Source organism: Neobacillus sp. SRL179 (genome assembly GCF_984799095.1).
Genome location: NZ_OZ481792.1, coordinates 4,675,068 through 5,059,049, shown reverse-complemented (window position 1 = coordinate 5,059,049; position 383,982 = coordinate 4,675,068). Strand labels below are relative to the sequence as shown.

At 41.0% G+C, this 383,982-nt stretch carries 367 protein-coding genes, 4 tRNA genes, 4 pseudogenes and 1 riboswitch; of the genes and pseudogenes, 277 read left to right on the top strand and 98 right to left on the bottom strand.

The genetic code is table 11. The annotated features are described in order from the left end of the window. Positions 1-1,027 precede the first annotated feature (1,027 nt). The 11 genes from rpmH (at position 1,028) to AC4E8C_RS24785 (ending at position 11,474) form a co-directional block, all read left to right on the top strand. On the top strand, positions 1,028-1,162 hold the full coding sequence (gene rpmH / locus AC4E8C_RS24835; protein ID WP_063255153.1) for a 50S ribosomal protein L34: 135 nt from the start codon (positions 1,028-1,030) through the stop codon (positions 1,160-1,162). Positions 1,163-1,244: 82 nt separating this feature from the next. Next, on the top strand, positions 1,245-1,589 hold the full coding sequence (rnpA, locus tag AC4E8C_RS24830; RefSeq protein ID WP_490209310.1) for a ribonuclease P protein component: 345 nt from the start codon (positions 1,245-1,247) through the stop codon (positions 1,587-1,589). A 163-nt stretch (positions 1,590-1,752) separates the two neighbouring features. Continuing rightward, positions 1,753-2,526, top strand: a complete 774-nt coding sequence (gene spoIIIJ, locus AC4E8C_RS24825; protein WP_490209309.1) for a YidC family membrane integrase SpoIIIJ — start codon at positions 1,753-1,755, stop codon at positions 2,524-2,526. Next, the gene (gene jag / locus AC4E8C_RS24820) at positions 2,523-3,173 is read left to right on the top strand and encodes an RNA-binding cell elongation regulator Jag/EloR (protein ID WP_490209307.1); all 651 of its coding nucleotides are present in this window, start codon (positions 2,523-2,525) and stop codon (positions 3,171-3,173) included. Before spoIIIJ ends, jag begins: the two co-directional genes overlap by 4 nt. A 360-nt stretch (positions 3,174-3,533) precedes the next feature. Further along, positions 3,534-4,919, top strand: coding sequence for a tRNA uridine-5-carboxymethylaminomethyl(34) synthesis GTPase MnmE (gene mnmE / locus AC4E8C_RS24815; protein WP_490209305.1), 1,386 nt, complete (start codon positions 3,534-3,536; stop codon positions 4,917-4,919). A gap of 139 nt (positions 4,920-5,058) precedes the next feature. Then, on the top strand, positions 5,059-6,948 hold the full coding sequence (mnmG, locus tag AC4E8C_RS24810; RefSeq protein WP_490209304.1) for a tRNA uridine-5-carboxymethylaminomethyl(34) synthesis enzyme MnmG: 1,890 nt from the start codon (positions 5,059-5,061) through the stop codon (positions 6,946-6,948). A gap of 102 nt (positions 6,949-7,050) precedes the next feature. Beyond that, a complete protein-coding gene (gene rsmG / locus AC4E8C_RS24805; RefSeq protein ID WP_490209303.1) occupies positions 7,051-7,767 on the top strand; it encodes a 16S rRNA (guanine(527)-N(7))-methyltransferase RsmG in 717 nt (238 codons plus the stop codon). Positions 7,768-7,914: 147 nt separating this feature from the next. After that, positions 7,915-8,778, top strand: a complete 864-nt coding sequence (gene noc, locus AC4E8C_RS24800; RefSeq protein ID WP_490209301.1) for a nucleoid occlusion protein — start codon at positions 7,915-7,917, stop codon at positions 8,776-8,778. Positions 8,779-8,987: 209 nt separating this feature from the next. After that, complete coding sequence (locus tag AC4E8C_RS24795) at positions 8,988-9,749, top strand: ParA family protein (RefSeq protein ID WP_490209299.1); 762 nt, start codon at positions 8,988-8,990, stop codon at positions 9,747-9,749. Then, positions 9,742-10,590 (top strand): ParB/RepB/Spo0J family partition protein, encoded by an 849-nt coding sequence (locus AC4E8C_RS24790; RefSeq protein WP_490209297.1) that lies wholly within the window; start codon positions 9,742-9,744, stop codon positions 10,588-10,590. Before AC4E8C_RS24795 ends, AC4E8C_RS24790 begins: the two co-directional genes overlap by 8 nt. 167 nt (positions 10,591-10,757) lie before the next feature. Next, on the top strand, positions 10,758-11,474 hold the full coding sequence (locus tag AC4E8C_RS24785) for a DUF554 domain-containing protein (protein WP_490209295.1): 717 nt from the start codon (positions 10,758-10,760) through the stop codon (positions 11,472-11,474). A gap of 43 nt (positions 11,475-11,517) precedes the next feature. On the opposite strand, the gene yyaC is transcribed toward AC4E8C_RS24785, so the two are convergent. Further along, complete coding sequence (gene yyaC, locus AC4E8C_RS24780; RefSeq protein WP_490209293.1) at positions 11,518-12,135, bottom strand: spore protease YyaC; 618 nt, start codon at positions 12,133-12,135, stop codon at positions 11,518-11,520. Positions 12,136-12,338: 203 nt separating this feature from the next. Between yyaC and AC4E8C_RS24775 the strand changes: the two genes are divergently transcribed. From AC4E8C_RS24775 to rlmH, 25 genes are all read left to right on the top strand, one after another. Further along, a complete protein-coding gene (locus AC4E8C_RS24775; RefSeq protein WP_490209291.1) occupies positions 12,339-13,205 on the top strand; it encodes a mechanosensitive ion channel family protein in 867 nt (288 codons plus the stop codon). 22 nt (positions 13,206-13,227) lie between these two features. Next, complete coding sequence (locus AC4E8C_RS24770) at positions 13,228-13,425, top strand: DUF951 domain-containing protein (RefSeq protein WP_490209289.1); 198 nt, start codon at positions 13,228-13,230, stop codon at positions 13,423-13,425. An 80-nt stretch (positions 13,426-13,505) separates the two neighbouring features. After that, positions 13,506-15,512, top strand: a complete 2,007-nt coding sequence (locus AC4E8C_RS24765; protein ID WP_490209287.1) for a molybdopterin-dependent oxidoreductase — start codon at positions 13,506-13,508, stop codon at positions 15,510-15,512. A gap of 172 nt (positions 15,513-15,684) precedes the next feature. Next, the gene (gene ychF / locus AC4E8C_RS24760) at positions 15,685-16,785 is read left to right on the top strand and encodes a redox-regulated ATPase YchF (RefSeq protein ID WP_490209285.1); all 1,101 of its coding nucleotides are present in this window, start codon (positions 15,685-15,687) and stop codon (positions 16,783-16,785) included. Positions 16,786-16,991: 206 nt separating this feature from the next. Next, positions 16,992-17,279 carry a 30S ribosomal protein S6 gene (rpsF, locus tag AC4E8C_RS24755; RefSeq protein ID WP_490209284.1) on the top strand — a complete coding sequence of 96 codons (288 nt, stop codon included), beginning with the start codon at positions 16,992-16,994 and terminating at the stop codon, positions 17,277-17,279. 69 nt (positions 17,280-17,348) lie between these two features. Next, entirely contained in the window at positions 17,349-17,861 is a 513-nt protein-coding gene (ssb, locus tag AC4E8C_RS24750) for a single-stranded DNA-binding protein (RefSeq protein ID WP_490209282.1), read from the top strand. 47 nt (positions 17,862-17,908) lie between these two features. After that, positions 17,909-18,148, top strand: a complete 240-nt coding sequence (gene rpsR, locus AC4E8C_RS24745; protein WP_007088219.1) for a 30S ribosomal protein S18 — start codon at positions 17,909-17,911, stop codon at positions 18,146-18,148. 122 nt (positions 18,149-18,270) lie between these two features. Continuing rightward, entirely contained in the window at positions 18,271-19,215 is a 945-nt protein-coding gene (locus tag AC4E8C_RS24740) for a YybS family protein (RefSeq protein WP_490209280.1), read from the top strand. Positions 19,216-19,240: 25 nt separating this feature from the next. Beyond that, entirely contained in the window at positions 19,241-21,214 is a 1,974-nt protein-coding gene (locus AC4E8C_RS24735; RefSeq protein ID WP_490209278.1) for a DHH family phosphoesterase, read from the top strand. After that, on the top strand, positions 21,211-21,660 hold the full coding sequence (gene rplI, locus AC4E8C_RS24730) for a 50S ribosomal protein L9 (RefSeq protein ID WP_490209276.1): 450 nt from the start codon (positions 21,211-21,213) through the stop codon (positions 21,658-21,660). The genes AC4E8C_RS24735 and rplI overlap by 4 nt, the downstream gene beginning before the upstream one ends. A gap of 170 nt (positions 21,661-21,830) precedes the next feature. Next, the gene (gene dnaB / locus AC4E8C_RS24725; RefSeq protein WP_490209274.1) at positions 21,831-23,186 is read left to right on the top strand and encodes a replicative DNA helicase; all 1,356 of its coding nucleotides are present in this window, start codon (positions 21,831-21,833) and stop codon (positions 23,184-23,186) included. 187 nt (positions 23,187-23,373) lie between these two features. Continuing rightward, complete coding sequence (locus AC4E8C_RS24720) at positions 23,374-24,666, top strand: adenylosuccinate synthase (RefSeq protein ID WP_490209273.1); 1,293 nt, start codon at positions 23,374-23,376, stop codon at positions 24,664-24,666. A gap of 204 nt (positions 24,667-24,870) precedes the next feature. Continuing rightward, positions 24,871-24,946 (top strand) — tRNA-Lys (locus AC4E8C_RS24715). Between the two features lie 17 nt (positions 24,947-24,963). After that, positions 24,964-25,035 (top strand) — tRNA-Glu (locus tag AC4E8C_RS24710). A 66-nt stretch (positions 25,036-25,101) separates the two neighbouring features. Beyond that, a tRNA-Asp gene (locus AC4E8C_RS24705) sits at positions 25,102-25,178 on the top strand. A gap of 6 nt (positions 25,179-25,184) precedes the next feature. Further along, positions 25,185-25,257: transfer RNA gene (locus AC4E8C_RS24700), tRNA-Phe, on the top strand. A 396-nt stretch (positions 25,258-25,653) separates the two neighbouring features. Then, the gene (locus AC4E8C_RS24695) at positions 25,654-27,084 is read left to right on the top strand and encodes a peptidoglycan DD-metalloendopeptidase family protein (RefSeq protein WP_490209271.1); all 1,431 of its coding nucleotides are present in this window, start codon (positions 25,654-25,656) and stop codon (positions 27,082-27,084) included. Between the two features lie 200 nt (positions 27,085-27,284). After that, positions 27,285-27,995 carry a response regulator YycF gene (yycF, locus tag AC4E8C_RS24690; RefSeq protein WP_490209269.1) on the top strand — a complete coding sequence of 237 codons (711 nt, stop codon included), beginning with the start codon at positions 27,285-27,287 and terminating at the stop codon, positions 27,993-27,995. A 9-nt stretch (positions 27,996-28,004) separates the two neighbouring features. Beyond that, positions 28,005-29,828: a cell wall metabolism sensor histidine kinase WalK gene (walK, locus tag AC4E8C_RS24685; RefSeq protein WP_490212647.1), complete on the top strand. Its 1,824-nt coding sequence runs from the start codon at positions 28,005-28,007 to the stop codon at positions 29,826-29,828. Then, positions 29,825-31,147, top strand: coding sequence for a YycH family regulatory protein (locus tag AC4E8C_RS24680; protein WP_490209268.1), 1,323 nt, complete (start codon positions 29,825-29,827; stop codon positions 31,145-31,147). Before walK ends, AC4E8C_RS24680 begins: the two co-directional genes overlap by 4 nt. After that, a complete protein-coding gene (locus AC4E8C_RS24675) occupies positions 31,134-31,934 on the top strand; it encodes a two-component system regulatory protein YycI (protein WP_490209266.1) in 801 nt (266 codons plus the stop codon). Before AC4E8C_RS24680 ends, AC4E8C_RS24675 begins: the two co-directional genes overlap by 14 nt. 5 nt (positions 31,935-31,939) lie before the next feature. Then, a complete protein-coding gene (locus AC4E8C_RS24670; protein WP_490209265.1) occupies positions 31,940-32,734 on the top strand; it encodes an MBL fold metallo-hydrolase in 795 nt (264 codons plus the stop codon). A 197-nt stretch (positions 32,735-32,931) separates the two neighbouring features. After that, positions 32,932-34,167 carry a S1C family serine protease gene (locus AC4E8C_RS24665; protein ID WP_490209263.1) on the top strand — a complete coding sequence of 412 codons (1,236 nt, stop codon included), beginning with the start codon at positions 32,932-32,934 and terminating at the stop codon, positions 34,165-34,167. A gap of 141 nt (positions 34,168-34,308) precedes the next feature. Continuing rightward, positions 34,309-34,467 carry a CxxH/CxxC protein gene (locus tag AC4E8C_RS24660; protein ID WP_490209262.1) on the top strand — a complete coding sequence of 53 codons (159 nt, stop codon included), beginning with the start codon at positions 34,309-34,311 and terminating at the stop codon, positions 34,465-34,467. 101 nt (positions 34,468-34,568) lie between these two features. Further along, positions 34,569-35,048 carry a 23S rRNA (pseudouridine(1915)-N(3))-methyltransferase RlmH gene (gene rlmH / locus AC4E8C_RS24655; RefSeq protein WP_490209260.1) on the top strand — a complete coding sequence of 160 codons (480 nt, stop codon included), beginning with the start codon at positions 34,569-34,571 and terminating at the stop codon, positions 35,046-35,048. Positions 35,049-35,328: 280 nt separating this feature from the next. Here the strand turns inward: rlmH and AC4E8C_RS24650 are convergent, their stop codons facing one another. Next, complete coding sequence (locus tag AC4E8C_RS24650; RefSeq protein ID WP_490209258.1) at positions 35,329-35,847, bottom strand: hypothetical protein; 519 nt, start codon at positions 35,845-35,847, stop codon at positions 35,329-35,331. A gap of 193 nt (positions 35,848-36,040) precedes the next feature. Here AC4E8C_RS24650 and AC4E8C_RS24645 point away from each other — a divergent pair, with 193 nt between their 5' ends. Both AC4E8C_RS24645 and AC4E8C_RS24640 read left to right on the top strand, forming a co-directional pair. Continuing rightward, entirely contained in the window at positions 36,041-36,757 is a 717-nt protein-coding gene (locus AC4E8C_RS24645) for a response regulator transcription factor (RefSeq protein ID WP_490209256.1), read from the top strand. Beyond that, positions 36,738-38,177: a sensor histidine kinase gene (locus tag AC4E8C_RS24640; RefSeq protein ID WP_490209255.1), complete on the top strand. Its 1,440-nt coding sequence runs from the start codon at positions 36,738-36,740 to the stop codon at positions 38,175-38,177. Before AC4E8C_RS24645 ends, AC4E8C_RS24640 begins: the two co-directional genes overlap by 20 nt. Positions 38,178-38,515: 338 nt before the next feature. On the opposite strand, the gene AC4E8C_RS24635 is transcribed toward AC4E8C_RS24640, so the two are convergent. The 9 genes from AC4E8C_RS24635 to yedE form a co-directional block, all read right to left on the bottom strand. Continuing rightward, positions 38,516-39,361, bottom strand: coding sequence for a dimethylarginine dimethylaminohydrolase family protein (locus tag AC4E8C_RS24635; RefSeq protein WP_490209254.1), 846 nt, complete (start codon positions 39,359-39,361; stop codon positions 38,516-38,518). Between the two features lie 156 nt (positions 39,362-39,517). After that, positions 39,518-40,657, bottom strand: a complete 1,140-nt coding sequence (locus tag AC4E8C_RS24630) for a hypothetical protein (protein WP_490209253.1) — start codon at positions 40,655-40,657, stop codon at positions 39,518-39,520. A 12-nt stretch (positions 40,658-40,669) separates the two neighbouring features. Further along, complete coding sequence (locus AC4E8C_RS24625; protein WP_490209252.1) at positions 40,670-41,887, bottom strand: hypothetical protein; 1,218 nt, start codon at positions 41,885-41,887, stop codon at positions 40,670-40,672. Between the two features lie 29 nt (positions 41,888-41,916). Beyond that, positions 41,917-42,804 carry an ABC transporter ATP-binding protein gene (locus AC4E8C_RS24620; RefSeq protein WP_490209251.1) on the bottom strand — a complete coding sequence of 296 codons (888 nt, stop codon included), beginning with the start codon at positions 42,802-42,804 and terminating at the stop codon, positions 41,917-41,919. Next, positions 42,804-43,559: a hypothetical protein gene (locus AC4E8C_RS24615; protein ID WP_490209250.1), complete on the bottom strand. Its 756-nt coding sequence runs from the start codon at positions 43,557-43,559 to the stop codon at positions 42,804-42,806. Before AC4E8C_RS24615 ends, AC4E8C_RS24620 begins: the two co-directional genes overlap by 1 nt. A 1-nt stretch (position 43,560) precedes the next feature. Next, entirely contained in the window at positions 43,561-44,106 is a 546-nt protein-coding gene (locus tag AC4E8C_RS24610) for an RNA polymerase sigma factor (RefSeq protein ID WP_490209249.1), read from the bottom strand. Between the two features lie 640 nt (positions 44,107-44,746). Next, complete coding sequence (locus tag AC4E8C_RS24605) at positions 44,747-45,085, bottom strand: DsrE family protein (RefSeq protein WP_490209248.1); 339 nt, start codon at positions 45,083-45,085, stop codon at positions 44,747-44,749. Between the two features lie 178 nt (positions 45,086-45,263). Continuing rightward, positions 45,264-45,443 (bottom strand): sulfurtransferase TusA family protein, encoded by a 180-nt coding sequence (locus tag AC4E8C_RS24600; protein WP_308806343.1) that lies wholly within the window; start codon positions 45,441-45,443, stop codon positions 45,264-45,266. Positions 45,444-45,516: 73 nt separating this feature from the next. After that, positions 45,517-46,746, bottom strand: coding sequence for a selenium metabolism membrane protein YedE/FdhT (gene yedE, locus AC4E8C_RS24595; RefSeq protein ID WP_490209247.1), 1,230 nt, complete (start codon positions 46,744-46,746; stop codon positions 45,517-45,519). 960 nt (positions 46,747-47,706) lie between these two features. On the opposite strand from yedE, the gene AC4E8C_RS24590 reads away from it, so the two are divergent. Beyond that, positions 47,707-48,123 (top strand): DUF1259 domain-containing protein, encoded by a 417-nt coding sequence (locus tag AC4E8C_RS24590; protein ID WP_490209246.1) that lies wholly within the window; start codon positions 47,707-47,709, stop codon positions 48,121-48,123. Positions 48,124-48,183: 60 nt separating this feature from the next. On the opposite strand, the gene AC4E8C_RS24585 is transcribed toward AC4E8C_RS24590, so the two are convergent. Beyond that, complete coding sequence (locus AC4E8C_RS24585; protein ID WP_490209245.1) at positions 48,184-48,639, bottom strand: staygreen family protein; 456 nt, start codon at positions 48,637-48,639, stop codon at positions 48,184-48,186. Positions 48,640-48,844: 205 nt separating this feature from the next. Here AC4E8C_RS24585 and AC4E8C_RS24580 point away from each other — a divergent pair, with 205 nt between their 5' ends. The 5 genes from AC4E8C_RS24580 (at position 48,845) to AC4E8C_RS24560 (ending at position 53,326) form a co-directional block, all read left to right on the top strand. After that, positions 48,845-49,726: an FAD:protein FMN transferase gene (locus tag AC4E8C_RS24580; RefSeq protein WP_490209244.1), complete on the top strand. Its 882-nt coding sequence runs from the start codon at positions 48,845-48,847 to the stop codon at positions 49,724-49,726. Position 49,727: 1 nt separating this feature from the next. Further along, positions 49,728-50,249, top strand: a complete 522-nt coding sequence (locus AC4E8C_RS24575) for a ferric reductase-like transmembrane domain-containing protein (RefSeq protein ID WP_490209243.1) — start codon at positions 49,728-49,730, stop codon at positions 50,247-50,249. Between the two features lie 378 nt (positions 50,250-50,627). Continuing rightward, the gene (locus AC4E8C_RS24570; protein ID WP_490209242.1) at positions 50,628-51,317 is read left to right on the top strand and encodes a kinetochore Spc7 family protein; all 690 of its coding nucleotides are present in this window, start codon (positions 50,628-50,630) and stop codon (positions 51,315-51,317) included. Between the two features lie 86 nt (positions 51,318-51,403). After that, the gene (locus AC4E8C_RS24565; RefSeq protein WP_490209241.1) at positions 51,404-52,315 is read left to right on the top strand and encodes an HD domain-containing phosphohydrolase; all 912 of its coding nucleotides are present in this window, start codon (positions 51,404-51,406) and stop codon (positions 52,313-52,315) included. Between the two features lie 162 nt (positions 52,316-52,477). After that, positions 52,478-53,326, top strand: coding sequence for an MBL fold metallo-hydrolase (locus AC4E8C_RS24560; RefSeq protein ID WP_490209240.1), 849 nt, complete (start codon positions 52,478-52,480; stop codon positions 53,324-53,326). A 163-nt stretch (positions 53,327-53,489) separates the two neighbouring features. Here AC4E8C_RS24560 and AC4E8C_RS24555 read toward each other — a convergent pair whose 3' ends face one another. Then, complete coding sequence (locus tag AC4E8C_RS24555) at positions 53,490-54,671, bottom strand: NupC/NupG family nucleoside CNT transporter (protein WP_490209239.1); 1,182 nt, start codon at positions 54,669-54,671, stop codon at positions 53,490-53,492. Between the two features lie 343 nt (positions 54,672-55,014). On the opposite strand from AC4E8C_RS24555, the gene deoD reads away from it, so the two are divergent. Beyond that, a complete protein-coding gene (gene deoD / locus AC4E8C_RS24550) occupies positions 55,015-55,734 on the top strand; it encodes a purine-nucleoside phosphorylase (protein WP_490209238.1) in 720 nt (239 codons plus the stop codon). 47 nt (positions 55,735-55,781) lie between these two features. Here the strand turns inward: deoD and AC4E8C_RS24545 are convergent, their stop codons facing one another. The 4 genes from AC4E8C_RS24545 to AC4E8C_RS24530 all read right to left on the bottom strand — a co-directional run bounded on the left by AC4E8C_RS24545 (position 55,782) and on the right by AC4E8C_RS24530 (position 59,641). Next, entirely contained in the window at positions 55,782-56,498 is a 717-nt protein-coding gene (locus tag AC4E8C_RS24545) for a LutC/YkgG family protein (RefSeq protein WP_490209237.1), read from the bottom strand. A gap of 2 nt (positions 56,499-56,500) precedes the next feature. Then, positions 56,501-57,925 (bottom strand): LutB/LldF family L-lactate oxidation iron-sulfur protein, encoded by a 1,425-nt coding sequence (locus AC4E8C_RS24540; protein WP_490209236.1) that lies wholly within the window; start codon positions 57,923-57,925, stop codon positions 56,501-56,503. A 41-nt stretch (positions 57,926-57,966) separates the two neighbouring features. After that, complete coding sequence (locus AC4E8C_RS24535; RefSeq protein WP_490209235.1) at positions 57,967-58,683, bottom strand: (Fe-S)-binding protein; 717 nt, start codon at positions 58,681-58,683, stop codon at positions 57,967-57,969. Between the two features lie 232 nt (positions 58,684-58,915). Then, positions 58,916-59,641 carry a FadR/GntR family transcriptional regulator gene (locus AC4E8C_RS24530; RefSeq protein WP_490209234.1) on the bottom strand — a complete coding sequence of 242 codons (726 nt, stop codon included), beginning with the start codon at positions 59,639-59,641 and terminating at the stop codon, positions 58,916-58,918. Positions 59,642-59,863: 222 nt separating this feature from the next. Between AC4E8C_RS24530 and AC4E8C_RS24525 the strand changes: the two genes are divergently transcribed. The 4 genes from AC4E8C_RS24525 (at position 59,864) to AC4E8C_RS24510 (ending at position 65,834) form a co-directional block, all read left to right on the top strand. Then, positions 59,864-61,558 carry an L-lactate permease gene (locus tag AC4E8C_RS24525; protein ID WP_490209233.1) on the top strand — a complete coding sequence of 565 codons (1,695 nt, stop codon included), beginning with the start codon at positions 59,864-59,866 and terminating at the stop codon, positions 61,556-61,558. Positions 61,559-61,717: 159 nt separating this feature from the next. Continuing rightward, complete coding sequence (locus AC4E8C_RS24520; RefSeq protein WP_490209232.1) at positions 61,718-62,707, top strand: LacI family DNA-binding transcriptional regulator; 990 nt, start codon at positions 61,718-61,720, stop codon at positions 62,705-62,707. A 244-nt stretch (positions 62,708-62,951) separates the two neighbouring features. Beyond that, complete coding sequence (locus AC4E8C_RS24515) at positions 62,952-64,355, top strand: sucrose-specific PTS transporter subunit IIBC (RefSeq protein WP_490209231.1); 1,404 nt, start codon at positions 62,952-62,954, stop codon at positions 64,353-64,355. 63 nt (positions 64,356-64,418) lie between these two features. Beyond that, complete coding sequence (locus AC4E8C_RS24510; protein ID WP_490209230.1) at positions 64,419-65,834, top strand: sucrose-6-phosphate hydrolase; 1,416 nt, start codon at positions 64,419-64,421, stop codon at positions 65,832-65,834. Between the two features lie 72 nt (positions 65,835-65,906). Here AC4E8C_RS24510 and AC4E8C_RS24505 read toward each other — a convergent pair whose 3' ends face one another. From AC4E8C_RS24505 to AC4E8C_RS24480, 6 genes are all read right to left on the bottom strand, one after another. Further along, positions 65,907-66,194: a putative quinol monooxygenase gene (locus AC4E8C_RS24505; RefSeq protein WP_490209229.1), complete on the bottom strand. Its 288-nt coding sequence runs from the start codon at positions 66,192-66,194 to the stop codon at positions 65,907-65,909. Beyond that, a complete protein-coding gene (locus AC4E8C_RS24500; RefSeq protein ID WP_490209228.1) occupies positions 66,187-67,323 on the bottom strand; it encodes a Gfo/Idh/MocA family protein in 1,137 nt (378 codons plus the stop codon). The genes AC4E8C_RS24505 and AC4E8C_RS24500 overlap by 8 nt, the downstream gene beginning before the upstream one ends. A 193-nt stretch (positions 67,324-67,516) precedes the next feature. After that, positions 67,517-68,164, bottom strand: coding sequence for a DUF2306 domain-containing protein (locus tag AC4E8C_RS24495; protein ID WP_490209227.1), 648 nt, complete (start codon positions 68,162-68,164; stop codon positions 67,517-67,519). A gap of 16 nt (positions 68,165-68,180) precedes the next feature. Then, complete coding sequence (locus tag AC4E8C_RS24490; protein ID WP_490209226.1) at positions 68,181-68,684, bottom strand: GNAT family N-acetyltransferase; 504 nt, start codon at positions 68,682-68,684, stop codon at positions 68,181-68,183. Positions 68,685-68,768: 84 nt separating this feature from the next. Continuing rightward, complete coding sequence (locus tag AC4E8C_RS24485; RefSeq protein WP_490209225.1) at positions 68,769-69,365, bottom strand: TetR/AcrR family transcriptional regulator; 597 nt, start codon at positions 69,363-69,365, stop codon at positions 68,769-68,771. Positions 69,366-69,398: 33 nt separating this feature from the next. Then, positions 69,399-70,043, bottom strand: coding sequence for a VC0807 family protein (locus AC4E8C_RS24480; RefSeq protein ID WP_490209224.1), 645 nt, complete (start codon positions 70,041-70,043; stop codon positions 69,399-69,401). Positions 70,044-70,348: 305 nt separating this feature from the next. Here AC4E8C_RS24480 and AC4E8C_RS24475 point away from each other — a divergent pair, with 305 nt between their 5' ends. After that, complete coding sequence (locus AC4E8C_RS24475) at positions 70,349-71,722, top strand: serine hydrolase (RefSeq protein ID WP_490209223.1); 1,374 nt, start codon at positions 70,349-70,351, stop codon at positions 71,720-71,722. A 106-nt stretch (positions 71,723-71,828) separates the two neighbouring features. Here AC4E8C_RS24475 and AC4E8C_RS24470 read toward each other — a convergent pair whose 3' ends face one another. The 4 genes from AC4E8C_RS24470 to rluF all read right to left on the bottom strand — a co-directional run bounded on the left by AC4E8C_RS24470 (position 71,829) and on the right by rluF (position 76,499). Next, positions 71,829-73,277 (bottom strand): L,D-transpeptidase family protein, encoded by a 1,449-nt coding sequence (locus tag AC4E8C_RS24470; RefSeq protein ID WP_490209222.1) that lies wholly within the window; start codon positions 73,275-73,277, stop codon positions 71,829-71,831. Between the two features lie 230 nt (positions 73,278-73,507). Beyond that, a complete protein-coding gene (locus tag AC4E8C_RS24465) occupies positions 73,508-74,698 on the bottom strand; it encodes a SpoIIE family protein phosphatase (protein ID WP_490209221.1) in 1,191 nt (396 codons plus the stop codon). After that, a complete protein-coding gene (locus AC4E8C_RS24460; protein ID WP_490212646.1) occupies positions 74,698-75,543 on the bottom strand; it encodes an alpha/beta fold hydrolase in 846 nt (281 codons plus the stop codon). Before AC4E8C_RS24460 ends, AC4E8C_RS24465 begins: the two co-directional genes overlap by 1 nt. A 248-nt stretch (positions 75,544-75,791) precedes the next feature. Further along, entirely contained in the window at positions 75,792-76,499 is a 708-nt protein-coding gene (gene rluF / locus AC4E8C_RS24455) for a 23S rRNA pseudouridine(2604) synthase RluF (protein ID WP_490209220.1), read from the bottom strand. A 243-nt stretch (positions 76,500-76,742) separates the two neighbouring features. On the opposite strand from rluF, the gene AC4E8C_RS24450 reads away from it, so the two are divergent. The 4 genes from AC4E8C_RS24450 (at position 76,743) to AC4E8C_RS24435 (ending at position 80,979) form a co-directional block, all read left to right on the top strand. Then, on the top strand, positions 76,743-76,907 hold the full coding sequence (locus AC4E8C_RS24450; RefSeq protein WP_490212645.1) for a hypothetical protein: 165 nt from the start codon (positions 76,743-76,745) through the stop codon (positions 76,905-76,907). Between the two features lie 140 nt (positions 76,908-77,047). Then, the gene (locus tag AC4E8C_RS24445; RefSeq protein ID WP_490209219.1) at positions 77,048-78,775 is read left to right on the top strand and encodes a L,D-transpeptidase family protein; all 1,728 of its coding nucleotides are present in this window, start codon (positions 77,048-77,050) and stop codon (positions 78,773-78,775) included. Positions 78,776-79,225: 450 nt separating this feature from the next. Then, positions 79,226-80,383, top strand: a complete 1,158-nt coding sequence (locus tag AC4E8C_RS24440) for an Alp7A family actin-like protein (protein WP_490209218.1) — start codon at positions 79,226-79,228, stop codon at positions 80,381-80,383. 8 nt (positions 80,384-80,391) lie between these two features. Beyond that, complete coding sequence (locus AC4E8C_RS24435; protein ID WP_490209217.1) at positions 80,392-80,979, top strand: hypothetical protein; 588 nt, start codon at positions 80,392-80,394, stop codon at positions 80,977-80,979. 58 nt (positions 80,980-81,037) lie between these two features. Here the strand turns inward: AC4E8C_RS24435 and AC4E8C_RS24430 are convergent, their stop codons facing one another. From AC4E8C_RS24430 to AC4E8C_RS24420, 3 genes are all read right to left on the bottom strand, one after another. Then, a complete protein-coding gene (locus AC4E8C_RS24430; protein ID WP_490209216.1) occupies positions 81,038-81,163 on the bottom strand; it encodes a DUF4023 family protein in 126 nt (41 codons plus the stop codon). 111 nt (positions 81,164-81,274) lie between these two features. Beyond that, on the bottom strand, positions 81,275-82,507 hold the full coding sequence (pepT, locus tag AC4E8C_RS24425) for a peptidase T (protein WP_490209215.1): 1,233 nt from the start codon (positions 82,505-82,507) through the stop codon (positions 81,275-81,277). Between the two features lie 792 nt (positions 82,508-83,299). Then, on the bottom strand, positions 83,300-84,265 hold the full coding sequence (locus tag AC4E8C_RS24420; RefSeq protein WP_490209214.1) for a nuclease-related domain-containing protein: 966 nt from the start codon (positions 84,263-84,265) through the stop codon (positions 83,300-83,302). 203 nt (positions 84,266-84,468) lie between these two features. On the opposite strand from AC4E8C_RS24420, the gene AC4E8C_RS24415 reads away from it, so the two are divergent. From AC4E8C_RS24415 to AC4E8C_RS24400, 4 genes are read left to right on the top strand one after another with little or no spacing between them, the layout of a single operon-like run. Next, positions 84,469-85,092 (top strand): TetR/AcrR family transcriptional regulator, encoded by a 624-nt coding sequence (locus AC4E8C_RS24415; RefSeq protein WP_490209213.1) that lies wholly within the window; start codon positions 84,469-84,471, stop codon positions 85,090-85,092. A gap of 13 nt (positions 85,093-85,105) precedes the next feature. Then, positions 85,106-85,990, top strand: a complete 885-nt coding sequence (locus tag AC4E8C_RS24410; protein ID WP_490209212.1) for an ABC transporter ATP-binding protein — start codon at positions 85,106-85,108, stop codon at positions 85,988-85,990. Positions 85,991-85,996: 6 nt separating this feature from the next. Next, positions 85,997-86,794 carry a DUF2705 family protein gene (locus AC4E8C_RS24405; RefSeq protein ID WP_490209211.1) on the top strand — a complete coding sequence of 266 codons (798 nt, stop codon included), beginning with the start codon at positions 85,997-85,999 and terminating at the stop codon, positions 86,792-86,794. A gap of 14 nt (positions 86,795-86,808) precedes the next feature. After that, on the top strand, positions 86,809-87,606 hold the full coding sequence (locus tag AC4E8C_RS24400; RefSeq protein WP_490209210.1) for an ABC transporter permease subunit: 798 nt from the start codon (positions 86,809-86,811) through the stop codon (positions 87,604-87,606). Positions 87,607-87,658: 52 nt separating this feature from the next. On the opposite strand, the gene AC4E8C_RS24395 is transcribed toward AC4E8C_RS24400, so the two are convergent. Then, entirely contained in the window at positions 87,659-88,357 is a 699-nt protein-coding gene (locus tag AC4E8C_RS24395; protein WP_490209209.1) for a hypothetical protein, read from the bottom strand. Positions 88,358-88,486: 129 nt separating this feature from the next. Between AC4E8C_RS24395 and AC4E8C_RS24390 the strand changes: the two genes are divergently transcribed. From AC4E8C_RS24390 to AC4E8C_RS24330, 13 genes are all read left to right on the top strand, one after another. Continuing rightward, positions 88,487-89,233, top strand: coding sequence for a gluconate 2-dehydrogenase subunit 3 family protein (locus AC4E8C_RS24390; protein WP_490209208.1), 747 nt, complete (start codon positions 88,487-88,489; stop codon positions 89,231-89,233). A 66-nt stretch (positions 89,234-89,299) separates the two neighbouring features. Continuing rightward, positions 89,300-91,015, top strand: a complete 1,716-nt coding sequence (locus AC4E8C_RS24385) for a GMC family oxidoreductase (RefSeq protein ID WP_490209207.1) — start codon at positions 89,300-89,302, stop codon at positions 91,013-91,015. Between the two features lie 81 nt (positions 91,016-91,096). Beyond that, positions 91,097-91,447 (top strand): ASCH domain-containing protein, encoded by a 351-nt coding sequence (locus AC4E8C_RS24380; RefSeq protein ID WP_490209206.1) that lies wholly within the window; start codon positions 91,097-91,099, stop codon positions 91,445-91,447. 136 nt (positions 91,448-91,583) lie between these two features. After that, complete coding sequence (locus AC4E8C_RS24375) at positions 91,584-93,314, top strand: ABC transporter ATP-binding protein (protein ID WP_490209205.1); 1,731 nt, start codon at positions 91,584-91,586, stop codon at positions 93,312-93,314. A 1-nt stretch (position 93,315) separates the two neighbouring features. Further along, a complete protein-coding gene (locus tag AC4E8C_RS24370) occupies positions 93,316-95,157 on the top strand; it encodes an ABC transporter ATP-binding protein (RefSeq protein WP_490209204.1) in 1,842 nt (613 codons plus the stop codon). A 140-nt stretch (positions 95,158-95,297) separates the two neighbouring features. After that, complete coding sequence (locus AC4E8C_RS24365; protein WP_490209203.1) at positions 95,298-95,984, top strand: hypothetical protein; 687 nt, start codon at positions 95,298-95,300, stop codon at positions 95,982-95,984. Positions 95,985-96,107: 123 nt separating this feature from the next. Beyond that, complete coding sequence (locus tag AC4E8C_RS24360; protein WP_490209202.1) at positions 96,108-97,940, top strand: N-acetylmuramoyl-L-alanine amidase family protein; 1,833 nt, start codon at positions 96,108-96,110, stop codon at positions 97,938-97,940. Positions 97,941-98,125: 185 nt separating this feature from the next. Further along, entirely contained in the window at positions 98,126-99,331 is a 1,206-nt protein-coding gene (locus tag AC4E8C_RS24355; RefSeq protein ID WP_490209201.1) for an MFS transporter, read from the top strand. Positions 99,332-99,649: 318 nt separating this feature from the next. After that, positions 99,650-100,822: an ABC transporter substrate-binding protein gene (locus tag AC4E8C_RS24350; RefSeq protein ID WP_490209200.1), complete on the top strand. Its 1,173-nt coding sequence runs from the start codon at positions 99,650-99,652 to the stop codon at positions 100,820-100,822. Between the two features lie 157 nt (positions 100,823-100,979). Then, the gene (locus tag AC4E8C_RS24345) at positions 100,980-101,858 is read left to right on the top strand and encodes a branched-chain amino acid ABC transporter permease (protein WP_490209199.1); all 879 of its coding nucleotides are present in this window, start codon (positions 100,980-100,982) and stop codon (positions 101,856-101,858) included. Positions 101,859-101,873: 15 nt separating this feature from the next. Next, a complete protein-coding gene (locus AC4E8C_RS24340; protein WP_490209198.1) occupies positions 101,874-102,848 on the top strand; it encodes a branched-chain amino acid ABC transporter permease in 975 nt (324 codons plus the stop codon). After that, on the top strand, positions 102,823-103,602 hold the full coding sequence (locus tag AC4E8C_RS24335) for an ABC transporter ATP-binding protein (RefSeq protein ID WP_490209197.1): 780 nt from the start codon (positions 102,823-102,825) through the stop codon (positions 103,600-103,602). The genes AC4E8C_RS24340 and AC4E8C_RS24335 overlap by 26 nt, the downstream gene beginning before the upstream one ends. Beyond that, a complete protein-coding gene (locus AC4E8C_RS24330; protein WP_490209196.1) occupies positions 103,603-104,310 on the top strand; it encodes an ABC transporter ATP-binding protein in 708 nt (235 codons plus the stop codon). A gap of 35 nt (positions 104,311-104,345) precedes the next feature. Here the strand turns inward: AC4E8C_RS24330 and AC4E8C_RS24325 are convergent, their stop codons facing one another. Then, complete coding sequence (locus AC4E8C_RS24325) at positions 104,346-106,154, bottom strand: TIGR04190 family B12-binding domain/radical SAM domain protein (protein ID WP_490209195.1); 1,809 nt, start codon at positions 106,152-106,154, stop codon at positions 104,346-104,348. Between the two features lie 301 nt (positions 106,155-106,455). On the opposite strand from AC4E8C_RS24325, the gene ybaK reads away from it, so the two are divergent. Both ybaK and AC4E8C_RS24315 read left to right on the top strand, forming a co-directional pair. After that, positions 106,456-106,932, top strand: coding sequence for a Cys-tRNA(Pro) deacylase (gene ybaK / locus AC4E8C_RS24320; RefSeq protein WP_490209194.1), 477 nt, complete (start codon positions 106,456-106,458; stop codon positions 106,930-106,932). 207 nt (positions 106,933-107,139) lie between these two features. Then, positions 107,140-108,240 carry a PRK06851 family protein gene (locus tag AC4E8C_RS24315; RefSeq protein WP_490209193.1) on the top strand — a complete coding sequence of 367 codons (1,101 nt, stop codon included), beginning with the start codon at positions 107,140-107,142 and terminating at the stop codon, positions 108,238-108,240. Positions 108,241-108,279: 39 nt separating this feature from the next. Here AC4E8C_RS24315 and AC4E8C_RS24310 read toward each other — a convergent pair whose 3' ends face one another. Beyond that, positions 108,280-108,435: a hypothetical protein gene (locus AC4E8C_RS24310; RefSeq protein WP_490209192.1), complete on the bottom strand. Its 156-nt coding sequence runs from the start codon at positions 108,433-108,435 to the stop codon at positions 108,280-108,282. Between the two features lie 128 nt (positions 108,436-108,563). Between AC4E8C_RS24310 and AC4E8C_RS24305 the strand changes: the two genes are divergently transcribed. After that, positions 108,564-109,232, top strand: coding sequence for a DNA alkylation repair protein (locus tag AC4E8C_RS24305; protein WP_490209191.1), 669 nt, complete (start codon positions 108,564-108,566; stop codon positions 109,230-109,232). A gap of 75 nt (positions 109,233-109,307) precedes the next feature. Next, on the top strand, positions 109,308-110,162 hold the full coding sequence (locus AC4E8C_RS24300) for a Cof-type HAD-IIB family hydrolase (RefSeq protein WP_490209190.1): 855 nt from the start codon (positions 109,308-109,310) through the stop codon (positions 110,160-110,162). A gap of 213 nt (positions 110,163-110,375) precedes the next feature. Here the strand turns inward: AC4E8C_RS24300 and AC4E8C_RS24295 are convergent, their stop codons facing one another. The 10 genes from AC4E8C_RS24295 to pdxK all read right to left on the bottom strand — a co-directional run bounded on the left by AC4E8C_RS24295 (position 110,376) and on the right by pdxK (position 119,741). After that, positions 110,376-111,272 (bottom strand): FixH family protein, encoded by an 897-nt coding sequence (locus AC4E8C_RS24295; RefSeq protein ID WP_490209189.1) that lies wholly within the window; start codon positions 111,270-111,272, stop codon positions 110,376-110,378. Then, entirely contained in the window at positions 111,269-111,946 is a 678-nt protein-coding gene (locus tag AC4E8C_RS24290) for an ABC transporter ATP-binding protein (protein WP_490209188.1), read from the bottom strand. Before AC4E8C_RS24290 ends, AC4E8C_RS24295 begins: the two co-directional genes overlap by 4 nt. Continuing rightward, positions 111,943-112,740, bottom strand: a complete 798-nt coding sequence (locus AC4E8C_RS24285) for an ABC transporter permease (RefSeq protein ID WP_490209187.1) — start codon at positions 112,738-112,740, stop codon at positions 111,943-111,945. The genes AC4E8C_RS24290 and AC4E8C_RS24285 overlap by 4 nt, the downstream gene beginning before the upstream one ends. Continuing rightward, entirely contained in the window at positions 112,697-114,043 is a 1,347-nt protein-coding gene (gene nosD / locus AC4E8C_RS24280; protein ID WP_490209186.1) for a nitrous oxide reductase family maturation protein NosD, read from the bottom strand. Before nosD ends, AC4E8C_RS24285 begins: the two co-directional genes overlap by 44 nt. Next, a complete protein-coding gene (locus tag AC4E8C_RS24275; RefSeq protein WP_490209185.1) occupies positions 114,044-114,613 on the bottom strand; it encodes a hypothetical protein in 570 nt (189 codons plus the stop codon). It abuts the gene before it with no gap. Between the two features lie 112 nt (positions 114,614-114,725). Beyond that, positions 114,726-116,591 carry a Sec-dependent nitrous-oxide reductase gene (gene nosZ / locus AC4E8C_RS24270; protein WP_490209184.1) on the bottom strand — a complete coding sequence of 622 codons (1,866 nt, stop codon included), beginning with the start codon at positions 116,589-116,591 and terminating at the stop codon, positions 114,726-114,728. A gap of 21 nt (positions 116,592-116,612) precedes the next feature. Next, positions 116,613-117,068 carry a cytochrome C gene (locus tag AC4E8C_RS24265; protein ID WP_490209183.1) on the bottom strand — a complete coding sequence of 152 codons (456 nt, stop codon included), beginning with the start codon at positions 117,066-117,068 and terminating at the stop codon, positions 116,613-116,615. A 625-nt stretch (positions 117,069-117,693) separates the two neighbouring features. Then, positions 117,694-118,362, bottom strand: a complete 669-nt coding sequence (gene bshB2 / locus AC4E8C_RS24260) for a bacillithiol biosynthesis deacetylase BshB2 (protein ID WP_490209182.1) — start codon at positions 118,360-118,362, stop codon at positions 117,694-117,696. Between the two features lie 20 nt (positions 118,363-118,382). Continuing rightward, on the bottom strand, positions 118,383-118,730 hold the full coding sequence (locus tag AC4E8C_RS24255; protein WP_490209181.1) for a YojF family protein: 348 nt from the start codon (positions 118,728-118,730) through the stop codon (positions 118,383-118,385). 171 nt (positions 118,731-118,901) lie between these two features. Then, positions 118,902-119,741, bottom strand: a complete 840-nt coding sequence (gene pdxK, locus AC4E8C_RS24250) for a pyridoxine/pyridoxal/pyridoxamine kinase (RefSeq protein WP_490209180.1) — start codon at positions 119,739-119,741, stop codon at positions 118,902-118,904. Positions 119,742-120,225: 484 nt separating this feature from the next. Between pdxK and fdhD the strand changes: the two genes are divergently transcribed. From fdhD to AC4E8C_RS24180, 14 genes and pseudogenes are all read left to right on the top strand, one after another. Next, a complete protein-coding gene (fdhD, locus tag AC4E8C_RS24245) occupies positions 120,226-121,005 on the top strand; it encodes a formate dehydrogenase accessory sulfurtransferase FdhD (protein WP_490209179.1) in 780 nt (259 codons plus the stop codon). Positions 121,006-121,074: 69 nt separating this feature from the next. After that, positions 121,075-121,647, top strand: a complete 573-nt coding sequence (locus AC4E8C_RS24240; protein ID WP_490209178.1) for a twin-arginine translocation signal domain-containing protein — start codon at positions 121,075-121,077, stop codon at positions 121,645-121,647. A 12-nt stretch (positions 121,648-121,659) separates the two neighbouring features. Further along, a pseudogene (gene fdnG / locus AC4E8C_RS24235) lies at positions 121,660-124,059 on the top strand (formate dehydrogenase-N subunit alpha); the annotation flags it as partial. A 2-nt stretch (positions 124,060-124,061) separates the two neighbouring features. Further along, positions 124,062-124,886, top strand: a complete 825-nt coding sequence (locus AC4E8C_RS24230; RefSeq protein ID WP_490209177.1) for a 4Fe-4S dicluster domain-containing protein — start codon at positions 124,062-124,064, stop codon at positions 124,884-124,886. Continuing rightward, complete coding sequence (locus tag AC4E8C_RS24225) at positions 124,879-125,601, top strand: formate dehydrogenase subunit gamma (RefSeq protein WP_490209176.1); 723 nt, start codon at positions 124,879-124,881, stop codon at positions 125,599-125,601. The genes AC4E8C_RS24230 and AC4E8C_RS24225 overlap by 8 nt, the downstream gene beginning before the upstream one ends. 76 nt (positions 125,602-125,677) lie before the next feature. Continuing rightward, the gene (locus AC4E8C_RS24220) at positions 125,678-126,487 is read left to right on the top strand and encodes a formate dehydrogenase accessory protein FdhE (protein ID WP_490209175.1); all 810 of its coding nucleotides are present in this window, start codon (positions 125,678-125,680) and stop codon (positions 126,485-126,487) included. A 14-nt stretch (positions 126,488-126,501) separates the two neighbouring features. After that, positions 126,502-127,101, top strand: coding sequence for a molybdenum cofactor guanylyltransferase (gene mobA, locus AC4E8C_RS24215; protein ID WP_490209174.1), 600 nt, complete (start codon positions 126,502-126,504; stop codon positions 127,099-127,101). Positions 127,102-127,118: 17 nt separating this feature from the next. Continuing rightward, the gene (locus AC4E8C_RS24210) at positions 127,119-128,351 is read left to right on the top strand and encodes a molybdopterin molybdotransferase MoeA (protein ID WP_490209173.1); all 1,233 of its coding nucleotides are present in this window, start codon (positions 127,119-127,121) and stop codon (positions 128,349-128,351) included. Between the two features lie 12 nt (positions 128,352-128,363). Beyond that, positions 128,364-130,298: a molybdopterin biosynthesis protein gene (locus tag AC4E8C_RS24205; RefSeq protein WP_490209172.1), complete on the top strand. Its 1,935-nt coding sequence runs from the start codon at positions 128,364-128,366 to the stop codon at positions 130,296-130,298. Next, positions 130,298-130,765 (top strand): molybdenum cofactor biosynthesis protein MoaE, encoded by a 468-nt coding sequence (locus AC4E8C_RS24200; protein WP_490209171.1) that lies wholly within the window; start codon positions 130,298-130,300, stop codon positions 130,763-130,765. Before AC4E8C_RS24205 ends, AC4E8C_RS24200 begins: the two co-directional genes overlap by 1 nt. Next, a complete protein-coding gene (gene moaD / locus AC4E8C_RS24195; RefSeq protein WP_490209170.1) occupies positions 130,758-130,991 on the top strand; it encodes a molybdopterin converting factor subunit 1 in 234 nt (77 codons plus the stop codon). The genes AC4E8C_RS24200 and moaD overlap by 8 nt, the downstream gene beginning before the upstream one ends. A gap of 4 nt (positions 130,992-130,995) precedes the next feature. After that, a complete protein-coding gene (locus AC4E8C_RS24190; RefSeq protein WP_490209169.1) occupies positions 130,996-132,015 on the top strand; it encodes a thiazole biosynthesis adenylyltransferase ThiF in 1,020 nt (339 codons plus the stop codon). Positions 132,016-132,370: 355 nt separating this feature from the next. Next, on the top strand, positions 132,371-132,676 hold the full coding sequence (locus AC4E8C_RS24185) for a YwdI family protein (protein WP_490209168.1): 306 nt from the start codon (positions 132,371-132,373) through the stop codon (positions 132,674-132,676). 18 nt (positions 132,677-132,694) lie between these two features. Further along, a complete protein-coding gene (locus tag AC4E8C_RS24180; RefSeq protein WP_490209167.1) occupies positions 132,695-133,066 on the top strand; it encodes a DUF423 domain-containing protein in 372 nt (123 codons plus the stop codon). 298 nt (positions 133,067-133,364) lie between these two features. On the opposite strand, the gene gerQ is transcribed toward AC4E8C_RS24180, so the two are convergent. Continuing rightward, positions 133,365-133,859, bottom strand: a complete 495-nt coding sequence (gene gerQ, locus AC4E8C_RS24175) for a spore coat protein GerQ (RefSeq protein ID WP_490209166.1) — start codon at positions 133,857-133,859, stop codon at positions 133,365-133,367. 254 nt (positions 133,860-134,113) lie between these two features. Continuing rightward, complete coding sequence (gene hemQ, locus AC4E8C_RS24170; RefSeq protein WP_490209165.1) at positions 134,114-134,857, bottom strand: hydrogen peroxide-dependent heme synthase; 744 nt, start codon at positions 134,855-134,857, stop codon at positions 134,114-134,116. Positions 134,858-135,111: 254 nt separating this feature from the next. Between hemQ and pta the strand changes: the two genes are divergently transcribed. Both pta and lipL read left to right on the top strand, forming a co-directional pair. Next, a complete protein-coding gene (pta, locus tag AC4E8C_RS24165) occupies positions 135,112-136,083 on the top strand; it encodes a phosphate acetyltransferase (RefSeq protein WP_490209164.1) in 972 nt (323 codons plus the stop codon). An 86-nt stretch (positions 136,084-136,169) separates the two neighbouring features. Then, positions 136,170-137,006, top strand: coding sequence for an octanoyl-[GcvH]:protein N-octanoyltransferase (lipL, locus tag AC4E8C_RS24160; RefSeq protein ID WP_490209163.1), 837 nt, complete (start codon positions 136,170-136,172; stop codon positions 137,004-137,006). 126 nt (positions 137,007-137,132) lie between these two features. Here the strand turns inward: lipL and AC4E8C_RS24155 are convergent, their stop codons facing one another. Beyond that, the gene (locus AC4E8C_RS24155) at positions 137,133-137,897 is read right to left on the bottom strand and encodes an RsfA family transcriptional regulator (RefSeq protein ID WP_490209162.1); all 765 of its coding nucleotides are present in this window, start codon (positions 137,895-137,897) and stop codon (positions 137,133-137,135) included. Positions 137,898-138,221: 324 nt separating this feature from the next. Here AC4E8C_RS24155 and AC4E8C_RS24150 point away from each other — a divergent pair, with 324 nt between their 5' ends. From AC4E8C_RS24150 to AC4E8C_RS24135, 4 genes are all read left to right on the top strand, one after another. Next, on the top strand, positions 138,222-138,443 hold the full coding sequence (locus tag AC4E8C_RS24150; protein WP_490209161.1) for a YuzB family protein: 222 nt from the start codon (positions 138,222-138,224) through the stop codon (positions 138,441-138,443). A 188-nt stretch (positions 138,444-138,631) separates the two neighbouring features. Next, on the top strand, positions 138,632-139,927 hold the full coding sequence (locus AC4E8C_RS24145) for an HD domain-containing protein (RefSeq protein WP_490209160.1): 1,296 nt from the start codon (positions 138,632-138,634) through the stop codon (positions 139,925-139,927). A gap of 59 nt (positions 139,928-139,986) precedes the next feature. Further along, positions 139,987-140,490 carry a YwgA family protein gene (locus AC4E8C_RS24140; protein ID WP_490209159.1) on the top strand — a complete coding sequence of 168 codons (504 nt, stop codon included), beginning with the start codon at positions 139,987-139,989 and terminating at the stop codon, positions 140,488-140,490. 145 nt (positions 140,491-140,635) lie between these two features. Next, complete coding sequence (locus AC4E8C_RS24135; protein ID WP_490209158.1) at positions 140,636-140,860, top strand: hypothetical protein; 225 nt, start codon at positions 140,636-140,638, stop codon at positions 140,858-140,860. A gap of 43 nt (positions 140,861-140,903) precedes the next feature. On the opposite strand, the gene thmT is transcribed toward AC4E8C_RS24135, so the two are convergent. Next, entirely contained in the window at positions 140,904-141,089 is a 186-nt protein-coding gene (gene thmT / locus AC4E8C_RS24130; RefSeq protein WP_490209157.1) for a 2-hydroxymuconate tautomerase, read from the bottom strand. Between the two features lie 203 nt (positions 141,090-141,292). Here thmT and AC4E8C_RS24125 point away from each other — a divergent pair, with 203 nt between their 5' ends. After that, the gene (locus AC4E8C_RS24125) at positions 141,293-141,943 is read left to right on the top strand and encodes a site-2 protease family protein (RefSeq protein WP_490209156.1); all 651 of its coding nucleotides are present in this window, start codon (positions 141,293-141,295) and stop codon (positions 141,941-141,943) included. A gap of 17 nt (positions 141,944-141,960) precedes the next feature. Further along, positions 141,961-142,470: a YwhD family protein gene (locus AC4E8C_RS24120; RefSeq protein WP_490209155.1), complete on the top strand. Its 510-nt coding sequence runs from the start codon at positions 141,961-141,963 to the stop codon at positions 142,468-142,470. 156 nt (positions 142,471-142,626) lie between these two features. Here AC4E8C_RS24120 and AC4E8C_RS24115 read toward each other — a convergent pair whose 3' ends face one another. Then, positions 142,627-144,693, bottom strand: a complete 2,067-nt coding sequence (locus AC4E8C_RS24115) for a transglycosylase domain-containing protein (protein WP_490209154.1) — start codon at positions 144,691-144,693, stop codon at positions 142,627-142,629. A gap of 244 nt (positions 144,694-144,937) precedes the next feature. Between AC4E8C_RS24115 and speE the strand changes: the two genes are divergently transcribed. From speE to AC4E8C_RS24090, 5 genes are all read left to right on the top strand, one after another. Further along, the gene (speE, locus tag AC4E8C_RS24110; RefSeq protein ID WP_490209153.1) at positions 144,938-145,765 is read left to right on the top strand and encodes a spermidine synthase; all 828 of its coding nucleotides are present in this window, start codon (positions 144,938-144,940) and stop codon (positions 145,763-145,765) included. Positions 145,766-145,876: 111 nt separating this feature from the next. Then, positions 145,877-146,749 carry an agmatinase gene (speB, locus tag AC4E8C_RS24105; RefSeq protein WP_490209152.1) on the top strand — a complete coding sequence of 291 codons (873 nt, stop codon included), beginning with the start codon at positions 145,877-145,879 and terminating at the stop codon, positions 146,747-146,749. 222 nt (positions 146,750-146,971) lie between these two features. Continuing rightward, positions 146,972-147,379: a YwiB family protein gene (locus tag AC4E8C_RS24100; protein WP_490209151.1), complete on the top strand. Its 408-nt coding sequence runs from the start codon at positions 146,972-146,974 to the stop codon at positions 147,377-147,379. After that, entirely contained in the window at positions 147,376-149,049 is a 1,674-nt protein-coding gene (argS, locus tag AC4E8C_RS24095; RefSeq protein ID WP_490209150.1) for an arginine--tRNA ligase, read from the top strand. Before AC4E8C_RS24100 ends, argS begins: the two co-directional genes overlap by 4 nt. 280 nt (positions 149,050-149,329) lie before the next feature. Further along, positions 149,330-149,509, top strand: coding sequence for an H-type small acid-soluble spore protein (locus AC4E8C_RS24090; RefSeq protein WP_490209149.1), 180 nt, complete (start codon positions 149,330-149,332; stop codon positions 149,507-149,509). Between the two features lie 40 nt (positions 149,510-149,549). On the opposite strand, the gene uvsE is transcribed toward AC4E8C_RS24090, so the two are convergent. Together uvsE and cls (AC4E8C_RS24080) are read right to left on the bottom strand one after the other, a co-directional pair. After that, positions 149,550-150,506 carry a UV DNA damage repair endonuclease UvsE gene (gene uvsE / locus AC4E8C_RS24085; RefSeq protein WP_490209148.1) on the bottom strand — a complete coding sequence of 319 codons (957 nt, stop codon included), beginning with the start codon at positions 150,504-150,506 and terminating at the stop codon, positions 149,550-149,552. A gap of 17 nt (positions 150,507-150,523) precedes the next feature. Beyond that, entirely contained in the window at positions 150,524-151,726 is a 1,203-nt protein-coding gene (gene cls / locus AC4E8C_RS24080) for a cardiolipin synthase (protein ID WP_490209147.1), read from the bottom strand. Between the two features lie 184 nt (positions 151,727-151,910). Between cls (AC4E8C_RS24080) and AC4E8C_RS24075 the strand changes: the two genes are divergently transcribed. The 10 genes from AC4E8C_RS24075 to pyrG all read left to right on the top strand — a co-directional run bounded on the left by AC4E8C_RS24075 (position 151,911) and on the right by pyrG (position 166,328). Then, positions 151,911-154,022, top strand: coding sequence for a (Fe-S)-binding protein (locus AC4E8C_RS24075; RefSeq protein WP_490209146.1), 2,112 nt, complete (start codon positions 151,911-151,913; stop codon positions 154,020-154,022). Positions 154,023-154,304: 282 nt separating this feature from the next. Next, the gene (locus AC4E8C_RS24070; RefSeq protein WP_490209145.1) at positions 154,305-155,492 is read left to right on the top strand and encodes an acetyl-CoA C-acetyltransferase; all 1,188 of its coding nucleotides are present in this window, start codon (positions 154,305-154,307) and stop codon (positions 155,490-155,492) included. Positions 155,493-155,688: 196 nt separating this feature from the next. Beyond that, positions 155,689-156,540, top strand: a complete 852-nt coding sequence (locus AC4E8C_RS24065; protein WP_490209144.1) for a 3-hydroxybutyryl-CoA dehydrogenase — start codon at positions 155,689-155,691, stop codon at positions 156,538-156,540. 132 nt (positions 156,541-156,672) lie between these two features. Continuing rightward, the gene (locus AC4E8C_RS24060) at positions 156,673-157,803 is read left to right on the top strand and encodes an acyl-CoA dehydrogenase (protein WP_490209143.1); all 1,131 of its coding nucleotides are present in this window, start codon (positions 156,673-156,675) and stop codon (positions 157,801-157,803) included. 159 nt (positions 157,804-157,962) lie between these two features. Then, positions 157,963-159,102 (top strand): acyl-CoA dehydrogenase, encoded by a 1,140-nt coding sequence (locus AC4E8C_RS24055; RefSeq protein ID WP_490209142.1) that lies wholly within the window; start codon positions 157,963-157,965, stop codon positions 159,100-159,102. Positions 159,103-159,133: 31 nt separating this feature from the next. Continuing rightward, a complete protein-coding gene (locus AC4E8C_RS24050) occupies positions 159,134-159,829 on the top strand; it encodes a TetR/AcrR family transcriptional regulator (protein ID WP_490209141.1) in 696 nt (231 codons plus the stop codon). Positions 159,830-159,934: 105 nt separating this feature from the next. Then, complete coding sequence (gene icmF / locus AC4E8C_RS24045; RefSeq protein WP_490209140.1) at positions 159,935-163,183, top strand: fused isobutyryl-CoA mutase/GTPase IcmF; 3,249 nt, start codon at positions 159,935-159,937, stop codon at positions 163,181-163,183. 367 nt (positions 163,184-163,550) lie between these two features. After that, positions 163,551-163,748, top strand: a complete 198-nt coding sequence (locus AC4E8C_RS24040; protein WP_490209139.1) for a hypothetical protein — start codon at positions 163,551-163,553, stop codon at positions 163,746-163,748. Between the two features lie 120 nt (positions 163,749-163,868). Next, the gene (gene rpoE, locus AC4E8C_RS24035) at positions 163,869-164,450 is read left to right on the top strand and encodes a DNA-directed RNA polymerase subunit delta (protein WP_490209138.1); all 582 of its coding nucleotides are present in this window, start codon (positions 163,869-163,871) and stop codon (positions 164,448-164,450) included. Between the two features lie 282 nt (positions 164,451-164,732). Continuing rightward, on the top strand, positions 164,733-166,328 hold the full coding sequence (pyrG, locus tag AC4E8C_RS24030) for a CTP synthase (protein ID WP_490209137.1): 1,596 nt from the start codon (positions 164,733-164,735) through the stop codon (positions 166,326-166,328). A 202-nt stretch (positions 166,329-166,530) separates the two neighbouring features. Here the strand turns inward: pyrG and AC4E8C_RS24025 are convergent, their stop codons facing one another. Further along, positions 166,531-167,055 carry a DUF2529 domain-containing protein gene (locus tag AC4E8C_RS24025; RefSeq protein WP_490209136.1) on the bottom strand — a complete coding sequence of 175 codons (525 nt, stop codon included), beginning with the start codon at positions 167,053-167,055 and terminating at the stop codon, positions 166,531-166,533. A 177-nt stretch (positions 167,056-167,232) separates the two neighbouring features. On the opposite strand from AC4E8C_RS24025, the gene AC4E8C_RS24020 reads away from it, so the two are divergent. The 47 genes and pseudogenes from AC4E8C_RS24020 to nuoN all read left to right on the top strand — a co-directional run bounded on the left by AC4E8C_RS24020 (position 167,233) and on the right by nuoN (position 214,192). Continuing rightward, the gene (locus AC4E8C_RS24020; protein WP_490209135.1) at positions 167,233-167,604 is read left to right on the top strand and encodes a response regulator; all 372 of its coding nucleotides are present in this window, start codon (positions 167,233-167,235) and stop codon (positions 167,602-167,604) included. A 236-nt stretch (positions 167,605-167,840) separates the two neighbouring features. Continuing rightward, entirely contained in the window at positions 167,841-168,695 is an 855-nt protein-coding gene (locus AC4E8C_RS24015) for a class II fructose-bisphosphate aldolase (RefSeq protein WP_490209134.1), read from the top strand. A 140-nt stretch (positions 168,696-168,835) separates the two neighbouring features. Next, the gene (gene fsa / locus AC4E8C_RS24010) at positions 168,836-169,486 is read left to right on the top strand and encodes a fructose-6-phosphate aldolase (protein WP_490209133.1); all 651 of its coding nucleotides are present in this window, start codon (positions 168,836-168,838) and stop codon (positions 169,484-169,486) included. A gap of 256 nt (positions 169,487-169,742) precedes the next feature. Continuing rightward, complete coding sequence (murA, locus tag AC4E8C_RS24005; RefSeq protein WP_490209132.1) at positions 169,743-171,029, top strand: UDP-N-acetylglucosamine 1-carboxyvinyltransferase; 1,287 nt, start codon at positions 169,743-169,745, stop codon at positions 171,027-171,029. Between the two features lie 56 nt (positions 171,030-171,085). Continuing rightward, positions 171,086-171,978, top strand: a pseudogene (gene glpX / locus AC4E8C_RS24000) (class II fructose-bisphosphatase); the annotation flags it as partial. A 501-nt stretch (positions 171,979-172,479) separates the two neighbouring features. Then, positions 172,480-173,742, top strand: a complete 1,263-nt coding sequence (gene rho, locus AC4E8C_RS23995; protein WP_490209131.1) for a transcription termination factor Rho — start codon at positions 172,480-172,482, stop codon at positions 173,740-173,742. A 182-nt stretch (positions 173,743-173,924) separates the two neighbouring features. Next, the gene (rpmE, locus tag AC4E8C_RS23990; protein WP_464505364.1) at positions 173,925-174,137 is read left to right on the top strand and encodes a 50S ribosomal protein L31; all 213 of its coding nucleotides are present in this window, start codon (positions 173,925-173,927) and stop codon (positions 174,135-174,137) included. A 184-nt stretch (positions 174,138-174,321) separates the two neighbouring features. Further along, positions 174,322-174,924 (top strand): thymidine kinase, encoded by a 603-nt coding sequence (locus AC4E8C_RS23985; protein ID WP_490209130.1) that lies wholly within the window; start codon positions 174,322-174,324, stop codon positions 174,922-174,924. Positions 174,925-175,356: 432 nt separating this feature from the next. Then, positions 175,357-175,860 carry a hypothetical protein gene (locus AC4E8C_RS23980; RefSeq protein ID WP_490209129.1) on the top strand — a complete coding sequence of 168 codons (504 nt, stop codon included), beginning with the start codon at positions 175,357-175,359 and terminating at the stop codon, positions 175,858-175,860. A 179-nt stretch (positions 175,861-176,039) separates the two neighbouring features. Beyond that, a complete protein-coding gene (gene prfA, locus AC4E8C_RS23975; RefSeq protein ID WP_490209128.1) occupies positions 176,040-177,116 on the top strand; it encodes a peptide chain release factor 1 in 1,077 nt (358 codons plus the stop codon). Next, the gene (gene prmC, locus AC4E8C_RS23970) at positions 177,106-178,116 is read left to right on the top strand and encodes a peptide chain release factor N(5)-glutamine methyltransferase (RefSeq protein WP_490209127.1); all 1,011 of its coding nucleotides are present in this window, start codon (positions 177,106-177,108) and stop codon (positions 178,114-178,116) included. The genes prfA and prmC overlap by 11 nt, the downstream gene beginning before the upstream one ends. A gap of 20 nt (positions 178,117-178,136) precedes the next feature. After that, complete coding sequence (spoIIR, locus tag AC4E8C_RS23965; RefSeq protein ID WP_490209126.1) at positions 178,137-179,120, top strand: stage II sporulation protein R; 984 nt, start codon at positions 178,137-178,139, stop codon at positions 179,118-179,120. Between the two features lie 241 nt (positions 179,121-179,361). Further along, the gene (locus AC4E8C_RS23960) at positions 179,362-179,808 is read left to right on the top strand and encodes a GNAT family N-acetyltransferase (RefSeq protein WP_490209125.1); all 447 of its coding nucleotides are present in this window, start codon (positions 179,362-179,364) and stop codon (positions 179,806-179,808) included. 184 nt (positions 179,809-179,992) lie between these two features. Continuing rightward, positions 179,993-181,036: an L-threonylcarbamoyladenylate synthase gene (locus AC4E8C_RS23955; RefSeq protein WP_490209124.1), complete on the top strand. Its 1,044-nt coding sequence runs from the start codon at positions 179,993-179,995 to the stop codon at positions 181,034-181,036. 241 nt (positions 181,037-181,277) lie between these two features. Continuing rightward, positions 181,278-181,835, top strand: a complete 558-nt coding sequence (locus AC4E8C_RS23950) for a manganese efflux pump MntP (protein ID WP_490209123.1) — start codon at positions 181,278-181,280, stop codon at positions 181,833-181,835. Between the two features lie 96 nt (positions 181,836-181,931). After that, positions 181,932-183,401, top strand: a complete 1,470-nt coding sequence (locus tag AC4E8C_RS23945) for a C39 family peptidase (protein ID WP_490209122.1) — start codon at positions 181,932-181,934, stop codon at positions 183,399-183,401. Positions 183,402-183,493: 92 nt separating this feature from the next. Further along, positions 183,494-183,943, top strand: a complete 450-nt coding sequence (locus AC4E8C_RS23940; RefSeq protein ID WP_490209121.1) for a low molecular weight protein arginine phosphatase — start codon at positions 183,494-183,496, stop codon at positions 183,941-183,943. Positions 183,944-184,140: 197 nt separating this feature from the next. Beyond that, positions 184,141-184,587 carry a ribose 5-phosphate isomerase B gene (rpiB, locus tag AC4E8C_RS23935; RefSeq protein WP_490209120.1) on the top strand — a complete coding sequence of 149 codons (447 nt, stop codon included), beginning with the start codon at positions 184,141-184,143 and terminating at the stop codon, positions 184,585-184,587. A gap of 102 nt (positions 184,588-184,689) precedes the next feature. Then, positions 184,690-185,256: a TIGR01440 family protein gene (locus AC4E8C_RS23930; RefSeq protein ID WP_490209119.1), complete on the top strand. Its 567-nt coding sequence runs from the start codon at positions 184,690-184,692 to the stop codon at positions 185,254-185,256. Positions 185,257-185,441: 185 nt separating this feature from the next. Then, on the top strand, positions 185,442-186,683 hold the full coding sequence (gene glyA / locus AC4E8C_RS23925; RefSeq protein ID WP_490209118.1) for a serine hydroxymethyltransferase: 1,242 nt from the start codon (positions 185,442-185,444) through the stop codon (positions 186,681-186,683). 229 nt (positions 186,684-186,912) lie between these two features. Continuing rightward, a complete protein-coding gene (locus AC4E8C_RS23920) occupies positions 186,913-188,796 on the top strand; it encodes an NTP transferase domain-containing protein (protein WP_490209117.1) in 1,884 nt (627 codons plus the stop codon). Next, on the top strand, positions 188,783-189,748 hold the full coding sequence (locus tag AC4E8C_RS23915) for a DMT family transporter (RefSeq protein ID WP_490209116.1): 966 nt from the start codon (positions 188,783-188,785) through the stop codon (positions 189,746-189,748). Before AC4E8C_RS23920 ends, AC4E8C_RS23915 begins: the two co-directional genes overlap by 14 nt. A 3-nt stretch (positions 189,749-189,751) precedes the next feature. Continuing rightward, entirely contained in the window at positions 189,752-190,444 is a 693-nt protein-coding gene (locus tag AC4E8C_RS23910) for a sugar phosphate nucleotidyltransferase (protein WP_490209115.1), read from the top strand. A 117-nt stretch (positions 190,445-190,561) separates the two neighbouring features. Continuing rightward, on the top strand, positions 190,562-191,191 hold the full coding sequence (gene upp / locus AC4E8C_RS23905) for a uracil phosphoribosyltransferase (protein ID WP_490209114.1): 630 nt from the start codon (positions 190,562-190,564) through the stop codon (positions 191,189-191,191). 362 nt (positions 191,192-191,553) lie between these two features. Continuing rightward, positions 191,554-192,522 carry a nuclease-related domain-containing protein gene (locus AC4E8C_RS23900; protein WP_490209113.1) on the top strand — a complete coding sequence of 323 codons (969 nt, stop codon included), beginning with the start codon at positions 191,554-191,556 and terminating at the stop codon, positions 192,520-192,522. An 86-nt stretch (positions 192,523-192,608) separates the two neighbouring features. Then, positions 192,609-194,822: a S8 family serine peptidase gene (locus AC4E8C_RS23895; protein WP_490209112.1), complete on the top strand. Its 2,214-nt coding sequence runs from the start codon at positions 192,609-192,611 to the stop codon at positions 194,820-194,822. Between the two features lie 333 nt (positions 194,823-195,155). Next, positions 195,156-195,374 (top strand): AtpZ/AtpI family protein, encoded by a 219-nt coding sequence (locus AC4E8C_RS23890; RefSeq protein ID WP_490209111.1) that lies wholly within the window; start codon positions 195,156-195,158, stop codon positions 195,372-195,374. Positions 195,375-195,379: 5 nt separating this feature from the next. Next, positions 195,380-195,754: an ATP synthase subunit I gene (locus tag AC4E8C_RS23885; protein ID WP_490209110.1), complete on the top strand. Its 375-nt coding sequence runs from the start codon at positions 195,380-195,382 to the stop codon at positions 195,752-195,754. A gap of 22 nt (positions 195,755-195,776) precedes the next feature. After that, positions 195,777-196,487: a F0F1 ATP synthase subunit A gene (atpB, locus tag AC4E8C_RS23880; protein WP_490209109.1), complete on the top strand. Its 711-nt coding sequence runs from the start codon at positions 195,777-195,779 to the stop codon at positions 196,485-196,487. Positions 196,488-196,546: 59 nt separating this feature from the next. Next, positions 196,547-196,759, top strand: a complete 213-nt coding sequence (gene atpE, locus AC4E8C_RS23875) for a F0F1 ATP synthase subunit C (RefSeq protein ID WP_006838507.1) — start codon at positions 196,547-196,549, stop codon at positions 196,757-196,759. A 209-nt stretch (positions 196,760-196,968) separates the two neighbouring features. Beyond that, a complete protein-coding gene (atpF, locus tag AC4E8C_RS23870; protein WP_490209108.1) occupies positions 196,969-197,502 on the top strand; it encodes a F0F1 ATP synthase subunit B in 534 nt (177 codons plus the stop codon). After that, the gene (locus tag AC4E8C_RS23865) at positions 197,499-198,038 is read left to right on the top strand and encodes a F0F1 ATP synthase subunit delta (RefSeq protein WP_490209107.1); all 540 of its coding nucleotides are present in this window, start codon (positions 197,499-197,501) and stop codon (positions 198,036-198,038) included. The genes atpF and AC4E8C_RS23865 overlap by 4 nt, the downstream gene beginning before the upstream one ends. A gap of 102 nt (positions 198,039-198,140) precedes the next feature. Then, positions 198,141-199,649, top strand: a complete 1,509-nt coding sequence (atpA, locus tag AC4E8C_RS23860) for a F0F1 ATP synthase subunit alpha (RefSeq protein WP_490209106.1) — start codon at positions 198,141-198,143, stop codon at positions 199,647-199,649. A gap of 98 nt (positions 199,650-199,747) precedes the next feature. After that, positions 199,748-200,605 carry an ATP synthase F1 subunit gamma gene (gene atpG, locus AC4E8C_RS23855; protein WP_490209105.1) on the top strand — a complete coding sequence of 286 codons (858 nt, stop codon included), beginning with the start codon at positions 199,748-199,750 and terminating at the stop codon, positions 200,603-200,605. A 62-nt stretch (positions 200,606-200,667) separates the two neighbouring features. After that, entirely contained in the window at positions 200,668-202,089 is a 1,422-nt protein-coding gene (atpD, locus tag AC4E8C_RS23850) for a F0F1 ATP synthase subunit beta (RefSeq protein ID WP_490209104.1), read from the top strand. A gap of 21 nt (positions 202,090-202,110) precedes the next feature. Beyond that, on the top strand, positions 202,111-202,521 hold the full coding sequence (locus AC4E8C_RS23845) for a F0F1 ATP synthase subunit epsilon (protein WP_490209103.1): 411 nt from the start codon (positions 202,111-202,113) through the stop codon (positions 202,519-202,521). Positions 202,522-203,061: 540 nt separating this feature from the next. Continuing rightward, positions 203,062-203,436, top strand: coding sequence for an NADH-quinone oxidoreductase subunit A (locus AC4E8C_RS23840; RefSeq protein ID WP_490209102.1), 375 nt, complete (start codon positions 203,062-203,064; stop codon positions 203,434-203,436). Beyond that, positions 203,427-203,939 carry a NuoB/complex I 20 kDa subunit family protein gene (locus AC4E8C_RS23835; protein ID WP_490209101.1) on the top strand — a complete coding sequence of 171 codons (513 nt, stop codon included), beginning with the start codon at positions 203,427-203,429 and terminating at the stop codon, positions 203,937-203,939. The genes AC4E8C_RS23840 and AC4E8C_RS23835 overlap by 10 nt, the downstream gene beginning before the upstream one ends. Positions 203,940-204,329: 390 nt before the next feature. After that, positions 204,330-205,577, top strand: a complete 1,248-nt coding sequence (locus AC4E8C_RS23830) for an NADH-quinone oxidoreductase subunit C (RefSeq protein WP_490212644.1) — start codon at positions 204,330-204,332, stop codon at positions 205,575-205,577. 3 nt (positions 205,578-205,580) lie between these two features. Further along, positions 205,581-206,681: an NADH-quinone oxidoreductase subunit D gene (locus tag AC4E8C_RS23825; protein ID WP_490209100.1), complete on the top strand. Its 1,101-nt coding sequence runs from the start codon at positions 205,581-205,583 to the stop codon at positions 206,679-206,681. Next, positions 206,681-207,685, top strand: coding sequence for an NADH-quinone oxidoreductase subunit NuoH (gene nuoH, locus AC4E8C_RS23820; RefSeq protein WP_490209099.1), 1,005 nt, complete (start codon positions 206,681-206,683; stop codon positions 207,683-207,685). The genes AC4E8C_RS23825 and nuoH overlap by 1 nt, the downstream gene beginning before the upstream one ends. Before the next feature lie 158 nt (positions 207,686-207,843). Beyond that, positions 207,844-208,263 carry an NADH-quinone oxidoreductase subunit NuoI gene (gene nuoI, locus AC4E8C_RS23815; protein ID WP_490209098.1) on the top strand — a complete coding sequence of 140 codons (420 nt, stop codon included), beginning with the start codon at positions 207,844-207,846 and terminating at the stop codon, positions 208,261-208,263. After that, the gene (locus AC4E8C_RS23810) at positions 208,260-208,787 is read left to right on the top strand and encodes an NADH-quinone oxidoreductase subunit J (protein WP_490209097.1); all 528 of its coding nucleotides are present in this window, start codon (positions 208,260-208,262) and stop codon (positions 208,785-208,787) included. Before nuoI ends, AC4E8C_RS23810 begins: the two co-directional genes overlap by 4 nt. Continuing rightward, a complete protein-coding gene (gene nuoK, locus AC4E8C_RS23805; protein WP_490209096.1) occupies positions 208,784-209,098 on the top strand; it encodes an NADH-quinone oxidoreductase subunit NuoK in 315 nt (104 codons plus the stop codon). The genes AC4E8C_RS23810 and nuoK overlap by 4 nt, the downstream gene beginning before the upstream one ends. 232 nt (positions 209,099-209,330) lie before the next feature. Beyond that, a complete protein-coding gene (gene nuoL / locus AC4E8C_RS23800) occupies positions 209,331-211,196 on the top strand; it encodes an NADH-quinone oxidoreductase subunit L (protein WP_490209095.1) in 1,866 nt (621 codons plus the stop codon). Next, positions 211,193-212,698, top strand: a complete 1,506-nt coding sequence (locus tag AC4E8C_RS23795) for an NADH-quinone oxidoreductase subunit M (protein WP_490209094.1) — start codon at positions 211,193-211,195, stop codon at positions 212,696-212,698. The genes nuoL and AC4E8C_RS23795 overlap by 4 nt, the downstream gene beginning before the upstream one ends. A gap of 6 nt (positions 212,699-212,704) precedes the next feature. Beyond that, on the top strand, positions 212,705-214,192 hold the full coding sequence (gene nuoN / locus AC4E8C_RS23790) for an NADH-quinone oxidoreductase subunit NuoN (protein ID WP_490209093.1): 1,488 nt from the start codon (positions 212,705-212,707) through the stop codon (positions 214,190-214,192). Positions 214,193-214,474: 282 nt separating this feature from the next. Here nuoN and AC4E8C_RS23785 read toward each other — a convergent pair whose 3' ends face one another. Further along, a complete protein-coding gene (locus tag AC4E8C_RS23785; protein ID WP_490209092.1) occupies positions 214,475-214,648 on the bottom strand; it encodes a CsbD family protein in 174 nt (57 codons plus the stop codon). A gap of 75 nt (positions 214,649-214,723) precedes the next feature. After that, complete coding sequence (locus tag AC4E8C_RS23780; RefSeq protein WP_490209091.1) at positions 214,724-215,020, bottom strand: hypothetical protein; 297 nt, start codon at positions 215,018-215,020, stop codon at positions 214,724-214,726. 329 nt (positions 215,021-215,349) lie between these two features. Here AC4E8C_RS23780 and AC4E8C_RS23775 point away from each other — a divergent pair, with 329 nt between their 5' ends. Both AC4E8C_RS23775 and AC4E8C_RS23770 read left to right on the top strand, forming a co-directional pair. Beyond that, entirely contained in the window at positions 215,350-216,858 is a 1,509-nt protein-coding gene (locus AC4E8C_RS23775; RefSeq protein WP_490209090.1) for a mechanosensitive ion channel, read from the top strand. A 71-nt stretch (positions 216,859-216,929) separates the two neighbouring features. Next, positions 216,930-218,231, top strand: coding sequence for a hemolysin family protein (locus AC4E8C_RS23770; protein WP_490209089.1), 1,302 nt, complete (start codon positions 216,930-216,932; stop codon positions 218,229-218,231). A 342-nt stretch (positions 218,232-218,573) separates the two neighbouring features. Here the strand turns inward: AC4E8C_RS23770 and AC4E8C_RS23765 are convergent, their stop codons facing one another. Both AC4E8C_RS23765 and AC4E8C_RS23760 read right to left on the bottom strand, forming a co-directional pair. Then, positions 218,574-219,263, bottom strand: a complete 690-nt coding sequence (locus AC4E8C_RS23765; protein ID WP_490209088.1) for a TrkA C-terminal domain-containing protein — start codon at positions 219,261-219,263, stop codon at positions 218,574-218,576. A 62-nt stretch (positions 219,264-219,325) separates the two neighbouring features. Beyond that, complete coding sequence (locus tag AC4E8C_RS23760) at positions 219,326-219,595, bottom strand: hypothetical protein (protein ID WP_490209087.1); 270 nt, start codon at positions 219,593-219,595, stop codon at positions 219,326-219,328. A 126-nt stretch (positions 219,596-219,721) separates the two neighbouring features. Between AC4E8C_RS23760 and AC4E8C_RS23755 the strand changes: the two genes are divergently transcribed. Both AC4E8C_RS23755 and AC4E8C_RS23750 read left to right on the top strand, forming a co-directional pair. Continuing rightward, positions 219,722-220,621 carry a magnesium transporter CorA family protein gene (locus AC4E8C_RS23755; RefSeq protein ID WP_490209086.1) on the top strand — a complete coding sequence of 300 codons (900 nt, stop codon included), beginning with the start codon at positions 219,722-219,724 and terminating at the stop codon, positions 220,619-220,621. Between the two features lie 202 nt (positions 220,622-220,823). Then, positions 220,824-221,216, top strand: coding sequence for a hypothetical protein (locus AC4E8C_RS23750; protein WP_490209085.1), 393 nt, complete (start codon positions 220,824-220,826; stop codon positions 221,214-221,216). A 102-nt stretch (positions 221,217-221,318) separates the two neighbouring features. Here AC4E8C_RS23750 and AC4E8C_RS23745 read toward each other — a convergent pair whose 3' ends face one another. Next, entirely contained in the window at positions 221,319-223,139 is a 1,821-nt protein-coding gene (locus tag AC4E8C_RS23745) for an APC family permease (RefSeq protein WP_490209084.1), read from the bottom strand. Positions 223,140-223,284: 145 nt separating this feature from the next. After that, a riboswitch (cyclic di-AMP (ydaO/yuaA leader) is annotated at positions 223,285-223,430 on the bottom strand. Between the two features lie 128 nt (positions 223,431-223,558). Between AC4E8C_RS23745 and AC4E8C_RS23740 the strand changes: the two genes are divergently transcribed. Further along, a complete protein-coding gene (locus AC4E8C_RS23740; RefSeq protein WP_490209083.1) occupies positions 223,559-223,678 on the top strand; it encodes a bacitracin ABC transporter ATP-binding protein in 120 nt (39 codons plus the stop codon). Positions 223,679-223,718: 40 nt separating this feature from the next. Here AC4E8C_RS23740 and AC4E8C_RS23735 read toward each other — a convergent pair whose 3' ends face one another. Next, a complete protein-coding gene (locus tag AC4E8C_RS23735) occupies positions 223,719-223,889 on the bottom strand; it encodes a hypothetical protein (protein WP_490209082.1) in 171 nt (56 codons plus the stop codon). 223 nt (positions 223,890-224,112) lie between these two features. Between AC4E8C_RS23735 and AC4E8C_RS23730 the strand changes: the two genes are divergently transcribed. The 4 genes from AC4E8C_RS23730 to AC4E8C_RS23715 all read left to right on the top strand — a co-directional run bounded on the left by AC4E8C_RS23730 (position 224,113) and on the right by AC4E8C_RS23715 (position 226,876). Continuing rightward, positions 224,113-224,427, top strand: a complete 315-nt coding sequence (locus tag AC4E8C_RS23730; RefSeq protein WP_490209081.1) for an anti-sigma factor antagonist — start codon at positions 224,113-224,115, stop codon at positions 224,425-224,427. A gap of 13 nt (positions 224,428-224,440) precedes the next feature. Next, positions 224,441-224,923 carry an anti-sigma B factor RsbW gene (rsbW, locus tag AC4E8C_RS23725; protein ID WP_490209080.1) on the top strand — a complete coding sequence of 161 codons (483 nt, stop codon included), beginning with the start codon at positions 224,441-224,443 and terminating at the stop codon, positions 224,921-224,923. Beyond that, positions 224,889-225,668, top strand: a complete 780-nt coding sequence (gene sigB, locus AC4E8C_RS23720; protein WP_490209079.1) for an RNA polymerase sigma factor SigB — start codon at positions 224,889-224,891, stop codon at positions 225,666-225,668. The genes rsbW and sigB overlap by 35 nt, the downstream gene beginning before the upstream one ends. Positions 225,669-225,733: 65 nt before the next feature. Beyond that, a complete protein-coding gene (locus AC4E8C_RS23715; protein WP_490209078.1) occupies positions 225,734-226,876 on the top strand; it encodes a PP2C family protein-serine/threonine phosphatase in 1,143 nt (380 codons plus the stop codon). Between the two features lie 138 nt (positions 226,877-227,014). Here AC4E8C_RS23715 and AC4E8C_RS23710 read toward each other — a convergent pair whose 3' ends face one another. Then, positions 227,015-227,485, bottom strand: a complete 471-nt coding sequence (locus AC4E8C_RS23710; protein WP_490209077.1) for a Dps family protein — start codon at positions 227,483-227,485, stop codon at positions 227,015-227,017. Positions 227,486-227,655: 170 nt separating this feature from the next. Between AC4E8C_RS23710 and AC4E8C_RS23705 the strand changes: the two genes are divergently transcribed. From AC4E8C_RS23705 to cls (AC4E8C_RS23695), 3 genes are all read left to right on the top strand, one after another. Beyond that, positions 227,656-230,472 (top strand): CHASE3 domain-containing protein, encoded by a 2,817-nt coding sequence (locus tag AC4E8C_RS23705; RefSeq protein ID WP_490209076.1) that lies wholly within the window; start codon positions 227,656-227,658, stop codon positions 230,470-230,472. Further along, on the top strand, positions 230,469-231,320 hold the full coding sequence (locus AC4E8C_RS23700) for a CheR family methyltransferase (protein WP_490209075.1): 852 nt from the start codon (positions 230,469-230,471) through the stop codon (positions 231,318-231,320). Before AC4E8C_RS23705 ends, AC4E8C_RS23700 begins: the two co-directional genes overlap by 4 nt. A gap of 271 nt (positions 231,321-231,591) precedes the next feature. Further along, a complete protein-coding gene (gene cls, locus AC4E8C_RS23695) occupies positions 231,592-233,091 on the top strand; it encodes a cardiolipin synthase (protein ID WP_490209074.1) in 1,500 nt (499 codons plus the stop codon). An 822-nt stretch (positions 233,092-233,913) separates the two neighbouring features. Here the strand turns inward: cls (AC4E8C_RS23695) and AC4E8C_RS23690 are convergent. Together AC4E8C_RS23690 and AC4E8C_RS23685 are read right to left on the bottom strand one after the other, a co-directional pair. Continuing rightward, positions 233,914-234,168, bottom strand: coding sequence for a GlsB/YeaQ/YmgE family stress response membrane protein (locus AC4E8C_RS23690; protein ID WP_490209073.1), 255 nt, complete (start codon positions 234,166-234,168; stop codon positions 233,914-233,916). Positions 234,169-234,245: 77 nt separating this feature from the next. Then, positions 234,246-234,608, bottom strand: coding sequence for a hypothetical protein (locus AC4E8C_RS23685; protein ID WP_490209072.1), 363 nt, complete (start codon positions 234,606-234,608; stop codon positions 234,246-234,248). Between the two features lie 136 nt (positions 234,609-234,744). On the opposite strand from AC4E8C_RS23685, the gene AC4E8C_RS23680 reads away from it, so the two are divergent. The 7 genes from AC4E8C_RS23680 to AC4E8C_RS23650 all read left to right on the top strand — a co-directional run bounded on the left by AC4E8C_RS23680 (position 234,745) and on the right by AC4E8C_RS23650 (position 241,372). Next, positions 234,745-235,068, top strand: a complete 324-nt coding sequence (locus AC4E8C_RS23680) for a YflT domain-containing protein (RefSeq protein ID WP_490209071.1) — start codon at positions 234,745-234,747, stop codon at positions 235,066-235,068. Positions 235,069-235,119: 51 nt separating this feature from the next. Then, a complete protein-coding gene (locus AC4E8C_RS23675; RefSeq protein ID WP_490209070.1) occupies positions 235,120-235,302 on the top strand; it encodes a hypothetical protein in 183 nt (60 codons plus the stop codon). Positions 235,303-235,417: 115 nt separating this feature from the next. Further along, the gene (locus tag AC4E8C_RS23670) at positions 235,418-235,651 is read left to right on the top strand and encodes a DUF1146 family protein (RefSeq protein ID WP_490209069.1); all 234 of its coding nucleotides are present in this window, start codon (positions 235,418-235,420) and stop codon (positions 235,649-235,651) included. Between the two features lie 197 nt (positions 235,652-235,848). Continuing rightward, the gene (locus AC4E8C_RS23665) at positions 235,849-236,718 is read left to right on the top strand and encodes a YwmB family TATA-box binding protein (protein WP_490209068.1); all 870 of its coding nucleotides are present in this window, start codon (positions 235,849-235,851) and stop codon (positions 236,716-236,718) included. Between the two features lie 32 nt (positions 236,719-236,750). Next, positions 236,751-238,061: a UDP-N-acetylglucosamine 1-carboxyvinyltransferase gene (murA, locus tag AC4E8C_RS23660; protein ID WP_490209067.1), complete on the top strand. Its 1,311-nt coding sequence runs from the start codon at positions 236,751-236,753 to the stop codon at positions 238,059-238,061. A gap of 1,044 nt (positions 238,062-239,105) precedes the next feature. After that, entirely contained in the window at positions 239,106-240,140 is a 1,035-nt protein-coding gene (gene spoIID, locus AC4E8C_RS23655; RefSeq protein WP_490209066.1) for a stage II sporulation protein D, read from the top strand. 263 nt (positions 240,141-240,403) lie between these two features. Beyond that, positions 240,404-241,372: a nuclease-related domain-containing protein gene (locus tag AC4E8C_RS23650; protein ID WP_490209065.1), complete on the top strand. Its 969-nt coding sequence runs from the start codon at positions 240,404-240,406 to the stop codon at positions 241,370-241,372. A 40-nt stretch (positions 241,373-241,412) separates the two neighbouring features. Here AC4E8C_RS23650 and AC4E8C_RS23645 read toward each other — a convergent pair whose 3' ends face one another. Beyond that, complete coding sequence (locus tag AC4E8C_RS23645; protein WP_490209064.1) at positions 241,413-241,829, bottom strand: VanZ family protein; 417 nt, start codon at positions 241,827-241,829, stop codon at positions 241,413-241,415. A gap of 142 nt (positions 241,830-241,971) precedes the next feature. On the opposite strand from AC4E8C_RS23645, the gene spoIIQ reads away from it, so the two are divergent. From spoIIQ to AC4E8C_RS23620, 5 genes are all read left to right on the top strand, one after another. Continuing rightward, positions 241,972-242,799 carry a stage II sporulation protein SpoIIQ gene (spoIIQ, locus tag AC4E8C_RS23640; protein ID WP_490209063.1) on the top strand — a complete coding sequence of 276 codons (828 nt, stop codon included), beginning with the start codon at positions 241,972-241,974 and terminating at the stop codon, positions 242,797-242,799. Positions 242,800-243,077: 278 nt separating this feature from the next. After that, complete coding sequence (locus AC4E8C_RS23635; RefSeq protein ID WP_490209062.1) at positions 243,078-244,181, top strand: amidohydrolase; 1,104 nt, start codon at positions 243,078-243,080, stop codon at positions 244,179-244,181. Positions 244,182-244,298: 117 nt separating this feature from the next. Further along, a complete protein-coding gene (locus AC4E8C_RS23630; protein WP_490209061.1) occupies positions 244,299-245,087 on the top strand; it encodes a transporter substrate-binding domain-containing protein in 789 nt (262 codons plus the stop codon). Between the two features lie 10 nt (positions 245,088-245,097). Continuing rightward, positions 245,098-245,754 carry an amino acid ABC transporter permease gene (locus tag AC4E8C_RS23625; protein ID WP_490209060.1) on the top strand — a complete coding sequence of 219 codons (657 nt, stop codon included), beginning with the start codon at positions 245,098-245,100 and terminating at the stop codon, positions 245,752-245,754. 51 nt (positions 245,755-245,805) lie between these two features. Further along, positions 245,806-246,528, top strand: coding sequence for an amino acid ABC transporter ATP-binding protein (locus AC4E8C_RS23620; protein WP_490212643.1), 723 nt, complete (start codon positions 245,806-245,808; stop codon positions 246,526-246,528). A gap of 75 nt (positions 246,529-246,603) precedes the next feature. Here AC4E8C_RS23620 and AC4E8C_RS23615 read toward each other — a convergent pair whose 3' ends face one another. Continuing rightward, complete coding sequence (locus AC4E8C_RS23615; protein WP_490209059.1) at positions 246,604-247,842, bottom strand: transcriptional regulator; 1,239 nt, start codon at positions 247,840-247,842, stop codon at positions 246,604-246,606. Positions 247,843-247,925: 83 nt separating this feature from the next. Here AC4E8C_RS23615 and AC4E8C_RS23610 point away from each other — a divergent pair, with 83 nt between their 5' ends. From AC4E8C_RS23610 to AC4E8C_RS23600, 3 genes are all read left to right on the top strand, one after another. Continuing rightward, entirely contained in the window at positions 247,926-249,035 is a 1,110-nt protein-coding gene (locus AC4E8C_RS23610; protein WP_490209058.1) for a mandelate racemase/muconate lactonizing enzyme family protein, read from the top strand. A 19-nt stretch (positions 249,036-249,054) separates the two neighbouring features. Continuing rightward, positions 249,055-249,792, top strand: coding sequence for a GNAT family N-acetyltransferase (locus AC4E8C_RS23605; protein ID WP_490209057.1), 738 nt, complete (start codon positions 249,055-249,057; stop codon positions 249,790-249,792). A gap of 528 nt (positions 249,793-250,320) precedes the next feature. Continuing rightward, the gene (locus tag AC4E8C_RS23600; RefSeq protein WP_490209056.1) at positions 250,321-252,318 is read left to right on the top strand and encodes a penicillin-binding transpeptidase domain-containing protein; all 1,998 of its coding nucleotides are present in this window, start codon (positions 250,321-250,323) and stop codon (positions 252,316-252,318) included. A gap of 33 nt (positions 252,319-252,351) precedes the next feature. Here the strand turns inward: AC4E8C_RS23600 and AC4E8C_RS23595 are convergent, their stop codons facing one another. Next, entirely contained in the window at positions 252,352-252,699 is a 348-nt protein-coding gene (locus AC4E8C_RS23595) for an MGMT family protein (protein ID WP_490212642.1), read from the bottom strand. Between the two features lie 719 nt (positions 252,700-253,418). Between AC4E8C_RS23595 and spoIIID the strand changes: the two genes are divergently transcribed. The 5 genes from spoIIID to AC4E8C_RS23570 all read left to right on the top strand — a co-directional run bounded on the left by spoIIID (position 253,419) and on the right by AC4E8C_RS23570 (position 256,502). Beyond that, positions 253,419-253,691, top strand: coding sequence for a sporulation transcriptional regulator SpoIIID (gene spoIIID / locus AC4E8C_RS23590; RefSeq protein WP_199421232.1), 273 nt, complete (start codon positions 253,419-253,421; stop codon positions 253,689-253,691). Positions 253,692-253,975: 284 nt separating this feature from the next. Continuing rightward, complete coding sequence (locus tag AC4E8C_RS23585) at positions 253,976-254,977, top strand: rod shape-determining protein (protein WP_490209055.1); 1,002 nt, start codon at positions 253,976-253,978, stop codon at positions 254,975-254,977. 235 nt (positions 254,978-255,212) lie between these two features. Then, positions 255,213-255,560 (top strand): DNA-directed RNA polymerase subunit beta, encoded by a 348-nt coding sequence (locus tag AC4E8C_RS23580; RefSeq protein WP_490209054.1) that lies wholly within the window; start codon positions 255,213-255,215, stop codon positions 255,558-255,560. Positions 255,561-255,648: 88 nt separating this feature from the next. Further along, positions 255,649-256,083: a 3-hydroxyacyl-ACP dehydratase FabZ gene (gene fabZ, locus AC4E8C_RS23575; RefSeq protein WP_490209053.1), complete on the top strand. Its 435-nt coding sequence runs from the start codon at positions 255,649-255,651 to the stop codon at positions 256,081-256,083. An 86-nt stretch (positions 256,084-256,169) separates the two neighbouring features. Then, on the top strand, positions 256,170-256,502 hold the full coding sequence (locus AC4E8C_RS23570) for a hypothetical protein (RefSeq protein ID WP_490209052.1): 333 nt from the start codon (positions 256,170-256,172) through the stop codon (positions 256,500-256,502). Positions 256,503-256,534: 32 nt separating this feature from the next. Here AC4E8C_RS23570 and AC4E8C_RS23565 read toward each other — a convergent pair whose 3' ends face one another. Both AC4E8C_RS23565 and AC4E8C_RS23560 read right to left on the bottom strand, forming a co-directional pair. After that, positions 256,535-256,798 (bottom strand): hypothetical protein, encoded by a 264-nt coding sequence (locus AC4E8C_RS23565; RefSeq protein ID WP_490209051.1) that lies wholly within the window; start codon positions 256,796-256,798, stop codon positions 256,535-256,537. 162 nt (positions 256,799-256,960) lie between these two features. Then, positions 256,961-257,392 (bottom strand): YwpF-like family protein, encoded by a 432-nt coding sequence (locus AC4E8C_RS23560; protein ID WP_490209050.1) that lies wholly within the window; start codon positions 257,390-257,392, stop codon positions 256,961-256,963. A gap of 246 nt (positions 257,393-257,638) precedes the next feature. On the opposite strand from AC4E8C_RS23560, the gene ssb (AC4E8C_RS23555) reads away from it, so the two are divergent. The 3 genes from ssb (AC4E8C_RS23555) to AC4E8C_RS23545 all read left to right on the top strand — a co-directional run bounded on the left by ssb (AC4E8C_RS23555) (position 257,639) and on the right by AC4E8C_RS23545 (position 260,561). Then, positions 257,639-258,016: a single-stranded DNA-binding protein gene (gene ssb / locus AC4E8C_RS23555; RefSeq protein ID WP_490209049.1), complete on the top strand. Its 378-nt coding sequence runs from the start codon at positions 257,639-257,641 to the stop codon at positions 258,014-258,016. After that, positions 258,009-258,233, top strand: coding sequence for a hypothetical protein (locus AC4E8C_RS23550; protein WP_490209048.1), 225 nt, complete (start codon positions 258,009-258,011; stop codon positions 258,231-258,233). The genes ssb (AC4E8C_RS23555) and AC4E8C_RS23550 overlap by 8 nt, the downstream gene beginning before the upstream one ends. 1,188 nt (positions 258,234-259,421) lie before the next feature. Next, a complete protein-coding gene (locus AC4E8C_RS23545; RefSeq protein WP_490209047.1) occupies positions 259,422-260,561 on the top strand; it encodes a 3D domain-containing protein in 1,140 nt (379 codons plus the stop codon). A gap of 170 nt (positions 260,562-260,731) precedes the next feature. On the opposite strand, the gene AC4E8C_RS23540 is transcribed toward AC4E8C_RS23545, so the two are convergent. Beyond that, complete coding sequence (locus AC4E8C_RS23540) at positions 260,732-260,944, bottom strand: hypothetical protein (protein WP_490209046.1); 213 nt, start codon at positions 260,942-260,944, stop codon at positions 260,732-260,734. Positions 260,945-261,116: 172 nt separating this feature from the next. Here AC4E8C_RS23540 and AC4E8C_RS23535 point away from each other — a divergent pair, with 172 nt between their 5' ends. Further along, positions 261,117-261,689 carry a general stress protein gene (locus AC4E8C_RS23535; protein ID WP_490209045.1) on the top strand — a complete coding sequence of 191 codons (573 nt, stop codon included), beginning with the start codon at positions 261,117-261,119 and terminating at the stop codon, positions 261,687-261,689. A gap of 49 nt (positions 261,690-261,738) precedes the next feature. Here the strand turns inward: AC4E8C_RS23535 and AC4E8C_RS23530 are convergent, their stop codons facing one another. Next, complete coding sequence (locus AC4E8C_RS23530) at positions 261,739-261,906, bottom strand: hypothetical protein (protein ID WP_490209044.1); 168 nt, start codon at positions 261,904-261,906, stop codon at positions 261,739-261,741. Positions 261,907-262,014: 108 nt separating this feature from the next. Here AC4E8C_RS23530 and AC4E8C_RS23525 point away from each other — a divergent pair, with 108 nt between their 5' ends. The 3 genes from AC4E8C_RS23525 (at position 262,015) to AC4E8C_RS23515 (ending at position 263,375) form a co-directional block, all read left to right on the top strand. After that, complete coding sequence (locus AC4E8C_RS23525) at positions 262,015-262,176, top strand: hypothetical protein (RefSeq protein WP_490209043.1); 162 nt, start codon at positions 262,015-262,017, stop codon at positions 262,174-262,176. A 79-nt stretch (positions 262,177-262,255) separates the two neighbouring features. Beyond that, on the top strand, positions 262,256-262,732 hold the full coding sequence (locus AC4E8C_RS23520; protein WP_490209042.1) for a GNAT family N-acetyltransferase: 477 nt from the start codon (positions 262,256-262,258) through the stop codon (positions 262,730-262,732). Continuing rightward, on the top strand, positions 262,719-263,375 hold the full coding sequence (locus AC4E8C_RS23515) for a hypothetical protein (RefSeq protein ID WP_490209041.1): 657 nt from the start codon (positions 262,719-262,721) through the stop codon (positions 263,373-263,375). The genes AC4E8C_RS23520 and AC4E8C_RS23515 overlap by 14 nt, the downstream gene beginning before the upstream one ends. Before the next feature lie 503 nt (positions 263,376-263,878). Here the strand turns inward: AC4E8C_RS23515 and AC4E8C_RS23510 are convergent. Further along, positions 263,879-264,607 (bottom strand): ZIP family metal transporter, encoded by a 729-nt coding sequence (locus AC4E8C_RS23510; protein WP_490209040.1) that lies wholly within the window; start codon positions 264,605-264,607, stop codon positions 263,879-263,881. Between the two features lie 137 nt (positions 264,608-264,744). Between AC4E8C_RS23510 and AC4E8C_RS23505 the strand changes: the two genes are divergently transcribed. From AC4E8C_RS23505 to AC4E8C_RS23490, 4 genes and pseudogenes are all read left to right on the top strand, one after another. Continuing rightward, positions 264,745-265,311, top strand: a complete 567-nt coding sequence (locus AC4E8C_RS23505) for a DUF421 domain-containing protein (protein ID WP_490209039.1) — start codon at positions 264,745-264,747, stop codon at positions 265,309-265,311. 70 nt (positions 265,312-265,381) lie between these two features. After that, positions 265,382-265,762, top strand: a complete 381-nt coding sequence (locus AC4E8C_RS23500) for a DUF3888 domain-containing protein (protein WP_490209038.1) — start codon at positions 265,382-265,384, stop codon at positions 265,760-265,762. A 131-nt stretch (positions 265,763-265,893) separates the two neighbouring features. Then, positions 265,894-266,214, top strand: coding sequence for a hypothetical protein (locus tag AC4E8C_RS23495; protein WP_490209037.1), 321 nt, complete (start codon positions 265,894-265,896; stop codon positions 266,212-266,214). A 114-nt stretch (positions 266,215-266,328) separates the two neighbouring features. Next, a pseudogene (locus AC4E8C_RS23490) lies at positions 266,329-266,421 on the top strand (putative protein N(5)-glutamine methyltransferase); the annotation flags it as partial. 122 nt (positions 266,422-266,543) lie between these two features. Here the strand turns inward: AC4E8C_RS23490 and AC4E8C_RS23485 are convergent. Then, entirely contained in the window at positions 266,544-267,032 is a 489-nt protein-coding gene (locus AC4E8C_RS23485) for a pyridoxamine 5'-phosphate oxidase family protein (RefSeq protein WP_490209036.1), read from the bottom strand. 403 nt (positions 267,033-267,435) lie between these two features. On the opposite strand from AC4E8C_RS23485, the gene AC4E8C_RS23480 reads away from it, so the two are divergent. Further along, a complete protein-coding gene (locus AC4E8C_RS23480) occupies positions 267,436-268,500 on the top strand; it encodes a hypothetical protein (protein ID WP_490209035.1) in 1,065 nt (354 codons plus the stop codon). 35 nt (positions 268,501-268,535) lie between these two features. On the opposite strand, the gene AC4E8C_RS23475 is transcribed toward AC4E8C_RS23480, so the two are convergent. Continuing rightward, positions 268,536-270,014: a SulP family inorganic anion transporter gene (locus tag AC4E8C_RS23475; RefSeq protein WP_490209034.1), complete on the bottom strand. Its 1,479-nt coding sequence runs from the start codon at positions 270,012-270,014 to the stop codon at positions 268,536-268,538. Positions 270,015-270,375: 361 nt separating this feature from the next. Between AC4E8C_RS23475 and AC4E8C_RS23470 the strand changes: the two genes are divergently transcribed. After that, positions 270,376-271,527, top strand: coding sequence for a cation:proton antiporter (locus tag AC4E8C_RS23470; RefSeq protein ID WP_490209033.1), 1,152 nt, complete (start codon positions 270,376-270,378; stop codon positions 271,525-271,527). Positions 271,528-271,790: 263 nt separating this feature from the next. Continuing rightward, entirely contained in the window at positions 271,791-272,141 is a 351-nt protein-coding gene (locus AC4E8C_RS23465) for an avidin-fold protein (RefSeq protein WP_490209032.1), read from the top strand. A 103-nt stretch (positions 272,142-272,244) separates the two neighbouring features. Here AC4E8C_RS23465 and AC4E8C_RS23460 read toward each other — a convergent pair whose 3' ends face one another. Further along, the gene (locus AC4E8C_RS23460; protein WP_490209031.1) at positions 272,245-272,436 is read right to left on the bottom strand and encodes a hypothetical protein; all 192 of its coding nucleotides are present in this window, start codon (positions 272,434-272,436) and stop codon (positions 272,245-272,247) included. Positions 272,437-272,537: 101 nt separating this feature from the next. Between AC4E8C_RS23460 and AC4E8C_RS23455 the strand changes: the two genes are divergently transcribed. Then, the gene (locus AC4E8C_RS23455; RefSeq protein ID WP_490209030.1) at positions 272,538-273,056 is read left to right on the top strand and encodes a hypothetical protein; all 519 of its coding nucleotides are present in this window, start codon (positions 272,538-272,540) and stop codon (positions 273,054-273,056) included. Positions 273,057-273,272: 216 nt separating this feature from the next. Here AC4E8C_RS23455 and AC4E8C_RS23450 read toward each other — a convergent pair whose 3' ends face one another. Further along, entirely contained in the window at positions 273,273-273,542 is a 270-nt protein-coding gene (locus tag AC4E8C_RS23450) for a hypothetical protein (RefSeq protein WP_490209029.1), read from the bottom strand. A gap of 265 nt (positions 273,543-273,807) precedes the next feature. Here AC4E8C_RS23450 and AC4E8C_RS23445 point away from each other — a divergent pair, with 265 nt between their 5' ends. Further along, positions 273,808-274,239: a hypothetical protein gene (locus tag AC4E8C_RS23445; RefSeq protein WP_490209028.1), complete on the top strand. Its 432-nt coding sequence runs from the start codon at positions 273,808-273,810 to the stop codon at positions 274,237-274,239. A 120-nt stretch (positions 274,240-274,359) separates the two neighbouring features. Next, positions 274,360-274,842: a DinB family protein gene (locus tag AC4E8C_RS23440; RefSeq protein ID WP_490209027.1), complete on the top strand. Its 483-nt coding sequence runs from the start codon at positions 274,360-274,362 to the stop codon at positions 274,840-274,842. 650 nt (positions 274,843-275,492) lie between these two features. On the opposite strand, the gene AC4E8C_RS23435 is transcribed toward AC4E8C_RS23440, so the two are convergent. After that, positions 275,493-276,389, bottom strand: coding sequence for a TIGR03943 family putative permease subunit (locus AC4E8C_RS23435; protein ID WP_490209026.1), 897 nt, complete (start codon positions 276,387-276,389; stop codon positions 275,493-275,495). 10 nt (positions 276,390-276,399) lie between these two features. Next, the gene (locus tag AC4E8C_RS23430; RefSeq protein WP_490212641.1) at positions 276,400-277,287 is read right to left on the bottom strand and encodes a permease; all 888 of its coding nucleotides are present in this window, start codon (positions 277,285-277,287) and stop codon (positions 276,400-276,402) included. 441 nt (positions 277,288-277,728) lie between these two features. Here AC4E8C_RS23430 and AC4E8C_RS23425 point away from each other — a divergent pair, with 441 nt between their 5' ends. Next, positions 277,729-278,670 carry a metal ABC transporter substrate-binding protein gene (locus AC4E8C_RS23425; RefSeq protein WP_490209025.1) on the top strand — a complete coding sequence of 314 codons (942 nt, stop codon included), beginning with the start codon at positions 277,729-277,731 and terminating at the stop codon, positions 278,668-278,670. A gap of 417 nt (positions 278,671-279,087) precedes the next feature. On the opposite strand, the gene AC4E8C_RS23420 is transcribed toward AC4E8C_RS23425, so the two are convergent. Genes AC4E8C_RS23420 through AC4E8C_RS23410 form a run of 3 tightly spaced genes read right to left on the bottom strand, consistent with a single transcriptional unit; the run spans position 279,088 to position 281,712 of the window. Then, positions 279,088-279,681 (bottom strand): hypothetical protein, encoded by a 594-nt coding sequence (locus AC4E8C_RS23420; protein ID WP_490209024.1) that lies wholly within the window; start codon positions 279,679-279,681, stop codon positions 279,088-279,090. Between the two features lie 36 nt (positions 279,682-279,717). Next, positions 279,718-280,263 carry a hypothetical protein gene (locus AC4E8C_RS23415; protein ID WP_490209023.1) on the bottom strand — a complete coding sequence of 182 codons (546 nt, stop codon included), beginning with the start codon at positions 280,261-280,263 and terminating at the stop codon, positions 279,718-279,720. Between the two features lie 12 nt (positions 280,264-280,275). Beyond that, positions 280,276-281,712 carry a PQQ-dependent sugar dehydrogenase gene (locus tag AC4E8C_RS23410; protein WP_490209022.1) on the bottom strand — a complete coding sequence of 479 codons (1,437 nt, stop codon included), beginning with the start codon at positions 281,710-281,712 and terminating at the stop codon, positions 280,276-280,278. A gap of 157 nt (positions 281,713-281,869) precedes the next feature. Between AC4E8C_RS23410 and AC4E8C_RS23405 the strand changes: the two genes are divergently transcribed. The 7 genes from AC4E8C_RS23405 (at position 281,870) to AC4E8C_RS23375 (ending at position 287,957) form a co-directional block, all read left to right on the top strand. Beyond that, entirely contained in the window at positions 281,870-282,619 is a 750-nt protein-coding gene (locus tag AC4E8C_RS23405; RefSeq protein ID WP_490209021.1) for a YqcI/YcgG family protein, read from the top strand. A gap of 186 nt (positions 282,620-282,805) precedes the next feature. Beyond that, positions 282,806-283,339 (top strand): hypothetical protein, encoded by a 534-nt coding sequence (locus AC4E8C_RS23400; RefSeq protein ID WP_490209020.1) that lies wholly within the window; start codon positions 282,806-282,808, stop codon positions 283,337-283,339. A gap of 147 nt (positions 283,340-283,486) precedes the next feature. Further along, positions 283,487-283,834, top strand: coding sequence for a VOC family protein (locus AC4E8C_RS23395; protein WP_490209019.1), 348 nt, complete (start codon positions 283,487-283,489; stop codon positions 283,832-283,834). Between the two features lie 54 nt (positions 283,835-283,888). After that, positions 283,889-284,692 (top strand): GNAT family N-acetyltransferase, encoded by an 804-nt coding sequence (locus AC4E8C_RS23390; RefSeq protein WP_490209018.1) that lies wholly within the window; start codon positions 283,889-283,891, stop codon positions 284,690-284,692. A gap of 470 nt (positions 284,693-285,162) precedes the next feature. Then, positions 285,163-285,489, top strand: a complete 327-nt coding sequence (locus tag AC4E8C_RS23385) for a hypothetical protein (protein ID WP_490209017.1) — start codon at positions 285,163-285,165, stop codon at positions 285,487-285,489. Positions 285,490-286,367: 878 nt separating this feature from the next. Beyond that, on the top strand, positions 286,368-287,390 hold the full coding sequence (locus tag AC4E8C_RS23380) for a DUF3231 family protein (protein WP_490209016.1): 1,023 nt from the start codon (positions 286,368-286,370) through the stop codon (positions 287,388-287,390). Positions 287,391-287,492: 102 nt separating this feature from the next. Further along, on the top strand, positions 287,493-287,957 hold the full coding sequence (locus AC4E8C_RS23375) for a hypothetical protein (protein ID WP_490209015.1): 465 nt from the start codon (positions 287,493-287,495) through the stop codon (positions 287,955-287,957). Between the two features lie 108 nt (positions 287,958-288,065). Here the strand turns inward: AC4E8C_RS23375 and AC4E8C_RS23370 are convergent, their stop codons facing one another. Beyond that, on the bottom strand, positions 288,066-289,757 hold the full coding sequence (locus tag AC4E8C_RS23370; RefSeq protein ID WP_490209014.1) for a GMC family oxidoreductase: 1,692 nt from the start codon (positions 289,755-289,757) through the stop codon (positions 288,066-288,068). 391 nt (positions 289,758-290,148) lie between these two features. Between AC4E8C_RS23370 and AC4E8C_RS23365 the strand changes: the two genes are divergently transcribed. From AC4E8C_RS23365 to AC4E8C_RS23300, 14 genes are all read left to right on the top strand, one after another. Then, the gene (locus tag AC4E8C_RS23365; RefSeq protein WP_490209013.1) at positions 290,149-290,538 is read left to right on the top strand and encodes a YkvA family protein; all 390 of its coding nucleotides are present in this window, start codon (positions 290,149-290,151) and stop codon (positions 290,536-290,538) included. Between the two features lie 102 nt (positions 290,539-290,640). Further along, complete coding sequence (locus tag AC4E8C_RS23360) at positions 290,641-291,153, top strand: DinB family protein (protein ID WP_490209012.1); 513 nt, start codon at positions 290,641-290,643, stop codon at positions 291,151-291,153. 340 nt (positions 291,154-291,493) lie between these two features. Then, positions 291,494-292,345: a BglG family transcription antiterminator LicT gene (gene licT / locus AC4E8C_RS23355; protein WP_490209011.1), complete on the top strand. Its 852-nt coding sequence runs from the start codon at positions 291,494-291,496 to the stop codon at positions 292,343-292,345. A 196-nt stretch (positions 292,346-292,541) separates the two neighbouring features. Beyond that, positions 292,542-294,413: a beta-glucoside-specific PTS transporter subunit IIABC gene (locus tag AC4E8C_RS23350; RefSeq protein WP_490209010.1), complete on the top strand. Its 1,872-nt coding sequence runs from the start codon at positions 292,542-292,544 to the stop codon at positions 294,411-294,413. Between the two features lie 40 nt (positions 294,414-294,453). Continuing rightward, positions 294,454-295,878: a 6-phospho-beta-glucosidase gene (locus AC4E8C_RS23345; RefSeq protein WP_490212640.1), complete on the top strand. Its 1,425-nt coding sequence runs from the start codon at positions 294,454-294,456 to the stop codon at positions 295,876-295,878. A gap of 513 nt (positions 295,879-296,391) precedes the next feature. After that, the gene (locus AC4E8C_RS23340) at positions 296,392-296,889 is read left to right on the top strand and encodes a P-loop nucleotide/nucleoside kinase family protein (protein ID WP_490209009.1); all 498 of its coding nucleotides are present in this window, start codon (positions 296,392-296,394) and stop codon (positions 296,887-296,889) included. Positions 296,890-297,037: 148 nt separating this feature from the next. Beyond that, the gene (locus tag AC4E8C_RS23335) at positions 297,038-297,388 is read left to right on the top strand and encodes a hypothetical protein (protein WP_490209008.1); all 351 of its coding nucleotides are present in this window, start codon (positions 297,038-297,040) and stop codon (positions 297,386-297,388) included. Between the two features lie 265 nt (positions 297,389-297,653). Continuing rightward, positions 297,654-298,052, top strand: coding sequence for a DUF5412 family protein (locus tag AC4E8C_RS23330; protein ID WP_490209007.1), 399 nt, complete (start codon positions 297,654-297,656; stop codon positions 298,050-298,052). A gap of 63 nt (positions 298,053-298,115) precedes the next feature. Beyond that, positions 298,116-298,589, top strand: a complete 474-nt coding sequence (locus AC4E8C_RS23325) for an NUDIX hydrolase (protein ID WP_490209006.1) — start codon at positions 298,116-298,118, stop codon at positions 298,587-298,589. A 382-nt stretch (positions 298,590-298,971) separates the two neighbouring features. Further along, positions 298,972-299,547: a TetR/AcrR family transcriptional regulator gene (locus AC4E8C_RS23320; RefSeq protein ID WP_490209005.1), complete on the top strand. Its 576-nt coding sequence runs from the start codon at positions 298,972-298,974 to the stop codon at positions 299,545-299,547. A 156-nt stretch (positions 299,548-299,703) separates the two neighbouring features. After that, positions 299,704-300,453: an SDR family NAD(P)-dependent oxidoreductase gene (locus AC4E8C_RS23315; RefSeq protein WP_490209004.1), complete on the top strand. Its 750-nt coding sequence runs from the start codon at positions 299,704-299,706 to the stop codon at positions 300,451-300,453. A 265-nt stretch (positions 300,454-300,718) separates the two neighbouring features. Continuing rightward, positions 300,719-301,780 carry an alkene reductase gene (locus AC4E8C_RS23310; RefSeq protein WP_490209003.1) on the top strand — a complete coding sequence of 354 codons (1,062 nt, stop codon included), beginning with the start codon at positions 300,719-300,721 and terminating at the stop codon, positions 301,778-301,780. Positions 301,781-301,930: 150 nt separating this feature from the next. After that, complete coding sequence (locus AC4E8C_RS23305) at positions 301,931-302,932, top strand: NADP-dependent oxidoreductase (RefSeq protein WP_490209002.1); 1,002 nt, start codon at positions 301,931-301,933, stop codon at positions 302,930-302,932. 139 nt (positions 302,933-303,071) lie between these two features. Next, positions 303,072-303,332, top strand: a complete 261-nt coding sequence (locus tag AC4E8C_RS23300; protein ID WP_490209001.1) for an alpha/beta fold hydrolase — start codon at positions 303,072-303,074, stop codon at positions 303,330-303,332. A gap of 48 nt (positions 303,333-303,380) precedes the next feature. Here the strand turns inward: AC4E8C_RS23300 and AC4E8C_RS23295 are convergent, their stop codons facing one another. Next, positions 303,381-304,268 (bottom strand): LysR family transcriptional regulator, encoded by an 888-nt coding sequence (locus tag AC4E8C_RS23295; protein ID WP_490209000.1) that lies wholly within the window; start codon positions 304,266-304,268, stop codon positions 303,381-303,383. A gap of 196 nt (positions 304,269-304,464) precedes the next feature. Here AC4E8C_RS23295 and AC4E8C_RS23290 point away from each other — a divergent pair, with 196 nt between their 5' ends. Next, positions 304,465-305,394, top strand: a complete 930-nt coding sequence (locus AC4E8C_RS23290; RefSeq protein WP_490208999.1) for a 2-oxo acid dehydrogenase subunit E2 — start codon at positions 304,465-304,467, stop codon at positions 305,392-305,394. Positions 305,395-306,031: 637 nt separating this feature from the next. Here the strand turns inward: AC4E8C_RS23290 and AC4E8C_RS23285 are convergent. Next, entirely contained in the window at positions 306,032-306,652 is a 621-nt protein-coding gene (locus AC4E8C_RS23285) for a cysteine hydrolase family protein (RefSeq protein ID WP_490208998.1), read from the bottom strand. 757 nt (positions 306,653-307,409) lie between these two features. On the opposite strand from AC4E8C_RS23285, the gene AC4E8C_RS23280 reads away from it, so the two are divergent. After that, entirely contained in the window at positions 307,410-308,027 is a 618-nt protein-coding gene (locus AC4E8C_RS23280; RefSeq protein WP_490208997.1) for an NUDIX hydrolase, read from the top strand. 282 nt (positions 308,028-308,309) lie between these two features. Here the strand turns inward: AC4E8C_RS23280 and AC4E8C_RS23275 are convergent, their stop codons facing one another. Then, positions 308,310-308,825 carry a hypothetical protein gene (locus AC4E8C_RS23275; protein WP_490208996.1) on the bottom strand — a complete coding sequence of 172 codons (516 nt, stop codon included), beginning with the start codon at positions 308,823-308,825 and terminating at the stop codon, positions 308,310-308,312. A 284-nt stretch (positions 308,826-309,109) separates the two neighbouring features. On the opposite strand from AC4E8C_RS23275, the gene AC4E8C_RS23270 reads away from it, so the two are divergent. The 8 genes from AC4E8C_RS23270 (at position 309,110) to AC4E8C_RS23235 (ending at position 314,321) form a co-directional block, all read left to right on the top strand. Continuing rightward, positions 309,110-309,535 carry a MaoC family dehydratase gene (locus AC4E8C_RS23270; RefSeq protein ID WP_490208995.1) on the top strand — a complete coding sequence of 142 codons (426 nt, stop codon included), beginning with the start codon at positions 309,110-309,112 and terminating at the stop codon, positions 309,533-309,535. Positions 309,536-309,603: 68 nt separating this feature from the next. After that, positions 309,604-309,939 (top strand): MmcQ/YjbR family DNA-binding protein, encoded by a 336-nt coding sequence (locus tag AC4E8C_RS23265; RefSeq protein ID WP_490212639.1) that lies wholly within the window; start codon positions 309,604-309,606, stop codon positions 309,937-309,939. Positions 309,940-310,054: 115 nt separating this feature from the next. Continuing rightward, the gene (locus AC4E8C_RS23260; protein ID WP_490208994.1) at positions 310,055-310,861 is read left to right on the top strand and encodes an aldo/keto reductase; all 807 of its coding nucleotides are present in this window, start codon (positions 310,055-310,057) and stop codon (positions 310,859-310,861) included. Between the two features lie 202 nt (positions 310,862-311,063). Further along, complete coding sequence (locus tag AC4E8C_RS23255; protein WP_490208993.1) at positions 311,064-311,249, top strand: hypothetical protein; 186 nt, start codon at positions 311,064-311,066, stop codon at positions 311,247-311,249. A gap of 151 nt (positions 311,250-311,400) precedes the next feature. Next, positions 311,401-311,745 (top strand): hypothetical protein, encoded by a 345-nt coding sequence (locus AC4E8C_RS23250; RefSeq protein ID WP_490208992.1) that lies wholly within the window; start codon positions 311,401-311,403, stop codon positions 311,743-311,745. A 34-nt stretch (positions 311,746-311,779) separates the two neighbouring features. Beyond that, positions 311,780-312,121: a hypothetical protein gene (locus AC4E8C_RS23245; protein WP_490208991.1), complete on the top strand. Its 342-nt coding sequence runs from the start codon at positions 311,780-311,782 to the stop codon at positions 312,119-312,121. 116 nt (positions 312,122-312,237) lie between these two features. After that, positions 312,238-313,458: an aminopeptidase gene (locus AC4E8C_RS23240; RefSeq protein ID WP_490208990.1), complete on the top strand. Its 1,221-nt coding sequence runs from the start codon at positions 312,238-312,240 to the stop codon at positions 313,456-313,458. A gap of 383 nt (positions 313,459-313,841) precedes the next feature. Continuing rightward, positions 313,842-314,321, top strand: coding sequence for an HIT family protein (locus tag AC4E8C_RS23235; RefSeq protein ID WP_490208989.1), 480 nt, complete (start codon positions 313,842-313,844; stop codon positions 314,319-314,321). 51 nt (positions 314,322-314,372) lie between these two features. Here the strand turns inward: AC4E8C_RS23235 and AC4E8C_RS23230 are convergent, their stop codons facing one another. Together AC4E8C_RS23230 and AC4E8C_RS23225 are read right to left on the bottom strand one after the other, a co-directional pair. Beyond that, on the bottom strand, positions 314,373-317,372 hold the full coding sequence (locus tag AC4E8C_RS23230; RefSeq protein WP_490212638.1) for a DEAD/DEAH box helicase: 3,000 nt from the start codon (positions 317,370-317,372) through the stop codon (positions 314,373-314,375). 309 nt (positions 317,373-317,681) lie between these two features. Further along, the gene (locus AC4E8C_RS23225; protein WP_490208988.1) at positions 317,682-319,313 is read right to left on the bottom strand and encodes an SWIM zinc finger family protein; all 1,632 of its coding nucleotides are present in this window, start codon (positions 319,311-319,313) and stop codon (positions 317,682-317,684) included. Between the two features lie 291 nt (positions 319,314-319,604). Here AC4E8C_RS23225 and AC4E8C_RS23220 point away from each other — a divergent pair, with 291 nt between their 5' ends. Together AC4E8C_RS23220 and AC4E8C_RS23215 are read left to right on the top strand one after the other, a co-directional pair. After that, a complete protein-coding gene (locus AC4E8C_RS23220) occupies positions 319,605-320,063 on the top strand; it encodes a VOC family protein (RefSeq protein ID WP_490208987.1) in 459 nt (152 codons plus the stop codon). An 81-nt stretch (positions 320,064-320,144) separates the two neighbouring features. Then, on the top strand, positions 320,145-321,905 hold the full coding sequence (locus AC4E8C_RS23215; RefSeq protein WP_490208986.1) for an Ig-like domain-containing protein: 1,761 nt from the start codon (positions 320,145-320,147) through the stop codon (positions 321,903-321,905). Between the two features lie 328 nt (positions 321,906-322,233). On the opposite strand, the gene AC4E8C_RS23210 is transcribed toward AC4E8C_RS23215, so the two are convergent. From AC4E8C_RS23210 to AC4E8C_RS23200, 3 genes are all read right to left on the bottom strand, one after another. Beyond that, the gene (locus AC4E8C_RS23210; protein ID WP_490212637.1) at positions 322,234-323,268 is read right to left on the bottom strand and encodes a hypothetical protein; all 1,035 of its coding nucleotides are present in this window, start codon (positions 323,266-323,268) and stop codon (positions 322,234-322,236) included. A 318-nt stretch (positions 323,269-323,586) separates the two neighbouring features. Beyond that, positions 323,587-323,715: a hypothetical protein gene (locus AC4E8C_RS23205; RefSeq protein ID WP_490208985.1), complete on the bottom strand. Its 129-nt coding sequence runs from the start codon at positions 323,713-323,715 to the stop codon at positions 323,587-323,589. A gap of 113 nt (positions 323,716-323,828) precedes the next feature. Next, the gene (locus tag AC4E8C_RS23200; protein WP_490208984.1) at positions 323,829-324,830 is read right to left on the bottom strand and encodes a peptidoglycan endopeptidase; all 1,002 of its coding nucleotides are present in this window, start codon (positions 324,828-324,830) and stop codon (positions 323,829-323,831) included. A gap of 285 nt (positions 324,831-325,115) precedes the next feature. Here AC4E8C_RS23200 and AC4E8C_RS23195 point away from each other — a divergent pair, with 285 nt between their 5' ends. The 3 genes from AC4E8C_RS23195 (at position 325,116) to AC4E8C_RS23185 (ending at position 332,667) form a co-directional block, all read left to right on the top strand. Continuing rightward, the gene (locus AC4E8C_RS23195; RefSeq protein ID WP_490208983.1) at positions 325,116-331,631 is read left to right on the top strand and encodes a SpaA isopeptide-forming pilin-related protein; all 6,516 of its coding nucleotides are present in this window, start codon (positions 325,116-325,118) and stop codon (positions 331,629-331,631) included. A gap of 87 nt (positions 331,632-331,718) precedes the next feature. Further along, entirely contained in the window at positions 331,719-332,075 is a 357-nt protein-coding gene (locus AC4E8C_RS23190) for a hypothetical protein (RefSeq protein ID WP_490208982.1), read from the top strand. Positions 332,076-332,121: 46 nt separating this feature from the next. Then, a complete protein-coding gene (locus AC4E8C_RS23185) occupies positions 332,122-332,667 on the top strand; it encodes a serine O-acetyltransferase (RefSeq protein WP_490208981.1) in 546 nt (181 codons plus the stop codon). Positions 332,668-332,909: 242 nt separating this feature from the next. Here AC4E8C_RS23185 and AC4E8C_RS23180 read toward each other — a convergent pair whose 3' ends face one another. The 7 genes from AC4E8C_RS23180 to AC4E8C_RS23150 form a co-directional block, all read right to left on the bottom strand. Beyond that, the gene (locus AC4E8C_RS23180) at positions 332,910-334,121 is read right to left on the bottom strand and encodes an O-antigen ligase family protein (protein ID WP_490208980.1); all 1,212 of its coding nucleotides are present in this window, start codon (positions 334,119-334,121) and stop codon (positions 332,910-332,912) included. Position 334,122: 1 nt separating this feature from the next. Beyond that, positions 334,123-335,223, bottom strand: coding sequence for a glycosyltransferase family 1 protein (locus AC4E8C_RS23175; protein ID WP_490208979.1), 1,101 nt, complete (start codon positions 335,221-335,223; stop codon positions 334,123-334,125). Positions 335,224-335,236: 13 nt separating this feature from the next. After that, the gene (locus AC4E8C_RS23170; protein ID WP_490208978.1) at positions 335,237-336,499 is read right to left on the bottom strand and encodes an oligosaccharide flippase family protein; all 1,263 of its coding nucleotides are present in this window, start codon (positions 336,497-336,499) and stop codon (positions 335,237-335,239) included. A 36-nt stretch (positions 336,500-336,535) separates the two neighbouring features. Next, the gene (locus AC4E8C_RS23165) at positions 336,536-337,627 is read right to left on the bottom strand and encodes a glycosyltransferase family 4 protein (protein WP_490208977.1); all 1,092 of its coding nucleotides are present in this window, start codon (positions 337,625-337,627) and stop codon (positions 336,536-336,538) included. Positions 337,628-337,642: 15 nt separating this feature from the next. Then, the gene (locus tag AC4E8C_RS23160) at positions 337,643-338,773 is read right to left on the bottom strand and encodes a glycosyltransferase family 4 protein (protein WP_490208976.1); all 1,131 of its coding nucleotides are present in this window, start codon (positions 338,771-338,773) and stop codon (positions 337,643-337,645) included. A 6-nt stretch (positions 338,774-338,779) separates the two neighbouring features. Continuing rightward, positions 338,780-339,427: a sugar transferase gene (locus AC4E8C_RS23155; RefSeq protein WP_490208975.1), complete on the bottom strand. Its 648-nt coding sequence runs from the start codon at positions 339,425-339,427 to the stop codon at positions 338,780-338,782. A 509-nt stretch (positions 339,428-339,936) separates the two neighbouring features. After that, positions 339,937-341,166: a HupE/UreJ family protein gene (locus AC4E8C_RS23150; RefSeq protein WP_490208974.1), complete on the bottom strand. Its 1,230-nt coding sequence runs from the start codon at positions 341,164-341,166 to the stop codon at positions 339,937-339,939. 274 nt (positions 341,167-341,440) lie between these two features. Between AC4E8C_RS23150 and AC4E8C_RS23145 the strand changes: the two genes are divergently transcribed. The 23 genes from AC4E8C_RS23145 to AC4E8C_RS23035 all read left to right on the top strand — a co-directional run bounded on the left by AC4E8C_RS23145 (position 341,441) and on the right by AC4E8C_RS23035 (position 372,344). Beyond that, entirely contained in the window at positions 341,441-347,791 is a 6,351-nt protein-coding gene (locus tag AC4E8C_RS23145; protein WP_490208973.1) for a lamin tail domain-containing protein, read from the top strand. Positions 347,792-348,218: 427 nt separating this feature from the next. Beyond that, complete coding sequence (locus tag AC4E8C_RS23140) at positions 348,219-348,374, top strand: YwzD family small protein (protein ID WP_490208972.1); 156 nt, start codon at positions 348,219-348,221, stop codon at positions 348,372-348,374. Between the two features lie 218 nt (positions 348,375-348,592). Then, positions 348,593-349,342 carry a YveK family protein gene (locus AC4E8C_RS23135; protein WP_490208971.1) on the top strand — a complete coding sequence of 250 codons (750 nt, stop codon included), beginning with the start codon at positions 348,593-348,595 and terminating at the stop codon, positions 349,340-349,342. Further along, complete coding sequence (locus tag AC4E8C_RS23130) at positions 349,332-350,036, top strand: CpsD/CapB family tyrosine-protein kinase (RefSeq protein ID WP_490208970.1); 705 nt, start codon at positions 349,332-349,334, stop codon at positions 350,034-350,036. Before AC4E8C_RS23135 ends, AC4E8C_RS23130 begins: the two co-directional genes overlap by 11 nt. An 88-nt stretch (positions 350,037-350,124) precedes the next feature. Further along, complete coding sequence (locus AC4E8C_RS23125) at positions 350,125-350,889, top strand: tyrosine-protein phosphatase (RefSeq protein WP_490208969.1); 765 nt, start codon at positions 350,125-350,127, stop codon at positions 350,887-350,889. A gap of 263 nt (positions 350,890-351,152) precedes the next feature. After that, positions 351,153-352,976, top strand: a complete 1,824-nt coding sequence (locus AC4E8C_RS23120) for a polysaccharide biosynthesis protein (RefSeq protein WP_490208968.1) — start codon at positions 351,153-351,155, stop codon at positions 352,974-352,976. Between the two features lie 65 nt (positions 352,977-353,041). Further along, positions 353,042-353,926, top strand: coding sequence for a UTP--glucose-1-phosphate uridylyltransferase GalU (gene galU / locus AC4E8C_RS23115; protein WP_490208967.1), 885 nt, complete (start codon positions 353,042-353,044; stop codon positions 353,924-353,926). 81 nt (positions 353,927-354,007) lie between these two features. Continuing rightward, positions 354,008-354,691 (top strand): PIG-L deacetylase family protein, encoded by a 684-nt coding sequence (locus AC4E8C_RS23110; RefSeq protein ID WP_490208966.1) that lies wholly within the window; start codon positions 354,008-354,010, stop codon positions 354,689-354,691. A 15-nt stretch (positions 354,692-354,706) separates the two neighbouring features. Next, positions 354,707-355,525: a formyltransferase family protein gene (locus AC4E8C_RS23105; protein WP_490208965.1), complete on the top strand. Its 819-nt coding sequence runs from the start codon at positions 354,707-354,709 to the stop codon at positions 355,523-355,525. Next, on the top strand, positions 355,525-356,178 hold the full coding sequence (locus AC4E8C_RS23100) for a sugar transferase (protein ID WP_490208964.1): 654 nt from the start codon (positions 355,525-355,527) through the stop codon (positions 356,176-356,178). Before AC4E8C_RS23105 ends, AC4E8C_RS23100 begins: the two co-directional genes overlap by 1 nt. Beyond that, a complete protein-coding gene (locus AC4E8C_RS23095) occupies positions 356,175-357,053 on the top strand; it encodes an NAD-dependent epimerase/dehydratase family protein (RefSeq protein WP_490208963.1) in 879 nt (292 codons plus the stop codon). Before AC4E8C_RS23100 ends, AC4E8C_RS23095 begins: the two co-directional genes overlap by 4 nt. After that, positions 357,053-358,285: a glycosyltransferase family 4 protein gene (locus AC4E8C_RS23090; RefSeq protein ID WP_490212636.1), complete on the top strand. Its 1,233-nt coding sequence runs from the start codon at positions 357,053-357,055 to the stop codon at positions 358,283-358,285. Before AC4E8C_RS23095 ends, AC4E8C_RS23090 begins: the two co-directional genes overlap by 1 nt. Before the next feature lies 1 nt (position 358,286). After that, a complete protein-coding gene (locus tag AC4E8C_RS23085) occupies positions 358,287-359,324 on the top strand; it encodes a polysaccharide biosynthesis protein (RefSeq protein WP_490208962.1) in 1,038 nt (345 codons plus the stop codon). A gap of 15 nt (positions 359,325-359,339) precedes the next feature. Next, positions 359,340-360,449, top strand: coding sequence for a capsular polysaccharide biosynthesis protein CapF (locus tag AC4E8C_RS23080; protein WP_490208961.1), 1,110 nt, complete (start codon positions 359,340-359,342; stop codon positions 360,447-360,449). 3 nt (positions 360,450-360,452) lie between these two features. Then, a complete protein-coding gene (wecB, locus tag AC4E8C_RS23075; RefSeq protein ID WP_490208960.1) occupies positions 360,453-361,583 on the top strand; it encodes a non-hydrolyzing UDP-N-acetylglucosamine 2-epimerase in 1,131 nt (376 codons plus the stop codon). Next, positions 361,580-362,782 carry a glycosyltransferase family 4 protein gene (locus AC4E8C_RS23070; protein ID WP_490208959.1) on the top strand — a complete coding sequence of 401 codons (1,203 nt, stop codon included), beginning with the start codon at positions 361,580-361,582 and terminating at the stop codon, positions 362,780-362,782. The genes wecB and AC4E8C_RS23070 overlap by 4 nt, the downstream gene beginning before the upstream one ends. 156 nt (positions 362,783-362,938) lie before the next feature. Then, the gene (locus tag AC4E8C_RS23065) at positions 362,939-364,381 is read left to right on the top strand and encodes a hypothetical protein (RefSeq protein ID WP_490208958.1); all 1,443 of its coding nucleotides are present in this window, start codon (positions 362,939-362,941) and stop codon (positions 364,379-364,381) included. 267 nt (positions 364,382-364,648) lie between these two features. Beyond that, positions 364,649-365,629: a glycosyltransferase gene (locus tag AC4E8C_RS23060; protein ID WP_490208957.1), complete on the top strand. Its 981-nt coding sequence runs from the start codon at positions 364,649-364,651 to the stop codon at positions 365,627-365,629. 6 nt (positions 365,630-365,635) lie between these two features. Then, positions 365,636-366,688, top strand: coding sequence for a glycosyltransferase family 2 protein (locus tag AC4E8C_RS23055; RefSeq protein WP_490208956.1), 1,053 nt, complete (start codon positions 365,636-365,638; stop codon positions 366,686-366,688). Next, positions 366,685-367,947: a glycosyltransferase gene (locus AC4E8C_RS23050; protein WP_490208955.1), complete on the top strand. Its 1,263-nt coding sequence runs from the start codon at positions 366,685-366,687 to the stop codon at positions 367,945-367,947. Before AC4E8C_RS23055 ends, AC4E8C_RS23050 begins: the two co-directional genes overlap by 4 nt. A gap of 29 nt (positions 367,948-367,976) precedes the next feature. Beyond that, the gene (locus AC4E8C_RS23045) at positions 367,977-369,176 is read left to right on the top strand and encodes a glycosyltransferase family 4 protein (RefSeq protein WP_490208954.1); all 1,200 of its coding nucleotides are present in this window, start codon (positions 367,977-367,979) and stop codon (positions 369,174-369,176) included. An 18-nt stretch (positions 369,177-369,194) separates the two neighbouring features. Beyond that, positions 369,195-370,727: a lipopolysaccharide biosynthesis protein gene (locus AC4E8C_RS23040; RefSeq protein WP_490208953.1), complete on the top strand. Its 1,533-nt coding sequence runs from the start codon at positions 369,195-369,197 to the stop codon at positions 370,725-370,727. Positions 370,728-371,024: 297 nt separating this feature from the next. Next, the gene (locus AC4E8C_RS23035; protein WP_490208952.1) at positions 371,025-372,344 is read left to right on the top strand and encodes a nucleotide sugar dehydrogenase; all 1,320 of its coding nucleotides are present in this window, start codon (positions 371,025-371,027) and stop codon (positions 372,342-372,344) included. Between the two features lie 899 nt (positions 372,345-373,243). On the opposite strand, the gene AC4E8C_RS23030 is transcribed toward AC4E8C_RS23035, so the two are convergent. Further along, positions 373,244-374,290 carry an acyltransferase family protein gene (locus AC4E8C_RS23030; RefSeq protein WP_490208951.1) on the bottom strand — a complete coding sequence of 349 codons (1,047 nt, stop codon included), beginning with the start codon at positions 374,288-374,290 and terminating at the stop codon, positions 373,244-373,246. 307 nt (positions 374,291-374,597) lie between these two features. Between AC4E8C_RS23030 and AC4E8C_RS23025 the strand changes: the two genes are divergently transcribed. The 5 genes and pseudogenes from AC4E8C_RS23025 to AC4E8C_RS23005 all read left to right on the top strand — a co-directional run. Further along, a complete protein-coding gene (locus tag AC4E8C_RS23025) occupies positions 374,598-375,044 on the top strand; it encodes a hypothetical protein (protein ID WP_490208950.1) in 447 nt (148 codons plus the stop codon). A gap of 12 nt (positions 375,045-375,056) precedes the next feature. Then, positions 375,057-375,353: a hypothetical protein gene (locus tag AC4E8C_RS23020; protein WP_490208949.1), complete on the top strand. Its 297-nt coding sequence runs from the start codon at positions 375,057-375,059 to the stop codon at positions 375,351-375,353. Positions 375,354-375,355: 2 nt separating this feature from the next. Continuing rightward, positions 375,356-376,000: a Mu transposase domain-containing protein gene (locus tag AC4E8C_RS23015; RefSeq protein WP_490208948.1), complete on the top strand. Its 645-nt coding sequence runs from the start codon at positions 375,356-375,358 to the stop codon at positions 375,998-376,000. Positions 376,001-376,014: 14 nt separating this feature from the next. Beyond that, positions 376,015-376,788, top strand: coding sequence for an IS21-like element helper ATPase IstB (gene istB / locus AC4E8C_RS23010; protein ID WP_490208947.1), 774 nt, complete (start codon positions 376,015-376,017; stop codon positions 376,786-376,788). A 57-nt stretch (positions 376,789-376,845) separates the two neighbouring features. Then, positions 376,846-376,983: pseudogene (locus AC4E8C_RS23005) on the top strand (ATP-binding protein); the annotation flags it as partial. Positions 376,984-377,187: 204 nt separating this feature from the next. On the opposite strand, the gene AC4E8C_RS23000 reads toward AC4E8C_RS23005, so the two are convergent. Both AC4E8C_RS23000 and AC4E8C_RS22995 read right to left on the bottom strand, forming a co-directional pair. Next, positions 377,188-377,817: a class D sortase gene (locus tag AC4E8C_RS23000; RefSeq protein ID WP_490208946.1), complete on the bottom strand. Its 630-nt coding sequence runs from the start codon at positions 377,815-377,817 to the stop codon at positions 377,188-377,190. 4 nt (positions 377,818-377,821) lie between these two features. Then, positions 377,822-378,541: a cell wall anchor protein gene (locus AC4E8C_RS22995; RefSeq protein WP_490208945.1), complete on the bottom strand. Its 720-nt coding sequence runs from the start codon at positions 378,539-378,541 to the stop codon at positions 377,822-377,824. A 704-nt stretch (positions 378,542-379,245) separates the two neighbouring features. Between AC4E8C_RS22995 and AC4E8C_RS22990 the strand changes: the two genes are divergently transcribed. Beyond that, positions 379,246-379,662: a hypothetical protein gene (locus tag AC4E8C_RS22990; RefSeq protein WP_490208944.1), complete on the top strand. Its 417-nt coding sequence runs from the start codon at positions 379,246-379,248 to the stop codon at positions 379,660-379,662. A gap of 130 nt (positions 379,663-379,792) precedes the next feature. Continuing rightward, positions 379,793-380,155 (top strand): hypothetical protein, encoded by a 363-nt coding sequence (locus tag AC4E8C_RS22985; RefSeq protein WP_490208943.1) that lies wholly within the window; start codon positions 379,793-379,795, stop codon positions 380,153-380,155. A 1,136-nt stretch (positions 380,156-381,291) separates the two neighbouring features. Here AC4E8C_RS22985 and AC4E8C_RS22980 read toward each other — a convergent pair. Together AC4E8C_RS22980 and AC4E8C_RS22975 are read right to left on the bottom strand one after the other, a co-directional pair. Beyond that, positions 381,292-381,504, bottom strand: coding sequence for a helix-turn-helix domain-containing protein (locus tag AC4E8C_RS22980; protein WP_490208942.1), 213 nt, complete (start codon positions 381,502-381,504; stop codon positions 381,292-381,294). 229 nt (positions 381,505-381,733) lie between these two features. Next, a complete protein-coding gene (locus tag AC4E8C_RS22975; RefSeq protein WP_490208941.1) occupies positions 381,734-382,210 on the bottom strand; it encodes a GNAT family N-acetyltransferase in 477 nt (158 codons plus the stop codon). Positions 382,211-382,732: 522 nt separating this feature from the next. Between AC4E8C_RS22975 and yidA the strand changes: the two genes are divergently transcribed. Together yidA and AC4E8C_RS22965 are read left to right on the top strand one after the other, a co-directional pair. Next, positions 382,733-383,545 (top strand): sugar-phosphatase, encoded by an 813-nt coding sequence (gene yidA, locus AC4E8C_RS22970; RefSeq protein WP_490208940.1) that lies wholly within the window; start codon positions 382,733-382,735, stop codon positions 383,543-383,545. A 99-nt stretch (positions 383,546-383,644) separates the two neighbouring features. Continuing rightward, the gene (locus tag AC4E8C_RS22965; protein WP_490208939.1) at positions 383,645-383,836 is read left to right on the top strand and encodes a hypothetical protein; all 192 of its coding nucleotides are present in this window, start codon (positions 383,645-383,647) and stop codon (positions 383,834-383,836) included. Positions 383,837-383,982: the final 146 nt, after the last annotated feature.

The following is a 383,982-nucleotide window of genomic DNA, read 5'->3' as shown; positions in this document are numbered from 1 at the left end:
CTAGTATCCCTCCTTTTATCATTAAAAATTTATCTAAACTAAAGACTCTCATTATGACTGTCTAACTCCAATAAATATTTTTTCTAACGGAGTATTCTCTTGGCAACCGGGAAATTGTTTGACTAAAAGTTCCGTGAAAAAATAAGGTTTATACTAGCAGTTCAACCTATTAATTTATAAATATACGAAACAGTGGTTGTGGAAAACATATAATAAGGAAAAAATGTGGAGTTTCGACAATATCCACCGCCTGTGGACAAGTTTCTACATATCGTTAGAATAAACTATCCACACGTTATCCACAACTGTGGATAACGTATTGTCTATGATGGAGTTATTCAGAGTGAAAACACAAATATAATAACAAATAATTGCAGGACGTGCAATGCCTTTTCGTAGTTTATCCACAACTGTCACATTCTGTGTATAATAATTGTCCACAAGCGAATGATTTGTGCAAAACTTGTCAATATCGTGTGTGGATAAAGAAAAAATGTCGAAAAATTTATCCACAGGGTAGAAAGAAAAGCGGAAACGACCGTTTAGCAGCGTATGGCCTGGAGCACATCGACTGAGATAAGGTGAAACTTCAATCAGCGAATGTTCTTCTCGCTGATTGTTAGTTGAACCAATCGGGTTCTTACGGGCAGTTGAAAGTTACTGCCCGTTAAACGCGATAAAGGAAACACGGAGAGCGAAAGCGATCCGATGTTGACTTATCGTAGGGAGATGAGCGAAGGACACTAGCTGCTGGTCGTTGGAGCTAGACAAAAAGAAAAGTGGAAACGACCGTTTAGGAGCTAGACAAAAAGAAAAGCAGGAACGATAAAAGAAATTTTTTTAATCAGTTTGATCACGGAGAACATACCTATAGAATTTCTGGAAATGGACTAAAACATGTTCGAAAAAAATTGGAAATGGGAATAATATTAGGAGAGTGTTGACAACTTACTAGTGACATCTTTATAATAAGTTAGACTGTCAAAAGTGTTTAACTTGATAGCTATTCCTCAGGGAGGTGTCATATATGAAAAGAACATATCAACCAAATAAACGTAAACATAGTAAAGTTCACGGTTTCCGTAGTCGTATGAGCTCAGCAAACGGACGTAAGGTTCTAGCTCGTCGTCGTCAAAAGGGAAGAAAAGTATTATCAGCCTAGACCACTGAACAGTCAGTGGTCTTTTTTCTCATTAGAAGAAGAAAATAGATTATTCTCACCATAAAATAAAGGAGTTTTTTTTATGAAAAAAGAATTCCGAATTAAAAAGAATAAAGAATTTCAAGCGGCGTTCCAACAGGGCCGCTCGTTTGCTAATCGGCAATTCGTTGTTTACGGATTAGAAAAAGAGGGACAAGACTTTTTTCGAATCGGCTTGTCTGTAAGTAAGAAGATTGGCAATGCTGTAACAAGGAATAGAATTAAACGCTATGTAAGACAAGTTATTTTTGAATTACATGATTCTCTGACCTCAGGCTACGATTATGTGATCATTGCCAGAAAACCAACGGCGGAAATGGACTTTTTTGAGGTCAAGAAGAGTTTGACACATGTTCTCAAAGTTGGAAAAGTCTTAAAGAAAAATTAATTTTAGGGAATTAAGACAATCCCTTCAAAAAAATGATAAAATGATAAGCGAAAGCGCCTTGGGCGCGGAAGCTAGTCATCCCAAGGTTCAAAGAGATAAATTTAGTTGTTATTTGTTTAAGTACATAAATTTTTCAATATATGTAGCAGGGAGGAAAATTTGGTTGAAAAAACGAATATTACTTTCGTTCGGTATGCTTTCTGTGTTCTTATTTCTTACAGGTTGCAGCGAAATTAAGAAGCCGATTACATCGGAAAGTACAGGTTTTTGGAATGAATATATTGTCTATCCACTATCATGGGTCATTAAAGAAGGAGCACATTTGCTCTGGGGAAGCTATGGTTTATCCCTTATTGTTGTAACTATATTAATCCGTTTATGTATTTTACCGCTGATGATCAAGCAGACAAGAAGCTCTAAAGCAATGCAGGCGTTGCAGCCTGAAATGAAGGCGCTTCGCGAAAAGTATAGCTCAAAAGATCAAAAGACACAGCAAAAACTGCAGCAGGAAACGATGGCTCTTTTTCAAAAGCATGGAGTTAATCCAATGGCAGGCTGTTTTCCATTAATCGTGCAAATGCCAATTTTGATAGGGTTTTATCATGCGATTTCAAGGACAAGAGAAATTGCCCAAGATAGTTTCTTATGGTTTGACCTTGGGGAAAAGGATCCATATTATATCTTGCCGATTGTTGCTGGAATTACAACTTTTATCCAGCAAAAGATTATGATGGCTGGCCAGGAAGCCAACCCGCAAATGGCAATGATGACGTGGATGATGCCGATTATGATTGTATTCTTTGCGTTTAGTTTCCCCGCAGCTCTTTCCTTGTACTGGGTTGTCGGAAATATATTTATGATTGTTCAAACATATTTTATTAAAGGACCGGATTTAAGGGCAAATGCCACCGGTAATGTGGGAGGAGCAAAAAAGTGAAACAGGTAACTGCTACAGGACAAACTGTCGAAGAAGCAGTAGAATCAGCTTTAGCTCAATTACAAACCACCAAAGACCGCACAGATATAGATGTTATTGATGAGGGGAAAAAAGGGATTTTTGGTATTTTTGGATCACGTCCAGCCGTTGTTAAAGTAACAGTTATTATTGATCCCATTGAAGAAGCAAAGAAATTTCTCACCCAAGTGTGTGATCAAATGGGTGCACCATCACAAATAGAAATTAAACGAGATGGGAAACAGGTAACCTTTGCGATGACAGGCGAAAAAATTGCTCTTTTAATTGGAAAAAGAGGTCAAACGCTCAATTCGCTGCAATATTTGACCCAGCTTGTCATTAATCGCTTTTCCAAACAATACTTAACCGTGATTCTTGATGCGGAAGATTACCGAAATAGAAGAAATGAAACGCTAATCCAGTTGGCTCATCGCTTAGCAGGAAAGGCGATCAAAACAGGAAAAGATGTGGCATTAGAACCTATGCCTTCATATGAGCGTAAAGTGATTCATACCGCTCTATCGGAAAACAAACGGGTAAAAACATTTTCTGATGGAACTGAACCACACCGATTTATTGTGATTACACCCGTTAAAAGAGAAGTCTCTTATAACTATAAAAGATCATAAATCAGGCACCCTAAAGTTAGGGTGTTTTTTTTGCGTAAAAATTTTTGCAACTGTACCATCTGTGGATAACTTTTTAAATATTCTAAGAATGTTTATCTGAGTTGCCTTATATTGTTATTCACATGTTGATAAGTTAAAATAATAAATGGGCAAATTTGTAGTTGTGGATAAATAGCCGCTAGGCAGGAACACTTTTTTATCAGAATTTGATGTGGTATTCTAATATTTTATAGATTTGGTGCTCGTATCTTTGCTTTAATAGCTGGTGCAGCCATGGTGGACATCGTCCACTTAATGATAGCTAATAAAACAATCGTTTATAATAGAGTGTATTTTTTTCTAATTTGTGAGGTGAAAGAAATGGAATACGATACAATTGCGGCGATCTCGACACCAATGGGGGAGGGAGCCATAGCAATTGTCCGTTTGAGTGGTGATGAAGCAATCTCAATAGCAGACAAGCTATTTCGGGGGATTGGTGGAAAAAGGTTAACAGAAGCAGCAAGCCATACCATTCATTACGGACATTTACTCGATCCAAAAAGCGATGAAGTGATCGAGGAGGTAATGGTCTCGGTTATGAAAGGTCCGAAGACTTTTACGAAAGAGGATGTCGTCGAAATTAACTGTCACGGTGGGATCGTTTCCGTTAATCGAGTGCTGCAGCAAGTGTTAAAGTATGGAGCTAGATTAGCGGAGCCAGGTGAATTTACAAAACGTGCTTTTCTAAATGGCCGGATTGATTTATCACAGGCTGAGGCTGTGATGGATTTAATAAGAGCAAAAACAGATCGGGCCATGAATGTAGCACTTGGTCAAATGGAAGGGCGTTTATCCAACTTAATTCGTAAACTAAGGCAGGAGATTTTAGAAGTCCTTGCCCATGTTGAAGTTAATATAGATTATCCTGAATATGATGATGTCGAAGAAATGACTCATAAGATGCTGTTAGAAAAAGCCCGTTTTGTTCGTGATGAGATTCAAAAACTCTTACAAACATCGCAGCAAGGAAAAATTTTACGAGAAGGTTTGTCAACGGTGATTGTTGGACGGCCTAATGTCGGCAAGTCATCGCTGCTAAATAGTCTTGTTCATGAAAATAAGGCCATCGTGACCGATATTCCTGGGACGACTCGAGATGTCATTGAGGAATATGTAAATGTCCGCGGCGTACCACTTAGATTGTTGGATACAGCTGGAATTCGGGAAACAGAGGACATTGTAGAACGAATTGGAGTGGAGCGTTCCCGCCAGGTTTTAAAAGAAGCTGATTTGATCTTACTTGTGTTAAATTACGCGGATCAGTTAACTGCTGAGGATGAAAGTCTCTTTGAAGTAGTTAAAGGAATGGATACTATCGTAATTGTGAATAAAACAGACTTACCACAGCAAATGGATATGGAACGGGTTCATGAACTGGCAAAAGAACATAAACTTGTCACGACTTCATTACTTGAAGATCAGGGTGTCGATGCATTGGAGGAAGCCATTGCTTCACTATTTTTCTCTGGATCGATTGAAGCGGGCGATATGACATATGTGTCAAACAGCCGGCATATTGCCTTATTAAATCAAAGTCTGCAAACGATTGAGGATGCAATTGCTGGGGTTGAAATGGGTACCCCAATTGATATCGTTCAAATTGATATGACAAGAACGTGGGAATTACTTGGCGAAATTACGGGAGACAGTGTCCATGAAACTTTGATTGATCAGTTATTCTCGCAATTTTGTTTAGGAAAATAGACACGTTGAAAAACATTAGGTTCTCTGATGCCTTCATTGGATAGAATAAGTAGAAAAGTAACTACACTAGTTTAAAAGTTGAGCTGAAACTGGACTAAGAAGTAACGTTTCCGTTATGAAACGGAAAAGGAGGAAACACATGCAATACGAAGCAGGTAATTTTGACGTGATTGTCGTTGGTGCAGGGCATGCCGGCTGTGAAGCAGGACTGGCCGCAGCTAGACTTGGTGCCAAAACTTTAATGATTACAATAAATTTAGATATGGTGGCCTTTATGCCATGTAACCCTTCAATCGGCGGACCCGCTAAAGGAATCGTAGTGCGGGAAATTGATGCACTCGGCGGGGAAATGGGAAAAAATATTGATAAAACCTATGTCCAAATGAGGATGTTAAACACCGGTAAAGGTCCGGCAGTTCATGCCTTACGCGCACAAGCTGATAAATTTGATTATCAGCATGAGATGAAGAAAACACTTGAAGATGAACCTAATTTAACGCTCCTCCAAGGGATGGTTGAAAAATTGATCGTTGAGGACGGCGTCGTCAAAGGGGTTATTACAAAAACGGGTGCGATTTACTCTTCAAAAACAGTCGTTATTACGACAGGAACTTATCTTCGCGGGGAAATTATTCTTGGTGAATTGAAATATTCGAGCGGTCCTAATAATCAACAGCCATCCATTAAATTATCCGAGCATTTAGAAGAGCTTGGATTTGAATTAGTACGCTTTAAGACGGGGACTCCGCCAAGGGTGGATAGTAACACAATCGATTACAGCAAAACGGAAATTCAACCTGGTGATGAGGTTCCAAGGTCTTTCTCTTATGAAACAACGAAATATATAACCGACCAGCTTCCATGTTGGTTAACGTATACAAATGACCGCACACACCAAATTATTGATGCAAATCTGCACCGTTCCCCGATGTTCTCCGGCATGATTAAAGGAACGGGACCAAGATATTGCCCATCCATTGAAGATAAGGTGGTTCGCTTTAATGATAAGCCGCGTCACCAAATTTTCCTTGAACCTGAAGGAAGAAATACAAAAGAAGTCTATGTCCAAGGAATGTCAACCAGCTTACCTGAAGATGTCCAACAGCAAATGCTTCGAACCGTTCCCGGCTTAGAAAACGCGCAAATGATGAGAGCCGGTTATGCGATTGAATACGATGCGATTGTCCCAACACAGCTTTGGCCAACACTTGAAACCAAAGTAGTCCAAGGCTTGTATACGGCGGGGCAAATAAATGGTACATCCGGGTATGAAGAAGCGGCTGGTCAAGGAATCATGGCCGGTATTAATGCAGGATTAAATGCATTAGGACGGGAGCAACTAGTGTTAAGCCGCTCCGATGCCTATATCGGGGTATTAATTGATGATTTAATTACGAAGGGAACAAATGAACCTTATCGTTTATTAACTTCACGAGCAGAATATCGTCTTCTCCTGCGTCATGATAATGCGGACCTCAGATTAACAGAGATTGGTCATCAAATTGGCTTAATTCGTGATGAACGTTATCAAGCATTTTTAGTAAAAAAAGAAGCAGTTGAAACAGAAAAGCAGCGTCTTCAATCAACTATCCTAAAACCATCTGCGGAAGTCCAAGCATTGATTCGCAGCGTGGGCGGCAGTGAACTGAAAGACGGCATTCATGCAGCAGATTTGTTAAAAAGACCAGAAATGACCTATGAATTGATTGAACAACTGACAAAAAGTGAAATTGACTTGGATCAAGATATAAAAGAACAAGTTGAAATTCAAATTAAGTATGAGGGCTATATTGAAAAATCACTCCAACAAGTGGAACGCTTAAAGAAAATGGAAAATAAGAAGATCCCTGAGAATATTGATTATAATGCCATTAATGGCCTTGCTACAGAAGCCAAACAGAAGCTAAAGAAAATCAAACCATTATCACTTGCTCAAGCATCTCGGATCTCCGGAGTCAATCCTGCTGATATTTCTATTTTACTTGTGTACCTAGAGCACGGCAGAATTGCAAAAGTTTCTAATGAATAAAAGCTAAGACACAACATCATTCAATATAGAAAAGTATGGGAGCCTTGGTTTTGACCATAACCAAGGCATTCATACTGGACAGTTAGTGAGGAAGATTTGTTAATGAACATTGAACAATTTGCAGCCAACCTTCGAGATAAGGGGATTACCCTATCCGAGCATCAGCTTAACCAATTTGAAACCTACTTTACGACCCTGGTTGAGTGGAATGAAAAAATGAATTTAACGGCCATCACAGAAAAGGCTGATGTGTATTTAAAGCATTTTTATGATTCCATTACGGCTTCGTTTTATTTTGATTTTACAAAAACGTTCCATCTTTGTGATGTTGGAGCCGGTGCAGGTTTCCCAAGCATCCCGTTAAAAATTGTTTTCCCACAACTCGAAGTGACAATTGTTGATTCATTAAACAAGCGGATTTCATTTTTACATCATTTGGCCGATGTTTTAAAATTAGAAAATGTCCATTTTGTACATGATCGTGCGGAAACATTTGGCGTTAATCCCGCCTACAGGGAAAACTTTGATGTGGTAACAGCAAGAGCAGTAGCTAGAATGTCTGTTTTAAGTGAGTTTTGTTTACCACTTGTAAAGGTGGGCGGACATTTTATAGCGATGAAGGCCTTGCACGCTAAGGAAGAATTAGAAAACGGTCAAAAGGCTATTACTACTCTGGGCGGCAAGCTGGAGGATGTTTACACATTTACACTGCCAATGGAAGACAGTGAAAGAACCATTTTAGTGATAAAAAAAGAAAAGCAAACGCCAAAGAAATACCCTCGGAAGCCTGGGACACCGGCCAAAACACCAATTGAATAAAACAAGTTGGTCCGAAGGTAAACAATTATTCTCTTCTTATAAAAAACAAGCCATTCAACTATTTTTATAAAAATGGTATCCTAGGCAGGAAGAATTTATTTAAATAGAGAATAACTAATAGGGAGTTTCGTAAAGGTGGTGTTGGGGATGAAGAGTTCATTTACACGCTTTTTTGGCCTCGGCGAAAAGGGAGATCAAGAGGTTGAGCTAGAGCAAGAGATAGAAATGGAACGAAACGATGAGATAAAAAAAATACCGATTAACCAAATTATTCCAAACCGATTCCAGCCACGGACGGTATTTGATGAAGAAAAAATAGAAGAGTTATCACGAACGATTCATATACATGGTATTATTCAACCAATCGTAGTCCGTGAGTTTGCGATTGATAAATACGAAATTATTGCCGGAGAGCGGCGTTGGCGGGCAATGAAAAAGCTTGGCTGGGCGGAAGCACCTGCTATTGTTAAAAATCTTTCCGATACAGAAACAGCTTCTGTGGCCCTCATTGAAAATTTACAACGAGAAAATTTATCTCCGATTGAAGAGGCAATTGCATACGGGAAGCTGCTTGAACTGCACAACTTGACACAAGAAGCATTAGCACAGCGTCTTGGAAAGGGGCAGTCAACTGTAGCCAATAAACTTCGGCTCCTTAAATTGCCGCAGCCTATTCAGGATGCTTTATTAAACAAAATTATTACGGAGCGCCATGCCCGTGCCTTGATCCCTCTGAAGGATCCAGAAAAACAAGTAACTCTGCTTGCTGAAGTAATTGAGAGAAATCTAAATGTAAAGCAAACAGAAGAACGGGTCGTAAAGCTGCTTGAACAAAAAACGGATAAACCAAAGCCAAAACGAAAAGCTTTTAGTAAGGATATGAGAATTGCAGTTAATACTATTCGACAATCGTTATCAATGGTATCTGATAGCGGCATTAAATTGGACGCGGAAGAAGAAGAATTTGATGAATTTTACCAATTTACCATCCGCATTCCCAAGAAAAAATAATTAGTTCATTAGAATCAGACCATGTTGTATGGCTGATTTTTTTTGTGTTGGGAATATTTTTAGAAAAAAAACAACAATAAATAAAATCATGCTAAAATAGAGGAATGGAGTTTTACTTTCCCCTCTTGATAGGGGATAATTATTCATAGATTAGGTAGTTGCTAGAATACTAAAATACAATTTTTTGAGAAATATAGGTAGGTGACAACGTGGGGAAAATCCTTTCAATCGCAAATCAAAAAGGTGGAGTCGGTAAGACGACAACCTCTGTCAACCTAGGCGCCTGTTTAGCACATATAGGAAAACGGGTCTTATTAGTAGACATTGACCCGCAGGGAAATGCAACAAGCGGGGTTGGAATAGAAAAAGCAGAAGTCGAACAGTGTATATATGATGTTTTGGTTGATGATGTGGAAGCAAATGATGTAATAAAACAGACATCCATTGAAAATTTGTCTGTCATTCCTGCTACGATTCAATTAGCAGGAGCGGAGATTGAATTGGTTCCAACGATTTCAAGAGAGGTCCGTTTAAAACGTGCACTTGGAGAAGTTAAAGATCGATTCGATTATATCATTATTGATTGTCCGCCGTCCCTAGGGTTATTAACGCTTAATGCATTAACTGCCTCAGACGCTGTCTTAATTCCCGTCCAGTGTGAGTACTATGCATTAGAAGGGTTAAGTCAATTATTAAATACAGTAAGGCTGGTACAAAAGCATCTAAATCAGGACTTAAAGATCGAAGGCGTGTTATTAACCATGCTGGATGCTCGAACCAACCTTGGTATTCAAGTTATTGAAGAAGTGAAAAAGTATTTCCAAGATAAAGTCTATAAAACCATTATTCCAAGAAATGTACGTCTAAGTGAAGCCCCAAGTCATGGTGAACCCATTATTTCGTATGATTCAAAATCACGGGGAGCTGAAGTTTATTTAGATTTAGCAAAGGAAGTGGTCTCGAATGGCTAAAGCTTTAGGAAAGGGTCTAAATGCCTTTTTTTCGGATGCTAGTAAGGAAGAAAATGTCCAAGAATTAAAGATTAAGGATCTTCGCCCTAACCCTTACCAGCCACGGAAAACCTTCCAGCAAGATGCAATTGACGAATTAAGAGATTCTATTTTGGAACACGGTATCCTGCAGCCGCTTGTCGTCCGCAAAAGTATCAAGGGCTATGAAATTGTCGTGGGAGAACGCCGTTTCCGCGCTGCAAAGGCAGCAAAGCTTGAAACAGTTCCTGCGGTTGTCCGCGATCTCTCCGAGCAGCAAATGATGGAGTTAGCTGTATTAGAAAATTTACAACGGGAAGATTTAAACCCTATTGAAGAGGGACAAGCTTATCAAACCTTAATGGAAAAGTTAAAACTGACCCAGGAAGAGGTTTCCAAGCGATTAGGTAAAAGCCGACCTCATGTAGCCAACTATGTTCGGCTGCTTTCCCTCCCTCCTGTCATTCAAGAGTTGATCTCAACAGGGAAAATTTCAATGGGTCACGGACGTGCATTATTAGGACTGCGGCAAAAAGCTAAGCTGCAAGTATTAGTAGATAAAGTAATCAACGAAGGGCTAAATGTCCGTCAGTTAGAAAAATTAATACAGCAATTAAATGAAAATGTTTCACGTGAAACAAAAAAGCCTGAAAAGAAAAAGAATGTCTTTTTACAGGAGCGGGAACACACCCTGCGTGAACGGTTTGGGACTACCGTGAATATTAAACAAAATAAGAATAAGGGGAAAATTGAAATTGAATTTTTCTCACAAGAGGATTTAGAACGGATCCTGGAAATGCTTGATCATGAGGATTCAATATAAGAAAAGCGGAAGCGCCCTGGTCAGCGGCGTATGGCCTGGAGCTGGACATTTCTCAAAGCCAAAACTTATATATGTAATTAGACCATCATCGGGATGGTTTATTTTTTTAAAGGATGCTAGCTCAGTACTACTATATTTCGAGAGGCGAAACTAAAGGTGAATTTACAATGTTTTTAATTGGTACACTTGTTAACGGGCTTTTAATTATTATTGGTACACTGTTGGGGAAGTTTTTAAATCGAATCCCGGAAAGTATGAAAGTAACGGTTATGTTTGCCATTGGTTTGTCGGTTATGGTGCTAGGGCTGCAAATGGGGTTAAAAAGTGAAAACTTCCTCATTGTTATTATTAGCTTGGTTGTCGGCGCGGTGGCAGGTGAACTATTACGATTAGAAGATAAATTAAATGAATTGGGCGGCTGGCTAGAATTAAAGGTCGGTTCAAACGGTAAGGGAAGCATTTCTGAGGGATTTGTTACCGCTACGTTAATCTTTGTAATTGGTGCCATGGCCATTATTGGAGCTCTTGATAGCGGCATCCGCGGCGATCATTCTGTATTATATACAAAATCGCTCATTGACGGTTTTACTGCGTTAATACTAACCACAACCTTAGGGATTGGTGTTATCTTTTCAGCAATTCCGGTAGTTGTCTATGAAGGATTAATTGCCTTATTTGCCACTCAAATTGATCAGTTTGTTCCTAAAGAGTTAATGGATCAGTTTATCGTTGAGATGACAGCGACGGGTGGAGTCATGATTTTTGCGATTGGCTTAAACCTGACGGGTATGGTAAAAATAAAGGTAGCGAACCTGTTGCCGGCTATAGTTGTCACAGGAATAATTGTCACCATTATGTATAATTATCAGCATATTTTGCATTAAAATAGTAAAAAGAGTAAACACAAGTAACGTGTTTGCTCTTTTTTTAGTTCATCTTCTCTTCTTCCTGCCAATTTATCTCTGTCCATTTATGTTTTGCAGGATAAAGGAGACTTGCTTGATAGATTCCGCCTGCAATGGTTTTGGCCATTTTCATGACAAGGTTTAAACGGGTATTTTGTAAAACAAAAAACTCCATAAACCCACTGACATTAACTATTCCTGTGATATGTATATCTCCTACAGCAGGAAGTTCCTTGTTTACTCCAGCTCCAGGTTTGACAGGGCCGTTTCCAACTTGAATGGCACCCACATTCTTGGTTCGTCCTAGGCAGGCATCGATGCCGATAATATAAGGATTACCATATTTGCTGTGAATCTCATCCAGCCTTTCAGCAAGATTAACAGCGTGTATGGGTTGATCTAATGTTCCATAAACGTGAAAATTTTGGAGGTTCTTTTCCTCAAGCAGCGTCCCAACGAGTGGTCCTAATGAATCGCCTGTGGAGCGGTCTGTCCCAATACAAACAAATACAATCGGCTGGCCGGTCATACTGGGAATATTCAGAAGTAATTCCGCAGCTAGGTTTTCAGCAGCCTGATGATCATCATGGATGATTTGTAATTTGCTCCTCCTATCAAAAAAGCTAGTCTTCAGATTCATTAAGTCCACTCCCTAATTACGATTGTTGTCACAGTCTAGCTCCAGCGCCATAAACGGCCGCCTCCGCTTTTTAATCATTATACGGAAAATTTCGAAAATCTATACATGGCGGGGATAGAAAAACAAAAAATCATAATGATACAATATAGGAAGAAAAATTGTTAAAATAGATGAGGTAAATTGTTTTTAGGATGGTGTAATAAATGAATCTCTCAACAAAGGGAATTCAAGACGATTTTAGTAAAATTCAAAATGAAGATACCTGGCTGAACCTTGGTGAAGGGTTACTTAAAATTATTGCTATTTTAGTTATTGCAAATATCATTGTACGGATTGGAAAAGTGGCTATTCACAACTTTTTTAAGATTAGAAATTTGTCACCGCTTAATACATCTGCACGCCGTGAAGATACCCTTTCTAAGCTGCTTGATAGTGTTCTAACTTATGTGGTTTATTTTATTGCCCTTATGATGGTTCTTTCCGTCTTAGGAATTGATGTAAAGGCACTAATTGCCGGAGCAGGAGTCGTTGGATTGGCGGTAGGTTTTGGCGCACAAAGCTTAGTGAAAGACGTTATTTCTGGTTTCTTTATTATTTTTGAAGACCAATTTTCAGTCGGCGATCATGTTCGCATAGGAGAATTTGAGGGTAATGTCGAAACAATTGGTTTAAGAACAACGAAAATTAAAAGCTGGACAGGCGAAGTTCATATTTTACCGAATGGCAGTATCACGCAAGTAACCAATTTTTCAATTAATAACAGCCTTGCGATTATTGATATTGCAATTTCCTCTGGAGAAGACATTCAACGGGCAGAAGAAGTGATTGCGGACGCCCTCCCATCGATGTCAAGCAAATATGAAGAGTTAACTAAAGCTCCGGAGCTGTTAGGGATCCAATCAATTGGTGTAAACGAGGTTATTTTACGGATAATAGCAGAAACCCTGCCCATGAAGCATGCAGGAGTTACGAGGGCGATTCGGAAGGATATTAAATTGATATTAGACGAGAATGGTATTAAAGCTCCGAATTTAAACCTGTTGATGTACAAGGGCGGCACTGGACAATAATATAGAACCGGAGGGTTTTAGTATGGAAGAAAAAGAATATGCCCTAAATGATGTTGTTGAAATGAAGAAACAGCATCCTTGTGGAACCAATCGTTGGAAAATTATCCGTTTGGGGATGGATATAAGGATTAAATGTGAAGGCTGCGGACACAGCGTTCTCATTCCTAGAAAAGAGTTTTCACGGAAAATGAAAAAGATATTGGTAAAGCATGAAGGGTAATATTTCATGCTTCTTTTTTTATTTATTTGTATTATGCTTATTTCAATAGTAGAAATAGCCGCGTAACGGGGGTGGAGAGTTTGGCAGAGGTTCATAAAGCAGCATGTCCATTAAATTGTTGGGATAGCTGTGGTTTCAATGTAACCGTCGAACAGAACAAGGTGGTGAAAGTAGAGGGTGATCCAGATCATCCTATCACCAAGGGGAAGATTTGCGGCCGAGGCCGAATGCTGGCAGCAAGAACAAATTCAGGGGAACGCTTGCTGCATCCTTTAAAAAAGGTTGATGGTGCTTTTGTACAAATTACTTGGGAGCAGGCACTCGATGAAATCGCTGATAAGTTAATAGAAATAAAAGAGCATTATGGGACAACTGCTGTCCTGCATAGCCATGATTACGCGAACAATGGAATCTTGAAAAACCTTGATCAGCGCTTTTTTAATTGTTATGGAGGGGTGACGGAGCTTTATGGTTCACTGTGTTGGGGTGCAGGCATAGAGGCACAAAAATGGGATTTCGGTAATGCTGGCAGTCATGAACCAGACGACATTTTTAATAGTAAGAATATCATTATTTGGGGCCGGAATGTAGCCCGAACCAATATGCACCTATATGAAAAATTGCTGCAAGCTAAGAAACAGGGTGTCAAAATATATGTGATTGACCCACTGTTTAATGCAACAGCCAAAATAGCTGATGACTATTTTACTGTTAAGCCTGGCATGGATGGTCTTTTAGCAGCTGGAATTATGAAAGAAATGCTTCGGTTAGGATTAGGGGACTGTGGGTTTATAGAGCAATTTACCCATGGTTTTGAGGATTTAGTTGAGCTGCTTGACAGCATTTCCTTAGAAAACATATGTGAAATGACAGAAGTGCCGTGTCATGTCATCACTAAATTGGCCCAGGTTTATGGAGAAAGACCAACAGCAACCTTTATGGGCCTAGGGTTACAACGATATCGGAATGGTGGTAATACGATTCGCCTGATTGATGCACTTGTGGCAATAAGCGGAAACATTGGTATTGCCGGAGGCGGGGCCAATTATGCTAATCTTCAAGTGGGTCAGAGCTTTGCTTTTGATGAATTGACACTTCCTGGGCGCAAACAACAGCACCGCCAGTTTTCTATAATGAAACAGGCAGAAGACATTTTAAAAGCCACTAATCCATCCATAAAAATGATTGTAGTCACCTGTGGAAATCCGCTTACACAAGTGCCTGACACCCATATAGTTCAAAAAGCCTTCTCTTCTGTTGAAACCCTCATTGTAATAGATCAATTTTTGACGGATACAGCGATGCTCGCCGATTATGTATTACCGACAGCAACGGCGTTTGAAGAGGAAGATCTTTATTATTCATCCATGTATCATCATTATGTGAACTATGGTCCAAAACTTGTTCCATCTCCCGGTGAAGCCAAGCCGGATTTATGGATTTGGACACAATTAGCGAATAGGCTTGGCTTCGGAGCAGATTTTGATTTTTCAAGGGAAGAATACCTGCAAATGACACTAAAATCATTGGCGGAAAAAGGGATTACTCTTGAGAAAATAAAACAACAGAATCATGTGGAACTTCCGGTTGAAAAAGTACCTTGGCACGATCATTTGTTTGAAACAGCGACAGGTAAATTTGAATTCACTTCCCACTTAGGCCAGCAAAAGGGCGTTAATGGACGGTTAACATTAGCGGTTCCATCTGAATCAAAATGGGAGAACCCACTGCTTGCAGAGAAATATCCCTATAATCTGCTGACTATTCATCCATTACGCTCTAACCATTCCCAGCATTATCATCTCCTAGGCGAGAAGGTAAAGCTTAAAGTTGAAGTGGCTGCAAATATTGCTGAGGATATTGGCCTGAATAATGATGATTATGTGAGAGTTTGGAATAATCGTGGTGAAATAGCAGGTTATATCACGATATTACCAACGGCACATCCTAATACCATTAATATTGAGGAGGGCATTTGGAAGAGGTTTGGCGGTCCTGTCAATAACCTAACTTCCAGCGGTGAATCTGATAATGGTTTGGGCAGTACGTTATATGATTGTTTAGTTAATCTTGAAAAAATACAATGACTGGTGCTTTTTTGCACCAGTTTTTATAATGTTCTTCGTGGTATAAACGCTTTAGGATTTAGTGTGTACCTTGTCTTTTTAGGATTTGTTGCCTATAATTGTGAGAGGCTTTTTAATATTTAAAACCAATTTCTATATTTAAATAGATTTATTTTTTGAGGAGTGAAAGTGAATGGCATTAACAGCTGGTATTGTAGGTTTGCCTAACGTTGGTAAATCTACTTTATTTAACGCAATTACACAGGCAGGAGCGGAATCAGCCAATTATCCCTTCTGTACGATTGATCCAAACGTTGGAATCGTCGAAGTACCTGACCATCGTTTACAAAAATTAACCGAGCTTGTCCAACCGAAAAAAACCGTGCCAACTGCATTTGAATTTACCGATATTGCCGGGATTGTAAAAGGGGCTAGTAAAGGTGAAGGACTTGGAAACAAATTCCTATCGCATATCCGCCAAGTGGATGCCATCTGCCAAGTCGTCCGCTGTTTTGCTGATGAAAATATTACACATGTATCAGGAAAAGTTGACCCAATTGATGATATTGAAACCATTAATCTAGAGTTAATCCTTGCTGATATGGAATCAGTAGAGAAGCGGATTAATCGTGTGGAAAAACTGGCCAAGCAAAAAGATAAGGATGCGGCTGCAGAGTTTGAAGTACTGTCCATGCTTCGTGATGCCTTTGAAGCAGAAAAGCCGGCTCGTACAGTTGATTTTACTGAAGAACAACTTAAATTAGTGAAAGGCATGCATCTTTTAACCATAAAACCTGTTCTTTATGTGGCAAATGTTAGTGAAGATGATATTGCTGATCCTGCTGCAAATGAATACGTTCAAAAAGTTCGTGAATTCGCAGCGGCTGACAATGCCGAAGTAATTGTCATTTGTGCAAAAATTGAAGAAGAAATCGCAGAGCTCGAAGGCGATGAAAAAGCCATGTTCCTATCGGAACTTGGAATTGAAGAGTCCGGTTTGGACCAATTAATCCGTGCAGCCTATAGTCTGCTTGGTTTAGCTACCTACTTTACTGCAGGTGTACAAGAAGTACGGGCATGGACATTCAAAAAGGGTATGAAGGCTCCTCAATGTGCGGGGATTATCCATTCTGATTTCGAACGTGGTTTTATCCGTGCTGAAATTGTATCCTATGACGACCTGCTTGCAGCTGGCAGTCACAATGCTGCAAAAGAGGCCGGCAAGGTTCGTCTTGAAGGAAAAGAATACGAAGTAAAAGACGGCGATGTTATCCATTTCCGCTTTAACGTTTAATAAAGTTGTAGTACGCAAACACTAATTTTCTCCTTTGGCTCTGCATATAGTGCAGGGCCTTTTAATAATGAAAAAGAAGCAAAAAAAGTCATTATTGTGAAGGACATTGCATTTCTATTTTAACTATGGTATAATTTCAACTTGTGAGTAATGAATAATTGCTCCTTGCCCATTCGGGCCGTTTAGACCAAAAGGAGGTGACTGTGATGAAAAAGTACGAAATCATGTACATCATCCGCCCAAATATTGAAGATGAAGCGAAAAAGGCTCTTGTTGAGCGTTTTAATACAATTCTTCTTGAAAATGGTGCGGAAACTGCTGAAACTAAAGATTGGGGTAAACGCCGTCTTGCATACGAAATCAACGATTTCCGCGACGGATACTACCAAATCGCTAAAACAACATCTTCAGCTGCTGCAGTGCAAGAATTTTCTCGTCTTGCTAAGATCAGTGAAGATATCATTCGCCATATCGTAATTAAAGAAGAAGAATAAAATATATATTTCTGAAGCTGAATGTTTCACGTGAAACAATTCAGACAGAATGAAAAGGAGTTGATTCTGATGATAAATCGTGTCGTGCTTGTTGGCCGTTTAACAAAAGACCCTGAATTGAAGTTTACTCCAAATGGAGTGGCTGTTGCTACCTTTACCCTTGCAGTAAATCGTCAATTTTCAAATCAGCAAGGTGAACGGGAAGCGGATTTCCTAAACATCGTTGTTTGGCGTAAAGCTGCTGAAAATGTCGCTAACTATTTGAAAAAAGGTAATTTAGCTGGAGTTGATGGTCGTATCCAAGTTCGTACTTACGAGCAGGATGGCAGACGTCAGTACTTTACTGAGATTGTAGCAGATAATGTTCAATTTCTTGAACCAAAGAACTCTTCTGGCGGCGGTGGAAGAAGCAACAACAACGATTATTATGGTGCTCCTCCAATGGAACCACAAGGTACTCCATTTGGCAGCAGCAATCAGAATCAACGTCCAAATCAAAACAATGGTTTCCAACACGTGGACAAGAATCCATTTGAAGGAACAGGTCAGATTGACATTTCCGATGACGATCTGCCCTTCTAAACCGACATTATGAACGAAACAATAAATAATTAAAGGAGGGAATTTTCATGGCAGGAGGACGTAAAGGCGGTCGCGCAAAACGTCGTAAAGTGTGCTATTTCACAGCAAATGGCATTACACGCATCGATTATAAAGATGTAGATTTACTTAAAAAATTCATCTCTGAACGTGGAAAGATTTTACCACGTCGTGTAACTGGTACAAGCGCTAAATATCAACGTAAACTAACAGTTGCAATTAAACGTGCACGTCAAATGGCATTACTACCATTCGTAGCTGGTGAATAGAATGAATAAATTAGGCAGTGAGGGGTTCACCCTTGCTGCCTTTTATTTTTATCTTAAAGTTGAATCACTATGGCTATCTAGCTACAATAGAAGATAGGTTTAAGATATTTAGGGGTGTTGAAGTGAAAAATGTACGCAAACTAACAGAGGGTGCCATCCTTTTGGCAACATTTATGGTTTTGCTATTACTAACAATAAATGTACCAGTTCTAGGCTCCTTTCTAAACTTTGTTTTACCGCTTCCGTTTATATTATTTTCGGCAAAAAATAATGGAAAAAATATTATGGCATTCTTTGCTGCAGCTGTTTTTCTCTCCTTTATTGCAGGCTCCTTTATGGGACTTGCTTTAATGTTACTTTACGGTGCAGTCGGGGTAATTATTGGATATATGCTTCAAAAGGGTAAAAGTAGAACATCCATATTAATTGCGAGTACCCTTACGTTTATTGTTGGATTGATCATTTTTTATGCAGGTAGTGTCGTCTTATTTAAAGTGGACATTATTCATGAACTAGCACAAGCTTTAAAGGAATCCACTAAAATGCAAGAAGATATGTTGAAATCATTAGGCCGGCAAGATCAAATTGAACAACTCAATAAGAAAAATGCTGCTTTAATTAAAATGATTGAAACATTGGCACCAAGTATTTTAGTATTGGCTTCCCTTATCTCGGTTTTTGTGATTCAGTGGATCTGCTTTCCGATTGCGAAAAGATTTGGAACTCCTGTTCAACCGTGGGGGAAACTAAAAAATCTCACTCTTCCAAAAAGCCTTCTATGGTATTACTTAATTTCCTTAGCAGGATTGATGTTATTCCAGCCCCAAGAAGGGACCTATTTATATTTAGTTTTTATTAATGCGAGATATATTTTAGAATTATTTATTGTCCTCCAAGGACTGTCGTTTCTATTTTTTATTCTGGATCAGCGTTCCATTGCCAAAGGACTTGGTGTATTCATAGTAATTCTTACTTTCATCATTCCGATTGTTCATTATATAATAATGTTATTAGGTATTACTGATTTAGGCTTTGATTTTAGAAAGCGATTTGTAAAAAAAGAGTAAGACTTACGTCAAGGAGCTGAAGACTTTGCCTGGATTTTTAGAAAAGCGGTCGATTCGTTACCCTTTTTATGGGCTAATTGGCGTTACAGTAATTCTGCTTATTGTTCTGTCATTATATAATTGGATCTTAAGTGTTGCTGGCCTGTTATTAATGATCTTTCCGGTCTACTATATGTTTGCTATTGACCGTCGTGAGCGAAAAGAGATGGAGACATATATTTCCACGCTTTCTTACCGAGTAAAAAAGGTCGGTGAAGAAGCCCTTATGGAAATGCCAATTGGCATTATGCTCATTAATGACGAGCTTTTTGTTGAATGGGCCAATCCTTATTTATCTTCTTGCTTTGCTGAGGAAACATTGGTAGGTAAGTCACTATACAACCTGGCGGAAACGTTAATTCCTTTAGTTAAGCAGGAAATTGAAACGGAAATCATTACATTGAATGAACGGAAATTTCGTATTGTTCATAAACGGGAGGAGCGGCTCTTATACTTCTTTGATGTAACAGAGCAAACAGAAATTGAGAAAAGGTACCAGGATGACCGCACAGTAATCGCAACGATTTTCTTGGATAATTATGATGACCTTACTCAGGGTATGGATGATCAGATGCGTGGCAGCATTAATAACTTGGTTACTTCTATTTTAAATAAGTGGGCACAGGATAACGGCATTTACTTAAAAAGGGTATCATCTGAGCGGTTTATTGCTGTTTTTAGTGAACGAATTCTTCGTATTCTTGAAAAAGGAAGATTTTCTATTCTGGATGATGTAAGGGAAATGACTGCTAAACACAATGTCTCCTTTACTTTAAGTATTGGTGTTGGTACAGGTGTTACTTCCTTGCCAGAGTTAGGTACCTTAGCCCAATCCAGTCTTGATTTGGCCTTAGGACGAGGCGGAGACCAAGTTGCCATTAAATTACCAAGTGGTAAGGTTAAATTCTTTGGTGGCAAAACAAACCCTGTTGAGAAAAGAACTAGGGTAAGGGCTCGGGTTATTTCACATGCCTTACGAGATTTAATCATGGCCAGTGATAAGGTTATGATTATGGGTCATAAAAACCCTGATATGGATTCCATCGGGGCTAGTATCGGGATTTACAAGGTGGCTCAAATGAATCAAAAGGATGCCTATATTGTTGTAAATACCCAAGAGATGGATAACGGTGTGAAACGGTTAATGAATGAACTTCGTCAACAGCAGGAAATCTATTCACACTTAATCAATTCCGAACAGGCATTGGAGATCGTTACAGATAAAACATTGCTTGTGATTGTTGATACACATAAGCCTTCTATGGTAATGGATGAACGGTTATTAAACAAAATTGATCACGTTGTTGTTATTGATCATCATCGTCGTGGCGAGGAGTTTATAGCGAATCCATTGTTGGTTTATATGGAACCATATGCCTCTTCTACTTCTGAACTGGTAACTGAATTTTTGGAATACCAGCCTAAACGAGGTAAAATAGAAATGATTGAAGCAACTGCGCTTTTAGCAGGCATCATTGTTGATACAAAAAGTTTTACGTTAAGAACCGGTTCACGAACGTTTGATGCTGCCTCCTATTTACGGGCACATGGTGCTGATTCTGTCCTTGTCCAAAAGCTATTGAAGGAAGATGTCAATACATATATAAAAAGATCAAAGCTAATTGAGACTGTTCATTTTTACAGGGATGGGATTGTCGTTGCAAAGGGAGCGGAACATGAGATATATGATCAAGTGCTCATTGCCCAAGCAGCTGATACATTACTCACCATGGATGGGGTGCTTGCCTCCTTCGTTATAGCTAAACGAGGTGAGGGTGTCATTGGAATTAGTGCAAGATCACTTGGTAATATCAATGTGCAGATTATTATGGAAAGCTTGAAAGGCGGCGGGCATTTGACAAATGCAGCAACCCAGTTGACAGGTTTATCCATTGAAGAAACTGAGACACAATTAAAGCTTGCCATTACTGACTATTTTGAAGGAGTGAAGAAGGAATGAAAGTAATCTTTTTAAAGGATGTAAAAGGTAAAGGGAAAAAAGGCGAAGTAAAAAATGTAGCCGATGGCTATGCACATAACTTTTTAATCAAGCAAGGTTTAGCAAAGGAGGCAAATAGTGCGAATATCAGTACACTAGATGCCCAAAAAAAGAAAGAAGAAAAAGCAGCTGCTGAAGAACTTGCAGAAGCCAAAAAAATGAAAGAAGTATTGGACAACATTACGATTGAACTAACAGCTAAAGCTGGAGAAGGCGGCAGACTGTTCGGTTCGATTACAACGAAGCAAATAGCTGAGGAATTGCAAAAGAAACACGGTATTAAAATAGATAAACGCAAAATGGAATTAGCTGATGCAATTCGTACCCTTGGTCACACAAAAGTTCCGGTTAAACTTCATCATGAAGTCACCGCGACATTAACAGTTTCGGTAACAGAAGTAAAGTAGTGGTAACTGTAAAAAATTTGCCAGTACGAAAGTTTGAATAAACATGATAGAATAAAAAAGTAAGCAATTTACTGTGATCGGTTTTTTACTGGTCACTTTTTTCTTTATGGGATATGATATTTTTGAAATTACTAGATAATCATCCTTCTAAACTAGGAGGTTTTTGATAGATGAATGATGTATATGCAGATCGGATGCCCCCACAAAATATAGAGGCAGAACAAGCTGTGTTAGGGGCAATTTTTTTAGAGCCTTCTGCGCTCACTTTGGCTTCAGAAATTCTAATTCCTGAGGATTTTTATCGTGCTTCCCATCAAAAAATCTTTAATGTGATGCTGCATTTAAACGATCAAGGGAAGGCGGTTGACCTCGTTACGGTAACAGAGGAGCTGGCAGCTTCCAAATTAATTGAGGATATTGGCGGTGTCAGCTATTTAAGTGACTTATCAGGTTCTGTACCGACCGCAGCCAATATTGAGTATTATGCTAGAATTGTAGAAGAAAAGTCATTACTTAGAAGATTAATTCGCACGGCCACAAATATTGCCACCGATGGTTATACCCGCGAGGATGAAGTTGAATCACTGTTAAGTGAAGCGGAGAAAAGTATTATGGAGGTGGCACAGAGAAAGAACGCTGGTGCCTTCCACAATATTAAAGATGTCCTAGTTCGTACTTATGACAATATTGAAGAAATGCACAATCGTGTTGGTGATGTCACTGGTATTGCTACAGGGTTTGCTGAGCTTGATCGGATGACGGCAGGATTCCAGCGTAATGATTTAATCATCGTCGGTGCTCGTCCTTCCGTAGGTAAAACAGCCTTTGCCTTGAATATAGCAGCAAATGTTGCGACCAAAACAGGTGAAAATGTTGCGATCTTCAGTCTCGAAATGGGAGCTGAGCAGCTAGTCATGCGTATGTTGTGTTCAGAAGGCAATATTGATGCCCAGCGCCTTCGTACCGGGTCCCTCACAGATGAAGATTGGGGCAAGCTGACCATGGCAATGGGGAGTCTCTCAAATGCCGGAATCTTTATTGACGATACTCCAGGTGTCCGTGTAAATGATATTCGTGCAAAATGCCGCCGTCTTCAGCAGGAGCATGGGTTAGGAATGATTTTAATTGATTATCTGCAGTTAATCCTAGGCAGCGGCCGGTCAGGAGAGAACCGTCAGCAGGAAGTATCGGAAATTTCCCGTTCCCTTAAACAATTAGCCCGTGAGCTGAAAGTGCCTATCATTGCTCTTTCTCAGCTTTCTCGTGGAGTGGAGCAGCGTCAAGATAAGCGTCCTATGATGTCTGATATCCGTGAATCAGGGAGTATTGAGCAGGATGCCGATATTGTTGCCTTTTTATATCGTGATGATTACTATGATAAAGAATCTGAGAATAAGAATATTATTGAGATTATTATTGCAAAACAACGTAATGGTCCAACAGGAACGGTCTCGTTAGCTTTTGTAAAAGAATATAATAAGTTCGTCAATCTGGAGACACGCTACAATGATCCTCCAGGTGCATAATTGGGAGATAAAAGGTTAGCCGTAAAAATGGCTGGCCTTTTTTTACGTATTTTCTGAGATTGCTATATTTACGAACGTATTTATACATTTCTATAAAAAACGTTCGTGTTTTATTGACTTGTTGGCCTTGAAATTGGTAAACTAGGGTTATGATTAAATAAGAGCAGAAATTCTGGAGGTGCCATTCATGTCATCAGTAGTCGTTGTTGGAACGCAATGGGGGGACGAAGGAAAGGGTAAAATAACCGACTTTCTTTCGGAAAATGCCGAGGTTATTGCACGCTATCAAGGTGGTAACAATGCGGGCCACACCATCAAATTTAATGGTGAAACATATAAGTTACACTTAATTCCTTCTGGGATTTTTAATAAAGAAAAAATAAGTGTCATCGGCAATGGAATGGTTGTAGACCCTAAAGCACTTGTAGAAGAGCTTGCCTATTTACATGAAAAGGGAATTTCAACCGAGAGCCTTCGCATTAGTAACCGGGCCCACGTGATCCTTCCTTATCATTTGAAATTGGATGAAGTCGAAGAATTGCGAAAAGGTGCGAATAAAATTGGAACGACCAAAAAAGGAATCGGCCCAGCATATATGGATAAGGCAGCCCGGGTTGGAATAAGAATTGCTGATTTACTTGACCGGGAAATATTTGAAGAAAAACTCGAACAAAACCTTGAAGAGAAAAATCGTCTATTTGAACGGATTTATGAGACAACTGGTTTTAAGAAGGAAGATATCCTTGACGAGTATTTTGAGTATGGTCAGCAGATTAAACAATATGTTTGTGATACCTCGGTTGTGTTAAACGACGCTTTAGATGATGGCAAACGCGTATTATTTGAAGGTGCACAAGGCGTCATGCTTGATATTGACCAAGGTACCTACCCATTTGTTACCTCATCCAATCCTGTTGCAGGAGGAGTAACGATTGGCTCTGGTGTCGGTCCTTCGAAAATCACCCATGTAGTCGGCGTTTGTAAGGCTTATACCTCTCGTGTTGGGGATGGCCCATTTCCAACAGAATTAGATAATGAAATTGGCAATCGAATTCGTGAAGTAGGACGTGAATATGGAACAACTACAGGACGCCCGCGCCGTGTTGGCTGGTTTGATAGTGTCGTTGTCCGCCATGCCCGCCGTGTCAGTGGGTTAACTGACCTTTCACTTAATTCCATTGATGTACTAACCGGAATTGATACCTTAAAGATTTGCACAGCTTACCGTTATAAGGATGAAGTCATTACGGAGTATCCAGCAAATTTAAGAATACTATCACAATGTGAACCTATTTATGAGGAATTGCCAGGCTGGACGGAAGATATTACTGGAGTTAAATCCTTAGATGAACTACCGGCAAATGCCCGTCATTATGTTGAACGTGTCACACAGCTGACAGGCGTTCCGTTGACCACCTTCTCTGTCGGTCCAGATCGTACGCAAACAAATGTCGTCCGCAGCCCTTGGAGACAAATTTAAAAGCGAAGGATACTAGCCGCTAGGGCGCTGGAGCTAGATATTACCAATGTATGTTAAAACCAATAAATTTTTATATAATAAGAGGCCCTCTTTTTGGGGGCTTCAAACTTTATTAAAAGTTTTTTTAAAAAAGTATTGCGCTTTGTCTAACATCCATGATAATATAAAAAGCGTCGTCACGATACGACAAACAAATTTTGTTTCGAGCCATTAGCTCAGTTGGTAGAGCATCTGACTTTTAATCAGAGGGTCGAAGGTTCGAGTCCTTCATGGCTCACCATTTTTACCTTGATAGTTGGCCCCTTGGTCAAGCGGTTAAGACACCTCCCTTTCACGGAGGTAACACGGGTTCGAGTCCCGTAGGGGTCATTGGCTTTTGATTGTCAGTGAGTGACTGGCAAGGACGGTTTCCTTGCTGACAATCAATGAAATATTGGTCTGGTAGTTCAGTTGGTTAGAATGCCTGCCTGTCACGCAGGAGGTCGCGGGTTCGAGTCCCGTCCAGACCGCCACTAGTTGGCTCAGTAGCTCAGTCGGTAGAGCAAAGGACTGAAAATCCTTGTGTCGGCGGTTCGATTCCGTCCTGCGCCATCATATGAAAAAAAGAAGTCTGCTGCTGCAGGCTTTTTTTATTTTAAAATAATTTTTTTAAACACCGCATTGTCAGTAAGGTGCCTTCTTGCAACACGGTCCCCTTTATTCTAATTCCTCAAACTACTAACTAAAGAACTATTAAATAATAGTTTAATAGTAATTCCTAACTACTGCTTAAAAGAAAAAACGACTGAAAACTATGAAAATTTTACTAGAATATTACAAGAATTGTAGAAAAGTGTCAGCTATTATACATTTTTATTACATTACAAAGACTATTCATCTTTTAAAAAAAAGTTATGTTACAGTAATAGAGGTCTAAAATTCTGGAAAATTCTTTACTTATAAAAAATTTAAGTTGAGAAGGGTTTTACCGTGGTTTAGGAGGAAAAAATGCCATCTTCAAAGAAAAATAGGTTTTTATTATTAAAAACAACCGTTATTACTGCCATGGCAGCATCAGTGATTGCCTTTAGTAACGGTCCAATTGCACTTGCCACAGCATCAGATTTAACAACAATTTATCATGTTTACTATAACGGTACATACATAGGAAATGTAACAGATAAAAAAGTGATTGATCGTATTATTGAAGAAAAAGTTGATGGAGCAAAGGAGTCCTTTAAGGATATCGATTTAAAAACACAAATTCAATATGTCCCTGAAAAAGGTTCCCGTACTTCAACGAATAACCAGGAAACGGTTCAAACTTTCGCAGACACCTTCCAGCTTCAAGCTGAGGCATCAGCCATTGTCATTGATGGAGCTCCTGCTGTTTATGTAAATAATAAGGCAACTGCTGAAGAAGTGATAAAGAAGTTAAAATTACAATATGTGCCTGAAGAACAACTAAGTGAACTAGAGGCAAGAAAAACACAAGAAAACGTGTCCCTGCCAGCATTAAAGGAAAATGAATCTCGTTTATTAGACGTACACTTATCAAAAAATGTTTCCATCGAAGCGAGAAATGTGACACCAGAAAAAATTATGTCAGCAGACGATGCTGTTACCTTATTACAAAAGGGTACCCTGGAAGAAAAGAAATATGTCGTTCAAACGGGCGATGTAATGGGGACGATTGCTGAACAGCACGGTTTACAGATAGCAGATCTTTTATCATTAAATCCTGGTTTAACAGCAGATAGTCTTTTAAAAGTGGGCCAAGAAATTAATGTAACGGCATTAAAACCATACGTTGAAGTTTTTGTTGATAAAGAAGTAAATCAACAGGAAGCCATTCCTTTTGCAGATGAAGTGGTTGAGGATTCAACCTTGCCAAAAGGAGAAACAAAAGAGAAACAGGCTGGCCAGAATGGGTCAAGATCCGTAACCTATCAACTAGTAGAGCAAAATGGTGTAACGGTTAAAAAAACCCAATCCAATGAGCAAATCTTAACTCAGCCAGTTAATCACATCATCATTAAAGGAACAAAGGTCATTCCTTCTCGCGGCGAGGGCAGCTTTGCCTGGCCGACAGTGGGCGGATATATATCGAGTCAGCAAGGTCAGCGCTGGGGGAAAATGCATAAAGGTATTGATATTGCTAGACCTAGTAATAAGACAATAAAGGCTGCCGATAATGGCGTTGTCGTATCTGCTGGATGGAGTAACGGTTACGGGAATAGAATTATCATTGATCATCAAAATGGATTCCGAACTCTTTACGGTCATATGTCATCCCTTAATGTAAAAGCAGGCCAAACGGTTTCAAAAGGCACTGCTATCGGGGTCATGGGCGCAACAGGCCATGCAACAGGCGTGCATCTTCATTTTGAAGTATACAAAAATGGCAGCCTGGTCAACCCATTGTCCTATTTACATTAAACGTCAGAGTCTCTAGTTAGTTGCTAGAGACTTTTTGATTTGTGGAGATGATATCTATATTTGGTAGTAATTGTAATACCAATCCTGCCAATTGCTGCTTATAGGTGAATTTAAATCGATAAAATGGTAAAGTAGAGTAGTATTGGTATGACTTCTAATGACTTTTATAATAGATCAATTTAATGAAAAGGAGTAATGATATGGAGAAGAAAATTCTTGTTGTGGACGATGAAAAACCAATTGCAGATATTTTGCAGTTTAATTTAAAAAAAGAAGGATATGTAGTTTATTGCGCTTATGATGGAAACGAGGCACTCCAGCTTGTGGAGGAGGTTCAACCAGATTTAATCCTTTTAGACATCATGCTTCCATTAAGGGACGGGATGGAAGTTTGCCGTGAAGTTCGTAAAAAGTATGAAATGCCTATTATTATGCTGACAGCAAAAGACTCTGAAATTGACAAGGTTTTAGGATTAGAGCTGGGTGCTGATGATTATGTCACAAAGCCCTTTAGTACTCGGGAATTAATTGCCCGCGTCAAGGCTAATTTACGCCGCCATAATCAAATTTTAACACAGGCAGATGCTGAAGATGAAACGAATGAAATAGAAGTAGGCTCGCTTGTGATTCATCCGGATGCCTATGTTGTTTCTAAACGTGGTGAAACAATTGAACTAACGCATCGGGAATTTGAATTGCTCTACTACTTAGCCCAACACATTGGTCAAGTGATGACGAGAGAACATTTACTGCAAACAGTATGGGGTTATGATTATTATGGTGACGTGAGAACCGTTGATGTTACCGTAAGACGTTTGCGTGAAAAAATTGAGGATAGCCCTAGCCACCCAACTTGGATTGTTACGCGCCGCGGAGTTGGTTATTATTTGCGTAATTCTGAACAGGAGTAATGTCTTTTGATGAAAAAGGTCGGATTCTTTCGTTCTATACATGTTAAGTTTGTGATCATCTACGTTCTTCTGCTGTTAGTGGCAATGCAAATTATCGGTGTCTATTTTGTAAGGCAGCTAGAGGATACATTACGGACAAACTTTCAAACTTCATTAAAGCAGCGGGTTGATTTGCTTGCCTATAATATTGTCGAGGAAATGCAAAGGGAAAGAACGCCTGAAGACCCAACACTCGAAGAGGATATAAAGAAGATTCTTAAAGACTTCGATACAACTGATGATATCTCGGAAGTCCAGGTTATTGACAATAGGACTTTAAAAATACTCGGTACCTCCCATCCTAATCAGGGGGTTGTCGGCCAAAGGACAACATTGCTCCGGGTAAAACAATCAATGGTCCTGGAAGAGGACCAAAGTGCGATTTTAGTTGATAAAAACGGACATCGAATTTGGGAACTATCTACCCCGTTAAAGTCAGGAAAAAAGGTTATTGGTGCCATTTACTTAGAGGCCAATATTGAAAATGTCTTTGAACAAATGAAAACCATCAATGGGATATTTGCAACTGGTACGGCGATTGCCTTATCGATTACTGCCATTTTGGGGATTTTACTCGCCCAAACGATTACACGGCCGATTATTGATATGAAGAAACAGGCTTTAGCAATGGCAAAAGGAAACTTTTCCCGAAAGGTTAAAGTGTATGGCCAAGACGAAATTGGCACGCTGGCCGTTACGTTTAACCATTTAACAAAAAAATTGCAAGAAGCTCAAGCAATGACCGAAGGAGAACGCAGGAAACTATCATCTGTTTTGTCTTATATGACAGATGGAGTAATTGCTACCGACAGAAAAGGACGGGTTATATTAATCAATGAACCTGCTGCAGAGATGTTGAATGTTTCACGTGAAACAGTGCTCTCACAGCCGATAGTATCGTTGTTAGACTTGGATGATACAAATACATTTGAAGACCTTCTTGAAGAAAAGGACTCATTAATCCTTGATTATAGTACAAAATCAGAACGCTATATATTGCGGGCGAATTTCTCAGTTATTCAAAAAGAAACTGGTTTTGTGAATGGCTTGATTGCGGTTTTACATGATATTACTGATCAAGAAAAGATTGATGCAGAAAGAAGAGAATTTGTTGCCAATGTCTCTCATGAACTAAGGACGCCGTTAACAACAATGCGCAGCTATTTAGAGGCTCTTGCTGATGGTGCATGGCAGGATGAAGAAATTGCCCCCAACTTTTTAGAGGTAACACGTACTGAAACAGAAAGAATGATCCGCCTAGTCAATGACTTGCTCCAATTATCGAAAATGGATAGTACGGACTACAGATTGAATAGAGAGTGGGTAAACTTTGTTAATTTCTACGACCGTATCATTGATCGGTTAGAGATGGCCAAGGATCAAAATGTTACTTTTAAAAGAAAGCTTCCTAATCATGCAATTTTTGTTGAAATTGATGAAGATAAAATGACACAGGTTTTATATAATATCATTTCGAACGCCTTAAAGTATTCCCCGCAGGGCGGTCAGGTGACGTTCTCGATTAAGGAAAAAGAAGACAAAATCATTGTCAGTGTGTCCGATCAAGGAATGGGCATTCCTAAAGAGAATATTGGTAAGATATTTGACCGTTTTTACCGTGTGGATAAAGCAAGAACTCGAAAATTAGGCGGTACGGGACTTGGACTAGCGATTGCAAAGGAAATGGTGAATGCTCATGGCGGGACTATTTGGGCAACAAGTGAAGAAGGAAAGGGCACGAAGATTTCCTTTTCACTACCATACGAACGTTCTGAAGAGGATGAATGGTCATGAGATACGAAAATATTAAATCCTGGATATTAGTCGTCTTAGTCTTAGTTAGTGTATTGTTAACATGGAACCTTTGGACCTACCAGCCCAATTACGACACAATGAAAAAAGGCAATTATGTGGCGGAGGTCACCGTAAGTGAAAAACAAGAGGTTCAAAAGATTATCAGACCAGACCGAGTGTTATTTCATATTAAGAATGAACATTATGGAACCAATAATACAGAGGAACTGGATAAGATTATTAAGGTCATGAGCGGTTGGGCCATTTATGATGTCAAAAATTATACCAACAAAGTCGATAACATAGAAAATCTAATCCATGACAGTGGGAATGCTGAGATTATTTTTCCCGGCGAGGTTCCGATAGAACTATATCGCAGGGTCTTAAATATTGAGGGGAAAAAGGTTCCATCTTTTAACTTCAATCGAATCATTATTAATGTTGACGGAATTGAAAAGGAAAATGGGATCATTTATTTTGTTTCCTCTGAAACACAACAAGTTTATATTAGTCATGTATCTTCAACAAGTTTGAATGAGTTTAACCAACATTTTTATAAAAATGCGTCTAGTTATCCAAGTTATTTTGCCTATCACCCAACCGGGGAAGATACACTCTTTTTGCCGGAGGGTGAAACAAGGATGACAACTTATCGGTATTTACCTCGCACATTAAACTCAGATGATTTTAAAGAGGCGCTTTTTGACGACCCAAGTTTTGTTCAGAAAAGTGTTCTTTCACATGGAGAAGAGTACACGAATGATTCTAGTAAAATGACGGTGAATTTTGATACTAATATTCTTCAATATGTAAATCCAACCGTTGAGGATACTTATTTAGACAGCTCCTATGATTTAGTGAAAAGAAGTATTGATTTTGTAAATGGGCATGGCGGCTGGACTGACCAGTTCCGTTTTGTGTCTAAAAGCGAGTATAAGCGGTCTGTTACCTTCCGCTTGTACAGTACGGATGGCTATCCCATCTTTAACGAACGGGGACTTTCTGAAATTAACGAGATTTGGGGCAGAGATGAGATTAATAAATATGTCCGGCCCAACATCGCTTTAGACCTGCCGTTAATAACGGAAATGAAAAATATAACACCTCCCTCAGGACATGAGGTTCTAGAGTTTTTAAAAAATAAAAAGGACTTTAAACCTGAGCTTCTCGAAGAATTAGTCCTTGGTTATCGAATGGAAAGAGATACGGAGGAGAACAAGTTAATCCTCTTAGAGCCAGCCTGGTTCTATCGTTATAATCAAACGTGGGAGCAGGTAACGATGAAGGAGCTAGGGGGAGTTAAGCATGGATTGGAGTAAAATTAAAACCATTTTTATTATTACATTTTTAATCTTAGATGTTTATCTCCTCTTTCAATTTATGAAAATTCGTGATGCCAATAAATATGAAATGATTACAGAAACATCATTCGATGATAAGTTAAAGGCGGATGAAATTAAATTAGAAATTGAACTTCCCAAGGACCCTATAAAAAATCAATATCTTAGTGCAAAACCCAGGACCTTCACTAAGGGGGATCTTGCCAAGTTAAAGGGTCAATCGGCTTCTTTAAAGGAACCTGGTACCACCTTAATGGTGAACCTTGAGAAGCCGGTTCAGCTTGATGATAAATTTGAGCCCGCAAAACTGGCAACCTTTTTAAAGGAAAATATTTTGTTTGGTGATCATTATCAATTCTGGGAGAAGGACGATAAAAAACACACGATTACCTACTTTCAGCAATATGAGAAATCCCCTTTATACCAAAATATTAATGGGATGATTACCTTTACAGTCAATGCTGATAATCAAATTATTTCCTATCAACAAACCTATTTAGAGGGAATGGAAAAGCTAACGGCTCAGGAAGAAGTACTCCGGCCGTTAAAGGCAATTGAAACCTTACATCAAAAAGGAATATTACAGCCAAAAAGTAAAATTACCAAGATTGAGATGGGGTATTCGACACTGATTCAGTTGGCGGCATCCCAAGTATTAGCACCAACATGGCGTATTGTTGTTGATGATAAAGAGAGTCTTTTTGTGAACGCATTTGAGGGTCAAATTATAGAGTTTAACAGCGAAGAAAAATTAAGTTCGGAGTGAGTATTATGTCTTTACGTTACAGCATTCTTGCAAGCGGCAGTACTGGAAATGCCCTCTATGTAGAATCCGATCAACATTCCTTCTTAGTCGATGCTGGCTTTAGCGGGAAGCAAATGGAATCACTTTTCGGACAAATAGACCGTGACATTAGCAAGCTATCCGGAATTTTTGTGACACATGAACACAGTGACCACATTAAAGGGATTGGGGTGCTTGCCCGCAAATATCATTTACCCGTTTTTGCTAATGAAAAAACCTGGCAGGCTATGGAACATTCAGTCGGGGCTATTCCAACTGAACAAAAGTTTGTTTTTAATATGGAAACAGTAAAGAGTTTTGGTTCTACTGAGATTGAATCGTTTGGCGTTTCCCATGATGCAGCGGAACCAATGTTTTACGTGTTTCATCATGAGGGGAAAAAGCTGGTCCTCATCACGGATACTGGTTATGTTAGTGACCGGATGAAAGGGATTATTTCAAATGCTGATGTGTATATTTTTGAATCGAATCATGATGTGCAGATGCTGCGGATGGGAAGATATCCCTGGAACATTAAGCGTCGTATTTTGAGTGATATCGGTCATGTTTCCAATGAAGATGCAGCCCTTGCCATGAGCGATTGTATTGGCGATCAAACCAAGCGGGTTTACCTTGCCCATTTAAGTCTTGATAATAATATGAAGGACTTAGCTAAAATGGCAGTTGCCCAAACCCTTGAAGGCCGCGGCCTCATTGTAGGGGAGCAGTTTGATTTGTATGACACCGACCCAAAAACACCAACCATTTTAACAGCAGTTTAACCATAATGGAATGAAGGTATATACCTATAAGGGCCTTCATTCTTTTTTTTACCTACATATTAAAAAACTATGAACAAAACTGTAAGATTTTATTAACATAATGCGTTTTTTTAGTATTTTAAAGCGGAATGATTATAATTGTAAGTATAAGCCAAAATAGTAGTTAGCAACCTTTTCGTAAGAAAGGAATGGTGTAAATGGGATATTATGATGAGCAGCCACAGGGACGTTATCGTGAAAGAAAACGTGGCGGCTTTTTTCTAGCTAGTATCATTGGGGCCATCATCGGGGCACTTATTGTGGTATTTGCTATTCCTACCCTGTCCAACCGGGGAATTCTACCCTATCAAATTTCTCCAAATCAAAATGCTGCGACTGGAACGGAATCGGAAAATAAGTCAACGCCAAGCGGCATTCAACAGCAGATTTCCTATGATGTGAACACCAACATAACTAAAGCGGTTGATAAGACCGCTGAAGCAGTAGTCGGTATTAATAATATTCAAGAATCAAGCTTCTGGTCCGATGGCAGTGATAACTCAGGGGAAGCAGCTGGAACGGGATCGGGCGTTATTTATAAAAAGGCAGGCGACAAAGCCTATGTCGTAACCAACCACCATGTGGTCGAAGGTGCTACATCACTCGAAGTCACTATGGAGGATGGAACCAAAATCCCAGCCAAACTCCTCGGAAGCGATATCTGGACAGACTTAGCTGTTCTTGAAGTCGATGCAAGTAAAGTAAAGAAAATTGCCGAATTTGGTAATTCTGACAGCTTGAAAATGGGAGAGCCGGTAATCGCGATTGGAAATCCACTTGGTGCAACCTTCTCAGGGTCGGTAACACAAGGGATTATCTCGGGTCTTAAACGGACCATTCCTGTTGATATTAATCAGGATGGTGTAATTGACTGGCAGTCAGAGGTTTTGCAAACAGATGCTGCGATTAATCCAGGTAACAGTGGTGGTGCTCTTATTAATATGGCTGGTCAAGTGATAGGGATTAACTCGATGAAAATTTCTCAAGAGGCAGTCGAAGGAATTGGCCTCTCGATTCCTATCAACTCTGCCAAGCCGATTATTGATGATCTAGAGCAATTCGGGACAGTTAAGCGTCCATACATGGGTGTTGATTTGAAATCAGTCAATGAAATACCTGCTTATTATCAAGAGGAAGCCTTGAAACTTCCGCGTGACGTCAATTATGGGGTGGCCCTCCGACAAGTGGTCATAAATTCACCAGCAGCACGAGCTGGATTAAAAGAGTTGGATGTCATTGTGGAAATGGATGGCCAAAAAATTAATGACGTGATTGACCTAAGGAAGCATTTGTATCAGAAAAAGAAAATTGGTGAGAAGCTAACGGTTAAATATTATCGTGAGGGTAAGCTTAAGGAGACCAGTATGACACTATCAGCAGAAAAAATGGAATAATGAAGGGTAAAGCAGGAAGGTGAAATGTTCACTTTCCTGTTTTTTTTGGTATGATGTAGGATGTGCTTGAAGTTGTCGTATGACAAAGACTTATGAAGAGAACAATAAAAATAAAAGGATTTTTTGGGAAGGTGAAAATAAATGATTTTTAGCTGTGAGGAACACGTAGAAATTGCCTTAGACGACATTGTGGATCAATTTCAAACCTATCCGGTATTATCGCAAATTCCTGTGGATAAGTCATCAACAGGCTGTGAATATTGCGAAAAACAAGCTGTATATATGGTGGCGAACAAGTGATTCCATACAATATGTGGATAAAAATTGTGAATATGTGGATAACTTCTGTGGATAACTTGTTCGTAAGCTGTTTGTAATTAAGTTGAAAAGGGTTGTGGATTGTGAATATCTCGATCATAACGGTTGGAAAGTTAAAAGAGAAATATTTGCGGCAAGGCATCGAGGAGTATTTAAAAAGACTCACCGCCTATGCCAAGGTGGAAGTCATTGAAGTAGCGGATGAAAAAGCACCTGAAGAATTAAGCGAACTGGAAATGCTGCAAGTGAAGCAAAAAGAGGGCGAACGAATTCTTGCAAAGATCAGTCAGGATACATATGTGATTGCCTTGGCCATCCAGGGGAAGTTGCAATCATCGGAAGAACTTGCTGATACCTTAGATAAGCTAGCTACCTATGGAAAAAGTAAAATCGCCTTTGTGATTGGCGGGTCCTTGGGTTTAAGTGAGGAAGTAATCAAGCGATCGAATGAACAGCTGTCTTTTTCGCGGATGACCTTCCCCCATCAGTTGATGAGATTAATCTTGGTAGAGCAGATTTACCGGGCATTTCGGATTAATCGGGGGGAACCTTACCATAAATAGAAGCAGTTCTTTTGAGGAATTTGTATTTAATTTGATCTATTACTTTATTCTTAAATTAGTACTTAGGTAGTGTTTACCACAGAATATTTAATATAATTAGACAAATAGCCCTTTTTATAAGGGTGTCTTAATGTTCATTAAGGTCATATCGCAATTTGTCTCGGAAACTGGTCATTATGTCTTGGATCATAACCCTGCTCATATTAACTTTAACGGTGTTATCCACTGTCACCACCCATATTTTGTCAAAGTCATATTTGGGGAGTGACAGTGGACTTTTTTATTTGAGTTTTGCTGCTTTCCTTTCTTGAACTGCAGCTTTGATTTTAGCTTTTGCTTCATCCTTTGATAGACCGCTAATATCAATTCCGAGCCTTTTTGCTTTTGCTGCCCGCTTGGTTTCAAAAGCAGCTTTGATTTTAGCCTTTGCTTCATCCTTTGATAAACCGCTAATATCAATTCCGAGCTTTTTTGCCTTTGCTGCCCACTTAGTTTCAACAGCAGCTTTGATTTTAACTTTTGCTTCATTCTTTGATAAACCGCTAATATCAATTCCGAGCTTTTTTGCTTTTGCTGCCCGCTTTTCTTCAACTGCAGTTACAAGTTTTGCCTTTGCCTCTTTCGCTGATAATCCGCTAATATCGACATGCAGCTTATTAGCCTTCACAGTATATTGCTGTATTGTAGCCTGCTGGTTGACATTAGAATTATTTGTTCTAGTGGTTGCAGCAAAAGCCGGGATGGCACTTGTTATAATAGCCCCTGCCAAAATCATACTAACCAGCTTCTTTTTCTTCATTTAAACAACTCCCTCTCTTATTCATAGACTATGATGGGTTATGTTCATCGTAGCCTTTGAATTAAGTATAGTTAAATCACTAAAAAAAATCCTCGCAAAACTGTGGCAAATTTGCGGCAAGTAGCGCTCACCTAACAATTTCTACTATAATTGTGTTAACCTAATCTCAACTATTGGCAGGGATGGAATGATCTTGGATAAAAAATTGATATATATAGCAGATGATGATGAGAAAATTTGTAATATCATAAGATCTTTTTTACTAAGTGAGGGGATGGATGTGGCGATGTTTCATGATGGCCAAAGCCTTTTGGAGGCCTTCTATCAAAAGCCTTGCGATATGCTCATTATTGATATATTGATGCCCGAACTTGATGGATTCACTTTATGCTCCAAAATCAGGGAGACTAGCAGTGTTCCGATTATTATCATTTCGGCTAAAGACAGTGAACTCGATAAAATTACCGGTCTTACATTAGGCGGCGATGACTATTTGACCAAACCCTTTAGTCCGCTCGAACTTATTGCGAGAGTGAAAAGTACTTTTAGAAGAATTTCGCTGGATCAGAACATGAATGCCAATAACGGCATTGCAATCAGTGATATCATCCTTTTTCCGGCAACCAAACATGCGGAGTGTAAGGGAATTCCTTTTCATCTTACACAAATGGAATTTGAATTGCTGTTTTATTTAGTAAAAAATAGAAATAAGGCAGTAAGCCGTGAAGAGCTTCTTAATAAAATCTGGGGCTTTGAAACGGAGGCTGAAACTCGTGCTACTGATGATATGATTAAAAGAATCAGGAAAAAAATGGTGAATATCGGCTCTGTTCTTCAAATCGAAACTGTATGGGGATTCGGCTTTAAAATCATAGATAAGGTCTCAGACTATGAAAAAAGGAACGATTAAATCTAAAATATTCAAATTAAACATACTCACCACTATGGTCACGCTACTACTTGTAGCGGTTGTTTTCAACATATCAATTTACTATTACTTTCAAAAAATAGCCATGGATCAATTAACCGACATTACGGCCCAAATAAATAAAACAATTATAAAAGAAGTAGATAATCTTACATCACTGACAAAAAGTAAAAAGGCGCTTGTTAAGAGTTTTTATCGAATGGAAAAATCTTTGAGTAAAAGGCTCTCAGTAATCAGTGCGGAGGGTTTTTTTATTAGCAGTCAGGGTACTCTCATCTCACTTCGGGATGATGATAAGGAACAGACAGAAATTGAAAATGCCATTATGGAAGTGCTTCTGCATTCAAACGACCTTAATTCTGAACAAAAAGCCATTGTGGGTTACAAGAGTATCAAATATGCTACTGTACTCATAACCGTACCCCCAAACAAAATAAACATTCAGGCCTTTGTTCTTTATGCCAGCCTTCAAAAAATAGATGAATTAAAAAAAATCATTATAGGGATGCTGCTTATTATTCTGCTGATAGCTTCAGTCATTAGTGTTTCTATTTCCTCCTATATTTCAAAAAGAGTGTCAAACCCAATGACCGCAATAATTAGGCATTTAAGAGTTTTATCTGAAAGGAAATTTAACACCAATATTGAGATCTCTGTAGATAATGAAATTCAAGAACTAGTGGATAATATCAATTGGCTTGCCAGAAAACTTGATGTTTTTGACCAATCGCAAAAAAAATTTTTAGAAGATGTTTCTCACGAATTCAGAACTCCTCTTATGATCATCCAAAGTCATGCGGAAGGATTAAAATACGATGTAGTAGAAAATAAAGAGTTGGCGACCGATATAATTATTGATGAAACCAGACGTCTCACCTTGATAATTAATGATTTATTGTACTTATCGAGATTAGATACAGATGAAGATATTTATCATTTTAATGTCATTGAGTTTTCGGAAATAGTAAGAGATGTATCAAAGAGAATGAAGGCCCTTGCTGAAAAAGACAGTATTAATCTTTCACTAGAACTCCCCGAAACCGAAATTTTTCTAACAGGAGATGAGGAAAAACTGTCACGTGCGCTGACTAATCTGGTTAGTAATTGTATGAGATATGCAGAAAGCTTGATAACATTGAAGGTTACAATGCACCGGGAGTCACCTACACTGCAGGTAACGATTAGCGACGATGGCAGAGGATTTGAAGATAAGGATTTAGTACATCTATTTGAACGGTTTTATAAGGGGAAAAATGGAAATTTCGGCTTAGGCTTAACTATTGTTAAAACAATTATCGAGAGACATAACGGAACTATAGAAGCTAAAAATGGTCCAACTGGAGGTGCACAGTTTATCATAACACTTCCTTATAGTATAAAGGATATTCTTTACGAGCCTTGATTTATATCAATGGCTCGCCTAAAGTTATTGGGGAAAAGGGGTGTTTTGCGGCCGCCAGTAGGGTATGTGGAAGGATCATTAATCGGACAATAAAAATTTTCGGGTGAAATTGTTAGTTAAATACGCTAATAAGGAAGATCTGAGAATAAATTTGGAAAGGATTATTGAGGAAATTAAAGACGAAAAACTGCCGGTATTATAGGTGCGGTGAACCTTACCATAAATAGAAGCAATTTTTTTATAGCTAAATTATAATGTTTCTTGTGACTATATAAACAACCGCACTCTTTTGGGGCTTTGGGGTGGGGTTGTTTATATGGTCATTTTTATATTTTTATTTAAGATTCTCGTAGGATAGGCAGGGTACAACAACGGAAGGAGCCGCCGGATTTTATGATTTCTGTGATATCCACTTCAATAACTTCAAATCCACGGTTACGAAGTTGGTTGTTTACTTTCTCATTGACTGGCAGACTTAATATCCTTTTGTTGCCAATACTCAATACATTTGTGCCCAATTGAAATTGTTCTTCTTCCGAAACTTCAATTAATTCATAGCGTGAAGCAAAAAGATCGATACTTTCTTTCGTTAAGGCATTTGGGTAAAAAAGGGCCACTTCAGATGAAATGACATTAAATACACAGTCTAAATGTAGGTATTTTTCTTTAAATGGGATGGGAATAACATTGAATTGATTTAAAAGACGTTGTAATTGTTCAGCAGCCTTTTGATCCGTCCGATTACTCAGTCCCACATAAATAGTTTCTCGATCAATAACAACATCTCCGCCTTCAATCCGTTCCGCGGCTAAATTATAATAAGAGATTTCTTCGTCCTCAAGCCATTGCTTTAAAATGTCTTCCTCCCCTGAACGAACATCCGTTGCCATCTTAGCAACAAAGATTGTTTGCCCAAGAGTAAAACCAATATCCCTTGTAAAGACCTGTTCAGGATATTTTTTATGATAAGGCAATAAAATAACCTCAATGCCATTATTCTTAAGCGTTTTTACAAATTCACCATGCTGCTCTAATGCACGCTCAATATGAATACCTTCATTTTTAAAGTGCTCTTGCGTTTCATTAATTACTTCGCGAATTGTCATATATTGAGGCTGACAAAGAATGACTTGTTTTAATACATCGTATTCACTCATGCAATAAGTATTTAAGCTTTCTACCATGTTTTGACCTCCTGTTTTCTCTTTTTAACTAGGTTTTCCTAAATATGCGTTAATATTTGAGGAAAATGGCAATCAACAGAATAGTCTCTCTAAAAATATAAGAGGCGAGATCTATGAAAAGGATTGATGTTTAAACGTATTCTATTCTGCGTTTCTTTAAAAAACAATGTCTTTCTTCCTCTCGTGTTTCCAGGTGAAAGCTATAAATGACAAACTAACGGCAAACATAACACCGTAAACACTCGGCACTTCCCACTGTGAAATGTTAATGGAGATTATGTTTTGCAGTAAGTCCTCAAGTCCCCAAGTGATAAGTACAAACAAATAAGGAATTTGCACCCCAATTAAAGTAATATAGTTCGGTACGATACTAGATACTGACATGGCAACTAGTGCAGAAATCAATCCAATAATATAAGCAGCGGCTGCAGATAGCATCATATATTGCAGGTAGGTTAGATTATACCAATAAGGATATCCGTAAAATCTATTAACAGGGACGTCGAAAAACATTCCTGTATGGGTTAAGGAATACAAGCTAAGATAGATAATTAATAGTACAGTTGTCACGATAAAAGCTGAGACAATGCCGGCAGCGGCTTTCGATTTATACAAATTCCGCCCATGTTTGGTGGTATACTGCATTTCAAGAATGTTACCTATTCTGTCCTCCATAAACGCAGGTGATATGAGGATCATAATACTGATAATGATCGAAATCGCTGCGTAATTTATATATTGCTTAAAATTAAACATAACAGAATCTGGAAAAAGCTGTTGAGCAACTGAAGCTTTTAGCTCCTCAAGCTGCTCCTGTTGCTTGCTAGTTGGATTCGTTAACCAGCCATCAAAGGATGCCTTTCCCAGCTTATATTGTTGAATCATTTCCTCTTTTGCAGACAGCTCCCAAAGCGTAATGCCAATTTTAGTATCATACAATTTTGAAATCGTTTGCTCTAGTGGACTGTCAGCTTTCCCCTCGCTCTGTCTAAATTCTTTATAGGTAGTGACCTTGTTTTCAGCAAATTCTTCTTCTAATTGTATGTAGCGTTCGGCCTCCTCTACCTGCGCGTGATAGGCTTGTGTAAAATTGGCATATTCGTTCTTATCCATATAAATTCCGTACTTTTTTATAATCTCTTTGCCGACGTTAACAGTATACAATCCTGTACCATTTGGGAAATGGGCAATATAAAACTCCATAAAAATTAAGAAAAATATGCTATTCACAATGACAAGTACTGCGAACATTTTCCAGGTAAAGATCTTTTTTATTTCATTAATTAAAATTTGCATAAATCGGTCTCCTTAGTGCAATTCTTGTTTTTGGAAGGTTTTTAGCGAAAAAATACAAAATCCAATTGCCATGAATGCCCATGCCCCAATTGTATAGAGCTCATAATACTGAAAGCTCCGAATCCCGCTAGTTCCCATGAACATCATATGGGGATTCATCAATAGCATCGATAGGTTAAAATTTGCGACCAAACTAAGGGTAGAGGATATTGGAAATATCTTTGGAATTAAGTATGCTCCTGCAAAAAACGTCACGAACAACAAGAACGTAAAATAATTGTTCTTGATGAAAATAACAATGGAAAAGGTAATCACTGAGAATAGCAGCATACAAAAATAAACAATGAGAACCACGCCAAACAAATATTCAAAAAACGATAATTTCCACCAAGAGATATAAGGGAATTGGTATTCCCAGTTAAAGGCACTGCTGATGGAAATACCCCATAAAGATGAGTAATCAAACACCATAAAGTACGCGGCAAGTGATGTGGTTGTCAAAAACAATGTAATTGTTGTTGCCACTAGAAGCGATGCAAAAAGCTTATCCTTCATTAAATGCCTTCCTCTTGCAGTTGAATAGGTGACAAGATGGGTTTTATTTTCAAATTCGTAATTTGAAATAAGCGCAGTTGCTAATACAATTAAGATAATTGATTCAAAGATGATCATTTTAAAAAGAGTTCTAAAAAGGAAACTATGCATTTTATAGGCTCTTCCCGCAAAAAACCACTCCTTGTATTCCTTGTTTTGTTTTAATTCTTCCAAATGAGGTTCTAATTTTCTAATTTGATTTCTGAGTGTTTTTGCTGCATTGCCGGTAAGACCTCGACTTTTGATAACAGTGTCCGCAACTTGATTCATAGTAATGTTGCTATAGTCTTTATCAATGGTTTGGGCCATGTTTACATAGGATTGTTTCATGATAACCTGATTTAGCAATGTCCACTCATCATCGCTATATCGCTCTGAATCACTGGGCTTTAATTGTTTGATAAATTCATCGATACTGTCATAGTCTTGGCCGCTCAATTTTTCCAAATAGGGGAGTTGTGCATCCAAATCTTTCTGGGCCAAGAGCAGTGACTGATCGGTGATTTTTTTGCCGTACGTCTCTGATAATTGATTGACGTTTTTTAGTTCTTCCTTAGAATAAGAATTGCTAATGATAAAGAAAAGATTAAAGGCAGCAAACAGGACGAGTAATACCAGTAAAATCCGGGAGGTCAACCCCCTTTTACATTCATGGAAAGTGATTCTCATGATACATCTGCCTCAGTAAGTAATTCATCGCGGTACTCATATAGGAAAACATCTTCTAAGCTAGGGGTAGACTTTTTCCAACCAGCTGGTGCTTGGCCCTGATAAATAAACCGGACAATCATATTTTCCCGCTCTTGCTTTTCAGATAATAAAAGGTATTGATGTCTGAATTCTTCTAACTGAAGGTAAGGAATCGTAGTTTCATAGACTTGGCCTTCAAGAGAATGACAAATGGTCTCCACGCTGTCTTTATATAGAATCTGTTGGTTCTTGATCATGATTACTTCGTTGGCAATCGACTCGATGTCAGAAACGATATGGGTAGAAACAATGACCAATCTTTCCCGTGCAAGCTCTGTTAGCAGGTGCCTAAATCGTGCTCTCTCCTTTGAATCCAATCCGGCGGTGGGCTCGTCCAAAATCAAGATTCTCGGATCATTTAATAATGCTTGCGCGATACCAACCCGCTGGATCATCCCTCCTGAGAACTTTTTCATCTTTTTGTTGATTTCTGCTGTTAACGCCACCTTTTCCAGCAAATCTTCTATTCTGGTTCGAGCTTCTGTTTTCCCGATTCCCTTTAATGCCGCTAAGTAAAGAAGATATTGCTTAGGAGAGTAGTTTTTATAATAACCGAATTGTTGGGGCAAATACCCCAGCAGCGAACGATAGTCTTCATCCATATCTTGAATATTTAGCCCGTTATAAAGGATCTCCCCTTTACTAGGGACAATTAAGGTAGCCAGCATTTTCAATAACGTCGTTTTGCCGGCTCCGTTTGGTGCGAGCAGGCCATAAAGCCCGTTGGTTAATTCCAAATTTATTTGATTTAAAGCTGTAAACTCTCCGTATTGTTTGCTCACATTTTTTATGACCAGCATCATTATATAACTCCTTCTGTTTGTTTATAGTCGATTAATTTTTTCAAGTATTTCGTATATAAATAGATACTAACACTCAGAACAAGTCCATAGACCACTAGTGATAGGCTGGTGAGAATCCGAATGTAAAGCTGGTTGTTAAGATAAAGTAATAATAGATTTACAAATACCCAGCTAAGTAGGACCGCTGTCCCTGCAACAAATGAACGTCGAACCATCAATGTATATAGAAATAGGAGAGCGAATACAAATAGGGCAGTGGTTGAGACCATAAAGGCGCGAATAAAATCAATCTCTGTCAATCTTCCTATCACCGCAATTCCCCCTGCGTTAAAAAGGATCGCTGCAATACTAAACACAAGCATCCGAAAAGCTGCGATCTGATAGACGTTGTACTTACAAGACATCTCAACCTCAAATGTAGTATTCCAAAACTTGTTCCCGTACGAGTAGAGGGAAAAGGTAAGGAATAAAATCGGTGAGATCAAAAACAAATAGGCATAAATTTCATGAATTTCGAGATTGACAGGTTGAGTTAACAAAGCATAAACAACCACTGATGCCATGGTGGCGAATAGAATGGAGACCAATTGCCACCGGTCTTGAAATAAATACTTCAATCCCACTTCTTGAAGCATTTTTTTTAGATAAGCTGGAAATGAAACTGGTTGTTTCAAGCCGTCATAGACAATTTTGCTTATCTCTCTTTGGATGATATGGTCTTCTGGCATTGGAATTTGGAATTTTTCTTTAGTCATCTTATCCCACCTTCATTTCTTTTTTGATCCATTTCAAAGCGGTGTAATATCTTGTCTTGACTGTGGATAATGGAATCCTCTCCATGGAGGAGATTTCCTGTAGGGAATAGTCCCCAAACAGCTTTAAGCGCACGATTTGCTGGGAATGAATATCTAATTTGTTCACTAGCTTTGTTACATGTTCATAATCGATTTTGTATTCAAGTGAAACGGTCATATCGTAATCATCCTCCAACTCATAATCTTCTATTGATTGAGAGAGTTTCAGATATTTATAACTTTTAGACCGATAATAATCCACAAGCCGGTTTGAAGCCAGCTTGTATAACCATGTTCTAAACAATGCTTTACTGCTGTCATAACCCTTAATAGATTTTAAGGCATTAATAAATATTTCTTGTGTCAAGTCCAGTGAGAGCTCGGTATCTATTGTCTGTTTATAAACAAACGAAAAGATTTCTTTATAATACTTCGATACGAGTTCATTCGCCGATGTACTGCTGGCATTTTTCTGTACCTGTTTAATCCAAGTTTTTTCATTGTCCATATTTATTCATAATCCCCCACGTCGAATCTCATCCTATAAATATATTCGAAAATAGTTTGGAAAAAGTTTGAGTTAATTTAAAAAATATGTAATTTAACAATCATATAGTGAACTGATTGGTTTATAAAAAGAGCCAAAAGTTATTAGTAATTTTCTTTACATTGGATCTAGTGTGTCAGTTTTTATAATAATTATATATTTTGCTTTCCTTAGTGGAGGTATCAATTCAAGAAAAGAGAAGAAAAGGGCCTAGAAGGAAGTAACATTAAATGGTTCAAGGGACCTGAAAATAGTAGTAAATTATGATGATGGCCACGTTTAAAAAGGTTTAGGTGAAAGAAACAGGATAAAAGATTGATTTTGTTTGCTCCAACTACTAGCAAAGGGAGTTGGTACTTTTAAAAAACTGCCGGTATAAGAAGTGCGGTGAACCTTATCATAAATAGGGGCGGCTTTTTGGTTGAATGCTAATACCATAAGGGTTGGTATCGATTTATTTTTGAGGTTTTTGCCTGGGGAATTTTAAAAATGTAAATATAGCTGAAATTATATGAAAATCACAGTAATGAACTGCACCTCAATTCTGATTAGATCTAATAAGTGAGGTGCAGTTTTTTTGTGTGGCTAAATTTATCTAAAATCAAGACAATGTCATTACTTCATATTTAGAGGCTAGCTCAATAAAATGGGCCATTCCACTGATTTTCCCGACTACAAGCTTATCGTTCAGCTCATAAAAGTCAACACATGTTTTACAAGCAAGAATGTCAACTCCCTTTTCTTCCAGTTCTTTTAATTGGAGAGAAACAAGCGAGCTGTCCGTTAATGTAAACACACCGCGATTCATGCAAAAAACTGCCTCGGGCAGCTCTTCCTTTTGCTTAAGAATTGTAAAGAAGGTTTCTAATATTCCTTCACCTAGTTCTGGTTCGCCTTTGCCAAGCTGATCTGAAGCAAGTAAAATGACTTTGTTTTTCAATTTCTTCACCTCACTAAATTATAATGTTATGTTAGCATAGTTCATTAATAAATAACTATCTTGTCGAGGAACGGTTGTACGTTCTCCTATTCAGTCTTTATACAAAAAGTACCTCTAGGATGACTTTTTTCATGTCTGCACTATAGGAACTTTTTAAAAATTGAAAGCAAACAGCCTGCTATTTTACGACTTTAATATAAAAATAGATATCCTGTCCGACTTTTTCCGGTTCCTTCAGAAGCTGGTAACCGTGTTTGACGGCTTCCTCCGGAACACTTCGAAAGGATTGCGGACAATCTGCAATGACTTGCAAGACTTCCCCAATTTTCATGGTTTTTAGCGCATCCAGCGCAAAAATGACAGGGTATGGTCATGGCTCGCCGCGAATATCCAGAGTGTAGTTGACATCGATCACCTGGGACATGTATTAATTAGGCCTCCTTTGTAACGTGAGAAATTCGTTCCGTTTTTTGAAGATGAATGCCCTTTCCGTAACGGAACCGCTTTTGCCACCAATTTGATAGGAAAAACCAAGCAGCCAGCATGGCCAGCGTTCCGAACAGAGCTCCCATAGGCCCCCATTGTTCGATTAAGTTGACTTTTGGCCAATCTTCTACAAGGGCATGATAGATACCGAGATGATCCCAGCCATAGGCAAGAGCTGTGGCACCAACGATGTTACCTGCGCCTACCACCCAGAATAACAGTTGGCCTTCCATTGCCCGATACATCATGCCGGTCTCGCAGCCGCCGGCAAGTACAATGCCAAACCCGAAAAGCAGGCCGCCGATTGCCGTGCTGGGAGCGGCCATTTTAATAATGGCAACAGAACCGTTGTGAATATAGAAAAATGTTATGATTACACTAATCATCATCCCAACCGAAATGGCCTTGGACATGACAGCCCTCCCGCTGACCCATAAATCGCGGAAAGCAGAAGTGAAACAAATCTGTCCTCGTTCAATTAGAATTCCAAACAGGGCTCCTGCTATACAGGCAACTGCTAGGAGTGGTTTGTCTGTTGCGAAAAAGAAAAGAACAATTGCGAGATACAGACAGGCAAAAATAACGCCAAGTACCGGTTGAATATTCCTTTTTTCTACATGCTGGGTGACAACTGGTTTCATCGAGCCTTTCGTCAAGGTTGGTTTTCCCCGCCACCACTTTGTATTTACAACTTTCACGCCAAAGTAGGTACCAACCGCAGTGGTCAACATAAAGATCCAGGAGTGGAATGAGAATTGAGGCACACCTGTAAAAAAGGCAGCCAAATTGCATCCAAGGGCAAGGCGTGCGCCAAATCCAGCAATGATGCCGCCAATAAATCCTTGAAATAAACGCCTCTTTTGTTTTGGCACGCGAATCTTAAAACTGTTGCTTAGTAAAATTGTTATCAGTGCGCCAGCGAGCATCCCAATGACAATCCATCCATCGGTCCGGCTGATGGGAGTCCCTTTAATGCCCACCAGTTGAAAATACGCCCATTGCGACACATCGACACCGAACCATTGTAAGATATGCCCGCCTAATCTGGTGAATTCCCCCGTAACCGCCCAAACCGTGCCCGTAATCCCGAAGTATAACGCACTGACAAGACCTGCAATACTAATGGCCACGTATGGATTCCAATATTCTTTAAAGATTTTTTGATAAAAACTCATTAAACTTATCTCCTCCTTTATTGGAATTACCCAACAATACCGATTCATACAAAAATGCCCGGATATATCCAGGCATTCTGAAGGTTTCATTTATACACAAATATAAAGGGTATTTGGCTGCAACACAATTCATTTTATCGATAAGATAGATTGATAAACATTGAAAACTCAGATGCGTGGGACACAGGGCATTCCGACTTTCCAAAATGCAAATACAGGTTAATGACGACATATTTAAAAACTGCTGCTTTTATAGGTGCGGGAAACCTTACTATAAATGGGTGCGGCTTTTCTATTTTTGCTCAACTTTATAAAAGGCAGCACCAAAAAGATGAAGTGGTGTCCGAAGTAGAATGAACTTTGGACAAGTGGAAGGTAAAAAGGCAAGGTGGTGTCCGAAGTAGAGTAAACTTTGGACAAGGGAAAGGTAAAAAGGCAAGGTAATGTCCGAAGTAGAATGAACTTTGGACAAGTGGAAGGTAAAAAGGCAAGGTGGTGTCCGAAGTAGAGTAAACTTTGGACAAGGGAAAGGTAAAAAGGCAAGGTAATGTCCGAAGTAGAATGAACTTTGGACAAGTGGAAGGTAAAAAGGCAAGGTGGTGTCCGAAGTAGAGTAAACTTTGGACAAGGGAAAGGTAAAAAGGCAAGGTAATGTCCGAAGTAGAATGAACTTTGGACAAGTGGAAGGTAAAAAGGCAAGGTGGTGTCCGAAGTAGAGTAAACTTCGGACAAGGGGAAGGTAAAAAGGCAAGGTAATGTCCGAAGTAGAGTGAACTTTGGACAAGTGGAAGGTAAAAAGGCAAGGTGGTGTCCGAATTTACTATAAAAAAGGCACTATGGATGATGATTACCTTGACCCTTAGAGCCCTCCAAGTGATGAGTTTTCCTAATATATTTTTCACTGGTGAATATAATCAAAATAGGCTTATTTTCGGAGAATGCGAAAAGGGGGGCTAATCAATGACTAACTTGAAGCAGCTGGGAGACCAATTTGCACAAATATTAAATGGAAAAGCCAAAATGGTGGAAAATGGATGCTTGGTTAGCTTAAAACGCAGTTTTAATGCTCATGTACAAGGAAGGCCAACTCATTCTGTTTTACCGGTAGGGATTTCTTTTGAATCATTGGATGTAAATGCAAATGCACTAAATCTTGGGGAGATAACATTACTTGAACAGGAGATACCAAATTTCACAAGATCAGTTATGGGTCAGGGGTTAATTGTGAGTGCGTTGCATAATCACTGGATATTTGTTCAACCAAGTCTAATGTATATTCATATTCAATCGGTCGAACCGCCTCTCTCCTTCGCAAGAAAAGTGGCAAACGCATTTACAACATTAACAAGCCTCCCCATACAGGAAAAAAATGAATAAATTTAACTCTTACGTTATTGGTGGAGGAAGCGACTTTGTTAAGTAGTATCATATAATCGATTAACTGTATGAATAAGGATGGAATGTCCCCCAATTTTCTTGCCTAGCAAACTGTGGATGGGCTGACATGAAGTTAATGATTATGAAAGTTTTGTCTAATTTAGGATATGCACTGAATAAAAACCTATCACCGTAACGAATAGCTGTTAAGGCAAGTGGTAATTCACGTCTAAATATTTCATTGCGTTTTGCTGATACATTAACATTATATTCCCCTTGATCTATATATAAATAAATATAGAAATATAAGAAACTCCCACTCTGTTTCCATTCGCCTAAAACTTCATCCCTCATAGGATTGATCTTTTCCCAGGCATAATGATTTCCAATGTTTAAAAAAAGTTCACCAGTAATATCTGAGTGAGTGAGTGTGTAACATCTTGGAATAACAGGTTCCGTAGCTGTAACCCCACTGCTGTAAGTCACAAATAGTTTTTCTGGATTGAAATTGCTCAAGCGATCACTCCCATCGGCCAGTTTTTTTATTAATATGCGAATAGCTATTTATTCAGTCGTAAAAAGCCAACGTCCTCAATAACAGGAGTTGGCTTTTTTAGTTATAAACACATTCATTACCTTTTTTTAACTTCTGTTAAGACTTAATTAAGGTTGGCGTTTCATAATGCAGATATGGCACTTGATACTATGCAGGAGGAACCAAATGATGTTTAAGTATAACTTCAATTCAATGAGTACAATGGTACAAATATTGATAAGTAAGGAATTATTTGCAAATGATCTCATGCCGGTATATAAACTATTTGCCTCTGTCGAAGATACTTGCAGCCGGTTTAAGGAAAATAGTGAGTTATCACAGTTAAATCAACAGCTAGAAAAAGAAGTGAATGCATCAGATCTATTATTTACCATTTTAAAAGATGCACTACAATTTTACGAGGAAACAAATGGCGTCTTTAATCCAGGTATTTTATCAGCGATTGAAAATAGCGGCTACACAAAATCCATTGAGTTTATCAAAGGGCGGGAGCTGGGTGTCCCCTCCCCCACAGCTCTGGTTTTTACAAAACTGAAGCCTTATCAATTAGATGAAGAAAAACAAACAGTGGTGCTAAACACTCGGATTGATTTAGGCGGAATTGCGAAGGGCTGGGTGGTCGACCGTGCAGCTGATATCTTATCCAAATATGGATTTGGATTTGTGAATGTCGGCGGAGATATTCGGATTTTCGGAAGTTTTCCACGGGCTTTAAATATTGGCATAGAGGATCCTTTTGAGCCATCCAACATGCTCTCATCCATCCAAGTAACAGAAGGGGCTGTTGCTACTTCTACTTCGATGAAACGAAGATGGATGGTGAATGGCAGAAGCAAGCATCACCTTATTGATCCTACAACAGGTGAACCATCTGCGAGCACTATTATTTCTTCAACTGTCACCGCGCATACTGCGGTGGAAGCAGATGTTTTGGCAAAAGTGATTCTTTTGTTGGGAGAAGAGCGCGGGAAGGCCTTGCTTTCTGTCAAAAGGAATCCAGCGGTTTTGATAAATGAAGCAAAGGAAATTTGGAGAGGCGGCGAATAGAATGGAATCCTTTGAATGGTACGCAATCCGGGCAACCGGGGTGGTGGCTTATCTATTATTATATTTGGCGGCATTAACTGGAATATATTCTGCGGTCCAGAAGAAACGGAAAAAGAAAGTAAATAATCTCCTTCATTTTCATGAGGTATTGTCTGACTGGTCATTGATTATGACATTCGGTCACTTAGGGGTTTTATTGATTGATGCATATATGAAATTCAGTTGGTCCGATATCATAATTCCATTTAGTGGCAGCTATCAAACCATTTCGATGGGTATTGGATCGATTGCGACTTATTTCTTAATTTTAACGAATGTCACATCGAAATTCCGTAAGAAAATTGGTTATAAAAGATGGCAGAAGCTGCATGCTCTCAACCCTATTTTGTATATTCTAGTAACTGTACACGGGTTAATGAGTGGGACGGATTTTCAAGGGACCGTGTTGGCTGTTGTTAATATCGTACCCGTGGTCCTTATGCTCGGAATGTTTCCTTCAGAAAAGAAGGAGCTAACGGCATGACGAAACGGTTAATAGAGTTAAATAAAGAAGTATGAAAAAGCTTAATAGTAAACGAAGGAGACCACTCGTATTGGAGGGTCTCCTTCGTGTTTTAGCGCAATTTGTTTTAAGGTTGGTTTGTAAATGACAGGTATTATACATATAAAAATACAAAATATTACAAAAATAATAGAATTAGGTGTTTATACCCTGTATAATAATGGTAGATACTAAAATAGACCCAAAGGGCAGCCTATATGAAAGAATATGGGCGTATATATATAGGGGCTAAAGTAGGAAATTGCTGCGCCAGCCAGATGCGTATTGATAAAGGCCCTTGTAATGGATCAGGTCTTTTTTTGTCGTCTAAAATAGAAAAATGGGGTGTGAAGCAATAGTATGAAGAAAGTATTGTCGATTTTATTTTCAGCTGCAGTATTTTTAGGAATTGCTTCTCCAGCTTATGCTGCTGAGGGTGATTATCAAAAAGGAATTGAACTAATTAACAAGACAAACAAGGAAATTGATAGAAAGATTGAAGTAGCGGTAGAAAAAGCAGATAAATTGCAAGCCGGCTACATTCTAGACATTCGCAAAATTGAAGAAGGAGACCAGATTGTAAAGCTAAAAAATGAAAGAGGAAAGGCATTATCCGATTTAAATGCTGCAAATAACGATGTAAAAAAAATAGAAGAATTGAATAAGAAATTAGCAGAAATAAATGCCAGGTTAGAAGAAGAACAAGCAAAGATTAATAGGAAAGTAACAGAAATCAATGAGGAAATTAATAAGATAACAGGACAGCTATTGTCTGATGATGATAAAGACGCTCAAAAGTTAGAAGAAAAAATAAATAAGCTTAATCAGAAGCTAAATGAAAAATCAGCTAAATATGATGAAAAAACAGAACGTTTTACAAAAGATTTAGATAAGGTCATTACTGATGTATATGATGAAACATTAAAAATGTCGAATGAAACGATTAAAAAGGCTGCTGAAAAGGGTGTTCAAGCGGAATGCAGTTGGAAGCTAGTCCGTTTTGGTGATAAGTGGGTATGGATTGATCCTATTAGAATAGTTGGATGCTAAATTTTTATACACTTCTGAAAATTATATAGTAAAATGAAAGCGGGTTCCTTTTGAGCTCGTTTTTATTCGTATTAAGGCGGGATACCATGGAAGGCTTTATGATTGGAAAAAAGGGAACTTTTGTTGAAAAAGTAGATTTTGTGAATAATGGGATATTTAGTCTGCTAACTCGAGGAGATGGAGTTGAAGTGATCCATCAAGAGATAGAAGAAGGAAGAATGTTCTATATTTATCCCAGCGAGAATACTAACGCCCTGGAGTTTTATTACTTATTATCTGGACAAGTCATTTGTGAACTTGACAATCAAAAGTTTACATTAAGTCCTGAAGATTATTTCACTGCAAGAGGTCTTAAAAATCCAATCCACTTTACTGCCCTTTCAAAAGTAACCTTATTATGCGTGTTTACGGAACAAACCTTTGTTCATATAAGCAGGGATATTTCCGCTCTTATGGAAATTACGAAAAAGGTAGAATTAAAAGATAGGTATACCCATAAGCATAGCGATCGAGTGGCAAAGTATTCTGTGAAAATAGCAAAAAAATTAAAACTTAGTAAAGAACAATTAGAAAACTTAACGGTGGCTGCTGTACTTCATGACATTGGTAAAATTCATGTGCCAATTGAGATATTAAATAAGCCTGGAAGATTAACGGATGAGGAATTAGACATTATAAAAAAACACCCCTTAGATGGAGCAACAATGGTAAAGAACTCCTATTATCATGATCTTGCTCCTATTATTGAGCAACATCATGAAAGGTTAAATGGAAGCGGCTACCCCTATGGGTTAAGTGGAGATGATATTCTTTTGGAAGCAAGAATTATTGCTGTAAGTGATACATTTGATGCCATGACAGAAGATCGAACTTATAGAAAAGCGTTTAAAGAACAGCTTGCTATAGATGAACTGAAAGGATTGGCTGGGTCTCATTATGATAAAGAAGTGGTGTGTGCATTCGAACAAATATTAAAAGAAGAAGGAAGAATTACCTAATCTGTCAGATGGATATCAAGTTTTAGAAAACTCGATTTTAGCTGAAATTATATGAAGTCAGCAGTAAAGAACTGCATCTCAATTTTTGATTGTTAACTAATAATTGCAGGTGCATTTTTTATATGGCTTAATTTATTCAAAATGAAAGGCGGCTGGCCCGTTATGCATTCAATTAACAAAATAGGAAAGAGTTTTTGGTATATCACTCCAATATCGGAGACCGACCGGCCCATTCTAGGAATGGTGGTTGGTAAGAACAAGACATTAATGATTGATGCAGGCAACTCGGAAGAACATGCCAATTATTTTTTGGAAGAACTATTAAAAAGAGAAGTTCCCAATCCAGATATGGTTGTTCTTACTCATTGGCATTGGGATCATATCTTTGGTCTTTCAGCATTACCTAATGCAGTTTCAATTGCTTCCCAAGAAACAAAAAAGGAAATGGAGAAGCTCATCCCGCTTTCATGGTCCGACGAAGCAATAGATGCACGTGTGAACGAAGGAACGGAAATTGAATTTTGTGCAAGGGCCATTAAGAAGGAATTCACAAATCATCGGGATATCACGATTGTTCTGCCGGATTTAACGTTTGAAAAACGATTAGAAATTGACCTTGGCGGGATCACTTGTATCGTACAGCACGTTGGAGGGAATCACGCTGCTGATTCGGTAATTGTGTATATCAAAGAAGAAAAGATTCTCTTCCTAGCTGATTGTATTTATCCTAATATGTATTCCGAAAAAGAAAACTATACCATCAAGGAAACACTTCGGCTATTAGATGAATTAGATGCATTTGATGCAGATACATATATCCCTTCGCATCAAAAGCCGATTTCAAAAGAGGAATTTAATCAGGAAGCTGATAAGCTTAGAACCATTGCAAACTATACAGATATTTGCGGAGGTGATAAACAGAAAATAATGGAGGAATACGAAAGGTACGTAAAAAGGGAACTTACAGAAGACGAAAGGGAAACCATCGTTGACTTTATAAATGGTTATTAAATTATCCCTGTGTTCTATATCCCCATGGGGCATTCATGAGTGAGGATAGTATGTTTAGGATGGGTTTTCTATGATGATCAAATACAAAAGGCAGTGGTTCGCCCACTGCCTTTTAGAATGATGCTATTAAGGAACCCAATGCGCACCGTGTACCTAGTGTGTTTTATAAAACGATACTAACGATGATACCTGAAAGTATGCTGACAAGTGTGGCGCCATATAACAGTTTTAACCCAAAACGTGCGACAACATTCCCCTGCTTTTCATTCAGACTTTTGACCGCTCCGGTAATGATGCCAATGGATGAGAAGTTGGCGAAGGAAACCAGGAATACAGAAAGAATCCCGAGGGTGCGGGCGCTAAAGTGATGCTTGCCTCCGGACAAATCCAGCATCGCAACAAATTCATTGGTCACCAGTTTAGTCGCCATTATTCCTCCGGCACTAACGGCCTCCGATAAAGGAATCCCCATAATGAAAGCAATTGGAGAGAAGAGATAACCTAATAGCTGCTGAAAGGAAATGCCCAACAATAAATCAAACACGTTATTGATCCCTGACATTAAAGCAATAAACCCGATCAGCATGGCCCCGACGATTATGGCCACTTTAAAACCATCAAGGATATACTCACCGAGCATTTCAAAAAAGGATTGCTTTTCTAGCTGCTCTATTTCTAATATATCCTCACTTGGATTTACCTCGTACGGATTAATAATCGATGCTATGATAAAACCGCCAAAGAGATTTAAAACTAAAGCTGTGACAACATATTTTGGATCCAGCATCGTCATATAAGCACCAACAATGGACATCGATACAGTCGACATCGCCGAAGCGCATAGAGTATACAAACGTTGTTTTGAAAACAGGCCCAGTTGTTTTTTTAACGTGATGAAAACCTCTGATTGGCCGACCATCAACGAAGCAACGGCATTATATGATTCAAGCTTACCCATCCCATTCACTTTACTTAATAACAATCCAATTCCCTTCATGATGAACGGCAGAATTTTAAGATGTTGAAGAATCCCAATTAATACAGAAATAAATACAATTGGCAGCAATACAGTTAAAAAGAATGGAGCCTCTCCCTTGTTCGCCATGCCGCCAAACACAAAGGAAACCCCTTCATTTGCATATTCGAGCAGTACGTTAAAAATAGCAGCTATTCCCTTAATGATGATGAAGCCATATTCTGTATTTAACAGTAATACGGATAAAATAATTTGAATGACAAGCATCGTAATAATTGGTTTGTATTTTACCTCTTTTCGATTGGTGCTTGCCAGCCAAGCTAAAATTAATACAACAAGAATACCTAGAATTGAAATACCATATCGCATATGTAACCTCCTGATGAATATAAACACTATGTACAAAGAATCCAGTATAGTTACTACTGTAAAGTACCGCTAGTATAGTAGCCTTTATCAATTGTAATTGCAATGGGTATTTTGTCCAAGATGACTACTTCTCACTAATCTGGGAGTGAAAGTTGATTAATAAGCGGTAAGTAGTTTATAGTTTCTTTGCAGGTGTGTAAAATGATGAAATTATACAACTATACAATAGCTTGTGGTTGTAGCAGATTTCTATACAATGAAATGAAAGCGTAGTAAAAATGGAATTCTACGCGGTTTCATGGAAAGAATACATAGGAGACATGATAAGAGGGAGCGAATACAGATGAGTACATTTGAACAAAAGGAAACCGCACATATTAAGCCAAATGGAGTGGAGATTGCTGAAACGATTCTTTTGCCAGGGGATCCATTAAGAGCAAAATTTATTGCTGAAACCTACTTAGAGGATGCCGTTCAATTTAATTCAGTCCGAAATATGTTAGGATACACAGGAACTTATAATGGAAAAAAAATATCGGTGATGGGGACAGGTATGGGGATGCCAAGCATGAGCCTTTATTCTTGGGAGCTTATTCATGTATTTGGGGTGAAAAACTTGATTCGCGTCGGTACCTGTGGTGCGATGCAGGATAATATGAACTTATATGACATTGTGTTTGCGATGGGAGCGTCAACGAATTCCCGGTACGTACACCAATACGATCTCCCTGGAGAGTTTTCCAATATTGCTTCCTTTTCGTTATTGGAAAAAGCCAAAAAGGTAGCTGATCAAAAAGGGTTTCCAGTTCATGTTGGAAATGTTTTGTCGAGCGACGTTTTTTACAATGCCGATGAAACCGCATTAGAAAAATGGCGCAAAATGGGGATTTTGTGCGAGGAAATGGAGACGGCCGGTCTTTATATGAATGCCGCTTTTGCAGGAGTTAACGCACTTACGATTTTAACGGTTAGTGATCATATGATTCGACATGAACAAACGACCTCGGAAGAACGGCAAGTTGCCTTCACGAAAATGATGGAAATCGCTTTGGAGCTTGCTTAAACGATTTCTAAGTGAAAAAATCCTGCCGACGCTCGGCAGGATTTTTTCTATAAATCATCAATTAATATATAGGAGGCTTTAATGGGTCCATGGACACCAACCACTAGATTTAGTTCGATGTCGGCAGAGTTACTTGGCCCTGTAATAAAGTTAATACAGGAAGGTACCTTTCCGCCTTTAAGTTCAATTTCCCTCATTTTCTTTGCAGCCTGAGTCATACGAGGAACCAGGGTACTCTTTGGAATGAGGGCAATATAGGTTGCGGGCAGGAAGTTAAGGGATCTGCCTCTATTTTCATTGCTATAAAGAACAACTGTGCCAGATTCAGCAAGGGTAATTTCACTGATGGTAATACCCACATTTGCCTTTTCGGCAAGTTGAATATTTTCTTCACCTTTTTTGTAGTCCCACTCATTAACCTCTATTTTCTGACTAGGCCACTCGTTTTGGAATAAATCACGAAGTCCCCACTCTGCAAAGCGCTTATCTTTCCATGTCAGGATGGGGCCGCCGCCATAATTGGTGACAACTTGATTTAAAATGTTTGGTAACCCTTGTTTGTCAGTTTTAAAGAAATTAGTATGAATCTCAGTACACATATCCTCTAGAATATCGACTAATTCGTCTTGTGTTGCATCTTTAAAGACTTCATGTTGAGGTTGATATTTCCACTTAGGAAGTTCAACGGATGTAACGCGATCTCGTCCTAACCTTTTAGAAATTGTATTTAAGAACTGATCACGATTGTGAATGGTTCCTTCCATTTCTATTTCCCTCCTTTTTCACGGTTTTTAAACCAATCCCTAAATCTTTCTTTGTTCGGAGCCGGGAACTCGCGAATATCCGTCCAAGCCTTCATGGGTCCCGGCCCATTAGAGATTTTATCTCCAGAAGTGAAGGGGCTCATAGCCGTTGGTGCCACTTTGGATGCAATTTTATAGAACGCTGGAGAAGAAGCACCTAAACCAAATGCTTTCATAAGTAACTTTTCGGAAAATGGTGCCTTTCCTTCTTCTTCCACGATCACTTGGCGATGTTTAAGAAGAAGTTCATGCAATGGGATTTTTACCGGACAAACATCTGTACATGCACCACAAAGAGAGGACATATACGGAAGTTCCTTGAATTCATCATACCCTCCAAGCAGAGGAGTCAGAACAGCTCCGATCGGTCCCGGATAAATCGAATTGTAGGAATGGCCGCCAACATGGCGATAAACCGGGCAAACATTTATACAAGCTCCACAGCGAATACACTGCAATATAGATTGGAAGTCGCCGCCTAAAATATCAGACCTTCCATTGTCAACGATGACAAGATGAAACTCTTCAGGCCCATCGACATCAAGTTCCTCTCTTGGTCCGGTCAATACGGTAATATAGCTAGTCAGTTTTTGTCCAACCGCACTTCTTGTCAACATGCTGACAAGAACTTCCATCTCTTCGAATGTAGGAACAATCCTTTCCATTCCCATGACGGTAATCTGGGTTTTAGGCAGAGCAGTAACAAGATCTGCATTGCCTTCATTTGTAACAAGGCTGAAGGAACCCGTTTCAGCAACAGCGAAATTACAGCCAGTGATCCCCACATCGGCTGATAAATATTCTTGCCGTAACACTTCACGTGCACATGCTGCCAATTCTTCTGGTTGGGATGTTCCCGTATAGCCTAATTTATGGGCAAAGACATCACGAATTTGTTCCTTGTTTTTATGTAGTGCGGGAACGACAATGTGTGATGGCGGATTATGGTCATCAATTTGCAGAATGTACTCTCCAAGGTCTGTCTCGACAACATCACAGCCTGCTTGCTCCAAAGCCGTATTTAAGCCTATTTCTTCTGTGACCATGGATTTTGCCTTTACAACTTTTTTAGCATTTTTCTTTTTAACCACACCTGCGATATAGTCTCTTGCTTCTTCTGCTGTTTTGGCAAAAAATACATGCCCGCCGCGCTTTGCGACATTTTCACTTAGTTGCTCCAAGTAGTAATCCAAGTTCTCCAACACATGCTGACGGATTTCTTCTCCGTGGTTCCGCCACTCTTCCCAATTTCCAAGTGCATCAACTTGTCTTCTTCTTTTGACACCCATTCCATCTTGTGCCCCTGCAACCGCTCCACGCATAAAGTCGTTTTGAAGCTCATGATCGAGCCGCTCTTTCAAGTTCTCAGAGCTAATTTTCATTGCCATTTGTTGTCCCTCCGTTCAAAGCTGATATCTCTTTGTTTTCATCAATGACTGTTTAAGACTTCTGCTATATGTAATACTTTAACTTGCTTTCCGAGTCTATCGAGGCGGCCGCCAATGTTCATTAAACAAGCGGCATCTGCGCCAATTAAATATTCTGCTCCTGTTTCTTCAACATGCTGAACCTTTTCATCAACCATCTGCTCTGAAATTTTCCCCATTTTAACGGAGAAGGTTCCGCCAAAACCGCAGCACTGTTCTTTTCCTGGCAGCTCTGTAAACTCAAGGCCTTTTACGTTTTTAAGCAATTTCATCGGTGCTTCTACGACACCGAGTAATCTTGTCATGTGGCAGGAGGTATGGTAAGTTACTTTGCCATTGAACGTTGCACCGACGTCTTCAACTTTTAGAACATCCACAATAAATTGGGTTAATTCATATACTTTACCTGCTAATTTTTTTGCTTTTGGTTCCCAAACCGGATCACCTGCAAATACATGCGGGTATTCTGTCAGCATATAAGCACAGGACCCTGAAGGACATACGACATATTCAGCATCCATAAAAGTATCGATTGTCCGTTTCATGACTTCTTTTGTATCTTTTACATAACCACTATTATAGGATGGCTGACCGCAGCAGATTTGATTTTCAGGAAAATCAATTTCACACCCAAGGCGTTCCAACAATTCTACTGTTGCTTTTCCAACGTTGCTTTGAAACATGTCTACTAGACATGTAGCAAAAAGGGTGACTTTCATTTTCATCGCTTCCTTATACCATTCATATTTTTAAAACCTTATTTTAAGATTAACTAATCAACAGGTCATCAGATGACTTAATAATAAAAAACCATATCTAGTATTTAATACTATAACAAATATTTAAATAAATGAAAGTGTTTGCATTTTATTTTACAAAAAAGCTCAAACTTCTGAGCCTTTTGTAAAATATGGAGAATCCTCAATAGCGGAGGCTTTTGTTTTAATTGAACTACTTTTCTTCACCTTCGAAAAAATATTTATTTAAGATGTTTTCGACGTTTTCGAGATGTTCAATCATTGCCCTCTTTGCCTTTTCTTCGTTCTTTTCTAAAATGGCATGATAGATTTTGGCATGTTCTTTTGCTAGTTTTTCTGTTGTGGTTTGTTTGGAGAACAACCATAAGCGCCTTGTTTCCTTCATTGTTTCGATCATTAGCTCTGACACTTGATCGAGTAAAGTTGATAATATGGGATTGCCGGCAGCAGTAGATACGGCTAGGTGAAACTGAAAGTCTGCTTTCTCCCCGAGCTCTTCATCGCCTTGTACCCGCTTCATTTCATTAAGAGCCTCGGCCATCTCTGCTAAATCCTTTTCACTCCGATTTTTTGCTGCTAAAGCAGCTGTGCCCGTTTCAATAATTTTTCGCACTTCTAAAAGATGGGCTACATCCTTTTTATTCATAAGGATGGCCGTTGATAAGGGAAAGATCATCTGCTTTGAATCAAATTCTTTAATAAAAGTTCCTTCTCCTTGTCTCATTTCGACTAAACCCATTGCTTTCAAAGCGGATAGAGCTTCACGTATAGCTGACCTGCTTACTTGAAAGTTTTCTGCCAGTTGCTGCACAGATTCAAGTTTACTCCGGGGCGGTAATTGCCCGGTCCGAATCATTTCATGCAGCGCTTCGGTTACTTCCTCATATATTTTTTTGGGTTTAATTTGTTTATATTCCAAGCCCTCCACCTCATTGGTCAGTCAGATTCATATTTATATTATACATGATAAGTGAAATTTATTTTTTCGAAAAATATTCACAAAATTGTTGAAAAATATTCACATAAAAAATATAATTACATTCGAACAGTCATCTGATGACCATATCTACTGATTAATTAAAAATGAAACCGATTACTTTTGCTAGTGTAAGAGAAAGAAAATTTCAAAGGGGGAGCCATTTTGACATTTACACAAAATTTTAGTGTCGTTGGCAATAGTCTTATTTGGTCAGCTATCGTTGCTCTAATTCCAATACTTTATTTCTTCTGGGCTTTGGCCATCAAGAAAATGAAAGGTTATGTGGCGGGATTAACAACACTACTGGTTGCGTTGATTCTTGTGGTAGTGTTTTATAAGATGCCGATTGAAACCGCTTTAATGTCTGCGGTCCAAGGTGGTGTTTATGGATTAACACCGATTGGTTGGATTATACTTACATCTGTTTTTCTATATAAAATTACGGTGAAAACAGGACAATTCGAAATTATTCGCAGTTCTGTTTTATCTATTACAGAAGACCGACGCTTGCAGGCATTACTTATCGCCTTTTCGTTTGGTGCCTTTCTTGAAGGGGCAGCAGGCTTTGGGGCACCAGTAGCCATTTCCGCAGCCCTTTTAGTGGGACTGGGATTTAATCCTTTATATGCAGCCGGTCTTTGTTTAATTGCTAATACAGCCCCAGTGGCATTTGGCGCCATTGGAATTCCTATTACAGCCATGGAAGGTCCAACAGGAATTCCAGCCATGGAAATCTCTAAAATGGTCGGGCGTCAATTACCTTTCCTTTCTGTTTTTATTCCTTTTTATCTGGTTGTGATGATGGCAGGTTTTAAAAAAGCATGGGAAGTCATTCCAGCCATAATAGTTTCGGGTGTGTCCTTTGCTGGAACGCAGTATTTAAGCTCGAATTTCATAGGACCTGAATTGCCGGATGTTCTTTCTGCTTTAGTTTCTTTATTTGCATTAGCGATTTTCTTAAAGTTTTGGAAGCCAAAAAATATTTATCGCTTTCCGTCTGAACAAGAGATGGCTGCAACAGTGGCAGTTAACGCTCCCAAAAAGAAGGAAACGATCTATACCAGCGGTCAAGTATTTAAGGCATGGTCTCCATTTTTAGTATTGACGGCATTTATTTCTTTATGGGGAATTCCAGTGGTTAAACAAGTGATAACTGGGCATTATGAGGGTACAAATGCAATCTTAAAAGGGGTCAATGCTCTAGGACAGGCACTTACCTTTATGCCGGAAGTTCCTTTCTTGCATGAAAAAGTTATTAATGGTTCATCGGGTGAAGCGATCGCTGCTGTTTTCAAACTTGAAATTTTAGGAGGAGCAGGAACTGCCATCCTTTTAGCTGCGATTGTGACGAAGTTTATCCTGGGAATGTCATGGCGTGATTGGGCAATTACGTTAGGGGAAACCATTAATGAAATTAAATATCCACTTTTGACGATTTGTGCCGTTGTTGGATATGCCTATATTACAAATTCCTCCGGGATGAGTACGACACTAGCATTGGTTTTGGCCAAAACAGGGGCATTGTTCCCGTTCTTTTCGCCAGTATTAGGTTGGCTTGGGGTATTCATTACCGGTTCCGATACTTCTGCAAATCTGTTATTTGCTAAACTGCAACAGGTTACATCGACATCGATTGGTATGAATCCGGTATTAGCGCTTGCTGCTAACTCATCGGGCGGGGTAACAGGGAAGATGATTTCACCTCAATCGATTGCAGTTGCTTGTGCTGCGGTTGGACTTGCAGGAAAGGAATCAGACCTATTGCGCTTTACCGTCAAACATAGTCTCTTCTTATTATTGCTGGTGTGTATCATCACCTACCTGCAAAGTAATGTATTATCATGGATGATTCCTTAAATCTTAAGCCAGGCGATTGCCTGGCTTTTTCTGAGTTAGATGAGAAATTGAACCTCTCATTTAGATTTATTTCAAACCATTCATGGAAACAACTATGTTCTTTTACTTTAATTGTGTAAAATAGTTATAGAAAAATTAGCTGCCCAGGAGGACCTATTTATGTTAACCATAAAAGAAATAGCCGAAAGGGCAAATGTTTCACGGACAACTGTTTCAAGAGTAATCAATAATTCCGGTTATGTGAGTGAGGAAGCAAAAAAAAGGGTATTAAAGGTTATTGAAGAGACGGGATATGTACCTAGTCAAAATGCTAAAGCCATGCGGACGAAGAAGACAAAGGTCATTGGTGTCATTCTCCCTAAAATCAGCACGGAAACATCAAGCCGTCTTGTAAAAGGATTGGACGAGGTATTTGCTAAAGAAGGGTATCAAATTCTTCTTACCAATACCAATCTCAATCCTGAAAAGGAGATCGAATATTTAAAGCTGTTGAAAGGCAGACACGTCGATGGAATTATCCTATCAGCAACCAATATTAACCATCCTTTAGTGGAAGAAATCTATCAGTTAAACATCCCATTTGTAACAGTAGGGCAATATATATCTGGGTTGGCGAATGTGCTTTTTGATGATTATAATGCTTCTAAAGATATGGTTAATTTTATGATTAACAAAGGGCATCAACACATAGCCTTTATCGGCGTTGACGAAAAGGACCGTGCGGTTGGACAGTTACGGAAGTCCGGTTATATCGATGCAATGAAAGAAAATCATTTGCCTGTTGAGGATAGCTGGATTCAAAAAGGAATTTTTGATGTGGATTCTGGCTATCAATCCATGAAAAACATCATGGATCGTTCTAAACAAAAGCCGACTGCGGTACTGGCAGTAACGGACCGGCTGGCAATTGGTGCATTACAATATATCAAGGAAATGGGTCTTTCGGTACCAGATGATATCGCGGTTGCGGGAATGGGGGCCTCTGAGCTTTCCAGATTTATTTCCCCAACGTTAACAACCATTGATTTTTCCAAGGAAGATGCCGGGCGTGAGGCGGCCAGTTTATTATTGGAGCAAATAAATGGGGAAAATCCCCACGAAACTATACGGAAAATTAGGCATAGACTTCTTGAACGATCCAGTATATAATAGGTGTGTAATCGATTCCATAGTGATGTATCCGATTACACTTTATTTTTCACTATTGTGGAATCGATTCCACAATAAGATTCAATCTTGATGGACTGAACTATTATTTTTTTACCTTTATGTGTAATCGATTCCATACCTTAAGTAAGGAATAGTATCTTATCGCTTGCAAAAGATAATCAATCATCCTTTATTTATTTTTATGTAATCGATTCCAAGAAAATAAAAATCAGGGGTGAAGACAATGTCGGAAAATCGCAAAATAGCAGAAAATGTGATTGAAGCAGTCGGGGGCAAAGAAAATATTCAATCGGTTGCCCACTGTGCTACTAGACTACGAATCATGGTTATGGATAAAGATAAAATCAACCAAGAACAAGTAGAGAATATTAACAAGGTGAAGGGAGCCTTCTTTAATTCTGGACAATTCCAGATTATCTTTGGCACCGGTACCGTTAATAAAATTTATGAAGAGGTTTCGCAGCTGGGTCTTGAAACGATGTCCACATCTGATTTGAAAAAAGAAGCGGTAAAAAGCGGAACGAGATTTCAAAGGGCAATTCGTACCTTTGGGGATGTTTTCGTACCCATTATCCCTGTTCTCGTCGCGACTGGACTTTTTATGGGTCTTCGCGGTTTGGTCATGCAGGAACAAATTTTAGCTATATTTGGCATGAAGCCGGACGATGTGTCACAAAACTTCTTATTATTCACGCAAGTGCTGACAGATACAGCCTTTATATTCCTGCCTGCCCTTGTTGCTTGGTCAACGTTTAGAGTTTTTGGTGGAACACCTATTATTGGATTAATTTTAGGACTCATGCTTGTCTCTCCTTCCTTGCCAAATGCCTATGCTGTTGCAGGCGGTACTGCTGAGGCAATTAAATTCTTCGGCTTTATCCCTGTTGTTGGATATCAAGGTTCGGTGATTCCAGCATTTATCGCAGGTATTATTGGAGCGAAACTTGAAAGAATGATTCGAAAACGTGTGCCTGAATCGCTGGATTTACTTATTACACCGTTTCTTACCCTTCTTGTGATGATTGTTCTTTCGCTATTAATCATTGGACCTATTTTTCATACGGTTGAACAAGGAATCCTAACAGTTGCTACAAATGTCCTTTCATGGCCATTTGGTATTAGCGGTCTAATAATTGGTGGCTTGAATCAGCTTATTGTCATCACAGGTGTTCACCATGTTTTCAACATGTTAGAAATTCAGTTATTAGCTGAATTCAAAAATAACCCATACAACGCGATTGTCACTTGTTCGACTGCTGCCCAAGGCGGTGCGGCGCTCGCTGTGGGATTAAAGACTAAATCGGCAAAATTAAAAGCATTAGCATTGCCATCATCGTTCTCGGCCTTTTTAGGAATTACTGAACCAGCTATATTTGGGGTTAACTTACGTTATGGTAAACCATTTATTATGGCCCTTATTGGTGGTGCTGTGGGTGGATTTACGGCTTCAATTCTTGGTCTTAAAGCAACAGGTATGGCCGTTACCGTCATTCCTGGAACCCTGCTTTACTTAAATGGACAAATCTTACAATATATTTTAGTGAACGTCATTGCAATTGCTGTAGCCTTCATTCTAACTTGGATGTTCGGCTATTCAGATAAGGTAAAGAAAGAAATGGAAGAGTAAGAGGGGAAAAGGCAAGATGGACTTGCCTTTTCTTTTTAGAAGAGACAGCAAGGAGGTACAGCTATGACAGACAAAGAGGCTCTTCTTATTCAAAAGGCTTACGAAGTAGTGAAAAAACATCAAAACAAAGACTTACATGATCCTTATCGATTAACGTACCATCTAATGCCGCCAGTTGGATTGTTAAATGATCCTAATGGATTGATTCAATATAAAGGTGTTTATCATGTGTTTTATCAATGGAACCCATTTGCTACGGCACATGGAGCGAAATTCTGGGGGCACTATACCTCGAAGGATATGGTTCATTGGCAGGAGGAACCGATTGCTTTGGCCCCAAGTGAGTGGTATGAAAAAAACGGCTGTTATTCGGGAAGTGCAGTTGAATCAGATGGAAAGCTGTATCTCTTTTATACCGGTAATGTAAAGCAGGAAGATGGGACACGAGAGACCTATCAATGTCTTGCGGTATCTTCCGATGGGATTCATTTTGAAAAACATGGGCCAGTTCTAAGGCTTCCTGCAGATTATACTGCCCACTTTCGCGATCCTAAGGTTTGGAAAAAAGCGGATCGTTGGTATATGATTCTGGGTGCACAGACCCTGGATGAAAAGGGAACAGCTGTCTTGTTTACTTCAAAGGACTTGTTCCATTGGGAGGAAGCAGGCAGGATTGCCGGCTCTGGAATGAATGGTCTGGATGATTTTGGCTATATGTGGGAATGTCCAGATCTTATTCATTTAAATGGTAAAGATATATTATTGGTATCACCTCAGGGGCTGGAGCCATCTGGATACTTCTATCATAATTTGTTCCAGTCAGGCTACTTTGTTGGAGAATTAGATTATGAAACTCTTACCTTTCAACATGGCCCTTTTACAGAGTTAGATCGCGGCTTTGACTTCTATGCACCGCAAACCTTTACAGATGAATTAGGAAGAACCCTTCTTTACGGCTGGATGGGAATAACGGATGAGACAGAATCCTATCAACCAACGATATCCAATCACTGGGTGCATGCGTTAACCATACCAAGAGAATTAGTAGTTCATGACGGTAAAGTTCATCAAAGACCGGTGGCAGAATTAAAAAAGCTCCGCAAAGATAGAACAGTAGTTAAAGATAAAGGAAATCAAATCCAGTTAAATGGTGTAACAGCAGAATTACTGCTAGAATCATTGGAAACTGGTCACTTTCAAATTTCCTTCCGAAATGAAGCACAACTATGCTTTGATTCGGATCAACAAGAAATCCATTTACAACGAAGAAATGTAAAGACAGGTGCTTTAGAAACAAGAACCTGCAAAATAGCTTCTGTTTCGAAGCTTCATATCTTTATGGACCAATCCTCTTTAGAGATTTTCATCAATGAGGGTGAAGAGGTATTTACAGCACGTTATTTTCCAGATCCTAAAAACGATACGATTATCTATCATGGTGAGGCAGAATTTGAAGTAACTAAGTGGGATCTTGGTTAGATCAACGATTAGTAAAGTGGTGGATAGGATAAAAATAAATGCCTGTCATCGCGGGTGTGACAGGCATTGCTTCTATTTTACTTCTTTATATACATTAATTTCTGTACTTTCTCGCATTCTTCGAAGTTCAGGAACGATTGTAACGATATGTTCACTTTGATTATGTAACTTGATCGCCTCTTCATCTTCCCATTCTTCAATGGTTGTCAGGATGAATGGATCCTGGATATCTTGATAATACGTGTACATGATACAGCCTTTTTCTTTTCTCGTTTCAGCCACCACTTTTTTAGCAAGAAGTAAATATTCTTCAATGTTGACATCTGGTTTGAGTTTTCCCTTACAAATCACCTTAATCATTTTGTTTTTCCCCACTTTTAGGCATAGAGCTTTTGATTTTTCCTTGTAACTTTTCGAAGTAAAGATCGGCATTAACAGGATAATCGACGGTTTGGTTTAACCAGGATGATAAATAAATAGCATTTGCCATTTCTACACTTGTTAATCCATCCTCGCCAGGTGCAAGGAGTGGAGTTCCTATCATAATGGCATCTATCCAATTTTGAATGATTCCTAGATGACCAGGATTTTCTTCCTCTATTGGAATGTTCATTTCCTGATACTCCGGCATACCAAAGTTACCTTTAAAAGTTGCATTAAACTCTCTTTCTGATTGATCTAAGCGATAAAAGGTAAGTTTATTATTTTCCACGATAATTTTTCCCCGGTCACCGGCAATTTCAAAACGATTGGTTCCTGGAGCTTCCCCTGTGGAGGCTATAAACACACCGGTTGCCCCATTTTCATATTCCACGTAGGCAGTCACATCGTCTTCTACTTCAATTTCATGATATTTTCCATAATGGCAGAAAGAATGAATCCGTTTTGGAATAAGGCCAGTGGTCCATTGCCACAAGTCTAGTTGGTGAGGAGCTTGATTAAGTAAGACTCCCCCTCCCTCACCTTTCCAGGTTGCTCTCCAGTTACTTGAATCATAATAGCTTTGGGGCCGATACCAATCTGTAATAGTCCAATTGGTTCGTTTGATTTCGCCAAGTTCCTCTGCCTGAATCATTTGCCGTAATTTTTTATAAAGGGGGTTGGTTCGTTGGTTTAACATAATTGCAAATACTTTACCGCTCGCTCTAGCGGCCTCATTCATGGCTGTTACTTGACCGCTATAAACACCTGCAGGTTTTTCTACAAGTACATGAATCCCATGAGAAAAAGCTTTTATTGCTAAATCGCAGTGACTAAAATGTGGTGTAGCAATAATGACCGCATCAATACCTGACTCTTGGAAAAAGGCATCTTCATCTTGATAATATTGAATGTTGCCCGTTGTTTGACTTTTAATGTACTCCAGCTGAGCATCTCGGCCACAAACTGCCGTTAAACTGGCACCTTCTACGTGGCCTTGATCCAATTGAAGAGCATAAGATTTACCCATACTACCAATCCCAATAACACCAACTTTGATTTTCCCCATTTTTTACCTCGCTATTTTTATTTTTTTGTATACGGGGGTCAGACCCCGTTTTACTGGATATTAAAGTGCATTTTTGATTGTCAAAATCATGTTTTTATATTCTTCGTCAGATAAGTAGGTTTTTCCTGGGTTCATTTCGAAAGTCGATCCCCAATTTTTCTTTCCTTCGTATTTCGGTACAATGTGTATATTTTTATTGTACGAATGAATGAGGAGACAAAGACTGTTTTCTTTTCGTTCTTTTCCATTCAACAAAAAGAAGATTTAAAGCAATAGCAAGATAAACGGCGATTGGAAAACTGATGGATGCATCCAAAAAAATCGAGAATGGAATAACAATTATTCTAAAGGAAACAAAAACCCAGGTAATCGCGTAACTTCGTAAAATCCACGTTTTATGTGAGGGTATTCTCTTTTGGAATCCTCGAATGACTCCCATAGCTGTTGTCCCGAGCCAAAAAGCATTCAATACGAGGAAGGCAATCATCGTTGTCCGGCCGCCTGTAGAAAACAGCGAAATATAGGGAACTAATAAGACATTGATAAAAATAGTAAACCCATAAATTTTACCTAAAAGTCGATGCAGCTTAGGGTTTTTACGGCTCATTTTAGTTAATTGGAATGGACCAATAGCCAGTGCAATCGTACCAAGAATAATATGCGGATAGAAAAATGTTTCCCAAACGACCAACTTAAAGTCCGGGTTTTCCATTTTCCCTTTTACCATGGGTGCATTTTCGGTCCCCAATATAAAAAACATCACTAAAATATAAGCACTGAATAATAAAACAGTAAAATAAAGTCCCAATACAGCCCAATTTACCTTTTTGCTTTTTTGCACAATCATATTCCTCCTATTATTGGATGATTTTTTCAAAACAGAAGTAAGGCTCTTTTCTTAAGGGAAACCTGACGGCCCCCATAATTTGATAACCAGCCTTTTTATACATTCCAATGGCCTCTGGGTTTTGGGAATACACATCCATACGAATACTGGTGTATCCTTGTTTTAAGGCATATTCTTCAGCAAAGTTTAGCAGCTTTTTCCCTATTCCTTTACCTTGATGGAAAGGATGGACAGATAATCGATGAATGATTAATGGCCTGCCGGTCTGATCACCCCACTGAATCTTCAAATACTGTTTGCTTTCGTTCGTATCTAGAACAATGGCACCAATCAGCTGATTTTCCTCTTTAACTCCAAAAAGAGTCCCACTTTTTAAATCATTTTTCAAAACAAAACGATTGGGATAAAAACGGTCCCATTGATCAATTCCTCTTTTTCGTAAAGCTGAAGTGACTTCAGCATAGAACCGCTTCACTTCAGCTAATTCCTGTAATCCAATAGAGACGAATTCCATTTTCAACACCTCATAAACCGGCAGTCGGTTTGTTAAAAGGGTGGGCTTTCCTTTTATAGATTTTGCCCACTCTAATTTTTTTATTTATGATAATGAATTGATAAGTAATTTAAAGATATCACTAGTTGCTACTTGTTGATCTTCAGAAGAAGAAAGAAGTTGCGTTACCCTTAGTCCATAGGAAAAGGTCATAAATAAGGTAGCCATTTTCTCAGCATCAATATGTGGGGGAATCACACCATTTTTTTGCCCCAACTCAATCCAATGAACACCAGTTGCTTTACTATATTGGTAAACATTATCTAAAATGCTTTTAACCTTTTCATCATCATGGCTTAACAAATAAATGAATATTAGGTTCCCTACATCATTGGGATTCTGTCTACTATGGAAAAATTGAGTGACCATTCCAAAGCGTCCGGCGTCAGAGGCACCACCCATACTGTGACTAACAATCTGATTGAATTTTTCATTCTCATGTTCAATTTTGGTTTTAAAAATAATCCCAAACAATTCATCCTTGCTAGTAACATAGTGATAAATGGCCCCTTTAGAAAGACCAGATCTTTCAATAATGTCTTTGAGAGTCGTATTCCTGCAGCCTTTTTCCAGAATAAGTTCTTCAGTTGCTGATAAAATATTCTGAAAGCTTGGGTTATCATAAGAAGTGGGATTAGACATTTTTCTACCTGCCTTATTAAATTTCTAGATGCCTTATTTTACATTTATTAATAAATCTAAGCGAGTTTTTGCATATCTTCGATAAATGACGGTCCATAAGATCGTTACCCCGATTATACTGTAGAAAATGATTTGTGAAACAGCTAAAAATGCTGAAATGGACAGTTCATACACGAGAATTGTTTTAATAACTGCTTCGGCTAAAAGGGAAATTCCCCACACGGCAGTCATTAGTCTTATGACAAAGCGAAAATAAGGGATTTCCCAATTATATGCAAACTTGCCTTTCTGTTCTGACTCACCACTTGAACTGAATCTAATCGCAAAGTGGTAAATGAGCGGTTTTGAATAAAATAGTGAACCAATGAAGATCAATCCTAATATTCCCGTTACTAGTGACTCTCTCATTAAGATTAATTTCTCACTGCCTCCTAATAAAAACGCCAGTAAGCTTAGAACGAAACCTGTCAACATAAATAGTCCGAAAGCATCCGCCTTCCTGTGTTTCACAACATGGTAAAGATTATCCAGCAATGGAACTAACGTTGCAATCAGCAATGAAACAAAACTTGAGAAATAATCCAAGAGTAAATTATATAAGACAACAGGTACGAGTCCGTTTATTAAGATACTGATAATAACCGATAGAATAACCTTCCTTTTAGAGGCAATGTTCAATTCGTTCTCTCCTTCCTTTTTTTGTATTTATATTCCATATCATATAAACCGACCGTCGGTTTGTCAAAGTTTTTTTGAAAAAAATTGATAAAATTTTTAATTTTGGCAATCCCGAAGAAAAAGTGGCGGCTGATTTTGCTATCCTTGCAGTTGGCTATAACAGGGTTTGATCAAATTGAGCCAGTGGTTTGGTTTCATAGAATGCTAATCGAGTGGTGAAGGGTAAAAAGTCCTAAAATTATCTATTTTTTTCAAAAGAGGTGAAGTATTATTATATAAGATTAATAGATAGAAAGGATGAAAAAATGAAATCGTATAAAAAAATAGTCGCATGTGCTTTGGTAGGAATGACCATGCTGTTGGTGGGGAAAATTCCCGTAAATGCAGCAACCATATTGGGCTCGGATGTCACTAATTATGTTACCTCGAGGAGTAACACGGTATCTGTTGGTATTTACGATGCAAACACAGGAAAAACATATACATACAATCCTTCTAAAACGTACTACACGGAAAGTGTTGTAAAAATGTCAATGCTTGCAGATGTTCTCTATCAAAAAATACCGATTACAAGTGCCGAAAATTCACTGTTAACGAAAATGATAGAAAATAGTAATAACAGTGCTGCAAGTACAATCTGGCGGCAGCTTGGCAGTGATCAGAGTGTACAGTCGTTTTTTCAAAAAGCAGGAATGACCAATACGGTTGCAGGTACTGGAGGCTGGTGGGGCCGTACCACCACCACTGTTTTGGATCAACTTACGATGATGAAATACTTTGCTTATCCGAATACATTATTAACAGATTCACAAAGAGCATATGGGCTTAATCTGATGCGAAATGTACAGGCAGATCAACGCTGGGGGACAGGCTCAGGAATTCCGACAGGAGTGAGCGTTGCCTTAAAAAATGGCTGGGTCACTTCCAACCCGCCTAGTACACTATACGTTAACAGTGTGGGTCATATAAAGGGGCAAGGTAAAGATTATGTCATAGCTGTCTTAACAACGAATAATAAATCCCTATCCTATGGGATTGAAACGATCAATAAAATTTCCAGTTTAGTTTGGAATGAGCTTCCAGGCATGGGTTGGGTATTTGAACATGGTAATTGGTATTATTATACTGCAAGCGGGAAATATACCGGCTGGCTTTCCAATAATGGTTACTGGTATTACCTTGATTCTGCAGGTGTGATGAAAACGGGCTGGATAAAGTACGGTGACTCATGGTATTACTTAACTAGTAATGGGGCAATGAAGACTGGCTGGCTATTGGATGGCGGGGCATGGTATTTCCTTGACCCAACTGGAGCGATGAAGACTGGTTGGATTGAAACAGGTGGTAAAAGATATTACCTTCAGTCTAATGGTAAAATGAAAACAGGCTGGCTGCTGACTGAAGATAAATGGCAATACCTCATGCCAAGCGGTGAAATGCGTACCGGCTGGATCTTGCTTAAAGGCAAATGGTATTACTTAAATTATACCGGGGCAATGGAAACGGGCTGGATTGATTTAGCAGGTAAAAAATACTTCCTTGCCGATAGTGGAGAAATGGTGACAGGCTGGCTGCAAAACGATGGTAACTGGTATTATTTCTATCAAAATGGGGATATGGCTGCTAATACGGTCATCCAGGGTTATAAATTGGGCCCGGACGGAGTATGGATTCAGTAGGATTTGTTAAAATCCTTGCGTTAATGGAAATGACCATTCAATATAATAAAAAAACAGGAAATCAAGTGCGATTTCCTGTTTTTTTAACCTTTTATAGAAAAGTAGTTTAATAGATGACAACCGGCTCATAGGTACTAAGATTTTCATACACGACTTTCATTGCATCTGGTTGTGTATTGACACAGCCATGCGAGCCTGCATTAAGATAGGCAACACTGTTCCAGTTTGTCCGCCAGCTGGCGTCGTGGAACCCTTGCCCATCATTTGTAAACGGAGCCCAATAATTCACTTTTACCTCATAACTAGGTTTTCCCCCGAGTTCTCTGCCCGTTAATATGGAAGGTGAACGTTTATAGAGGATATACCAAACTCCTTTTGATGTATCATTGCCGGTACTGTGCGTGCCGGTAACGACATTCGTGGTAATGACTAGTTTTCCGTCTTTGTAGATCCAAATACGTTGTTCTGCAATCGACACTTCCGCATACGTATCGCCAATCCCATTGTTCGCCGTCGTATCATAGCCATAGCCTTCACCCTTCCAGCCATGTCCGTAAGTATTCGAAGCAGTAATAGCCTTTTCTCCTTTTTCAAAAGCTTGTTGAACCAGTACCATTTCTTTTTCGACATCTAATGCCCAGCCATATCCTTTTCCTTTTACAGATATGACCGAACCTAAATGTGTTTTGAAGTTAAAATTTTTATCTAATGTGGACTGAGTACTATTAATCTCCGCAATCTTATTCTTAATATCATCCGTATCAATTGTAACCTTTAAATCTTTGGAAACAGTGGCGTTTTTAATTAAATCACTGGCTTTTAATGTATAAACTTTATCTTGTACTTTATAATCAACCGTATGTTGAAGGAGTTCTTGCAGCTTTTTCTGTTCGTTTTTGACAACTTGACTGTCTTCTTTTATCGGCTGTTTGTAAATGGGTGACAGGCGAATTTCACTGGTGTATTCCTGCTTCTCATAGTCAGCTAGAAGACGGTCGGCATCCAGTTGCTCTCCATTGATGCTTTTAGTGATAACAACTTTCCCTTGTTCTAAATGCACCTCTGCATCTTGCGGAGCTTTTAAACTTTTATTCATAGATACTAGCTTTTCTTCAACTTGCTCTTTTAATGTTTCGCTGCGATACTGATCCAGTGTGCTAGGCATTAAGGAATATTCTTTAGACTTGGAGGAAGGGAAAATGGTCCGCTGGCTTGTTAATAATTTTTTTACAGCGGGGAGATCCTTTTCCGTAAATTTCATCTCCGTATCTTTTCCATCTAAAATTTGCTTGTCTCCAACATAGACTACATTTTTTAAGACGGATGTTTTTAACGTTTTAAGTGCCTGGTCTGCAGTCAGTCCGCCGACATCTGTGCCATTAATTTTGATATGTGAATTAAAGTGATTTGCCTGATAATAGCTTAAAGCTGCAAATATGAGAGCAATAATAATAACAATACCTATTGTAATAATCCTCCAATTTGTACCACGTTTAAATTTGGTTACTCGTCGGTGATCATGTTCTTCCCTTGATTCACTTACTGTACTTCCCATAATGATTCCCCCTACAACCTGGTGATTCAACTATAATCGTCCACTAACTTTAGATTTTAGGTTTATCCACCACAGATTACAAATGTTTTACTTTAATATTAAATTAATATTACTATTATACAGGATGTAATCAATGAAGTATGTCGTAATTTGTTTTTTTGTGAAATAAATATATAAATAAAAAAAGAGGCTGACATTTCTGAATTAAATCAGGAATGCAGTCTCTTTTTTCATATTTTAAGATCAATTAATATAAAGCATTGGTCATCACTCTTATGATAGGTATTTTCTTCGCTTTTTAGTGATTGTAAAATTTCCTCATATAGTTCAACGATGGATAAGGATCGATGTTTAATCATTAAAGGAGATAAATAATTGGTTCCAAGCGGGTCGGCGCCATCTGTATAGAGCAGCAGCCTTCCCCCTTTTTTGTAGGAGAAAGAGTTAGTTTCATAGATAATTCCCTCAAATGTACCCAGCGGCGGTACAGAAGAATGTAATTCCACTTGCTGTCCACTAGGATCCTGCCATAGTGCTGACGGATGACCTGCATTGATATAATCAATAGTTTGCTTTTTCGTATCGACTAAAAGAAAAATGGCCGTACAGTAATGCCTTGTTTCCTCGTTTTGTTGGAATAATTCATGCAGGTGGTGGTCCAGTTCTTTCATTACAAAATCAACTGGTAAACCCATGGTAATGTATTTTTGAAATAACGAATGCAGCGACATGGTGATCATGGCAGAGGAAGTACCATGTCCCATCACATCAATTAGAATAATTCCATATCGATTTTGGTCAATTTGATAGATTCCATAAATATCACCTGATAAGGCACTCGAGGCTCTGTAAAACACCTCAATTTGAATTTGATCGTTCTTAATTGGTGCAGTCAGTAATGTTTTTTGAATTTTTCCAGCCAGTTCTAGTTCTTGCTGAGTTTGCTTATTTCGCTCGACCAGTTCTTCCTTTTTAGCTTCCAGCTTATGAAGAGTAATTTCTAGGTCATTCAAGGCCTGATGCTTGGCATGCAGTGCAGCCTCTGCCTCTTTTTTGGCAATCAGTAATTCATTCTCAAACTCGTTCCGTTTTCGCATCTGGATAAGAATGCAATCAATGGTCATACCATCATTGCCCTTTTTTTGGACCGCATTAAGCAGGACGGGGATTTCCTCCCCTTTTGATGACGATAAGGAGACATACATTTCCTCAATATGGTTTTCTACTTTTATAAGTGGATAGAAATAGAACTGGAAAAAGAGACGAGCGGGGACAGATAGAATCGTATGGACATGCTGTCCCACCGCTTGTTCCTGATTATAGTCAAGAATCTTGAGCAAGGTCTGATTAATTGCTAAAATGATGCCGCTTTCTGACAAAGTCAGAAATCCACATGGTGCATTATCTAAATGTTCATCCATTAAAGAGGAACTCCTTGTTCGTAAAGTTCCGCTTGTTTGAAAACGCTGTCTAGATATTCTTGGATTAAACGGATCGTCTCCTCGGGATGACTCATATGCGGACAATGTCCTGTTGCTTCCATTTCCTTCAGTATACTAGTTGGAAGCTGTTGTTGAAGGTATTCGCCTACTGTCTTTGGCGCAATAATATCATCAGAACATTGGAGAATCAGCGTTGGTACCGTGACTCTATGTAAGTCCTTTCGATTGTCTGAGAAAAAAGTAGCCTCGGCAAATTGGCGGGCAATAATTGGATCAGTGGAGCAAAACCGATGATTTAGCTCCTCCTCAACTTCAGGGTAGTTCGGGTTATTCATAAGCGTTGAAGCAAATACATTAGCCCAGCCTATGTAATTCTTTTCCATCATTTCTATCAGTCCTAGAAGCTCCTCTTTTTCAAATCCTCCATAATACTGGGGCGGATCATTTAAATAGCAGGGTGAGGGTCCAATCATAATGAGATTGGAGAAGTATTCAGGATGACTTAGGGATGCCAGCATCCCAATCATACTTCCTACAGAGTGGCAGACCAATATAGAATCTTTTAAATCTAAGGCAGCACACACATCAAGGACATCTTGGGCATAGCCTGTCAGTGTACTATATCTATTAGTATTATATGCTTGTAGATCGGAATTACCGGAACCTACATAGTCAAACAAAATAATTTGGTAATCATCTTCGAAGGCTTCAACTACGGCCTTCCACACAGTTTGGTCACAGCCAAAGCCAGGAGCAAATAACATCGATTGTTTACCGTTGCCTTTAACCTTTACATTATTACGAAATAGGATATCTTGGTTCATCAATGATAGGTCTCCTTTCTTGTATGAATACTACTATACTAACACTATCTACTACGAATACCTTGTTTTTTCGGTAAAATAGGTAGGTTTTACCATGGGGAAATTTTTTTATTTTAGCTATTATTTACTTTTTATCAAAATAGCTGTGTGTAAAAGAATAGAGCCATCAAATTAAAAGGAGGATGAGGAAACAAGTCAATTGTTCCATTCATCCTCCTTTATCGAGGGAAATACTCAAACCTTGTTTCTTACCATTCTTTTGGTTGATAGTTTAAGTCCTCAAATAACTGTGTCCGTTCCTTTTTACTCAAATCTCGCCATTGCCCCACGGCAAGATTGCCTAAATGAATGTTCATAATCCTGGTACGCTGCAGTCTGGCAACCTCATACCCAAGGGCAGCACACATCCGGCGGATTTGTCGATTCAATCCTTGCGTTAAAATGATTTGAAACACATATTTAGACAACTGCGTGACCTTGCAGGGAAGTGTTTTCGTATTTAAAATCTCCACACCTCCGGCCATCTTCTTAAGAAATTCAGCCGTGATCGGCTTGTTGACGGTGACGATATATTCTTTTTCATGTTTGTTCTCGGCACGAAGAATTTCATTTACAATATCCCCATCGTTCGTCAGCAGGATGAGGCCCTCAGATTCTTTATCGAGTCGGCCAATATGAAAGATTCGTAACGGGTGGTTCACGAAATCAACAATATTTCCTTTAACATGCCTTTCTGTCGTGCTCGTAATCCCAATGGGTTTATTTAAGGCAATATAGACATAGTTATTGGTGACCTTGACTGGGCTGCCGTCAATTCGAACAACATCGCCTGGTTCAACCTGGCTGCCGATTTGGGCAACTTGACCGTTAATCGTCACCCTTCCTTCGTTAATTAACTTATCTGCCCCTCTTCGGGACGACTTTCCTGACTCACTAATAAACTTATTAATCCGCATCGAACCACAACCTTAACCTTAAGTGGAATTTGTATCATTAAGAATAACCTAAATCGCATCATGTTTTCAACTTATGGTGCCTGACACCCTTGCTACTATTAGCAGTTTGGTAATGTGGCGGAAAATGATCGGTGGCTAAAATCTACATAAATAGTTCGCAAATTATGGAAGAAAGTGGATTGTTTTTTCAATCTATAAAACTATAATGATTTTAACTTATTGACTTCATTGTTTGCGTTTAAAATGCGTGCATGGAGAAAAGTGATCCATATTTTGATTCCTCAATTTATACCGATCAGATGGTGGCACAATTTATTACATAACCATATTGCCTTATTACTAAGAGCCTGGTTCCTTAATCACAAAGATATGGCGATTACAATCGTGCCCTATCACTTAAAAAAATAGAATTGTCGAAGGAAAGATGATCTATGAAACTATTTTTCTAAAAAAAAATAAAAATATTACAAGTTTTTCTCCAAATTATGACAAAAAACACTAGTATGTCATGGTACTGTAATATAAACTACATATTTGGGGAGATGAGTATGAAGAAATTATCGCTTATTTTTGTTCTATTATTTAGTATTTTTTTCTTACATGTACCGGCAGCAGATGCTGCTAGTTCACAATTAATCATCATTAATAAAAAGACGAACACACTCGCTTTTTATGATGGCGGCAAATTGGTTAAAACCTTTAGTGTAGCAACCGGCAGATCAAGAGAGTTAACACCTGAAGGGAAATTCAGGATTGTGAACAAAATTGTTAATCGGCCATACTACAAAGGTAAAATTCCTGGCGGCGACCTGCGTAATCCATTAGGTAACCGATGGATGGGGTTAGAGGCTCTTGGTACATATGGTACAACATATGGTATTCATGGGAATAACAACGAAAGTTCTATCGGCAAGTATGTAAGTTCAGGCTGCGTTCGAATGCACAATGAAGAAGTTCGTTGGCTGTTTAGTCAGGTTCAATTGTATACGACTGTTGTCATTACTTATTCTGATAGCAGCTTTGATGCAATTGCGAAGGCAAATGGCTATGCCGCTAGTTCAAATGGCTGGGTCCTTTCTAATGGTGCCTGGTATTACTATGTGAATGGAACTCCTAAAACCGGATGGCTTTCGAATGGCGGTAAATGGTATTTCCTAAATAGTTCTGGCGTCATGAAAACAGGCTGGGTATTGGATAACGGAAAATGGTATTACTTAGAAAAAAGCGGTGCGATGAAGACCGGCTGGCTATTAGATAAGGGTAAGTGGTATTACCTTGAAAATAGCGGTGCCATGAAAACAGGCTGGGTGTCGTATAAAGGATATTGGTATTACTTAGATAACAGCGGTGCGATGAAAACAGGCTGGGCGTTAGATGAAGGCAAGTGGTATTACCTTGATAACAGTGGCGCGATGAAAACAGGCTGGCTGTTAGATAAAGGTACGTGGTATTACCTTGAAAATAGCGGTGCCATGAAAACAGGCTGGTTAGATCTAGGTGGCAAGAGATACTTCTTAACTGGCAGTGGCGCCATGAAAACGGGCTGGCTTGAAACAGATGGTAAGCGGTATTACTTCAATCCTGGCAGTGGAGCAATGGCTGTAAATACTGTCATTGAAGGCTATAAGCTTGGACCTGATGGGGCAGTGTTAGAAAAAGTTGAATATGTAGCATTAGGAGATTCCTTAGCGGCAGGAATGACGCCGAATGGTGAGGATCGTCCAACGGATTTAGGCTACCCTGATTATATCGCGGAAAACTTTAAAAAGGATTTTGACTTAAGAGATTTTGATAATTACGGAGTTTCTGGATTCAAAACTACACATGTGATTGAACAATTAAAAAATGAAGAGGTTCAAAAAGAAATTAAAGAAGCAACACATGTGACCATCGATATTGGGGCGAATGATTTGCTTCCAGTCATTCAAACAAATCCAGCGCAGGCTCCTGCTGTAATTGCAACAACTGCGGCAAATATTAATACTATTCTTAGCACCATTGATCAATTAAATCCAAAAGTGAAGGTCTATGTAATGGGTTATTACAATCCATTCCCATACCTGCCACAAGAACAGCAGGCACAATTATTGCCACTACTTGCTGGATTAAATGGTCAAATTCAAGCACAAGCGGTTCAGCATGGCGATACATTTGTACCTACTGATGCTGTAATCGCAAGTAATTTCAAAGAGTACCTTACTAATCCGGCCAATATACACCTAAGCCTATTAGGCTATCAAGTGTTAGCAGGAGAGTTCTGGAAAGTTATTAAATAGTGTGCCTGGCACCAACATGCGTAAAATAGTTTCATAGGTACTGAATTGGGGCACCCACCACTACTGGTTGGGTGCCTGTTTGTTGTTTAACCCAACGGCCATTTTTCCAAAAAACTCCTGTTTACATTTTTGTAGACACGTTTACATTCTGTGTACGTATTGTTTACAAATATGTTTACATGTATACAAATGTGTAAACACTCAATGTATACATGTGTACGAATGTGTATACATATTGATATAACAATAAGTAAACAAGCTTGTCTTACATGTTTACAAGAATGTCTACATCATGGTCAAAGTTTACAAAATGTTTACTGTTTTACACTTTCATTTCTTTTTTGTTAGTCTCATTGAACAATCTACCATTCTCCTATAGCCTTAAGATATATTCACTAGAAACGATTCATAAATCGAATCCCATCTATTAAATGAAAAGGAATGATGATTATGACAAAATCAAGGATTGCTGCTATTGACGTAGGCAATGACTCTATTAAGGCTATTTTTGGAGAATTAGAGGCAGAGGTAAATATTCCTAATATCATTGCTAGGGACACGGAAGATCGTCCTGTTATTGGGATTGAGGAACTCAATGAAAAAAACCCCCTAGATGGCATACATATCAAAGTCCACTCCCCTGCCCTCAAAGAAAACAATGTTATTTATCGAATTGGAAATCTAGCAACGAAAAGTAATAATGCGACTGAATTAGATCCTGGCAGCAGCAAGTCTGAAGAAGATCAAACCTTGATTATGCTGTTTGCGACACTAGCATTGGATGCGGTTAAGCTGGACAGCTTCCCCCGCACAAATGGTGTCGTCGATGCGACCTATACACTAGGAACGGGCCTCCCCCTTCGTGAAGTGAAAGAAGGAAAAGATGCTGGCTATCGTTCTAAATTAGTAGGCTCCGTTCACCAAGTTGAGTTTTTAGTTACGCCTAAATATCAAGGATTAAAGGTTAATATTAAATTTTCTGATGTAAAAGTATATCCGGAAGGCTTCGCGGCATTCATTAATCTTGTGATGGACAATAATTTAAAAGTCATTAACAAGGATCTGATTGATAAGCGGATTTTAATTCAAGACATTGGCGGGTTATCAACCGATATTGCTGTCATTAAAAATCGCAATGTTGATGATGATAAGGCCCAAGGCTTTAATTTGGGTGTTTCCGAATCATTAGAAGCGATTCGCGAAGAGATTAGAACGAAGCATGGCGTTGAGCTAGATAGCCGCCGTGATGTGGTGGATATTATTACGCGGAAAAATGATCGTAATCATATTATGGTCAAAGGCAGCAGAACGAGTGTACATGATATAACCGACCGCATTTTATTGGATTTAGCGAAAAAACAATATCGGTTACTTCGTAACGTGTGGCAGAAGAACTCACAAACAGAAATTTGTTATTTTGTTGGCGGCGGGTCACATGTTTTAAAGGACTACCTAAAAACATTAAATAATAATTTGGATGGTTATAATATTGAGTTTTTTGAAGATGACAAAGAAAGTATTTGGATGATGGCCAATGCCTATTATAAACTCATCATGGATTTTGTCAGAAAAACGGAGAAATCGAAAGAACCAGTCAAAACTAAATAGGTGATCGCATGAATAAGCCTGTCAATGAAATTAAGCGTGGCCAAGCTCTTTCCTTTCGGATCCCTTCTGATACACCTGAACATCTTATCAAACATTTGCAGAAGTTAAAGGAAACCGAGCGGAGAAATTTTTCAAGTAAAATTGCTGAATTTGTGCTGCAGGGGGTTAGTCATTCTTTTTCACGGGAAAAAGAAATGATTAGCATCCCGCTGCCAAAGAATTTAACAAAAGCAGAGCGTGATTGGTTAAAGCATGAGCACTCAGAGGCCTTACTAGGTACCATTGTTTATCAGCTTATTTCCAACCCGGTTCGTGCTACTTCGCTTTTAGCTTCTTTAACGAGTAACGCGGTGGATATTGATGAGGCCTTGTACTTACAGGAGGAGACCCCATTGCATTATGACGGGGATGACAGTGAAAAAGAAGTGGCTGCGGCTTTAGAGGAAGTGCCATTACCCGATTTTGAAGATGATTTAAGTTCGTTTGATTGGGAAAGTGCCAAGCAAAGTGAGCTGCCTGTGGTGGAAGAGGAAAATGAAGAGGAAGAAGATGTGGATGACCTCCTCGGAGGCTTTTTAGCGAATATGAATAAATGAGACTATGGAAAGGGGCATCCTCACTTTTTGTGACGGATGCCCCTTTTTCGCGTATGCATCAATGCTCGTTATTCGGTAATCGTTTACCTTTTTGACCATTGCTTTGACGCTGTTTATTTTGTTGATCTTTTTCCTGTCTTTCATGCAAATCTTTGACGAATTCATGTGTGCTTTTCTGATCCATGTTGAACCCTCCTTTTGGAAATCGAACCATTGTTAGTGTGACCAACAAAAGGAGAAATATGTAAAAGGAAAAGGCTGCCCCTTGATTTTAAAAGGGTCAGCCTTGTGAAAATTATGCCTTTTGCTCGGTTAGTTTGATAATTTCTATGACCGTTTGGGTTGCTTTAATCATGTTATCAACAGAGATAAATTCGAATTTGCCATGGAAGTTTTCGCCGCCAGTAAAAATATTAGGCGTTGGCAGCCCCATATAAGAAAGCTGGGAACCGTCTGTACCGCCGCGAATTGGTTTGGTGATAGGCTCGATATCCAAGCTCACCATCGCCTCATGAGCAATATCAACGATCTCCATGACGGGTTCAATTTTCTCTTTCATGTTGTAATATTGATCCTTTAATTCAAGCACGATCTTATCACTGCCGTATTTAGCTTGAAACTCATTCACAATGTTTTCGAGAGTTGCTTTGCGCTCATTGAACTTTTCTCTATCGTGATCTCTGATAATATACTGGAGATTGGTAAGCTCAACATCGCCATTAAAGGACAGCAAATGGAAAAAGCCTTCATAGCCTTCCGTGTACTCTGGTGCTTCTTGTGCTGGGAGCTTGCTATGTATGTCCATGGCAATCTTCATGGAATTCACCATTTTATCTTTTGCAGAACCCGGGTGGATGTTATTGCCCTTAATGGTAATTTTAGCGCCTGCTGCATTAAAGCTTTCATATTCCAGCTCGCCTAGTGGACCGCCATCGACGGTGTAGGCATACTTAGCATTGAAGGCCGTAACGTCGAACTTATGTGGTCCTCTGCCAATTTCCTCGTCCGGTGTGAACGCAACGCGGACCTTACCGTGTTTAATTTCGGGATGGTTGATCAAGTAGGCCATCGCGGTCATAATTTCCGTAACACCAGCTTTGTTGTCCGCACCGAGCAAAGTCGTACCATCTGTAGTGATTAACGTGTGTCCTTTGTAGCTTGGAAGGCTTGGGAAGTCTTTAGGTGATAAAATGACCTTTAAGGCCTCGTTTAAGACAATCTCTCCGCCATCATAGTTTTCTACGAGCTGTGGATTGACGTTTTTACCAGTGAAGTCAGTCGCCGTGTCAACATGGGCAAGGAAGCCAATCGTAGGTACGTCTTTATCAGTGTTAGACGGCAGGCTCGCCATAACATAACCATTTTCATCAATGGTAACCTCTTGCATGCCAATTTGCTTTAACTCATCCACCAACATGCGGAGCAATGTCCACTGTCCCTCTGTCGATGGGCAAGTTTCGCTGTTATCATCCGATTGCGTATCCACCTTCACATAGGAAGTAAATCTGTCAATTAGTTCGTTTTTCAAGGTTAGTGCACTCCCCTTTTTTGGTTATTATTCATGATTATCATATCACTTTGAGAGCGGTGTTACACATATTAAAGTGGAAATAGATGACAATCGGCGGATGCCGTGTTGCAACCGGCGGATAGCATGCAGCAACCGGCGGATAAGGAGAGCCAATCGGCGGATGTCCCACCTCAATCGGCGAAAGATGAATTAACTGGCGGATAGCATGGTGCAATCGGCGGATAAGGAGAGCCAACCGGCGGATGTCCCACCTCAATCGGCGAAAGGCGAATCAACCGGCGGATAGCGGGCTGCAATCGGCGGATAAGGAGAGCCAATCGGCGGATGCCGCACCTCAATCGGCGAAAGGCGAATCAACCGGCGGATAGCATGCGGCAACCGGCGGATAAGGAGAGCCAATCGGCGGATGCCGCACCTCAATCGGCGAAAGATGAATCAACCGGCGGATAGCATGCGGCAACCGGCGGATAAGGAGAGCCATCCAGCGGATGCCGCACCTCAATCGGCGAAAGGCGAATCAACCGGCGGATAGCATGCGGCAACCGGCGGATAAGGAGAGCCAATCGGCGGATGCCGCACCTCAATCGGCGAAAGGCGAATCAACCGGCGGATAGCGGGCTGCAATCGGCGGATAAGGAGAGCCAACCGGCGGATGCCACACCTCAATCGGCGAAAGGCGAATCAACCGGCGGATAGCGTGCTGCAATCGGCGGATAAGGAGAGCCAATCGGCGGATAAGGAGAGCCAACCGGCGGATGCCGCACCTCAACCAGCGAAAAGAGACTTTAGTTAGTCTTTGGTGATAAATTGAAACCCCTGCCCAGATTTTTTATTAGCCATATCAAGTACGTATGATCGATATCTGTACTCCCCTTCATGTTTTAAATTCATACTACGAAGAATTCGCTTAGCAGTATCAGGATCCTCTATCCCTAGAAACTCCCGACACTCTCTATTCGTAATACTCCCCCTAAAAATCAAAAACCACTCTCGTAGTGTCTGTTGGTGCGCCAAGTGGTCCACTGCATGGCAGGATGGACAAACCCATGTCCTCGGCATCTTCATCATGCCAAATGTGCCACACACTATACATTGCACCCCTCTTTTAAAATCCTTAAAAGGTATTTTATAGGTTTCACTAATAGGTTTCGGAATATATGGCTGGTGGCTGTTAAGAAGTTCTTTAGAGAGCCAATGAAAAGTATCATGATCTAATCCTTTTTTCTTTTGTGGAAGGCTCTTCATATAAGTGGGAATCAAACTGGGGAACAATAACTTGGTGTTTGTAGGGGGAACGGCCACTATTTGTTTGGGATAAGCAAGGACAACTGCACCGAAAATAGGAAGCTGAATGCTCTGGTGACGAAGCCAGTCACTAATTAAATTGCAATTCCTTTCTAACTGAACAACAGGGCTTTCAAATCCATCTTGGTGTCCATCGTCTCGAGTCCGGATTAATTGTGGTGGATTTTCCTTGAACTCCAATGTTCCGCCAATATTTTTAACCTCAAACACCACACCAAACCCTGGCGTCATGGCAAAGGTGTCCATTTGAAACCTTTCGTATACCGAGGGAGACAAGTCGTGAAAAATTTGATTTTTAAATAAAAATGAATGCCCTTGCAATACATCCGCAACCCTCTCCTCTCCGCCAATACCTGCCTCAACAGAAGATTGCTTTGCAGCCAGGACAGGATGCATGGGATGGCCAGCCATTAACCTATTTTGAGCGGTAATGAGACCTTCCAACGTCAACGAGGGATCCCTATTTTTAATCGTACTAATAATATTCACCTCCGATAAATGTGTCTTTCCCCTGTATGTTAGCACATTCAAAAAAACCAAACTACAAATGTCAATATTTTGTAAAAATTCATTTGTTGACCACACCAGTCAACGGAATTATAATGACTTCATTGACTAGTGTGGTCAACACCAAAAAAAGGAGGAAAGCCACCTTGTTTGAAAAATTTCTCAACCTAGATAAAGAAAAACAAGATCGAATCATCAATGCTGCGATTAAGGAATTCGCCCAGAAAGGATATGACCTGGCATCAACCAATGAAATGGTAAAGGAAGCAGGGATTTCAAAAGGATTGCTCTTTCATTATTTCCAAAATAAGAAGCAGCTGTTTTTATTTTTATTTGACTATGGGATTCAAATCATTACGGATGAATTTTACAAAAAGGTGGACTTAACAGAGCCGGACTTTTTCACACGAATTCGTAAATCTGTACTAATAAAAACCGAATTGTTGGCTCAATACCCGGATATTTTTAAGTTTATTGAAACAGCTTATTTGGATGACTCAAAGGAAATTAAAGTTGAAGTAGAAAATAAGACAAAAGCGTTGAGTGAGATCAATATCGGCAAGATTTACGACGGCATAGATATCTCCAAGTTCAGAGAGGATATCGATATTCAAAAAATCCTCAAGATTATAACGTGGACCTTTGAAAAAATAAGTGATGAAGAGTTAAAGAAGGCAAAATTAGCACCAGAACACGAAATTGATTACCCCAGCATGACCGCTGTCGCAGAAGAATACTTTGAGATTTTAACGAGGGTTTTTTATAAATAAGGGGGTCCGCACGATGAATGTGATTGAAATTAATAACCTAACTAAGACCTATGGCAAGGCAAGAGGGATAACGGACATCAGCTTTCAAGTCGAAGAAGGAGAAATTTTTGGCTTTATCGGGCCAAACGGTGCCGGTAAATCTACGACTATCCGGACGCTTTTATCATTAATCTACCCAACCAGCGGCAGTGCAACAATTTTTGGCAAGGATTGCATCCAATTTGCGCCGGAAATTAAAAAGGAAATTGGCTACCTGCCGTCGGAAGTTTTTTACTATGACAATATGAAAGTGAAGGATCTCCTAAACTATTCGGCTAGTTTTTATAAAAAGGATTGCCGGAAGCGGATTAAGGAATTGGCGGAAATCATGGACCTGGATCTCACTAAAAAAATTGATGATCTCTCCCTGGGAAATAAAAAGAAGGTTGGGATTGTTCAGGGACTGCTTCATGAGCCAAAGCTGATTATTCTCGATGAGCCGACTAGCGGCCTTGACCCGCTCATGCAGCAGAAATTCTTCGACCTTTTAGAAGCGGAAAATAGGAAAGGTGCAACGATTCTCTTTTCTTCACATATTCTTAGCGAGGTACAGCGTCTATGCAATCGGGTGGCCATTATTAAAGAAGGAAAAATTGTGACCGTTGAAAAGATTAGTACTTTACAAGAAAACAACTATAAAAAGGTGAAAATTGAAACGAAAACCATATTGGATCCCGCTTACTTCAATTTAACCGGTGTCAATAACCTTGAGGTAAACGACAACATAACTAGCTTTTTATTTAGGGGGAATATCAATACCGTTATGAAAAAATTAGCGGAAATTGACATTAGGAATGTTTGGATTGAAGAGCCCGATTTGGAGGAGATCTTTTTGCATTACTATGAAAAGGAGGCCTAGTAAGCTATGAATATCTTTCGTCATGAATTACAGGCGTATCGGAAGTCGACCATCATTTGGTCCATCTCTTTGGTTTTGATTATTGTGCTGTTTATGTCGTTTTATTCCTCCTTTGCAAAGGATGCGGAGGAGTTTATTAACTTACTGCAAAACTACCCGGAATCAATTAGGCAAGTATTTGGGATCAATTTGGATACCTTCTTTTCCATTCTTGGTTTCTATAGCTATCCGCTTACCTTTATTACACTGTGCGGAGCTATTCAAGCGATGAATCTCGGCACAAGTATTGTCAGTAAAGAGGTCCGTGAGAAAACAGCTGACTTTTTGTTAACGAGGCCTGTTACCCGTAATCAAGTACTGACTGCCAAGCTTCTGGCTGCAGTATCATCGCTTGTCATGACGTTTATCGTTTATTTTGCTGCAGCTAGTATCACCGCCCAGCAAGTGAAGAGGGACACGTTTAGTTTTAAAATTTTCTTTCTGCTGTCCTTAACGTTACTTTTTACTCAAGTTATTTTTTTAGCCATCGGCATTTTGATGTCGGTGCTTGTTCCCAAAATAAAATCCGTCCTGACGGTTTCGCTGGCGACTGTATTTGCCTTCTACTTCCTTGGTATGTTAAGTGCGACATCGGGTGATGAAGCGAAACGGTATCTTTCACCGTTTAAATACTTTGATAACAGCTATATTTTGGAACATGCCAGTTTTGAAATGCCATTTTTAATCGTGGGGGTAGTGATCATCATTCTGGCGATCGCGGCCAGTTATCTCGTTTATGTGAAAAAGGACATCCATGCCGTTTAAGGAGAGGGTTAAGTATGAATATCTTTTTAAAAGAATGTAAATCTCATCGTAAATCGCTCATCTTTTGGTGCATCGGTGTCTTCCTGATGGTTGCGTCAGGTATGAGTAAGTACGAGGCCTACTCATCTTCGGGTCAATCGATGAATACAATGCTGGCAGACATGCCGAAATCATTAGCAGCCGTATTAGGTTTCAATGACTTGGATGTCTCCAAGGCTAGCGGGTATTATGGCTTGTTGTTTCTTTATTTGTTATTGATGGCCACCATTCATGCGGCAATGCTCGGGGCCACAATCATTGCCAAAGAAGAGCGTGATAAAACAGCCGAATTCTTATTCGTTAAGCCAGTTTCAAGAAATAAGATCATCACTGCTAAACTGATGGCTGCATTGGTGAATCTCATCATCTTTAATCTTGTTACGTATGCATCGTCCCTCGTGTTAATGGGGAAATACAGCAACGGGGAAGGCATAAATGGAGATATCACGATCACCATGGCAGGCATGTTTATTTTACAAATTTTGTTTATGGTGATGGGCAGTGCCTTGGCTGCTGTAAAAAAGAAACCCAAAACCGCTGCTTCACAAGCGACGGCCATCTTGCTGCTCACCTATATCTTGTCGGTTGCTATTGATTTGAATGAACACATCAAACTATTAAAATTTTTTACACCATTTAAATACTTTGAAGCGAAAAATGTCATGTATGGCGGCGGGCTGGATGTCGTCTTTCTATTGATTTCTTTTGGATTAATTGCTGTGCTTTCCTATGTTACCTTTGCGTTTTATAAAAGAAGAGATTTACATGTATAGCCCTTTCCATAGAAAAAGACCGTCTTAGCGGTCTTTATTTTTATGAAATATATTATTTTTCGCGTGTCATTTTAATAAGTGAATTGATATCGCTGGATAACTTCGTATAGTTTGGTGTTTCCGATTTTATATTTGTTTTAATCCCATCAATTAGCGGCAGTGCAGCTGGATTTGTGATTGTTAATATCTGGACCTGACCGTTAAAGGCTTTACTCATCATATCTTTTGCTTTATCCATGTTGTCATCGTTATTCATCTTCTGAGTATCCACGCCATCAAGATTTCCTTTTCCGGAAGATCCAGATGTGTTTGTTAACACTTTATTTTGCATCTCATCGTATTGGGTCGAAGTGACTTCGTTCTGGGCCCGTGCGAGGATAATGGTATCATCCAGTACAAATACTTTTATGCCAGAGATTCCTTCCCCTGAAAGTCTTGATTCTAGATGTGAAGAGATTCCCCCATCATGCAAGCTGGAGCTTCCAATTAAGCTATAAACATTTGTCCCTAATCCGTTAGTGGTTTGGTGGTTTTTATTTGTGGTGACTTTCTTTCCACGATCCGTACTCGGGATGATATTGGGATTGTCGGTAGAACTATGAACATGACCATTCCCTTTTGTGTTTAGGGTATTATCATGGAGGTTTGCATTCTCCCCTGCTTTATTGTCATTTTGTTGCCCAGAACAACCTGTAAGAACGAGAATGGCAATAATAATAAAACCACCGTAAAAATTCCATATTCTTTGCATGTTTTTTCCTCCTTTTTTTTATTATTCTCTCCTTTCCCTTTTATAAGTATGAGTGGATTATTTTGGAACATAATAAAAAAAGCAGTTATTAAAATTTGGAAACAAGTAAAAATTCTGGAGGTGCCCATATTGGTTGAAGAAAACAAAGAAAATACAAAATCGGTATCAAGAAGGAGTTTTATTCGGAACGCCGGGCTGGCAGTTGGCGGATTAGCTGTTGGAGGCTTTGTCGGCAATCTGCTGTCTAAGGATAAAGATGAGAAAGAGACAAATGTTCCTCAGAAGACGGCGGCCGAGGATTTTAATCAAGCCCTCATGTATTTTACACCGGAACAATATAGTGTGGTCGAAGCAGCAACAGAGCGGATTTTCCCTGAGGATGATCATGGCCCGGGTGCAAAGGCATTAGGGGTGGCTTTTTTTATTGACCATCAATTAGCTGGAAATTGGGGCTTTAATGCCAGGGATTATATGCAGGCCCCCTTCTATCGTGGTGAAAAAGAGCAGGGATACCAAGGCCGGTTAAAGCGCAGAGATATTTTTGATATTGCCATCCGTGAAATTCAAAACCACAGTATGGCAGTTTACAAGAAGAACTTCACTGATCTTAAAGGAGAAGAGCAGGATGCCGTCCTCAGAGATTTTGAAGAGGATAAAGTCAAGCTAACGACTATTTCTCCGAGTGGATTTTTCCAAATGCTGAGAAGTGTCACCCTCGAGGGTGCATACAGTGATCCGCTTTATGGTGGAAATAAGGATATGAATGGCTGGAAGATGAGGAATTATCCAGGAAGCCAGATGGCTTATGCAGATATCATTGAGAAGGATTTTCAAAAGGTAACACCGCAAAGCCTAAAAAATCATATGAAACATTAGAAATTTGAAGAGAGCCTGAAAGTGTGAAGGTTATAAACTATTAATAATGAAGAAGGTGGAAGAAGTATGGCGAGAAAGCTGCCAAAAGTTGATGTAGTAATTATTGGTGTTGGTTGGGCGGGGGGTATTATTGCCTCAGAACTCACAAAAAAGGGATTAAAAGTGGTGGGATTAGAAAGAGGAAAAGAGCGGAAAACAGAAGATTATTTTATGATACATGATGAATTGCGCTATGCACTCCGCTATGAGATGATGCAGGATCTATCAAGGGAATCGATTACGTTTAGAGGTAATGAAAAGGTCCGGGCCCTTCCCATGCGGCAATATGGTTCCTTTTTGCTCGGTGACGGCTTAGGCGGTTCTGGTGTCCACTGGAATGGACAAACCTTCCGCTTTTTGCCATATGATTTTGAAATTTATAGTAAAACAGTGGAACGGTATGGAAAGAATAAAATTCCTGCAGGTATGGCTATTCAAGATTGGGGCATTACCTACGATCAGCTGGAGCCTTATTATGATAGGTTTGAAAAGCTCGCTGGTATATCGGGCGAGGAAAATCCACTTGCCGGGAAGCGGTCAGATAAATATCCCACACCGCCAATGAAAAAATCACCAGCGATCAGCATGTTTGAAAAGGCTGCGAAAAATTTGAAGCTCCATCCGTATATGATGCCATCTGCCAACCTTTCTGAATCCTATAAAAATCCAGATGGCATCCAAAGGGCGGCTTGTCAATACTGCGGGTATTGTGAGCGTTTTGGCTGTGAATATGGAGCGAAGGCTGATCCAGTTGTAACGGTAATTCCAGTTGCTAATAAAACTGGAAACTTTGAAATAAGAACCCACTCCAATGTGAGAAGGATTTTAAAAACAGGTAATAAGGCAACGGGTGTTATCTATACAGATGTTACGACAGGTGAAGATATTGAGCAGCCAGCTGATATTGTTGTTTTAACAAGCTATGTATTCAATAATATTCGCCTCCTGTTAATGTCCGATATAGGAAGACCATATGATCCTAATACTGGTACAGGTGTGATTGGAAAAAACTATGCCTACCAGGTGATTAAAGGAAATGCTGTCGGCTTTTTTGATGATAAAGAATTTAATACCTTCGCAGGTGCAGGTGCGTTGGGAATGGTTGTTGATGATTATAACGGGGATAATTTTGACCATAGTAATGTAAATTTCATTCATGGCGGTATGATCTCACTTGCACAAACAGGGTTAAGACCTATTCAAAACAACCCAGTTCCCGGCGGAAAACCAACCTGGGGCAAAGAATTCAAGGAAAAGTCCGTTAAATATGCCAATCGATTTTTATCAGTGGCCTCTCAAGGTTCTTCTATGCCATTTAAGCATCACTATCTAGATCTGGATCCAACCTATAAAGATGCCTTTGGAGACCCGCTTATTCGCATTACCTTTGACTTTGAAGAACAAGACCGCCAAATGGCAAAATACTTAGCAACAAAATGTACAGATATTCTAAAGGAAATGGGGCCAAATCATATTGATTCGATGAAAGACTTGGGTCCATATGATATTACGACTTATCAATCTACTCACAATACCGGTGGTGTCATTATGGGGGCTGATTCAGGAACTTCTGCGGTAAATAATTATTTACAAATGTGGGATGTCGATAACTTATTCGTGGTGGGAGCGTCAGCATTCCCGCATAACTCCGGTTATAATCCGACAGATACAGTGGGTGCCTTGGCCTATCGCGCAGCAGAAGGTATTTTAAAGTATCGTGATAAAGGCGGACAAGTTGTGTAACTGCTTGACCACAAATACTTTTATTTACTATAGAGACAGTGGTAAAATGGTAAAACAAGCCAATAAAAGGGAGAGATTTGAATGTCGCTTCAAAATGAAAACCAAGCATTGCCGCCTAAGACTTGTTCGGTTGATCGTTTAGTTACAATGAAAGCAGATGTTGAGAAGGTGCTTGCGGGAGAAAAAACAGCGACTCGCCGAAATGGCCGCTACGCGGACCCAGGAGAGATCATGACCCTTGAAGGGCGCCAGTTTGTTGTTGATAAGGTATATTCGCAGAGCTTAGGTGAGCTGACAGATGCCGATGCCCGCCGTGAGGGATTCGAAAGCGTTGAAGAATATAAGCAAACGATTCTTTCCTATCATAAAGGCATGCCATGGCTCCCGCAAATGCGCGTCTGGGTTCATGAATTCAGCCCTGTTCAAGAGTAATAATCAGGTTAATGAAAGTGGTCCATTTATACCATATGGACCATTTTTTTATTGTTGAAAGTATTTAATTGTGTTATTACGGTAAACGAAATTATAATAGCATTAAAACAATTGGCAGATCATTTGAGGTGGGAGTATGAAGTTTTTATCAAAATACATAAAGAAATATTGGAAGTCGTTTAGTATTGCCGTACTTTTTCTCACCTTTGAGGCCATTAGTGACTTGATGCAGCCTACGATCATGGCAAAAATTATTGATGAAGGTGTCGTCAATCGAGATATTCATTATGTCTTAAAAATGGGCGGTATGATGCTGCTAATTACGGCCTTAGGAGCGGTCAGTGCGTCGACGCGTAGTGTGATTGCCAGCATTGTTTCGCAAAATTTTGGGACAGAATTACGCTCCGATTTATATAAAAAAGTTCAAACTCTTTCCTTTAAAAATCTAGATAAATTTGACCGTGCTTCGTTAATTACCCGCCTGACAAATGATGTGACCCAGGTACAGGTGTTTGTTAACGGCTTGATGCGTATTTTCGTCAAGGCGCCTCTTTTAGCCATTGGCGGACTTGTCATGGCCACACGGTTAAATCTCCACTTATCTGTTGTATTAGCGGTGGTTGTTCCGATTGTAGCAGTATTGATTGTCCTTAACTTGCGCTTAGGCTTTCCCCGCTTTTCGAAGGTGCAGCAGGCTTTAGACCGAGTCAACTCTGTTATGAGAGAATATTTATCCGGTGTCCGTGTTGTGAAAGCCTTTAATCGCTTTGATGTGGAAATGGGCAAGTTCTCAGGGGCGAATGATCAGTTTAAACATCAATCGATCGCCGCAGGGCGCCTTATGGCGACGTTTAGTCCATTAATTATGTTGACCGTAAACCTCGGAATTGTCGTGGTTTTGTGGATTGGCGGCCTAGGGGTGGAGTCAGGTGATATCCAAGTCGGCCATATTATTGCCTTTACGAACTACATGACGCAAATATTATTTTCCCTGATGATGATCTCGATGGTATTCAATATGTTTGTCAGGGCAAGAGCCTCAGCTGGACGGATTGAAGAGGTATTTGTCCAAACGGATTCGATTACCTGGAATAGTCAGACCTTACCGCCGCCTCGTGGTCAAAAAGGAAGAATTGATTTTGAAGATGTGACGTTCGCTTATGAAGGAACAAGCGGTGAGCCCGTCTTGAAAAATATTAATCTTTCTATCCTCCCTGGGGAAACGGTGGGGATTATTGGTTCCACTGGCTCGGGAAAAAGTACGCTCGTAGGGCTGATCCCCCGCTTCTATGATGTCACGAGCGGTACTATTAAAGTAGATGGCCAGGATATTAAGCAAATGAATCCGAAAATTCTCCGAGAAAAAATTGCAATGGTCCCACAAAAAAACATTTTATTTACCGGTAGTGTCGCGGAAAATATCCGCTGGGGAAAAGAGGACGCCACTGAGAAAGAAGTGGTGGCTGCCGCAGCCATTGCGGGGGCTCATGACTTTATTACGGCTTCACCAGAGGGCTATCAAACGGGGATAGGCCAAAGCGGGGTTAATTTTTCAGGCGGACAAAAGCAGCGGATTTCTATTGCCAGGGCATTAGTCAAAAAACCAGATATTTTAATCTTAGATGACAGTACAAGTGCGGTCGACGTGGCAACCGAGGCAAAAATAAAAGCAGCCTTGAAAGAATATGCGAATGGCCTTACCTGCTTATTAATTGCCCAGCGGATTACCTCGATCATCGATGCGGATAAAATCATCGTTTTGGATCAAGGTGAATTGGCGGGCATGGGCACTCACCATCAATTAATCGAAGACTGCCGTGTTTATCAAGAAATCTATCAATCACAAATGGGTAAGGAGGTTTTATAACATGGCAAAAGGTACAGAACAGACTCCAAGTACTCCTCCTCCGCTTCGGCCAGGCGGGGCTCACCGCCTGCGCGGTCCTGTTGTAAAACCGAAAAACTTTAAAGGTACGTTAAAGCGCCTTTGGCATTATTTTGGTCATGAGCGAAAAATGCTTGCCCTTATTTTTGTCTTTATTATAGTTGATGCGGTGCTTATGCTCCTCGCCCCCTTTTTAATTGGGAAATCAGTAGATGCCATGAGCCTTCATAGTGGAAAGGTAGATTTTAATCTCCTGGAAATCATGATTATGGTGTTGACGTGTGCCTATGCAGCTGATGCCGCCCTCACCTTTTTGCAGGGATGGCTGATGGCTGGCGTGGCTCAAAGGGTAGTCAAGCGCCTTAGGAATGCCTTGTTTAAGAAGCTGCAAAAACTGCCTGTTTCCTTTTTCGACTCACGGACACATGGGGAACTGATGAGCCGGCTGTCTAATGATGTCGATAATATCAGCAACACCATTTCTCAATCTGCTACGCAGTTAATGTCGGGCGTGGTCGCGATTGCAGGTTCGTTCATCATGATGCTGTATCTAAGCCCCATTTTAACCGTTGCTAGTTTAGTAACGGTGCCGCTTGTTTACCTGCTGACACGAACCATTGCGAAAAGGACGAGTGTTTTATTTAAAAATCAACAAATCGAGCTCGGTCAATTGAACGGTCATATCGAGGAAACAATTTCTGGAATTGAAGTGGTCAAAGCTTTTAATCATGAGGAAAAAGTGATTGAGGAGTTTGAAGTCGTCAATAAAAGGCTGCGTGATGTCGGCCTGAAGGCACAGATTTGGTCCGGTTTTTTAATGCCAATTATGAACGTCATTAATAACCTTGGTTTTGCGATTGTGGCCGTCATTGGCGGTATTCTTGCCATTAAAAGTTTAATTACCATTGGGGCAATTGCCAGTTTTATTACCTATTCACGGCAATTTGTCAGACCGCTTAACGATCTTGCTAACATTTTTAATATCCTCCAGTCTGGCGTTGCGGGCGCAGAACGGGTCTTTGAGGTTCTTGACGAACAAGAGGAGCCAAAAGACAGGCCGAATGCCATTTCTTTAGAACATCCAAAAGGCCATGTCGTTTTTGAAAATGTCAGTTTTGGCTACCGGCCGGATGTACCTATATTAAAAAATGTCAGCTTTGAAGCTGAGGTGGGTAGCAGCACGGCATTGGTAGGCCCAACAGGAGCTGGAAAAACAACCATTGTGAACCTGTTAACGCGTTTCTACGATGTAACAGAGGGGAGAATCCTTTTGGATGGCCGGGATATTCGTGACTATACAAGGGATAGCTTGCGGAAGTGCTTTGGATTTGTTCTCCAGGATACATACCTTTTTTCGGGGACCATTAAGGAAAATATAAAATACGGGAAGCCGGATGCGACGGATGAAGAGGTAGAACAAGCAGCCGGAATGGCAAACGCAGCTGTGTTTATTAACCGCTTGCCGCAGAAATATGATACGGTCTTATCGGAAAATGGCGGCAACCTCAGCCAGGGGCAGCGGCAGCTTTTAGCAATTGCCAGGGTAATGTTAGCGAAGCCGGCCCTGCTTATTTTAGATGAAGCGACAAGCAGTATTGACACCAGGACAGAGCTCCATATCCAGGAAGCTCTATTAAAATTGATGGAAGAGCGCACAAGCTTCATCATTGCTCACCGCTTGAATACAATTCGCGACGCCGATACGATTATGGTGATTGACAATGGGCATATCATTGAAAGTGGAAGCCATGATGAGTTATTGAGTGCCAATGGACGTTATTATCAAATGTTTTTTAATCAATTTAAAAATGTTGAAGGGGCATAGGCCCCCTGCCCTATTGGGTGGAAAGGCCCATCCTTCCGAATGTTTAATTTTTTTTAAATGGAAAATAATTCTCGCTATCATACTAATTTATGATAATGTGAATAAAGTGCATAAATGAAAAGACAAAAGGTGGAGCAGGCGTGAAAAAGTGGAAAATTATTTTAAGTATGATCGTTTTCGTATTAGTGGCGGGTGGCGGAACTTTTTATTATTTTCTTAATGTAAAAGAATATAAAACGGCTGATGCAAAGGTTAAAGAAATCGTTAAAACAGAGTACACGATCAAATTACCGGGTGACGAGAGCAAGCCTGATTCTCCGTCTGGAACGACCAAGGCGGGAGCAAGTACGACTGTGGCTGCTGAAGTAAGCGGACAGGCAGGAACCCCTTCACAGACGAATACAGAACAAACCAGTGTGAAACAAGGGAATAGTAACAGCGCTGCCACTCCCACTCCCATACAAACGAGTAAGCCATCGGCGGCGGCTATTATAGCGAAATATCAACCGACGTTTGAAGACTTAGAAGGTCAGGCAAATGGCAAAATAAATTCATTAGTTTCATACGGCATGAGTGAATATCAAACAAAAAAGGCCAATCATGAGGAAATTTCTTATTTCTATTTCTATTCAAAATATACTTCTGCGGCGAAATCACTAGAATCTAGTACAGATGCTTCATTTAATTATGTGTATAATGCATTAGTCAATGAGTTGAAGTCTGCTGGTTATAGCGGTAGTGAAGCGGAGTCTATTAAAGACCAATATGCTAGTATGAAAAAACAGAGACGGACTGCCCTTATGAATAAAGCAATGGGACAATTGTAATAAAGTTTTGTCGTAATTTGTCTAAACGATTGTAATAATTGGTATTTTTATGTAAAATAAGAATGTTGCTTTATAGATTAATAGAAGATAGGGAACAGATAAAATTTCAGTAGGAGGATGACAGTGAGAAAGATTCTGGCAGTAATAAGTTTTCTTTCCATACTTTTGGTAGCAGTTCTTCCGCAGAACGTGGCGCAAGCAGCAACAGCGTATACTGCAACGATTACCATTAATGGAACAGACTATCCGGTAAGCAGCACAAATAATAATCTTAGTATTAATATTGATGATCTTGTTAGCCAAAAACATTTAAAAGAAAACGACAAGGTTGAAAAGATTTCGATTACAACCCCAAATGGTGCAAAAAGCATTTCCTTAGCAGGGACGCTTGGAGATTTTTTTGCAAAAACGACTACGGTTGTAAACAATAAAGTAGAAATAGTTTTAGCTGACAAATTGGGCGCCTTAGATGCTCAGCAAGATGGTGTAGCCATCAGTACCATTCGTGAGTTTTTATACCCTGTTAATAATCAGGTAAAAGGAACTGTTACAGTTGATTATGGTACGAAAAAAGAAAACTTATCAATCACGTTAAAAGCTACAAAGGCATTTCTTTCTAAAGGTACTCCTATTAACGTAACTGGAATAACGTTGACTGCTAGTGGTAAAAACTATCAAGCTATTAAAAGTAAAACAGAAAATAATAAATATAGTATTGTCTTGAATTCGGTTGATCCTGCTGCCTTATTTGAATCATTAAAGGTAACATCTGATACAGCAACGACAGTATCTGTTTTTGCAAGAAATTCAGGCTTTTATAATGATTTATCTGATGTTAAATTTGTAAATAAAACAGCAACTTTGGATACCCAAAAAATCGTAAACTGGGGAACAAGACTTGGTCTTACGATTCCTTCGGTTATGCCGGTTATTTTCATGAAAAGTATTCTTAGTGAAGCGGGAATTACAAGATTAAATGGTGTAGTAGCCGATGATAAAGGGAATGAATCCCCATTTTCGGTTACCATTCAATCAATGGGCTGGACGCTAATTGATAACCATTGGTATTACATTGATAAGTCAGGTAACTTTGTAAAAGGCTGGTTGGAGGACCCTAAAGGTACTTGGTACTACCTTGATCTAAAAACAGGTGTTATGCAAACTGGTCTAATTAAATATAAAGGTGCTTATTACATCCTTGGCCAAGACGGAAAAATGCTAACCGGTAATGGCTGGGTAAAGGATGGAAGCAACTGGTACTACATTAAAGGCGACAAAGCAACTGTTGGCTGGTTAAATGATGGCGGTAAATGGTATTACCTTGATCCAGCAACAGGTGCAATGAAGACAGGCTGGGTAAGTGTCAATGGAAAATGGTATTACCTTGCTTCACCATCAGGTATCATGAAAACAGGCTGGGTTCAAGATGCCGGAAAATGGTATTTCCTTGATAACAGCGGTGCGATGAAAACGGGCTGGTATAAGGATGCTAACAAAAAATGGTATTTCTTAAACGGTAATGGTGCAATGGCAACAGGCTGGTTAGTAACTGGCGGTCAGAAATATTATCTTGACGCTAATGGTGTCATGAAGACGGGCTGGATACTAGACGGCGGCAAATGGTACTTCTTACAAAATAGCGGTGTCATGAAAACTGGCTGGTATAAAGAAAAAGGTGTTTGGTACTTCCTTAAAGCTAATGGTGAAATGGCAACAGGTTGGGTATCATCTGGCGGTAAGTGGTACTACCATGCATCGAATGGTGTCATGAAAACAGGCTGGGTACTAGATGCTGGCAAATGGTACTATTTAGATGGCAGTGGAGCTATGAAGACTGGCTGGGTAAAATTAGCTGGCAAATGGTATTACCTATACAGTAACGGTTCGATGGCTGCTAATACAAGAATTGGCAGTGACTGGGTAGACGCTAACGGCGTATGGATTCCTGGTAAATAATTAATCTAGTAAGAGAGAATGCTTCCATGCATTCTCTCTTTTTTTATCCTCTTTTTTAATAAAGTAATGACAACTGTAAAGACAGTTGTTAGAATAGACTATGTTTGATAGTTTAAAGCCCCTTACGTAAATAAAGGAAATATGGGGAATAATGTACATAACTGTAACAGCTTAGGGGGATGGAGATGAAAAATAGTAAGGAAATTTCAGAGCGCAGGCTGCTGGGAGTTGCCGGCATGGGCTGGATGTTTGATGCCATGGATGTGGGCATGCTTAGCTTCATTATTGCAGCCTTAAAGGTAGAATGGGATTTAACGCCAGGACAAATGGGCTGGATTGGCAGTATAAATTCAATTGGAATGGCCGTTGGGGCCCTTATTTTTGGCTTAATGGCGGATCGAATTGGCAGAAAAAGTGTCTTTATTATTACTTTATTATTATTTTCAGTGGGCAGCGGTGCGTCTGCCTTAACCACGTCATTAGCGATGTTTTTGGTATTTAGGTTTATCATTGGAGCGGGTCTAGGCGGTGAACTTCCTGTTGCCTCCACCCTTGTTTCCGAGAGTGTTTCCGCGGATAAGCGCGGCAGAATTGTCGTATTACTGGAAAGTTTCTGGGCAGTCGGCTGGTTAGTAGCAGCGGTGATCTCCTATTTTATTATTCCGAAATTCGGCTGGCAGATTGCCCTAGTTATCAGTGCTCTCCCTGCCTTATATGCCTTGTACTTACGTCTGGGCCTGCCCGATTCTCCTCGTTTTACCGCGGTGAAAGATGCAAAGAAAATTTCTGCCCTGCAAGGTTTGAAGGAATTATGGTCTAAGGAATACGGGCGGCAAACAGCGATGCTATGGATTGTTTGGTTTTGTGTGGTCTTTTCCTATTATGGCATGTTTTTATGGCTTCCCAGTGTCATGATTATGAAAGGCTTCAGCTTAATTAAAAGCTTCGAATATGTGCTCATCATGACACTGGCACAGCTGCCGGGTTATTTCACGGCGGCATGGGCGATTGAAAAACTGGGTCGAAAGTTTGTATTAGTGGTTTATCTGATTGGTACTGCCATCAGCGCCTATTTGTTTGGAACAGCTGAAACAACCACTATGCTTATGACAGCAGGAATTTTGCTCTCCTTCTTTAATCTGGGGGCTTGGGGCGGACTGTATGCGTACTCCCCTGAACAGTATCCAACCATCATCCGCGGAACCGGTACAGGTATGGCAGCAGCAGTCGGACGGGTTGGCGGAATCTTAGGTCCCTTACTCGTAGGAAATCTAGTGGCTAAGCACATTTCCCTCTCCACTATATTCATGATTTTCTGCATCTCCGTGCTTATTGGGGCTTTTGCCGTATTGCTATTAGGGAAAGAAACAAAAAACAAAGAATTAGTATAATATTTTATGGTTAGAGATTCCTTAGTTGGAGTCTCTTTTTTGCGTTAGCAGACAAAAGAATTGTATTTAACTAAAATATTTAAAGGGAAGACCCACTTTTATAAAAAATTTATTGCATGATGGTGGTGGTAACCTTATGAGGTTTATGCTGTAGAAACAGCCATAAATCATGCTGAAACAAATTATTTTAAAATAATTTGCATAAGGACTAGACTAACTCCCTATTATAATGTACAATATTTTCAGAATATTATCTTTTTTTAAAACAGTTAGACGAGGTTGGATGGGACATTTTTCTTAAATAAGAGGGGGTAAATTATGAGACAAAGGAAGTTAGCTGGTATCTTTATGTCGTTTATGGTTGCAGCAGGGGTAATGGCAGGATGTAATTCAAGTGCAAGCGGTGATGGTGAAAAGGGCGGCGAAATTAAGATTGGTGCCAACCTTGAACTATCAGGAGGGGTTGCTTCGTATGGGCAGTCAGCGAAAGAAGGAATTCAACTGGCGATTGAAGAGATTAATAAAGAAGGTATTGATGGTAAAAAGTTAAAATTAGTCACCGTCGACAATAAATCTGATGCGGCAGAAGCCACTGGCGGCGCCATTAAATTGGCAACGCAAGATAAGGTTGCTGCGATGATCGGTGCAGCAACAAGTACCAATACATTAGCACAAGTACAAATTGCCCAAGATAACAAAATTCCATTAATTACACCAACTGCTACTAACGCAACGATAACGAACAAAGATGGAAAGCTAAATGACTTTGTCTTCCGTACATGTTTTATTGACCCATTCCAAGGAACGGTTGCAGCCAACTTTGCGAGCAATGATTTAAAAGTTAAGACCGCAGCTGTTTTAATTGATAGCTCCAGCGATTATTCTAAAGGTCTCGCAGCTTCATTTAAAAAGTCATTTGCGGATAATGGCGGCAAAATTGTTAAAGAAGAAGCTTATGTTGCTAAGGATACAGATTTCCGTGCAACTTTAACCAATATTAAAGCAGCTAATCCAGAGTATGTATTCGTTCCTGGCTTCTATGAAGAAGTAGGGTTAATTATTAAACAAGCACGTGAGCTTGGCATTACTGTACCAATCATGGGTGGCGACGGCTGGGACTCTCCTAAACTAGTAGAAATCGCCGGTGCAGATTCCCTTAATAACACATTTATTACTAACCATTATTCTTCAGGTGATAGTGACAAAAAGGTTCAGGAATTTGTTACAGCGTTTAAAGCTAAGTACGATGGCAAGTCTCCGGATGCCTTTACAGCTCTAGGTTATGATACAGTCTACTTCCTAGCCGATGCAATTAAACGTGCTGGAAGCAGCGACCCTAAGAAAATTCAAAAGGCACTGGCAGAAACAGATGGATTAGAACTTGTTTCAGGAAAAGTGAAGCTTGATAAGAATCATGATCCAATCAAAGCGGCAGTTATTCTTGAGTACAAAAATGGTGAACAACAATTTAAAACAAAAATTAACCCGTAAGTTCACTAGACGAATCTTATAGTTTGCCGAAGGAATAGGGAGCGTAATGTCTCCCTATTCCACTTTCATAAAGAAAAGCACGTTTCCCAACGTGCCTACCTTGTTTAATCATATGAAAAAAGAAACGTTGATGACCGTCCAAAGGAGTGTAAGACATATGGAATTTATACAGCAGCTTGTTAATGGAATTTCCTTGGGCAGTATTTATGCACTAATCGCCCTAGGATATACGATGGTATATGGGATTGTAAAACTAATCAACTTTGCCCATGGGGACGTATTTATGGTCGGGGCCTTTATTGGTTTTTATTCTATTACGATATTACATTTAGGATTTTTCCCAGCCTTATTGATCTCAATGGTGGTGTGCGCCATCTTCGGTGTGCTGATTGAACGGATTGCGTATAAGCCGCTGCGAAATGCGACAAGAATTGCCGCGCTTATTACAGCCATCGGAGTCTCCCTATTTATCGAATATGGAACCATTTATATCCGCGGCGCCCAGCCAGAAGCTTATCCGAGCGGGTTAGTTCCATTAAAAAGCTTAGAGATTTTTGGAGTAAAAATTAGCGGCCAGTCGATTTTGATCTTAGGCACATCACTTGTCTTAATGGTCCTTCTCCAATTTATTGTCCATAAAACGAAAATTGGCAAGGCGATGCGGGCTGTTTCCCATGATATGGATGCCGCGAGATTGATGGGGATTAATGTGAATAATACCATTTCTGCTACGTTTGCGATTGGTTCTGCCCTTGCTGGTGCAGCTGGAGTTATTTTTGGAATGTATTATACAAAGATTGAACCGTTAATGGGAATTATCCCTGGATTAAAAGCATTCGTTGCCGCAGTATTGGGCGGAATCGGGATTATCCCGGGAGCCATGGCAGGCGGTTTAGTATTAGGCGTAATTGAATCACTTGTTAGTGCGGCAGGATACTCACTATGGCGTGATGGTGTAGCATTTATTGTTCTTATTTTAATTTTAATTTTCCGGCCTGCCGGTTTATTTGGTAAAAATGTCAGGGAAAAGGTTTAGGGGGAGGCTTCTACGATGAATATTTTTAAACAAGCAAAGTTTTTCTGGACATCAATCGTTTTAGCCGTTGTCTTTTCGGTTGTAATGCAATTCCTAATAGTGGGCGGCACATTAAATCAATTTTATGTAAATACCCTATTTTTTATTGGCATTAATATCATTTTAGCGGTGAGTCTGCATTTGATTATCGGGATTACAGGACAGTTTTCAATTGGACATGCTGGGTTTTTAGCAGTTGGTGCGTACGCATCGGCCATTATAACGATGAAATTGAGTTTGCCATTCCCTGTTGCACTCATAACAGGCGGTATCGCCGCAGCGGTGGCGGGGCTTATAATCGGGATCCCAACACTTCGGCTAAAAGGCGATTATCTAGCGATTGCCACACTTGGTTTTGGCGAGATTGTTAGGATTGTCTTCTTAAATATTGATTATGTTGGCGGCGCAAGTGGGATGACGGTCTCGCATTTAACAACTTGGCCATGGCTGATTGGCTGTGTCATTTTAACGGTTTTAGTTATTACCAATTTCACGAACTCCACACATGGACGTGCTTGTATTTCCATCAGGGAAAATGAAATTGCCGCCGATGCGATGGGAATTAATACGACCTATTATAAAGTTACGGCATTTGCACTGGGGGCCTTTTTTGCAGGGATTGCCGGCGCCTTGTATGCCCATAACTTTTATATTATCCAGCCAACTAACTTTGGATTTTTGAAATCATTTGATATTTTAATCTTTGTGGTTCTTGGCGGGTTGGGCAGTATGTCAGGTGCGGTCATTGCGGCCATCTTGTTAACGATTATTTCGACCTATCTGCAAAGCTATCCAGAAATTCGGATGGTCATCTATAGCTTAGTCTTAGTAGTCATGATGCTTTATCGTCCGCAAGGATTAATGGGCACAAAAGAAATTACCTCAGTCTTTAAAATAGGCAAATCCGCTAAAGGAGGAGTACAGCATGACAGAAAAAACACAGTTGCTTAAAGTAGAAAATGCGGGAATCCGATTTGGCGGGTTAAAGGCTGTCTCTGATGTTAATTTGGAATTAAATCAAGGGGAGCTTGTCGGCCTCATTGGACCAAACGGTGCAGGTAAGACAACCTTCTTTAATTTATTAACAGGTGTATATGTTCCGACAGAAGGAAGCATTTCTTTAGATGGCGAAAAACTAAATGGGCTTGCACCCTATCGAATTACCAAAAAAGGGATCAGCAGGACATTCCAAAACATTCGCTTATTTAGTGAACTATCTGTTCTTGATAATGTAAAGGTAGCCTATCATTCTCTGGCGAAGCATTCTATCTTCAGTTCGATTTTCCGCCTTCCCTCCCATTTTTCTGGTGAACGGGAAATGGAAGAAAAGGCAATTGAATTTTTAAAAATTTTCAAGCTTGATGAAGTGATGCATGAGACGGCAAAAAATTTGCCTTATGGGCAGCAGCGCCGCTTGGAAATTGCTAGGGCACTTGCCGCTAATCCGAAGCTTTTACTGCTAGATGAACCGGCAGCCGGAATGAATCCTCAGGAAACAGAGGAACTTATGAATTTAATTGCGCTGATTCGTGAGAAATTTGACCTGACGATTCTATTGATTGAACATGATATGCTCCTAGTCATGGGTGTATGTGAACGAATCTATGTGCTTGACCACGGTCAATTAATAGCTGACGGAACACCAGAACAAATTAGAAATAATCCAAAAGTCATCGAAGCGTATCTTGGCGAGGAGGTCTCTTAAATGCTTAAAATTAATGATATCAATGTCTACTACGGTAATATCCATGCATTGAAGGGAGTTTCTCTTGAAATCAATCAGGGGGAAATTGTGACCTTGATTGGGGCAAATGGCGCCGGAAAAAGTACGCTGTTAAAAACCATTTCAGGTTTGTTGAAGCCGAAAAATGGAGAAATTTTATTCGACAATGAGCATGTGGCCGGGAAGGTTGCCCAATCCATCGTCAAGCGGGGAATTTCTCAAGTCCCTGAAGGACGTCGAGTATTCTCGAATATGTCAGTCGAGGAGAACCTTGAATTGGGTGCCTATTTACGAAAAGACAAAAAGGGCATCCGCGAAGACTTTGCTAAGGTCTTTCAACTATTTCCACGCCTGGAGGAACGCCGCAAGCAGCTAGCAGGAACCCTTTCAGGCGGTGAGCAGCAAATGCTGGCAATGGGTCGTGCGTTAATGGCAAGACCACGGCTTTTATTATTAGATGAGCCTTCAATGGGTCTTGCACCGCTGTTGGTAAAAACGATCTTCCGGATCATTGAGGAAATTAATAAAACAGGTACCACGATTCTACTAGTAGAACAGAATGCGAATATGGCGTTGTCCATCGCTGACCGTGCCTATGTCATTGAAACAGGAAAAATTGTTGCAGCCGGGTCGGCTGAGGAACTTAGTAATAGCGATCAAATTAGAGCTGCTTATCTGGGCGGACATTAAAAGGTGTTGGGGCAAATGCCCAACACCTTTTCCTATTACATTTTCATTTTTCTCTGTTCAGGTTCAAGCTTGTACTGTTCACGACGTTTTGGACTTAATAAATGTCTAACTTTATTTGCATAATCCTCATACAGCTGCTCAATCCCGACAAGCGCTAGTGAAAAGAAGTTGGCATAATTCTTCTGTACTTCCCACTTTAATTCATTCTTCCCACAGATGCTGTACTTATTTAACTCTTCAATTTCCTTTTGAATGTTGGCTAGTTCGATCACTTGTTCATCCTCTGGCAGGGCAAGGACATAATCGATTTTTTCAATATAGGCTCTTGATTTTTCAATTTTTTCTTTAATATCCTGGTATCCCTCTTGGTCAATCAGATCATATTTTAATTTAAAATCATTTAGTCTTTCGGCCGCTTCGTAGGTCGAATTCACAATGTCATCCCGTGTCATATCCCTAGTTTCATAGCTGAGCATATGCTTCCAGGATGGCTGCGTAATCGCCTTGCGGTGGTCCTCAAGTGTCAGGCAATACTTCTTATATCCATGTATTTCCGGGTGTTCAAAGGCGGGACTCGCAGGGTCAAGGAATGGTGCCAATGGTGCAACAAAGTAAAAGATCCTTGGGTCCTTTTGACAAGAAAGATGAATCGTTTCGCAAAAGTCGATGTTTTCCACAGCACTTTGATACGTTTGACCTGGAATGCCCACCATAAAGAACAGGTCAATTTTTTTACAGCCATGTTTTAAGGCAAAATTTAGCGTATCAATTACCTTTTGGTTGGTACAGCTGAACTTTCCGTTATAGCGTCTGATTTTTTCATCGTGCGTTTCTAGAGTAATTTCAATACTATATTTTGGAACGCAGTCATTGATTAATTTAAAATACTCTTCATCTGCATATTGGAATAATTCAAAGACAATCTCATTTTTTAAGTTGAGTTTTTTCAATCTGGTGAAAAACTCATGATAATAGTCACGGCCGCCTTGACGAAGGTCATGCAGGATAAAGATGGGTGCCCGGCTAAATCGTGAAATAAACTGGATGTCCTCGACAAGCTTCTGCGGTGACCGCAGTGCCAGCGAATTCCGATTGCAGTTTTGATCATAGGCATCACGGGAGCCGCCGCAGATTAAGCAGTTTTGCGTACAGCCTCGTGCGGTTAAAAGCGCCGTGTTTGGATATTGGAGCCAGCCATTGTATGGAAGCGGGTCAAGGAAGTTGCGATACTTAAACACAGAGCGAATCGTGTAACGGTAGCCTGGCACGTCGACATCATCCAAATCCTTTGGCACGTAGGTAAGGGGATTGTAGCCGACCTCACTGCCTTTCTTCCACGTTAAGTTCGGAATGTCGGCATAATGGGTGTTGCCTGCTTCGATCTTATTCATCAACAATAGCGTTAGTTTTTCTGTTGAATCACCACGCATAACGAAATCAATAAATGGATATTCAATCAATTCTTTATGATAATAAGTAGCCGATAAACCGCCAAACATGATCGGTGTATCCGGATGAAGTCTCTTCACAATTTTAGCAAGCTCAATACTGCCGTGTGCATGCGGGAGCCAATGGAGGTCAATCCCGAAGGCTTTTGTTTTAATTTTCCTTAGTTTTTTTTCAACATCAAATTTTTCACTCATGAGCATACGGTTGGCAATGTTGATAATCTTGACCCGCAGTCCGTATCTTTCTAAATAATCAGCAATGCTGGTTAAACCGATCGGATACATTTCAAATACGGGTGAGGATGGAACGACATCACTGATGGGTCCAGCAAGTAAGGCATTTTTTCTGAAGTCATAAACACTTGGTGCATGTAATAAAACTAAATCATATTTCATTGATCTTTCACCTCAGTTAATTTGGTATAAAAGAGTGATTTTGGATTAATATGTGAACATGTAGTATGAAAATAAATTTGTGATATATTTCACATGTTAGTTTAATTAGGTAAAAACAGTGTGATTCCCATCCTGATTTCTATTGATATCAAGTAGTTTTCTAATTTAAGTTTACTATAAACAGGGATTCATAGAGTGACAAACGAGTGACAGAATTTGGTTGATTTTGTGTAATTTTCGGATAATCTGTTATGATAATTTTCATAAGTGGAACGCTTTTAATGTGGAGGGATTTGAATAAATGGCACAGATAAAAACGAATGCGATGCGCATACTCGATGCAAAAAAGATCGATTATGAAATGCTTACATATGAAAATAAAGATGGAAAAATTGATGGAATCTCGGTTGCGGAGAAAATTAGTAGAGAATCAAAGGAGGTTTATAAGACCCTAGTAACCCAAGCACAAAGTAAAAACATTTATGTGTTTGTCATCCCTGTCGCGGAAGAATTGGATTTGAAAAAGGCTGCCAAAGCTGCTGGAGAAAAGAACCTGGACATGCTTCCGGTAAAGGACCTTCAAAAGTGGACGGGGTATATTCGCGGGGGCTGTTCGCCCATTGGCATGAAAAAGGAATATAAAACTTTTATTGATGACAGCTGTCAGTCCCTCAGGTCTATCGTGGTCAGCGGCGGGAAAATCGGTGTGCAAATTGTATTGGCACCAGCTAAGTTACAAGAACTGACCAAAGCGGAAACCGTCCCAGTCATTAAATAAAAATAGGACGAACTTTATGGAAGAAAAAATTTTAATAGGCACTCACCTACACTGGGCATAGGCATAAGATAATGTGAAAACGAAAACACCCCTGCAGCGGTGTTTCGGTTATTTCAAAAGACTTTTGCTTTTGTTAGAAACTTGCCTCCATCAACCCCTTAAAGGTTGTGAAGGCTAAGTTGATTCACTAAAAGGGAGTGTTGATGAGTGGCAGGGAAAATCAGAAATTATTTTGCCGGCGGGAATACAGCGCGAGGCTTTCATAATCTTTATGATTCAAATCTCCAAGGGCTAGATCGCATCTATATTTTAAAAGGCGGCCCGGGGACAGGTAAATCATCATTAATGAAGAAAATTGGCCATGAATGGGTCGGAAAGGGCTTTAATATTGAGTTCCTCCACTGTTCCTCGGATAATGATTCGATTGATGGGGTGTTAATTCCTTCGTTAAAGGTAGGAATTGTCGACGGTACGGCGCCGCATGTCATTGAGCCAAAGGCACCGGGGGCTGTCGAAGAGTATATTAACCTAGGCGAAGCCTGGAATGCCCGTGCCCTAAGCAGCCAGAAAAAGATCATTCAGAAGCTCACGAATGACATTCATGCTTCTTTTCAAAAAGCCTATGCCACCTTTAAGGAAGCATTGGAAATCCATGATGATTGGGAAAAAATTTATATTAATAGTATGAATTTTAAAAAGGCGGACCAGTTAACCAATAAACTAATTGAGACCTTTTTTGGAAAAATGAGGTTAAATAAAACGCCCGATGTGCGTCATCGCTTCTTAGGGGCAGCCACGCCTAAGGGGGCTGTGGATTACGTTCCTAACTTAACAGAGGAAATTTCGAAACGTTATTTTATTAAAGGCCGGCCAGGGTCCGGTAAATCCACCATGTTGAAAAAACTGGCGGCGGCTGGTGAGGAACGCGGCATCGATGTCGAAATTTATCATTGCGGTTTTGATCCGTATAGCCTTGATATGGTGATTTTCAGAGAATTAGGAATTGCTATATTTGATAGTACCGCTCCACATGAATATTTTCCAAGCAGGGATGGCGATGAAATCATTGATATGTATGAGATTTTAATTGAGCCGGGGACAGACGACCTATTTGCAGACATCATTAGTAAAATAGCCGTGCAATATAGAAATAAAATGAACGAAGCAACCAGCTATCTGGCTAAAGCCAAGGCGCTCCATGATGAGTTGGAAGAAATTTATGTGGCGGCAATGGATTTTTCTGTTGTGGAAAAAATTCAAGCAAAAATAGTGTCGGAAATTAATGAGCTGGCGACTAGCAAAGCATAGAAGTGAATGGAAAATGCCGGGAAAACGTCCCGGCATTCTTTATTGATGTGGATGTGTCTTACTCTGCTGGCTCTTATTCCGCTTATTGCCTTTACTGTTATCACCGCTGACAAACTCGGCAGCGAATTCGGCTTCGGCGTGTCCTGCTTGCGGAGAGTTTTGATTGCGGCTGCCTTTATTGTTTTTCTTTGTCATCTTGAATCCCTCCTTTTCTGCTAATGTTAGTGTGGCGTCAGTTGAGTAGTTTATGCCGCTAAGATAAAGGATAAATTGGAAGATAGTAGAATACCTATAAAGGGAATGTTAGGGAAAGGATGAATCCTATGCCGTTAGATATCACTTTTTTAACCAAACGATTTGAAGAAAACGCCAACCCGGCCAATGCGAAGCCGATGCAAAAATACATGAAGGATCACTTTCCGTTTTTAGGGATTAAATCCCCAGTAAGAAAGGAACTGGAAAAGCAGTTTTTTAAGGAAACGGGAATTCTAAAAGAGCCATTTAATCAAGAATTGGTAGTTACCCTTTGGGGGGAAAATGAAAGAGAATATCAATATACGGCCTTGGTATATATGGAAAAATCGTTGAAAAAGCTGGGAAAAGACGATTTGCCTTTTATGGAGCAATTAATTACCACAAAGTCATGGTGGGATACGGTCGATGCTATCTCCCCTAAGCCTGTCGGGACCATCGCTAATCAATTTCCTGAGGTGATTGCAGAAACCATTGACGGATGGGCTGTTCATGAAAATATGTGGCTGCGGCGGGCAGCACTTCTTTTTCAGTTAAAATATAAACAGAACACCAATGAGGAAATCCTTTATCAATACATACAGCAAAATGCGGACAGTAAGGAATTTTTTATTCAAAAGGCGATTGGCTGGGCATTACGGGAATACTCAAAAACAAATCCTGCATCTGTAAAAAACTTTATCAGGAGTCAGCCGCTAGCGCCTCTAAGTATCCGCGAGGGAAGTAAGTATTTGGATTGAGCAAAACAGAGTTATGGATAGGTTAGTTCGTGTTAGAATGGACTAACAAAATATAGTAAATAAAGGTGGTACAGCATGATTAAATGTATTGCATCGGATATGGATGGCACATTATTAAATTCAGTTCAGCAAATTAGTAAAGAAAATAAAGAAGCGATTTTAAAGGCCCAAGCAGAGGGCGTTGAATTTGTTGTCGCAACAGGCCGGTCTTATCAGGAGGCTACTTATGTATTATCACAAGCAGGGTTAACTTGTCCGATTATTTGCGTCAATGGTGCGGAGATTCGCAGCCGTGAAGGAGAGATTCTTTCTGCCACACCGCTGAGTAAGCAACAGGCTCGCAAAGTGGCGGAGGTACTGAGTGGAAATGATGTCTACTTTGAGATCTACACCAATAAAGGCGCCTATACTCTTAGTTTAGACAAGGCAGTGTCCATCCTTGTGGATATAGTCCTTAGTGCTAACCCCGAAATGGACCGCGAGGAGGTTACCTATGCGGCTGGTGCAAGATTACGTGATGGCTTGGTTTACCAAGTAGATAGTTACGAGACCCTTTTTGCGGATGACAGCTTTCATATCTATAAGCTGCTAGCCTTCTCTTTCGATGGCGATCGACTGAAAGCGAGCGAACAGGCTCTTGCAGATTACCCGGATATCGAGGTTTCCTCCTCCGGACATGAAAACCTTGAGATTACCAACAAACAAGCGCAAAAAGGGATTGCACTTGAAACCTTCGCAAAAGCAAACGGAATTGAAATGGCGGAAACGATGGCGATTGGTGATAACTTTAATGATGTGTCTATGTTTGAAATGGCAGGAAGAGCGATTGCCATGGGGAATGCTAGCTTTGAAATCAAGTCGCTTTGCGATGATATCACCGATACCAATGACAACCACGGAGTGGCGAAGGCGATTCTAGAAGTTTTATAGTAGACCGGTGGATAAGGTGCTGCAATCGGCGGATAAGGTGCTGCAATCGGCGGATAGCAAGAGCCAATCGGCGGATAGCGGAGCCAATTGGCGGATAGCGAGAGTCAATCGGCGGATAGCAGAGCCAATCGGCGGATAGCGGAGCCAATCGGCGGATAGCGCGGCACAATCAGCGCAAGGCGAGGCAATCCGCCGATAACCCTACACCATCCCTTAAAGGATCTCCACTTTTAACGAGTTTACTTGCGAGACGAGCAGCTCCTCGTACTTCTGCTGTGCCAAATAAATCACTTCTTGCTCACCGGCCTTTGGGTTTTCCTTTTTCACCTGATCAATCATATCTTTTTGAACCTTTTGTGAGAGGACAATCAGCTTGTACTGCTGCTGCTCTTTCGTCCAAAACTTCTCCTCCCCATAGCTGCTGATTAATTTTTGGGCCGATCCATACTGGTTATATTGAGCGCGTACCTTCTCCAAAGCGGCATCAATTTCAGCATTATCTGTCTGATGACCTTTCTCCTCGGCAAGCATAGCCATTGAGCGGAGCCGGATGATTTGCGTTAATAGTTGACTTTGATCATCATTCATCTTTTGCTGTGATGCCAAATAGGCTAATTCCTCTTCTAACTGCTCACCGCTATAACTAGCCTTGGCGGCTTCCCGGTTGATCTCCAGCTGCAGCTGATTTATCAACTTATAAAAAGCAACATCCTCGGCAGTAATCCATTCTCCGTTAAGCTTGGCCACTCCTTTCGGCTTTGCCACATTGATATCAATGACCTTTTCTGAACTTTTACCATCTTTCGTTAACGTAAAGGCCGCTTCATATTTTCCGCCCATGGGCAGCGCCGCCTTCCCGGTGTAGGTGCCAGTCTTTCCTTCGACTAACTTCACTTTATACGTACCATGATCCATATTGGTCATCGCTAATTCTAGGGACACATCGAGCCCGGTCACAGCCTTATTATCTTCCGTTACTTTCATTTCAAACGGCATTTCCTTATCTTTGGCAAAATAAAGGTCTTTTGTCATCTTGATCGTGTAATCCGGTCCGGCACTACAGCCAGCTAGGACCACAAGCAGCAACAAAGCCAGTAAGAGTTTTTTCATGATTGTATTCCTCCTAAATCATGTGTTTCTAAAAAGTCCGCAACTGTAAATTTTTCAATTTTCCCCTCATCTAAATAGGCGACATGGGTACACACTTGTTTGATTTCATCAAGGTGGTGAGAGGATAGCAAAATAGTTTTATCATGAAGTGTCCGCAAAACCTCTAGGATTTCCTTTCGTCCCATAGGGTCAATCCCGCTTGTCGGTTCATCTAAAATGAGGATACTGGAATCCTGATAAAGGGTAATCGCAAGCCCTAACCGCTGCAGCATTCCTTTTGAATATTTCTTCACTTGGACATCACGGTCATCCCACAAACGGACCGACTGCAAGATCTGCTCGATACGCGGTAAATCAGCCGTCTTGGCGACTGCCTGGGCAAAGAAGATCATATTTTCAAGCCCCGTCAACATCGGGTAGAGCATAAATTTTTCCGGTAAATAAGCAATGGCGTGCTTCCATTCATTATTTTTCTTCGTGACATGGGTTCCGTTAATGAAGATAGACCCTTGTTTCACTGGCAGTAAGCCTAGCAAGCTATTGATCAATGTGGATTTCCCGGCGCCATTGCGGCCGACTAGGGCACAAATTTCATTTTGATGAATCTCAAGGCTGACCGAGTCTAAAACTTTCTTTTTTCCAAATGATTGGTTTAAATCGCTGACCTTAATCATTCGTAGCCCTCCTTCCGGTTAAATACTATCGCGGTGCCGTAGGAAACAGCGAGCCAAATGAATGCATTTCCTAGTAAAAAGAAGACGGGTTTCGTCCACATAAAGGCCTGCAATAGTCGGGACATGTGGCCGAAGGAGTACACCCCCATGCCGGTTTCGACAAAAATCCGAATGGCTTGAAGCGGATTTAAAAAATAGAAGGAAGAAAATAGTTTCACATTTTCATGGGTGACATCCGGTAAAAAGGACAGCAATATAAAATCATGTAAGAAGAAAAAGTAGAACCAGACAAAAATCGTATAGCCGATAATCTGCATCCGCGATCGGCTGAAACTGCCGATGGCGGCACCCATTTGTAAGAATACAAGGGCCATCACAACAACCGCACTAACAAAAATGAGATAGCTTTTGATGTCTAGTTGAAAATTAAATTTTATCCCAGCTAAAAATAAGAAAAACCACGTAAGGAGCGGGACTAATACGACCGTATAGAGTCCAAGGCTTTTCTTCACCAAAAAGCTGGCAAAGTTGTCTTTCTTGGTCACGAGCATGATTAAGGTCTTTTGTTCTTTTTCTTGAAAAATAGAGAAGGCCCCAATGAACAAGCAGAGAATCGGGATAAAGTAAATAATCGTATCAAATAAATTGAGTAAGAGCACATAAAAGCCTTGATCAAATGAAAGGACGTTGGAACGGAACAAGATGCTGATGGAGATGAGAATAATAATACTTAAAGACAGCCAAAGTCCTTTACCTCTTATGTTTTCTTTCCATTCCTTCCAAATGTAATGCATAATAATGTCTCCCTTTTAGTAAGATCAATCCGGCCAGCAGGCTGATTACGACCCAAAGAATGATAGAATGGTTCCCTTTTTTAGCCGCTAACGGGTGTGAATCGGTAAACATAACTTCATCCCTGTTCAGTGAACCAGTAATTTTTTCAAAGATAGGGATGGCCGGGCTTTTTAAAAACAAGCTCGTTAGTTCTTGTTCTTCGATTAATTGATGTAGTGAAGAATGATAGGTAACAGGGAAATCACCAATCCCATCTTGATTAAGGTCGGTAAGCGGGAAGGCGGAGCCCCAGTCATTGCCTTTGCCGTTCTTGCTCCACCTATTCTTTTCGCCGCTGCCGCCCAGCGTCACAACTGGAATAGTATTTTCTGAGATTTGGTTCAGCGTAAAAAGCTGCTCACTCGAGCTGGCCCAGAGTTCAACCCCTATTTGATTTTGCGTGATATGATTGTTCGTAATCGTATTTCTTGTGGCTTGATCAATGTACAAGCCGCGTTGGTTCATGTAAAACGTATTTTTGGTTATATAGTTATCGTTGGCTTGTAAAAGGAGAAGGCCAAACGATTGATTTCCATAGTTAACGACAAATTGATTTTTTTCGAGTTTGAGATGATTGGAATTCATGATGGCAGCGCCGCCTGTATTCATCGTAAACACATTTCGTTTAAATATATTTTCATCGGAATACATGTAGTGCAGGCCGTAGCGCGTACGGCTGATTTGATTATCTAAGCTAGTATTGCTGTTGCTGTAGTCAAAAAACATCCCGTCACGGGTGCCTTCAATCGTGTTATGCTCTAGTAGGTTCTTGTTCGCATAATAAACATGGATGCCGTTGCCTTGGGAAGCAATCTGCCCTTGGCCTTGGCCAGTAATATGGTTATATCGAATGGTATTGTCGTGCGCCTGGCTTAAATAAATGCCGTGAAAGGAATGGCGGATGGTGATATGGTCAATCACATTATTGTTTGTATAAACCTTAATGGCCGCATATTCTTCGGCAGAGTTTCGATTCATGCTGCTACCTGTGACGGTCAATCTTGTAAGTTTCACATGCGGGGCCTTAATCGAGATGACATTCCCCGTACCGTCCCCTTTAATCACGGTTTTCTCTGAACCTATTATGGTGATGCGTTTAGTAATAATGATATTGCCTTGATAGGTTTTATTTTCAAGCTTCAAAACCGCCCCCTCTTTCAAGCTGTCAATGACACTCTGTAGGTTTTCAGCTGCCATATTTTTTTCTGGTTTTACTATCATAAAAAGAGAAAAAACGAGTAGAAAGAGTGCGAATTTTTTCATTTACTTTCGATCCTTCCATAACGGAATCAATAATAGTAGAAAAGCGGCAATCAGGAAGTAAGAACCTGTGCCAAGAACGCTGTTGGTGACAAAATTGGCCACCGTATTATGGCCTAAAATAGGCGGGACAAATGGGTCAATTTTTATCGGTGCATGCGGACTTAAGTTGGTCCCAAAATCATGCAGTGCTTTTCTTAAGTCGAGAACACCGAGAATACCCCCGATGCCGAATAACCCAATTAGGCTGTATAAAACGGCCTTTTTACGCAAAATGGCGGTGATCATTGTGAGGACAGCTAAACCGCTAATTAGGTAAATTAAGTAAGACAACTCTGGAAAGTTCTTTTCGCTAAAATTATCCATGCCGATATAGTGGTTGAGTCCATTGACTATATCAATTTCGCCCGCCAGCTTATTGGGATAGACGATAATATTTAGGCCCTCAGGATATTGGGGGGCAAAGAAGACCATCTTCCACCAGGGGAAGAAAATCGACACAATCAAAAGCCCTGCTGATAAAAAGATGAATAGTGAAGAAGTAATCGATAACTTCTGCTTTTTTTCATTCAAGTTAATCACACCTCTTATAGTGTTATCTAACGGAAATGCCAAAGGGTATCAATCTTTCTCATTGATACCCTTAAGCTTGTAAGTGAGCTCCACCTGTAAGGGTAAGAAGCAGTTAGTTCTTAGGTTTCACAAGGAAGTATCCATTCATTTCTTGGTGTAAGGCCGAACAGAAGTTAGTACAATACATTGGGTAAGTCCCGGCCTTATTAGCGGTAAATTCCATAGTGTTTGTTTGACCCGGCTGGACTTCCATGTTTAAGTCATAACTGTTGATGGCAAAGCCATGCGTAATATCTTCATCGAAGTCAATATTGGTCAAGTGGATAAAGACATGATCACCTTGGTTCACTTCAATGACATCCGGCCGTTTGGCTTTCGCATCAAAGATGAATTTCGAGCGCATAGCGATTCCATAGACATGGACTTCATTGCCATTACGAACGATTCTTGCGTCATCCTTCTTGTAAACCGCGTCTTTATTCTTTTCATCCTTTGGATAGACTTCAATTGTTTTAATCTTATCTGCTTTAATCATCTGGGCGTAGTGCGGCTCAGGGTCAACTGGTGATGATTGAATAATTTTCATCTTGCCGCTGATGTCAATTAACTGCATCGATTCTGGATGAGATGGACCCACTGACAAGTAAGTATCCTTGGCAATCTTGTTCAAAGCAATCAGCCATTTGCCATCAGGCGAAACTGTATCACCTTCAGCTGCAACTGAATGTCCTGGGGAATATTGAACCGGTACGCGGTCTAACGTTTCACCAGTTTTTGGATTCCACTTAACAATTTCTGAGGATATGAACATGGTTGTATAGGCCATGCCCTTGTCATCAAATTGAGTATGAAGCGGTCCAAGTGCATTTTCAGGGTTTACTTCCCGTTCCATGACCGATTTATAATCAAGGACCGGAATTCCGTTACGCTCGCCGGCAAACTTTTTGTCCTCGACAGCTTTAAAGGCTTTTTCAAACGAGAATACTGTCATCGATGGAGCAAGTTTTCCTGAAGCAATAAAGTATTTTCCGTCTGGCGTTACGTCGACACCGTGCGGCGACTTTGCCACAGGTACTAAATAAATTCCGCCTTTTTGTTTTTCAGGGTAAATCATTTTTTGTCCGCCAACATCCTCGTACTTACCCTCCTTGACCATTTTCTCAAGCTCTTTCCAGTTAAAAAGAACGATGTAGTCACGATCGGCTTGGGAGGCGTTAATTTCAAGGTTAGTTGTCGCTTCTTCCGTATTGTAGGTCGTCATAACGGCCCAATCAGCGGAGCCTTTTTTGCCGGCATCGGAAAGGTCATAGGACCATGGCGGCAAGGCGACTTGATAAGAGATTCCGAGCTTTTGATTCTTCTCATCAAAGGTTACCGCTGACATCACACCTCGGTACTCTTTACTATAGTTATCAAGTGATTCATATTTTTGCCCGACAGGTACAGCGAACCGGGTTGGCAGGAACATGTACTCTGTATTTTCGGTCACAAACGCAGCGCAGTGCGGCCCTGCGGTATTGGGAACTTCGAGGATATCCTTAGTTGTAAAGGTTTTTAAATCAACAACGGCAGCACGGCTGTTGCCAACATCTGTCGCAAACATATACTTCCCGTCATAGTCGCCGTTTGTTTCGGAAAAGGCCGGATGGTGCAGGTCACCCCAAGTGTAGTCACCCATCATTTTCTTCGAATGTTCGTCAAACCCGTATCCAGTTGCAGAGTCCGGGGAGAAAACAGGGATGGTTCTGATTTTCCGCATGGACGGAACACCGTAAATAAACATTTGCCCCGAGTGGCCGCCTGAGGCGAATAGGTAATAATCATCCTTCTGGCCGAATGGGACATAAACTTTTTCTGCATCGCTCTTGGTGCTGGCCGTTGTTTCCGTTTTTGCGTTTGTGGAAAAATCAGCAAACGATATCGTTGCGGCTACAAACCCAGCGAGCAGGCCCGATGCAATCGGAATCCATTTTTTCATCTAGTTACACCACCTTTGTTCTTATTTAGCTTCAGAAGCTTGTTTTAATAAGTCTAGTACTTGCTGACGTTGATCATCTGTTAATGGATCTTTGCCAATCACGCCGGACATGACGGCCGAAGTTGGCGCTTTCAAAAACTCTTCAATCGGCTTGCCATGCTTTCCTTCCACGTTAACGAATGCTTGGGAAAGATCTGGTCCAACGGCACCGCCTTTTAAATTAAGTGATTCAACGCTGTGGCAGGCAAGACAGCCCCGTTGATTTAAAATATTATCGTCACTGGCAGATGCGCTGGTTGTTGCTGCCTTTTTCGGCTCTTCCTTTGTTTCTTCTGTGGCTGTATCGGCCGCTTTGATTTCGGTTTGTGCTGTTTGCGGCTGTTTGTCAGAATCCCCCATGATGACTGCAAACACGAGATAGCCAAGCCCAAACCCAAGTAAGAGACTAATAGCAAAACTAATAATGGCCTTTTTCACTTTTCCCCCTCCTTAGAATAAAAATGAACACCTTCATCCTAAACGTAATGCAAGCGAAAAATTGTGATGGAGAGCACTATTTTTATATAATTTTTGAACGTTTTGTGAAGTAATGGGGAAGAATTGGTAAATTAAAGGTTTTTGTAAATATGGATAATTTGTGAAAAAAAGAGCCCTTCTTGATAGAAGGGTGATCATGCTGTCGAAAAGCCTTCGATCGCCTAAGATGCTTTGTCCTCCAGCGAGTTACTAGCAAAAATAAGCGGAGATTTTTCGGTTAGAGGCAAAATGCAGCTCGTTTCGAGGTAAATAAGGGGAGGTTTTCCGATTATGCAAAGCAAAACTTCCTATTTGGGAATTTTTCAAGTAAATAGGCGGAATCTCTCCGTCTATTTAAGCCTTTTTTAATAATAATTACTAATTAAGCGGATTTTTTCCGTTTATTTATCTGATCGGGTGCTTAATCTGCCCCCCCAACCGATAAGCGGCACCTCTTGATCCTAGATGGCGGGAATCAGCAGCTTTTAAAGATTATTAAAATGGGTACTCAAAATAAGTATAAAAAAATTGCCGAGAAAAATACCTTTCTCGACAATCAAAGCCTTTCGCGTTGAAGGGCCTCTAGCTATGCAAATTTATAGGTCCAAAACCGTTCGTTGTTGACCCAGACCATCATTTGCGGATCTTGATTTTTTAATTTTTCTTCCATGTCTTTAAGCATCAATTCTGTCTGTGAGCGGTGGGCCCGTATCGCTGCTAATTTCTTATCAGCAACAGGGGTAATATCATTGATAATGTCGGCCTCACCCAGTTCCTCAATACAATTATTAGAGAAAGCAACACAGTGCAGCGTTGGCCGTGCGGCGACTGGTAATTTTTCAACTGCTCTTATGACCGCGGCACCGGTGGCATCGTGATCGGGATGGACCGCATAGCCGGGATAAAACGTGATGATCAGGGAAGGGTTCACTTCTTCAATGATGGAAAGCATAGTATTGGCTAACTTTTCCTCATCCTCAAATTCAATTGTTTTATCGCGGAAACCAAGCATGCGCAAATCTTGGATGCCGATCGCATGGGCGGCTGCCTTTAATTCTTCTTTTCTGATTTTCGGAAGGTTTTCCCGATTAGTAAAAGGGGGATTTCCCATATTGCGGCCCATTTCCCCTAAGGTTAAACAAGCATATGTAACAGGAGTTCCATTCTGTACATGTGTCGCAATGGTCCCGGATACACCAAATGCCTCGTCATCGGGGTGCGGGAAAACGACCAAGACATGACGTTCTTTTTCCATAAAATGATTCTCCCTTCAATTTATTCAAACGGAACAGTACTTATTTCTAATGCCACAGCGAGCTTCCCGTCATTATCATGGCCGGCTAGTAAAAGTTGATTTTCGCCCACTAGTTCAAAGTGGGTAATGCCCTCTGCATAAATCCAGCCTAGATTTATTTTAAGACCTACACGGTACGGACCGTTTCCGGTAATTTTCCCTAATTCATAGCGAACAAGGGCATTTCGAATATACGCTCCAGCAGAAAAGAAAGATTGATCGTGATGTGATGCGTAAGCACCATTGGTTGTTTCTAAGTGAATATATACATCCTGATTGGCAAAGCGGTTGATGGTTTCTTGTACTTTTGTAAGTTCAACTAACTCCAAACGTAACAACTCCTTTCCCTTTAATCCAGTAGTAGATCTCCTCATCTATTCTTATTAAAGAATGTAACTATCATACTAAAATTTGTTAAAAAATGCGAAATCCTTGCTTCATTTAAGTGGAGATAAAAAAAGAGCCGAACCCTTCAGTTCGAGCTCGGCTCACTTTTTTGCTTATGCTTCGCAATCTTCGCAGTACTCCATCACTGGAGCGGGCTTGCGGTAAGCACCGTGCCAGGTAGGTCCTACATATTCATTTAAAGGGAAGCCTTCTTTAATTCCGGCAGAGACAAACTTTTTCGCTACATCAACGGCATCATAGACACTATTTCCTTTAGCAATTTCAGCCGCCACTGCTGCTGAATTGGTACAGCCTGCACCGTGTGTATAATTCGTTTCAATCTTATCGGATTCGTAAATCGTGAATTCCTTTCCATCATAGAGAAGATCCAGAGACTTTTCTTCCGTTTGCAGCTTGCTGCCGCCTTTAATCAGCACGAACTTTGTGCCTTGATCGTGGATTTTTACAGCTGCTTCCTTCATTTCCTCAATGGTTTTAGGTGTTTTCATCCCGGCAAGCTGGCCTGCTTCAAATAAGTTTGGTGTCACGACATAGGCACGTGGAAGAAGTAATTCACGCATGGCTACAGTCGTTTCGGGATTCAAGACTTCATCTTCACCCTTACAAACCATAACAGGGTCAATGACAACCCGCTCTAATTTATGTTCATCGATTTTCCGTGCGACCAACTCAATAATTTCAACAGTGCCAAGCATTCCGGTTTTCATACCGTCAATGCCGACAGACAAAATCGTATCAAGTTGTTTTTCTACTATATTAACATCGATTGGGAACACGTTGTGGTGCCAGCCCTTTGGTTCCATCGTAACAATACAAGTTAAGGCGTTCATCCCGTATACACCAAGCTCTTGGAATGTTTTTAAATCTGCTTGTAGACCTGCCCCGCCGCTTGAATCGGAGCCAGCAATGGTTAAAACTTTTTTAATAGACATCCTGTATTCCTCCTTGGTCATTAAAACACTTCCTACTTATTATAAAACAAATTTGTAAATATAACAGAATTAGAGCATAGAACTTCGTTTCATTTTTTGTCTATCCGCTAATCGTTACAAAAAAACGACAAATCCTCCTTTTATACTATAAACATATCATTAGAGTGATAAATGTTACTTTCAAAAAAGGGGTCTGAACGTACGATAAAGCCAGAAGGTAGTCTTTTTTAAATGAAACCGCTTTCCTGTGAATGCTTAATAATATACCTACCTTGCTTAGATGAAAATAGGTAGAAATTTGTTAGAAATTCGACACATATTGACGTAGGTCTTATTTCACAAGGGAAATTAAGTTTGCGAGTGTAAAAATATCCCATTTTAGACCATGACCCTTGTTGAACTTGTGATAAATGTCGCTGAGTGACATTGGTACTATTTTTACAATGAATAAATAAGGAAAACTTCCTGAGGAGGAGGGAACAGTATGAACCGCAAAGGTTGTCCCGATGAATATCCAATTTCCTTACTGATAAATGGTTTTGAAATAGCCGTGTTTCAACTCACCAAGTATGATCTCGACGATTGGGCTTATGGGTATTTGTTTTCTGAAGGATTTATTCAGAATGCCGAGGAAATCGAGTCGATTACCATAAATGAAGATATGGGCAGCATTCATGTTGAACTAAGCACCCAATTTGATGAAGACCAGTTTTTTTCGAAAAAGAAGCATTACACCGCAGGCTGTGGACGAGGGGTTACCTTCTTTTCCATGACGGATGTAAAAAATTTCTCCCGAGTTTCATCGAGCAAGATGGTTCCATTGAGTTTTTTATTAAAGAAGCAAAGTGAATTTGCACAGAATTCATCCCTTTATCTTGAAACAGGAGGAATGCATGGCGCTTGTATTATTGAGGAGGACGGCACCATCACGATTCGTGAAGATATTGGCCGTCACAATGCTGTCGACAAGATTATTGGTCACGCCTTACGAAAGGGTTTACCACCTGAACGGTTAATGTTACTTACAACCGGAAGGGTTTCATATGAAATGCTCTCCAAAGCTGCTAAATTTGGCTTTCCAGTCATTGGCTCACGCACTGCTGCCACCAAGCAGGCAGTACAGCTGGCAAAATATTTAAATATTGAGGTGGTTGGTTATTTACGAGGGAAAATGGCCACGATTTATACCTCTGCCAGCAGAGTCAAAAATAATCTAACAAACGAACCAGTTTTAGAGAGAAACATTGAAGGGGGGAATCACTAACACACATCTAATAGAAGTTATAGAGAGAAAGACGGGATGTTCTAATCAAGTTTGGGAAGGAGAATAGTGATGGTTGAAATGAATTTAAATCGCCGGCAATTCTTAAAGCTATCCGGTGCTACTGCTGCAACACTTGCGGTTGTGGAACTAGGCTTTAATGATAAAAAGGCCTATGCGGCAACGAAAGAGCTTAAAATTGCCAAAGCAACTGTAACACCAACCATTTGCTGCTTTTGTGGTGTAGGATGCGGAATTCTAGTCCACACCAAAAATAATACTGTGGTTTATACGGAAGGGGATCCGGATAACCCAATTAACGAAGGCAAGCTATGTAGCAAAGGTACAACACTAAGACAAATTTACACATCGGAAAAACGGTTAACAAAACCACTTTATCGCGCACCAGGCTCAAATAAGTGGGAAGAAAAAGATTGGGAATGGATGATCGACACCATTGCTAAACGTACAAAAGATACTCGTGACAAATCATTTGTTGAAGTAGAAAATGGCATCACTGTTAATAAAACCGAAAAGATTGCCAGCCTAGGCGGCGCGGCACTTGATAACGAAGAAACCTATTTAGTGTCAAAATTAATGAGAGGGCTTGGTGTCACCTATTTAGAACACCAGGCACGAATATGACATAGTTCTACGGTTGCCGGTCTGGCACCTACATTTGGTCGTGGAGCAATGACAAATCACTGGAATGACCTACAGTGGACGGATTGCGCCCTTATTATGGGAGCAAACCCTGCTGAAAATCATCCAATTAGCTTTAGATGGCTGACAAAAGCAAAAGAAAAAGGAGGCAAAATCATCAGTGTCGATCCGCGTTATACACGTACCTCGGCAGTTTCTGATATTTATGCACCGCTCCGTTCCGGTACAGATATTCCGTTTGTCGGCGGTATGATTAAATATGCTATTGAAAATAATCTCATTCACAAAGAGTATGTTGTGAAATATACCAATGCTTCCTTTATCGTCAAAGAAGGCTATGACTTTAATGATGGTCTTTTCTCCGGCTATGACGAAGCAAAACGAGTTTACGATAAAACAAAATGGGTAATTGAAACAACTCCAGATGGAAAGCCTGTCCAGGATGAAACGCTAGAGCATCCACGTTCTGTTTTCCAATTAATGAAAAAGCACTACTCCCGTTATGATATTGATACCGTTACATCCGTAACCGGTACATCAAAAGAAGATTACCTCAAGGTTTGTAAGGCATTCTGTGAAACAGGTAAAGTCGGTAAAGCCGGTACGATTCTATACGCAATGGGTACAACCCAGCATACAGTCGGTTCGCAAAACGTTCGGATTTTCGCAATTATCCAGCTTCTATTAGGGAATATCGGTTTACCTGGCGGTGGAATCAATGCGATGCGCGGGGAATCAAACGTACAAGGCTCAACAGACTTTGGATTACTATGGGATAACTTAACCGGTTACCTCGCAGCACCGAAAGCAACTGTTCCTGAACATGCTACACTTGCGGGCTACTTGAAAAAGGAAACACCGCCATCAGGCTATTGGAGCAACAAACCGAAGTTTGTGGTCAGCTTATTGAAATCGTGGTATGGCAATAGCGCCAATGCACAAAACGAGTTCGGTTATCAATTCCTACCTAAAGGCAATAAAAACTATTCACATATTAACTTATTTAAAGCGATGTACAACAATGAGCTAGAGGGTGCCTTCTTATGGGGTACAAACCCGGTTGTCGGCGGTCCAAATGCCGGCAAGGAAAAAGAAGCACTTGGCAACTTAAAATGGATGGTGGCGGTTGATCTTTGGGAAACAGAAACATCCGCATTCTGGCAAAAAGAAGCCGGCAGTGACCCAGCAAAGATTAATACAGAAGTATTCTTGCTCCCTGCATGTTCTTCTTTTGAAAAGGAAGGCAGTATTTCCAACAGCTCACGCTGGATGCAATACCGCTGGAAAGCAATTGAGCCAAAAGGCGAATCTCGTCCTGACCTTGATATCATTCATGAACTAACTCTTAAGTTGAAAAAACTTTATGCTAATAGTCCTAAATCTGCAGATCAGCCATTTTTAGCACTTGATTGGAATTATGGTACAGGTGAAGTGCCAGATCTTGATGCGATTGCAAAAGAAATCAATGGCTATGATCTCAAAACTGGAAAATTAATGAAGACTTTCGGCGATTTAAAAGATGATGGCACCACTTCAAGCGGGAACTGGATTTATTCCGGATTCTATCCTGAAGAAGGTAAAAACCTATCTCAACGCCGTGATAGTAAGGACACAGGCGGCGGAAACTTCTTGAACTGGTCATTCGCATGGCCTGCAAACCGCCGGATTCTATATAACCGTGCTTCTGCCGATCCAAACGGTAAACCATGGAGCAAGGAAAAGGCTGTTATTTGGTGGGATGCTGTTCAGAAGAAATGGGTTGGCAACGATGTTCCTGACTTTAAGGCAGTCACCGCTCCAACAGAACCAGGCGGCACAGGCGCATTCATGATGAACAAAGATGGGGTAGCGTTATTATTTGCCCCAACGATGAATGATGGTCCGTTCCCTGAACACTATGAACCATTTGAAAGTCCTGTACCAAATGCCTTCTCATCGGTTAATTTAAACCCAGCGGTGGTCATTAATGAAGGCGACTTTAACAAAAAGGGCTTCAAAGTCGACTATCCGATTGTTGCAACCACCTATCGGGTAAGTGAACACTGGCAGTCCGGGACAATGACACGGAACCAAGAATGGCTTTCAGAAATTGCCCGCTACATGTTTGTCGAAATTAGTGAGGAATTGGCAAAAGAAAAAGGAATCACCAATAAAGATAAAATCATTGTTACCTCAGCACGAGGCGAAATTGAAGCCTATGCAATGGTAACTAAGCGCTACAAACCATTTACAATCAAAGGCAAAAAGGTGCACCAAATCGGAATGCCGTGGAATTTTGGATTTAAGGGATATGCAAAAGGGGCTACAGCAAACCGCCTGACTCCACACATTGGGGATGCCAACACGATGATTCCAGAATATAAAGCATTCCTTTGCGACATAAGGAGGGCTTAACGATGGCTGAATATGTAAAATATGTTGATGTAACCAAATGTGACGGCTGTAAAGCGTGTATGGTTGCTTGTAAAAACTGGAATGACCTCCCTGCAGAGGTAACTGAATTTCAAGGCAGTGTTCAGTCACATCCGAAAACAAGCGCCGATACTTGGAATGTCCTTCAGTACATCGAGCACGAGAATGGCAAGGGGGACCTGGAATACTTATTCCGCCATTCCTCCTGCTTCCATTGTGAACAGGCAGCCTGTGAAAAGGTATGTCCGGAGAATGCCATCAGCTACACGAAGTTTGGTACAGTTGTTATAGATCATGATAAATGTGTAGGTTGCGGATATTGCGTGGAAAACTGTCCATTTGAAGTGATCTCTTTAAAAACCTATAAAGACAAAAACGGCAAAGAGTATAAAAAATCACAAAAATGTACGATGTGTACGGACCGCTTGGAAGAAGGCTTACAGCCTGCCTGCGTCACTACTTGTCATACAGATGCCATGCAGTTTGGCAAAAAAGCTGAGATGCTGGCAAAAGCTGAGAAGCGCTTAAGTGAAATCAAAGGCCGTTTCCCTAATGCCAATATTTATAACCCACAAAGTGTTGGCGGCACACATACTGTGTATGTGCTTGCTGAAAGACCAAGTGTATACGGACTTCCTGAAAGCCCTAAGGTACCAACATCAGCAATACTTTGGAAAGACTACGCACAGCCAATCGGAAAAGCGATGATTGGAGCAACAACCATGGCAGTTGTCGGAGCGTTTATTACCAATAATATTATTAGCAAACGATCAAAAGGCAAGGAAGATGGGGGTGAAGGTCATGAGTAATTATCAGAAACATCCAAAGGCAAATGAACAAATCCGCCGTTTTCCAAAGGCATTTGTTTGGGCGCATGCGATAAATGGAATTGCCTTCTTTGCTCTTTATATTACGGCCTTGCCAATGTATACCGAATTCTTTGACTGGCTATATCCGGTATTAGGCGGTCCAGCTAGGGCAAGGTTACTGCACAGGATTTTCGCGGTTATATTCATATCACCTACTTTCATCTTACTGATATTCAGTCCGAAATTCTTTATGCATTGGATGAAGGAATTAATTACTTGGAAAAAACGCGATCTTCAATTTTTTAGTGAATTCGTTAAAGAATTGTTTGGATTTAACTTTAAGCATATACGACAAACTTTCTTTAATGCCGGAGAAAAGATCAACTCAGTTATCCAGATTTTCTGTGCCATCTTGGTTATTGCATCAGGATTTACAATGTGGTTCCCTGACTTCTTCCCAAGAGCAGTCGTTCAATGGGGCTACTTCCTTCATAATGTTGGTTTCGGATTAGGAATTGCCGTTATTGTGGGACACGTCTACCTCAGTGTGGTTCACAAACACTCAAGACCAGGCTACTCTGGAGTTGTCACAGGTAAAGTTCCTGCTTGGTGGGCAAAAGGCCACTATCCAGACTGGTATGATGAAGAAGTCAAAAAAGGCAACTTCCCTAACTTGGATGACCCTAAAGGTCCTAAGCACAAAAAAGGGGCTTAGCTATAAAAAAAGGATGGCTGTCGAATGTTTGACAGCCTTTCCTTTTAAAAAAACATAAAAAAGAGGTGTGACAACGATGATGAAATCCGTTGTTTCAAAAGAATATCAGGACCTGCAAAAAGAAATCGTTCAGCTTCAAGAAAAATGGAAGCAGCAAATTGATCCAGAAACGATTAGACCGAACCTTGATAAAGCTGCCATGGAGGCAGGAGTGCCTGCTGCTGCATTAACGGCTATTGATTTTGAAATTTCCCTATTCTTACAGTGGATAGAGGAAATAAATGCCACTCTAAGTCATCGTAATCCTGACCTTGCGCCTAAGCTTACTAATATCAGCAGCTTACTTAATGAGGAAACAGCGGTCCGCTGGATTGAAGAGGCCTTCGCGTTTAATCATGTTTATTTTACCAGCTTCGCCGCCGACCATGGACTGGAAGAATGGGTTCCCCAATTCCTCGCTGAGACGGCCCTTCGCCCATACTTACAATTAATAGCTGAAAAAGTCCAGCCTGAAATAGAGCGGGCAGTACCAGGAGCAGGCTGCCCTGTTTGCGGCGAACCCATCCGATTAGCCACTCTTGCAGAAGAAGGCAAAAAAGTCGTTCACTGCCCACGCTGCCTTGCTCATTGGCACGCAAAGCGCTTGGAATGCTCTCATTGTGGCAGCGATGACCATAAAAAAATTCAGTTTTTAACAATAGAAGGCGACGCAGCTTCCCAAATTCAAGTTTGCGAAGAGTGCAACGGCTATATTAAAATTATTGATACAAGGCAATATATTACGAAACCGTCAGCTGCTTTGTTGGATTTAAATTCGATCCACCTTGATTTTGTCGCACAGGATCATGGCTATAACGCCGTCGGTGAGAAACAAGAAAAGAATTAAGTAGGTGGCAGATCATGAAAGCTGCAGCGATTATTTTAGCAGGCGGCAAATCCAGCCGGATGGGTCAGAATAAAGCATTGCTAAAAATAAATGAAAAAACGAATATTGAGAGAATTCAGGAGACGCTTAAACTTCGGTTTGATGATATAATTTTAGTAACCAACGAACCAGAGGAATATAGTTTCCTAGAATTGAAAATGGCTGCTGATCATTATCCAGGAATGGGGCCGCTCGCCGGTGTTCATGCCGGCTTACTCGCTTCCGATTATGATATTAATTTTATAGTCGCCTGTGATATGCCGTTTGTGTCAGTAGAACTGGCGAATGTGCTGGTCAACCAGTGCCGCGACTATGATGCCGTCATACCTGTCATTAATGGAAAGCAGCAGCCGTTATTTTCCGTTTTTAAAAAGGCGGCGGCTGCCAAGGTTGCCGAAAGGATTGAAACAGGGCAGCTGCGAATGAAACATCTCTTAGAGCAATTAAATGTTTTATATGTAACGGAAAAGGAACTGCAGATGTATAGTACAATGGATTTAGAGAAAGTCTTTTTTAATATGAATCACCCACATGAATATGAAGATGCCATTAGGTTGGCCAAGGGAGACCGTTAAGGGGGAGTAAGGGAACCATGCAATTTTTCAAAGTGAAAACAGTTGAAGAAACATTTACCTTAATAGAAGAAAACATACCGGCGATTAAGCAAACAGAGGTGAGGGAGCTTGCTTTAGCCTTACACCATATTTTAGCCGAGCCGGTGATTGCAAAGGAAAATGTGCCGAGCTTTGATCGCTCAACTGTCGACGGCTATGCCGTCCGAGCGAAGGATACGTATGGTTCCACTGAATCCATGCCAGGTTTTCTAAATCTGGCAGGCGAAGTAAAAATGGGCGAGGTTCCTGAGGCGATCGTTAGTCAAGGGGCTGCCGTTTATGTTCCAACCGGCGGTATGCTGCCAAAGGGCAGCGACAGCGTCATTATGATTGAACACTGCGAGGACTTAGATGGCCTCTTAAATACCTATAAACAAGTTGCCCCAGGGGAAAATGTGATTCGCGCGGGTGAGGATATTAAAGAAGGAGAAATTCTCCTTCAAAAGGGGTCGAAACTACGGCCGCAAGAATTAGGTGCGCTGGCCTCTTTAGGGGTCACCCATGTAAGCGTCTACCGCCCGTTAAAGGTTGGTTACCTTTCATCAGGTGATGAAATCGTCCCTTACCAAACCGAAACCCTTCAGGAAGGGCAAATTCGTGATATCAATTATTTAACGGTTGCCGGTCTGGCCCAGGAGTGGAATGTCGAAGTGGTGTACGGCGGAATTGTCCATGATGATTACGATGAGATTCGCCAAAGGGCGCGGGCGCTCTATGATCAGGTGGACTGTTTAATTCTCTCCGGCGGCAGTTCCGTCGGCGCAAAGGATTATACCACGGAAGTTATTCAATCGTTAGGGGACCCAGGCGTATTCGTTCATGGCATTTCGATTAAACCTGGTAAACCGACGATTCTAGCATTGGCAGATGGGAAGCCCGTCATTGGTCTGCCGGGACACCCCGCCAGTGCGATGATTATTTTTAAACTTTTCGGTGAGCGGATTTTACGAAAGCTTAAAGGTGAAAAAATCGAGCACAAACCCGAGCGTATTTTTGCAAAAATAACCAAAAACATCCCGTCATCAATGGGACGAGCTGATTATATCCGCGTTTCTCTTTTTGAAAAAGAGGGCGAATGGTGGGCCGAGCCAATCCTCGGGAAATCCGGCTTAATTACTACATTAGTCAAAAGTGACGGCATTGTAGAGATTAGTTCAGAAAAAGAAGGGATTTCACAGGGTGAATACGTACCTGTGATTCCATCAAGGTAAGGGGTCTTAATCATGGAACAGAAACAGTACAGACGGAAAATTTATTTAGAAGACAAACCCCGAGCGGAAGCGAGAGAAGAAATTCTGCACGCCTTTCAGCAGACCTCTGATTGTGAAGTAATCTCTGCTGTTGACGCACTAGGCCGTGTAACGGCCGAGCCCATCTTTGCGCATGTATCAATGCCGCATTACCACGCTTCGGCAATGGACGGAATTGCGGTTGTGGCCGAAAGCACCTACGAAGCCCATGAACACCGTCCACTCCAATTGAAGCTGGGCGAACAATTTGTCGTGGTCGATACCGGTAACGCGATTCCTTCACCATTTAATGCCGTGATCATGATCGAAAATGTCCATATTATTGACGAGGAAACCGTTGAAATTATTGAACCGGCCACCCCATGGCAGCACATCCGCCCAATTGGCGAGGATATCGTTCAAGAGGAAATGCTCTTTTCACAAGGGCATAGGTTACGGCCAGCGGATTTGGGCATTCTCTTGGCCGCACAGCAGCTTCAAGTTCCCGTTGTGAAAAAGCCAGTCGTCACCATTATTCCGACCGGTAATGAATTAATTGAACCAGGTACGGCCCTCTCTTCTGGCAAAATTATTGAATTCAATGGGACGGTGTTTGCCGGTTTTGTGAGGGATTGGGGCGGCGAGCCAAAATTGCATGGGATTGTCAAAGATGATCCGGAAAAGATTAAAGCAGTTCTATTAGAAGCAGCTGAAACGTCTGATATTATCGTGATTAATGCCGGTTCATCGGCAGGCCGAAAGGATTTTACGGTCCATATTATCGGTGAAATCGGCGAGGTCTACACCCATGGGGTCGCCGCACGGCCAGGCAAGCCGGTTATTTTAGGAAAAATAAACGGAAAAATTGTCGTCGGTGTGCCAGGCTATCCTGTATCCGCATATTTGGCGCTCGAGTGGTTTGTGCAGCCGCTAATCTGCAAGTATTTAGGAATTCCTGTACCGAAAAGACAAACAGTATCCGTTAAGCTCGGCCGCCGCATTGTTTCATCCATGGGGGCTGAGGACTTTGTCCGCATGAATATCGGCTATGTGAATGGACAATATGTCGCCACCCCGCTTACGAGAGCAGCAGGCGTCACCATGTCCTACGTCCGTGCAGACGGCCTGTTAATTGTCCCTTCAAACGTCAGCGGCTATGAACAGGGCGAATTTGCCGAGGTAGAACTTTTGCGGCCGCTTGAAGAAATCAAAAAAGCAGTTGTCTTCTGTGGCAGCCATGATATGACGATTGATTTGTTATCCTCCGAGCTGAAACGCTTACGGACAGATAAAAAAATTGTCTCTTCCCATGTCGGCAGCATGGCTGGCATTATGGCGATTCGAAAAGGCGAGGCCCATGTAGCGGGTATTCATTTACTTGACCCAAGCAGCAAACAATATAATATTTCCTATGTAAATAGAATTTTAGCGGGACAAGACATTATCCTGTATCCTTTTTTAAAAAGGAAGCAAGGCTGGATCTTGCCACAAGGGAATCCCCTTGAAATAACGAACGTCACAGATTTAGTCCGGGCACACGCCAACTTTGTGAACCGGCAAAAAGGAGCGGGCACCCGCATCTTATTTGATTTACTGCTCGACGAGGCGAGCTTTACCGCCGAGGAGATTACCGGCTACGACCGCGAAATGTTCTCTCATTTAGCCGTTGCGGCGGAAGTAAAGGGTGACGAACGTGGTGCCGGGCTGGGCATCTATCCTGCTGCAAAAGCGATGGGCTTAGATTTTATTCCGGTTGCTGATGAGGAATATGATTTACTGATGACCCGCAGCTTCTATGAAAGCGAAAGCGGACGTGAGTTAATTGCTATCATTCAGTCGCCTGCCTTTAAAGAGCAGGTTGAAAAAATTGGCGGTTACCAAGTGGTCGAAAATGCAGTGCCAAAGCCACTGGCCGAAGAGGTGAAATAATGAAACTATACGAAATTTCTAAAGAACCGATTAATATACAAACAGTCATCGATAAGGTGGTTCAGCGTGAAGCTGGTGCGATTACCACCTTCATTGGGACGGTCCGGGAATTAACAAAGGGCAGAAAGACGTTATTTCTAATTTATGATGCCTATGAAGCCATGGCTGTGAAGAAGCTCGAGCAGATTGGCCGGGAAATTGAAGAGCGCTGGGAAGGATCGCGTGTGGCCATTACACACCGCGTCGGCCGCTTAGACATAACGGATGTTGCCGTTGTGATTGCGGTATCCACACCGCACCGCGCTGATGCCTATGATGCCAACCGCTATGCGATTGAACGAATTAAAGAAATTGTCCCTATTTGGAAAAAGGAACATTGGGAAGACGGTGAGTCCTGGATGGGCAACCAGCTGGAAACAGTCTCATATCCAACAGGAAAACCTGAGGCAGGTGATTTAGATGAATAAGGTCCTATTTTTTGCCCATTTGCGTGATGCGGTGGGGAGTGAGTCTTTATCGCTTGAGGTCAGCGGAAAAACTGTTGCTGATTTGAAGGCTGAACTGGCCGCGAAATATGATCTTCCTCGGATGGAAACGGTCATGACGGCCATTAATGAAGAGTTTGCCGCAAATGATGAGGTTATCTCTGATGGTGATGAGATTGCGTTTATTCCACCGGTAAGCGGGGGTTGATTCAATGAACGAACGGTATTCCAGGCAAGTTCTTTTTCCGGGAATCGGCAAAGACGGACAAGCAAAGATTCGTCAGAAGCACGTCCTCATTATTGGGGCTGGAGCACTTGGCTCCGGCAGTGCGGAAGTATTAACCCGGGCCGGGGTTGGCAAACTGACCATTATCGACCGAGATTACGTGGAAGCGAGCAATTTGCAGCGCCAGCAGTTATACACGGAAGAGGATGTGGCGGAAAAACTTCCAAAGGCTGCAGCGGCTGAAAAGCGGCTCCGTGCGATTAATTCCGATGTGGACATACGAGCGATTATTGGGGATGCAACAGTAGAAGTGTTTGAGGAGCTTGCGGTTGGCGTGGATCTTATGCTGGATGCAACGGATAATTTTGAAACGCGGATGCTGATGAATGACATCTCCCAAAAGTACAACATTCCGTGGATTTACGGTGCCTGTGTCGGCAGTTATGGGATGAGTTTTTCGATTATTCCTGGAAAAACGCCATGCTTAAATTGCCTGTTACGGTCGATCCCGCTTCAAGGCATGACTTGTGATACAGGCGGAATTATTTCTCCCGCTGTGCAGATGGTGATTGCCCACCAAACAGCGGAAGCCTTGAAAATGTTGGCTGAGGACTGGGAGGCGGTTCGCACCACTTTCGTCAGCTTTGATGTCTGGCGGAATCAATATACTAGTTTAAAAATGTCAAAGGCGAAGTTTGCCGGCTGCTTGTCCTGCGGCGAGGAACGGACCTATCCTTACTTGGATGAAGAGAATAGGACCAAAACCACGGTTCTATGCGGCCGGGATACGGTGCAGATTCGTCCCTCTAAACAGGGGGAAATCTCGCTTGAACGGCTCGCTGGGCAGCTGAGTATCTTAGGCTATCAAGTAAAAGGAAACCCCTATTTGATTTCCGTTGAAATGGGTGAGGAACGAATGGTCATTTTTCAAGACGGACGCGCCCTGATCCATGGAACAAAGGATTTGACGCATGCCAAATCCATTTACCAGAGAATATTAGGCTAGTTTGAACCCCGTACCGTGTGTGGTGCGGGTTTTTGCTTGCTTGGGGGAGGGGTTTTCCAAAAATTTGAGGGATTCTACAAAAAAGTAGGAGGATTCTACAAATATTAGAAGGATTCTACAAAAGACATGTGGGATTCTACAAAAATTAGATTTATTCTACAAATATTTAGGTGGATTCTACAATTCGTAAAAACATCTCCCCGATACCTAAATAACCAAACTCTTCATCGGCCTTAATCTGCAAACTTTCGACATGTTCCACGTGAAACATGTCGACTAGGGCTGGGTTAGAATTTCGTAATTTCGTCGATAATCATGTAAAATAGGGACGAGACAAAAAATAGAGGTGTCGCTCGTGAATATATCTGTCGATAAACTACTAGGTAAAATAGAAAACGAATTAAAGCTGGCGAAAAGCAGCACGAAGGAAGAAAGCTTGCGGGAAAAAGTTTACTCTATTAAAATATTATGCGAGTTGATTTTAGATGAAAAACAGGCCGCAGTGACGCAATCGAAACCTGTGCAGCCGGTTATACCACCACAAGTTTACCAACAACCAATTATGACCCAACAAGTATTTCAGCAATCACCAACCTTACAACAGCCCAAAAAACTAGAGATGGAAGACGAAGCCAATGGGGATTCGTTGTTTGATTTTTAAAAGTGGAGGGATTTTTACATGAAAACTTTTATTATTGTGGGTGCCATTAATGCCTTTTTGGCTGTAGCACTCGGAGCCTTTGGTGCACATGGCCTGAAGGATAGACTTGATGCACATTACTTAGAAATTTGGAAAACCGGCGTTACCTATCAAATGTTCCATGCAACCGGAATTTTAATCATCGGTTTGCTGCTCGGGAAAGTTGCGGCCAGCTCAGTTTTCACTTGGTCCGGCTGGTTAATGCTCGCGGGAATCATTTTATTTAGCGGCAGCTTGTACCTTTTAAGCCTAACAAAGGTTGGCGTGTTGGGTGCGATTACACCAATTGGCGGGGTGTGCTTTTTAGCAGCCTGGGTGTTAATGATTGTCGGTGCAGTTAAGAACTTTTAAAAAAATAAGGCATTGGGTTAAAAATCCCAATGCCTTTTCTCATTGTCCAGCTCCAGCGCCCTAGCAGCTAGTGTCCTTCGCTCTCCGCCCTACGATAAGTCAAGCACGAATGCGCCTCCGGCTCTTCGTGTTTCCTTTATCGCGTTTAACGGGCAGTAGATTCTCAACTGCCCGTAAGAACCCGATCGGTTTAACTAACAATCAGCGAGAAGAACATTCGCTGATTGAAGTTTCACCTTATCTCAGTTGGAGCGCTCCAGTCCATACGCTGCTGACCAGGGCGCTTCCGCTTTTCTGTTTATCGTGGCGGGAAAGTCGACATGGTTGGCCCGCCGCCGAATGGATATTCATACTCAATTTCTTCTGCAAAGGTAATATAGTCGACAGCTACCATCGGGATGAGGTAACGTGTGCCGGCTTGGGGGTCACTTAAGATAACATGATCTCTTCCAGCTGCCTCAATGATTCCTGTGAATTCCTTGGCATTCCATTGATTGTTTCCTTCGAAGGTAGCGAATAAATGCACCAATTTCCCTTTATTTAAGCGCAAAATATTTTCGATGTATGACTGCTCAATTGGCAGCATGCCTTGCCCGCCGCCAGCACCCCCTGGTGGCAGTGATGATGGCATCCCGCCAGTGCCCCCGCCACCTGCTCCAGCTGGTGGAAATTGCGGGAATCCTTGTTGTGGCATAAACCCACCTTGCCCGACGTTTGTCATTGGCTGTGCTCCTTGCTGGCCGGCAGCCCCCGTATAAGGCTGAAATCCTTGAGGATTGTAATATTGGCTCATCCTTTTCCCTCCTAATAAGTAAATAACTTGTGTTTTTGGTGATAAACGTCTAGCCCAACATTCTATTCATACTCCTATGACCCCATATTGGTTACAGATGGAAGACGGTTTCTCACCTCGTTTTTGATGAGACTTTCGGAGCTTTCTTTAGACTCGCTGTTTAAATAGTATGAGGAAATGAGGGGGAATATGACTTAGTGAAAAGCAAAAAAAAAAGCTCTCAAGCTAAGCCTGAGAACTTTTTTTAAAAGATATTATACATGAAGGAAGTTAGATACGCTTTCTTCCTCTAATAGATTACCAACAAAGAAAGCTCCAAATTCACCATAGCGGGCGCTTACTTCATCAAAGCGCATTTCATAAACGAGCTTTTTAAATTGAAGGACATCTTCGGCGAACAGAGTTACGCCCCATTCATAATCATCAAAGCCAACTGAGCCAGTAATGATTTGCTTTACTTTCCCAGCATATGTACGGCCAATCATTCCATGACTGCGCATGAGACTGCGGCGTTCCTCCATCGGCAGCATGTACCAGTTATCATTGCCTTGACGGCGTTTGTCCATTGGATAAAAGCAGACATGCTTCGCTTTTGGCAGGATTGGGTATAGGCGAGATTGGACATATGGATTTTGGTAGGGATCCTCGTCCGATGGCAAATAGTTGCTTAGCTCTACAACTGACACATAGGAATGGGCAGGAAGCGTAAATTCAGCTAATTTGGTTTTATTAAATTCTGTTTCAATTGCGTTAAGCTCTTCCATTGTTGGGCGTAAGATCATCATCATAAAATCAGCTTTTTGGCCGACAATTGTATATAAAGCATGGCTGCCTTCTTTACGTTCTTGCGTTTCGTTCCAGCGTTCCACCATACTTAAAAACTCCTGAATGGCGGACTCGCGCTCATCACTCGGAAGCATTTTCCAAGTGGTCCAATCAACAGTACGGAAATCATGCAGGCAATACCAGCCGTCTAGCGTTTGTGCTGCTTCACTCATTCGTATCACTCCTAAATAATCAAACTTAAACCTACGTTTACTATACCATAGTTTGACCCATTGACGCTCTTTTGAAACTCTAATTGAAGGTTAGTGGATAATTTTACGAAAAGGGGTACATAGTAAACATGTGAGTGTAATTTTTTGAAAACAAAAACTTCTTAGTGAAACCGTTGTCAGTAACCAAGATGACTTGAATTTTTACCTTGGTAAAGTATGCTAGAAGAGGTAGTTTTTTTAAGGAGGATATAGTTGTGAGTGATTTGTTTGAAGGTTTAAAGCAAAAAATTTCTGGCCGTAATTTACGAATTGTTTTTCCAGAAGGTACGGATGAAAGAATTGTTCGCGCAGCTGGTCGTTTAGCTGAGGAAAAGTTAATGACGCCAATCTTAATTGGCAATATCGAACAAGTACAGGCAAAAGCGCAAGAGGTTGGCGTTTCGTTAGAATCTGCTGAAATTTATGATCCTGCAAGCTTCGCAGGAATGGATGAATTAGTAGCCTCATTTGTTGAACGCCGCAAAGGCAAAGCAACCGAAGAGGATGCCCGTAAAATATTGTTGGATGAAAACTATTTTGGCACTATGCTTGTGTATACAAATAAAGCAAACGGTCTTGTCAGCGGTGCCGCACATTCTACAGCAGACACTGTTCGTCCGGCCTTACAAATTATTAAAACTAAAGCAGGCGTAAACAAAACATCCGGCGTATTCATCATGGTGCGTGAGGATGAAAAATATGTGTTCGCTGATTGTGCGATTAATATTGCTCCAGACAGCAATGACTTAGCAGAAATTGCGATTGAAAGTGCGAAAACAGCGGAAATGTTTGATATCGAGCCACGCATTGCGATGTTAAGTTTTTCAACAAAGGGTTCAGCAAAATCGCCTGAGACTGAAAAGGTTGCAGAAGCAGTGGCTGAAGCCAAACGCCGTGATGCTTCATTAGTTTTAGACGGAGAATTCCAGTTTGATGCGGCATTTGTTCCATCTGTTGCAAAAAGCAAAGCGCCAGGTTCCGTGCTCCAAGGGGATGCCAACGTATTTATCTTCCCAAGCCTGGAAGCAGGAAATATCGGCTATAAGATTGCCCAGCGTTTAGGCGGCTTTGAAGCGGTAGGTCCGATTTTACAAGGCTTAAACGCACCGGTAAACGACCTTTCACGCGGTTGTAACGAAGAAGATGTGTACAAGCTTGCTTTAATTACAGCAGCGCAAGGATTATAATTTGTATGAGGAGCCGGTCCAAGGTGGGCTGGCTCTTTTTTAAACGTTTGTTAAAGTTGATCAATTTGAAATAAGGAGTTATATCGATGGAAGGTTTACTGCGTCAGCCGGAGTGGCGGGTCATTGACCAGTCGGCGGTGGGGATTCATTTTCAAGCACTGCAATCATTTGGAACCGATGATACGTTATGTGCGTCGATCGGTGCGGGCGAGGCACCGGCGACAGCGCGGACCTGGGTACATCACAACACGGTCGTTTTAGGAATCCAGGATACGAGACTGCCATTTTTGCAGGAAGGCATTCAATTTTTAAAGAATAAGGGCTATCAGTCTATTGTTAGGAACTCAGGCGGACTTGCGGTCGTGCTCGATGAGGGTGTCCTGAATATTTCATTGATTTTTCCAGAAACGGAAAAAGGAATTGATATTAATCGCGGCTATGATGTGATGTGGCATTTGATTCAACAGATGTTTGCGGACTTCCCGGAGCAAATTGAAGCGCGGGAAATTGTCGGCTCGTATTGCCCGGGAAGTTATGACCTAAGTATTAACGGGAAAAAGTTCGCAGGAATTTCACAGCGCCGCCTTCGACGTGGGGTCGCGGTGCAAATTTATCTCGGTGTTAATGGCAGCGGTGAAGAACGGGCTGAAATGGTCAGACAGTTTTATCAGTTGGCTAAACGAGACGAGCAAACCAAATTTGCCTACCCGGAGATTGTCCCTGGGGTGATGGCTACCCTGTCAGAATTGCTCGGAACACCGCTGACGATTGGCGATGTCATGCTTCGTTTATTACAGCAGTTAAAAGCGCATAGCGACTTTTTGTTTACAGGGCAATTGAACGAGTACGAGCTTGGGTTATTTCCTGGATATTATCAACGGGTCATTGACCGCAATGAGAAAATTGCCGACATGGCGGATTAGTAGCCGGGGCCATAATCAACTTTACACTATAAAAAAACCGTAAACCGTGGCAGTGATTTACGGGTTTACGGTTCTTTTATATAAAGTTGCTGCGCTTTGCTCTTCTCCCTATGTCCTCTATAAAGGCTATTCCGCTACTTTTTCTAGATTGCCATTGCGATCCATTTTGAATTTAGTTGCCGGTCTTTCTTCTTCTTCAAATAAGACAAGCTTGCGGGCTCGATTCATAATTTTCATTAACGTCTCGTAATCTTCTTGGATCGTTTCTGTATTTTGCTCAAGTCCCTCTATTTTTGCAGCCATCTCATGGTTTTGCTTGCGTAACTCGGCAATTTCTCTCTTCAATCTTTCATTCTCACTTTTTAATGCTTCATTTTGCAGATTTGCATGATGAAAGTTTTGTAAGTAAGAAATAACAGAATCCAGTGTTAGGCCGCCAGATGGCGCTGTTTGCCGGTAGGCTGGTGCAGCTGGTTTGTAGCTTGAAACCTCAGGTACAACATTCGTTTCTACCGCCATTTCAGCCATCATGTCCGGCATATCCATTGTCGTTTCGATCGGCATTTCTACCTGTAATGGTGCCAGTGTTTCAAATTCATCTGAAGCAGTCACTGGTGGATTGTAGAGTAATTTTTTCTTGCCGCCTTGATCTTTGCCTAAAACTCTTTGTCTTTGTTTTCGCTGCTTTTTAGCTAATTGCAAGGCTTTTTCATAGGTATGACGAACCACGGCGTTCCATCTGAACCCACAAGCAGCCGAGGTGCGGTTAAGTTTGTCACCTACCTCTTCAAATGCGTTTAGCTGGGTACTGCCTTCTCTCACATGTCGGAGAACTGTTTCTGCTAATAGGAGATCATCCTCATCTGTCCATGCGTCTTGACGAACTTTCATATGCTTCAACTCCCTAAAGTAATGTACAATTTGCCAGTCCAATTTCTGACGGTTTTAATTAAAGTTCTAGTCTTAGGATGGACAAGTTTTTCAGGCTTTATACCAAAATGATTGAAAGGATAGTAGATTTTTTAACTCAAAGATTTAGGACGTTTGCCAAGAGTTGTTAATGATTGCAACTTGCATTGAAAAAAAAGAAACTGTAAAATTACCAATGGAGTTAGACAGGCATTAAGTGTCTGGTTTTTTAAAAAGTTACTTTTATGCTGATGGGAAAAAATAATGATTATATAATAGATTGACCGTAGAAAGGGTTGTTTTAGAATGTCCAACGAATTTCGTGTTTGTGATGATTGCCAGGCCGTGAATTTAAAGACATTAATCCCTCGTTTGAAAGAAATCGATCCGGACGCCGACATCAAAATCGGCTGCCAATCCTATTGCGGCCCTGGCCGGAAAAAGACCTTTGCGTTTGTCAATAACCGCCCAGTCGCTGCCCTAACAGAAGAGGAATTAATGGAGAAAGTAAATAAAAAGATCAAGTAATCACCTTAGAGAGTACGTAGGGTGATTTTTTCTTTCTACTACATGGAAATGTTGTAAATGGTGCCTGACACCAGTTGTCGAAAAATACTGGGGAATTTTGTTGGTATTTGGTATATAATAGGAGTACTAAAACACTGACCGCTTGATTGACAGGCATGGTAGGAATGTAATGAGGAAGAGGGAATTTGATGCAATATTCTGCAGAGAAATTGTTTGAAGAAAAAGTATTTAAAGATCCCGTCCATCGCTATGTCCATGTACGTGACCTGGTTATCTGGGATTTGATTGGCACAAAGGAGTTTCAGCGCCTGCGCCGAATAAAGCAGCTGGGAACAACCTTTTTAACCTTTCATGGCGCGGAGCATAGCCGGTTTAACCATTCACTCGGCGTCTATGAAATTGTCCGCCGCATCATCGATGATGTATTTGCCGGCCGGCCGGAATGGAATAACGATGACCGCCTTCTCACCCTTTGTGCTGCCCTTCTCCACGACCTTGGGCATGGACCGTTTTCCCACTCCTTTGAAAAAGTATTCGACTTTGACCACGAGGACTTAACACGTGCGATTATTTTAGGCGATACCGAGGTCAATAAGGTGCTCTTAAGGGTCAGCCCTGACTTTCCCGTCCAAGTGGCAGAAATTATCGCTAAGACGTCAGCCAAAAAACTGGTTGTCAGCATGATTTCCAGTCAAATCGATGCTGACCGGATGGATTATTTGCAGCGGGATGCTTATTTTACCGGCGTCAGCTACGGGCAGTTTGATATGGAGAGGATTTTGCGCGTAATGCGTCCGCGCGAAGATCAAGTGGTGATTAAAAAAAGCGGGATGCATGCGGTTGAGGACTATATTATGAGCCGCTACCAAATGTATTGGCAGGTTTATTTCCATCCTGTTTCCCGCAGTGCGGAAGTCATTTTGACAAAAATCCTCCACCGGGCCAAACAATTATTTGAAGAAAATTATGCCTTTAAACATGAACCGCTTCATTTCACTTCCATTTTTCATGGGAATGTAACGTTAGAAGACTATTTAAAATTGGATGAATCGGTGATCCTCTATTATTTTCAAATTTGGCAGGAGGAGAATGATTCGATTTTAAGTGACCTTTGCCGTCGCTTCGTCAATCGTAATCTGTTCAAATACACAGAATTTGACCCTGCAAAAGAATATAAAAAACTAGCTGAACTCACCCTTTTGTTTGAAAAGGCAGGGATTAATCCAGAATATTATTTGGTTGTCGATTCATCTTCAGACTTGCCATATGATTTCTATCGGCCTGGCGAGGAAGAAGAGCGTCTCCCGATCAACTTATTAATGAAAAATGAGGAATTACGAGAGCTTTCGAGGGAATCAGAAATTGTTGATGCTATTTCTGGGAAACGAAGAACGGACCACAAGCTCTATTATCCAGCCGATTTCCTTAATGATGATAGCACTGAAAAAGAGCTAAAAAAGCAAATTCGTGCCCTTTTAGACTAGTAAAAAAGGTGAATATATTAGAAATGGTGCCTGACACCCGGAGTAGGAGATGACAAGAGTTGTTAAATGATCACGCGAAGCTGATGCAGGCGATTAGGGTTTCTGGTGAGATTACCGGGAGAAAAAAGCTGCAAAAGATGATTTATATAGCGAAAAAGGTTGATTTTCCTTTTCATGAACGGTTCCAGTTCCATTTTTACGGTCCTTATTCGGAAGAATTGACGACGAGAGTGGAAGAACTTTGTAATATGGGATTTCTCAATGAAGTGAAAGAGAAAAAGGGCGGCTATTTTCAATATCGCTACACGTTGACCGATACGGGGAAAGAATTTCTGAGCCTGAATGAAGTCGAGATGCCATTCCTGCAAGATTGCTTTATTGATATGAACGAACAGAATGCTAGATTCCTCGAACTTGTTTCGACGGTTTTATATTTTGATAATCTTTCAAAAGAAGAAGTTATGGACAAGGTGTTTACCTTAAAAGCAAAGCAGCATTATACAGAAGAAGAAATTGATGAAGCCTATCATTATATAGAGTCTTTAAAAGCAAAAGTTCAATAAGTGGATCGAACCATTTGGATAAGGAAAATTCCAAGTGGTTTTTTTATGCGGAAACTGCATTAATTCAATACTCAATTAATTAATTATCTGCTATGATTTGTCTATGATGTAAAAATTTTACTATTTATGAAGGAGGATGCTTGTTATGACTGGAACGATTGCAGTAGTGATGGCATTGGGGATTCCAATCACCGCTATATTAACACACCATTTTCAAAAACTGTCCAAAATGAAGGCCAACATGCTGAAGGATGAGTTGGAGCTTGAAAAATTAAAACATCAAAATTTCCTAATTGAGACAGAAAAGATGAAGCTTGAGCTGGAAAAAATCAAGATTGACAGTCCAAAAGATGATGTAAAGTTTATCTAACATAAAAAGAGTGTGAAAATTGCTTCACACTCTTAAATGAATATTATTTGTCGCTTGCGCGAACACCTGCAACACCGTAGTGATTTTTGGACATTTCTTCGATAAAGACAGTGACGTTTTCTTTTGGAGCGCCTGTAGTTTCGCTGACGGCGTCGGTTACTTTCGCTACTAACGCGCGCTTTTGATCCTCACTGCGGCCCTCAAGCATTTTAACGGTAACGTATGGCATCGAACTTCCTCCTTTTTATGTACTACTTGTAGTTTTCCATAAATGATTGAAAAGTGCAACAAAGGTTGCGTGTTTGATTTTCTTTTTATACTAGATATCAGTTATACTTAAAGAAATACAGAACCTATAATAAGAAAAACGGAGGCAGGCCATATTTACTCAGGGGACCCTTCCATCCGTAAAAGAGGGAAGGAGAAATCATATTGGAACGATTTCTGGCATATTCACTAACGGAACTGCCGTATGTGGCCATTACGCTGATCTTTGCCTTTACATTCCATGAGTTTGCCCATGCCTATGTTGCTTATAAGTTCGGAGACCATACTGCCAAGAAGCAAGGGCGTTTAACATTAAATCCGCTCAAGCATCTCGACCCGTTCGGCACGTTGTTAATATTAATTGCAGGTTTTGGCTGGGCCCGTCCTGTTCCGGTCAATCGCTTTTTCTTTAAAAAGCCGCGGCTGGCAGGCGTACTGGTATCCTTCGCGGGACCGCTCAGCAATCTCATCTTAGCAGCGATTGGCTTTATCATTGCCTATGGGTCAAGTCGATTTGGTTTATCACTTTCAGATAACTTTGTTAACTTTTTAATGATTTTTATCAATCTGAACCTCGTGCTATTCATCTTTAACCTGCTGCCGCTTCCGCCGCTTGATGGTTATCGAATTGTCGAGGACCTTGCTCCCAACCATATGCGGGCGAAAATGACACAGTATGAGCAATATGGAACATTAATCTTTCTAATTTTAGTGATTACACCATTAAGCCGCTTCACGATTCAGCCGATTTTCAACGAAGTTATTCCTTGGACATGGTTTGTACTTGGTAATTTCATCAAAGGGATATTTATATAAGGAGGCCCGCAAGACAAATGGAAGAAAATAAGAAAAAACTTGGCTTTAATATTATAAAAAGTGACCCAACCGATGGGCACAAGGGGTTTGGCAAAGGGGCTTTAAGCCTTGACAATGTATCACCCGTCATCATTGATGTCGAAGCAGGCGAGGCTGAGATTGATGTCGGCGCCATGCACGCCCGCAGTGTCGTCGAAAAGGGAATTAAGTTTTTGAAAACTAAAGAAGAAGTTCCAAACGGGAAACCGTACTGGCTGGTCTGGGTGACGATTGACCGGATGGAGGAAGGTCCCTATTATGCGGGGGTAACGGCTTGTTTTATGACCGTTGACCGCGAGATCCGCCGCGGCTATAAATCCCTGCCGGAACATGTGAATAAGATGGATAAGTCGTTGAAGCGTCATATCATGGTGGATGAAATGGATGACAAGTCTAAAAGGGTACTAGCAAACTTCCTCCGTAACCATAATGAAGTGCTCTGGAATAACTCTACCGACGAACTGAAAAAAGGCTTATTAGCAGAATAGCGGCCAAACGTACTATCTTGAAAAAATAAAATGGTATTTACTTGTAGTTTTTTTGAAAACTAGGTAATATTATATTCAGTGTGAAAACACTGTAAAACTAGGACAGGAAAAGCTCCGGAGCAATCCGGAGCTTTTCTATTTTTATATAAGTTTTTCTTAACTCCATGGCATGATTTTTTTATACCAAGGGACCTTTTTCGCATTCTTAGGTTTCATATATTTAGAATCCTTCGTTTGTAAATGGTCGGTACAATATTCAGTCGGTTCCGTACCTGCGACAAAATAGGTTAATCGCCGTACAGGGCATTCCTTTGTGGCCAGTTTGCCATTTTCAGGGTTTACGTAAACACCCACAACACCGTCTTTAGGTGGTTTAAATGCTTTTACGGGCTTCCCTGCTAAAGCATCTTCCATAAAATGGGCCCAAATATTCTTCGCATATGTTTTTTCCGCGACTAAGTTAATCGGTTTTCCCACATCATATCCTGCCCAGACGGCCGTCACCAGCTGGGGCGCGTAGCCAATCATCCAGCTATCCGTTTCCGTTGAGCCGGATTTGCCCGCATATGGCCGGGTAATGTCCTTGATGACCGTGCTTCCTGTGACCTTCGCGTAGCCGTTTAACTTTGAATCGAATATCCCTGTCAGCATTTGCGTCATCACAAAGGCTTTGGCTGGGTCTAACACCTTTTTATCGCGGGTTTCTTTTTCAAAAATGACCTTGCCATTATAATCTTCCACTCTCGTAATTAACGTCGGATCTACATCTTTGCCGCCGTTAGCCAGCATACTATAGGCATCGGCCATTTCAATCACCCGCACCCCTGATGTACCTAATGCTAGTGACGGCACCTCATCCATTTTGGTGGACAGCCCGAATTTCTTCGCCGTTTCAATTAACGTCTCTTCCCCTAAAAATAAATGCGTTTTGACGGCAAAAATATTGTCAGATACAGCCAGCGCCTGGGCGAGTGTGACTTCCCCATCGGCATACTTGTTATTAAAGTTATGCGGTGTATAGTCGGCCTGGCCATTGTCGAAATGAAACGTCGTAAATTCGCTTCGCATCGTCGACGATGGCGTAAAGCCATGTTCAAGGGCAGCATAATACAACAAGGGCTTAATCGTCGAACCCGGCTGCCTGATCGCTTGAACAGCGCGGTTAAACGGACTTTTTTCATAATCCCGGCCGCCTACCATCGCTTTGACATAACCAGTTTTCGGATCCATTGCGACAAGCCCGACTTGAATGTCTGAAGAACTGGCCACATATTGGTTGACCTGATTCTCAGCCGCGGCCTGTTGCTTTAAGTTAAGTGTAGTAAAAACCTTTAAACCGCCGAGGGTGATCGTACGGTCATCGAGATGTAATTGATTTTTCAAGGCATTTTTAACAGCATCCTGAAAGTACGGCGCCACCTTTACTCGCTGGGTCGTGTGTTCACCAATTAAAGTCAGGGATGTGGAGGCCGCTGCTTGCGCCTTTTTTCTATTGATATAACCGTTCTTTACCATCGATTGTAAAATAATCGCCTGGCGTGTTTTTGCTTTTTCCATTGAGGATAGTGGTGAATAGATCCCCGGACCCTTTGGAATCCCAGCCAGCATGCTTGCCTCAGCTAAGGTTAATTCGGCTGCACTTTTTCCATAATAATACTGGCTGGCTGCTTCGACACCATAGGCGCCGTTACCATAGTAAATGGTATTTAAATAGCCTTCGAGAATATCTTTTTTCGAATAATTCATTTCGAGCCGGATCGTGTAAAATGCCTCCATCAGCTTTCGCTTCCACGTTTTGTCATGTTCGAGGAAGAGATTCCGGGCATACTGCTGGGTAATCGTACTCGCGCCCTGCACCTTGGCCAGCGCCTTAACATCAGCGAGGACCGCTCCAGCTATCCGTTTATAATCAAAGCCATGATGCTCGTAAAAATTTTTATCCTCAATGGAGATTGTCGCGTTCACTAAATCAGGCGAAATATCGTTCATCCCAACCCAATACCGCTTTTGGCCGCTATTACTCTCGCCCATTAACGTCCCGTCATCAGCAAAAAACAGCGTCGATTGCGGTACTGCCAGCGGCGGAGCTCCTAAAATTTTGGCATAGCCGAGCACGCCAAAGAAGAGAATGAGCATACAAATCATGCCTATCAAACCGATGATAATAATTGCCCGCAAATATTTGATTGTTTTTCGAAACCCTTGATCAGTCATGATTTCCATTATGTTCACCTCACATGATAAAGTGGCAGGACCTAGACCCTTGTTTGTTGCACGTTTTTACAATCTGGGAAAAATTAGATAGTAATAGTATTGAAAAAAAAGAGTCTTTTTAAACATAAATGGGGAAATTCTTTAAATTTTACTAGACTTTTTCATGTGATTGTAATTCAATAGTTTGGGTAGTATAAAAATGGAGCGATAACATGGTAATCATAAATTAAGTTAACTTGGAAGGAAGATGATCATGGCCATTTGGTTCACAGAATATCAAACCAAAAACTTTGGCATCACAATGAAAGTTAATCAGACCTTACATACCGAGCAAACGGAATTTCAAAAACTTGATATGATTGAAACGGAAGAATGGGGCAACATGCTGTTATTAGATGACATGGTGATGACTTCCGTTCGCGACGAGTTCGTTTATCATGAAATGGTTGCCCACGTGCCATTATTTACACACCCAAATCCAGAAAACATTCTTGTTGTCGGCGGCGGCGACGGCGGCGTAATCCGCGAAGTGTTAAAGCATCCAAGCGTGAAGAAAGCGACACTGGTGGATATTGACGGGAAAGTCATCGAGTATTCGAAGAAATATCTGCCGGAGATTGCCGGCTGGTTAGAGGATCCCCGGGTGGATGTTCGGGTGGACGATGGTTTTATGCATATTGCCAATAGTGAAAATGAATATGATGTGATTATGGTCGATTCAACCGAACCAGTGGGACCTGCGGTGAATTTATTTACAAAAGGCTTTTATGCTGGGATTTCAAAGGCGTTAAAAGAAGAAGGAATTTTCGTGGCGCAGTCCGATAATCCTTGGTTTAAAGCAGACTTGATCCGGAATGTTCAGCGGGATGTCCGTGAAATCTTTCCGATTACACGCTTGTATACGGCAAATATTCCAACGTATCCAAGTGGGTTATGGGCATTCACAATTGGTTCAAAAAAATACGATCCATTAGAAGTAAGCGAGGAGCGCTTCCACGAGATCGAAACAAAATACTACACCAAAGAACTCCACAAAGCAGCGTTTGTCCTGCCTAAATTTGTGGGGGATTTAGTGAAATAAGTGGTTGGTTCAATTCTAAGCGACCGGACTCATGGGAAAAGAGAGCGAACAGTAGCGTAGACCTTTTCTAATACAATTAAATAAAGGTACATAGAAAGTGAGAGATGTTAGATGCGTTTTGATGAAGCATATGCGGGGAATGTGTTTATTAAGAGTCACCAGAATTTTGAAGAAAGTCAAGTAGTACTATACGGAATGCCGATGGATTGGACAGTAAGTTACCGTCCAGGCTCACGTTTTGGTCCAACAAGAATTCGCGAAGTATCACCAGGTCTTGAGGAGTATAGTCCATACCTAGACCGCGAATTAGAGGATTTGAAATATTTCGATGCCGGCGATATTCCTTTGCCATTTGGAAATCCACAGCGCAGTATCGATTTAATCGAAGAGTTTGTCGATCAAATCCTAGCTGCCGACAAGTTTCCATTAGGAATGGGCGGCGAGCACCTTGTTTCATGGCCTGTCATGAAGGCTGTTTATAAGAAATATCCTGATTTAGCGATTATTCATTTTGATGCGCACACAGACTTGCGTGAGCAATATGAAGGCGAGCCGTTATCGCACTCGACGCCGATTCGCAAAATCGCCGAATTAATTGGTCCGAAAAACGTGTATTCCTTTGGAATCCGTTCCGGTATGAAGGAAGAGTTTGACTGGGCGAAGGAAAATGGGATGCATATTTCCAAGTTTGAAGTATTAGAGCCTTTAAAGGAAATCTTGCCAACGCTTGCTGGCCGCCCGGTTTATGTGACGATTGATATCGATGTCCTTGATCCGGCCCATGCCCCAGGTACAGGCACGGTTGATGCAGGCGGCATCACATCAAAAGAACTGCTTGCCTCCATCCATGCCATTGCCCGTTCTGAAGTGAATGTCGTGGGCGGTGACCTTGTAGAGGTGGCCCCAATTTACGATCCATCCGAACAAACCGCCAACACAGCCAGCAAACTAATCCGCGAAATGCTGCTCGGCTGGGTAAAATAGGAAATTGGTGCCTGACACCATTTGATGCTTTAGCACCATTCATATATTGTTTTGCTGTTGCTTATCTGAGGTGCCCGTCCCGATTCTGGGAGGGGCATCTTTGATTTGTCCTGTTACTATGTTTATAATAGTAAAGTGCTGTGGTGACGCAGCAAATCAAAATGAATCTGAAAACCATTATAAGTTCCTTTGGTAAGATAAAAAAAGGATGTGCTTTTTTCTTTGGCGAACCAGGAAAGACCGGTAAAAATCAACGTAAAGACAACGATTGATGAACAGGAAACTTTTGAATTGACGGTATTTGGTCGATACTATCAAAAGGGAAATGCTTCATTTTTACAATATGAGGAAGTGCTCGAAGAAGGAACGGTTCGCACGATTGTAAAAATGGCCCCAGAAGAAGCCTTAATCTTACGCAGCGGTGCGGTGAAAATGCGGCTGCCGTTTCGATTACATTTGAAAATGCGCGGCAGTTACGAGTTGCCATTTGGCGTATTTGAAACCATGACATTGGCACGAAGCATCAAGCACACAGAGGGTAGCTTCGATATTCTGTACGATTTTACGATGCAGGGGTCGCCCGGCGGTACATACCATTTGGAGATAACCTTTCAGGAGGATGAAATATGAATATAGTAGAACAAGTGCAAACAAGAATAAAGGAAGAAATCCGTGCGGCCGTCATCAAAGCAGGCCTTGCAACAGAAGAGCAGATTCCTGATGTAATTTTAGAGATTCCAAAGGAAAAGGCGCATGGTGATTACTCCACAAATATGGCGATGCAGCTGGCTCGTGTGGCAAAGAAAGCGCCGCGTGTCATTGCGGAGGCATTAGTGGAAAACTTCGACCGTTCTAAGGCTTCGATTGAAAAAATTGACCTGGCTGGCCCAGGATTTATCAATTTTTATATGAACAATGGCTATTTAGCGGATTTAATTCCGACGATCCTGGAAGCAGGCGACAAGTACGGGGAAACCAATGTGGGCGGTGGCCAGAAGATTCAAGTCGAGTTTGTCTCCGCCAATCCAACCGGGGACCTGCACCTTGGACATGCCCGCGGTGCCGCTGTCGGCGACTCGCTTAGCAATATTCTAGCGAAAGCTGGTTTCGATGTGTCCCGCGAGTACTACATTAACGATGCCGGCAATCAGATTAATAACTTAGCGATTTCCATTGAAGCACGTTATTTCCAAGCACTTGGACTGGACAGAAACATGCCGGAGGACGGCTATCATGGTGCTGATATTATTGAAATCGGCAAGCGGCTGGCAGAGGAGTATGGCGACAAGTATGTGCATGCTGCAGATTCCGAACGCTATGACTTTTTCCGCGAGTATGGCCTGAAAGAGGAAATGGCAAAGTTACAGAAGGATCTAGAGGATTTCCGTGTCGGCTTTGATGTCTGGTTCTCCGAAACCTCGCTTTATAAAAATGGAAAAATTGATGACGCCCTAAACGCGTTGCGGGAAAGCGGCTATGTCTATGAGCAGGACGGCGCAACCTGGCTGCGCTCGACCGATTTTGGCGATGACAAGGACCGTGTTCTCATTAAGCAGGATGGCTCCTATACGTACCTGACACCGGATATTGCTTACCATAAAGACAAGCTTGAGCGCGGCTTTGAAAAATTAATCAATATTTGGGGTGCGGACCATCACGGCTATATCCCGCGGATGAAAGCAGCGATTCAGGCTTTAGGTTATGACCGCGAGGCCCTCGAGGTCGAAATTATCCAATTGGTTCATCTTTATAAAAATGGCGAGAAGATGAAGATGAGCAAACGGACTGGTAAAGCTGTCACCATGCGTGATTTGGTTGATGAGGTCGGCCTCGATGCGACCCGTTATTTCTTTGCCATGCGCAGTTCAGACACCCATTTAGACTTTGATTTGGATTTAGCTGTGTCAGAATCCAATGAAAATCCCGTTTATTATGCGCAGTATGCTCATGCCCGCATTTCCAGTATTTTGCGTTCTGGTGATGAGCAGGGATTTGCTGTTGATGCGAACGCGGATGTTTCCTTGGTGACATCCTCCGAAAAGGAAATTGATTTATTGAAAAAGTTGGGCGAGTTCCCGTCCGCAGTCAGCGAAGCTGCCTTGAAACGGATGCCGCACCGAATTACGAATTATATTATGGAATTAGCCTCTGCGTTCCATAGTTTTTATAATGCTGCGAAGGTGCTTGATCCTGAGCATGTGGAGCGGACGAAGGCACGCCTCGCGTTGGTGCGGTCTGTGCAGATTACCTTAAAAAATGCTTTAGCTTTGATTGGTGTATCCGCTCCAGAGAAAATGTAAAATAGGAAGACTCTCTTTTGGTGTAAAGGGGGTCTTTTTTAATGGGGATTTTTAGAAGTGGAAAGTAAATGAGGTTAAGCGGAAAGTAAATATCCAAAAGAGGAAAGTAAAATCGGAAAAGTGGAAAGTAAATTGCCGAAAGCGGTAAGTAATTCACCTAAACCGGAAAGTAAACAAAGTCTAGGCGTGCTTTTTCTGAGAAATACCCCATTAATATGAATAGCCGCCAAAAATTTGCAAATATTAAAAGTAGAATTTTGAGTGAGGAGTGAACCGACGAATGAATGTTGGCCGAGCGAAGGAAATTGTGGAATCTACTGATATGATTAATGTGACTTATGATGGGACCCCTGTCATTATTCAACATGTCGATGAAACGACGAAAATGGCACGGATCTATTCGAGAAAAGATCCAGAGAATGAACAGGACGTACCAGTATTGAATTTGATAGAGGAATAAAAAAGAGTCTCCGATGCTGATTCGGAGGCTCTTTTGCCAACTACTTTACCTCAATCGCCGCGCCGCTAATCCGTTTATAGCCGCGCAGTTTGCTTAAATCCTCCACTAATTTCAGGGCCGCTTGGTCCTTTGCCTTGGCCTCAATCATGAAATCAACATCCTGACCTAGTTCGCGCAGTAAGGTCAAAAAAGGCATAATAAATTCTGGGTCAACATAATCTGCATGGGAGCGGAACTCCTTCCCATTTTTCGGTGAGGAGATATGGATTTTCGGGACATATGCAAGATGTGACCAAGTCCCGAAAATACGCGGCAGCAGCTCTTCAAGCGGTGCCTCACTTAGGTTTGCCATATGATGATGATAGTCGAATACTAAGGGAATCGTCTCTTTTTCACAAACGGCTAAGGTCTCCTCAGCCGTGTACGTTTTATCATCATTTTCCAAGGTCATTACTTTTTTGATGTGACCAGGCAGTGTTTTTAGATTTTGATGGAATCGCTTCAAGGCTGCAGCTTTATCCCCGTAAGCCCCGCCAATATGGATATTCATTAAACCGCGGTCGGCAACGCCCATCGCTTCGAACATTTGATAATGATACGTCATATCCTTCACTGCATTCTCGGTAATCGTCTTTTTGGGCGAAGTAAACAGTGTAAATTGATTGGGATGGAAGCTGACGCGCAGCTGATTCTTTTTAATCAAATCGCCAAGTTCCTGCCACTCTGCTTGAAATGGGGTCGTAAAGTCCCACATCACTTCTGGATGGGTTGCCAGCGGTACGATGGAACTAGACAGCCTGTATAATTCAAATTCATGCGCCAGATTAAAGTACAGCATGCGTAACGTATGATGAATATTTTGCTTCGTCACCTCAAGCAATTTTTCCATCCGTTCTTCTGGGCTGAGCTGCTGATAACGGGTATAGGTGAGCGATTTTGCAGGGGAAGCATCCCATAAGGTAATCGCCGTCGAAACATAGCCAAACCGGATTTTCATCCTCACACCCCCCTTATTTATAAAAATAATGATAGAGCTCCAGCAATAACCTCTTTCACTGAACGAAACAAGTTCGGTTTATTCAGTACGTCCAAGGACATCGACTCTGAGTCAAGGATGTCTTTATCAATGACGTCTTTGAGGCGGCTGATAAAGATAGGGTCGTACAGATAGCAATTTATTTCTTTGTTTAAAAATAAGCTGCGCTTATCAAAATTGGCTGTGCCGATATCGCAAATTTTATCATCGATCAAGAGTGTTTTTGCATGATAAAAACCATTTTTATATTGATAAACCAAAGCTCCTTCCTTCAAGAGAATTCGCAAATAACGATACGAGGCCTCTTGAACAAGGATGTGGTCGGCAGTGTAGGGAACAATCAATGTGATGCTGACACCGCGCCGCCGCGCTTTCAGTAATTCTGCAAAAATAGGTGGACTTGGAATAAAGTAGGGGGTGCCAATGATAATCGATTGGTCGGCCTTTTGAATGAGGCGAATAAAATTTTCCTCGAGGTGCCCTGCCTCAGTAGGAACAAACTGATGTCGGACCCCGCCTTCAGGCTGTTTTGGAAAATAGGCCGAATGATTAGAGAGATTCTCGCCGGCATATTCATTCCAATCGATCATAAACTCACTCTGCAAAAAATTTACACTTTCACCGGATACCCTTAATTGATAATCCCGCCACGGGCTCAATTTTGGATCTTGATCAATATATTCCTTGCCGATATTAAAGCCGCCGACAAAGCCGACTTTGCCGTCAATCACCGAGATTTTGCGATGATTACGGATTTGCGAAGAATAAAAGAGAAATGGAAAGCGAATCCGGTTACTAAAGGCAAACTGAATGCCCGCCTTCTGTAAGGCTGTTACGTCAGCCTTTTTAATTCCGAAACTGCCAAGGCGGTCAATCAGGAGCCGAACTTCCACACCTTGCCGGGCCTTTTCTTTTAAAAGAGTAAAGAACTCGCGGCCCAGTTCGTCGTTCTTAACAATATAATAGAGGACGTGAATATGTTTTTGCGCCTGGCGAATTTCTGAAAAATAACGGCTGAAAAATTCCTTTCCATGGGAATATACCTCAAAATGGCCATGGAGGATGGGGGTCTCCAGCTTGACCGCAAGCGCAAGATGCTTCTTTCGTCCTAATCTAAAATCTAAGACAAGCCATAAAATGATAAAAAAGAGTAGTCCGCTCAAAATGAGTGCAAATTTCATTGAAATCTTTCCCCCAGTCGGTGTAGTTAGTGTTTCCGAGTGAAAACAATTCTATAAGTCGAACGAATTTTTTAAAAATTGATTGACTGAATGCTCATTCATTATATAATAGAGGTAAATGTAGATTCAGAAAATTATATATTTTCTACTAACTATAAGGTGGAACAGGGAAGGGGAGTTTTGCTTGAATGGTCTTTTATGGGTCAATTTAATTGCGTTTCTTGCTGTAACCGCTTACGCAATCAGCTTGTTCGTGTATGTGGTTAAAACGCGGATTCAATTTATTAAGCTTGGCAAAAAGGTCGAGTTTGATAACGATGTCAAAGCACGGCTGCAGAAAATTTGGGTGAATGTGTTTGGCCAGAAGAAGTTGTTAAAAGATAAAAAGAGCGGTGCCATTCACGTCATGTTCTTTTATGGCTTTATTCTCGTTCAGTTTGGCGCAATAGATTTTATTTGGAAAGGGCTCGTCCCCGGTTCACATCTGCCGCTAGGACCGTTGTATGCCGGGTTCACTTTTTTCCAAGAGCTTGTCACACTGATGATTCTTGTCGCTGTATTATGGGCCTTCTACCGCCGCTATGTTGAAAAATTAGTCCGCTTAAAGCGTAATTTTAAATCAGGGCTTGTCCTGATATTTATCGGCGGGTTGATGATTTCTGTGTTGCTCGGCAATGGCATGGGCCTCATCTGGCACGGGGAAGAAGCCTCTTGGACAGAGCCTGTTGCTTCTGTCATTTCGGTACTTTTTTCGGGGATTGGTGAAACCGCCTCCATTGTGATTTTCTACATCGCCTGGTGGGCTCACCTTTTATTCTTGTTAAGCTTTTTAGTTTACGTGCCGCAGTCCAAGCACGCGCACTTAATCGCTGGACCGGCGAATGTTTATTTTAACCGTTTAGAAAAACCAGGTAAATTGAAAAAAGTGGATTTTGAAGATGAATCCCAAGAGTCGTTTGGGGTTGGGAAAATTGAAGACTTCACGCAGCACCAAATGATCGACTTTTACGCCTGCGTGGAATGCGGACGCTGTACGAATATGTGTCCGGCAACCGGAACAGGCAAGATGCTGTCACCAATGGATTTAATCGTCAAGATGCGCGATCATCTCACTAACTACGGGGCATCTGTCACCTCGAAACAGCCGTGGGTGCCAACATTTGCTTTTGCAAACACGAAAGGCAATCAAATTGCCCTTGCCGCAAGTGGTCAAGGAGCTGAGGAAACGGCTGCAGCGTTAGCCTATAGTCCAAGTCTGATTGGCGATGTCATCACGGAAGAAGAAATCTGGGCCTGTACGACCTGCCGCAACTGTGAAGACCAATGTCCGGTGATGAACGAGCACGTCGATAAAATTATCGACCTGCGCCGTTATTTGGTGTTAACCGAAGGGAAAATGGATGCAGATGCTCAGCGTGCCATGACCAACATCGAGCGCCAAGGCAATCCATGGGGCTTAAACCGCAAGGAGCGCGAAAACTGGCGCGAAGTGCGTGAGGATGTGGAAATTAAGACGGTCAAGGAAATGAACAAGGCGGGCGAAGAGTTTGAATACCTATTCTGGGTTGGATCAATGGGTTCATATGATAACCGCAGCCAAAAAATCGCCCTTTCGTTTGCTAAATTGCTGAACGAGGCTGGTGTGAAGTTTGCCATCCTTGGCAACAAAGAAAAGAACTCTGGCGACACCGCACGCCGCTTGGGCAATGAGTTCTTATTCCAAGAACTAGCCGCAAAAAATATTGAAGAATTTGAAAAGGCTGAAGTCAAGAAAATCATTACGATTGACCCGCATGCCTATAATATTTTCAAAAATGAATACCCTGATTTTGGCTTAGAGGCGGAGGTTTATCACCATACGGAGGTTCTATATGAGCTTGTCCGCGATGGACGTCTTGTACCAAAGCATGCCGTCAACGAAACGATTACGTTCCACGATTCTTGTTACTTAGGCCGTTACAATGATGTCTACGATCCACCGCGTGAAATTTTAAAATCGATTCCGGGTGTGAAGCTGGTCGAAATGGAACGGAATCGCGAAAAAGGAATGTGCTGCGGCGCTGGCGGCGGGTTAATGTGGATGGAAGAGGAAACTGGCCACCGCATCAACGTCAGCCGCACAGAGCAAGCTTTGGCCGTGAATCCATCGGTGATTAGCTCAGGTTGTCCATACTGCTTAACGATGCTTTCAGACGGAACCAAGGCGAAGGAAGTCGAAGAAAAAGTAGCGACCTATGATGTCGCCGAATTGCTGGAAAAAGCCGTTTGTGGCGAGACAAAGGTGCTTGCTTCTTAAGAAGATTTGGAAAATCGGGCAGTTGTTCGTTTGGACTTACTGCCCGTTCTTCATGAAGTAAAAATTTTAAGAATTTTGTGTAAAACATTTCAATTTTTGAGAAATTTTGTGTAAAATAAAAGAGTGTAATAAAACGCTTACATTTTTTAATTTAATTGTATAGGCGTGGGCAAGATGGTTGCTGGCGCTATATTTTTCAGCATTTTTCGAGCGAGCGTTCAGTCGCTGTCCAAGGGGATTTTAGTTTATGACTGAATATTAAGAAAAGGGAGCGTGTTTGGGATGGGGAAAACGGTCATTTTAAGTGGGGTAAGAACACCTTTTGGCAAGCTGGGGGGATCAATAAGCAGCTTAACTGCTTCACAGCTAGGGGGAATTGCTGTGAAGGAAGCGTTAGTACGCGCTGGTGTGAAGCCTGAAGAGGTACAGGAAGTGATACTTGGCTCCGTTTTACAAGGCGGACAGGGGCAAATTCCGTCCCGGCAAGCAGCCCGCGAGGCAGGTCTGCCATGGGAAGTAAAAACAGAAACAATTAATAAGGTATGTGCCTCAGGAATGCGCAGTGTCACCTTGGCAGATCAAATTATTCGTGCCGGTGATGAAGAGGTAATTGTCGCAGGCGGAATGGAATCGATGAGCAACGCTCCTTATTTGCTGCCAAAAGCAAGATGGGGATTCCGTATGGGCGATTCAACCGTTAGGGATTTAATGATTCATGACGGCTTAACTTGTAGTTTTACCGGTGTTCATATGGGCACTTACGGAAACTCAACCGCCGCTGAGTTGGAAATTTCGCGTGAAGCTCAGGATGAATGGGCGTTAAGAAGTCATGTCCGCGCGATTGCGGCCATCGAAAGCGGTAAATTGGCAGAGGAAATCGTTTCGGTCGAAGTGCCGCAGCGAAAAGGAGCGCCGGTCGTGGTCTCGGAGGACGAGGGACCGCGTAAGGATACCTCTTTAGAACGCCTCGCCAAATTAGCACCCGTCTTTAACTCAACCGGAACGATTACAGCAGGGAACGCCCCCGGGGTCAATGATGGTGCGGCAGCGCTTGTCTTAATGAGCGAAGAACGTGCCGCCCGTGAAGGACGTGAAGTGGGCGCTGTAATTCTTGGCCATGCAGCGGTTGCGGTCGAAGCGAAAGACTTTCCACAAACACCCGGCCTAGTAATCAATGAAATTTTACGAAAAACGGGCCGGAGCTTGGAGGAAATCGATTTATTCGAAATCAACGAGGCATTTGCCGCAGTGGCATTGGCCAGTGGAAAAATTGCTCAGCTCGATCCAGAAAAAGTGAATGTCAATGGCGGTGCGGTGGCCCTCGGTCATCCAATTGGCGCAAGCGGAGCCCGCATCATCGTCACCTTAATGCACGAACTGAAGCGGCGCGGGGGCGGAATCGGAATAGCCGCCATCTGCAGCGGCGGCGGCCAGGGCGATGCTGTGATGATCGAAGTGCCAAAGCGGTAAGCTTTGATTCGATTCTTGATTCGCAAATAAGACTCATGAATTCGCAAATAAATAGGATTGATGCGCAAATAAAACATGAAAAGCAGCAAATAAAGTGGCCTGATTCGCAAATAAAACGAAGAAAAGGTTAGAAAGATTTATTTTTATAAAAAAAGGGGGCTGACCACGCTGTTAGCCCTCAAATGGAGGGAAAACCATGCACGTTTCAAAAGTAATGGTGATCGGTGCCGGACAGATGGGCTCAGGAATTGCTCAGGTATGTGCCCAGGCAGGTTACCATGTGTTGGTAAATGACATCAAGACAGAATTCGTCGAGCGAGGCTTAGGGGTCATCACGAAAAATTTATCCCGCAACGTGGACAAAGGCCGGATGACTGGAGAAGAGAAGCAAGAAGTCTTAGCAAGACTATCCGCATCGACCGACTTAAACGATGCAAGCGGCGTTGATCTTGTCATTGAAGCAGCCGTTGAAAATATGGAAATTAAAGCAAAAATATTTGCTCAACTAGATGAAATCGCCCCAGCCCATGCTATTTTAGCAAGTAATACATCCTCACTGCCCATCACAGAAATTGCCGCTGCCACCAAGCGTCCCGAAAAGGTGATCGGCATGCATTTTATGAATCCAGTTCCAGTAATGAAACTCGTCGAGATCATCCGCGGCTTGGCTACATCCGATGAAGTATATCAAGTGATTGAAGACATGACCAAAACGTTAAGCAAGGTGCCTGTAGAGGTAAATGACTTCCCTGGCTTTGTCTCAAACCGTGTGCTGATGCCGATGATTAATGAGGCGATTTATACCTTATACGAAGGCGTGGCGACCAAAGAAGCGATTGATGAAGTTATGAAGCTCGGCATGAATCATCCGATGGGACCGCTGACTTTAGCTGATTTTATCGGCCTTGATACCTGTTTATATATTATGGAGACCCTGCACGAAGGCTTTGGCGATGACAAATACCGCCCATGCCCGCTCTTGCGTAAATATGTAAAGGCCGGCTGGCTCGGAAAGAAATCGGGACGCGGATTTTACAGCTACGAATAGTTTGGCTCCAAGCGCACGAAATGCGGCGTAGAGCCTAAAATCAGACAAAACACCAGGTGGATCACTGCGAGGGTACATAGCTGAGATTCTGTGATCTCTCCTGGCTTATACATCCGCAAGGGAGAGATGACGATGAATCTTACGTTTACAGAGGAACAAGACATGATGCGAAAAATGGTTCGTGATTTTGCTGAAAAAGAAATCACCCCCTTTATTGCGAGGATGGAAAAAGGAGAATTTCCCCGTGACATTCTCCGTAAAATGGGCGAACTTGGCCTGATGGGCATTCCGGTGCCCGAGCAATATGGCGGGGCGGCAATGGATTTCACCTCGTATATCATTGCCATTCACGAGCTTTCTAAAATAAGTGCCACGATAGGAGTCATCTTATCCGTTCATACATCGGTCTGTACGAACCCGATTCTGTACTTTGGCACGGAAGAACAAAAGCAAAAGTATGTGCCTAAACTGGCATCAGGGGAGTATTTAGGGGCATTTTGTTTAACCGAACCAAGTTCAGGGTCGGATGCAGCCAGTTTGAAGACGCGCGCCGTCAAGAAAGGCGACCATTATGTCCTCAATGGCTCAAAGGTGTTTATTACAAATGGCGGTGAGGCCGATGTCTATATTGTTTTTGCAACGACTGACCCGAAGCTCGGCACAAAGGGGATTGCCGCTTTTATTGTTGAAAAAAATACGCCTGGTTTTATTGTTGGCAAGGATGAAAAGAAAATGGGACTGCACGGATCGCGAACGGTGCAGCTAACGTTCGAGGATATGCGTGTCCCGGTGGCGAACATGCTCGGCAATGAAAGCGAGGGCTTTAAAATTGCCATGGCCAACCTTGACGTCGGCCGCATTGGGATTGCTACCCAGGCCCTCGGGATTGCCGAGGCTGCACTGGAAGCGGCAACTGCCTATGCGAAGGAACGCAAGCAATTCGGCAAACCGATTGCTGCCCAGCAAGGGATTGCCTTTAAACTGGCCGATATGGCTACTCAAGTGGAGGCTGCTAAACTATTAGTCTATCGGGCTGCAGATTTGCGATCGCGGGGCATGAAGTGCGGCCTAGAGGCCTCGATGGCAAAACTATTTGCAACGAGAACGGCGGTAGAAGTCACAACCGAGGCCATTCAAGTGTTTGGCGGCTACGGCTATACGGAGGATTACCCAGTCGAACGGTATTTCCGCGATGCGAAGGTGACGGAGATTTACGAAGGCACAAGCGAAATTCAGCGGATTGTGATTAGTAAGTATCTTTGATTTGAGGAATCAATATCCAATTTTTGTCAAATAGCACAAAACATGCTGAAATTGGCACAAAACCGCTCCAAAAAGGCACAATTCAAGTGGAAATCGGCCCAAATGAAGCCGAATTTTATAAAAAGAACCCAGCCCAAAAATTAAAAGGAGGTAACTAATATGCAATTTAAATTATCAGAAGAACATGAAATGATTCGGAAAATGGTTCGTGATTTTGCGCGGAACGAGGTAGCACCAACGGCGGCGGAGCGCGATGAGGAAGAACGCTTTGATCGGGACATTTTTGACAAAATGGCTGAGCTTGGCCTTACAGGGATTCCATGGCCTGAACAGTACGGCGGTATCGGCAGTGACTACTTAGCTTATTGCATCGCAGTAGAGGAATTATCCCGTGTTGATGCTTCAGTGGGTGTCATGCTGTCTGCCCACACCTCACTTGCAGGCTGGCCGATTTATAAATTTGGCAGTGAAGAGCAAAAACAAACGTATTTACGCCCAATGGCGGAGGGAAGCAAAATTGGAGCTTATGGGTTAACGGAGCCTGGCAGCGGCTCAGATGCCGGCGGAATGAGAACAACAGCCCGCTTAGAAGGCGACCACTACGTGATCAATGGTTCGAAAATTTTTATTACCAATGGCGGTGAGGCCGACATTTATGTCGTGTTTGCGCTAACCGATCCATCGAGCAAGCAAAAGGGTACGACTGCTTTTATTGTTGAAAATGATTTCCCAGGCTTCTCCGTTGGGAAAAAAGAGAAAAAGTTAGGGATTCGTTCTTCGCCAACAACTGAAATTATTTTTGAAGACTGCCGTGTGCCGGTGGCCAACAGGCTTGGGGAAGAAGGCGACGGTTTTAAAATTGCGATGATGACGCTGGATGGCGGCCGCAACGGGATTGCTGCTCAAGCTGTGGGAATTGCCCAAGGCGCTCTTGATGCGGCAGTGGATTATGCACGGGAACGTCATCAATTTGGCAAGCCGATTGCCGCCAACCAAGGGATTTCGTTTAAATTGGCGGATATGGCGACAAACATCGAAGCTTCTAGACTATTAACCTATCAAGCGGCCTGGCTCGAGTCGAACGGCTTACCATATGGCAAGGAGTCGGCAATGTCGAAGCTATTTGCTGGCGACACTGCAATGAAGGTAACAACTGAAGCCGTGCAGGTGTTTGGCGGCTATGGCTATACAAAGGATTATCCAGTTGAACGCTTTATGCGCGATGCGAAGATTACCCAAATTTACGAAGGTACACAAGAAATCCAACGCCTGGTGATTTCGAGGATGTTAACGAAATAATTTTTTGAAAAAAACAAAGGCGGGTAGCGGGATGAAAAAGAGGGAAGTTCAGGCCTCAGTCAAGGATGAGCGCCTCGTGCAAAAAAGGCGTGATCAAATGATTAAAGGGGCCGTTGCACTGTTTAAACAAAAGGGGTTTCATCGGACCACGACGAGGGAAATTGCCAAAGCAGCCGGATTCAGCATCGGGACGCTGTATGAATATATCCGCACCAAGGAAGATGTGCTCTATCTCGTTTGTGACAGCATTTATGACCATGTCAGCGAGCGCCTGCAGCAGGACCTGTCTTTGAAAAAAGGGACATTAGACAGCTTGAAGCTGGGAATTGCTCACTTTTTTCAGGTGATGGATGAAATGCAGGCTGAGGTGCTCGTCATGTACCAGGAAGTGAAGTCGCTCTCGAAGGATGCGCTTCCGTATGTGTTGAAAAAGGAAATGGAAATGGTCGGGATGTTTGAAAATTTACTGTCACGCTGTGTCGCGAACGGGGAACTGTCCTTATCAGAAAAGCAAGTGAAAATAATTGCCCATAACATTTTTGTCCAGGGGCAAATGTGGGGCTTCCGCCGCTGGGCGCTCCGGAAATTATTCACGCTCGATGAATATATTGAGCTGCAGACGGAGCTGTTGCTGGCGGGGATTAGCGGCAGCCACTCGATCACAGCTGAAAAGGACAGTCAACCGGTTCAAAGTAGGGCCGCGGAATCAAGCACGAAATACAGTTAGGTGAACGCGGGAATTTGCTCTCGGGAGCACAGCCTTTTCTAAAAAAACGACGAAAAGCTGCGCGTACTCACACAAGGTTCATTTTTCCAAAAAAGGGGGAGGACGATGGGGAGTTATCAGCCACGGCATCATATTCGGTTTGTGACGGCGTCGAGTTTGTTTGACGGTCATGATGCCTCGATTAATATTATGAGACGGATTCTTCAGGCGAGCGGAGCGGAGGTCATACATCTTGGCCATAATCGCTCGGTTGAGGAGGTTGTCAACGCGGCGATTCAGGAGGATGTGCAGGGGATTGCGATTTCTTCGTATCAAGGCGGGCATGTGGAATACTTTAAGTATATGTATGACTTGTTAAAAGAAAAAGGGGCGCCGCATATCCGGATTTATGGCGGCGGCGGCGGGGTGATTATTCCGCGTGAGTTGGATGAGCTGCATGCGTACGGGATTGCAAGGCTGTTTTCACCGGAGGATGGACGGTCGCTCGGTCTTCAGGGCATGATTGATCTGATGATTCGAGAATGTGATTTTTCTACGGTGACAATGGATGTTAGTGAGCAAATCGAAAAACTGCCGGCGGGTGATGTGAATAGCATTGCCAAGCTGATTACGTTAGCCGAGCTGCATGTGGATAAACAAAATGAAGCCGCGGCAACGGTGGAGCAAGTGATGGAGCAAGTGAAGTCGCTGGAGAAGGCGATTCCGGTTGTGGGGATTACGGGAACGGGCGGCGCGGGAAAAAGTTCATTGACGGATGAATTAATCCGCCGCTTTATTAATGAATTTCCGGCGAAGAAGGTTGCGATTCTCTCGGTGGACCCGACGAAACAGAAAACGGGCGGGGCGCTGCTTGGTGACCGGATCCGGATGAATGCGATTTTTTCGCCGAATGTGTATATGCGGAGTTTGGCTACGCGTCGGTCGAAAAACGAGCTCTCTTTGGCGATTAAAGATGCTGTCGCGGTAACGAAGGCGGCGGGCTTTGACCTGGTGATTGTGGAAACGAGCGGGATTGGCCAGGGGGATGCGGAAATTACCGAAATTTGTGATGTGTCCTTGTATGTGATGACGAGTGAATTTGGGGCGCCGTCTCAGCTCGAAAAAATCGATATGCTCGACTTTGCTGATTTAATTGTCATCAATAAGTTTGAGCGCAAGGGCTCTGAGGATGCAAAGCGCCAGGTGCAGAAGCAGTATCAGCGTAACAATATGCTATTTGAAAAAGAGCTGGATGACATGCCCGTTTATGGCACGATTGCCAGCCAGTTTCATGATCCAGGCACGAATGCCTTGTTTGCGGCGTTAGTGGACGTGATTAATGCGAAGGCGGGCACGGATTGGGTGACGTCATTTAGCAAGGATGCAGTAGTTGAAAAGCAAAATGTGATTATTCCGACGGACCGGCGTTATTATTTACGGGAAATTTCGGAGACGGTGCGCGGTTATCATAAAAAGGCGGAACAGCAGGCTGATATTGCCCGGAAATTATTTCAGCTCGAAGGGGCGATGGAAGCGGTCAAGGATCAGCCGGAAGTGGTTGCTGCCTTAGAAGCCGTTAAACGGGCGACTGAGGAACAGCTGACGGCGGAATCGCGGAGAATTTTGGAGACGTGGGAGACGACGAAAGCGGCTTATTCAGGCTCTGAGTTTGTGACACGTATCCGCGATAAAGAGATTATCACGGTGTTAAAATCAAAAAGCTTATCAGGCCTTGATATTCCAAAGGTTGCACTGCCGCGGTATAAAGACTACGGGGAAATTCTGCGCTGGGTCTATCAAGAGAATGTGCCAGGTTCATTCCCTTATACCGCCGGGGTATTTCCGTTTAAGCGCGAGGGTGAGGACCCGAAACGGCAATTTGCTGGTGAAGGGACGCCGGAACGGACGAACCGCCGTTTCCATTATTTATCGAAGGATGATGCGGCCAAGCGATTGAGTACGGCATTTGATTCGGTGACTTTGTATGGGGAAGACCCCGATTACCGCCCGGATATTTATGGGAAGGTCGGCGAAAGCGGCGTTAGTGTTTGTACCTTAGATGATATGAAGAAATTGTATGACGGCTTTGATTTATGCCATCCATCGACCTCGGTATCGATGACGATTAATGGACCTGCGCCGATTATTTTGGCAATGTTCATGAACACGGCGATTGATCAGCAGGTTTTGTTGAAAGAGGCGGAACTGGGCCGAGTGCTTACGGTCGAAGAATTTGCGGCGGTTCGTGCTTATACCTTAAGGACGGTGCGCGGGACGGTGCAGGCAGATATTTTAAAAGAAGACCAAGGCCAGAATACGTGTATTTTTTCGACGGAGTTTGCGTTGCGGATGATGGGGGATATTCAGCAATATTTTATTGATCATCAAGTCCGCAATTATTATTCGGTGTCGATCAGCGGCTATCATATTGCTGAGGCGGGGGCGAACCCGATTTCGCAGCTGGCGTTTACATTGTCGAATGGTTTTACGTATGTGGAATATTATTTGAGCCGCGGGATGCACATTGATGACTTTGCACCAAACTTGTCATTCTTTTTCTCGAATGGTCTGGATCCAGAGTATACGGTGATCGGCCGGGTGGCACGCCGGATTTGGGCAACGGTGATGCGTGAAAAATATGGCGCGAACGAACGCAGTCAAAAGCTGAAGTATCATGTTCAGACATCGGGACGGTCGCTGCATGCACAGGAAATTGATTTTAATGATATCCGGACGACTTTGCAGGCGTTGATGGCTTTGCATGACAACTGTAATTCCTTGCACACGAATGCCTATGATGAAGCGATTACCACGCCGACAGAGGAATCGGTGCGGCGGGCGATGGCGATTCAGATGATTATTACGAAAGAGCATGGCTTAACGAAAAATGAGAATCCGTTGCAGGGCTCGTTTATTGTCGAGGAATTGACGGATTTAGTGGAGGAAGCGGTGCTGCAGGAGTTTGACCGGTTGAATGACCGCGGCGGGGTGCTTGGGTCGATGGAGACACAGTATCAGCGCGGCAAGATTCAGGATGAGTCGATGTATTATGAAATGAAGAAGCATACGGGTGAGATGCCGATTATTGGCGTGAATACGTATTTAAATCCGAATCCGCCATCTATGGAAGAGGTTAATAATATGGAAATTGCCCGGGCCACGAAAGAAGAGAAGGAGTTGCAGATTTATAATTTGCGTGCCTTTTGGGAGACTCATGCCGCGGAAAGCACGGCTGCATTGAATCGCTTAAAAGCGGCGGCGGTGAACAATGGCAATATTTTTGCAGAACTAATGGAAACCGTGAAAGTCGCCAGCCTCGGACAAATCACCAGAGCATTGTACGAAGTCGGCGGGCAGTATCGGCGAAATATGTAAAACGAAAAGCGGAAGCGCCCTGGTCAGCGGCGTATGGCCTGGAGCACTCCAACCGAGATAAAGGAAACACGAAGAGCGTTAGCGATTCGATGTTGACTTATCGTAGGGTGGAGAGCGAAGGACACTAGCCGCTAGGGTGCTGGAGCTAGACATGAAGAAAAGCGAAAGCGCCCTGGTCAGGGATGAATCCTATATTATAAAAAGGTTAATAGTAGAAACGGTGTCAGGCACCAGGTGGAATTTACGCCTGGTAACTGACACCGATATTTTTTTGTGCTATTTTATAGTAGATATGAATGATTCTGTGATCTTGAGATATAATCGAACTAGCAGGAAACTCCAAGAGAGCATGGGCAGGTGCGTGAAGTTGAAGGGTAGTCACATTATTATTGTGTTAATTGTTTTTGCCTGGCCATTAAACTATCTCTATCAGCTCCAATTGGGGGCAGTTTCGTTCTTGCTGCTGGCCATTTTCTTTTTGATCATCTCTATTAAGGAGATAAAGAAGCTAAGGAAACAGGAGAAAGGGCCTAGCCGTAAATCAACAAAGGAAAAAATCAAGTGAAACAATAGCCAAGGACTAGCATAAACCGGAAGAATTTGTTTATAATGAAGAATATGCAAATTGGGAGAATGCGCTCTTGGTAGTTTGTAGAGTGTGAAATAGAGAAAGGAAGTGCCAATAGTGAGTTTAGCACAGTACTCAAAAGAGGAATTGCAAGAGTTTTCCCTCATGGAAATGGCTTTTGAATATTTAAAAAATAGCAAGCAGCCAATCTCGTTTAATGAATTAGTTCAAGAGATTAAGAAAGCTGCAGGAATTTCAGACGAAGAAATTAGGTCTCGCTTGGCACAATTTTATACTGACATCAACATAGATGGCCGTTTCTTATCATTAGGAGAAAACCGTTGGGGTCTCCGCGTTTGGTATCCAGTTGACACAGCCGAAGAAGAGGTTGTCACTCCGGTGAAACCGAAGAAGAAGAAGGCGAAGAAGGTTGTCGAAGAAGAAGACTTCGATGAAATTGAGGAAATCGAAGATGAAGATTTCGATGATCTTGATGATTTTGATGATGACGACGATGATTTACTCGACGATGATGATGATGATATTGATTTAGATGAAGATGATCTTCTTGATGATGATGATGATGATGACGATCTTCTTGATGATGCTGAGGATATCGACCTAGATGAAGACGATGATCTTGATGAAGAGTTGGATGAAGAAGACGAAACGTTTGAGGAAGAGGACGAGGAATTATAATTCTATCCTTTGAATCCGGCTTTTTTCGAAAAACTCGACAGGCAAAACCTTGACTTTTTATTCAAGCCCCTGTATTATCTTTTTTGGGCTCCTTTTAAAAGGACGGATGAATCATTACTTATATGCGCTCCCCTCGCAACCTGCGAGAGGGGCGCTTTTTATTTTAAAAAACTCCCAATTTGATGGAGTTTTTTCGTTTTTTGAGAAAAAGGGTAATAATTTTAAAAAAACATCCTTAAACAACCTGAGTAATGTACAAACTGTATTAGAGGGGGATTATTTATGACAAAATATATTTTTGTAACGGGTGGAGTTGTATCTTCACTTGGAAAAGGAATTACCGCAGCTTCGTTAGGGCGCTTATTAAAAAATCGTGGGTTAAATGTAACGATTCAGAAATTTGATCCGTACATTAACGTGGACCCAGGAACGATGAGCCCTTACCAACATGGTGAAGTATTCGTGACGGGTGACGGAGCGGAAACGGATTTAGACCTTGGCCACTATGAGCGCTTTATTGACATCAATTTAAACAAGTATTCTAATGTGACAACAGGAAAAATTTATTCTACTGTATTGCGTAAAGAGCGCCGCGGCGATTACTTAGGTGCAACGGTTCAGGTTATTCCGCATATCACCAATGAAATCAAGGAACGCTGCTTCCGGGCCGGCAAAGAAACCAATGCGGATATCGTGATTACGGAAATTGGCGGAACCGTTGGTGATATTGAATCACTGCCATTCTTAGAAGCGATTCGCCAGATTAAAAGTGATATCGGCAGCGAAAATGTGATGTACATTCATTGTACGCTGATTCCATACTTAAAAGCAGCGGGTGAAATGAAGACGAAGCCGACCCAGCACAGTGTCAAAGAACTGCGCAGCCTCGGTATTCAGCCAAATATCATCGTAGTCCGTACAGAAATGCCTATTTCTCAGGACATGAAGGACAAAATTGCTCTATTCTGTGATATCGATTCAAAAGCTGTCATTGAATGTATGGATGCGGATACCCTTTATTCGATTCCGCTTGCCCTCCAAGAGCAAAACATGGATCAAATCGTTTGTGACCATTTGAAATTGCAAACACAGCCTGCAGAAATGACGGAGTGGAAGGCCTTGGTTGACCGAGTTTTACACCTGTCTGGCAAAACGAAGATTGGTCTTGTTGGTAAATATGTAGAACTGCAGGATGCTTATATTTCCGTGGTGGAAGCGATGAAGCATGCCGGTTATGCATTTGATGCCGATGTGGAAATTAAATGGATTAATTCTGAAGATGTGACCCGTGAGAATGTGGCCGAGCTGTTGGATGATGTGGATGGAGTCCTTGTTCCGGGCGGTTTCGGTGATCGCGGCATCGAAGGAAAAATTGAAGCGACCCGCTATGCGCGTGAGCAGAAGAAGCCATTCCTTGGAATTTGCCTGGGCATGCAGCTGGCAACGATTGAATTTGCCCGCAATGTGCTAGGGTATCAGGATGCTCATTCGTCAGAGTTTGTGCCTGACACCACCCACCCAATCATTGATTTGCTTCCAGAGCAAAAGGATGTCGAGGACTTGGGCGGTACGTTGCGTTTAGGTCTCTACCCTTGCCGTCTTGTCGAAGGTACAAAGGCATTTGCTGCTTATGAAGATGAAGTGATTTATGAGCGTCACCGCCATCGTTATGAATTTAACAATTTCTATCGTCAAGAGATGGAAGCGGCAGGATTTACATTCTCAGGGACAAGCCCTGATGGCCGCTTAGTGGAAATTATTGAGCTGAAGGACCACCCATGGTTCGTAGCCTCCCAGTTCCATCCGGAATTTGTGTCAAGACCAACGCGTCCGCAGCCGTTGTTCCGTGACTTTATCCGGGCTTCTATTGAAAAATAAGCTTGTTGTTTTGGCCAGTTCCCCGGGTTTACGGGGGACTGGTTTTTTTATGGGGTTTTTGTGCTGTTTTTGGAGGGGATTGTGCTTTTTTGGGATTTTTTGTGCTAATTTAGGTGACTTTTGTGCCATTTTCAGCGGGTTTTGTGCTATTTGCCAAAAATTAACATTTATCATAAATAAAAAGAGCCCAATCGGCTCTTTTTTACTCCAAATATTCCGCTAAAATTTCATCGATTGTAAATTTCAGCCCATGATATACAAACAAGGCAGCCATGGTGGATGGATAACCGTAGCGATTACCATCATCATCGGGGAGAAGAGCCTTTTTTAAATGCAAATCAATATGAACATCCGCTAGATCGGCTAAATTCCCCTCAGCTGACTCCATCACCGTGGACACAGCGACAAAGGGAATCATTTTTTCCTGCAATAAACGAGCAACCGCCACTGCCTCTTCATCACCAGAGGTACGTGTAAAAATGACGACGCGGTCGGCATCACTTAATTCCTGGGGATCTGCTAACACCTTCATCCCATTAAAAGGTTCGGCCCCTTCTAAAGCCTCAAATTGGACAGCTTTCATTTCATTTGCGGCAAACAGATAAATGGAACCATCGCCGACAGGGGCCTGGGCAAGTAAGCGGGCGCCGTCCTCAAAGGAAAATTCCTCTTTTTCATCTATTTTTTTAAAAACTCCTGTTAATTGAGTAGTAAACATTTTTAACATAGTAACCCTCCTTATACCAATCCTATTATATGCCTTTTTTCAAAATGGTAAAAATATGTTCAAAAAATAAACATAGACTAAAGAAAACATGCAGGAATTCTGACTGTCTTGGTAGAATATAACACTTATTATCTCATCAAACAGCTTATGTAAAAAAACAAGGAAGAGGTGGAGTAAATGAAAGAGAAGATTTTAATCGTAGACGATCAATTTGGCATTCGTATTTTGCTTAATGAGGTTTTCCAAAAAGAAGGATATCAAACGTTTCAGGCAGCTAATGGGATTCAGGCATTGGAGATTGTCACCAAGCATGACCCCGATCTTGTTCTGCTCGATATGAAAATTCCTGGAATGGACGGCATCGAAATCTTAAAACGAATGAAAGTTATTGATCCAGACATCCGCGTCATCATTATGACAGCCTACGGCGAATTGGACATGATTCAAGAAGCTAAGGATTTAGGCGCCATCACTCATTTTGCAAAGCCTTTTGACATTGATGATATCCGGGCCGCTGTCCGCAAACATATCCCGCAAAACGCAAAATAGCAGTAGTTTTTTTTATAAAAAAGACCATGAATTAAATGGGCACGCTTTCATTGTGACAGTTTGAAAAACTGGGTAAGATTAATGGCATTTCTCCGATTGTTTTGTTATGATACATATGAACTTTTTACAGGCTGCTTTCATTTAAACATTATACATAAATGACAAAAAAGAGGGAAAACCTTTTATGGAGGACCCTGTTTTGTAATGATTGCAAGCTAATTTAAGGAGGAAGAGAAATGCCTTTAGAATCAATGAAAGACATGCTAAACAAAGCGAAAGCTGGCGGCTACGCTGTTGGCCAGTTTAACATTAATAACTTAGAATTTACACAAGCCATTCTTCAAGCTGCAGAAGCAGAGAAATCACCTGTTATTCTTGGTGTTTCAGAAGGTGCTGGACGTTATATCGGCGGATTTAAAACTGTTGTCAAAATGGTAGAAGGCTTAATGGAAGATTACAACATTACTGTTCCAGTTGCTATTCACCTTGACCATGGTTCAAGCTTTGATAAATGTAAAGAAGCGATTGATGCAGGTTTCACATCTGTTATGATTGATGCTTCCCACCACCCATTTGAAGAAAACGTAGAAATTACTTCTAAAGTAGTAGATTATGCACATGCAAAAGGTGTGTCTGTTGAGGCTGAATTAGGAACTGTTGGTGGACAAGAAGATGACGTAATCGGCGGCATCATGTATGCTGATGCTAATGAGTGTGTTGAGCTTGTAAAACGCACTGGCATTGACTGTCTTGCTCCAGCATTAGGCTCTGTTCACGGTCCTTACAAAGGCGAACCAAACCTTGGATTTAAAGAAATGGAAGAAATTGGCAACCTTACTGGCCTTCCATTAGTTCTTCACGGTGGAACTGGTATCCCTACAAAGGATATTCAACGTTCTGTATCACTTGGAACAGCTAAAATCAACGTAAATACTGAAAACCAAATTGCTTCTGCTAAAGCTGTTCGTGAAACACTTGCAGCTAAACCAGAAGAATATGATCCACGTAAATATTTAGGCCCAGCTCGCGATGCGATTAAAGAAACCGTTATTGGCAAAATCCGCGAATTCGGTTCAGCAGGCAAAGCGTAAGCCTAAAATAGCGACACCATCAGACAGTCCTTTCAATGGTTGTCAAAAGTATGATAAAATTAAACCGCCCTTAGTAGTGAGGGCGGTTTCAGTATGTTAATGGTAGTCAGAAAATTTAGTCGAAATATGGAGGGAAAACGATGAAATTTTTTATTGATACGGCAAATTTAGATGAAATTCGCGAAGTAAATGAACTAGGCTTATTAGCTGGGGTTACAACAAACCCATCGCTTGTCGCTAGAGAAAAAGGCGTTTCATTCCATGATCGCATTAAAGAAATCGCCGCACTTGTTCCAGGCTCTGTCAGTGCTGAGGTCATTGCACTCGATGCAGAAGGAATGATTCGTGAAGGAAAAGAACTTGCAGCGATCGCACCAAATGTGACCGTTAAAGTTCCAATGACTCCAGACGGCTTAAAAGCCTGCCATGCTTTTTCAAAAGAAGGCATTAAAACAAACGTGACCCTGATATTTAACGCGAACCAAGCCTTGCTTGCCGCTCGTGCCGGTGCTACCTATGTATCGCCATTCCTTGGCAGATTAGATGATATTGGTCAAAATGGCTTGGATCTCATTTCCCAAGTTTCCGAAATTTTTGCTGTTCATGGAATTGAGTCAGAAATTATCGCGGCTTCCATCCGCAACCCAATCCATGTAACGGAAGCAGCATTACGTGGTGCACATATTGCCACCATTCCATATAAAGTATTGATTGGTCTTTTCCACCATCCATTAACCGACAAAGGTATCGAAGGATTCCTAAAAGACTGGAATAATCGCAATAACGCATAACATTTTATGGTTTTTCCATTTTTATCCTAAAAAAATTTTTAAGATCCATACATGAAAATGAAATTTTCGTGTAAACTAAATAATAGACAAACTGTCGGAATTTGACTTTTTATGTTGGAAAAATATACCTAGAGCCTGGCTTGAAACGTACATCTCTTTTTTATAAAAAGTAAGCGCTGTTACTCTTGCTGCGCTTACTACTCAAATAAAATTCAAGACGGACAACCATTCATGTGGGCTTAGAAGGGAGTCGAAAATGGAAAAACTTAAAATTGCAGGCGGATATCCATTAAAAGGCACGGTTCGCATCAGCGGCGCCAAAAATAGTGCGGTTGCTTTAATCCCTGCCACCATTCTAGCAGAATCACCCGTGACAATTGAGGGCTTGCCAATGATATCAGACGTTGAAATATTGAAGGACCTGCTCGAGGAAATCGGCGGGAAAGTTCAAATTTCAGACGAAGAAATGACGGTTGATCCATCATCCATGATTTCTATGCCTCTGCCAAACGGTAAAGTAAAAAAGCTGCGCGCTTCCTATTATTTAATGGGGGCCATGCTCGGACGATTTAAGAAGGCTGTAATTGGACTTCCAGGCGGCTGTCATCTAGGCCCGCGGCCGATTGATCAGCATATCAAGGGGTTTGAAGCACTTGGCGCTCAAATTACCAATGAGCAAGGGGCCATCTATTTGCGTGCTGATGAGCTGCGCGGTGCCCGGATTTATCTGGATGTCGTCAGTGTCGGGGCAACGATTAATATTATGCTGGCAGCAGTACGGGCAAAAGGCCGGACGATCATTGAAAATGCGGCAAAAGAGCCGGAAATTATTGATGTAGCGACACTATTAACGAACATGGGCGCGAAGATTAAAGGCGCTGGAACAGACGTCATTCGGATTGACGGGGTTGACAGCTTGCACGGCTGCCGCCACACAATTATTCCTGACCGGATTGAAGCAGGGACCTATATGATTTTAGGTGCCGCTGTCGGGGAAGGGGTTTTAGTCGATAATGTTATTCCACAGCACTTAGAATCATTAATTGCCAAGCTTCGTGAAATGGGCGTGCATATCGAAACGAGTGATGACCAAGTATTTGTTGACGGCTCCGCTAAATTGAAAGCCGTTGATATTAAAACGCTCGTTTATCCAGGGTTTCCAACGGACCTGCAACAACCATTTACGACGCTGCTGACAAGAGCGGCTGGTTCTAGTGTGGTGACGGATACCATTTATGGTGCCCGGTTTAAGCATATTGATGAATTAAGACGAATGAATGCCAGTATAAAAGTAGAAGGGCGTTCAGCGATTATTAATGGTCCTATACAGCTTCAGGGTGCGAAAGTCAAAGCAAGCGACCTGCGTGCTGGGGCAGCACTTTTCATCGCAGGTTTAATGGCGGAAGGGATTACCGAAGTTACGGGACTTGAACACATTGACCGCGGCTACAGTAATCTCGTTGAAAAATTAAATGGCCTGGGTGCGACCGTTTGGCGGGAAGCACTGACAAAGGATGAACTCGAACATTTAAAAAACACGTAAGACTTGGACAGGCAAAATGGCCGCTTTTGGTAAACGAAAATAGGGGATGGAAATAGATGGAGAGAAGTTTATCAATGGAACTAGTCCGTGTCACCGAAGCAGCTGCCCTAGCTTCTGCACGTTGGATGGGACGCGGTAAGAAACCAGAGGCTGACGATGCGGCTACATCCGCCATGCGGGATGTCTTTGACACCGTTCCAATGAAAGGGACAGTGGTGATCGAGAAATGGACGAGGCCCCAATGCTCTATATTGGCGAAAAACTTGGCACAGGCTATGGCCCGCGTGTCGATGTGGCGGTTGATCCGCTTGAAGGAACGAATATAGTCGCATCAGGAGGCTGGAATGCTTTAGCGGTATTGGCAATTGCAGATCATGGCAACCTGCTCCATGCTCCAGACATGTACATGGAAAAAATAGCAGTTGGCCCAGAAGCAGTTGGACAGGTGGATATTAATGCATCTGTTTTGGACAATCTTAAAGCAGTAGCGAAAGCCAAAAATAAAGATGTTCAGGATGTAGTGGCAACTGTGTTAAATCGTGAACGCCATGAACATATCATCGCCCAGCTTCGTGAAGCTGGTGCCCGGATCAAACTCATCAATGATGGTGATGTGGCCGGTGCGATTAATACGGCTTTTGATAACACAGGTGTCGACATTCTGTTTGGTTCAGGCGGTGCTCCTGAGGGTGTCATTTCAGCTGTAGCCCTTAAATGCCTAGGCGGGGAAATCATCGGTAAATTATTGCCACAAAATGATGCGGAGCTTGAACGCTGCATAAAAATGGGCTTAGATGTTAATCGTATCCTCCGGATGGAAGACCTCGTGAAAGGCGACGATGCTATTTTTGCAGCAACCGGCGTAACAGACGGAGAACTCCTGCGGGGCGTTCAATTCAAAGGATCTTACGGGTCCACACACTCACTCGTCATGCGCGCCAAATCAGGCACCGTCCGTTTCGTCGAAGGCAGACACAGCCTTAAGAAGAAACCAAACCTAGTCATCAAATAAACTAGGTGTCAGGCACCAATAGAGATAGAAAGATAGTATAAATAATGTTAATGGTGTCAATGTCGTCAATGGTGTCAGGCACCAATAGTTATATGTAGACAGTGGTAATGGTGTCAGGCACCATTTAAAGAGAGAGACTAGGTGCTGTTAGGGTCTAGTCTTTTTATCTAAAACTCCGATTTCTCCTAGAGGATTTTGATTAATCTCCTACCGGAAAGTATTTCAAACCAATAATTAAATAAATATTAGTTGATTAATTTTTTGTACAGAGGGTAAAATAGTAATTGTTTTTAATATGCATAATTTCTGCAATTCTATTCATTTCCTTTCTACTTCAATTTCAATCCTCTACTATCATAGTATTGTTCTTACCTGACAATCTCCCGCTAACTTAAGGAAAGCGGATTTGCTGGAAAAATTTTAAAGAGTGGTGTACAAATGGACTTAACAATTTCAAGTTTAGAAAATATGAAGCTGAAGGAACTTTATGAGCTTGCACGTGAATTTAAGGTGACCTATTACAGCAAATTAACAAAAAAAGAATTAATTTTTGCCATCCTAAAATCTCGGGCAGAGCAACAAGGCTATTTTTTCATGGAAGGCGTCCTCGAGATTATTCAATCAGAGGGTTTCGGGTTTTTACGACCAATCAACTATTCGCCAAGCTCAGAGGATATTTATATTTCAGCTTCGCAAATCCGCCGCTTCGATCTTCGTAATGGGGACAAGGTTTCCGGTAAAGTTCGGCCTCCAAAAGAAAATGAACGCTATTATGGGCTGCTCCATGTAGAAGCCGTAAACGGGGAAGATCCCGAATCTGCAAAGGAACGTGTTTATTTCCCAGCCTTAACACCGCTGTATCCAGACCGACAAATGAAGCTCGAAACAACACCAAAACATCTTTCCACCAGGATTATGGATCTTGTCGCACCCGTTGGATTTGGCCAGCGCGGTCTCATTGTGGCGCCGCCTAAGGCTGGTAAAACGATGCTGTTAAAAGAAATTGCCAACAGTATTACGACCAACCATCCTGATGTCGAACTGATTATGCTCTTGATCGATGAACGTCCTGAAGAGGTAACGGATATTGAGCGTTCAGTGGCTGGTGATGTGGTCAGCTCAACCTTTGATGAAGTTCCCGAAAATCATATTAAGGTGGCCGAGCTCGTGCTGGACCGGGCAATGCGCTTGGTTGAACACAAACGCGATGTCGTCATCTTAATGGATAGTATTACCCGTTTGGCTCGTGCTTACAACTTAGTCATTCCGCCAAGCGGCCGGACCTTGTCTGGTGGTATCGACCCGGCAGCGTTCCACCGTCCAAAGCGGTTCTTTGGGGCAGCGCGTAATATCGAAGAGGGCGGCAGCTTGACCATCTTGGCGACTGCTTTGGTCGATACTGGTTCACGGATGGACGATGTCATTTATGAAGAATTTAAAGGGACAGGCAATATGGAGCTGCATCTTGATCGTCAGCTTGCTGAGCGCCGTATTTTCCCTGCGCTTGATATTCGCCGCTCCGGAACTCGGAAAGAGGAATTACTCGTTCCGAAAGAGCATTTGGATAAATTATGGGCGATTCGCAAGTCCATGTCCGATTCACCGGACTTCGCCGAACGCTTCTTGAAAAAATTACGCCAAACAAAGTCTAATGAAGAATTTTTTGCCCAGCTTGGGGAAGAGTTAAAATCAAGAAGGTAAGCAAAGTGCGTTTTTGAAAGGTTTATTTATTTAATAAAGAAACCAACAAATCCCAACTTGCAAAAAATGGTGGACCTTGTTATAATGGGTGCAGTGTCTTTTATGTAATTGGTGCTTGTTCTTATAGACAAGCATTTATAACTCTGTCTCGAATGATTCAGGGCGGAAGGAGCTGAAAAGAAATGAAAGCAGGAATTCATCCTAATTATAAAACAGTCAAGGTGACATGTGCATGTGGTAATACATTTGAAACCGGTTCTGTTAAAAATGAAATTCGCGTTGAAACTTGTTCAGAATGTCATCCATTCTATACAGGTCGTCAAAAATTCGCTGAAGCTGGCGGACGTGTTGACCGTTTCAACAAAAAATATGGCCTTAAGCAACAACAACAATAGTTGCTCAAGACAGGCAAGAGAAATTATGACTTGCCTGTTTTTTATTGAAAAAAATTCGTTGTTCACATAGATTTGCAGGGTAAAATACTTAAAATAGCTTATGTTCAGGCTGCCAGCCTTGTGGCCGCCTGCGAAACTAATTAAAGATCGTGATCGGGTTCGTTATAGGAAGGAGACACCGTTTATGTATGTAATGAAACAAAGCGGATGGGTTGAGGTTATCTGTGGCAGTATGTTTTCTGGAAAGTCGGAGGAATTGATTCGCCGCGTAAGACGGGCTCAATTTGCCAAACAAAAAATCGCTGTTTTTAAGCCGAAAATTGATAATCGCTACAGTGAACAATCTGTAGTCTCCCATAATGGCTCTTCTTTTCATGCGAAGCCAATTTCCCATTCAACTGAGCTGCTTCACCATGTAGAAGCTGATATTGATATTATTGCCATTGATGAAGTTCAGTTTTTTGATGAAGGAATTCTCCGTGTGGTTCAGCAGTTGGCTGACAGCGGACACCGCGTAATATGTGCCGGTCTTGACATGGATTTCCGCGGCGAGCCGTTTGGGCAAATGCCTGCGTTAATGGCGATTGCGGAATCCGTCACAAAGCTTCAGGCAGTCTGCACCGTATGCGGCTCGCCGTCAAGCCGGACGCAGCGGCTAATTAATGGGCGTCCTGCATCCTACCATGACCCAGTCATCCTAGTGGGTGCATCCGAAGCGTACGAGCCCCGCTGCCGTCACCACCACGAAGTCCCAAAAACCGCACCCGTCTCAGCCACCGCGAAATAGGGATTGTTGATTGAGTGGTTGGTGGTTTTGGTTGTGGTTGGTGCCTGACACCATAGATGCTGTTTGCGCAGTTTAAAACGTAAATAATGTCAGGAGATCATAAATGGTGCCTGACACCCATAACACTGTCTGAGAGTTGGATTCTCGGGCAGTTTTTTTTATGGGGAAAATGGGATTTTGAGGTTGAATTCTTGGTTTGGCGGGATTATTGGAGGAATCCGCGGGAATAAACTCAATGTCCGCGGAATTATTGGAAAAGTTCGCGGAATAATCTAAGAGTCCGCGGGATTATTGGCAAAACCCGCTGAATAATTATAATTTTGAGAGAGTGGGCTTGCATCGAAGTTTGCCGTTCAACTCTTCGATCATTGGAAAGAATTCTCTCGCTAAAATACAGCGTTGAACGGGCACGATAGTAATGGGAGGTGTAAAATGCAGAAAAGATGGATGTCTCTCATGTTTATCGTGTTATTAACAATAGTCAGCGGATGTCAGAATAATCGTGGGGATGAAGAGGCGTATGACCTGCGGAAAGATCGCTCCTCTCCCAATAATATGTCCCTTCAGGATAACAAAAATAATGGAATCGACACTACGGCTGACCGAGGTAAGAACAAACAGCACTTTGTCGAAGATGATATTACCAACCAAAATCCCAACTTTCTCGACTTAAAAGGAACGGGTAGCGGTGGTGAGGCTGGTGCGACCAATCACGGCAATGATATCAATAAGGCGAAACAAGTCGTGAAAGGGACAAATGAATTTGTGACAGATTCAGTCTGGATTAATGGCGACCGGATGTGGGTATCGGTGTACAAAAAAGGAATGCTTTCGGACCAAAAAAGAAATGACGCGGAAGCACGTCTCCACAAAAAGCTCATTCAGGCACTTCCACGATACAATATAGAAGTAAAGGTTCAGGAAGATCGACGCTAACATGCTCTGATTTTAGGGCATGTTTTTTCTTGAAAAATCATGCTTACTTTTTATCGTAAAATACATTTTCACTATCTTTTTTCTCCTCCAAAAAATTTTCTCCCTCAATTTGGTTTTGACGTTGGTTTTCCACTATACTATAATTAGAATGTTATGGACTAAAACTCGAGGTGAATGCTGTGTTTGATCGTCTTCAATCCGTGGAAGATCGTTATGAAAGATTAAATGAACTTTTAAGCGACCCACAAATTATTAATGACCCTAAAAAACTTCGTGAATATTCAAAAGAACAATCTGACATACAAGAAACCGTAGTAACATATCGCCAATATAAAGAGGCTCGTGAGCAGCTTCAAGAAGCCAAAGCCATGCTCGATGAGAAGCTGGATGCCGAGATGCGCGAAATGGTCAAGGAAGAAGTACATGAGCTTGAGCACCAAATTGAAGAGCTCGAAGCAAAAATGAAAATTCTTCTCGTGCCAAAGGATCCGAATGATGACAAAAACGTTATCTTCGAAATTCGCGGTGCGGCAGGCGGAGATGAAGCTGCCCTGTTTGCAGGGACTTTATATCGTATGTACAGCCGCTATGCAGAATCACAGGGCTGGAAGATTGACCTGCTTGATGCGAGCCCAACAGGACTTGGCGGTTACAAGGAAATTAGTTTTATGATTAATGGTACGGGTGCCTATTCCAAATTGAAATTTGAAAATGGCGCTCACCGTGTGCAGCGTGTGCCAGAAACAGAATCAAGCGGACGGATTCATACGTCGACGGCAACGGTTGTATGTTTGCCAGAAGCAGAAGAATTTGAATACGAAATCCATGATAAGGATATTCGTTTCGATACCTTCGCATCTAGTGGTGCGGGTGGACAGTCGGTTAACACGACGATGTCTGCTGTTCGGTTAACGCACATTCCTACAGGAATCATGGTTTCCATTCAAGATGAAAAATCCCAGCATAAAAATAGGGATAAAGCGATGAAGGTATTACGTGCGCGTGTGTATGATAAGTTCCAGCAGGAAGCACAGGCTGAATACGATCAAGTGCGTAAATCTGCAGTTGGTACCGGTGACCGTTCTGAACGGATCCGCACCTACAACTTCCCGCAAAACCGGGTGACAGATCACCGAATTGGCTTAACGATTCAAAAATTGGACCAAATCATTGAAGGTAAACTTGATGAGATCATCGATGCTTTGATTATGGAAGACCAAGCGAAGAGATTGGAAAGTGCCTCAAATGAAGAATAAAAAAGTATTCGAAGCTCTGAAATGGGCTTCTTCTTTTTTAGTTGAAGCCAATCGTGATGAGAATGCCGGCGAGTTGTTACTTCGTCACTTTACGGGTATGTCGCGGGCGCAGTTGTTTGCCAATATGCATGATGAATTGACGCCAGCGGTTTGGGAACCGTTTGAAAGGGCTGTTACTGAGCATGTCAAACAAGGGCTGCCTGTGCAATACATCATCGGTTCTGAAGAGTTTTACGGCCGGTCATTTCGTGTGAATGAAGAAGTGCTGATTCCAAGGCCAGAGACAGAGGAACTCGTTTATGGCACCATTCAACGAATCAAGCGTTTGTTCAACGGCCGCCAAGAAATAAACCTCGCCGACATCGGCACCGGCAGCGGCGCCATCGCCATAACCATGGCGCTAGAACTTAAGGTGACAGGCACCAATACTCCTATCGATGAGTTACAAAGGGTGACAGGCACCAATAGCACTACCGATGGGTTGCAAAGGGTGAAAAGCATCAATAGCACTGCATATGGGTTGCAAAGGGTGACAGGCACCGCCGATGGGTTATGTGTGACGGGGACGGATATTGCGGGGGCGTCGCTTGGGGTTGCCCGTGAGAATGCGCGCCTTCTTGGTGCCAAGGTTCGGTTTATCCAAGGGGATTTGTTGCGCCCGTTTATAGATAGCGGAGAAAAACTGGATGTGGTGATGTCAAATCCGCCTTATATTCCGAATGGTGATATTCAAACAATGTCCGATGTGGTGACGGAGCATGAGCCGCACCGGGCCCTGTTTGCCGGTGAGGATGGGCTGGATTTTTACCGCCGTTTTATGACCGAGCTGCCGCAGGTACTCGCGCCGTGCGCGCTGGTATGTTTTGAAATCGGGGCCGGTCAGGGCGAAGCGGTAGCGGAGCTTTTTCAAAAAACATTTAAAGATGTAAAGGTAGAAATCGTTAATGATATAAATGGCAAGGACCGGATGGTGTTTGCGGAAATTGGCCTCGGGGACTAATACCCCGAAGTCTTTTTTGCGTGAATAAGTTCGTTCATAAGAGGCAACTAGCAAAAATATTAAAATTTACTAGTTTAAGATTCTGGCATTTTGTCCACAATGTTGATACAGAAGAAGGGACGGTGCTGGGAGTGAGAAGCAAATTAGTCGTTTGGGGATATTTAGTGGTGTTATCATTGGGAACAATGTTGAGTTTATATATGCCAAAAACAGAGGCGGCCGCAAAGGAGTCGATTGTGATTCCAGGGGAAGCAATCCGCCTCAGAATTTTGGCAAATAGTGATTTTGAAAAAGATCAAGCCATCAAACGCAAAGTGCGCGATGCGGTTAATGCTCAAATTACTCTTTGGGTGCAGGATTTAACCTCGATGCAGGAAGCGAAAAAAGTGATGAATGCGAAGCTTCCAGAAATTCAAGCGATTGCCGAAAAAGTGGTCCGCGAGCAAGGGTCAGATCAGTCGGTGAAGGTTGAATTTGGGAAGGTACAGTTTCCAACCAAATTATATGGTCAATTTCTATATCCAGCTGGTGAGTATCAAGCGATTTTAATTACATTAGGTAAGGGCGAGGGCGCAAATTGGTGGTGTGTGTTGTACCCGCCGTTATGTTTCCTTGATTTCTCGAATGGTGTAGCGGTAAGTGATGGGTTTGAGGAGGAGAGGGTGGCAAAGGCAGCCCCGGAGCCAGAGGCAGAAGTGGAACCGAAAAAGGAGACTGTCGCTGAGACTAAAGTACAAGTGGCCCCAGTAGAAGAGAAAGTGGTAGAAAAGGTAAAGCCTTTTAGTCAAGAAAAAGTCGTCAAAAAACAACAGCCAGTGGCGAAAGAAGTAGTGGAAGTGAAAAAACCACTTCCAGTTGAAAAAGAACCGAAAAAACAACAAGTAGAAGTGAAAAAGCCGAAGAAGCAAGTGGAGAAGGATGCACCATTGTATACAGCGAAGGATGAAGAGCCGGTGAAGGTAAAGTTCTTCGTAGTTGAAATGTGGGAAAAGATGTTTAACTAAGCGCTGGTTCCATCGGGACTGGCTATTTTTTTTTGAAAAGGGTCATTCGCTGATATATCCATAGATTCGCTGATAAAATAAAAAATTCGCTGATATCTCCCGGAAATCCGCTGATAAAAGTGGTTCGCACACAAAAAATATGAAAAAAACTAGTTTTTTTACTAGATTCCATTCCGCCCTGTTCTATTTTTCCTATCTATTCATAGTAATAGAGTAGAATCTTAAAAAAGAGGTGGATGGGATGCAGGCGGTTATTCGTAAGGCAAATAAGCAAGATTTGAAGAGTTTACAAGCATTTCTTTCGAAGGCGAAGCTTGGGACAGATGGACTAAATGAGGAAACCATCAACTATTTTCTCCTGCTAGAGAATCCGGAGGGGACAATCCGCGGCTCGCTCGGGATGGAGGCGTTTGGCGAATCGGGCCTGCTGCGCTCGCTCGTCGTCACTCCTGGACAAGCTGACAAGGAAATCTTTGTTCTTTTTGAGCAAATGGTTCAATTAGCGAAGGAAAAAGGGATAAAAAGCCTGTTTTTGGCAACTAATAAAAGTGTAGCCTTACCATTTTTTGAATTAATGGGTTTTCGCAAATTGGGGCGGGACGAATTACCTTCTGAATTTTTTCAATCTGAACATATTCGGCACGTTTTAAATGTGGATAACTCATTATTTTTAAAATTTTCATTATAATTGTGGATATATCCACAAAGTTATCCACTTTTTCCGCAAAGTTATGCACAAATTGTGGATAACGCTTGTATTTATGCCCACCTTCTTTTATACTTTCAAACGTACTGAATGAAAAAAATGAGTCTTTCCGTCTATTTTCGCCAAATTTCGCTAAAAGACTCATTAACGATAAAGGTGGATAACAATGAACACAAAAGTTTGGACAGTGGATAAGTATGTGGATAATCTCGAAAATAATCCACAGGTTGTGGATGCCGCAGATTTTTTACGAAAAAATGAAGTGGTCGCCTTGCCGACGGAAACGGTTTACGGACTTGGCGGCAATGCCGAAAGTGATGAGGCGGTCGCCAAAATTTTTGCCGCAAAAGGACGCCCAGGTGATAATCCGTTAATTATTCATATTGCTGAACGGGAACAGCTGACTAGATTTGTGGCGGAGGTTCCGGAAAAGGCGGAGATGTTAATGGACACGTTTTGGCCGGGCCCGCTGACGATTATTTTTAAAAAGAAAGACAGCGTGCTGTCGGAGAAGGCTACGGCCGGTTTGGATAGTGTAGGGGTCAGGATGCCGGATCACCCGGTTGGACAAGCGCTCTTGAAAGCATGCGGATTGCCGATTGCGGCTCCAAGCGCGAACAGTTCGGGAAAACCGAGCCCCACTAATGCACAGCATGTCTTGGATGATTTACAGGGAAAAATTGCAGGCGTTCTGGATGGCGGCCCTACAGGGGTTGGCGTCGAGTCAACGGTTGTCGATTGCACGGAGAACATTCCCGTCATCTTGCGGCCGGGCGGTGTAACCAAAGAGCAGCTCGAAGCGGTTGTCGGAGAAGTCCTCGAGGATGCGGCCTTAAAGGATGCATCGGCCAAGCCAAAAGCGCCTGGAATGAAATATCGGCACTATGCCCCCAATGCCCCGCTGATCATGGTGTCAGGCACCGCTGAGTTTTTGCAGCGTGTCGTCGCTGAAAAGCAGCAGGAAGGGCTCCGGGTTGGGATATTGACGACGGAGGAGCGGATGAATACGTATCATGCGGACCTTGTTGTCGCTTGTGGAAAACGGGCGGAGCTTGAGACGGTGGCGGCAGCGCTTTATGATACCTTACGCCAGTTCAATCAAGCCGAAATCGATGTGATTTATAGTGAAATGTTTCCAAATGAGGGTGTCGGGCACGCCATCATGAACCGGTTGGAAAAAGCGGCTGGACACAAGATTATCACGGAATAACACCAGGACCTCCATCTACGGAGGACTGGTGTTTTTTTGTCCCTTTTTAATGGTTATTAAGTGAGTATTGGTGACAGGCACCATTTGCACTACCGGCGTGATGTAATTGGTGTCAGGCACCATTAATAACACCACCAGGTAGGTAAGCGCCGACCGCATCCAATATTCCTTTGCCGGCTTGACTTCTAAATCCATTTGGACGTGCATATGCTTAGGTAGTTAGTCCAAGGGGGCGGGATGGATGTCAGAGATGGTTGGCGAAGTCATAACACTAATATTAATGGCATTTGCACTTGGGATGGATGCTTTTTCAGTTGGTCTTGGGATGGGGATGTACAAGCTGCGACTGCGAAAAATTTTTAATATCGGCCTCACCATTGGGTTATTCCATGTCTGGATGCCGCTTTTGGGGATTATAGCGGGGAAATTTCTTTCGGAAAAATTCGGTGCATTTGCTACCTTGATCGGCGGATTGCTCCTCATCTTGCTAGGATTGCAAATGATTTGGGCATCGTTGAAAAAAGGGGAAGAGAAAGTCATTACTCCAGTTGGATTTGGTTTATTGCTCTTCGCCTTAAGCGTGAGTTTGGATAGTTTTTCTGTGGGACTGACCCTAGGCATCTACGGGGCAAAAACGGTTATGGTGATTATTTGTTTTGGAATCGTGGCAACCGTGCAAACCTGGGCCGGACTGTTACTTGGCCGAAAGGTACAAGGCTGGCTGGGCCACTATAGTGAGGCCCTTGGCGGTGCCATTTTACTGGCATTTGGCATAAAACTGCTTGCAGCTTTTGTGTGAAAATATTCTAAAAACTCTGCTTCAAATATGATAGAATAGAATCTGGTAAATTTATGATCTACCAATCTATTTTAATCATAGGAGGAGGGACACCAATTGCGTCAAGCAGTATGGATCAAGGTTTTAATTTTTTTAATGGTAATCTCTCAATCTTTTTTTCCAAGGTTAGCTTTTGCTGAAACAGCGAGTGAAACCTTACAACTTCAATTAGTGGAAAAAATAACTGATCAAACAACGACAATTAAAGGGACTACATCCCCAAATGTAACCGTTAAGGTGGAAAACAGTGCCGGGGTATTGCTTAATTCAACAACAGCTGATGAAACAGGGGGTTTTGCAGTCGAGATTACCAAGCAGCTCGCTAAAACTCTACTAAAATTAACAGCTGAAGATGTGGATGGAAATACATATGCAATCGAAGTAACCGTAGCAGGCTGGGTCAAGCAGAATGGTCTGTGGTATTACGTTGATCAAGATGGGAAATGGCAGACCGGCTGGCTAGAGGATCAGGGCAGCCACTATTTTCTAACGTCAACGGGTGCGATGAAAACAGGCTGGTTACTGGAACAGGGCAAGTGGTATTTTTTCAAAAATAATGGGGCAATGGCGACCGGCTGGATTTATGACAAATATAAGTGGTATTACCTCAATGGCAACGGGACAATGGCAACGGGCTGGGTGCTGGATGCCGACAAGTGGTATTTCCTTGATGGTTCAGGTGCGATGAAAACAGGCTGGGTGAAGACCAACAATCGCTGGTATTATCTAAACAGCAGCGGGGCGATGGCAACCGGCTGGGTATTGTGGAACGGCCAATGGTATTTCCTTGAACAAAGCGGCGCCATGGCAACCGGCTGGCTGCTGGACCGCGGCCAATGGTATTATCTTAATTCCGATGGTTCGATGAAAACCGGCTGGGTCAAAAGCGGTCTGGATTGGTATTTACTAGGCAAGAGCGGGGCAGTTTCCGGTGCGGAGCTTGATGCGCCGCTTGTTGCGCAAATGCCAGAGCTCCCACGCGGCTGTGAAGTGACGTCTCTTGCGATGCTTCTTTTGGATGCTGGTGTGAGTACGAATAAAATGACGTTAGCATCACAAGTGCGAAAAGATCCAACCCCTTATTCAAAAAGTAATGGGCAAATCTACTTTGGCAATCCCTATTCAGGATTTGTCGGCGATATGTACACCTTCAGTAAACCGGGCCTTGGTGTGTACCACGGGCCAATCGCAGAACTGGCGGCAAAATATCTGCCTAATCGCGTAGTTGATTTAACCGGTGGTAATTTTGAGGAGATATATAAGTATTTAAATAACGGGAAACCAGTATGGGTAATTAACAATGTCATGTTCGACACCGTTCCGTCGCAATACTGGCAAACATGGAACACTCCATCTGGAAAAATTTCAATTACGTACAAGGAGCACAGTGTCCTTGTGACAGGCTATGACAGCCAATATATTTATTTTAACGATCCGCTGTCTGTTACGAAGAATCGCAAGGTCGCGATTAGTGCGTTCAAACGCGGTTGGCAGCAAATGGGCAGACAAGCCATCAGTTTGCGCTAATTTTTTAAAAAGCCTTCTTTCGAATCGTTCGGGGGGAGGTTTTTTTAAAAACCAGCGGGGTAGACTAATAAAATTGATCGGGGGTAACGTGTGTGAAACATATATTATTTGTATGTACGGGAAATACATGCAGAAGCCCAATGGCAGAAGCCATTTTGAAAAATAAACATCTCTCTTGGGTGGAAGTGAAGTCGGCTGGGATCTATGCGGCGAATGGCAGCGAGGCGTCCACACATGCAAAAACGGTGCTGGATAGCAATCACATCCCGCATCAACATCGTTCTAGTATGTTAACGAGGGCCGAGGTGGACTGGGCAGACCTCATTTTAACCATGACCACTTCCCACAAATTTGCGATTCAACAGCAATTTCCGGATTCTGTTAGGAAGGTGTTTACGTTAAAGGAATACAGCGGCGAAGCGTTCCAACAAGATGTTGGCGATCCCTACGGCGGCAGCTTAGAAATCTATGAGCAAACCTATCAGGAATTAGAATATTACATTGATAAGGTGATTGAAAAACTGCAGTTGTCAGGCGATTGATTAGAGGATAGTTTGGGAATCTAGTTGAATAGGATTTAATGGACAGCTCTCTTCAACAAGGGGAGCTATTATTTTGTTTACGGTGACAATTATGGCTTGAACGGGACCTGTGCTCTTTGAATGTATCACTTTATCTTTTTTTGGCAGTGTGTCAAAATGAAAGCAGATTAAAAGGAATGAAACAGGAGGAATGGTTCATGAAAGTGGCATTGGCATCAGATCATGGCGGCGTGAATATTCGCAAAGAAATTGCTAAATTACTGGAGGAATTAAAGATTGACTATGTGGATTTCGGCTGTGAGTGTGAAACATCGGTCGATTTTCCAGATTATGCGCTGCCTGTAGCGGAAAAAGTAGCGAGCGGTGAGTTTGACCGAGGGATTTTGATTTGTGGAACAGGAATCGGCATGAGCATTGCTGCCAACAAAGTGAAGGGGATTCGCTGTGCGCTTGTTCATGATACATTCAGCGCACGCGCTACTCGTGCCCATAATGATTCTAACATGCTGGCGATGGGTGAGCGCGTCATCGGCCCTGGCTTAGCGCGCGATATCGCGGAAATTTGGCTGACCGGGGAATTCGAAGGCGGCCGGCATGCTAAACGGATCGGAAAAATTACCGAATATGAGAATAAGCATTTATAAAATAAATGGTATAAAGGCCATTTCAACCTTTAAAGGGTATCCTAACGTTTTTAAAGGAAAAGGTAACATTAATAACTCTTTTTAAAAGAAAGGTCGAGGCAAATGATCCAGGAATGGGGACAGGAATTAGAAGCGGTACTCACCGAATTTAAAGAGCAGGCCGAGTTTAAGCCAGGACAGCTGCTTGTCCTCGGCTGCAGCACGAGCGAGGTTATCGGTGAGCGAATTGGGACGGCCGGCACGGTTGAAGTAGCCGAAATGATTTTTCGTCAACTGAAGAAGCTCCAATCAGAAACCGGAATCCAATTAGCCTTTCAATGCTGTGAACATCTAAATAGAGCGTTGGTCGTTGAACGTTCTGTTGCCACTGCTCGAGGGCTTGAGGAGGTATCCGTTGTCCCAGTTCGTAAAGCAGGCGGAGCGATGGCAACTTATGCATTTGGACAATTGGAAGATGCCGTCGTGGTCGAATATATCAAAGCAGATGCCGGGATCGACATCGGACAAACCTTAATAGGGATGCATCTGAAACATGTCGCAGTCCCAATCCGGGTCAAGCAAAAAAGCGTGGGTCATGCCAACATTACCTTGGCAAAGGCACGCCCAAAACTCATAGGCGGCCCCCGTGCCGTATACGAAAGAAACTCAGAAAATCTAAGCTGCTCGTAGTATTAATGGTGCCTGACACCATTAACACCATTGACATGATTGACACCTCGTTCGGTTTTAAATGGTGACGGCTGCCCGTCCGCTCATTTTTGCTTTGTTTAGGGTGGCAAACTACGAAGGATATGGTAGAATAAAGAGTGAATTTTCGAATTTTTATGGCTTTATACATAAAAGGGGGATGTAAGATGAAGCATTTGTCACAAGCGGATGAGCAGGTTTTTCAAGCTATTCAACAAGAATTAGGACGGCAGCGTTCAAAAATTGAATTAATCGCCTCAGAAAACTTTGTTAGTGAAGCAGTCATGGAGGCACAGGGATCTGTCCTAACGAATAAGTATGCCGAAGGGTATCCAGGACGCCGTTACTATGGCGGCTGTGAATATGTCGATGTGGTGGAAGACCTTGCTCGCGATCGTGCCAAGCAAATTTTCGGCGCGGAGTATGTCAACGTTCAACCGCATTCAGGGGCACAAGCCAATATGGCTGTCTACTTCACCATCCTCGAACAAGGCGACACCGTGCTGGGAATGAACCTGTCTCATGGCGGTCACTTAACACATGGCAGCCCTGTAAACTTCAGTGGTATTCAATATAACTTTGTTGAATATGGTGTGGATGAATCCACGCACCGTATTAATTATGAAGACGTTCGTGCGAAAGCACTCGAACATAAACCAAAGCTCATCGTGGCCGGTGCCAGTGCCTACCCGCGTGAAATTGACTTTGCTAAGTTCCGTGAAATTGCGGATGAAGTCGGTGCGTATCTGATGGTGGATATGGCTCACATCGCTGGACTTGTTGCAGCAGGCTTGCATCCAAATCCAGTCCCATACGCGGATTTTGTTACCACCACAACGCATAAAACGCTAAGAGGTCCGCGTGGCGGGATGATTCTTTGCAAAGAAGAATTTGGCAAGAAAATTGATAAATCAATCTTCCCAGGCATTCAAGGCGGCCCGCTTATGCACGTGATTGCCGCTAAAGCTGTGGCTTTTGGTGAAGCCCTGCAGCCAAGCTTTAAAGAATATGCCGGCAACATTATTGCCAATGCCAAGCGCTTAGCGGAAAGTCTTCAAAAAGAAGGCTTAAAGCTTGTGTCCGGCGGAACCGACAACCACTTGCTGCTTATCGATGTGCAAAATTTAAGCTTAACCGGCAAGGTGGCTGAAAAGGTATTAGATGAAATCGGCATTACGGTGAACAAGAATACCATTCCGTACGATCCGCAAAGCCCATTTGTGACAAGTGGAATCCGTGTTGGTACCGCAGCGGTTACTTCACGCGGCTTTGGATTAGCAGAAATGGACGAGATCGCAGCGATTATCGCCTTCACATTGAAAAATCATGAAGATCCAGCCAAACTCGAAGAAGCACGCGCACGTGTCGAGGCACTAACCAATCAATTTACTCTTTATCCAGAATATTAATAGTGGAAAGATGACCCTCTTATTGTTAGAGGGTCTTTTTTTGTGGTAAACAAAGTGAATCATCCAATTTGCCTCGGATAGACAAAACTTCCTTGGAAAACGATCAATAGCCTAGATAATTTTAAAAAAAAGGTCGAATTAATTCGTAAAATTTGTGTATCCAAATTATTAAGTTTGTGTTAAGATTCTATTGTTCAAATATTGAACGATAAGGAGTTGGAATCCGATTATGGATCGTTTTCAATTATTAGATGCTCTCTCAAAAAATCCAGATTTGTCACAACGAGCATTAGCAGATCTTAGCGGCCTTTCAGTCGGAAAGGTAAATTACTCATTAAATCAATTAGCAGACGAAGAATTCATACAGATTAACAAGTCAGGAAAAGCTCATCATTATACGGTAACCAAAAAGGGGAAAGAATTTTTAAAAAAGGAATTAGACCAACGTCAAGAAACAAAGGTCATCCTTCATAACAGTGAACGAAAGATCATCAAACAGGCGGTCCTGCTTGCGGCAGGAGTAAAGGATGAGTTTGATCAGCCGGCCTGCCTGCTCCCCATTAAGGATACGACTTTGTTGGAAAGAACGATTGGTATTCTCGAGAACAATGGGATTGAAAAAATTATCATCGTAACAGGCTATAAACAAGCGGCCATTGCCGAAGTCCAGTCGTTGAAGGAAAATCCGGCTATTCAATTCGTGGAAAATCCACGCTACCTGTGGACAGGCAGCATGGCTTCCCTTGCAGCAGCGGCCGAATCGATTACCGATGATTTTCTGTTGATTGAGGATGATATCTTGATTGAGGAAAATGCGGTAACGGAGCTGCTCAACCATGAAGAACGGGATTGCCTGCTGATTACAAAAGAGAGCGGTTCAGGCGACGAAGCCTTTATCGAAATTCAAAATGATTATCTTTATAAAATCTCCAAGGATATTCATCAATTGAACCGAATTGACGGAGAAATGACAGGCGTGACCAAAATTTCTTATGATTTTTATAAAGAAATGCTGAAGGTATACGAAAATAATAAAAATCCATTTGTTAATTACGAATACATCATTTTGGATGTATCCAGGATTCTAAACGTGGGTTTATTTAAAATCCCTGATTTAGTTTGGGCTGAAATTGACAGTTATGAGCAACATTTTAAAGTGGTTGATAGAATTTATCCGATGTTGCAGCGAAAAGAAGCTGATTTTAAGGAACGGGAATTAAAGCAAGTCGTTGCCGCTGCCTTAGATATTAGTATCGACGATGTCAATTCTGTAGAAGCACTTGGCGGCCTGACCAACCGGAACTTTAAGGTTACCGTAAGGGGTCAAGAGTACGCGGCTCGAATTCCGGGAAGAGGCACAGAACAATATATTAATCGGCTTGATGAAAAAATCAACTCGGAAATTACAAGTCGGCTGGGAATCAATCCGGAAGTCGTTTATTTTGATGAGCATTCCGGTTTGAAAATTGTCCGATTTATTGAGAATGCCGAAACACTCAATCCAAAAACGGGAACACGCGAAGACAACTTAGTTCAGGTGGCTGATATTTTTTATCAATTGCATACATCCGGGGAAACCTTTAATGCCCGCTTTGATGTGTTTGAAAAAATCACTGAGTATGAAACGGTTTTAGCGAAATTAAATGGAGAATTGTTTGAAGGCCATGAAGAAGTCAAACGGCAGGTTCTTGAGCTGGAGGAATTCTACAAATCCTTAAAAATAGCACCAGTGCCTTGCCATAATGATCCGCTGGCAGAAAACTTCGTGAAAAGCGGCGAAGACAAGATGTATTTGATTGACTGGGAGTTTTCCGGCATGAACGATCCACTTTGGGATGTGGCTGCCTATATTATTGAGGCTGAACTGACACCAGCCCAGGAGCAGTTATTTTTGCTTGAGTATTTTAAGGGGACAATCACAAGCGAAAATCGCCAGCAGCTTTTACTAAATAAGATTTTCCTAGATTTTCTATGGACGATTTGGGCCTTGATGAAGGAAGCAGGCGGCGAGGATTTTGGTTCCTATGCATTCAATCGATATACCAGAGCACAGGCTAATTTACAGTCATACCAAACTGAATTTAAGGGGAAGATGAAACTTGGAAAAATTTAATGCAAAAGGCGTGACTGTCGGTTTAGGAGCAGGCTTAACATGGGCCATCGATACCATTTTAATCGGCTATGCCCTTGCCTCAACGACTTTTTTAGAATTTAGTGATATTGCTTTGGCCGCTCCATTACTTAGTACGTTTTTGCATGACGCGTTTTCATCGATTTGGATGATGGTGTTAATGGCTGTCAGAGGCGAACTCGGCACCGCTTTTAAAAAGCTGCGAACGAAAAGCGGGCTGTGGGTTGTGCTTGCTGCCACACTGGGCGGACCGGTGGGGATGACGTTTTATGTGTTATCAGTTCAGAGTATCGGGGCATCCTTTACGGCCTCCATTTCATCGATATTCCCGGCAGTCGGCGCGTTCTTTGCCTTCTTAATTTTACGAGACAGGCTTTCCTTGAAAAACTGGTTCGGATTATTGGTCAGCATAGGCTTCACGATTGCGCTTAGCTATTCAGGTGACTTAATTACCAGCACGTCCGTATCGATTGGTCTTATTTTTATCATCTTTTGTATCTTTGGCTGGGGGATGGAATCGGTTATTTCTGCCTACGGGATGAAAGACGATGAAGTCAGTCCATTGCAGGCTTTGTTTATCCGCCAATTCACGTCGGCTGTTATCTTTGCCGTGTTAATCATTCCGATTTTTGTCGGCCATTCGCTTACGGTGCAAGTAGCCTCGACGAAGACGTTTTGGTTTATCGGATTAATCGCTTTGTTCGGTACCCTTTCCTATGTACTCTATTATCAAGCGATTAAAATGATTGGTCCGGTCCGGGCCATGTCGTTGAATATTTCATATGTCGCTTTTGCAATTTTCCTTGATGTGCTATTCTTAGGCGGAGACTTCTCCTTGAGAAATATGATCTTTGCCGTCTTCATAATGGTCGGTGCGGTCATGACGGTGATGGTCAATAACAAGGAACCAGATTTGAAAAGTGAGGTAGCATAATCAGTGAAAGCAATTATTTTAGCAGCAGGTATGGGAACTCGGTTGCGCCCGTTAACCAATGACACACCCAAAGCGCTTGTTAAAGTTTTGGGCAAGCCGATGATTGAGCGGCAAATTGAGTTCCTTTTAGACAAAGGAATTACCAACATCAACATCGTAACAGGATACCTTCATGAAAAGTTCGATTATTTGGTGGAGAAATATGGCGTTGAATTGATTCATAATGACAAATACGATCAATATAACAATATTTATTCGATGTATTTGGTCAAAGAGCTCTTGCCCGATGCCTATATTTTAGAGGGCGACGTGTTTATGAATCACAATGTGTTTGATGTCGAGCCAGAGAACTCACTTTATTTTTCAATCCAAAAAGATCAATTTTCAAATGAGTGGGTCATTGAAACAGATGAAAACGACAAAGTGCTTCATTTGGACGTTCGCGACGGTGAGAATGAGTATATCCTCTCTGGTATTTCCTATTGGAATCAGGAAGACGGTGCTTATATTGTCGAAAAGTTAACCGAAGCGGTTGAAACTTCGGGCGGCTTTAACGAATGGTACTGGGATGATATTGTCCGCATGAATGTTAGCGATCTGAATGTTTATTTACGAAGACTGAATCCGACCGATACGTTTGAAATTGACAGTGTCGAGGATTTAAAAAGCGTTGAAAAAAAGTTATTAACAGTGTAACCACTTGCCGGCAGATTGTCGGCAAGTTTTTTTCAAGTTGCTCTATCGATTTTTTTTCTGTAAAATGAGACGAAGTGTCTAATGAAAATTCATTTAATAATAAAAGGGGCGATTTTTGTGGCAAAAGTTTACGTCTTCGACCATCCACTAATCCAACACAAGCTTACCTACATACGAGATAAACATACAGGAACAAAGGAGTTCCGCGAGCTCGTCGACGAAGTGGCTACATTAATGGCGTTTGAAATCACAAGGGATATGCCATTAGAGGATATTGATATTGAAACTCCAGTCTGTCCGACAAAGTCAAAGGTTCTTTCCGGTAAAAAAATCGGACTTGTTCCTATTTTGCGTGCTGGAATAGGCATGGTGGACGGTATTTTAAAATTGATTCCAGCTGCAAAAGTAGGTCATGTCGGTTTATACCGCGACCCTGAAACATTACTGCCAGTTGAGTATTATATTAAGCTTCCAAGCGATGTGGAAGAACGCGATTTCATCGTAGTGGATCCGATGCTGGCAACAGGTGGTTCCGCGATTGAAGCGATTCGCTCCTTGAAAAAGCGCGGTGCAAAACATATCAAATTTATGTGCTTAATTGCTGCCCCTGAAGGTGTTGAAGCTCTAAAAGCAGCGCATCCAGATGTGGATATCTACATTGCAGCATTAGATGAGAAATTAAATGACCACGGCTACATCGTGCCAGGTTTAGGCGATGCTGGTGACCGGTTGTTTGGAACGAAATAAGTGGAAGTCGGGCACTCGCTGCTCGGCTTTTTTTGTTGGAATATTTGGTAAAAATTGTCTAATGGCACAAAAGGGGTTTAAAATAGCACAAAACCATTCCAAAATGGCACAAAACTGCGCTGAAATGGCACAATACTAGGCACAAGGTTTTTTTAAAATGGAAATATTTGTCTAATAGCACAAAAGGGGTTTAAAATGGCACAAAACCATTCCAAAATGGCACAAATCTCCCCCAAAATAGCACAAATCCAAATCCGAATTTCAACAGAACTAAAGACATTCATAATTTGTCCTTACTTTTTAAGCAGGATTTGAAAAATTTTTAGAGAAGTTACTCTAAAAATAGAAATGAGGTGGGATATTTGGTTGTATTAGAGTTACAGCTTCCCATTATGGCTTACCAATGTATGGCATTGCTGCGCAGACTCCAAAAAAATCATCCTATTCGGCCCACTATCGAACGAGATTTGCGGGCGTGGCTGAAAGGGTATTATGGCGAAAAGGAATGCAGCTATTATTTGTCGCTTTTGCCAGAAGATCGGTATTACATTTTTCATGGCCTAAGGCTAATTGATAAAAAGGCCTTCCAAATCGACTTAATGATTATTTCAGCGCGGTTTATCTTCATTGGGGAAGTAAAAAATCTATCGAAAAAGTTAATTTTTCACAAGGAATTTAATCATGTGACGAAAGAATTTAATCATGAAGAAGAAGGCATTTCGAATCCTATTCTTCAGGTCAAAAGGCAGAAACTTCAGTTTGATAATTTGCTAAGGAACATGCAAATGAGCGGTTTGCCGATAGAAAGAGCGGTGATTATTAGTAAATCAACGACCTTACTTGAAACGACAAACAAACAAGTTTTGAATGAGGTGATGTATGCCGAATCACTGTTGGATAAACTGGATGAGCTGGAAATGAAGTATTCAAACCCCGTTTTTACGAAAAGGAAATTGAACAAATTAGTGAATCTCCTGTTAACCCACCATCAAACGCCCATTCCAGATATTCTCCCCACTTATAAATTAACAAAGGCGGATATTAAACCAGGGGTTCTTTGCCCCAAATGTCAAACGATGATGAGCTACTATTCCACAAATTGGCACTGCCCCCAATGTCATTTAACCTCAAAAATAGCCCATTTTCCTGCTGTCGATGATTACTTTCTATTGTTAGGACCAACCATAACAAGAAAACAATACGGTGAATTTTTAGGCTTGAAGTCCACCCATACGGCGGGAAAACAATTGCGCGCGCTTCCGCTCCAAGCGTATGGCGCAAAACGCGGAACTCACTATACCCTGCCAAATAACATGCTACTATCCAATTAACTGAAAAGGAAATCAACGCCTATACGATTCCGATGCATACTTTCCCTTCCCAATGAAAACGATAGAAGAAAAGGGGATTTCTTCAGATGAAACTGTTGCTTCTCATTCTTTCCACCATCCTCATTCATCCGCCCATTCCAAAACCAGCGCACGAAACCGTTGCAATTGTTGTTCTGGAACAGCCCAAATCTGAGCAAGAAATCAAACAAATCATCCAACCGTATAAAGACGTCAAACTACGCCGCGTTTTTCGTGAAGCTATTGATGGTTTTTCGGTGCAGGGCAGCCCTGAGGCAATTGCCGAGCTGGCCGAGCAGGAATCTATCTTAAACGTCTCACCGGTTAGCAAGTACCAGGCTGAAACCGAGGAAAGTGTCAAAATTATTGGCGGTGAGGTGGTCCGCAGTTTTTTTGATGAAAAAAATGAACGGCTTACTGGTAAGGGAGTTACCGTCGGAGTCATTGATACCGGCGTTGACTACACCCATCCTGATTTAAAAAGAAATTACGCCGGCGGGCATGACTTGGTCGACAATGACAAAGATCCGATGGAGACGCTTGCCACCGGGAAGGCGACAATTCATGGCACGCATGTAGCGGGGATTATTGCTGCAAATGGAAAAATAAAAGGCGTCGCCCCAGAAGCAAAAATTGTCGCATACCGGGCGCTCGGTCCGGGCGGCGGCGGGACAACGGAGCAAGTGCTGGCCGCGATTGAGCAAGCGATTAAAGACAAAGTTGATATTGTTAATTTATCACTTGGTAACGATATTAATGGTCCTGATTTGCCGATTTCCCTGGCGCTGAATCGCGCAGTGGACAAAGGGATTGTCGCTGTGGCGGCCTCTGGCAATTCAGGTCCGAATGTGTGGACGGTCGGCTCGCCGGGGACTGCCTCTAAAGCCATATCGGTGGGGGCTTCGACTCCAACAATGGAAATTCCTTCATTATTAATAGAAGGAAGCCGTACAAAATTTCGGATTCAACCGCTGGAAGGCTCGGCTAATTGGGCGTTCGACCGTTCCTTAGAGGTTGTCGATGGCGGCATCGGCCGGAAACAGGACCTGAAAGATGCAGCTGGAAAGCTGGTTCTCATGAAAAGGGGTACTTTGACTTTTTCAGAGAAGGCACAGAATGCCGCCGAGGCAGGAGCAAAGGCGGTGCTGATTTACAATAATACGAGTGGAAACTTTATGGGGAATCTGGAATCTAGTATGACCATCCCTGTTGGCGCCCTCGCTAAGAGTGACGGAGTTATTTTACAAAAAAATAAAGGGATGTCGGCACGGGTTGTCATCGTCAAGGAACGGGACCGGCTGGCGGATTTTAGTTCGCGCGGGCCGGTGACGGGGACGTGGGAGATTAAGCCGGATCTGGTGGCGCCAGGGGTAGCGATTAATTCGACGGTTCCGGGCGGTTATTTGTCACTGCAGGGGACGAGTATGGCGGCACCGCATGTGGCCGGGGCGTGTGCGTTAATTAAGCAGGCCCATCCGAAGTGGACGCCGGCGCAGGTGAAGGCGGCGTTGATGAATACGGCGAAACCGCTCGAACGCAGCAGTAAGGAGCCGGGGTTGGTCCGGCCGATTAAGATTGGGGATCACGGTGAATCATCGAGCTATTATCGGACGTATGAGCAGGGGGCAGGCAGGATTCAAGTGGATGAGGCGATTAAAGCGGCGTCCCTTGTGGAACCAAGCAGCATTCGGTTTGGGAAGTTTACGGATGAGAGTGATCGTCACCAAGCTAAAGTGCGGGTGGAAAATGTCAGTGAGAAATCGCTGCGGTATTCATTTGAGATTCCAAAGCAGGTTGAGGGGCTGAGCTGGCGGTTTCCACTTGGGTTCACGCTTGGTCCCGGAGAATCTAAGGAGGTTAGCGTGGAATTGCTGGTGGACCCGCACGTGTTTAAAGGGAAGATTCATGATGGTTATCTAAGTCTCCAGGCAGGAGCGGCGAAAATTCGGATTCCCTATTTGTATGTGCTGGAGGAGCCGGGTTACCCGCGGGTGATGGGCTTTGATTTTACGGAAGGCGACCGGCAGGGGGAATATCGCTATGAAGTCTATTTGCCGGGCGGGGCGGAGGAATTCGGGATTGCCTTGTTTAACCCGGAGGATTACCGTTTTGTTGGTTATTTAGATAGTGAGACCAATGTGAAAAAGGGGCAGCTGCGAAAGACGCTAAATGTTGATCAACTGCCGGCTGAGGGGACCTATTTGATAAAAGTATTCGCAAAAAAGGCTGGAAAGGAGGACTTTATTGAGAGGATGATTGTGATTGAGAAGCAAGAAAGATAGATTTCAAAGGGGCTGGAGCATTTCCGGCTCCTTTTCTTATTAAGAGTTATAATAAATGTTCACAAAATAGACACAAATTTGTCTTAATTTGTTCCAAAATTACAATACAATTATAGTGTTAATAAAATTTTTTAGAAGGAAGAAATGCAGGGAATAGTTTGTGGATTAAATCACGTAAACTCATTGACATTGATGGGTGGCTATTGTATGCTAACAAAGGGTATGAATGATAGGGTTTTCATTATACTTGTATAGGGTTTACAGCTCTATCATGTTCCCAAAATACCGCTTATGTCCATTGCAGATTCTCTTAAATAGTAAGGAGAGAATAATATGCAAAATGACCGCAATCCATTTAAGGCAATGGCACTTATGACTGCCATTCTTGGACAGCTGGCAGGAGCTACTCTGATCGGCCTTTTCTTAGGGAAATGGCTGGATAAGCAGTGGAGTACAGAGCCAATTTTCTTAATAATCGGATTGTTTATCGGGCTGGCCGCAGGTATTTACTCAATGTTTGTATCGATCCGTCATTTCTTTTCAGGAGATTAACCACCATGCCGGAATTACAGTTAATGTTTATCAGACAGAGAAAATGGATGTTTTTTCTATTATCTATTTATGTACTCGGCTGGGGGTTCACGTCTTATCAATCTATCTTTCTAGGGTTGGTTTTTGGGACGAGTTTGAGCCTCTTTAATTTGTGGTTAATGGTAAGAAAAATGGGGCAGTTTGGCGAATCTGTTTCCCAAGGGAAAAAGGTACGCTCGCTTGGATCTTTTTCACGGTTTGCGACAGCAGCTCTTGCTGTTATTGTAGCCATGAAGTATCCAGAACAGCTTCATCTTATTAGTGTGGTAATAGGACTAATGACATCCTATATTGTCATTATGATAGATTTTTTTATGCATTCTTTACAAATACATAAATAGCGGGGAAGCGAGGTGAATTTTGTTGGAACACGGTGCTCATATAGTTGAATTTATGGGGCTCTATTTTAATATGGGGAACGTCTTAATGATCACTGTTGCCTCATTAATTGTGTTTTTAATTGCGGTTCTGTCGACTCGTAAGCTTGCCATGAAGCCAACTGGCATCCAGAACTTTATGGAATGGGTCATGGACTTTGTTAAGAATATCATTAACAGCACAATGGATTGGAAAGATGGCGGACGATTTCATATTCTTGGTATCACGATTATGATGTATGTGTTTGTCGCTAACATGCTGGGCTTGCCATTTTCAATTGTTATTAATGGTGAGGTATGGTGGAAATCACCAACAGCGGATCCTGCGATCACATTAACGCTAGCTGTGTTGGTGGTAGGGCTATCACACTTCTATGGTGTGAAAATGAGAGGGACAGCCGCTTACGGAAAAGAATTCTTTAAACCGTTTTGGTTTATGTTCCCAATCAAGATTATCGAAGAGTTTGCCAATACACTGACTCTTGGACTCCGGCTTTACGGTAACATTTATGCGGGGGAAATTTTATTAGGATTACTAGCTGGCGGGCTTGCAACTGGTGTTGGCGGAAGTATTGCCGCTATCGTACCAATGCTCGCATGGCAAGGCTTCTCAGTCTTTGTTGGTGCCATCCAGGCATTCATTTTCACCATGTTAACTATGGTTTACTTATCACACAAAGTGAGCAGTGACCATTAATAGTTCATTTATGAACAAATAAAAAATTTATTTATACATTTTAAGGAGGAAAATTACAAATGGGTCTTTTAGCAGCAGCAATTGCAATCGGTTTAGCAGCACTAGGTGCTGGTATCGGTAACGGTCTTATCGTATCTCGTACAGTTGAAGGTATTGCGCGTCAACCAGAAGCTCGTGGTATGCTTCAAACAACAATGTTCATCGGGGTTGCGTTAGTAGAGGCGATTCCTATCATCGCGGTTGTTATCGCGTTCATGGTTCAAGGTCAATAATTTAAACAATAGACGGTTAAAAAATGGCGAAGATCATTTCCATGAGAACCTTCGCCATTCTATTATGTCTATACTAGAAGGTGTCAGGCACCATTCCGTCTATTTCCATTGGAATAATGGTAGTAATGGTGTCAGGCACCGTTAAGTGATAATTTTGGATTGATATAGTGTTTATGTTAGAAACGACTCTTGAAGGGAGTGAACCCGAGGTGTTAACAAGCAGTCTTGTATTAGGCGCAGCTGAATCTGCTGCCCATCACGGTGTTAATTATGGTGATATTTTATACCAATTAGCGATGTTTATTATCTTGATGTTATTGCTGAAGAAGTTCGCATGGGGTCCGTTAATGGGCATTATGAAAGAACGGGAAGCACATGTAGCCAATGAAATAGCTGCAGCTGAAAATAGCCGTCAAGAAGCGAAGAAACTATTAGAAGAACAACGTAATCTTTTAAAAGAAGCTCGTACGGATGCACAAGGTTTAATTGAATCTGCTAAGAAGCAAGGCGACTTGCAGCGTGAGGAAATTATTGCCCAAGCTCGTACAGAAGCAGAACGTTTGAAAGAAAATGCGAAGCTTGAAATTGATCAGCAAAAAGAAAAAGCGGTTGCCGCTATTCGTGAACAAGTTGCAAGTCTTTCTGTCTTAATTGCCTCTAAAGTAATTGAGAAAGAATTGAATGCAGCGGATCAAGATAAACTTATTAACGATTATATCCAAGAGGCAGGAGAACAGCGATGAGTAATTCCATGGTAGCAAAGCGCTACGCGTTGGCCCTCTTACAAATTGCGAAAGAGAATCAGCTTCTTGGAGTAATGGAAGAAGAACTTCGTGTAGTGAAGGAAGTTGTACAATACAATCCTGAATTAAAAGCAGTCCTTAAATCTTCCAAACTTTCTATTGAAAAGAAAAAAGAGATTTTGTCGGCCGCTTTCTCGACAGTCAATGTATATGTACGCAATACACTGTTGATCTTAGTCGACCGTCACCGCGAAGATGAAATCGTGGACGTGGTAAATGAATTTTTAGAATTGGCAAATGAAGAAATGGGTATCGCTGAGGCTGAAGTTTACAGTACCCGCGCCCTATCTGACGAAGAACGCAATGCGATTTCGTCTGTATTTGCTGCAAAAGTTGGCAAGAAATCACTTAGAATTGAAAATATCGTTGATTCCAACCTATTGGGCGGCATCCGCCTTCGGATTGGAAACCGTATATATGACGGCAGTTTGCGTGGCAAACTCGATCGTTTAGAACGTAAATTATTGTTAAGCTAAGAAGAAAAGCGAAGGCGACCGTTGGGAGCTGGAGCTGGACAGTCCTAAAAGTTGAATGTTTGCAAAAAACATTCCCAAAGTAAATAGTTAGGGGTGAAACTCATGAGCATCAAAGCTGAAGAAATCAGTGCCCTGATAAAAAAGCAAATTGAAAACTATCAGGCAGAAATTCAAGTGACTGATGTCGGTACAGTTATCTCCGTAGGTGACGGTATCGCTCGTGTTCATGGTCTCGATAATTGTATGGCCGGAGAACTCGTTGAATTTTCGAACGGCGTTATGGGTATGGCACAAAACCTTGAAGAAAATAACGTCGGTATTATCATCCTTGGACCTTACACAGAAATCCGTGAGGGTGATGAAGTACGCCGTACAGGCCGTATCATGGAAGTTCCTGTCGGTAACGGACTAATCGGACGTGTTGTTAACTCATTAGGCCAGCCAATTGATGGTATGGGTCCAATTAACGCTACGAAAACCCGCCCAGTTGAAGCGGTTGCTCCTGGCGTTATGTCTCGTAAATCCGTTCATGAACCATTACAAACAGGTATTAAAGCGATTGACGCCCTTGTGCCAGTCGGCCGCGGCCAGCGTGAGTTAATCATCGGTGACCGTCAAACAGGTAAAACATCTGTTGCCATTGATACCATTTTGAACCAAAAAGGTCAAAACATGATTTGTATCTATGTTGCCATTGGACAAAAAGAATCAACTGTACGTGGTGCGGTTGAAACACTTCGTAAATATGGCGCATTAGAGTATTCAATCGTTGTTTCCGCTGCAGCATCACAGCCAGCTCCAATGCTATATTTAGCACCATATGCGGGCGTTGCGATGGCAGAGGAATTTATGTATGAAGGCAAACATGTCTTAATCGTTTATGATGATTTGTCTAAACAAGCGGCTGCATACCGTGAACTTTCCTTGCTGCTTCGTCGTCCTCCAGGTCGTGAAGCGTATCCAGGGGATGTATTCTACTTGCACTCCCGTTTATTAGAGCGTGCTTGTAAGTTAAGCGATGAACTTGGTGCTGGTTCAATCACAGCTTTACCATTCATCGAAACACAAGCAGGTGACGTTTCTGCCTATATCCCAACAAACGTTATCTCCATCACAGATGGACAAATTTTCTTACAATCAGACCTATTCTTCTCTGGCGTTCGTCCAGCGATTAACGCAGGTCTTTCCGTATCCCGTGTAGGTGGTTCAGCGCAAATTAAAGCAATGAAAAAGGTTGCTGGTACCTTGCGTCTTGACCTTGCTTCCTACCGTGAGTTAGAGGCATTCTCGCAATTCGGTTCTGACCTTGATAAGGCCACTCAAGCGAAACTTGCGCGTGGTGCCCGTACGGTTGAAGTTCTTAAACAAGATCTACACAAGCCGCTGTCTGTTGAAAAACAAGTAGCAATCCTATATGCGTTAACACGCGGTTTCCTTGATGATATTCCATTAGAGGACATCCGTCGTTTTGAATCAGAATTCCATAATTGGTTAGACCACAACCGCAAAGAGTTGTTAGACCATATTGCAAAAACGAAGGAACTTCCTTCTGATGATGATATGGCTTCTGCAATCAACGACTTCAAAAAGACGTTTGCAGTTTCCGAATAATAGGGTCTGACATATAGCAAGGTTTGGCGCGCGGCACCTCGCATGAGGCGGCCGCGCGGTCAAGCCAGACATTCTTTGAAAAAGGGTGGTGAGAACCTATGGCTTCATTACGCGAAATTAAAGGTCGTATTAATTCGACGAAAAAGACGAGTCAAATTACAAAAGCAATGGAAATGACTTCGGCCGCTAAATGGAATCGTGCCGTTGTTAATGCCAAAGCATTTGTTCCGTATATGGAAAAAATTCAAGAAGTAACAGCGTCGATTGCAATCGGTTCAGGTGGCGTGATCCATCCAATGCTGCAGCATCGGCCTGTTAAGAAAACAGGTTATATTGTCATGACAAGTGACTCAGGCCTGGCTGGTGCGTTTAACAGCAATGTCATTCGTAAAGTTCATCAAACGATCCAAAGCCGTCATCAATCAAATGATGAGTTCGCGATTATCGCAATTGGAAGAATGGCCCGTGATTATTTTGCTAAACGCGGCATGAATGTCATCCTTGAAATAACAGGGATCCCGGCCCAGCCAAACTTTGCGGATATTCAAGACATTACCCGCAATACGGTGGGAATGTTCTCTGATGGTACATTCGATGAACTTTATGTCTATTACACTCATTATCTAAGTGCTATTTCTCAGAACGTTACCGAGAAAAAGTTGCTTCCACTAGCGGATTTAACCACTTCTCATAAGCTCATTTCCTATGAATTTGAGCCATCTGCAGAAGAAATATTGGAAGTTCTCCTGCCGCAATACGCGGAAAGCTTAATCTACGGTGCCTTGCTCGACAGCAAAGCGAGTGAGCATGCTGCCCGGATGACGGCGATGAGAAATGCAACCGATAATGCCAAAGAATTAATCAATCACTATACATTAGTTTTCAACCGTGCCCGTCAAGCAGCGATTACGCAAGAAATCACCGAAATCGTCGGCGGTGCGGCGGCACTAGAATAGAACTTTGTGGTGCCTGACACCATTTGCAATATGCAGGAAGTAGTAAGTTAGGAGGGAAAACGATGAACAAAGGACGCGTTCTTCAGATTATGGGTCCGGTTGTTGACGTTAAGTTTGAAAACGGTCAATTGCCTGAGATTTATAACGCATTGAGGATTGAAACTAAAGCGGGTAATTCATCAGATGTGGATATCAACTTAACTCTTGAAGTAGCCCTTCATTTAGGTGATGATACAGTTCGGACCATCGCGATGTCAACTACTGATGGATTAACTCGCGGTGTGGAAGTTGAAGATACTGGCAAGCCTATTTCTGTTCCGGTTGGGGATGTAACACTTGGCCGTGTATTTAACGTATTAGGTGAAGCCATTGACTTGAAAGAAGATGTACCACAAAGTGCACGCCGTGATTCTATTCACCGTGAAGCACCATCATTTGAAGAGCTTTCTACAGAAGTAGAAATTCTTGAAACTGGTATTAAAGTAGTAGACTTGCTTGCCCCATATATTAAAGGTGGTAAGATCGGTTTATTCGGTGGTGCCGGTGTAGGTAAAACCGTTTTAATCCAGGAATTAATTAATAACATCGCTCAAGAGCATAGCGGTATTTCTGTTTTCGCCGGTGTTGGTGAACGTACGCGTGAAGGAAATGACCTTTACCACGAAATGACAGATTCTGGCGTTATTAAGCAAACAGCGATGGTATTCGGACAAATGAATGAACCGCCAGGTGCTCGTATGCGTGTTGCCTTGACTGGTTTAACCATGGCTGAATATTTCCGTGATGAACAAGGACAAGACGTGTTATTGTTCATTGATAATATCTTCCGTTTCACGCAGGCAGGTTCTGAGGTTTCTGCCCTACTTGGCCGTATGCCATCTGCGGTAGGTTACCAGCCAACGCTTGCTACTGAAATGGGTAAATTGGAAGAGCGGATTACCTCTACCAATAAAGGTTCCGTTACATCGATCCAAGCGATTTATGTACCAGCCGATGACTATACAGACCCGGCTCCGGCTACTACATTCGCTCACTTAGATTCGACAACGAACCTTGAGCGTAAGCTTTCTGAAATGGGTATCTACCCTGCGGTGGATCCACTTGCTTCGACTTCTCGTGCCTTGTCACCTGACATTGTCGGTGAAGAGCACTATGAGGTTGCCCGTCAAGTTCAATCGACTCTACAAAAATATCGTGAGTTACAGGATATCATCGCCATTCTTGGTATGGACGAACTTTCTGATGATGATAAGTTAGTCGTACTTCGTGCGCGTCGTATCCAAAACTTCTTATCACAAAACTTCCACGTGGCCGAGCAGTTTACTGGTCAGCCAGGTTCATATGTACCTGTAAAAGAAACAGTAAAAGGATTTAAAGAGATCCTTGAAGGAAAATATGATCATCTTCCAGAGGATGCGTTCCGTCTTGTTGGACGTATCGAAGATGTGGTTGAGGCCGCAAAACGCATGGGTGTTGAAGCCTAAGGCTTCTTAGGAGGGTAAAAAATGAAGACGATTAAAGTCAGTGTTGTTACTCCCGATGGCCCGGTGTATGAATCAGATGTGGAAATGGTTAGTACCAAAGCTCAGAGTGGTGAGCTGGGAATTTTACCTGGTCACATTCCGATGGTTGCTCCGCTTGCAATTGGTGCGGTTCGTCTCAAGAAGGAAGGAAATACGGAATTTATCGCTGTTAGTGGTGGATTTTTAGAAGTTCGTCCTGAAGAAGTAACGATTCTTGCCCAATCGGCTGAGATAGCATCTGAAATTGATGTAGAACGTGCCCTTAGAGCGAAGGAACGTGCCGAGCAGCGTATGAAAGAGCAGCAAGTTGAACATATCGATTTCAGACGTGCTGAGCTTGCGTTGCAGCGTGCCATCAATCGCCTCGCCGTATCGGAAAGAAAATTACATTAATTTAAATACCTCTCCAGATGTACTGGAGGGGTTTTTTGTGTTTGCGGCGGGCTGGGAGCAAAGGACTAGTTTTTTTAAAAATTGCATGTTAACAGCGGTTAAGCCATATGATGATAGGGGAAAGGGGTTGCAATGGCTTGTTTAACAAGGTGATTAGGATAGCCCTTTGGCAATGTGGCCCATTATGGTGAAATTTGCAAATTCGGTGAACATTTTTTAACAATTCTCACAGACAAGCTGCAAAAAATGAGGTTAACTAGAGAGTGTTGTCGAATTTTAATAGCATATCCATTTTTTCAAACCAGTCACTTTAAAGGGTGTCAGATCCACCTTGCCAGATTCCTAATTAGAAATTATTTTCGATTAATAGTCTTGTTTGTTACCAAGCTCTCAAGAACCCAAAAACGGTTAACTTTTACCGTAAGAGAATTCCAAATTTTTATAGAATTGGCTTGTCGACACAGGTTTGTAACAATGCTATAATGAATTCGGTTACAAGTTTCATTAGTATGAAAATTTACAACATTGGAGGGGATAGACATGGAACTTTTAAATGTATATCAGAATAATTATCTGATAGTTTTTGCGTTCCTATGTCTTGGGGTGCTGCTGCCTGTGGTTGCGTTATATTTGGGAAAACTTCTGCGTCCATCAAAACCGAGTGATGCGAAGAATACCACATATGAAAGCGGGATTGATCCATTTCACGATTCTCGTGTACAGTTCAATGTCCGCTATTATATTTTTGCCCTGATGTTTGTTATTTTTGATGTGGAAACCGTATTTTTATATCCATGGGCGGTTGCCTATGATAAACTAGGAATTTTTGCGCTCGTTGAAATGTTAATTTTTGTGGCGATGCTATTATTGGGCCTAGTCTATGCTTGGAAGAAGAAGGTGCTACGATGGATTTAAAATTAGAGGATATTTCACCAAAGGAAATGGAAGAGTTACAAAGAAATGTATTTATGACTACGCTGGAGCAAATTAAAGCTTGGGCTCGAAGCAGTTCGATCTACCCAATGACATTTGGTCTGGCTTGTTGTGCGATTGAAATGATGGGTGTAGGTGGGGCGAACTATGACTTGGACCGTTTTGGGTCGTTTTTCCGGACTTCCCCAAGGCAATCAGATTGTATGATTGTGTCAGGTACAGTGACGAAGAAAATGGCACCAATCTTACGCCGTTTATATGATCAAATGCCTGAACCGAAGTGGGTCATTGCGATGGGTTCTTGTGCAACTGCAGGTGGGCCGTATGTAAAATCGTATTCCGTTGTTAAAGGTGTCGATCAGATTGTTCCAGTGGATGTATACATACCAGGATGCCCTCCTAACCCAGCCGCTTTAATTTATGGAATCAATAAGTTAAAGGAAAAAATTCGTTATGAAGCGAAGACTGGGAAGAAGGTGATCTAACCGATGAGCGGGGAGAAAAATCTCGATCAATTAAAGAAAGAGGCAGCTGAAAAGGCAAAGGTGGCTGCACTTGCGAAGCGTAAAGCCAAGGAAAATGGCGAAACTGAAGCAGCAGCACCTGCGTCAAAATCGGTGGGGGAGGATGCTCCAGCGCAAGCCCCAGTGACGGATTCCGCAGGCTCTAGTAATGCCGATGACTTAGCGAAGAAAAAGGCAGCCGCAGCGGCAAAAGCGAAGGCGGCGGCGTTAGCGAAAAAGAAACGCGAAGGAATCACTGACGAGGAGGAACCTGCTGTTGAAGCACCAGTGAGTTCGGAACCAGCTGAGACTCCACCGGTCGAAAGCTCCACAAACGAAGCTGATGATCTTGCGAAGAAGAAGGCCGCCGCAGTGGCCAAGGCAAAAGCGGCAGCAGCAGCAAAACGTAAGGCAATGGAGCTGGCAGGCGGCACAGCGCCAGCGGAGGAAAATCCAGCCCCTGCAAATGAAGCCGACGACCTCGCGAAGAAAAAAGCCGCTGCAGTGGCGAAAGCAAAAGCGGCAGCAGCAGCAAAACGTAAGGCAATGGAGCTGGCAGGCGGCGTAGCACCAGCGGAAGAAAATCCAGCGGAAAATCCAGCCCCTGCAAATGAAGCCGACGACCTGGCGAAGAAAAAAGCCGCTGCAGTGGCGAAAGCAAAAGCGGCAGCAGCAGCAAAACGTAAGGCAATGGAACTGGCAGGCGGCGTAGCACCAGCGGAGGAAAATCCAGCGGAAGAGCCAGCCCCTGCAAATGAAGCCGACGACCTCGCGAAGAAAAAAGCCGCCGCAGTGGCGAAAGCAAAAGCGGCAGCAGCAGCAAAACGCAAAGCAATGGAGCTAGCGGGCGGCGCAGCACCAGCGGAAGAAACACCAGCGGAAGAGCCAGCCGGGGATGATGCCAAAGCAAAGGCGGCCGCAGCGGCGAAAGCAAAAGCAGCCGCGGCAGCGAAGGCAAAGGCAGCCGCCGCCGCAAAGGCGAAAGCAGCAGGAACTGAGGGAGCTGCAGGTGATGACGAAAAGGCCAAAGCAATCGCAGCGGCCAAAGCGAAGGCGAAAGCAGCGGCAGCAGCCAAAGCGAAAGCAGCTGCCGGAGGTAAAGCGGTCGACACGGCAGCCCAAGCAGCGGAAAGTAAACCATCCGTCAACCAGCCATACTTAGATAAATATGTAAAAGTCATTGAAGAAAACCTAGGCTCTGATGTTTTAGAAGATTCTTATATTAATAAACTTTCTAAGGATGTTCCAACACTCGTGGCGAAGCGTGATACATATTATAAATTGGCTCAATTTTTAAAGTACAATGAGCTGCTAGGATTTGATTATTTATCAGAGCTTCATGGAACCGACTTTGAAACACATATGGAAATTTATGTTCACTTGTTCTCATACAAAAACCGCCAATCTGTTGCGTTAAAAGTAAAGATTGACCGTGAAGAACCAACCATCGAGTCCGTACAGCCTCTTTGGGCAGGTGCAGAATGGCCTGAATGTGAAGCCTATGATTTACTAGGGATTAAGTTTACGGGACATCCGGACTTACGCCGTATCCTGCTTGGCGAGGAATGGGTTGGTTATCCACTGCGCAAAGATTATGAGCCTTACGATGTGGAGGTGTAGAGAGTGATCAGAACAGAAGAAATGATACTAAACGTCGGTCCTCAGCATCCAAGTACGCACGGAGTGTTCCGCCTAGTCGTTAAAATAGATGGGGAAATCATTACCGAAGCAAAGCCGGTGATCGGGTATTTACACCGTGGAACGGAAAAATTGGCTGAGAACCTGCAATATACGCAAATTATCCCTTATACGGATCGAATGGATTATTTATCTTCCATGACGAATAATTATGTCATTTGTCATGCGGTCGAAACGATGATGGGAATTGAGGTTCCTGAACGAGCCGACTTTCTCCGCATTATTGCCATGGAATTGAACCGAATTGCCAGCCATCTGGTTGCATGGGGGACATACATCCTTGACCTTGGGGCCACTAGTCCGTTTATCTATGCCTTCCGTGATCGGGAAATGATTATCAACATGCTGAACGAGCTGTCAGGTGCGCGCTTGACCTTCAACTATATGCGTGTCGGCGGTGTGAAGTGGGATGCTCCTGAGGGCTGGATTGAAAAAGTGAAAGAGTTTGTCCCATATATGCGCGGTCAGCTTAAGGGTTATCACGAGCTTGTCAGCGGAAATGAAATCTTTTTAGACCGTGTAAAAGGGATCGGTAAATATACAAAAGAAGAGGCCATCCAATATTCACTTAGTGGACCAAATCTTCGCAGCACCGGTGTAAAATGGGATCTTCGTAAGGACGAACCTTACTGCATTTACAACCGTTTTGACTTTGATGTTCCAACATCAGAGGATGGGGATTGCTTGGCACGCTATAACCTTCGTCTTGCTGAGATTAGTGAATCGTTAAAAATCCTAGAGCAGGCGGCTGAACAATTTCCTTCTGAAGGAGATATTCTTGCTAAAGTGCCGAAAATCATTAAGGCGCCTAAAGGGGAAGCGTTTGTCAGAATTGAGTCACCCCGCGGAGAAATAGGCTGCTATATTGCCAGCGATGGAAAAAAAGAACCATATCGCTTAAAGTTTAGAAGACCATCCTTCTATAACCTGCAAATTCTCCCAAAACTATTAGTGGGTGAAAATATTGCCAACATGATTGCTATTTTAGGGGCAGTTGATATTGTCCTTGGGGAGGTTGACGGCTAATGATAGAAGAATTGCTGCAGTCAAGTCCTGGTTGGGCTAACTTTGGGATTTTCTTTTTACTCGGTGCTGTCTTGCTTTTAATCGTATTAGGCTTCGTTACCTACGGGATCTTAGCAGAGCGGAAAGTCTTGGGGTATATGCAGCTTCGCCATGGCCCGAACCAAGTGGGCGGAAAATGGGGGCTCTTGCAAACGGTCGCGGACGTCCTCAAGCTGTTACTAAAAGAGGACATTATACCGAAGGCAGTTGACAAGCCATTATTTATTATTGCACCGGTTATTGCCTTTGCGCCGTCGTTTATGGTGCTGGCAACCATGCCGTTCACGGACAAATTTCAATTTGCCGATATCGGCGTTGGATTACTATACTATATCGCCGTTTCTGGTTTAACCACGTTCGGCATGCTGCTTGGCGGCTGGGCATCCAATAACAAGTACGCTCTTTTAGGAGGCATGCGGGCCTCGGCTCAGATGATTTCCTATGAAATCCCGCTTGTTATGTCCGTATTAGGCGTGATTCTTTTATCAGGCAGCTTAAATCTAAATGAAATCGTGGCAGCACAGAGGCACGGCTGGTTCATTCTTCTACAGCCAATCGCGTTTGTCGTCTTTTTCATTGCATCTATTGCAGAATTAAACCGGACACCATTTGACCTACCAGAGTCAGAAAATGAACTTGTTGCAGGCTATCACGTTGAATATTCCGGATTCCGCTGGGCCTTCTTTATGCTCGCAGAATATGTGTATTTATTTGCAATGTCAGCCTTGATTACCGTCATTTTCCTAGGTGGTTGGTTAGCGCCTTTTGGATTCCTCAGCTTTATTCCTGGGGCTGTATGGTTTTCACTTAAATTCAGTTTGGTTGTGTTTGTTTATATCTGGCTGCGGGCAACACTCCCACGATTCCGTGCAGACAAACTCATGGAATTCGGCTGGAAGGTACTCTTGCCAATCGCATTAGCAAACATATTCCTAACCGCCTTAATCAAATCATTATTCTTTTAAAGCATATAAGATGGTGCCTGACACCAATGACTGCCTTTTCACTGTGACAGTGGTCGAAATGGTGCCTGACACCATAAACTACTTTTTCACTGTAGAGGTGCTAGGAATGGTGCCTGACACCCAAAACTATCTTCAAACTGTGCAAAGGGGTGAAAAACGTGCTTGGAGTATTTAAAGGCTTGAAATATACCCTTAAACAATTATCGCGCGAGAAGGTCACGTATGATTATCCAAACGAGCCGCTTCCGCTGCCAGACCGCTTCCGCGGGATTCAGAAGTTTTATCCGGAAAAGTGTATTGTGTGTAATCAATGTGCGAATATTTGCCCGACTGATTGTATTCAATTAACGGGTAAGAAGCATCCGGATCCAACGAAAAAAGGGAAAATCATTGACACTTATGATATCAACTTTGAGATTTGTATCCTTTGTGATCTATGTACGGAGGTTTGTCCTACCGAAGCCATCATCATGACCAATAACTTTGAACTCGCAGAATACAGCCGTGACATGTTATTTAAAAACCTCGAATGGCTGGATGAAAACGATGAAAACATACGGCAGGTGAATAAAGCATGATATTATCAGGCGAATTTCTCGCTTTTATGGGCCTCGCACTTGTGGCGATAATCGGCGGCGTGCTGTTATTGAACCTTTCGAAAGTCGTGCATATGGTCGTAGCTCTAATCTTCACATTTGTAGCGATTGCCGGCATTTATGTCCTGCTATCGGCAGAATTTGTAGCGGTCGTACAAATCTTGATTTATTCAGGCTCTATCACCATCATCATGCTGTTTGGGATCATGTTAACCAAACATGATGATGAAGGTGAAGGTGAAGCGAAAACAGGCAAGTGGCGAAAAATCCTTTTGTTTTTAGGGATCGTCGGCTTTGCCTTTGCAGTTTACATTGGCATCTACAATTTCAATATTGAACAAGTTCCAACTAAGCTGCATGAAAACAATACGCTCCAAATTGGGGAAGCCCTATACTCGAAATATATCATTCCATTTGAATTAACCTCGGTGTTACTATTAGTAGCCCTTGTTGGTTCGATTATCTTAGCAAAAAATGATAAGAAGAAGGAGGCGGATAAGGAATGAGTTCAGTTCCCGCTTCAGCCTTCCTGGCCCTGGCATTGATCTTATTTTGCATCGGTTTATACGGCGCATTGACGAAAAAGAACACTGTCATCGTCCTTATTTCAATCGAATTAATGCTGAATGCCGTCAATATTAACTTAGTGACCTTCAGTAAATACGGGATGGCTCCATCGATTACAGGTCAAATCTTTGCCCTGTTTGCCATCAGCGTCGCCGCAGCAGAAGCAGCGATTGGCTTGGCCATCATGATAGCCCTATACCGTAACAAGAAAACCGTCAATATCGATGACATGGACACATTGAAACATTAAATCAAACATAGAAAACCATTGGGTGTCAGGCACCATCAAAAGACAATTCAGCCCTATTTGTCCACGTCAGACGGACATCACCCGATAAACGGGAGTGTCCATTCCAGGCGGACAAATGGGGCAGGGTGTCCATGATTGGTGTCAGGCACCAAATCGACACACAAAATTCGGGTGTGCGGTCTGCCGCGACTAAACCGGCATGCGGCCGCCGCCCGAAAAGGGGATAGTGATAATGATGGAAAATGCATGGCTTATACCGCTTTTCCCGCTATTATCGTTTTTGATCCTTCTTCTATTCGGTAAGCGACTGAAGGAGGCGAGTGCGTTTGTGGGAATTCTGTTCACGCTGGCCTCGCTCATCTATTCAATTTTGGTATTAATCGAGCGCTTTTCAGAGCCGACCTACGTCACGAAATTTGACTGGCTCACGATAGGGGATTTGCATCTTACAGCGGGCTTTGAAGTCAATCAATTAAATGCATTAATGCTGTTTATCGTATCGCTCGTAAGTTTCTTGGTACATACCTACTCGAAAGGGTACATGCATGGAGACGAGCGTTTCGGAGTATTCTATGCCTATTTAGGATTATTTACGTTTGCAATGCTTGGGCTAGTTATCTCGCCAAACCTTCTGCAAACCTATATCTTCTGGGAGCTTGTTGGTGTTGGTTCCTTCTTACTAATCGGCTTTTACTTTTACAAAGACGAAGCGAAGGCGGCGGCAAAAAAGGCGTTCATCATGACGCGGATCGGGGATGTCGGTCTATTCATCGGCATGATCCTGCTTTTTTGGGAAACCAAAACCTTCGAATATAGTGAAATCTTCCAGGCGGTGGATGCCGGCGAGATATCACCAACCATGATTACGTTAACGGCGATTTTAATTTTTATCGGAGCTGTCGGCAAATCTGGTCAATTCCCGCTCCACACCTGGCTTCCAGATGCGATGGAAGGTCCGACACCTGTTTCGGCTCTCATCCACGCTGCGACCATGGTTGCTGCAGGGGTTTACTTAGTGGCTGCACTGTTTCCACTATTCCAAGCAAGTCAAACCGCATTGCTGACCATCGCCACAATTGGCGGATTTACAGCGATTTTTGCGGCGAGCATTGGTCTCGTGCAAACCGATATTAAACGAGTACTTGCCTACTCAACCGTTTCACAACTGGGCTACATGATGCTTGCCCTCGGTTCTGCCGGCTATGTGGCGGGTGTATTCCACTTGATGACGCATGCCTTCTTCAAGGCCCTGCTCTTCTTAGCAGCTGGTTCTGTCATCCATGCGGCCCACACGCAGAATATTGAGGAAATGGGCGGGCTTTGGAAAAAATTAAAACTAACCGCGCCATTATTTTTAATTGGAACACTCGCCATCAGCGGTGTACCGGGGTTATCTGGTTTCTTTAGTAAAGATGAAATTTTAGTAGCGGCATGGGAAGGCGGACATCCAATCCTCTTCTTGTTAGCCCTTGCGGCGGCCTTCATGACCGCATTCTATATGTTCCGCTTGTTCTTCATGGTATTTACCGGTGAGGCACGCGGCAGTCAAAGAAATGTACACGAGTCGCCATCTAACATGACGGGGCCGATGATTGTCCTCGGCGTGCTTGCGATCGTCGCAGGTTATGTGAATACGCCATGGGCTTCCGTTTTTGGCGACTGGCTTGTTGATGGCCACGAGGCGCTCGGACATGGCCACATCGAAGGCCCAATCTGGATTATGATTGCGGCTACCGTAGTTTCCTTAGCAGGCATTTACCTAGCCTACTTGATGTATTACAAGCGGTCACTTGCCCGCAACTGGTTAAGCGGTACAGGGGATACACTGCATACGATTTTACTGAATAAATATTACGTCGATGAGTTTTATCAAATGACCGTCGTAGCCGTCACCAAAGGCATCAGCTACTTCCTGCGGTTCATTGATGTCTTCGTGGTGGAAGGACTTGTCAAAGGCGTGGTTGGAATAGTTCAAGGACTTGGCACAGCGGGTTCAAAAATGCAATCCGGTCAAGTTCAAACTTATGGCGCAGTCGCCTTCATCGGCCTGGCAGTACTCGCCGTCATCTTTGCGTTAACAGGGGGGTACTTACGATGAATTTATCTGCTGTGCTTTCAATCCTAGTCTTCTCCCCTTTACTAGGAATTATCGTTTTGGCGCTTATGCCAAAACAAGTTGAAAAAGCCATAAAAGTGGTTGGCATTCTTGCGACACTGCCGGCGTTATTGCTGGCACTGGCCGCCTATCTCCATTTTCTTTGGGGCAAGGACTTGGCTGACTTTTCCGTCTCTGTCAACTGGATTCAATTCCGCGGCTTGAATGATGCTCCTTTCTTTGCGGTCAACTATGAACTCGCCTTGAGCGGCTTTCAACTCTTGCTCGTTGTCCTAACGGCCGTAGTGGCTTTCCTTTCAGCGATTGCCGCCGCACGGTTTGTGAAAAAAGAATGGAAAGGCTATTTCATGCTATTCCTTCTTTTAGAAATAGGCATGCTCGGCGTGTTTACCGCTGAAAACTTAATTTTGTTCTTCATCTTTTTCGAAATCACCCTTATTCCAACCTTCTTCTTAATCGGAAAATGGGGCTATTTTGAAAAAGAGAAGGCGGCATACAGCTTCTTGATTTATAATGGCTTAGGCTCAGCCGTGCTGCTGATTGTCATTATGATATTATTTGCAAAAACAGGCACAACGAACATTGATTTACTGAAACAAATGCTCGCCGACCCTAGTGCACCATTGTCGGGTGACTTGAAGCTTGGTTTATTTATTGGATTATTGATTGCGTTCGGCGTCAAATTACCTATTTTCCCATTGCACAGCTGGATGTTAAAAGTTCACGTGCAGGCACCGCCATCAGTGGTAATGATTCACTCTGGGATTCTATTAAAAATTGGCGCGTACGGATTAATTCGCTTTGGAATGGGAATTTTCCCAGAACAATTTGCAAAATTGGCAACGCTTATTGCGATTCTTGGAGTCGTCAACCTTCTGTACGGAGCCTTTCTAGCATTCATTCAAACTGATTTTAAAATGGTGCTGGCTTATTCATCGATTTCCCATATGGGCATCGTGCTAATCGGACTTGCCGCCATGAACGAGGCGGGCGTACAAGGAGCTATTTTCCAAGTGATTTCCCATGGTTTAATCTCGGCACTCTTGTTCTTCCTTGTTGGGATTCTATACGAACGGACCGATACATCGCTTATGGAAAATCTGGGTGGAATGGCAAAAGGGATGCCAATTGCCGCAGGCTTTTTACTTGCTGCCGGGATGGCGTCACTTGGACTGCCAGGCATGTCCGGGTTCGTCAGCGAATTCATGGCCTTCCTTGGCTTGTTCAAGGAACTTCCGTGGGTTGCAGCAGTGGGTACACTCGGCATTATCCTGACAGCAGCGTACATCCTGCGCGCCGTCCTAGGGATCACCTACGGTAAGTCGCATCGTGAATTTACGGGCGTGGTTGACCTGAAAGGAATCGAGTTTGTCCCAGTCATTGTACTAATGGTATTAATCGTGTTAATTGGTGTTATCCCGAGTGTTCTTAGCTCTCCACTGCAAACTACACTTGAAACAATCATGATAGGGTTAGGAGGGTGATGAAGGATGGACTTAGAGACATTGAAATCATTTGAATGGAGTGCCATGACACCGGAATTCATCATCCTTTGTGTGGCTGCACTCCTAACATTACTAGATTTATTTTTACCGAAAAAAGTCGACCGCCGCGTGCTTGGCTGGATTGGGATTGCCGGGATACTGGCCGCGATTATATCCGTCGCCAGTCTGCTAAACACAACCGGGTCTGTTTCCATTCTCGAGGATAGCTTTACCCTTGATGCGTTTGGAAAAGCCTTTAAACTGATCCTCATGTCCGGTGCTGCGCTTGTCATGTTTTTAGCCGTCAGCAATGAGGCGAAGGAAGGCATGGAAGACTATCAAGGTGAGTTTTATTATTTATTCTTAACTGCTTTACTCGGTGCCATGGTGATGACATCGAGCGGCGATTTGATCACGTTATTTATCGGATTAGAATTGTTGACGGTCTCTTCCTATATTTTAGTAGGGATTCGCAAGCACAACCGCCAAACGAACGAAGCTGCAATGAAATACGTCATCAACGGCGGCATTTCTACGGCGATTACGTTGTTTGGGATGAGCTATGTGTACGGTTTAACCGGCACAACCAACCTATATGCGATTGCAAGCAGCTTGGCAGCCGTCACCGACGGGCAGCAGGCCTACTTGTTGGGCTTAGCGTTCTTAATGATTTTTGTCGGGTTATCGTTTAAATTGGCATCCGCTCCGTTCCATATGTGGGCGCCGGATGTCTACCAAGGGGCACCAACACCGGTAACGGCCTTTTTAAGTGTCATTTCGAAAACAGCTGGTTTCGTGATCGTGCTCCGCATCCTGATTTCGGTCTTTTACAATGCGGCGCCAACTGCCGGCGGTAAGGGCATCCTGTTCCAAATGCAGGATTACTTGGCCTTCATTGCCGCCGTTACCATGATTATTGGGAACGTCATTGCCTTGAAACAAACGGATATTAAACGGATGTTCGCCTACTCGAGTATCGCCCATGCCGGTTACGTGCTCGTGGCACTAACATCGCTTAGCTCGAACATGCTGTATTCCATCTGGTTCTACCTGCTGGCGTACATGTTAATGAACCTTGGCGCGTTTGCGATCATCCAAGTGGTGACGGAGCAATCTGGTTCTACCAAAATTGCTGACTTTGCTGGTCTTTACCGCCGCTCGCCGGTTCTCGCCGTCCTATTGGGAATTTTACTCGTTTCCTTAGCAGGCTTCCCGGGAACGGCTGGCTTCATCGGTAAACTGAACATCTTTGTCGGTGCCTTTTACGGTACACCGCACTATGTGCTGGCAGCAATCATGATTGCAACCACTGTTGTCTCATATTTCTACTATTTCGGTGTGATGACGCAAATGTTCTTCCGTCCGGCAGCGGACGAGCGCAAGCTGAACATTCCATTTGGCATCGTGGTCGTCTTACTTGTGACGGTAGTCGGTTCCATTCTTTTCGGAATTGCACCAAATATCGCGCTCGACTTTCTGAACAACTTACAGTAATGTCTGGAAAGAAATTATTTCCCAGGGAAATAATTATAATAAGGCCAGCCGCTTTGGGGAAAGTGGTTGGTCTGTGTCAGTAAACGGGAGAATAATAAACTTCAATAAGCTTTGGCTATGGCTAAAACTGGTTTATCAAAGGGGTCATTATATAAGAAAAGCGCAAGTGCTCGTTGTAGGGGAGCAGCTTGCGCTAGAATTCAATATAAAAAGAAGAGGCGGGGGGAGCCTCTTCTTTTTTACGATATACATCCATATATATCAACGGGACGACCCCGAAGATTACTTATCAGATAACGATTCCTTTAATTCACCGATTTCTTCTTTTACTTTACCCTTCACTTTATCAAATTTACCCTCTGCTCGAGTGGAAGGGTCATCTGTTGCTTTACCCCATTGATCCTTTGCTTCACCTTTTACCTGATCAAAGCCGCCTTTTACTTCATCCTTATTCATGTTTCATTACCTCCTTGATATGGTATTTGGTTCTATTAGTTTACTACCCTATGTGTCCGAGTTGTAAACCTCCTATTAATTATCTAATTCATCTTTCTTTTCACCGTCACTGATGCCGTTATCTTGATCAACACCATCACCGACGCCTTCTTTTTTCAATTCTTTCTCTACATCATTCTTAATAGATTTAAGATTATCCTTTGTTTCCTTAAAAGCGCCATCGGCTTCTTTTTTTGTATCGGTATCGACGGCATCCTTTTTCTCGCCATCGCTTATGCCATTATCTTGATCGACTCCGTCACCGCATCCGGCTAATCCGCCAAAAGTGAGTAACGCTGCCATTCCGAGGGCGGTCAATGGTTTCTTATTCACTTCGTTTCCTCCTTTTGTGTTCGATTGTTGTGTATATTCCCATGGAAAACGGATGTGAAACCATTTTTTATTAAAGCTGTGTTCCATGTTAATGTTGATTTTTTAGCACGTTGATTGGAGCGGAAGGCGCGAAGACTCCTGCGGGAGTACGGGGCAGGGGAGACCCCACAGGCGCGGTACGCGCCGAGGAGGCTCCCCGGCACGCCCGCGGAAAGCGAAGCGCCTGGAGCGCAAATCAACAACCCATTTTTAAAAAGGCTGCCAGGTTTAAAAACAGGCTGTCAGGGTATACCACCTACCGAACTAAATAAGAAAAGGAGAGATGTTACATGAACCTAAGAAGCATGATGTCTGGATGGTACATATACACGGACCAAATTCCCCACTTACTATTGGCGCTTCTTGTCTTATTAGTAGGCTGGCTGGTGGCCAAAATGATTGGCAGGGCCGTAGAGGCAGGATTAAAGAAAACAAATCTCGATAATAAACTGTTTTCAAACGTTGGAAAAAGAAAAACCTCATCCGAGCACATCATTGGAAAAGTAGTTTACTATACGTTACTCGTTGTTGTCTGGATCATATTTTTCAATATGCTGCATCTAAGTTTTATTGCCTCCCCGCTTGTGGCGATGGTGACAACGATGACCGCAGCGATTCCGCATTTATTAAAAGCAGCATTAATTCTACTTTTTGCATGGGTAGCAGCTATTTTACTTCGTCTTCTCTTTAAAAAAGCAGCCGGCATGTTCCATTTAGAACACAAGCTGGTTAAATGGAAAATGGCCAAAACGGAACTAGAAGCCCTTACGAAAGTGGACAGAATCGCCCAAGCTATCTTCTATTTCGTCTTGTTGTTATTTTTACCTGGAGTATTGGGCGCCTTACAAATTGAAGGGATTTCTGAACCATTCTCGCACGCACTTACTGCGATTCTAGCGTTTATTCCTAAATTATTTGCCGCAGCCTTGATCGTCTTCATCGGCTGGTTAGTGGCTAAAATCGTTCGTGACATTTTAACGAACCTTTTAAAAAGTTTAGGGGCCGACAGCCTTGGCCAGCGCATTGGATTGGTAAAGAATGGAGAAGAAGCGAATCTTTCAGGCATCATTGGAAACATCGTGTTTATCTTCATCCTTATTCCAACCATCATTACTGCTTTAGAAAAATTAGACTTAAAAGGCATCTCTGAACCGGCGATTGCGATGCTAAACAAGATTCTTACGTTAATCCCGAACATTGCGGTGGCAGTGGTCTTGATGTTAGTAGGGATTTGGCTTGGTAAATGGGTCGAGCGGATGGTCGCACAAATGCTATGGCGTCTGCGCTTTGATACCGTCTTCCAACAAATCGGAATTGGCGCGGCAACACCGGATAAATCGAAATATACATTGTCCCAGCTGGTTGGTATGCTGGCTAAAATTATCGTGATTTTACTTTTTGCAGTAGAAGCCTTGCAAATTGTTCATTTAAACTTCTTAGTTACATTAGCAACCGCTGTTATTGCTTACTTGCCAATGCTGTTAGCGGCGATTTTGATTTTAGGAATTGGTTTATATTTAGGCCATCTGATCGAGCGAATTTTACAGAATGTGGTCAAGCACAACTACTCTCGCACGCTTGCCGCAATTGCTAAATATACCATTTTTGCCATTACCGTGTTTATGGCCTTAGATCAGCTTGGTGTGGCTCATTCAATCGTCAATGCTGCCTTCATTCTTGTTTTAGGCGGCCTGGCGCTGGCATTCGGCTTAGCCTTTGGTCTCGGCGGTACCGATTTTGCGAAAAAATATTTACGAAAACTAGATGATAAATTAGACGAGGAAAATAATCGTTTATAGGTTTTGACTTTGACAATCCGAAATCCTCAGGTGATTTCGGATTGTTATTTTTTAAGGGAGGTGCAGGTTAGATGCTGCTGATGAACTTATTTGCGATTGCTTTATTGATTATCTTCACGGGCTTCTTTGTGGCGATTGAATTTGCCATCGTCAAGGTAAGACAATCGCGAATTGAACAATTGATCGTCGAAGGGAAGAAGAGCGCGGTGGCCGCTAAACAGGTTGTCACCCACCTGGATGAATACCTGTCCGCCTGTCAACTCGGCATCACCGTAACGGCACTGGGACTAGGCTGGCTGGGCGAACCTACGGTTGAAAAACTGTTTCATCCCTTGTTAAAGGCACTCCATTTAAATGAAACAGTTACCCATTTTTTATCATTTGTGCTCGCCTTTGTGGTTGTGACCTTTATTCATGTGGTGGCAGGGGAATTAGCCCCAAAAACGGTGGCGATTCAAAAATCGGAACAGATTGCTTTATTGTTTGCGAAACCGATTATTTGGTTTTATAAAATCATGTTTCCTTTTATTTGGGCCTTAAACCATTCGGCCCGGCTGCTATCAGGACTGTTTGGCTTAAAGCCGGCCTCCGAACATGAAGCCGCCCACTCGGAAGAGGAACTGCGGATTCTCCTGGCTGAAAGCTACCGAAGCGGTGAAATCAATCAAAATGAATGGCGGTACGTGGATAATATTTTTGAATTTGATGAGCGCGTTGCCAAAGAAATTATGGTGCCCCGTACGGAAATGTCCTGTATTTCCGTTGACGATACGCGCCAGCAGGTGGTCCAAAAGCTCAAGACGGATAAGTTCACTCGTTACCCGGTCTGTGACGGCGATAAGGATCACATTATTGGTATGATCAATGTGAAAATGGTGCTAACCTCGAGGATGATGAATCGGGGCGTTGATACGGCATGGGACGTGGAGTCTTATCTCCAGCCGGTCATCACGGTAATTGAAACGATTCCGATTCATGATTTGCTGATTAAGATGCAGACCGAGCGCATCCATATGGCGATTCTCCTTGATGAATACGGCGGCACCTCGGGATTAGTAACGGTTGAAGACATCATTGAGGAAATCATTGGCGAAGTCCGCGACGAATTTGATGGGGATGAAGTGGCCGATATTCGGACTCTCTCGGACAACCATTATATCATCGACGCCAAGGTATTAGTGGAGGATTTAAATGACTTGCTCGGGACTCATTTGTTCGCAGAAGATGTCGATACGGTTGGCGGCTGGTTTTTGACACAAGAGGCCAGAGCGGAGGTAGCTGCAGGTGCAGAGGTCGAAGCAGAGGGCTATGTGTTCAGGGTCCAGGAAGCAGACGGGTACCGCATCGCCTATTTAGAAGTGGAAAAAAGCTAACAAAGGCCTCTGTTAGAGGGGCCTTTTGTTTATGGGGAGAGGGAGTATGGTAATAAGGGAAGTTGTGGCTGCGTTCTTAAAGACAAAATGAGCAAAGTAAGCGGTGGAACGGTCTTCAATAAGCGGGCTTAAAGACAAAACGAGCAAAGAAAGCGGTGAAACGGTCTTCAATAAGCGGTCTTAAAGACAAAACGAGCAAAGTAAGCGGTGGAACGGTCTTCAATAAGCGGTCTTAAAGACAAAACGAGCAAAGTAAGCGGTGAAACGGTCTTCAATAGGCGGTCTTAATGATAAAACGAGCGATCATTTTCGAAGACCTTAAAGCATTTCATTGGGCAGGGCTTAATCTTCCTTTAGTCTCTCCCTCATCACTTCAATATCCTCCCCAAACAGCTTGAAGATCGCTGTCTCCGCGCCATACAGCAATACCCGATCCCCCTCATGCAGCGGTGTCGAATAAAGATTTTTTCGGATTCTGACATCACCTCGTTGGATAAATAAGACTACCATGTCGGCATGCTCGGGCACAGCCTGTTTTAAACAAACACCAGTAAGGGAAGAATCTTGGTAAATAGGCAAACTGAGCAGACAATCCTCTTTATTTTTCAAAAAGACGTCCCGGACCGGCAAATCGGCTAGCTGCATATGGGGCTTTATTTTTCGCTGAAAGACTTGGGACAGGCGGCGCTGAACGGCGCGCAGCTTTAAAATGATAAGGACGACTAAGACTGAAGCGGCACCGATCGACACTTCCTTCGCGCGCAAGTCTTCCGAAAGAAATTGACTAATCGAGGAAATGATGACCGCAAGGGAGAAGGCACCAAACAGTATTAGAAAGGTGGCCAGTTTGCGGCGGATGGGATGACCGAGGATGAGCTCGGATTCGCCCGTCGTAAACCCGGTTCCCGTCATCATCGAAATCACCTGAAAGCGGGAGACCTCCTTTTTTAAATCGGTTAAGCGAAATAAAATCACAAAAATTTCAATCACGGCGATAATAATCACCATGTATATAAATAAAAACAGTAACAAGCTGGTTCACCTCGCCCGCAAGAAAAGGGTTGGGGCCAATTACACCCCAACCGATCGTATGATTATTGGATTTTTTCATTGTAAAATTTGACTGAATACATCGCGCCTTCGTCGACCATTTTGTTATCCTCTATATCTTGAGGATGTGGATTACCACCCTTATCAATCGGCAGTGCCTCGGCCTTTTCAAAGACGGTTGGTTTGACTTTTCGTTTCATATCCCGGAAGAAGTTTTCCACCTTGATGCGATTAGGTTTATTTCGTAACCACAGCGCAGCGGAAGCACCAACACCTACGGCGACTAGTGAACTCATACTTAAGACTCGATTCATGTCCATTCCTCCTTACGATATTTCTCTTATGAATACCCCAATCATTTTTCAACTAAACCTTAAGTTTGATAACAATCATTAGCGGGGAAGTAGATGTAAAACCGTTTCTTTTAAGGAGGGATACATATGAAAAAAAATAACGGCACCCATCAATGGACATGGCTTCCGTTGACTACCAATCAACCGCAGCCGGACATCGAGCTTGACGACTCAATCAAAGCATGGCTCGGTCAGGTGGAAAAAAATAAGACTAATTGTCTGCAAGTGGGAAGCCAGGAAAAGGTGGTCAAAGGCTCCCTCATCTACCAACAAAATGTAAACACCGAACGCGACAATAAGATCTTTCATTTTTTTCTAACGGAAGAGCAATTGGTGACGATCGATTTAGAGTTAGACCAAGCCGAGCTGTGGTTAGACAAGATGGACAATGCGGTGGAGGGCTTTTTACTGATCCTCGGGGAATTGGTGAATGGGATGTTAGCGGAAATTGACCAGTTTGAGGAGGCGCTGAAGACGCTGATTTGGAGCGTGCGCAAACGGAATGCCACGGGGATTCTGGAACAAGTTTACATGCGCCGCCATGAATTATTAATCTGGAAAAATCTTCTCATTCCCATTAATGAAGTAAAAATGGCGATTGATGAAATCAACTACCCAGGAATCAGCGAGGGGGAAGCCTTCATGAGTACCTGCAAGCGGATTGATCGAGCCATGGTGCTCCTCAATGAATATGAACATGAACTGGACTCGCTGATTAATTTAGAGGAGGTCATTTCCTCGCATCGAGGCAATGAAATTATGAAAACGTTAACGGTAATGACGACGATTTTTACACCGATTATGGCATTTGGCTCATTATGGGGGATGAATTTTAAGCATATGCCGGAACTGGATGCGCGCTTTGGCTACCCGCTCGCGCTTATTTCCATCGTGATCTCCACGATTCTCCTGTTTGGTTTTTTAAAATTAAAAGGCTGGACGGGTGATTTATTAAAGGGGAAAAAAAAGGGATCTTTTTTCAAATAAAGGTTTTAGCCTTGTCGATTCGTGGTACTACAATAACAAGGTTACAAATTAGCTAACCTGACTGAAGAATCTAGCCTAACAACAGGAAGAGGGTGGTTGAAATATGGAGTAGCGTGTTTAGTCAAACCTTTTTAAATGTCTAGGGATGAAGCAACAATTGATGGAGCAGCATTCTTGAAGAGGTAAAAAGGAGGTAACTAACATGGCTAGGAATTATTCAGAAACAACGGATGTAGAAGAAGCAGGCTATCAAGGCGATGACACTCTGTTTAAAAGAACAGAAAATGAAGACCAGCCACTATCGACCATGGGTGGCGAAAATGTCATTCCAGAGAAGTATGGAAGCCGCAATGAAGACGTTCCGCCCCAGATGGGTGACGAAAATCGTCCGAGGCAGCAGCAATTGAATAGCCAAAGCTACGAAAGTGGAAATTCGCCTAATAACAATCACGATCTACAACAGCAGAACGGGCAAAGGTATAGAGATGATCCAGAGTATTCGGGTCAACGCCCGAGGGATGGAAATACCCAACTGCAGGATGAGAGATTTAATCAAGAAACCGAACAAAGAGATTCACCTGGTACACCACATTAGTCACCACGGAATCAATTTAACATAAAGAAGGGGCTTGCACTGGTTTGGTGCAGGCCTTTTTCATGTGAAAACGGTCCTCGCAAGCGAAGACCGTTAAATACATTATTTTTGTAAATGATAGGGCACGGTCGTGACAATCACGTTGCGGCGATACAGCAAGTAAGAACGAATCAATAAGCTGGACTGGTTATGGAGGATATTTTCCCAGCTATGCTTCGTAATAAATTGCGGAATGACCACGGTCACCCGGTAATCAGACTCACTCGCTTTATGTTCGACCGTATCAATAAATTTCGATAATGGACCAATAATACTGCGGTAATGGGAGTGCAGGGTGACAAGGCGGATATCCGGCTGCCATTTCTTCCACTTTTCTTCGAATTTGTGCTCGTCGTCGCGCTCAAAGGCAACATAAACGGCAATAATTTGATCAGGCGAGAGCGATTTGGCATAGTTGAGCGAGTTCTTGACGACCGTCGTCATCCCTGCCACTGGAACAATGATGACATTCCCTTCGATCGGAAAAGCCTCCTCGCTATTAATGACCCGCAGTTGTTCCCCAACCGCCTCATAGTGCCGGCGAATGCGATGAAACAATAAAATGATCAATGGTAAGAAAATTAAAATCGACCAAACATGCGAAAATTTTGTTAAAAAGAAGATCATCATGACGCTAAAACTAATCAAAGCACCTAATGTATTCACAATAAATTTACCGATCCAGCCTGCCGGTTTTTCACGGAGCCATTTCACCATCATCCCAGTTTGTGCCAAGGTAAATGGGATAAACACGCCGACTGCGTAAAGCGGGATCAGACTCTCGGTTTGGGCGTTGAAAATCAGGATTAAGAGAATCGATGAAATGCCCAGAATGATAATCCCATTCGAATAGCCTAAGCGGTCACCGCGAATGAGAAACATCCTCGGGATAAACTTATCTTTAGCTAAATTAACCGCCAAGAGCGGGAAGGCCGAATAGCCGGTGTTGGCCGCAAGAATCAAGATTAACGCAGTCGTTCCCTGGATGAAGAAGTACAGCAGATTTCGCCCAAATACACTCTCGGCAATTTGTGAAACGACTGTTACCTCAGGTTTTGGTGTAATCCCATAAAAGTATGCTAAAACAACGATTCCTGAAAACAAAATCGAGAGCAACAGGCCCATGAATATTAAGGTTTTCGCAGCATTGTTAGGGGCCGGATCCTTGAAGTTCGGAATCGCATTGGAAATCGCCTCAACGCCTGTTAAGGCAGAACTTCCTGAAGCAAAAGCCCGAAGCAGAATAAACAAACTAATGCCCGCGACCGGTGTCCCGATTGAAGTGTGCAATTCTGGCGCAACCCCTCCTGTAAGAATATGGTAAAGGCCGACAGCGATTAAGATAAACAAGGCTAGGACGAACAAGTAAACGGGATAGGCCAAAATGGTAGCCGACTCGGTCACGCCCCGCAAATTCAAAATGGTAATAAACAAGACAAAAACAATCGCAATTTCAACATTGTAAGGATGTAAGCCGGGAAAAGCGGATGTAATCGCATCTGTTCCCGATGACACACTAACCGCTACTGTTAGGATGTAGTCGACTAAAAGGGATCCGCCTGCCACTAAGCCTGGATTGACGCCAAGATTATTTTTCGAAACAACATAAGCGCCTCCACCATGGGGATAGGCAAAAATGATTTGCCGATAAGATAAAATGAGGGCGGTTAACAAAATTAACACCCCAACGGCGATTGGAATGGAATACCACAAGGCAGCTGCCCCGATCGTAATTAAGACGATGAGTATTTGCTCAGGCCCATAGGCCACCGACGATAGTGCATCGGAAGATAGAATCGCTAAGGCTTTCGTTTTATTGAGTTTTTGTTCTCCTAATTCATGTGATTTTAAAGGTCGTCCAATTAAGAACCTTTTGATCGACATTTCCTCATCCCCTAAAAGTGTGAATAGGTAATATATTTCCCTGTTATATGAAAATTTTTCAAAAAGGGAAAATAAAAAGTGCCTGCAAGTCATCAGCAAATAGACCTGCAGACACATTATTTTTTGTGCATGACAAGTTCCACCATCCTTCTCATATAAACGCTTACGAGGTTAGCTGCCGGATTCGGACCTTGAGTAGCCCTACCTTATAAAAGGATTCACCCCTAGGATTTGAAAAATCAATCCGCTTTTTGGTTCCCCCGTACCGGTTGGTTTCAGCGATTTAAGACATTGAAACTGTGATTATATTACTCCTGTCGCTTGGGAAAGTAAATGATTTTTTTGTAAAAAGTTTTAAATCTTGGTAATAGGAAATGATAAGTAACGAGGAGACATTTCTTTTGATAAGGAGGATGAGGATGCCCAAGGAAAATAATCCTTTGTTTTCAGATGAATTTATCGATGAGTTAGTAAAAGAAATTAACCAGCTTTATGGGGATCCCGCTGCGGAGACGTTGACAAATACGGAAGAGGCATAAGGGCATTCCGAAAAAGGAAATGCCCTGTGCCAGGGGCGTGTTATTGCAAGGGGTCAGGTGTGAGATTGTTTTCTTCCTGGAGCTCTTTGCCTGTTTTCGCTTTCTTCATTTCCTTACCAAGCTTCTTTACTTCTGCTAAATCCGGTGCCATTGAGCCATTTTTTGTTTGCTCTAGTTTAATGTGAGTGTTCTTTTCTTTCTCCTCCAACATGGACGCCCTCCTTTGCATTTAAGTAGTTTGTATTTACCCTTTTTTGGAAAAAATAAACCCCTTCAAACATAGAACCTTTTGCCTAGGATTTCCGCTCTATTCGATGAATTTGTCTATTTTGGTATAATACTAGACATAAATCTAGTAATTTTTTAAAAAAGTAGGTTTAGGGTTTAATAGAAATGGGTATTTACATAATAAATATTTTAGAGGTGATGATAGGATGAATTTAAATATAGACAAACATCAGCAAGATGGGGAAGTAGTTGTGATGGTTGCCGGAGAAATTGACGCCTTTACAGCACCTATGCTAAGAGAGGAATTATTTCCGCTTGCAGAAGAAAAAAATAAAATAATTACCGTTAATTTAAAGGATGTATCTTATTTAGATAGCACAGGACTTGGTGTCTTTGTGGGTTTGTTTAAACAACTGAAGGAAAATGGCGGAGAACTAAGGTTAATAGAATTATCGGATCGACTAGTACGACTCTTTAACATTACAGGCTTAAATAACATTATGAATATTACTGCAAATTAAGAGGTGGGGGACGATGGATCAAGTGATGGATTATATTGAAATGAAGATACCTGCAAAACCAGAATATGTAGGAGTCATCAGATTAACGTTATCAGGGATTGCCAGCCGCATGGGTTATACATATGAGGAAATAGAGGATATCAAAATTGCAGTTAGTGAGGCATGTACAAATGCTGTCCAGCATGCATACCCCACAAATGAAGGGGGAGAAGTGACCGTTGGCTTTGGGATTTATGCGGATAAGTTAGAAATGATGGTAGCGGATAGTGGAAAAAGCTTTAACTTTACCAAAACAAAAAATGAACTAGGCCCTTATACAGAATCCAGTACTGTGGACCAGCTTGCAGAGGGAGGGTTAGGTCTGTATTTAATCGAAACACTTATGGACGAAGTCCGTGTTTTAAATCATTCTGGTGTAACGGTCTTCATGGTGAAGTATCTAAGTGGGGAGCGTGAAAACTATGGGACAACCAGCCCGAATTGTGAAGCGAACTAAGGAAGAAATCGATGCCCTCATTTTGGAGTACCAACAGCATGAAAACCCCATAGCACAAACCATCCTAGTGGAAAACTACTCTGCGCTAGTCGGCAGTCTCGCTAGAAAATATTCAAAAGGAAGGAATTTCCATGAAGATATCATGCAAGTCGGCATGATTGGGTTACTCGCCGCGATTAGACGCTATGACCCAAAAGCAGGAAAATCGTTTGAATCGTTCTTGATCCCCACTGTCATTGGGGAAATCAAGCGATTTTTACGGGATAAAACATGGAGTGTCCATGTTCCAAGACGGATAAAGGAAATTTGGCCCAAAATAAAAAACGTGGTCGACGAGCTGACCAATCAATATCAACGCTCACCTAAGATTCACGAAATTGCCGAATATATGGAGCTGTCCGAAGAGGAAGTCCTGGAAGCAATGGAAATGGGAAAGAGCTATCAAGCGGCTTCTGTGGATGTGCCGATTGAAATGGGTTCTGAAGGCAGCACGGTGACCGCATTGGACATTGTCGGAACGCCTGATGAAGGGTTTGAAAAAGTCGACCGCAAGCTGCTGCTCGAGAGCGCCCTTCATGTACTAACAGAACGAGAGAAAGAAATCATTCATATGACGTTTATCGGCAATAAAAGTCAAAAGGAAACAGGCGAGGCGTTGGGAATTTCGCAAATGCATGTTTCGCGCCTGCAAAAAAAGGCGATTGAAAAATTACGCAAAGCACTTGGAAGTGATACTGGTGCTTGACCCCTGCTGCGTTAATTAGTTAACACGCCGGGGGTCAGGCACCTTGTTCTACAGAGGGGATAGTTATGAACATTGTCGTTGTTGATGATAATTTTACAAATCTAATGATCGTGGAAAAAATCCTCCAGAGGGCTGGCTATGATAAATTAGTGCTGTTGTCGTCTGCGAGGGAATTGTTTCAATATTTACAGCTTGATGAAGTGAATCCGGCTGAGGTCCCCGTCGATTTAATTTTAATGGATTTGATGATGCCGGAAATTGATGGAATTGAGGCGTGCCGAACCATTCTAGCAAATGAGCGCTTCCACGACCTGCCAATCATTTTTGTGACAGCCATGGGTGATTCTTATAAAATGGCTGCAGCGATGGATGCTGGAGCCCTTGATTATGTCATGAAACCCATTAATAAAGTGGAGCTCTTGGCCCGGATTCGGTCTGTTCTCCGCATCAAATATGAGAAGGACTTACGGAAGGAACGCGACCGCCGCATTCAATATGAACTGGATTTGGCGAAACAGGTGCAGCTGAGCATGCTCAGTGATCCGGTTCAAAATGAACATGTGAAAATTTCAGCCGTCTATCAGCCATCGTTTGAATTGGCCGGTGACTTGTATGCCTGGTACCAGATTAGCCCCAATCGCTATGGCGTGATTTTGCTTGATATGATGGGGCATGGGATCTCGTCCTCGCTGGTTTGTATGTACATATATTCTGCGTTAAAAGATACCATTACAGGGATATGCGATCCCGAATGGGTGATAAAGGAATTAAATCGGCGCATGAATCAGCTCCACATGCCTGATAGTTTGATGAATTATTATTTTACCGCCATCTATTTTGTTTTGGATACGGAAAAAAAGTCAATTGAGTACGTGAATGCGGGTCACCCCGCCGGCGTTGCGATTGTCGATGGGGAAGTGGAGCTTATGACGGAAGGCTGCTGTCCGCTTGGCTTTTTTGATGAAATTGAGGTCACAAAAGGGGTGATTCCGTACCAAGAGGGAGCACGCATCCTGCTGTTTACCGATGGATTATCGGAATGGATCGAGGAAGAATACGAAAATGCCTTGACGAAGATCATTCCAAGTTTACAAGAGCAGGACATGGATGATCCAGCGGTGTTGTTTGAACAGCTGCATTCAAGTTCCCTGCCGGAAACCGCCTCCAAGGACGATATGTGTTTGGTGATGATTACTACTAAAGGGTAACAATAACCGAAATAGGCACTGCGAGAAACTCGCAGTGCCCGGAGTAGTTTTTACATTATATAAGAATTTATTAGCTGACCAAGCGGTTCAGGTTCTCTGGTCAATAATGCCCGCCGCTAGGCGGGCACTGGTAATCTATTATTCTCCTAAATAAGCTTCCAGCATCCAACGATGTTTTTCTAAAGAAGTGCGGATCGCAATGAACATATCGGCTGTCGGCTGGTCATCGTTGTCCTCGGCCACTGTAATGCCCTCAGTCAATTCATTGCAAATCGTATTAAAATCGTCAACGAGCGCCTGCACCATGCCGGACGCATTTTCATCGCCTGCTGCTTCCTCAAGCGAAGACAGCTCCAAGTGCTCCTTCATCGTGGCCGTCGGTAAAACACCGAGCGCGAGCATCCGTTCAGCGATGGTATCAAGGTGCAGGGCTGCTTCCGTATACAATTCTTCAAATTTAATATGCAGGGTGAAAAAATTTTCTCCTTTCACATACCAGTGGAAGTGATGCAGCTTTGTATAAAGAACTGAAAAATTGGCTACTTGTTGATTCAATGTATCTGCGATTGTGGCCGTTTTTTCCTTCTCTTTTGATTTAGCAGTTGCCATATGGATCCCTCCGTTTGCAGTAATGATGTGTATAGTTATGCATTACCCGGTGCACTCGCATCTGAAACCATTATTTATTTTTTTCAAAAAATAGGTTTTAAAAGAGGGATGAGGGGGTAAACAATTCTGTAGTTGAAAAAGGTTACGGAAAAAACAAAGGGGGCGATTGTATGAAAAGGTGGAATTTTAACATACACGCTAAAATCATAACAGGTTATTTAACAATATTAATTTGTTTAGTGGTCTCGTTGTTAATCGTCATCAATAGAATGGCAGATTTACAGAAAGAGGTCGATTTCATTTCGGAGCACGATATTGAAGTCCACGACTTGGCCAATCAAATTCAAAAAAATATTCTCGATATGGAAACCGGGATGCGCGGTTTTGTTATCACGGGAAATGAAGAATATCTTGATCCCTATAATCAGGCCAGCCGCAACTGGCTTAATAGCTATAATAAACTTCATTCCTTGTTATCGGATAACAGCCGGCAGCAGCGGAGTTTAGAGGAAATGAAGCCGATGATTATGGAGTGGATGTCCGGTACGGGTGAGTTTGTCATTAATGCCAAAAGGGCCAATAATACAGAGGTGTTAAATCAGCACTTTGCGGAGAATAGAGGAAAGAACATAACGGACCAGCTCCGTACGCAGTTGGATTCCTTTCTTAGTAATGAAAAGCAAATTACGTTGAAACGGACGGCAGTGCTGAATCAAAACAATACGAATTTAAAAATTACCTTATATGTATTAATTATCTTAGTAACGTTGATCACGATGGCAACAGCCTTTTTCTTGTCCAATTCGATTGTTAAAACGATTAAACAGGTGGTCCGGTCGATTAGGGGAATTACCGATAGCAATTCTGAAGTCGATCTAACCACGAGGATTGTCGTCAATACCCGTGATGAGACGCAGGAACTGGCTGAGGCGATGAACAGCCTGCTGAGTAATTTGGAAAAGCAAAGCTGGATCGAACGGAGTATGGCCGACATTTCTACCATGTATCAAGGGATGACTGATAGCAAAGAATTAGCAAAAGCGTTTATTACGAAGCTGGCTCCGATGCTTAAAGCTACATATGGGGTCGTCTACCTGCGCAGGAATCAGGGCGGCGAGATTGATTTCGTTAAAGTGGCTGGTTATGCGATTAAAGAGGAAGAGCGCATGGCGCCAAGCTTTCGTTTGGGCGAAGGTTTAATTGGCCAGGCAGCCCTGGATCAACGAATTTTTCTCATTGATCAAATTCCAGAGGATCATTTTAAAATTACTTCAGGCTTGGGCACGTCCTCACCGCGGAATTTATTAATTGCCCCGATTCTTTTTGAGGGCAAGGTTGAAGCGGTGGTGGAGTTTGCGTCCCTTGAACCCTTCAAATCGCAGCATTTGACGTTACTGGATCTGCTTCAAGACAAGTTTGGTTCGGCCATCAACAGTGTAAACGGCCGAATGGAAGTGGAACGGCTTCTGGCAGAATCTCAAGTATTGACCGAGGAATTACAGGCCCAGTCCGAAGAATTGCAGGCACAATCCGAAGAATTGCAAATGCAGCAAGAACAGCTGCGGATCACCAATGAGTATTTGGAAGACCAGAATCAATCGGCCGAACAACGGGCCTTGGAATTGAAAAAAGCCAAGGATGAATTAGAACAGTATTCTATCAAACTAAAAATGAGTTCCCAATATAAGACCGATTTTCTCGCAAATATGTCGCATGAACTGCGGACGCCATTGAACAGCATTCTGATTTTATCGCAAATGCTGATGGAAAGTAACGAGGATATGGAGATGGATGAAGTCAATGAATATGCACGTGTCGTGAACACGTCTGGCGCTGATTTGCTCCGGTTGATTGATGATATTCTTGATTTATCAAAAATTGAAGCGGGAAAAATTGAAATTTTAACAGATGAAGTCAATGTAACAGAAATTCCCCAAACGCTGCGGAATTTATTCGATCCGGTCGCGGCCAAGAAGAATTTGCGGTTTGAGATTCTCACTAATCATGATGTACCACCCGTGATTTCAACAGACGGGCAAAGATTGCAGCAAATTTTGAAAAATTTACTTTCGAATGCATTTAAATTTACGGAAAAAGGCGGGGTCACGGTAAGGATTGAACGGGCCCGTGCTGAAAAAGTAGAGCAGCTGCCGGTGGTCAAAACGGCAGAACCGGTGCTGGCCATCTCGGTTACGGATACGGGAATCGGGATTCCGTGCGAGAAGCAGCAAATTATTTTCGATGCCTTTCAACAAGTGGATGGGACAACCAACCGGCATTATGGCGGGACAGGCCTCGGCTTATCAATTTGCCGAGAGTTTACCCGGCTTCTTGGCGGGGCTATTGAGCTCGAAAGCGAAGTGGACAAGGGAAGTACGTTTACCTTGTATATACCAAGCAAGCTAGATAATGAAGATATTCTAGAGGAACAGCTGGCACTCCAAGAGGCGGCCGCTACTGTCAGTGTGATCGATTCTGAGATGAAAGGCGGGCAGGAATGGACGGACGAGGATTCGGATTCGGATGCAGATGCAGATGCGGAAATCCCGTCACCCGGAGAAGCAGTTGCCGTGGCCAAGAACTCCGATGAACAGTTGTTTAAAGGAAAACGAGTGCTGTTAGTCGAAGATGACGGCCGCAATGTCTTTGCCTTAGTCAATGCGCTGGAGCGAAAGGGCGTTACGGTTCAAGTTGCCGAAAACGGGAAGCGGGCGATCGAATTGCTGCAAATTCAAGCCAACTTTGACTTGGTGTTCATGGATATCATGATGCCGGTCATGGGGGGCTATGAGGCGATGAAAATCATTCGTGAAGAACTTAAGATGTCCAATCTGCCAATCATAGCCTTGACTGCGAAAGCGATGAAAGGCGAGCGCGACAAGTGTATGGAAGCAGGGGCATCCGATTATATCATGAAACCATTAAACATCGATCAGCTCTTCTCGTTGATGCGGGTATGGCTGACAGAGCAGGTGAGTGCGCGTTGACAGATTTTTTAATAGAAAAAGAGGAGACCGCGGTGAACGAGCTTCAGGAGATTGAAATTGATCTCCTGCTGGAAGGTCTCTATCAAATGTATGGCTATGACTTTCGCGGCTACGTGCGGGCTTCATTGCGTAGACGGATTCTTAATCGGATGAAATCGGAGCGGCTCCCGACGGTTACAGCTTTGTTGGAAAAGGTTCTTCATGAAAAAGGGTATTTGGAGCGCTTATTGAATGACCTGTCGATTCGGATGACGGAAATGTATCGCGATCCCAGCTTCTTCGCAGCCTTCCGCCATGAGGTCGTACCGCTGCTGCGTGATCTTCCGGAAATTCGCATCTGGCATGCAGGCTGCGCAACGGGCGAGGAAGTGTATTCGATGGCAATCTTGATGCTCGAAGAGGGCTTAGCAGATAAAACGAAGATTTATGCCACCGATATGAATGAAAAGGCGTTAATCGCGGCGCAAAAGGGTGCCTTTCCGTTGAAAAAAATGCAGCAATACACGAAAAACTATTTAAAAGCGGGCGGGAAAAAGGCCTTCTCGGAGTACTATACGACCGACCACCAATATGCGTATTTTTTCCCGATTCTGGAAGAGAATTTGTTTTTCGCCCAGCATAATTTGGTGACGGATGGCTCGTTCAATGAGTTCCACGTCATCCTGTGCCGGAATGTAATGATTTATTTTGACAACGACTTGCAGCAGCAAGTCCATAGCTTGATGCACAACAGCCTGGCCGACGGCGGCTTCATCGGGCTCGGCAGCAAAGAGTCAATCCTATTTATGCCAAGCGGCATGCACTACCAAGAATTTAACGCCCATGAAAAGATTTACCGAAAAATCTAGTATACTAGGTGCCTGACACCCTTTGGGTGTCAGGCACCTTTTTTACTGTCCAGCACAAGCGCCCTAGCAGCTAGTGTCCTTCGCGCTCCGCCCTACGATAAGTCAACATCGATTCGCCTCCGGCTCATCGTGTTTCCTATATCTCAGTTGGAGCGCTCCAGGCCATACGCTGCTGACCAGGGCGCTTATGCTTTTCTTACGTTGGGCATCGTTGTTTCGTTTTTAATGGAAGGGGTATTTTATAGTAATAAAGAATTTGGGAGAACACCGTATGAAGATAAAACGTATGGAATGGGTTTTGGTGGTCGTAATGCTCGCCTTTGGCGACCTGGTCTTTTTTACAAATATCCCTTCAGAGTGGAAGCACCTATGTATCGCACTGTATGGGGTGATCATTTTCTATACTGTCGTCGACCTTTGGCTCGAAAATCGCGGTGCCCAAACGACGCTGCTATGGACATACATTTTGGTGCTGCTGCCGGTGCTGGGCTATATTTTTTACGTGTATTCAGGTCAATTACTGGTTACAGGCGAGCTGTTTAAGAGCAAGCGCACGCTCGACCGCCAGCTTTTCGAAGCACTAGGCAAAAAGCAGCGTACGTTGGATTTAACCGATTATAATGAGCACCAGCGCAGTTTTGCCAGCTATTTGGAACGGGTCACCTTAACGGACCATAACCAGAACACGAGAACTACGGTGCTCCGGAATGGCGGTGAGACCTTCGCTGAAATTAAACGGCGCCTCAAAGAAGCGAAGGACTTTATCCACCTAGAATACTATATTTTTCGTGATGATCGGCTCGGGAAAGAACTGATTGCTATTTTAATAGAACGGGTTTTGGCTGGGGTGGAAGTCCGATTGATTTACGATGCGGTCGGCAGTTACTCCCTTTCAAAAGCGGCAATTAAGGAGATGGAGGCGGCTGGGATTCAAGTCCAGCCGTTTTTACCGCTAAAGCTAGGCTGGTTTAATCAAAAGCTAAACTTCCGCAATCATCGAAAGATCATTGTGATTGATGGAAAAGTCGGCTTCGTCGGCGGCTTAAATGTCGGGGTCGAATATCTCGGCGAAAGTGAGGAGTTTGGCTTTTGGTGCGATACCCATGTCGTGCTCGAGGGTGAAGCCGTGCAAACCTTACATGCGGTCTTTTTATTGGATTGGAAGTATGCCTGCGGTGAGACGCTGTTTGATAACGAACGGTACATGGAGCCAGTACCTGCTCCCGGAGATGGTCTTGTGCATGTCGTCGCCACCGGTCCGGAAACGCGCGACATGAGTGATCACTATTACGCGATGATCACGTGTGCTACCGAATCAATTTGGATCGCAACACCGTACTTTATCCCCAATCAAGCCATTCAAACCGCCCTCCGGGTGGCAGCCCGCAGAGGCATCCAGGTACGGTTGATGGTGCCTGACACCAATGACGGTTTTCTCACCCAATATGCGACCCAGTCCTATTTCCCAGAATTGCTGCGGGCGGGAATTGAGATTTATTCTTATGAAAAAGGCTTTCTTCATAAAAAAATCATCATTGTCGACGGCGACTTAGCCTCGATCGGTACGGCCAATGTCGACATGCGCAGCTTTCATTTGAATTTTGAAGTGAACTTGTTTTTGACAGGAACGGATTCGATCCATAAACTAGTGGAGCATTATGAGGAGGACGTAAAAGATTGCCGGCGCATTCGCCCGGTTGAGTTTTATAAGCGGAGCGTGAGTGTGAAGTTCAAGGAATCCTTTGCCCGGCTGTTTTCAGGGGTTTTATAAATGGAAGTTTCCAATCCAGGCGGGTGGTCCGCCTGGATTTTCTAGCTGGTCCCTGCGGGAATTTTTGCGGGTGGAAAGTAAAACAGGAAAAGTGGAAAGTAAAGGTTCAAAGGTGGAAAGTAAATGTGCGAAACCGGAAAGTAAGCAGGAATCCTCCCTTAAAAAGGTCATTAAAATGTCGCCTCGATAAAGGGAGACAGCTATTAATAGGACGATCACTAGATAATAGAGAGAAATATAACCCGATCCAGGCTTTACGCCTGGATTTTTAGCTGATCTCTGAGTGGAATTTAGGTAGTGGAAAGTAAAATAGGAAAAGTGGAAAGTAAAGATTCAAAAGAGGAAAGTAAATCGCGAAAAGTGGAAAGTAAATGTGCAAAACCGGAGAGTAAAAGCACGAAAGTGGAAAGTAAGAGGAAGTCCCCCTAAAAAAGGTCATTAAAATGCGGCCTCGATAAAGGGAGACAGCTATTAATAGGACGATCACTAGATAATAGAGAGAAATATGACCCGATCCAGGCTGCGCGCCTGGATTTTTAGCTGGTCCCTGCGTCAATTTTTCGAAGTGGAAAGTAAAATAGGAAAAGTGGAAAGTAAAGATACAAAAGCGGAAAGTAAATCGCGAAAGTGGAAAGTAAATGTGCGAAACCGGAAAGTAAAAGCATGAAGCCGGAAAGTAAGCAGGAAGTCCTCCCTTAAAAAGGTTATAAAATGCAGCTTCGATAAAGGCAGACAACTATAAAAAGGACGCTCGCTAGATAAAGCAGGTTTCCAAACCAAAAAAGAGACTGCCATATGCGGCAGTCTCTTCAGTGTATTTCGTTACGCTGCGTGTTTTCTTCCTTTTAAGATGAAGCTTAAGATAAGGACTAGGACGATTGCACCAATGAGGGCCGGTATAATGAAGAATCCGCCAACCTCAGGTCCCCAGCCGCCTAGTAGTAAAGAACCTAACCAAGCTCCGATAAAACCAGCGATAATGTTACCGATGATGCCTCCAGGGATGTCACGTCCTAGAATAAGTCCGGCTAACCAGCCGATGATGCCTCCGATAATTAATGACCAAATAAATCCCATGATATTTCTCTCCTTTCAATTTTTCAAGAATGATAATGACTATGGTTATTTAGTACCCGTTTGGCTAAGATGTAAACTTATTGATGAAAAAAATTATCTTGGTTTTGCTTCAGTCTTTCTTTAAAGCGGGTCTCACGATGGTCCAGGTTGGACTCTAAGAAATGCTGACAAAGCCGCAGTTCAAAGGTACGCTTCTTAAATCCTGCCTCATCCCGTTCATCCAGACATTTGTCAATTTCTCTTTTTAATAGACTGATCTTGGAAATCACTTCAGCTCGGCGCTTTTGGTCGCGAACCAGCAGCTCTTTCTTTTTTTGCGTATTTTCTAAGGTGTAATCCGTTAGCTTGGTTAAGCGCAAGCCGCATTTGCACAGCGTTTCGCCCACGTTTAACACCGTAAATTCGTCGTTTCCACATTTTTTACAAATCAGTTTCTTCATATAAACACCTCCATTAATTGTATGTTGGGAGATATATACCCATATTTCTTACAGTAATAACTTAATAGAAAAAGAGGTTTTAAGTTTTTGAGGAGTGGTTATATACCTAATAAAATCACATAAGGAGGAATGTAACATGGCAGTTGTAAAATTAGTAGAAAATGGCGTACAAGCTCGAAAGGAAATTGAACAATTGATCATGGGCGGGTTTGACAAGGACGACATTTACTTATTGGCCCATGATAAAAGACGTTCAGAGGATTTAACGGATGCGCTTGATATAAACGATATTAGTGTAGAAGAGCAAGGTGTTCTTGATTCAATCGCGAACGTGTTCCGAACAAGGGGCGATGAGCTCCGCACGAAGCTCGAGTCACTGGGATTATCGACAGAGGATGCCGAGCGATTTGAGGAAGAACTGGACCATGGTAAGGTCGTCGTTGTAGCTTCTGCATCATAATGGAGGGGGATTCCCCTCCATTTTTTAAACAAAAATAATGGGGTGAATCAAATGAAGTTTTCACAGCAAAGTTTAGAGACATTACTGGGTGGGAGAAAAGTTGCTCGCCATACCGCTCAGGAGAAACGCGATAGGAAACCACACTTTGAGAAGCCGATTATTCATCGAGAAATTAATGGGGACAAGGTGTACGTTCCGTTAAATTTGAATCGGGTCTGGGATGGAACAATCTAAACGAATCGGCCGTTAATTATTGCAATTTTCCAAAATTAACCTTTTCATGTAACTTTTCGGACTTTTGCGCGTCTGTGTGATAGAATGTTGGGTGAGTTGAAAAGGAGGCAGATCGATGGAAGACTTCGGGCAAATGGCGTTAATTAGTATTTTATCTCATTTGGTGTTTATTGCCTTATCCTGGTGGGCCCTACAGGCAGTCAGGCTTGAGAAGCTGCTAAAGCCGAATCACGTTTTTCAGGCGCGCTTACTATACATATTATTAGCCATTTTCATCGGGTCGTCTGTTAGTAACTTTTTCCTTGACTATCTTGGGTGGTCGCGGCAATTACCACTGATTCTACAATAATGGAAAAAATTTAGGTCTTCTTACATGTTCCCATTTGTTGATTAATTGAGTACAATCGAGGTTATGTGGAAAGCTAAGTTTGTCCCAAATTTGGTGAATGAATTTACATTTTAAAAAAAGAATGTCTAAAAGTGACGACTTTTCCCAAGTATCACGCTCACACTCCCTGGCAACAATGGTAGGGAGGGGGAGTAGAGATGAAAAAAAATGTAATGATTTTTCTATATATGCTTTTGATTGTAAGTGTCATTCTGGTTGTGATAGGGAATCAAACGAATTTTGTTCGCGCTGACAAGGTGTTCCGTGACGGCCAAGACTTTTTTCGCCAGCAGGGTATGGGCGCCGTAGGTGCCAGCTCTGTAAATGCGGAAGAACGTTCCGACGGCAACTTGTCGCTTTTTCCAAAAGGTACTGATGATTTAGCGAAAATCGGCGCTGTTTTAGAAGCCGAGGATATTTTGCTCGATGGTTGGACTTTTTATGCACGGGAGCATGTTTTGGACATGAAGAGTGTTGAGGATGTGAAGGAGTACGCGGATGGGCTTCGGTTGATGTTTCCTGATTGGAAATGGACTGTGACGAATACGAACCAAAAATGGGAAGTGACTGCAGTTTCTCCTGCTAAAAACCACCAAGAATCGCTTCAAATTATGGCAACCCACACAAAACAACCTGTAAATGCGTATATAGTATATAGGGTTACTGGTACTGAGTGGAATGAGGCGTCCAAGTCTTTTTTCACTACAGACACATTTAAAAATAGGCTTTCTGACATATTTCGTGGAAATCCTACAGTTTTTTCTTGTATGAAAGGCGTTTTCAGTGATAAGATTGATGAGGCTTTACCTACTACAATGGGAAGGCTGTTGTCAAGATTTAATGGAAAAGAAATCGAAGCGTTAAAAGAGGAGTCTTTCATGTCTGTTTCGGCGAAATCTCCGTTGTTTGCAGGCTCGATTGATCATCAAAAAAATAGCATGAATTTACAAATTGGTATACGCTCCGAAGGATTGGGCGCTCAAACTACTGTGGTAGTTGGAACCCCTATCATTACGATTGAATATTAATATAGAGAAAATGGACGCGGAGGGGAATACTCTTGGAAAAGATCATCGTCCGCGGCGGACAAAGGTTATTTGGAACGGTTAAAGTTGAAGGTGCAAAGAATGCCGTTCTACCTGTTCTCGCTGCAACATTATTAGCAAGTGACGGAAAAAGTGTGTTACGTGATGTACCGACACTCTCCGATGTATACACAATTAATGAAGTCTTACGCAACCTAAATGCTGAAGTGGTATTTGAAAATAATACAGTTGTTGTTGACGCATCCAGAGTGTTAAAAGAAGAGGCGCCGTTTGAGTATGTTCGTAAGATGCGTGCGTCTGTGCTTGTTATGGGTTCATTACTCGCCCGCAATGGCCGGGCACGTGTGGCATTGCCTGGCGGCTGTGCAATTGGATCTCGTCCTATCGATCAGCATCTAAAGGGCTTTGAGGCCATGGGTGCGAAGGTGAAGGTAGGAAACGGCTTTATTGAGGCGGAGGTTGACGGCCGCTTAAAAGGTGCAAAGATTTATTTGGATTTCCCAAGTGTTGGGGCTACTGAGAATATCATGATGGCAGCAACTCTTGCGGTGGGTACAACGATTATCGAGAATGTCGCAAAAGAACCAGAGATTGTGGATTTGGCGAATTTCTTGAATAAGATGGGTGCACGGGTGAAGGGTGCCGGTACGGGAACGCTTCGAATTGAAGGTGTGAATGTATTGTTTGGTGCGGATCATGCGATTATCCCTGACCGGATTGAGGCAGGTACGTTTATGGTAGCTGCGGCGATTACGGGTGGAAATGTGCTGGTCAAAGGCGCAGTTCCAGAACATCTTTCTTCATTGATTGCAAAAATGGAAGAGATGGGCGTCGAGATTTATGAGGAAGAGGATGGCGTTCGCGTCATTGGTCCTGATCATTTGAAGGCTGTTGACATCAAAACGATGCCGCATCCAGGTTTCCCAACGGATATGCAGTCGCAGATGATGGCGTTGCTGCTTAAGGCAGAAGGCACGTCAATGATTACGGAAACGGTGTTTGAGAATCGCTTCATGCATGTGGAAGAGTTCCGCCGCATGAATGCAGATATTAAAATTGAAGGCCGTTCGGTTATTTTAAATGGTCCAGCGAACCTGCAAGGCGCTGAGGTATCAGCTACCGACCTTCGGGCAGCGGCTGCATTGATTTTGACTGGTTTGGTATCGGAAGGCGTGACACGCGTGACCGAGTTGAAACACTTAGACCGCGGTTATGTGAACTTCCACGGCAAGTTGGCGGCGTTAGGCGCTGACATCGAGCGTGTGAAGGAAGCAGACGAAGTCTTTGCCGAAGTTCCAAAATTCGTTTCTGATTTAAATGCCTAATATAGATGTAGGTTAAATAAGAGGTCCCTTATAGAGTGGAGTTGTCTGATATCAGACCTGACTGCTGCTTTTAGGGGCTTTTTTGTTTGGTTTTTTTGTTTGGTGAGGTGAGTTGCTGCGTTGTTTATGGTGTGGTGTTATTCCATTGTTTGTGGCTTTCGTGGTGTCAGGCACCATTTGTCAGCTTTTGAACTTGGTTAAGGTGTTATTTAGTTTGAGCATTTTGGTTGGTTTGGGCTAATGGAAAGTAAAAGGATCAAAGCGGAAAGTAAATGTTCAAAAGAGGAAAGTAAAATAGGAAAAGTGGAAAGTAAAACTCTGAAACTGGAAAGTAATATGTTCAAAGCGGAAAGTAAGAGGGATGTTCCATTAAAAAGGTAATTAATATGGGACTCATATAATGGGAATCATCCTACAAAAAAGGACACTCTATGATAAAGGAAAGAAAATGACCTAATCCAGGCTGGGGCCTGGATTTTTAAGTGGTTTCTGCATAGATTTTGGGAGTGGAAAGTAAAGTAGAGAAAGCGGAAAGTAAATGTTCAAAAGAGGAAAGTAAAATAGGAATAGTGGAAAGTAAATCTCCGAAACTGGAAAGTAAAATGTTCAATGCGGAAAGTAAGAGGGATGTTCCATTAAAAAGGTAATTAAAAGTGACTTCAATAAAGGGGAACAACTATAAGAAGGACGTTCTTTACGAAAAGGGAAAGAAAAATGACCAGATCCAGGCTCAAACGCCTGGATTTTTAGTTGGTTTCTGCCTGGATTTTGAGTATAAAAAGTAAACGGAGTTTTCATCACTAATATAGTGCAATGGGTGTCAGGCACCGTTAATCAGCTATTTACTTTGATTACAGCATTACTACATTGTTAGCATTCCTATCGGTGCCTGACACCAACACCTATACCAACGCAAGCACCAACCAAATTGATGAATCTCCCCAAAAATATGTAATAAATGCTTGTCCGCCTCCATATGTATGAATTGAGACGCATCCTGGCAGTTCGTGCTGGCTGTGAATTTTACAAACTGGAGGCACTTTCATGAAAAATATCAAACCACTCGTCGTAGTAGCATCACTTCTCATTGCCTTGACCTTAATCGTTCCCGCAGTCCTGGTGTTACCATTTTCGGATGGGCAGCAGTCGAGCGGAAAATTAGGGGAAGAGCTAAAAAAGGCCTCAGCGAAAGAAAAGACTTCTACAGTAGACGCGGATACAGCGGTAGAAGTAGCGGTGTTTCGTTCATCACAGAAGGTTATTGAAAAGGTACCTTTAGAGAATTATCTGATTGGCGTGGTAGCCGCCGAAATGCCAGCCGAATTCAAGGAAGAAGCATTAAAGGCACAGGCTTTAGCGGCAAGGACCTATATCGTAAACCGTTTAATCAGCAAGGATACGATGGGCGTGCCAAAGGGCGCACAGGTGACGGACACGCAAATCCACCAAGTGTATATGAATGATGAGGAAATGAGACGGGACTGGGGTAAGGATTATTCTTGGAAAAAAGAAAAAGTCGTTGAAGCAGTTCAAGCAACTAGCGGGCAAATTCTGACTTACGAGGGAAAGCCAATTGACGCGTTGTTTTTTTCCACAGGGAATGGCTACACGGAAAACTCAGAAGACTACTGGTCTGGTAGTTTTCCTTATTTACGAAGTGTCTCAAGTCCATGGGATAAAAAGTCTCCGAAATTCTCTAATCAAAAGGTGCTGACAGTTAAAGAGTTTGAGTCCAAGCTGGGTGTGAAAATTGGTTCAGGATCTACGATTGGAAAAATTGTTGCCCGTACGGCAGGAAAGCGAGTGGGCCAAGTGGACTTTAATGGCAAGGTGTTAACCGGAAGGGCGATTCGTGATAAATTAGACTTGAAATCCTCCGATTTTGCCTGGGAGCGCAAAGGGAACAACATTGTGATTACCACTAAAGGATTCGGTCACGGTGTCGGCATGAGCCAGTACGGCGCGAACGGAATGGCCGAGGAAGGCTCTGATTATAAAGAAATCGTGAAGCACTATTATCAAGGTGTGGAGATTACTTCCGCAGAGAATATGATCGCGACCATTACGGCGCAGAAATAGTAGAAGCCAGGCATGGATTGTGCCTGGCTTTTTTGGTGGCGGAAAGTAAAAGGTTCAAAGCGGAAAGTAAATGTCCCGAACCGGAAAGTAAAACAGGAAAAGTGGAAAGTAAATCCTCTAAACAGGAAAGTAAACGACTCAAACCGGAAAGTAAATGAACACCTCCGCAAAAATTCCATAAAACAGACATAACTTTATGTCGATTTTTGCAGGAAAGATGGCGTAGTCAAGAGAAAAACAAAAAAAAGAAAGGAGTGATGGGATTGATTGAAGAATGCAGCAATCATTCTATAAGAATTCAGAAATTAGACGCACTGCTTGACGGGAGATTGCCTGCGGATCACCCAGCTTTGCCTGAAATCACCAATGAATATAAAAGAAGGCTCGCTGGTCAGCGGGGAGAGAAATCATTGTACTTCTACCTTAGCATGCTGTCTGAGACAAAATATGTCATTTTTCACGGATTACGCCTCTCCTATAAGGGGTTCTTTTTCCAAATCGACTTTCTTGTTCTGTGTGCAGCCTTTGCCATGGTGCTTGAGGCAAAAAACAGAAGCGGGGAAATTACCTTTGAAAAGGAATTTCATCAGGTGACGTGTAAAAAGAACGGGGAAGAAGAAAGGATTCAGAACCCCGTTTTACAGGCTAAACTGCAAGCGCAAAAGCTGAGGGCCTGGTTTGCGGAACATAAGTGCGCCAATATCCCCGTTCATTACCTCTTTGTTAACACCAATGAAAAAACCCTCATTCTATCCGACCCAAACAATGAAGATGTCACCCCTCATATTTGCAATAGTGAGGTGTTGCTAGACAAGATTGAAAAGATTGCGACACTGAATAAGGTGGATAGGATGGATGGAAAAGAGCTGCGCAAACTGAAAAAACTTCTCCTTAATAAACACGCTCCGGAAAATCCAGATGTGCTGAAACCTTATAACCTATCTCCTAAAGAGATTCAAACTGGAGTAACATGTCCTACCTGCAAATTTTTACCGATGGCTTATCAATATGGGGGTTGGCACTGCCAAAAGTGTAACGCGAAGTCTAAAACCGCTCATATTGCTGCGATCAATGATTATTTTCTTTTAATCAAACCCACGATTACCACTGCAGAGCTTCGGGTCTTTCTTCATATCGATTCCATTCGTGCCTCAGGTAAACTGTTAGCCTCCATGAATTTACCTTTTACAGGTAACTTTAAAAACCGAGTCTACTATCAGCTCGACGAATAAAAAACCACCGCCAATTTGTGGCAGTGGTCCATAACAGTTCTTATAATACCCGCACGCGCTCCAGCATACGGCCAAGCCGCGCAAACTTCCCTTTAAATAAAGCACCCCTGATAAAGTAAAAGCTCACGAGAATCCCTGTGAAGTCCTTGACAAGGTCAAACCAGGACGCTGAGCGGTAGGAGTAGAAGGATTGGTGAACTTCATCACTGATGCCGTACAAGGCTGCAAACACGGCACAGGCCACATTCCACGCAGGTGTAAAGGCTGATTGGCGCGTTAAGAACGCCAAGACTAGTAAAACATACAAAATCGCAAACTCTATTAAATGGAGCGATTCCTTCATCGTGTGGTCGAGCTTAGAATCCGGCAATTCCACGAATTGATTGGATGGCAGGCTCGACATAATGAACACCGCTGCCATGTATAGAAGCGGCAGGATCCGCAATACATACTTCATGACAAACACCTCCGAAAATTTTTTTCAACACTTTATGCATAAAAACATACACACTGTTGAAAAATAACTTTTTAAAAAATTTTTTTGACTAGTGTATATAATTCTACTTATCTGTTCAGAATGATTGCTGAGGTGATGATAAATGAGAGAGGAAGAAAACAAACGATCTTCTCAAAGTTCCAGCGCAAAACGCTTTTTCAAAAAGCGTTGGGTATTTCCAGCCATCTATATCGCAAGTGCAGCAATCATTTTAACCGGAGTTCTTTGGTACCAATCAAGCAGCAGTGACACAGATAAGTTCGATTATAAAGCCACTGACCTGAGCGGTAAAAAGAATGAAACACCAGCAGTTGAAGTTAACAAAGCAATGGAAAACTTCAAAATGCCTGTGACGAGTGCCGATGAAGCAGTTGTGAAAACGAAATTCTATGATTTCCAAGGTAAAGCAGCAGACCAGGAGGCAGCATTAGTATTCTACAATAATACGTATGTGCCGAACACTGGGATCGATATCACTACGAAAAAAGGCGAAAGCTTTGATGTAACCGCATCACTTAGCGGAACCGTCACACGTGTGGAAGAAGACGCAACCCTTGGCAACGTCATTGAAATCGAGCACGACAAAGGTATTGTAACACAATATCAATCCGTAAAAGACATCAAGGTCAAGGTTGGCGATGAAGTCAAACAGGGACAAGTTCTTGCCAAGGCTGGACTAAGCTTGTTCAATGAAAAAGCTGGAACCCATGTGCATTTTGAAATTCGTAAAGACGGTGTAGCTGTAAACCCAACAAACTATTTTGAAAAATCGTTGAGTGCTTTACAAGAAGACACACTTTCCGATGATAGCAAAGAGTCGTCCAAAACGCCAGATGCTAAGGAAGATGAAAAAAAGATTGAAGACCCAGCTTCCGGAACGCCAAGCAAAAACGACGAATCAACAAACAAAATAAAAAACACAAACTCATAAGACGTAACAAAGGGGAAGGGGAATCAACACTTTCCTCTTTTTTTTGTTTCTAATGTAGTTTGGCTATTTATAGGGGAAACGGTGTCAGGCACCAATAGTATCACCAAAATAGTGGAAATAGTGCCTGACACCGATAGTACTGTTTTTACATATGTATTATTGTTCAATGTTTCACAATCGAGCTTAATACTATCAACATAATTTAAAAGTTAAGTTGATTGAATAGATAGAATTGTTGTACTATTTGTTTATTACTTTTTTGGATGGGAGTGTTTTGCGTGGGGGGTATTTTTGAAAAACAGATATTGACGTGGTTTGAGGATTTTCATGCGAATCCAGAGGTTAGCTGGAAGGAATTTAGAACCACCAACAAAATTGCAGAGATTTTGGAAGGCCTTGGGGTGGCCAGCCAGCGTTTCTCTGATGTAACAGGTTTGATCGCTGAGATTGGTGAAGGAGAAGACGTGGTTGCCGTCCGGGCAGACATGGACGCATTATGGCAGGAGGTGGATGGCGTCTGGCAGGGAAATCATTCGTGCGGGCACGACGCCCATATGTCAATGGTTCTTGGAGCCTTGCTCTATTTGGAAAATCAGCCGCAGCCCTTAAACAAAAAAATCCGCTTTATTTTTCAGCCGGCTGAAGAAAAAGGGAGCGGCTCGATTGCAATGGTAGAGCACGGTGCATTAGAAAAGGTAACCCATCTGTTTGGGGTGCACCTCCGGCCAATCGACGAACTGCCATATGGAAAAATCGCTCCTGCTATCTATCACGGGGCCTGTATGTTCCTTGAAGGGAAAATCATCGGAATCGATGCACATGGAGCGAGACCGCACCAAGGAAAGAATGCGATTGACCCTGTAATGGCGTTGTACCAATTTGCGAAGTCCCTTTATTTTTCACCGTCTGAGTCGTATTCGGCGAAACTGACAAGAATCATGGCGGGGGGCGACAATGTGAACATTATCCCCGGAACAGCTGAGTTTGCCTTTGATCTGCGGGCGCAGAAGAATGACATCTTGAACCAGCTCAAAGAGAAAATGGAAGCAGGGATGAACGCGATAAAATCTCTTTACGATATTGAAATCGAGTGGGAGTGGACCGATTATACACCAGGAGCAGAGGTATCAGAGGAAGCCGCAGCGATTGCGGAACAGGCGATCCGTCACATGGCTGGAGACAGCGGCCTTGCAGCACCAGTGGTCACGCCTGGCAGCGATGATTTTCATTTTTATACAATAAAAAAACCGCAATTGAAAGCGACCATGATTGGCATCGGGTGTGATCTGCAGCCAGGATTACATCATCCCAACATGATCTTCAATCGTGCGATCCTCGACCACGGTGCACAGATCCTAGCGGAAACAATTCGTCGGGCATAATATTAATTTTTGAAAAGTTAGAAAATTGCATTGACGCCCATATAGGTTTGTTTTACTATAATATAAACGTCTATTTAACGACAATTAATGAATAAAAATAAACAGGGGTGAATATTGATGAAAAAATGGATATTGGCAACGGGTTTGGTTTTTTTAATGATCATCATGGCAGCATGCGGCAGCAAGGAAACGAGTGGTGGTTCTGCAGATGGCGGCACGCTTAAAGCCGTTAAGGATAAAGGAGAAATTCAGATTGCGATGGAGGGTGCTTATCCTCCGTACGACTTTATCAACGATAAAAATCAGTTAGAGGGATTTGACGCGGATATTGCGAATGAAGTGGCCAAAAAACTTGGCGTGAAAGCAAAACTTGTGCCAACTCCATGGGATAGTATGATTCCTGCTTTAACAGGGAAAAAGTTTGACATTATCATTTCTGATATGGCCATTACCGAAGAACGAAAGAAGAAAGTATCGTTCAGTGATCCGTATTTTACAACTGGTAATCAACTTTTCGTTCCAAAAGATTCTTCGATTAAAGAACCAAACGAAATGAAAGGAAAGAAAATTGGCGTGACAATTTCGACGACAGCGTCTGAGATGGCAACCAAGAACGGGGCCGATGTTAAATTATATAAAAATGATTTCCTTGCGTTTGAGGACTTGGCAGCAGGAAGACTTGACGGCGTAGCAACAGACCAAGGCGTGGGAGCTAAAATTATTATTGATAGAAAATATGATTTTCAGGCTGTGGATGGACTGCTGAATACGGAGTTGGCAGGAATGACGATCCGTAAAGACGATAACGAGCTTCGCAAAGAAATCAATAAAATCATTAAAGAAATGCAAAAAGACGGCAGCTACGAGGCAATCAGCAAAAAATGGTTCAATAAAGACATCCGATAGGAGCAAAAATATGTTAGATTTTTCGCTTGTACAAGAATATATTCCCTTTCTGCTAAAGGCATCCGTTTTGACAATAGAGATTTCCATTCTATCGATTATCTTGGGATTAATCATGGGGATCATCATCGTCTTAATGAAGATTTCGAAATTTAAGCCGTTCTCCTTATTTGCAAGTTTTTATATTTGGTCACTCCGGGGAACGCCCCTGTTGGTGCAATTATTTTTAGTTTATTTCGGATTACCGCAAATAGGAATTGAACTGGATCCGTTCTCTGCGTCGGTCCTCGCACTTGGCATTAACGCGGGGGCTTATATTGCGGAAATATTACGGGGCGGGATTCTATCGATTCCAAAGGGACAAATGGAAGCGGCTCAGTCGCTGGGATTGAGCTACCCGAAAATCATGCGGCGGATTATTTTTCCACAGGCATTAAGAGTCAGCCTCCCGGCAATTGGCAATGAATCAATCACATTATTAAAAGATTCATCACTTGCCTCTCTTGTCACGGTGTCTGAATTGATGATGACGTCGCAGAGATTTGCCTCAACCAACTATGCTTTTATCGAATTTTATATTACGGCTGCACTATTCTATTTAGTGATGACGACCATCCTTTCATTTTTCTTGCGGAAAATTGAATTTCGATTGGCAGTCAGTGAACGTTAGCCATGGGAGGGCTTTATTGTGTCAAATAAGGTGAAAGACCGTCTTCACCCCATTATTGAAATTGAAAATATGCATAAGAGTTTCCACCAGCTTGAGGTGTTAAAGGGGATTGATTTACAGGTATATCCTGGTGAGGTCATCGCGTTGATTGGTTCGAGCGGATCGGGGAAAAGTACACTTCTTCGCTGCCTGAATGGATTGGAGACCTTAACAAGCGGCCAGGTGAAAATTGATGGAATTGAACTCAATTATTCGGCAAAAAGTATCCAGCAAATTCGCCGGGAAGTAGGCATGGTTTTTCAACAGTTCAATTTATTCCCGCATTTGACCGTGTTAGAAAATATTATTGAAGCACCCGTGCATGCTTTAAAAAAGTCAAAGGCAGAAGCGATCAAAACGGGAGAAGCCCTTTTAGATAAGGTCGGACTGAAGGATAAAAAAGATGTCTACCCGCGCAAGCTTTCTGGGGGACAGCAGCAGCGGGTAGCGATTGCCCGGGCGCTGGCAATGAATCCGAAAATTATGCTGTTTGATGAACCAACATCTGCACTAGACCCAGAGCTTGTCAGTGAGGTCCTTTCGGTTATGAAGGATTTAGCCGAAGAAGGCATGACGATGCTTGTGGTGACGCATGAAATGATGTTTGCCAAGGAAGTAGCAGACAGGGTGATTTATATGTCTGACGGCGTCATCGAGGAACAAGGTCCGCCGGCCGACTTATTCAGTAATCCAAAAAGCGATCGCTTGAAGAGCTTTTTAAAAAGGGTCGTGTAAGTAAAAGTGTGGAAGGACAGGAAAGTCTGCCGAAAGCAAACTTTCCTTTCTTTTATCGCTGGGCTGGGGAAACCTCTACATGTAAACTGGTAAAACAAGCTGATAAATGGCTCTCGGCCGGCCTTGTTGATAGGTCATCTCTTCACCGACAATTTTTACGTAGCCATGGTCGCCGAGTTTTTTTAAAATCCGCTCAGTGGACCGCCGGGTGACCTGAAGATAAGCAGCTAAATCCGCGGCCGTAAATGGCACCGTTTGCCGGGATTTACTAAATTCAATCAGTTTGGAAAGATTGGCCGGACTTAATTTCGTCTGCTTGGCGATTTCGAACAAGGCGGGATCATCATTCTTCAAGCGGTGCTGTTTTCTTTTATGGGCAAATGGCTGCAGCAGTTCTTTTTCTTCTGTCAGGATGAAGATGCAGCTGTCCTTTTCCTCCTTTTCAGCAAAGCGCAGGGCAACCTTGGCATTTTGATCGGCATCCGTTGTCGTAGCACCATAGCCAAAGCCAGCTGTGATATTTTTTAAAAAATCAATGTCTTGTTCCAGCAGGGCCTCGATGTCCCCGCGCGTGCTGTACAAAGCAAACAGGTTTTCATCGAGCTTTTGCGAGGGGGCATTCAGTTTATGGGCGAAGCGGTCGATCTCTGCTGGCATCGAGGGCGCCGACACATACCCAACCGCCACCTGGGAAGCCTTGCTTTTGTATAGCTCCGCTTGACTTTTTGCAGCCTGCAAGCCTTTTAGCAACGAAATCTTCGGGTCGGTAACACGAAGGGATGGAACGTTTAATGCCTGCAGGCGGTCATAAACGGCATGGATACTGGTTAAGGCCATATCGACTGTCCCCTGTTTCCAATGATTCAAATGGAAGTTTACAATACGGGTCAGATCAAAATCAGTTTCTACCATCTTGCGATAATCTAGTATTTGTAACGGTTTTACCGTCAAATGGATCTCCTCAAACACATTTGAAACCACCGCTTTATCAATAATATCAATCGAAATCCGTTCAGGGCTGATTTTTTTCGTATATAAGATTGATAGCAGGGACGAAGAGATGGAAAGTTCATCCGTTGCAAAATAAAGTGAGGGAATGGGCAAGGATTCGCGTTCGTTTTTTGAAAAAAAGAAAGGCAGCGCCCCTGAAAAAAAGATGACATCGCAAGGCTTCATTGTTCGAACAAGCTGAGGGGCATCCTGCGGTTGTTGGTAAATATAGGGCTCAATTTCAATATCAGCGAGCTGGGAGGAAACAGTATTCAATTCATCGATAAATTCAGCCGAACCAATGACGGCGATTTTTGTACTCATAGGACACCTCTTTCCATTAAACGTCTATTTAACGACAATATATCAAATCGACTAAAATCTGTAAACATAAAAGGAGAAATAGAATGAAAATTACAGCAATTCATTTATATGCGATTCAATTACCTTTAATCGATCCCTTTGTGATCAGCTATCATTCTTATGACACGATGCCATCTGTTATTGTGAAGATGGAAACGGATGAGGGGATTACAGGCTACGGTGAAGCGGTACCGGATGAACATGTAACCGGTGAAACATGGGAAGGAATCTTTCACACTATTAAACATACACTTGGTCCCGCTTTGATTGGGAAAAATCCGCTCGAAATGGAGAAAATTCATGACCTAATGGATCATGTCATCTACACGGCCCCGACAGCAAAAGCTGCACTTGATATCGCCTGCTTTGATATCATGGGGAAGAAATTGCATCAGCCTGTTTACCAGCTGATTGGCGGCCGCTACCATGACCAATTTCCGATTACCCATGTGCTAAGTATTGGCGAGCCAGGAAGCATGGCGGATGAAGCTTTTACAAAGGTAGAACAGGGTTACCGCTCTTTTAAAATGAAAGTCGGTACAACCGTGAAAGCGGATGTGGAACGAATAAAAGCAGTCCGCCGCCGGGTTGGAGACGATATCGCCATTCGGGTTGACGTGAATCAGGGCTGGAAAAATAGTGCGGCCGCCCTGGTGGCCCTAAAGCAATTAGAGGAGTGTGCGATTGACTGGGTCGAACAGCCCGTTGCTGCCGATGATATCGATGGATTAGTCGAGGTTAAGGCAAAAACAACGATACCTGTCATGATTGACGAGGGTCTAAAAGGGCCGCGTGAGATGAAAGAAGTGATTATCAAGCGGGCGGCTGATAAAGTGAACATTAAATTAATGAAATGCGGCGGGATTTATCCTGCGGTAAAATTGGCTGCCCAAGCGGAGATGGCCGGGATCGAGTGCCAGATTGGCTCCATGGTAGAATCGTCGGTTGGCTCGGCTGCCGGTTACCATGTGGCTTTTTCAAAAAAAATTATCACGAGCGTCGAGTTGACGGGACCGTTAAAATTTGCGAAGGATATCGGCAATTTACGCTATGATGTGCCGTTTATCCGTCTCACAGAAAAAGAAGGATTAGGCGTAGACGTGGATGAAGACATATTGGCAGAATTAACGGCGTTTCAGGACGTTGTTCGCTAGAGGCAAGGGGGATTTGGATATGAATGTTTTGTATGAAGGAGCGATTAAGAAAGACGGGCAGGAGACGGTTGTTCCATTTTGGGTCGGCAGGTTAACGGGAGAGGATTTGACCGCAATTTTGCGGGTTCAAGAGCTGGTGGTCGCCGATTTGGACAATAAAAATATTTTACAGCCCTTATCTGAAGAAGAGTTCCACTATATTCTGGACGGAAACGGCTTGATGATTGGGGCATTTGTCGGGAACGAATTAATCGCTTTTCGGGCACTGCTTGTCCCGCCTATTGATGAGGAGCATTTAGGCCTTGATATCGGATTGGACGAAAGCGAGCTTTCCCAGGTTATTTATCAAGAAATTTCCAATGTTCTTCCTGCCTATCGCGGCAATCGACTTCAACAAACACTAGCAGAGCTGATTATGAAGGAGCAGGAGAAGGGCGGTCATTCTTACCGCTATGTTTGCTGCACGGTGGCGCCCTTTAACATTCCCAGCCTAAAAGATAAATTTGCCCAGGGCATGCAGCTGGCGGCATTAAAAGAAAAATACGGCGGCCTGCTCCGATACGTCTTTGTGAAAGACCTGGCAGCGGCGGAGGGGGAGGTGGAGGCCGATCTGCCTGACGGCCAGGAAACAGTCCTCATCCCAATGGCAGACACTGCCGCCCAACAACAAAAGTTCGCAGCCGGCTGGCGCGGCCATAAAATGGAACAACAACAAAACCAAATCTGGATCCACTTTCGCCGCCGAACAACAAAGTAAATAGAGTTACTTATGGTAGTGATAGTGCTATTGGTGCTATTGGTGCTATTGGTGTCAGGCACCAATAGTACTATCATGGTAGTACATTCGTGAGTGGATGAAGGACTAGTGGGGAAAGAATAGAGAAGAAAAGTCCTTCATAGAGTAGATGAGGGACTAAACGGGTAGTGAAAACTGTCTGACCCCCTTTATAAACATTGCTGTTCATAGAGGGACAACTATTTATGCTCAACAAATCACAAACATGATTTTGGCACTTGCTAGGTTTAATGCATAAGGGCAAAAAAAATCCGGCACGTGGCCGGATCAAGTAAAGGGGGTCGTAATAAGTGTGAATACATATAGCTTACCCACTAAATATGAACAAACTATGAATAAATAGGGGAAAAACTATTAAAGTTTCTTCTGGACATGGTGTTTATAGTGCAAAGGGTGACAGGCACCATTAGTAATACCAAGGAAGTGCAAAGGGTGACAGACACCATCGGTAAATATATGATAGAATGGTAAAAAAAGGAGGAATGGGTTTTGAGAAGAATAGTAGGATTTCTTTTTCTGCTCTTTGTCGTCGTGCTCGCGAGCTGCAGTAAGGAACCGACCCCGGATGAGCGATTGTCAGAATACATAGCATTATGGAATCAACAGAAATTTGCGAAGATGTATGATTATCTTTCCACTGATGCAAAAGAGGACATCACCAAACAGGAGTTTACCACCCGCTATCAGAAAATCTATGATGACCTTCAAATCAAAGACCTCAAGATCAACTTCAAAAAACCAAAAGAAGATAAACAGGGCGAAAAGGAACAAGCCCAGTATTCTTTTACCGCAAACATGAACAGCATCGCAGGACCGATTAAATTTACACAGAAAGCAACATTAAAAGCGGAAGAACGAGACAAAAAGAAGAATTGGTATGTCGATTGGAACACGGAATACATTTTTCCAGAATTGAAGGAAGGCGATACGATTGGTTTGAGCACAACGGCGCCAAAGCGCGGCGAGATTCTCGACCGCGATGGAAATGGGCTGGCGGTCAATGGCCAGGTGTATGAAGTCGGGGTAGTGGCCGGCAAGGTGGATGATGCCATCCTTGGGCAATTAGCGCCCTTATTAAAAATGACACCGGAGCAGATCACGAAAGCGCTCGGTGCTAGCTGGGTGAAGCCGGGGCTATTTGTACCGCTGAAGAAGGTGTCAATGGACGATCAGGAGCGAGTCGCGCAGCTGGTGGCGCTTGAGCCTGTACAAACGCGCAAGGTCGGGGCACGTGTTTATCCGTATGGTCAGGCAGCGGCACAGCTGGTTGGCTACGTGGGATCGATTACGGCCGATGAGCTGGAGAAGCGGAAAGACAAGGGCTACACGAGTCAGGATGTCATTGGCAAGCGCGGCCTGGAACAAGTGCTGGATGAGCAGCTAAAGGGCACGAGCGGCGTGAAGGTAGTGATTAAAAAGAAGGCAGAGGGTGCTGAGGATGTGGTGCTCGCTGAAAAGCCAGTGGAAGATGGCAAGGATGTGAAGCTGACCATTGATGCCAATTTGCAGTCGTCGGTGTTTGCTGAGATGGCTGGGGAGGCGGGGACCTCTGCGGCGCTCAATCCAATGACGGGTGAGACACTGGCGCTAGTCAGCAGTCCGTCTTTTGACCCGAACCAGGCAGTGATTGGATTTAGTGCAGACGAGTGGAAGGCGCTTCAAGATGATGCGAAGAAGCCGCTCTCGACACGCTTTAAGCAGGCCTATGCGCCGGGTTCGGTGATGAAGCCGTTGACGGCAGCAGTCGGGTTGACGGGCGGGTCCATTAATCCAGGGGAGGCGGTGCCAATCCTCGGGAAACAGTGGCAAAAGGATAAATCATGGGGCGGGTACTTTGTGACACGGGTCCACGATGACGCCTCTTCCGTTAACCTGGAAAAAGCGCTGGTCCTCTCGGATAATATTTATTTCGCACAGGCAGCGTTGGAAATTGGCAAAACAGGTTTTGTCGATGGGTTGAAAAAGTTTGGCTTTGATGAGGAGCTCCCTTATGCATTCCCGCTTGAAAAATCAGTGACGGGAACACTAGGCAATGATATTGCCCTTGCAGATTCTGGTTATGGACAGGGTGAGGTACAGATGAGTATTGTTCATTTGTTAAGCACATATACACCGTTTGTAAATGGCGGTAATATGATCAAACCCGTTCTACTAGCCGATGAGCCACAGAAGCAGGTGCTGAAGGAGGCAGTGGTCTCTGCTGATCACGCAGCGTTGATTGCGGCAGATCTTCGAAAGATTGTCAGTGACCCAGGCGGGACAGCGCATTCCGTGGAAATCCCGGGCATCCCGCTCGCAGGCAAAACGGGTACAGCGGAAATTAAGCAAAAGCAAGGGGTGGCCGGTGTGGAAAATGGCTGGTTCATCGCCTATAATGCCGACTCACCAAACATAATCGTCGCCATGATGGTAGAAAATGTCCTCGGACGCGGCGGCTCCCTAGTCCCAGCAAAATTAGTCAAAAACGTCTTTATGAAAATGCAATAATCAATGTTGGGTGCCTGACACCTATAACACTATTTACGTAGTGCTATGGGTGTCAGGCACCCGTTTTTGTTTTTGGCGGGGCTGCCATTGGAACTTCTCTAAATCGATGACTCCATGCAAGCCTACTTGTACGCCCTCTGCTTCAAGCGAGAGCCATTGCTCGTTATAGGATTCATCATCCTGAAGAGCGATTTGGCCCTTAGCGTTAATGACACGGTGCCAGGGCAGGTGATACTTCTTGCTCATGGAATGGAGGATGCGAACCACTTGTCGTGCTGCACGAGGGCTTCCAGCAAGTCCTGCGATCTGGCCGTAGGTTGCGACCTTGCCAGCCGGGATACTTTGAATGATCTCAATAACCTGTTCAGTAAATGGGGTCACGTTTCTAATTCCTTTCAAATAACGAATTAATCCAACATACAATAAGTATATAATAACTTTACTACCCTGCATGATAAACCCAAAAATTCCGTAAAGGACCATAAAAATTTTGACCTTACTCCTCTAAATTGTTTTCCTTTAAACACCTTTTTCAAGCCAAAAAAAACAAAAATACTACCACCGAATAATATTTTGTAGAAAAAATCACTCGACAAATTTCTTAGGAAATAATTTCGCAATATGCTTATTTTCAGGCGCCAGCCCTTGGGACACATGGGTTTCTCCAAATGTCGAAAAAAATAAAATTGTCCAATTTTCAAAAAACTTCTGTTCACACCTTGTCCCTATTCAGTATTTTGTGCATAAACCCGTATCCAAGCTAATAAAATGGTTACAAACCTTTACAAAGAGAGTGTTTGAGGTGAGGAATCGTTTGAAGTTAGCGGGTATTCAGCCGGGGACATGATTATTCATTGTATTATCAGAGAGTAAAAACTTTCTGCCGTGTGAACGTTAAATGCAAATGTAAGCTTGTGTCCATTCAGGGTGGACAATGTCTTTTCTTGGTGCCTGACACCATAACTGACATATACAACTTGCAAATTGTTGTAACTTATCTTGCACCACTATCCAATCAACCACACGGAAGCGGAATTAGTCGAAGTGATAGACGAGTCTCATTTCACACTACTCACATCCATATTAGGGAGGGCGAGAGTGTGCACGATTACATCAAAGAGAGAACTATCAAGATTGGAAAGTATATCGTGGAGACGAGGAAAACGGTTCGCGTTATTGCGAAGGAGTTTGGCGTATCCAAAAGTACAGTCCATAAGGATTTGACAGAAAGACTGCCGGAAATTAATCCGGAGCTGGCAAACGAGGTTAAGGAAATCCTAGATTATCATAAATCAATCCGTCACCTCAGGGGCGGAGAAGCCACCAAAATGAAGTATCAGAAAGAAGAAAAGGAAGGCGAGCCAGTAAAATAAACCACCATTTGTTTTTCAAAAGGGTTTGCCAGAAATCAGAAATCCAAAATCCAAAATCAAGAGTCGAAAAGAGTCCTCCCCAAAAGAGGACTTTCAAGCTATCCAAGTGCTGAGTAAAAAGTCCAACTATTACTATTACCCAAACGAATTCTCTTTAAAACCTCTATTCCGACAAATTTCCACAAAAGTGGCATGAAAATGTTATGGAAATGAACTAGGATATGGTACAATATTCAATTAGGAAAAGTAAGTGGATTTTGTCTCCAAGGAGGACTAAAAAGAGAATGTTTGCAAGGGATATTGGGATTGACTTAGGAACGGCTAACGTACTCATACACGTAAAAGGCCGTGGCATTGTGTTGAATGAACCTTCCGTCGTAGCGATTGATAAAAATACAAACCGAGTTTTAGCTGTTGGTGAAGAAGCCCGCCGCATGGTCGGCCGTACACCAGGCAACATTGTCGCGATTCGCCCCTTGAAAGATGGCGTCATCGCAGACTTTGATGTAACAGAAGCAATGTTAAAGCATTTTATTAATAAGTTGAACGTTAAAGGCTTTTTATCAAAGCCGCGCATCTTGATCTGCTGCCCAACCAACATCACCAGCGTGGAGCAAAAAGCCATTCGTGAAGCAGCTGAAAAAAGCGGCGGCAAGAAAATTTATTTGGAAGAAGAACCAAAAGTGGCCGCAATTGGCGCGGGAATGGACATCTTCCAACCAAGCGGTAACATGGTAGTGGATATCGGGGGAGGAACAACAGATGTTGCAGTACTTTCTATGGGCGATATCGTGACTTCTTCCTCCATTAAAATGGCTGGGGACAAATTTGATATGGAGATCCTCAACTATATCAAACGAGAATACAAGTTGCTCATTGGTGAGCGTACATCAGAAAATATCAAAATCAACATCGGCACTGTATTCCCAGGTTCGCGTTCAGAAGAAATGGAAATCCGCGGCCGTGACATGGTGAGCGGCTTACCGCGCACAATTACCGTTCGCTCTGAAGAAGTGGAAGGCGCGCTGCGCGAGTCCGTTGCGGTTATCGTCCAAGCTGCTAAGAGTGTACTCGAACGCACACCGCCAGAACTTTCCGCCGACATCATTGACCGCGGCGTTATTTTAACCGGCGGCGGCGCCTTGCTGCACGGCATCGACGCGCTCCTTGCTGACGAGCTTAAAGTGCCAGTACTTGTGGCAGAAAACCCAATGGACTGCGTCGCCATTGGCACAGGAATCATGCTCGATAACATCGATCGTATTTCGAATCGTAAATTTGGGTGATTTTTTTTTAAAAAAAGTCTAATGAGAGGGGCTGTACAGGCCTCCCACATTGGACTTTTTTTATTTTTTTTACAAAGTTTGACACTTTCCAGCAAAAAAAGCATGTGCATTTAGGAATAATTTTTTATAATAGAGATAATCAACTGTAAATAAGCGCAATTTTTATAAAATAAATCGGTTATAATATGTAGTAACTCTGAATTCACCGTGGAATTCGGTTAAAGGGGAATTATTGATGAATGTAAATAATCTTAATCAAGAACAAATAAAAACGCGAGAAGAATATAAAAAATCCAAACATGAGGAGAAACAAAAGGCAAAAGCCAAGCCTCAGGGACAACAAACAACGGACAAAGGCAAAAGCCAAGGGCAGCAGGCCGATGCAGCGCCACATAAAATCAAACGGATCCGGATTCGCTTAATTCCCATTTGGCTGCGGCTGGTACTGTTGGTAGTCCTCGTCGTCGTGTGTGCAATCACTGGCGCTATGGTGGGCTATGGCATGCTGGGCAGCGGTGATGTGGCAGATGTGTTCAAAGAATCCACGTGGGGTCATATTATCGACCTGGTGAATAAGAAATAGAGGGAAGGGAGCATTAGCCCTTCCCTTTTGCGTACCATTAATAGTAAAATAGAGATTACATATCAGATACTAGTAGGAGGTACTAAAAATGCTTGATATAAATGAAATTAAAGAAATCATTCCCCATCGTTATCCATTTTTGCTGGTGGATCGCATTTTAGAAGTAGAAGAAGGCAAACGAGCGGTCGGCATCAAAAATGTTTCTGCCAATGAAGAATTTTTTAATGGCCATTTTCCCGACTACCCTGTGATGCCTGGTGTGTTAATTGTGGAAGCACTAGCACAGGTCGGGGCGGTTGCCGTTTTGATTAAAGAAGAAAACCGCGGGCGCCTGGCTTTTTTTGCAGGAATTGATAGCTGCCGCTTTAAACGGCAGGTGAAGCCTGGTGATCAGCTTCGCTTAGAAGTGGAAATGACGCGGGTGCGCGGACCAATTGGCAAGGGAAAAGCCGTGGCAACGGTAGACGGCGAAATCGCCTGTGAAGCGGAGATCACGTTTGCTTTAGGTGAAAAAAAGGAATAAATGTTGGATAAAACTTCTTGTCAATATTTTTTCGAGCTTGGGGAATATAAACCTGAGTCGATTAAATATGAAAGGAGTTTTTTATTTTGAAGAATAAGTTATTTTTATTAATGGCTGGTTTTGTATTATCGGGTGTGCTTGTTGGCTGTAACAACAATGATGATAATCGGAAACCGTTAACGCCAACCAATAATAATATTCAAAATCCAGCCGATAACAACTTAAACGATGACAACAATGACGGCTTGGGGGACAACAACAATATCGATGATGATAATATGAATAACAACAACTACCCTGAGTCAGAGGACAAAAATACACCTACAGACAAAGACAATGCCAAAGACAGGAATACCCCTCGCGAAGATATGATCGAGGACGACATTGACTCAAGAGATCGTGACAATAAAGACGAATAACAAGCAAAAAGGGGCAGCGAACCTGTCCCTTTTTAAAATCCACCGCCGTTAGCAAACACAGCTATTAACGCCACGACAGCAACGATAAGAATGACGTAAAGAATGATAGCGATAATGACGATGATCCAGCCCGCTACTTTCCGGCCAGTTTTAATGAAATAAATACCTAAGGCAATCGGGCCGAAAATAAATCCTAAAATAGCCCAGAGCCAGCGGCTTTTATTATGCTTCGGTGCATCAATAAACAAAAAAACTGCAAAAAGAATACTGATAATAAATCCTATTGAACCTTCCAAAAAAAACCCCCCTTTCTTTTCTACTATAAGTATCACTAGAATTTAGTAAAAAATCAACAAAAATTGAAATATTTTGTCAAATTTTAGCCGCTAGGACGCTGGAGCTGGCCATTTCTCAAATGATAAATTTTTATATAATAAAAAAACCAGTCAGCCGACTGGTTAATGATGATTCACTTTAATCTTAGGTTTACTTTGCATTTTTTCTTTGAATTCCTGCAGCAGCTCCGAGCCTTCCAGACCTTTTTGCATCAGATTTTCGAGCAATAGTTCGGAATAGTCACTTTTATTGCGGCGCATTTGCCCTTCGAACAAGACGCTGATATGTTTTTCGAATTTAATCAACGAGCTAATCTTGGTTTGAAAATAGGCAGGGGCGTTCTCCTTTTTCGTAATCACCGCTTCCACAATAAGATCGCGGTCTTGCTCCGAAATTTTTTTAAAATAATCATAGAGGGACAGGTCAGTATAAGCCTCGAGCAGCCAGGTGGAATGTTCGTCTTCCTTGTTTAGAATCAAGCCATCGACTAAGGGCACCTCAACGGTCGCACCCTCTTCCACCACATCCAGTGAGTATAACTTAAACGATTTCATAGGAACCTCCTGTTTATTTTTTCCTAAATTATAACATACGTTGAGCAGAAGCAAATGTCGAAAAATAAATCCCGCATGTGGTGATTGCCTTAAGATTTGGTCGAGTCAGGTAGGTTTTTGACAAAATCCCCGAGAATAATTAATTTTTTCGACAAATACCCCCTTGATAATCGTTATTTGGTCGTTTTACAACCACTAAACCCAGGCGCTATGATGAAGGCATCAAATTCATAGGGAGTTGGAAAAATGATTAATCAGGTTACGCTTGTCGGTCGATTGACCAAGGACCCGGAATTAAAATCAACAGCAGATGGAACGTTTGTCACCAACATCACCTTAGCGGTCAATCGCAGTTTTCGGAATCACAATGGGGAGATTGAAACAGATTTTATCCCCTGCATTATTTGGCGTAAGGCGGCCGAAAATACGTGCCACTATTGTAAAAAAGGAACGATTGTCGGATTAACAGGCCGCCTGCAAACGCGCCACTATGACAATAAAGAGGGAAAACGGGTGTATGTGACAGAAGTCGTTACGGAAACGATCCGGTTCATAAGCGGCGGTAAACCTCATGAGCCTGAAGTGACCCCTGAGACGGAAAAGGAGGAAGTGCCAGTTGGATAAACATGAGGACGATCTTATCAAGTTAGAGCTGCTGCTTGAGAGTTTAATCAAAATGGTAGGCAATGCTAATAAAAATATTGATGGCCTGCAAAAACGCGTCAGTCAGTTGGAGTGGCTCATTCGAGAGCAGCAGCTAGAAAGCAAGGAACGAGGCCCCGTTCTCATCTACACCAGACATCCACAACTACCTTCTGAAAAAATTCCCTTACATCGTTGAATTGCGTTATGTTAATCCAGTGCGCCCCAGACCTGCATACTGAGTTACTCGGAGAGGTTTGTTTTTAATAAATTCCCCCCGTTATGGTTTACATACTAGAGAAAATCAAGGACCCCCTCGTTAGCATCCCCACCTTACCCCGGCATCTTTTCAATGGTGCCGGGGATTTTATTTTGGGGCATTGTTAGAGTTTGGACTTTTTGATTGTGGGGTTTGTCGATGGTGAGGGTGTCTACGTAGGGATTAGAGCTGGAATTTCTGGAGGAAGCGGAAGTAGAAGGGTTCTATGTTGGGAGGGGAGCTGGAAATTCGGGGGGAGGCCGAAGTAGAAGGGGTCTACGTAGGGAGTGGAGCTGGAGATTCAGGGGGAAGCCGAAGTAGAGGGTGTCTACGTAGGGATTGGAGCTGGGAATTTAAGAGGAAGCGGAGGTAGAAGGGGTCTATGTAGGGAGGGGAGTTGGAAATTCGGGAGGAGGCCGATGTAGAAGGGGCTTACATAGGAATCAGAGTTGGAAATTCGAGAGAAGACCGAAGTAGAAAGGTTCTATGTAGGGATTAGAGTTGGAAATTCGGGAGGAGGCCGATGTAGAAGGGGCTTACATAGGAATCAGAGTTGGAAATTCGAGAGAAGACCGAAGTAGAAGGGGCTTACATAGGAATCAAAGTTGGAAATTCGAGAGAAGACCGAAGTAGAAGGGTTCTACATCCGAATTAGAGCTGGAAATCCAAGAGGAGGCCGAAGTAGAGGGTGTCTACGTAGGTATCGACGCTATTGATCTTAGCAGGAGCGGATGTAGAATAAAGTCCATTGCCCAAATAAATGACAAATTTACAAATACCTGAATAAAACTCAGAGAGCGGGGTACAATATATGAAAAACCCCCCTGTTTTTTTAAATGAAGGCGCTGATACATGTGTCAGCGGCTTCTTTTTTTTGGTTTCGAGATACTATCCTAAAAATAGAAAGTGACACCGTATTATGTCCTCACCAAGCGTACAAATGTACATCTTTGGTGCCTGACACCAAAACTATCAAACCCCATAATAATGGCAAATGGTGTCACTGTTATGCCACAGAATAGACACTTTCATTTGAAATAAGACAAAATGTGATACACATTTAATATTTTTGTAACATAGCTGGTACATAATTCTGTTATAAATATAGTAATAAGGAGGGGGAAGCGTATGCCAACTACAAAAAAGCGTATTATTCTCATGTTACTTACAACGATGTTATGTGTATCCCCATTGGCTACATATGCACAATCTAATAGCAACGCCCTACATAATGCTCAGCAGGAGCTAGAGCAAAAACAAAAAGTTGTAGAGCAAAAACAGCAAGAACAACAAACGGTTAATCAAGAAATTAATAATATTCAAAAAGAATTAGAGTCTCTTTACAGTGAAATTACAAAAAACAAAGAGGCAATGGCTCAAACACAAGAAAGAATAGCTGCAACGAATAAACTCATTGAAGAGAAAAAAGAGGAAATTGTTGCATTAGAGGACAAAATGCTTGGCAGGCAAGATATTATGAAAAAGCGCGCTATTGCCATGCAGCAAAATAGCAATGTGAATCTAGTCATTAATCTATTCTTTGAATCTGATAGTATCTCAGATTTTATCCAGCGTGCCAGTGCGGCTTCAACCTTAATGGATGCGGATAAAGAAATTTTAAATGCGCAAAAGGCGGACCTTAAACAAATTGAAGAAGATAAGGCAGAAATTGACCGTCAAGAGGCAGTATTAGAAGAAGGTCAGAAAGCGCTTGCAGCACAACAGGCTGAATTAGATCAAAATATGCAAAAAAGACAACAAACCTTAACCGTGATGCAAGACAAATATAAGCAAATCTCGCAACAAGTAGCATTAGCCGAACAAGAAAAGGCTGGAATTGAATCGCAAATGAAAGATATTCAAGACAAGATTAATAGGGAAGCAGCGGAGGCAAAAGCTCGGGCAGCGGCCGCAGCAGCAGCACAAGCGTCTTCGGGCAGCAGTGTCCAAGCCGTTTCAACTAGTACTAGTTCGGCTGTTCAAGGAAAAGAAATGTATGTGACCGCAACAGCTTATTCTTCAGCTAGTTCTGGACGATATACGGCGATGGGCTATGACATTGTCGCCAATCCGAATATGAAATTAATTGCGGTTGACCCGTCTGTAATTCCACTAGGCAGTAAAGTGTGGGTAGAAGGCTATGGCGTCGCTATTGCCGGTGATACTGGCGGTGCCATCAAAGGTCATAAAATTGATGTCCTCATGCCAAACAATGCACAAGCCTATGCGTGGGGCAGAAAAACCGTAAAGATTATTATAATGAATTAGTACCCGCAAACAACCCAATAAAACATAAAAACCAGCACCAAAAGAGACCTAACACACACGTTGTTAGGTCTCTTTTTTTTGCACTTAGATTTAGATTTAAATTTTACATTTTAGATTTGGATTTTCACTATATTAATAGTACAAGAGGGAGAAATGGTGCCTGACACCTTTTACCGTTTTTTGCTTTTGAGATCGATTACTACTTTCGGTTTAAGCGCTTCGAGGACTACTTGGACATGGATATTCTTTTCATCCACTGTTTTGACGCTGGCGACTTTGGCTTTGCGGCCTTTAATCTTCAGATTATCACCGGCCGCTGGAATATTTCTAGTCAGTTGGGTCAATAAACAGTTTTTATTATCAAAAAAATGAACAGCAAACATGTTGACCACACCTTTTTTCCGTGGAATGTGTTACCCTTTTCTCCTATAAAATATTTGAAAAAAGGCTGCTTTAGACCAACATCCTGGAAAAATTGAAAAGCCCTTCTATGTTTCATTCCTTGAGGAGCGGGTAGATATAGTAATGTACTACTCGTCCAAAGGAGGAATTTCAATGTACAATGAACATGAAAAGCACCTAGTAGGAGTTTACGATACTGAAAATGAAGCAATCCAAGCTGTCGAGGACTTAAAGCGGCAGGGATATGCACCCGAAGAAATTTCGGTAATCGGAAGAAACCATGACGATGTAAACGAAATTAATGATGCAACAGGTACGAAGACAGAGGAAAGTCTAATGACTGGGGCGGCCGCAGGCGGCGCACTCGGCGGATTTGTAGGATTGCTGGCCGGCGTTGGTGCCTTAGCGATTCCAGGAATCGGGCCGCTCATCGCCGCAGGGCCAATCGCAGCAACCATAGGCGGAGCTGCTGTGGGCGCTGGTGTCGGCGGCTTAGCGGGAGCTTTAATTGGAATGGGCCTTCCAGAAGAAGACGCAGAACGTTATGAAGGCTATGTGAAAGAAGGAAAAATCCTAGTCGTTGTTGAACGCCATGACAACCGTGTCGGGGCAAGTCCTTTCGAGGCACATGCCAACGATAACTTGACCGGCGGACCGATGACATCCAATTATCCAAGCAACGGGGCACTCACCTCGGACAATCCGAACGACCCGCGCTTGAGGTAATAATATTTTTAAAAAAAGGGTGCTGTCCCACTGGGGATAGCACTCTTTTTCATGTTAAGTGTATAAGTAACATAAAAACATATGGTACGGTGTAAATCAAACACATAATGGAAAATACAAACACAAATGTCACAACTGGGTGTGGCAGCTTATGGTTTTGGTGGATAAGGAAAATACCAACCGCGATTAGTAATAGGGCAAAAAGTAATACTGACATAGGATAGCCCCCCTAAGATTTTATTAACTTATTTTAACTTAAAACAATTGTAAAAAAAGTTATTTTTAACATATAATGTTAATAAGTCGTTAATTGGGAGGTGTTGTGGTGATTTGGTTATATATACTGATGCCTGTCATCCTCTTAAGTGGAATTGCCATTTATTATGAAAAAAGATCTGGGGCGACACCGCCAGAAGATCGTCAACTAGTTGAAAAACTAGAGGAATATCCACCCGAACATGGGATGAATTCGCATAGCCCATTCTGATTTTTTCTTGAAATAAATAAGGCTTAATAGACAAGGTAGCTTGGATATTAAGCCTTTTTTACATACATAGGAGGATTTAATGGAGATTAAAAAAGATGATCTTACAGGGGCAGAGATAGCTAATCTAATCAGTGAACATCTACAGGGGATGACTTTGAACTCCCCTCCGGAAAGCATTCATGCCCTCGACCTTGAACAATTGCGGAAACCAGAGATTACCTTTTGGAGTGCATGGGAAAGTGATGATCTGCTCGGCTGCGGGGCACTGAAGGAACTGGACCGTCACCATGGCGAGATTAAATCGATGCGGACGGCGTCGGCTCATTTACGGAAGGGCGTCGCCAAACGAATCCTTCAGCACATCATCGGTGAGGCTAGGCGGCGAGGCTACCGTCGGCTCAGTCTGGAAACCGGATCAATGGAGGCGTTTGAACCAGCAAGGAGGATGTACGAAAGCTTTGGCTTCCAATATGGCCCGCCGTTTGCGGAATATACCAAGGACCCGAATAGTGTGTTCATGACGAGAGAAATGGAGCAAATGAATGGTAAAAAATAAACGGTATTTCTTGCTTTTTGTGCTGTTCTTTGTGGCATCGATGGCGGTAAAATTCCCTTTCCCAGATGATCATTCTTATGGTGAAATCGTTTCGGTGATGGGTAAACCAGTTAAAACTATAAATGGAGTCAATTTCGTTGCCTGGGCAGGCGTACTATTTTTTATTTTGAGCCTCTTTTTTCTAGCGAAATCTTTGAAAAAATATCATATTAGATTAGTATTGCTGGCGATTTTTGCGGTCGAGTTAGTTCCCTTATGGTTCATACAAGCGTACCAAAGCACGGTAGCAACAGGTATTTACGCTATCGACTATGTACAGGAGGAAAGCCAATGTCAGTTTGACATGACCAATAAGACAACCCTGCATGTCCGGTGTGAACTTCCTTTTGAAAATCGCAGTCATAAGGATGTTTCTTTTACGATTGAATTTTATAAACAATACCCATTCGAAGAGGGCGCCGCAGGCCTCTCCCTTATGAATCAAAACGGCCCCTATGAAGTAAAACTAAGCAAAAAAGAAAGTAAACGGGTAAAACTGGAGACCAATATTGATGTATCTAAGGTGAAAAATCATATTGATAGTGGAGAAATGAATGGAGTCAATATTATCATCAAGTCTGGCGTGAAGAGTAGAAAGTTATAGATTGATTGAATCGTAGATTAAAAGCATTGAAAGATAGGGTGCCATGCAGTGCGATATTTAGATAGGCCGCCAATAAGATTAAGGGACTCAAACTATGTAACATATTTACTCTTTTTTATATTAAAAGGTAAATATACCGGCCTGTCTTCCATTGCCCGCGAGCCGTGATTAATTCAAGCAAGGGTAAAAGCAAAGCCGTTCCATTACCCGCGAGCTCTGATTAATTCAAGCAAGGGTAAAAGCAAAGCCGTTCCATTACCCGAAGGCCGTGATTAATTCAAGCAAGGGTAAAAGCAAAGCTGTTTCATTGCCCGCGAGCTCTGATTAATTCAAGCAAGGGTAAAAGCAAAGCCGTTCCATTACCCGAAGGTCGTGATTAATTCAAGCAAGGGTAAAAGCAAAGCCGTTCCATTGCCCGAGGACCCCATTTTATCTAAAAAGGGGAAAAGCACCTCACTCTATTTACCATGGTCACCTATCATCCCCCAAATCATCAAGAAAAATCACCCGGAAAAGTGGTCCATGACCAGCGAAACGAGCAGTCCAAGTGCAACGATTAATCCAGTCACGGGGCCGCTGTCTTCATACGCTTCAGGTACCATGGTCGAGGCCACCATCGCAATGATGCCGCCTCCGGCAAACGCAGCAATTCCGGCCATTAGATAGTCAGGCGCGCTCGAGAGAAAAAAGAATCCTCCCCATGAACTTAACGTGGAAATGAGTAGAACTGAACACCATAAAAGAAATATCTTGGATTTTTTATAGCCGCTGTTTTGTAAGCCCGCAGTACTGGACAGTCCTTCCGGGATGTTGCTTAGGAAAATCGCGATGACCAACAGCCAGCTGACCGACTGTCGCTCGAGCAAGCTTGCTCCTACCATGATCGATTCAGGCACCGCATCCATGACGGTTCCGATAAAGATCGCCAGGCCCGCCCCGTTGGCGGTTTGACCTGACCGTTTTCGTTGGTCAGCTCCCTTTTTGGAAACAAGATAATCAAACAGCGTGAACACGGAAGCGCCCAACAGGAATCCAATTGCGGTTGCGATCAGGCCGCCTCTTTTGACGGAGTCGTCGAGCAATTCATAAGAGGCCGCGCCAATCAAAACACCCGTGCCAAACGCCATGATTAGGCCGATTATTTTTTTTCTAATTGGTAAAAATAGTGCGCCCAGGGCCCCAAGAAAAACCGCAGATCCCGAGATCGCTCCCCACATAGCGGCAGCCCACATAATGCCCGCCTCCTTCCTACATCTTCATTTCTTATATATAACTCATATAAAAAGAAAATAAACATCCTGTGAAAATTTCATATTATCGGCAACAATTGGTAAAAATAGGGGTACTAGTTAATAGGAGGAATTTATTTGTGTGGACGGTATTTTGGGAATCATTGGTGCTGGCGTTCTTTGGGACGCTTATTTTACGAATAGGCGGTCGGAAGGCTGTTTCAGAAATGACCATTCCTCAATTCGCCATCTTACTGACAATTGGGGCGGTTCTTGGTTCTGAAGTATCTGGAAAAGGCCTGGCGGAATCCATTCTAGCCACCGCTACATTTGTAGGCTTTCTAGTATTGTCGGAATGGATCGGACTAAAATGGGATGGTGCTGAGACGGTTCTGCAGGGGAAGTCCGTGCCCGTGATTGTGGAGGGCCAAGTACAAATAAACCAATTAAAAAAACTGCGGTTAACGGTGGATGATTTGGAAAAAAGGCTGAGATTAGCTGGGATATCACGGATAACGGATGTAAAAACAGGAACGATGGAAGTAAACGGTCAGTTTGGATATGAGTTAATGGAACATGCGCGGCCCGTGACGATGGGGGATTTGGAAAGGCTTCTAAAGGGGATGGAGGCTGCGTCAGAAAAGAAAGATATTTTTACGGAGGTCATTAAGGGGCCACAATCGAATGTACCCGAACAGCTTCATTAAATGCATTTTGGTGAATGAGCACAAATAGGCAAATGAGGTGATCCTTACGAAAAAACTTGCAGTGATACTTATGATTGGAATGTTTTTAATGATTACTAACACAAGAGTTAATGCAAAAACAGTAAATGAAGCTGATACAGAACTATGTCAAACGCTAAAAATGGCACTTATAGGCAGCAATAGAGAACCAGTAGATAAAGCGATTACTGAAATTTATAAGAATGACAAAAATGCGCCAGAAGGACTTACTTGGGCATCCTATGACACAGAAATCCTTAAAATAAAACAGGTGTATGGAATTGGTGGATTATATGAGATAACGTTGAAGGTGTACCCTTATTATCGCGCGCATAACAGTTACGGGGAAGATGAAGTTGTGATGAATACAAGGGGTAAACTGATTAGTTATAAACACTTGAAAACATATCCTTGGATTACAACCGTATACTAGAATAAAGAAAGGGGCTGCCTGTGGCAGCTCCTTTCTTTATTGTGAGTTTAGTGGAAGAAGGAATATTCTAACCATTAACGAATAGTAGTTTATATAAATATTTTGGTTTCATCAACTTAGGAGTGGGTGTAATGTTGATCAAGGTAATCATTCTATTGGTTATAGCAGTCGTATTCATATATGCATTGGTAAAGGATTACAGAGTTATAAAAAATGGATTAAAAAATAAACCCTTGTCCATGGTAAAGGAACTTTTATTTGTATTAAGTATTTTTGCCCTTGGTGCTGGTGTAATGATTAATTCCTATTTACTTTCCAATGCAGGTGCAATCCTTTTACTTATACTTTCTTTAAAGAGTTTGATAAACCTTTGGAAGACTAACAAGATAAGAGTCATTTATACTTTGGTTGCCTTCATTTTATTTATTTCCTTGCCTTACCTTTTAAATTAATTAATAACTATGATTAAGGAAGGGATGAGATGAATAGGACAGAAAATCAATTTAGTTATTGATAATAAAACGGAGAAAAGCATCATCAATAGACTACGGAGTGAGGGGTGTGTCTTCGCTGTTTTTGCTAAGGCTGGATTAACTACTAAAATAGCAAGAAATGAAGAATTGGATGCAACAGTAGTTATTGGAACAAAATCTGGCTAAGAGTGGATTTATTCACCTTCTTTTAAGCTACCGGGTAGCTTTTGTGAAAAAAATTCCAAAAAGGCTTAGAGAAAATTTCACCTCTAAGCCTTTTTGTCTTGCAATATAATTGTGTTTTGCTGTTAGTTCTTCAATTCAACCGTTTCATTAATATCTGTCGATTTGGAACTTTGCCCGGTCATGCGTTTATAGAGAAAGGCGATTTGCTTCGTAAGATTACCGGTTTCCCAATATTCGGCTGCTTCCGCTTTTACCTTTATCAAGATCACGTTAGGATCATCATAAGAAGTTTGCATAATTTTTTCATAGGCAGTGCTCCACAATTCCTTTTTCTTGTCTAAATCCTCAATGATTTCCGCTCTTCCACGGACGGAAACATAGGATTTACCTGCATAAGTCACATTAACATCTTGATCATGTAAAATTTCTTTATATTTATTAGTCTCTTTTTTAGTGAAAAACCATAAGTCACCATCAAACTCAATTTCTTGTGTTTTCATAGGCCGAGAAACAAGCCCTTCCTCCGTCACCGTAGTCAGCATGGCCGTATCTACGTCTTTGATTAACTCTCGTAATGTTTCCATTTCTTCTTGTTTTATCATATAAGACACCTCCATCACCTCATTAATGTTTACAGTATAATACCCTTTTTATCAACTTTTATTCTGGTAGACCAGGTGATTAGGTGAAAAAGAAAATTCAAAAAAGGCTTAGAGAAACTTTCATCTCAGGTATGAAAATTCATAGGCGGAAAATTTCCGGCTAATGTATAAAGAGGAAGCTTAAGAAGCAGAGATTAGCGGAGATATTCCGATTAATTACTCTAAATAGGACAAAAACAAAAGATTTGAATCATATAAACGGAAAAACTTCCTTTATTTCTAGAAAATATAGTTAATTCTAAATTTTAATCGGAAATTTTCCGTTTATTTTTCAAACATGACTATAAAAATCTCAAAAAATGTAATTTATGTTAAAATAGTCCTATACCCCCGATGTAGGAGGAGAAGAAGAATGGCTCTATCTAAAAATAAATGGCTCTGGTTTGTTATGATTCTATCGTTGGTGGTTGGCTCCAATTTTCTAGTCTATCGCCTAAACGGCTTAGGCCCGGTTCCGGCGGGAATGGCACTGGGTTCCTTATTTGATTTCATTATTACCATCCCGTTACTCGTGTACTTTTTTATTTTACGAAAACGCTACTCTCTAAAATATGTACTCCCAGTGATGATTGCGGGATACGGTGCAGCGGTACTAATTATTCCCGACGGTCTGCTGTCCGCTTATTCGTTTGTAAAATACATCTTATTTGCAGCCGAGGGTGTCTTTTTCCTACTTGAGCTGTACATCGTGGTGAAGCTGGCAGCGAAATTCCCGAAGATCATCAAGAGTTACCGCACAAACGAAACCGACATTCCCGCATTTCCGTACAGAATGAAGCAAGCTTGGGACCAGCATTTAATGCCATCACGAGTCCAGGAGCTGTTTTTCTCCGACATGATGATGTATTATTACAGCTTATTTTCATGGCGGAAAAAGCCAGCAGCCGATGAACGGATGTTTACGATTCATAAAAAAACGGGCGCGATTGCCCTCTACATCATGCTAATTCATGCACTTGTACTCGAATCGGTAGGCTTTCATTTTCTGCTTCATTCCTGGAGTCCAATCGTTTCCATCGTCGCCCTTGTACTGAATGTGTATACACTGCTATTCTTTCTAGCTGAAATCCAAGCCATCCGGCATTGTCCGTTTATGATTACCGACAAAACCTTATACATACAGGTCGGAATTATGAGGCAGCTGATTGTCCCGTTAGACAAAATCAAAGCTATTCACCATTATCAAGGTCCGGAAAAGCTGTCAAAAGAGGAAGCGAAGCATGTTTTTGATGCGACGGTGGCAGATTTTATGAAAGAAAAGCCTACATTTGAAATCGAGTTTACGGAGCCGGTCGAGGCCAGGCTGCTCTATGGATTTAAGAGAAAAGTCAGCAAAGCCCATCTGCGCCTTGATGAGCCGCAGAAATTTTATGAACGGTTAACGGAAAAAATAGAGGGAAATAGGCTGAATTTGTAATAAAAAAACACGCTGGATTCAGCGTGTTTTTCATATTAATGATTAGATACCGATTCAAGACCATCAGGCATTTTATGAACAGCAAGTTTGTCCAGCAGTCTCGTACTTTCTGTATTTAATCCTTTAAGATTCACCTTTACACCATTTTGCTGATACTTTATGACCACTTTATCAATGGCACCAATGGCGGAGTCATCCCATAAATGGGCATGGGTGAAATCAAGATCAATTTCTTTTATAGCCTCTTTAAAATCAAAGTGATTCACAAAATCGGTTACAGAAGCAAAGAAAAGCTGCCCTGAAACCTGATACACCTTTTTGTATGAACCTTTTACAGACAGAGTTTTAATATCCACTTTTGAAATCTTCGAGGCAAAGAAAATGGCACTTAATAGAACACCTATTACAACCCCAATTGATAAATTATCAGTCGCTACCACAGTAATTACGGTAACAACCATAACCACACTATCTGATTTAGGCATAATCGACAATTTCTTTAGCGAAGACCAATCAAAGGTGCCAATCGACACCATGAACATGACAGCTACTAAAGCAGCCATTGGAATTTTAACAAGGACATTATTTAATAAAACAATCAGGACCATTAAAAATACAGCAGCAAAAAAGGTGGAAAGCCTGCCGCGGCCGCCTGACTTCACATTGATTCCAGATTGTCCGATCATGGCACAGCCAGCCATGCCTCCAAATAAACCTGAAACAATGTTGGCAATCCCTTGACCACGGGCCTCTTTGTTTTTATCACTATCTGTATCTGTCAGGTCATCGACAATTTGGGCTGTTAAAAGCGACTCAATCAAACCGACAACCGCAATTCCAAGTGAATAGGGAAAGATGATTCGCAGTGTTTCAAAATTAAATGGGACATGAGGAAGAAGAAAACTAGGCAGTGATTGGCTAAGTTGTCCTAAATCTCCTACTGTCTTGACGTGTGCTCCAGTCATTACCGCAATAATGGTGATGAGTATAATTGCTACAAGCGGCGAAGGAACAGCCTTTGTTAGGCGTGGGAATAGATAAATGATGGCTAATCCGCCAGCAACCATGGCATACATGACCCAGGATTGCCCTTTAAAATGGGTTAATTGAGCCATAAAGATTAAAATAGCGAGTGCATTTACAAACCCCAACATCACGGAACGGGGAATAAATTTCATTAACCGAGCTACCTTCAGAGAACCAAAAATAATTTGTATGATTCCTGTTAGGATCGTTGCAGCTAATAAATACTGCAATCCATGCTCTTTAACCAAGCCCCCCATTAACAGGGCGGTTGCTCCAGTCGCAGCTGAAATCATGGCAGGTCTGCCGCCTACAAAAGCAATCACAAGGGCAATGCAAAAAGATGCATATAAGCCTACCATTGGGTTAACGCCAGCAATGATCGAAAATCCAATCGCTTCTGGAATAAGGGCTAAAGCAACAACCGTTCCCGAAAGAAGATCTCCCTTGATATTCCCGAACCATTCATATTTAATTGTATTTAAATTCAAGTACAACACCTCTTTTATTTAGTAGTTATGACTTTCAACTCTCATGAAAGCCGGGTCCGATGATAACAAGGGAAAGTATAGCCGAAAGTGACAAATTTGTGAAATCTTATGTAAACGCCACCAATCGCCATTTACTCTTCCATTCTTCACTTATCTGCTCATTCTTATGGTTTCTGAAAAGACGAGATTTATTGTTTTCCCCCTTTCAAACCTGAAATATGTTACAATATAAATAATTAAATACAACCGTGATTTGGAGGAGCCTGTCACCAAGGGAGTAGTATGTCCTTTGGTAACAGGCTCCTTTTTGTATTTTTATGTAATTTATTACAAACATTAATAAAAGAAGGGTGGTAAAAAGGTGTTAATCTTACAATTAGCGATTATCTTAATTGCATCGAAAATAGCTGGAAGTTTGAGTGTCAGATTAGGGCAGCCTTCTGTTCTTGGCAAACTTCTAATTGGAATTGTTCTAGGTCCATCGGTATTAGGATTAGTGAATGAGACAGAAACATTAGCTGAATTCAGTCAAATAGGTGTTATTTTACTCATGTTTATTGCTGGATTGGAAACAGATATCGATGAATTTAAACGGAATGGAAAAGCATCCACCTTTGTAGGATTTGGAGGAATCATAGTTCCTCTTATTTTAGGTTATTTTGCTGGAATCCTGCTAAATCTATCGGCGATGGAATCGTGGTTTTTAGGGCTTTTGCTGTCGGCTACAAGTGTAAGTATATCTGTTCAAGCGCTTAAAGAGATGAATCGTTTAAAAACACCTGAAGGAACGACGATTTTAGGAGCAGCTGTTATTGATGATGTGGTCGTCATCATTGCCTTGGCCTTCTTAATGAGTTTTGCTGGAGGAGATGTGAATTTAACGACGGTTATTTTAAAGAAAGTGGTCTTCTTTGCAGGAGCCATTCTAGTTGGCTGGAAGGTCATTCCTTGGTTTTTGAAGAGGTTCTCCCAGTTAAAAGTAACAGAAACGGTTATTTCGTCTGCACTAATCATTTGTTTTGTTTATGCCTACTTAGCGGAATATACCGGGGTTGCTGCCATCATTGGGGCCTATATTGCTGGTGTCGCCATTAGTGTAACTGACTTTAAACACGAAGTTTTTGAGAAGGTCGAAACGATTAGTTATTCCATCTTCGTTCCTGTCTTTTTTACCTCAATTGGAATCACAGCACAATTTGCTGGTATCTCGAAAAATATAGGCTTGATCATCATCTTGAGTGTATTAGCCATCCTAACGAAGCTAATTGGTGCTTCAATCGGGGCGAAAGCGGCTGGATTTGGTTGGAAAAGCTCATTGGGGATAGGGTCAGCAATGGTTTCCCGTGGGGAAGTAGCATTAATAATTGCATCTATTGGTTTAGAAACAAAATTATTAAGTCAAGATATGTTTGCGATCCTTGTTGTGGTGGTCCTCGTGACCACAATTGTGACCCCGCCATTGATGAAATGGTTTTTTAAATCGGATTCGAAAAAGGAAACGAGTGCAGCTTAACAACTAAAGATATGGATAAGCCAAGGTTGCCTAGTATGTTTAGGTCTTGGCTTTTTTATATTAAGAAAGAACCGTAGCCATAAAAAAGTACACACTAATACGCAGATATTGTGTAGAATTATACTTAACATAATGGGTGATTTTGACAAAAAAATACGGAAAAAGGTTAAAGAGCCTAAAAATATGTAGGTTTTGATATACTTCTTGTCTACTTGGCTCTTTTTCCATTCATAAAACATAATGGGGATAGGGGGAGCAATTCATTGATCAATTATCATGGCCGCTGCTTTGTTTCAGTTGAAAATACCGCAAATGGAGAGGTCTCTGCCAAGACCTTTTTCGAATATAAACAAGAGGGGCAGATCTTAACGGCCTCATACAGTGGAGGGGAAATTATCAAAGGGACATTGATTGGAATCGTAAAGGAAGACGGGGTCTTAGAATTTCGGTATAACCACGTAAATAGCCAACATGAAATTAGAGGGGGGCAATGTATCTCCACTCCTCAAATCTTACCAGACGGGCGAATCAGACTATACGAAAAGTGGAAATGGCAAGACGCAGAAACGACCGAAGGATCATCCATCATCGAAGAAGTTCTCAGTGGTGCCTGACACCCTTTTTACGCCGTGTGTAGTGTAAATGGTGCCTGACACCACTTCTTTAGTGCACAAAGATACAGCACAGAGGGATATTGGACTTTATTCAAGATCTTTACTATTTAGTTAGCAATTTCTCTGGATTCTTTACTTTAATAGAAACCACTTCACCGCAATCCAAACAGATTGTATAAACCTTTTCGGAGCCAATCGCAAATTTCTTTTCCATGGGGCGAAGATTGATGTAGTCACTTGCCTGCACGAATGAACTTCCTTCACAACTTTTACACATCAAATCAGAACTAGTCATATGAATACACGCCTCCTTTTATTTATGTCTATATTACGTATTTAAACGGTGAAAAGTTTCATATTGGTGCCTGACACCATTCTTTCAGTGGAGGTTTTGAGATGAAAAGAGGTATTCTCATTTTTATTTGCATGGTAGGTATGTTTGGAATGGCAGGCTGCAGCCAGGAGAGTGTCGCTCCTGCTCATACAGGAAAATTATTGCCGCCGATCGTGGCTAAACTCAATGTAATTGGGGAACCGTCAAGCCAGGAAAGAATTGATTTGAAACTCCACGTGAAATTCGATCATGCCGAAGCACAAGTAAAAGCCGTCTTGGAGGAATCGGGTGTCATTCAGAATAGGGAAGCGGGAAAAACAGTGCTAGCTGAATGGGCCAACGTTCAAGCAGGAGAAACCCATACGGTTCCCGTTACCGTAAAGGCAGAAATGTCTGGCCAGGGCATCGTCAAGGTAAGGGTAGAAGCCTACGACCAAGAGGACAGGTTTAAATATTCTATGAATCCCACTCAATACTTCCTTGTCACCGAAGAAGAAGTGTTAACTGGCATCAATGGGTTTGAGGAGCTGGAACTTGAGCATCTGGATCAATTGAAGGAGCGGGGGGAAGATCTCAGATAAAGAATACGCGAGACGTAAAGTTGAAATTTTGAAGGGGAACTAACAGCCGTTACTCGTATGAGGGATCTTTGTTGAAGAAAAGGGCCTTACTCCATTAAAGAGTAAAACCCCTTTAGTCAAGAAGGGAAGTATTCCATAGGCTCTGCCCACCTCATGAAAAAAGAAAAGCTGCCGAAATGACAGCTTTATCTGTGACGCTTGCTACCGTTAATCATTCTAATTTTTAAAGGATTTAAAATACTCATATCCTATGATTACTAACCCTAATACTGTAAACAAAAGACCTACAACAAACGGTAAACCGAGAAACAGAGACTGGACAGGTTCATCGCCATATTGCTGTTCTCCAAATATGGCAAACCACAATTTTGACCCTCCAGACCACTCCGTAATACTTGGAGCATAAATAGCACCCGAAAGTATTATGGTTAACGTCACCATCAAACCACCCAGCATCATAAATCCACCAATTATAATTCGCTTCATGATCTCTTCCCCCTGAATGGAAATGTTAGAATTTTAATCCTGTTGGGCAAACCACAATGCTGCAGCTATCAAGCTTATATAAACAGGTCTTAAATACACAAAAGATAAAACAGTCCCACCATTTATTAAATTTTCACCTACATTTTACCATAAAAGGTAGAAAGATGTTCTTTTTAACTAAACCGTAGCTCTGAAAGTATTTTCCTTTTCCACCTTTGGTAGTATAGTTAAGTAATCTATTTGAAAAAATTTGTGGGGGACGCAGATGAAGTTTTTTATCAATTTAAATAAGATTAGTGCCATATATGCATTAGCGCTTTCCGTTGCTATTGAACTCATCATCAACGTAACGCATATTAGTGAGGTAACGGGCTGGGAATGGGATACGGCATATATTGTCGTGGCTGCGATTAATGTGGTCGGGCTTTTACTGGCAACCTTGTTATTTATCTATTTAACAAAGAAATGGTTGATCGGCAGAAAAATGAACTATTGGTCACTTTTTCTTTGGTTTCCTTATTTTCTTTTATTCTTTCTTCTGTCCAATTATTTAGTTCCTTTTCGTTCAGGGGGGATTTTCCCCCGCTATAGTCTGCTGATTGATGGTTCTGTGCTTTTATTTCCCGTCTATATCTTATTTATTAATATGTTTGCCACACCTATCAAAGAAGCGGATGAAGACCATATGCAGGAATAGGTGTTTTGTTGGTGGATGAATGTTACGGCATTGGAAGAAGGGATTCCACCTATTTTTGTAGAAATCATTAGTTTGAACATCTTTTGCGTTCAATCATTTTCTGAAATGAGGAGGGCCATTTTGGACATTTTTTTCAGATATAACTGGATGGTAAGAGAAGAATGGTATCGTTGGTGTGAGGAATTAAGTGAAGAAGAACTTCTGCAAAATCGGACGGGTGGAATGGGAAGTATATTGCATACACTTTTCCATATCGTTGATGTCGAATGGAGCTGGATCCGTCTATTACAAGGGGAGCCGGACTTTCAAGAGAGCTTCAGTGGGTATAAAAGCTTGAATAAGGTTCGAGAATTGGACGCTGAATTTCATGTGGAAGTCGAAAGTTTTGTGAAGAACTGGGATGCTAGTATGGAAAATCGCTTATTTTACGATACAATGCCTGATGGAAAAAAGGTAACGGATACGTGGGGGGAAATCATGCGGCACATCATCGCACATGAAATTCACCATATCGGACAATTATCAATTTGGGCAAGGGAACTTGGAAAAAAGCCTGTTTCGGCAAACTTTATTGGCCGGGGTCTTTCCTTTTATTCCAAATAAATAATTTAAAAATGAGGTCATATAGTAGTGATGGGATTGCAGTGGTGGCAATCCTTTTTTGCCTTAAATTTTGGAGGGTCAAAAAAGAATATGAAAATAATATTTATGATTTTACTTATTCTAATTGGTAGTGTGCTAGTTAGTTTAACAATTGATCACGTTGGTACGATAGCTAACATTATAAAGAATCTAATTGGGGTTGGATGTTTAGTAGGGGGTATTTTTATCGGTAGAAGCAAGAAAAGAAATCGGCAATCCTCTTAAGAACTTATATTTTGTACGGAAAAAATCTTCCATGGACGGAGGATTTTTTATTTTAATTGAGAATATAGCATTTTCATATTTTCCAAGGTGCATAGATCGATTACAAACTTAACTCAAAGAGCTAACAATTTATAAAAATGGTTATAAAGTCACTTTTTGGAAAGGTTTTTTAAAACCTCAGAAAGAATTAGTATATATTTAGGTCATTTATCATAGTAGGGATGGTTATTGAAAGCATCATCAGAATCCAAAAAAGTGGCTCTAATTGTTCTGATCTCCACGCGTGGCAAGCTTGGATATAATCAAGATTCTTATACCGTACTTGCTGAAAATGTAAGTATCAGAGAATAGAATCAACAAAAAAAGACCCCCGATAGGGTCTTTTATTATTTCAATGTGTTTCTATAAACATAAGGGTCAGTAGGCTTTGGAATGGTTTTGTAGCTTGTTACTTTTAAAACAGGAATTTTGGTTTTCATTTGTGGATAATAGATGGTATCCATTGTTCCAGTTACTTGATACCATTGGTCATTCGGAATTTGTACATCATTCGGAAATTGAATCATCATGCCAAAGGCACCAGAGTCAGCGACACAATGAATCAGCCCAAATCGAAGTAAAAACAGCTGGTTAGGCTGTTGGCCGGGACCATTGTAAGTAAATCCTTTCATGGTAAGAGTTTTCCCTGCAAAAGCCCCTGAGAAATTATAAAGCACTTCTAACCCAACTAAATAGTCTTTATCTGTTAAAGTAATATCATTTTTTGGAATATAAGACTTAGACTCTTTCCTGACTAAATCCGTAAAATCAGATGGGTTCATGAATTTACTCATATCAGGATTTAGAACTTGGTGCATCCCTCCCTGATTACTTCCATCTTCTAAGGTCGGAAATGAAAACCCCTTTGCATCCACTAGCTGTGAATCAAGAGTAGCCACTGGCAAAGCTACTCCAGAAATAGCAGGAATTAACACGAGCGTGTAAGCCAAGAATTTTTTTATCTTTTTACCAGCCGATGGTTTCTTTACATCATGACCATGCTCATGATGGTGTTCATTTTCATGATGGTCGTGGCTGCAATCACAATCATGTTGTTCCACTTTCTTTTCTTCAGAAAACCATAATTTAATTCCTTCGAAAACTGTAAGGATGAATAAAATCACGATCATACTTGCAGATAAGAAGCTATATTTCATGTTTATATATTTTGAAATGTTTCCCGTGACATGCAGCATAAAAAACAAGTTAGTAGTTAGTATTAAAATAAGGATTTTAAACATCATCCCACATCCTTTACAAAAGAAGTGAACCAATGAATACAAATGAAGTAATTAATGAAACTAAAAGAACCGCAAATTTCGCCTTAAAAGACCCAAACATCATAAGTAAATTTTTAATATCAACCATATTGCCAAACACTAAGAAAGAGACAATGGAAGTTTGGGGGAAGAAATTACGAAAAGATGCTGCTACAAAAGCATCTGCTGCCGAACAAATAGATAAGATAAAAGCTAAAGCCATCATAACCAATATAGCAGTTACGTGTGTACCGCCCAGTGTGGTTAAAATCCGTGTAGGTACATAAACTTGCATAGAAGAGGCAATTAACGCACCCAGCACTACGTATTTCCCCATATTAAAAAATTCGTCAATCGTATGGTTAAGAACACTCATTAATTTTTGTCGAGTATTCTGGTGAGAATGGTCGTGAACATGTAGTTCATTATTTTCTTTTAATGGATTGTCCTTTATGCCAAACGATAAGGCAAGTCCAACTAAAATAGAAACACCGATGGCTAACCCTGCTCGGTACGCCACCATCGTCCAACTATCTCCGAATGCAATAAACGTAGCAAATAATACAATCGGATTGATAATAGGACCAGAAAGCATAAAGGCAATTCCCGCATGTGGGGCGAGTCCTTTTTTTATTAACCGCGCAACGATGGGAACAATCCCGCATTCACAGCCAGGAAATAATACGCCCATAAAACTAGCAGCGACAACCGATAAATATCTATTTTTTGGTAGAATCCTAAGCAGTGTATTTTCAGAAACAAAAACTTCTATCATTGCAGAAACAAAAGCCCCAATGACAATAAACGGGAATGCTTCAATGATGATACTTATAAAAATCGTATTCAATTGTAATAATCGATCCATGCCTATTCCTCCTGTGATATAACACAATTGGTTTCATAAAAAAACAAACTCTATCATATCAGACTTATCACTGATATGATATGTTTTGATTTTCCATAGATGGTAGATATGTTTCTCGTTAATTTGAAATCAATAATAATTAGAAATAGAAAATCCAGCACAATTACGGCTGGATTTCTTTGTATGAGACCATAATGATTCTACTATGTAAATGTGAATATTTTATGAATAGATGAAAATAAATGCCTATAATCTTGTTTTTAATTTCATATAGATATGCACTTCTGATAAGTTCATTCCATTAAAATTAGATGATTGACAAGAATAATAAATCGTTATATGATTTAAATCGTAATAATTACGATTAACACTTCACTAATAATCTTAAATAATACTAAATAATTATTCGATTTAAATCGTAATAATTCCTAATTAAAGATACCTTGGAGGTAAATGAACATGAAAAGGCTCTTAGTACCATTCATTATTTTTCTATTAATGGTAAGTGGCTGTTCTAATGCAGCTTCAACGAACAGTGGGAAAAACAGTGAAGAATCTAAAAAAATGCAGATTGTCACTACTTTTTATCCAATGTACTACTTTGCCAAAAAGGTGGCAGGCAACTCAGCAAACGTGGAATTATTAATACCAAACGGTGTAGAACCACATGATTGGGAACCGACAGCAAAGGATATGGCTAAAATTCAAGATTCAGATTTGTTTATCTACAATAACCGTTATTTTGAAAGATGGACTGACAAAGTATTCAAGAGTATTAATGATTCAAACTTAAAGGTTGTTGAGGCTTCGAAGGGAATTGAATTGATGGATGCACTAGGTTCAGAGGAAGAGGATGATCATCATTCCGAACATACATCTTCAAAAGACCCTCATGTCTGGCTTTCACCCGTGTTAGCACAGCAGGAGGTTGACAATATAGCTAAGGCTTTAGAAGAGGCAGATCCAAAAAATAAAGACCAATATCAAAAAAATGCAGCAGCTTTAAATTCGGAGCTTGCCGATTTAGATCGCTTATATAAAGAGACCCTTGATAAAGCACAGAATAAAGAATTTGTTACACAACATGCTGCATTTGGATATTTGGCAAAACAATATGGCTTAACTCAAATTCCTATTGCAGGATTATCACCTGATGTAGAGCCAACATTAGGGAAATTAGCCGATTTAACAGAATTAACAAAGAAGAAAAATGTAAAGGTTATTTATTTTGAGGAAATGACTTCTGCAAAAGTGGCCGAAACGTTAGCGAAAGAAATAGGTGCTAAAACGGTAGTATTAAATCCATTAGAGGGATTAACCAAAGAAGAGCAACAACAAGGATTAGACTATATTGGTGTAATGAAAAAAAATCTGGATGCATTGAAATTATCTATTTTTTGATAAGTTATCAAATTTGGGGTTACTTCAAAAGAGTAACCTCTTTTATTATTTTTTTGTTAATAAGTGTGAAATTTTGATATTTATTCACATGGGATTAACATTTCTACCTTGATAATATATAAAAACTAAATATTATAAAGTTGGAAGTGAGGAGGAATGGACAGGTAATGAAGGCCCCGATCTGATAAATAGGCGGAGAAATTTCTCTTATTATGTAATTATTATTAAAAAAGCTTAAATAGACGGAGAGATTCTGCCTATTGATAAGAAAAACGTGAAAATGGGCAATTTTGCTTGTCATAATCGGAAAGTCTCCGCTTATTTATCCCGAAAAGAGCTCTATTCTGGATTTAACCGGAAAACCTCCGCTTATTTTACCTTAGCTGGTTAGTAGATTAGGAAAATCAAGTAATAGCCTTAATGGGAATCATTCTTTTCAAGCTGAATCTTGCTCATGACTCTTTTATTTACTTGTCGTATAGCTGAAAGGCTGAGTCTCATCCAAATCCAACTATACCCGAGACTGAAAGCTGCGATCGCGAGGATCGTTGTACCGTTCACATCGCTTGAAAAGGATGGACCCAGGACAGGGAAGCGGAACATCAAGAGCAGCAAAAGAATCCCGGCTGATAATGCCAGTCCTCCCGTCACGGTAACGGAAACTTTCCGTTTGGCCCATTTAAACCCAAGCCCTAATGCCACCCCTAACAGACCGGTGGTAAACAGAAAGACCAACACCTCTGAGGGCTGGATGATTAGCAGTAAGATGGCGGTTACGACATACGTAAGCAGACCAAACTGAGCCGAGATGATCGTAGCGAGTACAATCGGTCCAGTCGCCATCATGCTAAACGCATAACCGAAACCGCCAATTAATCCAGCAGATTGTAAAATGGCGGCAATGGCTCCTAAAAGGCTCCCCAAGATCATCTTTATATTTCTTGGATAATCGACCACCGACACATCATGAGCCTTCAGAAAAAAACGTACTCCCCTTTGAAACCATTTCAACGTACTTCCCCTCCTAAATGGTGTCAGGCACCGGTGTTACGTGTCTTGTTTGTATAGGATGGAAATGGGTGCCATCTCTAACATGTATTCTTGCAGGAGTAATTGATGCATAGTTTTTTCATGAACAATCGGGAAGGCTAGGGCGACGATTTCTTTCATGCCTAAGGATAAGCCTAATTGTTCTGCTACGGCAAAGGCCCCCATCGCTTGTTGGTTGATATGGAGCATACTATGTAACTGTTTCCAGGATCCTGCTGCACCCCCGATTACATCTTGAAGAAAGAAAAGGGCCTTTTCCATGTTTACTGCCATTTGTCCGGTGATATGATCACTAATTGTATTAGGACTCCGGCCAATCACCCGAAAGAGTTCATTCGCACACTCTGTATGATGTGCATTTGCCCTCCCTATTTTTTCAATGGCTTCTTTGATATGAGGCTCCCTAATGGTTGGAATGGCATTTGCCACAACAGTCTCAAAGGCAGTTTGAATCGCCAGGACATGATGAAACCATTTCTCTACTTCCGAAATCTGCCCGGCCAGATACTGTTCATCTAACTCAATCAAAATGGCTTTATTCACACTAAATCCCCCTTATTCCTTTGTTATTTTCCATAGTACGCCTGTATGTCCGTATGCTTGGACTAATCCCTTCGTCACCGGAGAATGTCCAAAATCTAGGACATACAAGCTTTTGCCGTCTGGATGAAACTTGCAGTCGACCGGTCTTTCAATCCCAGTTACTTGTTGAGTAGAAGAACCCCTTTGTTGTTTGTTTCTCATAAACACCTCGGAGTTTCCTGTTTTTATATTCACCCGTACCACTTGATAGCCATTGTTTATATCCTTCTCATGAGGTGAATTAAGCGGGGCATACGTACCAAACTCTGTGATAAAAAGTTCGCCGCGATGGCCGAAAAAATCGGAACGACAAAAGTCAATTTGCGTCATGGCAGAGTGAGGCTTTTCTAAATAAATAGGTGGTCCAGCCCAGTCTGGCAACGTTTCAAACAACCTCTCCGCTGCTTTTCCTTTTGCTGGATGACAGCGCTCATCCCAAACCGGCACCCCATCTGCCCGCATTTCAGGGAACCCATACCAATCGGGTTTCTTTACACTTCCATGCGGAGTTTTAACGTTCCGGATATGCCAAACGCGATCCGGATCCCCAGCTACTGCTCGTTCCCCTTTTTCCTCCAAACAGTTATCCGAAATATATAACTCGCCATCTTCGCTAAAGGCAAGACCATACGGATTGCGCAATCCCCATGCCAGAAGCTCCACATCGCTGCCGTCTGGTTTAGAGCGCCATAACCCGCTTGAACACCATAATTCCCCTTTAATCACTTCGCTTTTTTTCGCAGGGGTTCCGAACGGTTTGAAGGGCCCTGTCTCGGTTAAAAATGGAAAGGGCATCAGCGGATGTCTAGACGTAACATTATTTCCAGTCAAAACGATATCCTCTCCTGGAATATCATGGGCTTCTGGATGCTTGGCGATGTCGACAGTAAAACCCGACGGCAGAACCACTCCATTTTGCGAAACAGACCCATTCGCAAAATACATAAGGCCGTCATGCGGGCTAAACACTGGACCGCCGGGTTCATGCCAGCCGCCGCTTGGAATTTTCTCGATTAATACTTCTCGTTCCCGCGTTTTGACATCATAACGAACAATCCTGGCAAGGTAGCCTCCTTTACAACTTACATAAATATAGCCATCCCGATAGCTGACCCCTCTAGGGCCACCGAGTGTTTCTACAGCAAAGACCTCAAGTTCTCCAGAAGGCTGCAACTGCAGGATCCGCGGCGGTAAGGCCGGTCGTGTCGGCCAGGTACTGCCTCCTTCCAGAATGTATAAGGTACCGTCATCACTAAACCCCATTCCTGTAGGGAAGGAGAGACCAGCGGCAACAACCTCCACCCGATAACCTTCTGGCACCCACACATCATCAGGATTGATGACGGGCCGTGCGCTGATAGGAAGCTGTATCTTTGGTCCATTCACAAACGTGGTAGATAATCTATTCACTCTTCGTACCCCTCCAAAATAAATCGATTTCATCCTCTATACAGTATGGTCGAAGGGAATTTTTACTATTCTTGAGATGGCTGCCCATTTGTCCACGGACATCTCTCGTCGGTATAGAAAGCGGAATATACTGAGGAAACAACGGGAGGTGAACAATGTGAGAGAATTATATAGGGATGCCCCCTCACAACGAGAACAGCTGAAGGATTGGGAACGAACGGCACTGGAGAATTTTTCTGCAAAGATGAGTGATAAAAATCGGCCTTTTCCTTGTATTCCAGCCACTATCGGCTTCTCAACAAACCAATTACGCTATGGATTTATTGGAGACCCCCGGAAAGCAGAAACGGTACAGGAACTGGCAGAAGTACTGGATGAGTTTACACGCAAGTCAAGAGAGTTTGGTTCCTATACCTCGCTGATTATTTTCTATCAAACACCTGAGGATCTAAGTGAAATCTATACGGTGGAGGAATATGAGCAGTTATTCTGGCGGCAGCTTAGCGGTTTGACGGCACTCGACTCCTCTGAATGGCCGGCAGATATACCGATTGATCCTCATCATCCCATCTGGGAGTTTTGTTTTAATGGTGAAAAATATTTTATGTATTGTGCTACCCCTGCCCATGTTAACCGCAAAAGCCGGCATTTTGATGTCTTAATGCTGGCCATCACCCCTCGATGGGTGCTGCAGGAGTTTAGTAAAAAGGAGAGTTTTGCGAAGAACATGAAATCTAGCATCCGAAGAAGATTGGCTAGCTACGATTCAGCCCCAATCCATCCAGATTTGAATAGTTACGGTACCGAAGAAAACTTTGAGTGGCGACAATATTTTTTGCGGGATGATGATACTTTCTTATCAAAATGTCCTTACCATCGGATACTGAAATTTTTAAAGCTAGATTAATAACAGCGCAGAAGTCTTCCTGCGCTTTTAAATTTTTTATTGGCTAAGTTCGTTGAGAAGTTCATCAGTGGTGACAATGGTTGCAAATTCCTTTTGCAGCATGGCTAACCCATGCTCCTGAATGGCCGCCGCGTCGTGGTAAACCCCTGTGCGACTTGAGTCAGCCCAGGTTGGAAAGTTTTCGGTATGGTTAGTGAAAAAAAGAAGGAAATAACAGCAAAGGACGAGAAATACTATTTTGGCGGAGAAAATCCACCCTTCGAATCAAATGTGGCGCATGAAACATTGGGGAGCTATATTTATGAAAGGGATATTTCTATGACAGCTCATTATTTTATTGCTACATTAAGACCTATTCCTGAATATCATTCAAGTGAAAATAATACTCCATACCTAAATGGTGAAGCGTATAAGGAAAGTTTACCGTTTACTCTCCCTTATGTTTATGAACTTGGAGGAGATGACATTGAATTTATTATATTTTTGGATACATTTATGGAAATAGGCGATATTGTAGAATTATATATATTTGAAGAAGGACGACATGGTTATCCTTTATCACATAATTATCCAGAAGAGGCTAGAACGGTAAATCTCCATAAAAAAACGTACAAAGATCAATACGGTGAATATCAATTGGACTCAAAGAAATGGAAAGAAGAGCTTTCGAGACGTACAATCGCATCAAGACGAAGCGTTACCACATTCGTTAGATACTAACCCGCTGATGTTAAGGTTGTTAGCTTTTAGAAGAAAACTTTCTTAATATAATAGAATGAAGTAAAAAAGCTAGTTATGAATTCGACATTTTTTGAATAAACGTGCATTCTTTTTTGTAAAAAGGATAACTGACAGGAGTGAAACAAGATGATAAAAGGTTTCGGAGGCGTATTTTGGAGAACGAAAAACCTTGAAGCTGTGAAAAAGTGGTACAGTGATGTGCTGAAGCTTGACATAAACAATTGGAATATGACGATGATTAAACCCCAAGAAGGAAATGAGACGATCTTTTCTTTTTTTGCTGAGAACGACAGTTATTTTCCAACAGACCAACAAGTGATGTTAAATTTTCAAGTAGATAATCTAGATGAGATGATCCAACATCTTGAACAAATGGGTGTACCTCTTGTGAAGGAAAAAGAGGTGAGTGAATACGGAAAGTTCACTTGGATTGAAGACCCTGATGGCCGACTGGTCGAGCTGTGGGAGAAATAGGATTCAACATGGAAGGAATACAGTTTTGATCAGTGAAATGAGGGAAAAGATACGATGATTCGTAAGTTACATAAAGAGGATCATGAAGCAGTCATGGCACTTGTTGGTCAGAAGCCAGCAGAAAATTTATTTATTATAGGGGATATTGAAGCATTTGGTTATGATTCTGACTATCAAGATATTTGGGGGCAATTTCAAAACGGCCAGCTGATTGCTGTCTTACTAAGGTACGAAAGCAATTATATCCCATTTAGTGAGCAAACCTATGATGTAAAGGGTTTTGCAGAAATTATTAATCAGAATCCAAATCGAGTTGAATTAAGCGGATTAAAGCATGTAACGGAGCCTTTACAAAAATGGATCAATCGGAATGTAAGAAAACATAGCGATACATATTATGCAAAATGTACGGGTTTAAGTTACGAAGTAGATGAAGAAAGAATCCAGCAGGCGACCTATTTACAGCCGTCCGAATATCAGGAAAATATAGAGATGTTACGTTTAATACCTGAATTTTCAACGGGGAATTTTAGCGTTGAAGCGAGAGAGCGGGCTGAAAAGAACAAGACGGGAAGAACCTATATTGTCCGAAACGAACAAGGGACCATGGTGGCATCCGCATCGACAACGGCCGAAAATTCTCAATCGGCCATGGTTGTTGCGGTTGGAACAAGACCAGGCTTTGAACGAAGAGGCTATGCAACAGTCTGTATGGAAAAGCTTTGCAGTGAATTAGTAGCAGAGGGGAAGTCCCTTTGTTTATTTTATGATAATCCCGCTGCTGGAAAGATTTATAAACGATTAGGATTTACCGACATTGGGTTGTGGACGATGATTCGATATGAAGCATTAACATAAATAGCAAGTGGATAAAATGAATAGGGGACCTAGTGATAGACACTCGAAAAGAGTGTTTCATCGCTAGGTCCTTTTTTCTAATGGAAGTGACTGGGCAGGTTAGTGAAGAAGGAAAATAATGGATGGTTGAAGAATTAGTTATAATAAAAATGCAATCTAATTGGAGGGCTAATGAGTGAAACTCTTGGTTAGTGTTATAGCAATATGTTGTGGTTCTTGGATGACAATTTATTTATATGGGTTGTATGCCATACAATCCGTAAAATACGACCACATCCTCATCCTATTTCCTGCGATCATGTTTTCTATCGTTCTCTATTGCCTCTATTCCGAAATAAAAAGGATTGAGAAAGCAAATGAGGAACGGTCAATAAGAAAAACAGGCGCTTGATGCTTGAGGTAAGGAAATTATTCATGATGGATTTTACAACGGGGAGGGCTAACGATGAAATTTATAAAGGGGTGTAAAAATGACTGATCACACAGATAAAACGAATGTTGGATATACAATTTTTATGTCAACGGGAGTACGTGATGAATATCCGCATGTTGATTTAATTAACCAGCAAGTAACCTGTAGGGTTTTATATAAAGAGGAAACATATATGACGGTTATGGTTGATGTAAAAAATGATACGGTACAAGTTGAAGGAGACGTTGCTGAATTAGGAGATTTAGCCATGAGCAGAGATTCTTATATTGATATGTTCAAAGGTCAGGCAAAGTTTTTTATTGATCACCATATTTCTAACCCCAAAAAGTATTATGAAGAATTAATAAATAATCAATCTTCCTAAACGAACGAGTCTAAGAGTTTAAGATCCGGCAGCCTTTCTTTTGTCTGAAGTCGAGTGAACTTCGGACAAGGGAAGACCAAAAAGAAGAGGTGGTGTCTGAAGTCGAGTGAACTTCAGACAAGGGAAGACCAAAAAGAAGAGGTGGTGTCTGAAGTCGAGTAAACTTCGGACAAGGGAAAGGAAAAAAGGCAAGATGATATCCGAAGTCGAGTGAACTTCGGACAAGGGAAGACCAAAAAGAAGAGGTGATGTCTGAAGATAAGTGAACTTCGGACAAGGGAAGACCAAAAAGAAGAGATGATGTCCGAAGTGGAGGAAACTTCGGACAAGGGAAGACCAAAAGAAGAGATGATGTCCGAAGTGGAGGAAACTTCGGACAAGGGAAGACCAAAAAGAAGAGATGATGTCTGAAGATAAGTGAACTTCGGACAAGGGAAGACCAAAAAGAAGAGAGGATGTCTGAAGATGAGCGAACTTCGGACAAGGGAAGACCAAAAAGAAGAGGTGATGTCCGAAGTCGAGTGAACTTCGGACAAGGGAGGACCAAAAAGAAGAGGTGGTGTCCAAAGACAAATGAACCTCGGAAGGGGCAATCCCAAAATTAATTAAATAACACAGAACCGAACCTTCCGTTAGCTTATGGATGGTACGGTTCAAACGGGATTAAATTCCCACGGATGCGTTTCTGTAATAAGCAGAAACGCTTTTTTATGTTGCGGGCAGGTAAGTGTAAGTAAGAATATCTTTCCTTAAATATTTAAAGAAACATTTAAGGAAAGATAAAAATGAAGAATGTTGAACCGATTCCTTAATACATACTATAGGTAATTTATGGGGAAGGTATTTTTTAGTAGATCTTTTTTGGGGGTTACTTACTTATGGAGGAAAAAGGTAAACAGATTCGGCTAACGGCGGGGGAAATGGGCCAACTTTGGATTCAATATTTAAATGATAGCTCCAGCATATGTATTCTTTCCTTTTTTTTAGAAAAAGTGGAGGATATAGAAATTAAGCCTATCATTGAATTTGCTGTAGAATTATCAAAGTCACATATTCAAAAGATTACCGCCATCCTAACAGAGGAAAAATGTGTAGTTCCATATGGTTTTAGTATAAAAGAGGATGTGGATTTGACTGCTCCTAGACTTTATTCCGACAGTTTTGTCCTAAATTTTTTAAACCAAATGTCTAAGGTTGGACTTACCACCTATGCTGGTAGTGTTGGAACATCTGTAAGAAGTGATATTAAATCCTATTATATGGATTGCCTTTCTGAAACCATGCAATTATATGATAGGTCAACGGAATTATTATTGTCTAAAGGATTGTATGTCAGGTCTCCGAGTCTGCCTAATATAGAGAAGGTTGAATTTGTCAAAAGGCAATGGTTTATGTTTGATGTGTTTGGAGAAAAAAGACCTTTAATCGCGGCTGAAGTCGATCATTTATTTGCGAATCTACAAAGAAATGCCTTGGGAGTAGCTGCGCTGACTGGATTCAGTCAGGTTGCCAAGGATAAGGATGTAAAACAATTCTTTTTAAAAGGATTAGAAGTGGGAAATAAACATATTAGATTATTTAGAGGGAAGCTTGAGGAATGTAAACTTCCAGCACCTAGGGGGTGGGATTCAGAAATTACAAATAGTACAGCCCATACTTTTTCCGATAAACTAATGATGTTTTTCACAAGTGGTTTGATTTCATTAAGCGTTGGTTATTACGGTACAGCGGTTAGTCAAAGTCCTAGAGGCGATATTAGTGCCATGTATAACAGGTTATCCATGGAAGTTCAGATGTATTCTGAAGATGGAGCGAATATCATGATTAAAAATGGATGGATGGAACAGCCTCCAATGGCATCCGATCGAGATGAATTAATAAGAAGAAAGAGTCAGTTGTAAATCATCTGTAAAGTCCTTCTGCAGAATGCAGTAAGGGCTTTTTTTTGCTAAAAAATATCATTTAGGTAAACCTAACCATATAAAAATATGGGAGTGGTTGCTATGAATAAAGTCGTGCTATTGCTAGTCATGGTAATTTTCTTAACTGCCGGAAATGCTTCGGCCGCTAAGGTTACAGCAGTAGGAGGAGAAAGGTATGAAGTAAAGGACCAAGCGACAAAGATGTTTATATATGACACCATGCAGGTATGGATGCATCATAGCTTAGTGGATTATTATCATCATAAATATCATGCACACTCCATAAATTGGGGAGGTCCCAAACCAGAAGGAATACGCATTTGGATAAGGCTGCTTGAGCCAAGTGAAACCAATTATAAATACACCCATCTCATAAAAATCTCTTTACAACGTGATGAATTGATTATTAATGATAAGAAAAAAATGAAAACAGAAGACACACTTACGTATATGATTAATGCACGCTTACTTTCACTTTGTCCTGAATCAGGTAAGTCTGAAAAGGAATTAAGATTAATCGATTCTAATCATAAAGTGCGGCCATAATAGATAAAAGGACGTTGGTCATGCTCTGGCCAACGTTCCTGCATTTTTAATAAGAGATGGATTTTATGTTACACAGCTTAGTTGTAAATCAAATTCGATTAGATTTACTCATTTTTTGTCTCGAATAAATCTAACAGCATTTAAACCAATCATTTGGGCTGCTAATGCTGTATTACCATCTGGTAAAATAGGAGAGATGGAAAGATCTGCAACTTTCAGATTTTCCGTACCAAATACGTTCAGAAATCCATCCACAACTCCATCTTCAATATTCCTCCCCATCCTGCATTGCCCGCCATAGTGATTTAATACGTTATATGAGGCCTTTGCAAAATTAGCAAGTTGAGCTCGTTTCTCAGTTTCATCCTTTAAGTTAAAAATATCCTCTGAAGGATAAACGACCCTATAAATCCCCTCTGGGTCTAACTTACGAGCCCTTTTAATTATATTAAAGGTCTCAATATAATGGTCAACCATATACTCTAAATCATCAGGGTTTTCTAGTGGATTAAAGTCAACAGAAGGGTATGCTTCGGGGTCGCTGTGTGCTGCCATAATAGTCCCTTTACTTTTTGGGTTAAGATCTACAATCCCAATACTCATTATATTACTCGGTTTATTCTCGTTAAAATTCCAGTTGTTAATGAAGACATCTTGAACAGGAATAAATCGTGGAAATATGTTACCTAATAATTGAAGGCGGCGTGCTTCCCGCTGTTCTGCTTCATCATCCTTTTTAAAGGCACCTAATGGTATAGGTTGATCTGGGTCAAATGACATAACCATTAATAATCGGGTTGTCTCCACTTCTACCCCTATACCAACAGCATAATGTGCTTTAAAGTTGTAACCGACATTTGGACTTTCGACTAATGTGTTTATACCAGCTTTAGCTAAATCCGAAGAATGACCAATTCCTGAACGTTGTAAGATAACTGATGAGAAATTCCCCGCTGAGACGATGATCCCTTTATGAGCAAAAGCTCTTTGTGATTTGCCGTTTCTAACAAATTCAACACCTACAGCAATTTGGGTTTGCCCGTTCTGTTCAAATAAGATTTTATTAACAGTGGCTTTTGCAATTACTCCCAGTTTTCTACGGCCCACTCCAACCTCATCTGAAACGAATTCATCGCCTTGTGTCACAATATATTTGTTTAAATATCCAGTTGCAGTAGAAGAACGAATAAACATTCCTCTACCCACTTCTTTTTGAGTAAATTGTGATTGGATGAAGGTACAATCTCTTATCCCAGTATTATAATCTTCGACAATCGGAATTTCTAAGACATCGGATGTTGCTCTTGCTAAAATCGTAGTAAGCCCATTTGTAGGAATCATTTGTTGTCTTATAAAGATGGGTCCATCGGTTCCTCTTTCGTTGGGGGCTTGTGTTTCACCTGTGTAGGTTTCATTTTCTATAAATAAATCGCGAATATTATTGTAGCTCCATTGAGGTCCTGCAATAGTAGCCCATTCATTATAAAGGTGGCTGCTCCCACGTACAGCAAGCATTGCGTTATGCTCGGAACTTCCTCCAATAACTCTTCCACCCGATAATAGGAGCTGACGTCCGATAGTTTGTTCTAATTTAGACAGGATATTGAAGGAAAATTTATTATCAGAGGATAAGGTTTGTGCAGTTCCACCATTAGGACTACTAAATTCTTTTGTCATATTTGTCCCTGGCTCAAGGACAAGTACAGATGTAGATTTATCATCGGTTAATTCTTTAGCAATTATCCCCCCAGCCGTTCCAGCACCGATTACAATATAATCAAAGGTGTTTTTTGCTGACATTTCATCATTCCTCTCTAAGCCAAGTTAGATTAATTTAGAGCCTTATTTTATATGTATGATGAATTGTCACCTTTGTGTGAGTAGGAATTTAACGACTCTGGGAAAGTAACATTGTGAAGATATGTACTTAAAGTAATGGGTGTTTAAACAAATGATCGCTGCAGCGGTCTTTTTCTTGTTGAGCTAAGGCTCAGCTTACTTGAAGAAGGAAAAACCTGACCTTTTGGAGAAATTATTATAAAAAGGTAGATGATGGAAAGGCAGAGACGGGGGTAATTCAGATTCTCTAAGGATAATCCTTCCAAGCTTTTTCATAGTGAAATAAAAAAATCCTATGTAAACTTTGTTTGTAATAATGGAAAAAATCTTAACCTGTTATTAGGAGATCAAAATGTTTAAGAAAATTAAGGCGTGGGCAAGGAAGTTAAAACGACAAATATTTATTCTTTACTTTGCTTGTAAAGATGAGAGAGTACCTTGGTATGCTAAATTATTCACTACTTGTGTTGTAGCTTACGCATTCAGTCCGATTGATCTAATACCTGATTTTATACCTATTCTTGGCTACTTAGACGACGTAATTCTCGTACCATTAGGAATCATGATTGCGTTAAAGATGATTCCAAAGAATGTACTATCCGACTGTGTAGTGAAGGCAGAAGAAATGATGAAAAACGGTAAGCCAAAGAATTGGATTGTAGGCTCAATAATAGTGTTGTTTTGGATTATAATGATCCTGTGGCTTGTGTTAAAGGTATCTCATTTATTCAGGTCCAGCTAAAATGTGCATTTCCAAAATAATACTCAAAGAATACATTTCATCGTTGAGAATATATACAGAATAGGAATCTAGATATTTACTTTTCGGTGAAGGGAGAATTTCATGAGTAATTTAGTCAATGACCATCTGTATGATACGAGAAATAACTTAATAAAGGAGATTACATCATTAAGTTATACTCAATTTAACGATAGACCTGATATGAATATGTGGAGTATAGCTCAAGTTTGTCATCACTTAGTGTTAGTCGAACAAGTGACAATAAAGGCTATTTCATGGGGATTAAAAAAGGTTGATCCTACTCAAACAGAACGTAAAAACGTCCTTCTATTGTTGGACCGAACGAAAAAGTTTAAAGCTCCCGAAATCGTTGAACCAGCTGGAGAACCATTTGAAGTTCAGTCTATTCTTGCTTTGTTAAACGATTCGAGAGAAAAACTTCTGACTTTCCTTAGTACTATAGAGGATCAATCAATATTGGCGGAAAAATCATTTACGCATCCTGCCTTAGGTGAATTACCACTTGACCAATGGATTGAACAGATATATTTGCACGAACAGCGACACATAGAACAAATAAACGAGATAAAATTACTTTTAGATGCGAGACAGTGAACTTTCGATTATTAACAAATTCCTGTTTAAGTAAAGGGCTGCGATTCTTCATTAACGAGGGGTCGCTTTTTCTTTATTGAAGTAACGGGCAGGGGAGTCTGAACCAAAAAAACGTTTGCAAAAATAAAATAAGTAGTATATATTATTATAAAAATTAACTATAAGGATTGTTACTGGTCAAGCAGGCGATACCTAAGCGAAAGCGAATAGATTACATGTCGTGTAATCAGTTGGCTTTTGTTTAGGTTTTTTTTCTTAATTAATAATCCAATCCACTAAAGAGACGACCTACTAGTGTTAAACAAAGCTATATTTATCGAAAAGAGGTGAAACTTGAAAAATGATCATACGGCAAATTTTTAATAATAATGTAATTCGAGTTGAAGACCAAGTAGGTCATGAATTTATCGTAATTGGAAATGGGTTGGGTTTTAAAAAGAAACATGGGCAGCCTGTCGATCAAACGAAAATTGAAAAAACATTTATGCTTAGACCTAATAATGTTCCACAAAAATTAATTGATTTAATAGGAGAAACTTCTGCTGAATATTACTTTCTGGCGAAAAGTATAATTGATTATGCAAGTAAAGATATGGGGGACATTTTTAACGAAAATATATATCTAACTTTAATTGACCATATACAGTTTGCCATCGAAAGGTATAAAAAATCTTTAGGATTAAAAAATGCCCTTTTGTGGCAAATTAAAAAGTTTTATCCAAAAGAGTTTATGATCGGTATAAAAGCCCTTGAAATGATTAAAGAGCAATTTGACATTGACATGGATATACATGAGGCAGGCTTTATTGCGATGCATTTTGTCAATGCAAGACAAGATGGTCAAGGTATGCAGCAAACTGTAGAGGTAACTAAAATAATAGATGATATTGTTACAATTGTTAAAGACAATTTTGGATTTAATTTAGATGAAAGCTCTTTTAACTATTCACGATTTATCACACACTTGCAATACTTTGCCCAGCGCTTGGTGAACGGAAATCAGGAGCGTAAAAGTGAAGGGGATACTTTTTTATATGACCAAGTAAAGGGGAAATATTCACAGGCTTTTAACTGTACAAACCTAATTAACAAGTATTTGGAAGAAGAATACGAAAGCGCTATGACGATTGATGAAAAGGTATATCTAACGATCCACATTAATCGCCTGACTATTCGAAATGAATTTGAATAGAAAATAGAAAAGCGCTTGCAAAGGTAAAAGAAATAGTTTATATTATTCTTACAAAAATTAACTATAAGGATTGTTACTGGTCAAGCAGGCGATACCTAAACAAAAGCAAGTAGATTACATTGTGTAATCAAATTGCTTTTGTTTAGGTATTTTTTTGTTTACTAGACTAATAATCCAATAAAAAGGAGACTCACGAATGGATAACAAGAAATTGGGAACAGACATCGTCACGCTTGTTGGCGGTCCAGAGAACGTTAAAGACTTAGTCCATTGTGCTACTAGGCTTAGATTTAGTCTTAAAGATTCTACAATTGCCGAAAGGGAAACGTTAGAGAAGCATCCAGGAATACTTACAGTTGTTGAAGGCGGGGGGCAATTCCAGGTTGTTATAGGCAGCCATGTTCCTGATGTTTTTAAAGAAATTATAAATAGCTATCAGTTTAATTTTTCAACAGAGACCATGGATGGACAAAATAAGAAAACATCCCCAATTTCCAAAGTATTTGAAATCATTTCTGGAGCATTTTCTCCTTTAATTCCTGCAATGGCTGGTGCAGGAATGGTAAAAGTCATTTTAACCATTCTACCGATGTTAGGATGGTTATCAGAAAACAGCAGCACGTTTAAGGTATTGTCCGCAGCTAGTAATGGGGTCTTTTACTTTTTTCCAATCCTTTTAGGAATTACGCTTGCTCTTAAATTAAAAGTAAATGCTTATGTTTCAGGTGCCATTGGCGCAGCATTAATGGAACCAAATTTTACGGGCTTAATTGCTGAAGGGTCAAAAGCCACTTTTATGGGTATTCCTATGGTTCCCGTCGATTACGCATCTAGCGTATTCCCGATCTTTATTGCTGTTGGTATCTATTACTTTCTTGAAAAATTTCTTAAAAAGATTATTTATAAAGAGGTTCAACTGTTCTTAGTACCGATGATTTCTTTAATGATTATGGTTCCTCTTACCGCAATCGCATTTGGCCCGATTGGAACCTATGCTGGCACTGCCATTGCATCCGGAATTAATTGGTTGATTGGATTCAGCGGAATAATTGCAGGTATCATTATCGGAGCAGGATACACTTTCCTAGTAGTTTTCGGTCTACATTGGGGCTTAGCTCCGATAACCCTGGAAAATATTAAAATGGGCGGAGATCCGATTGAGGCAATGGCGGCTGCAACTGTTTTTGCTCAATGTGGAATTGCAATTGGTGTTTTCCTCCGTGCAAAGAAGGATAAAGATCTTAGGTCTCTAGCTGCTTCCGCAAGTATAACTGGACTTTTAGCCGGAGTAACGGAACCGATCATTTACGGTTTAATACTAAAATACAAACGGTTACTTCCGATTCTTATGATTTCCGGTGCGCTAGGGGCATCCATTAATGGACACTTTGGCGTAAAGTATACAGCTTATGTATTCCATAACATCTTTTCTTTTCCAATTGAGAAACCAACATATATATTTGCCATATCAATGGGATTAACATTTATTACGGCTATGACTTTAACGTATATCTTTGGATACGAAAGAAAGATTAGCGCTAAAACAGATGAAGAAGAAGTTAGTTCAAATCCTTTTGAAAAACAACTGGAATTCACGCCATCTGCTGACCTGAAAAAGGAAACTATTTTCACTCCAGTTGTTGGAAAAGTAGTGTCATTAAAGGATGTAAAGGATGAAGTATTTTCATCTGGGGCTATGGGAAAAGGATTGGCAATCAATCCAACCATTGGTGAGGTATGTGCTCCTGTTGATTGTAAGGTATCAGCAGTATTTCCTACAAAGCATGCAATTGGAATAACAACAATGGCGGGTACTGAGATTTTAATTCATGTAGGTATGAATACTGTCTCTCTTAAGGGGAAATATTTCAACACTTTAGTTAAGGAAGGTGATTTAGTTAAAAAAGGAGAGGTCTTACTAAAATTTGATAAAGAGAAAATTAAAGAAGCAGGTTTTGAGTTAGTGACTCCTATAATTATTACCCATACTTCCAAGAAGATTGAAATGTTTGAAACAGATAAAGAGAGTGTAGAAAAAGATGATTTATTGCTGGCTCTTGTCCATTAAGAAACTAGTAGTGGTGAATAGGTAAAGGAGGAAGTCTGTGATGAAGGATAACTTCTTATGGGGTGGCGCAATTGCTGCCCATCAAGTAGAAGGTGCGTGGAACGCAGGTGGGAAAGGCGTAAGTATTGCTGATGTTATGACAGCAGGAACGAAGGATAAAGCGCGTAAAATAACGGATGGAGTGTTACCCGATACTTATTATCCAAACCATGAAGGAATTGACTTTTATGGACATTATAAAGAAGATATAAAAATGTTTGCAGAAATGGGATTTAAGTGCTTGAGAACTAGTATTGCTTGGACACGTATTTATCCAAATGGTGATGATGCTAACCCAAATGAAGAGGGATTAAAATTTTATGATGAGTTGTTTAGAGAACTTCTAAAGTACGGAATTGAGCCAGTTGTTACATTAGCACATTTTGAAATGCCATATCATTTAGTAAAAGAATATGGAGGATGGAGAAACCGTAAATTAGTAGATTTCTTCAAAACGTTTTCTATTACAGTAATGAAGCGGTATAAAGATACGGTTAAATATTGGCTCACATTTAACGAGATTAATAATCAAAGGATTTTAGATAACCCTATTTATTCTTGGACAAATTCTGGAATTATCTATACTGACAATGAAAATAAACTTGAAACGATGTATCAGGCAGCCCATTATCAGTTCGTGGCAAGTGCTTTAGTTGTAAAAGAAGGAAAAAAAATTAATCCGGACTTCCAAATTGGCTGCGTATTAGCAGCAACGCCTAATTATCCATTAACAAGTGATCCAAGGGATATATTGTTAGCGCAAAAAGAAGATGACCAACAGTTATTCTTTACTGATGTTCATGTTCGGGGACATTATCCAAGACGCTTTGTAAAAGAGTGGGAAAATAAAGGATATCAGTTAGACATAACGGAGGAAGATCTCAAAATTCTACGTGAAGGAACGGTTGATTATATAGGCATAACGTACTATTTGAGTAATACTGTTTCTGTTAGACCAGAAGCAAAGCGCTTAAACGATGCCCTACTAGGTAATGATACGCTTGTTGAAAATCCATATGTTCAGGCAACTGAGTGGGGATGGGCAATTGACCCAATTGGTTTTCGATATTACTTAAATATGCTTAATAACCGTTACGAGTTGCCGATTTTCATTGTGGAAAATGGGTTTGGGTACGCTGATAAATTAGAGAATGGCCACATTCATGACAAAGAGCGGATCGTATATTTACAGCAGCATATTGAGCAAATGAAATTAGCCATTGTTGAAGATGGTGTTGATGTACTTGGATACACAGCTTGGGGATGTATTGACCCAATATCGTTTACAACCGGAGAAATGAAAAAACGCTATGGGTTTATTTATGTAGACAAGCATAATGATGGTTCTGGAACACTAGAGCGGAAGAAGAAAGAGTCATTCTTCTGGTATAAAAATGTTATTGCAACAAACGGTAATAAACTTTAATCAAAATTATAATCACTTACCGAGGGCCACTAAAGTAGCCCTTCTGGATTTTAAAGTAAGATTGTGAAGAGTTAAACTTAACTATCGGGGGCGATTGTTCTATTAGAGCAATCGCTTTTCTTTTTACGCTAACAAAGTAGGTTAGTTAATAAGAAGCCAAATATTTAATGGCATATGTTTTAAAATATTTGTGGTCTAATTTTAAATTTTATTTTTAAAATGATTTTAGGCAAGAAAAATAGTAAGGTCGGTTTTGGTCTCTATCTGATAGGTACTGCTATAATTGCAACGATTGGTACAATTTTTGGGTGACACACGAGTTTTCCTCAGATTGCGAAAGCAATCCTTTTGTTGATCTAAAGGGCAGGTTTTTAAAGAAGGAATATAAACGAAATTGGTAGAATAAGTAAACTGGATATAAATCGTAACGTCTAAATATTAATAAGAGGAGAATATCTAAGGAAACTAACGAAGTAAAAGGTTTTAACTGAAATACGCGGGAGGTTAAAAAAAATGAAACAATTGGGGACGTTATACTTTTTCTGTGGAAAAATGGGGGCTGGAAAATCAACTAAATCAAAACTATTGGCGATAGATAAACATGCCGTACTGTTGTCTGAGGATGAATGGCTTTCATCTCTTTATCCCAATCAGATTGCATCATTTGAGGACTACCTAAAATTCTCAGCGCAGCTCAAGCCGTTGGTGAAAAAGCATGTTCAAAACATATTAAGTGTCGGTACAGATGTAGTGATGGATTTTCCAGCTAACACTCAAAAACAGCGAAAGTGGTTTTTGGATATGGCGTCAGAGGTCAATGCAAGCCATCAACTAATTTTCCTTAATCTTAATAACGAGCAATGCTTACATCAAATTGCACAAAGACGTTACGAACAACCCGAAAGAGCAGCTTTTGACACGGAAGCGGTGTTTATTCATGTTACTAAATTTTTTGAAACACCAGAGGCATCTGAGGGTTTAAATATTTTAGAGTTTAGCGGAAAAGAATAACAAGGAGTTCAAACAGGAGTGGAATGAAGATGAGGAAAACTATGAATTTTTTTGCTGTGTTAAGTGTGGGTTTAACCTGATAACGATTTATCTCATTCTCAATAATTCAGAAAGAGATAAGCGATCAGACGAATGGATAACCGGGCAAATGGACAAAGCCTATCAACAATTAGAGCATAATGATCCAGTGGTCGTTACCAATAAATTAGGTCCGAATTTTAGTATAGAAAATTTTGATTTTACACAGGATGGTAATCTTTATCGATATAGCGGAACGGTCACCAATACATATAAAAAAGTGCTTTTCGGTGTATTAAAAGGAAATATTTATGAAGATAGTGGAAAAGGAATTAGCTTTGCTGTAGCCTTGCCAGATAATGGACTTTTACCTGGACAAAAATTTGAATTTAAAGGGCTGTTTGAGTACGATGGGATTTTATCAAAGAGCGGTATCTATCCTATTTACGTGTCAGAGAATCTTGAAGTAACGCCCCTTTAGCACAATAGAAAAAGATCATCCAAATGGCAGCCTGAACTTAAACTCTTTCCCCCGTTACTTTAAGTACAATACACCATAAACCGCTTTGTAATTTCATTCTAAAAAGGACAAACTGACCTATTTAAACAAACCTATGCTGCCAAAACGGGTGGCTGTTTTATTATGAACTACTTTTTAAAAATTTTTAATATGTTACATAGAAATTCTATGTATATAATGATACAATTATGTAAATGGAATTTACTGGTTGGGGGGAGCTTTTTGAATGAAAAAAGATACAAAGATTCTTTTATCAATACTAATTGTAATATTTGTTCTTGTAATAGCATTGATTATTGGGGTTATAACGATATTTTTCACAGTATTGGGATCTGCGTGTGGAAATGAGATACAAAGAGAAGTACCCTCTCCGAACGGGGAAAAAGTAGCATATGTTTTCCTTAGAGATTGTGGTGCAACAACCAATTTTTCACCGCAGCTATCCATCCTAGATAGAGATGATGATCTTGAAAATGAAGGGGGAAATGCATTTAGGTCAGATAAAAGCTTTACAATTGAATGGATTGATGAGAAGAATCTTAAGGTAATTTATCCTAAATCATCTGAAACCTTTGAAAAGGATAAACGGGTGAATGGTGTACATATTGAGTATTATGACGAATAAATGAAACTCCATATTTTTAACTAACTGGGGCAAGAGATAAGAGAATTATTAGGAGGGGGAAAAGTGGGATATATCTCTGAAATACGAAAGTTAATTGGTAGTAGGCCAATTATAAGTGTAGGGGCAACAATCCTTGTGGTAACTGAGAAAGGGGAAATTCTTTTTCAGCATCGATCTGATACATTTGATTGGGGTTTACCTGGGGGCTCAATGGAACTCAGTGAGACTTTAGAAGAGGTTGCTTCTCGTGAACTAAAAGAAGAAACCGGACTTAGCGCAAGTCAGTTTGAGTTAGTAGGTGTTTTCTCGGGTCCACGTTATTATTTCCGTTATCCAAATGGGGATGAGACCTATAGTGTAATTAACCTATTTCGTGCAATAAACGTGAGTGGAAAGCTAGAAATGAATGATGGGGAGAGTATAAATCTTAAGTATTTCAATAAAGATAACCTGCCTGATAACATTGAAAAAAGAGCAAAAGCACTAATCGAAAGTTTAGAAGATAATTTGTGGGATTTAGATAGTTCATTTCTATAAAATTCTCGCCTAATGATAAAAAACAAAATTCACTCTTTACCAATCGTTCTCAAAATGATATTATAGATTTGTTAGGTTATTAGCTAACTTTCGTCATAATGAGAATGTTCATTCTAAAAACATCACTTAGCACTATCTCAAGTTTACAGAAATAGATTAAAAAATCCTTTTTAAGGAGGTTGAGTTATTAACAAATATGGTTCATACAAACTAATGGTGAAATTGGTAGTAACTCTTAAAGCTAATCTTAACTGTTCATTCTTAAAATGGTATCATTGGTGAGGGACGAGAAAGTCAATATTCTTACCTTGTTGATTGATGATTATTTTTGAAGCATTAAGATTTTCTGGTTACAACAAGATTACTCAAAGGAAATGATAGTATGGCTAGAAATAAGGAATTTGATGAAAATGAAGTATTACGAAAAGCTATGGAACTTTTTTGGTTACAAGGCTATGAAAAAACCTCCATGCAAGATTTAGTAAAGTATATGGGTGTCCATCGTCGTAGCTTATATGATACGTTTGGTGACAAGCATACTTTGTTTATAAAAGCATTGGATCATTATAATGAAATGATAAGAACTAAAATAGAGAATGAAGTAACCCAACTGAATTCGGTAAAGGATGCTATCAGGAAATTATTTGAAATGATAATTGTCAGAGATATACAACAACCTATTGGATGTTTAACCGTAAATACGGCAGTTGAGTTGTCATTACATGATGAACAAGCAGCAGAAAAGGTAATGGAGAGCTTTTCTAAGACTGAATTATTGCTAAATAATCTAGTGCTAAGAGCTCAAAAGTCGGGAGAAATATCTAAACATCATGATGCAAAAAAAACTTCGGAATTTCTTCACAATTCCTTAGTAGGACTACGGGTTATGACCAAAACTACTGATGATGTAGAAAAATTAAATAATATAATTGATATAACACTCTCGGTATTAGATTAATTTTTTTTGCTCTTTTGAGAATGTTCATTCCCAATAAGTCGATGATTAATCTAGCTGAACTTCACTTGTTCAAGCAAAGTTTGCCTTGGTATCTATTTAATAAAACAGATAAAGAAAAAATAACAATTTAAATAATTTAATTTAAGGAGAGATAATATGAAATACACAGTTATAACAGGAGCAAGCTCAGGTATAGGGTATGAGACAGCATTAGCATTTGCTGCTCGGGGAAAAAATTTAATTATAGTTGCTAGAAGATTAGATAAATTAGAAGAACTAAAAACCGCAATTCATATTATAAATCCTGAATTAGATGTTATCATTTGCACAGTTGACTTGTCTGTCACAGAGCAGGCATATAACCTGTATAACAAATTAAAAGGGTATGAAATTGAGACTTGGATTAATAATGCTGGTCTTGGTGAATCTGCTTTTGTAGCAGATCAAAATTTAAGCAAAGTTGAAACGCTGTTACGGGTTAACATAGAATCTTTGACAATCCTTTCTACATTATTTGTTCGAGATTATGCAGAGAAAGAGGGAACTCAGTTAATTAACGTATCATCTGCACTTGGATATGCAATTGCTATTGGGAATATAACTTATTCAGCATCTAAGTATTATGTTAGTGCCTTCACTGAAGGTCTTGCAAAAGAACTAGAATTAAAAGGTGCAAAATTAAAAGCAAAAGTGTTAGCACCAGCTATGACGGAAACAGAATTCGCTAAAAATGCAACGGATTTGGATAGTTTCAATTATAAAGAAAATTTACCTATGTACCACACAGCTAAGCAAGTAGCTGGATTTATGATGGAAATATACGATAGTAATGCGGTGGTAGGTGTTGTAGACCAAAATTATGAATTTAAGATGAGGCACCAAATATTTCCAATAATGGAAGGTTAAGTTTTAAAAAATCTTTATATTCTATTATTTGAAGGGTGAAAGAATGAATCGATACGGTGGGAATACAGAGAATACTTTGGATGCCTTCATGTTTTTCTTTTACCGTTCAACTGAAACAAATAAGTCTGCGGGAATGGCATTTTTATAAAGGAGTATTAATCAGAAAAAAACAATTTCCGTTTTGGTAATACCAATTCTTGTGCAACCATTACGCCAAATGAAAAACAGTGAATCTCGAGATACCGATTAAAAAGGAGGAAGTTATATGAGCAAGTTATTTGAACCAGTCAGAATGGGAAATATAGAACTTAAAAACCGTTTAGGTATGGCACCAATGACAAGGAGTAGAGCACTGCCAGATGGAACACCTAGTGATTTGGCGGCAGAGTATTACGGCCAGCGTGCATCGGTTGGTTTAATAATAAGTGAGGGTACTCAACCCTCAGAGGATGGTCAGGGTTATACAAATACACCTGGTATTTATACAGAATCACATATTGAGGGATGGAAAAAGGTAACATCAAATGTGCATAACAAAGGAGGACGAATCTTTATTCAACTTATGCATGTAGGCCGTGTCTCACATCCTGACAATACACCTCATCACCGTCAAGCTGTTGCCCCTTCAGCTATTGCGCCTAATATAGAAATATTTACAGCACAAGGGATGAAGGAGATTCCTACACCTAGAGCATTGAGTGAAGGAGAAATTAAGGACGTTATAAATGAGTTTCGCCTAGCAGCACGAGCAGCGGTAGAAGCTGGTGCAGATGGGGTAGAAATCCACGGAGCAAATGGTTACATTATTCAACAGTTCTTAAGTGAAAATGCTAATCAACGCCAGGATGCGTACGGTGGAACGATTGAAAATCGCTCGCGATTTGCCATTGAAGTAGCTAAAGCAGTTGTTGAAGAAATTGGTCCAGAACGAACAGGCATACGCTTCTCTCCTCAAGGAACACTAAATGGAATAGAAGAGGGAGAATCAAGTAGTGAATTGTACCGCTATTTAATCAGCGAGTTAGATAAGCTCAACCTTGCATATCTACACATCATGCACTTCGGAAACGAATCATTATTACAAGAGATCCGTCAACTTTGGTCACAAGCACTTCTTGTTAACCGAGCAGGACGTACTTTAGACCAACTTACGGTAGACTTGGATAATGAACTTGCGGACGTTATAACTGTAGGGACTTGGATGATAGCCAACCCAGATTTTGTCGAGCGATTGAAATTGGATGCCCCACTAAATACTCCGGATAGAAATACGATTTATGCAGGAGGAGCGGAAGGGTATACAGACTATCCGTTCTTAAAAGATTAAAACAGGCAAGGTTTATCAGTTAACGGCATCGACAAAACATTAATAATGGTGTTTTAGAATACACAGACTAGACTATCAATGAATGAAATAAACGAATGATAAAAACCATCAATGTAAGAGTTGGTGGTTTTTTAAAAGGAGATTAAGAATATGAAAGCTGCTCAAATACAAAAATACTCGAAAAACATTGAAGCACAGATTGTTGATATCCCTATACCGAGTATTAAAGAAAATGAAGTACTGGTAAAGGTAAAAGTTGCTGCAATAAATCCACTTGAAATATTAAATATTACAGGAAGTGTTAAATTAATACAAGACTATGATATGCCCCTTGTATTAGGAAATGAACTAACAGGTATTGTCGAAAAAGTGGGTAATCATGTATCTGATTTTAACGTTGGAGATTCTATTTATACAAGACTCCCGATTGAAAAAATTGGGGCATTTGCAGAATATGTTGCAGTTGATGCTAAATCCATATGGCACTTGCCGAAAAATTTAGATTTCGTTACTGGAGCTGGTGCACCTTTAACAGGTCTGACGGCATACCAAGGCTTAGTAGAAGAGTTAGAAGCAAAAAAGGGACAAACAGTGTTTATTCCAGGAGGATCAGGAAGCTTTGGGCAAATGGCTGTTCCTATAGCTAAAGCAATGGGATTAAAGGTGATTGTTTCCGGTAGTCCTTCGGCTAAAGAGAGAACGTTGAATGCTGGTGCTGATCAATATATTGATTATACAAAGGAAAATTATTGGGAAATACTAGATGAAGTTGATTTTGTAATCGATACTCTAGGTGCTGATGAATTCGAACGCGAGTTATCCATTATTAAACCAGGTGGTCGGTTACTAAGTCTTCGTACTGGACCAAATAAACAGTTTGCAATTGATAAAGGTCTGCCTAAATGGAAGCAAATTATTTTTGGCTTAGTTGGCTCGAAATTTGATAAGAAAGCAAAGAAAAAAGGTGTTCAATATCGCTTCATTTTCGTAAGAGCTGATGGTAAACAATTGGAAAAAATTACGAAAATCATTGAAGAAAATAATATTGTTCCAGCTATTGATCCTACCAATTTTACAATTGATGAAATTAATGCTGCACTAAAATTAGTAGCAAATGGACATACAAAAGGAAAAGTAGTTATCAAATTTTAAAAAGGTAAAGCAGGAGTGGAAGTAGCAATGTCGATTCATTATTCTTATATTGACGCACCTAACTTATTTATTCAGCACCAGAATGGTAGACGGTAAGCTTATAGAGAATTAGGGAAAAAAAGAAATCCCGAATATTTTATTGATACACCTTTCAGCTAATCTTGATAATTGGGATCCAAGGATTATTGATGGTCTTGCTAAAAGCCATTGGGTCATCACATTTGATAACTTAGGAGTGGGACTTTCCAATGGTAAAGTCCCAAACAATATCCCTAAAATGGCAAATGATGCAATCACATTTATTAAACTACTAGGATTATTAAAGGTAGATTTGATAGCTTTGTCAATGGGAGGAATGATTCGCGATCTTTTTTTATTATTGAACAACGGTGCAGAATAATTGAAGATAGGAAAAGCGAAATCCTATCTTCTTGTTAGAATGGAAACATTAGAGAAGTTTGAACATATCATAGTTTTCTTTATAATACGAAATAATAAAGTCTCGAAAATTTCTTACCGTTGAGGATAATAGTTTATCTTTTAACCAAGATATGCCGACTGGAAAGGTAGCAGAATTATCAGCAACTTTTATAAAATTTAACCCCAATATTCTACAAACCGAAATAGGAAGTAAAGCCACACCCTGACCCAGTTTGATTATTTCCACAAGCAGATAAGAATCTACCTCAAATATATTATTAGGAACGAATCCCGCATTTTTACATAGATTTTTTGTAAATGCGCTGTATTCCTCATTATTGGCAAGTGAAATAAAAGACTCATTTGCAACTTTACTTAATGAAATCTCAGACTTACCCGCAAACTTATGGTTTATAGGTAAAGCCAGAACTATATCTTCATTTACCAGTACACGACTCTCTATCTCTTCATCCTGTATAGGAAGACCTGCCATTCCTAAATCGATATCCCCTTTTTTTAAACTTGTCAGTATTTCACTTTTTACTCCGATTTCCTGGTGTATTTTTGATTCAGGATAGCGGTTAATATATGCACTGATGAGTCCTATTAGGAGTCTTGGATTGGCAATAGATATTTTGATGGTGTTCGAAATATCATGTTCCTCCGATTTAATTTCCATTTGTGCATTTTCAATCTCAGTAAAAATCCTGTTTACATGCTTCAAAAGAATTTTTCCTGAAGAACTCAATTGAATATTTCTCCCTTTCCTCTCAAATAAGGTCGTACCCAATTCATCCTCAAGTCTTTTAATAGTAAGACTTAAGGACGGCTGGGCAATATTCAATTGTTTGGCCGCCTTTGAAATATGCTCAGTATATGCGACTGTCTGGAAGTATTTTAACTGAAGTAATTCCACGGTTCTTCACACCTAACTTATTTATTATAATAAATATAATTATAACTTATTATGTATTAGATTAAATGTAAATAAAGATGTAATATAATCGTGTAGTCGCCAGAAATTCAAGGAGAACGCAACAGCCTTTTCACACTTAGGTTCTATTATTATTTTAAACCCAATCCAAATGGAGCAACAAAAAAGGAGAAAAATTATGTTTATAAATGATATTGAAATAAAAGAGACGAACAGGTTCGACCTTCAAAGAAGAGCAGTTTCACACATGACTACGGAATCATGGAAAAATATACCACATGTCTCCTATATTTACGAACCTGATATTACGGACTTTTACGAAGAGTTCAAAGTGCTCACAAAGACGAGATGCGACTTAGGCTATAAAATCACAATAAACACAATCATGATGAAAGTAATAGCCGAAGGATTATTAGTTGCACCAGATTTAAACTCATATATTGAATATGACCATATGAAATCAGAGGGTATGACACATATTTTAGAGGGAATCAATATGTCGATCCCTTGGAATTTACCCGACGGCAGAATGATTACTCCAACTATCCCAAACATTGAAAACATGTCGTTAAATGGCATTTCTGACTATATTACAAAGCTGGCAAAAAGAATTGAAAAAACCAACATTGATGAAATGTTTTATCGAGCCGCTTTTTCTCATACTGTAAATGAATTAATGAATTTCAACCCTAGAATCTTAAGAAGGGTTTTAGCAGCAAAGGTTAGTAGAAATAGTATCAAAGGACTGGAAGGGAAAGTAAAAGAAAATTACTACAAGATACCAGAGGATGAACGCTTGACGGAAAAAGATATAATGTCTGGAACCGTTACCGTCTCAAATATTGGTTCTTTGTATAAAGAACAAAGAGGTTTCTTCGGTTTACTTGAAATCATACCTCCTCAAGTTTTTGCAGTGGGGATAAGTTCTATCCAAGAAAAACCGGGAGTGTTTTTGAATCAGAATGGGCACAAGGAGATTGGTATTAGAAAAATACTGCCAATGTGCTTGGTATTTGACCATAGAGCAGTTGACTTTAGCTCAATAGTTCCTTTTTTAAAAAGACTTGATGAAATATTTGCTCAACCAAACATCATTCAAAAATGGTGACTTTAAATCCTCTCCTCATAGCCAATAATCCCACAAACTATTTATTGGCCGATTTGGAATCTTTTTTTGCATTAATCCTAATGTACAAAACATGTAATAAAAAACGTAGTGCTTATTGCTACTAGGTTTCTGTTACCGTTATTCATTTATATTACGAAGGGTTTAGAGATTTTGGCTTTTTAACTTTCTAAAGAACTTTGGACCAAGCATTTCATCCATAATACGAGTTCTCCTTTTTAGCATTTAATTTTACTAAAAAAAGAAAAGGCTGATCTGCTTGTGGAATAACAATTACCAAAATATATTGTCCATAGTAATGATTCCACTTAACTGAGCATAAATCCTAGGTGACTTCGCTTTTTTCGTGTCCTAGTAAACTTTGAAAAATATTTAAAAACTCACTACAAATTCATAAGACGAAACACTACCGCTGCTATGGTAGCCATATTTTTTTTCCATCTAACGGACAGCATTCCTGAACGGTTTGGTAGCTATTGCTTGTTTTTTTAATTTGCACCAAAAATTTCTTTCCTATATAGAGGGAGGGAGGTTAGTGAAAGAAATTTAGAATTAAACAAAAAGAGTTGCTTTCAATAGCAACCCTTTTAAGTCGACTCTTGAGACAATGTTTTATTTCTTATAATTGAGAGATTGCCTGTTGAGTTGACCATGTAGCACTGCTGAATGCCTGATAATTTGTAACTGCTGCTTGAAAATCCCTCTCACTTATAGTGGCAGTGGCATCATAAACAACTGCTGTTTGGAATCCATTCTCGATTAAGTCTCTCATATGTGATTCTACACAAATGTTTGATAAGACACCTGCCAAAATCACCTTTTCTTTCCTATGCTGACGTAATTGGTAAACAAGATCATTTGTCTGCGGACTGGCAATCTTATGGGCGGTCGCAATGACAGTTTGGTTAGCTGAAATGTATGGCTTAAGTGAAGGAACCCAGTCGGCTCCTACAGAAGTGTAGTCACTTTGTTTTTGATATACTTGAAGCTTTAATAACATGTCTTGTTCAGCCCCAGTAAATTGCCAACCATAATCATGGGGATATATATAATGGGGGGATATAAAAAGTTGATATCCTTTACTCATGGCTGTACTTATTAGAAATTCAAGGTTACCTAGTGTGTTGTAATGCTCAATAACTTTTTTTGTTAAATGGTATCCTTTACCTCCGGGGGACAGAAAGTCATTTTGTGGATCCGTTATGACAATAGCTGTATTAGCGGGATTAGGTATAAACATGTTTTTCCTCCAATTCACATAAATAGTTTCCTGTCTGTTTTTCTGTCATTTAATTCAACTGATATTCTTTGTTGAATATATATTGATGGGTGCTTGGACAAATTCTAATTTTAATCGAGCTTTTGTATTAAATTGGAATAGTCTCTGTTTCTAGCAAAGGGAAAGTTTGTGAAGATTTGTACTTAAAGTATCGGGGGCAAGAGTTTAAGTTCAGGCTGCCATTTGGATGATCTTTTTCTAGTTGTGTTAAGGGGGCGTTACTTTAAGATTCAGCTGCCAAAACTGGTGGCTGTTTTATTATTGAACTACCTTTCAAAAATTTTTAATAAACTACATAGAATTACTATGTACATAATGATACAATTACAAAAAATGGAATCTGCTGGTTAGGGAGCATTTGTTTAAGGAAAAAAGAAACAAAGATTCTTTTTGTCATTACTAATTGTAATATTAGTCCTTGTAATAGCATTAATTATTGGGGTTATAAAGATATTTTTCACAGTATTTGGAGCTGCGTGTGGAAACGAGATACAAAGAGAAGTACCTTCTCCGAACGGGGAGAAAGTAGCATATGTTTTCCTTAGAGATTGTGGTGCAACAACCAACTTTTCGCCGCAACTATCCATCTTAAATAGGTCGTTGCGGCGATTCTTTTTTGTTATTGATTTAACGGACAGGTTTGTTGAATAAGGGGTAATTTCATTTTTATATAAAATAAGGTAAAATTAGGTAAAAACCAAATGGTGGTGAATAAAGATTGGAACCTAAATGGTTAGAATGGGCAAAACAGCTTCAATCCATTGCACAAGCAGGGCTAACTTATTCTAAAGATGTTTATGACTTGGAAAGATTTGAATTCATTAGAAATATTAGTGTTGAGATTTTGACACAGCATACAAATATGGACAATCAAATATTAAAAGAACTATTTGCAAATGAAACTGGGTATGCAACGCCGAAAGTTGATATTAGGGCTGTTGTATTTAGGGCTAATAAAATATTAATGGTGAGAGAAACCGATGATGGAGATTGGTCGTTACCTGGAGGTTGGGGTGATATTGGATTAACTCCAAGTGAAGTGGCAGTCAAGGAAGTAAAGGAAGAATCAGGGTTTGATGTTAAAGCGCTAAAATTAATAGCTGTACTCGACAAGAAATGCCACCCCCATCCACCTTCTCCATATCACGTTTATAAAATATTTATCCAATGTGAAATCATTGGCGGGCACCCAAAAGAAGGTATTGAAACAAATGCCGTGGAATTTTTTGCAGAAAATGAACTACCACCTTTATCGATAGCTAGAAATACAGAATCACAAATTCAACTAGCATTTAAACATTTGCATAATCCACAAGAGCCTGTATATTTTGATTGATCTACAAGCTGAATGCCTCCTGTTTGTGCAACTAACGGTTAGCTTAGGAGTTAGAAGATGAAAAATAAAAAGAGAAATAGAGATAGAGATGGCTTTTTTAAAGATACCCTAATTGAGTTTATATTTGAACTGGTTTGGAACATCTTATTGTTTATACCAAGAATGATCATTCGTTTAATAGGGAACCTTTGGTGAATTAGTGAATTTAAAGAGCTACGGTACGTGTACATATATAAAACAGTTGAAAAATCACAAAAAAATAAAGCAACCCGAGGGGCTGCCTTAATAATAATATATCTCTAATATGTTCTCTGTATCTGTGACATCGTAACTCATTTCCTTAAATTTACTACCATATAGTTCCTGAGCCTTACTCCCAACCTTCTGATAATTAGTCCAGTCCATGATATACTCTGGGCTATAGTCATCAAAGTGGATAAGAATCATATCTCCTCCTGACCAGTAATCAGTAACATACTCTACCTTATTTACCTGTCTGCCTAGAGCCTCCTCAGTAAACTTCTCAAGCTGAGTTTCTGCATTGGCTGGAGCTTCAATTATAGGGGGTGGAACTGGTTGACTAGGTTCGATCTTCTTAACCTGTCCATACGCAGTTTCCCTGCCATGCCCATACTTTTTACCAATAGCTTTACCTTTCCCCTTGTTACCCTTGTTAGCTTTGTCTGATACTTTGTTTGTATGAATCTTGTTGTCCTTCAATTGATTCTTTGTTGCGTCAGTTTGATTACATGCAGTAAGTGCTAGTCCTAATACTAAAACAAGTCCAAGGAGCTTCATTTTGTTTACCTCCATTAAAGATCGTTCTCATTTAGTATTCTGAATCTCATTTGTTTGTATTCAGTAAAAGAAGGTATCTAAACTACCTATGTAAAGTGGGGCATGAGGGAGCAGCTATAGGGGCTTCCCCTTTTATGCTTTTTTAAAGCATGTTGTTGATTTTGTTCTTCAAATAACTGGGCCGGTTAGCTTAAGAAGACTTTAATATTTTTTCACTTGTTATGTTTCGGTGCTAAAATAAACAAGGACAACATTGACTGCAACATCAAAATAGAGGTGTAAGAATGAAATTAGATGAGTTTACAATTGGACAAGTGTTTCAAACTAAATCATTAAAATTAACAAAAGAAGATATTATAAGGTTTGCAGGTGAATTTGACCCTCAATATTTGCATTTGGATGAGGAAAAAGCAAAGCAGGGAAGGTTTGATGGAATTATTGCTTCTGGTATACATACGTTAGCCATTTCTTTCAAACTTTGGGTTGAGGAAGGTTTCTACGGTGAGGATGTCATTGCTGGAACACGGATGAATAATATTAAATTTATTAAGCCTGTGTATCCTGAAGATGAATTACATTTAAACGTTGAAGTAATTGATAAGAAAGCAACAAGAGATGAAACAGGTATCCTCACTGTATCGTTAACTACCTTTAACGATAGAGATGAAAAAGTTTTTGAGGGTGACCTGTCCGTATTGATAAAGCGATAAAGAAAAATCGAATGTCTCTCACTAATTTAAGCAAGGATCATACTGCGTTACTTAAGGAGTGGTAAAAAATAAAAACGAGAGAGGAAGCTATTAATTACTGTTTGAATCTGGAAAACACATATGAAGACTATCCATTTAAAGATAAGAATTGGACATTAATGCGACATAAAGAAAGTAAGAAAGCCTTTGCCTGGATTTTCAATAGAGAAGAACATATTTGGATTAATTTGAAGTGTGAGGCAGGTTGGTTGGACTTCTATCGTCAGAATTACCCTTCAATAGTTCCAGCTTTCCATCTTAATAAAGAACATTGGAATTCTCTTATTCTAGACGGTACCATTCCAGAGGAAGTTATAACTGATCTGATTAGACGAAGCTATAATTTAACGAATCAAAAAAAGTAATTATCTAAATAGGATTAATGCCTTCTCTCATATTGCTTTTTGAAAATTCTATAATTTGCTATGATGTACTTTGTAAGTAAAGTAATTAGAGTATACAGAGGGAGTGCTTAAAAATATGGAATACATAACACTTAATAATGGGTTAAAAATGCCAATTGTAGGTACAGGTACAAATACTTATGGAAAAGAAAATAACGAGTATAACGGGGCGTTAACAAATGAAATTCCTGAACTCGTATCAGCACTTGAGTTGGGTTACCGTTCCATAGACGCAGCCATCATGTATCGAAACGAAGAACTTGTCGGAAGAGTTTTAGCAGAAAGCACAGTGCCTCGAGAAGAGTTATTCATTACGACAAAAGTTCCAGCCAACGAAGAATATATTTCTTCAAAGGAAGCTACTCGAGCAGCTATCGATAACAGTCTAAAAAACTTCCAAACAGACTATCTCGACCTGCTTCTTATTCACTTCCCTATCGAAGACAAAGAACAACTTAAAAACACTTGGGAAGTCTTTGAAGAATATTACGAAGCGGGTAAACTAAAAGCAATCGGCGTTTCAAACTTTGGAAAAAATCATCTAGATGAATTGAAAGAATTCGCTAAAGTGAAGCCAGCTGTTAATCAAATACAAGTTAACTTAAAAGAACCTAACAAAGATCTCCTTGCCGTATTAAAAGACGAGGGCATTACACCTGTTGCATGGGGACCTATGAAAGCCGAAGCCCATCAAAAAGAAGTTTTGGATGAAATCGGTAAAGCCTATAAAAAGTCTGGTGCACAAGTCTTATTAAAATACCAAATCCAACGCGGTGTGATTGTTATTCCTAAATCTCACAGCAGTGAAAATCAAGCATCTAATATAGATCTTTTCGATTTCGTATTATCTGCAGAGGATATAGAAAAAATTGAAAACTTATAATTAGTTAGTCCTTCATCCTAGTGATATGAATAATATCGCTAGGATTTTTATTTTTTCAAAACAATGAGATTGGAGTAGGACCGTTTTTTATTGAACTATAGGGCCAGGTTAGTGAAATAGTATGCAGGAATAAATAGGAAATTGTCGAACAAGTAGATTCAATATATATACAGAATTGTTTTAAATTTAGGAGGGAGATATTATGATTGCACTGGGATATATAGTACCAACTATAATAGCAATTTTCTTCGTTGGATTTTTCGCACCATTAGTTGGAATTATAGTTGGGTTTTTTATTCATATCATTGTATTGCTAATAAGAATTTCAAAAAAGTTAGACAAACTTTTGGAGGTAGATAGTGAAAATGTAAGATCGCGAAATTCCTAACTTAAAGTAACGGGTGCGAGAGTTAAACAAAGGGGTGCTGCGGCAGCTCTTTTTATTGTTTCAAAAAGGAATATTAAAAATATAATATTTCAAATATAATAAAAACAAGAATATAGAAAATATATCCATATTTAGGACGAGGAGTTTTTGAATGAATCAGTTAGAGAGGGTTTTTGACTTAATAATAGGGATTGGATTTAATGCGTTAATAATTTTGGTTTTATTAAGTCTTAAGGGTAAAATCGACCTCCAAAAAAAGCGGTTATCCATATTAAGTCTAATTTCAACTATTATTTTCGCTATTATTCCAACAATTGGTTATCGAGCTGATAAAGATTCAAGTTCTTATTACTTTGGCTTTCCAGCTGATGGCTTTGTTTATCGTGATGGAGGGGATTTAACAATTGCTTCGTTAGGACTTTCATTTAACTTTTTCTTCTTTTATTGGATATTTAAACTTATATGGAAAATTTGGAAACCACGATCCGTACAGTAATAATTACATGGCTTTTCTTAAGAGGGGGAGACACTTGAAAAAAGGAAAAATAGTAATGGGGGTTGGCGCACTCTTAACGGCGGTAGGAGTATATATTCAAACTTCTTTATCACCTCATTGGTTTATTATCGGCACAATTATTGCTTTATTTGGATGCATTATAGTAGGAATTAGTTTATATCTGCCTAAGTCTAATGGGGGTGCAGGAATAAAATTTAAAATAATCAATGTCTTGGGCTGGGTAATTATTATACCCTGGTGCATAAGTGTGTACTTTTTTAAAGAAGAACTTTCTATTATTACGACTGGGTTGGGTGGACTTATTTGTCTGATGATGGGATCGGGGTTAATAATTTATAAAGGTAAGAAAGGATAGACAAAAATTAAATCATTATGTATATGATACTTAGTTTTCAAGTATCGGCTTAAGAGTGTAAAATACAATTTTCCAAAACAACTCATGATAAAATAACGATAAATGGAGGGATATTTTTGAAAACGTTTGAGGAAAAATTAAAAAGCTATGCAGAATTGGTTGTAAAAGTGGGATTAAACGTTCAACCGAACCAAATCCTTTATGTAAGAGCTAGTGTGGATGTGATTCCATTTGCTAGAGCTGTCGCCCACGAGGCTTACAATGCAGGTGCAAAAAATGTGTATGTGGACTATATTGATCCTGAAATCACACTCTCACGCTATTTGAGAGCATCAGACGATGTATTCACAGAGTTTCCTGAATGGGAGCGAATTCAACGTGAGAAGTTGATTGATAAAGATGCGGCATTTTTATTTATCGTTTCCGACGATCCGGATTTATTGTCCCAAGCTGATCCAAATCGGATTGCGAATTACCAAAAAGTAAGCGGTGAAGCCATGGTAAAATGGCGAGAACAGCATGATGATGTTAGTTGGGTCATCTGTGCAGCTCCAAGTCAAGCCTGGGCAGATAAGGTTTTTACAGGCGAAACGAATAGCTTGGACAAACTTTGGGATGCCATCTTCAGTTCAGTACGTGTAGGCGAAGTTGAACCTGTAAAGGCATGGAAAGATCATATTGGAAACTTGCACCAAAAGGCAACTTATTTAAATGAAAAGAAATATAAGAAGTTACATTACAAAGCTGAAGGCACTGATTTAACGATTGAGCTTCATCCCCTACATCTATGGAGAAGTGGTGGAACCCAAAATCGACATGGTGTTCCATTTGTTGCGAATATGCCAACTGAGGAAGTCTTCACTTCGCCATTACGTTCAGGTGTTAATGGTTTCGTTTCGAGTAAAAAACCACTTAGCTATGCAGGTAATTTAATTGATGAGTTCAAATTAACTTTTGAGAATGGTCGAATTGTTGAAATTACAGCTAAGAAGGGGGAAGAAGTATTAAAGAACCTAGTAGAAACAGATGAAGGCTCCTATTATCTTGGTGAAATAGCCCTGGTTCCACATGACTCACCTATTTCTAACACAAACGTACTTTTCCTAAATACATTATTTGATGAAAATGCTGCAAACCATTTAGCATTAGGATTCGGTTTCCCTAACTGTATTGAAGCTGGAGAGAAAATGACGAAGGAGCAACATGAGGAAGTAGAACTTAATTCGAGTATAACTCATGTTGATTTCATGATAGGCTGTGCGGATATGGATATTGATGGTGAATTACCTGATGGTACACGTGAGCCAATCTTCCGTAAAGGGAATTGGGCTTTCTAATTGATTTTGTAGAAGAAGTAATCTTTTGTTAAATGAAGATATACCTCCTTAAGGTAAAAAGGAAGAATAAGATGACAAGAAAAGGCTTGATTTTATCAACTCTTTGTTAGCAAGAATAGGTATTTCAAAGATTGTTAAAGCGTAATTTCTAGGTGCTTTTGTCTAAATGGGCTTTTCCAGCATAACGGGAAAGTCTTTTTTTTTCAATGAACAGGTGAATCTTCGATTAAGTGATGAGTGTCATTTTAATAAAAACAAGTTTGTGAAGTAATGTAATTAAACTAATGGGAGCAAGAGTTAAGATAGAAATCGTTGAGTTTAAGTAAAAGATTTATAATTATTTATAGAAATAGCAAATAGCAAATTTTGGGGGGAGAGATGAAATGAAAACATTCTTAAATGAAGATTGGAAAAAGGATAGAATTGCATCTGCAAATCGTGGAGAAAATCCAATGGTTATCGCAAAAATGAAAAGTGGCTTTGCGGTTATCGGTGATACTCAATTTCTTCCAGGATATTGTGTTCTTTTGCCATTAGTTAAAGTTAGCACATTGAACGACCTCGAGTTTAAGCAAAGATCCGAATATCTTTTGGATATGAGTTTAATTGGAGACGCAATACAAGAAGTATGTAATCCTAGAAAAATAAACTATTCTATTTATGGAAACACGGATGCTTTTTTACATGCCCATATATTTCCTAGATATGAATGGGAATCAGAAGAGAGAAAACCCAAACCAGTTTGGTTATATTCACCTGATCATTGGACTGATAGTAAGTTCCAATATACCGATGAGAAACACTTAGAAATAAAAGAAAAACTCACTAAAAAACTAAATACATTAATGCAGGATGCCTATTAAACATTGATTTATTAAAGCACGCGGAGAAAATTTCTCCACGTGCTTTTTACTTTATCCGAGATAAACGAGATCCTTTAGCTCATCGGTCGATAGTTCGGTGAGCCAGTTTTCACTGGTGATAATTTGGTCATTCAGGAATTGTTTCTTCTCGAGCATGGCATCGATTTTTTCTTCCAATGTCCCCGTACAAATCAGCTTGTGCACGTGAACGAACCTTGATTGCCCAATCCGGTAGGCCCGGTCTGTTGCCTGGTTCTCAACTGCTGGATTCCACCAGCGGTCGTAGTGGATGACGTGATTCGCAGCGGTCAGATTCAACCCTGTACCGCCAGCCTTCAAGGACAGCAGGAACACAGGGAACTCCTGATTCTGGAACCGTTCAATCATATGGTCACGCTGTGCCTTTGGCACACTTCCATTCAAGAACGGGACTTCGATGCCAAACTTCTTCTTCAGCGTCGTCCGAATCATTTCACCCATTTCGATGTATTGCGTGAAAATCAAACAGCTTTCGTTTTGATCCAAAACAGCATCGACCAATTCAACGAGCTTTTCCATTTTGTTGGAGCGGTCAAGAAGCTCGCGGCCGACAGCCTTTTCCTTTAAATAAAGGGCAGGGTGATTGCAGAGCTGCTTCAAGCGGCTTAGCATCTGTAATACTAATCCCTTTCGCTCAAATCCGGTCAGCTTCTCAATCTGTTCAAAAGTATCGTGAATCAGCTGCTCATATAGAGATGCTTGCTCGGTGGTGAGCGGGATATACTCTTTTTGCTCGAGCTTGTCAGGAAGATTCAGGGCGACCTCTTCATCCTTTTTCGTCCGTCTTAGGAGGAAGGGTCGGATCAACGATTGGAGCTGCTGAACCTTTTCCTTTTTCTCATCCTTTTCAATCGGGATGACGAACTTCTTCTGGAATTGCCCTAAGCTGCCAAGATAACCGTGATTGGTAAAATCAAAAATCGACCACAGTTCGGAAAGGCGATTTTCCATCGGCGTTCCCGTCAAAGCGATGTGGTGGCGGCCGCGCAGCCGTCTTACTGCCTTCGATTGCTTCGTTTGCGCGTTCTTAATGTTTTGCGCCTCATCAATCGCGATCGAACTCCACAGCTGTGACTCGAATTCCTCGGAATCGAGGTGGCTCAAGCCATACGAAGTGAGCACCACGTCCGCATCCTGGACCCTTTCGGTGAAGGCCTCCGCCTTGAGGCGGTTCGACCCATAATGCAGATACACCTGCATCTCAGGCGCAAACCGCTCCAGCTCCTTCTGCCAGTTCCCCAGCACCGAAGTCGGGCAGATAATCAATGCAGCTTTCGTTGGAACCTGTTCCTTCGAAGTGTCTGCCTTTGGCTCCTTTTTCCTCTTCTTAACAGGGGAAATAGCCGCCATTTCCCCTCCCTTAGTGACTGCAGCCTTTTCTCCTTCAGCGGTAGTAGAAATGGTGTCAGGCACCATTTCTACGTCTTTCACCTTTAATAGGTAGGAAATGAGTTGGACGGTTTTGCCGAGGCCCATGTCGTCGGCGAGGACGGCACCAAAGCCATATTGGCGCAGGAACCAGAGCCAGCTCATGCCGAGCTGCTGGTAGGGACGGAGTTCGCCTTGTAACCCTTCTGGAACCTGTTCGAGCGGAATATCATGGATTTCTGATAGCTGATTGACCATCTGCTTCCATTGCCGGTTCAGCTCAATTTGGATCTTGGCGAACGCCTTTGGATTTTCCAACTCGTCTTCTGTCGCTTCCGCATCGCCCAGCTCTTGCTCCAGCAAATCACGAACATGCAAACCCTCTTTTTCGGCACGCTTCATCAAATCCTGAATTTGTCGAATAAACTGCGGATCGAGCTTAACCCAGCGGCCGCGGATATAGACAAGCCTGCGCTTTTCTTCGACAAGCTTCCCAAATTCCTCTTCGGACAAATCTACCCCGTTCATCGAAAAACGCCAGTTGAAATCAAGCATGGCCTGCAGTCCAACGAATGATGGACGGTGACTCGATGTGCCTTTCAGTGATGCTTTCACCTTCAAATTGGCATTCTTCATCGCTTGCCACCATGAAGGGAGCAGGATTTCGACATCGAGTGCCACCAACGTTTCGCTAGCCTCGGTTAAAAACATCCATGCTTCTTCCTCAGTAAGATGGGTTTTAATGAAACCATCTTCCTCCAGCCACGGAATCAGCCGCGCCCAGCGTCCACGTTCTCGGTCAACCTTTTCTAAAAATGGCTGCCACTTGGCGGGAATCTTCTTCGTTCCTTCTATATCAACAATCTCATCGATGTTTTTCTTTCCGCGCAAAAAGACATCGAGTGTCCAGGCACCTTCACCGTTAATCGGTTCATCTAAGCGCAAGCCAATTGTAAATGGCGTGTCGTTTTCCTTAATGCCAACCCACTCCAGCCAGCTCTCTTCATCAAAATAACGGGCTAACTCACCACCCGAGATATTTTGCTTTCTCAATAAATCGAGCTTTGGTCCGAACAATTCCTTCATTGCAGAGTTTCTCGTTAAATACGAATCAAGGGCACTATTAAATAAATCAATGATGTAGGTTTTGGTTGTTACAGGTTCTTTGTCTAAAGGTTCAACTTCGACTTCACTCGGAGCAAAGTCATCGCTCACTTCTTGCTCCCAAAAAGACGGATCAAATTCCTCTTTCACGCGTTCAGGCAGCTTCCAGCGGAATTCGCCATGCTCCCATACAGAAAAGTCCGGGAGCCAGTCTTTCTCCTGAATCCCTTCGTAAAGAGAAAAAGCCGCAGCGAGACAAATCTCGGATTGCTCATTCCAATCCCATTCAATAAATCGATTAAATGATTCCTTTGCAAAAAGAGACACGAGCTGCCAGCCGCTGACAACGATTCCTTCGACATCATTCACCGTTTCGGTCTCCAGAAGCGTGCCAAAAAAGCTCTCTTCATGGTTGCTAAAAACGAGGTTCTTCCATCTGAACGGATTCATAAAAGACCCATTTTGGTCCTTAGCCGTCAGAAGAAAGCGGCCATCATCTAATTTAGTTGTCACCAATTTCATAAACCTTGTTTTCAGCATCATCCAACGTGCTCCTTTAACTCGAGCTGCTTGCCAACATCCCAGCCGCAGCCCTTTGGTATAAATAAAAATATAAATATATGTACATTATAGTGGTGCCTGACACCATTGCCACTACCAAGATAGAAGAAATGGTGCCTGACACCATGCTTTTAATTTCCAGAAAATGTCTTTTAGCACAAAACCCTTCAAAAATAGCACAAAACTATTTGAAAATGGCACAAAACCTTTTGATAAAGACACAAAACTTTTAAGAAATGGCACAAAAACCCAAAGAGAGAGCCCAACCCCTCCCAAAAAGGGTATCTTTTAAAGCTCGATCAATTTACTCCGCCGGCACTCTTCATGAAACGCCCGCAGTCTCCTGGTGCGGTCCAACAAGGTTTCGAAGAAGTACTCCCAGTCGTCGACGCGCTTTAACTTTTTATACAACGTCCGCAGCTTCTTCAAATGCCGCACCGCTAATCGGTAACTGGACCGGTTCTTTTGGTCAATCTCACGCTGGGCGGTCTGGTGCAGCATCCCCAGCAACACTTCTGGCCGCTCTTTCTCGATCACCTTCAAGCGGTCTTTTGGCAAATCATAAAAGTCCAAGCCGACAAACGCCTGGAGCTCGCTCCAGCGGTCATACTGGCCGCGCTCAAACAGCAAATACTCATAATCCGCAAAACTATACGGAAGCATCGCAAGCAGCCCACGCTCGTATAACTCGACCCGGTCATTTTCCGCACAATAGGCAGCCACCGCCCGCAGTGCCGTCCGCGAGAAGCCCGTCCTGCTATGATAGCCTGGCAGCGACTCCAAGTAATCCTTCACTTTTGTCAAAAACAACTCAATCATCGGCCCGACGCGCTTCCACGCCTTCAAGCCTGACAAATACTCAATCCAATACACCAAATAGGGCGCAATTTCTTCAGCGGTAAATTGCCCAATCAGCTTCATGGCCTTCTCATCATCGCCAATCAGCACATTGAGATGAACCGCTGCCACCATCAGCGCAAGCGGATTCTGCCAATCCTGGAGCCCTTTCAGCGCCGCCTGAATCTTCACTAACTCAGCCTCACGCCAAGCCTTCTTTTTGAAAAATTGGAGCCATAACAGCCGGTACAAGTAAATCCGTTCATATTCTAACCCGCTCGCGCACGTCAATAAATCAAAGGCATCGTCCTTCAGCCGGTCAATAAATTCATCAAAGGCAAACGGCAGTGATTGAACGCCAATCTTAACCCCGAGATCCTCGGCATCATCGAGCATATTCTGGAACAGGTGCTGATACGCACGCCTGACTGTGTCTTGGTCATGACTAAGCTGCTCACTGAGGGCGGCCAATTTCCGAAACGACACCACGATGGCAATTAATTCATACAACAGGCGCCATTCCTGCTCGACCGGGGCACTCGCGTGAACCCGACGTTCATAAATCCCAAACAGCTCCGGAATCACATACGGGCTAGTGTACTTTTTCGAGGTCAGCAGCGTATCGAAACTTACCTCAAACGAATGCACCCAGCGGCTGTAGTCCGGCTGCAGCACGCCGTTCGCTTTAATCAAATCCCGCGCCGTCTGCATCCCCCAGCCAGTCATCTCCTTCTGTTCGCGAATCGGCTCGCGCCACGCCGTCACCCATTCAGCGACACTGCCAACCTTCGCGTACGCCGCGAAAAAGGTCGCCATCTGATGGCGGCAAAAGCCCTCACCCGGGCACGAACAACTGCTCATGGAGAAAAATTCAAAATCGAGCGACACATAGCAGGGTGTCACGTCCTGAACGGTCGAGGTGATTTTATGATGAAATACTTGCAATTGCTTAACCAGCCCTTGTCGGTAGAGCATTAATCCTTTTTGGACCAGCTTCGCATCGTCCGCCACAGTTGGCTGCAGCAGCTCCCCGACTTCCGCCGAAAGCACTTCTATCTGTTCATTAGCAGGTGTTGACTCCAAGTCGCAACCCCCTTTTTTATAAAATAAGAATTTATAAGTTAATTTTGAGAAATGTCCAGCTCCACACCCAGCACCCAGTTCCCTACAATAAGTCCAAGCGCTCCAGGCATACGCCGCTGGACAGGGCGCTTCCGCTTTCCTATAAAAAATCCATATTCCATTATTATAACCAAAAAAACGCAATTAGAGGAGGGGGCGGCTTGGATTTTCAAAACTAGAGGGTATTTTAAATGAAAAGTTTACTGTAAAATATTTGAAAAAAGATAAAATAACAAAAAAGGGGATGAGAAAATGAAAGCAGCAAAACTATATGAGACACATGTGAACACAAAGAATTTAGAGCAAGCCATCGAATTCTATCAATCACTTGAACTTGAAGTTGCCTATATACTCAATGAAAGAAGAGTGGCCTTTTTCTGGCTGGGCGACCCCGAGGCCAAAGAGCAAATGCTAGGCGTTTGGGAAGTTCCGGCCGAGCAATTTGTGCCGAAGCACTTTGCCTTTGGCGTTTCCATGGAGCAACTCCTAGAGGTACCTTCTTACTTAGAAAAGAGGGACATCGAACTGCGTCCGTCGTTTGGCCTGGACACCTCCGAACCAATCGTGCATGCCTGGATGCCGGCCGCCTCCTACTATTTCTATGACCCTGACGGCAACTCTCTCGAATATATCACCGTCCTTAAAGGCGAGGCAAAACCTGAACTCGGAGCCATCCACTTGAGCGAGTGGAAGCAGCAGCAAAACAAGTAATAATTTCTAAAAAACAAATACCAATAAACCGCTTTCCTTGCTAAAATAGAGAAAATTACTAGATTGAGGGGGAACATGCGGTTGGGGAAGAAAATAATCGCAGCTTTACTAAGTTTACTATTGTTTCTACCGAGCACAGGCTTCGCAAACACGGAGGGCACAGCAACTGAACCAGTCACACCAGTGATAGAAAGTGCCACCATTTCAACAGGTACAGCCAATGCCGGTGATGTCATCACGATTACGGCAAAACTTAACTCACCTGATTATGGGATCAAAAAAGTCCAAGCCCATCTAACGGGTGCAACCGACAAAAGAGTCGACTTAACCTATAACAGTACAGACGACACATGGAGCGGCACCTATAAAATAAAGGAATATGACCATCAGGGGAAATGGAACGTTAACTTTTATGTCTATGGCCAGGACTACTGGTGGTACCGCAATACGGACCAATTCATTACAGTCACAAATCCGAATGAAGACCTCATTAAGCCGGTCGTTAGCAGCATCAACATCGAACCGCAAACCGTGAAAGCGGGGGAGAAGTTTACAGTAACAGTCAAAGCGGCCGATAATGTCGGCATCGAGGCCATTAAGGCCGATTTCCTGATGCCAAATGGCTGGACAAAAGTGGGCCAGCCACTCACCTATGACAGGCAAAAGGACGAATGGGTCATGGTCTATCAATTTGAAGGCAATACCGACCCGGGCAATTGGCAGCTCAAATTAAACCTAACCGATTTAGCGAATAACCAGACGACGGCCACAAAGGATTTTGAACTGATTAATGAGATGGCCGATTACACACCGCCGACAGTGGAGAATATCACCATCAGCAAGCAGGCCGTCAACATCGGCGATACACTGAAGGTGACGGCGAAGATTATCGATGATAAATCCGGGGTGAATACCGCCACACTGCGCCTGTGTGCAGCAGCGAATTGTTATCAATCCGAGCTCGCACTCAATACGGCAACAGGACTGTGGGAGACGAATTTTTATGTTTATGATTTCATGGAAGCAGGGACCTATCGCGTTGATCTCCAAGTCTACGACAAGGCCGACAATTTAATCTATCCAAAAATTGATCAAGTGGTTCAGATTCTTTTTCCAAAACCACAGGTGAATAAACTAACTGACAAAGACACAAAAGTGACCGGTAAGTCCAAAGCAGGCGCGAAAATAGAAGTGAAGGCAGGGGACGCGGTCATCGGCACCGCCATAGCCGGCACGGACGGCAACTTTGCGGTCACCCTCACGGCAGCCCAGAAAGCAGGAACTCAATTAGCCGTGACCGCTAGCGACGACCTCGGAAACACCAGTGAGCCAACAATCGTGACGGTTGTCAAAACGACGGGCTGGCTGACAGAGGATGGCAAACGCTACTACTATGATCCCGCCACCTTCCAGCTGCAAACAGGCTGGTTTAAGCTGGGAACCGTTTGGTACTATTCCAACAACACCGGTGTCATGCAAACAGGCTGGCTCAAATCAGGCACCAAGTGGTATTACCTCAACAGCAACGGGGCCATGGCCACGGGCTGGGCAAAGGTCGGCGCGACATGGTACTATCTCGATGGTAGCGGCGTCATGCAAACAGGCTGGTTAAAGAGCGGGACCCAATGGTATTACCTGACCACGAGCGGCGCAATGGCCACAGGCTGGGCAAAAGTCGGCACCAAATGGTACTACTTCGAAAGCGGCGGCACCATGCGCACCGGCTGGCTAAAGGAAGGCACACGTTGGTATTACCTAAACGCGAGCGGCGCCATGGTCTCCGGCTGGGCCAAAATCGCCGGTAAATCCTATTACTTCTACAGCACCGGCGTCCTACGCTAGTGCAGAACTCCCTTGGGCACAAGCTCAAGGGAGTTTTTTTGTAAAAAAAGTAATTTTGGAGGGGGGAGAGCCCCTTTTCAAACGTACTTTCCGCTAGAGGTCCGTTCCGTTATTGGATAGAGAGCCAATTTTAAGGCAGTTTCCTTTCAGGAGAGTCCCTTTATAAAGGACATATCTAAGTTTACTTTCCACTTTCAGGTTTTTACTTTCCAGTTTAGAAGATTTACTTTCCGCTTTCGACAATTACTGTCCACTTTAGAGGATTTACTTTCCGCCCTTAAATGAAAAAGCCAGTCCCCGCACTTCAGGGGACTGGCCAACTAACAAATCAATTATACTCATAATCGTGACGATAGGAACTATAGTGATGGAATTTATGGGAAGCGTCGAAGTAGTCGATGGAGACCTGGAAGGCCTTTTGGTCAGCATTCCAAAAAGCCAATAGAACAACATCTGTCAGCCCCTTTGCTAGATCTTCTGCACCGACGTCTTCATTAGTAAACTTCACCGGCTGATACTCTCCAGTAAAAGCCACCTTCAGGGTGTACAGCCAATACTTGTCGCCTTCAATCCCGACCAAATCGTGATAATCCGCACCCAATATAGCCAACAAATCCTCTTGGCTGATTCCAACATCAATTGCCTTCTTCAACTGTTCAGCCACCGAAACAATCGTAGCACTTCCGGCATTGGTCATCCGGCCATCTTCCATTAAATAATACCCATCGGCAAAATTCTGGCGGAACATGACGCCATTCCATTCGCCAAAGTAATACCAATTCCCTGAGATAGAACGCCACTTAGTCGCCATAGCACCGCTTGGATCGAGGTAATACTTACTATTTCCTTGCTCCAGCCAGCCTGTCCTCATGGTGCCTGAGTTGTTTAAATAATACCAGGTGCCTGACACATGGACCCAGCCGGTCTTCATCATCCCGCTCTTGTCGAGGTAATACCAACTGCCGCCGTCCTGCATCCAGCCGGTCTTCATCGCTCCACTCTTGTCGAGGTAATACCATTGGCCGCTGTCCTTCACCCAGCCAGTCTTCATGGCGCCGCTCTTGTCAAAGTAATACCAGGTGCCTGACACCTTCACCCAGCCCGTTTTCATCGCCCCTGACTGAACCATGAAATACCACTTTCCATCCGCAAGCACCCAGCCGGTCTTCATCGCGCCTTTGTTATCAAGGTAATACCAATGGCCGCCATCCTGGACCCAGCCGGTCTTCATTACACCATGATTATAATAATGCCAATTTCCACCCGTGAGTGTCCAACCCGTTGTAGCGGCAGCCGCCGTACCAGCACCTGAATACCCTAGCAGAATCCCCACACCCAGAAGCACAATCAAAGCTCTTCTCATTATTAACAATCGAATTCACCTCACAGTTTTAATAGCTAGTTATATATTAAATTAAGGCTAACTCTATGTATTTCCTTCAAAAATCATTAGACAATATATGCATCCCCTAATTTTGCTAGAATCAAACAAAAAAGGGCTTATTTCAGCAAAAAAATAGCATAGGAATCATCTGAAAACTGGTAATTTATGTCTAATAGCACAAAACTAGTTCATTTTGGCACAAAACTATAAAAAAATAGCACAAAACAAAATGAATTTGGCACAAAACCACATGAATTTAGCACAAGACCACCTCAAGAAAAAAAAAAGAACCAGCCCTCAACTTGGGGATGGTTCAAATTCCATTTCATCTTGACTCATGGATTCAAATAAATGAGTAATATAGCTGTTCAACTCAAATCCCTCTTCATTAGCAAACTCTGATAATAGTAACTTGTTTTCCTTCATTTAAACCATCCTCCTCTAATAATAGGTTATATCTTAAGTATTGCCCTCCTACGACTCTTTTAAACATAAAAATAAAAAAAGCCAATCTCCATGAATCGGAAATTGGCAATCTGTTAATAAAATCGTTTAAACGCCGCAAAGTGGGCGGTATAGTAGGAGCTCTTTAAATTGGAAATCATAATGCCATGGGTTTCATCGGCGTGAATAAACTGGTTGTCGCCGAGGTAGATGCCCACGTGCGAAATGCCTTGTTTATATGTACCTTGAAAAAATACAAGATCGCCGGCTTGAGGCGTATTCACATAATAACTGCGGTCATAGTAACCTGCAGCGGAATAACGGCCGATTTTCGTGCCGGATTGATTAGCTGCATAATAAATGAACCCGCTGCAGTCAAATCCAGATAGGGAACTTCCGCCCCACACATATTTGATCCCCATTAAACTTTTTGCCACGGTAACAATGCTCGGGGTATTACTAGGCACCGGTGCGGCCGCAGCCTGACCCGTTACCTTCAATTTTTGTCCTACGTAAATCATATCTGAAGTCAAACTATTAGTTGTTTTCAACTGCTGAACAGTCATTCCGTATTTGACACCAATTTTACTCAAACTGTCGCCGCTGACCACCGTGTACACCGTCGTCGCCGCTGCTGGAGCAGGTGTTGAAACCACATGAGCCGCTGGCTGAGCTGGCTGCGGTGCCGTAACGGTCACCGTTTGTCCAGGTGCGGATACTTTAAGAACTTGTCCAGGATAAATCAGCGTACTCTTTAGGCTATTCCACTGCTGGAGTTCCCCTACAGTAATGCCATAGCGGTTGGCGATTTTAATCAAAGCATCACCGCTTACAACGGTATAGGTCGTTTGTTGGACAGCTTGAACCGTAGTTGTCGCTGGCTTAGTGGAAATTTGTAATGTTTGATTTTCATAGATTCGGTCCGATGTCAGACTATTTTCTGTCTTAATGGCAGCAACAGTCGTCTTATATTTTGTGGCAATTTTCGATAGGTTATCCCCTTTTTGAACCTTGTACGTGTCAGCAAGAGCCGAACTGGCAAAAAGCGTCGAAAACAGGGCCGTGGTTGATAGTGTGCGAGCAATAGTTTTATTCATTAAGATAGAATCACCTCATAATCTTTCATATTTTTATCTATTTTACCATAGTTTGCTATATTTTGAGGGGGAAAATTCGAAAATCGAAGAAATTGCCAGCAGCCAAGGACAAAAATATTGGTAATCTGACAAAAAAATCAAAAGTCTGTGAAAAAATACCCAAATTATTCAAAATTGATAGTATAATAAAGGTTGATTTTTGTAGGTCGAAATAATTAGAGAGAATCTCCTAATCGAACGGCATACGAAATAGATAAATTAGATACATAAAAATGGGGGAGTAACATGGTGTCGAAGAAAAAGAGACTTTTTTGGAAACGGGCAGTCTCGATTTTACTAGCTGTATTAATCGTCACGAGCGGTTTTATCCAGCCTGCATTTGCGCAAGATGCGGCAAATGTATCAGTAAATAGCGATGAATCGGCTCAATTGAACGGCGTTCAACCTACTGAGCCTCAGGCTATAGGGGAAACCCAGGAACCAAATGTGAGTGGTACGCTTACACAAAATGGCAAGGGAGTACCGGATGTCATATTTAGTGTTCATAACACTACAACCGATCAATGGTTTGATACAAAAACCGACCAAGACGGGAAGTTTACTTATCTATTAACAGATGGTGCCTATGAATTACAAGGGATATGGGTAGGCGCTGAGCAAAAATGGTATCCGCTGACGCAGAACTTCTCAGTAGCAGGCAGCAAACTAGAGGGTGCGGAATCACTTCTTATTAAACTTCCAGATACAATAGTTCCTCCGGTTGAAAATAAGAATGTGACCGGTGTTGTTAAAAAGGATGGCCAGCCATTAGCGAATATTACCTTTAGTATACATACGACAGATGGTACAAACCAATGGCATAATGCAACAACCAACGAACAAGGGGAATATAGCTTTACCGACCTTCCAGACGGCGAATACCAAGTAGACGGTATTTGGGTTGGTGCAGAGAATAAATGGTACGAGCTGGACCATAAAGTGTTTACCGTTGCAGGAACTGCAGAGGTAAATGTTGATGTGACCACTGTAAAGCCGCCGACATTATTCACGGTGAAAGGAACCGTTACAAAAAATGGTGTGGCACTATCGGGTGCTAGCTTTAGTATCCAATCTACAGGAGACCAGAAATGGTATGATGTAAAGTCTGATGAAAAAGGAAATTATAATTTCCAAGTTCCTGCAGGCGAATACAAGCTTGAAGGCGTGTGGGTTGCTTCAACAAATAAATGGTATGATTCAAAACAATCATTTACCGTTAACGAGAATATGGACTGGAATTTGTCCATTCAACTAGATGAAATTACAGGGTTAATTACAAAAGAAGAACAACCAGTTGCAAATGTTACGTTCAGTATTCATACAATTGGGGAGAACCCTAATTGGTATAATGTCAGTACAGATCAAGACGGAAAGTTTAGTCTGCCGGCATTAGCAGATGGTAACTATCAAGTAGATGGTGTATGGGTAGCAGCAGATGAAAAATGGTATCCACTAGGAAAATCCTTTACCATCAAAGACAGTAAGCTTGTCGGTGCATCAGAGCTTAATATCGAGTTATTGTCTTTCAATGTGAAAGGGACTTTAACAAAAGATGGGAAAGCTATTCAAGATGTATGGCTCAGTGTTCATACCACAAGCGGCCAAGAGGTTTGGTATAACACCCAAACAAAGGCGGACGGTTCGTTCCTGTTTAATATGCCGGATGGCGAGTATCAATTAGAAGGTGTATGGGTGGCATCCGAGGCAAAATGGTATGCTCAGCCAGTCCAATTCTCTGTAAAAGATCAACATTTAGTAGGGGATTCACTTTTAAAAATTGATTTAACAGAAAAAGAACCCAATATCAATGGGGTTGTCAGCAAGGGAACCACTCCAGTCGCAGGCGTATGGATCAGTACCCATACGGTTGGCGGGACAGAACAATGGTTTGATGGCCAAGCTGACGAAAACGGCCGCTTCCAATTAGACCTCCCAGATGGAACCTATCAAATTGAAGGCGTGTGGGTGGCTTCTGAAGAAAAATGGTATCCGTTAGTGAAGAAATTCTCTGTTCAAGATGGCGTCTTAGTCGGCGCAGACCAGCTGCAAATTGATTTGAAAGTACCTGAGAATAACGTAACAGGTGTAGTGTCAAAAGGAAACAGCAGCGTGGATGGTGTTACCATCAATGCGCATACAGTCAACGGAGAAGAAAAATGGTATAGTGCTAAAACGAATGAAAACGGCCAGTTCGGATTAAACCTTCCGGACGGCGATTACCAAGTAGAAGGCATTTGGGTTGCGGCCGAGCAAAAATGGTATTCATTAATGCTTACCTTCACGGTGGCAGATGGCCAGCTTCAAGGCCAAGAAGGATTAACGATTAATCTAGCACCAGAAGTACCACAAGGAAATGTCGCAGCGAAGTTAGTCGATGAAAATGGACCAATCGCCAATGCGAATGTCATCCTATACAATACGGATTCTGATGGTTTCAATAATTTTTATACGAATGACCAAGGTGAATTTACTGCTCAATTAGAAGATGGAAACTATTTTGTCGATTCCTACTGGATTGAGGATGAACAAACTTATTTAGATAAAGCGTTCAAAGTAGTAGATGGCCAGCTTTATGTGGATAATGTTCAAGCAAAAACCTTAAACATTGAAGTACCGCCAGTGACGTTCCAAGTTCAATTGGAGAGCAATGGTGCCTATGTTGAAGGGATTAATGTGAGTCAAAATATTGGTGATTATTATCGTGTCATGTATGTAACGCCAGATGTTGATGGTAACTATTCACTTCGTGTCAGCGATGGAAGTTACACCGTAGAAGGTTACTTTGGTAATGACGGATACCACGAGATTGGGGAAGCTATTCAAGTTGAGAATGGAACCACTAACCCAAGCCCATACGTGATAACGGTAAATGAAAGTGTACCGCCAACATGCAACGTGCAAGGGGTTGTTCAGGATGGAACTACACCCGTGAAGTTTGGCTCCATGACCATTGAGAATGCAAATGAGTATGGAGATGGGAATTCTGTCCAAATCGATGAACAAGGGAAATTTGCCTTGGATTTAGCTGATGGGGATTATGTTATCACTAATGTGTGGAGTGGCAATTTAGACAGTTACCCATATACAGCCTTCAGCGTGAAAGACGGACAGTTAGTTGTAAATGGCAGCCCGCAATCCACTTTAACAGTAGATGTAAAAGTAACAGTTAAGGGTACTGTAGTCGATCATGGAAAAGCAGTAGCGAATGCTGATATTGGTTACCTCATTTACGGTGGTAATTATAGCAGATGGGTAAATGCTTACACTGATGAAAACGGTGAATTCTCCTTACGATTAGGAGATGGAGAATATGAGATACGTTCGGTTGGATTACCAGGTAATGAAAGCCGAATCACAGTAAGTAGTTACTTTGATGTGAAAGATGGCCAATTAGTGGTTAATGGTACTTCACAAGAATCCCTAACACTTGAAATACCAGCCAATGATATTGCCGGTAAATTGGTAGATGAAAATGGAACACCAATTCCTGATAAGGATTTTGATATTACTCAATTAGTAGATGGAGAATACTCCGCAAGGTTTACAGCCACTACCGATGAGAATGGTGAATTCCATTTGCGCTATCCAGATGGCGATTATATTGTAAATGAAACATGGATTGGAGAAGAGAATCAGCAGACATTGCTGGATATTCCATTTAGTATTAAGGGCGGCAAACTGTTCGTGAATGGTGCCGAGCAGGACCAGTTAGTTCTCAAAATTCCACCAATAAATGTTGCAGGACAGCTCGTAGATGGTGACAATGTGTTAGCCGATGCGTGGCTGGAAATGTCAATGGAAAAAGAAAATAGTAGTTACGGTATTAGTTTCAGAACCGATGAAAATGGTCACTTTGAGGGCCGTCTTCCGGATGGAAGCTATCAAATCAATAATGTAAGTAATGACTGGATGTATCGTCAGCTTATGATTAAATTTAATGTGGTGGATGGACAACCAAGTATTGACTTCAGCCGTTTTGATATCAATATGATCTCCGGAAATGTAAGAGGTGTGATTTCTTCCGAATCGGGCGTTGTAGCAAATGCTGAAGTTGAAATTATGAATCAAACTACCTATGACTATACCAATGCAACAACCAATTCAAACGGTGAATTTGGACTGGATTTACCAGATGGTGATTACGAGGTTGAGCAGGTTTGGGTGGACGGAGAAGCAGTCCGAGTGAACAAAGCCTTCGCTGTTACAGATGGAGCGCTTTCTGTGGATGGCGTACAGGTTGATCGCTTGAACGTCAATCTTCCATCTATTAATTTCACAGGTCAATTAACTGATGGCGGAACACCAATTGCCAATGCGGAAATCGCCATCAGTGCTCGATTTGGTGACTATACATGGTATTATGATACAACAGATGAAAATGGACAGTTTAGTTTCCGTTTGCCTAATGGTCATTATTCCATTTTGGATTACAGATATTTTGATGGTAAAACCTATGTAACAAAGAAATTAAATCGTGAATTCGATATCATTAATGGAAAGTCTACTCCATCACCTTACAATATTGATGTCAGCGTCGTTCCGGATGTAACAGGAAATGTGAAAGGAACGGTTGTCGATGGTGCGGACAAACTCGCAGGTGCTGAAATTATTTTTAGGGATATAAATAATCCAGGGACTGGAACTTATAGTACGACCACCAATGAAAATGGAGAGTTTGGCCTTGATATGCCAGACGGCCATTATGTAGTAGATTGGTTAAGCACTGATAATTATCATGATGCGGTCAATTTAGAATTTACAGTCGAAAATGGACAGCTATTCGTAGACGGTGAAAAAGCTGACCAACTGATGGTTGCCATTCAGCCAATCACCGTAACAGGACAATTACTTGATGGTGAAACACCAGTTGCTTGGAATTCTGTTTATGTGGAGCAGACTGATGGTGGGAACCGGTCTTATGGCTATACGGATGAGGATGGTCAGTTCTCCTTACGCCTTGCGGATGGAAACTATGTAGCCGTTGAAGCAGGGGGAGGATCTGATACAGGTTCAATCATCCTTAATGTTCCATTTAGTGTGGTGGATGGCCAATTAGTACAAAATGGTGCAACCGGTGGTCAACTGGTTCTAACCCTGCCAACTAATACCTACAGAGGAACGGTTATGGAGGAAGGGCAGCCACTAGCCGGAAGATTGGACTTTAGTTATGCGAACGGTAGAAGAGGGTTCGGGACATATGTAGATGAAAACGGACATTTCTCTGTTCGTCTTGCAGATGGGGTTTATACGATTAACGGATTCTGGGGCGACAACGAAAATACCCATTTTGAAATCCAAGAGCTTAAATTTACCATTCAAGACGGTCAGCTATTCATTGATGGTGTACCAGCACAATCCCTTGATGTGAAAGTGTTAGAAGAAAGTTTTACGGGAACATTAATGGATGGTGACCAAGTATTAGCGAATACGCAAATAAATGTGTTGAATAACGAAACTGATCAATGGTATTACGATCAAACGGATGAAAACGGTCAGTTTTCTTTCAGACTGCCAGATGGCGATTACCATGTCGATCAAGTATGGTACAAAGAAAGTGAAAGTATTCAAATGAATGTTCCTTTTAGCATTCAAAACGGAAAGACCATCATGAATGGCGAAGAACAATCATCAGTCATTGTTTCCATTCCGGCTGAAACGCTAAAAGGGGTTGTCCTAGACAACGGTGTACCAGTTCTAAATGCACAACTGAATATCTTTAGGAAAAATATGAGCGAAGACGATGTCAGATACTATTATGCAGGTACTGATGATAATGGGCAGCTTTCAGCAAGACTACCTGACGGTGACTATGTCATTAAGCATATTTGGAATGAAGAAATGGATTTCCCATTAGATGTTCCATTTAGTATTGTGGATGGTGCCATTGTGGTAAATGGCAGCACTCAGAGTCAATTGGAAGTATCATTACCAAATCCAATCGAAGGTCAATATCTAGTCGATGGCAGCCCGGTCGAATATGGAAATATTTTGTTTGCTAGATTGGTAGATGGCGTTGAAGAAGATGAATTCCTTATTGATACAAATGAAGTTGGCCAGTTTACCCTACGTTTGCCAGATGGTCAATATAAAGCCATTGCATCTAATCTAAATGGGACTGGAGCCTATCTCGACGAAACGTTTGAAGTGGTAAATGGTCAGGTAGTAATGAATGGAAAAGAAGTAGCAACAATCACGATTAACGCACCAAAAGCGGTAATCTCTGCTAAAGTAGTGGATGAAGACGGCCTAGTGACAAATGCGGATATTAATATGGTTCGTGGTATTCCTTGTCAGGAATGCGGTGGATTCTCTCCGTCTATGATGACAGATGAGAATGGGGAAGCTTCGATAAGACTCGCTGATGGAACCTATACGGTGGCTGGCGTCTATACGGGTGATTATATCACCTTAAATATCCGCTTCACGGTGGAAAATGGTCAACTATTTGTTGACGGCGAGCAACAAGATCAGCTCTTGATCTCCATTCCTCCAGTTACCCTAAAGGGGTCAGTAGTGAATGGTTCAACCCCGCTCAGTTATGCGGAAATTCAATTTATTAACGTGGCAACAGAAGATGAATTCTGGACATATGCTGATGAGGATGGGAATATTGCAAGCAGATTAGCAGATGGGGACTATAAAATTCTTCGTGTCTTTGATCATTATGAGGGGAATTTCTATGAGCAAGTCAATCAAACCTTCTCAATCAAAGAGGGCCAAATCACTCCATCACCATTTACCATTGATGTAAGTGGGCTCTAGGATTAAAATGTAAATAGCAGTCAATCTTTATAAACAAGAGAAGGGCGAACCCCTTTTCTTGTTTATATTTTTGTAGGAGGATATAAAGTGAGAGCAACAAGTAAGTGGATTCTCGTTCTCATGCTGGCGGTTGCGTTAGTAGGATTAAGCGCCTGTACCGAAAAGGAAAACGCAGCAGAGAAAAAGACATTGGAAGTGAAAGACAGTGCGGCCAAAACAAAGCAAGACACCGCAGCAAAGCCTAAGAATGAAGAAAAAGCCGTCAGTGATTTAGTGTTAAAGGATACAAAAATCGTCAATATCATCAGTATTGGCAGACGAATCGATCAAAAGCAACCTGATCTAGGTCCTTTTTTTGTGGTGCTGGGCATGGATGAACGAGGCCAGAAAAGCGAAATTTGGATCAAAGATATGAAAATTTATGATATGGTGAAAGCGAATTAGTTTTATAGATAAGTCTCATGCAAAAAGACTAGGAAGGTTATCATAAATGAGCGACTTTGCCAAAGACTTTAAAAGAAATTATGGTCATTTTAAAGGAATAAACCGAGTATTGGTCTTCTTTTATTTTCCCGGAGTGTATGCCTGTTTGATTTATAGAATCCTTCATTCCCTTTATAAAAAAAATAAACTTCCATATAAGATTCTATACTGGTTATTATTCCTGTTCCTTTATGGACCGTTTAAATTTATCACAGGCGTGGAAATTCATCCCGAGGCAGAAATCAAAGGGGGGTTATCAATTCCCCATTGTACAAGCATCGTCATCGCCAAAAATGCAAAAATCGGTGAGAATTTTACCATTCATCAATGCTGTACAGTCGGTATGTCCTATAAAAACCTGAAATCTCCCGTGATTGGGGATAATGTCTTCCTAAGCTGTAATTCCTCGATTATTGGCGATATCGAGATAGGAAATCGGGTTCTGATCATGCCTAATAGCAGTGTTGCCAAGAATGTAGGGGACGGCCTCATTGTAGGGGGAGTACCTGCTAAGGTCATTAAAGAGAATCAGTATGATTTTTATCAGCATTAACATTTTGAGGGGTATGAGAGTTCATAAGCGGAGAATTTCCGGTTAATGAAGAGAGAAGAAGCGTAAGAATCAGGCATAAGCGGAGCTATTTCGATTAACTTGCCCGAATAAGCCAAAAGGCAAAGATTTGGAGCATATAAGCGGAAAAACTCCCTCTATTATAAAGGAATTATAGATAATTCCTAATTTAAACGGAAATTCTCCGTTTACTTTTCAAACAAGGCCAAAAAGATACGACTGGTTTAATAACCAGCCGTATTTTTTTTGGCCTTTATAGTATGGGTTCCATCCTTAAACAGGAGGAGTCCAACCATATGATAGAACACGATCGTAATGCCATTTCCAACTAAGCCAAACATGGCCTCGGTCATGCTAAATAAAGTAAAGGTGACGATGATGCTAAGCGGGAAAATAGCCAAAGGATCCTCCGTGTTTTGCAGGGCATACCGGAGGGCAAGCCCGATCATTAAGAGGAGAAAACACGATAGTAAAATCGCAGGGATCAGCCCGTAAACGCCGAGAATATTAATGATACTATTATGAGCCCCTTCAAAGAAACTTTGGAAGTAGTCTTCGCCATGACCAAACAATGACGCATCTTTGACCACGGTTTGCCAAGTCCCCATTCGTCCATTAAAAAGATTGCCTTGCTGATTAAAAGTAGAAAACTTCTCAAGCAGTCCATTCAAAAACATCTCTTTTAAGGGAGAAAACCAGCCAATACATCCAATTAGTAGGATCAATAAGAACGGCTTATAATTGCGTTTGGCCAGAATAAAATGAATGGAGATAATGAACGTGATGATGACAACAATGATAAACGATGTCCGGCTGGATGATAACATTACGCTGGTAAGTGCCAATACAATCGCCATAATAAGAAGCAGCATCGTAACTCTTCTTTTTTTCGCAAGGGTGATGAGAATAAAAAATCCTGATATAGCAGTGATGGCAGCTATTTGGCCGAATCCATTGGGATTGGCGGCAATCCCTGAATAGGGCAGAAACTCAACTCTAACGCTCACATAGGAAAGGAGAAGATAAAGCAGATTAGCCGCAAATAACGAAAGATGAATGACCGGACCGCTTATATTGCTTAAATAGGGCAGAACGGAAAAATAGATAAACGGAACAATCACTAAAAAGAACAGCCCTTGGATTGGAAATGATTGATGCAGCACTTCTGAAAAAACAACCGAAAGACTAAATAAAAACCAAATGATAAATAAATACATGGATAATAAGGAAGAAAAGCGAAAGAGCGTAAGACCATTTTTCCAAAAATAAATCAATACCATCACCACAAAAACGAATAGAATCAGAAGATACCTGGTTACGATCACTTGAGTGGATAAGGGCCGATATTGATTTCCTAATAGGACAAGAGAAGCCGAAAAGTATAGAATCGTAAATAAAATGAAGGCTAGTGTCGCTGAAAGTGGTTTTCTCTTCATGTTAGGTTCCACTATAAATCTTCCCTAAGACTCTCGCATTTTCCATAACATCATAACCAAATGTCGTTAATTTACGTTTCCGTTCATTCCAACTAGGTAGAGCAGAGTTACTCATCATCTCTCCTAATTGTGCAGCCCATGCCGCTGCACCATCGTCGAGATTTTGAAAGGTTACGAGGTTCATGGCTAAATCAACCTCTCTTGGTATGGTGTCCGATACCAAGCAGGGCAGCCCAGCGGCTTGCGCCTCAACGACCACATTTCCCAGTCCTTCATAAAGGGAAGGGAAAAGAAACAGGTCCATTTTACTTAATAACGCAGGGATATCCGAGCGAACGCCAAGCAGCTTGACGGAATCTTCTAATTGATAATGGCGGATTAACTTCTCAATCGCTGTTCGATCGGGACCATCCCCTATTAAAATAGCCGTAGCAGCAGGATAATCTTTTTTGAAATGGTAAAAGGTTTCTAACAAGAATGAGTGGTTCTTCACTGGATCAAACCGGCCGACATGTCCAAGGACAGGCGCTGCCACATTTATAGACTTGGGTTCAATCTGTTTCGATTGTGTTTCATAATCTTGGAGATTGAAACTATTAGGTAACACCATAATAGAAGCGTCATTCCCAAATAATGATTCTCCGGCGGCTTTTGAACAAGCGATCATATGCGTAGAGCTTCTTCGCAGGGTTGCCCTCATGTAAGTTTGATAGATTCGGCGGAATAGGGTGGTCTCTCTGCCATCCGATGTCGTATGGCTATGGGAAACTCGGACGGGAATAGGAACCTTTTTTGCTGTCTCTAAAATAAAGCCGCTAAAGGAATGGGCATGACTGTGGATCGCACAAAATTCATTCTCTTTCAAAAAGGTCAGCAGTTGTTTTTGGTAAGTTCGAATTGATTTTATCCGGGGATAGGGCATTCGGTAAATTCTCCCCCCTAGAGCAAGCACTTCCGCTTCATAATAGCCAATGTCGTCGGTATGAACTAAAAAGTCAAACTGAATCTTCTCACGATTCATTGCCCTATATAAATTGAGAATCATGGTTTCGGCACCGCCTACATTTAAGGTAGTTAGCACATGAAGCACTCGTTTGGCCATTCGTATCACTTCCTTAGTTAGAGGTCTGAAGACTCGTTTGTCTATCACTTTTTTTAGCTTGTACAAGGTACCAAATCACTGCCCCAGCCAAGGTGAAGAATTGGATGGCGGTGGTGAGGATGGTTACCACGGCAGCGCCTGTTAATCCATAAGCCGGAATCAGGAAAACACATAGAATAAGGGTGGAAACCACCCAAATCACAGATAGAATCGGTTGAATCGTAAACTTTCTCATCGCCGTAAGCGCAAATCCAAAAAAAGAACCGGCATACATGAAGGTTCCAGCCACCATCAATAAAACAAATTCCTTGTGGAAATGGACATAATCCGCTGTATAGATCAATCCAAGGACCAGCTTACCCATTACGAGGGTAAGGATGATTCCGCAGATGCCATAAATAAACCCTAGCGCGGTAAATTTCGTTAACAGACGGGTAAATGCAGCGTACGCCTGATGGCTATATTCATGTGCCAGCCTTGGACTAATCGATTGTCCGATGGCATTGATGACAAGATTCCCAGCCGTTACGATATAAAAAATCGCTGAAAAATAACCGACCGCTTCCGTCCCGTTCACATGTTCAAGGAAATAGCGGGGAATGTTGGTATAAAGGGAAATCATCATCATCACCACGCCGAGTGGAAAACTCGTCAGAAACAGCTTTTTCACCGCTCGAAGGTTCAGTGTCGATGCCGGAGACGCCGCCATTTGTTTCGCCTTTGGTACCTCAATGATACATAACAAGAGCAGCCAGGATGCGGCATAACCAGTTACCGCTAGTAAAAGGCTGTCCGTTAATGAAATGAGCAGGGCGATGATCACAAGGGAGATAATACCTCTCATCATCAGCGATTTAGCAATGAGATCCATCCGTTCCGCTCGTTGAAACAATCCGTAGTGGAGTTCAATCACGGATTCGACTAGCTTGGCGATGCCAATAAATAGAATGACCCATGCAGCCTGCCCCTTATATCCACCTATGATAATGACGCCGCCTAGAACGAGCAGGGCAATCACACTGCATACCCCTTTTAAAGTAAGGTAGTGACGAAAGGAGAACTCTCCTTTTGCATCGGTGGCGAGGACTGACCGCAATTGCAGGTCAAAGATTAAGATAATCGGAGCGGTTACCGCTAATCCCAGCGTAAAGCCGCCGACCATTTTGGGCGAACCTAATTTAGCCAATACCATAATGATACCCCATTGGGACAGGGCATAAATAAGGTTTCCGACTAACATATAGGAAATATTCCGCTTAAGTGACAACGAAGCCATGGTCGACACTTCACTTTCTGCATGTCTTGATAGTAGTTAACGTCTATAAAGCTTGTATGTTTCCGCACACATATTTTCAACATTGTAACGAGTGGCTCGGTCTAAACCGTACTGGCCCAATTGCTCGCAAGCTTGATCATTCGTGAGAAGTTCAGATAACTTTTGGTACATGTGCTGGTCATCATTAACGGCGACAAGCGCATTGGTTCCGACCACTTCCTTCACCCCGCCCACATCGGTACTAATCACGGGCAACCCGCGTCCGCACGCTTCCAGTAAGACATAGGGCAGTCCTTCTTTATGAGAGGTAATGATCATCACATGCATCTGGTCCATCCACTCTGCCACATCATTTTGTTCGCCTTTTAGCTGGATGAGGGAATCTAAGCCCTGACGCTTGATTTCCTTTTGATAATGTTCAAATAATGGTCCCGTACCAAGGAGCCAAAATTCGACCTCGCTCTGCCGGTTGTCCTTAAAGCGTCTTGCCACCCGTAGCAGCATATCTAGATTCTTTTCAGGTGCAAACCGGCCGACAAAGCCAATGACTTTTTTATCAGTTTGGGCTAAGCGGTGCTGCTTTTGCTGCCAATCGGGTAATGTAATCAGCGCTTCATTCGGAATGCCATTGGGAATTACCTTCATTTTATCGGCACGGATGCCCGCTTCGATGCCCTTTTGGTAATCAAAAGCTGAGACAGTGATAATATTGGTCGAAATCCAGCTGCAGATTCTTTCCAGCCATAGATAAACGATCCTTTTTTTCTTTGACAGAGTAGGGTCAGTAAACACAAAACCGTGCGCGGTAAAGAGGTTATGCTTCACCCGGTTAACAAAGCCTGCGACCCTCGCGATAATCCCGGCAATCGAACTATGGGAGTGCACGACATCAAATTTTTCACGATGCAGATAACGAATGAGCTTCCATAAGGCTTTCATATCCTGCAAAAGGTCAATTTTTCGTGGAATCGGAATAAGAGTGACCCCAATCTGACGGTCGGTTAATTCCTGGATGAACGGGCCCTCTTCACCAACAACGACTTTCACATCATGACCATTCCGCGAAAACCACTCGGCCAAGTAAAGGACATGCTTTTGTGCCCCGCCGATATCGGCCCCTGTAATCACATAAAGTATTTTCATTTAAGTAATGGTGTTGATGACACCTGCCACTCCTTTAACAAAGGCATCTTTTGTAAAATAAGTTTCGTACCGCTCTATAGCCGACAGTCCCATCTGCACACCAAGTGCTGGTTGTGCATGGAGAATGTTCAGGCGATCCACAAGTGCAGCGACGCTATTAGGCTCGATCAAATAGCCCGTCTTGCCATCGTCAATCAGCTCGGCATTTCCGCCTACATCTGTCGCAATCGTGGGCAGCCCGAGTGCCATCGCCTCGATAATCGACAGGGGTAAGCCTTCCGTGTCAGACGGCAAAACGAACACATCGGAATTCACGACTTGATCCCAGGGCTGTTCGACCCAGCCTGCAAAGTTAACAGATTGGGTGACACCGAGTCTATATGCTAAATCTAGTAAGGATTGTTTGTACTCATCAGTATGCCAGGGCGGTTTTTCTCCTAAAATATCAAGCTGAACATGATGTCCCTGGCGAATTAGCTCAGCCACAGCCGAAATAGCGAGATCTTGCCGCTTACCTTCTATTAATGTCCCGACCATACTAATTGTAAAAACAGAACGCGGTTTCGACCGTTTCAGCCGGGGGACGTCAACGCCGTTCAAAACGACAACAAATTTCGCGGCATGTTTGGGAAACTGCTGTTTGTACCGCTCAGCTAATTGGTTTGAGACAACGATAATTTGATCGGAAAAGGTTAAGCATATTTTTCCTAACAGATTATTTAGCTGTTCTTCGCCGTGAAGATGCCAAATGACGGTGCGGCCTGTTAGTTTGGCAAGCCAGCCGACGATCAATTGCGAGCGAAATTGACTCGTATAAACAATCTCAATCTGATGCTTTAGGATAAACAGCCAGACCTTAAACAAGTGGGGGATCATATAAACCAACTGCATCAATAGAAAAAGCGGTCCCCTTTTCGCTTGTTCTCTGCGAATTTGATTGACGGATGAGTGAATAGGAATTATTATCGGTGTTTCCCCGGCGGCCCTTATTCGCTCCAACATCGGTCCATCGGTAGATGTGACGAAGTAGATTTCCTCAGATTCTTGTTTGAATGAGGTGAACAAGTCAAGCTCGCACTGCTGCGCACCGCCCCATTCCGGACGGCTTTCGTAAAATAGAATCTTTTTCACTAACGATTACCTCCAGCCTTTAGCAAACAAAATCACAGGGATGGATTTAAGGATAATCAAGCAATCTAGTGAAAAGGAATAATGGTGAATATAGTATACGTCATATTCTAATTTTTCTTTTGGCGATAAATCATAGCCGCCGTTGATTTGGGCCCAGCCGGTAGCGCCAGGCTTTACTTGGAGCCTAGTCCGAAAAAAGGGCAGCTCTTCTTCAAATCTCTCGATAAAGATCCTCCGCTCCGGACGTGGACCAATCAGCGACATGTCACCTTTTAAAATATTAATAAACTGCGGTATTTCATCAATTCGATATTTTCGCAGATAATGACCCACTCTCGTAATCCGGCCATCATTTTCACGGGCCCACTGCGGTCCATTCTTTTCCGCATCAATCTGCATGGTTCTAAACTTAATGATGGAAAAGGGTTTCCCCTCCAAACCAATTCGTTCTTGTATGTAAAAAATAGGACCCTTCGATTCTAGTTTGATGAGTATAGCCACAACGATCACGACAGGAGAAAGGATGATTAACGCACAAAGGCTGAACAAGGTATCAAGCAGTTGTTTGAAGATGGTATAGGTAGTTTTTTGTCTATTAGTAGAGATCACGAGATTTTGCTCATCGACAATTTTGGCTAGCTGACCCCTTAGCATGACTTTTCCCCCTTTCCATGTCGAACATGGTAAAAAATTGACTATTAATTGTCTAAATTATATTACAAACGACCTATGTAAGCTAGATTGGATTTCACAAACTAGAGGATATTTACGAGAATTTAAAACCTTATTTTAATAGATTTATAAGTCTAAAGAAACAGTTTGATGATGGGATAAGAGCACAGTGAGGAGCCTAGAGTGCCCGTTGAGCTTGGAAAAAGAGAGTCGCGGGCACTGTGAAGAGCCCAGAGTGCCGGTCGAGCTTGGAAAAAGAGAGCCGCGGGCACTGTGAAGGGTCCAGAGTGCCCGTAAAGCTTGGAAAAAGAGAGTCGCAGGAACTGTGAAGCGGTTAGAGTGCCCGTGGAGCTTCTAAAAAGTGAAGCTCGGGCACTGTGAAGAACCCACTGTGCTTATCCCTTTAGAACAGTGCTATAGACCAAAACGAGCAACTCCTCTAGCAGTTTTGTCCCGAAAGTGAGTCACAGGCACTCTCAGCAAACTAAGATTTAAAAGAACAGCCGCTCCACAAGCCAAATGGCCCCCATAGCGACAATCGCGTAGGACCCATAGGTGACAACACGCTTAGAACTTTTTAATTTAAACAAATAGCCTAATACTGGCAGAAGCAGTAAGACAATCGACAGCTGCACCGCTTCAATCCCCAGGTTGAAATTCACTAAGGCTACGGCTAAATGACTCTTAGGTATCGCCATTTCTTTTAAAATGGACGCAAAGCCGAGGCCGTGGATTAGACCAAACAAAAAGGTGATACTCCAGCGATGGCGGATCTCTTTACGGAAGATGTTTTCGGCTGCGACATAACAGATACTAAAGGCAATGACGGCCTCGACAAACCGCGAGGGCAGGGTCACGACACCTAGCACCGCTAAACTAAGCGTAATGCTGTGGGCCAGGGTAAACGAGGTAACGATGGCTGCGTATTGTTTAAAGGTTTGTTTGCGCAGTAACAATGCGAACAAAAAGAGTAAATGATCATAACCGGTCAGAATATGAAGCATGCCGAGCTTGAAAAACGAAAACCACGAAGAGTTCCCAGCAGATTTAGCAGGCTGCACGGCAGCATCATGCTGCCCAGAGCCAGACCCAGAATTCGAACCCGAATCCGGCTGCACCATTTGGTCAGAGGACGACTGCTGCTCCTGTTGCACCTCGGTCACTAAAAATGTCCACGTCCGTTCCTTCCCCTGCAGGACGGCTTCGCTTTTCTCGCCGAGATAGTCAGCGGAAATTAAGTTCACATAGTTGGTTCCGCTGTCATGAAAGTAAAAACCATCATTAAAGACGAGTGTTTCACCCGGTGCGAAGGCAGGAAAACTTATAGAGATAGACAGATATTCTTTGTTTTCCTTTTTAACCAGTTTCATAGAATCAATGTCCGGTGTTTGTTCCTTATTGCCCTTATCAAGGGTGAGGCCTTCGGTAATCAATTCCTCAAGATGATGCCGATCCTTGTTGATTTCGGATTTTTCTAGAACCCAGTTTTTGTTAGCGTCGATTTTGGGAAGAAGCTCCAATATCGATAAAGTATCAAGAGTAAAGACCACTTTTGTCGTTTTGGTATCCATTGTTATGTTTGTATAACTCGCGCTATAGGCATGGGCCGACACGGACAATGGGGCAATCATTCCCATCACAAGCAGAATCGGTAACAGCCATAAGGTTAGAGGTCTGACGTTAATAGAAGAAACTCGAAATTTGTCGAAAAGAGAGGTCACGATAATCCTCCTAAATTGTTATAGTAAAATACCTTTTAAATCAGAGTGAAAAGATAGTTTTTAGCCATTCTTCCTCTATATAATCATATCGACCACCTATTTGTATACTTGGAAAAATATACTAAAAAATTTTTCCGAACCAAACTATTAAACTATATATCTTTCTATTTCAAAATTTTGTAGAATAATGGAGTAATTGAAAATCTTTTGAAAGAAGGGAGATTTCGGTCTACTTTTGTCAGTCATAAAAAATAGTCTAAAAGGTGGAAGATGAATGAAGGGGAGAAAGAGAAAGTTAAAGCGCTTTTCCAGTATGTTATTCACAGCTGTCCTATTAATAAGCACCTTTTTACCAAGCGGGTTAATTGGCAGAGCATACGCCGATATGGCCGATCACATCGTGATTTCGCAGTACTTTGGCGGCGGAGGCAATGCTGGCGCACCATACAACCGAGATTTTATCGAGTTATACAATCCAACCGACCAAGATGTTTCATTACAAGGCTGGTCGGCACAATATGCGTCCGCTGGCGGAACGTCATGGACACCGATTACATTAACAGGAACAATTAAAGCCCACGGTTATTACCTGATTGGTGAAGGAAGCGGGGCAAACGGAGTCGATATTGTCACTCCAGATATATCTGGAACCATCGCCATGGGTGGTTCGGGTGCGAAAATTGCCTTATTTAAAGATAAGACAACAGCAGCAACCGGAGCCATGCCAACTGATACGGTTGATTTTGTTGGAGTGGGAGCAGCATCAGGCTATGAAGGCAGCAACCCAACAAAAGCTACATCCAACACAACCAGTGCTCAGCGCCGGCCATACGCTAACGTGGATCCAGTCGCTGGCAAAGGCAATGCATGGGATACAGATGATAACGCAGCTGACTTCTTTGTCGGACCAGTTGCCGCTCCAAGAAACACAGCAAGTCCAACAGAAGCGCCAATGGTTCCTGATACAAGCTTGCAGCCAGATGGCAAAACCATTCAGGTCATTCAAAAGGGCACTGATGTGACAGTAACAGGTCACCCAGCAGCTGCTCAACCAGGTTCAACCGTGAAAGTGTATGAAAGCGCAGCGAAGGGAACAGCTCTTGCAACCGCAGCTGCTGGGACAGATGGCTCTTTCGTACTGAAATTCACTACAGATAAAACACCAGCATCCTTCTACGTAGCCGCAACACAATCTGGTCTAGCGGAAAGTGCAGCAATCACAATTGATGTGGCAAAAGAGAGTGCATCAATTACCCAAGCAAAATTAAGTTATGTGGTCGCAGGTGGCGTTGGAACATTAATCGGCAGCGCCGGCAGTGCGGCGGCAAACGCGACCATTAATGTCTATAAAGATGAAGCTAAAGCAGAGAAATTAAATATAGAAGAATTAACCGCCGGCTCCTCAGGCGACTTCTCCTTAACGATTCAAAATGCACCAAATACAGTGTACGTAACGCAAACAACGAGCACGGCTAAAGGCATCATGTTAGAAAGTGCCCCTGTTTCCGTAACAAAAGCAGATACAACCCAAGTAACAAAACTAAATGAAGTTCGCACACCTGATGCAAACGGAAAGCCAGTCAACCTTGATAAATACTTTACCGTTGAAGGTGTGGCGACTGTTGATAATCAAATCCTAGGCACACAGAAGCAAAACTTCTATCTCCAGGATGACACAGCGGGCATCAACATTTTCAGTACATCACTAGAAACACCATTTAAAGTCACAAAAGGCGATAAGCTGAAAATCACAGGTAAAGTGCTTGTGTATAATGGCTTAACCGAATTTGAACCGACTTCAATTGAAAAAGTGAGCGAAGGGAATCCAATCCCTGAAGCCAAACCATTAACGATTCTTGAGTCTACTACGTTTGCAAGTGCAGAGCCGCTTGAAGGCAGCTTGGTGACTGTAACAGGTAAAGTGTCTGCTTCAGCAAGTACACCACCGAACTACAATGTGACGTTTGTGGATGAAAATAACAAAGCAACCACGCTTAGAATTATGAGTCCATCCGGTATTGTGCCAGAGACACATTTAGTGGTAGGTAAGAGCTACACAGTAACGGGCGTTCTTGGACAATACACAACGAACAAAACGCAATTAACATCCGGGTACCAAGTCTATCCACGTGATGTAAAAGATATTGCTCCGATTTTGGGGATTACTCATACGGCGCTAAAGGAAGTCTATAAAGGAACAAGCGTTGAATTTGAAGCCAATGCCGACGGGGCAGAGGCTGTAGCGGTTTACTACCGTGCAGTTGGTGAAACAGATTACGCCAAGCTGCCAATGACAAACAGCGGAGATGGACGTTACACAGCCAGACTGGATGCAGCAAAGGTACCGCAAGACGGATTCGAGTATTATATGGAAGCTACGGCTGGCACACAAGTGCAATCAGCTGGCACCAAAGCGGCTCCATATGTGGTGAAGTTAGTGGAAGATACGTTCGGACCGGCGATTACAGGCATGACACCGCAGGATACGACGAAAATTGAAAGTTCAACACCGGAAATTTCGGCGTTGATTGACGACCCGAGCGGCGTGGATGAAACAACTGTACAAATGTGGCTGGACGGGAAAGAATTAACCAAACCAACAGCATCGATTAGTAAAACACAGGTGAAATATACGCCTGAAACGGGACTTGCGCTTGGTGTTCATACCGTGAAAGTTTCCGCAAAAGACAGCAAAGGCAACCTAACCGAGAAACAGTGGACATTTGAAGTGGTACCACGTTTTACCGGCGGCAATCACTTCCGCGGTACAACCCATAACCATACAAACATTTCACATGATGGTGCTGGTACACCGGAAGATGCATTAAAAGCAGGTCAGTTCCATCATTATGATTGGTTTGCCTTCTCTGACCACTCGCATGATATTGATCCTGAAAAATTAGGACAAGATACAGTCGAGCGGAAAACGGCGGACGGGAAAGCCGTGCCGGAACGTTCTGGCGGCTCTGATTGGCAGTTAACAAAAGATTTAGCCACTCAATACACAAATGATGACTATGTCGTTTTCCCAGCGTTTGAAATGACGTCAACTACTTGGGGACATTCAAATATCTTCGGTTCTGATAACTTTATCGACCGGAATATTAACGGCAAACAATACCAAGACTTAAGCCAGTATTATGCATGGGTGATGACATACGATGATATCGTTGGTCAATTTAACCACCCAGATATGTCGGCGAATGCGTTTAACAATTTCAAACCTTACAACAAAGATGTCGATAAATTATTTACGATGTTAGAAGTAGGAAATGGTTCCGGACACTATGGCTATGCCAATGCCGAAACAAAATTCTACTCTGCCCTAGATTTAGGCTGGCATGTCGCTCCAACTTACGGAGAAGACAACCACGAAGGAACATGGGGCCAAATTAACGCCCGTACCGTTATCGTGGCAGATGACCTTTCGCAGGCATCACTGCTTCACTCGATGCGGAACATGCGCGTTTACATGGAAGAAGATCCGAACTTTACATTAGATGTTTTAGCAAATGGCTACTATATGGGTTCAACAGTAGATAGCAAAACACTTAAGTTTGATATTAAGGGCAGTGACTTAGTGGCCGAGGCTCACAATGACAGTGACTTTGCTTATCTGCCAGCAAGCTACAAATCTGACGACCGTATTGAAAAGGTCGAATTGATTACCAATGGCGGCAAGGTCGTGGATTCGATCACACCAATGGAAAAAGATTTCACATGGTCACCTGTCTTTACGGTATCAGGCGGCCAGCAATGGTTTGTCGTCAAAGTAACGCAAAAGGATGGCGAACGCATTTACTCTTCACCAATCTGGTCAAAGGAAGAAGCAGTTGACGTAAAAGTAAACGGCATTGATATTGACGGCGGCGTGGTGATTGGCGGCAACCCTGCCACTTTAACAGCAACTGTTGCCAATAATGGTACAGAAGTAGTCAAAAACCTAAAAGTTGATTTCTATTATGATGAAGTAAAAGAAACTAATTTTATTGGTACCAACAATATTTCGTCGATCTTAACGAAGAGCTCAGCATCGGCCACAACGACATGGGCGACACCGGTCACCGGCGATCACCAAATCATTGCAGTCGTGTCATCGTTAGATGGTCTCGATATTGGGACAGTCAAATACAGCTTACCTGTAAAAATTAAAGAACCGCTTGGCATTAAGGTGTTAATTGATGCAGCCCATGGAAATGAAAATACAAGTGGCGACAGCGGCTCGTACAAAGATAACTTAAAAGCATTCACGCTTCTGCTTCAAAAAGAAGGCTATACTGTAGCGGAAAATAAAGCCGCATTAACAGATGAAGCATTAAGCAATGTGAAGGTATTAGTACTGACACATGCAAGAACTGCTCTAACAGCTGCAGAAAATACAGCGGTAGCAAAATTTGTGAAAAACGGCGGTTCGTTATTAATGGCCGGTAAGAGCAACAATAGCACGGACCCAACCATTAACAATGGACTATTAACGGAAATTGGCTCAGCGATCCGCATGGGCAATGATGGCGTATTTGATGACAGCAAGAGCGGGAACTTCTGGAGTGATCCAGCAGTCAGCCCATATGCAGTCAGAGTACATCCAGGACTTGTTTCCAACTACATTACTGACCGCGTTTCGTTTGTGGATTATTACAGTGGAACAAGCTTGTCCGGTGCGAACAATCAGCCGTTAACACAGGCTGGTAAAGTAACGATTCTTGCCAAAGGGAATGAAACGACGTACCAAGGAAAAGTTCTTGGCGGATACAGCTATGATACGGTTTCAGATGCGACAGGCGGCTCAGCAATTCCATTAATCGCTTCAGAGGAAATTGGCGACAATGGCCGGGTCGTGGTGTCCGGTATGAATATCTTTAATGATAAACAAATGGATGAAAGCTATGAGCCAAAAGGCAACGACGAGCTATCATTAAATGCAGTCAACTGGTTAGCACACCGTGAAACAAAGGTAACTAAGATTGCAGATGCTCGCGGCTTAGCGGAAAATACCGATGTAGTCGTAGAAGGAACAGTGACGACTGGATCTGGCGTATTCTTTGATGCCTTCAACCTACAGGATGAAACAGGCGGAATCATGGCATTCCAAGAGTTGCCAGACGGTGCCTTAAAACCAGGCGACAAAGTTCGCGTGTATGGCCATATTAAGAAGTTTGATAACAACCTTGAGTTAGAGTTTACAAGCTTTGATAAAGATGTCATTAAAATAGGAAAAGAAGCACCTTTACAACCAAAAGCAGTGGCAACTGGGGAAGCAACTTCGGCTGCGAACCAAGGCTTACTCGTGAAGGTCAAAGGTAAGGTCGTTTCAAAATTTGATGAAAATTCCTATGTGATCAACGATGGTTCCGGCGATGTGTTAGTGTTTACAGATGGTTACATTGTCAACCAAAGCAATGTTCCAGTCCCAGTTTTAAAAGTTGGTGACACATTAGAAGCCGTTGGTTTATCAGGTGCATTTGCCCAGGGTACACGGATTCGTGTCAGAGATACAAGAGAACTAGTCGGTACACCAGCAGCGACAGTTGTTCCAGGACAAGGCAAGCTTGTCATCGGCGACAAAGCCGGCGCAAACTTGATTTTCAGTGCCTATAACACAGACACGAAAGTTTGGAGCGATTTCAAAACCGATGCAAATGGTGCGTTTACCTATAACCTCCCAGATGGAGACTATAAAGTCGAAGGCGTTTGGGCAGATCCAACTTGGTATCCACTTGCAAAAACCTTTACGATTAAAAATGGTTTAGTCAATGGTACAGATGCATTCGTCATCGATGCCTTGGATTATGTGATTCCAACACCAGAGCAAGGTAAATGGAATGTATCAGGAACATTGGTAAAAGGAACAGCTAACTTAACAAACCTTCCATTTAGTATCCATTCTACTGATGGTAAGTGGTATGATGCGAAATCCGATAAAAATGGCAAATTTGCCTTCACTTTACCGGATGGCAGCTACCAGGTCGATGGGATTTGGATCAATGCGGAAAATAAATGGTATGAATTAAAACAAGTCTTCACCGTCAAAGGCGGAGTACTTGAAGGTGCAGAAGAGTTACAGATTGATGTGAAACAAGCAGAAGCAAGGCAGAACGTAACAGGAACCCTTACAAAGGGCACACAAGTGTTTAGTAACCTTACTTTCAGTGTTCATACGACTACTGGTGATGTAGTCTGGTACGATGTGACAACCGATGAAAATGGTCATTATCAATTTGCCCTTCCAGATGGTGCATATAAAGTAGAAGGTATTTGGTCAGCGGCAGAAGGAAAATGGTATGTCTTAGAGAAAGAATTTACCGTTTCCGGCGCCACTACCTTGAATATCGATGTCCTGACCGATCACCCTGCAAAGGGGAACGTGACAGGTACGTTAACAAAAGGCACATCTTCCTTGTCCAATGTTATCTTTAGTCTTCACACCACAACAGGTGAAGAAAAATGGTACGATGTTGTAACCGATGAAAATGGTAACTTCGATCTGAAGCTTCCAGACGGTACGTACCAATTAGATGGGATCTGGCTTGGTGATGAGAGCAAGTGGTACCCATTAGCGAAAAAATTCACCGTAGCAGGCACTTATCAATTAAACATTGATGTGCTGGCTGCAGAACGTCCTTAATACGAACGGGCAGGAATCATGGATTCCTGCCCGTTTTTTTACTAGCTAACTTTGAATAATGTCTAGCTCCAGTGCCCTAGCAGCTAGTGTCCTTCGCTCTCCGCCCTACGATAAGTCAACATCGAATCGCTAACGCTCTTCGTGTTTCCTTTATCGCGTTTAACGGGCAGTAGATTCTCAACTGCCCGTAAGAACCCGATCGGTTCAACTAACAATCAGCGAGAAAAACGTTCGCTGATTGAAGTTTCACCTTATCTCAGTTGGAGCGCTCCAGGCCATACGCTGCTGAACAGGGCACTTCCGCTTTTCGGAGTTTCGACAAAATTCATAAATGTTCCACAATTCCAGATGGAAATGTATTTACATATATATCTGCTTCTAGTAGAATAGGTAACTAGCATGCTAGTAGAGAGGAGGAATTTGGAAATTGAACTTGGAAGGAAAGCAAAATAGCTCGAATGTCATCGATTTTTCAAAAGTGGTAAAAAGAGCCTATGAGAAGGGTGTTAATGAAAGCGAAATAACCCTTGAAAGATTAATAGAAGAAATTAAAGCAGATTTAAAACAAATCGTTAGTTGTTAATAATAGATACATAAGACTTCAAGGTCCGTCCTTGGAGTTTTATTTTTTGATAGGGAAAAAGTAATAGGAAATTTATCACAAAACCAAAAATCCTCTTCAAATTTATGTAAAAAAGGTGTTTAATTAGTAGGTGAGTTTTATTTGACAGAATCTGAAAATAACCGACAAATTATGATATAATAGTCAATGTTTTGCATTTACTTTTTTAGGAGGACCCAATGGAAGAGACTATAAGTTTAAAAGAGTTGTTAGAGACCCTGAAAAAACGCTGGCTTCTTATCGTGTCAATCACCGTGATCGCAGCCTTAATAAGTGGAATCATTAGTTTTTATTTCTTAACCCCGATTTATCAGGCTTCTACCCAAATTCTTGTGAATCAACAGAAAAACGAACAAAGTGTATACAGCGCAGCTGATGTTCAAACCAATCTTCAATTAATTAATACCTATAATGTGATTATCACCAGCCCGGCGATATTAGATATCGTCTCGGATGAACTAGATTTAAACATGACGGCAGCACAATTAAAGGGCAAAATTACGGTTGGCAGTGAAAAGGACTCCCAAGTCGTGAACTTGTCTGTGCAAGATCCTGATTCGAAAGTGGCAGCAACGATTGCCAATAAAACAGCTGAAGTGTTTAAAAAAGAAATTCCCAACATCATGAAAGTCGATAACGTCAGCATTTTGGCGAAAGCCGAAGTGGCAGAAAATCCTGCGCCAATTAAACCAAGACCGTTATTAAATGTCGCGATTGCGATTGTAGTCGGATTAATGGCCGGCGTCGGAATTGCTTTCTTACTTGAATATTTCAACAACACGATCAAAAGCGAACAAGATATCGAGAAAATTCTTGGTCTTCCAATCCTTGGTGTGATTGCGACGATTGATGACCAGAAGATTGAAGAATTGAAGGCAAAGAGAGCAGCGCGAAAATCAACAGTAAGAGGTGAGACACTTGGCTCTTAGAAAGAAAAAGACATTTACTAGTCAAGATGCTAGTCGTAAATTAATCACGGCGATTGCGCCAAAGTCGCCGATTTCGGAACAATACCGGACGATTCGAACGAATATCCAATACTCATCCATTGATGAAGAGATAAGAATCATTATGGTAACCTCTTCTGGCCCAGCGGAAGGAAAGTCAACAACGGCTGCAAACCTAGCGATTGCCTTTGCCCAGCTTGGAAAAAAAGTACTGCTTGTTGATGCGGATCTTCGCAAACCAACGGTACACCATACATTTGATGTTAATAATATGGTTGGTTTTACAACCGTGTTGACCAAACAAAAATCACTGGAAAAAGCAGTGAATGACACGGAAGAGCCGGATTTATATGTGTTAACAAGCGGTCCAATCCCGCCAAATCCAGCGGAATTATTAAGCTCGAAATCGATGGAACAATTCATTGAAGAGGCAAAGAGCCAATTTGATTATGTCATCCTGGATACACCGCCATTATTAGCAGTGGCTGACCCGCAAATTATTGCGAACAAGTGTGATGGCTCGATTTTGGTTGTCTTCAGTGAAAAAACAGAAATTGAACAAGCAAAGAAGAGTAAGGAATTACTGGAACATGCCCAAAGTAAATTATTGGGTGTTGTGTTAAACCATAAAGAGATCAAAGCGAACGATTATTACTATTATTATGGGGCAAAATAGTCAATTCGACAAAATCTACCCCTTTACTAGGTATTTCGACAGTGTTACCATTAAGTTATTAACAATTTATTGGAAGTGAATATGACATATGATCGATGTACATTGTCACATATTGCCTGGAATTGACGACGGGGCGAAGGATTTGTCGGACAGCCTGAAAATGGCCAGGAAGGCTGTTGAGCAGGGAATTAGGACGATTGTTGCGACGCCGCACCATTTGAACAATCATTACGAAAACCCAAAACAAACCATTCTTCCTCGAGTGGAAGAATTAAACCAAGCATTGCAAGCAGAAAAGATAGACTTGAAGATTCTTGCGGGTCAGGAAACACGCATCTATGGGGAAATGGTCGAGGGCTTTGAAGCAGGAGAGATTCAGCCAATCAATGGGTCACCGTATGTATTGGTAGAATTCTCTTCCAGCCATGTGCCGAGATACACGGAGAAGTTGTTCTATGATTTGCAGATGAAGGGTCTTATCCCCGTGATTGTTCATCCAGAGCGAAATCAAGAGATTATCGAACATCCTGATCTTTTGTATCGGCTTGTGAAAAATGGTGCATTATCACAAGTGACCGCTTCAAGTGTTTGCGGCGACTTTGGAAAAAAGATTAAGAGATTCTCACTTCAACTACTAGATGTCAACTTAACCCACTTTATTGCTTCTGATGCCCATAACATTGGTAACCGGACGTTTAAGATGAGAGAAGCATATGATGTCATCCAAACAAAGTATGGAAATGACTACGTTCATCTATTGATGGAAAATGCGGAGCATGCGGTAACCGGTCATCATGTTTATAAAGAAATACCGGAGCGAGTAAAAAAGAAAAAGTTCTTTCACATTTTTTAACATAGGAGACTTATTCAAAAGCAGCTACGAATTTATTTGAGGTATGCAAGCGGGGAGAGGATGACTCTCTCTTGCAAACTTCAACACTATAGTTTGGAGGTTGGATAGACGACCAATTATAACAACAGCTTATAAATATCTAATGAAAGAATAAGTGTCCATTCACTTGCGATTCCATTAGATATTTATTTTTTTGGCCCAGATGCTTTAGGTAAAAGAATTCAATAGGGAATGAATAGATAAATAAAAGGGGGAATATAGGAGTGACATATGGAAGGAGATTGACCACGCTCGCGCTGCTTGATTCGATCATTGTGTTAACTGCCGTGTACATAAGTTATTTTACACTTGTACCAGAGCTGCAAATTTTTACGATCCCAATGCTTCCTGTGACAGCATTTACTTTATTGGTTTGCCATCATGTCTTTGCTTCTATGTACAAACTGTATAACAAGGCATGGGAATATGCGAGTGTCGGTGAGTTAATGGCAATTGTGAAGGCAGTGACACTCACGATTATCATCACAGCCTTGGTTCAGGAGCTTGTATTCCATAACATGTATGTCCGAGCGTTAATGATTACGTGGATGCTGCATGTGCTATTCATTGGCGGTTCACGGTTCTCATGGAGGGTGTTCCGTGACAACTATATAAATAAGCAAAAAGATATTAAACGGACATTGATTGTCGGAGCCGGTTCAGGCGGTACGATGGTAGCCCGACAATTGCTTACGAATCATGACATTGATTTAAAGCCAGTTGCGTTTATTGATGATGATCCGAAGAAATATAAGCTACAGGTACTTGGTATAACGGTCGCTGGCGATTCCAGTCATATTAAGGAAACAGTAGAGAAATATAAAATAGATAATATCGTTATTGCGATTCCTTCCTTAGGTCAGAAAGAATTGAATCGAATCTTTGAAGAATGTGCGAAAACAAAGGCTAAAACGCAGATTATTCCGAAGCTTGAGGATTTAATGACAGGAAAAATTACTGTTAATCAATTCCGTGATGTTCAGGTCGAAGATTTACTAGGAAGAGAACCAGTAGAGTTAGATATTGCTGGTATTTCAGAGAAGGTTTCTGAAAAAACAGTCATGGTTACCGGTGCAGGTGGATCGATTGGTTCGGAAATTTGCCGACAGATTTGCAAATTTAACCCTAGTAAAATTGTTCTGTTGGGCCATGGTGAAAATAGTATTTATTTGATTGATATGGAGCTGAGGAGAAAATATCAAAGTCAAATCGAGATTGTGCCTGTGATTGGGGACATTCAAGATCGGGATAGAATCTTTGAAGTAATGGACGAACACCGGCCGTTTGTGGTTTATCATGCGGCAGCACATAAGCATGTTCCGTTGATGGAATATAATCCTAGAGAAGCTGTTAAGAATAATATATTTGGTACTAGGAATGTGGCGGAGGCTGCGGACACCTTCGGTGTGAATACATTTGTGATGATTTCTTCTGATAAGGCGGTAAATCCTCCGAATGTGATGGGTGCGACGAAGCGGTTTGCAGAGATGATTATTCAGAGTTTGGCTGCAAGGAGTAATACGAAGTTTGTGGCGGTTCGGTTTGGGAATGTATTAGGCAGCCGTGGTAGTGTGATTCCTTTGTTTAAGAAGCAGATCGCTGCTGGTGGCCCAGTTACGGTTACACATCCTGAGATGACGAGATACTTTATGACGATACCCGAAGCCTCTCGGCTTGTGATTCAGGCTGGGTCTTTGGCTCGTGGTGGTGAGGTATTTGTGCTCGATATGGGTGAGCCGGTTAAGATTGTTGACCTTGCGAAAAACCTTATTAAGTTATCGGGATATACTATAGAAGAAATCGGGATTAATTTCACAGGACTTCGCCCTGGGGAGAAGATGTATGAGGAACTTCTAAATGAGAATGAAGTGCATCCAGAGCAGGTGTATCCGAAGATTCATATTGGAAAGGCGAAGGTAATATCTGCAGAACATCTTGGAAAGTTAATTAATAGATTGTTAGAGATTTCTGAAGTAGAGATGCATGAAACTTTGATTGCTGTCGCTAATAATAAGTTTGATCGAGCTGTTGCTTTAATCAACAGTTAACTGGATTAAAAATACATACCTTAGGTATGTTTTTGCTGATAAATAGATTTAAGGGTGGAGTTATTTTGAAAAAGGTACGAAAAGCAATAATACCCGCAGCTGGATTAGGAACGCGGTTTCTTCCAGCTACAAAGGCTATGCCTAAGGAAATGTTGCCAATTGTTGATAAACCGACGATTCAATATATTGTTGAGGAAGCAGTAGCTTCTGGGATTGAAGATATTATTATTGTCACCGGTAAAGGTAAACGGGCAATTGAAGATCATTTTGATTTTGCATATGAACTTGAGCAAAATTTAATTGAAAAAGGCAAGTTAGATATCTTAGAAAAGGTCCGCTATGCGACGAATCTTGCTGATATACATTATATACGGCAGAAAGAGCCAAAAGGTTTAGGGCATGCAGTATGGTGTGCGAGAAATTTTATTGGTAATGAGCCATTTGCTGTTCTTTTAGGTGATGATATTGTTCAAAGCGAAACTCCTTGCTTGAAACAACTTATAAATATCTATGAAGAAACAAACTCATCTGTGATTGGTGTACAAACTGTACCGTATGAAGAAACGCATCGATATGGCATTGTTGATCCTTCAGAACAAGAGGGACGTAAATACCAAGTGAATAATTTTGTTGAAAAACCAAAGCCTGGAACTGCACCTTCTAATCTTGCAATTATGGGAAGGTATATTCTTACTCCAGAAATCTTTATGTTCATGGAACAGCAGGAAACGGGTGCTGGCGGTGAGATTCAATTAACGGATGCAATTCAAAAGTTGAATCAGGTTCAACGAGTGTTTGCTTATGACTTTGAGGGTAAGCGATTTGATGTTGGAGAGAAAATTGGGTTTGTGAAGACCACGATTGAGTTTGCACTTCAGCATAAGGAATTACGAAAAGAGTTACTAGAATTTTTGGAGTTAAAACTAAAAGATGAAAAAGTGGTTAATTAAAAAACCAAAATGTTTAAAGAAATCTATATAAGAAACAAAACTATGGCCCAATCGGTTGTATTAATTCGGAGGTAAATAGAAATGTCATATTTGGTAGTAGTTGCTCATCCTGACGATGAAGTATTAGGGGCTGGGGCAACCATTGATAAACTTTCTAAAGCAGGTAAAGAAGTGAATATTTGTATACTTTCTGGAGAAGTAGAAATAAGGAATGGTAGACCTTCCTTAGAAGACTTAAACAGCGACATGCATAAAGCAATTAAACATGTGGGTGCAAATAAGGTAATTACAGGCTCGTTTCCTAATATAGCATTTAACACGGTTAAACATGTTGAATTAGTCCAATTTATTGAGAAGGCAATTCTTGAAACAAATGCAGAAGTTATAATAACTCATCATCCTACAGACTTAAATAATGACCATTATCACACATCAATTGCTTGTCAAGCGGCAGTTCGACTCTTTCAAAGAAGATCAGATATTAAACCATTAAAAGAACTATTATTTATGGAGGTTCCCTCCAGTACTGATTGGGCATTAAATAATTCTATGAATAAATTTAATCCTAATGTTTTTGTTGAGATTGGAGAAGAAAGCCTTAAAAAGAAGATTGAGTCAGTATCAATGTATAGAGGTGTAATGCGAGACTATCCTCATCCTAGAAGCGAGGAAACACTAAAGGCACTAGCTGTTTTAAGAGGAAGTCAATCTGGGACTATCTATGCAGAAGCGTTTGAAAGTATATTTAGAAGAGAAATAATCTAACTTGGAGTGAATAAAGTGCGAATTGGTTTTGTAACTGTAGTTCAGTTAGGTTTAAGTTGCATAGAAGAGATATATAGAATTGGTGGAAAATTAGATATTCTAATTACACTTCAAGATGAACTTGCAAAAAATAAGTCTGGTAGGGTTTACTTAGATGACTTTGCAAATCAACACGATATACCGCTTGTTAAAATAAAAAATATTAATCAACCAGAAGTAATAAATATTATTAAAGAATATAAACTAGATTGGTTGTTCATTATTGGTTGGTCACAGATAGCCAAGTCAGAAATATTATCAGCACCTACCAAAGGATGTATTGGCATGCATCCTACCCTACTTCCTCAAGGGCGTGGTAGAGCAGCAGTGCCTTGGGCAATCTTAAAGGGTCTTGATGAAACAGGAGTGACTTTATTTAAGTTAGATGAGGGTGTAGATACTGGTCCAATTTTGGGCCAAGTTAAAATAGATATTACTCCAACCGAAAATGCATTTAGTTTATATAAGAAAATAGACCAAACACATATAGCTCTTATTTCACGATATTGGCATGATGTTGTTAACAACACACTAAAATTACAGGACCAAGATGATTCAAAGGCTACTATATGGCCAGGTAGAAAACCGGAAGACGGTGAAGTTTTTAATAGAATGACAATGGATGAAGCGGATAAATTAGTTAGAGCTGTAACACGACCATATCCTGGGGCTTTTTATAAAGAAGGGGAAAAAACAATAAAGATTTGGTCCGCAGAAACAAATAAAAATGAAGGTGAAATAAAACTTAAAGATGGGTATTTGAATCCTATTGATTTTGAGATAGAGGGATTGTAATGAAAGATAAGAAATATCAAAAGTTAATTAAACGTTTATTTGATATTGTGGTTTCTTTAATTGTATTATTACCGTTACTTCCTATATGGATTGTAATTGCAGTTTTAATCAAGATTACTTCAATTGGTCCAATATTCTTCTTACAAGATCGTCCTGGATTTAATAAGAAAATATTTAAGGTATTCAAGTTTCGAACAATGAAAATTGGATCTGAAGTTATGGTTAAAGGCCAAGAGGTAATGAAGGATGATGATCGTGTTACTAGTATTGGGAAGTTTCTTAGGAGAAGTAAAATCGATGAAATTCCACAGGTTTTAAATGTATTAATGGGCCAGATGAGCCTAGTAGGTCCAAGGCCTGAACGAGTAGCGTCATTAGTTGATTACACTGATGAAATTGCTAAAAGATTAAATATGAGTCCAGGAATGACAGGGTTAGCGCAAGTAAGTGGAAATATTTATCTTTCATTAGAGGATAGATACAAATTGGATGTTTATTATGTAGAGAACTTTAGCCTATGGCTTGACTTCAAGATTATTATGAGAACTGTTGGTGTAGTTTTACTTGGCGAGGATAGATATATCAATAAGTACCTTGTTGATGTATCAAGCTCTACAGTAGATGCTACTAAAGAGGAGATCCTTTCAAAATGAAAAAGATACTTATAACAGGAACCAATAGTTATATAGGTAGATCATTTAAGCAATGGGTCTCAAACTATCCTGATAAATATTCTGTGGAAAGTATCAGTTTAAGAGACGATCGATGGAGAGAGAAAACATTCCAAGAGTATGATGTTGTGTTTCATACTGCGGCGATTGTTCATATAAAAGAGAACGATATAACAAAATATAATAAAGTAAATAGAGATTTAACAGTCGATTTAGCAAAAAAGGCTAAACAAGAGGGCGTAGAACAATTCATTTTTCTAAGTACTATGGGTGTTTATGGAACCGAGACAGGAAATATAACAGAGAATACAGTTCCTACCCCCAAGACTCCTTATGCTAGGTCAAAATATGAAGCTGAACAACTCTTAACAAGTATGAAAACAAATAAATTTAATGTAGCCATATTACGACCACCGATTGTATATGGTAAAGGATGTCCTGGTAATTATGTTAGATTAGTAGGAATGGCCTTAAAACTACCGATTTTTCCTATGGTAAATAATAAGCGTAGCATGATATTTATTGACAATTTATCTGAGTTCATTCGGATATTAATTGATCAGAATGCAAGTGGAATGTACTTTCCACAAAATAAAGATTATGTGAATACTACTGAATTAGTAGTAAATATTGCAAAAGTTCATGGTAAGGATATTAGGGCATCAAAAGTACTAAATTGGGCTGTGGAAATTAGTCTGAAATTATCGGAAACATTTAGAAAAGTCTTTGGATCGTTTACTTACGATAAAAAGATGGCAGGTGCCCCAGGGACATTAATAAATGGAAAAAAGGTAGACTATGAGACAGTATCGTTTAAGGATTCAATCGTAAGCACCGAAGGAAGGGAACAATTGTGATGAAAAAAAAGAAAGATATTTTGTTCTTATGTCAGTATTTTTATCCTGAATATGTTTCATCTGCAACACTTCCTTTTGATACAGCAGTTGCACTGCGGAAAGCAGGCTATTCTGTAGGTGCGCTATCTGGGTTTCCTAAAGAATATAACTCAAATGATGAAGTTCCAATGAAAGAAACTCATGAAAATATAGAAATAAGAAGATTAAAATATATCCAACTAAAACGGAGTAATTTCATTGGGAGATTAATAAACTATTTTTCTTTTACATTTTCTGCTGCTTTACATTTTACAGAGTTAAGAAATTATAAAGCGGTGATTGTTTATTCTAATCCACCAGTATTACCTTTTATTGCTGCGCTTGCTGATAAATTCTTTAAAACGAAAGTAGTTTTTGTAAGCTATGATGTTTATCCTGAAATGGCATATATTACAAAAATCATTTCTAGAGATAGTATCATAAGTAAAATGATGAAGATTGTGAATAAAAGTATTTTTAAACATGTAAATAAAGTAGTGGCTTTATCTAATGAGATGAAAGAATATCTACTTAAACATAGACCAACACTTTCTGAACAAGATGTGGAAGTAATTCCGAATTGGTATGAGGATAAAGGAATATCTAAATCCACGGAAACAAATAAGCTATTCAGTTCAATAAAAGGAAATGGCAATCTTATAGTGTCCTATTTTGGCAATATGGGAATTTGTCAGGATTTAGATACAATAGTAGATGCTATTCGTCAATATAAAAATGATAGTACAGTTCAATTTGTTTTTGCTGGACATGGAAATAAGATGGCATTGTTAAAGGAAATTGTAGAAAGAGAGAATCTGAAAAATGTTAGTATCTTTGATTTCCTACATGGACAGGATTTTCAAGATGCGCTTAATATCAGTGATTGTTTCATTGTTAGCTTAACTGAAGGCTTAACTGGATTAGCTGTTCCTAGCAAAACCTACAGTTACATGATGGCTGGAAAACCTGTGATTTCTATAATGGGAACTAATTCTGACATAGCTAGAGATTTAACAGATAATGATGCAGGATACGCACTAGAAGTAGGAGAGGTACCTAAATTAGTGAGTGCGATTAAGGATCTCCAAAAAAATAAAGAAAAACGTATTAAAATGGGAGAAAATTGTAGAAATGTCTTCTTGAAAAAATACACAAAGGAACATTGTACACAACAATATGTAAGCATGATGCAAAGAATATTGGAGGAACAATAAAATGTTTAAAGATAAAACCTTATTAATTACTGGAGGAACTGGATCCTTTGGGAATGCCGTAATGAAAAGATTCTTAAATACAGATTTAAAGGAAATTCGTATTTTCTCAAGGGATGAGAAAAAGCAGGATGATATGAGAAAGCTATACAATAATAGTAAGCTTAAGTTTTATATTGGAGATGTTAGAGATTTAGCAAGTGTTAAAAATGCAATGCATGGTGTAGATTATATTTTCCATGCAGCTGCGTTAAAGCAAGTACCCTCATGTGAATTCTTTCCACTTGAAGCAGTAAAAACAAATGTTTTAGGAACTGACAATGTGCTAACAGCAGCTATTGAATATAGTGTTGAAAAAGTGATCTGTCTCTCTACAGATAAAGCTGCTTACCCAATAAATGCAATGGGCATTTCAAAAGCCATGATGGAAAAGGTTTTTGTTGCAAAGTCAAAGACCGTTTCTCCTGAGAAAACCCTCATTTGTGGAACTAGATATGGTAATGTTATGGCGTCAAGGGGATCGGTTATACCATTATTTATTGAGCAAATAAAAAGTGGCCATCCTCTAACAGTTACAGATCCAAACATGACTAGGTATTTAATGAGTCTTGAAGAGGCAGTTGAGCTAGTTTTATTTGCATTTCAAAATGCAGAAGCTGGAGATATAATGGTTCAAAAAGCTCCTGCGAGTTTAATTGGAGATCTAGCAAAGGCGGTTAAGGAAATTTTTAATGCTGATAATGAAATTAAAGTAATTGGTACTCGTCATGGTGAAAAATTATATGAAACTCTTCTAACTAGAGAGGAATATGTAGTCGCAGAAGATATGGGTGGTTTCTTTAGGGTTCCTGCAGATCAAAGAGATTTAAACTATGATAAATATTTTGTAGATGGTAACCAAAAGTTAACAACAGTTGATGAGTATAACTCACAAAACACAGAGCTTTTAAATATAGAACAAATTAAGGAAAAACTACTGGCATTAGATTATGTCCAGGAAGAGCTTAAGAAATGGAACGAAAAAAGTTACATCGAGAATTAAGGGATGGCATAATAAATGAAAATTTTAGTTACAGGCTCCAGAGGATTTGTAGGTAAAAATCTTATAGCTGAACTTAAAAATAAAGGATATAACGATATTTATGAATTTAGTAGAGAAAGTGATCGTTCTTTACTAGAAAAATATGCACAAGATTGTGACTTTGTTTTCCACCTGGCTGGTGTTAACAGACCAAAAGACGAAGAAGAGTTTATGGAAGGTAATTTTGGTTTTACATCTGATTTGCTTGAACTTTTAAAGAAATCTGGTAATAAAGCACCTGTATTGATTACTTCATCTATCCAAGCTGAGAAAGATAATCCTTACGGTAGAAGTAAAAAGGCAGGGGAGGACTTATTATTAGATTATTATAAAGGCACCGATGTAAAAGTTTTCATATATAGATTGCCAAATCTATTTGGGAAATGGAGCAAACCTAACTATAATACAGTGGTCGCTACTTTTTGTCATAACATAGCTAGAGGTTTGGATATTCAGGTAAACAATCCTGATGCCGATCTTACTCTTTGTTATATTGATGATGTATTAGAAGAATTATTAAGAGCATTAGAGGGGAACCCAACTATTCAAGGTGAATACTATGCTGTACCAGTTACTCACCATATCAAACTTGGTGAGTTAGCAAATGTAATAAGAAGCTTCAAAGAAAGTAGAGGAAATTTAAGTATTCCTAATATGGAAGATGCTTTAATCAAAAAGCTTTATAGCACTTATTTAAGTTTTCTACCAAAGGATAAGTTTTCATATGATCTTAAAATGAATTGTGATGATAGAGGTTCTTTTACAGAATTCATTAGAACTCCAGAAAGAGGACAAGTTTCCATAAATGTATCAAAACCAGGGATTACAAAAGGGAACCATTGGCATCATACGAAAAATGAGAAATTTTTAGTAGTAAGTGGAGAGGGCTTAATAAGATTTAGAAAACCTGGTTCAAAGGATATTATTGAATATAGAGTAAGTGGTGATAAGTTACAAGCTGTTGATATTCCTACTGGTTACACGCACTCCATTGTAAATGTAGGAAAAAATGACTTAGTAACAGTAATGTGGGTTAATGAATGCTTTGATCCAGAAAAGCCGGATACTTACTTCTTGGAGGTATAACATATGAAGAAATTAAAGGTCATGACAGTTGTTGGTACTAGGCCAGAGATTATAAGACTGTCTGCTGTTATTAATAAATTAGAAGATTCAAGTGCGATTGAACATACGCTTGTTCATACTGGACAAAATTATGATTATGAATTAAATGAAGTGTTTTTTAAAGATTTCAACTTAAAAAGGCCTGATTATTTCCTTAATGCAGCTACTGGCACCGCAGTAGAAACTATAGGAAATATCCTAGTTAAAATCGATCCTATTATGGAAGAAGTAAAACCAGATGCATTTTTGGTCCTCGGAGACACTAATAGCTGTTTATGTGCAATTGCAGCTAAAAGAAGACATATTCCAATTTTTCATATGGAAGCAGGAAATAGATGTTTTGATCAGAGGGTTCCAGAAGAAACTAATAGAAAGATTGTGGACCATACAGCAGATATTAATTTAACTTATAGTGATATTGCAAGAGAATATTTACTTAGAGAAGGTCTACCTGCTGATAGAATTATTAAAACTGGTAGTCCTATGTTTGAGGTTCTAAATTCAAGAAAAGCTGATATTGAAAAATCAGGTGTTTTAGAGAGATTGGACCTTGAAGAAAGTAAGTATTTTGTAGTTTCAGCCCACAGGGAGGAAAATATTAATTCAGAAACTAATTTCTTAGATTTAGTTGATAGTTTAAATGCGATTGCAGAAGAGTATCAAATGCCTTTGATTGTAAGTACTCATCCAAGAACAAGAAACATGATTAATGCAAAAGGAATTGAGTTTAATTCATTGGTGAAAACAATGAATCCATTAGGTTTTAATGACTATAATAAACTACAAATCAACGCAAAAGCTGTTCTGAGCGATAGCGGGACAATAAGTGAAGAGTCATCTATTCTTGGATTTAAAGCTCTAAATATAAGACAAGCTCATGAAAGACCAGAGGCGATGGAAGAAGCATCAGTGATGATGGTTGGTCTTAAAAAAGATAGAATATTACAAGGGTTAGAGATTTTAGAAACTCAGGAAATGGACACTTTAAGACAGGTTGGAGATTATAGTATGCATAATGTATCTGATAAAGTCTTAAGAATAATTCTCTCCTATACCGATTATGTAAATAGGGTTGTTTGGGGGAAAAACTGTTGAAAGTTTTGCAGATAAATTCTGTATGTGGGATTGGGAGTACTGGAAGAATTGCAACTGATATTGATAGGTTATTAAAAGAACAGGGGCATGAAAGTTATATTGCTTATGGTCGTGGGAAAGCGATCAATTGTGATACAGCTATACGTATTGGAACTGATATAGATAATTACCTTCACGTTGCAACAACAAGAGTTTTTGATAAACATGGCTATGGGTCAGTAAAGGCAACGGAAGATTTCATTAATAAAATTGAAGAATTAAATCCTGATATAATTCATTTGCATAATATTCATGGATATTATATAAATATGGAATTGCTATTTAAATATCTTAAAAAGGCAAATAAACCAGTTGTTTGGACTTTACATGATTGCTGGGCTTTTACAGGCCATTGTGCAAACTTTGATCAAGTAAATTGTAGCAAGTGGAAAGTAGGATGCAATAATTGTCCACAAACGAAAAGCTACCCAGCTAGCTGGGTTGATAATACTAAAAATAACTATAATAAGAAAAACGAGATTTTTAATGGAGTTAAGAATTTAACCATTGTAACCCCTTCAAAATGGCTTAGTAATTTAGTCAAACAGTCCTTTTTATGTAGATATCCTATTAAAGTGATAAATAATGGGATAGACCTTGATGTGTTTAAGCCTACTAATAACAAATTTAGGGAAAATTATAATATTAAAGAAAAGTTCATAATTCTCGGGGTAGCCAACGTTTGGGAGAAGAGTAAAGGTTATCAATATTTTATACAGTTATCCGAAAGTATAAAACAGGATGAAGTAATCGTATTGGTTGGGTTAAATGAAAGACAGAAAAAAGACTTACCACATAATATTATAGGGGTAAGTAGGACAAATAATGTTAGTGAGTTAGCAGAAATATATTCCTCAGCAGATATATTTGTTAATCCAACATTGGCAGATAATTTTCCTACCACAAATTTAGAAGCAATGGCTTGTGGTACTCCAGTAGTTACTTATAATACTGGTGGTAGTGGAGAGTGTATAAAAGATTATTGTGGTTTTGTTGTTGAAAAAGGAGATATTTTTGAGGTTTTAAAAAAAATAAAAATTGTAAAAGAAAATGGAAAGTCTATCTATTCCAATGAATGTGTTAGGCATACACTAAAAATGTTTGATAAAAGAGATAGATTTAGTGAGTACATCCAGTTGTATCAATCATTTAGGGATTAAATTTATTATTAAGTGAATTGTAAAGTGTTGGAACTTTAATATGATAGTAAGTTAAAGTAACATTATATTAAACATGGTGCTACATTCAATATAAAATAAAAATATAATATAAAAAATTCAAGAATCTATTACAAAAAAGGGGTGATTAAAAGTTAGATGCTTATAAATAAAAATACCCTACAACCGAAAATAAGTAGTTCTCCATTACTAAGAGTACTATTAATTATTATAGGGTTATTAGAGTTTCTCTTTATAGCATATAAACCTGTTCCAAGACAAGGTCTTGAATTACTTTGTCTTTTGCCATTGACCTTTTCCTTCAGTGTCTTGTTTTTTGGTGAAATAATTAGACATCACAGGGGAGGAATTGGGCTAAAGGTATTCTATATAATTGTAATTATTAGATATTTAATTTCACCATATCTTATAACAATTACGAATGGTTATACAAATAGACATATGATAGAAGTAACACCTACATCAAACTATTTAGCAATATTGATAATTTGTGCTGAACTAATAATTGCATGTATAACTATAAAGTTTACATGGAAACAAAGTATAAAGAAGGCAAATAAAAAGTTCAAAGAAACAGATGCCAATGTAAGGTGGATAACTGCAGGCGGTATCATAATTAGCTTAGTATTGATATTGATTATTACCGTCAGAAGTAACCGGTTCATTCCAACGATGGAAATATTATTTTTTAAAGAGTCTACAAGCATCTTAGGTTCTTATGAATCTATAGTAATTAAGTGCCTCAAGTCATTTTTCTTTGTTATTTCTTTGATTTGGGTTAAGAAAAAATATTCTGCAACTAAAAATCCCCTTTATTTTTTATTTGTTTTTCTTTTTGCATTTATAAATATTGCAATAAATTTTGGTTCAAATAGATCATTTGTTGTAGAAACAATCTTAACAACTATTTTTTTGTACATTTTTACATTTTCAAAACAAAAAAAAATGATTCTAATATTGTTAATACCAATGTCATTCTATTTGGTTTTAGATATGATTTTAAAAAAACAGTTTGGAGTTGAAATAGGAAATGACTCAGGGTTAGAAGTTTCTATAAGTGAGATTTCAAATATAATTGAGAGTTATACGAATGGAATTTGGCCAATGGCTTCAATTCTAGACACTAGTCATTCAATGAGGTCACAGGTTTCTCTCCTTACACCTATTAAAGATTTCATTGAGGCGTTCTTCCCTTTTAGAATACCTGGTTTAATATGGATTAGGGACTTAACATCATCAATACCATCTACAACGGATATTTATATGGCGTATTTATTTCCGTGGAATCCTGGAGCTATGATTACTTTATCTGGAGAGATGTGGATTTACGGAGGGCCAATTTTTGGATGGCTATTTGCCTTAGTTGGAAATATATTAATGTTTTATTTATTAGTGAAGATGGAAGTATTAAGTCAAACTGTAAGTGATTTAAGATACAAATATATGTATACATTCATGTCAGTACTAATGGGATTAATTATGTGCTACTGTGTAATAACCATTGTTTGGAGTTGGAGTCAATTCATTTTATTCTACTTTATTTTTTTAAAAATTAATGATTATATTGTCTCAAAAAAATAGATATTGAGTAATCCTTAGTAATAATGAAAGGAAACTAAACCTATCTTTTAATTTGATGATTTAATCTAATGTATTTAATAATTAACGGGGTAAAAACTTTAAACTAAACAAAAAATAGTACGTAAAACTAAGGCAGCCAAGTTTTTTACAAAATCACAAAAAATAAGTATTAATATTAAGTTTCCTTAGAATATAAACTTTGATATAAGTAATTATTTATCTTTTAAACTTTCTTGACTTAATAATAGGAAGTGCAAAGGGGATATTATGGAGAAAATTAGTGTTGTTGTTCCAGTCTATCAAGTGGAAAATTATTTGAAAAAATGTTTAGAAAGTTTAATAAATCAAACATATAATAATTTAGAAATACTATTAATCGATGATGGTTCACTTGATAAAAGTGGAAAGATATGTGATGACTATGCAAAGAAAGATTCACGGATAACTGTAATTCACCAGCAAAATCAAGGACTTTCTGGTGCGAGAAATAAAGGAATTGAGAAGGCAACAGGTGATTATATTTCATTTGTCGATAGCGATGATTATTTAGATATTAACTTTTATGAGGCACTATATAATAGCATTAATAAAAACAATGCTCAAATAAGTGTATGTAATATGTTACAAGACTTTGAGAATAGTACAAAGACCAAAATATTTGTAAAGGATCTCCCATCACAAAATTTATTTAATAATAAAGATGCAATGAAGTTTCTTCTTTGTAGTAATGGTTTTGGAGGATATGTTTGTAATAAGTTGTATAACATCAATCTTTTCAGAGATATTTCATTCCCAGTCTCTAGAATATACGAAGATACATTTACTGTATATAAGTTATTCTCTAAAGCGGAAAATGTAGCATATACAAATGATACTTTTTATAACTATTTAATAAGAAAAGGTAGTATTACTTCTGATGATAATGTTGAAAAAAAGATGGATTTCATTATTGCAAATAAAGAACGATATGAATTTATTATTAAGGAATATCATGACCTTAGAGGGTTAGCCTTTTCAACATATTGTATTTCAGTTATTTCCATTTTGAATCAATTTATAAAATACAAAAAATCGACATCAAAAGTTGAAGAATACCTTAATGAAGTACAATCGCTAATGAGTGAAAAATCAAATTACCAAGAAATACCAATTATATATAGAGTAATTCTTCAGTTTACAAGAAAAAATCTCTCTATGTACAAAAGAATATTAAAAAAATATTATAAACTGAAAAGTAAGAAGGCGTGAACAGAGATGCCAAAAGTAAGCATAATTATACCTGCTTTTAATGTTCAACAATATGTTAAAGAATGTATTAACAGTATTATTAACCAAAGTTTTAAAGATATAGAAATTATAGTAGTAATTGATGGATCTACTGATAATACTTCGGAAATTGTAGAGGCTCTTGCAGATAATGATAACCGGATTAAGGTTATATATCAGGAGAATAAGGGAGCAGGAAGTGCAAGGAATAACGGAATAGAGAATTCCAGTGGAGAGTATATTATATTTGTAGATGCTGATGACTGGATTGAACCGACTATGATTCAAGATTTGATATCAGATATAGAAAAATATAATGTGGATCTTGTAATTTGTGGAAGTAGTTTAATCACATATAAAAACGGTGTTGTCTTTAGTAAAGAGAAAAATATATTTCAAAGTAGATTAATAACTAATGAAAGAGAAACTAAAGAAATCTTCCTTGACTTATATTTAAAAGGTATAGTCCATGGCCCAGTTTGTAAGATATTCAGAAAAAGAATAATAATGGAAAATGAAATTAGATTTCCTAATTTACGTAGATCACAAGATATTATTTTTAATAATAACTATTTTAGCTATATAAAGAGTTTGTATCTGTCTAGTAATAGCTTTTATAATATTAGAATTGAGCCCAATGATTATTTGAAATTTAAACTTTCAAGAGATTATTATAAAACTTGTATTCTATTAGATGATGATTTAAATACAAAGTTAAAAAGCTGGGGAATTCATATAACCAAAGATATGGAAGCCAAAATAGCAAGCTTTTTTATTACAAGGATAGGTTATTGTTTTGAATCAATTATTTTGAATGAAAAAGTAATTGATTCAAGAAAGTTAGTTAAACAGATAATTTCAGAACCAAGCGTACAAGAATCAGCTAAAGTGGCCATATCAAATAATAAATATCAAATGTTGATTAATAAATTTATTGTGAGAAAAAGTCTTTTTCTTATCATAATGATAGTAAAGTTAAAGACTGTTATTAGGAATATTATGCCAAGTATATTTAAAAAATTAAAGGATGGTACTTTTTGAAAAAGAAAAGAATGCTTATATTAATCAATGATTCATTCCCCTTTAAGCCAGGAGAGACTTTCTTAGAATCAGAAATTAATTATTTTAATTTATTTGATAAAATAATAATTTATCCTTTTCCATCAGGGCCTAAAAATAGATCCCTTTTTAAGTTCGAAAAAAATATAAATGTTATAAGAAATAAAAAGAGAATTAATTTAATAGACAAAGTCTTATATGGTCTATCAACAATTTTTGATAAACAATTTTTATCAGAGCTTATATATTTAAAAAGAGTAAATAAGTTAAACTTAATAACAATCAGGAATTTATTTTCTTTTCTAATCAATGGAAATTTTTATTATAAACAGATAAGTGACCAAATTTCTGATATTTCTAATATTCGTGACTATGATATATATATATATTCTTATTGGATGTATATTCCATCTTTTATTGGAATTATGCTTAAAATGAAATTACAAAATTTAACTAAATGTGTTGTCTTTACAAGGTGTCATAGGTTTGATTTGTATGAAGAACTTCATGACTATGATTATATCCCAGTGAGAAATTTTATTATGAATAAAATTGATAAAATTTATTGTATATCAACAGATGCCCAAGAATATTTAAGTGAAAAATATACTAGTGTTTCAGAAAAGTTAAAGATAAGTCGTTTAGGCACAAAAGATTTTGGGGAATTTAAGAACCACAAGCGAAGTGATATTTTTAGAATTATATCATGTTCATGGATAAGGCCAGTTAAGAGAGTGTCAAAAATACTAGAGGCAATTTTAGAATTGAATATTCCTATTGAATGGACCCATATTGGAGATGGAGAGCAATTTAATGAATTAAAGGGGCAGGCAGAGAAAGCAAATAATCCAAATTTAAAATTTGTTTTTAAAGGTGCATTGGCAAATAAAGAAATAATGAATTTATATAAAAAGGATGCATTTGATTTATTTATTAATGTAAGTGAGTCTGAGGGAGTACCTGTCTCAATAATGGAGGCAATGTCTTATGGTATTCCAATAATTGCAACTAATGTTGGAGGAACAAAAGAAATTGTAATTGATGGAAAAAATGGATATTTACTCAGTAAAAATTTCTTGAGTAAGGATTTATCTGAGAAAATAGAAAAAATAGCAAAAATGAATGATAGTGACTATTATAGTATGCGAAGTAATTCAAGGAGTATATGGGAAGAAAAATGTAATGCGGATAGGAATTACAAAAATTTTATTGAAGATATTTTGAGTTTAAATAATTGTTAAATAATAGTGAGTAATTTGGAGGTTATACTTTGAAGGTTGCCATTATCACTGTAGGTCAATTACCAGTACCAGCAATAAAAGGGGGAGCTGTTGAAACTCTAATCCAAAATATTTTAGATCGAAATGAAATTTTAAAGCAGCTTGAGTTAACCATTTATAGTATATATGACGATAATGCATTTGAAGAATCATTAAAATATAAAAGTTGTAAGTTTAATTATATCCAAGTGTCAAATGTCTATAGTAATATTTATAAGCTTTATGCTCGTTTGATGAACAAACTATTTAATACAACAATTTGTTTAAGAGGAGCATATTTATCTAAAGTAGCAAAGAAAATGAAAAGAGAAAAGTTTGATATTGTTCTAATTGAAAATGATCCGACCTTTGTTTATAAATTGTTAAAGTCAAAAGGAAAAAAAACTAAGCTTTTTGTTCATATCCATAATGATTTTATTAATAATAATATTAAAAACATGAAAGCTCTTTCAAATTCAGTTGATAAAATAATTACTGTTAGTAACTACTTAAAGAAAAGAGTGTTGACATCAAATTATTTTAATGAAAGAAGTGTAAAGGTTCTTAAGAACTGTATAGATATTAATAAATTTAATAATGAAATTTCTTTATTTGAAAGAAATAGTATTCGAAAAAAGTATAATATTGATCCAAGTGATTTAGTAATTATGTATAGTGGTAGATTGTCACCCGAAAAAGGTATTGCACAGCTTATAAAAGCTTTTTCAGAAATTAATCATAATTCTACCCTAAAGCTATTAATTGTTGGAAGTGCTTGGTTCGGGGAAAATAAAAATACGGAATTTGTTAATAATCTATTGAAATTATCAGAGAAAATAAAAGAAAATATTATATTTACAGGATTTATTAATCCTGCTGAAATTCATAAAATTAATTCAATAGCGGACATAAATGTTGTTCCTTCGATGTGGGAGGAACCTGCTGGGTTAGTTGTAATTGAAGCTATGGCCTCATCAGCACCTTTGATTACAACTGATTCAGGAGGAATTCCTGAGTATATAAATGATTCTTGTGCATTAGTAATTAGACGAGATAACAAAATGATTGATAGTTTAAAAGGAGCATTAGAAAAGTTAATATCTAATAGAGAACTACGAGAGAAAATGGGAAGAGAAGGGAAGAATCAAGCTGCCCAATTTAGTATAGAGAATTACTATGATAATTTCATAAAAATAATTAGCGAAAATTAGAGGATAAGATGAATATATATGCGCTTAAAAAATTCTTTTAAAAATACAATTTATGCTTTAGGTGGTCAGATATTGACCATTCTATTAAGTTTCGGCAATAGAACGATTTTTATTTATACACTTGGTCCAAATTATTTAGGTGTAAATGGATTGTTTACTGATTTATTATTTATGCTTTCCTTAGCGGAGTTAGGAGTAGGTACTGCTATAACATTTGCTCTATATAAACCCCTTGCTAATGATGACCATAGCGAAATAAGTGCTATAATGAACTTATTTTCAAAATTATATAAATTCATTGGGCTGTTTATTGCCTTAGTAGGTATTTCTCTTACTCCTTTTTTAGATATATTAATTAAAGGAAATTCCGAAATTCCAAATTTGTCAATTATCTACTTATGCTTTCTTACGAACTCAGTTATTTCCTACCTTTTTACGTATAAAAGAACTTTAATAATAGCGGATCAAAAGCAATATTTGGATACTAGAAATATATATACTTTCCAGTTAATTCAGTATACGCTTCAAATAGCAATATTATTTATTACAAGAAATTATTTATTGTATCTTCTAATACAGATAATATGCACATTTTTATCCAACATTGTTATTTCTGCAAAAGTAGACAAAATTTATCCCTATCTTAAAGAAAATAAGCTTGTAAAGTTAGATAAAGAAGGGAAACAAGGCATTTTTAAAAATGTTATAGCAATGATATTTCATAAAATTGGATCAGTAGTAGTTAGTGGTACTGATAACATATTAATTGCATCTTTTATAGGGATAACTTCTGTAGGACTATATTCTAACTATAAATTATTAATTAGTACAGTAAATACATTAATAAATCAAATATTTAATGCTGTTACAGCGAGTGTGGGAAATTTAAATGCAAGTGATATAAATAAGCAACACTCCTATTCAATATTTTCTACCATGCTTTTTATAAGTTTTTGGATTTTTGGCTTTTGTATGTGTGCTTTATTTTCGTTATTAAACCCTTTTATTAATTTATGGATAGGTAATAGATATTTATTGAATACTGAAACAGAATTTTTATTAGTATTTTTATTTTATGTGACAGGGATGAGACAGACATCAATCGTACACATAAATTCGCTGGGGTTATTTTGGCCATTAAGGTATAAATCATTATTTGAGGCGCTAACAAATTTAGTATTTTCTTTAACTCTTATAAAAGTAATAGGTATATCAGGAGTATTTTTAGGGACAATAATAAGTACATTAGCAACAAATTTTTGGTGGGAGCCTTATATAGTTCATAGAGATGGTTTTAATATTTCTAGTAAAAATTATTTTAAAAATTACAGTTTCTATTCAATGGTTGTACTAATTGCTTGTTTTCTTACATTTTATATAAACTCTCTAATATTATTTTCAGGAATTTTAGGTTTAATACTTAAAGGATTAGTATGTCTTATACTACCCAATTTATTATTTTTTATATTTTCCTTTAAAAAATCGGAATTTAAACACGTTGTTAAAATGTTAAATATAATGTTATTAAAAAAATATAAAGATGTAACATAACACACCTTTTTTGCCTATCAATAATTAATTACTAGGTTCTATTAGCTATAGATTTAAAATGTTACCTTAGATGAAAGAATAATTATACATTGTCCATATTGTCCCTAGAGTAGTGCTTTGTGAAAATAAGCATTATTTAAAGTGCTTACTCAATCACAATACAAGATGATAATACATCTATAGTAAAAACTATTTTAGACCCTTAAAGATATTTGAATATTCCAGAAGTGCTATTTATAACAATTGATAATTAATAGTTTAATTATTAAAAGTTTTATTTTTTTAGGAGGTACATTAATGAGCTTATACGAAAAAATAATAAACAGAGAAGAGAAATTATCATTAATTGGATTAGGTTATGTAGGAATGCCGCTTGCTGTAGCCTTCGCAAAGAAAGCGGATGTTATTGGTTTCGACCTAAATACTAATAAAATAGAGCAATACAAAAATGGCATTGACCCTACAAACGAGGTAGGCAATGATGCAATAAAACAAACTACCGTAGAGTTCACCTCTGATGAGACTAAACTAAAAGAGGCAAAGTTTCACATAGTAGCTGTACCGACACCCGTCAATGCGGACAAGACTCCCGATTTAAGTCCGGTAGAAGGAGCGAGTAGGATTGTTGGACGAAATCTTACTAAGGGTTCGATAATAGTGTACGAATCTACAGTGTACCCTGGTGTAACAGAGGATATTTGCATTCCTATACTTGAAAAAGAGAGTGGACTAAAATGCGGTGTGGATTTTAAAATTGGATATTCACCGGAACGTATTAATCCTGGAGACAAAAATCATCGGTTAGAGAATATTAAGAAAATAGTGTCTGGGATGGATGCGGAATCATTGGAAGAGATAGCTAAAGTTTATGAGCTTGTCATAAAAGTAGGTGTTCATAGAGCGGGCTCTATCAAAGTGGCTGAGGCTGCAAAGGTAGTTGAAAATAGTCAGCGTGATATAAATATTGCCTTCATGAATGAACTTGCTATGGTATTTGACCGTATGGATATCAATACACAAGAAGTTATTGATGCCATGAATACGAAATGGAATGCACTTAAATTTTATCCAGGTCTTGTTGGTGGTCACTGTATCGGGGTAGATCCTTACTACTTTGTATACGAAGCGGAAAAGTTAGGTTACCACTCACAAATAATTTTGTCAGGTAGGAAGATAAATGATGGAATGGGTGCATTTGTTGCGGATGCAATTATTAAGAAATTGATAATAGCTAATAAAGTAGTAAAGCAAGCAAGAGTTGTAATATTAGGTATAACATTCAAAGAGAATTGTCCTGATACACGTAACTCAAAGGTTGATGACATTATTAAGAGACTTAATGAGTATGGTATAGATCCAATCATAGTGGATCCCCAGGCAGATGCTGCTGATGCTAAACATGAGTACGGAGTAAATTTAGTTCCTCTTGATACAATAAATGAAGCCGATTGTCTTGTGTTTGCTGTGGCTCATGATGAGTTTAAGAACATAAAGAGGGACCAAATTAATGGCATGTTTAAGGACTGTGCTAATGAAGAAAAAATCATTGTTGACGTTAAGGGAATATTGAATAAAAAAGAGATTGAAAAATATGGATACAGTTATTGGAGCTTATAATTAAAAATTGACCCGGAATAGAGAGGATACAAGTTCAAATATAGGATTTTGACGTCAGACCCCACTCTGCTAAAGTAATGCAGAAACGTACTAGAAATTAAGGACTCCTTTCTTCCTCCTTTAACGTGGTTAAGGACGGATTCCTTTCCCCGGATATTCAATAATTGACTATTATTTTTATAATTACTAGCTAAGTTCAGAAATATGTATGAATATATCCTGGGTGAAATTCTCTATGGGTTCGCTTATAAATTTAAGATTAGCCATCCCCCACACTCAGATAAAGTTTGAATGAAAAATAGAGTAGATTGATCTGCAGTTCTATCATGATTAGCAGGGTACGAAAGAATCAATTCGCACTCTGATTCATATGACTCTTTGGCTCATTTAGAAAGGAGTGAGTAATCATGAATGAATCTATCCGTTCCATGTGTAAATCATTAAGATTGGCTTATGTGGCTGAGATATACGGGACAATGCGATTTGCCGGTCCCAGGCGATCCAATCAATAATCCCTTTGGCTCATCCATCATATGTAAATCATTAAACAAATAAATTCCGATGAAGCTAAAATTATCAAATTATTAGATGGTAGTGAACCTATATCTATTATTATAGTCCGATTAATCTTTCTTATGAAGTAATCAATAATGATCCAAACGCTTATGACCTGGTTGAAAATCATCCTCTCATAAATGAGTGGGGAAAAAAATCTAATGAAATTGGTAAACGTTTTGATATTGCAAGAGGAGCTTTCGGGACATCTTTTGGTGAAAAATTCTTTGAAACTTGTGTGCTATCTAAATAATAATTTAAAGCGAGCGATCGAAGTGATTCGGTCGCTCTTTTATTTGTAATTTTATATGTTTAGTTATGTCTAAATTTGTTCCAATTGCGAATTACATTGCTTTTGACTGCACATCTTTATTTCCTTCTTTTTTACTCATAAGATATTTTTCATTACCGAAAAAAAGCAATTCCAAGTTTTTGTTTTTAGAACAAACAAAGGAAAAAACTAAAGGTGATATAACAGCAATTGCCCATAATAAAAGAATGTTTTCTGTCAAATGAACACTAGCAATCCCTAATACTATTAAATGCAAGTACATTATAGATAAAGTATTTTGACCAACATATTGAAGCGGTTTAGTGATCGAAATAATAGATGAAATAACTTTACTAATTTGAATAATCCAAATAAAAAACAATACTGGTAAAACCATATCAAATAAAACGTGTTTGTAATTGGCTAATTTCATATCAATTTGGACATTTAAAATTCCTTTTACATTTAGTACAATCATAATGATGCATAAGATTGTCACTAAACTAAACGACTTTAAATTTAGATTAATCGCAATTCGGTCAATCTGCTCTTTAAAGTAAAAGCCAAAAGTAAAATAAGGAAGCGACACTAAACACACGTCTAAATTCAATGGTACCTTATAAATCATTTTCCACAATAAATAGTTTTCGTTATGCGGTAGATAATATATAGATTCCAAGTGACCAAGCAAATAAAATACGATCATCGTAATGATAACATGTTTTTTTTGTAGTTTTGATTCTATGGCTGCAAAGACAATCATGGTAACAAATAGACAGGGTATAAACCAATAAACCCCAGCATACATCCTTCCTCCGTAAAGGAAATGAAGTATATCGTTTAAATTAAATGTTCTCTGAATTACAAAAGTGATTAAAGCAAAAAACGAAAAATAAGGTAAAAAATACCTTAAAGTTAATATCTTTACCCACTTTTTGAAAGCAATCCCTTTTTTATTTGGTGATTTGAACAGGTATCCACTAATGATAAAAAAAGCAGGCATATGAAACCAATATAATGTATTTCTAAGAATCGGGTCAATATTGTTCATATGAGCTAGTACTACTGTAATTATTAGTAATCCCTTGGCTACGTCTAAAAAACTTTTTCTATTCCCCATTTAACTGCTCCTCTTGATATTTTGTATCTTAAGGATACTTCAAAATAGTGGAAATTTCTATTTGTTTTTACATATTTCATCATTCCTGTAGAGTATTTAAATTTTTGCACTTACCTTAATCAAGAATTGCTTTGGTGTGACTCCGTGTAAACGATAAACTAGAATCAACAGTTTTCCACAAATAAGGATAAACAGATTTCGACAAATAAGAATCAACAGTTTACCTTAATAAGCCTGCTTTCTATATACTTAAATCAGTCTATGGAAATTGAAGATTTCTAGGAATAGGGTGATAGAATACGGGAGGATGAGTCCAGAAGAGTTTTACTCATTTGCAATGTCATTACAGAATAGAAGTAAAAAGCTAGATCCCTTTTGGGAGGAAATACTTGTATGGTTAAAGGACCATCCTGACTTATCAGGAGCGCAAGTAATGGACTGGTTGGGTGAAAAATTAAACGTAAGTTCCGTTACAGAAGGAACTGTGAGGAATTATGTTAATGAGATACGCGAAGCTTACCATATTCCAAAAATGATATCAGAAAGAAATTATAGTACAGTACCCGATCTTCTGATGGATCAACAGCTACAAGTAGATTTTGGTCAAATAAAGGTCCTTACAACGAATGGAACATTAAAGCGGCTCTACTTTATTGGATTCGTGCTGGCCCATTTCAGATACAAATATGTAGAATGGCTCGAACGACCATTTCGAGCATCAGATCTTATTAGAATGCATGAAAATGCTTTCTGATTTTATGGGGGCATGTCGCTTGAAATCGTCTACGACCAAGATCGTTTACTAGCTGTCAGCGAAAACGCAGGAGACCTTATTATGACAGTCGAATTCACTAAGTATCAACAGACAAGAAAGTTTAAGGTCTACCTATGTAGAAAATCTGATCCAGAATCCAAAGGGAAAATAGAGCAGGTAGTAAAGTACGTAAAAAATAATTTTGCGAAGAACCGTACATTTGATAATCTACCAGATTGGCAGGAATCTTGTTTGAGTTGGTTAAAGAGAACGGGGAATTATAAAGTACATCATAATACGAACCAGTAGAGGTGTTTGCCCTGGAAAAGCTACACCTACAACCAATCTCTGGTACTTACATTTTTGAAGATATCTTCGATTCTAGTATAACAAGAACCATTAACAAAGACAATGTTATCCGGTTTGATGGAAATCGGTACAGCGTACCTCGCGGTACTTACCGAAAAGGAGCTTCCAATATTGCTTATGTGGAGACAGATACTGAGTATCTATACATACGCCTCCAGCAAAACGGGCAGCTTTTAGCCAAACATAAAATCGCTAAAGGAAGTGGTGCTGTCATTTCAGATCCTTCCCATCTGCAACGTGAACACTCTAAACGTGACCTAATAAAACAGCAAATTAAAGAAATGTTAAACGATAAAGAAGCAGCAAATGAGCTTATTGAAGTTCTCTCTAATCAATATCCACGTCATTTGGTAGATCAACTTAAAGTTGTACAAACCGTCATCCTGAAATATCCAGCTTACATTGACGAGGCACTTAATGAAATGAGACGTTTACGGTTAACTAGTGCAAATGATCTTCGCGATATTGCCATCTCATTAGAAATACACGGTCGAAAGAAACATAAAGAAACTGGGACCCTGAATGAGAAATATAAGGCTTTAGTTGCCCCCGAACGAAGAGAAGATATTTATTTAAGTGTCCTCTAGGGAGGAACAAAACGATGAGCCAACCTTACGAATTACTACAGGAAAAATGCCGAACCTTACGTCTTGCTGAGACAGCTAAGGAGTTACCCTCACTTCTAAGAGAAGCAGAAGCAAAGGGATGGACATATCATGAATTCATCCATGAGTTTCTTAGTCATGAAATGCGGTGTAGAGAAAGGAAAAACAGTGAAATACTAATGAAGTGGGCAGAGTTTCCAGACGCTTTGACATTTGAGAACCTTCGCCTTGAAGAACAGACAGCGATTGGAGAAAAACAACTAAATATATTAAAACAATTATCATGGGTAGATGAGTATTTTACCTTAATTATGATGGGACCAACGGGAGTCGGCAAGACTCATCTGTCAACTGCCCTAGGTATTCACGCTATTGAGCGTGGATACCAGGTTTCATTTATATCAATGGATCGTTTGATTTATGTATTGAAAACAAGAGAGTATCTCAATAAATCTAAGACGAGGTACAACCGTATCACCAAATCTGATCTGATTATCATCGATGACGTCATGTATATTGCATATGAACCGCAGGATGCCCATTTATTCTTCCAGTTTATTTATGAAATGTATGACAAAGCTGCATTTATCCTTACATCCAATAAAGGGCCTGGAGAATGGGGAAAGTTCCTTGGGGATGCGACACTTACGACAGCGATATTGGATCGTCTTCTACATCGGAGTGAAATTTTGACTTTCAGCGAAGATCAAGACAGCATAAGAATGAAATACAGAAAGGCATTATTTAATAATCAAGGTGTTGAATCTTAATTGATGAAAACTGTTTAATCTTATTTATTAAAAACTGTTGATTTCTACTTGACGGTTACATTCGGTCAATGGAACCACGTTTTTGGAGATCCAATCTTGACAGAGGCAGTCATTGACCGACTGATTCACCACTCTCATCTGGTGGTATTCAACGGCGACAGTCATCGCTATAAAGAATCATTATTACAAAACTAGCAATAACGTTGATGAGTGGTTACATTTTTAGTTGCCGTTATATGCACTTTTTGTTTGCCAAATACATGTCAAAGCCCGATATATGTCGAAAATTGATTGCTTTTAATTCATTCCTTGCATGATGGGACCGAAAAAATAAAAAAAGACAGAAGCTTTAATAAAGCAATCTATCTTTTAATATAAATATCTTCTGGTGTTTTTCAACTAACCATTAATTTCTTTTGACAGGTCAGGTTTGGAAATAAGCTTTGTATAGACAATAAAACGATCAGGTGCATCCCCAATAAAGTTAAAGGGATAGCAGGTGGTTAATGTAAGGGTTTCGTAGTCAGTCGGTACTATAATACTCTTATCATCCGCATGGACAATCTTCGTATCTGTCGTTTCATAGACAAATTCACCGTAAGGTGTTTGGAAAGTAACCTTATCCCCTTTTTGGATATGCTCGAGCTTTCTAAATACAGTATCACGATGACCGCTAAGAACCACATTACCGCCTTGACCTGGCAAAGCACTCCCCGCGTAATGGCCTGCCCCTTTTTTTAATTCATTATCATGGGTGCCTTGGACAATCGGCACGTTTAAACCTAAAGATGTAAACTGTAATTCTCCTATACTTGAGCCTGGTTCAGGCAGCGATGACCACGCCTGATTAAACTTTTTATCAGGTAAATCCGGTTCATAGTCTTTGATCGCGGTATGGGCAAGGAGAACGGTCTGCTTAGACATGTCAAATCCGAAATAGAGGACAATACCCAGTCCTATCATGAAAATAAGGATGGGCACGCTAAGGATCGCCCATATCCACCTTTTTTTACGTTTTTTATTCCTCATAAACTTATGCCTCTGCAGGAACCTGTGATTTACGTACTAGTCTCGCAGCAGGAACAATTGCCAAACCGCCCATCAGCATTAATAATCCGCCAAGTGCGATATAAGTAGGATTGTCTGTTGCTGTGTTAGGAAGCGTACCGGCAGGCATTGGCACGAATGTACCTGACTTCTCCAGCTGTTCTTTCGCTTTAATCGCCGCTACAAGTGCGTTGAGTTTAGCTTGAATGGCTTGCGGGTGTAAATCCGCCTTCGTCGGATTAATTGTCGCTAATACATTCCCTTTTAAATCCTTTAGTTGAATATTTAGACCTGTTGTTCCAGGTTTATAGGATAAAAGATCAATCGGATTTCCTTTGTCATCCACTACAGAAGCTTGAAGATGCGCTAGCTTCACACTATCAAGAAATAATCGTGACACCTCAACCTTTTGTGCATTCGTCAGGTTCTCCAGTTTTGTTCCGTTTAAAATGCTGCGGACCCGCTGGGTATTAGCGAGAATCCCCTTAAACTCCTGGTCACTTAAATCAATGGATTGCAAATAAGCATAGAGATAATCAACTTGATCAATGTTCAATGCTTCTAATGAATCTACTAACTTTTGCGCCTGAGGATTACTATTACCTGCTGCCTCTGCCGTATTTGCTGGAACTGCAGCAAACGCAGAAAGACCTAAACCAAGAGCTGCAATTAAAGAACCCTTTTTCACTGTTGACTTGAAATTCATTTTCTCACCTTCCATTAATTTGTCGAATTGGATTGAATTACTAATCTATCATTACATGATAGCAGAATTTGTAAGAGACATGAATAGTCCAAAATGTGCAATTGTCTTAAAATGGTAAAATTTGTCGAGGGGAAACTAGGTGTTAAGTCCTGCTTGCTGGAATTGTATTTGGCAGGAAAAAATCTATTTTGTAGAAATTTAAAAAAGTTTTAAAACTGCAAAGTATGTAAAGGAGTAGAGAACCAAGTTTCACTGCTATTTTATTTTAACAAGAATTGCTGAATATTAAGGAGGAATCTGTTGGAACTGATTTGAACAACAGTTCCTGAAAACTTTTTTCACCTTAGGTTGACGGTTCTGATGACCTTCTCTATTAAAATAATTTGTTTTAAGTTATGAAACTAATTATGTTTGAAATCGTAATTGTACTAGAGGTATTGAGAGTAAATCCAAAAAAGTAGAGGTGATTTAATCCCATAAGGATGAAGTTTATAGCTAAGTATTTACTTCCATTATTAATAGGGTTTCTCCTAATAATAGTAGAGGCCTTTTTCCCCTTTTTTAATGGATATATAACGGTAACAGTATTTTTTCTAGTCTTAAATTATTACATAATTGTTATCTTCCGAAGTGTCAGCAGACCTAAGAAGACTGGGTCCTCTTTATTTATTTGGCTTGATAATTTAGAGGGAAGTAATGAACTATTGCAGTTTTTATTGAACGATGAAAAGGAAAATGATTTATTAAAGAATCTTGAAAAAGTTGCCTCAAAATTAAAAACTTATTCAAGAAGTGATAAAAAGAAATTACTTTTACTTAAAGCTTATTTCAAAACTATTAATGAAGAAGGTCCATTAGAACTATTAAATAAAACTATACTAGGGATTGTTGTTGCATTTGTAGTTTGGATAATTACAAAGGGAGATTTTTGGAACTTTGCAGCCTTCTCTAGCGAGGGTACGAAGCTAAATCCTATATATATTAACTTCTTATATATTATTACCTTTTTAATTGAGGGGATTTTGTTTTTAGCTATTTTTATTGTAGATTACTTTAGGGATAAAAGAAGAAATAAGTTAGTTCTAGAAATAATAGATGTTTGTATCGATGGGTTAGAATAAGTGGCAGGTTTAATCTTAGTTGACCAATACTGCGTGGTAAAGATGCTACTAAAATTTATAGTAGGTATAGAATATGGTTAACTAACATCGTAACCCCTTAATGGATATATGATATTTTTGAGGTGATAAAATGAAGTTTATAAACTGCAATGATGATAAAGTAAATGAATTTAAAAAATCTAAAAATCTAACATTAAGTTGGGGAATTCCTGTTAATCCAATGATGATAGAAATTAATGATGAAGTCGTTGCATTAATTGATTTTTCTTTTGGAGGAGTTTATGGAGATGATAGTATAGAAATTGATAATTTTGAGGTGTTTGAGAAAGGGACAGGCATTGGTAGTATAATAATTATAGATTTCATAAAAATGTATAAAAATAGAACAATTTCTTTGTATCCTGAAAATGAAAAATGTAAGAGGTTTTGGATAAAACATGGATTTAAAATAGAGTATGAGGGGTCAGAAGTAATAAGGCTAGTATACAAATAAATCTAAAGGAAACCGGAATACTATCCTTAGAGCAGTTACTACTTGTTTAACAATCCAAAAGAAGTGCAGCCTTGTTTTATGAATATTAATCGTCTATTAGACTTGTAGGGACTCCGGAAGAAAAAAGGGAAAAGGATTGTGTTGGTGTACGTTCTGATCACAACTGAGTTCAGGGTTCGACAACTTTTTTAAATACTTTCCGTTATAAAATGAGGAGTGGTGCATGTTAAGGGGCCTTTTAATCAAACGTTTGTTTAGTGTTGAAAAGACAAGAAATTTATTGAATGGTGTCACTTAATTAGAACTTTAACTAATTTGCTAGAAAGTTAGGTTATAGTAAGATAAATTCCGATTTTGTTCATGATAATCTATTTCCTGCTAGTCGCGAGATTTGTGTATAGAACACTACTTTCAGCCTTTTTAACCAAACGTTTGAGTAGTATAGCATATAGGGAATTTGGTCGAAAGTGCGTCGTATTGTGTTGAATCGGTGTTAAGCCATCAATCTTATTCCACATTTCAACAACTTTTTTAAGCCCTGAGAGGGAAGAGTGCATAATTTCCAAGGCATGGAGCTTATTTAACCAAACGTTTGATTAGAGGAGAAATTACTAGATAATAGTCGGTCTTTGTCATTCCAAACTATGGTTCATTTGAATGCCTGCCACTTTTGGAATCGGGAGTAAAATGATTTACGCAATTGGACTTATTCTAGTATTGATTGTAGTTGCAAATGTACGCAAGGGGAATTTGGGAAATCTATCCTTCAATATGAAAATTGGCATCTTCTGCTTGATAATAGGAGGCATGCTACTAATCTTTTCAAATTTACTACCATTCTTACATACTCTAGCAAATTTGGCCTTTTTGGTTGTTGGTCTCTGCTTAATAGTGGGAACATATAAAATGATCCTTGTAAGATAAGGGTATAAAAGGGACAACGATTCTTATACTGCTCTTAATGAGGTTTTCGTAGAAACATTACTCTCTTCGTCTTTATAAACCAAAAAGGCTTTTAATCTTAATTTTGATTAAAAGCCTTTTTACTGTCGAGGTGGAGGTCTGAACCTCGAATTCCAGTGATCTATCCATCATGATGTAAGTAATAGATAAATAATTAACTAAACTTAATCAATTCAAAGGAAGATAATATCTAATAATCCTTTTTCTACTATTTTTTTTAAAAGTTCATATGGCTCCATCCCAAAGTTGATGGCAAGTTTACAAAAGGTGGGTAAACTGGGGATACTGTTGCCTCTTTCAATACTACACAAGGCATTCCTGCTAATGTCACACCCTACAGCCAAATCCTCTTGAGTTAATCGGTTAGCTCTTCTTATACGCCTCAAATAATAATCCTAATTTTACTGCATCTGCATCATAAGCTATGAAATTACTCCTTTTTCTCTGATTAGATAACGGGAAAACACCATTGAATACCATGCCTGTCACGACCCGAATTTTGGCGAAGATTGAGAGGGACCACGGGGACGGTTCTAGTAGCTCCAAGCGACTGTTCGTCATCTAACAATCGAGATATTTTCATTTTGGCAGAAAAAAACATCGAGACCACCTTCTTCAGGTGGTTTCGATCGCCTTAAATCCAACTTTTTCATATAAACGAATGGCTCGTTCATTCTGTTTTTGCGTAGTTAAATAAGCTTCTTGATGATACTTGCTCACTTGGGATAGGGCATAGGTTACCATCGGTTTGGCTAGCTTTTTCCCTTGATAATCCGGGATGACCCCCACCCAGTGAATTCGTCCAATCCTGCGGCCTTCATACTCCCCGTACCAGGCCATGATCGTCCCAATCGCCTCTCCCTCAGGGTTTTGCAGGAAAAAACAGCGCTGTTGGAGGTCGGCCAGGTATCCGTGAAACTCTTTGTGGAACCGTTGTAGGGCATCATTTTCGTTTGCAAATTCCCCAGCAAGAGTTTCAATTTTAGCCCAAGTCGTTTCATCTTCTGGTTGAAAACTTCGGATGGAATAGCCCAGCGGCAATGGAAGCGGGCTATCACAATAAATCTTGTTACAATACATGATTAATCTCATCCTTGCACCACCTTTTAGTAACTATAGTTGATGTAATTATATCAACTTATTTTATTCGTGCCTGTCACGCCCCGATATTTGTCGAAGATTGATAGGCTTTTAGATACATATAAAATTTAGAATGAAGTTGCAGATGAATATTATTGGGGTGGTTAGTTGTTACGCTTCTTTTTGTTTCGGGAAACGTCCTAGAAAAACGAGAAAACCACCCTACGCCGTCAAAAGCCGGTGCCTACCACGATCCGAAATAACCCCAAACAAGGTGAACCAAACGGTATAGCGATGTAACCACTCAACAGCTTCAGGGGGATAAACCCATTATACGCCCCAGTTCATATAGGTGGATAAATGGATGCCCCAAAATGACAGTTATCCCGTATAGGGCATCCTAATATGTCACTTAATTAGATGGCGAGGAAATTTGCAGGCTGACAGGACAAATCCACCTGTGTATGGATTACTAATTAACCTTCAAGTAATATAGTTATATGCATTATTCAAACACCAAGAGGAGGACTGGATTTGTATAAATTAGTCGCAATTGATATTGATGGAACGCTAATGAATGATCGAAGAGAAATTACCAAGGAAGTTAATGACGCCATTCAAGCTGCTAAAGCAAAAGGGGTGAAGGTGGTCATCTGTACAGGGAGGCCAATCGTGGGTGTCCAATCAATTATTGAAGAATTGAAATTAAATGATGATGATGATTATGCGATTACCTTTAATGGCGCTCTTGTGCAAAATACATACACTAAGGATGTAGAATCCCAAATTACCTTAACATATAAAGACTTAAAGGAATTACACGAATTAAGCCTAAAGCTCCATTCACCGCTTCATTTTTTTGATACCGAAAATCTTTATACGCCTAATCGAGAGATAAACCGATACACCATTCATGAAGCTCATATCAATCAAATTCCACTCCATTATATACCAATTGATGAAGTGCCAAAGGACATGCTTGTTCCAAAAGTAATGTTTATTGATGAACCGGAACGTTTGAATACGATTATGATAAACATTCCTCCAATATTCTGGGAAAAATATACGTTTGTTAAAAGTACCCCGTTCTTTTTAGAAATCCTTGACCCACGTGTCAGTAAAGGAAATGCAGTCAAACAACTTGCAGAAAAACTTTTGATTAAACAGGAAGAGGTCATCTGCATCGGTGATGGGGAAAATGATCTAAGTATGATTGAGTATGCTGGCTGTGGAGTGGCAATGGCTAATGCAGTATCTGTCGTTAAAGAAGCGGCCCAGTTCCATACTTTATCCAATAATGAAGATGGAGTAGCCTATGCAATTGAAAAATTAGTACTGGAATCTTAGAAAACCGGTGCCTGTCACGCCCGGAGTTAAATATTTCATATATTTGTCACAAGGGATTTCTTATTTCCTCTATAACTTATAGGGGAGGACGGTGATCAGATGAAACAAGGAGAAATGAAATCATTTATTTATACCCAGTACTTGGGAATGATTGAAGTAGGCCCTACAAAGAAAGAAACAATGAGAAGAATTAAACGAGTAAGAGCAGAGAAGGACATACAAATGCAAGAACATATGAGAGAACTTGAAAAAGAATTTCCTGGCATTGAAAATCTGGACAATTTGCTATAGCCCTTCGTCCAAGCGAAAAAATCATTTTAGTTTTTTTTAGGGTATTAAACGCTTAGAGCCCACTCCTATCTTGAAATAGGGGTGGGCTGTTTCATTATTTTGGCAGAAAATATTGGGAGGTGGACATCGGATGAAAACAGAATTTA

Coding starts and splice junctions, on each gene's coding strand:
- rpmH (WP_063255153.1), top strand. CDS start 1,028: ATGAAAAGAACATATCAACCAAATAAACGTAAACATAGTAAAGTTCAC.
- rnpA (WP_490209310.1), top strand. CDS start 1,245: ATGAAAAAAGAATTCCGAATTAAAAAGAATAAAGAATTTCAAGCGGCG.
- mnmE (WP_490209305.1), top strand. CDS start 3,534: ATGGAATACGATACAATTGCGGCGATCTCGACACCAATGGGGGAGGGA.
- mnmG (WP_490209304.1), top strand. CDS start 5,059: ATGCAATACGAAGCAGGTAATTTTGACGTGATTGTCGTTGGTGCAGGG.
- rsmG (WP_490209303.1), top strand. CDS start 7,051: ATGAACATTGAACAATTTGCAGCCAACCTTCGAGATAAGGGGATTACC.
- noc (WP_490209301.1), top strand. CDS start 7,915: ATGAAGAGTTCATTTACACGCTTTTTTGGCCTCGGCGAAAAGGGAGAT.
- AC4E8C_RS24790 (WP_490209297.1), top strand. CDS start 9,742: ATGGCTAAAGCTTTAGGAAAGGGTCTAAATGCCTTTTTTTCGGATGCT.
- AC4E8C_RS24785 (WP_490209295.1), top strand. CDS start 10,758: ATGTTTTTAATTGGTACACTTGTTAACGGGCTTTTAATTATTATTGGT.
- yyaC (WP_490209293.1), bottom strand. CDS start 12,135: ATGAATCTGAAGACTAGCTTTTTTGATAGGAGGAGCAAATTACAAATC.
- AC4E8C_RS24775 (WP_490209291.1), top strand. CDS start 12,339: ATGAATCTCTCAACAAAGGGAATTCAAGACGATTTTAGTAAAATTCAA.
- AC4E8C_RS24770 (WP_490209289.1), top strand. CDS start 13,228: ATGGAAGAAAAAGAATATGCCCTAAATGATGTTGTTGAAATGAAGAAA.
- ychF (WP_490209285.1), top strand. CDS start 15,685: ATGGCATTAACAGCTGGTATTGTAGGTTTGCCTAACGTTGGTAAATCT.
- rpsF (WP_490209284.1), top strand. CDS start 16,992: ATGAAAAAGTACGAAATCATGTACATCATCCGCCCAAATATTGAAGAT.
- ssb (WP_490209282.1), top strand. CDS start 17,349: ATGATAAATCGTGTCGTGCTTGTTGGCCGTTTAACAAAAGACCCTGAA.
- rpsR (WP_007088219.1), top strand. CDS start 17,909: ATGGCAGGAGGACGTAAAGGCGGTCGCGCAAAACGTCGTAAAGTGTGC.
- rplI (WP_490209276.1), top strand. CDS start 21,211: ATGAAAGTAATCTTTTTAAAGGATGTAAAAGGTAAAGGGAAAAAAGGC.
- dnaB (WP_490209274.1), top strand. CDS start 21,831: ATGAATGATGTATATGCAGATCGGATGCCCCCACAAAATATAGAGGCA.
- AC4E8C_RS24720 (WP_490209273.1), top strand. CDS start 23,374: ATGTCATCAGTAGTCGTTGTTGGAACGCAATGGGGGGACGAAGGAAAG.
- AC4E8C_RS24695 (WP_490209271.1), top strand. CDS start 25,654: ATGCCATCTTCAAAGAAAAATAGGTTTTTATTATTAAAAACAACCGTT.
- yycF (WP_490209269.1), top strand. CDS start 27,285: ATGGAGAAGAAAATTCTTGTTGTGGACGATGAAAAACCAATTGCAGAT.
- walK (WP_490212647.1), top strand. CDS start 28,005: ATGAAAAAGGTCGGATTCTTTCGTTCTATACATGTTAAGTTTGTGATC.
- AC4E8C_RS24680 (WP_490209268.1), top strand. CDS start 29,825: ATGAGATACGAAAATATTAAATCCTGGATATTAGTCGTCTTAGTCTTA.
- AC4E8C_RS24675 (WP_490209266.1), top strand. CDS start 31,134: ATGGATTGGAGTAAAATTAAAACCATTTTTATTATTACATTTTTAATC.
- AC4E8C_RS24670 (WP_490209265.1), top strand. CDS start 31,940: ATGTCTTTACGTTACAGCATTCTTGCAAGCGGCAGTACTGGAAATGCC.
- AC4E8C_RS24665 (WP_490209263.1), top strand. CDS start 32,932: ATGGGATATTATGATGAGCAGCCACAGGGACGTTATCGTGAAAGAAAA.
- AC4E8C_RS24660 (WP_490209262.1), top strand. CDS start 34,309: ATGATTTTTAGCTGTGAGGAACACGTAGAAATTGCCTTAGACGACATT.
- AC4E8C_RS24650 (WP_490209258.1), bottom strand. CDS start 35,847: ATGAAGAAAAAGAAGCTGGTTAGTATGATTTTGGCAGGGGCTATTATA.
- AC4E8C_RS24640 (WP_490209255.1), top strand. CDS start 36,738: ATGAAAAAAGGAACGATTAAATCTAAAATATTCAAATTAAACATACTC.
- AC4E8C_RS24635 (WP_490209254.1), bottom strand. CDS start 39,361: ATGGTAGAAAGCTTAAATACTTATTGCATGAGTGAATACGATGTATTA.
- AC4E8C_RS24630 (WP_490209253.1), bottom strand. CDS start 40,657: ATGCAAATTTTAATTAATGAAATAAAAAAGATCTTTACCTGGAAAATG.
- AC4E8C_RS24620 (WP_490209251.1), bottom strand. CDS start 42,804: ATGATGCTGGTCATAAAAAATGTGAGCAAACAATACGGAGAGTTTACA.
- AC4E8C_RS24615 (WP_490209250.1), bottom strand. CDS start 43,559: ATGACTAAAGAAAAATTCCAAATTCCAATGCCAGAAGACCATATCATC.
- AC4E8C_RS24610 (WP_490209249.1), bottom strand. CDS start 44,106: ATGGACAATGAAAAAACTTGGATTAAACAGGTACAGAAAAATGCCAGC.
- yedE (WP_490209247.1), bottom strand. CDS start 46,746: ATGAGTTTTTATCAAAAAATCTTTAAAGAATATTGGAATCCATACGTG.
- AC4E8C_RS24590 (WP_490209246.1), top strand. CDS start 47,707: ATGACTAACTTGAAGCAGCTGGGAGACCAATTTGCACAAATATTAAAT.
- AC4E8C_RS24580 (WP_490209244.1), top strand. CDS start 48,845: ATGATGTTTAAGTATAACTTCAATTCAATGAGTACAATGGTACAAATA.
- AC4E8C_RS24575 (WP_490209243.1), top strand. CDS start 49,728: ATGGAATCCTTTGAATGGTACGCAATCCGGGCAACCGGGGTGGTGGCT.
- AC4E8C_RS24570 (WP_490209242.1), top strand. CDS start 50,628: ATGAAGAAAGTATTGTCGATTTTATTTTCAGCTGCAGTATTTTTAGGA.
- AC4E8C_RS24565 (WP_490209241.1), top strand. CDS start 51,404: ATGGAAGGCTTTATGATTGGAAAAAAGGGAACTTTTGTTGAAAAAGTA.
- AC4E8C_RS24560 (WP_490209240.1), top strand. CDS start 52,478: ATGCATTCAATTAACAAAATAGGAAAGAGTTTTTGGTATATCACTCCA.
- AC4E8C_RS24555 (WP_490209239.1), bottom strand. CDS start 54,671: ATGCGATATGGTATTTCAATTCTAGGTATTCTTGTTGTATTAATTTTA.
- deoD (WP_490209238.1), top strand. CDS start 55,015: ATGAGTACATTTGAACAAAAGGAAACCGCACATATTAAGCCAAATGGA.
- AC4E8C_RS24545 (WP_490209237.1), bottom strand. CDS start 56,498: ATGGAAGGAACCATTCACAATCGTGATCAGTTCTTAAATACAATTTCT.
- AC4E8C_RS24540 (WP_490209236.1), bottom strand. CDS start 57,925: ATGGCAATGAAAATTAGCTCTGAGAACTTGAAAGAGCGGCTCGATCAT.
- AC4E8C_RS24535 (WP_490209235.1), bottom strand. CDS start 58,683: ATGAAAGTCACCCTTTTTGCTACATGTCTAGTAGACATGTTTCAAAGC.
- AC4E8C_RS24520 (WP_490209232.1), top strand. CDS start 61,718: ATGTTAACCATAAAAGAAATAGCCGAAAGGGCAAATGTTTCACGGACA.
- AC4E8C_RS24515 (WP_490209231.1), top strand. CDS start 62,952: ATGTCGGAAAATCGCAAAATAGCAGAAAATGTGATTGAAGCAGTCGGG.
- AC4E8C_RS24510 (WP_490209230.1), top strand. CDS start 64,419: ATGACAGACAAAGAGGCTCTTCTTATTCAAAAGGCTTACGAAGTAGTG.
- AC4E8C_RS24505 (WP_490209229.1), bottom strand. CDS start 66,194: ATGATTAAGGTGATTTGTAAGGGAAAACTCAAACCAGATGTCAACATT.
- AC4E8C_RS24500 (WP_490209228.1), bottom strand. CDS start 67,323: ATGGGGAAAATCAAAGTTGGTGTTATTGGGATTGGTAGTATGGGTAAA.
- AC4E8C_RS24490 (WP_490209226.1), bottom strand. CDS start 68,684: ATGGAATTCGTCTCTATTGGATTACAGGAATTAGCTGAAGTGAAGCGG.
- AC4E8C_RS24485 (WP_490209225.1), bottom strand. CDS start 69,365: ATGTCTAATCCCACTTCTTATGATAACCCAAGCTTTCAGAATATTTTA.
- AC4E8C_RS24475 (WP_490209223.1), top strand. CDS start 70,349: ATGAAATCGTATAAAAAAATAGTCGCATGTGCTTTGGTAGGAATGACC.
- AC4E8C_RS24470 (WP_490209222.1), bottom strand. CDS start 73,277: ATGGGAAGTACAGTAAGTGAATCAAGGGAAGAACATGATCACCGACGA.
- AC4E8C_RS24465 (WP_490209221.1), bottom strand. CDS start 74,698: ATGGATGAACATTTAGATAATGCACCATGTGGATTTCTGACTTTGTCA.
- AC4E8C_RS24460 (WP_490212646.1), bottom strand. CDS start 75,543: ATGAACCAAGATATCCTATTTCGTAATAATGTAAAGGTTAAAGGCAAC.
- rluF (WP_490209220.1), bottom strand. CDS start 76,499: ATGCGGATTAATAAGTTTATTAGTGAGTCAGGAAAGTCGTCCCGAAGA.
- AC4E8C_RS24450 (WP_490212645.1), top strand. CDS start 76,743: ATGCGTGCATGGAGAAAAGTGATCCATATTTTGATTCCTCAATTTATA.
- AC4E8C_RS24445 (WP_490209219.1), top strand. CDS start 77,048: ATGAAGAAATTATCGCTTATTTTTGTTCTATTATTTAGTATTTTTTTC.
- AC4E8C_RS24440 (WP_490209218.1), top strand. CDS start 79,226: ATGACAAAATCAAGGATTGCTGCTATTGACGTAGGCAATGACTCTATT.
- AC4E8C_RS24435 (WP_490209217.1), top strand. CDS start 80,392: ATGAATAAGCCTGTCAATGAAATTAAGCGTGGCCAAGCTCTTTCCTTT.
- AC4E8C_RS24430 (WP_490209216.1), bottom strand. CDS start 81,163: ATGGATCAGAAAAGCACACATGAATTCGTCAAAGATTTGCATGAAAGA.
- AC4E8C_RS24410 (WP_490209212.1), top strand. CDS start 85,106: ATGAATGTGATTGAAATTAATAACCTAACTAAGACCTATGGCAAGGCA.
- AC4E8C_RS24405 (WP_490209211.1), top strand. CDS start 85,997: ATGAATATCTTTCGTCATGAATTACAGGCGTATCGGAAGTCGACCATC.
- AC4E8C_RS24400 (WP_490209210.1), top strand. CDS start 86,809: ATGAATATCTTTTTAAAAGAATGTAAATCTCATCGTAAATCGCTCATC.
- AC4E8C_RS24395 (WP_490209209.1), bottom strand. CDS start 88,357: ATGCAAAGAATATGGAATTTTTACGGTGGTTTTATTATTATTGCCATT.
- AC4E8C_RS24385 (WP_490209207.1), top strand. CDS start 89,300: ATGGCGAGAAAGCTGCCAAAAGTTGATGTAGTAATTATTGGTGTTGGT.
- AC4E8C_RS24380 (WP_490209206.1), top strand. CDS start 91,097: ATGTCGCTTCAAAATGAAAACCAAGCATTGCCGCCTAAGACTTGTTCG.
- AC4E8C_RS24375 (WP_490209205.1), top strand. CDS start 91,584: ATGAAGTTTTTATCAAAATACATAAAGAAATATTGGAAGTCGTTTAGT.
- AC4E8C_RS24370 (WP_490209204.1), top strand. CDS start 93,316: ATGGCAAAAGGTACAGAACAGACTCCAAGTACTCCTCCTCCGCTTCGG.
- AC4E8C_RS24355 (WP_490209201.1), top strand. CDS start 98,126: ATGAAAAATAGTAAGGAAATTTCAGAGCGCAGGCTGCTGGGAGTTGCC.
- AC4E8C_RS24350 (WP_490209200.1), top strand. CDS start 99,650: ATGAGACAAAGGAAGTTAGCTGGTATCTTTATGTCGTTTATGGTTGCA.
- AC4E8C_RS24345 (WP_490209199.1), top strand. CDS start 100,980: ATGGAATTTATACAGCAGCTTGTTAATGGAATTTCCTTGGGCAGTATT.
- AC4E8C_RS24340 (WP_490209198.1), top strand. CDS start 101,874: ATGAATATTTTTAAACAAGCAAAGTTTTTCTGGACATCAATCGTTTTA.
- AC4E8C_RS24335 (WP_490209197.1), top strand. CDS start 102,823: ATGACAGAAAAAACACAGTTGCTTAAAGTAGAAAATGCGGGAATCCGA.
- AC4E8C_RS24330 (WP_490209196.1), top strand. CDS start 103,603: ATGCTTAAAATTAATGATATCAATGTCTACTACGGTAATATCCATGCA.
- AC4E8C_RS24325 (WP_490209195.1), bottom strand. CDS start 106,154: ATGAAATATGATTTAGTTTTATTACATGCACCAAGTGTTTATGACTTC.
- ybaK (WP_490209194.1), top strand. CDS start 106,456: ATGGCACAGATAAAAACGAATGCGATGCGCATACTCGATGCAAAAAAG.
- AC4E8C_RS24310 (WP_490209192.1), bottom strand. CDS start 108,435: ATGACAAAGAAAAACAATAAAGGCAGCCGCAATCAAAACTCTCCGCAA.
- AC4E8C_RS24305 (WP_490209191.1), top strand. CDS start 108,564: ATGCCGTTAGATATCACTTTTTTAACCAAACGATTTGAAGAAAACGCC.
- AC4E8C_RS24300 (WP_490209190.1), top strand. CDS start 109,308: ATGATTAAATGTATTGCATCGGATATGGATGGCACATTATTAAATTCA.
- AC4E8C_RS24295 (WP_490209189.1), bottom strand. CDS start 111,272: ATGAAAAAACTCTTACTGGCTTTGTTGCTGCTTGTGGTCCTAGCTGGC.
- AC4E8C_RS24290 (WP_490209188.1), bottom strand. CDS start 111,946: ATGATTAAGGTCAGCGATTTAAACCAATCATTTGGAAAAAAGAAAGTT.
- AC4E8C_RS24285 (WP_490209187.1), bottom strand. CDS start 112,740: ATGCATTACATTTGGAAGGAATGGAAAGAAAACATAAGAGGTAAAGGA.
- nosD (WP_490209186.1), bottom strand. CDS start 114,043: ATGAAAAAATTCGCACTCTTTCTACTCGTTTTTTCTCTTTTTATGATA.
- nosZ (WP_490209184.1), bottom strand. CDS start 116,591: ATGAAAAAATGGATTCCGATTGCATCGGGCCTGCTCGCTGGGTTTGTA.
- bshB2 (WP_490209182.1), bottom strand. CDS start 118,362: ATGGAAAAAGAACGTCATGTCTTGGTCGTTTTCCCGCACCCCGATGAC.
- pdxK (WP_490209180.1), bottom strand. CDS start 119,741: ATGTCTATTAAAAAAGTTTTAACCATTGCTGGCTCCGATTCAAGCGGC.
- fdhD (WP_490209179.1), top strand. CDS start 120,226: ATGAACCGCAAAGGTTGTCCCGATGAATATCCAATTTCCTTACTGATA.
- AC4E8C_RS24240 (WP_490209178.1), top strand. CDS start 121,075: ATGGTTGAAATGAATTTAAATCGCCGGCAATTCTTAAAGCTATCCGGT.
- AC4E8C_RS24230 (WP_490209177.1), top strand. CDS start 124,062: ATGGCTGAATATGTAAAATATGTTGATGTAACCAAATGTGACGGCTGT.
- AC4E8C_RS24225 (WP_490209176.1), top strand. CDS start 124,879: ATGAGTAATTATCAGAAACATCCAAAGGCAAATGAACAAATCCGCCGT.
- AC4E8C_RS24220 (WP_490209175.1), top strand. CDS start 125,678: ATGATGAAATCCGTTGTTTCAAAAGAATATCAGGACCTGCAAAAAGAA.
- mobA (WP_490209174.1), top strand. CDS start 126,502: ATGAAAGCTGCAGCGATTATTTTAGCAGGCGGCAAATCCAGCCGGATG.
- AC4E8C_RS24210 (WP_490209173.1), top strand. CDS start 127,119: ATGCAATTTTTCAAAGTGAAAACAGTTGAAGAAACATTTACCTTAATA.
- AC4E8C_RS24205 (WP_490209172.1), top strand. CDS start 128,364: ATGGAACAGAAACAGTACAGACGGAAAATTTATTTAGAAGACAAACCC.
- AC4E8C_RS24200 (WP_490209171.1), top strand. CDS start 130,298: ATGAAACTATACGAAATTTCTAAAGAACCGATTAATATACAAACAGTC.
- moaD (WP_490209170.1), top strand. CDS start 130,758: ATGAATAAGGTCCTATTTTTTGCCCATTTGCGTGATGCGGTGGGGAGT.
- AC4E8C_RS24190 (WP_490209169.1), top strand. CDS start 130,996: ATGAACGAACGGTATTCCAGGCAAGTTCTTTTTCCGGGAATCGGCAAA.
- AC4E8C_RS24180 (WP_490209167.1), top strand. CDS start 132,695: ATGAAAACTTTTATTATTGTGGGTGCCATTAATGCCTTTTTGGCTGTA.
- gerQ (WP_490209166.1), bottom strand. CDS start 133,859: ATGAGCCAATATTACAATCCTCAAGGATTTCAGCCTTATACGGGGGCT.
- hemQ (WP_490209165.1), bottom strand. CDS start 134,857: ATGAGTGAAGCAGCACAAACGCTAGACGGCTGGTATTGCCTGCATGAT.
- lipL (WP_490209163.1), top strand. CDS start 136,170: ATGGAAGGTTTACTGCGTCAGCCGGAGTGGCGGGTCATTGACCAGTCG.
- AC4E8C_RS24155 (WP_490209162.1), bottom strand. CDS start 137,897: ATGAAAGTTCGTCAAGACGCATGGACAGATGAGGATGATCTCCTATTA.
- AC4E8C_RS24150 (WP_490209161.1), top strand. CDS start 138,222: ATGTCCAACGAATTTCGTGTTTGTGATGATTGCCAGGCCGTGAATTTA.
- AC4E8C_RS24145 (WP_490209160.1), top strand. CDS start 138,632: ATGCAATATTCTGCAGAGAAATTGTTTGAAGAAAAAGTATTTAAAGAT.
- AC4E8C_RS24135 (WP_490209158.1), top strand. CDS start 140,636: ATGACTGGAACGATTGCAGTAGTGATGGCATTGGGGATTCCAATCACC.
- thmT (WP_490209157.1), bottom strand. CDS start 141,089: ATGCCATACGTTACCGTTAAAATGCTTGAGGGCCGCAGTGAGGATCAA.
- AC4E8C_RS24120 (WP_490209155.1), top strand. CDS start 141,961: ATGGAAGAAAATAAGAAAAAACTTGGCTTTAATATTATAAAAAGTGAC.
- AC4E8C_RS24115 (WP_490209154.1), bottom strand. CDS start 144,693: ATGGAAATCATGACTGATCAAGGGTTTCGAAAAACAATCAAATATTTG.
- speE (WP_490209153.1), top strand. CDS start 144,938: ATGGCCATTTGGTTCACAGAATATCAAACCAAAAACTTTGGCATCACA.
- speB (WP_490209152.1), top strand. CDS start 145,877: ATGCGTTTTGATGAAGCATATGCGGGGAATGTGTTTATTAAGAGTCAC.
- argS (WP_490209150.1), top strand. CDS start 147,376: ATGAATATAGTAGAACAAGTGCAAACAAGAATAAAGGAAGAAATCCGT.
- AC4E8C_RS24090 (WP_490209149.1), top strand. CDS start 149,330: ATGAATGTTGGCCGAGCGAAGGAAATTGTGGAATCTACTGATATGATT.
- uvsE (WP_490209148.1), bottom strand. CDS start 150,506: ATGAAAATCCGGTTTGGCTATGTTTCGACGGCGATTACCTTATGGGAT.
- cls (WP_490209147.1), bottom strand. CDS start 151,726: ATGAAATTTGCACTCATTTTGAGCGGACTACTCTTTTTTATCATTTTA.
- AC4E8C_RS24070 (WP_490209145.1), top strand. CDS start 154,305: ATGGGGAAAACGGTCATTTTAAGTGGGGTAAGAACACCTTTTGGCAAG.
- AC4E8C_RS24065 (WP_490209144.1), top strand. CDS start 155,689: ATGCACGTTTCAAAAGTAATGGTGATCGGTGCCGGACAGATGGGCTCA.
- AC4E8C_RS24060 (WP_490209143.1), top strand. CDS start 156,673: ATGAATCTTACGTTTACAGAGGAACAAGACATGATGCGAAAAATGGTT.
- AC4E8C_RS24055 (WP_490209142.1), top strand. CDS start 157,963: ATGCAATTTAAATTATCAGAAGAACATGAAATGATTCGGAAAATGGTT.
- AC4E8C_RS24050 (WP_490209141.1), top strand. CDS start 159,134: ATGAAAAAGAGGGAAGTTCAGGCCTCAGTCAAGGATGAGCGCCTCGTG.
- icmF (WP_490209140.1), top strand. CDS start 159,935: ATGGGGAGTTATCAGCCACGGCATCATATTCGGTTTGTGACGGCGTCG.
- pyrG (WP_490209137.1), top strand. CDS start 164,733: ATGACAAAATATATTTTTGTAACGGGTGGAGTTGTATCTTCACTTGGA.
- AC4E8C_RS24025 (WP_490209136.1), bottom strand. CDS start 167,055: ATGTTAAAAATGTTTACTACTCAATTAACAGGAGTTTTTAAAAAAATA.
- AC4E8C_RS24020 (WP_490209135.1), top strand. CDS start 167,233: ATGAAAGAGAAGATTTTAATCGTAGACGATCAATTTGGCATTCGTATT.
- AC4E8C_RS24015 (WP_490209134.1), top strand. CDS start 167,841: ATGCCTTTAGAATCAATGAAAGACATGCTAAACAAAGCGAAAGCTGGC.
- fsa (WP_490209133.1), top strand. CDS start 168,836: ATGAAATTTTTTATTGATACGGCAAATTTAGATGAAATTCGCGAAGTA.
- murA (WP_490209132.1), top strand. CDS start 169,743: ATGGAAAAACTTAAAATTGCAGGCGGATATCCATTAAAAGGCACGGTT.
- rho (WP_490209131.1), top strand. CDS start 172,480: ATGGACTTAACAATTTCAAGTTTAGAAAATATGAAGCTGAAGGAACTT.
- rpmE (WP_464505364.1), top strand. CDS start 173,925: ATGAAAGCAGGAATTCATCCTAATTATAAAACAGTCAAGGTGACATGT.
- AC4E8C_RS23985 (WP_490209130.1), top strand. CDS start 174,322: ATGTATGTAATGAAACAAAGCGGATGGGTTGAGGTTATCTGTGGCAGT.
- AC4E8C_RS23980 (WP_490209129.1), top strand. CDS start 175,357: ATGCAGAAAAGATGGATGTCTCTCATGTTTATCGTGTTATTAACAATA.
- prmC (WP_490209127.1), top strand. CDS start 177,106: ATGAAGAATAAAAAAGTATTCGAAGCTCTGAAATGGGCTTCTTCTTTT.
- AC4E8C_RS23960 (WP_490209125.1), top strand. CDS start 179,362: ATGCAGGCGGTTATTCGTAAGGCAAATAAGCAAGATTTGAAGAGTTTA.
- AC4E8C_RS23955 (WP_490209124.1), top strand. CDS start 179,993: ATGAACACAAAAGTTTGGACAGTGGATAAGTATGTGGATAATCTCGAA.
- AC4E8C_RS23950 (WP_490209123.1), top strand. CDS start 181,278: ATGTCAGAGATGGTTGGCGAAGTCATAACACTAATATTAATGGCATTT.
- rpiB (WP_490209120.1), top strand. CDS start 184,141: ATGAAAGTGGCATTGGCATCAGATCATGGCGGCGTGAATATTCGCAAA.
- AC4E8C_RS23930 (WP_490209119.1), top strand. CDS start 184,690: ATGATCCAGGAATGGGGACAGGAATTAGAAGCGGTACTCACCGAATTT.
- glyA (WP_490209118.1), top strand. CDS start 185,442: ATGAAGCATTTGTCACAAGCGGATGAGCAGGTTTTTCAAGCTATTCAA.
- AC4E8C_RS23920 (WP_490209117.1), top strand. CDS start 186,913: ATGGATCGTTTTCAATTATTAGATGCTCTCTCAAAAAATCCAGATTTG.
- AC4E8C_RS23895 (WP_490209112.1), top strand. CDS start 192,609: ATGAAACTGTTGCTTCTCATTCTTTCCACCATCCTCATTCATCCGCCC.
- AC4E8C_RS23890 (WP_490209111.1), top strand. CDS start 195,156: ATGCAAAATGACCGCAATCCATTTAAGGCAATGGCACTTATGACTGCC.
- AC4E8C_RS23885 (WP_490209110.1), top strand. CDS start 195,380: ATGCCGGAATTACAGTTAATGTTTATCAGACAGAGAAAATGGATGTTT.
- atpE (WP_006838507.1), top strand. CDS start 196,547: ATGGGTCTTTTAGCAGCAGCAATTGCAATCGGTTTAGCAGCACTAGGT.
- AC4E8C_RS23865 (WP_490209107.1), top strand. CDS start 197,499: ATGAGTAATTCCATGGTAGCAAAGCGCTACGCGTTGGCCCTCTTACAA.
- atpA (WP_490209106.1), top strand. CDS start 198,141: ATGAGCATCAAAGCTGAAGAAATCAGTGCCCTGATAAAAAAGCAAATT.
- atpG (WP_490209105.1), top strand. CDS start 199,748: ATGGCTTCATTACGCGAAATTAAAGGTCGTATTAATTCGACGAAAAAG.
- atpD (WP_490209104.1), top strand. CDS start 200,668: ATGAACAAAGGACGCGTTCTTCAGATTATGGGTCCGGTTGTTGACGTT.
- AC4E8C_RS23845 (WP_490209103.1), top strand. CDS start 202,111: ATGAAGACGATTAAAGTCAGTGTTGTTACTCCCGATGGCCCGGTGTAT.
- AC4E8C_RS23840 (WP_490209102.1), top strand. CDS start 203,062: ATGGAACTTTTAAATGTATATCAGAATAATTATCTGATAGTTTTTGCG.
- AC4E8C_RS23835 (WP_490209101.1), top strand. CDS start 203,427: ATGGATTTAAAATTAGAGGATATTTCACCAAAGGAAATGGAAGAGTTA.
- nuoH (WP_490209099.1), top strand. CDS start 206,681: ATGATAGAAGAATTGCTGCAGTCAAGTCCTGGTTGGGCTAACTTTGGG.
- AC4E8C_RS23810 (WP_490209097.1), top strand. CDS start 208,260: ATGATATTATCAGGCGAATTTCTCGCTTTTATGGGCCTCGCACTTGTG.
- nuoK (WP_490209096.1), top strand. CDS start 208,784: ATGAGTTCAGTTCCCGCTTCAGCCTTCCTGGCCCTGGCATTGATCTTA.
- nuoL (WP_490209095.1), top strand. CDS start 209,331: ATGATGGAAAATGCATGGCTTATACCGCTTTTCCCGCTATTATCGTTT.
- AC4E8C_RS23795 (WP_490209094.1), top strand. CDS start 211,193: ATGAATTTATCTGCTGTGCTTTCAATCCTAGTCTTCTCCCCTTTACTA.
- nuoN (WP_490209093.1), top strand. CDS start 212,705: ATGGACTTAGAGACATTGAAATCATTTGAATGGAGTGCCATGACACCG.
- AC4E8C_RS23785 (WP_490209092.1), bottom strand. CDS start 214,648: ATGAATAAGGATGAAGTAAAAGGCGGCTTTGATCAGGTAAAAGGTGAA.
- AC4E8C_RS23775 (WP_490209090.1), top strand. CDS start 215,350: ATGAACCTAAGAAGCATGATGTCTGGATGGTACATATACACGGACCAA.
- AC4E8C_RS23770 (WP_490209089.1), top strand. CDS start 216,930: ATGCTGCTGATGAACTTATTTGCGATTGCTTTATTGATTATCTTCACG.
- AC4E8C_RS23760 (WP_490209087.1), bottom strand. CDS start 219,595: ATGAATCGAGTCTTAAGTATGAGTTCACTAGTCGCCGTAGGTGTTGGT.
- AC4E8C_RS23755 (WP_490209086.1), top strand. CDS start 219,722: ATGAAAAAAAATAACGGCACCCATCAATGGACATGGCTTCCGTTGACT.
- AC4E8C_RS23750 (WP_490209085.1), top strand. CDS start 220,824: ATGGCTAGGAATTATTCAGAAACAACGGATGTAGAAGAAGCAGGCTAT.
- AC4E8C_RS23745 (WP_490209084.1), bottom strand. CDS start 223,139: ATGTCGATCAAAAGGTTCTTAATTGGACGACCTTTAAAATCACATGAA.
- AC4E8C_RS23740 (WP_490209083.1), top strand. CDS start 223,559: ATGCCCAAGGAAAATAATCCTTTGTTTTCAGATGAATTTATCGATGAG.
- AC4E8C_RS23735 (WP_490209082.1), bottom strand. CDS start 223,889: ATGTTGGAGGAGAAAGAAAAGAACACTCACATTAAACTAGAGCAAACA.
- AC4E8C_RS23730 (WP_490209081.1), top strand. CDS start 224,113: ATGAATTTAAATATAGACAAACATCAGCAAGATGGGGAAGTAGTTGTG.
- rsbW (WP_490209080.1), top strand. CDS start 224,441: ATGGATCAAGTGATGGATTATATTGAAATGAAGATACCTGCAAAACCA.
- sigB (WP_490209079.1), top strand. CDS start 224,889: ATGGGACAACCAGCCCGAATTGTGAAGCGAACTAAGGAAGAAATCGAT.
- AC4E8C_RS23715 (WP_490209078.1), top strand. CDS start 225,734: ATGAACATTGTCGTTGTTGATGATAATTTTACAAATCTAATGATCGTG.
- AC4E8C_RS23710 (WP_490209077.1), bottom strand. CDS start 227,485: ATGGCAACTGCTAAATCAAAAGAGAAGGAAAAAACGGCCACAATCGCA.
- AC4E8C_RS23705 (WP_490209076.1), top strand. CDS start 227,656: ATGAAAAGGTGGAATTTTAACATACACGCTAAAATCATAACAGGTTAT.
- cls (WP_490209074.1), top strand. CDS start 231,592: ATGAAGATAAAACGTATGGAATGGGTTTTGGTGGTCGTAATGCTCGCC.
- AC4E8C_RS23690 (WP_490209073.1), bottom strand. CDS start 234,168: ATGGGATTTATTTGGTCATTAATTATCGGAGGCATCATCGGCTGGTTA.
- AC4E8C_RS23685 (WP_490209072.1), bottom strand. CDS start 234,608: ATGAAGAAACTGATTTGTAAAAAATGTGGAAACGACGAATTTACGGTG.
- AC4E8C_RS23680 (WP_490209071.1), top strand. CDS start 234,745: ATGGCAGTTGTAAAATTAGTAGAAAATGGCGTACAAGCTCGAAAGGAA.
- AC4E8C_RS23675 (WP_490209070.1), top strand. CDS start 235,120: ATGAAGTTTTCACAGCAAAGTTTAGAGACATTACTGGGTGGGAGAAAA.
- AC4E8C_RS23670 (WP_490209069.1), top strand. CDS start 235,418: ATGGAAGACTTCGGGCAAATGGCGTTAATTAGTATTTTATCTCATTTG.
- AC4E8C_RS23665 (WP_490209068.1), top strand. CDS start 235,849: ATGAAAAAAAATGTAATGATTTTTCTATATATGCTTTTGATTGTAAGT.
- spoIID (WP_490209066.1), top strand. CDS start 239,106: ATGAAAAATATCAAACCACTCGTCGTAGTAGCATCACTTCTCATTGCC.
- AC4E8C_RS23645 (WP_490209064.1), bottom strand. CDS start 241,829: ATGAAGTATGTATTGCGGATCCTGCCGCTTCTATACATGGCAGCGGTG.
- spoIIQ (WP_490209063.1), top strand. CDS start 241,972: ATGAGAGAGGAAGAAAACAAACGATCTTCTCAAAGTTCCAGCGCAAAA.
- AC4E8C_RS23630 (WP_490209061.1), top strand. CDS start 244,299: ATGAAAAAATGGATATTGGCAACGGGTTTGGTTTTTTTAATGATCATC.
- AC4E8C_RS23625 (WP_490209060.1), top strand. CDS start 245,098: ATGTTAGATTTTTCGCTTGTACAAGAATATATTCCCTTTCTGCTAAAG.
- AC4E8C_RS23615 (WP_490209059.1), bottom strand. CDS start 247,842: ATGAGTACAAAAATCGCCGTCATTGGTTCGGCTGAATTTATCGATGAA.
- AC4E8C_RS23610 (WP_490209058.1), top strand. CDS start 247,926: ATGAAAATTACAGCAATTCATTTATATGCGATTCAATTACCTTTAATC.
- AC4E8C_RS23605 (WP_490209057.1), top strand. CDS start 249,055: ATGAATGTTTTGTATGAAGGAGCGATTAAGAAAGACGGGCAGGAGACG.
- AC4E8C_RS23585 (WP_490209055.1), top strand. CDS start 253,976: ATGTTTGCAAGGGATATTGGGATTGACTTAGGAACGGCTAACGTACTC.
- AC4E8C_RS23580 (WP_490209054.1), top strand. CDS start 255,213: ATGAATGTAAATAATCTTAATCAAGAACAAATAAAAACGCGAGAAGAA.
- fabZ (WP_490209053.1), top strand. CDS start 255,649: ATGCTTGATATAAATGAAATTAAAGAAATCATTCCCCATCGTTATCCA.
- AC4E8C_RS23560 (WP_490209050.1), bottom strand. CDS start 257,392: ATGAAATCGTTTAAGTTATACTCACTGGATGTGGTGGAAGAGGGTGCG.
- ssb (WP_490209049.1), top strand. CDS start 257,639: ATGATTAATCAGGTTACGCTTGTCGGTCGATTGACCAAGGACCCGGAA.
- AC4E8C_RS23545 (WP_490209047.1), top strand. CDS start 259,422: ATGCCAACTACAAAAAAGCGTATTATTCTCATGTTACTTACAACGATG.
- AC4E8C_RS23540 (WP_490209046.1), bottom strand. CDS start 260,944: ATGTTTGCTGTTCATTTTTTTGATAATAAAAACTGTTTATTGACCCAA.
- AC4E8C_RS23535 (WP_490209045.1), top strand. CDS start 261,117: ATGTACAATGAACATGAAAAGCACCTAGTAGGAGTTTACGATACTGAA.
- AC4E8C_RS23530 (WP_490209044.1), bottom strand. CDS start 261,906: ATGTCAGTATTACTTTTTGCCCTATTACTAATCGCGGTTGGTATTTTC.
- AC4E8C_RS23520 (WP_490209042.1), top strand. CDS start 262,256: ATGGAGATTAAAAAAGATGATCTTACAGGGGCAGAGATAGCTAATCTA.
- AC4E8C_RS23515 (WP_490209041.1), top strand. CDS start 262,719: ATGGTAAAAAATAAACGGTATTTCTTGCTTTTTGTGCTGTTCTTTGTG.
- AC4E8C_RS23510 (WP_490209040.1), bottom strand. CDS start 264,607: ATGTGGGCTGCCGCTATGTGGGGAGCGATCTCGGGATCTGCGGTTTTT.
- AC4E8C_RS23500 (WP_490209038.1), top strand. CDS start 265,382: ATGATTGGAATGTTTTTAATGATTACTAACACAAGAGTTAATGCAAAA.
- AC4E8C_RS23495 (WP_490209037.1), top strand. CDS start 265,894: ATGTTGATCAAGGTAATCATTCTATTGGTTATAGCAGTCGTATTCATA.
- AC4E8C_RS23480 (WP_490209035.1), top strand. CDS start 267,436: ATGGCTCTATCTAAAAATAAATGGCTCTGGTTTGTTATGATTCTATCG.
- AC4E8C_RS23460 (WP_490209031.1), bottom strand. CDS start 272,436: ATGACTAGTTCTGATTTGATGTGTAAAAGTTGTGAAGGAAGTTCATTC.
- AC4E8C_RS23455 (WP_490209030.1), top strand. CDS start 272,538: ATGAAAAGAGGTATTCTCATTTTTATTTGCATGGTAGGTATGTTTGGA.
- AC4E8C_RS23450 (WP_490209029.1), bottom strand. CDS start 273,542: ATGAAGCGAATTATAATTGGTGGATTTATGATGCTGGGTGGTTTGATG.
- AC4E8C_RS23445 (WP_490209028.1), top strand. CDS start 273,808: ATGAAGTTTTTTATCAATTTAAATAAGATTAGTGCCATATATGCATTA.
- AC4E8C_RS23435 (WP_490209026.1), bottom strand. CDS start 276,389: ATGATGTTTAAAATCCTTATTTTAATACTAACTACTAACTTGTTTTTT.
- AC4E8C_RS23425 (WP_490209025.1), top strand. CDS start 277,729: ATGAAAAGGCTCTTAGTACCATTCATTATTTTTCTATTAATGGTAAGT.
- AC4E8C_RS23400 (WP_490209020.1), top strand. CDS start 282,806: ATGGTTAGTGAAAAAAAGAAGGAAATAACAGCAAAGGACGAGAAATAC.
- AC4E8C_RS23395 (WP_490209019.1), top strand. CDS start 283,487: ATGATAAAAGGTTTCGGAGGCGTATTTTGGAGAACGAAAAACCTTGAA.
- AC4E8C_RS23390 (WP_490209018.1), top strand. CDS start 283,889: ATGATTCGTAAGTTACATAAAGAGGATCATGAAGCAGTCATGGCACTT.
- AC4E8C_RS23385 (WP_490209017.1), top strand. CDS start 285,163: ATGACTGATCACACAGATAAAACGAATGTTGGATATACAATTTTTATG.
- AC4E8C_RS23380 (WP_490209016.1), top strand. CDS start 286,368: ATGGAGGAAAAAGGTAAACAGATTCGGCTAACGGCGGGGGAAATGGGC.
- AC4E8C_RS23375 (WP_490209015.1), top strand. CDS start 287,493: ATGAATAAAGTCGTGCTATTGCTAGTCATGGTAATTTTCTTAACTGCC.
- AC4E8C_RS23370 (WP_490209014.1), bottom strand. CDS start 289,757: ATGTCAGCAAAAAACACCTTTGATTATATTGTAATCGGTGCTGGAACG.
- AC4E8C_RS23365 (WP_490209013.1), top strand. CDS start 290,149: ATGTTTAAGAAAATTAAGGCGTGGGCAAGGAAGTTAAAACGACAAATA.
- AC4E8C_RS23360 (WP_490209012.1), top strand. CDS start 290,641: ATGAGTAATTTAGTCAATGACCATCTGTATGATACGAGAAATAACTTA.
- licT (WP_490209011.1), top strand. CDS start 291,494: ATGATCATACGGCAAATTTTTAATAATAATGTAATTCGAGTTGAAGAC.
- AC4E8C_RS23350 (WP_490209010.1), top strand. CDS start 292,542: ATGGATAACAAGAAATTGGGAACAGACATCGTCACGCTTGTTGGCGGT.
- AC4E8C_RS23345 (WP_490212640.1), top strand. CDS start 294,454: ATGAAGGATAACTTCTTATGGGGTGGCGCAATTGCTGCCCATCAAGTA.
- AC4E8C_RS23340 (WP_490209009.1), top strand. CDS start 296,392: ATGAAACAATTGGGGACGTTATACTTTTTCTGTGGAAAAATGGGGGCT.
- AC4E8C_RS23335 (WP_490209008.1), top strand. CDS start 297,038: ATGGACAAAGCCTATCAACAATTAGAGCATAATGATCCAGTGGTCGTT.
- AC4E8C_RS23330 (WP_490209007.1), top strand. CDS start 297,654: ATGAAAAAAGATACAAAGATTCTTTTATCAATACTAATTGTAATATTT.
- AC4E8C_RS23320 (WP_490209005.1), top strand. CDS start 298,972: ATGGCTAGAAATAAGGAATTTGATGAAAATGAAGTATTACGAAAAGCT.
- AC4E8C_RS23315 (WP_490209004.1), top strand. CDS start 299,704: ATGAAATACACAGTTATAACAGGAGCAAGCTCAGGTATAGGGTATGAG.
- AC4E8C_RS23310 (WP_490209003.1), top strand. CDS start 300,719: ATGAGCAAGTTATTTGAACCAGTCAGAATGGGAAATATAGAACTTAAA.
- AC4E8C_RS23305 (WP_490209002.1), top strand. CDS start 301,931: ATGAAAGCTGCTCAAATACAAAAATACTCGAAAAACATTGAAGCACAG.
- AC4E8C_RS23290 (WP_490208999.1), top strand. CDS start 304,465: ATGTTTATAAATGATATTGAAATAAAAGAGACGAACAGGTTCGACCTT.
- AC4E8C_RS23285 (WP_490208998.1), bottom strand. CDS start 306,652: ATGTTTATACCTAATCCCGCTAATACAGCTATTGTCATAACGGATCCA.
- AC4E8C_RS23275 (WP_490208996.1), bottom strand. CDS start 308,825: ATGAAGCTCCTTGGACTTGTTTTAGTATTAGGACTAGCACTTACTGCA.
- AC4E8C_RS23270 (WP_490208995.1), top strand. CDS start 309,110: ATGAAATTAGATGAGTTTACAATTGGACAAGTGTTTCAAACTAAATCA.
- AC4E8C_RS23260 (WP_490208994.1), top strand. CDS start 310,055: ATGGAATACATAACACTTAATAATGGGTTAAAAATGCCAATTGTAGGT.
- AC4E8C_RS23255 (WP_490208993.1), top strand. CDS start 311,064: ATGATTGCACTGGGATATATAGTACCAACTATAATAGCAATTTTCTTC.
- AC4E8C_RS23250 (WP_490208992.1), top strand. CDS start 311,401: ATGAATCAGTTAGAGAGGGTTTTTGACTTAATAATAGGGATTGGATTT.
- AC4E8C_RS23235 (WP_490208989.1), top strand. CDS start 313,842: ATGAAAACATTCTTAAATGAAGATTGGAAAAAGGATAGAATTGCATCT.
- AC4E8C_RS23230 (WP_490212638.1), bottom strand. CDS start 317,372: ATGCTGAAAACAAGGTTTATGAAATTGGTGACAACTAAATTAGATGAT.
- AC4E8C_RS23220 (WP_490208987.1), top strand. CDS start 319,605: ATGAAAGCAGCAAAACTATATGAGACACATGTGAACACAAAGAATTTA.
- AC4E8C_RS23210 (WP_490212637.1), bottom strand. CDS start 323,268: ATGAGAAGAGCTTTGATTGTGCTTCTGGGTGTGGGGATTCTGCTAGGG.
- AC4E8C_RS23205 (WP_490208985.1), bottom strand. CDS start 323,715: ATGAAGGAAAACAAGTTACTATTATCAGAGTTTGCTAATGAAGAGGGA.
- AC4E8C_RS23200 (WP_490208984.1), bottom strand. CDS start 324,830: ATGAATAAAACTATTGCTCGCACACTATCAACCACGGCCCTGTTTTCG.
- AC4E8C_RS23195 (WP_490208983.1), top strand. CDS start 325,116: ATGGTGTCGAAGAAAAAGAGACTTTTTTGGAAACGGGCAGTCTCGATT.
- AC4E8C_RS23185 (WP_490208981.1), top strand. CDS start 332,122: ATGAGCGACTTTGCCAAAGACTTTAAAAGAAATTATGGTCATTTTAAA.
- AC4E8C_RS23180 (WP_490208980.1), bottom strand. CDS start 334,121: ATGAAGAGAAAACCACTTTCAGCGACACTAGCCTTCATTTTATTTACG.
- AC4E8C_RS23175 (WP_490208979.1), bottom strand. CDS start 335,223: ATGGCCAAACGAGTGCTTCATGTGCTAACTACCTTAAATGTAGGCGGT.
- AC4E8C_RS23170 (WP_490208978.1), bottom strand. CDS start 336,499: ATGGCTTCGTTGTCACTTAAGCGGAATATTTCCTATATGTTAGTCGGA.
- AC4E8C_RS23155 (WP_490208975.1), bottom strand. CDS start 339,427: ATGCTAAGGGGTCAGCTAGCCAAAATTGTCGATGAGCAAAATCTCGTG.
- AC4E8C_RS23145 (WP_490208973.1), top strand. CDS start 341,441: ATGAAGGGGAGAAAGAGAAAGTTAAAGCGCTTTTCCAGTATGTTATTC.
- AC4E8C_RS23135 (WP_490208971.1), top strand. CDS start 348,593: ATGGAAGAGACTATAAGTTTAAAAGAGTTGTTAGAGACCCTGAAAAAA.
- AC4E8C_RS23125 (WP_490208969.1), top strand. CDS start 350,125: ATGATCGATGTACATTGTCACATATTGCCTGGAATTGACGACGGGGCG.
- AC4E8C_RS23110 (WP_490208966.1), top strand. CDS start 354,008: ATGTCATATTTGGTAGTAGTTGCTCATCCTGACGATGAAGTATTAGGG.
- AC4E8C_RS23100 (WP_490208964.1), top strand. CDS start 355,525: ATGAAAGATAAGAAATATCAAAAGTTAATTAAACGTTTATTTGATATT.
- AC4E8C_RS23095 (WP_490208963.1), top strand. CDS start 356,175: ATGAAAAAGATACTTATAACAGGAACCAATAGTTATATAGGTAGATCA.
- AC4E8C_RS23090 (WP_490212636.1), top strand. CDS start 357,053: ATGAAAAAAAAGAAAGATATTTTGTTCTTATGTCAGTATTTTTATCCT.
- AC4E8C_RS23085 (WP_490208962.1), top strand. CDS start 358,287: ATGTTTAAAGATAAAACCTTATTAATTACTGGAGGAACTGGATCCTTT.
- AC4E8C_RS23080 (WP_490208961.1), top strand. CDS start 359,340: ATGAAAATTTTAGTTACAGGCTCCAGAGGATTTGTAGGTAAAAATCTT.
- wecB (WP_490208960.1), top strand. CDS start 360,453: ATGAAGAAATTAAAGGTCATGACAGTTGTTGGTACTAGGCCAGAGATT.
- AC4E8C_RS23065 (WP_490208958.1), top strand. CDS start 362,939: ATGCTTATAAATAAAAATACCCTACAACCGAAAATAAGTAGTTCTCCA.
- AC4E8C_RS23060 (WP_490208957.1), top strand. CDS start 364,649: ATGGAGAAAATTAGTGTTGTTGTTCCAGTCTATCAAGTGGAAAATTAT.
- AC4E8C_RS23055 (WP_490208956.1), top strand. CDS start 365,636: ATGCCAAAAGTAAGCATAATTATACCTGCTTTTAATGTTCAACAATAT.
- AC4E8C_RS23040 (WP_490208953.1), top strand. CDS start 369,195: ATGCGCTTAAAAAATTCTTTTAAAAATACAATTTATGCTTTAGGTGGT.
- AC4E8C_RS23035 (WP_490208952.1), top strand. CDS start 371,025: ATGAGCTTATACGAAAAAATAATAAACAGAGAAGAGAAATTATCATTA.
- AC4E8C_RS23030 (WP_490208951.1), bottom strand. CDS start 374,290: ATGGGGAATAGAAAAAGTTTTTTAGACGTAGCCAAGGGATTACTAATA.
- AC4E8C_RS23025 (WP_490208950.1), top strand. CDS start 374,598: ATGAGTCCAGAAGAGTTTTACTCATTTGCAATGTCATTACAGAATAGA.
- AC4E8C_RS23020 (WP_490208949.1), top strand. CDS start 375,057: ATGTCGCTTGAAATCGTCTACGACCAAGATCGTTTACTAGCTGTCAGC.
- istB (WP_490208947.1), top strand. CDS start 376,015: ATGAGCCAACCTTACGAATTACTACAGGAAAAATGCCGAACCTTACGT.
- AC4E8C_RS23000 (WP_490208946.1), bottom strand. CDS start 377,817: ATGAGGAATAAAAAACGTAAAAAAAGGTGGATATGGGCGATCCTTAGC.
- AC4E8C_RS22995 (WP_490208945.1), bottom strand. CDS start 378,541: ATGAATTTCAAGTCAACAGTGAAAAAGGGTTCTTTAATTGCAGCTCTT.
- AC4E8C_RS22985 (WP_490208943.1), top strand. CDS start 379,793: ATGAAGTTTATAAACTGCAATGATGATAAAGTAAATGAATTTAAAAAA.
- AC4E8C_RS22975 (WP_490208941.1), bottom strand. CDS start 382,210: ATGAGATTAATCATGTATTGTAACAAGATTTATTGTGATAGCCCGCTT.
- AC4E8C_RS22965 (WP_490208939.1), top strand. CDS start 383,645: ATGAAACAAGGAGAAATGAAATCATTTATTTATACCCAGTACTTGGGA.